Annotated in this window: 310 protein-coding genes, 1 tRNA gene, 1 pseudogene and 1 riboswitch (1 of these 313 only partly in view); of the genes and pseudogenes, 185 read left to right on the plus strand and 127 right to left on the minus strand. The window is 69.9% G+C overall.

Going from position 1 to position 325769, the window contains the following annotated elements:
* A protein-coding gene (gene hemE / locus ACLQ2O_RS24815) for a uroporphyrinogen decarboxylase (protein WP_425835380.1) crosses the window boundary here: on the plus strand, window positions 1–539 show its end. The gene continues 601 nt to the left of window position 1, outside the view; only the last 539 of its 1140 coding nucleotides appear in the window; its start codon lies off the left edge, out of view; it ends in the stop codon at window positions 537–539.
* A gap of 81 nt (window positions 540–620) precedes the next feature.
* Here the strand turns inward: hemE and ACLQ2O_RS24820 are convergent, their stop codons facing one another.
* Complete coding sequence (locus tag ACLQ2O_RS24820; protein WP_425835382.1) at window positions 621–1127, minus strand: MarR family winged helix-turn-helix transcriptional regulator; 507 nt, start codon at window positions 1125–1127, stop codon at window positions 621–623.
* Window positions 1128–1214: 87 nt separating this feature from the next.
* Here ACLQ2O_RS24820 and ACLQ2O_RS24825 point away from each other — a divergent pair, with 87 nt between their 5' ends.
* From ACLQ2O_RS24825 to ACLQ2O_RS24840, 4 genes are all read left to right on the plus strand, one after another.
* Entirely contained in the window at window positions 1215–2423 is a 1209-nt protein-coding gene (locus ACLQ2O_RS24825) for an FAD-dependent monooxygenase (RefSeq protein ID WP_425835384.1), read from the plus strand.
* 80 nt (window positions 2424–2503) lie between these two features.
* Window positions 2504–3925, plus strand: coding sequence for a protoporphyrinogen oxidase (gene hemG / locus ACLQ2O_RS24830; RefSeq protein ID WP_425835386.1), 1422 nt, complete (start codon window positions 2504–2506; stop codon window positions 3923–3925).
* Entirely contained in the window at window positions 3922–4647 is a 726-nt protein-coding gene (gene hemQ / locus ACLQ2O_RS24835; protein ID WP_425835388.1) for a hydrogen peroxide-dependent heme synthase, read from the plus strand. Before hemG ends, hemQ begins: the two co-directional genes overlap by 4 nt.
* A gap of 1 nt (window position 4648) precedes the next feature.
* Window positions 4649–5026, plus strand: a complete 378-nt coding sequence (locus ACLQ2O_RS24840; protein WP_425835390.1) for a VOC family protein — start codon at window positions 4649–4651, stop codon at window positions 5024–5026.
* A 130-nt stretch (window positions 5027–5156) separates the two neighbouring features.
* On the opposite strand, the gene msrB is transcribed toward ACLQ2O_RS24840, so the two are convergent.
* Window positions 5157–5573 (minus strand): peptide-methionine (R)-S-oxide reductase MsrB, encoded by a 417-nt coding sequence (gene msrB / locus ACLQ2O_RS24845; protein ID WP_425835392.1) that lies wholly within the window; start codon window positions 5571–5573, stop codon window positions 5157–5159.
* A 121-nt stretch (window positions 5574–5694) separates the two neighbouring features.
* Window positions 5695–8085 (minus strand): lamin tail domain-containing protein, encoded by a 2391-nt coding sequence (locus ACLQ2O_RS24850; RefSeq protein WP_425835394.1) that lies wholly within the window; start codon window positions 8083–8085, stop codon window positions 5695–5697.
* 212 nt (window positions 8086–8297) lie between these two features.
* On the opposite strand from ACLQ2O_RS24850, the gene ACLQ2O_RS24855 reads away from it, so the two are divergent.
* Genes ACLQ2O_RS24855 through ACLQ2O_RS24865 form a run of 3 tightly spaced genes read left to right on the plus strand, consistent with a single transcriptional unit; the run spans window position 8298 to window position 9210 of the window.
* The gene (locus ACLQ2O_RS24855; protein ID WP_425835396.1) at window positions 8298–8573 is read left to right on the plus strand and encodes a cupin domain-containing protein; all 276 of its coding nucleotides are present in this window, start codon (window positions 8298–8300) and stop codon (window positions 8571–8573) included.
* A gap of 47 nt (window positions 8574–8620) precedes the next feature.
* A complete protein-coding gene (locus tag ACLQ2O_RS24860; RefSeq protein WP_425835398.1) occupies window positions 8621–8893 on the plus strand; it encodes a hypothetical protein in 273 nt (90 codons plus the stop codon).
* Window positions 8893–9210, plus strand: coding sequence for a hypothetical protein (locus tag ACLQ2O_RS24865; protein WP_425835400.1), 318 nt, complete (start codon window positions 8893–8895; stop codon window positions 9208–9210). The genes ACLQ2O_RS24860 and ACLQ2O_RS24865 overlap by 1 nt, the downstream gene beginning before the upstream one ends.
* Here ACLQ2O_RS24865 and ACLQ2O_RS24870 read toward each other — a convergent pair.
* On the minus strand, window positions 9197–10351 hold the full coding sequence (locus tag ACLQ2O_RS24870; RefSeq protein ID WP_425836492.1) for a PLP-dependent aminotransferase family protein: 1155 nt from the start codon (window positions 10349–10351) through the stop codon (window positions 9197–9199). The two genes, ACLQ2O_RS24865 and ACLQ2O_RS24870, sit on opposite strands and share 14 nt — an antisense overlap.
* Window positions 10352–10494: 143 nt before the next feature.
* Window positions 10495–12087, minus strand: coding sequence for a M4 family metallopeptidase (locus ACLQ2O_RS24875; RefSeq protein ID WP_425835402.1), 1593 nt, complete (start codon window positions 12085–12087; stop codon window positions 10495–10497).
* A gap of 161 nt (window positions 12088–12248) precedes the next feature.
* On the opposite strand from ACLQ2O_RS24875, the gene ligD reads away from it, so the two are divergent.
* Window positions 12249–13307 (plus strand): non-homologous end-joining DNA ligase, encoded by a 1059-nt coding sequence (gene ligD, locus ACLQ2O_RS24880; protein WP_425835404.1) that lies wholly within the window; start codon window positions 12249–12251, stop codon window positions 13305–13307.
* A gap of 131 nt (window positions 13308–13438) precedes the next feature.
* On the opposite strand, the gene ACLQ2O_RS24885 is transcribed toward ligD, so the two are convergent.
* On the minus strand, window positions 13439–14206 hold the full coding sequence (locus ACLQ2O_RS24885; RefSeq protein ID WP_425835406.1) for an SDR family oxidoreductase: 768 nt from the start codon (window positions 14204–14206) through the stop codon (window positions 13439–13441).
* 113 nt (window positions 14207–14319) lie between these two features.
* Window positions 14320–15231: an SURF1 family protein gene (locus ACLQ2O_RS24890; protein ID WP_425835408.1), complete on the minus strand. Its 912-nt coding sequence runs from the start codon at window positions 15229–15231 to the stop codon at window positions 14320–14322.
* Between the two features lie 77 nt (window positions 15232–15308).
* On the opposite strand from ACLQ2O_RS24890, the gene moaA reads away from it, so the two are divergent.
* Window positions 15309–16319 (plus strand): GTP 3',8-cyclase MoaA, encoded by a 1011-nt coding sequence (gene moaA, locus ACLQ2O_RS24895; RefSeq protein WP_425835410.1) that lies wholly within the window; start codon window positions 15309–15311, stop codon window positions 16317–16319.
* Window positions 16320–16411: 92 nt separating this feature from the next.
* Here the strand turns inward: moaA and ACLQ2O_RS24900 are convergent, their stop codons facing one another.
* Entirely contained in the window at window positions 16412–16615 is a 204-nt protein-coding gene (locus tag ACLQ2O_RS24900) for a hypothetical protein (RefSeq protein WP_425835412.1), read from the minus strand.
* 177 nt (window positions 16616–16792) lie between these two features.
* Entirely contained in the window at window positions 16793–17152 is a 360-nt protein-coding gene (locus ACLQ2O_RS24905; protein ID WP_425835414.1) for a DUF3099 domain-containing protein, read from the minus strand.
* Window positions 17153–17227: 75 nt separating this feature from the next.
* Here ACLQ2O_RS24905 and ACLQ2O_RS24910 point away from each other — a divergent pair, with 75 nt between their 5' ends.
* The 5 genes from ACLQ2O_RS24910 to ACLQ2O_RS24930 all read left to right on the plus strand — a co-directional run bounded on the left by ACLQ2O_RS24910 (window position 17228) and on the right by ACLQ2O_RS24930 (window position 21741).
* The gene (locus ACLQ2O_RS24910; protein WP_425835416.1) at window positions 17228–17440 is read left to right on the plus strand and encodes a dodecin; all 213 of its coding nucleotides are present in this window, start codon (window positions 17228–17230) and stop codon (window positions 17438–17440) included.
* A gap of 107 nt (window positions 17441–17547) precedes the next feature.
* Window positions 17548–18252, plus strand: a complete 705-nt coding sequence (fabG, locus tag ACLQ2O_RS24915) for a 3-oxoacyl-[acyl-carrier-protein] reductase (protein WP_425835418.1) — start codon at window positions 17548–17550, stop codon at window positions 18250–18252.
* Between the two features lie 34 nt (window positions 18253–18286).
* A complete protein-coding gene (gene fabI / locus ACLQ2O_RS24920) occupies window positions 18287–19057 on the plus strand; it encodes an enoyl-ACP reductase FabI (RefSeq protein ID WP_425835420.1) in 771 nt (256 codons plus the stop codon).
* A 1-nt stretch (window position 19058) separates the two neighbouring features.
* Window positions 19059–20759, plus strand: a complete 1701-nt coding sequence (locus ACLQ2O_RS24925; RefSeq protein WP_425835422.1) for a Mur ligase family protein — start codon at window positions 19059–19061, stop codon at window positions 20757–20759.
* A gap of 37 nt (window positions 20760–20796) precedes the next feature.
* Window positions 20797–21741 (plus strand): hypothetical protein, encoded by a 945-nt coding sequence (locus tag ACLQ2O_RS24930; protein ID WP_425835424.1) that lies wholly within the window; start codon window positions 20797–20799, stop codon window positions 21739–21741.
* On the opposite strand, the gene ACLQ2O_RS24935 is transcribed toward ACLQ2O_RS24930, so the two are convergent.
* From ACLQ2O_RS24935 to ACLQ2O_RS24945, 3 genes are read right to left on the minus strand one after another with little or no spacing between them, the layout of a single operon-like run.
* Window positions 21673–22869: a Dyp-type peroxidase gene (locus ACLQ2O_RS24935; RefSeq protein ID WP_425835426.1), complete on the minus strand. Its 1197-nt coding sequence runs from the start codon at window positions 22867–22869 to the stop codon at window positions 21673–21675. The two genes, ACLQ2O_RS24930 and ACLQ2O_RS24935, sit on opposite strands and share 69 nt — an antisense overlap.
* Window positions 22866–23399 (minus strand): copper chaperone PCu(A)C, encoded by a 534-nt coding sequence (locus ACLQ2O_RS24940; RefSeq protein WP_425835428.1) that lies wholly within the window; start codon window positions 23397–23399, stop codon window positions 22866–22868. The genes ACLQ2O_RS24935 and ACLQ2O_RS24940 overlap by 4 nt, the downstream gene beginning before the upstream one ends.
* A 16-nt stretch (window positions 23400–23415) precedes the next feature.
* Window positions 23416–24204: a TetR/AcrR family transcriptional regulator gene (locus ACLQ2O_RS24945; RefSeq protein WP_425835430.1), complete on the minus strand. Its 789-nt coding sequence runs from the start codon at window positions 24202–24204 to the stop codon at window positions 23416–23418.
* Window positions 24205–24384: 180 nt separating this feature from the next.
* Between ACLQ2O_RS24945 and ACLQ2O_RS24950 the strand changes: the two genes are divergently transcribed.
* Complete coding sequence (locus ACLQ2O_RS24950) at window positions 24385–25185, plus strand: ABC transporter ATP-binding protein (RefSeq protein ID WP_425835432.1); 801 nt, start codon at window positions 24385–24387, stop codon at window positions 25183–25185.
* Window positions 25182–26516, plus strand: coding sequence for an FtsX-like permease family protein (locus ACLQ2O_RS24955; protein WP_425835434.1), 1335 nt, complete (start codon window positions 25182–25184; stop codon window positions 26514–26516). The genes ACLQ2O_RS24950 and ACLQ2O_RS24955 overlap by 4 nt, the downstream gene beginning before the upstream one ends.
* Before the next feature lie 39 nt (window positions 26517–26555).
* On the opposite strand, the gene cphA is transcribed toward ACLQ2O_RS24955, so the two are convergent.
* The 3 genes from cphA to ACLQ2O_RS24970 all read right to left on the minus strand — a co-directional run bounded on the left by cphA (window position 26556) and on the right by ACLQ2O_RS24970 (window position 31253).
* Window positions 26556–29378, minus strand: a complete 2823-nt coding sequence (gene cphA / locus ACLQ2O_RS24960) for a cyanophycin synthetase (RefSeq protein ID WP_425835436.1) — start codon at window positions 29376–29378, stop codon at window positions 26556–26558.
* The gene (locus ACLQ2O_RS24965; RefSeq protein ID WP_425835437.1) at window positions 29375–30457 is read right to left on the minus strand and encodes a cyanophycinase; all 1083 of its coding nucleotides are present in this window, start codon (window positions 30455–30457) and stop codon (window positions 29375–29377) included. The genes cphA and ACLQ2O_RS24965 overlap by 4 nt, the downstream gene beginning before the upstream one ends.
* 64 nt (window positions 30458–30521) lie before the next feature.
* Window positions 30522–31253, minus strand: coding sequence for a phosphotransferase enzyme family protein (locus ACLQ2O_RS24970; RefSeq protein WP_425835439.1), 732 nt, complete (start codon window positions 31251–31253; stop codon window positions 30522–30524).
* Window positions 31254–31530: 277 nt separating this feature from the next.
* On the opposite strand from ACLQ2O_RS24970, the gene ACLQ2O_RS24975 reads away from it, so the two are divergent.
* Complete coding sequence (locus ACLQ2O_RS24975) at window positions 31531–32127, plus strand: hypothetical protein (RefSeq protein WP_425835441.1); 597 nt, start codon at window positions 31531–31533, stop codon at window positions 32125–32127.
* Window positions 32128–32221: 94 nt separating this feature from the next.
* Here ACLQ2O_RS24975 and ACLQ2O_RS24980 read toward each other — a convergent pair whose 3' ends face one another.
* Together ACLQ2O_RS24980 and ACLQ2O_RS24985 are read right to left on the minus strand one after the other, a co-directional pair.
* The gene (locus ACLQ2O_RS24980; RefSeq protein ID WP_425835443.1) at window positions 32222–32401 is read right to left on the minus strand and encodes a hypothetical protein; all 180 of its coding nucleotides are present in this window, start codon (window positions 32399–32401) and stop codon (window positions 32222–32224) included.
* 258 nt (window positions 32402–32659) lie between these two features.
* Window positions 32660–33565: a GNAT family N-acetyltransferase gene (locus ACLQ2O_RS24985; RefSeq protein WP_425835444.1), complete on the minus strand. Its 906-nt coding sequence runs from the start codon at window positions 33563–33565 to the stop codon at window positions 32660–32662.
* Between the two features lie 149 nt (window positions 33566–33714).
* Between ACLQ2O_RS24985 and ACLQ2O_RS24990 the strand changes: the two genes are divergently transcribed.
* Together ACLQ2O_RS24990 and ACLQ2O_RS24995 are read left to right on the plus strand one after the other, a co-directional pair.
* Window positions 33715–34533, plus strand: coding sequence for a hypothetical protein (locus ACLQ2O_RS24990; protein WP_425835446.1), 819 nt, complete (start codon window positions 33715–33717; stop codon window positions 34531–34533).
* 129 nt (window positions 34534–34662) lie between these two features.
* A complete protein-coding gene (locus tag ACLQ2O_RS24995) occupies window positions 34663–35502 on the plus strand; it encodes a hypothetical protein (protein WP_425835448.1) in 840 nt (279 codons plus the stop codon).
* Here the strand turns inward: ACLQ2O_RS24995 and ACLQ2O_RS25000 are convergent.
* Window positions 35495–36697: an MFS transporter gene (locus tag ACLQ2O_RS25000; protein ID WP_425835450.1), complete on the minus strand. Its 1203-nt coding sequence runs from the start codon at window positions 36695–36697 to the stop codon at window positions 35495–35497. The genes ACLQ2O_RS24995 and ACLQ2O_RS25000 overlap by 8 nt on opposite strands.
* Window positions 36698–36766: 69 nt before the next feature.
* Between ACLQ2O_RS25000 and ACLQ2O_RS25005 the strand changes: the two genes are divergently transcribed.
* A complete protein-coding gene (locus ACLQ2O_RS25005; RefSeq protein WP_425835452.1) occupies window positions 36767–37654 on the plus strand; it encodes a LysR family transcriptional regulator in 888 nt (295 codons plus the stop codon).
* A gap of 3 nt (window positions 37655–37657) precedes the next feature.
* On the opposite strand, the gene serB is transcribed toward ACLQ2O_RS25005, so the two are convergent.
* Together serB and ACLQ2O_RS25015 are read right to left on the minus strand one after the other, a co-directional pair.
* Window positions 37658–38869: a phosphoserine phosphatase SerB gene (gene serB, locus ACLQ2O_RS25010; RefSeq protein WP_425835454.1), complete on the minus strand. Its 1212-nt coding sequence runs from the start codon at window positions 38867–38869 to the stop codon at window positions 37658–37660.
* 195 nt (window positions 38870–39064) lie between these two features.
* Window positions 39065–39799, minus strand: a complete 735-nt coding sequence (locus ACLQ2O_RS25015; RefSeq protein ID WP_425835456.1) for a hypothetical protein — start codon at window positions 39797–39799, stop codon at window positions 39065–39067.
* 88 nt (window positions 39800–39887) lie between these two features.
* Between ACLQ2O_RS25015 and ACLQ2O_RS25020 the strand changes: the two genes are divergently transcribed.
* The 4 genes from ACLQ2O_RS25020 to ACLQ2O_RS25035 all read left to right on the plus strand — a co-directional run bounded on the left by ACLQ2O_RS25020 (window position 39888) and on the right by ACLQ2O_RS25035 (window position 43538).
* Window positions 39888–40670 carry an ABC transporter ATP-binding protein gene (locus ACLQ2O_RS25020; RefSeq protein WP_425835458.1) on the plus strand — a complete coding sequence of 261 codons (783 nt, stop codon included), beginning with the start codon at window positions 39888–39890 and terminating at the stop codon, window positions 40668–40670.
* 138 nt (window positions 40671–40808) lie between these two features.
* A complete protein-coding gene (locus tag ACLQ2O_RS25025; protein ID WP_425835460.1) occupies window positions 40809–41393 on the plus strand; it encodes an NfeD family protein in 585 nt (194 codons plus the stop codon).
* 112 nt (window positions 41394–41505) lie between these two features.
* On the plus strand, window positions 41506–42657 hold the full coding sequence (locus ACLQ2O_RS25030) for an SPFH domain-containing protein (protein ID WP_425835462.1): 1152 nt from the start codon (window positions 41506–41508) through the stop codon (window positions 42655–42657).
* Between the two features lie 134 nt (window positions 42658–42791).
* Window positions 42792–43538, plus strand: a complete 747-nt coding sequence (locus ACLQ2O_RS25035) for a sulfite exporter TauE/SafE family protein (RefSeq protein ID WP_425835464.1) — start codon at window positions 42792–42794, stop codon at window positions 43536–43538.
* On the opposite strand, the gene ACLQ2O_RS25040 is transcribed toward ACLQ2O_RS25035, so the two are convergent.
* Window positions 43522–44169, minus strand: a complete 648-nt coding sequence (locus ACLQ2O_RS25040; RefSeq protein ID WP_425835466.1) for a TetR/AcrR family transcriptional regulator — start codon at window positions 44167–44169, stop codon at window positions 43522–43524. The two genes, ACLQ2O_RS25035 and ACLQ2O_RS25040, sit on opposite strands and share 17 nt — an antisense overlap.
* Window positions 44170–44219: 50 nt before the next feature.
* Between ACLQ2O_RS25040 and ACLQ2O_RS25045 the strand changes: the two genes are divergently transcribed.
* Together ACLQ2O_RS25045 and ACLQ2O_RS25050 are read left to right on the plus strand one after the other, a co-directional pair.
* Complete coding sequence (locus ACLQ2O_RS25045; protein ID WP_425835468.1) at window positions 44220–45173, plus strand: quinone oxidoreductase family protein; 954 nt, start codon at window positions 44220–44222, stop codon at window positions 45171–45173.
* A 24-nt stretch (window positions 45174–45197) separates the two neighbouring features.
* A complete protein-coding gene (locus tag ACLQ2O_RS25050) occupies window positions 45198–45629 on the plus strand; it encodes an organic hydroperoxide resistance protein (RefSeq protein WP_425835470.1) in 432 nt (143 codons plus the stop codon).
* A gap of 57 nt (window positions 45630–45686) precedes the next feature.
* Here ACLQ2O_RS25050 and ACLQ2O_RS25055 read toward each other — a convergent pair whose 3' ends face one another.
* From ACLQ2O_RS25055 to ACLQ2O_RS25065, 3 genes are all read right to left on the minus strand, one after another.
* On the minus strand, window positions 45687–46511 hold the full coding sequence (locus ACLQ2O_RS25055; protein WP_425836495.1) for a helix-turn-helix domain-containing protein: 825 nt from the start codon (window positions 46509–46511) through the stop codon (window positions 45687–45689).
* A 204-nt stretch (window positions 46512–46715) separates the two neighbouring features.
* On the minus strand, window positions 46716–47252 hold the full coding sequence (locus ACLQ2O_RS25060; RefSeq protein ID WP_425835472.1) for a YbaK/EbsC family protein: 537 nt from the start codon (window positions 47250–47252) through the stop codon (window positions 46716–46718).
* Entirely contained in the window at window positions 47252–47554 is a 303-nt protein-coding gene (locus tag ACLQ2O_RS25065) for a GNAT family N-acetyltransferase (RefSeq protein WP_425835474.1), read from the minus strand. The genes ACLQ2O_RS25060 and ACLQ2O_RS25065 overlap by 1 nt, the downstream gene beginning before the upstream one ends.
* Window positions 47555–47692: 138 nt before the next feature.
* On the opposite strand from ACLQ2O_RS25065, the gene ACLQ2O_RS25070 reads away from it, so the two are divergent.
* The gene (locus ACLQ2O_RS25070; protein ID WP_425835476.1) at window positions 47693–49276 is read left to right on the plus strand and encodes an MFS transporter; all 1584 of its coding nucleotides are present in this window, start codon (window positions 47693–47695) and stop codon (window positions 49274–49276) included.
* On the opposite strand, the gene ACLQ2O_RS25075 is transcribed toward ACLQ2O_RS25070, so the two are convergent.
* Complete coding sequence (locus ACLQ2O_RS25075; protein WP_425835478.1) at window positions 49273–50208, minus strand: AraC family transcriptional regulator; 936 nt, start codon at window positions 50206–50208, stop codon at window positions 49273–49275. The two genes, ACLQ2O_RS25070 and ACLQ2O_RS25075, sit on opposite strands and share 4 nt — an antisense overlap.
* Before the next feature lie 114 nt (window positions 50209–50322).
* Between ACLQ2O_RS25075 and ACLQ2O_RS25080 the strand changes: the two genes are divergently transcribed.
* The 12 genes from ACLQ2O_RS25080 to ACLQ2O_RS25135 all read left to right on the plus strand — a co-directional run bounded on the left by ACLQ2O_RS25080 (window position 50323) and on the right by ACLQ2O_RS25135 (window position 61277).
* Window positions 50323–51075 (plus strand): SDR family NAD(P)-dependent oxidoreductase, encoded by a 753-nt coding sequence (locus ACLQ2O_RS25080; protein WP_425835480.1) that lies wholly within the window; start codon window positions 50323–50325, stop codon window positions 51073–51075.
* Window positions 51076–51091: 16 nt separating this feature from the next.
* Window positions 51092–52549, plus strand: a complete 1458-nt coding sequence (locus ACLQ2O_RS25085; RefSeq protein ID WP_425835482.1) for a cobyric acid synthase — start codon at window positions 51092–51094, stop codon at window positions 52547–52549.
* Between the two features lie 30 nt (window positions 52550–52579).
* Window positions 52580–53143, plus strand: a complete 564-nt coding sequence (locus ACLQ2O_RS25090) for a DinB family protein (RefSeq protein ID WP_425835484.1) — start codon at window positions 52580–52582, stop codon at window positions 53141–53143.
* Window positions 53144–53226: 83 nt separating this feature from the next.
* Window positions 53227–54102 carry an RNA polymerase sigma-70 factor gene (locus ACLQ2O_RS25095; protein ID WP_425835486.1) on the plus strand — a complete coding sequence of 292 codons (876 nt, stop codon included), beginning with the start codon at window positions 53227–53229 and terminating at the stop codon, window positions 54100–54102.
* Between the two features lie 33 nt (window positions 54103–54135).
* On the plus strand, window positions 54136–55257 hold the full coding sequence (locus ACLQ2O_RS25100; RefSeq protein ID WP_425835488.1) for a CaiB/BaiF CoA transferase family protein: 1122 nt from the start codon (window positions 54136–54138) through the stop codon (window positions 55255–55257).
* Between the two features lie 11 nt (window positions 55258–55268).
* Window positions 55269–56411, plus strand: a complete 1143-nt coding sequence (locus ACLQ2O_RS25105) for an acyl-CoA dehydrogenase family protein (protein ID WP_425835490.1) — start codon at window positions 55269–55271, stop codon at window positions 56409–56411.
* A 73-nt stretch (window positions 56412–56484) separates the two neighbouring features.
* Window positions 56485–57081, plus strand: a complete 597-nt coding sequence (locus tag ACLQ2O_RS25110; protein ID WP_425835492.1) for a sulfite oxidase-like oxidoreductase — start codon at window positions 56485–56487, stop codon at window positions 57079–57081.
* Window positions 57051–57803: a ferredoxin reductase gene (locus ACLQ2O_RS25115; RefSeq protein WP_425835494.1), complete on the plus strand. Its 753-nt coding sequence runs from the start codon at window positions 57051–57053 to the stop codon at window positions 57801–57803. Before ACLQ2O_RS25110 ends, ACLQ2O_RS25115 begins: the two co-directional genes overlap by 31 nt.
* Window positions 57800–58075: a DUF6510 family protein gene (locus tag ACLQ2O_RS25120; RefSeq protein WP_425835496.1), complete on the plus strand. Its 276-nt coding sequence runs from the start codon at window positions 57800–57802 to the stop codon at window positions 58073–58075. Before ACLQ2O_RS25115 ends, ACLQ2O_RS25120 begins: the two co-directional genes overlap by 4 nt.
* 150 nt (window positions 58076–58225) lie before the next feature.
* Window positions 58226–59284 carry a substrate-binding domain-containing protein gene (locus tag ACLQ2O_RS25125; RefSeq protein ID WP_425835498.1) on the plus strand — a complete coding sequence of 353 codons (1059 nt, stop codon included), beginning with the start codon at window positions 58226–58228 and terminating at the stop codon, window positions 59282–59284.
* On the plus strand, window positions 59284–60054 hold the full coding sequence (locus ACLQ2O_RS25130; RefSeq protein WP_425835500.1) for an ATP-binding cassette domain-containing protein: 771 nt from the start codon (window positions 59284–59286) through the stop codon (window positions 60052–60054). The genes ACLQ2O_RS25125 and ACLQ2O_RS25130 overlap by 1 nt, the downstream gene beginning before the upstream one ends.
* The gene (locus ACLQ2O_RS25135; protein ID WP_425835502.1) at window positions 60051–61277 is read left to right on the plus strand and encodes a sugar ABC transporter permease; all 1227 of its coding nucleotides are present in this window, start codon (window positions 60051–60053) and stop codon (window positions 61275–61277) included. The genes ACLQ2O_RS25130 and ACLQ2O_RS25135 overlap by 4 nt, the downstream gene beginning before the upstream one ends.
* Before the next feature lie 45 nt (window positions 61278–61322).
* Here ACLQ2O_RS25135 and ACLQ2O_RS25140 read toward each other — a convergent pair whose 3' ends face one another.
* Window positions 61323–62054: a MerR family transcriptional regulator gene (locus ACLQ2O_RS25140; protein WP_425835504.1), complete on the minus strand. Its 732-nt coding sequence runs from the start codon at window positions 62052–62054 to the stop codon at window positions 61323–61325.
* Between the two features lie 81 nt (window positions 62055–62135).
* On the opposite strand from ACLQ2O_RS25140, the gene ACLQ2O_RS25145 reads away from it, so the two are divergent.
* From ACLQ2O_RS25145 to ACLQ2O_RS25165, 5 genes are all read left to right on the plus strand, one after another.
* Window positions 62136–63356, plus strand: a complete 1221-nt coding sequence (locus ACLQ2O_RS25145; protein ID WP_425835506.1) for an acetyl-CoA C-acetyltransferase — start codon at window positions 62136–62138, stop codon at window positions 63354–63356.
* Window positions 63353–65527 carry a 3-hydroxyacyl-CoA dehydrogenase NAD-binding domain-containing protein gene (locus tag ACLQ2O_RS25150; RefSeq protein WP_425835508.1) on the plus strand — a complete coding sequence of 725 codons (2175 nt, stop codon included), beginning with the start codon at window positions 63353–63355 and terminating at the stop codon, window positions 65525–65527. The genes ACLQ2O_RS25145 and ACLQ2O_RS25150 overlap by 4 nt, the downstream gene beginning before the upstream one ends.
* Before the next feature lie 117 nt (window positions 65528–65644).
* Window positions 65645–66925, plus strand: coding sequence for an ABC transporter substrate-binding protein (locus tag ACLQ2O_RS25155; RefSeq protein WP_425835510.1), 1281 nt, complete (start codon window positions 65645–65647; stop codon window positions 66923–66925).
* On the plus strand, window positions 66922–67830 hold the full coding sequence (locus ACLQ2O_RS25160; protein WP_425835512.1) for a carbohydrate ABC transporter permease: 909 nt from the start codon (window positions 66922–66924) through the stop codon (window positions 67828–67830). Before ACLQ2O_RS25155 ends, ACLQ2O_RS25160 begins: the two co-directional genes overlap by 4 nt.
* Complete coding sequence (locus ACLQ2O_RS25165; protein ID WP_425835514.1) at window positions 67830–68723, plus strand: carbohydrate ABC transporter permease; 894 nt, start codon at window positions 67830–67832, stop codon at window positions 68721–68723. Before ACLQ2O_RS25160 ends, ACLQ2O_RS25165 begins: the two co-directional genes overlap by 1 nt.
* A gap of 129 nt (window positions 68724–68852) precedes the next feature.
* On the opposite strand, the gene ACLQ2O_RS25170 is transcribed toward ACLQ2O_RS25165, so the two are convergent.
* Window positions 68853–69383, minus strand: a complete 531-nt coding sequence (locus ACLQ2O_RS25170; protein WP_425835516.1) for a YbhB/YbcL family Raf kinase inhibitor-like protein — start codon at window positions 69381–69383, stop codon at window positions 68853–68855.
* Between the two features lie 147 nt (window positions 69384–69530).
* On the opposite strand from ACLQ2O_RS25170, the gene cobT reads away from it, so the two are divergent.
* The 4 genes from cobT to ACLQ2O_RS25190 are packed head-to-tail and all read left to right on the plus strand — an operon-like array spanning window position 69531 to window position 72863.
* The gene (gene cobT / locus ACLQ2O_RS25175) at window positions 69531–70670 is read left to right on the plus strand and encodes a nicotinate-nucleotide--dimethylbenzimidazole phosphoribosyltransferase (RefSeq protein ID WP_425835518.1); all 1140 of its coding nucleotides are present in this window, start codon (window positions 69531–69533) and stop codon (window positions 70668–70670) included.
* Window positions 70667–71887, plus strand: coding sequence for a uroporphyrinogen-III C-methyltransferase (cobA, locus tag ACLQ2O_RS25180; protein WP_425835520.1), 1221 nt, complete (start codon window positions 70667–70669; stop codon window positions 71885–71887). The genes cobT and cobA overlap by 4 nt, the downstream gene beginning before the upstream one ends.
* On the plus strand, window positions 71884–72054 hold the full coding sequence (locus ACLQ2O_RS25185; protein ID WP_425835522.1) for a hypothetical protein: 171 nt from the start codon (window positions 71884–71886) through the stop codon (window positions 72052–72054). The genes cobA and ACLQ2O_RS25185 overlap by 4 nt, the downstream gene beginning before the upstream one ends.
* Complete coding sequence (locus ACLQ2O_RS25190; protein ID WP_425835524.1) at window positions 72045–72863, plus strand: TrmH family RNA methyltransferase; 819 nt, start codon at window positions 72045–72047, stop codon at window positions 72861–72863. The genes ACLQ2O_RS25185 and ACLQ2O_RS25190 overlap by 10 nt, the downstream gene beginning before the upstream one ends.
* On the opposite strand, the gene ACLQ2O_RS25195 is transcribed toward ACLQ2O_RS25190, so the two are convergent.
* Window positions 72860–73225 carry an ACT domain-containing protein gene (locus tag ACLQ2O_RS25195; protein ID WP_425835526.1) on the minus strand — a complete coding sequence of 122 codons (366 nt, stop codon included), beginning with the start codon at window positions 73223–73225 and terminating at the stop codon, window positions 72860–72862. The two genes, ACLQ2O_RS25190 and ACLQ2O_RS25195, sit on opposite strands and share 4 nt — an antisense overlap.
* A gap of 4 nt (window positions 73226–73229) precedes the next feature.
* Entirely contained in the window at window positions 73230–74249 is a 1020-nt protein-coding gene (locus ACLQ2O_RS25200) for an erythromycin esterase family protein (protein ID WP_425835528.1), read from the minus strand.
* Window positions 74250–74374: 125 nt separating this feature from the next.
* On the opposite strand from ACLQ2O_RS25200, the gene ACLQ2O_RS25205 reads away from it, so the two are divergent.
* On the plus strand, window positions 74375–74677 hold the full coding sequence (locus tag ACLQ2O_RS25205; RefSeq protein ID WP_425835530.1) for a hypothetical protein: 303 nt from the start codon (window positions 74375–74377) through the stop codon (window positions 74675–74677).
* On the opposite strand, the gene ACLQ2O_RS25210 is transcribed toward ACLQ2O_RS25205, so the two are convergent.
* Entirely contained in the window at window positions 74667–75713 is a 1047-nt protein-coding gene (locus ACLQ2O_RS25210) for a LacI family DNA-binding transcriptional regulator (RefSeq protein WP_425835532.1), read from the minus strand. The genes ACLQ2O_RS25205 and ACLQ2O_RS25210 overlap by 11 nt on opposite strands.
* 52 nt (window positions 75714–75765) lie before the next feature.
* Between ACLQ2O_RS25210 and ACLQ2O_RS25215 the strand changes: the two genes are divergently transcribed.
* Both ACLQ2O_RS25215 and ACLQ2O_RS25220 read left to right on the plus strand, forming a co-directional pair.
* The gene (locus tag ACLQ2O_RS25215) at window positions 75766–76320 is read left to right on the plus strand and encodes a phosphotransferase-like protein (protein ID WP_425835534.1); all 555 of its coding nucleotides are present in this window, start codon (window positions 75766–75768) and stop codon (window positions 76318–76320) included.
* Between the two features lie 69 nt (window positions 76321–76389).
* The gene (locus ACLQ2O_RS25220) at window positions 76390–77613 is read left to right on the plus strand and encodes an NAD(P)/FAD-dependent oxidoreductase (RefSeq protein ID WP_425835536.1); all 1224 of its coding nucleotides are present in this window, start codon (window positions 76390–76392) and stop codon (window positions 77611–77613) included.
* A 70-nt stretch (window positions 77614–77683) separates the two neighbouring features.
* Here ACLQ2O_RS25220 and ACLQ2O_RS25225 read toward each other — a convergent pair whose 3' ends face one another.
* Together ACLQ2O_RS25225 and def are read right to left on the minus strand one after the other, a co-directional pair.
* Window positions 77684–78166, minus strand: coding sequence for a hypothetical protein (locus ACLQ2O_RS25225; RefSeq protein WP_425835538.1), 483 nt, complete (start codon window positions 78164–78166; stop codon window positions 77684–77686).
* A 66-nt stretch (window positions 78167–78232) separates the two neighbouring features.
* Window positions 78233–78838 (minus strand): peptide deformylase, encoded by a 606-nt coding sequence (def, locus tag ACLQ2O_RS25230; protein ID WP_425835540.1) that lies wholly within the window; start codon window positions 78836–78838, stop codon window positions 78233–78235.
* A gap of 58 nt (window positions 78839–78896) precedes the next feature.
* Here def and ACLQ2O_RS25235 point away from each other — a divergent pair, with 58 nt between their 5' ends.
* Window positions 78897–79466: a DinB family protein gene (locus ACLQ2O_RS25235; RefSeq protein WP_425835542.1), complete on the plus strand. Its 570-nt coding sequence runs from the start codon at window positions 78897–78899 to the stop codon at window positions 79464–79466.
* 47 nt (window positions 79467–79513) lie between these two features.
* Here ACLQ2O_RS25235 and ACLQ2O_RS25240 read toward each other — a convergent pair whose 3' ends face one another.
* Complete coding sequence (locus ACLQ2O_RS25240; RefSeq protein WP_425835544.1) at window positions 79514–80332, minus strand: LLM class F420-dependent oxidoreductase; 819 nt, start codon at window positions 80330–80332, stop codon at window positions 79514–79516.
* A gap of 64 nt (window positions 80333–80396) precedes the next feature.
* Between ACLQ2O_RS25240 and ACLQ2O_RS25245 the strand changes: the two genes are divergently transcribed.
* Complete coding sequence (locus tag ACLQ2O_RS25245; RefSeq protein ID WP_425835546.1) at window positions 80397–80900, plus strand: DinB family protein; 504 nt, start codon at window positions 80397–80399, stop codon at window positions 80898–80900.
* Window positions 80901–80904: 4 nt separating this feature from the next.
* Here ACLQ2O_RS25245 and ACLQ2O_RS25250 read toward each other — a convergent pair whose 3' ends face one another.
* Complete coding sequence (locus tag ACLQ2O_RS25250) at window positions 80905–81243, minus strand: winged helix-turn-helix transcriptional regulator (protein WP_425835548.1); 339 nt, start codon at window positions 81241–81243, stop codon at window positions 80905–80907.
* Window positions 81244–81328: 85 nt separating this feature from the next.
* Here ACLQ2O_RS25250 and ACLQ2O_RS25255 point away from each other — a divergent pair, with 85 nt between their 5' ends.
* Together ACLQ2O_RS25255 and ACLQ2O_RS25260 are read left to right on the plus strand one after the other, a co-directional pair.
* Window positions 81329–81994, plus strand: a complete 666-nt coding sequence (locus tag ACLQ2O_RS25255) for an NADPH-dependent F420 reductase (protein WP_425835550.1) — start codon at window positions 81329–81331, stop codon at window positions 81992–81994.
* A gap of 174 nt (window positions 81995–82168) precedes the next feature.
* Complete coding sequence (locus ACLQ2O_RS25260; protein ID WP_425835552.1) at window positions 82169–83149, plus strand: SMP-30/gluconolactonase/LRE family protein; 981 nt, start codon at window positions 82169–82171, stop codon at window positions 83147–83149.
* 31 nt (window positions 83150–83180) lie between these two features.
* Here the strand turns inward: ACLQ2O_RS25260 and ACLQ2O_RS25265 are convergent, their stop codons facing one another.
* Window positions 83181–84932 (minus strand): BCCT family transporter, encoded by a 1752-nt coding sequence (locus ACLQ2O_RS25265; protein ID WP_425835554.1) that lies wholly within the window; start codon window positions 84930–84932, stop codon window positions 83181–83183.
* A 142-nt stretch (window positions 84933–85074) separates the two neighbouring features.
* Here ACLQ2O_RS25265 and ACLQ2O_RS25270 point away from each other — a divergent pair, with 142 nt between their 5' ends.
* Window positions 85075–85929, plus strand: a complete 855-nt coding sequence (locus ACLQ2O_RS25270; RefSeq protein WP_425835556.1) for an LLM class flavin-dependent oxidoreductase — start codon at window positions 85075–85077, stop codon at window positions 85927–85929.
* Here ACLQ2O_RS25270 and ACLQ2O_RS25275 read toward each other — a convergent pair.
* A complete protein-coding gene (locus ACLQ2O_RS25275; RefSeq protein WP_425835558.1) occupies window positions 85926–86426 on the minus strand; it encodes a DUF6328 family protein in 501 nt (166 codons plus the stop codon). The two genes, ACLQ2O_RS25270 and ACLQ2O_RS25275, sit on opposite strands and share 4 nt — an antisense overlap.
* A gap of 145 nt (window positions 86427–86571) precedes the next feature.
* Complete coding sequence (locus tag ACLQ2O_RS25280; protein WP_012921273.1) at window positions 86572–86775, minus strand: cold-shock protein; 204 nt, start codon at window positions 86773–86775, stop codon at window positions 86572–86574.
* A gap of 484 nt (window positions 86776–87259) precedes the next feature.
* On the opposite strand from ACLQ2O_RS25280, the gene ACLQ2O_RS25285 reads away from it, so the two are divergent.
* Window positions 87260–87532, plus strand: a complete 273-nt coding sequence (locus ACLQ2O_RS25285) for a protealysin inhibitor emfourin (RefSeq protein WP_425835561.1) — start codon at window positions 87260–87262, stop codon at window positions 87530–87532.
* Between the two features lie 28 nt (window positions 87533–87560).
* Here the strand turns inward: ACLQ2O_RS25285 and ACLQ2O_RS25290 are convergent, their stop codons facing one another.
* A complete protein-coding gene (locus ACLQ2O_RS25290) occupies window positions 87561–89177 on the minus strand; it encodes a beta-N-acetylhexosaminidase (protein ID WP_425835563.1) in 1617 nt (538 codons plus the stop codon).
* Between the two features lie 58 nt (window positions 89178–89235).
* On the minus strand, window positions 89236–90006 hold the full coding sequence (locus ACLQ2O_RS25295; RefSeq protein WP_425835565.1) for a fructosamine kinase family protein: 771 nt from the start codon (window positions 90004–90006) through the stop codon (window positions 89236–89238).
* Window positions 90007–90222: 216 nt separating this feature from the next.
* Here ACLQ2O_RS25295 and ACLQ2O_RS25300 point away from each other — a divergent pair, with 216 nt between their 5' ends.
* From ACLQ2O_RS25300 to ACLQ2O_RS25335, 8 genes are all read left to right on the plus strand, one after another.
* The gene (locus ACLQ2O_RS25300; protein ID WP_363677778.1) at window positions 90223–90639 is read left to right on the plus strand and encodes a VOC family protein; all 417 of its coding nucleotides are present in this window, start codon (window positions 90223–90225) and stop codon (window positions 90637–90639) included.
* A 70-nt stretch (window positions 90640–90709) separates the two neighbouring features.
* Entirely contained in the window at window positions 90710–91606 is an 897-nt protein-coding gene (locus ACLQ2O_RS25305) for an alpha/beta fold hydrolase (RefSeq protein ID WP_425835567.1), read from the plus strand.
* A gap of 34 nt (window positions 91607–91640) precedes the next feature.
* Complete coding sequence (locus tag ACLQ2O_RS25310) at window positions 91641–92354, plus strand: ABC transporter ATP-binding protein (protein WP_425835569.1); 714 nt, start codon at window positions 91641–91643, stop codon at window positions 92352–92354.
* The gene (locus ACLQ2O_RS25315) at window positions 92351–93073 is read left to right on the plus strand and encodes an ABC transporter permease (RefSeq protein WP_425835571.1); all 723 of its coding nucleotides are present in this window, start codon (window positions 92351–92353) and stop codon (window positions 93071–93073) included. Before ACLQ2O_RS25310 ends, ACLQ2O_RS25315 begins: the two co-directional genes overlap by 4 nt.
* Window positions 93070–94296, plus strand: coding sequence for a sensor histidine kinase (locus ACLQ2O_RS25320; protein WP_425835573.1), 1227 nt, complete (start codon window positions 93070–93072; stop codon window positions 94294–94296). Before ACLQ2O_RS25315 ends, ACLQ2O_RS25320 begins: the two co-directional genes overlap by 4 nt.
* On the plus strand, window positions 94293–94916 hold the full coding sequence (locus ACLQ2O_RS25325) for a response regulator (protein WP_425835575.1): 624 nt from the start codon (window positions 94293–94295) through the stop codon (window positions 94914–94916). Before ACLQ2O_RS25320 ends, ACLQ2O_RS25325 begins: the two co-directional genes overlap by 4 nt.
* A gap of 112 nt (window positions 94917–95028) precedes the next feature.
* Window positions 95029–97293, plus strand: a complete 2265-nt coding sequence (locus ACLQ2O_RS25330; protein ID WP_425835577.1) for a discoidin domain-containing protein — start codon at window positions 95029–95031, stop codon at window positions 97291–97293.
* Between the two features lie 62 nt (window positions 97294–97355).
* Window positions 97356–98156 (plus strand): alpha/beta fold hydrolase, encoded by an 801-nt coding sequence (locus ACLQ2O_RS25335; protein ID WP_425835579.1) that lies wholly within the window; start codon window positions 97356–97358, stop codon window positions 98154–98156.
* Here ACLQ2O_RS25335 and hrpA read toward each other — a convergent pair.
* Window positions 98146–102315, minus strand: coding sequence for an ATP-dependent RNA helicase HrpA (hrpA, locus tag ACLQ2O_RS25340; protein WP_425835581.1), 4170 nt, complete (start codon window positions 102313–102315; stop codon window positions 98146–98148). The two genes, ACLQ2O_RS25335 and hrpA, sit on opposite strands and share 11 nt — an antisense overlap.
* A 104-nt stretch (window positions 102316–102419) precedes the next feature.
* On the opposite strand from hrpA, the gene ACLQ2O_RS25345 reads away from it, so the two are divergent.
* Entirely contained in the window at window positions 102420–102827 is a 408-nt protein-coding gene (locus ACLQ2O_RS25345; protein WP_425835583.1) for a VOC family protein, read from the plus strand.
* 80 nt (window positions 102828–102907) lie between these two features.
* Here the strand turns inward: ACLQ2O_RS25345 and ACLQ2O_RS25350 are convergent, their stop codons facing one another.
* The 4 genes from ACLQ2O_RS25350 to ACLQ2O_RS25365 all read right to left on the minus strand — a co-directional run bounded on the left by ACLQ2O_RS25350 (window position 102908) and on the right by ACLQ2O_RS25365 (window position 106575).
* A complete protein-coding gene (locus ACLQ2O_RS25350; protein ID WP_425835585.1) occupies window positions 102908–103312 on the minus strand; it encodes a universal stress protein in 405 nt (134 codons plus the stop codon).
* A 136-nt stretch (window positions 103313–103448) separates the two neighbouring features.
* On the minus strand, window positions 103449–105020 hold the full coding sequence (locus ACLQ2O_RS25355; protein WP_425835587.1) for a tripartite tricarboxylate transporter permease: 1572 nt from the start codon (window positions 105018–105020) through the stop codon (window positions 103449–103451).
* Window positions 105017–105568: a tripartite tricarboxylate transporter TctB family protein gene (locus ACLQ2O_RS25360; protein ID WP_425835589.1), complete on the minus strand. Its 552-nt coding sequence runs from the start codon at window positions 105566–105568 to the stop codon at window positions 105017–105019. The genes ACLQ2O_RS25355 and ACLQ2O_RS25360 overlap by 4 nt, the downstream gene beginning before the upstream one ends.
* On the minus strand, window positions 105565–106575 hold the full coding sequence (locus tag ACLQ2O_RS25365) for a Bug family tripartite tricarboxylate transporter substrate binding protein (protein WP_425835591.1): 1011 nt from the start codon (window positions 106573–106575) through the stop codon (window positions 105565–105567). Before ACLQ2O_RS25365 ends, ACLQ2O_RS25360 begins: the two co-directional genes overlap by 4 nt.
* Window positions 106576–106718: 143 nt before the next feature.
* Here ACLQ2O_RS25365 and ACLQ2O_RS25370 point away from each other — a divergent pair, with 143 nt between their 5' ends.
* The 3 genes from ACLQ2O_RS25370 to ACLQ2O_RS25380 are packed head-to-tail and all read left to right on the plus strand — an operon-like array spanning window position 106719 to window position 109910.
* Window positions 106719–107774, plus strand: a complete 1056-nt coding sequence (locus ACLQ2O_RS25370) for an IclR family transcriptional regulator (RefSeq protein ID WP_425835593.1) — start codon at window positions 106719–106721, stop codon at window positions 107772–107774.
* Complete coding sequence (locus ACLQ2O_RS25375) at window positions 107764–109113, plus strand: CaiB/BaiF CoA transferase family protein (RefSeq protein ID WP_425835595.1); 1350 nt, start codon at window positions 107764–107766, stop codon at window positions 109111–109113. Before ACLQ2O_RS25370 ends, ACLQ2O_RS25375 begins: the two co-directional genes overlap by 11 nt.
* Window positions 109110–109910, plus strand: a complete 801-nt coding sequence (locus ACLQ2O_RS25380) for a citryl-CoA lyase (RefSeq protein ID WP_425835597.1) — start codon at window positions 109110–109112, stop codon at window positions 109908–109910. The genes ACLQ2O_RS25375 and ACLQ2O_RS25380 overlap by 4 nt, the downstream gene beginning before the upstream one ends.
* Here ACLQ2O_RS25380 and ACLQ2O_RS25385 read toward each other — a convergent pair.
* The 3 genes from ACLQ2O_RS25385 to ACLQ2O_RS25395 all read right to left on the minus strand — a co-directional run bounded on the left by ACLQ2O_RS25385 (window position 109879) and on the right by ACLQ2O_RS25395 (window position 113444).
* Window positions 109879–111474, minus strand: a complete 1596-nt coding sequence (locus tag ACLQ2O_RS25385) for an AMP-binding protein (protein ID WP_425835599.1) — start codon at window positions 111472–111474, stop codon at window positions 109879–109881. The genes ACLQ2O_RS25380 and ACLQ2O_RS25385 overlap by 32 nt on opposite strands.
* Window positions 111475–111757: 283 nt before the next feature.
* Window positions 111758–112633 carry an SDR family NAD(P)-dependent oxidoreductase gene (locus ACLQ2O_RS25390; protein ID WP_425835601.1) on the minus strand — a complete coding sequence of 292 codons (876 nt, stop codon included), beginning with the start codon at window positions 112631–112633 and terminating at the stop codon, window positions 111758–111760.
* A gap of 10 nt (window positions 112634–112643) precedes the next feature.
* Window positions 112644–113444, minus strand: a complete 801-nt coding sequence (locus tag ACLQ2O_RS25395; RefSeq protein ID WP_425835603.1) for an alpha/beta fold hydrolase — start codon at window positions 113442–113444, stop codon at window positions 112644–112646.
* A gap of 42 nt (window positions 113445–113486) precedes the next feature.
* Between ACLQ2O_RS25395 and ACLQ2O_RS25400 the strand changes: the two genes are divergently transcribed.
* A complete protein-coding gene (locus ACLQ2O_RS25400; RefSeq protein WP_425835605.1) occupies window positions 113487–114614 on the plus strand; it encodes a M24 family metallopeptidase in 1128 nt (375 codons plus the stop codon).
* Here the strand turns inward: ACLQ2O_RS25400 and ACLQ2O_RS25405 are convergent.
* The gene (locus ACLQ2O_RS25405) at window positions 114611–115570 is read right to left on the minus strand and encodes a GlxA family transcriptional regulator (RefSeq protein WP_425835607.1); all 960 of its coding nucleotides are present in this window, start codon (window positions 115568–115570) and stop codon (window positions 114611–114613) included. The genes ACLQ2O_RS25400 and ACLQ2O_RS25405 overlap by 4 nt on opposite strands.
* A 71-nt stretch (window positions 115571–115641) precedes the next feature.
* Between ACLQ2O_RS25405 and ACLQ2O_RS25410 the strand changes: the two genes are divergently transcribed.
* From ACLQ2O_RS25410 to ACLQ2O_RS25445, 8 genes are all read left to right on the plus strand, one after another.
* Window positions 115642–116916, plus strand: a complete 1275-nt coding sequence (locus ACLQ2O_RS25410; protein WP_425835609.1) for an MFS transporter — start codon at window positions 115642–115644, stop codon at window positions 116914–116916.
* Window positions 116917–116963: 47 nt separating this feature from the next.
* Window positions 116964–117467, plus strand: coding sequence for a redox-sensitive transcriptional activator SoxR (gene soxR, locus ACLQ2O_RS25415; RefSeq protein WP_425835611.1), 504 nt, complete (start codon window positions 116964–116966; stop codon window positions 117465–117467).
* A 9-nt stretch (window positions 117468–117476) separates the two neighbouring features.
* The gene (locus tag ACLQ2O_RS25420) at window positions 117477–118289 is read left to right on the plus strand and encodes an ATP-binding cassette domain-containing protein (RefSeq protein WP_425835613.1); all 813 of its coding nucleotides are present in this window, start codon (window positions 117477–117479) and stop codon (window positions 118287–118289) included.
* Window positions 118286–118942 (plus strand): hypothetical protein, encoded by a 657-nt coding sequence (locus tag ACLQ2O_RS25425; RefSeq protein ID WP_425835615.1) that lies wholly within the window; start codon window positions 118286–118288, stop codon window positions 118940–118942. Before ACLQ2O_RS25420 ends, ACLQ2O_RS25425 begins: the two co-directional genes overlap by 4 nt.
* Window positions 118943–119184: 242 nt before the next feature.
* On the plus strand, window positions 119185–121302 hold the full coding sequence (locus ACLQ2O_RS25430; protein WP_425835617.1) for a RecQ family ATP-dependent DNA helicase: 2118 nt from the start codon (window positions 119185–119187) through the stop codon (window positions 121300–121302).
* A gap of 1388 nt (window positions 121303–122690) precedes the next feature.
* Window positions 122691–123017, plus strand: coding sequence for a PadR family transcriptional regulator (locus tag ACLQ2O_RS25435; protein WP_425835619.1), 327 nt, complete (start codon window positions 122691–122693; stop codon window positions 123015–123017).
* On the plus strand, window positions 123014–123370 hold the full coding sequence (locus ACLQ2O_RS25440; RefSeq protein WP_425835621.1) for a DUF1048 domain-containing protein: 357 nt from the start codon (window positions 123014–123016) through the stop codon (window positions 123368–123370). Before ACLQ2O_RS25435 ends, ACLQ2O_RS25440 begins: the two co-directional genes overlap by 4 nt.
* A 1-nt stretch (window position 123371) precedes the next feature.
* Window positions 123372–123698 (plus strand): DUF1048 domain-containing protein, encoded by a 327-nt coding sequence (locus tag ACLQ2O_RS25445; protein WP_425835623.1) that lies wholly within the window; start codon window positions 123372–123374, stop codon window positions 123696–123698.
* Window positions 123699–123700: 2 nt separating this feature from the next.
* Here the strand turns inward: ACLQ2O_RS25445 and ACLQ2O_RS25450 are convergent, their stop codons facing one another.
* Window positions 123701–124705 carry a hypothetical protein gene (locus tag ACLQ2O_RS25450; RefSeq protein WP_425835625.1) on the minus strand — a complete coding sequence of 335 codons (1005 nt, stop codon included), beginning with the start codon at window positions 124703–124705 and terminating at the stop codon, window positions 123701–123703.
* Between the two features lie 109 nt (window positions 124706–124814).
* On the minus strand, window positions 124815–125462 hold the full coding sequence (locus ACLQ2O_RS25455; RefSeq protein WP_425835627.1) for an SRPBCC domain-containing protein: 648 nt from the start codon (window positions 125460–125462) through the stop codon (window positions 124815–124817).
* A 47-nt stretch (window positions 125463–125509) separates the two neighbouring features.
* On the opposite strand from ACLQ2O_RS25455, the gene ACLQ2O_RS25460 reads away from it, so the two are divergent.
* Genes ACLQ2O_RS25460 through ACLQ2O_RS25470 form a run of 3 tightly spaced genes read left to right on the plus strand, consistent with a single transcriptional unit; the run spans window position 125510 to window position 128582 of the window.
* A complete protein-coding gene (locus ACLQ2O_RS25460; protein ID WP_425835629.1) occupies window positions 125510–126997 on the plus strand; it encodes an SDR family oxidoreductase in 1488 nt (495 codons plus the stop codon).
* Window positions 126998–127018: 21 nt separating this feature from the next.
* The gene (locus ACLQ2O_RS25465) at window positions 127019–127819 is read left to right on the plus strand and encodes a GNAT family N-acetyltransferase (protein ID WP_425835631.1); all 801 of its coding nucleotides are present in this window, start codon (window positions 127019–127021) and stop codon (window positions 127817–127819) included.
* A 19-nt stretch (window positions 127820–127838) separates the two neighbouring features.
* On the plus strand, window positions 127839–128582 hold the full coding sequence (locus ACLQ2O_RS25470) for an SDR family oxidoreductase (RefSeq protein WP_425835633.1): 744 nt from the start codon (window positions 127839–127841) through the stop codon (window positions 128580–128582).
* On the opposite strand, the gene ACLQ2O_RS25475 is transcribed toward ACLQ2O_RS25470, so the two are convergent.
* Window positions 128579–130219 (minus strand): adenylate/guanylate cyclase domain-containing protein, encoded by a 1641-nt coding sequence (locus tag ACLQ2O_RS25475; RefSeq protein ID WP_425835635.1) that lies wholly within the window; start codon window positions 130217–130219, stop codon window positions 128579–128581. The genes ACLQ2O_RS25470 and ACLQ2O_RS25475 overlap by 4 nt on opposite strands.
* Before the next feature lie 151 nt (window positions 130220–130370).
* Between ACLQ2O_RS25475 and ACLQ2O_RS25480 the strand changes: the two genes are divergently transcribed.
* The 3 genes from ACLQ2O_RS25480 to ACLQ2O_RS25490 all read left to right on the plus strand — a co-directional run bounded on the left by ACLQ2O_RS25480 (window position 130371) and on the right by ACLQ2O_RS25490 (window position 134138).
* Window positions 130371–132149, plus strand: coding sequence for a M1 family metallopeptidase (locus ACLQ2O_RS25480; RefSeq protein WP_425835637.1), 1779 nt, complete (start codon window positions 130371–130373; stop codon window positions 132147–132149).
* Between the two features lie 11 nt (window positions 132150–132160).
* On the plus strand, window positions 132161–133411 hold the full coding sequence (locus tag ACLQ2O_RS25485; RefSeq protein ID WP_425835639.1) for a sensor histidine kinase: 1251 nt from the start codon (window positions 132161–132163) through the stop codon (window positions 133409–133411).
* 73 nt (window positions 133412–133484) lie between these two features.
* On the plus strand, window positions 133485–134138 hold the full coding sequence (locus ACLQ2O_RS25490; protein WP_425835641.1) for a response regulator: 654 nt from the start codon (window positions 133485–133487) through the stop codon (window positions 134136–134138).
* Between the two features lie 76 nt (window positions 134139–134214).
* Here ACLQ2O_RS25490 and ACLQ2O_RS25495 read toward each other — a convergent pair whose 3' ends face one another.
* Window positions 134215–135075: a GNAT family N-acetyltransferase gene (locus tag ACLQ2O_RS25495; protein WP_425835643.1), complete on the minus strand. Its 861-nt coding sequence runs from the start codon at window positions 135073–135075 to the stop codon at window positions 134215–134217.
* 119 nt (window positions 135076–135194) lie between these two features.
* Here ACLQ2O_RS25495 and ACLQ2O_RS25500 point away from each other — a divergent pair, with 119 nt between their 5' ends.
* The gene (locus tag ACLQ2O_RS25500) at window positions 135195–135860 is read left to right on the plus strand and encodes a GntR family transcriptional regulator (RefSeq protein WP_425835645.1); all 666 of its coding nucleotides are present in this window, start codon (window positions 135195–135197) and stop codon (window positions 135858–135860) included.
* Here the strand turns inward: ACLQ2O_RS25500 and ACLQ2O_RS25505 are convergent.
* The 10 genes from ACLQ2O_RS25505 to ACLQ2O_RS25550 all read right to left on the minus strand — a co-directional run bounded on the left by ACLQ2O_RS25505 (window position 135857) and on the right by ACLQ2O_RS25550 (window position 150206).
* Window positions 135857–137629, minus strand: coding sequence for a gamma-glutamyltransferase family protein (locus ACLQ2O_RS25505; protein ID WP_425835647.1), 1773 nt, complete (start codon window positions 137627–137629; stop codon window positions 135857–135859). The two genes, ACLQ2O_RS25500 and ACLQ2O_RS25505, sit on opposite strands and share 4 nt — an antisense overlap.
* Window positions 137626–138630: an ABC transporter ATP-binding protein gene (locus tag ACLQ2O_RS25510; protein ID WP_425835649.1), complete on the minus strand. Its 1005-nt coding sequence runs from the start codon at window positions 138628–138630 to the stop codon at window positions 137626–137628. The genes ACLQ2O_RS25505 and ACLQ2O_RS25510 overlap by 4 nt, the downstream gene beginning before the upstream one ends.
* Window positions 138627–139736, minus strand: a complete 1110-nt coding sequence (locus ACLQ2O_RS25515) for an ABC transporter ATP-binding protein (RefSeq protein WP_425835651.1) — start codon at window positions 139734–139736, stop codon at window positions 138627–138629. The genes ACLQ2O_RS25510 and ACLQ2O_RS25515 overlap by 4 nt, the downstream gene beginning before the upstream one ends.
* 8 nt (window positions 139737–139744) lie before the next feature.
* Window positions 139745–140629, minus strand: coding sequence for an ABC transporter permease (locus tag ACLQ2O_RS25520; protein WP_425835653.1), 885 nt, complete (start codon window positions 140627–140629; stop codon window positions 139745–139747).
* Window positions 140629–141582: an ABC transporter permease gene (locus tag ACLQ2O_RS25525; RefSeq protein ID WP_425835655.1), complete on the minus strand. Its 954-nt coding sequence runs from the start codon at window positions 141580–141582 to the stop codon at window positions 140629–140631. The genes ACLQ2O_RS25520 and ACLQ2O_RS25525 overlap by 1 nt, the downstream gene beginning before the upstream one ends.
* Window positions 141583–141591: 9 nt before the next feature.
* A complete protein-coding gene (locus tag ACLQ2O_RS25530; protein WP_425835657.1) occupies window positions 141592–143265 on the minus strand; it encodes an ABC transporter substrate-binding protein in 1674 nt (557 codons plus the stop codon).
* A 172-nt stretch (window positions 143266–143437) separates the two neighbouring features.
* Entirely contained in the window at window positions 143438–143941 is a 504-nt protein-coding gene (locus ACLQ2O_RS25535) for a GNAT family N-acetyltransferase (protein ID WP_425835659.1), read from the minus strand.
* A gap of 94 nt (window positions 143942–144035) precedes the next feature.
* Window positions 144036–145247, minus strand: a complete 1212-nt coding sequence (locus ACLQ2O_RS25540) for an SWIM zinc finger family protein (protein WP_425835661.1) — start codon at window positions 145245–145247, stop codon at window positions 144036–144038.
* 89 nt (window positions 145248–145336) lie between these two features.
* Window positions 145337–148237, minus strand: a complete 2901-nt coding sequence (locus ACLQ2O_RS25545; protein ID WP_425835663.1) for a DEAD/DEAH box helicase — start codon at window positions 148235–148237, stop codon at window positions 145337–145339.
* A gap of 82 nt (window positions 148238–148319) precedes the next feature.
* Entirely contained in the window at window positions 148320–150206 is a 1887-nt protein-coding gene (locus ACLQ2O_RS25550; protein WP_425836497.1) for an ABC transporter ATP-binding protein, read from the minus strand.
* A gap of 186 nt (window positions 150207–150392) precedes the next feature.
* Between ACLQ2O_RS25550 and ACLQ2O_RS25555 the strand changes: the two genes are divergently transcribed.
* From ACLQ2O_RS25555 to ACLQ2O_RS25580, 6 genes are all read left to right on the plus strand, one after another.
* The gene (locus ACLQ2O_RS25555; RefSeq protein WP_425835665.1) at window positions 150393–151148 is read left to right on the plus strand and encodes a TetR/AcrR family transcriptional regulator; all 756 of its coding nucleotides are present in this window, start codon (window positions 150393–150395) and stop codon (window positions 151146–151148) included.
* Window positions 151149–151184: 36 nt separating this feature from the next.
* Window positions 151185–151787 (plus strand): TetR/AcrR family transcriptional regulator, encoded by a 603-nt coding sequence (locus ACLQ2O_RS25560; RefSeq protein WP_425835667.1) that lies wholly within the window; start codon window positions 151185–151187, stop codon window positions 151785–151787.
* Window positions 151787–153520, plus strand: coding sequence for an ABC transporter ATP-binding protein (locus ACLQ2O_RS25565; protein WP_425835669.1), 1734 nt, complete (start codon window positions 151787–151789; stop codon window positions 153518–153520). Before ACLQ2O_RS25560 ends, ACLQ2O_RS25565 begins: the two co-directional genes overlap by 1 nt.
* A complete protein-coding gene (locus ACLQ2O_RS25570; RefSeq protein ID WP_425835671.1) occupies window positions 153517–155601 on the plus strand; it encodes an ABC transporter ATP-binding protein in 2085 nt (694 codons plus the stop codon). Before ACLQ2O_RS25565 ends, ACLQ2O_RS25570 begins: the two co-directional genes overlap by 4 nt.
* Before the next feature lie 95 nt (window positions 155602–155696).
* Window positions 155697–156368, plus strand: a complete 672-nt coding sequence (locus tag ACLQ2O_RS25575; RefSeq protein ID WP_425835673.1) for a hypothetical protein — start codon at window positions 155697–155699, stop codon at window positions 156366–156368.
* Between the two features lie 411 nt (window positions 156369–156779).
* Window positions 156780–157793, plus strand: a complete 1014-nt coding sequence (locus ACLQ2O_RS25580; RefSeq protein ID WP_425835675.1) for a nucleoside hydrolase — start codon at window positions 156780–156782, stop codon at window positions 157791–157793.
* Between the two features lie 314 nt (window positions 157794–158107).
* Here the strand turns inward: ACLQ2O_RS25580 and ACLQ2O_RS25585 are convergent, their stop codons facing one another.
* The 3 genes from ACLQ2O_RS25585 to ACLQ2O_RS25595 are packed head-to-tail and all read right to left on the minus strand — an operon-like array spanning window position 158108 to window position 160619.
* Window positions 158108–159310: a M20 metallopeptidase family protein gene (locus ACLQ2O_RS25585; RefSeq protein ID WP_425835677.1), complete on the minus strand. Its 1203-nt coding sequence runs from the start codon at window positions 159308–159310 to the stop codon at window positions 158108–158110.
* Window positions 159307–159696 (minus strand): ankyrin repeat domain-containing protein, encoded by a 390-nt coding sequence (locus ACLQ2O_RS25590; protein ID WP_425835679.1) that lies wholly within the window; start codon window positions 159694–159696, stop codon window positions 159307–159309. The genes ACLQ2O_RS25585 and ACLQ2O_RS25590 overlap by 4 nt, the downstream gene beginning before the upstream one ends.
* Complete coding sequence (locus ACLQ2O_RS25595; protein WP_425836499.1) at window positions 159693–160619, minus strand: 5'-3' exonuclease; 927 nt, start codon at window positions 160617–160619, stop codon at window positions 159693–159695. The genes ACLQ2O_RS25590 and ACLQ2O_RS25595 overlap by 4 nt, the downstream gene beginning before the upstream one ends.
* Window positions 160620–160690: 71 nt before the next feature.
* Between ACLQ2O_RS25595 and ACLQ2O_RS25600 the strand changes: the two genes are divergently transcribed.
* Window positions 160691–161131, plus strand: a complete 441-nt coding sequence (locus tag ACLQ2O_RS25600; protein WP_425835681.1) for an Lrp/AsnC family transcriptional regulator — start codon at window positions 160691–160693, stop codon at window positions 161129–161131.
* Here ACLQ2O_RS25600 and ACLQ2O_RS25605 read toward each other — a convergent pair.
* The 3 genes from ACLQ2O_RS25605 to ACLQ2O_RS25615 all read right to left on the minus strand — a co-directional run bounded on the left by ACLQ2O_RS25605 (window position 161128) and on the right by ACLQ2O_RS25615 (window position 165116).
* The gene (locus tag ACLQ2O_RS25605; protein WP_425835683.1) at window positions 161128–161754 is read right to left on the minus strand and encodes a class I SAM-dependent methyltransferase; all 627 of its coding nucleotides are present in this window, start codon (window positions 161752–161754) and stop codon (window positions 161128–161130) included. The genes ACLQ2O_RS25600 and ACLQ2O_RS25605 overlap by 4 nt on opposite strands.
* A gap of 30 nt (window positions 161755–161784) precedes the next feature.
* Window positions 161785–163473, minus strand: coding sequence for a hypothetical protein (locus ACLQ2O_RS25610; RefSeq protein ID WP_425835685.1), 1689 nt, complete (start codon window positions 163471–163473; stop codon window positions 161785–161787).
* 188 nt (window positions 163474–163661) lie between these two features.
* Window positions 163662–165116 (minus strand): KamA family radical SAM protein, encoded by a 1455-nt coding sequence (locus tag ACLQ2O_RS25615; RefSeq protein WP_425835687.1) that lies wholly within the window; start codon window positions 165114–165116, stop codon window positions 163662–163664.
* A gap of 158 nt (window positions 165117–165274) precedes the next feature.
* On the opposite strand from ACLQ2O_RS25615, the gene ACLQ2O_RS25620 reads away from it, so the two are divergent.
* The 7 genes from ACLQ2O_RS25620 (at window position 165275) to ACLQ2O_RS25650 (ending at window position 173390) form a co-directional block, all read left to right on the plus strand.
* Window positions 165275–166327 (plus strand): L-erythro-3,5-diaminohexanoate dehydrogenase, encoded by a 1053-nt coding sequence (locus ACLQ2O_RS25620; protein ID WP_425835689.1) that lies wholly within the window; start codon window positions 165275–165277, stop codon window positions 166325–166327.
* Between the two features lie 4 nt (window positions 166328–166331).
* The gene (locus ACLQ2O_RS25625) at window positions 166332–167933 is read left to right on the plus strand and encodes an amidohydrolase (protein ID WP_425835691.1); all 1602 of its coding nucleotides are present in this window, start codon (window positions 166332–166334) and stop codon (window positions 167931–167933) included.
* Entirely contained in the window at window positions 167921–169498 is a 1578-nt protein-coding gene (locus tag ACLQ2O_RS25630; protein ID WP_425835693.1) for a lysine 5,6-aminomutase subunit alpha, read from the plus strand. The genes ACLQ2O_RS25625 and ACLQ2O_RS25630 overlap by 13 nt, the downstream gene beginning before the upstream one ends.
* Window positions 169495–170253, plus strand: coding sequence for an OAM dimerization domain-containing protein (locus ACLQ2O_RS25635; RefSeq protein WP_425835695.1), 759 nt, complete (start codon window positions 169495–169497; stop codon window positions 170251–170253). Before ACLQ2O_RS25630 ends, ACLQ2O_RS25635 begins: the two co-directional genes overlap by 4 nt.
* Window positions 170250–170639, plus strand: a complete 390-nt coding sequence (locus ACLQ2O_RS25640; RefSeq protein WP_425835697.1) for a hotdog domain-containing protein — start codon at window positions 170250–170252, stop codon at window positions 170637–170639. Before ACLQ2O_RS25635 ends, ACLQ2O_RS25640 begins: the two co-directional genes overlap by 4 nt.
* 510 nt (window positions 170640–171149) lie before the next feature.
* Entirely contained in the window at window positions 171150–172715 is a 1566-nt protein-coding gene (gene lnt, locus ACLQ2O_RS25645; protein WP_425835699.1) for an apolipoprotein N-acyltransferase, read from the plus strand.
* Window positions 172716–172859: 144 nt separating this feature from the next.
* Entirely contained in the window at window positions 172860–173390 is a 531-nt protein-coding gene (locus tag ACLQ2O_RS25650) for an FxsA family protein (protein ID WP_425835701.1), read from the plus strand.
* A gap of 204 nt (window positions 173391–173594) precedes the next feature.
* Here the strand turns inward: ACLQ2O_RS25650 and ACLQ2O_RS25655 are convergent, their stop codons facing one another.
* Entirely contained in the window at window positions 173595–173981 is a 387-nt protein-coding gene (locus ACLQ2O_RS25655) for an RNA polymerase-binding protein RbpA (RefSeq protein ID WP_344172121.1), read from the minus strand.
* Between the two features lie 238 nt (window positions 173982–174219).
* Here ACLQ2O_RS25655 and ACLQ2O_RS25660 point away from each other — a divergent pair, with 238 nt between their 5' ends.
* Genes ACLQ2O_RS25660 through ACLQ2O_RS25675 form a run of 4 tightly spaced genes read left to right on the plus strand, consistent with a single transcriptional unit; the run spans window position 174220 to window position 177996 of the window.
* Window positions 174220–175530 carry an efflux RND transporter periplasmic adaptor subunit gene (locus ACLQ2O_RS25660; protein ID WP_425835703.1) on the plus strand — a complete coding sequence of 437 codons (1311 nt, stop codon included), beginning with the start codon at window positions 174220–174222 and terminating at the stop codon, window positions 175528–175530.
* A complete protein-coding gene (locus ACLQ2O_RS25665; protein WP_425835705.1) occupies window positions 175520–176212 on the plus strand; it encodes an ABC transporter ATP-binding protein in 693 nt (230 codons plus the stop codon). The genes ACLQ2O_RS25660 and ACLQ2O_RS25665 overlap by 11 nt, the downstream gene beginning before the upstream one ends.
* Window positions 176212–177441 (plus strand): ABC transporter permease, encoded by a 1230-nt coding sequence (locus tag ACLQ2O_RS25670; RefSeq protein WP_425835708.1) that lies wholly within the window; start codon window positions 176212–176214, stop codon window positions 177439–177441. Before ACLQ2O_RS25665 ends, ACLQ2O_RS25670 begins: the two co-directional genes overlap by 1 nt.
* 12 nt (window positions 177442–177453) lie before the next feature.
* Complete coding sequence (locus tag ACLQ2O_RS25675; RefSeq protein ID WP_425835710.1) at window positions 177454–177996, plus strand: DUF5666 domain-containing protein; 543 nt, start codon at window positions 177454–177456, stop codon at window positions 177994–177996.
* 491 nt (window positions 177997–178487) lie between these two features.
* Here ACLQ2O_RS25675 and ACLQ2O_RS25680 read toward each other — a convergent pair whose 3' ends face one another.
* Window positions 178488–179861, minus strand: a complete 1374-nt coding sequence (locus tag ACLQ2O_RS25680) for an MFS transporter (protein ID WP_425835712.1) — start codon at window positions 179859–179861, stop codon at window positions 178488–178490.
* A gap of 65 nt (window positions 179862–179926) precedes the next feature.
* A complete protein-coding gene (locus tag ACLQ2O_RS25685; RefSeq protein WP_425835714.1) occupies window positions 179927–180679 on the minus strand; it encodes a glycerophosphodiester phosphodiesterase in 753 nt (250 codons plus the stop codon).
* A gap of 29 nt (window positions 180680–180708) precedes the next feature.
* Between ACLQ2O_RS25685 and ACLQ2O_RS25690 the strand changes: the two genes are divergently transcribed.
* A complete protein-coding gene (locus ACLQ2O_RS25690; RefSeq protein WP_425836502.1) occupies window positions 180709–181839 on the plus strand; it encodes an aminotransferase class V-fold PLP-dependent enzyme in 1131 nt (376 codons plus the stop codon).
* Here the strand turns inward: ACLQ2O_RS25690 and ACLQ2O_RS25695 are convergent.
* The gene (locus ACLQ2O_RS25695) at window positions 181800–182486 is read right to left on the minus strand and encodes a GntR family transcriptional regulator (protein ID WP_425835716.1); all 687 of its coding nucleotides are present in this window, start codon (window positions 182484–182486) and stop codon (window positions 181800–181802) included. The genes ACLQ2O_RS25690 and ACLQ2O_RS25695 overlap by 40 nt on opposite strands.
* An 88-nt stretch (window positions 182487–182574) precedes the next feature.
* On the opposite strand from ACLQ2O_RS25695, the gene ACLQ2O_RS25700 reads away from it, so the two are divergent.
* Genes ACLQ2O_RS25700 through ACLQ2O_RS25740 form a run of 9 tightly spaced genes read left to right on the plus strand, consistent with a single transcriptional unit; the run spans window position 182575 to window position 191168 of the window.
* The gene (locus ACLQ2O_RS25700; protein WP_425835718.1) at window positions 182575–183426 is read left to right on the plus strand and encodes an NAD(P)-dependent oxidoreductase; all 852 of its coding nucleotides are present in this window, start codon (window positions 182575–182577) and stop codon (window positions 183424–183426) included.
* Entirely contained in the window at window positions 183423–184319 is an 897-nt protein-coding gene (locus tag ACLQ2O_RS25705; RefSeq protein WP_425835720.1) for a carbohydrate ABC transporter permease, read from the plus strand. The genes ACLQ2O_RS25700 and ACLQ2O_RS25705 overlap by 4 nt, the downstream gene beginning before the upstream one ends.
* Window positions 184316–185197 (plus strand): carbohydrate ABC transporter permease, encoded by an 882-nt coding sequence (locus tag ACLQ2O_RS25710; protein ID WP_425835722.1) that lies wholly within the window; start codon window positions 184316–184318, stop codon window positions 185195–185197. Before ACLQ2O_RS25705 ends, ACLQ2O_RS25710 begins: the two co-directional genes overlap by 4 nt.
* A 13-nt stretch (window positions 185198–185210) precedes the next feature.
* Window positions 185211–186548 (plus strand): ABC transporter substrate-binding protein, encoded by a 1338-nt coding sequence (locus ACLQ2O_RS25715; protein ID WP_425835724.1) that lies wholly within the window; start codon window positions 185211–185213, stop codon window positions 186546–186548.
* The gene (locus ACLQ2O_RS25720; protein ID WP_425835726.1) at window positions 186548–187735 is read left to right on the plus strand and encodes a CaiB/BaiF CoA transferase family protein; all 1188 of its coding nucleotides are present in this window, start codon (window positions 186548–186550) and stop codon (window positions 187733–187735) included. Before ACLQ2O_RS25715 ends, ACLQ2O_RS25720 begins: the two co-directional genes overlap by 1 nt.
* Complete coding sequence (locus ACLQ2O_RS25725; protein WP_425835728.1) at window positions 187732–188505, plus strand: enoyl-CoA hydratase; 774 nt, start codon at window positions 187732–187734, stop codon at window positions 188503–188505. The genes ACLQ2O_RS25720 and ACLQ2O_RS25725 overlap by 4 nt, the downstream gene beginning before the upstream one ends.
* On the plus strand, window positions 188502–189755 hold the full coding sequence (locus ACLQ2O_RS25730; protein WP_425835730.1) for an amidohydrolase family protein: 1254 nt from the start codon (window positions 188502–188504) through the stop codon (window positions 189753–189755). The genes ACLQ2O_RS25725 and ACLQ2O_RS25730 overlap by 4 nt, the downstream gene beginning before the upstream one ends.
* Entirely contained in the window at window positions 189752–190495 is a 744-nt protein-coding gene (locus tag ACLQ2O_RS25735; protein WP_425835732.1) for an RraA family protein, read from the plus strand. Before ACLQ2O_RS25730 ends, ACLQ2O_RS25735 begins: the two co-directional genes overlap by 4 nt.
* A 34-nt stretch (window positions 190496–190529) precedes the next feature.
* Window positions 190530–191168, plus strand: a complete 639-nt coding sequence (locus ACLQ2O_RS25740; RefSeq protein ID WP_425835734.1) for a class I SAM-dependent methyltransferase — start codon at window positions 190530–190532, stop codon at window positions 191166–191168.
* Here the strand turns inward: ACLQ2O_RS25740 and ACLQ2O_RS25745 are convergent.
* From ACLQ2O_RS25745 to ACLQ2O_RS25760, 4 genes are read right to left on the minus strand one after another with little or no spacing between them, the layout of a single operon-like run.
* Complete coding sequence (locus ACLQ2O_RS25745; protein ID WP_425835736.1) at window positions 191165–192016, minus strand: carbohydrate ABC transporter permease; 852 nt, start codon at window positions 192014–192016, stop codon at window positions 191165–191167. The genes ACLQ2O_RS25740 and ACLQ2O_RS25745 overlap by 4 nt on opposite strands.
* Window positions 192013–192939 (minus strand): carbohydrate ABC transporter permease, encoded by a 927-nt coding sequence (locus tag ACLQ2O_RS25750; protein WP_425835738.1) that lies wholly within the window; start codon window positions 192937–192939, stop codon window positions 192013–192015. Before ACLQ2O_RS25750 ends, ACLQ2O_RS25745 begins: the two co-directional genes overlap by 4 nt.
* Window positions 192940–192944: 5 nt before the next feature.
* Window positions 192945–194270, minus strand: coding sequence for an ABC transporter substrate-binding protein (locus ACLQ2O_RS25755; RefSeq protein ID WP_425835740.1), 1326 nt, complete (start codon window positions 194268–194270; stop codon window positions 192945–192947).
* A 23-nt stretch (window positions 194271–194293) separates the two neighbouring features.
* On the minus strand, window positions 194294–197083 hold the full coding sequence (locus tag ACLQ2O_RS25760; RefSeq protein ID WP_425835742.1) for a family 78 glycoside hydrolase catalytic domain: 2790 nt from the start codon (window positions 197081–197083) through the stop codon (window positions 194294–194296).
* A 124-nt stretch (window positions 197084–197207) separates the two neighbouring features.
* Here ACLQ2O_RS25760 and ACLQ2O_RS25765 point away from each other — a divergent pair, with 124 nt between their 5' ends.
* The gene (locus ACLQ2O_RS25765; RefSeq protein WP_425835744.1) at window positions 197208–198140 is read left to right on the plus strand and encodes an AraC family transcriptional regulator; all 933 of its coding nucleotides are present in this window, start codon (window positions 197208–197210) and stop codon (window positions 198138–198140) included.
* Window positions 198141–198147: 7 nt separating this feature from the next.
* Here the strand turns inward: ACLQ2O_RS25765 and ACLQ2O_RS25770 are convergent, their stop codons facing one another.
* Together ACLQ2O_RS25770 and ACLQ2O_RS25775 are read right to left on the minus strand one after the other, a co-directional pair.
* Window positions 198148–198606 carry a PGPGW domain-containing protein gene (locus ACLQ2O_RS25770; RefSeq protein WP_425835746.1) on the minus strand — a complete coding sequence of 153 codons (459 nt, stop codon included), beginning with the start codon at window positions 198604–198606 and terminating at the stop codon, window positions 198148–198150.
* A gap of 106 nt (window positions 198607–198712) precedes the next feature.
* The gene (locus ACLQ2O_RS25775) at window positions 198713–200839 is read right to left on the minus strand and encodes a peptidoglycan DD-metalloendopeptidase family protein (protein ID WP_425835748.1); all 2127 of its coding nucleotides are present in this window, start codon (window positions 200837–200839) and stop codon (window positions 198713–198715) included.
* 171 nt (window positions 200840–201010) lie between these two features.
* On the opposite strand from ACLQ2O_RS25775, the gene lpdA reads away from it, so the two are divergent.
* Both lpdA and ACLQ2O_RS25785 read left to right on the plus strand, forming a co-directional pair.
* Entirely contained in the window at window positions 201011–202408 is a 1398-nt protein-coding gene (lpdA, locus tag ACLQ2O_RS25780) for a dihydrolipoyl dehydrogenase (protein WP_425835750.1), read from the plus strand.
* Between the two features lie 67 nt (window positions 202409–202475).
* Window positions 202476–202970, plus strand: coding sequence for a group II truncated hemoglobin (locus tag ACLQ2O_RS25785; RefSeq protein ID WP_425835752.1), 495 nt, complete (start codon window positions 202476–202478; stop codon window positions 202968–202970).
* Here ACLQ2O_RS25785 and ACLQ2O_RS25790 read toward each other — a convergent pair.
* The 3 genes from ACLQ2O_RS25790 to ACLQ2O_RS25800 form a co-directional block, all read right to left on the minus strand.
* Complete coding sequence (locus tag ACLQ2O_RS25790; protein WP_425835754.1) at window positions 202908–203183, minus strand: YggT family protein; 276 nt, start codon at window positions 203181–203183, stop codon at window positions 202908–202910. The two genes, ACLQ2O_RS25785 and ACLQ2O_RS25790, sit on opposite strands and share 63 nt — an antisense overlap.
* Before the next feature lie 85 nt (window positions 203184–203268).
* A complete protein-coding gene (locus ACLQ2O_RS25795; protein WP_425835756.1) occupies window positions 203269–204021 on the minus strand; it encodes a metallophosphoesterase in 753 nt (250 codons plus the stop codon).
* Window positions 204022–204048: 27 nt separating this feature from the next.
* Entirely contained in the window at window positions 204049–205554 is a 1506-nt protein-coding gene (locus ACLQ2O_RS25800; RefSeq protein ID WP_425835758.1) for a substrate-binding domain-containing protein, read from the minus strand.
* A 120-nt stretch (window positions 205555–205674) separates the two neighbouring features.
* On the opposite strand from ACLQ2O_RS25800, the gene ACLQ2O_RS25805 reads away from it, so the two are divergent.
* From ACLQ2O_RS25805 to ACLQ2O_RS25820, 4 genes are read left to right on the plus strand one after another with little or no spacing between them, the layout of a single operon-like run.
* Entirely contained in the window at window positions 205675–207030 is a 1356-nt protein-coding gene (locus ACLQ2O_RS25805) for a dihydrolipoyl dehydrogenase family protein (protein WP_425835760.1), read from the plus strand.
* Window positions 207031–207086: 56 nt separating this feature from the next.
* Window positions 207087–208121 (plus strand): energy-coupling factor ABC transporter permease, encoded by a 1035-nt coding sequence (locus tag ACLQ2O_RS25810; RefSeq protein WP_425835762.1) that lies wholly within the window; start codon window positions 207087–207089, stop codon window positions 208119–208121.
* Between the two features lie 28 nt (window positions 208122–208149).
* Window positions 208150–208887, plus strand: coding sequence for a cobalt ECF transporter T component CbiQ (cbiQ, locus tag ACLQ2O_RS25815; protein WP_425835764.1), 738 nt, complete (start codon window positions 208150–208152; stop codon window positions 208885–208887).
* A complete protein-coding gene (locus ACLQ2O_RS25820) occupies window positions 208884–209654 on the plus strand; it encodes an energy-coupling factor ABC transporter ATP-binding protein (protein ID WP_425835766.1) in 771 nt (256 codons plus the stop codon). Before cbiQ ends, ACLQ2O_RS25820 begins: the two co-directional genes overlap by 4 nt.
* A gap of 5 nt (window positions 209655–209659) precedes the next feature.
* On the opposite strand, the gene ACLQ2O_RS25825 is transcribed toward ACLQ2O_RS25820, so the two are convergent.
* The 4 genes from ACLQ2O_RS25825 to ACLQ2O_RS25840 are packed head-to-tail and all read right to left on the minus strand — an operon-like array spanning window position 209660 to window position 213989.
* Window positions 209660–210517 (minus strand): MaoC/PaaZ C-terminal domain-containing protein, encoded by an 858-nt coding sequence (locus ACLQ2O_RS25825; RefSeq protein WP_425835768.1) that lies wholly within the window; start codon window positions 210515–210517, stop codon window positions 209660–209662.
* A 1-nt stretch (window position 210518) separates the two neighbouring features.
* Window positions 210519–211865 carry a 3-oxoacyl-ACP reductase gene (locus ACLQ2O_RS25830; protein WP_425835770.1) on the minus strand — a complete coding sequence of 449 codons (1347 nt, stop codon included), beginning with the start codon at window positions 211863–211865 and terminating at the stop codon, window positions 210519–210521.
* A gap of 10 nt (window positions 211866–211875) precedes the next feature.
* Entirely contained in the window at window positions 211876–213153 is a 1278-nt protein-coding gene (locus ACLQ2O_RS25835; protein ID WP_425835772.1) for an acetyl-CoA C-acetyltransferase, read from the minus strand.
* Window positions 213150–213989, minus strand: coding sequence for a TetR/AcrR family transcriptional regulator (locus tag ACLQ2O_RS25840; protein WP_425835774.1), 840 nt, complete (start codon window positions 213987–213989; stop codon window positions 213150–213152). Before ACLQ2O_RS25840 ends, ACLQ2O_RS25835 begins: the two co-directional genes overlap by 4 nt.
* 161 nt (window positions 213990–214150) lie before the next feature.
* Here ACLQ2O_RS25840 and ACLQ2O_RS25845 point away from each other — a divergent pair, with 161 nt between their 5' ends.
* Entirely contained in the window at window positions 214151–215482 is a 1332-nt protein-coding gene (locus ACLQ2O_RS25845) for an acyl-CoA dehydrogenase family protein (RefSeq protein ID WP_425835776.1), read from the plus strand.
* A 12-nt stretch (window positions 215483–215494) separates the two neighbouring features.
* On the opposite strand, the gene fes is transcribed toward ACLQ2O_RS25845, so the two are convergent.
* Entirely contained in the window at window positions 215495–216757 is a 1263-nt protein-coding gene (gene fes, locus ACLQ2O_RS25850; protein WP_425835778.1) for an enterochelin esterase, read from the minus strand.
* 371 nt (window positions 216758–217128) lie between these two features.
* Here fes and ACLQ2O_RS25855 point away from each other — a divergent pair, with 371 nt between their 5' ends.
* Window positions 217129–217344 carry a hypothetical protein gene (locus ACLQ2O_RS25855; protein WP_425835780.1) on the plus strand — a complete coding sequence of 72 codons (216 nt, stop codon included), beginning with the start codon at window positions 217129–217131 and terminating at the stop codon, window positions 217342–217344.
* A 105-nt stretch (window positions 217345–217449) separates the two neighbouring features.
* Window positions 217450–217842: a hypothetical protein gene (locus ACLQ2O_RS25860; protein WP_425835782.1), complete on the plus strand. Its 393-nt coding sequence runs from the start codon at window positions 217450–217452 to the stop codon at window positions 217840–217842.
* A gap of 116 nt (window positions 217843–217958) precedes the next feature.
* Here the strand turns inward: ACLQ2O_RS25860 and ACLQ2O_RS25865 are convergent, their stop codons facing one another.
* The 7 genes and pseudogenes from ACLQ2O_RS25865 to ACLQ2O_RS25895 form a co-directional block, all read right to left on the minus strand.
* A complete protein-coding gene (locus tag ACLQ2O_RS25865) occupies window positions 217959–218573 on the minus strand; it encodes an SCO6745 family protein (protein WP_425836505.1) in 615 nt (204 codons plus the stop codon).
* 103 nt (window positions 218574–218676) lie between these two features.
* A pseudogene (locus ACLQ2O_RS25870) lies at window positions 218677–218781 on the minus strand (MarR family transcriptional regulator); the annotation flags it as partial.
* A 113-nt stretch (window positions 218782–218894) separates the two neighbouring features.
* Window positions 218895–220031, minus strand: a complete 1137-nt coding sequence (locus tag ACLQ2O_RS25875; RefSeq protein ID WP_425835784.1) for a nitric oxide synthase oxygenase — start codon at window positions 220029–220031, stop codon at window positions 218895–218897.
* A gap of 279 nt (window positions 220032–220310) precedes the next feature.
* Window positions 220311–220850, minus strand: coding sequence for a DivIVA domain-containing protein (locus ACLQ2O_RS25880; RefSeq protein WP_425836509.1), 540 nt, complete (start codon window positions 220848–220850; stop codon window positions 220311–220313).
* Window positions 220771–222072: a globin domain-containing protein gene (locus ACLQ2O_RS25885; RefSeq protein WP_425835786.1), complete on the minus strand. Its 1302-nt coding sequence runs from the start codon at window positions 222070–222072 to the stop codon at window positions 220771–220773. Before ACLQ2O_RS25885 ends, ACLQ2O_RS25880 begins: the two co-directional genes overlap by 80 nt.
* A gap of 449 nt (window positions 222073–222521) precedes the next feature.
* Window positions 222522–224993: a DEAD/DEAH box helicase gene (locus tag ACLQ2O_RS25890; RefSeq protein WP_425835788.1), complete on the minus strand. Its 2472-nt coding sequence runs from the start codon at window positions 224991–224993 to the stop codon at window positions 222522–222524.
* A 484-nt stretch (window positions 224994–225477) separates the two neighbouring features.
* Entirely contained in the window at window positions 225478–226029 is a 552-nt protein-coding gene (locus tag ACLQ2O_RS25895) for a hypothetical protein (RefSeq protein ID WP_425835790.1), read from the minus strand.
* A gap of 208 nt (window positions 226030–226237) precedes the next feature.
* Between ACLQ2O_RS25895 and ACLQ2O_RS25900 the strand changes: the two genes are divergently transcribed.
* The 3 genes from ACLQ2O_RS25900 to ACLQ2O_RS25910 all read left to right on the plus strand — a co-directional run bounded on the left by ACLQ2O_RS25900 (window position 226238) and on the right by ACLQ2O_RS25910 (window position 228754).
* Window positions 226238–226573: a YciI family protein gene (locus ACLQ2O_RS25900; RefSeq protein ID WP_425835792.1), complete on the plus strand. Its 336-nt coding sequence runs from the start codon at window positions 226238–226240 to the stop codon at window positions 226571–226573.
* Window positions 226574–226746: 173 nt separating this feature from the next.
* A complete protein-coding gene (locus ACLQ2O_RS25905; protein WP_425835794.1) occupies window positions 226747–227757 on the plus strand; it encodes a Gfo/Idh/MocA family protein in 1011 nt (336 codons plus the stop codon).
* A gap of 1 nt (window position 227758) precedes the next feature.
* On the plus strand, window positions 227759–228754 hold the full coding sequence (locus ACLQ2O_RS25910) for a Gfo/Idh/MocA family protein (protein ID WP_425835796.1): 996 nt from the start codon (window positions 227759–227761) through the stop codon (window positions 228752–228754).
* Between the two features lie 2 nt (window positions 228755–228756).
* Here ACLQ2O_RS25910 and ACLQ2O_RS25915 read toward each other — a convergent pair whose 3' ends face one another.
* Window positions 228757–229653, minus strand: a complete 897-nt coding sequence (locus ACLQ2O_RS25915) for an SDR family oxidoreductase (protein WP_425835798.1) — start codon at window positions 229651–229653, stop codon at window positions 228757–228759.
* An 89-nt stretch (window positions 229654–229742) separates the two neighbouring features.
* Between ACLQ2O_RS25915 and ACLQ2O_RS25920 the strand changes: the two genes are divergently transcribed.
* Complete coding sequence (locus ACLQ2O_RS25920; protein WP_425835800.1) at window positions 229743–230333, plus strand: TetR/AcrR family transcriptional regulator; 591 nt, start codon at window positions 229743–229745, stop codon at window positions 230331–230333.
* Here ACLQ2O_RS25920 and ACLQ2O_RS25925 read toward each other — a convergent pair.
* Window positions 230301–231182 carry a helix-turn-helix domain-containing protein gene (locus tag ACLQ2O_RS25925; RefSeq protein ID WP_425835802.1) on the minus strand — a complete coding sequence of 294 codons (882 nt, stop codon included), beginning with the start codon at window positions 231180–231182 and terminating at the stop codon, window positions 230301–230303. The genes ACLQ2O_RS25920 and ACLQ2O_RS25925 overlap by 33 nt on opposite strands.
* Before the next feature lie 157 nt (window positions 231183–231339).
* Here ACLQ2O_RS25925 and ACLQ2O_RS25930 point away from each other — a divergent pair, with 157 nt between their 5' ends.
* Both ACLQ2O_RS25930 and ACLQ2O_RS25935 read left to right on the plus strand, forming a co-directional pair.
* Window positions 231340–231915 (plus strand): TetR/AcrR family transcriptional regulator, encoded by a 576-nt coding sequence (locus tag ACLQ2O_RS25930; protein WP_425835804.1) that lies wholly within the window; start codon window positions 231340–231342, stop codon window positions 231913–231915.
* A gap of 100 nt (window positions 231916–232015) precedes the next feature.
* Window positions 232016–232783, plus strand: a complete 768-nt coding sequence (locus tag ACLQ2O_RS25935) for an SDR family oxidoreductase (RefSeq protein WP_425835806.1) — start codon at window positions 232016–232018, stop codon at window positions 232781–232783.
* A gap of 138 nt (window positions 232784–232921) precedes the next feature.
* Here ACLQ2O_RS25935 and ACLQ2O_RS25940 read toward each other — a convergent pair whose 3' ends face one another.
* Window positions 232922–233791 (minus strand): LysR family transcriptional regulator, encoded by an 870-nt coding sequence (locus tag ACLQ2O_RS25940; protein ID WP_425835808.1) that lies wholly within the window; start codon window positions 233789–233791, stop codon window positions 232922–232924.
* 73 nt (window positions 233792–233864) lie between these two features.
* Between ACLQ2O_RS25940 and ACLQ2O_RS25945 the strand changes: the two genes are divergently transcribed.
* The 3 genes from ACLQ2O_RS25945 (at window position 233865) to ACLQ2O_RS25955 (ending at window position 236611) form a co-directional block, all read left to right on the plus strand.
* The gene (locus tag ACLQ2O_RS25945) at window positions 233865–235151 is read left to right on the plus strand and encodes an MFS transporter (RefSeq protein WP_425835810.1); all 1287 of its coding nucleotides are present in this window, start codon (window positions 233865–233867) and stop codon (window positions 235149–235151) included.
* Window positions 235111–235851 carry an N-acetyltransferase gene (locus tag ACLQ2O_RS25950; protein WP_425835812.1) on the plus strand — a complete coding sequence of 247 codons (741 nt, stop codon included), beginning with the start codon at window positions 235111–235113 and terminating at the stop codon, window positions 235849–235851. Before ACLQ2O_RS25945 ends, ACLQ2O_RS25950 begins: the two co-directional genes overlap by 41 nt.
* 136 nt (window positions 235852–235987) lie before the next feature.
* Window positions 235988–236611, plus strand: coding sequence for a glyoxalase superfamily protein (locus ACLQ2O_RS25955; RefSeq protein ID WP_425835814.1), 624 nt, complete (start codon window positions 235988–235990; stop codon window positions 236609–236611).
* A 107-nt stretch (window positions 236612–236718) separates the two neighbouring features.
* On the opposite strand, the gene ACLQ2O_RS25960 is transcribed toward ACLQ2O_RS25955, so the two are convergent.
* Window positions 236719–237276: a TetR/AcrR family transcriptional regulator gene (locus ACLQ2O_RS25960; RefSeq protein ID WP_425835816.1), complete on the minus strand. Its 558-nt coding sequence runs from the start codon at window positions 237274–237276 to the stop codon at window positions 236719–236721.
* A gap of 102 nt (window positions 237277–237378) precedes the next feature.
* Here ACLQ2O_RS25960 and ACLQ2O_RS25965 point away from each other — a divergent pair, with 102 nt between their 5' ends.
* On the plus strand, window positions 237379–237663 hold the full coding sequence (locus tag ACLQ2O_RS25965) for a hypothetical protein (RefSeq protein ID WP_425835817.1): 285 nt from the start codon (window positions 237379–237381) through the stop codon (window positions 237661–237663).
* 215 nt (window positions 237664–237878) lie between these two features.
* On the opposite strand, the gene ACLQ2O_RS25970 is transcribed toward ACLQ2O_RS25965, so the two are convergent.
* Both ACLQ2O_RS25970 and ACLQ2O_RS25975 read right to left on the minus strand, forming a co-directional pair.
* Window positions 237879–238064, minus strand: coding sequence for a DUF5703 family protein (locus ACLQ2O_RS25970; RefSeq protein WP_425835819.1), 186 nt, complete (start codon window positions 238062–238064; stop codon window positions 237879–237881).
* A gap of 28 nt (window positions 238065–238092) precedes the next feature.
* The gene (locus ACLQ2O_RS25975; protein ID WP_344171208.1) at window positions 238093–239034 is read right to left on the minus strand and encodes an aldo/keto reductase; all 942 of its coding nucleotides are present in this window, start codon (window positions 239032–239034) and stop codon (window positions 238093–238095) included.
* A gap of 51 nt (window positions 239035–239085) precedes the next feature.
* Between ACLQ2O_RS25975 and ACLQ2O_RS25980 the strand changes: the two genes are divergently transcribed.
* Together ACLQ2O_RS25980 and ACLQ2O_RS25985 are read left to right on the plus strand one after the other, a co-directional pair.
* The gene (locus ACLQ2O_RS25980; protein ID WP_425835821.1) at window positions 239086–240144 is read left to right on the plus strand and encodes an LLM class F420-dependent oxidoreductase; all 1059 of its coding nucleotides are present in this window, start codon (window positions 239086–239088) and stop codon (window positions 240142–240144) included.
* A 7-nt stretch (window positions 240145–240151) separates the two neighbouring features.
* Window positions 240152–240979 (plus strand): undecaprenyl-diphosphate phosphatase, encoded by an 828-nt coding sequence (locus tag ACLQ2O_RS25985; protein WP_425835823.1) that lies wholly within the window; start codon window positions 240152–240154, stop codon window positions 240977–240979.
* 105 nt (window positions 240980–241084) lie between these two features.
* Here ACLQ2O_RS25985 and corA read toward each other — a convergent pair whose 3' ends face one another.
* Window positions 241085–242059, minus strand: coding sequence for a magnesium/cobalt transporter CorA (gene corA / locus ACLQ2O_RS25990; protein WP_425835825.1), 975 nt, complete (start codon window positions 242057–242059; stop codon window positions 241085–241087).
* A 48-nt stretch (window positions 242060–242107) separates the two neighbouring features.
* Between corA and ACLQ2O_RS25995 the strand changes: the two genes are divergently transcribed.
* From ACLQ2O_RS25995 to ACLQ2O_RS26005, 3 genes are read left to right on the plus strand one after another with little or no spacing between them, the layout of a single operon-like run.
* Complete coding sequence (locus tag ACLQ2O_RS25995) at window positions 242108–242815, plus strand: MSMEG_4193 family putative phosphomutase (protein WP_425835827.1); 708 nt, start codon at window positions 242108–242110, stop codon at window positions 242813–242815.
* A gap of 13 nt (window positions 242816–242828) precedes the next feature.
* Window positions 242829–243404, plus strand: coding sequence for a DUF3090 domain-containing protein (locus ACLQ2O_RS26000; RefSeq protein WP_425835829.1), 576 nt, complete (start codon window positions 242829–242831; stop codon window positions 243402–243404).
* Window positions 243401–244192, plus strand: coding sequence for an SCO1664 family protein (locus ACLQ2O_RS26005; protein WP_425835831.1), 792 nt, complete (start codon window positions 243401–243403; stop codon window positions 244190–244192). The genes ACLQ2O_RS26000 and ACLQ2O_RS26005 overlap by 4 nt, the downstream gene beginning before the upstream one ends.
* Here ACLQ2O_RS26005 and ACLQ2O_RS26010 read toward each other — a convergent pair.
* Window positions 244101–245054 carry an AraC family transcriptional regulator gene (locus ACLQ2O_RS26010; protein ID WP_425835833.1) on the minus strand — a complete coding sequence of 318 codons (954 nt, stop codon included), beginning with the start codon at window positions 245052–245054 and terminating at the stop codon, window positions 244101–244103. The genes ACLQ2O_RS26005 and ACLQ2O_RS26010 overlap by 92 nt on opposite strands.
* 220 nt (window positions 245055–245274) lie before the next feature.
* Between ACLQ2O_RS26010 and ACLQ2O_RS26015 the strand changes: the two genes are divergently transcribed.
* Window positions 245275–246129, plus strand: coding sequence for an NAD(P)H-binding protein (locus tag ACLQ2O_RS26015; RefSeq protein ID WP_425835835.1), 855 nt, complete (start codon window positions 245275–245277; stop codon window positions 246127–246129).
* An 84-nt stretch (window positions 246130–246213) separates the two neighbouring features.
* A complete protein-coding gene (gene mshC, locus ACLQ2O_RS26020) occupies window positions 246214–247434 on the plus strand; it encodes a cysteine--1-D-myo-inosityl 2-amino-2-deoxy-alpha-D-glucopyranoside ligase (protein ID WP_425835837.1) in 1221 nt (406 codons plus the stop codon).
* 65 nt (window positions 247435–247499) lie between these two features.
* Here mshC and ACLQ2O_RS26025 read toward each other — a convergent pair whose 3' ends face one another.
* Complete coding sequence (locus ACLQ2O_RS26025) at window positions 247500–248456, minus strand: AraC family transcriptional regulator (RefSeq protein WP_425835839.1); 957 nt, start codon at window positions 248454–248456, stop codon at window positions 247500–247502.
* Window positions 248457–248579: 123 nt separating this feature from the next.
* Here ACLQ2O_RS26025 and ACLQ2O_RS26030 point away from each other — a divergent pair, with 123 nt between their 5' ends.
* Window positions 248580–249281 carry an SDR family oxidoreductase gene (locus ACLQ2O_RS26030; protein WP_425835841.1) on the plus strand — a complete coding sequence of 234 codons (702 nt, stop codon included), beginning with the start codon at window positions 248580–248582 and terminating at the stop codon, window positions 249279–249281.
* Between the two features lie 51 nt (window positions 249282–249332).
* Here the strand turns inward: ACLQ2O_RS26030 and ACLQ2O_RS26035 are convergent, their stop codons facing one another.
* From ACLQ2O_RS26035 to ACLQ2O_RS26045, 3 genes are read right to left on the minus strand one after another with little or no spacing between them, the layout of a single operon-like run.
* On the minus strand, window positions 249333–250232 hold the full coding sequence (locus ACLQ2O_RS26035; RefSeq protein WP_425835843.1) for a hypothetical protein: 900 nt from the start codon (window positions 250230–250232) through the stop codon (window positions 249333–249335).
* 17 nt (window positions 250233–250249) lie between these two features.
* Window positions 250250–251026 (minus strand): L,D-transpeptidase, encoded by a 777-nt coding sequence (locus ACLQ2O_RS26040; protein WP_425835845.1) that lies wholly within the window; start codon window positions 251024–251026, stop codon window positions 250250–250252.
* Between the two features lie 57 nt (window positions 251027–251083).
* Window positions 251084–251947 (minus strand): polysaccharide deacetylase family protein, encoded by an 864-nt coding sequence (locus ACLQ2O_RS26045; RefSeq protein ID WP_425835847.1) that lies wholly within the window; start codon window positions 251945–251947, stop codon window positions 251084–251086.
* 54 nt (window positions 251948–252001) lie between these two features.
* Here ACLQ2O_RS26045 and ACLQ2O_RS26050 point away from each other — a divergent pair, with 54 nt between their 5' ends.
* Window positions 252002–252364 (plus strand): MerR family transcriptional regulator, encoded by a 363-nt coding sequence (locus ACLQ2O_RS26050; protein ID WP_425835849.1) that lies wholly within the window; start codon window positions 252002–252004, stop codon window positions 252362–252364.
* Between the two features lie 35 nt (window positions 252365–252399).
* On the opposite strand, the gene ACLQ2O_RS26055 is transcribed toward ACLQ2O_RS26050, so the two are convergent.
* Window positions 252400–253245 (minus strand): PAC2 family protein, encoded by an 846-nt coding sequence (locus ACLQ2O_RS26055; RefSeq protein ID WP_425835851.1) that lies wholly within the window; start codon window positions 253243–253245, stop codon window positions 252400–252402.
* A 174-nt stretch (window positions 253246–253419) separates the two neighbouring features.
* Here ACLQ2O_RS26055 and ACLQ2O_RS26060 point away from each other — a divergent pair, with 174 nt between their 5' ends.
* The 7 genes from ACLQ2O_RS26060 (at window position 253420) to ACLQ2O_RS26090 (ending at window position 261975) form a co-directional block, all read left to right on the plus strand.
* Window positions 253420–254070, plus strand: a complete 651-nt coding sequence (locus ACLQ2O_RS26060; protein ID WP_425835853.1) for an HAD family hydrolase — start codon at window positions 253420–253422, stop codon at window positions 254068–254070.
* Between the two features lie 57 nt (window positions 254071–254127).
* Window positions 254128–255699: an ABC transporter substrate-binding protein gene (locus ACLQ2O_RS26065; RefSeq protein WP_425835855.1), complete on the plus strand. Its 1572-nt coding sequence runs from the start codon at window positions 254128–254130 to the stop codon at window positions 255697–255699.
* 180 nt (window positions 255700–255879) lie between these two features.
* A complete protein-coding gene (locus ACLQ2O_RS26070) occupies window positions 255880–256872 on the plus strand; it encodes an ABC transporter permease (protein ID WP_425835857.1) in 993 nt (330 codons plus the stop codon).
* A gap of 55 nt (window positions 256873–256927) precedes the next feature.
* Window positions 256928–258700: an ABC transporter substrate-binding protein gene (locus tag ACLQ2O_RS26075; RefSeq protein ID WP_425835859.1), complete on the plus strand. Its 1773-nt coding sequence runs from the start codon at window positions 256928–256930 to the stop codon at window positions 258698–258700.
* A 73-nt stretch (window positions 258701–258773) separates the two neighbouring features.
* Window positions 258774–259814, plus strand: a complete 1041-nt coding sequence (locus ACLQ2O_RS26080) for an ABC transporter permease (RefSeq protein WP_425835861.1) — start codon at window positions 258774–258776, stop codon at window positions 259812–259814.
* Window positions 259811–260869 (plus strand): ABC transporter ATP-binding protein, encoded by a 1059-nt coding sequence (locus tag ACLQ2O_RS26085; protein ID WP_425835863.1) that lies wholly within the window; start codon window positions 259811–259813, stop codon window positions 260867–260869. The genes ACLQ2O_RS26080 and ACLQ2O_RS26085 overlap by 4 nt, the downstream gene beginning before the upstream one ends.
* A gap of 23 nt (window positions 260870–260892) precedes the next feature.
* Window positions 260893–261975: an ABC transporter ATP-binding protein gene (locus tag ACLQ2O_RS26090; protein ID WP_425836512.1), complete on the plus strand. Its 1083-nt coding sequence runs from the start codon at window positions 260893–260895 to the stop codon at window positions 261973–261975.
* 35 nt (window positions 261976–262010) lie between these two features.
* Here ACLQ2O_RS26090 and ACLQ2O_RS26095 read toward each other — a convergent pair whose 3' ends face one another.
* From ACLQ2O_RS26095 to ACLQ2O_RS26115, 5 genes are all read right to left on the minus strand, one after another.
* Window positions 262011–264407, minus strand: coding sequence for a tetratricopeptide repeat protein (locus tag ACLQ2O_RS26095; protein WP_425835865.1), 2397 nt, complete (start codon window positions 264405–264407; stop codon window positions 262011–262013).
* 125 nt (window positions 264408–264532) lie between these two features.
* A complete protein-coding gene (locus tag ACLQ2O_RS26100; RefSeq protein ID WP_425835867.1) occupies window positions 264533–264793 on the minus strand; it encodes an RNA polymerase sigma factor in 261 nt (86 codons plus the stop codon).
* 100 nt (window positions 264794–264893) lie between these two features.
* Window positions 264894–266018 (minus strand): hypothetical protein, encoded by a 1125-nt coding sequence (locus ACLQ2O_RS26105; protein WP_425835869.1) that lies wholly within the window; start codon window positions 266016–266018, stop codon window positions 264894–264896.
* Window positions 266015–266542 carry a SigE family RNA polymerase sigma factor gene (locus ACLQ2O_RS26110; protein ID WP_425835871.1) on the minus strand — a complete coding sequence of 176 codons (528 nt, stop codon included), beginning with the start codon at window positions 266540–266542 and terminating at the stop codon, window positions 266015–266017. Before ACLQ2O_RS26110 ends, ACLQ2O_RS26105 begins: the two co-directional genes overlap by 4 nt.
* Window positions 266543–266669: 127 nt before the next feature.
* A complete protein-coding gene (locus ACLQ2O_RS26115; RefSeq protein WP_425835873.1) occupies window positions 266670–268070 on the minus strand; it encodes an MFS transporter in 1401 nt (466 codons plus the stop codon).
* 85 nt (window positions 268071–268155) lie between these two features.
* Between ACLQ2O_RS26115 and ACLQ2O_RS26120 the strand changes: the two genes are divergently transcribed.
* The 4 genes from ACLQ2O_RS26120 (at window position 268156) to ACLQ2O_RS26135 (ending at window position 273066) form a co-directional block, all read left to right on the plus strand.
* Window positions 268156–268743, plus strand: a complete 588-nt coding sequence (locus ACLQ2O_RS26120) for a TetR/AcrR family transcriptional regulator (protein ID WP_425835875.1) — start codon at window positions 268156–268158, stop codon at window positions 268741–268743.
* Between the two features lie 173 nt (window positions 268744–268916).
* Complete coding sequence (locus ACLQ2O_RS26125; RefSeq protein WP_425835877.1) at window positions 268917–269753, plus strand: MIP/aquaporin family protein; 837 nt, start codon at window positions 268917–268919, stop codon at window positions 269751–269753.
* Window positions 269754–269780: 27 nt separating this feature from the next.
* Complete coding sequence (glpK, locus tag ACLQ2O_RS26130) at window positions 269781–271298, plus strand: glycerol kinase GlpK (protein WP_425835879.1); 1518 nt, start codon at window positions 269781–269783, stop codon at window positions 271296–271298.
* Window positions 271299–271353: 55 nt separating this feature from the next.
* A complete protein-coding gene (locus tag ACLQ2O_RS26135; RefSeq protein WP_425835881.1) occupies window positions 271354–273066 on the plus strand; it encodes a glycerol-3-phosphate dehydrogenase/oxidase in 1713 nt (570 codons plus the stop codon).
* 49 nt (window positions 273067–273115) lie between these two features.
* Here the strand turns inward: ACLQ2O_RS26135 and ACLQ2O_RS26140 are convergent, their stop codons facing one another.
* A complete protein-coding gene (locus ACLQ2O_RS26140; protein ID WP_425835883.1) occupies window positions 273116–274093 on the minus strand; it encodes a saccharopine dehydrogenase NADP-binding domain-containing protein in 978 nt (325 codons plus the stop codon).
* A gap of 48 nt (window positions 274094–274141) precedes the next feature.
* Here ACLQ2O_RS26140 and ACLQ2O_RS26145 point away from each other — a divergent pair, with 48 nt between their 5' ends.
* The 3 genes from ACLQ2O_RS26145 (at window position 274142) to ACLQ2O_RS26155 (ending at window position 276440) form a co-directional block, all read left to right on the plus strand.
* Window positions 274142–274696 carry a TetR/AcrR family transcriptional regulator gene (locus ACLQ2O_RS26145; RefSeq protein WP_425835885.1) on the plus strand — a complete coding sequence of 185 codons (555 nt, stop codon included), beginning with the start codon at window positions 274142–274144 and terminating at the stop codon, window positions 274694–274696.
* 174 nt (window positions 274697–274870) lie between these two features.
* Window positions 274871–275557 carry a GNAT family N-acetyltransferase gene (locus ACLQ2O_RS26150; RefSeq protein ID WP_425835887.1) on the plus strand — a complete coding sequence of 229 codons (687 nt, stop codon included), beginning with the start codon at window positions 274871–274873 and terminating at the stop codon, window positions 275555–275557.
* Between the two features lie 73 nt (window positions 275558–275630).
* Window positions 275631–276440, plus strand: a complete 810-nt coding sequence (locus tag ACLQ2O_RS26155) for a GNAT family N-acetyltransferase (RefSeq protein ID WP_425835889.1) — start codon at window positions 275631–275633, stop codon at window positions 276438–276440.
* Here the strand turns inward: ACLQ2O_RS26155 and glpK (ACLQ2O_RS26160) are convergent.
* From glpK (ACLQ2O_RS26160) to ACLQ2O_RS26190, 7 genes are all read right to left on the minus strand, one after another.
* Window positions 276437–277960 (minus strand): glycerol kinase GlpK, encoded by a 1524-nt coding sequence (gene glpK / locus ACLQ2O_RS26160; protein WP_425835891.1) that lies wholly within the window; start codon window positions 277958–277960, stop codon window positions 276437–276439. The two genes, ACLQ2O_RS26155 and glpK (ACLQ2O_RS26160), sit on opposite strands and share 4 nt — an antisense overlap.
* The gene (locus ACLQ2O_RS26165; protein WP_425835893.1) at window positions 277960–278718 is read right to left on the minus strand and encodes an IclR family transcriptional regulator; all 759 of its coding nucleotides are present in this window, start codon (window positions 278716–278718) and stop codon (window positions 277960–277962) included. Before ACLQ2O_RS26165 ends, glpK (ACLQ2O_RS26160) begins: the two co-directional genes overlap by 1 nt.
* Window positions 278719–278764: 46 nt before the next feature.
* Entirely contained in the window at window positions 278765–281278 is a 2514-nt protein-coding gene (locus ACLQ2O_RS26170) for an ABC transporter permease (RefSeq protein ID WP_425835895.1), read from the minus strand.
* Window positions 281278–282150: an ABC transporter ATP-binding protein gene (locus ACLQ2O_RS26175; protein ID WP_425835897.1), complete on the minus strand. Its 873-nt coding sequence runs from the start codon at window positions 282148–282150 to the stop codon at window positions 281278–281280. Before ACLQ2O_RS26175 ends, ACLQ2O_RS26170 begins: the two co-directional genes overlap by 1 nt.
* Window positions 282151–282276: 126 nt before the next feature.
* Window positions 282277–283962: a ribonuclease J gene (locus ACLQ2O_RS26180; RefSeq protein ID WP_425835899.1), complete on the minus strand. Its 1686-nt coding sequence runs from the start codon at window positions 283960–283962 to the stop codon at window positions 282277–282279.
* A 200-nt stretch (window positions 283963–284162) separates the two neighbouring features.
* On the minus strand, window positions 284163–284597 hold the full coding sequence (locus ACLQ2O_RS26185; RefSeq protein WP_425835901.1) for a hypothetical protein: 435 nt from the start codon (window positions 284595–284597) through the stop codon (window positions 284163–284165).
* 947 nt (window positions 284598–285544) lie between these two features.
* Window positions 285545–286435, minus strand: a complete 891-nt coding sequence (locus ACLQ2O_RS26190; protein WP_425835903.1) for a RecB family exonuclease — start codon at window positions 286433–286435, stop codon at window positions 285545–285547.
* A gap of 138 nt (window positions 286436–286573) precedes the next feature.
* On the opposite strand from ACLQ2O_RS26190, the gene ACLQ2O_RS26195 reads away from it, so the two are divergent.
* From ACLQ2O_RS26195 to ACLQ2O_RS26215, 5 genes are all read left to right on the plus strand, one after another.
* The gene (locus tag ACLQ2O_RS26195; protein WP_425835905.1) at window positions 286574–287737 is read left to right on the plus strand and encodes a site-2 protease family protein; all 1164 of its coding nucleotides are present in this window, start codon (window positions 286574–286576) and stop codon (window positions 287735–287737) included.
* 163 nt (window positions 287738–287900) lie between these two features.
* A complete protein-coding gene (locus ACLQ2O_RS26200; protein WP_425835907.1) occupies window positions 287901–288827 on the plus strand; it encodes a tRNA (adenine-N1)-methyltransferase in 927 nt (308 codons plus the stop codon).
* A 154-nt stretch (window positions 288828–288981) separates the two neighbouring features.
* Window positions 288982–290724, plus strand: coding sequence for a proteasome ATPase (arc, locus tag ACLQ2O_RS26205; protein ID WP_425835909.1), 1743 nt, complete (start codon window positions 288982–288984; stop codon window positions 290722–290724).
* Between the two features lie 22 nt (window positions 290725–290746).
* A complete protein-coding gene (locus tag ACLQ2O_RS26210) occupies window positions 290747–290875 on the plus strand; it encodes a hypothetical protein (protein ID WP_425835911.1) in 129 nt (42 codons plus the stop codon).
* A 76-nt stretch (window positions 290876–290951) separates the two neighbouring features.
* On the plus strand, window positions 290952–291299 hold the full coding sequence (locus ACLQ2O_RS26215) for a hypothetical protein (protein ID WP_425835913.1): 348 nt from the start codon (window positions 290952–290954) through the stop codon (window positions 291297–291299).
* 15 nt (window positions 291300–291314) lie between these two features.
* Here ACLQ2O_RS26215 and ACLQ2O_RS26220 read toward each other — a convergent pair whose 3' ends face one another.
* From ACLQ2O_RS26220 to ACLQ2O_RS26235, 4 genes are read right to left on the minus strand one after another with little or no spacing between them, the layout of a single operon-like run.
* Complete coding sequence (locus ACLQ2O_RS26220; protein WP_425835915.1) at window positions 291315–292208, minus strand: hypothetical protein; 894 nt, start codon at window positions 292206–292208, stop codon at window positions 291315–291317.
* Window positions 292208–292828 (minus strand): RNA polymerase sigma factor, encoded by a 621-nt coding sequence (locus tag ACLQ2O_RS26225; RefSeq protein ID WP_425835917.1) that lies wholly within the window; start codon window positions 292826–292828, stop codon window positions 292208–292210. Before ACLQ2O_RS26225 ends, ACLQ2O_RS26220 begins: the two co-directional genes overlap by 1 nt.
* 35 nt (window positions 292829–292863) lie before the next feature.
* Window positions 292864–293361, minus strand: a complete 498-nt coding sequence (locus tag ACLQ2O_RS26230) for an NUDIX hydrolase (RefSeq protein WP_425835919.1) — start codon at window positions 293359–293361, stop codon at window positions 292864–292866.
* Between the two features lie 10 nt (window positions 293362–293371).
* Window positions 293372–293995 (minus strand): SDR family NAD(P)-dependent oxidoreductase, encoded by a 624-nt coding sequence (locus ACLQ2O_RS26235; protein ID WP_425835921.1) that lies wholly within the window; start codon window positions 293993–293995, stop codon window positions 293372–293374.
* 85 nt (window positions 293996–294080) lie between these two features.
* Between ACLQ2O_RS26235 and ACLQ2O_RS26240 the strand changes: the two genes are divergently transcribed.
* The 17 genes from ACLQ2O_RS26240 to ACLQ2O_RS26320 all read left to right on the plus strand — a co-directional run bounded on the left by ACLQ2O_RS26240 (window position 294081) and on the right by ACLQ2O_RS26320 (window position 311478).
* Complete coding sequence (locus tag ACLQ2O_RS26240; protein WP_425835923.1) at window positions 294081–294446, plus strand: MerR family transcriptional regulator; 366 nt, start codon at window positions 294081–294083, stop codon at window positions 294444–294446.
* 57 nt (window positions 294447–294503) lie between these two features.
* Entirely contained in the window at window positions 294504–296024 is a 1521-nt protein-coding gene (gene dop / locus ACLQ2O_RS26245) for a depupylase/deamidase Dop (protein ID WP_425835925.1), read from the plus strand.
* Between the two features lie 57 nt (window positions 296025–296081).
* Window positions 296082–296291, plus strand: coding sequence for a ubiquitin-like protein Pup (locus tag ACLQ2O_RS26250; protein ID WP_077014019.1), 210 nt, complete (start codon window positions 296082–296084; stop codon window positions 296289–296291).
* An 8-nt stretch (window positions 296292–296299) separates the two neighbouring features.
* Entirely contained in the window at window positions 296300–297139 is an 840-nt protein-coding gene (gene prcB, locus ACLQ2O_RS26255; RefSeq protein WP_425835928.1) for a proteasome subunit beta, read from the plus strand.
* A gap of 26 nt (window positions 297140–297165) precedes the next feature.
* On the plus strand, window positions 297166–298008 hold the full coding sequence (gene prcA / locus ACLQ2O_RS26260; protein WP_425835930.1) for a proteasome subunit alpha: 843 nt from the start codon (window positions 297166–297168) through the stop codon (window positions 298006–298008).
* Window positions 298005–298757: an NUDIX hydrolase gene (locus tag ACLQ2O_RS26265; protein ID WP_425835932.1), complete on the plus strand. Its 753-nt coding sequence runs from the start codon at window positions 298005–298007 to the stop codon at window positions 298755–298757. The genes prcA and ACLQ2O_RS26265 overlap by 4 nt, the downstream gene beginning before the upstream one ends.
* Window positions 298758–298805: 48 nt before the next feature.
* A complete protein-coding gene (locus ACLQ2O_RS26270) occupies window positions 298806–299453 on the plus strand; it encodes a GNAT family N-acetyltransferase (protein ID WP_425835934.1) in 648 nt (215 codons plus the stop codon).
* A 173-nt stretch (window positions 299454–299626) separates the two neighbouring features.
* Entirely contained in the window at window positions 299627–300421 is a 795-nt protein-coding gene (locus tag ACLQ2O_RS26275) for an ABC transporter ATP-binding protein (protein ID WP_425835936.1), read from the plus strand.
* Window positions 300418–302994, plus strand: a complete 2577-nt coding sequence (locus ACLQ2O_RS26280; protein WP_425835938.1) for an ABC transporter permease — start codon at window positions 300418–300420, stop codon at window positions 302992–302994. Before ACLQ2O_RS26275 ends, ACLQ2O_RS26280 begins: the two co-directional genes overlap by 4 nt.
* A gap of 114 nt (window positions 302995–303108) precedes the next feature.
* Window positions 303109–305808, plus strand: a complete 2700-nt coding sequence (locus tag ACLQ2O_RS26285; protein ID WP_425835941.1) for a beta-N-acetylglucosaminidase domain-containing protein — start codon at window positions 303109–303111, stop codon at window positions 305806–305808.
* 5 nt (window positions 305809–305813) lie between these two features.
* A riboswitch (ZMP/ZTP riboswitch) is annotated at window positions 305814–305911 on the plus strand.
* Between the two features lie 30 nt (window positions 305912–305941).
* Window positions 305942–306823, plus strand: a complete 882-nt coding sequence (locus ACLQ2O_RS26290) for a bifunctional 5,10-methylenetetrahydrofolate dehydrogenase/5,10-methenyltetrahydrofolate cyclohydrolase (protein ID WP_425835943.1) — start codon at window positions 305942–305944, stop codon at window positions 306821–306823.
* A 209-nt stretch (window positions 306824–307032) separates the two neighbouring features.
* Window positions 307033–307401, plus strand: a complete 369-nt coding sequence (aroH, locus tag ACLQ2O_RS26295; protein WP_425835945.1) for a chorismate mutase — start codon at window positions 307033–307035, stop codon at window positions 307399–307401.
* Window positions 307398–308534 carry a prephenate dehydrogenase gene (locus ACLQ2O_RS26300; protein WP_425835947.1) on the plus strand — a complete coding sequence of 379 codons (1137 nt, stop codon included), beginning with the start codon at window positions 307398–307400 and terminating at the stop codon, window positions 308532–308534. The genes aroH and ACLQ2O_RS26300 overlap by 4 nt, the downstream gene beginning before the upstream one ends.
* A 10-nt stretch (window positions 308535–308544) precedes the next feature.
* The gene (gene cmk, locus ACLQ2O_RS26305; protein WP_425835949.1) at window positions 308545–309237 is read left to right on the plus strand and encodes a (d)CMP kinase; all 693 of its coding nucleotides are present in this window, start codon (window positions 308545–308547) and stop codon (window positions 309235–309237) included.
* Entirely contained in the window at window positions 309234–309962 is a 729-nt protein-coding gene (locus ACLQ2O_RS26310) for a lysophospholipid acyltransferase family protein (protein ID WP_425835951.1), read from the plus strand. Before cmk ends, ACLQ2O_RS26310 begins: the two co-directional genes overlap by 4 nt.
* Entirely contained in the window at window positions 309955–311334 is a 1380-nt protein-coding gene (gene der, locus ACLQ2O_RS26315; protein WP_425835953.1) for a ribosome biogenesis GTPase Der, read from the plus strand. Before ACLQ2O_RS26310 ends, der begins: the two co-directional genes overlap by 8 nt.
* A gap of 70 nt (window positions 311335–311404) precedes the next feature.
* Window positions 311405–311478: transfer RNA gene (locus ACLQ2O_RS26320), tRNA-Pro, on the plus strand.
* A gap of 47 nt (window positions 311479–311525) precedes the next feature.
* Here ACLQ2O_RS26320 and ACLQ2O_RS26325 read toward each other — a convergent pair.
* The 4 genes from ACLQ2O_RS26325 to ACLQ2O_RS26340 all read right to left on the minus strand — a co-directional run bounded on the left by ACLQ2O_RS26325 (window position 311526) and on the right by ACLQ2O_RS26340 (window position 316838).
* Window positions 311526–312095, minus strand: coding sequence for a TetR/AcrR family transcriptional regulator (locus ACLQ2O_RS26325; RefSeq protein WP_425835955.1), 570 nt, complete (start codon window positions 312093–312095; stop codon window positions 311526–311528).
* A complete protein-coding gene (locus ACLQ2O_RS26330) occupies window positions 312095–312964 on the minus strand; it encodes an alpha/beta fold hydrolase (protein ID WP_425835957.1) in 870 nt (289 codons plus the stop codon). Before ACLQ2O_RS26330 ends, ACLQ2O_RS26325 begins: the two co-directional genes overlap by 1 nt.
* A 39-nt stretch (window positions 312965–313003) precedes the next feature.
* Window positions 313004–316081 (minus strand): BTAD domain-containing putative transcriptional regulator, encoded by a 3078-nt coding sequence (locus ACLQ2O_RS26335; RefSeq protein ID WP_425835959.1) that lies wholly within the window; start codon window positions 316079–316081, stop codon window positions 313004–313006.
* Window positions 316082–316178: 97 nt separating this feature from the next.
* Window positions 316179–316838 carry an MBL fold metallo-hydrolase gene (locus ACLQ2O_RS26340; protein ID WP_425835961.1) on the minus strand — a complete coding sequence of 220 codons (660 nt, stop codon included), beginning with the start codon at window positions 316836–316838 and terminating at the stop codon, window positions 316179–316181.
* A gap of 215 nt (window positions 316839–317053) precedes the next feature.
* On the opposite strand from ACLQ2O_RS26340, the gene uvrA reads away from it, so the two are divergent.
* From uvrA to ACLQ2O_RS26370, 6 genes are all read left to right on the plus strand, one after another.
* A complete protein-coding gene (gene uvrA, locus ACLQ2O_RS26345) occupies window positions 317054–320083 on the plus strand; it encodes an excinuclease ABC subunit UvrA (protein WP_425835963.1) in 3030 nt (1009 codons plus the stop codon).
* Between the two features lie 135 nt (window positions 320084–320218).
* A complete protein-coding gene (locus ACLQ2O_RS26350) occupies window positions 320219–320563 on the plus strand; it encodes a hypothetical protein (RefSeq protein ID WP_425835965.1) in 345 nt (114 codons plus the stop codon).
* Window positions 320564–320678: 115 nt separating this feature from the next.
* Window positions 320679–321020, plus strand: coding sequence for a hypothetical protein (locus tag ACLQ2O_RS26355; protein WP_425835967.1), 342 nt, complete (start codon window positions 320679–320681; stop codon window positions 321018–321020).
* Between the two features lie 19 nt (window positions 321021–321039).
* Window positions 321040–321348, plus strand: coding sequence for a hypothetical protein (locus ACLQ2O_RS26360; protein ID WP_425835969.1), 309 nt, complete (start codon window positions 321040–321042; stop codon window positions 321346–321348).
* A gap of 164 nt (window positions 321349–321512) precedes the next feature.
* Window positions 321513–321929 carry a DUF6507 family protein gene (locus ACLQ2O_RS26365; protein ID WP_425835971.1) on the plus strand — a complete coding sequence of 139 codons (417 nt, stop codon included), beginning with the start codon at window positions 321513–321515 and terminating at the stop codon, window positions 321927–321929.
* Between the two features lie 19 nt (window positions 321930–321948).
* Window positions 321949–325769: toxin glutamine deamidase domain-containing protein (locus tag ACLQ2O_RS26370; protein ID WP_425835973.1), on the plus strand; the 3821-nt coding region annotated here is incomplete at its 3' end.

A 325769-nucleotide genomic window follows, 5' to 3' on the forward strand; every position in this document is an offset into this window, starting at 1 on the left:
ACCCGAAGCTCTGGCACGCGCTCGCCGACCGGCTGGCGGACGTCGCCATCGCGTACCTCGCGGTCCAGATCGAGGCCGGCGCCTCCGCGATCCAGCTCTTCGACTCCTGGGCCGGGGCGCTCTCGCCGCGCGACTACGCCCGGTTCGTCCAGCCGTACTCCGCGAAGGTGTTCGCCGCGCTCCAGCAGTACGGCGTACCGAAGCTGCACTTCGGCGTGAACACCGGTGAGCTGCTTGGCCTGATGAGCGAGGCCGGCGCCGATGTCGTCGGCGTCGACTGGCGCGTGCCGCTCGACGAGGCGGTCCGCCGCATCACCGCCGCCGGCGGTCGCGCGAAGCCGGTCCAGGGCAACCTCGACCCGGCGCTGCTGACGGCCGGCTGGGACGTCATCGACCCCGAGCTCGACCGGATCCTTGCCGAGGGCAAGGCGGCGCCGGGCCATATCTTCAACCTCGGCCACGGCGTACCGCCGACGACCGACCCCGAGGTCCTGCACCAGATCGTCAAGGCCGTCCAGAAGAAGTCAGCCCGAAGCTGACGCCCCGGTCCAGGCTCCGGCTTGGATCCCTGCCCCTGCTCCCGTCCGGGCCCCGATTCCGGCCCGGCGACCGGGGGCTGCTCAGCCCTGAGTCGAGCCCGTCTCCTCCTTGGCGAGGTGTGCGGTGACGTCGTCGGCGAGCTTGGCCAGCAGGCGGCCCAGGTTCTGCCGGTCCTGCGTCGGCCACTCGGCGACGACCTCGTTGAACCAGCCGACGATCGACGCCGTGTAGCGGTTCGCCGCCGCGGCGCCTTCCGGGGTCGGCTCGATCAGGCTGACCCGCCGATCCGTCGCGTGCTGCACCCGTCGTACCAGGCCGCGCTGTTCGAGCACCTGCGTCTGCCGTGTGACGTGCGGTCCGACGACCTGCATCCGCTCGGCGATCTCGCCGATCCGGAGCGGCTCGCCCGCCATCGCCAGCGTCAGCAGGATGGTCAGCGCGGGGCGGTCCAGGCTCAGGCCGGTCGCCTCCGTCGCCCGCTGCGCGAGGCGGCCACGGTTCATCGCGTTGCTGATCTGCGCGAGCCGGGGGAGTGCCGACAGCGCCTCCGGTGAGGCATCGCGAGCAGGGCGTTCTGCGCCGTCCATTTGATTACCTAACTTAGGTATGTATTCTGAGCAGTAAGTAGATACCTAAAGTACGCATCTCGGATGCGCTTGTCAGGAGGACACGTCATGAACCGCACGGTGCTGATCTCGGGCGCGAGCATCGCAGGCCCCGCCCTCGCCTACTGGCTCGACCGCTACGGCTTCCAGGTCACGGTGGTCGAGAAGGCCTCGGCCGTCCGCGGCGGCGGGTACGCCGTGGACGTCCGGGGGACCGCGCGCGAGGTCGTCGACCGGATGGGACTGCTGCCGGCCCTGCGCAAGGCGCACGTCGACTCGCAGAAGGTCACGTTCGTCGATCCCGGCGGGACGCCGATCGCCACGATCCGGCCCGAGGCGATGACCGGTGGAGCCGAGGGCCTCGACCTCGAGGTCCGCCGCGGCGACCTCGCCGACGCGCTCTACACACCGATCCGGGACCGGGTCGAGTTCCTCTTCGACGACTCGATCGCGCGGCTGGACGACCGCGGGGACCGTGTCGACGTCGTCTTCGACAGCGGCGTCAGCCGGAGCTTCGACCTGGTCATCGGCGCCGACGGCCTGCACTCGAACACCCGCCGCCTGGTCTTCGGCCCCGAGGAGCAGTTCCACTCGTACGTCGGCTACGCGTTCGCCGGCTTCACGCTCGCCAACGACTTCGGCCTCTCCCACGAAGGCGTCATCTGGAACGTCCCCGGCCGGGCCGCGGTGCTGTACGCGCACGAGCCCGACGAGCCGCTGCACGGCTTCCTCACCTTCCAGCAGGACGAACCGCCGTACGAGGCCTTCCGTGACCCGATCGCCCAGCGCGACCTGGTCGCCGCGAAGTTCCCGTACGCGGGCTGGTACGTTCCGCGGCTGGTCGAGGCGGTGCGGTCGTCCGACGACCTGTTCTTCGACGTGGTCAGCCAGATCTACATGCCGACCTGGTCGCGCGGGCGGGTAGCGCTGGCCGGCGATGCCGCTCACGCGACGTCGTTCATGTCCGGGCAGGGGTCGAGCGTTTCGCTTGTCGGGGCGTACGTGCTGGCGGGTGAGCTGGCTACGCATGACGACCACGAGACCGCCTTCGCGGCGTACGAGCATCGCATCCGCGACTTCGTCGAGCAGAACCAGGCGTTGGTCGATGTCGGGCGCCGGGTCGTGGCGCCCAACACCCAAGAGCTCCTGGACGCCCGTGACGAAACCCTCCGCGCCGCTGGTCAGTCCGGCGAGCGGACCGGCTCCGACGGCACCGCGCTGTCTGCCGAGCACAGCCGGTCCGTCCACAGCGGGCTCGTCCTGCCGGACTACCACTAGGACATATCTGCCAGTTCCCGCCTGGTGCGCGGCACCACCCCGCTCCCGGGGGAGTTGGCCGGTGGGGTGAGGATGGGTTTGTGGATGCTCGGACTGTGGTGGTTGTCGGCGGTGGAATCAGTGGGCTGGCGGCGGCTCATGCGTTGGTGAGCGGGGCCAATCCGCCGCGGGTGATCGTGCTGGAGTCCTCGCCTCGGCTCGGTGGGAAGCTCGCCGGGGACGTGCTGGAAGGGGTGCCGGTCGATCTCGGCGCCGAGTCGGTGCTGGCGCGGCGGCCTGAAGGGGTCGACCTGATCGCGGCGGTCGGGCTGGGGGACGAGCTGGTGCACCCGGCAACGACCTCGGCGGGGCTGTGGGTCGGAGACCGGATCCGGGCGATCCCGCCGACGGTGATGGGCGTGCCGGTGGATCCGGCCGAGACCGTCGACGTGCTCGGCGAGGACGCCGCGGCGCGGGTTGCCGAGGAGAAGGGCCTGCCGCGGCCCGCGCTGACCGAGGACGTGGCGATCGGGCGGTATGTCGCCGAACGGATGGGCCCGGCCGTCACGAGCAAGCTGATCGATCCACTGCTGGGTGGGGTGTACGCCGGTCGCGCCGAGGAGATCTCGCTCGCGGCCGCCGTACCGGAGTTGTACGCCAGGTTGAAGACCGCACCGAGCTTGCTGGCGGCAACGGGCGAGCTGCGGGCGATCAGTCAACGGCGCGCGACCGACGGCAAACCAGTCTTCGCCGGCCTCCGCGGTGGCATCAACCGCCTGATCGGGGCTTTGGAGACAGATCTGATCGGCCGTGGGGTGGAGATTCGGCGGACGACGACAGTACGGAAGATCAGTCGTACGCCGGACGGCTACTCCTTGGAGACAGGCCCGGTGCCAGCTCCTCAAATCCTGCACGCCGATGCGGTCGTCGTGGCGACGCCGGCGTCGCCCGCGGCGCGGATGCTGGCTGAGCTGGTGCCGGCGGCGTCGAGCGAGCTGGCGGGGATCGACTACGCGAGTATGGCGATCGTCACGCTCGCCGTACGGAAGAAGGACTGGCCGGCCGGAGCGACCGGGTCAGGCTTTCTCGTGCCGTCCGACGAGGGCCGGACGATCAAGGCCGCGACCTACTCGCACGCCAAGTGGGCCTGGTCGGCCGAGGCCGGCGGGGAGCTCGCCGTGCTGCGGTGCTCGGTGGGGCGCCTCGGCGAGGAGTACGTGCTGCAGCGGTCCGACGAGGAGCTGGCCGCGCTCGCGAGCGCCGATCTGCGGACGGCGGTCGGGCTCGACGCGCCCGTCGTCGGCTCGCTGGTGACGCGGTGGGGCGGCGGGCTTCCGCAGTACGCCGTGGGGCATCTGGACCGGATCGACCGGGTCGAGGCGGCCGTCGCCGAGCAGCCGGGACTGGCGGTCTGCGGCGCGGCGTACAAGGGCGTCGGAATCGCGGCCTGTGTCGCTTCGGGCGGCCAGGCGGCAACCCGGGTGCGGGCCCACCTGGACGCATTGGCGACAATGGGTTCGTGACCGACGCGAACCAGCCCGAGACCAGCACGCCCGCGAAGCCGAAGGCCCGCGAGCTGAACACCGTGATCCGCTACACGATGTGGTCGGTCTTCAAGGTCGAGACCCCGCTCGGCGACACGGACCGCGACGAGCTGACGGCGGAGCTGACCGAGCTGGTCGGCAAGCTGGCGGCCGACGACGTGGTGATCCGCGGCTGGTACGACGTGGAGGGTTTCCGCGCGGACGCCGACTTCATGGTCTGGTGGCACGCGCCGACGTCGGACGCGCTGCAGAAGGCGTACCACGCGCTGCGCCGGTCGCGGCTCGGGCGGCACCTGGTGCCGATCTGGTCGCAGTACGCGCTGCACCGGCCGGCCGAGTTCAACAAGAGCCACATCCCGGCGTTCCTGGCCGACGAGGAGCCGCGCGCCTACATCTGCGTGTACCCGTTCGTCCGGTCGTACGAGTGGTACCTGCTGCCCGACGAGGACCGCCGGTTCATGCTCGCCGAGCACGGCAAGATGGCGCGCGGCTACCCCGACGTCCGGGCGAACACGGTCGCCTCGTTCGCGCTTGGGGACTACGAGTGGATGCTGGCCTTCGAGGCCGACGAGCTGCACCGGATGGTCGACCTGATGCGCGACCTGCGCGCGTCGACGGCCCGTCGGCACGTGCGCGAGGAGACCCCGTTCTACACCGGCAAGCGGACAGAGCTCGGCGAGCTGGTCGCCAACTTCGCCTGATATGGAACGCAAGGCGTTTCCCGTCCTGTACGTCGGCAGCGTCCGCCGCTCGGTCGACTTCTACGCGCTGCTGGGCTACGAGCAGACCTACCAGTTCCCGCTCGAGGGCGACCCGCACTACGTCGGCCTCGAACGCGGCGAGTCGTCCTTGGGCCTGGCCGACACCAGCTGGCCCGAAGCCCAACTCGGCATCACCGTCGGCACCGCCCCCCGCTTCGAGCTCTTCGTGTACGTCGACAACGTCGACACCCAGGTGGAGATCCTCCGCGAGGCGGGCTACACGATCGTCCAGGAACCGGCCAACATGCCCTGGGGCGAACGCCAGGCCTACGCCTTCGACCCCGACGGCAACCCCGTCGCCCTGGCGACCCCGATCTGACGGGAAGGTGGGGAGGGGGAGAGGGGCCGGTCGCCCCCGGGTCCTGCCTTCGGCGGACAACCCGCGCGGGTCCGGCCGACGACGTACGAAGGCCCGGCACTCCCGAAGGGGTGCCGGGCCCAGTGGTTGATCAGGCCTCGGACAGTGTCAGGCTGATCGAGTTGATGCAGTAGCGCAGGTCCGTCGGGGTGCCGTAGCCCTCGCCTTCGAAGACGTGGCCGAGGTGGGAGCCGCAGTTGGCGCAGCGGACCTCGACGCGCTTCATGCCGAGGGCGGTGTCCTCGATGTACTCGACGCGCTCCTCGGCGAGTGGGGCGAAGAACGACGGCCAGCCGCAGTGCGAGTCGAACTTGGTCTCGCTGCGGAACAGTTCCGTGTCGCACGCCCGGCACTTGTAGACGCCGACGGTCTTGGTGTCGGTGTACTCACCGGTGTACGCCCGCTCGGTGCCGGCCTTGCGCAGCACCTGGTACTCCGCGGGGGACAGCTGGGCGCGCCACTCCTGGTCGGTCTTGTCGATCGCGTACTGCTTGATGCCGTCGGTCACGGTGCCCGTACCTCCTCAAGGTCAAGGAGCCGGTTCCCCGGGGAAACCGGCTCCTCTTCAGTATCGGCGGTAGGGCAAGCGAAACCCCGCCCGGGGGCCCGGCGTCAGCGGCCCGTAAGGCTCACCGGTACCAGGACGGCAGCGGAATCAGCCGGACCACCTGCGGGTCGTGGTCGGAGATCTGGTCGGGGAACTCCGCGTTCATGTGCACCACGTCGTACGACGAGGCCGGCTGCAGGTTCCGCGACATCAGGATCTGGTCGAGGATCTGGCTGTTGCCCTCGAACACGTAGCTGTACCGCTCCTTCGCGGCCAGCGTGCGCGGCAGGTCGATCAGCGACGTCTTCCCCGAGCCGACCAGGATGTCGGTGGTCTGGCTGAAGTCGAAGTCGTTCAGGTCGCCGAGCACGACCACGTTGGCGCCCCGGTCCTTGGCCAGGATCTGGTCGACGAACGTGCGCACCGACCGGGCCTGCTCGTGCCGCTTCGGCGCCGAGCTCTGGACCGGCGGCTGGACCCGGCCCCAGAGCGGGTCGTCGCCGCCCTTGGAGCTGAAGTGGTTGACCACGACGAACAGCGACTGCCCGAGCCAGGTGAACTCGCCCGCGAGCGGGACCCGCGTGGCCTCCCAGGCCGGGTTGGCCGGGTCGACGCGACCGGGCGACGAGCTCAGGTGCGGCCGGCCGAACCGGTCGGTGGTGATCGTCGTCCCGGCCGTCGGGGCGCCGCCCGCGCGGTCGACGAACTTGACCGGCCGGTCGGTGCGGTACATGAACGCGACCCGGATGTTGCCGCCCGGCTCACCGCCCTCGGCGCCGTCGACCGGGTCGATCTGGCGCCAGGCGTACTTCGGGCCGCCGGCCTTCCGGATCGCCGTCGCCAGCGTGTTCAGCGTGACGTCGGCGGCCGTCGTACCGGAGTTGGTCGCGCCGTCGTTGTCCTGGACCTCCTCGAGGCCGAGGATGTCGGGCGAGGCGAGGTTGTGGACGACCGCCTGGGCCAGGCCGTCGAACTTGGCGGCGCCGTCGGCGGGGTCGAGGTTCTCGACGTTGAACGTCGCGACCGAGACCTGCAGCAGCGACGACGGCGTGGTCTTCTCGCGCTTCAGGCCGCCGTCGACGACGGTCGGCGTCTGCGTGACCAGGAACTTGAAGTTGCCGAACCCGTAGTCGAGTACGCCGGTGACGGTGCCCGCGAGCGTGTCGCCGGTCTTGGCGTCCGGGACCGGAGCCAGTACGTCGTCCAGCAGCACGCGCTCGGGGTTGCTGTCGGTCTTCTGCAGCAGGATCCCACCGCGGACCGTGCGCAGCCCGGAGCCGGCCGGGACCACCGACAGCTCCCGGAACGAGCTCGTCGGCCCGGTCACCTGCGGCTTGTCGATGCCGAGCCACATGCCTTCGAGCGACTCCCAGAAGTCGAGCCCGTCGGTGGCCGGCTGGAACGTACCGGTCGTCTCGACGTCACCGTTGGAGTCGTCGTCGATGATCGTGGACGGCGGCACGCGTCCGCCCGGACCGACGATCGTCGCAGCCGGTACGGCGGCAGTGCCGGTCACCGTGACGGTCGGGTTGGTCAGCTCGGTGGTGGTCAGATTGTCGCTGCCGCCGGAACCACCCGGACGGAACTCGGCGACCGTGCCCTCGACGGTGACCGTGTCGCCGACGGCGACGGTCGGGGCCGAGCTGGTGAAGACGAACAGGCCCTCGCTGGTCGCCGGGTCGTCGTCCGGCGCGGTGTCCTGGAACCAGAACCCGTTGCCGCTCTTGGCGGTGACGACACCGGTGACCTCGTCGACGAGCTTGCCGTTCAGCGGCGACAGGTGCGCCGCGCCCTGGATCTCGTGGATCTTCGCCGGGACCGGGTCCTCGGCCGGCGGCGCGGAGGTCAGCGTCTTCGGCGAGGGGTTCACCTCGGCGAACTCGGTGCCGTTGTTGTCCGCGTCCTTGGTCGGGTCCTTGCGGGTCGCCGACGTCGTGTTCGTCAGCCCGGGCGCCGCGGCGGTCTCGAAGTCGTTGGCGGCGCCGTACCCGACGAAGTCGACGACGCCGGGCACGGTCGCGCAGCCCGCCCCGCACGTCAGGGAGGTCACCGAGCTGACGAGCGCGACCTTGCCGGACGCGGCGGACATGTTCACGCTGCCGGTCGCGTCGGGCGTCGGCATCGGCTGGCCGTTGGCCCCGCCGGACGCGCCCTGCGCGAGGTAGACGCCGCCCGGCGCGATCGAGCCGGACAGGGTGATCTTGTTCGTCCACGAGCTCCCGGCGGCCGACGCGTACTGGATCGACCAGCCGGTCAGGTCGACCGCGGCGCTGCTGTTGTTGGTCAGCTCGACGAAGTCGTTCGTGTACGACGCGCCGGAGTTGCCGCCACCGCCGTACACCTCGGTGATGACCACGGTGGACGAGGCGGCCTGCGCCGGTGCGGCCGCGATGGCGACCACCCCGGTCAGGGCGAGAGACGATGTGACCACGAGGGCGCCCAGGCGGCGCCGTGATCGGTTCTGGGCAGACATGTGCCGGATTCTCACACCCGCACCGGACCTCGCCAAGGCCCAACACGTGAACACCTGGTACGGCGCCGAACGCGAGGGTGATCATGCACCGGGCGGTTCAGTGGTCGAGGCAATCGAACGATGGACCTCGAGCGGCGTGACACGACCGGACCAGTGCGGCGGAGCTCAAGTGGACTACTCGGCGTCGGCCGGCCGCGCCTAGCGTCGAAGGCATGACCGACACCCAGCCGAAGACCAACTCCGTTCCCTCCCTGCTGCTCTCGCAGACGCCGGACATTCCGGACGGCGTGCACGTGACGACCGCGACGATCGAGCTGCCGCCCGGCGACTCGGGCACGCCGCCGCACCGGCACTCCGGGCCGGTCTTCGGGTACATGCTGGAAGGCGAGATGATCTTCGCGCCGGGCGAGGAGATGCTGACGTTCCCGAGCGCCGCCGAGCTCGCCGAGCGTGCGGATCGCCGCGCGCCGCGGCCGGAGGGGCGCTGACGATGCGGGTCTTCCTCGGCGCGGGCGACCGGGCTGCCAATGCACGGGTGCGCACGATCGGAACCCGGAACCTCGTCGACGCCGCGCAGGCGGCCGGCGTACGGCGGATGGTTGCCCAGAGCATCTCGTGGGCGTACGCACCGGGCGCTGAGCCCGCGACCGAGGACGTGCCGCTGGACCTCGACGGCGGCCCGACCGGCGGGGCACGGTCGAGGGCGGCGCGAGCCTGGAGAGCGCGGTCGCCGAGCTGCCTGAGTGGGTCGTTCTGCGCTACGGGACGTTGTACGGGCCGGGCACCTGGTACGAGCGCGACGGCCTGATGGCGCAGCTGGCCCACGCCGGGAAGTTGCCCGCCACTGCGGACGTGTCGAGCTTCGTGCATGTCGACGACGCTGCCTCGGCTGCCGTCGACGCGTTGGGGTGGCCGACTGGGCCGGTCAACGTCTGCGACGACGAGCCTGCGGCGGGCTCCGAATGGGTGCCGGTGTTCTGCGCAGCGGTCGGTGTGCCGGAGGCTGCGGTCACGGCGGGGGAGCGGACGGGCTGGGCGAGAGGTGCGGACAACTCGTACGCGCGGAAGGAACTGGGCTGGGTGCCGGGCCGGCCTTCGTGGCGAATGGGATTCACGCGCCTTTGAGGACCTCGGTCAGTACGTCGAGCGCCGATCGCCACGCGTGCTGCGGCGGAGTGGCGTAGCCGATGATGAGCCCGGCGCCGCCACGCTCGGGGGAGTGCCAGTATCCGGCGGCATGCAGGCCCTGCAAGCGAACACCTGCTGCCAGCCCGGCATCGATCAGTCGCCTCTCCTCCTGCCAGGACGCCAGGGGGAGCAGCGCGTGCAGCCCAGCCGGTACGCCGTCCAGCGGTACGTCGGTCAGCTCGGCGAGCCGGGCGGACAGCTCAGCTCGCCGCTTCTGGTAGGTCGCGCGGGCCCGGCGTACGTGGCGGTCGTAGTCGCCGCGGTGGAGCAGGTCGGCGAGTGCGAGCTGGTCGGGTGCGCTGACTGTGGCGCCGGACGCGGCGACGGCGTCGAGCACGGGGATGCGCAGACGCTCCAGCAGGACCAGCCAGCCGATCCGAAGACCCGGCGCCAGGGCCTTGCTGGTGCTGCCGGCGAAGACCACGCGGTCGGGCGCCAGCGCTTGAAGCGCTCCGACGGGCTGCTTGTCGTACCGGAACTCGCCGTCGTAGTCGTCCTCGATGACGAAGCCGTCGCGTTCCTCGGCCCAGTCGACGAAGGCCTTCCGGCGGTCGGCGCTGAGCACGACGCCGCGAGGGTGCTGGTGGGCCGGCGTCAGCAACGCGGCGCCGGCCTGCTGGGGCGGGTCGGCCGGAGCGGACGGGGCGGCCGGAGACAGGGTGGCCGGGGCGGCCCGGGACTGGTCGGGCGGAGCGGCCCGCGACAGGCTGGACGGATCGGCGCCGTCCGGGCCGACGGCCAGCGGGGTGGTGGCGAGGCCTGCCTCGTGGATCAGCGTCCGGTGATGGACGAGGCCGGGATCCTCGGTGGCGATCGTGGTGACGCCTGACTGGCGCAGGGCGCGGCAGAGCAGCACGAGACCGTGGCTGAAGCCGCTGGCGATCACAACAGCGCCGGGATCGGCGAGCACGCCGCGAGTCCGGGAGACGTACCCGGCGACGGCCTCACGAAGCACAGCCAGGCCCGCCGGATCGCCGTAGTCGAGGCTGCTGTGGGCGGCCGCGGCCAGTGATCGCTTCACGCTGGCAGCCCAGAGCGCGTGCGGGAACAGACTGAGATCAGGGCGCCCCGGGCGCAGGTCGACGACCCAGCGCGCGTTCTCGGCTGTTCCCCATCGTCCTCTTTGATCACCGGCCCTGCCCGCCCCAGTGGGACAGGGCCGGTGATCAAGTCAACGATCCGTGCACCACAACGAGGTCGCGGATCAGTTGCTGTCGGCGATCAGTTGACGCTCACCCCGGACCAGGCCGCGGCGACCGCGGTGCGCTCCGCGCTCGACGCGCCGTACAGGTCGGTGGCGGCGTTGAGCGTCGCGGTCCGGGCCTGCGCGTAGGTGGTGCCGGTCGTCATGTACGTCGTCAGCGCCCGGTACCAGATCTTGCCGAGCTTGTCCCGGCCGATGCCCTGCAGCGTGGTGCCGTTGCAGGTGGTCGAGTCGTGCGGCAGGCCGCCGAACTCCTTGGCGCCGGTGCCTTCGGCCAGCAGGTACGCGAAGTGGTTCGCGACGCCGGAGGAGTAGTGCACGTCGATGTTGCCGATCCCGGAGTACCAGCAGTCCTTGGACTGGCCGTCCTTGCTCGGCTTGTCCATGAACCGCAGCGCCGGGCGGTCCTTCATGATCTCCTCGCCGATGTAGTAGTCGCCCGGGTCGGCCGCGTTGCCGGCGTAGAACTCGACCAGCGAGCCGAAGATGTCGCTGGTCGCCTCGTTCAGGCCGCCGGACTCCCCGGAGTACGTGAGGTTCGCGGTCGCGGTGGTGACGCCGTGGGACATCTCGTGCCCGGCCACGTCCAGCGAGACCAGCGGGCCGGCCGCGACGCCGTCTCCGTCGCCGTACGTCATCTTCTTGCCGTCCCAGAAGGCGTTCACGTAGTTCGTGCCGTAGTGGACGCGGCTCGGGACACCCTTGCCGTCGTTGAAGATGCCGTTGCGGCCGTGGATCAGCTTGTAGTAGTCGAACGTCTTCGCCGCGCCGTAGTGCGCATCGACGGCGGCCGAGGCGCGGTCGGTGTTGACGCCGGTGCCCCAGTGGTTGTCCGCGTCGGTGAACCGGGTCGGCGTCGGGCAGCCGATCTGCAGCAGCTGGCACAGGATCGAGTCGGTCTTGTTGTTCGCGTCGGCGGTGTAACCGTTGCCGCGGGCCGGATCGGTCAACGTGAAGCCGCCGGTCGCCGGGGTGCTGTCGATCGGCACCGTGCCGGAGTACAGGCTCTTGCCGTCGCCGCTCGCGGTGTGGATGTGCTGCTCGCTGACCAGCTTCGCGCCGGTCAGTGCGTCCACGGTCGTCGTGACGTGGCTCGGCGTTCCGTCGGCCTGGGTGCCGCCAGTCGTGACCAGGTACGCCAGGCGGGGCGCGCCCTTGCGGGCCTCGATCACCAGCGACGGCTTGCCTTCGGCCTTCAGCCCGCTGGTGAGCGCCTTGGCGGTGGCGCCGGCGACGGAGATCTTCGGCGTACGGCCGACGTTCGCCGTACGAGCCAGAGTCAGGCTGGTGTCCTTCCAGGCGCCGTCCTTGGCCTGGTGGACGACGACGTCGCCGCCGAGCACCTTCAGGCCGCCGATGCTGCGGTCCATCCGGACGTGGCTGGTGCCGTCGGCATCGACGATCACGTCCCGGACGGTGAACGCGTCGGCGTCGGTGGCCTTCAGCGGGCCGAGGTTCTGGCCGATCGCGGCCTTGACCCGGGCGGCCGCGGTGGCCGGCGACGGACCCGGGTCGGCCTGCGGGGCGCCGGTGGCGGTCCCGGTGCTCAGGCCCAGGGCGGTGGCGGTCGCGACTGCGGTGGCAGCGGCGAGCAGGGCGGATCTGTTCATCCTCGTGCTCCTTCAAGAGTGTCCCGGGGGCCTCACGCCCCAGGAACGAGGTGCAGGAACGTTACCGCTCGGTCACCCAGGGTGGCCAGGGGTTGGGAAAAGATCGCTTTTCCTGGTGGTCACGCCCACTTTTCGTCGGTGCCGGGCGGTAGCGTCGCGGCATGGCGGCGACGAAGGCAATCGAGCTCGAGGTGGCGGGTCGGACGGTCAGGGTGAGCAACCCGGACAAGCCGTACTTCGCGGACCGCGGGCTGACCAAGCTGGACATCGTGAACTACTTCGTCGCGGTCGGCGACGGCATCCTCGGCGCGCTCCGGGACCGGCCGACCACGCTGGAGCGCTGGCCGGGCGGCTGGTTCGAGGGCGCGAAGCTGTCCACCCGGATGGACAACAAGGGCGACGCGTTCTACCAGAAGCGGGTCGCCAAGGGCGCGCCCGACTGGGTCGGGACCGCGACGATCAAGTTCCCCAGCGGCCGCCCGGCAGACGAGGTCTGCCCGACCGAGCTGGCCGTGGTCGCCTGGGCGGCGAACCTCGGCACGCTGACCTTCCACCCCTGGCCGGTACGACGCCCGGAGCTGGACTCGCCGGACCAGCTGCGGATCGACCTGGACCCGCAGCCCGGGACGGACTTCAAGAGCGCGGTCGCTGTCGCGCCGGCGTTGCGTGAACTGCTGGCCGAACACGGGCTGGAGGGTTTCCCGAAGACGTCGGGTGGGCGCGGGCTGCACGTGTACGTGCCGATCGAGCCGCGCTGGGACTTCATCCAGGCGCGGCGCGCGGTGATCGCGCTCGGCCGCGAGCTGTCGAAGCGCCTCCCGGACCAGGTCACGGTGAACTGGTGGAAGGAGGAGCGCGGCGAGCGCATCTTCATCGACTACAACCAGATGGCCCGCGACCGGACCATCGCCTCGGCGTACTCGGTGCGCCCGAACGCGCGGGCCAGGGTGTCGGCGCCGCTGCGGTGGGAGGAGCTGGAGGACGTCGTACCGGATGATTTCGACGTGCTCACGATGCCTGCGCGGTTCGCCGAGGTCGGGGATCTGCATGCGGCGGTCGGCGAGCAGGCCTTCTCGCTGGATTCACTGCTGGAGCTGTCGGCCAAGCACGAGCGGGACCACGGGGAGGCGGACCTGCCCTACCCGCCGGAGTATCCGAAGATGCCGGGCGAGCCCAAGCGCGTCCAGCCGTCGAAGGACAAGGACCGCCCGAAGGACTAGCCGCCAGCCCCGACCGTGGCGTCCGAAGAAGCGCGCAGCGTCCGAAGAAGCGTGCGCTATAGCCTCGGATCCTTCGGACGCAATGCGTTCTTTCGGACGCTAGGCGCTGTCGGGCCCCGGTACTTCGGACGTCAGATCGTGCGGAGGGCTCCGCCGTCGACCGGGATCATGACGCCGGTCAAGTAGGAGGCCGCGGGGGAGAGGACGAAGGCTGCTACCCGGCCGAACTCTTCCGGGAGGCCGTAGCGGCGGAGCGGGATGGTCTTCTCGGCGGAGCGGCGGGTGGCTTCAGGATCGCCGCCGCCCTTGGAGTCGAGCTCGCGGACCCGGTCGGTGGCGATCTTGCCGGGGAGCAGGCCGTTGACGCGGACGCCGTTCGGGCCGAGCTCGTCAGCGAGGGTCTTGGCGACCATCGCCAGGCCGGGGCGCAGACCGTTGGAGATCGCGAGGCCCGGGATCGGGGACTTCACCGACGACGACAGCACGAAGGCGATCGACGTGCCCTCGGCGCCGGCGCGAGCGACCGAGCGGGCGATCCGGAGACCACCCAGGAAGACGCTGTCGAACGCGGCGCGCCAGTCGTCCTCGTCGGTGTCCAGCGCCGTACCGGGACGGGGCCCGCCGACGCTGATCAGCGCGCCGTGCAGATCACCCCACTTGGCGATCGCCGTCGCGGCCAGCCGCTCGGCGCTCTCGGGGTCGGCGTTGTCGACCGGGATGCCGACCACGTTCTCGCCCAGCCCCGCGGCGGCCCGCGCGATCGACTCCTCGTTGCGGCTGGAGATCACCAGCCGCGCGCCTTCGGCGGCCAGTGCCCGCGCGGTGGCGAAACCGAGCCCGCCGCTGGCGCCGGTGACGATGTAGGTGCGATCGCGAAGTCCGAGGTCCACGAGCACCATCCTGCCGCAGAACGCCGTACGCCGCTGCCGCGCGCGCCGCGACGACGCCCCGCCGTCTCACATCCCGAAACGACGTCTCACCGTCACCGCGAACGGCGACGCGTCAGCCCGCGCTACCGCTCGGGCGACCCCGCCGAATTGTCCGACACGCCGACAGCAGTCGCCGGACGGTTGCGATCGGCAACTTCGGCGGGGTCCCCGGCCTCCTCACCGCCCGGAGCGCCTGGATCACCTGGACCACCTGGGTCGCCCGCACCACCTGAGTCGCCCGCCGGGCCCGCGCCACCAACGTCGCCCGACTCGCCCGGCTCCTCGTCCTTCTGCAGATCCTGCCGCGAGAAGTACACCAGCCCGCCGATCGCCATCAGCGCGAAGAAGAACCACTGCAGCGCGTAGAAGAAGTGCGGCCCGTCGTCGATCTCCGGCCCGGGGAACTTCCCGAACGCCGCGTCCGCCGCCGGTTCTTGCTGATCGGTCGCCAGGTACCCGTCGTACAGCTTGAGCCCCAGCACCTTCGAGTAATCCGGCCCGTTGATCAGCCGCGCCGTCCCGTCGACCGGCGTACCGCCGCTGGTGTGCCCGCCCTGCTCGCTGCGCCGCAGCTTGCCCGTGACGGTCACTTCACCCGTCGGCACCGGCGGAATCGTCCCCGGCGCCAGCTCAGCACCCTGCCGCGCCAGGAACCCGCGATCGACCAGCAGCGCCGTCCCGTCCGCGAGCAGCAGCGGCGTGACGATCTCGAAGCCCGGCCGGTCGTTGACGTTCCGGTACCGGACGACGATCTGCTTGCTCGCGTCGTACCGGCCGGTGGCCACCACGTTCCGCCAGTCGTGCTGCGGACCGACGACGTGGTCCGGCCCGACGATCTGGTCGATCGGCGCGGGCGTGGCGGCGAGGTTGGTCCGGGTGACCTCGTTGCGCGCCTTGCGTTCGTCGAGCCGGTGCAGCTGCCATCGGCCGAGCTGCACACAGGCCACGGACAGGACCACGATCACCAACGCGGAACCGATCCACCGGGTTGTCATCAAACGACGCACCCCACGAACTTAGGCCATGACCTGAAACACGTCGCGGCCGCCCGTCGCGACGTACGCTGGTCGGTGTGTATACCAAGACGCAGCCAGGCCTGGCCGACAACTACGGCCGGGTGGCGACGGACCTGAGAGTGTCCCTGACGGACCGCTGCAACCTGCGCTGCACGTACTGCATGCCCGAGGAGGGCCTGGACTGGCTCGCCAAGCCGGAGCTGCTCACGGACGACGAGATCGTCCGGCTGGTTTCGATCGCCGTCACCCACCTCGGCGTCGACGAGATCCGCTTCACCGGTGGTGAGCCGCTGCTGCGTCGCGGTCTGGTCGGCATCGTCGACCGTACGACGAAGCTCACGCCCCGCCCGCAGGTCTCGTTGACCACCAACGGCATCGGCCTGGCCCGCCAGGCGGAGGCTCTGGCCGCGGCCGGCCTGGACCGGGTGAACGTGAGCCTCGACACGGTTCGGCAGGACACCTTCCAGCAGCTCACCCGCCGCGACCGGCTCAAGGACGTGCTGGCCGGTCTCGCCGCGGCGCACGCGGCCGGTCTGGCGCCGGTGAAGGTCAACGCGGTCCTGATGCGTGGCGTGAACGACGACCAGGCGCCCGAGTTGCTGCAGTTCTGCCTGGACCACGACTACGAGCTGCGCTTCATCGAGCAGATGCCGCTGGACGCCCAGCACGGCTGGGACCGGGCGACGATGATCACCGCCGACGAGATCCTCGAGAAGCTGAGCGACCGGTTCGGCCTGGAGGCGACCGACGCGGCGACGCGGGGGAGTGCCCCGGCCGAGTCCTTCACCGTGCACGGCGGTCCGCAGACGGTCGGCATCATCGCGAGCGTCACGCGCCCGTTCTGCGGGGACTGCGACCGGGTCCGGCTGACCGCCGACGGTCAGGTCCGCGACTGCCTGTTCGCCCGGACCGAGTCGGACCTGCGGACGGCGTTGCGCGACGGTGCCTCCGACGAGGACCTCGCGGACCGCTGGCGGACCGCGATGCGCGGCAAGCTGCCCGGGCACGGGATCGCCGATCCGGCGTTCCTGCAGCCGGTGCGTCCGATGTCCGCGATCGGCGGCTAGCCGCACCTACCAGTACGGCGTACGAGTGGCTGCCGGTGCGAATCTGAACCGGAAATTTACTTTTTCACCCGTAACGCACCGACCGGGTGCTTTCAGCCGGTGAAAGGCTCGACCTCGCGCAGGAAAGAGCGCGCGCCGAGGAAGTCGCTCAACGACTGCTTGTGCTCGTCGCAGGCGACCCACGTCTTACGCCGGTCGGGGGTGTGGATCTTCGGGTTGTTCCACAGCAAGGCCCACTGGGCGGGAGCGCCACAACCCCTTGCGGAGCAGACGGACGCCGGTGCTTGTTCACTCATGAGGAATTGTTCCTGATCACTCAATAATCAAAAGCCTGGGGAAAATGAAGCGACGTCGGACAGCCACGGGGGGAGCCGTCCGACGCCGCATCAAGTCCCTGAATTTCACGGGTGAACTTCAGAGCACGCGGGAGATTCTGACACGGATCCGGTGGCAGAATCCAGTCCCGGCCGAGATCACTTTTCGGTGTCGCCACGCAACTCCTGATCGGGCACGTATTCACCCTGTACGACGGGCCCCGGCTGCTGCTCCAGCTGGATCCGCGGCGGCGCCTCGTAGGCCTCGGCACCATCGACCCTGCGGCTCTGGTGGGCGTTCGCGAACACCACGGCGACCGACGGCAGGAAGACGGCTCCGACCAGGAGGATCCAGCGCCACGGCGATGGGGTCAGCACAGCCGCCACGAAGCAGACGACCCGCAGCGACATCATCCAGGCGTACCGCGCGATCCGGCTGTCCAGGTCCTCGGACCGGCCCGGCTGGGCAGTTGTCACGGAGACGACCGTTTCGTCGTCGGTCTCACGTCGTCGGGGCATCTATTCTCCTCACCAAAGACAACGGTACGCCGCTGATTCAGGGCCGCCGCAGCCAGCTGTGAAGGGGAGAGCACGATGACAGATCGCACCTACCGGGTGACCGAGCTCGTCGGCACGTCCAAGGACGGCGTCGACGCGGCGATCCAGAACGCGATCGGCCGGGCCGGCGAGACCCTGCGGCACCTGGACTGGTTCGAGGTGACGCAGATCCGCGGCCACATCGTCGACAACCAGATCGACCACTACCAGGTCGGCCTGAAGGTCGGTTTCCGCCTCGAGGACTCCTGACCGGTACGCCGTACGCCGCCTTGGTGCCGCCCGGTTCACGGCGCGGCGCGGGGCGGGCGATAGCGTTCGTCCGGCAGCAGGTTCCCATCGAGTGAGGAGAAGTGTTCGTGGCCAGATCGGTATTCGTCACCGGCGGCAACCGGGGCATCGGCCTCGCTATCGCCACCGCGTTCAAGGAGGCCGGCGACAACGTCGCGGTCACCTACCACAGCGGCGAACCGCCGGCCGGCTTTTTCGGCGTGAAGTGCGACGTCAGTGACACCGAGCAGGTGGACGCCGCCTTCGAGGCGATCCAGGCGGAGCAGGGCCCGGTCGAGGTCCTGGTCGCGAACGCCGGCATCACCAAGGACACGCTGCTGCTGCGGATGTCCGACGACGACTGGGACTCGGTCATCCAGACCAACCTCACCGGCTCGTTCAAGGTCGCCAAGCGCGCCGCCAAGGGCATGCTGCGGCTGCGCAAGGGCCGGATCGTCTTCATCTCCTCGGTGGTCGGCCTGCTCGGCTCGCCCGGCCAGGTGAACTACGCGGCCAGCAAGTCCGGCATGATCGGGATGGCCCGCTCGATGGCGCGTGAGCTGGGCAGCCGCGGGATCACCGCGAACGTCGTCGCCCCGGGGTTCGTCGAGACCGACATGACCGCCGTACTGCCGGAGGAGACCCAGAAGCAGTACCTGGGCCAGATCCCGCTGGGCCGTTTCGGCCTCACCACGGAGATCGCCAACGCCGTGCGCTGGATTGCGTCCGAGGAAGCCGGGTACATCACCGGCGCGGTGCTGCCGGTCGACGGCGGCATCGGCATGGGCAACTGACCATCAACTTCAAGTAATCCAGAAAGGGACGCCGGTGGGCATCCTCGACGGCAAGCGGATCCTGGTCGCCGGAGTCACCCTCGACTCCTCGATCGGCTTCGCCACGGCCAAGGTGGCGCAGGAACAAGGCGCCACCGTGCTGATCTCGAACTTCGGCCGCGCGCTGAGCATCACCCAACGGATCGCGAAACGCTTACCCGTCGAGCCTCCCGTGCTCGAGCTGGACGTCACCGACGAGGAACACCTGGCCGCGCTGCCGGACAAGATCCGAGAGCACGTGGACGGCCTGGACGGCGTCGTGCACTCGATCGCGTACGGCAACCCCGAGACGATTCTCGGCGGCAAGTTCCTGGACGGCCCGTGGGACGACGTGTCCCGCGCGGTGCACGTGTCGGCGTACAGCCTGAAGGCGCTGGCGGTGACGTGCGCGCCGCTGATGAGCCGTGGCGGCAGCGTCGTCGGGCTGACCTTCGACGCGACCGTGGCCTGGCCCGGGTACGACTGGATGGGTGTGGCCAAGGCCGCGCTGGAGTCGACCTCCCGCTACCTGGCCCGTGATTTGGGTGCCCAGGGCATCCGCTGCAACCTGGTCTCGGCCGGCCCGCTGAAGACCCTGGCCGCGAAGGCGATCCCGGGCTTCGAGAAGTTCGAGGAGCCCTGGCTCGACCGGGCCCCGCTGGGCTGGGACCCGTCCGACCTCGAGCCGACCGGCAAGACCATCGTCGGCCTTCTCAGCGACTTCTTCCCCTCCACCACCGGCGAGATCATCCACGTCGACGGCGGCTACCACGCGATGGGTGCCTAGTGTGACTTCCCAGGTCGAGCTCCGCGTTCTGGACGGGGCGAACCTCTACTTCAGCCGGGCGGCGGTCAAGCTGACCCTGGACCTGAGTGCGCTGATCGACGCCCCCGCGCCGGCCGCGAAGGCGTTCGCGTCGGCGCTCGGGCTCGGGGCCACCCGGCCGGGGCGGATCGGGTCGGGCTTCCGGCAGCGGTTCGCGATCCGCGTGGTCGGGCACATCGTCCGCCGGATCGCCCGTGAGGCCGGGATCGGCCGGATCGGCGTCCGGGTGCGTCCGGAGAACGCCGTACGGCGGCTCGTGGTCGCGTTCCCGTGGGCGCACGAGCAGCGCGCTCGGGCGCTGGCCCAGGCGATCGTCGAGGTGATCGACGCGTTCGGCACCGACGAGACCGAGCTGACCGCGCTCGTCACGGCCGTCGGCGAGCGGGTCCGCAACGAACCGCCGGGCAACCCGCCGCCGACGCTGCGGCCGAAGGTCCCGGTGGTCGCGGTGACCGGGACGAACGGCAAGACGACCACCTCGCGGATGATCGCGCACATCGGCCGCGCGGCCGGGCTGCACGTCGGCTGGTCGAGCACCGACGGCGTGTACTTCGACGGCGAACTGGTCGAGTACGGCGACTTCTCCGGCCCGAGCGGCGCCGGCCGGGTGCTGGCCCAGCCGGGGATCCAGCTCGCGGTCACCGAGACCGCTCGCGGCGGCATCCTGCGCCGCGGCATCGGCGTCGCCTCGAACGACGTCTCCGTCGTCACCAACGTCAGCGCTGACCACCTCGGGCTCGGCGGCATCGACACCGTCGACCAGCTCGCCGAGGTGAAGGCGGTGATCACCAAGATCACCCGGCCGCGGGGCTGGTGCGTGGTCAATGGCGACGACCCGCGCACGTTCGCGATGCGGCTGGGCTCGCCGGCCAAGTGCTGGGTGTTCTCCCGCGACGCCGACTCGCCGTCGATCCGGACGGTGCTGGAGGAGGGCGGCCGGGCGACCACGGTGCTGGACGGTTTCGTCACGGTGCTGGACAACGCCAGCACGGCGTACCTCGATGGCGAGGCGCTGCTCAAGGTGACCGACATCCCGATGACGCTGTCCGGGCTGTCGCACTACAACGTCGAGAACGCGCTCGCCGCGGCCTCGGCGGCGCTCGGGCTCGGGCTGCCCAAGGCGGCCGTGGTCGAGGGGCTGACCAGCTTCTCGCCGAACGAGAACAACCCCGGCCGGATGAACATGTACTCGGTCCGTGACTTCACCGTGGTGATCGACCTGGCCCACAACGAGGCCGGGCTCGAGGCGCTGCTGGAGATCATGAACGGCGTCCGGCGGGAAGGCGCGCGGCTGCTGCTCGCGCTCGGCTCACCGGGCGACCGCGCCGACGAGATGGTGTCCGCGATGGGCGCGATCGGTGCCCGCGGCGCCGACCGGGTCGTGATCGGGCACAAGGACACCTACCTGCGCGGCCGGCCGCCGTCGGAGCTGGACGCGGTGTTCCGCGAGGGCACGAGCTCGGTCGGCGTCGACGACGTCCCGTCGTTCCCGACCGAGCTGGACGCGGCGAAGGCGCTGGTCGCCGAGGCCGGGCCCGGTGACGTGGTCGCGGTGATGTCTCTGCAGGATCGGGCGAGTCTTGACGCCTGGTTGCGGTCCGAGGGGGCTACGGTCGACACACCGGAGATCTTGAAGAGCAAGGTCGAGCGAGCCCAGCACTGAACCCCGGCCCCCGGTTCGGGGGCGAAATCGGGGTGACATGCGCTACCTGTGGGCCGTCCCAGCGGCAGTGATCGGCTGGTTCCTGGCGGGCTTCGCCCCGAGCTACCTGGCCGGCCTGCCCGACGCGGCGACGACGTTCGTGCCGGCCTCCAGCAGCCGGATCGACCTGCTCGTGCTCGGTGGCTTCGCCGGGGGAGTGGCGGCCGGGTTCCTGCTCGGCCGCATCCGGTACGCCGTACCGCTGGTGCTGGTGGTTGCCGGGGGCACGTGGTGGCTCAGCGGGCACACACTGTCCGGGCGCGAACTGCTGATCACGTTGCTCGCGGCAAGTGCCGTCGGCGCCTTCTTCGGTGCCCTCGGCACCCGAAGCTCGGTGGTCGCCGCGTTCGCGCTGGCGCTCCCGCTGGCCTGGTACGCCGCCCGCCCCGCCGGGGACCTCAGCCCCGACTTCCGGTGGCTCTGGCAGCTCAACGGGCTGCTCGTCGCGGTCGGTCTGACGATCGTGCTGTACGTGTGCTGCTGGCGTCGCGGCTGGCGCTCGGCGTACTTCTGGCCGGTCCTGATCGCGACCTACCTCGTCTCGTTCGCGGTCGTGGACGGCGTCCGCGCCGTCGCCTCGACCGCGGGCCGGTCGAGCGACGAGATCGCCGACGCCGGGACCGACGGCTTCTTCCAGGCCTTCGAACCGCTGCTGCGCGAGTACTGGCCCTGGATGGTGCTCGCCGTCCTGCTGGCGATCCCGATGACCGCGCTCAAGCTGCGCGCCCTGCCGCCGCCCCCACCCCCGCTCGACCCGTACGCCGGCCGCACCAACGACGCCGTCCTGTCCGACGACCTCGACTGGATCGACCAGCACGAGCCCGAGCGCAAGCTGCTGGCTCGTTATCACCGCACGACGCCGGAGGAAGCCGGCTCAAGCGAGGAGATCGCGCCCGAGCCAGCCGTCTTCGTGCCATCCCGGGAGGATCGCGAAGACGGCTGAGCCGATCGTCGTCGTCCACTCGTTCAACGCGTCGGCGGCGTCCAGCCGGGCCAGCAGCGGGAGGAACTGTCCGGCGACATTGGCCTGGTAGCTGAGGAAGATCAGGCCGCTCTCGCGCGTCGCTCCGCTGTCCTGGGCGTAGTTCAGGCCCTTGCGGAAGATGCGGCGCCCGTCGTTGGTGCTGTGGTGGGAGAGCCGGGCGTGCGCGTTCTCGGCGATCACCAGCCGCCCGTCGGCGTCCCGCGCCTCCAGGTCGAGCTCGTCGTGCTCGGCCGCGCCGGTCACCGGCGCACCGGTCGAGAGCTTCCGCCCGACGGCGCGCTCCTGCTCGGAGCGGGTCAGCTCGTCCCAGGTGTCCAGGTTCATCCGGATCCGCCGTACGACGAGCATCGTGCCGCCGCGGAACCACTCCGGCCCGTCGGCCCACACCGTCGCGTCGAACTCCGGCGTCCCGACCGCCGGGTTCCCGGTCCCGTCGACCTGGCCGAACAGGTTCCGCCCGGTCACCGGCTTGCCGTCCGGGCCGGTCCCGTTCCAGAAGCCGGTCTGCCGCCACACCGGCCTCGCGAACGGCGCCGCGTCCGCGACCAGCCGCCGTACGGCGTGCACGACGCTGACCGGGTCGTCGGCCCCGACCTGGATCAGCAGGTCGCCGCCGGACCAGGCCGGGAGCAGCCGGTCGTGACGCATCACCGGCAGGTCGTCGAGCCCGCGCGGCTTGTACGCCGTGAGGCCGGGCCGGGTGAACACGCGCGGCCCGAACCCGACCGTCACGGTCAGCGCCGCGTTCGGGACCGCGAGCTCGGGCGCGGTGTCGCCGGGGGTGGGTCGGCCCTCGGTCAGCGCGACGATGTCCGTGCTCCACAACCGCATCAGGCGGCCGAGGGCGCCGCGGTCGGTGCTGCTGAGCAGGTTGAGGGCGACCAGTTCGGCGTGCTTCGGCGTCGGCGCCGCGATCGCGGGCTGGTGGTCGCCGTACGGGCTGAGGTCCCGCGACGGCACGGCCTCGGCCGGCGCAGGGTTGTTGCTCAGAGCAACAGCTGTGCCGGAGACGGCGGCGCCCGCCGCGGCGACTCCGGCGTACGAGAGGAGCTGCCGGCGCGAGGGGCCCGAGCTTGCCGAGGTCAAGAGGCGGGCGTCGGGGTCTCGGAGGGGTGGTAGTGCTCTTCCTCCTCGGTGAAGTTCTTCACCGGGAGGGTGAGGTCGTGAGTGGTGCCGTCGGAGAACTTCAGCGTCAGCGGCACCTCGTCACCGGGCTTCAGCGGCTGCTTGAGGTCCATCAGCATCACGTGGTCGCCGCTCGGCGCGAGATGGGCGTGCGATCCGGCCGGTACGGCGATGCCGCCGGCCTTCTCCTGCATCACCATCGCGCCGTCCTTCATGGTCATCTCGTGCAGCTGCACGGTGCCGGCCACCGGGGAGGTTGCCGAGGTCAACTTGATCTCGGCGCCACCCGGGTTGGTCAGCGACATGAAGGCCGCCGTCATCGTGGTGTCCTTGGCGCCGGCCGTCGTACGGACCCAGGCGTCCTCGACCAGCACGCTCGGCGTACTGACCGACGGCGCGGAGTCCGCGGCCGCCGAGTCGGCCGAACCGCAGGAGGACACCAGGAGGGGGAGGGCGACGGCCAGGCAGGCCATCAGCAACTTCGTCTTCACGGACAGCCAACGACCGTCACCCGGGTTGAGTTCCGGCCTCCGCAGTGTCGCGGCTCACCCCGGGCCCGATCATCGCGGCGATCCCGTCGAGCAGGCGTCCGAGGCCGAACTCGAACATCCGCTCCGGTGTGACCGCGTCGTACTCGGCCGGGCCGAAGCGGGAGATCATCGGCAGCTCCCGCGCCGCGAGCGCGGTGCTGAGCGCCTCCTGGCGTAACGCCGTCCACTCTTCTCTGCTGAGCCGGCTCGCCGCCTCGGTCTCCGCGTGCAGGCCCAGCGCCACGCCCTGCAGGTGAGTGCTGAGCATGATCGCCACCTGGATCATCACCGGGAACGGCAGCCCGAGGCCGTCGACGGCGCGCATCCGCCAGTCGGTGTAGGCCATCACGTTCGGGGCGAGTGGCGGACGGGTGATCGAGGCAACCAAGCGTGCCGACCACGGATGCGCTCGGTACACCGCCCATTCCGCCCAGGCCGACAGCTCCAGCTTGTCGCGCCAGCCGGCTGGGCCCGGCTCGGGCAGCGGCTGCTCGGCGAAGACGTGGTCGACCATGAGGTCGACGAGGACCTCGCGCCCGGCGACGTACCGGTAGAGCGACATCGCTCCCGCGCCGAGCCGGGCGGCCGTCCCGCGCATGGAGATCGCGTCGGGGCCTTCCTCGTCGCCGAGCGCGACGGCCGCGGAGACGATCGCTTCCAGCGTCAGGACCGTGGTGTCCTCGGAGGTGGTTGCCTGGCGCAACCGGTACGCGCGGGACCGGCAGGCGCGGCTGCAGTACTTCGCCGGTCGCCCGGTCCCGCTCACGGGCAGCTCCCGGCCGCACACCTGACATCGCACCACTGGCTGCCTCCCTCGTCGCGTGACGAAACTCTACCGTCTTCCTGGTTTCGTCACACGGAGGGGGTTGGATAGTAGGGTTTTCTCTACCTCGGCAGTGGTTCTGACCACCGCTGAGAAACGTCACGCTCGTCGTACGGTGTACTCATGACTCGTACAGAACCTGCACCGGCCGCCGTCCGGCTCGAGAACGTGGTGAAGATCTACGGCGAAGGACCGAGTGCGGTGACCGCGCTCGACCACGTCTCGATCGCGTTCCCGGCCACCGGCTTCGTCGCCGTGATGGGCCCGTCCGGCTCCGGCAAGAGCAGCTTGCTGCACTGCGCGGCCGGGCTCGACCGGCCGACCTCCGGCTCGGTCACCGTCGCCGGCACCGAACTCTCCGCTCTCGACGACCGCGCGCTGACCCTGCTGCGCCGCCGGCAACTCGGGTTCGTCTTCCAGGCCTTCAACCTGTTGCCCACGTTGACCGTCCGGCAGAACGTGCTGCTGCCGCTCGAGTTCGGCCGGCGCCGGGTGTCACCGGCCGCCGTCGACCGGCTGCTCGACCGTCTCGGTCTGGGGGAGCGGGCCGACCACTTCCCGAGCGAGCTGTCCGGCGGTCAGCAGCAGCGCGTCGCCATCGCCCGGGCGGTCCTCGCCGAGCCCGCGGTGATCTTCGCCGACGAGCCGACCGGAGCCCTGGACACCAGCGCCGCCGCGGAGGTGCTCGCGCTGCTGCGGGAGGCCGCGTCCCGGCAGACGATCGTGATGGTCACCCACGACCCGGTCGCCGCGTCGTCCGCGGACCGCGTGGTGTTCTTCGCCGACGGCCGGATCGCCGACGTGATGGAGAGCCCGGCCCCGGAGGCTGTCGCCACGCGGATGACCCGCTTGGGCGCCCGTGCCCGCACCGCCCCCTCATCAGCCGCCGGCGAGCGGTCCTTGATCGGAGGGACTCACCGATGATCCGTTTCGCACTCCGCGGCGTCCGCCGCCGCTGGACCTCGTACCTCGCCGCCGGCGCCGTCCTGTTCGCGGGCACCGCGCTGCTGACTGCCTTCGCGTTGCTGCTCGAGACCGGCCTGGCCCCGGGGGCCGCCGGCAACGACACGCTGGTCATGCTGCCCGCGATCCTCGGCGGCTGGACCGTCCTGATCGTCGTGTTCGGCGTGGTGTCGACGATCGCGCTCACCGTCCAGCAGCGTGAGCGCGAGCTCGCCCTGCTCCGCTCGATCGCCGCCACCGTCGGTCAGGTCCGCCGGGTGGTGGTGGCCGAGGTGCTCGCGGTCGCCGTACCGGCGATTGCCCTGGGCATCCTTCCCGGTGTCGGCCTCGGCGCCTTCGTGCTGTCCCGGCTCAGGGCCGCCGGTACGGCGCCGGACGGCCTCGGTCCGCAGGTCGGATCGATCACGCTGCTCGGCGGTGCCGCGCTGGCGGTCGTCTCCGCACTGGTCGCGGCGATCGTCGCCAGTCGGCGCGCAGGCGCCGTACCGCCGATCCGTGCGCTGGCTGCGGCGTCCGTTTCCAGAGGACCCGCCCTGAGTCGAGTACGACGGACAGCCGGGCTGGTGTCGACCGCACTCGGGGCCGCGCTGAGCATCACCACCTTCTTCATGCCGAACGACGCGATGCTGTCGAGCACCGCCGGCCCGGCCGGCGTCGCCGTCGCGATCGGCCTGGCGTTGCTCAGTCCGGCGCTGATCCCGGGCCTCGGGCGGGTCGCCGGCCGGCTGATCGGGGCGCCGGTACGACAGGCGGGGCGGAACCTCACGGTCGAGCCGGGCCGGGCCGCCGTGGTGGTCGCGCCGCTGGTGCTGCTGATCGGCATCGCGGGCGGAACCCTGTACCTGCAGGCGACGGAGGACAGCGTGCAGACCGGCCCGCGGACGCCGGGCGACGTCGCGTCGCTGTCGTCGGTCAACTACCTGATCGTCGCGATGATCGTGGCGTTCTGCGCGATCCTCGTGCTGAACACGTTGATCGCGGCGACCCGGCGCCGGCGGCGGGAGTTCGGCCTGCTGCGGCTGACGGCCGCGACGCGGTCCCAGGTGATCGGGATCGTGCTGGCCGAGACGCTGCTGACCGGCGGACTGGCGACGGTGCTCGGCACGATCGCCGCGGTCAGCACCACCGCGCCGTACAGCATGGTGCGGACCGGCTCGCTGATTCCTGCCGGGTCGATCTGGATTTATGTCGGCGTGGTCGCCGGAGGTTTCGCGCTGGCCTTCCTCGCGACCCTGCCGACGACCGTCCGCTCGCTGTGGACGCCACCGGTCGAAGCGATCGCCGCCGTCTGACCGCGGCGCGGCGCCGGTCCTCGGCGCCGCGCCCTGAGGTCAGGCGGGGTCGTCGGTCGGCTCGTCCTCCGGCCGGACGAAGTCGGGGTCGCCACCCTCGTCGCCGGAGCGCGCGCCGGCCTGCGCGAGGTGGGACACCGACTCGAGCTCGGCCAGCACCGACTGGTGCTGGTCGACGCACAGCACGACCAGGTCGCCCCGGTTGGACCGGCCGAGCGCGTACCGGACCGCGTCGAGCTCCTCGAGCACCAGGTCGACCGACCGGCACCGCGCACCGGCGGCGATCGCGGACTTCACGCCCTCGATGATCAGCTCCGCCGACTCGCCGCGCTTGCGGCCCCGCAGCCGGGTGTCCTCCCGCACGATCAGTACGTCGAAGTGCTGGGCCGCGACCTCGCCCAGCTCGCGCATGTCGTCGTCGCGCCGGTCGCCCGCGGTCGCGATCACGCCGATCCGGGACGGCCGCCCGAGGTCGGACGACGCACCGAGGCTCTCACCGATCCGGTCCACGAAGTCGCCGAGCATCCGCATCGCCGGCGCGTTGTGGCAGTAGTCGACGATCACGTGCCGGCCGTCGACCTCGATCTCGTTCAGCCGGCCCGGCGACAGGTAGTACGACGTACTGAACGTGCGCAGGCCCTGGCGGATGTCGTGCAGCGGCGCACCGGCCGCGAACGCCGCGGCGGCCGCCGCCATCACGTTCTGCACGTTCATCATCGCCCGGCCGCCGAACGTTGCCGGCAGCAAGTGGGTCCAGGCCAGCTGCATCGAGCGGCGGCCGTGCTTCATGATGATCATGTCGCCCAGCTCGGACCGCTCCAGCACGACCGCGCGGCCACCGCGGCGGCAGTGCCCCTCGATGTACTCGCGCACCTCGCTGCCGGCCTCGGCCATGCTGAACCAGACCACCTGCCCGGAGCACTTGCGGCGCATCTTCCGCACCAGCGGGTCGTCGGCGTTCAGTACGGCGAAGCCCGTCCGCGGCACCGCCTCGACCAGTACGGCCTTCACGTCGGCCAGCTGCTCGAGCGTGTCGATGCCCCGCAGCCCGAGGTGGTCGGGCTGGATGTTGAGTACGACGGCCACGTCGTTGCGCTCGTAACCGAGGCCCTCGCGCAGGATGCCGCCGCGGGCGACCTCGAAGACCGCGAAGTCGACGCGCGGGTTCTGCAGCACCATCCGGGCCGACTTCGGTCCGGACGCGTCGGACCGGATCACCAGCCGCTCGTCGATCACGATCCCGTCGGTCGACGTCATGCCGACCTTGCGGCCCATGCCCTTGAAGACGTGGCTGATCATCCGCGACGTGGTGGTCTTGCCATTGGTCCCGGTCACCGCGATGATCGGGATCCGGCTGGTCGCACCGGGTGGGAACAGCATGTCGACGACCGGCTTGGCGATGTACTGCGGTTCGCCGATCGTCGGGTTGGTGTGCATCCGGAAGCCCGGCGCCGCGTTCACCTCGCAGATCGCGCCACCGGTCTCGCGCACCGGCTGGGTGATGTCGGGGCAGATGAAGTCGATCCCGGCGATGTCCAGCCCGATCATCCGGGCGGCCTCCTCGGCGATCTCGACGTTCTCCGGGTGCGCCTCGTAGGTGCGGTCGATCGAGATCCCACCGGTGGACATGTTGCCGGTCAGCGTGAGCTTCACCGTCACGTCCTCCGGCGGTACGTCGTCCAGCGCGAAGCCCTGGCTGCGGACCAGCTCACGGGCGGCGGCGTTGACGGTGATCCGGGTCAGGATCTTCTCGTGCCCGACGCCGCGGCGCGGGTCGGCGTTGGTGATCTCGACCAGCTCGGCGACCGTGTGCATGCCGTCGCCGACCACGTGGGCCGGGACGCGCTCGGCGATCGCCTCCATCCGGCCGTTGATGATCAGGCAGCGGTAGTCGCGGCCGGTGACGAAGTTCTCCACGATCACCGAACCGCGCCGGGACTGGTCCTGCGCGATCGGGAACGCCTCGCGGACCGCGTCCGCGTCGGCAAGGTTCAGGCAGACACCGCGGCCGTGGTTGCCGTCGAGCGGCTTGCAGACGACCGGGTAGCCGATCTTGTTCGCGACGGTGACCGCGTCCTCGACCGTACGGACCGAGTCCGAGCGGGGGACCGGCAGGCCGGCCGAGGCGAGCAGGCGGGTGGTCAGGTCCTTGTCACCGGCCACGTCGACCGCGATCGAACCGGTCTCGGACGTCATCGTGGCGCGGATGCGCTTCGCGTGCACGCCCTGGCCGAGCTGGACCAGGCTGGCCTTGTTCAGCCGGATCCACGGGATGTCGCGGGAGGTCGCCTCGTCCACGATCGCCTGCGTCGACGGACCGAACGCCGTGCGCTCGGCCTGCTTGATGAACCGCTCGAGCTCGGTGGTGAAGTCGAAGTCCGGGTCCGCCTGGACCAGGTGGTTGACGAACCGGACGGCCAGCTCGCCGGCGGCCAGGCCGACCGCCTCGTCGGCGTACGCGTAGATGATGTTGTAGCGGCCGGGGATGCCCTTGACCTGGCGGGTCTTGCCACGCCGCAGGTCGTGGCCGGCCTCCTGCTGCAGCTGCAGGGCGACGTGCTCGGCGATGTGGCCGAGCCAGGTGCCCTCCTGCAGCCGCTCGATGAAGCCGCCGCGGCGGCCGCGCGAGCAGTGGTGCTGGTCGAGCCGGGGCAGGTCGGCGAGCAGCGCCTCGGTGAAACCGTCGATCGTGTCCGACGGCCATTCCTCCAGCGATCCCAGGTCGACCACCAGGTGGATGGCCGGCTCGTAGCTCCAGATGTTCGGGCCGCGGAAGACCCAGGTCTCGATGATCTTCAGGTCGGGGCTCGGCGAACCCTGCGGATCGGCGGACTTACGGCGCTGGGGGGCGGTCTCGGTCATTGCGTCGTCCTATTGTCTGGTTGCGGCTCGGGAGCCGGCTCGGTGTCTGGTCGGCTGAGTTCGGCGCCCGCGCTCAAAGGCTCGGTCGCCTCCGGTCTGGACTCCGTCGCCGGCGACACCCGCCGGGCGACGCGCTTGCCGGCGCGCCGCTTGTGCTCGGCGTAGTGCCGCGGGGAGACACCATCGGCCGCGATGTCGCGGGCCAGCTTGCGCAGGTCCGCCTCGGCCTGCTCGATCTCGGCCAGCTCCTCGGCCGGGGGCTGCGGCCCGTACGACAGCAGGGCGCGGGCGCGCAGGTCGAAGGTCGCGGTGGCCGGGAGGACGTGCAGGACGACACCCGAGGCGAGGATCGCCTCGGAACGCTTCGCGTAGTGGGCGTTGGAGGTGATCCGGCTGCCGTCGAAGATCGTCACGGCACCCCGCCCGACAACCTCCAGATGAGACCCCCGGACGACGGCCGCGGTGTCCTCGTCGACGCCGATGCCGAGCAGCCCGGGGGACTGGGCGACCAGCGAGAGGAGCCGGCCGTACCGGTTCCGCTGGGCGAAGTGCTGGTCGACGATCGCGCCCTGGACCAGACCGAGACCACCGGCGAGCTGGCTCATCCGCTGACGAGGGGTGGCGCCGGAGCGGCCGAAGGCGATCATGTGCTCGGCGAGAATGCTGGCGCCGGCCGACGTACCGCCGACTGCGGCACCACGGCGGTGGGCGGCGGTGACGGCCCGGCCGAACGCCGTACCGGTGACCACGCCGCTCAGCTTGAGCTGGTTGCCGCCGGTCATGAAGATGCCGGTGGCGTTGTCCAGCGGCTCGATGAACGCGGGGTCGTCGGCGTCCTCCCGGTTCTCCGGGCGCACCCCGACCACACTGGCCGCACCGAGCGCGGCGAACAGCGCGGAGTACACGTCCGTCACGTCCGGCCCCAGGGCGGAGGCCGTGGGCACCACCACGATCCGCGCCTTCGACCCACCGGCCGCCTCGACGAACTCCTGCAGCACCATCCGCTTCTTCAGCTTGTCCTCGGCCCCACCGATCGCGAAGAGAGCACCCGGCCCGCTGCTCACCACCTGTTCAGACATAGCCGAAGAATAGGTCACGCCCTCCGGAGGAGCCGCACGCGCGAGCCTCGGCGGTGAGCGGCAATCAGACCGCTCTGACTTCGGCGAGCTGTTCGATGGCGAACTCGTGGCCCCAGCAACGGGCGGCGTCCCACGCGGCGAACGCTTGCGCGGCGATGTCGTGTGCAGCGTCGCTGAGATCGGCCGCGTTGTGGGGCAGCAACAGGTCGAAGTCCGCGGCATCGACGTGCGCCTCGTCCCAGTCGATGATCCCGACCCGATCGGCGGTCATGCGGATGTTGCCCGGCGTCGGGTCGCTGTGAACGACACAGGTCTGATGCCCGGTGAGCCGAGCCCAGGCCGCTCGGCATCGGGCGACGCCCTCCGGCGGCATCGCTCCGAGGTCGATCTTCGTCCCGGTCTCCGCGTGCAGGAGATCGGTCGACGAACGCCAGCCCGGGCGTTGCGGCCAGCCTTGCGTCAACCGGTGCAGCCGGCGCAGCGTGTCGGCCACACGGCGCCAGTCGGCCGCTGTCTCGGGCGGTTCGCCCTCCACGTAGGACATCACCACCAGACCCTCAGCGAACAGCCGGCCGTCCGTCGTGGCGACCGGCACCGGCACCGTCAGCCCTTGGCGGTCAAGACGCCGCAGCAGGTCGGTCTCCCAGGCAAGATCGGCATCACTGCGGGCGCCGAGACGGGCAACCGCGTACTGGCCGTTGACACGCACGCTCCACACCTCGTTGACGACCCCGCCACTGAGCGGTTCTCTCCGAGCGACGTCGTTACCCCACTGCTCGAGCGCTTCCCATCCCATGGGTCAGATCATCCTCGATGTTGAGACAGTGCCGATGAACGGGTCGCGGCGTGCGGCGTGCGGCTGGACGACGGGGCTGTGGGATCCTCCGCGGGTGAAGAAGATGATGACATCGGTGGTTGTGGCTGGGGTGCTGGTTCTGGCGGCGGGGTGTGGGGGCTCCGACGACTCCGCTGGTGCGCCCGTGGTGGCGGACAGCAAGGTGACTGCGCTGTCGCAGGGGGACTTTTCGGTGAAGGTTCAGGCGGCGCTGGCGGGTAAGAAGACGTTTCAGGTTGTGACTACGACGACGGACGAAGACGGGCCGGCTACGTTCACCACGGACGTTCGGCTGGATGGCGCGGCGGCGGACGTGCAGGGGAGTGCGTTGGAGAGCACGCTGGTGCGGGTTGGCGGCACGCTGTACGGCAAGGGTGGCCAGCTGTCCAGCGATCCGAAGAAGCCGTGGGTGAAGTACGACCCGGCGGCGAAGAACGCCGCGGGGAAGGACGCGTCGGCGCTCATGGCCGGGGCGATGCTTCAACTGCTCGGCGCTCAGCTGGACCAGTACCGGGTGGCGGTGTCGACCGCGCCGTACGCGACGGACTTCAAGAGCGTGGCCGGTGAGCCGGTCGACGGCGTGGCGACGACGAAGTACACGATGACGGTGAACGTGCTGAAGGCGACCCAGGCGAAGGCGTTCGGGCAGTACCTGACGTCGGAGACGGCGGCTCGGTCCGGGCTGTCCGAGTTGCCGGTGGAGGTCACCGTGGATGCCGACTCGCTGCCGCGGACGTTCGCCTACGAGGCCGACGGCGCGAAGGTCAGCGGCACGTTCGGCAAGTTCGGCGAGCCGGTCACGATCACGGCTCCGGCGGCCACCGAGATCGCCTGATTCCTGTACGACGGAAGCCGCGGCCAGGATCCTGGCCGCGGCTTCGCTGCGACCTAGCGGCCGAAGGCGAACCAGTTGACGTTGCCGAGCTGGCTCAGGTTCTGGCCGCCGCCGGAGTCGTGCCGCCGCCCTTCGTGGAAACGGCCACGTAGTCGACGACCATCGGGTGGCCGGGCACGGTCTCGGCGCGCGGCGTCGGACCGTTGAGCGCGTCGGGGAACGCGCCGCCCATCGCGACGTTCAGCAGGATGAAGTAGCCCGCGTGCGAGGTCATGCTCGCCCAGGTGTCGGCCGGCAGCTGCGCCTGCGTGACGGAGTGGAACTGCTGCCCGTCGACGTACCAGCGGAACGCGTTCGGCGTCGTACTGGTGTCCCACTCGAACCGGTAGGTGTGGAAGGCCGACTGGCAGCTCGACCCTGGTCCTGGTCGGTGTGTTCGGGCGGGGACGCATCATGACCTCCCTGGATGGATTACGCCTATGGGAGCGCTCTCATCGCCGAGAGTCAACAGCTCGTCACGATCCGGTGCGACTCAGACCCTCCCGCGCAGCACCGTCGAGCTGCGGCGCACGGTCATCCCGAGCCGCTCGTACATCGCCAGCGCGCCCGTCCCGGAGTGCGTCCACAGCGTCAGCGTCGTCCGGCCCTCGGCGTGCATCGCCCGCGCCGCGACCGCGAGCAGAGCCTTCGCGACGCCACGACCACGCTGGTCCTTCCGTACGGCGACCTGCTCGACGTACCCGTCGTCGGAATCGGGCAGGTCGAGACTGAGCACGGCGCCGATCAGCTCGTCACCGACGAAGGCGACCGGCGACTTCCCGGGCGCGAAGCTCGAACGCTCGATGCTCATCCGCGCCCACTCGTCGTACTCCTTGCGTCGCGGCTGCCAGTCGTCGAACGCGTCCTCGATCACCTGGTACGCCGCCCGCGCGTCACCAGGCCGGAACGTCCGGGTCGTCACGCCGTCGGGGAGCTCGACCTTCAGATCCGTGGCCGGCATCTCCAGCTGCCAGTTCGTCGCCAGCACCTCGTACCCGCGCGAGCGCAACAGTTCCGCGCCGGCCTGGTCCAGGTCCTCGACGGTCTGGGAGACCCACTCGACCCCGACCTCGGCGGCGCGGGCCTCCACCCAGCCGAGCAGCGCGCTGCCGATCCCACGACCGTGGAAGGCCGGAGCCACGTCGACCTGCGCGCGCCGGCCGCGGTTGATCCAGGCCCAGCCCGCGAGCTCGCCGTCGGCGGCGTGCACGAGCAGGCTGTCGACGGTCGCGTCGAGCCCCGGCCGGGTCAACGCGGCCTCGATCCCGTCGGCGCCGGTCTCGACCACGCCGATGGTCTCGCGCTCGACCGCGCTCACCAGGTCGTGCACCGCCGGTACGTCGGCGGTGGTCGCGGGGCGGGCGGTGAAGGTCTCCGGCAGGTCCACGGGTGAGGGCATGCGCGCGATCCTGCCTTCCGTCGTACGGCGGCCGCAAACGCGTTTCGTCCTGGTAGGTCACACAGTGTTTGCGGGGACCGCGGGATCTGTCACCATGTGAGCGAAACCGGGTCGGCCTGTTCGCGATCCCCGCCTCGAGGAGTATGGCTGTGCGTATCGCGAAGGCCGGCGCCGTCATCGCCGTGCTGGGTCTGGCCGCCTGTGGGACGACCACGGCCGCCGGACCGACCTCCACCGCTTCGACCACGACGACCGCCGGTACGCCGTCCGCGCCGCCGCGGCAGTCGGCGACGATGCCGAGCGACGACGGGCTGTCGCCCACGAACCTCGCGTCGGAGCTGCTCGGCCGGCTGGCCGCGAAGGGCACGTTCCGCGTCGTCTCCCGGACGACGACCGCCGCGGGCGACGTCGCCGTCGTCACGGCCGACCTGCGGATCGCCGGCGACCACGCCGGCCTGATCGCGACCGGTGGCGGGCGGAAGGTGATCAAGTCCGACAGCGCGGTGTACCTCAAGGACGCGGCGCTCACCGGGGACAAGGCGCGACCGTGGTCCGAGCTCGCCGCCGGCGGTCAGTCGAGCCGTTCCGGCAGGCAGCTGCTGCGCGCGGCCCAGGTACACGCGCTGATCGGTGGCGCGGCGCACGCGAGGACCTTCCAGCGCGGTGACCGGATCACCGTCAACGGCGTACCGGCTCAGGAGTACGTCGTCGACGTCGACCTGCCGCGGGCCGCCGCGGCCGGCGCGATGGACGGCTACCTGACCACGGCCGCCACGGAATCGTTGCCTGAGGCCCTTACTCTGCGGATCGCCGTCGACGCGCGCTGCCTGCCGCTGCAGCTCCGCTTCACCCTCGACGACCGCACCACCGGCCGCGCCGACGTGGTCGCCACCTTCAGCCGCTTCGGCCAGAAGCTCACCATCACCCCACCGCCCGCCCGCAAGATCGGCACCCCCGCAACCACCTAGCCCCTGCAACTTGTTGCAACGCCGTCGGTTAGGCCCACGAGTTGCCGCTGTGTCACCATCTGACCCGAGTCGGGTCGACCTGATCGGGAGCAGCAAGACCCTCATCCCTTCTCACGAGGAGTCCTTGCTGTGCGTTCGACCCTGCCTGCCCTGATCGCGGGCACCGCCGTTCTGCTGCTCACCGCCGCCTGCGGCACCGACGACCCCGCTCCGGTTGCCGCTCCGGCGACCACGCCGACGCTCGCGGCCAGTACGCCGACGCCGACCGGGCCACCGGAGCCCGTCGAGCTGACCAAGGCGACCTTCGCGCCGAAGGTGCTCGGCGCCCTGCGCGCGGCCGGGACGTTCCGGACGACCGCACAATTTGCCGACGGCTCGCCTGGCTTGGACCCGACGCTCACCGCGGACATCCGGCTCAAGGGATCGGTGACCGACGCGGTGGTCACGAGTGACGAGGGCTTGCCGGTCAGACGGATCGGCAAGGTGCTCTACATGGAGAACGACGAGCTGACCGGTGACCCGAAGAGGCCGTGGGTGAAGCTCGATCTGGCCGGCAAGGATCCCAACGTGCTCGCGGCGGCGCTGGTGGTGGTCCAGGATCTGAATCGAGCGATGATCCACCAGTTGATCGGGGGAGCGGCCCACGCGACGAAGTTCCAGGACAGGGGCGTCGACGTGAGACTAGGTGTGCAGGTGCGCCAGTACTCGATGAGTTTCGATCTCAAGAAGGCCACTGCGGCGCGGGTCTTCGGGGTGTACCTCGACGAGACCGACGCGAAGACACTGCTGCCCCAGTTCAGCATGTCCGTGGAGGTCGATGCGCAAAACCGGCCGCGGCGGGTCAACTTCCACCTGAACGACATGAAGGGGGGAGATGTCGCCGTCGAGGCGCGGTTCGGCCACTTCGGTGCCAAGCTGCCGGTCGTCGCGCCACCTGCCGCGAAGACCGGCAAGCTCGACCTCAGCTGACGCTGCGGGGTGACCCGGTCAGACCGCGGAGCAGGACGGCGAGCGTGACCAGGGCGATGCCGAACCACACCACGCTCGTCACGCCGGCGTGGTCGGCGAACAGGCCGCCGATCAGCGCGCCGAGTGCGATGCAGGTGTTGTACGCCATCGTGTTGAGCGACATCGCGGCCTCGAACTCCTGGGGCGCGGCCGACAGCGTCATGGTGATCTGACTCAGCTGTACGACGCCGAAAGCCAGCCCCCACAAGGTCATCGCGACGATCACCCCGGCGTCGTTCTTCCCGGCGACCAGCAGCAGGACGAGCGCGGTGACCATGGCGAGCCCACCGACGACGAAGCTGCCGCGCAGGCTGCGGGTGACGGTGTGGCCGCCGACGAAGTTGCCGATCGCGCCGCCGATCCCGAACACGATCAGGACGACGGTGACGAAGCCGACGCCGGCCGACGCGTCCTGCTCGAGGTAGGGCCGGACGAAGGTGTACGCGCCGAAGTGGCCGAGCACGAAGAGTACGACCATGATCAGCACCACGCGCAGCGGCACGTTCTTGACCGGCAGGCTGAACACCTCCCGGACCGAGACCGCGTTGGCCGAGGGCAGCGACGGGACCGTGACGGCGACCGCGAGCATGATCACCGCACTGAGCGCCGCCCAGATCGCGAAGGTGGTGCGCCAGCTGGTCGCGCTCTCCAGCAGGGTGCCGAGCGGGATGCCGACGACGGTGGCGATCGAGATGCCGGACATCACGACGGCCGCGGCCCGGCCGGCGTGCTTCGGCGCGACGATGCGCATCGCCATGCTGACGCCGATCGCCCAGAAGACGCCGCTGGCGAAGCCCATCAGCATCCGGGTGCCGAGGATCAGCGGGTAGCTCGGGGCGATCGAGGTGATCAGGTTGCCGGCCGCCAGCACGGCCAGCAGCGTGGCCAGCAGCTTGCGCCGGTTGACGCGCCGGCTCCACGCGACGATGAACGGTACGCCGAGCCCGGCCGCGACCCCCTGCGCCGTCACCATCAGGCCGGCGGCGCCGACGGAGACGTCGAGGCTCTCGCTGAGCGGGGTGAGCAGGCCGATCGGCATCAGCTCGGTGGTCAGGAAGACGAACAGGCTGGCGGTGATGGCAGCCACGCCCAGCCATCCCCGGACCGGGGACACCTGCTGGGACGACGTGGCTGTCGTGTCTTCACGAGTGGTCATGGTCCCAAGTCTTGGCCGGGAACCATCGATGGGTCCAACACATGCTTGTCACTCGATTGATCTCGGATCATGATTGATCCCGTGGAGCTCCAGCAGATGCGGTACGTCGTCGCCGTCGCCGAGACGAACAACTTCACCCGGGCCGCCCAGCGCTGCCTCGTGGTCCAGTCGGCGCTCAGCCACCAGATCGCACGGCTGGAGCACGAACTGGGCGCGCGGCTGTTCGAACGCACCAGCCGCCGGGTCCGGCTGACCGCGGCCGGCGCGGCTTTCCTGCCCGTCGCCCGGCAGTGCCTGGACGCGGCGGAACGCGCCGCCGCCGAGGTCGCGGCGACGATCGGCGAGGTGCGCGGCCACCTCGCGCTCGGGACGATCCCCTCGGTCGCGGCCGTGGACGTTCCCGCCGTCGTCAGGGAGTTCCACCAGCGGCACCCGAAGGTGCGGGTCAGCTTCGCGGTGGGCGCGAGCAACGAGCTCACCGAGCAGGTCCGCCAGGGTGAGCTGGAGGTCGCCTTCCTGGGCATCCCGGTCGCGGCCCGCCCCCAAGGCGTGGTGGCTCGCGAGCTGGCCACCGAGCGGCTGGTCGCCGTGGTCTCCCCGGACCACCACCTGGCCGGCGAGACCTCGATCGACCTGCGGAGCCTGTCCGAGGAGATCTTCGTGGACCTGCCCGCGAAGACCGCCGGCCGCGCCCAGTCCGACCTGGCCTTCACCGCCGCGGGCCTCACCCGCCAGGTCGCCTTCGAGGTGACCAACGCGGACTACCTCACGCGTCTGGTCGCCGCCGGACTGGGCGTGGCGATGCTTCCACCGTCGTACGTCGCGACGATGGCCGGGCTGGTCGCGATCGAGGTCGTCGACGCACCGGAACGCGCCGAGTACCTGATCTGGGGCCGCGGTCCGCGCAGCCCAGCGGCCACAGCCTTCCTGGAGCTGCTGGGCCACGCGCCGGAATGAGCCTCAGCCGAGGCCGTCGGCCGCCTCGACTTCTTCGCGGGAGATGCCCAGCAGGTACAGGATCGTGTCCAGGTACGGCACGCTCAGGTGGGTGTCGGCCGCGGCGCGGACGACCGGCTTGGCGTTGAACGCGACCCCGAGCCCGGCCGCGGCCAGCATGTCCAGGTCGTTGGCGCCGTCGCCGATCGCGACGGTCTGCGACAACGGCGTACGGGACAGCTCGGCGAACCGGCGCAGCGCGACCGCCTTGCCGGGCCGGTCGACGATCTCGCCGACCACCTTGCCGGTGAGCTTGCCGTCGACGATCTCGAGCTGGTTGGCCGCGGAGTAGTCGATGCCGAGGTCGGCGGCGATCTTGTCGGTGATCTGGCTGAAGCCGCCGCTGACGATCGCGAACTGGTACCCGAGCCGCTTCAGCGTCCGGACCAGGGTCCGCGCGCCCGGCGCGAGCTGGATCGCGGCGTACACCTCGTCGAGTGCGCCGGCCGGCAAACCCTCCAGCGTCGCGACCCGGTGGTGCAGCGACTCGGCGAACTCGAGCTCACCACGCATCGCCTGCTCGGTGACCGCCGCGACCTCCGCCTCCCGGCCGGCGTGGGCGGCGAGCATCTCGATCACCTCGCCCTGGATCAGGGTCGAGTCGACGTCCATCACGATCAGCCGCTTGGCGCGCCGGTACAATCCACCAGCCTGTACGGCGACGTCGAGACCCTGCTGCACACCCTCCAGCGCGAGGATCGTGCGCAGTGCGTCGGTGTCGGCACCGGAGACCGCGATCTCGACGGCGGTCACCGGGTAGCGCGCCATCCGGCTGATCCGGTCGATGTTCGCGCCGGTGTCGGCGATCCGCCCGGCGATCGCGGCGAACCCCTCGGCGGTCAGCGGCGAGCCGATCACGGTGACCTGGGTGCGGCCCTTGCGGCGCGGTTCGTTGTCGCCGACACCTTTCTTGACGTCGATGTCGACGTCGAGCAGCTCGGCGAGCTCCTTCAGCTCCTTCTTGAGCTGCTTGTGGTCACGCGGTGCCGACAGCAGGACGCCGAGCACGAGCCGCCCGCGCAGCACGACCTGCTCGGCGTCGATCACCTCGAGCCCACGACTCGCGATCGTCGACAGCACCGCCGACGTCAAACCCGGTCGGTCCGTACCGGTCAACGTGACCAGCAGGGTCGGGCGATCCAACGGCGGCGTCTCGTGCTCAGGCTGTCCAGTCATCGCAGGACGGAAATCTATCCGAGCCAGCCCAGTCCGTGGACGCCCGGTCCAGATCCGCCGCCCACCCCACCCCATTCCGACTTTGAGCACGGCTCAGCCACATTTCCGGCCTCGTGGTGGCTGGTGGGTGCACAAAGTGCGCTTCAGGGGGAGGGATAGGAGGTGGGGAAGGGGTTGTGGAGGTGGAGATGGGGGTTACTGCGGGGTGAAGGGGCCGCAGGCGGCGACCAGGGCTCGGCGGGCTGAGGCGGCGAGTTCCGTGAGGGCCCGACGGCGGGCGTCGGCCTCGGCTCCGGTGACCGCGGCGCCGTCGTCCTCGAGCGCCGCGTCGGCGATGGCCAGACAGCGGCGGGCGGTCGCGGCGGCCTTGACCGCGCGGGCGTCGTACCCGGGAGCGAGGTCGTCGCCCTTGCTCTGGCCGATCTTGCGGATGTCGATCAGTGCGTCGGCGATCTCCGGCTTCCAGCGCGCGACGTCCAACGCGGCCAGCGACTCCGCCGCCTCGATCAACGCAGCCCGCAGTCCACGATCGGCCTCGCCGAGATCCGCCGGCGGCGGGCTCTGTGCCATGAGCACCGACCACTGCACCGCCGGTCCGACGTACGCCGGAACCAGTCCGATCCCAGCACCGGACAGTACGACGGCCTCGCCCGCTTCGAGCGCGGACTCGTTGAACGCCGGGGGACCGGCCAGCCCGATCGGATCGCCCGGCACGGGCAGGGCGAGGTAGGCCTCACGTGCTCCGGCGGCGCGCAGCAGATTGAGCGCCACCGGCAACGTCGCGGGCTCCGGATGCGCTGCGAGCCCGGCGACGTGGTGCCCGACGTCAGGGCCGAGGATCCGGTGGGCGGCGGTGTCGGGATCGCACGTCCCGGCAAGCATCGCGTTCGTCCACACGGTGAAACGCACCGAGGCGGCAGTGGTCAGCACACCGGCAAGTCTCCCACCACGCCGAAGGGGGGCCGACACCAGCAGGGTCCTCGCCGAAACTCTTCGGCCACCCCGTAGGTTTTGTCCCATGACTGCTGTGGTGGAGCTGGCCGGGATCACGGTCGTCCGGGGTGGGACGAGTCTGCTGGACGGCATCGACTGGACCGTCGACGAGACCGACCGGTGGGTGGTGATCGGCCCGAACGGCGCCGGCAAGACGACCATGCTGCAGGTGCTCGCGGCCCAGATGCACCCGACGGCCGGTGTGGTCGGGCTGCTCGGCGAGGTGCTCGGCGCGGTCGACGTGTTCGAGCTGCGTCCGCGGATCGGTCTGACCAGCGCGGCGCTGGCCGACAAGTTGCCGAGGGCCGAGCGGGTCTCCGACGTCGTCGTCTCGGCGTCGTACGCGGTGATGGGCCGGTGGAACGAGGAGTACGACGAGCTCGACCACCAGCGCGCGAAGGAACTGCTGACCGAACTCGGCATCGACCACCTCGCCGACCGCACCTTCGGCACGCTGTCCGAAGGTGAGCGCAAGCGGGTACAGATCGCCCGCGCGCTGATGACGGATCCCGAGCTGATGCTGCTCGACGAGCCGGCCGCCGGTCTCGACCTGACCGGGCGCGAGCAGCTGGTCCGCTCGCTCAGCTCGATCGCGACCGCCGAAGGCGCGCCCGCGATGGTGCTGGTCACCCATCACGTCGAGGAGATCCCGCCGGGCTTCACGCACGCCCTGCTGCTCAAGCAGGGCCGCGTCGTCGCCGCCGGCCCGATCGAGCAGGCCCTCACCTCAGAAACCCTGAGCGAGACCTTCGACCTGGCGCTCACCCTCCAGCACTTCGACGGCCGCTACACCGCCCGCGCCTTCTAGCCCGGGGTTTCTTCCACCCTCCGGAGTACTGTCGAAGACAGAGCATCTCAGTCACGGCTGGGGAATCCGGAAAGGTTCGGGCTGCGTCCGACGGGTGGTGGACCTGCCAGAGGTCCCGATCGCGGATAGGGTTGGCAGATGATGGATTGGCTGCGCGAAAACGTCTGGGCCGCCTGGCTCGGAATCGCCGTCGTGCTCGGCCTGGCGGAGCTGGCCACGCTCGACTTCACCCTGTTGATGCTGGCCGCGGGCGCGCTCGCCGCGACCGGTGCCGCCGCACTGTTCCCCGGTCTGCTCTGGTTGCAGATCGTCGTCGGCCTGCTGACCGCGGCCGCGATGCTCGGCGCGATCCGCCCGCTGCTGGTCCGCAAGATCCACCACGGCGTGGAGATGAAGACCGGCTCCCAGCACGTGATCGGCCGGACCGGCGTGGTGGTCAAGGAGATCCACCCCGACAGCGTCGGCTCGATCAAGCTCGGCGGCGAGCTGTGGACCGCGCGCCCGTTCGACGACCTGACCGCGATCCCCCCGGGAACGCGGGTCGAGGTGATGCAGGTCGACGGCGCGACCGCGGTCGTCTACCCGGTCGGCCTGCCGCTGGGGCACCACGAGCACGAAGCCATCCAGCACGAAGCCACCCAGCCTGAGCCCGCTCAGCACGAGCGCACTCAGCCTGACGCCCAGGCGACCGACGGCAAGCCGGACTCCGACCCGCCGCGCTGAACGCCGTACCGGAGTTCGTCCGAACGACTCCGGATCGTGAGGGAACCGGGCTGGGCAGTGGCCCGTCAGTAGGAAAGACTGTCGATCCTGTTTCGTTCGAGTGGAGGGTCACGTGGAAGCGTTCCTCATCGTGCTGGCACTGGTTGCACTACTGGTGGTCGTCACGCTGGTCAAGTCCGTCCGGGTCGTGCAGCAGCAGACCGTGGGCATCGTGGAACGGTTCGGGAAGTTCAAGGTGGGTCTGCAGCCCGGCCTGAACCTGCTGACCCCGTTCGTCGACAAGGTGCGGTACACGATCGACATGCGTGAGCAGGTCGTCGCGTTCCCGCCGCAGGGTGTCATCACCGAGGACAACCTGATGGTGTCGATCGACTCCGTCATCTACTTCCAGGTCAACGACCCGGTGCGGGCGACGTACGAGATCTCCAACTACATCCAGGCGATCGAGCAGCTGACCATGACCACGCTGCGCAACATCATCGGTGGCATGGACCTGGAGCAGACGCTGACCAGCCGCGAGGAGATCAACGAGAAGCTCCGGTACGTGCTGGACGAGGCGACCGGCAAGTGGGGCATCCGGGTGAACCGGGTCGAGCTCCGCTCGATCGACCCGCCGCCGTCGATCCAGGACTCGATGGAGAAGCAGATGCGCGCGGACCGCGACAAGCGCGCCGCGATCCTGACCGCCGAAGGTATGCGGCAGTCGGCCGTGCTGTCGGCCGAAGGCCAGAAGCAGTCCGCGATCCTCACCGCGCAGGGTGACCGGGAGTCCCGGATCCTGCGGGCGCAGGCCGAGCGGGAGGCGCGGATCCTGAAGGCGCAGGGTGAGGCGCAGGCCATCACCACGGTCTTCAACGCGATCCACGCCGGCAAGCCCGACCAGGGTCTGCTCGCCTACCAGTACCTGCAGATGCTGCCGTCGATCGCCCAGGGCGACTCGAACAAGCTGTGGATCATCCCCAGCGAGATCGGCAAGGCGATGGAGGGTCTCGGCAGCGCCGTCGGCCAGATCGCCGGTATCCCGCAGAAGGCGGAAGGCCCGTTCCCGGAGCCGCACGAGGTCGAGCAGGCCGCACCGGCCCAGGAACTGACCAGTACGCCGGACGCCGCGGTCGCCGAGGCCGACAACGCGGTGCAGGAGGCGATCGAGGCCGCGCAGAAGGCCGCGGTGAGCTCGCGCTCGACGCAGGCGGCGCCGGCTCCGTCGACCTCGCCGACGCAGGACGTCGTACCGCCGACCACGCCGCCGCCGGCGACGCAGTAGAGGTTTCTCCTTCCAGGCAACGCTTTCCGGCCCGGTCCTCACCTCACGGTGACGGCCGGGCCGGTGCCGTCTGAAGGCTCAACCACCGGACGCCTGAACAAGTTGCCAGGTCAGGTGCGTACAGTTTTCCAACGATGACATGGTTCGAGGCGCTGTTCGTCCTGGTGGCGGGTGTGGGCGCGGGCACGATCAACGCGGTGGTGGGCTCGGGCACGTTGCTGACCTTCCCCGCGCTGCTGGCTGTCGGGCTCCCGCCGGTGCTGGCTAACGTGAGCAACAGCGTCGGCCTCTCACCCGGTACGGCGGCCGGCGCGATCGGCTACCGGCGCGAGTTGGAGGGGCAGCGCGGCCGGATGATCCGGCTGGTCCCGGCCTCGCTGGTCGGCGGGGTGGTCGGAGCCGTGCTCCTGCTGACGTTGCCGGACTCCGCGTTCCACGCAGTGGTCCCGGTGCTGATCCTGCTCGGCTGCGTGCTGGTCGCGTTCCAGCCGTGGCTGTCGAAGTGGATCAGCGTGCCGACCCACACCCATCGCGGCGCGTGGTGGGTGATCCCGGCCGTCTTCCTCACCGGCGTGTACGGCGGCTACTTCGGCGCCGCCCAGGGTGTGCTGCTGATGGCGATCCTCGGCCTCGGCCTGGACGCGAACCTGCAACGGATGAACGGCCTGAAGAACGTCCTGGCCACGGTCGTCAACACCGTCGCGGCGATCCTGTTCGTGATCGTCGCGGACGTCGACTGGCTGGCCGCGGGGCTGATCGCCGTCGGCTCGACGATCGGCGGATTCGTCGGTGCCCGCTACGGCCGTAAGCTCCCACCGATCGCGCTGCGCGTCCTGATCGTGCTGATCGGCGTCGTCGCGATCGTCACAATGTTGTTCTGAGCCCGCTGATCAGCAGGTCGAGCCCGTAGTCGAACTGCTCGTCGCCACTGGTCGTCCGGGCCAGCTCCGGCGCGAGGTCGACCACGGTCGGGAACTCGGTCGCCGACAGCGACTCCATCGTCGTGCGCAGCCGCCGCAAGCCCTCCGGGTCCCGCTGCTCGGTCGCCATCTGGATCTCCCACGAGGTCGCGCCGAGCACGTAGGTGAACAGCGTCGTGTGCGTCCGCGCGGCGATCTCCCGGCCGAAGCCGGACGAGTGCAGAACGCCGAGCAGCCCTTCCGCGACCCGCGCCGTCTCGTGCCCGCTCAGCGGCCGGCTCGCGAGTAGTTGCGCAAGGCAAGGATGTTGGAGCATCAGGCGCCGCAGCCCGCGGCAGACGGCGCGGACCTGGTCCGGCCAGTCGGCGCCGGCCGGTACGGCGGGCAGCAGGCCCATCAGGTGGTCGCGGACGGCGTCGTACAGGTCGTCCTTGTTACGGAAGTAGGTGTAGATCGCCATCGGGCCGACACCCAGCTCACCGGCCAGGGCGCGCAGGCTGAAGCTGTCGAGGCCGCGGCCTTCCATCAGTTCCAGGGCCTTGGTGATGATCAGCTCGGAGTTGAGCGTATTGCGGGGCGTCCGGGTTGGCATACGCTGTACTGTACAGTGTAAGGAGACCAACTCGAAAGGAAGTGCCAGGCGTGCGTGCAGTGCAGATCACCGAGTTCGGCGGTCCTGAGGTCCTGAAGGTCGCCGAGGTCGATCCGCCGGAGGCCGGCGAGACCCAGGTGCTGATCACCGTCGACCGGGCCGGCATCAACTACGCCGACACCCACCAGGTCGAGAACAGCTACCTCACCAAGGCCAAGCTCCCGCTGGTTCCCGGCGGCGAGGTCGTCGGCCGGACGACGGACGGCCGTCGCGTGGTCGCACTGGTCGGCACCGGCGGGTACGCCGAGCAGGCGGTCGCGTCGAGCCAGTCCGTGTTCGACGTACCGGACGGTGTGAGCGACGGTGACGCGCTCGCGCTCGTCGTCCAGGGCACCAGTGCGTGGCACCTGCTGAAGACCTCGACGAACCTGCAGCCGGGTGAGTCCGTGCTCGTCCACGCCGGCGCCGGGGGAGTGGGGTCGCTCGCGATCCAGCTCGCCAAGCTCTGGGGTGCCGGCCGCGCGATCGCGACCGCGTCCTCGGACGACAAGCGCAAGCAGACCCTCGAGCTCGGCGCGGACGCCGCCATCGACGGGACCCCCGAGGGCCTGAAGGACCGCATCCTCGAGGCGAACGGCGGCAAGCCCGTCGACGTCGTCCTGGAGATGGTCGGCGGTCAGACCTTCGACGAGTCGTTCGAGGCGCTGGCGCCGTTCGGCCGCCTGGTGACCTTCGGCGCGGCGTCGGGCGAGGCCGCGAAGGCGCTCGCTCCCGGACGGCTGATGAAGGGCTCCCGGACCGTGGCCGGCTTCTGGCTGGTCGACTGCTTCCGGCGGCCCGGCATGCTCGCCGACTCGCTGCAGGACCTGTTCGCACTGGTCACCGCCGGCAAGCTCCGCCCGATCGTCGGCGGGGAGTACGGGCTGTCCGAGGTCGCCCAGGCGCACGAGGACATGCGCGCCCGTCGTACCGTCGGAAAGCTGCTGCTCGACCCCACCCGCTGAACCGTTGTCCCACCAAGGAGAAGCATGACCATCGCAGTCGAGAAGGTTCTGTACACCGCCCGCGCCACCGCTCAGGGCGGCCGTGACGGGCACACCGCGTCCGACGACGGCAAGCTGGACGTCACCGTCGCGCCGCCGAAGGAGATGGGCGGCAACGGCGAGGGCACCAACCCCGAGCAGCTGTTCGCGGCCGGCTTCGCCTCCTGCTTCCACAGCGCGCTGAAGCTCGTCGTCCGCAAGGCCCGGCTGGACAGCGAAGGCTCGACCGTCGCCGCCGAGGTCGGCATCGGTCCGATCAACGGTGGTGCCGGCTACGGCCTCGAGGTCGCGCTGGTCGTCAGCCTGCCCGGGATCGAGCGCTCGGTCGCCGAGGACCTGGTCGCCAAGGCGCACGAGGTTTGCCCGTACTCGAACGCGACCCGCGGCAACATCAAGGTCGACCTCAAGGTCGCCTGAGCCCTTCGGAACAGCCTCCGGACGATCAGGATTCTGATCGTCCGGAGGCTTTTCTGATCACTGCATGCGTTCGAGCGCCTCGAGCAGCAGCCGCGACGTCTCACCGACGGGTGCCGCGGCGATGCTCAGCGCGTCCATGATCGCGGCGTACTCGTCGAGGTCGTCGACCTTGTCCAGGTACAGGGCGCTGGCCGCGTGCTCGATGTACACCACGTCGGGCAGGTCGCCCTCGGGGAAGCGCAGAATACTGAACGCTCCACCGGCACTGGGGTAGCCGACGCTGCTGAACGGCATCACCTGGAGGGTGAGGTTCGGCAGCTTGGTCATCTTGATCAGGTGCTCGATCTGCTCGCACATCGCCTCGCGGCCGCCGACCGGGCGGTGCAGGACGGCCTCGTCGATGACCACCCAGAGCTTCACCGGGCTGGCCCGGGTGAGGATCTGCTGGCGGGTGACACGAAGCGCGACCCGCTGGTCGATCTCCTCCTGCGGCAGGTAGGCGTTGCCGAGCTGGACCACCGCGCGGGCGTAGTTCTCGGTCTGCAGCAGGCCCGGGACGAACAGCACCTCGTAGGTGCGGATCAGCTTCGCGGCGACCTCGAGGCCGACGTAGTTGGAGAACCAGGCCGGCATCACGTCGCCGTACCGGGACCACCAGCCGGGGTTGTTCGCGGCCCGGGCCAGCTCCATCAGCCGGTCCCGCTCGCCCTCGTCGGTCAGCCCGTACAGCCGGAGCAGGTCGGCGACGTCGCGCTCCTTGAACCCGACCCGGCCGAGCTCCATCCGGCTCACCTTGGACTCCGACGAGCGGATCTGCCACCCCGCGTCGGCCCGGCTGATCCCCGCCGACTCCCGCATCCGCCGCAGGTGCCCGCCCAGCATGATCCTCAGGGCGGTCGGCCCGCCGTCGTCCCCGCCTGCCACGGTCACGACCTCATCACGCCTTCCCCAGCCTCCCTGCAGTCCCCTGTCCCGGGCAGGCAGCAGCTGCCTCTCACCCAAGACGCACCCCGATGCTATCGCTCATCGCCCGATCTGGCGCGGACTCGTTCCGGTCAGCCGCCGGTTGACCGGAAAGCTTCTCGGTCAGGCGGCGGGTGCGGCCAGGGTGAGGACGGTGGCGGCCGGGAGCTTGGCGAGGTCAGCGCCGTCGACCAGGAGTTTGGAGGCTCGGAGGCCGCTGCCGATGACGACCAGGCCGGCGTGGGCGACGGACTCGTCGACCAGGACCGGCCACTCGGCGGGGACGCCGACGGGGGTGATGCCGCCGTACTCCATGCCGGTGGAGCTGACCGCGTCGTCCTGGGCGGCGAAGGAGATCTTGCGGACGCCGAGGTGCTTGCGGATCACGCCGTTGACGTCGGCGCGGTCGGTCGCCAGGACCATCACCGCGGCGTACGTCGACTCGCCGGCGCGCTTGCCGTGCACGATCACGCAGTTGGCCGACGCGGCCATCGGTACGTCGTACTCGGCGCAGAACGCGGCGGTGTCAGCGAGCGAAGGGTCGATCGCGACCGCCCAGGCCGGCAGATCACCCAGCGCGGCCCGCACCGGCGAGGCCAGCAGCTCCGGTACGTCGGCCGCCGGCTGCCACTCGAGCTTGCCGAGCTGTGGGACCGCCACTACGACGCCACCCCTTCCAGCAGGTCGGCGTACTCGGGGTGCTTCTCGAAGTACTGGATGTAGTACGGGCAGGCCGGCCGCACCTTGAGGCCCGCGGCCCGGGCGTCCTCCAGCGACTGGCGAGCGACCCGGCCGGCCACGCCGCGGCCCTGGAACTCCGGCATCGTCTCGGTGTGCAGGAAGGTGATGTGGTCGGCGGTCCGGCGGTAGGTGGCGATTCCCATCAGCGCGCCGGAGGCGTCGCGCGCCTCGTACCGCTGGTGCTCGGGGGCGTCTGCGACGGTCACGTCGTCGTTGTCCATGGCGCCACTGTAGTCAGCCCGGCCACCCGCGCGGGAGCGGTGACCGCAGGCCGGAAACATCGGTGACGGATGAAAGAACGACGCGTGGGTACCCGCTCCAACGGAGAAAATCACACCGGCCGGGAGGAGAGGCGGGGCATGAGCGAACACGCGTTAAAGGAAGGTCAGGCGATACCGAGCCTGGTGCCCGCTCGGATGGACCGGTTGCCGTGGACCCGCTTCCACTGGATGATCGTCGTCGGCCTCGGGGTTTCCTGGATCCTCGACGGTCTCGAGATCCAGCTGGTCTCCCTGGTCGGCAACGTGCTGAAGGAAGGCGCGACCCTCGGCCTCACCACCGCCGAGGTCGGGCTGCTGGCCTCGATCTACCTGGCCGGCGAGGTCGTCGGAGCCCTGTTCTTCGGCCGGCTGACCGACCGCTGGGGCCGCCGGAACCTGTTCATCATCACGCTCGTGGTCTACCTGGTCGCCTCCGGCGCAGCCGGCCTGAGCTGGGACTTCTGGTCGATCGCGCTGTGCCGGTTCGTGGCCGGGATGGGCATCGGCGGTGAGTACGCCGCGATCAACTCCGCGATCGACGAGCTGATCCCGTCGAAGTACCGCGGCCGCGTCGACATCGGGGTCAACGGCACCTACTGGGGTGGCGCGCTGATCGGTTCGGCGGTCGGCCTGGTCTTCCTCAACGACGACATCGTGCCGATCGAGTGGGGCTGGCGGCTGTGCTTCCTGATCGGGCCGGTGATGGGCCTGATGATCATCTACCTGCGCCGGCACATCCCGGAGAGCCCGCGCTGGCTGATGACGCACGGCCGGGTCGAGGAGGCCGAGCGGACCGTCGACGGGATCGAGGAGACCGTACGGCGCCAGGGCGGCGAGCTGCGCGAGGTGAGCGACGACGAGGCGATCAACGTCGTCGACTACCCGCCGGTGACGTACCGCGAGATCGCGCGGGTGATGCTGCGCGACTACCGGAGCAGGTCGTTCCTCGGCTTCTCGATGATGGTCACCCAGGCCTTTCTCTACAACGCGATCTTCTTCACCTACGCGCTGGTGCTGAAGGCGTACTTCGGGCTGAACGACTCCAGCATCGCGCTGTACTTCTTCCCGTTCGCGATCGGCAACCTGGCCGGGCCGCTGCTGCTCGGGCACCTGTTCGACACGATCGGCCGGCGCAAGATGATCTTGTCGACGTACTCGATCTCGGCGGTCGTGCTGTTCGTCACGGCGCTGCTGTTCAACGCCGGGTCGCTGAACGCGATGTCGCTGACCGCGCTGTGGTGCGTGGTGTTCTTCTTCGCCTCGGCGGGCGCGTCGTCGGCGTACCTGACGGTCAGCGAGATCTTCCCGATCGAGCTGCGCGGCCAGGCGATCTCGTTCTTCTTCGCGATCTCGCAGCTCACCGGTGGAGTGGTGGCGCCGTTCCTGTTCGCTTCGCTGATCGGCGAGGGCGACAACCCGGCCCGCGGCCCGCTGACCGTCGGCTACATCATCGGCGCGGCCGTGATGCTGGCCGGTGGTCTGATCGCGTGGTTCTTCGGCGTCGACGCCGAGGGGCAGTCGCTGGAGAACGTGGCGACGCCGCTGTCGGCCCGCGAACGCGCGTCGTCCAGCCGCTTCCAGGGCACGACCCCACGCCTGCCGAGCACGGAGGCCCAGGGCCGCGGTATCACCCCGATCGTCCCGAACGGCGGCGACGAGGAGGACCCGCCGAAGGACACCTAGGCCGCCCGTGCCTCGTCCCGGAACGCCCGGGGCGAGGCGCCGACGACGCGCCGGAACGCGGTGCTGAACGCGCTCTCGGACCGGTAGCCCGTGGCCCGTGCGAGCTCGGAGATCGAGAGCGTGTCGCGGGTGAGGGCGTCACGGGCGAGGCTCATCCGCCACTGGATCAGGTACTCCAGGGGAGGCACCCCGACGTGGCTCTTGAAGGCCTGGGCGAACGCGGAACGCGACATGTGGCTGATCTCGGCGAGCTCGTTGAGGTTCCACGGATAGGCGACATCCGCGTGCACGGCCCGCAGCGCGGCACCGATGCCGTCCTCGTTGAGGGCGCCCAGCCATCCGGTGGGCCGGTCGGTCTGACCGGCGTGAGCGCGCAGCATGTGCACGAGCAGGATCTGCGCGAGGTGGTTCTGCACCAGCGGGCCGCCGGCCGCGGCGGTCCCGACCTCGGTGGCCAGGTGGTCGATCAACTGCGCGAGCCGGCCGCCGTGGGGATCGCCCGCGCGGACGATCACGAGCGGCGGCAGGAGATCGGTCAGGAGGGCCGCGTTCCGATCGTCGAACGCGATGTGCCCGGCGCAGAGGTAGAGGTCGTTCTCGGACTCGGGGCCGATCCGCACCAACCCGTCGTGGGCGCCGGCCAGCACCGGGCCTGCGCTGCGTGGGCTCGCGTCCGGCGTACTGGCCAGCACATACGGCGGCGGGTTGCCCAGCATGAACGTGTCGCCCTCCCGCAGGAGCACCGGCTCGTGCCCGTCGAGGATCAGCCAGCACGTACCGCGGACGAGGCCGCCGATCCGCACGTGCAGGAACGGGTCGAACCGCAACGCCCACGTGCCCACGGCCCGCAGGCTGGGCCCGATCACCGTGCGGGGCCTGAGCAGGCCGATCGCGTCGGCCACCGGATCCCGAAAGCCGAGCACGTCGAGCACCTCCTGGACGATGTGTAAAGAATTGCGGACGGTACGTCATGGATCGTACCGGGTGGCTCCAGCAGTATCGATGACGGAAGAGATCAGCATCGAGACAGTGATGGAGACACTCAGATGGGACAGCTGGAAGGCAGGACCGCAGTGGTCACCGGAGGCAGCACCGGGATCGGTCTGGCCACCGCCGTACGGCTCGCGGACGAGGGCGCGTACGTGTTCGTCACCGGACGGCGCGAGGCCGAGCTGGAGACCGCCGTCACGACGATCGGAGCGGACCGGGCGACCGGGGTGACCGGCGACATCGCCGTACCGGCCGACCTGGACCGGCTCTACGACGCGGTCCGGGCGCGCGGCAACGGGATCGACGTGCTCGTGGCGAACGCGGCGGTCGGTTCGTTCGTGTCGCTCGAGGAAACCACCGAGCAGCACTTCGACCAGATGTTCGGGGTCAACGTCCGCGGCACGCTGTTCACCGTGCAGAAGGCGCTGCCGCTGCTCAACGACGGCGCTTCGGTGATCCTGGTCGGGTCCACGGCGGCCGATCGTGGCGTGGCCGCGTTCGGCGCGTACGCCGCGTCGAAGGCGGCCGTCCGGTCTTTCGCGCGGACCTGGTCCACCGAGCTCAAGGACCGGGGCATCCGGGTCAACGTGGTCTCACCGGCCTGGATCGGGACTCCTGGCGGCACGGCCGCGTTCGGCGACGAGGAGACCGCCCGGGCGGTCAAGGAGAACGTCGTCGCGACCGTGCCGAAGGGCCGGATGGGCCGGCCCGAGGAGGCCGCCGCGGTCGTGGCCTTCCTGGCCTCGGAGCAGAGCAGCTACGTCGTCGGCGCGAACCTCTACGTCGACGGCGGGGCGAACCAGATCTGAGCCTAGGATCGACCGGGTGAACTCGCTGCTGATCGCCGGTACGACCTCCGACGCGGGCAAGACGACCGTGGTGACGGGGTTGTGCCGGTGGTTGGCGCGCCGGGGCGTGCGCGTCGCGCCGTACAAGGCGCAGAACATGTCGAACAACTCGATGGTCTGCGCCGACGGTGCGGAGATCGGCCGCGCCCAGTGGATCCAGGCGGTGGCCGCCGGCGCCGAGCCCGAGGCGGCGATGAACCCGGTGCTGCTCAAGCCGGGCAGCGATCGGCGCAGTCACGTCGTACTGATGGGAGAACCGTGGGGTGAGCTGACCGCTCGCGGCTTCCTGACGGAACGTGCTGAGCTCGCGAAAGCGGCCTTTGCGGCGTACGACGATCTCGCGAGCCGGTACGACGTGGTGATCAGTGAGGGCGCCGGGAGCCCGACCGAGATCAACCTGCGGCAGTCCGACTACGTCAACATGGGTCTGGCGCAGCACACGCGGGCGCCGGTCGTCGTGGTCGGCGACATCGATCGGGGCGGGCTGTTCGCCGCGATGTTCGGTACGGTCGCGCTGCTCTCGGCCGAGGACCAGCGGCTGGTCAGCGGGTTCGTGGTGAACAAGTTCCGCGGCGACGTCTCGCTGCTCCAGCCGGGCATCGACATGCTCGCGAGCGTCACCGACCGTCCGACGTACGGCGTGCTGCCGTGGCTGCCCGAGCTGTGGCTCGACTCCGAGGATGCGCTCGACATCCCCGCGCGGCGGACCGACCACGATCCCGACGTGCTGACGATCGCGGTCGTGCGCTTCCCGCGGATCAGCAACTTCACTGATCTCGACGCGCTCGCGGTCGAGCCGACGACGAGCGTGTTCTTCACCGCGAGCCCGGCCGAGGTGCGCGACGCCGACCTCGTCGTGCTGCCCGGATCGCGCGCGACGACGTCCGACCTCGCCTGGCTCCGCGAGAACGGTCTCGCGGACGCGGTCCAGGCGCGGGTCGCCGCCGGTCGGCCGGTGCTCGGCATCTGCGGCGGGTACCAGTTGCTCGGCTGCGCGATCGACGACCCGTACGGCGTGGAGGGCGGCGGCTCGCACACCGGGCTCGGGTTGTTGCCGGTGGCCACGGAGTTCGCCCGGGCCAAGGTGCTCGCGCGGCCGGCGCCTACGGCGTACGAGATCCATCACGGGGTGGTCGAGGTGACCGGCGACGCCGACGAGTTCCCCGGCGGGTGTCGCAGCGGCGTGGTCTGGGGAACGATCTGGCACGGGCTGCTGGACGACGACGCGGCACGTCACGCGTTCCTCGCCGAGATCGCCACGCTGGCCGGCAAGCGTGCGCCGGACGGCACGGTCTCGTTCGCCGGCCTGCGCGAGGACCGGCTGGACCGCCTGGCCGACGCGATCGACGAGCACCTCGACACCGAGGCGCTGCTCATGCTGATCGAGAAGGGCGCTCCGAGCGGGGTGCGGTTCGTTCCTCCTGGCGCACCCTGAACTGTCGGCGGCTTGGGTTAGCGTCCGGGCATGGACCTCAAGCCCGTGCTGCACGAGTACCTGCGAAACACCCGGGCGCTGATGCTCGCCAAGCTCGAAGGGCTCAGCGAGTACGACATGCGCCGCCCGCTCGTCCCCTCCGGGACGAACCTGCTCGGGCTGGTCAAGCACCTGATCGGCATCGAGTACGTCTACCTCGGCACGAGCGTCGGCCGCCCGCCGGAACGCCGGCTGCCGTGGGAGGAAGACGGTTCGGTCTGGGACGGCGCGGACATGTGGGCGCTGCCGTCCGAATCGAGTCAGTACCTCACCGATTTGTATCGCCAGGCCTGCGAGCACAGCGACGCGTCACTGGCCGCGCTCGACCTGGACACTCCAGCCGAGGTGCCGCACTGGCCCGAGGAACACCGCAGCACGACGTTCGGCGCACTGCTCGTCCGGGTCGTCGACGAGACCGCCCATCACGCGGGCCACGCCGACATCGTCCGCGAACTGATCGACGGCCAGGGCGGTCAGGATGCCGGCGCACTGGACGAAGCGGGGTGGTCGGCGTACTACGCCAAGCTCCAGCAGGCAGCCGAGACCTTCCGCTGACCGCGAGGCGGCGTCGCTGACTGAGGAGTTCTCCAACCGCGGGTTCCAGCTCGGCCGCGGGTGGCGGCTGCGAAGATGGCCGGGTGAGCGACGAGGTCTTCGAGCAGCAGCGCGGCCGGATGTTCGGGATCGCGTACCGGATGCTCGGCACGGTGACCGATGCCGAGGAAGTGCTGCAGGACGCCTGGCTGCGTTGGCAGGGCGTCGACCACGCGACGGTCGCCAACCCGACCGGCTTCCTGGTGACGACCGTCACGAACCTCTGCCTCAACCAGCTCACCTCGGCCCGTGCCCGGCGCGAGACCTACATCGGCGAGTGGCTGCCCGAACCGGTGCTGACCAGCCGCCCCGGTCCGTTGGAGGTGGTCGCCGAGCGGGAAGAGGTCTCGTACGCGCTGCTGACCGTGCTCGAACGGCTCACCCCGCCCGAGCGAGCGGCGTACGTGCTGCGGGAGGCCTTCGGCTACTCGCACCGCGAGGTCGCCGAACTGATCGGCACCACCGAGGTCAACGCCCGCCAGCTCCACGCCCGGGCCCGCAAACACGTCGCCGGTGAGGACACCCGCAGCCAGCCCGTCGACCCCAAGCACTGGCAGACCCTCGTCAACCGCTTCCTCGCCGCCGCCCATCGAGGCGACCTGGAAGGCCTGACCGAACTGCTGGCCGCCGACGTGGTCTCCCGCTCGGACGGCGGCGGTGTCGTCACCGCGGCCCGCAACCCGGTCGTCGGCGCCGACCGCGTCGCCCGCTACCTGCTCGGCTCGCTGACGAAGTTCGGCACCGACGTCGAGTTCATCTTCGCCGAGGCCAACGGCGAACCGGTCATGCTCGCCTCCGACCCGACCGGCGTCCGCGCGGTCTGCTTCATCACCTTCACCGCCGACCGCATCGCCACCCTCGACCTGGCGATGAACCCCGCCAAGCTCCGCACGGTCGAGCGGCAGCTGACGGTTGCTTGACGACTGTGACAGTAGGACTGTCACAATAGGGCCATGGGTCCACTGCGCGGGGTCAAGGTTGTCGAGCTGGCGGGGATCGGGCCGGCGCCGTTCGGGTGCATGCTGCTGGCCGAGCTGGGCGCGGACGTCCTGAGGGTCGAGCGGCCGGGTGGCGGGCTGGCGATGGGAGCGCCGGAGTACGAGCTGGTGAATCGGGGACGGCGGAGTGTTGCGCTGGATCTGAAGCGGCCTGAGGCAGTCAAAGCCGTGCTGCAGCTGGTCGCTGGGGCCGACGTGCTCGTCGAAGGCTTCCGGCCGGGAGTGGCTGAGCGGCTGGGGCTCGGGCCGGAGGACTGCCGGGCGGTCAACGAGCGCCTGGTGTACGGGCGGATGACTGGCTGGGGGCAGGACGGTCCGCTGGCGCAGTCGGCGGGGCACGACATCGACTACCTCGGGCTGTCGGGTGCGCTGCACGCGATCGGGCGTGCGGGCGGGCCGCCGCAGATCCCGGCCAATCTGCTCGGCGACTTCGCCGGGGGATCGCTCTACCTGGTGATCGGCGTACTGGCCGCTCTCACCGAGGCACGCGCCAGCGGCCACGGGCAGGTGGTCGACGCGGCGATCGTGGACGGCTCGGCGCACCTGACCACGATGCTGCTCGGCGCGCTGGCGAGCGGCGCGTGGAAGCAGGAACGCGGCACCAACCTGCTCGACACCGGCGCGCCGTTCTACGACGTGTACGAGACCTCCGACGGCAAGCACATGGGCGTCGGCGCGATCGAGCCCAAGTTCTACGACGAGCTGATTCGCCTGCTCGGCATCACCCCGCCCGACCGGTACGACGTGGCGACCTGGCCCGAGCTGCGCGACCAGCTGACCACCGCGTTCGCGGACAAGACGCAGGCCGAGTGGACCGAGATCTTCGACGGCACCGACGCGTGTGTCGCGCCGGTTCTCCCACTGGCCGGTGAGCACCCGCACCTCGCCGCGCGCGGCGTCTTCGTCGACCACCACGGCGTACGCCAGGCCGCTCCCGCACCGAGATTCTCCCGTACGCCGACCAGCCTCGGCGAGCCACCGAGCAAGCCGGGGCAGCACACCCGTGCGGCCCTGACCGAGTGGGGTGTCGAAGGCGTGGACGAGCTGCTCCGCTCCGGCGCCGCCGTACAGGACTGAGGAGACCGCCCATGGAACGCCACCTGTTCGACGCCGACCACGACGCCTTCCGCGAGACCGCGCGCGCCTTCTGCGACAAGGAGATCGTGCCGCACCACGACGCCTGGGAGGAGGCCGGCATCGTCCCGCGCGAGCTGTGGACGGCGGCCGGCCGCGCGGGCCTGCTGGGGTTCATGATGCCCGACCAGTACGGCGGGGGAGGCGTGCGCGACTTCCGTTTCAACGCGGTGCTGATCGAGGAGCTGACCCGGGCGCGGGCGAGCGGGGTCGGGTTCGGTATCCACACCGACATCAACTCGGCGTACCTGCTGGACTACGCGACCGACGAGCAGAAGGCGCGCTGGCTGCCGGGGTTCTGCAGCGGCGAGACGATCACCGCGATCGCGATGACCGAGCCCGGCGCGGGCAGCGACCTCCAGGGCATCCGTACGACGGCCGTCCGCGACGGCGACGAGTACGTGATCAACGGGCAGAAGACGTTCATCTCGAACGGCATCCTGGCCGACCTGGTGATCGTGGTCGCCAAGACCGATCCCGAGGCGGGCTACCAGGGCATCTCGCTGCTCGTCGTCGAGCGCGGTACGCCGGGCTTCGAGCGCGGCCGGAACCTGGACAAGATCGGCCTCAAGGCGCAGGACACCGCCGAGCTGTTCTTCGACGACGTCCGCGTCCCGGCGAGCAACCTGCTCGGCCAGGAGGGTCAGGGCTTCGTCCACCTGATGGAGAAGCTGCCGCAGGAACGCCTCACGATCGCCGTCGTCGCCGCGGCCGCCTGCGAGAACGTCCTCGAGTCGACGCTGGCGTACGTGAAGGAACGCACCGCGTTCGGCCGTCCGATCGGCTCCTTCCAGAACAGCCGCTTCGTCCTGGCCGAGCTGGCCACCGAGACCCAGATCGCCCGCGTCTTCGTCGACCGCTGCATCGAGGAGCTGGCCGCCGGCACGCTCACGGTCAGCGAGGCCGCGATGGCCAAGTGGTGGACCACCGAGCTGCAGAAGAAGGTCGTCGACCGCTGCCTGCAGCTGTACGGCGGCTACGGCTTCATGACCGAGTACCCGATCGCCAAGGCCTACCTCGACGCCCGCGTCCAGACCATCTACGGCGGCACCACCGAGATCATGAAGGAGATCATCGGGCGCACGATGGGAATCTGAGCGACACCGCGATCTCCGGGCCGGTTCGTGCCAGACTGCGGAGGAGAGGTCCGGAGCGAGGGAGGTCGCGCTGATGGGAATCGTGTCGCCGGGGTTCACCGGGCGGCGGCGGAGCGGGTCGGAGCTGCCTCCGGGGCAGTACCTGACGCGGGACTTCCCGGTGCTGTCGGCCGGGCCCACGCCGCACATCCAGCCGGAGCACTGGGAGTTCAGCATCGCCACCGAGAGCGGTGAGGTGCACAAGTGGGACTGGCAGTCGTTCCTGAAGCTACCGGCCGAGGAGGTCACGCGGGACATCCACTGCGTGACGCGCTGGTCGAAGCTGCAGTCGGAGTGGAAGGGCGTCTCGCTCGACACGCTGTTCGCCGACGTCGAGACGAGCGCGGACTTCGTGATGGCGCACAGCTACGGCGGCTACACCACGAACCTGCCGCTGGACGACCTGCTCGACGGGCAGGCCTGGATCGCGTACGAGTTCGAGGGCGATGCGCTCGGGGCCGAGCACGGTGGTCCGGCCCGCTTGCTGGTGCCGCACCTGTACTTCTGGAAGAGCGCCAAGTGGGTCCGCGGCCTGGTGCTCTCCGACACCGACGACCTCGGGTTCTGGGAGACCGCGGGCTACCACGAGTACGGAGACCCATGGAAAGAACAGCGGTACGCCGGCGACTGACCTGGCAGGCCGGCACGGTCACGGAGGTGCGCGAGGAGACCGCGACCGCCCGGACGATCGTGCTCGACCTGCCCGACTGGCCCGGGCACGTGGCCGGGCAGCACCTGGACGTCCGGCTCACGGCGCCGGACGGGTATCGCGCCTCGCGCTCGTACTCGATCGCCTCGGCGTGGACCGGTTCCACGATCGAGCTGACTGTCGAGCAGGTTCCCGACGGTGAGGTCTCGCCGTACCTGGTGGAGGTCCTCAAGGTCGGTGATCCGCTCGAGGTGCGCGGCCCGGTCGGCGGCTGGTTCGTCTGGCGGCCGGAGACGACCGGGTCGATCCAGCTGATCGGCGGCGGCTCCGGCGTCGTACCGCTGATGGCGATGCTGCGCGAGCACGCGCACGCGACCAGTACGGCGCCCGCGCGGCTGCTCTACTCCGTACGACGGCCGGCGTCGGTCATCTACGCGGCGGACCTGAAGAAGCTGGCCATGTCCGACGACGTCGACCTGACCTTCGTCTACACCCGCGAAGCGCCACCCGGCGAACCCCGCGTCGGCCGCGTCGACGCCGAGCTGCTGGCGGCGAAGTCGTTCGCGCCGGCCGACGACCTGACCAGCTACGTCTGCGGCCCGACACCGTTCGTGGAGACGGTCGCCGACCTGCTCGTTGCCGCCGGCCACGACCCGGCCCGGGTGCGAACCGAACGTTTCGGACCGACAGGAGGACCGCGATGACCGCCGATGTCCCGACGTACCTGGACGGTAACGCGGCGGCGGGTGCGCTCAGCGAGGTGTTCGCCGTCGACATCACCGCCGCGATCGGCCGCTGCGCCGGCTGCGGCCAGACCGGAGTCTTCGCCGAGACCCGCGTCTACGTGGACGCGCCGGGCATGGTCGCTCGCTGCGCCGGGTGCGACGGGGTACTGCTGCGGGTCGTCAGTACGCCGACCGACACCTACCTCGACCTGCGCGGACTCACCTACCTGAGGCTGCCCACCACTCCCTGACCCGCCGTACCCGAGCGGCCCGAGCGACCTGACCAGGTCGTTCGGGCCGCTTCGTGCTGTCGGCGTGCTTGACAGGCGCATCACGCGTGCGCTTGTGTTCGTAACGTTAAAGCATGGGAAATTAACATCATCGAGCGAGAGGTGGGCCGGATGAGGCTCCGGGCGATGGCGGCGGTAGCGCTGCTCGTGACGACAACCGTGGCCTGCGGCGCGGACAACGAGGCCGGCGGCGGAGGCGGCGGTGGGGATGCCAAGATCGCGTTCCTGATGCCCGACATCGCCTCGACCCGGTACGAGCAGTACGACGCTCCGCTGTTCAAGGCGAAGATGAAGGAGCTGTGCGGCGGCTGCGAGGTGCTGTACCAGAACGCCGGCGCCGACCCGGCCAAGCAGCAGCAGCAGGCGAACTCGATGCTCGCCCAGGGCGTGAAGGCGATCGTGATCGACCCGGTCGACTCCGCCGCGGCGGCCTCGATCGTGCAGGCGGCCCAGGCCCAGAGCATCCCGGTGATCGCCTACGACCGGCCGATCCCGGACAAGAAGGCCGACTACTACGTCTCGTTCGACAACGAGAAGATCGGGCAACTGATCGCCCAGTCGCTGGTCGACGAGCTGAAGGCGGCCAAGGCGACCGGCGGCATCCTGCAGGTCAACGGCTCGCCGACCGACGCCGCGGCCGGGCTGATCAAGAAGGGCATCCACAGCGCGGTCGACCCGAGCGGGTTCAAGCTGCTGGCCGAGTTCGACACGCCGGGCTGGCAGCCGCCGAAGGCGCAGGAGTGGGTCGGCGGCCAGATCACCCGGTTCCCGAACCAGATCGCCGGCGTGGTCGCGGCCAACGACGGCACCGGCGGCGCGTCGATCGCCGCGTTCAAGGCAGCCGGTACGAAGGTCCCGCCGGTGACCGGGAACGACGCCGAGCTGGCCGCGATCCAGCGGGTGATCGCCGGCGACCAGTTCAACACCATCTCCAAGCCGATCAAGATCGTCGCCGACGCCGCCGCGGTGGTCGCCCACGAGTTTGCCCAGGGCAACAAGCCGGCCGGCAAGACGACGCTGTTCGACACCCCGTCGGAGCTGTTCACCCCGACTGTCGTCACCCAGAAGAACGTCGCCGAGGTACTGGCGACACCGGATTTCGCGCTGAAGGTCGCCGACGTCTGCACGGCGGAGTACAAGGCGGCCTGCGACAAGCTCGGGATCAAGTGATGGCGGTCCTCGAACTCCGGGGGATCAGCAAGAACTTCGGCGCCGTCGCCGCGCTGACCGACGTCGACCTGAGCGTCGACGCCGGTCAGGTGGTCGCGATCGTCGGGGACAACGGCGCCGGCAAGTCGACGCTGGTCAAGGTGCTGTCCGGCGTGCACGCCCCGGACGCCGGCACGATCGGTTTCGAGGGCCGGGAAGTCACGATCAACGGCCCGGCGGCCGCGCACAAGCTCGGCATCGCGACCGTCTTCCAGGACCTCGCGCTGTGCGAGAACCTGAGCGTCGTCGAGAACCTCTTCCTCGGCCGCGAGCTCGGTCCGTACCGGCTGGACGACGTCGCGATGGAGGTCCGCTCCTGGGAGTTGCTCCGGCAGTTGTCGGCCAAGCTCCCGGCGGTCCGGATCCCGGTCGCGTCGCTGTCCGGCGGGCAGCGGCAGACGGTCGCGATCGCGCGGTCGTTGCTCGGCGACCCGAAGGTGGTCGTGCTCGACGAGCCGACCGCCGCGCTCGGCGTCGCGCAGACCACCGAGGTGCTGAACCTGATCGAGCGGCTGCGGGAGAACGGGCACGGCGTCGTGATGATCAGCCACAACATGGCCGACGTACGGGCCGTCGCCGACCAGGTCGCCGTCCTGCGGCTCGGCCGGCCGAATGGTGTGTTCGACGCCCGTACCACCTCGTCGGAGGAGCTGGTGGCCGCGATCACCGGTGCCTCCGACAACGTCGTGACGCAACGCGCCGCGCGCGTCGAGGAAGGAGCCCAGGGATGACGGCGATGGATCTGAGCGACGAGCGCCTCCGGCAACGGCCGGGCCTGCGCGGGTACGGCGCGAGCCTGCTCGACCGGATCCGCTCCGGCGAACTCGGGATGATCCCGGTGGTGGCCGGCCTGGTGGTGATCTGGGCCGTGCTGCAGGCGCTGAACCCGATCTTCCTGTCCAGCACCAACCTGGTGAACCTGACGATGGAGTGCGTCCCCGTCGGTATCGTTGCCCTCGGCATCGTCTGCGTGCTGCTGGTCGGCCAGATCGACCTGTCGGTCGGCTCGATCAGCGGGCTCTCGGCAGCGATCATGGGCGTGCTGTTCGTCAACGAGAGCTGGCCGGTCTGGATTGCCGTGCTCACCGCGGTCGCGGCCGGGATCGGCATCGGGCTGCTCTACTCGCTGGTGCACAACCGGGTCGGCATCCCGAGCTTCGTGATCACGCTGGCCGGTCTGCTGTCGTTTCTCGGGCTGCAGCTGAAGGCGCTCGGGACCTCGGGCTCGGTCAACCTCCCGTACGACTCGGCGCTGGTCCAGTTCGCCCAGCTCTGGTTCGTACCGGTCTGGTTGTCGTACGTGCTGGTGGTCGCCGCCTCGGCCGCCCTGTTCGTCATCGGTTTCCTGCACGCGAACAAGCGGCGTACGGCCGGCCTGTCGGCACGGTCGATGCGCTACCTGCTCGTCCGCAGCGGACTCATGCTGGCCGGCCTCGGCTTCGCGGTCTGGTACCTGAACCGCACCCGCGGTGTCGGCTGGATGTTCGTGCTGTTCGTCGCGCTCGCGCTGATCCTGCACTACGGCCTGACCTCGACCAAGTGGGGCAAGTCCCTGTACGCCGTCGGCGGCAACGTCGAGGCCGCCCGGCGCGCCGGCATCAACGTCAACCTGGTCTACACCTCGGCCTTCGTGCTCTGTACGACGCTCGCCGCGGTCGGCGGCATCCTGGCCGCGGCCCGGCTGGCGGCCGCGAACCAGAGCAGCGGCGGCGGCGACGTCAACCTCAACGCCATCGCCGCGGCTGTGATCGGTGGCACGAGCCTGTTCGGAGGCCGCGGCACGGCCTTCGCCGCGGTGCTCGGCATCCTGGTGATCCAGTCGATCTCCAGCGGCCTGACGCTGCTCAGCCTCGACTCGTCGTACCGGTTCTTCGTCACCGGGGTCGTGCTGCTGCTCGCGGTCGGCGTCGACTCACTCGCCCGCCGCTCCCGAGCCAGCCACGGGCGCGGTTAGCAAAGGCGCACCGAGCCGGATGAAACCGGCTCGGTGCGCGGGTCGTCAGCGTCGTGGCTTGTTCCGCGACCGTACGGTGTCGCGCTGGGTCTCGCCGACCGCGCGCTCGTAGGCGAGCACGAGTCCCTGGATGGTGACCGGCTTGAACCGCTCGACCAGCTGCTGGATGTGCTCCGGTGGGCCGCCCGAGTCGCGGTAGTGCGGCCAGACCTTCGTCCGGAACACCTCGGTCAGTTCCTCGGCGATCGCGCGGCCGTGGTCGGTGAAGATCCGCCCCGCCGCGAGCACCGCCTCCACCGGCAGGTCGAGGTCGAGCAGCTCGACGCCGAGGCTGAGGTGCGCGGTCGCGACCTGGAACACGTCCTCGTCCGGCGTCGGCTCGACCACACCGAGCGCGACCAGCATCTCGATGTCGTCGTCGGTCAGCTCCCGGCCGGTACGCCGTACGAGGGTCGGCCGGTCGAGCGTCTCGGGCAGGTCGCGCATCCAGGGCGTGAGCAGCGTCCGGTGCAGCGCGATGTCCTGCGGCGACGCGTCGTCCGGGATCCGTTCCAGGTACCCCTCGATCGCGGACAGCGTGAAGCCGTGGGCCTGCAGCTCGCGGACCAGGTCGAGGCGGGCGATGTGCTCGGGACCGTAGTACCCGACGCGGCCGCGGCGGACCGGGGGAGGGATCAGGCCGCGCCCGGCGTAGAAGCGCAGGGTCCGCACGGTCATTCCGACCCGGGCCGACAACTCGTCGACGGTCAGCGTCGCGTCGGGGCCGGCTTCGGACATGGCGGAGATCATAGTCCCCTCTTGACCATCGTGACACCAGAACTGTCACAATCGGAGGACGACTCGACCGACGGGACCACCATGACGAGTGAAGCCTTCCTGTACGACGCGATCCGCACGCCGCGGGGCAAGGGCAAGCCGACCGGCGCGCTGCACGAGGTCAAACCGGTCCAGCTGGTGACCGGCCTGCTGCACGAGCTGCGGGCCCGGCACCCGGAGCTCGACCCGGCCGCCATCGACGACGTCGTCCTGGGCGTGGTCACTCCGATCGGCGACCAGGGCATGGACATCGCCCGCACCGTCGTACTGGCGGCGGGTTACCCGGAGACCACCGGCGGCGTGCAGCTCAACCGCTTCTGCGCGTCCGGTCTGGAGGCGGTCAACCAGGCCGCCCAGCGGGTCCGCTCCGGCTGGGAGGACTTCATCCTGGCCGGCGGCGTCGAGTCGATGTCCCGCGTCCCGATGGGCTCCGACGGCGGCGCCTGGGCGATGGACCCGGAGACCGCGCTGCAGACCGGCTTCATCCCGCAGGGCGTCAGCGCCGACCTGATCGCGACGATCGACGGCCTCTCCCGGACCGACGTCGACACGTACGCCGCCGAGTCGCACGCGCGCGCCGCGAAGGCCTGGGCGAACGGCTACTTCACCCGCTCGGTCGTCCCGGTCGACGACCGCAACGGCCTGCGGATCCTCGACCACGACCAGCTCGTCCGGCCCGGTACGACGGTCGAGACGCTGGCCGGGCTGCCGGCGTCGTTCGCGGCGATCGGTGAGCACGGCGGGTTCGACGCGGTCGCGCTGGAGAAGTACGTCACGGTCGAGCGGATCGAGCACGTGCACCACGCCGGCAACTCCTCGGGCATCGTCGACGGCGCCGCATTGGTGGCCATCGGCAACGAAAGGGCAGGCGAGGCGCTTGGCCGGGCGCCGCGTGGACGGGTGGTCTCGGCCGCCGTCAGCGGTGCCGACCCGACCATCATGCTGACCGGCCCGGCGCCGGCCGCCCGCAAGGCGCTGGCCAAGGCCGGGCTCGAGGTCGGCGACATCGACCTGTTCGAGATGAACGAGGCGTTCGCCGCCGCGGTGCTGCACTTCATGGCCGACCTCGGCGTACCGCACGAGAAGGTGAACGTGAACGGCGGCGCGATCGCGCTCGGGCACCCGCTCGGCGCGACCGGCGCGATGCTGGTCGGAACCCTGCTGGACGAGCTGGAGCGGCGCGAGCTCCGCTACGGTCTGGCCACTCTGTGCGTCGGCGGCGGGATGGGCGTCGCGACCATCATCGAGAGGCTGGCGGCATGATCTCCTGGCACAGCGACAACGGGATCGTCACGCTGACGATGGACGACCCGGACGCGTCGGCGAACACGATGAACGACGCCTACGTGACCGCGATGGCCGCGACGGTCGAGCGGCTGCAGGCTTCGGCCGACTCACTCAAGGGTGTGGTGATCACCAGCGCGAAGAAGACGTTCTTCGCCGGCGGCAACCTGCAGATGCTGTCGCAGATCCAGCCGGAGAACGCGGCCGAGGTGTTCGACACGATCGAGGAGGTCAAGCGCCAGCTCCGGGTCCTGGAGACGCTCGGCGTCCCGGTCGTTGCCGCGATCAACGGCTCGGCACTCGGCGGCGGGCTGGAGATCGCGCTCGCCTGCCACCACCGGATCGTTGCCGACGACCACCGGATCGAGCTCGGCGTCCCGGAGGTGACGCTCGGACTGCTGCCCGGTGGTGGCGGCGTGACCCGTACGGTCCGGATGCTCGGGCTGCAGGACGCGCTGATGAAGGTGCTGCTGCAGGGCCAGCGGATGAAGCCCGCGCACGCGCAGTCGGTCGGCATCGTCGACGAGGTGGTCCCGCGCGACGAGCTGCTGTCCCGCGCGCGTGCCTGGATCGAGGCGTACGACGGTGACGCCAAGCAGCCCTGGGACCGCGACGGCTACAAGATCCCGGGCGGTACGCCGTCCTCGCCGAAGCTGGCCGCGTTCCTGCCGGCCTTCCCGGCGAACCTGCGCAAGCAGCTCAAGGGCGCGCCGTACCCGGCGCCGCGGGCGATCATGAGTGCCGCCGTCGAGGGTAGCCAGGTCGACTTCGCGACCGCGTCCCGAATCGAGTCGCGCTGGTTCGTCTCGCTGGCGACCGGGCAGATCGCGAAGAACATGATCAACGCGTTCTTCTTCGAGCTGCAGGCGATCAACGCGGGCGCGTCGCGGCCGGACGGCGTACCGGCGTACCAGGCACGCAAGGTCGGTGTGCTCGGCGCCGGGATGATGGGCGCCGGGATTGCCTACTCCTGCGCGAAAGTGGGCATCGAGGTCGTGCTCAAGGACATCTCGCTCGAGGCGGCCGAGAAGGGCAAGCAGTACTCCGAGAAGCTCCTGGCCAAGCAGCTGGAGAAGGGCCGGACGACGCCGGAGAAGGCGGAGGCGTTCCTCAGCCTGATCACGCCGACCGCGGACCCGAACGACCTGGCCGGGTGCGACCTGGTGATCGAGGCGGTGTTCGAGAGCGAGGAGCTGAAGCAGAAGGTCTTCGCCGAGATCGCCGGCGTGGTCGAGCCGGACGCGCTGCTCTGCTCGAACACGTCGACCCTGCCGATCACCTCGCTGGCCGACGGGATCGCCCGGCAGGGTGGGCTGGGGTGGGGCCGAAGGCAAGGCGCAGCCGACTTCATCGGCATGCACTTCTTCTCGCCGGTCGACCGGATGCCGCTGGTCGAGCTGATCGTGGGGGAGAAGACCTCGGACCGCGCGCTGGCCAAGGCGTACGACGTGGTCCGGCAGATCAAGAAGACGCCGATCGTGGTCAACGACAGCCGCGGCTTCTTCACCTCGCGGGTCTTCGGCACGCTGGTGATGGAAGGCGCCGCGATGGTTGCCGAGGGCGTCGACCCGGTGACGATCGAGCGGGCCGCGACCCAGATGGGCTTCCCGGCACCGCCGCTGGCGATGCTGGACGAGGTCACGCTGACGCTGCCGCAGAAGATCCGCGACGCCGCGCGAGCGGCAGGGGACAGCGCCGGCGCGTTCGACGAGCACCCGGGGATGGCGGTCGCCGATCGACTCGTCACCGAGTTCGACCGGAAGGGCAAGGCGGCCGGGGCCGGCTTCTACGAGTACCCGGCGGACGGGCCGAAGCGCCTGTGGCCCGGGCTCCGCGAACACTTCGGGCCCGCGGTCGAGGTCCCGCTGATCGACCTGCAGGAACGTCTCACCTTCGCCATGGCGCTGGAGACCGTGAAGTGCCTGGACGAGGGCGTGCTGCGCTCGGTGGCCGACGCCAACATCGGCTCGATCTTCGGCATCGGCTTCCCGCCCCTGTACGGCGGTGCGCTGCAGTACGTCAACCAGTACGCCGGCGGCCTGCCCGGGTTCGTTGCCCGCGCGCGCGAGCTGGCGGCGGCGTACGGGCCGCGGTTCGAGCCGCCGTCGCTCCTGGTAGGCCTGGCCACGAAGGGTGAGCGCTTCGTCTGAGAACCTCTCCGGTCTTGCGCCGGAGAGCGTTTTCGGCCATTGTCGGAACACTTCTCCAACGATTCACCTGGTGCTGTGGTCGTTGGGTTCCGGACTCTGCTCTCGGAGGTGGAGACGATGGCCGCTGGTCGTCCGAACGCTGGTTTGTCCCGACGCGATCTGCTCAAGCGGACCGGTGGCCTGGCCACCCTCGCCGCGTTCACGGCCGCCTGCGGTGGCAACACCGGGCGACCAGCCGACAGCGGGGGAGGCGGCAGCAAGGCCGCGCTCGCCCAGTGGTACCACCAGTACGGCGAGACCGGGGCGCGGGAAGCCGCGCTCAAGTACGCCAAGGCCTACGGTGACGCCGCGGTCACCGTGCAGTGGACGCCGGGCGACTACGCCGCGAAGCTGTCGTCGGGACTGCTGTCCAGCAAGGGCCCGGACGTCTTCGAGGGCCAGCTGAACATCGGGATGGTGAAGAGCAACCAGATCGTCGCGCTGGACGACCTGCTGGAGGGTGTGAAGGACGACTTCAGCGCGGAGGACCTGGCCACCAACACGGTCGACGGCAAGGTCTACGGGATCCGGATGATCGTCGACCCGCAGGTGATCTACTACCGCAAGTCGCTGTTCCAGGGCGCCGGGATCGAGCCTCCGAAGACGATCGACGACCTGATCTCCGCGTCCAAGGAACTCACCACGAACAAGGTCAAGGGCATCTTCGTCGGCAACGACGGCGGCGTCGCCCTCGGGGGTCCGGCGCTCTGGTCCTCCGGCGGCGCCTACCTGACCAAGGACAACAAGCCGGGCTTCACCGACGGGCGCGCGGCCCAGGCGTTCGGCAAGCTGCACGAGCTGTACGCGAGCAAGTCGACGTTGCTCGGCGCACCGACCGACTGGACCGACCCGAGCGCGTTCACCCAGGGCCTGGTCGCGATGCAGTGGATCGGGATGTGGGCGCTGCCGGCCATGCAGAAGGCCTTCGGCGACGACCTCGGCGTGTTCGCCTTCCCGGCGCTCGACGCGCAGGGCACGCCGGCGGTCTACTCCGGCGGCTGGACGCAGTTCGTGTCGGCCAAGAGTGCGAACGTCGACGCGGCGAAGAAGTTCGTCAAGTGGCTGTGGATCGACCAGGCGGAGTACCAGGAGGACTGGTGCCTGAACTACGGCTTCCACATCCCGCCGCGCAAGAGCCTGGCCGCGAAGGCCGCCAAGCTGCAGGACGGCGCCGCCGCGGAGACGGTGAAGCTGAACGAGCAGTACGGCCGGACCGACAACCCGGCCTGGACCCCGAAGATGGCCACCGCGTTCGGCGACCTGCTGACCAACGTGATCCGCAAGGGCGCCGACCCGGCCGCCGAGATCAGTAAGGCGGAAAAGACCGTCGGGACGGAACTGTCCCGGCTGTTCGGATGAGCCCCCGTACGACGGCGAAGGGGATCCGCGGCAACACCCTGTGGTTCTGGGTGTTCGTCGGCCCCTTCGTGATCGGCCTGCTGATCTTCAGCTACCTGCCGATCCTGTGGAGCCTGGTGCTGAGCTTCTTCGAGGCGCGCAACACGGTCACCCCGACCGAGTTCGTCGGGCTGCGCAACTACGCCGACATGCTGACCGACCACAACTTCCTGTCCAGCCTGGGCACGTTCTCGCTGTTCGCGGTGTTCATCGTGCCGCTGACGTTCGTGCTCTCGCTGGCGCTCGCGCTGCTGGTCAACCAGGTCAAGATCGCCCGCGCGTTCTTCCGCTCGGTCTTCTTCCTGCCGACCGCCTGCTCGTACGTCGTCGCGTCGCTGATCTGGAAGCTGTCGATCTTCAACGGCGTCCGGTTCGGTCTGGCCAACACCGTGCTCGACTGGTTCGGCATCGACCAGATCGCGTGGCTGTCGACCGTCGATCCACCGTGGTTCTGGATCCCGATCATCACCGTCCGGCTGTGGCTGCAGCTCGGCTTCTACATGATCCTGTTCATCGCCGGGCTGCAACGGATCTCGCCCGCGCTGTACGAGGCGGCGTACGTCGACGGCGCGAAACCCGGCTGGCAGGTCTTCCGCTTCATCACGCTGCCGCAGCTGCGGGCGACGGCGGTCGCCGTACTGATCCTGAACCTGATCGCGGCGTACCAGGCCTTCGACGAGTTCTACAACCTGCTCGGCAACGTGAACTTCGCCCGGCCGCCGCTGGTCTACCTGTACGGGATCTCGCTCGGCACGATCCAGGACCTCGGCCACGGCAGCGCCGGCGCCCTGATCCTGGCGGCGATCATCATGATCGTCACGCTGCTGCAGAACAAGATCTTCGGCTTCGGCAAGGCGAACGACTGATGGCAGTGAATCGACGGGCAGAGCGCACCTCCGGTACGCCGCAACCGATCGGCTACTCGCGCAGCGGGATCGGCCGGGTCACGCTCGTGCTGCGCTGGATCGCGCTGGCGATCGCGGTGGTCCTGTTCCTGCTGCCGTTCTACCTGGTGCTGCGCAACGCGCTGTCGACCGAGGCCGACATCACCGCGCCGGAGTGGACGCTGTTCCCCAAGGACCTGCAGTGGGGCAACATCAGCGAGCTGTTCAACGACCAGAGCGTGCCGATCGCGCGGGCCCTGTGGAACTCGGCGGTCGTCGGCGTCCTCGGCACGGCCGGGCAGTTGCTGCTGGCATCGATGGCCGGCTACGGCCTGGCGCGGATCCCGTACAAGCACGCGGACAAGGTCTTCTACGCCGTCGTGGCGACGCTGATGATCCCCGGCGCGGTGACGTTCATCCCGAGCTTCATCGTGGTCTCGTCACTGGGCTGGGTCAGCTCGCTGCGCGGGCTGATCATCCCGACGCTGTTCAGCGGGTTCGCGGCGTTCCTGTTCCGGCAGTACTTCCTGAGCTTCCCGCGCGAGCTGGAGGAGGCCGCCCGGGTCGACGGCGCCGGCTACTTCGGGACGTTCTGGCGGATCGTCGTCCCCAACTCGCTGCCGTTCTTCGCCGCGCTGGCCGCGATCACGTTCATCGGCAACTGGAACTCGTTCCTGTGGCCGCTGGTGATCGGGCAGGACTCGTCGTCGTGGACCATCCAGGTCGCGCTGTCGACGTACGTGACGGCCCAGACGATCAACATCCACCAGCTCTTCATGGCGGTCGCGGTCTCGATCCTGCCGCTGGTGCTGATCTTCGCGTTCCTGCAGCGGTACCTGATCCAGGGCGTGACGCAGTCGGGCATCAAGGACTGAGGACTGCCCCCCGCTCCGCCACCCCCGTTGCGTCCGAAGAACAGCGATGCGTCCGAAGAACCCGAGGCTATAGCGCTCGGTTCTTCGGACGCATCGCGTTTCTTCGGACGCTGTGCTGCCGGGGACCTGCTACTCCGGAGCCGCGTAGACCGGCGTCGCGATCGCGCGGGCCAGGGTGTGGAAGGCCAGGTTGAAACTGACCACCGCGGCGCTGGCCTCGTCGTCGACGTCCAGCTTGTCCACGTCGAGCGCGTGCACGACGAAGTAGTACCGGTGGGCCGGGTCGCCGGCGGGCGGGGCCGCGCCGCCGAAGCTCTTCGTGCTGTAGTCGTTGCGGACGTGGAACGCGCCGTTGTCCAGCCGCGGCGTCGCCCCGGCGCCGGCCGGGAGCTCGGTCACGTCGGCGGGCAGGTTGACCAGGATCCAGTGCCAGAACCCCGACGGGGTCGGCGCGTCCGGGTCGTAGCAGGTCACCACGAAGCCCTTGGTCTCCGCCGGGAACCCGCTCCAGCTGAGCTGCGGCGACGTGTTGCCACCGGCAAAGACCTGCGCGTCGTCGAGGGTCTCGCCGGCGGCGAAGTCGGTACTGGTGACGGTGAAGGAGCCCACGGTGGGGAGCTTCTCGTACGGGTCCTGCGCGACCGGCCGTTCGAGCGACATCTGATGATCCTCCCAGGATCTCGCGTGTGGTGATTCCGACATTACTGGCCGCCGCACGCGGACTCCGGCCGGGGCGCGGCGCCGGGGATGCGAAGATCGGGGGTGGCCGTGTCCAGACGGCCCGACGACGACCTTGGAGGAGCTGCGGTGGAGGAGTACCTGGCCCGGATCGGCCCGGCCGACGAACAGGCGATGGCGGCCGCCACGCAGCGTCAGCAACTGCTCACGAAACCGGCCGGCTCCCTCGGCGTACTGGAAGAGCTGTCGATCCGCATCGCGGGAATGACGGGGACCGGGTTTCCAGCTCCCGCTGTTGTGGCTGTGTTCGCCGCTGATCACGGGGTGCATGCTCAGGGCGTGTCTCCGTGGCCGCAGGAGGTGACCGCCTCCATGCTCGCCAACTTCGCCGCCGGTGGTGCGGCCGTGAACGCTTTCGCCTCCAACAACCGGGTCGACGTGCGGGTGGTCGACGTCGGCGTCGCCTCCGACGTGGACGAGCTGGACATCGTGCACGCCAAGGTCCGCCCGGGCACTCGTGACCTCTCCGTCGAAGCGGCGCTGACCGCCGACGAGGTGCTGGCCGCCGTCGCGGTCGGCTTCGAGCTGGCCGACAAGCTCGTGCTCGACGGCTACCGCTGCCTGCTGACCGGCGACATGGGCATCGCGAACACCACCGCCTCCGCCGCCCTCATCGCCACCTTCACCGGCGCGACCGCCGACCAGGCCACCGGCCGAGGCACCGGCATCGACGACGCGACCCTCGCCCACAAGACGGCGATCGTCGAAGCCGCCCTGGTTCTGCATGAGGTCCCCGCCACCGAGCCCTTGAAAGTACTGGCGGCGTACGGCGGCCTCGAGCACGCCGCTCTCACCGGCTACATCCTCGGCGCGGCCGCCAACAAGGTCCCCGTCGTCCTCGACGGCGTCATCGCCGGCGCTGCGGCACTCGTCGCCCAGGCGCTGCACCCGTCAGCCATCGACTACTGCGTCGCCGGGCACCGCTCTGCTGAGCCCGGTCACGCGATCGCCCTCAAGGCGCTCGGCCTCCAGCCGTTGGTCGACCTCGACCTCCGCCTGGGGGAGGGAACGGGCGCCGTACTGGCCTATCCCATTCTCACCTGCGCCGTCCGCGCCCTGTCCGAGATGGCGACCTTCGAGTCGGCCGGCATCGCCTCGGGCGACGGCTCGGTGGACGACCTGGTCGCCGGGCCCGCCGACTCCGGCGCGGCTCCTGCTGGCTCCGGCCCCGCATCCGGCGCTGCGACCGTGCTGGGAGGCGACGCGTGAGCGAGCCCGCGCCGTACCTGTCCGGCCTCGTCCTCACCGGCCGTCGCGTGGTGGTCGTCGGCGGCGGGGGAGTCGCCCAGCGCCGGCTGCCGCGCCTGCTCGAGACCGGCGCGCAGATCGACGTCATCTCACCCGCGATCACCCCGACCATCGAAGGCCTGCTCACCAACCCCGACCTGCGCTGGGTCGAGCGCGGCTTCACCCCGGGCGACCTGGAAGGCGCCTGGTACGTCGTCGTCGCAACCGACGATGCCGACGTCAACGACCAGGTGTCGGCCGAGGCCGAGGAGCGGCGCATCTTCTGCGTCCGTTCCGACGACCGCTCCCGCGCGACCGCCTGGACGCCGGCCTCGGGTCAGCACGACCACGTCACCATCGGCGTACTGGGGGCAGGCGATCACCGCCGCTCGGCCGCCGTACGCGACGCGATCCTCGAGGAGCTCCGCACCGGCGCACTCGGGGCCCGCGACTCGCTCGACAAGCAGCCCGGCGTCTACCTCGTCGGCGGCGGACCGGGCGACCCCGACCTGATCACCGTCCGCGGCCGCCGGCTGCTCGCCGAGGCGGACGTGGTCGTCGCCGACCGGCTCGCACCGCAGCAGCTCCTGGACGAGCTGCACCCCGAGGTCGAACTGATCGACGCCGCGAAGCTCCCGCGCGGCCGTTCGGCCCAGCAGGAGGAGATCAACCGGATCCTCGTCGACCGCGCGCAGGCCGGCAAGCTCGTCGTACGGCTGAAAGGCGGAGACCCGTACGTCTTCGGCCGCGGCTTCGAGGAGGCGATCGCCTGCGCCGAAGCCGGTGTGACCTGGACGGTTGTCCCCGGCATCACCAGTTCGATCTCGGTCCCCGCGGTCGCCGGCATCCCGGTCACGCACCGCGGTATCACCCACGAGTTCACGGTCGTCTCGGGCCACATCCCGCCGGACCACCCGGACTCCCTGATCAACTGGCCGGCGCTCGCCCAGCTCACGGGCACGCTCGTCCTCCTGATGGCGGTCGAGAACCTGCCCAAGATCACCGCCACCCTGCTCGCCCACGGCCGCCCGGCGACGACCCCCGCGGCGGTCATTGCCGACGGCACCCTTCCGTCGCAGGAGATCGTCACCGCCGACCTGGCGACCATTGCCACCACCGCCCGGTCCGCCGGTATCGGCGCCCCGGCGATCGTTGTCATCGGCAACGTGGTCGAGGTGGCCGCGCAGGTCCGCCGATGAGCCGCACGCCGTCGGCAGTACGCCGTCAGGTGGTCGTCGCGCTCGCCGCGAACGGCGCCGTCGGCGCGAACGCCGCGCTGGGCGCGAACGCCGCGCTGGGCGCGAACGCCGCGCTGGGCGCGCTGGGCGCGAACGGCGACGCTCTCCGCGTGGTGGTGTGCGAGTGATCGTCGACATCGACCAGGCCGACGACTCACGCCTGGGCGACTACGTTCAGCTGCGTGAGGTCAACCTCCGGCGCCTGCTGGAGGAGGAGCACGGCCTCTTCATCGCCGAAGGCGACAAGGTGATCCGCCGAGCTGCCGAGGCCGGCTACGAGCCGCGCTCGTTCCTGCTCGCCCCGCGCTGGCTGGACACCTTGGCCGACGTACTGGAGAAGTGGCCGGAGGCCCCTGTCTACCTGGTCTCGGAGGACCTGGCCGAGCAGGTCACCGGCTTCCACGTCCACCGCGGCGCGCTCGCGTCGTACAAGCGCCGGCCTCCGGCCGATCTCGACACTCTCCTGGACGGCGTCCAGCAGGGCCGGATCGCGATCTTCGACGACATCGTCGACCATACGAACGTCGGCGCCGGCTTCCGCGCCGCCGCCGCGATGGGCGTCGACGCCGTGCTCGTCACGCCGACCTGTGCCGACCCGCTGTACCGCCGCTCGGTGAAGGTCTCGATGGGCACCGTCTTCCAGGTCCCGTGGACCCGGCTGGAGTCCTGGCCCGGCGACCTGGAGAAGCTCGAGGCCCACGGGTTCACCACCGCGGCCTTCGCGCTGACCGACGACTCGATCACGCTCGACGCGCTGGCGGCTCGCCGCGACCCGAAGCTCGCGCTGATCTTCGGCACCGAAGGCCACGGGCTGAAACCCCACGTCCTGGCGTCGTCCGACCTCACCGTCCGGATCCCGATGGCCGGGGGCGTCGACTCCCTCAACGTCGCCTCGTCCGCCGCGGTCGCCTTCTACGCCACCCGGGTCACCACCTAGAGCGAGACGATGGTGTGGCCGGCCGCTTCGAGGGTCTTGACGGCCTGGTCGACCGAGCCGGCCGCGACCAGCACCAGGTCGGCCTGGTAGGTGGAGGCAGCGAAGACCGACAGACCCGCGGCGGCGAGCGGCTGGACGATCGCGGCCAGCATGCCCGGCTGGTCGAGGTCGTGGGCGTCGTTGTTGTAGAAGGCCCGCCAGGGTTCAGCGTCACCGTCCTCGGCCAGTTCGGCCAGGACGGTGACGCCTTCCGGGGTACGCGACATGGCCCACCAGTCGCCGGTCGGCAACTGAGGTGCCGAGCAGGCGTGGTGCTCGATGCCGAAGCGCGGCCGGAGCAGGGTCAGGGTCTGAGCTGGCATGGGCTCATTCTGCACCGGCACCCGGAGGACTCGCGTCGGCGACCACGGGCAGGATCGCGTCGGCGGCCTCCGCGGTGGTTCGGTCGAGCCCGGCGGGGTCGAGGGTGCTGATGACGACGGCGTACCGATGACCGATGAGCGCGTCGAGGATGGCGCCTGCGGAGTGCCAGGTCAGGGTCATCCCGCCCATCTGCAGGATGCTCGGATTGCGTTGCAGGTGGGCAGTCTGGGCGCACACCAAGGTCGGGCCGCGGTCGTCCTCCAGGCTGCGGATCTCGAGCAGGTTCTGCGCCATGATCGTGTCGCGGACAGCCAGGAGGCCTGATACACGGGCGGTTTCGTCGACCCGCTGGGCGGCCTGCTGGTGATAGCGGAGCAGTCCGAGCGCGGCGTTGGCGTGGATGCGCGCTCGGTACCAGGCGTCGCGGGAGGTACTGGCGATCAGTTCAGGCGCGCGGGTGTAAAGCGCGGTGAGCAAATCGTCGGCGATCGCCCGCAGCTGCACAGCTTCGGGGCTGCCGCCGATCGATACCGCCGAGTCCAGGATCGCCTCCTGCCGGCTCCAGCGGTCGTCATCACCCAGCAGATCGGTGAGATCGCGGTCGGCAGCCAGGTAGTCGAGAGTGTGCTCCAGGTACCCGCGCGGGCTGGGTGCGCTGATGTTCTCAGTCGGCGCGTCGAAGCCGTGAAAGGACAAGCGTTCCTCAACCGGTCGCGCCTGGTTGTAGTCGCGCAACCAACCAACCAGTTGGCTGTTGGCCTCCACCGCACCGAAGCCGTGGGAGAACCCAACGTTCATCACCGCGTCAAGGCTGCCGACGCCGTACCGCACGTAGTCGTCGACCGCGAGCGCCGCGACACGGTCGGTCTCCAGCGCGATCGACCGGAACCCTCGCTCGACAAGGGATCGGACGAGCTCGTTACGGATCGGCCCGAAGGAAGGATCCTGGGTGGGGTGCGCCGGTTCACTGATCGCGAGCAGCTCGCACGGCGGCGCCGCGAGCTCCCGAAGGTCCTGTCTCATGTCTCTCAATCATAGGATTGAAGTGCTTTGGGGAAGCTTTGAAGACCGGCTGAGCGGCTAGCTCACCGATAAGTCTCAAACCGGGGGCTCACCCCTGGCCCGAAGGGCCGGTAACGTCCGGCCGCATGGGTGAGCTCGGGCGGGCGAGGGTAGGGGCAGCGAACGACGCGTGGGCGGGGCAGGCACCGCTGGGTGCGGAGGTGGTGGAGACCCCGGAGTATCGGCTGGTGCGGATGCCGGAACGCTACGGCAGCCATCTGATGGTGCAGTGGGTCCGATCGTCACGCCCGGCGGACGCCGTACTGGCCGACATCGCCACGCGGGCGCTCTCGCAGGGCATGATCAACACCAGCTCGCCGATTCTGCAGCGGCTCGGCTTTGTTGCCTACGGCCAAGAACATGCCTACCGGCTCCCGCTCACCGGGTGAGTGGTGGCGTGCTCGCGCGGACGACCGGGTACGCCGGGACCGTACGGCGCGTGAGAGTCGCGTCGTTGGTGGTGGCGCGGTAGATCGCTTCTTCGGCGACGGCGTTCAGCTCGACGTGCACGGTGGTGAGTTTCGGTACGACGTCGCGCAAGGTGCTGATGTCGTCGAAGCCGGCGACGCCGATGTCCTCGGGGATCCGCAGGCCGCGCTCGCGCAGACCGTCGAGCGCGCCGAGCGCCATGTCGTCGGTGACGGTGAAGACCAGTTGCAGGTCGCGGAGCTCGTCGTCGGTGAGCGAGAGCACGAAGTCGCGCGCTCCCACCCAGCTGAAGTCGGGATGGTGGACGCGCGTCTCGCTGACGCCGGCGTCCAGCAGGCCTTGCACGAAACCTTCGACCCGGCGCTGCATCGAGAGCAAGGGAGTGGCGCTGCCGAGGACCAGGCAGCGGCGGTAACCGAGCGCGGCCAGTTCGCGGGCCAGCGACCGGGCGCCTTCGTGGTTGTCGAAGTCGACGGTCTCGAACGGGAGATCGCTGCGGCTGATCAGTACGACGCGCCCGCCGGTCTCCTCGTACCGGCGCAGCTCGTCGACGAGGTCCTGCTCCGACGGCGGATCGACGGACCCGGTCCCGGCCAGGATGATCGCGCGCGGTCGCTGGCCGCGTAGTTCGCGGACCAGGTCGAGCTCGCGCTCGGCGTGCCGCTCGGTGACCGCGATCGACACGTGCAGGCCGATCGCCTCGGCCTGCTTCATGATCTCGGCCGCCATCGCGGAGAAGTACGGGTCGGAGATCAGGCTGATCACCAGCGCGACCGTGCGCGACGTGCCGCGGGCCATCGCCTGGGCCGGCAGGTTCGGCGTGTAGCCGAGCTGGCGCGCGGCGGCGAGGACGCGTTCGCGGTAGCTCTCGGCGACCTTGCGGGCGCTGCCGTTCAGGACCCGCGACGCCGTCGGCTGCGAGACCCCGGCGTACCGTGCGACGTCGTCGAGCGTGACCGGGCGCCTGGAGCCTGGCCCGCCCTGCGTCGATGGCACCCGGGCAGCTTATCGATGAAATCTGCTGGACGGGCGTGATGGGATTGGCCGCATGCGGAAAGTCGTTCTGATCACCGGCATGCAGGCCGCGGGCAAGTCCACCATCGCGCCACTGCTCGCGTCGCGGCTCGGCCCACCTGCCGCGACCCTCGACGGCGACGTCTTCCACCACGGCGTCGTCGCCGGCGCGGTCGGCATGACTCCCGACCCGGCACCCGAAGCCGTGCGCCAGCTGGAGCTCCGGTACGCCGCCACCGCCAAGATCGCCCAGCATTACGCCGACGCGGGCTTCGACTTCACCTGCTCCGACATCATCCTCGGCGCCGACGTGGAACGCTGGTTCACCGCGTTGCACGACGTCGAGCCGCACCTCGTCGTCCTCGTTCCGTCCGTCGACTCCATCGTCGACCGCGAACTGGGCCGCGGCTCCACGTCGTACCGGGACTGGCAACCCCCAGGCGGCACCCTCGCCGACGCCGTCCGTGCCCTCCAGAAAAGCCTCGAAGACACTCCGCACCGAGGCCTTTGGCTCGACACCACCCACCAGACCCCCGACCAGTCCGTCGAAACCATCCTCGAGAACGACCTCGAGTCGTCCCGCTGGTAGGCCTGCCGCCGTTGACTGCGGTGTCTCGGACTTCTAAAGTCGACAGCAATCGTCTTTAGAAGGAGATTCATGAGCAGCGGATCCAGCTACGTCATCGTCGGGGCCAGCTTGGCGGGGGCGAAAGCGGCGGAGGGCTTGCGGGCGGAAGGCTTCGACGGGCGCGTGGTCCTGATCGGTGACGAGCGGGAGCGGCCGTACGAGCGGCCGGGGCTATCCAAGGGGTACCTGCTGGGCAAGGACGAGCGCGCGAAGTCCTTCGTGCACGACGAGAGCTGGTACAGCGAGCACAACGTCGAGCTGGTGCTCGGTGACCGGGTGACCGGGCTGGATCGAGCCGCGCACGAGGTGACCTTCGACAGCGGCGAGCGGATCGGCTACACCAAGCTCCTGCTCGCGACCGGTGTATCACCGCGACGGCTGAAGGTCGACGGCGTCAAGCTCGACGGGATCCATTACCTGCGCCGGATCGGCCAGTCGGACAAGCTGCGCGACGCCATCCGCGCCGGCGGCCGGGTCGTCGTCGTGGGCGCCGGCTGGATCGGGCTGGAGACCGCGGCCGCGGCCCGTGAGTACGGCTGCGATGTGACGGTCATCGAGCCGCAGGAGACGCCGCTCGCGGCGGCGCTCGGTGGGGAGATGGGCGCGTTCTTCGCGTCCCTGCACCTGCGGCACGGCGTCGACCTGCGCCTCGGGCAGAGCGTGTCCGGCTTCCGCGGTACCGACAAGGTGGAGGCCGTGCTCACCGAGGACGGCAGCGAGTACGCCGCCGACGTCGTCGTGATCGGCATCGGCGCCCGGCCGAACACCGAGCTCGCCGAGCAGGCCGGCCTCAGCGTCGACAACGGCATCGTCGTCGACGCGGCGTTCCGCACCGACGACGCGGACGTGTACGCCGTCGGTGACGTCGCGAACATCCAGAACCCCCTCTACGGCGAGCGTCTGCGCGTCGAGCACTGGGACAACGCCCTCAACGGCGGCCCGGCCGCGGCGAAGTCGATGCTCGGCCAGGACGTCAGCTACGACCACCTGCCGTACTTCTTCACCGACCAGTACGACGTGGGCATGGAGTTCTCCGGCTGGATCGGCGGCGGCTACGACCAGCTCGTCACCCGCGGCGACGTCGAGAAGCAAGCGTTCCACGCCTTCTGGCTCGCCGACCGCCGCGTCGTCGCCGGCATGCACATCAACCAGTGGGACGACGGCATCGCCCCGACCCAGGACCTGATCCGCTCCCAGCGGCAGGTCGATCCCTCCCGCCTGGGCGACCCGTCCACGCCGCTGACCGAGGCCTGACCGCGGACGGCCGACCCCTCGCGCGGTTCCAGAGCTGCAGGCGGGTGGTGACAGTTGCCAACAGCAACGGTCACCGCCCGCTGTCGTGCCAGTCCCCGTCGAACGGCTCCCGCGACACCTGCACCCACCCCGGCCGAATCGCCTCCAACTCAGCGGCATACTCCGGATCCCACCGGTCCAGACTCACCTCCACCAGCCGACTCTCCCCACCGCTCACACTGAAGGTGACCCGCGCGATCCCCGGCCCTTCGGCGTTCCGCAACCGCATGACGGTCTGCTGCACCCGCCGCCGCTCGTCCGAAACCCCGGTCCACTCCCACACCCGAAGCCGCTCCGGCGAGCGCATCAGGGCGGCCAGTTCCACCTCAGTACGCCGTACGTCAGCCGCATCCCGCACGTAGACCACGATCCGCATCGACCCGGTCCCCGCCAGAAACTTCAACCAGTCCAGCACGACTTCGGCCCGCAACTCCGGCCGCTCCGCCACCCAGGCGACAACCACCGGCAGATCCACCTCAACCGCCCGCCGCTCGTACGGCGGTAGTGCGCGCATCGCGTCACCTCACAGGAGAGTCCTGTGTCGATGGTCCCACCGGTTGGCGACGGACGCCTGGGGTTTCTACTCGGCGACCGGCTGGCCCTCGTGCTCCTCGGGGTTGAGCATGGGGGAGATCGGCCAGTCGGTCGGGTAGTCGGGGGCGAGCTCCTCGGCCTCGGCGAACAGGCGGCGCTTGTACTTGCGGGAGAGGCGGTCGCCGAAGACCATGCCCTGGGTGTGGTCGGTCTCGTGCTGCAGGCAGCGGGCGAGCAGGCCGTCGCCCTCGTACGCGACCGGTTCGCCGTGCTCGTCGACGCCGGTGACACGGGCGAAGTCGGGGCGCGCGCACTTGGTGAAGGCGCCGGGCAGCGACAGGCAGCCCTCTTCGCCCTCGTCGAGGCGGCGGTCCTTGCCTTCGGGCAGGTCGAGCTTCGGGTTGCAGACCACCCCCTGGTGCCGGTTGCCGTCCTTGTCGGGGCAGTCGAACACGAACAACTGCAGGTCCACGCCGACCTGGTTCGCGGCCAGCCCGACGCCCTCGGCGGCGTTCATCGTCGCGACCATGTCGGCGACCAGCTTCCGCAGGTCGTCGCCGAAGTCGGTGACGGGCTGGTTCAGCCGGTGCATCACGTCCTCACCCCACCGCGTGATGGGCAGCACCGAACCGTTCGTAGGCAGCGTAGACATGCGGGAAATCCTAGCGAAGCTCCGGCCACGACCCGGACCCCGCCCTAGGGTGTCGACCGTGACGACGACCGATCAGAAATCCCGGCTGCACGAGTACCTGCGCTTCGCCCGGGAGGCGATGCTGTGGAAGCTTGAGGGCCTGTCCGAGTACGACGTCCGCCGGCCGCTCACGCCGACCGGGACCAACCTGCTCGGGTTGATCAAGCACCTGACGCTGATCGAGGGCGGGTACTTCGGTGACACCTTCGGGCGCCCATTCCCCGAGGAGCTGCCGTTCGGGAAGGACGACACCGAGAAGAACTGGGCGACCGCGGACGAGTCCCGCGACGAGCTGGTCGACCTGTACCGCCGGGTGATCGGGCACGCCGACGCCACGATCGACGCGCTGGAGCTGGACTCGACGGGCTCCGTGCCGTGGTGGGGCGAGAACGAGGTCACCCTGTTCGGGATCCTCGTGCACGTCCTGGCCGAGGTGAACCGGCACGCGGGTCACGCGGACATCTTGCGGGAGGGGCTCGACGGCGCCGCGGGTCTGCTCGCCGGCAACTCGAACATGATGCAGCACGACGAGCAGTGGTGGAAGGACCATCACGCCCGCATCCAGCAGGCGGCCGACACTTTCCGGTAGAAACGACCGTGCCCGTGCTCGTCGTGAGCACGGGCACAGGTGGGGGATCAGGCCTTGGCGTTGACCTCGTCGCGCCAGGCGAGCCAGTCGCGGACCAGGCCGAGGTCGTAGTCGGGGCCGGAGCTGCTCATCGTGAACAGGCGGGTGCCGACGTCGAGCATCGCCTTGCCGACCTCTTCGGGGCTCTTGTCGCCGACCGCCGCGGAGCGCTCGATCTCGCCGGGGTCGCGGCCGATCGTCGCGCAGTGGCCGTCCAGTACGGCGTGCTTGTGCGCGATCGTCTCGGCGTCGCCGAAGCCGTGCCAGATGGTCGCGTGCTGGGCGACGAGCTTCAGCGTCTTCTTCTCGCCGCCACCGCCGATCAGGACCGGGATGTCGCGGGTCGGCTTCGGGTTGAGCTTGGCCCAGCGCTGCTCGATCCGCGGCAGCGCCTCGCCGAGCGCGTCGAGCCGGCCGCCCGCCGTACCGAACGTGTAGCCGTACTCGTCGTAGTCCTTCTCGAACCAGCCCGAGCCGATGCCGAAGATCAGCCGGCCGTCGCTGATGTGGTCGACGGTGCGCGCCATGTCGGCGAGCAGCTCGGGGTTGCGGTAGGAGTTGCAGGTGACCAGGGCGCCGAACTCGATCCGCTCGGTCGCCTCGGCCCAGGCCGCGAGCATCGTCCAGGCCTCGAAGTGCAGGCCCTCGGGCTCACCGGACAGCGGGTAGAAGTGGTCCCAGTTGAACGCCACGTCGACGCCGAGCTCCTCGACCTTCGCCACGGTCCGGCGGATGTCGGCGTACTGCGCGTGCTGGGGCTGGATCTGAACACCGATGCGAACCGGGAAGCTCGCATAGGGGCGATCGGTGGACTCAGTCGATGTCATGACCTGAATCCTAACGCCCAGATCGGAGGACCCCTCCGGTACACCCCCGGAGTAGCGTCCGGGCATGGACCTGAACGGACGCCCCGAGCCCCCGCACGTCGCCGACGAGCTCGACACCTTGCTGGGCTTCCTCGACTTCCAGCGAGGCACCTTCCTGTGGAAGGTCGAGGGCCTCACACCGGAGCAGCTCGGCACCCCCGCGCTTCACCCCTCCAAGCTCACCCTGCACGGCCTGGTTCGCCACCTCACCGAGGACGAGCTCAGCTGGCTGGTGACCCCGTTCAGCGGCACCCCGGCGCCGTACCCGTACTGGACCGAGGAGACTCCCGACGCGTCCTGGTCCGACCTCGACCCCTCCCAGTACGCCGACGACCTCCAGCGCTACCAGGACGCCGTTGCACAAGCCCGTACGGCGATTGCCGGCGTCCCCGCCGACCACGTGGCCGTCGACGAAGGTACGTCGTACACGCTGCGGTGGATCGTGACGCACATGATCGAGGAGTACGCGCGCCACAACGGCCACGCCGACCTCTTGCGCGAGCACCTGGACGGCGCCACCGGCGAGTAGGGCGTCAGGCGGACTCCTGCGCCTCCAGGACCGTCGACGCGTGCCGGGCGGCCCAGTCGCCGAGGGCCTCGATGGGGATCAGCAGGTCGCGGCCCGCGGCGGTGAGCGAGTACTCGACGCGCGGCGGGGCCTCGGCGTAGCGGCGGCGTTCGACGATGCCGTTGTGCTCGAGGCGGCGCAGGGTCTCGGTGAGGACCTTCTGGCTGATGCCGCCGATCTTGCGCCGCAGGTCGCCGGGACGCGCCGGCCCATTGGACAGCGAGTAGATGACCACCATCGGCCAGGTGCCGCTGATCAGGTCGGCGGCGATCCGGGCCTGGCAGTCCGCGTAGAACTTCGTCACCGACCCAGTGTGCACCGGGCGTTGGGCACCGGGAGGTGCGTTTCGTCCCGGCTAGCGTCACGGCCTCCGACACCTTGGAGGAAGAATGCGGATCGGGATCCTCGGCAACGGCCTGATGGCCGAAGCCCTCGGCGGCCGGTGGGCGAAGGCCGGCCACGAGCTCTTCATCGGCGGCCGGTCGCCAGAGCGAGCGCGGAAGCTCGCCGAGCAGCTCAGCACCCAGAGCGGCCCGCCGCCAGAGGCGGCGGAGGACGGCCCGCTCGAGCGGCCGGTGCGCAGCGGCACGCTCCAGCAGGCTGCCGACTTCGGCACCGCCCTCCTGCTCGCCGTACCGGCGGAGGCCGCGGTGACCACCGTCCAGACCCTCGACCTCGGCCACCGCACGCTGATCGACTGCACGAACGCGATCACCCACCCCGGCGTCGTGCTCGCCGTCGACGCGATGGCCGAGACCATCAACCAGTACGCCGGGCAAGCGCGCGTCGTGAAGGCCTTCAACCTGGCCGCCGACAGCGTCTGGCGGCGAGCGCCGCAGCCCGGCCGGCCGCTCGGAGTCCCGATCTGCGGCGACGACCAGGAGGCGCTCGACCAGGTCGCCGTACTGGTCCGCGACCTCGGCTGCGAGCCCGTCCACGCCGGCGGCCTGGACCGCGCCCGGTTGCTCGAGGCAACGGCCGCCTTCGCGATCGGGGTGTGGCTCCGCGGCGGTGACACGCGCGAGCTGTTCCCACCGAAGGACCAGGCCTTCTAGGGCGTGTCTCCTAATTCCCGTCTACTGCGCGGCACTCGGCACGGCAGCTCGGAGCACTGGAGCAAAGCCCACGATGGAAAAACATCGAGGGCTTCACTCCAGCACTCCGAGCTACCGCACCGAGCACCTGCTCGCTACGGCGGGAATTAGGAGACACGCCCTAGGCTCAGCTCCATGAAGTCGCGCATCGAGCCGGTCCGCTGGACGCCCCCGCCCGTGCCGCCGACCCGGCAGCCCAGGCACCTGAGCGTCGAGGTCGTCGCCGTACCGGGGGAGGGCCCCGAGGACACGCTGATCGACGACGACGGCAGTGTGCTGACCGGCCTGCGCGACGGCCGCATCCTGCGGGTCAGCGCGGACGGCCTGACGATCACGACCCTGGCCGACACCGGCGGCCGGCCGCTCGGGCTGGAGTGGCTGGGCGACGGCAAGGTGCTGATCTGCGACGCGCACCGCGGCCTGCTGACGATGGATCGCGACGGCCGCGTGACCACGCTGCTCGGCGAGATCGACGGCAAGCCGATGCGCTTCTGCAACAACGCCGACGTCACCGACGACGGCACGATCTACTTCACGAACTCCTCGACCCGCTTCGGCGTCGAGGAGTGGATGGCCGACCTGCTCGAGCACTCGTCGACCGGCAGCGTCTACCGGCTCCGCCCGGACGGCGAGCTGACGCTGCTGACGTCCGGCCGCTCGTTCCCGAACGGCGTGGCGCTGAGCGGTGACCAGCAGACGTTGTTCTTCGTCGAGACCGGCGGCTACGGCCTCTTCAAGCTCGACCTCACCACCGGCGACGCCGTACCGGAGCTCGTCGCGCCGATCCCCGGCCTGCCGGACAACATCGCGCGCGGCTCCGACGGCCTGATCTGGGTCGCCATCGGTTCACCGCGCAACACCGTGCTCGACACGCTGCTGCCGAAGGCGCCGGTCCTCCGCAAGCTCGTCTGGAACCTGCCCGACGCGCTCAAGCCGAAGGCCGCCGACATCATCGAGATCCAGGCGTACGACGACGCCGGCACGCTCGTGCACGACCTGCGCGGCACGCACCCGGGGTTCCACATGCCGACCGGCGTCCGGGAGCGCGACGGCAGGGTCTGGCTGAGCAGCCTCGGCACGACGAGCATCGCGCACTTCCCGACCCCCACTCGCTGAGGCGTCTCAACGAGCGGGGGGCCGGCAAGGCCTACTCCTTCTTCGGAGCCGGTACGGCGTCCTGCTTGTCCGGTACGGCGTCGTCGCCGTTACCCGTGACGACCAGCGAGAAGTCGTCGCCGTGCGTCGAGACGCCCTCGATCACCGCGTTCTCGACCGCCTCGGTCCCGATCTCGTGCCGCAGCATCAACGGGTCGGTGCGCAGGTCCTTGGCCAGCGCGACCGCCAGCCCGACCATCACCAGCGCGAACGGCAGCGCGGCCACGATCGTCAGGTTCTGCAACCCCTGCAGCGCTTCGGCACCACCGCCACCGGCCAGCAGCATCACTGCCGCGACGGCACCGGTGAGCACGCCCCAGAAGATGACCAGCGGCTTCTTCGGCGTGATCGCCCCGCGCTGGGACAGCGTGCCCATCACGATCGACGCGGCGTCGGCGCCGGAGACGAAGAAGATCGCCACCAGGAGGACGACCACGATCGTGGCGACCGACGCGAGCGGGAAGGTGTCGAGCAGCCCGAACAGCTGACCCTCGGGTGTCGACTGGCCGGCGATGTCGGTGCCGTTGCGCTGGGTGTTGATTGCGGCGCCGCCGAACACGCAGAACCAGACCAGGCTGACCAGCGACGGGACCAGTAGCACGCCGGTGACGAACTGCCGGATCGTCCGGCCGCGGCTGATCCGCGCGATGAACATGCCGACGAACGGCGTCCAGGAGATCCACCAGGCCCAGTAGAAGACGGTCCAGCCGGACAGCCACTTGGCCATCGCGTCGCCGCCGCTGGCCTCGGTCCGCGCGGCCATCTCGGCCAGGTCGCGGAAGTAGTCACCGATCGCGGTCGGTACCAGGTTCAGGATCAGTACGGTCGGACCGACCACGAACACGAACACGGCCAGCACGACGGCCAGCACCATGTTGATGTTGGACAGCCACTGGATGCCCTTGGCAACACCGGAGACGGCCGACGCGACGAAGGCCGCGGTCAGGATCGCGATCACCGCGACCAGGACGCCGTTGCCGGCCTTGTCCATCCAGCCGAGGATCTGGACGCCGGACCCGATCTGCAACGCACCGAGGCCGAGCGAGGCCGCCGACCCGAACAGCGTGGCGAAGATCGCGAGGCTGTCGATCACCTTGCCGATCGGTCCTTCGGTCCGACGGCCGAGCAGCGGCGCGAACGCCGAGCTGATCAGCTGCGAGCGACCGCGCCGGAAGGTGCCGTAGGCAATCGCGATGCCGACGACGGCGTAGATCGCCCACGGGTGCAGGGTCCAGTGGAACAGCGTGGTCGCCATCGCGGTCTCGAGCGCCTGCGACGACCCGGCCTCGACGGTTCCCGGCGGGGGAGCGGTGAAGTGCGACAGCGGCTCGCTGACGCCGTAGAACATCAGGCCGATGCCCATGCCGGCGCTGAACATCATCGCGACCCAGGACACGGTCTTGAACTCGGGCTTCTCGTCGTCGGCGCCGAGCGGGATCCGCCCGTACCGGCCGGCGGCCAGCCAGATCACGAAGACGACGAATCCCGAGGCCAGCAGGACGAACAGCCAGCCGGTGTTGTGCTCGACCCAGGTCAGGGCGCTGTCGGACGCCGTACCGAGTCCGCTGGAGTCGGCGAAGCCCCAGGCCACGAAGGCCAGCGCGATGACCGCGGTGACGCCGAAGACGACCTTGTCCACCCCTGAGCCGTGACTTCGGCTGCCGGGTGGTGGCGGGGTCGCGAGTGCGGGGTGCTCGTTGTCGTGGTCGGGGGACACGTGCTGATTCTCGATGTCGATCGCCACAGCTGCTACACGCCTCGCTTCGGCGCGCCTCCTTTTCAGGGGTTCGGGGGGACTGCCTTACGACCGTGTCGAAGATCGTGGAGAAATGCAACTATCGTGTGGGCCCGGCCACATGTCGGTTCCGCCGTCTAGTGTGCGGAGCATGCGATTCGGAATCACGATCCTGCCCGAGTACCGGTGGACCGAGGCCGCGCCGAAGTGGCGTGCGGCCGAGGAGCTCGGCTTCGACCACGCCTGGACCTACGACCACCTGACCTGGGGCGGTCTGCAGGACTCACCTTGGTACGGCACGACGCCGACGCTGACCGCGGCCGCGCTCGTCACGTCGTCGGTGAAGCTCGGCACCTTCGTCACCTCGCCGAACTTCCGCCACCCGCTGGCGCTGACCCGCGAGATCCTTGCCCTGGACGACATCTCGAACGGCCGCTTCCTGTGCGGTATCGGCGCCGGCGGCGGGATCGACTCGACCATCCTCGGCGGGCCGGACCTGACGCCGCGGCAGAAGGTCGACCGGCTGACCGAGTTCACCGAGCTGCTCGACCGGCTGCTGACCACGGACGGTGTCGACCATCGCGGCGAGTACTTCGAGACCCGCAACGGCCGCACGCTGCCTGGTTGCGTCCAGCAACCACGCGTGCCGTTCGTGATGGCGGCGAACGGTCCGCGTTCGCTCCGGCTCGCGGTCAAACACGGCGCCGGCTGGGTGACCACCGGCGGCAAGGCCGACGACCTGGACAGCTGGTGGGGCTCGGTCACCGACCTCAGCCACCGGCTGGACGACGTACTGGAGGGGCGTGCCTTCGACCGCTACCTGTCGCTGGACTCGCAGGTCTACGCTCTGACCAGCGCCGACGCCTTCGAGGACGCCGTCGGCCGCGCCGCGGCGCTCGGCTTCACCGACGTCATCACCCACTGGCCCCGCGCCGAGGGCGTCTACGCCGGCACCGAGACCGTCCTGGGCCAGGTCGCCGGCGACGTCATGCCCCGCTACCGCTAGCTCTTGCCGTTCTTGCTCGTACGGCGGACGTAGGTCGGCAGGACGTACCAGAAGGCCAGGAACCAGGCGAGCACGATCGCGACGATGACGATCGCGACCGTGCGGCTGAGCACGACGTCGAGGGCGAGCAGGACGCCGCCGCACATCGCGACGATCAGGAAGACCAGTCCGCCGTTGGCCAGGTGGTGCGCGATCGGGACGAGCCGGTCGCGCAGCTGCTGCTGGAAGACGATCCGGTGGAACGAGACCGGGGCGAGGAACAGCGCGACGGCCAGGGCGGCGGCGACCAGCGTGCCGGCGTACACGTCGTGGGTGAAGGCGTCCGCTTCCTGGAAGCGGTCCTGGAAGGCGATGCTGAGCAGGAAGGCGAACAGGATCTGCGTGCCGGTCTGGGCCAGCCGGAGTTCCTGGAGCAGCTCGCTCCAGTGCCGGTCGAGCTGCTCGCCCTTGTCCTCGTCGGCACGGCTGTAGCTGGGGGCACGGTCCTGCTCGGTCATCGGTCTCCTCGGTGGCTGCTGTGGCCGAACTGGTACCCCGATTCAATCCCACCGCAACCGCTCCTGGGAACGGCGAACGGGCCGCCCACCGAAGTGGACGGCCCGCTCGATTTTGCCGTGCTGAAGAGCTGATCAGATCCGGGGATCAGATCGGACGGATGTTCTCCGCCTGCAGGCCCTTCTGGCCCTGGGTGATCTCGAACTCGACGCGCTGGTTCTCGTCCAGCGAGCGGAAGCCCGAGGTCTGGATGGCCGAGTAGTGCGCGAACACGTCCGCGCCTCCGTCATCCGGGGTGATGAAGCCGAAGCCCTTGTCAGCGTTGAACCACTTGACAGTACCGACAGCCATTTGTGTCTATCTCCTTGATGGCTTGTAACAAACCGCGACCCACACCTCATGGGCCACGTGTCGCCGAAAGGCCCCAGATAGACAGAACCGGCCATGCAGCACAGCGAAAGTCAATGGGAGTCCAAAACTGCAACGCGATAACTGTAGCCGATCTGGGCCGCTGTGGAAGGGGTGACCACGAACACGTGTCGCGGTAAGTTGCCTCCCGCCACGTTCTGTGACCGGGCCCTGACGGGCCCGGTGGGCGGTCGGCGTACTGCTCCGGAACCGCTTGAAGACAACGAAACCCCCGGCGACCTGCTGAAACGTCGCGGCGCCTGGCGCTGTGAGCGATTCCAGTCCGCGACAAGGTGGGACAGCTCCTCCTGTACGCCGGGTGATGGCTTTGCCGGTGGTGCTGAATTCGTCGGCGTGTCGCGCGGGCCTGGACAGAACTCCGCCGGTTCGGGAAGGTTTGGGCAGACCACGACCCGGGGAGTATTCGGTGTTTCTCAAAGTCAGCCGCAGCGGTGGATTCGCCGGATTGATGACCAGTGGCGAACTGGACACCTCGGGAGAGCCGGACGCGGAGGTGCTGGAGGCCGTCGCCGTACGGCTGACCGAGCAGCCGCCGGGGACCGGGCGCCCGCAGCCTGACCGGTTCGTCTACCGGCTGGAGATCAGTGCGGGCGAGCGAGTAGCCGCTGTGGTCATCGCGGAGCAGGACCTGGACCGGGACGCCGCCTGGCTGCTGGACCGGGTCCTCCCGCAGGAGTAGGGCCCCGGCGAACCGGGGCCCCGCTCTGCTAGCGCCAGGCGATCTCAGGCGCGCGGTAGAAGTTCACGCTGAGCGCGTCCCAGCGCGAGCCCTGACCGGCCAGCCGGTCGGAGTACGTCGTCCAGTCCAGCGCGGAGGCCGGTGACCAGCCCAGCTCGGCGATGCCCGGGAGCCGCGGGAACGCCATGTACTCGAGCTTGTCCACGTCGTCCAGCGTCTCGGTCCACAGCGGTGCCTCGACGCCGGCGATCGCGTTCTCCGGCAGGTTCGGCACCAGCGTCGACGGGTTCCACTCGTACGACTTCTGGACGCTGACCAGCCCGGCCCAGTCCTGACCGATCGGCGTGCTCTCGTCGTACTTCATGTCCATGTACGCCCGGTTGGCCGGAGACATGACCACCTTGGCGCCCTGCGCGGCCGCCTTCCGGGCCAGCTCCTGCGAGCGGCTGTCGTCGGTGCCCCAGTACTGCGCGATGCTGCCCGGCGGGAGCGGCGCGTCGGCGATCTCCTGCCAGCCCATCACCCGCTTGTTCTGCTTGGTGACCAGCGCGGCCGCCTTCGGGACGAAAGTGAGGTATTCCGAGTGGGGCGTGGAGTGCGCCTCGTCGCCGCCCAGGTGCAGCAGGCCGCCCGGGTTCTGTTCGGCGACCTCGCGGAACACGTCGTCCAGGAAGTCGTACGTGACCTCCTTGCCGACGCACAGCGAGCTGAAGCCGACCTCCGTCCCGGTGTAGAGCGGGGGAGCGACGCCGTCGCAGTTCAGTTCGGCGTACGACGCCAGCGCCGCGTTGGTGTGGCTGGGGGTGTCGATCTCGGGAATGACCTCCATGAAGTGGTCACTGGCGTACTGGACCAGCGCGGCGTAGTCCGCCTTGGTGTACGAGCCGCCGGGCGTCCCGGTGGTCTCCAGGCTGCCGCCGTACGTCGTGAGGCGCGGCCAGCTGTCCACCTGGATCCGCCAGCCCTGGTCGTCGGACAGGTGCAGGTGCAGCTTGTTGAGCTTGTAGAGCGAGGCCAGGTCGATGTAGCGCTTCACCTCCGCGACGGAGAAGAAGTGGCGGGACACATCGAGCATGGCGCCGCGGTAGCCGTACCGGGGCGAGTCGGAGATCGCGGTACCGCTGATGCGCCAGGGACCGGCCTGACGGGTCTTCGACTCCGCCTTGGCGGGCAGCAGCTGGCGCAGCGTGGTCACACCGCGGAACAGGCCTTCCGGTGTGGCCGCCACGACGCTCAGCGTCGAGCGGTCGGCGCGCAGCTGGTAGCCCTCCGCGCCGAGCGAGGCAGGGCCGTTCGTGGAGAGCTTCACGTCGACCAGACCGGGTACGGCCGGGATGACCGGGAGCGGGTAGCCGGTGGAGCGGCGGAGCTGGCTGGTGAGCCCGTCGGCGACCTTCTTGGCCGCCCGGCTCTCCTTGGCGCTCGTCTCCAGGCCCACGAGGGACCAGGGCTGCAGGGCGAAGCTCTGACCGGGCAGCGCCTGCTGGCTGACGGGCTTGGGGATCAGCGAGGGCGCTGTGTTCGCAGGGGGCGGCTGCGGCGCGGCTGAGGCGGGGGAGACGGGGAGCAGTGGGGACGCCAGCAGGGCGGCTGCGGCAAGACCGGCCAGGGTGACCTGACGACTGGGGCGGGATAGTCGTGTCATGACCGGAAGTGTTCGTCTGCTCACACCGCGAGTCAAGGCTTTCTGACGGCTCCCTGCGTTAGTAGTGGTGAGCGACCGCCAGGGCGCGGGGTACGTAGGCGGCGCCGAACATGACTACGTGGGTCAGGAGCGGGTGCAGGCGGTGCAGGTCGACGCGCTCGCGCCAGCCGTCCGCCAGCGGGTGCGCCTCGTCGTACGCGCGCAGGACTCGCTCCACCTGCGGCATGCCGAACAGGTTGAGCATGGCCAGGTCGGTCTCCCGGTGGCCGCCGTGCGCGGCCGGGTCGATCAGGTGGACGCCGTCGGCGCACCAGACGACGTTGCCGGACCACAGGTCGCCGTGGAGACGGCTGGGACGCTCCGCCGGGTCGTCGTACGCTCCGGCCTCCAGCTTGTGGCAGAGGCGCTCGAAGACCTTCAGGTGGGCGGCATCGATCGTGCCGGCGTCGTACGCCGTGCGCAGGTACGGGCGGAGGCGCAGGTTGGCGTAGAACGCGCCCCACGTGTCCAGCGGCCGCAGGCTGTGCGGCAGCTCGATCGTGCCGATGAAGCCGTCGGTGTCCCAGCCGTCCGGCGGTACGCCGTACCAGCGGGCGCCGGCGGCGTGCGTGACGGCCAGGAGGCGGCCGAACTCGTCGGCGGCCGCACCGGTCGGCGGCACGGTGTCCAGGTGCGGCGTGGTCATGCTGGTCGCGGTGAACTCCAGCGGTGGCGCCACCGGCACTCCACCAGGCACGGCCAGCCAGCGCAGTCCGGCGGCCTCGACCTCGAAGAACCCCGGCGGAGCGTCCACGCGACGTTTCACGAACGTGGCTGGCGGCACGGTCATGGGGCCTCCCGGCCTGGACTGAGGAGCGGAGGGAGCGAAGCGACTGTAGCGACGAGGGAAGGCCGGGAGTTTAGCCCCATGACCCGCCGAGCCGGAGGCGAGGCAAACAAGCAGAGCGCGTGTCGGAAGGTGCGCGACGGGCCGGTGACCTGTCATGGTGTTCCGGGCCTGCTGACCAGGACAGGCCCAACTCCTGACAAGGAAGCTGGAGGACAGATGACGCAGGTGGCAGAGCAGCCGGGCAGTACCGCCGGGCGGCTCGGCTCGGTGGTGCTGGACTGCCCGGACCCGCTCGAGCTCGCCCGGTTCTACTCGACGCTGTTCGGTCTGGAGATCGACGAGCACGGTGACGACGACTGGCGCAGCCTCAGCGGCCCCGGGTCGACGCTGGGCTTCTCGTCGCTCGCCTTCCGGCGCTCCGAGGACTACGTTCCGGCCACCTGGCCGGGCACCGACTCCCTCGAGCTTCACCTCGACCTGATCGTCGAGGACCTGTCCAGCGGGCACGCGGCCGTCGTCGCACTCGGCGCCGAACCGCTGGACCCGGTCGACGCCCCACCGGCCGAGAACGCCCGCGGCTGGCGCGTGTACGCCGACCCGGCCGGTCACCCGTTCCGGATCTGCCTGGAGTGAATCTCGCCCTGACCCCAGGAGGCCGGCGTCCCGCTGCGGACGCCGGCCTTTTGACGTCTACGGTGGACCGATGGACCTGTTCGAGGGTTTCGACGAGTTCACGCTGACCACCTCGGCCACGACGATCCACGGCCGGCGCGGGGGAGCGGGTCCGCCACTCCTGCTGCTGCACGGCATTCCGCAGACCCACCTGATGTGGCACCGCGTCGCGCCACGGCTGGCTGAGCGGTTCACCGTCGTCGCCACCGATCTTCGCGGGTACGGCGGCAGCGGTACGCCGGCGAGCGCTCCCGACCACGCGCCGTACAGCATGCGGAGCCTCGCGCTCGACCAGGTCGAGGTGATGGCCGCTCTCGGCTTCGACCGCTTCGCGGTGGCCGGTCACGACCGCGGCGCGCGGTGTGCCTACCGGATGGCGCTCGATCATCCCGCCGGCGTCAGCAGGCTCGCCGTGCTGGACGTTGTTCCCACGGGCGACGCGTTCGAGCGTGCCGACAAGGAGTTCGCTCTCGGCTACTGGGTCTGGTCCTTCCTGGGCGCGCCCGAGCCGATCCCCGAGCAGCTGATCGCCGCGGCACCCGACGTACTGGTCAACCACATGCTCGACACGTGGTCGAAAGATCCCGCGACGTTTCCGGCCGACGTCCGGGCTGCGTACGTCGAGCAGTTCCGGGATCCGGCGCGGGTGCACGCGATCTGTGAGGAGTACCGCGCGGCGGCGACCCTGGACTGCGAGCACGACGCGGCCGATCGTGGGGTGCGGAAGATCGCGTGCCCGGTCCTGGCGCTGTGGGATCCGGCCGGCGCGGTCGGCAGCTGGTACGACCCGCTGGCGATCTGGCGTGGCTGGGCGGACGACGTCCGCGGCCGGCCTGTCGATGCCGGGCACTTCCTCGCGGAGGAGGCGCCCGACGAGACAGCCGAGCGGCTGATCGAGTTCCTGAGCGGGGGTCCATCGATCGGTTGATGTCCGCAGCCCGGGGTGACGGGAGCCTCGAGGTATGACAGTGATCGAGGTGGACAAGCTCAGGAAGAACTACCGGGCGCAGCCCGCGGTCGACGGGATCTCGTTGCGGGTCGAGCGCGGCCAGATCGTCGGGATCGCGGGGCCCAACGGAGCAGGGAAGACGACGCTGGTCGAGTGCCTGTCGGGGCTGCGGCGGCGCGACGACGGTGACGTGCGGGTGCTGGGGATGGATCCGTGGACCGAGCGGCGCCGGCTGCAGCAGCGGATCGGCGTTCAGCTGCAGGAGTCCGCGCTCCCCGATGCGTTGAAGGTGGGCGAGGCCTTTCGTCTGTACGCCGCCCTGTACGACGGCGGCGACTGGCGCACGGTGATGGCGGACTGGGATCTGGCGGACAAGCAACGGGTCAGGTTCGGGAGCTTGTCGGGCGGGTGGAAGCAGCGGCTGTTCGTGGCGCTCGCGCTGGTTGGTGATCCGGAGATCGTGTTCCTCGACGAGCTGACGACCGGGCTCGACCCGGTGGCCCGGCGGACGACGTGGACGATGCTGAAGAAGCTCCGGGAACGAGGGCTGACCGTCGTACTGGTGACGCACTTCATGGATGAGGCCGAGGCGTTGTGCGACCAGGTGATCGTCGTCGGGAACGGTCGCGTGATCGCCGCCGGCAGCCCGGCCGAGCTGGTCGCGGAGACCGCGACGGACTCGCTGGAGAGCGCGTACTTGGCGCTGTCCGGAACGGACCTGTCGTGAAAGGCCTGCTGCAGGTCGTCGCCGTGGAGCTTCGGCTGATCGTCCGGGACCCGTCGTCGGCGTTCTTCGCGCTCGCGTTCCCCGCGGTGCTGCTCTGGGTCAAGATGCGCAGCTCCGACTCGCTGCCCGGCGGCGTCCGCGACATCGACGCGAACGTGCCGATGCTCAGCGTCTTCGTGATCGGCGTGGCCGCACTCGTCGTCCTGCCGAGCACGATCGCGCAGTACCGCGAACGCGGGATCCTCAAGCGGCTCCGCGCAACGCCGGCCGCACCCGGGCTGCTGCTCGGCGCGCAGTGGATCGCGCACCTCCTGCTGGCAGTTGCCGGTACGGCGGTACTGATCGCGATCGGCGCCCTCGCCTTCGACCTGGCCGCGCCCGCGAACGGCGCGAAGGTGCTGCTGGCCTGGCTGCTCGGCGCGAGCAGCCTCGGTGGCATCGGCCTCCTGATCGGCGCGCTGGTCCCGAACAACCGCAGCGCGACGCTGCTCGGGCTCGGGCTGTTCTTCCCGATGGTGTTCGTGTCCGGCGCGATGATCCCGCGCGAGCTGACCTCGGGCGCGCTGCGCACGATCGGCGACTGGACCCCGATGGCGCCGGTCGTCGAGACGATGCGCGCCGCCTGGTCCGGAGAGCCGCTGTCGGCCCTTACCCTGATCGTCATGGCGGCCATCACCGTAACCACGACCGCCCTCGCGGCCCGCCTCTTCCGCGCATGAACGCCGCCACGGGACCGGACGACGTGCCGGCCTGGGAGCTCGCTCTCCCCGTTCTCCCGTACGTGTTCCTCCTCCTGCCGGCGACCTTCGCGCTACTCGACAACTGGCGACCGTCGATCCTTCTCCTCACCCTGCTCGCCCTCGCCTGGACGGCAGCCCTTTACCGCCCAGCCATCCGGCTACTGCTCCGGCTCGTCTACCTCGCCGGCATGCTCGCGATCCTCGCCTTCCTCGTCCACGCCGACCCGCTCTTCTCCGTCACCGGCGTCGGCCTCTTCCTCCAGGTCTTCACCCTCCTCCCCGGCAGACTCGCGTACGCCGGAGTTGCCGCAACCGCCGCCATCCTCGTTCTCGCCAGACCGCGTTCGGGCGACGACCTCGCCGACCTGATCGTCTCGTTCCTGATCGCCGTACTGATCGCCTCCGCGACCGGTCTCCTCTTCACCGCGATCGCCAACCAGTCCGAGCACCGCCGGCAACTCATCGCCGAGCTTCGCCGAACCACCACCGAACTCGCTGCCCTCGCCGAACAGAACGCGGAACTGCAAGCGCGACTCCTCACCAGTGCCCGCGAGGCCGGCGTACTCGGCGAGCGTCAGCGGATGGCGCGCGAGATCCACGACACGATCGCCCAAGGCCTGACCGGCATCGTCACCCAGACCGAGGCCGCCGAGGACGACCCGGCGACGAGCCGCGCCCGGCTGTCGACCATCGGTGGTCTCGCCCGCGAGAGCCTCGCCGAAGCCAGACGGTCGATCCACGCCCTGCGCCCAGGCCCCTTGCAGGACAGTGATTTCGCCGCCGCGCTGGAGAAGGTCGTCACCGGCTGGTCGAAGGCCGGGGGAGTGCCGGCGACGCTCACCGTCACCGGCGAACCCGTTGCCCTGCACAACGAAGTCGAGTCGACGCTGCTCCGCGTCGCCCAGGAAGCCCTCGCCAACATCACCAAGCACGCCAACGCCACGCAGGTCGTCGTGACGCTCTCCTACTTGGACGACGTCGTCGCCCTCGACCTGCACGACAACGGCAACGGCTTCACACCTGCAGCTACCCAAGGCGCCGGGCCGGGGGCGGCTTCGGTCGGCGGCTTCGGTTTGGTGGTGATGCGGCAGCGGGTGGCTCGGTTGGCGGGGTCGTTCGTCGTCGAGTCAGCACCGGACCGCGGTACGGCGATCTCCGCGACTGTTCCTGCCATTCCACCGACAGCCGGGGCGACCGAGTGATCCGCCTGATCATCGTCGACGACCACCCGATCGTCCGCGACGGTCTGCGCGGGATCTTCGACAGCGACCCCGCATTCTCCGTCGTCGGTGAAGCCGGCGACGGCGCCGAAGCTCTTACGATCGCGGCCCAGCACCAACCCGACGCCGTACTGCTCGATCTCCGCATGCCCGGCCTGAGCGGCGCGGACCTGATCCGCGCACTCCGCGCCCAGCAACCGGCCGTCCGCATTCTCGTCCTCACCACCTTCGACGACGACGCCGAGATCCACACTGCCATCGACGAGGGCGCGACCGGCTACCTGCTCAAGGACACCCCACGCACCGAGCTCCGCCGCGCCGTCGAAGCGACAGCGCGCGGAGAGAGCGTGCTCTCGCCGACAGTCGCCCACGCACTGACCGGCCGCAAGGCCGTCCCCGAGCACCAGAAGCTGAGCCCCCGGGAGCTCGAGGTCCTGACCCTCGTCGCCCGCGGCACCACGAGCCGCGAGATCGCCGCGCAGTTGTTCATCACCGAGGCCACGGTCAAGACCCACCTCCTGCACCTGTACGCCAAGCTTGAAGCGAAGGATCGCGCCGCCGCCGTGGCCATCGCCTACCAGCGTGGTCTGTTGGCGTTCTGAAGTTCCGGAACCGCGCTCGGGGAACGTTCCCTTGACAGTGAAGCGGAGCGGGGCCACTCTCTCAGAGAGCGCTCTCTCACCCGCCCTGTTCACCGTCTGATTGGTCTCGCCCATGTCCTTCAGCACGCGCTCTCCGGCGCCCTCACGCCGGTCACCGGCGCTACTCCGCCGCTGTTTCGCCCTCGCCTCCGCAGGCCTTCTGCTGGCCACCGCACTCGTCGTCTCTGGTGAGGCCGACGCGGCGGTCGAGCAGCAGGACGCCGCCTGCGGTACGGCGAACGCCGCCCAGGGCCGCCCGGCCACCGCCTCGTCCACCGAGAACGGCGGCGTCCCCGCGTCGGCCGCCGTCGACGGGAACCCGGGGACCCGCTGGGGGAGCGCGTTCTCCGATCCCCAGTGGCTGCAGATCGACCTCGGGTCGAGCAAGCCGATCTGCCAGGTCGCGCTGACCTGGGAGACGGCGTACGGCAAGGCCTTCCGGATCGAGGTCTCCGACAACGCCACCACCTGGACGCAGCTCTACGCGACCACCACCAGCCCCGGCGGCACCCAGACCCTGGACGTCAACGGCACCGGCCGCTACCTGCGGATCACCGGCACCCAGCGCGCGACCGGGTACGGCTACTCGCTCTGGGAGGTCGCCGTCCGCACCACCGACGGAGGCACCGGACCCGTGGTTCGACCGACCGATCCTCGCAACCCCGACTTCGGCCCGAACGTCTCGGTCTTCAGCCCGAGCACCCCGCAGGCCGAGATGCAGAACCGGCTCAACCAGATCGCCGCCGAGATGCACACCAACCAGTTCGGCACCCAGCGGTACGCCGCGCTCTGGAAGCCCGGTACCTACACCGCCGACGTGAACCTCGGCTTCTACACCCAGGCCGCGGGCCTCGGGCTGTCCCCGGACGACGTGAACCTGAACGGCCACGTCCGGGTCGAGGCCGACTGGCTTCAGCAGGGTGACAACCCGAACAACAAGGGCAACGCCACCCAGAACTTCTGGCGCTCGGCCGAGAACCTCGCGGTGACCACGCCGCCCGGCCAGATCGAGCGCTGGGCGGTGTCGCAGGCGGCGCCGTACCGGCGGATGCACCTGAAGGGCGCTCCGGAGATCCAGCTCTGGAACGGCGGCGACGGCTGGGCCAGCGGCGGCCTGTTCGCCGACACCAAGATCGACGGCCGGGTCGTGTCCGGCTCCCAGCAGCAGTGGCTGTCGCGCAACTCCGAGTTCGGCAACGGCTGGGCCGGCTCGGTCTGGAACATGGTCTTCGTCGGCGTCAACGGCGCCCCGCCGCAGAACTTCCCGAACCCGTCGCACACGGTGGTCGGCCAGACCCCGCAGATCCGGGAGAAGCCGTTCCTGTACTTCGGGGCCGACGGCAACTACAACGTGTTCGTCCCGGCGCTGCGCAGCAACACCTCCGGCACCAGCTGGTCCAACGGCCCGGCCGCCGGTACGTCGATCGGCCTGGCGGACTTCTTCGTCGCCAAGCCCGGCGACACGGCCGCCACGATCAACGCCGCGCTCGACCAGGGCAGGCACCTGCTGCTCACGCCCGGCATCTACCACCTGACCGACAGCATCAAGGTCAACCGCGCCAACACCGTCGTACTGGGCCTCGGTCTGGCCACGCTCAGCCCCGACACGGGGCAGGCGGCGATCAGCGTCGCGGACGTCGACGGCGTGAAGCTGGCCGGCTTCCTGGTCGACGCCGGCCCGGTCAACTCGCCGGTCCTGATCCAGGTCGGCCCGGCCGGGTCGAACGCCAACCACGCCGCCAACCCGACCTCGCTGCACGACGTCTACGCCCGGATCGGCGGCGCGCACGCAGGCAAGGCGACGGTCAGCGTGCAGGTGAACAGCAACAACGTGATCGGCGACCACCTGTGGCTGTGGCGTGGTGACCACGGCGCCGGCATCGGCTGGGACGTCAACACCGCCGCCAACGGACTCGTGGTCAACGGCAACAACGTGACGATGTACGGCCTGTTCGTCGAGCACTACCAGCAGTACGAGGTGCTCTGGAACGGCAACAACGGCCGCACGTACTTCTTCCAGAACGAGTTCCCGTACGACGTGCCGAACCAGGCCGGCTGGAGCAGCGGCGGCGGGACCCAGGGCTGGGCGGCGTACAAGGTCGCGAACGGCGTCAGCAACCACGAGGCGTGGGGCGTCGGCAGCTACTCGTTCTTCAACACCAACCCGTCGATCGTCGCCTCCCGCTCCTTCGAGGTGCCCGACACCCCCGGCGTCCGGTTCCACGGCCTGGTCTCGGTCTCGCTCGGTGGCGTCGGCACGATCAGCAACGTCATCAACAACACCGGCGGTACGGCGAACGCGGCCACGCAGCAGCGCTACGTGACCAACTACCCGTAACCGCTGACGGTGGGCTCCCGGTAGCTGATACTGGGGGCCCACCGACCGCAGGGGAGACCGCAGTGAAGACCGGATACGCGCCCGTTAACGGCCTGGAGATGTACTACGAGATCCATGGCGAAGGCGGCACGCCGCTGCTCCTGCTGCACGGTGGGCTGTTCAACATCGACCTGCAGTTCGGCGAGCTGCTCCCGAAGCTCGCCGAGACCCGGCAGGTGATCGCCGCCGACTTCCAGGCCCACGGCCGGACCAACGACATCGACCGGCTGCTGACCTGCCCTGGTCTGGCCTCCGACGTCATGGGCTTGCTGGAGCACCTGGGACTCGAGCAGGTCGACGTGTTCGGGTTCAGCGTCGGCGCCGGGGTCGCCCAGCACCTGGCGATCGTCCACCCGGACCTGATCCGCAAGGCGATCATCTCGTCGGCGTCGTTCCAGAAGGAGGGCGACCGCCCGGAGAACGCGGCGGTCGGCGAGATGAAGGTCGAGATGATCGCCGGGACGCCGATGGAGGCCGACTACCTGGCCAAGTCGCCGCACCCGGACCTCGAGCACCTGCAGGTCCTGCTCGACAAGCTCGGCACCTTCAACCAGGGTGTGCCGGAGTGGACCGACGAGCAGATCAAGTCGATCAGCGTCCCGACGCTGCTCACCGTCGGCGACAACGACGGCCTCACGCTCGAGCACGCGGTCAAGGTCTACCAACTGCTCGGCGGCGACGTGAACGCCGACTTCGTCGGCCTGCCGGTCAACCAGCTCGCCGTCGTCCCGGGCAGCACGCACTTCTCCGGCCTGGCCCGCACCGAGCTGTTCCGCGAGCTCGTCACGGGCTTCCTGGACGCCCCGGAGCCCGCTAAGCCGTAGCCAGCGCCTTCCGGATCCGCTTGTCCGACACCGGGTACGGCGTACCGATGGTCTGCGCGAACAGGCTGATCCGGAGCTCCTCCAGCATCCACCGCACGTCGAGGAGTTCCGGGCTCGGGTACTTCCCAGCCGGTACGGCGCGCAACCGCGCCTGGTACTCCTCGGTCAGCAGCTGCACGATCGCCATCCCGGACCGGTCCCGCATCGCGTTCGCCGCGACCTTGTCGAGGCGCATCTCGATCCCGCGCAGGTAGCGGATCAGGTCGGGCAGCCGCTGCGCGCCGGTCTCGGTGATGAACCCGCGATGCACCAGCCCTTCGAGCTGACCTCGTACGTCGGACAGCGCCGCCAGCAGCGCCGGACTCGACGACCGCGAGATCTGCTTGTCGACGGTCCGCGCGTGCGCGAGCACCTGCTCGACCTGCTGCAGGATCGTCAGCACGGTGTCTGCGAGGTCGGACCGTACGGCGTCACGCAGGATCGAGAACGCCGTCAGGTTCCATGCCGGGCCACCGGCCGCGGTCATCAGCTGGTCGATCGCCGCGGAGATCGCGTCGTCGAGCAGATCACCGACGCTGCGGTGCGGACCGGCCAGCAGCGTCATCTTCTGCTGGTTGGTCAGGTTCTTCTGCACGACGTCGACCACCGACGGCATCGTCAGCAGGAGCAGCTTGCGCGTCCCGGCCCACATCGCGGCGGCCTGGTCGCGCTCGGTCTCCTGCAGCCGTACGGCGACGGTCTTGCCCTCGTCGACCAGCGCCGGGTACCCGGCGACGGTGAGGCCGGCGCGGTGCTCGGAGAAGCTGCGCGGCAGGTCGCCGATCGTCCAGTCGGTCAGCCCGCCGCGCTCCAGCCCGCTGACCGCCTTCGACGCGACCTGCGAGATCGCGGCCGTCGTCTTCGGCTTCAGGCGTTCCTTCAGCCGGGCGAGGTCCTTGCTCTCGGCCACGGTCTTGCCCTGGTCGTCGACCACCCGGAACGTCATTCGCAGGTGCTCGGGCACCCGCGTCCAGTCCCAGTCGGACTCGTCGATCACCACGTCACGCAGGTTGCGCAGCTCGCGGGCGAGGGCGTCGGTCAGCGGACCGGACGCCGGATCGAGGTGGGGGAGCACCTGCCGGGCGTGGTCCGGCGCCGGCACGATGTTGCGCCTGATGGCCTTCGGCAACGACTTGATCAGCGTCGTGACGAGCTCCTCGCGGAAGCCGGGCACGCTCCACTCGAAGCCGTCGGCCGTCACCTGGTTGAGCACCAGCAGCGGGAGGTGCACGGTGACGCCGTCCGCGTCAGCCCCGGGCTCGAAGGAGTACGTCAGGTCGAAGGTCATCCCGTTCTGCGACCAGGTGAGCGGGAACTCCTCCTCGCGCACCTCGGCGCCCTCGCGGACCACCAGCGACCGCTCGAAGTCGAGCAGGTCGGCGTCGCGCTGCCGGGCCGTCTTCCACCAGGTGTCGAAGTGCCGGCCGGTGACGACCTCCGGGCCGAGACGCTCGTCGTAGAAGGCGAACAGCGTCTCGTCGTCGACGCGCAGGTCGCGGCGCCGGGTCCGCTCCTCGAGCTCCTCGACCTCGTCGAGCAGCTTGCGGTTGGCGTGGAAGAACTTGTGGTGCGTGTCCCAGTCGCCCTCGACCAGCGCGTTGCGGATGAACAGCTCGCGGGACACCTCGGGATCGACCGAACCGTAGTTGATCTTGCGCCGGGCAACGATCGGTACGCCGTACAGGGTGACCTTCTCGTAGGCCATCACCGCGCCGGCCTTGCGTTCCCAGTGCGGCTCGGAGTAGCTGCGCTTGATCAGGTGCTGGGCGATGTCCTCGGCCCACTCGGGCTCGATCTTCGCGTTGACGCGCGCCCACAGCCGCGACGTCTCGACCAGCTCCGCGGCCATCACGAACTGCGGCGGCTTCTTGAACAGGCCGGAGCCGGGGAAGATCGCGAACTTGGTGCCGCGGGCACCGATGTACTGGTGCTGGTTGGCCGGGTCCTTCATCCCCAGGTGCGAGAGCAGGCCGGACATCAGCGAGACGTGCACGCTCTGCGGGTCGGCCGGATCGCCCGAGTTGAGCGTGACACCGATCTGGGAGGCGACCTGCCGCAGCTGGGCGAAGATGTCCTGCCACTCGCGGACGCGCAGGTAGTTGAGGTACTCGCTGCGGCACATCCGGCGGAACTGGTTGCCGGACAGCTCCTTCTGCTGCTTCTTGAGGTAGCCCCAGAGGTTGAGGTACCCGAGGAAGTCGCTGTTCGGGTCGCGGAACCGCGCGTGCGACTGGGTCGCCTGCGCCTCGGCGTCGGTCGGCCGCTCGCGCGGGTCCTGGATCGACAGCGCGGCCGCGATCACCATCACCTCGCGGACGCAGGAGTGCTTGTCCGCCTCGACGATCATCCGGGCCAGCCGCGGGTCGAGCGGGATCTGCGCGAGCTGCTTGCCGATCGGGGTGAGCCGGCGGTGCCGCTCGCTGGCCTTCGCGGACTCGACCGCGCCGAGCTCGGTGAGCAGCTGCAGGCCGTCGGTGATGCTGCGCTTGTCCGGCTCGTCGATGAACGGGAACGCGGCGATGTCGCCGAGCCCGATCGACGTCATCTGCAGGATCACCGAGGCGAGGTTGGTGCGCAGGATCTCGGGTTCGGTGAACTCCGGGCGGCCCTCGAAGTGCTCCTCGGAGTACAGGCGGATCGCGATGCCGTCGCTGGTCCGGCCGGAGCGGCCCTTGCGCTGGTTCGCGCTGGCCTGCGAGATCGCCTCGATCGGCAGGTGCTGGACCTTCGTGCGGTGGCTGTAGCGCGAGATGCGCGCCGTACCGGGGTCGATCACGTACTTGATGCCCGGCACGGTCAGCGAGGTCTCGGCCACGTTGGTCGCGAGCACGATCCGGCGGCTGCTGCTGTGCGGCTGGAAGACGCGGTGCTGCTCGGTGTTCGAGAGCCGCGCGTACAGCGGGAGCACCTCGACCGACGAGCCGGGCCGGCCGCGGTCCTGGGCGAACTTGTCGTTCAGCGCGTCCGCGGTGTCGCGGATCTCGCGCTCGCCGCTGAGGAAGACCAGGATGTCGCCCGGCGCCTCGACCGACAGCTCGTCGACCGCGTCCAGGATCGCCTGGGTCTGATCGCGATCGATCGTGCTCGGGTCGTCGGGGTCGTTGACCGGGCGGTAGCGGACCTCGACCGGGTAGGTGCGGCCGGAGACCTCGACGATCGGCGCGGGCGTGCCGGAGGCGTCGGCGAAGTGCTCGGCGAACCGCTCGGGGTCGATGGTCGCCGAGGTGATGATCACCTTGAGGTCGGGGCGGCGGGGAAGCAGCTGGCGCAGGTAGCCGAGGATGAAGTCGATGTTCAGGCTGCGCTCGTGCGCCTCGTCGATGATGAGCGTGTCGTACCGGCTCAGGTCGCGGTCGCGCTGCAACTCGTTGAGCAGGATGCCGTCCGTCATCAGCTTCACCAGGGAGCGCTCGCTCACCTTGTCGGTGAAGCGCACGGCGTACCCGATGGTGTCGCCCAGCTCGGTCCCGAGCTCCTCGGCGATCCGCTCCGCGACCGTGCGCGCCGCGAGCCTGCGGGGCTGGGTGTGCCCGATGAGGCCCTGCACGCCGCGGCCGAGCTCGAGGCAGATCTTCGGGATCTGCGTCGTCTTGCCCGAGCCGGTCTCACCCGCGATCACGACGACCTGGTGGTCCCGGATCGCCGCGGCGATCTCGTCCTTCAGCTGACTGACCGGCAGCTCTTCGGGATAGGTGATCTCCGGTACGGCGTCCCGCCGCAGCTCCACCCGCCGCTCGGCCTGCTCGAACGCCCCGAGCATCCCTTGCAGCGCCTGGGCGCGCTTGGCCGGCTCACGAGTCGTCCGCACCCGCTCGAGCCGACGGCCCAGCTGCTCGCGGTCGTGGACCGTCAGCTGCTCGAGCCGAGGCAGCAGCTCGGCAACACTCGGCCCGCTCTCAACCGCGCCCTCACCCTCGGCCGCCCGCGAGCGTTTGTCTTCGCGGCGAGCGGTGTTCGGGCGGGGAGTGCTCTCCGCCTCGACGCTCTCGGTGGCATCGCCGACCGGTCGGGCGGACGCCGACTTCCCTCCACGACGGCGCGGGCGCCGTCGGCGAGCGGGGTCCTGGACGGGACCGGTGGCAGGAGTGGGACTGGAGGACTCGGTCCGGGCATCAGGCATGGCACCGACCAGTTTAGGTGCCCCGTTCCAATCACTCACCCCGATTACCCATCGATCAGGAATCGAGAAGCACCGGGCGGGTCCGCGAACCTAGCGTTGCCCTCATGAACCTCACCATTCACTGGACCTTCCTCCCGCACACCGACGCCGACGCCTCGCTGGTCTTCTACCGCGACGTGCTCGGTTTCGAGATCCGCAAAGATGTCGGCGCGCACCGCATGCGCTGGATCACCGTCGGCCCGGCCGACCAGCCGCAGACCTCGATCGTGCTGAACCCGCCGGAGGCCGCCGACGTCACCGCCGACGAGCGCAAGCTGCTCGGCCGGCTGATCGCCAAGGGCAACTACATGCTGGTCTTCGGCACCGACGACCTCGACAAGACCTACGAGCAGATCCGCGCCGCCGGCGCCGGCGTCGTCCAGGAGCTCGAGGACCACCCGTACGGCGTCCGCGACTGCGCCTTCCGCGACCCGGCCGGCAACATCGTCCGCATCCAGCAGGCCGAGAAGTAGGACGGGCACGTCGCCGGTTCCGGTCGACCGCGCGGCACGTACGGTGCCTGCCCGCGTCAGCGGGAGCTGCGCGGCACGTCCTAGTCGCGAGTGCTCGGGACCTTGACCGCGAGGACCGGCACGGGGGACTCCAGCAGCACCCGCTGGGCCGTGCTGCCGAGGATGAGCTTGCCGACCGGGCTGCGGCGGCGGAGGCCCAGGACGATGAGGCTGACGTCGTCCGCGGCCGCGGCCTTCAGGAGCTCGGCGGCGACGTCGCCGGTGCCGACGGCCTGCTGGATGGTCACCTCGACGCCGGCCTCGCGGAGCTTGGCCTCGGCGGCAGCGAGCTCCTCGGCGTTGGCGTAGCGGTTGTCGATGTAGGCGTCGCCGCGGCTGGTGTTCAGCAGCAGGACGCCGGCCCCGCGCAGCTCGGCTTCGGCGGCGGCCGCGGTCAGCGCGGCCTCTCCTTCGGGGGTGGGCACGTAGCCGACGAGGATCTTCACGAGGTCACTCTCCCATCTGATGGTGGCTGGGGTACCGAGCGACAGGAAGTCTGCTCCCGTTTCCGCGATTCCGCGGCGGTCGCACGCTCAGGCTGCTCGCTTCCGGCGGGCACATCCTGTCGCTCGGTACCCACCCTCAGTCGTCCTCGCCGAACGTCAGCCGGTCACGGGTGGGCTGGGTGCCGCGGACCTTGGCGACCAGCCGCGGCAGGTACGGCACGAACAGCGCGAGCACGGTCAGCACGATGATGATCAGGCTCAGCGGCCGGGTGAAGAACACGCTGCCGTCGCCGTTGGAGATCACCAGCGCCCGCCGGAACTGCTCCTCCATCGTCGGGCCGAGGATCACGCCCAGGATCACCGGCGCGATCGGGAAGTCGAGCTTCCGCATGAAGAAGCCGGCCACGCCGATCACCAGCGCCATCAGCACCTCGTAGCCGGAGCCGGACAGCGAGTAGACGCCGAGGCAGGCGAAGACCAGGATCCCGGCGTACAGCAACGGCCGGGGGACCTTCAGGACCTGGACCCAGATCTGGATCAGCGGCAGGTTCATGATCAGCAGGATCAGGTTGCCGATGTACAGCGACGCGATCAGCGTCCAGACCAGCGTGCCCTGGTCCTCGAACAGCTGCGGCCCGGGCTGCACGTTGAAGATCTGGAACGCCGCCAGCATCACCGCGGCCGTCGCCGACGTCGGCAGACCGAGCGTCAGCAGCGGCACCAGGACGCCGGAGAACGACGCGTTGTTCGCCGCCTCGGGCCCGGCCACACCCTCGATCGCGCCGTCGCCGAACTCGTCCGGGTGCTTGCGCCCGGCCTTCTTCGCGCGCCGCTTCTCGATCGTGTACGACAGGAAGGTCGGCACCTCGGCGCCGCCGGACGGGATCGCGCCGAACGGGAAGCCCAGCGCCGTACCGCGCAACCAGGGCGCCCACGAGCGCTTCCAGTCGGACTTGTTCAGGTACCCGGTCCGCAGCCGGCCCTTCTCGAGCACGGCCGGGCGGTCCGGCGTACTGCGCAACTTCGACGCGACGTGCAGTGTCTCGCCGATCGCGAACAACCCGACGATCACGATCACCACGTCGACGCCGTCGAGCAGCCGCAGCGTGCCGAACGTGTACCGCTGCGCGCCGGACAGACTGTCGAGCCCGATCAACCCGATGAACAACCCGACTGTCAGCGACAGCAGCCCGCGGATCAGCGAGTGCCCGACCAGAGCGGTCACCGCGACCATCGCCAGCAGCGTGATCGCGAAGTAGTCGGTGGCCTGGAACTTGCTGGCCAGGCTGCCGATCGGTTTGGCCACGAAGGTCAGCAGCACGGTCGAGATCGTGCCGGCCACGAACGACCCGATCGCAGCCGTCGCCAGCGCGGCCCGGGCCCGGCCCTTGAGCGCCATCTTGTGGCCCTCGATCGCGGTCGCCACCGAGGCGGACTCGCCGGGGGTGTTGATCAGGATCGAGGTGGTCGACCCGCCGTACATGGCGCCGTAGTAGATCCCGGCGAACATGATGAACGCGCCGATCGGATCGGAGAAGTTGAACGTGATCGGCAGCAGCAGCGCGATGGTCAGCGCCGGGCCGATCCCGGGCAGGATGCCGACGAGCATGCCCAGCGTCACGCCGAGCACGGCCCAGAGCAGGTTCATCGGGTCGAGCACGGTGCCGAAGCCGTGCATCAGGTCGCCGAAGACGGCTAGTGAGATCACAGGCCGAGCACCCCTTCCGGCAGCGAGATGTCGAGGAACTGCGTGAACGCGATGTAGACGACGACCGCCGTGACGACGGCGACGACGATGTCGCGGACGAGCTGACGACTGCCGAGCACGCGGGCAGCGCCCCAGAACAGCAGCGCGGTCGAGAGCATGTAGCCGAGCGGTACGACGAGGAACGCGTACAGGACGAGCAGCACGCACAGGGCGACGGGCTCGAACCAGCTGCGGTCAGCGATGCTGGTGCCGGTTTCGGTTTCGGCTTTCGCCGTACGGGGGGAGCGCAGGCCCTCGATCAGGTAGCCGATGCTCAGCAGCAGCCACGCGGCCGTGACGAGCAGCGGAAAGAACCGCGGGCCTTGGGGATCGAGGCCCTTCGGGCTGCGAATGTCGAAGACGCCCACCAGGAACGTCGCGCTCAGCACCACCAGAACCAGGGCCGCGATGATCCGCACCAGCCGTGAGGCCTCGACCTCGACATCCGCCGTACGGACCGGCTCGGCCTCGGCTGTCGCGGGGAGTCGGTCGGTTGCGTCGCTGCTCATACGATGCCCAGCTCCTTCAGAAGACTTTCCACCCTGGTGGTTTCGTCGGCGATGAACTTCGTCGCCTCGTCGCCGGTCTGGAAGAAGTCGGTCCAGCCCTGCTTCTTGCGGATCTCGTCCCACTCGGGCGAGCTGTTCACCAACGTGGCGAACTCGATCAGCCGTTGCCGGTCGGCCTCCGGGATGTCCGGCGGGGCGACGATCGCGCGCCAGTTCAGCACCTCGGTGTCGTAGCCCTCGGACTGCAGCGTCGGCAGCTGCTTGCCGTCGACCGTCATCGGGTCGGTGCCGGTGGTCGCCAGCACGCGCATCTTGCCGGCGGTGATCTGCTCCTCGAACTCACTCAGCCCGGAGATGCCGACCGTGACGTCACCGGACAGGATCGCGGCGGTCGCCTCGCCGCCACCGGAGTAGCTGATGTACTTGACCTTCGACGGGTCCGCGCCGGCGGTCTTCACCAGGACCCCCGCGGCGATGTGGTCGGTGCCGCCGATCGTGCCGCCGCCCCAGCTGACCGACGCCGGGTCGGCCTGGTACTTGTCGACCAGGTCCTTCAGCGTCTTCAGCGGCGAGTCGGCCTTCACCACGAACACCTCCTGCTCGGCGGTGATCGTGGCGATCGGCGTCGTGTCGGAGATGGTGATCTTCGACTGGTTCAGGGTCAGCGCGCCGACCATCACCAGACCGGTGATCATCAACGTGTGCGGGTCCTTGCGGTTCTTGGTGACCAGCTTGGAGATGCCGACGGCGCCGCCGGCCCCGGTCACGTTCACCACCGAGGTGGACCGGCCGGGCAGGAAGTCGTCTTCCTGTACGACGTGCTGGAACTGCCGGGCGGTCAGGTCCCAGCCGCCGCCCGGGGCGGCCGGCACCATGATCTCGACGTTGCGGGACGGGAAGTCACCCGCCACGCTGCCGCCTTCCAGGGCGGCGCATCCGGTCGTCGCGAGAAAACTCAGCGACAGCCCGCCGGCGACGAATGCCCTGCGGGTTACTGGGCGCGACATGGGGTACCTCCTCAGGCACGCGGGGGGAGGGTGGCCTGGATCACTGGCGACCGTAGCAGCATTCCACCAGGAGGTACAGAGATTCCGTTCTGCGGACCAGCAGGTTATCTTCGACAGTGGAAGTAACCGGCGAAAGGGGCGGCATGACGGACGCGCACGGCAGACCGAACCCGCGAGCAGCAGCCGACGAGCGGGACGAGGCCGGGCGGACAGCTGGCGAGGTGCGCGCCGCGGCTGGGTCGGCCGGTGATCGGGACGAGGCCGGGCGGACGGCTGGCGGGGTGCGCGCCGCGGCGGGGTCGGCCGGCGAGCGCGGAGCAGGCGGGGCTGCGGGGGACGGTGTCGGCGGGAGACCTGGTGACTCCGCCTCAGCTGGTGGGCGAATCGCGAGTGGTCAATCGGTGGAGCGGGCTGCCGGGGGTGCCGGGGAGCGGGAGTTGGCCGGTGTGCGGAGTGTGCATCGGGCGCTGGATCTGCTGGAGCGGTTCGACGACGAGCACCCGACCTGGACGCTGGCCGAGCTGACCACGGCGAGCAAGTTGCCGAAGACAACGGTGTTGCGGCTGGTGACAACACTCGAGCAGCGGGGTCTGGTGGCCGCGATCGGCCCGGGGCGCTACGCGATCGGGCCGGGCTTCCTGCGGTGGTCGCGGTTGAGCAGCGCGTCGATGGAGATCCCGCCGGCCGTCCGGACCGCGATGGGCAAGCTGGCCGCCGACACCGGGGAGACGGCCAACCTGTACATCCGGGTCGGGCGGACCCGCGTCTGCCTCGCGCAGGCCCAAGGGACGCTAAGCGTGCGGCACTCGATCGCCGTCGGCTCGGCCCTGCCGCTCTGGGGCGGTGCCGCGTCGAAGGTGCTGCTCAGCGATCCGCCGGTGCTCGAGTCCGATCCGTCGGTGATCGACGACGTCGCGGGCGAGTCGCCGTACGGCAGCGACTTCCCGAAGAAGCTGCGCGCGATCGCCGCGGCGACCGGCGACCGCGGGTTCGCGATCACCCACGGAGAGCGCGAGCTCGGCGCCTCCGGGGTCTCCGCCCCGGTCGTCCGCTCCGACGGCCGAGTCGTCGCTGCGGTCGGCATCGGCGGCCCGACCACCCGCTTCAACGAGGAACGCCTCCCGGCGTACGTGCAGGCGGTACGCCGCTGCGCCCGAACGATCAGCACCACCGGCTGGAGCGGTTTCAGTGCCTCCTGAGCGCCCCGGGCAAGCCGGCGCCTCGCCGGAGCGCGCCACGGGAGAGCGCGCTCCGGGGGATGCGGTCGTCGGTGCCGCACTGCAAGCGTTCGAAGACGCCGGCCGCGCGCACCGGGCCGACCGTCCTGCCGGGCCCACCGCCGACCTGCTGGCCGGCGTACGGGTGCTGGATCTGACGAACGTGCTCGCCGGGCCGTTCGCCGGGTACCAACTGGGGCTGATGGGCGCGGACGTCGTGAAGATCGAGGTGCCGGGCAGCGGCGACCTCGCGCGCAACCTCGGTGGAGATCCAGAGCTGAGCGCGCGCGGTCTCGGGATCTCGTTCCTCGCGCAGAACAGCGGGAAGCGCTCTCTCACCCTCGACCTCAAGGCGCCGGCCGGGCGTGAGGTGTTCGAGCGGCTCATCCGTGAGGCCGACGTGCTGCTGGAGAACTTCCGCCCCGGCGTCCTCGAACGCCTCGGCTTCGGCTGGGACGTGCTGCACGAGCTGAACAACGGCCTGGTCTACTGCGCGGTCTCGGGCTTCGGGCAGACCGGCCCGATGCGCGGGCGCCCGGCGTACGACCAGATCATCCAGGGGCTGTCGGGGATGATGAGCGTGACCGGTACGGCGGAGAGCGCGCCGACGCGCACCGGGTTCCCGATCGCGGACACGCTCGGCGGGTACGCCGCGGCGTTCGCGATCTCGGCGGCGCTGGTGAAGCGCTCCCGCACCGGGACGGGCAGCTTCCTGGACGTGTCGATGCTGGAGACCGCCGTCGCGGCGATGGGCTGGGTCGTCTCCGACTACCTCGTCGCCGGCCGCGAACCACGGGCCATGGGCAACGAAAACGCGACCTCCGCGCCGTCCGGCACCTTCGCGACCGCCGACGGAGCGCTGAACATCGCGGCCAACAAGCAGGAGCAGTACGTCGAGCTCTGCACGGTGCTGGGTCGTCCCGAGCTGATCACCGACGAACGCTTCGCCACGCGTGAGGCGCGCAAACAGCATCGGGGGGAGTTGACGGCTGAGCTGGAGAGCACGCTCAGAGAGCGCTCCGCGGTCGAGTGGGACGAGCTGCTGGCGACGACCGGCGTACCGGTTGCGCCCGTCCTGACGGTGCCGCAAGCGCTGGGCCTTGACCAGGTCGCCGAGCGTTCTCTGCTCCATGAGGTCCCCATGCCGGCCGGCGGGGAGCGCTCTCTGCGCGTTCTCGGGAGCAGCGTGCACGTCGACGGCCGGCCGGTCGGCCCGGTCGGACGGCCGCCGGAGTTGGGCGAGCACGTCGACCAGATCCTCACCGAAGTCGGGTACACAGCGGACGAGATCGCGGACCTGCGAGCCCAAGGAGTCGTATGAGCGAGTCGGTAGGGGACTGGTGGTCGACCGCGATCACCGACATCCAGCCGGGCGTGATCCGCTTGCGCGGGTACGCCGTACAGGATCTGATCGGCGCGGTCAGCTACCCGCAGATGGTCTGGCTGATGACGCGCGGCGAGCTGCCGTCGGAGGCCGAGGCCAAGCTCCTCGAACTCACTCTCGTCGCCGCCGTCGACCACGGCCCGCAGGCCCCGTCCATCGCCGCGGCCCGGATGGCGGCGTCGTGCGGCCTCGACCTCAACAACTCGATGGCCACCGGCGTCAACCTCCTCGGCGACGTTCACGGCGGTGCCGGTCAGCAATGCCTCGAGGTCCTGCTGCGGCTCCGCGAGTCCGGCGAATCACCGGAGGACGCGGCCCGAGCGTTGGTTGCCGACTACAAGCAACGCAAGGCCTTCATCCCTGGGTTCGGTCACCGTTGGCACCCGCGGGATCCGCGGCGTGACCCGCTGATCGCCGCTCTCCAGCAGGCTGTCGAGGCCGGGGTCGTCTCCGGCGTGTTCCTGGAGCTGGTCCTGGCCCTGGAGAAGGTGCTTGCCGAAGGCACCAAACCCGTGCCGATGAACGTCGACGGTGCCACCGCTGCGATCTACGCCGAGCTCGGCTTCGCACCCGAGCTGGCGCGTGGCCTGTTCGTGCTGTCCCGCTCGGTCGGTCTGCTCGCCCACGCGTGGGAGCAGCAGCAGGAGCCGGCACGCATCAAGGGCCCGCTGCCCAAGGGGATCAACCCGACGTACACCGGACCTAGCCCCCGGTCGCTCCCAGATCCCGCTTGAGCACCTTGCCGGTCGCCGTCCGGGGAAGCTCGTCGACGATCACGATCTCGCGCGGCGACTTGTAACGCGCGAGGTTCGCGCGCACGTGGTCGATCAGCTCATCCGGCGTGACCTCTTCTGTGAGTACGACGTACGCGACCAGCCGCTGCCCGAACTCCTCGTCCGGTACGCCGACCACCGCCGCGTCGCTGACCGCCCGGTGGGTGAGCAGGCAGTCCTCGACCTCGCCCGGGTACGCGTTCTCGCCGCCGGAGACGATCATGTCGTCCTCGCGGCCGTCGACGAACAACCGGCCGCGCGCGTCCAGGTGCCCGAGGTCGCCGGTGCTCATCCGGCCGTCGACGACCGTCTTGCTGCTGCCGTCGGAGTACCCGCCGAAGACGAGCCCGCCGCCGGCAAAGATCCGGCCGGTCCCGCCGGTCGGCACCGGGCGGTCGTCGGGACCGAGGATCCGGACCGAGCTGCCGAGGCACGGCCGCCCGACCGTGCCGGGCGCGGCGAGCAGATCGGCCGCTGCGGCGATCGTCGCGATGCCGATCTCGCTCGATCCGTACGCGTCGCAGAGCACCGGCCCGAACTGCTGGATGAACCGCTCGGCCAGTGACGGCGGGAGAGCGGAGGCTCCGGAGATCACGGCGCGCACCGACCTCACGTCGTACCGGGCGAGCTCGGCGGGACCGAGCTCGAGCAGGCGCTGCAGCATCACCGGTACGACGACGACCGAGCCCGCGCGCGTCGACTCGATCGAGGCGAGCACCGCGGCGGCGTCGTACCGGCGGGCGAGGACCAGCGGCGATCCGAGGAAGAGCGCGAGCATCGAGTTGAGCAGGCCGAGGCCGTGGAAGAGCGGCGGGCAGATCAGCATCGGTTCCCCGGCGCGCAACCCGAAGCGCTGCAGAGCCGAGGCGGTCAACCCCGCGAGCCCGAGCGCGGTCGGAGCGCGGGGCGCGGCCTTCGGCGTACCGGTGGTTCCCGAGGTGAGGATCGTGATGTGCCCGGGCCGATCCGGCACCGGCGGCTCGGGCGCTGCGGCGCCGGCGAGGTCGTCGAGCCCGCTGCCGTCCTCTCGCCAACCCAGCACGCTCGGAACGTCGCTCTCGACCACGAACTCCTCGTCGTGCACGAGCAGGTCCGGCCTGTGCTTGTCCAGTACGCCGGCCACCTGCGGCGCCGCGAACTCGGTGTTCACGAACAGCACGTCGGCCCCCAGCCGCGAGGCCGCCAGGGTCGCCGCGAGGAAGTACCGATGGTTCCGGCACCGCACCGCCACCTTGCTCCCGGCAACAATCCCGTGCTCGGCGTGCATCCCCGCCGCGATCGCCGCGACCCAATGATCCAGCTCTCGATAGCTCAACCGCCCCCGCTCGTCGATCACCCCCGCCCGATCGGGAAACCGAATCGCCGCGATCGCGCCGAGCGCCGCCATCGACTGCCCCCACCGCCGCAACGCCCGCTCGATCCCCGGCACCTGCAACGGCCCCGCCGACCTCCAGACCCCCGACCGCGCCAGCGCGACCGAAACCCCACCCACCTCAGCCGCACCCCGAACCAACCAGTCCGGCATCCGCGACGGCCTAATGGGCCGAATCGGCGGCCTCACCGTGTGCACCCTTCAACCTCGTCGGGAGGGGAAGGGAGGGAGAGGGGGAGGGGCCGGGCCGCCCCGACCGCAGCGCTTCGCGCGCGGAAGCCCGTTCCGGCCGCAGTGTTTCGTGTGCGGGGGCCCGTTCCGGCCGCAGTATTTCGTGTGCGGGGGCCCGCCCCGACCGCAGCGCTTCGCGCGCGGGAGCCCGCCGTGCTCTGCTCGATCGCCGTCCTGCCTGCCTCAGCGCCGTACCGGGTCGCCCTCACGGCGTCCGCTTCCTTGCCGTTCCCCGCCGGAAGTACTGCTCGAACAGCCGGTCCGTCGGCACGCGGAGAAGGTTGCCTAGGGCATCTGCCGGGCGGACCAGTGGCGGGGTGATGTTGTGCGGCCGCTCCGCCACCGCTCGGCAGACCTGGTCTGCGGCCTGTTCAGGGGTCAGCCCCGGAAGGCTGTTCAGCAGCGGGGTCGGCTCGCTCATGCGCGTGTGCACCAACCCCATGTACACCGTCGACGTCGTCACTCCGTCGTGCCGCAGCTCCTGGGAGATGCAGCGCAGCCACACGTCGAACGCGCTCTTCGACGCCAAGTACGCCGACCAGCGGGCCATCGGGGGAGTCCGTACGCCGGCCGTCGACACGTTCACGATGTGCCCAGCGTGGCGCTCCCGCATCGACGGCAGCAGTTCGAGCACGAGCTTGGCCGGCCCGAGGTAGTTCACCGAGTTGGTCCGTTCGATGTCGTGGAACCTCTGGTACGAGTCCGCGATCGACCGCCGGATCGACTTGCCCGCGTTGCTCACCAGGACGTCGACCCGCCCGTGGTCCCGCAGTACGTCGGCCACCAGTTGCTCGATCGCGGCCGGGTCCGCCAGGTTCGTCGGATAGGCGAACGCTCGACCGCCCGCAGCCCGGATGCCCGCAGCGACCACGTCGAGCTGCTCAGCCGTCCGTGCGACCAGCAGCACCACCGCCCCCGCCGACGCCAGCCGCCGAGCCGTCGCCTCGCCGATCCCGTACGACGACCCGGTGACCAGCACGACCTTGTCCCGGACCGCCTCCACCAGCCGGGCGTCCGAGATCCCGCTCCGCCCGTTGATCAACGCGACGAGCAGTGGCCATCCCGGCGGGCGTTTGTCCATGCCGTCGATATTACTTACAGGTAGCTTCCAGCGACACCCTCCGCAACCACTCGCGCACGTGCGCCCCGAACAGCTCCGGCTGCTCGATCTGCAAGTTGTGCCCCGCCGCATCCAGTACGGCGTACGTCGCGCGCGGGTAGTGCGGCAGCAGCGGCCACACATCGGCGAAACCGGTGGAACCGTCCTGCCGCCCGCACAGGACCAGCGTCGGCCGCTCGTACGCCGGTCCGCTCTCCGGATCCGTGGTCAGGCGCCAGTTCTTGCGGATCCGGCCCATCGCGTCGAAGTCCGCAGCTTCGAGACCCGGCACCACATCGGCCAGGAACGCGCGCAGCGTCTCGGGCGTCTGCACGACGGTGATCCCGCTGAAGTTCTTGGCCAGCTCATCGCTCAGCCCGTCGAGCAGACCGGGCTCAGACCGCAGTACGACGTGCTCAGGCAACGTGCGGTCGGCGTTGTCGATCGCCTGCGCGAGCGGGCAGACCAGCGCGAGCCCGAGCACCTGCTCAGGCCGGCGGGCGGCGACGGCCCGGGCCAGGTAGCCGCCGTACGACTCACCGATCACCAGGAACGGCTCGTCGATCTCCTGGTCGACGAACCCCAGCAGCGCGTCCAGCATCCCGTCCGAGCTGTCGATCGATCCGGCAGGGCTCTGACCCATCCCGGGCAGGTCCGGGTAGATCCGCCGGTAGCCCGGGAGGTCGGCGAAGACCGGCTCGAGACAACCGGTCATCAACCGATGGTCGGGAGCCCAGCCGTGGACGGCCAGGACAGGGACGCCCTCGCCGTGGGTGACGTGGTGGAGTGACATACCGGTAGTTCTAACAGGCCCCGCCGACATAGTGTCGGGGGCATGAGTCGTCGATCGTTGCATCAGTCCGCCCCGGACGCCGGGGTGCTCAGGAAGCGGTTGGAGCGAGCGCGGGAGGTCGCCGCGGGAACCGGTCTGGTGATCGCGCCGGGCTCGGACCTCCGGTACCTGATCGGCCAGGGCGGTGGCTCGTTCGAGCGGCTGACCGCGCTCGTCGTGCCGGCTGAGGGATCGCCGGCGCTCGTCGTACCGAAGCTGGAGGCACCTGGGTACGCCGACGTGCCGCTGGCCGAGCTGGGTGTCGACGTGCTGACCTGGGTCGACGGCGACGACCCGTACGCGCTGGTCGGTGATCGCCTCGGCAAGCCGGACCAGGTGGCGGTCAGCGACTTCGCCATCGCCCTGCACGTGCTCGCGCTGCGGCAGGCGATTCCGGCGGCCGAGCAGGTCCTGGCCGGACCGATCGTGCGCGAGCTCCGGATGCGCAAGGACGCGGCGGAGATCGCCGAGCTGCGTGCGGCCGGTGCTGCGATCGACCGGGTGCACGCGCGGGTCCCCGGGTTCCTCCGGGCCGGGCGGACCGAGGCTGAGGTCGGTGCGGACATCAGGGCGGCGATCGTCGAGGAGGGGCACGAGCTGGCCGACTTCGTGATCGTCGGCAGCGGCCCGAACGGTGCCAGCCCGCACCACGACGTGTCGGACCGGGTGATCGAGTCCGGCGACGTGGTGGTCGTCGACATCGGCGGACCGCTGCCGTCGGGCTTCAACTCCGACTCCACCCGCACCTACGCGGTCGGTGAGCCGCGGGACGCGGACGTGCGCGCGACGTACGCCGTACTGGAGGAAGCGCAGCAGGCGGCTGTGTCAGCTGTCCGGCCTGGTGCGACGGCCGAGTCGATCGATGCCGCTGCTCGGTCGGTGATCGCCGCGGCCGGGTTCGGTGACTACTTCATCCACCGGACCGGGCACGGGATCGGTCTGGACGTGCACGAGGAGCCGTACATCGTCGCGGGCAACCAGCTGGTGCTGGAGCCGGGTATGGCCTTCAGCGTCGAGCCGGGCATCTACCAGGCAGGTCGCTGGGGTGCACGGATCGAGGACATCGTCATCGTCACCGACGACGGCGTGGAGTCGGTCAACCAGCGTCCGCACGAGCTGCTGGTGGTCTAGGCGGCCCGGAACGTCTTCCGGTACGCCAGCGGCGAGACGCCGAGGCTGCCACGCAGGTGGTGGCGCAGCGACGCCGCCGTACCGAGTCCTGCTGCTTCGGCGATCCGGTCCACCGTCAGGTCTGTCGTCTCCAGCAGGTGACAGGCGTGCCGGATGCGCTGCTGCAGCAGCCAGGTGCCGGGGGACTGGCCGGTCTCGGCCTTGAAGCGCCGGCTGAACGTCCGCACACTCATCCGCGCGTACGACGCCATGGCGGCCAGGCTGATCTCCTGGTCGAGCCGCTCCAGCGCCCACACCCTGGTCGGCCCGGTGCCCTCGATGCCTTCGTCCGGGATGACCCGCTCGATGAACTGGGACTGGCCACCATCACGCCACGGCGGTACGACGCAGTGCCGGGCCGCGCGGTTGGCCACCTCGCTGCCGAAGTCGCTGCGGACCAGGTGCAGGCACAGGTCGACGCCGGCGCCCAGCCCGGCCGAGGTGAGCACGTCGCCGTCGTCGATGAACAGCAGGTCCTCGTCGAGCTTCACCAGCGGGTAGAGCGCGCGGAACAGGTCGGCACGGATCCAGTGCGTCGTCGCTGGACGGCCGTCGAGCAGTCCGGCCGCGGCGAGCACGAAGGCGCCGGTGCAGATCGAGGCGATCCGGGTGCCGGGGCGGATCAGCGCGAGTGCCTCGGTGACGTCCTCCGGCAGGGTGCCCAGGTTGCGCGGCTCGGGCAGGTAGGTGCCGGGGATGATCACGGTGTCGGCCTCGGCCAGCACCTCGGCGCCGTGGTCCGGCACGATCGTGAAGCCGGCTGACGCGCGGACGGGTTCGGCGCGGACGCCGCAGACCTTCACGTCGTACAGGGGGGTGCCGTCGGCGCGGGTGGCGTTGCCGAAGATCGTGGACGGGATGGTCAGGTCGAAGCCGACCACGGGGTCCAGGGCGAGCACGGCGATGCGATGAGGCATGGCCACATCTTGACACATGGTGGCGTTCAGGCCACTGGTTTGGCCGGTACGGCGTCCGCATACTCGGCTGAGTGACCGAGATTGTGGAGAAGAAGACGTTCCGGCTGCACCGCGCCTGGCCGGTCGCCGCCGTCGGGTTCGTCACGCTGATCGGGGCTGCCGGCTTCCGGTCGGTGCCGAGCGTCCTGATCGACCCGCTGCACGAGGAGTTCGGCTGGTCGCACGCGACGATCTCGGCCGCGGTCTCGGTCAACCTGCTGCTCTACGGCCTGATCTCGCCGTTCGCGGCCGCGCTGATGGATCGGCTCGGGCTGCGCAAGGTGGTCAGCGGCGCGCTGGTGCTGATCGCGCTCGGCAGCGGGCTGACGATCTTCATGGACTCGGCCTGGCAGCTGCTGCTGTGCTGGGGGCTGCTGGTCGGCGTCGGCACGGGGTCGATGTCGATGACGTTCGTCGCCACGATCACCGGGCGCTGGTTCGTCGAGCGGCGAGGGCTGGTGACCGGCATCCTCACGGCTGCTGGTGCGACTGGGCAGCTGGTGTTCCTGCCGCTCATCGCGGCGCTGGCGACGTCGTACGGGTGGCGTATCCCGGCACTGGTCGCTGCGGCCGCCGCGCTGGCAGTGGTGCCGCTGGTACTGCTCTTCCTGCGGGACTACCCGAGCGACGTCGGCCTGCGCGCGTACGGCGCTCCGGAGGGGAGCCTGGCCGGGCAGCGGGTGACTACGACCGGCAGCAGCGCGCTGCGGGCGCTGACGGCGCTGCGGGACGCGTCGAAGCGTCCGGCGTTCTGGATGCTGGCGGGCGGGTTCGCGATCTGCGGCGCCTCGACGAACGGGCTGATCGGTACGCACTTCGTGACCGCCGCGCACGACCACGGGATGCCGGTAACGACTGCCGCGTCGCTGCTGGCGCTGGTCGGGGTGTTCGACGTGGGCGGGACGATCATCTCGGGCTGGCTGACCGACCGGTGGGACCCGCGGTACCTGCTCATCGCGTACTACTCGCTGCGGGGACTGTCGCTGCTGGTGCTGCCGTCGCTGCTCGGGCCGACCGCGCAGCCGAGCGTGTGGGTGTTCATCATCTTCTACGGGCTGGACTGGGTGGCCACTGTGCCGCCGACGGTCGCGCTGTGCCGCGAGTGGTTCGGCGTGGACGGGCCGATCGTGTTCGGCTGGGTGTTCGCGTCGCACCAGGTCGGTGCGGCGCTGGCGGCAACCGGTGCGGGGGCGATCCGGGACGTGCAGGGGAGCTACAACCTGGCCTGGTACCTGGCCGGTGGGCTGTGTGCCGCTGCCGCGCTCATGTCGGCATGCATTGGGCGGCGGCTCGTTGTCCCGACCTGATCGGTTAGCCTCGACTTTAGTTGAGGTTGGACCGGAGGGAACGGGTTGTGGACATCGAGCCAGGCGAGTTGACCGTAGGACAGCTGTCCGACCGCAGCGGCGTCGCCGTCTCCGCCCTGCATTTCTACGAACGCCAGAACCTCATCCTGAGCCGCCGTACGTCGGGCAACCAGCGCCGCTACAAGCGCGACACCCTGCGCCGGGTCGCGCTGATCCGGATCGCCCAGCGCGTCGGCATCCCGCTGGCCGAGGTCGCCGCGATCCTCGCGCTGCTTCCCGACAACCGCACGCCCAACCGCCAGGACTGGGAACACATCTCCGAGTGCTGGCAGACCGAGCTCGACCGCCGCATCCTCCAGCTGGAACAGCTCCGCGACGACTTCAAGGACTGCGTGGGCTGCGGCTGCCTCTCGCTGGATCGCTGCGGCCTGGCCAACCCGTACGACGTACTGGCGACCAACGGCCCGGGTCCGCAACGCCTGGTCGACCGGGCCGGCAACCCGTGCCACCCGGGTGCTGCCTGTGCGAACACCTGCGAAGCGAGCGCCTAGGCTGGCCGTGTGGAGGTAGCGCGGTTGAGACGGGTCTCCAAACGCTTCGGGCGGCGGGAGGTCCTGACAGACATCGATCTGCACCTGCAGGCGGGCGAACTGCTGGCGCTCGTGGGAGCCAACGGATCTGGTAAGTCGACCGTGCTGAAGCTGCTGGTCGGCCTGTCGCGACCGACGAGCGGCACGGTACGACGGTCCGCCCGGGTCGTGAGCTACGTGCCCGACGCCTTCGCCTCCCACTACCGGATGTCGGCGTCCGCCTACCTGCGGCACATGGGACGGATCCGCGGGCTCAGCTCCCAGGCGGCTCGGCAGCGGTCCGACGCTCTCCTGGAACGACTCGCACTGACCGGCGGTGTGGACACGGCGATGCGGAAGCTGTCGAAGGGCAACGCGCAGAAGGTCGCCCTCGCCCAGGCGCTGCTCGAACCTCCACAGCTGCTGGTCCTCGACGAACCCTGGTCGGGCTTGGACACCACCGCGCACAGCACTCTCCGCGAGCTTCTCACCGAGACTGCGCGCGAGGGCGGCGCGGTCGCCTTCACCGAGCACTCGGATCAGGTTGTCCGGTCGACGGCCACCAGGATCTGCGAGATTCGGAACGGCAAGTTGCTCCAGCCCAGCTCGAATGAGGTGACCGAGATCGCGCTGCTCGCCGGCGCTGAGGTGGACTGGTCAGGCCATCCCGGTGTCATCGAGGCACGAGCTCATGAAGGCGGCGTGACCCTGACCGTGCTGACCGGAAGCCACGATGCGGCACTGCTCGCGGCGCTCAACCACGGCTGGTCGGTCACGTCCGTGCGGCAGGTGAAGCGCGGGTGAGTGCTCTCTACCGGTACCTGCTGACGAGCGTCCTGCTCTCGCAGCGGTACCTTCCACCGACGCTGATCTTCCTCGCCGCGCTCGCCGTCGGGGTGACGTCGGACAACGGGCCGCTGCAGTCGTCGTACGCCTTCTGCGTACTGGCCGTCCTGATCTGCAGCACCTGGCTGGCCGTCGCCGTCATCAACCACGAGGACCCGACCCAGCACAAGATCACCGTGGTGATGATCGGCGATCCGCTGCGCGTTCTCGCAATCACCGTCGCCGTCGTCCTGACCTGGTGCGTCCCGCTGATCGTCATCGGCCTCATCTATCCGATCGTCACCGGCAGCCACACGGTCACCGCCGGCGACCTGGCAGTCGGCACGGTCGCCCAACTGGCCGCCGCCATGATCGGCACCGCGATCGGCCTGCTCTGCTCACGCCTCGTCATCCCACGCATCGGCATCGCCACCCTGACCGCCGCCGCGGCGATCCTCGCCGTCCTCCTGCTCCAGTGGCTCTCCCCGATCCGCCCGCTGATGACCCTGCTCGCCAATGAACGCTCCGCCGGCCAGAATGCACTGCCTCTCGCGTCGCTGACCGCCCTGTGCCTCGCCGTACTGGTCATCGCCACCCTGGCCACCCGCACGGTCGCCGACCGGAAGGACTGACCGGCGGCCGGTTCCTCCCCACGGCCTGCCCCAGGCCCATCTCGCCGAGCGCAGCGAAGGCTATCGGTGGGCGGGAGTTCGCGCCCGTTGTTTCCGGTGTCTCGGCACGGGGCTCGCTCTGCCGAGCGCAGCGAAGGCTCGGGGCGGCGTGCCTCTTCCTCCCGTCCCCCTTCCCGCAGGTTTTCCACAGATCGGGTCGACGGGGCCACGGGATGGGGGTGCGGGCGTCTAGGGTCGTCGGCATGGGTGATGCGTCGAAGTTGTCCGAGGCTCGTGGTGCGACGGCCGCGGGGGTGATCTCCGCGATCGCGGGGGATGCCGCGCGGCTGCGGGAGGACCAGGAGACCGCGGTCGCGGCGCTGTGCGAGCCCAACGCACGGGTGCTGGTCGTGCAGGCGACCGGCTGGGGCAAGTCGGCGGTCTACTGGGCCGCGACCGCGATCCGCCGGTCCGAGGGTGCGGGACCGACGCTGGTGGTCTCACCGTTGCTGTCGTTGATGCGCGACCAGGTCGCCGCCGCCGGGCGCGCCGGGCTGCGCGCCGCGACGCTCAACTCGTCGAACTTCGACGCCTGGTCCGAGATCGAGAGCGACCTGCGCTCAGGCGCGATCGACGTGCTGCTCGTCTCGCCCGAACGCCTGGCCAACCCCGGCTTCGGCCGGCGCGTGCTCGACGGACTGGCCGGGCAGATCGGCCTGCTGGTGATCGACGAGGCCCACGCCGTCTCCGACTGGGGACACGACTTCCGGCCGGACTACCGGCGCGTGTCCGAAGTACTGCAGAAGCTCAACCCCCAGACCCCCGTGCTCGCGACCACAGCCACCGCCAACACGCGCGTCACCGAGGACGTCGCCCACCAGCTCGGCGCATCAACGCTCGTGCTGCGCGGACCGCTGGCGCGTTCGAGCCTGCAGCTCGCCGTCGTCAACGCGCTCTCACCGCTCGACCGCTTCGCGTGGGTCGTCGACCACCTGCCCAAGCTTCCCGGCTCAGGCATCGTCTACACCCTGACCGTCGCCGACGCGCAGCGCCTGGCGGCTGCGATTCAGGAGGTGCACGGCGCCGCCGTACCGGTCGCTGCGTACACAGGTCAGCTGGAGGCAGGGGAGCGCGAGTCCCTCGAGGACGCCCTCCGCGAGAACCGCCTGAAGGCGCTCGTCGCGACGTCCGCGCTCGGCATGGGCTACGACAAGCCCGACCTCGGCTTCGTCGTGCACGTCGGCTCGCCACCGTCGCCGGTGTCGTACTACCAGCAGGTCGGACGTGCCGGTCGCGGCATCGACCATGCCGTCGTCGCGCTGCTCCCGTCGGACGCCGATACGGGCGTGTGGGACTACTTCGCGACCGCGACCATCCCCGTGCCGGAGAACGTGAACCGGCTGCTGGCCGGGCTTTCGGCGTACGGTCCTGATCAGCCGGCCAGCATCCCGTCCCTGGAGGCCGAGACCGGGCTCCGCCGCGGCCGCGTCGAGCTGATGCTGAAGCAGCTCGCCGTCGACGGCGCGGTCGAGCGGGTCGAGAAGGGCTGGGTGCGGACCGAAGCCGAGTGGACGTTCGACGCCGCGCACTACGACGGCATCGTCGCCGTACGACGGCGCGAGGCCGACATCATGCGCGCCTACACCCGCGGAGAACGTTGCCTGATGCAACTTCTCCAGGAGTCGCTGGACGACCCGACCGCCGAGCCCTGCGGCCGGTGCTCGGTGTGCCTCGGTCTGCTCCCGGACCCGCTGACCGCCGCGCCGGACCCGGAGACCGTGAAGACGATCACCCGGCAACTCCGCGGCGAGACCCATGTTCTCGAACCGCGCAAGATGTGGCCCGGCGGAGCCTTCGGCGCCAAGGGCAAGATCCCCCCGGCCCTGCTCGCCGACCCCGGCCGCACGATCGTCTACGCCGATGCTCCCGAGTGGCGCGAGGTCCTCCGCTCGGTCTTCGGCGACGCCCCCGACCCGGCCCACGTGGAGGCGTTGAAGGCCGGCTGCGTCGCAGCGCTGTCCCGCTGGCGCGACGCCTGGTCCCGCCGCCCCGAGATCGTCATCCCCCTCCCGGCCGCCGGCCACCGAGGCCTCACCACCGCAGTCGCCGACCACTTGGCCGAGATCGGCCGCCTCGACCGCACCGAGCTCACCCTGCATCCGTCGTCCCTGGACGAGGGTCTCTCCTCAGCCGAAGAAGCCCGAGTCTGGCGAGACGCCATCGAGGTAGACGCCACCACCACCCAAGCCATCACCGCCCGCTCGGTCCTGCTGGTAGTCGACGCCTCGTCCTCCCAATGGCCGATCACAGTCGCCGCTGCCAAACTCCGGGAAGCCGGCGCCGCCGCCGTACTGCCTCTCCTCATCCACCGCCGCCCGTAGGCCCACCCGAGAAGCCCTTCCAGCGACCCACCACGCCACACGCGGCCACCCCGCGCCCCCATCCACCAACTCACACCCGCACGACGAACCATCCGAATACACCCGACGTCGGCCGCCGCGCGGGCCGGGAGCTGCGCTTTCGCGCCCGCGGCGCATTCCCGCGCCGGCGTGAGTTGACGTTCCCGCACGAGCGGACGCCGCGCGGCGTCCGCCGCAGGCGGCGTCGGCCGCATTGCAGGCCCCGCTCCTGGTCGCAGTGCCCGCATCGTGTCGGCTGGCCGCTGGCGCCTCGGGTACGCCATCGCCCGACGCACACTCCTAGCGCCGGCAGCAACAACTACAACAGTCGGTGCTCGTGGGTAGGTGCTTGAGGGCGAGGCCGAGCGCGTCCTGCACGTGCGGCTGAACGCCCCGCGTTCAGTGGGCGACGCCGGCCGCGATGCTGAACAATTTGGGCGCCCGCGGGGCACCCCTGCGCGGGGTGAGCTGAGGCTCCCGTACGAGCGGACCGCCGCGGGCGACATCGGTGGCGTTGCAAGAGCAGGAGCTGTGTTCGCGCGGCCTGCGAAGTACACCCGCGCGGGGTGTTTGGAGGCTCCCGGCGAAGCGGGCGGCCGCGTTGCGAGAGCGGGAACCGCGTGCCCGGGTCCGCGGGCAGTCCCGTGCCCGGGTGAGCTGAGGTTCCCGAACGAGCGGACCCCGCGAGTGACGTCGGCCGCGCTGCTGGAGCCCGCGAGCCTGGTCGCCCATCGGCACCCCGTCGACGGGTCCCCGCGCATGCGCGTACACCTGGTGCCGACAACAACAACTGCAACGGCCGATGGCTCGCGGGTAGGTGTTGAGGTCGGGCCCGAGCTGCCCTGCGCGTGCGCTCGAACGGCCAGTCCCGCGAGTGGCGCCGGCCGCGTTGCGGGAGCGGGCCTTGCTCCTGCGCCCGCGGGGCGGTCTCGCGCTTGGGGCGAGTAGAGGTTCCCGTACGAGTGCACCGCCCCGAGCGGAGTCCGTGGCGGGTGGCGTCGGCGGTGGCGCGGGAGCGGGGGCCGCGCTCGTTGCCTGCGGGGCAGTCTTGTGCGGGGGCCGTACGAGCGGACCGCCGCGGGCGGCGTCGGCCGTTGCAGGCTTGGAGCCTGGCCGCAGTAGCCGCACCATATCGGCTGGTAGCTGGCGCCTCGGGCAGGCCGCCGCGCGACGCACGCACCTGGCGCCGGCGACAAGAACTGCAGCAGGCGATGGCTTGTGGGTAGGGGCTTCGGTCAGGCCGGAGCGCGATTGTGCGCATGTCCGCGAGGCGCGCAAGCGCGGTGGACGGCTTGTGGGCCTGCTACTCGGTGCTACTGTATAGCTGGTACTTGGTGTTACCGAGTACTGGGGTGGTGGAAGGAGTTGTGGTGGATGACCTGACGGAGATGCTGAAAGGGACGCTCGAGGGGTGTGTGCTCGAGATCATCGGGGGTGAGGAGACCTACGGGTACGCGATCACGCGGCAGTTGAACGAGCTCGGGTTCGGGGATGTGGTCGAGGGGACCGTTTACACCATCCTGTTGCGGCTGGAGCGGAACAAGCTCGTGCGGGTGACGAAGCGGCCGTCCGAGCAGGGGCCGCCGCGGAAGTTCTATGCGCTCAACGCCGCGGGGCGGCGGGAGTTGGCGACGTTCTGGGTGAAGTGGGAGTACGTGACTTCGCGGATCGACAAGTTGAAGGAGGGTGGGAGATGACGTTCTGGGAGACCATCACCGGCAGTGATCTGAACCGGGAGTACAAGGCGTTCGCGGTGCGGGTGCAGGCTCTGCCGGCTGAATACCAGGCAGCGTGGGAGCAGATCCAGGGGAACCTGATGCCGTACGGCGACTTCAGCGGGCGGAACCTGATGCCGATCCTCGACGGCGCGCTGGGGCTGCTCGAGGAGACCGCGGCGCAGGGGCAGAGTGTCGACGAGGTGCTGGGTGACGACATCGCGGGGTTCTGTGCGGCGCTGGCCGGTGGCGAGGGGAGCCGGACCTTTCGGGACAAGTGGCGTGACCAGCTGAACCGGAACGTGGCCCGCAAACTCGCACGGATGGGAGGCTGACATGGGCATCCGCGACATCATCGAGGGCAAGAAGCAGTGGCGGGCGCACGTGGCGCGGGTGAAGGCGCTGCCACCGGAGTACCAGGTCGTTTACAAGGAGATGCAGAAGTACTTCTTCAAAGTCGGCCCGGTCGACCTGACCGACGGGAACCTGCTGGCGGGGATCGTCGACTTCTTCGAGGAGGGCGTCGCGGCGGGCAAGGGAGTGCTGGAGCTCATCGGCACCGACGTCGCCGCCTTCAGTGACGGGCTGATCAAGGACTCGCGGACCTATGCGGAGATCTACCAGGAGTCCGTCAGCACAGACAGCGGCGAGCTGAAGAAGTAGGGCTACGGCGTGCAGGGCAGCGTGCCGGCGCGGAGGGCGTGCTTGGCGTCGTTGCTGTCGTCGGACCAGATGACCGGTTTGCGGCCGCCGGCGCAAGTGGACTGCGGCGCGATGGCGAAGCCCTCGTTGTTGTAGTTGGCCATTCCGGTCGGGCGGTCGTAGACGGCGGTGGGCGCGAACTTGCCCTGCGTGTTGATGCCGAGGGTCGCGGCGCGGCCTTGGCAGGTGTCGTCGCAGACCGCCCACAGGTGACCGGTCTCCGGCTCGAACTCGAGGTCCATCACACCGCTGAACCCGCTGGGGATGGTCGCGACCCGGGTGAACCCGCCGCCGCTCTGGTTCAGCGCGTAGGCGTAAACCGTGCCGTTGTCCTCCAGGCCGGCGAAGAAGAGGCCGTCACCGTGGCCGGGATAGCTGCTCGGGCTGTACGTCGTACCGGTGCGCTCGTCGCGGAAGGCGTGCGCGGTGAGGTAGCTGTCGGGGATCCAGGAGATGCCCTCGAGTCCGCTGTTCGCGTCGACGGCGGGAAGGTCGGACTTCAGGTTCCACTCGGCGGTCGCGTCGAGCGAGCTGCCGGACGTCGAGACGTCGTACCGGACGATCTTCGGCAGGCTTGTGCCGTCCTTGTCGTTGTCGCGTTCGGTGGCGACGAACACTCCCTCGGGGGTGGCGACGACGCCTTCGGCATCCGGGTCACCGCTGCCGTTCGCGTAGTTGAGCGACTTGCCGGACGCCCAGCCGCCGGTCGTGTCCGGACGCCAGGTCGCGCCGCTGGGGACCAGCCGGTAGAGCGTCCCCGGGCCGTTCTTCACCGCCCACAGCACGCCGGCCGACCCGAAGGACAGCCCGCTCAGGTTCTCGCCGAACACGTTCGACCCGTCCGCGACGGTGACCTTGGCGTCGCCCGGCCAGGTCGACCGAGGGGCTGCCGCCACGGCCGGTGAGGCTGCGGTCAGGGTGAGCGCCAGGGCAACCAGGGCGGCGGCGCGCCGATGGGTTCGCAGCATGTGTTGGTGGTCCTTTCCTTACGATGCACCGGGGAGCAGCGGTCGCCGTACCCGGTCCAAGGATCAGGTGTACCGACAGCTACCAGTTGAACACGCAGGGAACGCCGGGTCAGCTCTGGAGGGCTTTGCTGGTTTCGGTGAAGGACTTCAGGTCGGCGATCAGGCGGACCCAGCCTTCGCCGACCATCTCGCGAATCCGGCTGCCGGGGGCGAAGCCGGTGTGGACGACGGTGAGTTTGACCTGGTCGTCCTCGGGTTCGAGGGTGAAGGTGACGGTGGACAGCGGCTCGTCCTTGGTGGCGGCCTCGTCCTCGGCGGACAGTCCGGCAGCCGCGGCGAACTCCGGGGTGATGTGGTGCCACGTGTAGGCCAGCCGCCGGTACGGCTCGTGCTCGACGACTTTCTGGCCGGCGCCGGCCATCGTCACGTCGCCCATCTTCCAGTCGATCGGCGAGCCGGGCTGCCAGTCGGTCTCGTGGTGCAGTCCCCAGTACTCCTGGGTGAACTCCGGCTCGGTCAGCGCCCGCCACAGCCGCTCGGGCGTGGTCCGGATGTAGGTGGTGTAGACGAAGTCGTTGTCCCTCATGGTCTGCTGCTCCAATGCGGTCTTGAGGTCGGCGAACAGGTGCGCCCGCCGGCGGTCGTACCGGGTGATCCAGCGGTCCGCGATGGCGTTGATCGGCTCGGCGTTCAGGTAGTGCAACTTCTCCCGTCCGCGCCGCACGGTGGTGACCAGGTTCGCGCCCTCCAGGCGCAATGCACAAGTTCGGCATAAGTACGCCGGAGACAGGGCACCCGCACGGTGTGATCCCAGCGAAGCCCGACGGTCAGAAGCTCGTCCTCGTCACCGGTGTGACCGGCTACATCGGCGGCCGCCTGGTCCCCGAACTGCTCGCCGCCGGCTACCGCGTCCGCGCGATGGCCCGGAACCCGCGCCGTCTGGAGAGCCGCGCCTGGTACGACGACGTGGAGGTCGTCGAGGCCGACGCGGGGGAGCCGCACGAGGTCGCGGCCGCGCTCGAGGGCGTCGACGTCGCCTACTACCTGATCCACGCGCTCGGGACCGGCAAGAAGTTCGAGTCCCGGGACCGGCACACCGCACGCACCTTCGGAGCGGCAGCTCGCGAGGCGGACGTCGGGCGGATCGTCTACCTCGGCGGGCTCTACCCCGAGGGCGAGGAGCTTTCGCCGCACCTCGGGTCGCGCCGCGAGGTCGGCGAGATCCTGCTCGCGTCCGGCGTACCGACGACTGTGCTGCGGGCGGCGGTGATCCTGGGTTCGGGGTCGGCGTCGTTCGAGATGCTCAGGTACCTGACCGATCGCCTGCCGGTGATGGTGACGCCGCGCTGGCTGGACACGCGGATCCAGCCGATCGCCGTCCGGGACGTCCTGCACTACCTGGTCGGCAGCGCGTCGATGCCGCCCGAGGTCAACCGCGGCTTCGACATCGGCGGGCCGGACGTGCTGACGTACCGCGACATGATGCAGCGGTACGCCGACGCCGCGCACCTCAAGCGCCGCCGGATCGTCACGCTCCCGCTGCTCACTCCGTCGCTGTCCAGCCACTGGGTCGGCCTGGTCACGCCGGTCCCGAACAGCATCGCCCGGCCGCTCGTCGACAGCCTGATCCACGAGGTCGTCCGCAAGGAGAACGACATCGCCCAGTACGTTCCCGACCCGGCGCCCGGGCTGATCGGGTTCGACCGGGCTGTCGAGCTCGCGCTGCAGCGGATCCAGGAGCTCGAGGTGACGACGAGCTGGGCCTCCGCCTCGACGCCAGGCGTGCCGAGCGATCCGCTGCCGAGCGATCCGGACTGGGCCGGCGGCTCCCTGTACGTCGACGAGCGGGAGAGCGCGATCTCCGCGTCTCCGGACCAGCTCTGGCGGGTGATCGAAGGGATCGGCGGCGGCAACGGCTGGTACTCCTGGCGCCTCGGGTGGTGGGCCCGCGGCCTGCTCGACCGGGTCTTCGGCGGACCAGGGCTGCGACGTGGCCGGCGTAACCCCAAGGACCTCGAGGTCGGCGACCCGCTCGACTGGTGGCGGGTCGAGGACGTCGACGAGCCGAAGCTCCTCCGCCTCCGCGCCGAGATGCGCCTCCCGGGCCTCGCCTGGCTGGAGCTGATCGTGGACGAGGACGACCAGGGCCGGACGATCTTCCGGCAGCGGGCGCTCTTCCATCCGCGCGGTCTGCCCGGCCAGCTCTACTGGTGGTCGATCAAGCCTTTCCACGGCATCGTCTTCGGCGGCATGCAACGCAACATCGCGCGGGCGGCCGAACAATCGTCTTGACGGGCGCCCGACCATAGAGGCGTGGAGATCACCAGTTTGGGCTACCGGACCGACCTGTTGCTGCTTGCCCTGGGCGGGAGCGAGGTAACGGGCGCGGGCGACCACGTGGTCGTGCGGACGCCGGCGAACCCGACGTTCTGGTGGGGGAACTTCCTGCTGCTGCCGTCAGCGATCAGGACCGGGGAGGCGGCCCGCTGGCTGGAGGTTTTCGGGCGGACCTTCCCGGCGGCCAAGCACGTTGCCTTCGGCATCGATTCGGTGGACGGGGTGGCCGGGGCCGAGGACGAGTTGACGGCGGCCGGGTTCGAGGTCGAGCGGAGCACGGTGATGACGGCGCGGAGCGTCGTGCCGCCGGCGCGGCCGAACACCTCCTCGACGTACCGGTTCCTGAGCAGCGACGACGACTGGGAGCAGTTGGTCGGCCTGGCCCTCGCGGCCAATCCGATGGACGTCGAGGACTACGAGGGATTCGTACGCCGGCGCGAGGCGGCGCACCGGGCGGTCGTCGAGGCGGGGCACGGGCAGTGGTTCGGGGCGTTCGACGGCGGCAGGCTGCAGGCCTCGCTGGGGTTGCTGACGGATGGGTCCGGGGTGGCCCGGTTCCAGGACGTGCAGACGCATCCGGACGACCGTGGGCAAGGGATCGCGAGCACGCTGGTGCACACGGCGTCGGCGTACGGGTTCGAGGAACTGAAGGCGGAGACGCTGGTGATGGTCGCCGACCCGGAGTACCTGGCGATCCGGATCTACCGGGCACTCGGGTTCGACGGGACCGAGACTCAGGTGCAGGTGACGAAGCCGCCGGCCAAGCCCGGGCCTTAAGGCGTGAAAGGCTGGGCGTATGACGAGTGAGCGCGGGGTCGCGCTGGTGACGGGTGGAAGTCGCGGGATTGGTGCCGCGGCGGCGATCGCGCTGGCGGGCGACGGATGGGACGTCGGGATCAGCTACCGGACGCGTCAGGACGAGGCCGCGCGTGTGGTCGCCGCGTGCGAGGCCGTTGGGCGCCGGGCCGTCGCGGTGCAGGCCGAGGTCGCTGAGGCCGCGGAGATCGAGCGGCTCTTCGACGACGTGACGCGCGAGCTCGGAGCGATCGGTGCCGTCGTCAACAATGCCGGTGTGGTCTCGCCTGCGGGCCGGGTCGACGAGTACGACGTGGCCCGGCTGGAGCAGGTGTTCCGAGTCAACGCGATCGGCGCGTTCTTGGTCGCCGGAGCCGCCGTACGGCGGATGTCGACGGCGCACGGTGGCGCCGGTGGGGTGATCGTGAACGTGTCGTCGCGGGGTGCCGTGCTCGGATCGGCGGGGGAGTATGTCGACTACGCGGCGAGCAAGGCGGCGGTGGACACACTGACGATCGGGCTCGCGAACGAGGTCGCCAAGGAAGGGATCCGGGTGCTCGGAATTCGTCCTGGGCTGATCGAGACCGAGATCCACGCCGAGGGGCGGTTGGAGCGGATCGGCACGACGCCGCCGCTCGGACGGCCGGGCAAGGTCGAGGAGGTCGCCGAGCTGATCGTCTTCCTGGCGTCCGAGCGCGCGTCGTACATGACCGGTTCGATGGTGGACGTCGCGGGCGGTCGTTAGTTCCTGGGGTGGGCCAGCCTGGTCGACGTCGACCGACCGCGGACGGTGACCTCGTCGCCCGGGTGCCAGTGGGCGGACTCCGAGGGCGCTGACTCCTCGACCGCCGCCATCGACGCCAGGACGTGGTGGTCGGTCTGCTTGGCGAGGTCGCTGAGGCGGGCGGCCTCGTTGACCGGGTCGCCGATCACCGTGTACTCGTAGCGGCGCACGTCGCCGACCGTTCCGGCCACGACGGTACCGGCCGTGATGCCGATCCCGGCTGTTGCCTCGGGCAACTCTTCGGTGAGCCGCTCGGCCAGCGCGCGGCCGGCCCGGAGAGCGCTCCCCGCGGCGTCCGGCAGCTCGGTCGGCGCGCCGAAGACCGCGAGCACCGCGTCGCCGGCGAACTTGTTCACGAAGCCGTCGTACCGGTCCACCTCGTCGACGACGATCGCGAAGAAGCGGTTGAGGAGCTGGACCACCTCGGTCGGCGGACGCTCCGCGGCGAGCTCGGTCGAGCCGACGAGATCGACGAACAGTACGGCGGCGAAGCGCTCCTCCCCGCCGAGCGAGTCGCTCGTCAACGCCTCGCGGACGACGTCCGGACCGACGTACCGGCCGAAGAGGTCGCGGAGCCGTTCGCGTTCCCGCAGCCCCGCGGCCATCTGGTTGAAGCCGGACTGCAGCGAGCCGAGCTCGGTACCGTCGAAGACCGGGATCCGGACGTTCAGCTCGCCGTCGCCGATCACCGAGAGCGCGTTCCGCACCGATCTCACCGGGGCGACCACGGACCTTGCCGACAGCAACGTCAGCAGCCAGCCGCAGATCAGCACGATCGTGCCGAGCACGAGGATGATCACCGACAGCCGGGTCGCGGAGACGTCCTTCTCGATCAGCGCGATCACGGCGGTGAGCATCAGGCCGAGCACCGGTACGGCGGAGCCCGCCGCCCAGAAGAACACCGTGCGCGCCTTCAGCCCGGCGGCCAGCAGACGGCGCGGTGGTGCGCCGTCGGCGAGCGCGCGGGCGGCGATCGGCCGCAGCGCGAACTCGGTCAGCAGGTACGACGCCGCGCAGGTGACGATCCCGCCGTCGAACGTGGTGACCAGGACGCGGAGAACGCTCTCTGGTTCGAGCGCGAGGGTCAGGAGCGTGAAGAAGACGGTCGCGAGCAGCCAGAGGAAGACCTCGATCATCGTCAGCCGCAGCGGGAGCTGCAGCGTCGCGATCTGCTCCTTGCGGGTGGCCGGGCGGTCCTCCAGCACCCAGTCGGTCACGCGCAGCGCGAGGCGCGTGCTCCAGACCGCGCCGACCAGCAGCGCGAGCAGGAAGTACGCCGGGAACGCGATCCAGCGGACCAGGCTCAACTCGTCGCCGACCGCCGGGCCGGGCAGGACCCAGACGGCGAGCACGAAGACGACGATCGCGCCGATCACGTTGGTGCCGATGGAGAAGAACGTCAGCAGCAGCTGCACGCGGATCCGTAGGACCCTGGCGTTCTGGTCGGCCGGCCCCAGCAACCACGACCCGAACGGCCTCCGCTGCAGCACGACCTCAGGGCTGCTGCGCTCGGCCATCATGCCTACAGTCTGCAAGCTGTCGGTGTCGGACAGACACACCACCCCGGCCGGCGGGGCGAGCAGGACGGTGATGCGCACGTCTCCGTCCTGCCCAGCTGGGCAACTTGGCACGGTGCTGCCCCTGGCTCTAATCGGCCGCGTCATCGGCCTGTCCGCTGGGTAGTGTCCAGCGGACGACGTCTGCGAACGACCGCGGCGCACGACCCCCTGAATGCCCGGGAGCCCTCCTGTGACCCACGACCGCCACTCCTACGCCGAACCGGCTCTGGTCCGCACCACCCACCTGGACCTGGAGCTGGAGCTCGACTTCACCGCCAAGGTGCTGGTCGGGACCGCCACGCACACCCTGGCCTGGAGTGGGCCCGGTGACCGCCTGATCCTGGACAGCCGCGACCTGACCGTCCTGGAGGTCGAGGGCTCGACAGGTGACGGCTGGGAACCGCTGGAGCACAACCTGGCCTTCCCCGACGACGAGCTGGGCTCGGCACTGACCATCCGCACCGCCGGGCACGAGCAGGTCCGCGTGAGCTACCGGACCGCTCCGACCGCGACCGGACTGCAGTGGCTGGAGCCGGAGATGACCGCGGGCGGCGTGCTGCCGTTCATGTTCAGCCAGTCGCAGGCAATCCACGCGCGCAGCTGGGTCCCGGTGCAGGACACCCCGATCGTCCGCTTCAGCTACGCGGCCCACGTGACCGCGCCGCCCGAGCTGATGGTGCTGATGAGCGCCGACAACGGCACGCAGTCGCGCCGTACCGGCTCGTACGACGTGGTGATGCCCGAGCCGATCCCGTCGTACCTGCTGGCGATCGCGGCCGGTGACCTGGTGTTCGAGCCGATCGGCGAGCGGTCCGGCGTGTGGGCCGAGCCGGAGATGGCCAAGCGGGCCGCCACCGAGTTCGGCGACACCGAGGAGATGATGCGGGTCACCGAGGCCCTGTTCGGCCCGTACCGCTGGGGCCGGTACGACGTACTGGTGCTCCCGCCGTCCTTCCCGTACGGCGGCATGGAGAACCCGCGGATGACCTTCGCGACACCGACCCTGGTGATCGGCGACAAGTCCCTGGTCAGCGTGATCGCGCACGAGCTGGCGCACAGCTGGTCGGGCAACCTGGTCACCCAGGACAGCTGGGACGACATCTGGCTCAACGAAGGCTTCACGTCGTACGTCGAGAACCGGATCGTCGAGGCGGTCTACGGGACCGAGCTGGCGGTCATGGAGACCGCGATCAAGCAGCACTCGACCGTGCTCAAGCTGGACCCGCTGAGCCCGGCGCAGCTCGCGGTGGAGCTGCCGGGGCTGAACCACGGCACGGAGTACCACGGCACGACGTCGCTGGGCCCGCTGAAGGGCTCGTGGTTCCTGTCCTGGCTGGAGGAGCGGTTCGGGCGCGAGGTGTTCGACCCGTTCCTGCGCGGCTACTTCGACCGGTTCGCGTTCCGCAGCATCAACTCCGAGGACTTCGTGGCGCACCTGCAGGAGCACCTGCTGACGCCCCGCCCCGGTGTGGTGACGGCGGACGAGGTCGCGGCCTGGCTGGACGAGCCGGGCATCCCGGCGTTCGCCGCACGTGCGCAGTCGGCCCGCTTCGAGATCGTGGACCAGTTGCGGGACAACTGGCTGACCACCGGTGAGCTGCCGCCCGGCGGCAAGACCTGGACGACGCAGGAGTGGCTGCGCTTCCTGGATGCCGCTCCGGACGTGCTGAGCGCCGAGCAGCTGCAGGAGCTCGACCGCGAGTTCAGCCTGACCGGTACGGCGAACGGCGAGATCGCCCGGCGCTGGTACTCGATCGTTGCCGCCAGCGCCTACACCCCGGCGTACGACGAGCTGGCGACGTTCCTGACCCGGGTCGGGCGGATGAAGCTGGTGCTGCCGGTCTACAAGGCGCTGAGCGGGTCGGAGGCCGGCCGGGAGTTCGCGGCGCGCGTGTTCGCGACCGCGCAGCCCGGCTACCACCCGATCACCACGGCAGCGGTGCAGAAGATCCTGGCCGCCACGAGCTAACGTCTGGGGGTATGTCGACGGAGTCCGATCGCCCAGGGGTCGTGGCGGAGCTGTGGAGGCCGGGGTCGCGGGCCGCTCCCGGGCAGGACCGTCGGACGCCGCGGGACTGGGTGATCGACGGCCTGTTCGTGCTGATCGCCGCCGGTGGCAGTCTGCTGAAGACCGACCTGGCACCCGATTCGTTGCTGCCGGTGCCTCCGGGCGCGCTCAACACCGCCCTGGGACTGCTGGCCGCGGTGTCGCTGCTGATGCGGCGACGCTGGCCGGTCGAGCTCGTCGTGGTCCTGACGCTGCTGTCGATCTTCTTCCCAGGGGTCGGTACGGCGGGCGCGCTCGCGCTGTTCAGCGTCGCGGTCCACCGGCGCCCGGCGGTGAGCATCTCGATCCTGGGGCTGGCGATCGCGTCGTCCGCGGTGCAGTTCTGGCTGTACCCGATCGTGATCGACATCCCGTACGGGTACCTGTTCATCGTGGGCTTCGTCAGCCTGTCCTGTGCGGCCTCGGTGGCGTGGGGCATCGTCGTGCGGACCAGGCGGCAGCTGATGCTGTCGCTGGAGGAGCGGGCGCGGCGGGCCGAGTCGGAGCAGGAACTGCGGGTCGAGCAGGGACGGCGGCGAGAGCGGGAGCGCATCGCCCGGGAGATGCACGACGCGCTCGGGCACCGGCTGTCGTTGCTGAGCGTGCACGCCGGAGCGCTGGAGTTCCGGCCGGAGATGCCGCCTGATGAACTCGCTGTGACCGCTGGGGTGATCAGGTCGAGCGCGCGGGAGTGCTTGGACGACCTGCGGGAGATCGTCGGCGTACTGCGGGGGCCGGGGCTGAGCGATCCGGGTGGGCAGCGGCCGCAGCCGGGCATCGGCGAGATCGCTGGGCTGGTCGAGGAATCGGAGGCGGCCGGGATGAGAGTGAAGTTCTCGCCGCTGGCCGGTGAGGCCGACGGGTTGGCACCGGCTACCGGGCGGCACGGGTACCGGATCGTGCAGGAGGCGCTGACCAACGCGCGCAAGCACGCACCGGGCTCACTGGTGCACCTGGAGCTGACTGGCGGGCCGGGGGACGGGTTGACGATCGACGTACGGAACAGGCTGGCATCCGGGGTGTCCGCGCCGGGGTCACAGGTCGGTCTGGTCGGGCTGGCCGAGCGGGCCACGCTGGCCGGTGGGCGGCTGGAGCACCGGATGAAGGCAGGCGAGTTCCAGCTGACGGCCTGGCTGCCCTGGCCCGAGCCGACGAGAACTGGACCTGGTGCTGACGAGAGCTGAGCGCGGCCTGCTCTGGGCGAGCTGACGAGAGGTGAGCGGCGGCGGCGCCGGCCGAGCGCCTAGGCTGTGCGGCATGGCTGTTCGGGTGGTGCTCGTCGATGACGATCCTCTGGTGCGTGCCGGGCTGAAGAGCATGCTCGGGGGTGCGGAGGAGCTGGAGATCGTCGGCGACGCCGCCAACGGGCAAGAGGCGATCGCCTCGGTCGGTGAGCTGCGGCCGGACATCGTACTGATGGACATCACGATGCCGGTGATGGACGGCCTGACCGCGACCGAGGCCGTACGCCGGTTGCCGGAGGCGCCGGAAGTGGTGATCCTGACGACGTTCGGGTCCGAGCAGCACCTGCTGAAGGCGCTACGGGCCGGCGCGGCCGGGTTCCTGCTGAAGGACGCGGCGCCGCGCGAGATCGTCGACGCGGTCGTCCGGGTCGCCGAGGGCGAGCCGATCCTGTCCGGCGGCGTCACCCGGCACCTGATGGACTACGTCGTCGGCGACGACGGCGCTCCCCGCCGCGCGGAGGCCGTGGCAGCCCTGGCCAAGCTCACCGACCGCGAGCGCGACGTCGCCGCGGCCGTTGCCGAAGGCAAGAGCAACGCGGAGATCGCCACCGCCCTCGACCTCGGCGTCGCCACCGTGAAGACCCACCTCACCCGGATCCTCACCAAGCTCGACCTCAACAACCGCGTCCAGATCGCCCTCCTGGCCCACGACGCCGATCTCGCCTGACCTGGTGCAGTGGCAAGCGCGATGACACCACCATCCTCGGCGTCGAGCTGGCCGAAGACGCCGTACGGCTGCGGGCTCAGCTGAGGAGCAGGTGGTAGCGGTGGACCTCGTGGGTCTGCTCGTAGCCGAGGGTCTCGTTGGTGCGGCGCATGGCGTGGTTGGTGGCGGCGGTGTCGGTGAGGAGGCCGGCCAGCTTCGGGTGGAGTTCGGTGGTCTGGCGGATCTGCTCGGCCTTGAGCCAGCGGGACAGGCCGCGGCCGCGGTGTGCGGGGACGACGACCGTGCCGTAGTGCTGGGCGTCGCCCTGACCGTCGCCTGGTACGACGAGCTCGGTGTAGGCGACGACCTCACCGGTTGACTCGTCCAGCACGGCCATCGTCTCCAGCAGGTCGCCGCGCTGGGCCACGACCTCGGCGACGTACCTGCTGCGTTCCACGTCCCAGACCTCTTCGCCGTACGAGATGTCGCCGACCGGGGCGTCGCTCATCGCGGCACGGACCTCGGTGAAGGACTCGATCAACCCCTCCGGCGGCGCACCTGCCCAGGAGGTCAGCCGGTAGCCGGCCACCGGTGTGGCGGACGGGTCGGCGTCCGCCAAGGCCAGGCGCGTGTAGACGAGGCGCAGGCCGACAGTGAACCCGCGGGCGGCGAGGAAGTGATCACCAGCAGTCCCGACGGTCGCGTCGGCCAGCACAGTGGTCGCTTCGTTCTCAGCTGCGCCCTGCAGCGCCGCGTCGAGCAGGAGCGAGCCGATGCCCTGGCGGCGGTCCGCCGGGTGCACGGTGAGCTCCAGCTCGGCCAGGTGCTCCTGGGACGGTTTGCTGTTCAGCTGCAGGTACGCCGAACCGACAGGGTGGTCGCCGGACGCCAGCCAGACCAACCGGCGGCTGAAAGGCCGGTAGTCGGGGTCGGTCAACGGTGTGATCGTGATGGACAAGGCGTCAACGTATCCAGTCGCACCACCAGGCGGCAACCGGGTTCTGTGCCCCGCGGTCCGGTAGGTTGCTGGCGGATCGTGCCACGCAACGGCACGGCCGACCGAGAGGGGAGTCCGGGGTGGACCAGCAGTACGGGGGCGGGCAGGTACGCACGATCGGTGCGGACCACATCGCGCTCAGGGAGCAGGTGCTGAGCGAGCTGCGACGCCGGATCGTCGACGGTGACTACGCCCAGGGCGAGCGCCTGACCGAGAACAGGCTGGCCGACGACTTCGGGGTGTCGCGCAACCCGGTCCGCGAGGCGCTGCGAGTGGTGGAGAGCGAGGGGTTCGTCGAGATCCTCCCGCGCCGTGGTGCTGTCGTGGCGACGCTGGACGACACGGCGATCCGCGATCTGTTCGCCGTACGGAAGCAGCTGGAGACTCTGGCCGCCGGGCTCGCTGCCGAGCGGGCGACCGAGGAGGACGTCACCCGGCTGCGTGCGCTGCTGGCAGAGGCCAGTGCCGCGACCGACTCCGAGGACTTCGCCCGGGTCGCCGAGCTGAACAGCGAGCTGCACGTCGCGGTGATCGACATCAGCGGCAACCGCTGGCTGGCGTCGCTGTCGTCCGCCATGTACCACCACGTGCACTGGGTGTTCCGGGTCGGCGCCGCACAGCGCGCGCCGCACTCCTGGGAGGAACACATCCGCCTGGTCGACGCCATCGCCGCCGGCGACGCCGAAGCCGCAGTGGCCGCTGCCACCGATCACATCGAAGCAGCAGCCACCGCAGCCCTCAGCTAACGACCGACGGCGTACCCCTGCATGCCGCGGGGGTTCGCAGCAGCGGACAGTACGCCGCCCGGCTCACGCCCGACCGCACAGAGACGGCCGAGGCTCCACGCGTCCGACTCGGTGACGACGTGTCCGCGGCGTACCAGCTCGTCGCGGACCGCCGTACCCAGACGGGTCTCGATCACCAGGCCGCCCGGCTCGGTTGCCCGCGGGTAGAACGACGACGGGAAGCCGGTGGTGTGCCAGGCCGGTGCGTCGATGGCCTCCTGCAGGTCCTGCCCACCAGCCAGGGTCCGCAGCAGAAACAGCAACTGCCACTGGTCCTGCTGGTCTCCACCAGGGGACCCACAAGCCAGCACCGGTACGCCGTCACGCAGCACGAGCGTCGGAGTCAGCGTGGTGCGCGGCCGCTTGCCCGGAGCCAGCGACGACGCCAGGCCTTCCTCCAGCCAGAACATCTGCGCCCGGCTCCCCAGCGGGAACCCGAGCGACGGGATCACCGGCGACGACTGCAGCCAGCCACCGCTCGGCGTGGCCGAGATGACGTTGCCCCACTTGTCCGCCACGTCGACGTGACACGTGTCGCCACGCGTACCGCCGTCAGGCGCGACCGTCGGCTCGCCGACCGTCGCGTCGACAGCAGCATCACTGGTCGTCACCGAAGGCAGCCGCGGCTTCCGTCCGTCGGGCTGACCGGGCCGCAGCTCCAGCGAGGCCCCCGCACCGACCAGTGCCGCCCGTGCGGCGGCGTACGCGGGGGAGAGCAGCGTCTTCAGCGGTACGTCGGCGCCGTCGCCGTACCAGGCCTCGCGGTCGGCGTACGACAGCTTCATCACCTCGACCGTCGTGTGGACGGCGTCCGCACTGGTCAGGTCGAGGTCCTTGGGGTCGCCAAGCTCCGCCAGGATGGCGAGCGACTGCAGCAGCGCAGGGCCCTGGCCCCACGGGCCTGTCTTCGCCACGGTGTGCCCGTGCCAGTCGTACGTCGCCGCGTCCTCCCAGGTCGCGGTGAAGGCGGCCATGTCGGCACCGGTGATCAGGCCGGCGTGGTCCTCGCCGCTGGAGTCCCTGTGCGGCAGCTTCGAGAACGCGTCGACAGCCTCGGCCACGAAGCCTTCACGCCAGGCCAGCCGAGCGCCCTCGATCTGCGCGACCAGGTCGGACCCGGACTGCTCGCCTGCGACGACCAGACGCTCCAGCGTGTCGGCGTACGCGGTGTTCTTGATCAGTTCGTTCGGAGCCGGCGGACGACCGTTCTGGAGCCAGACGGCGGCCGAGGTCGGCCAGTGCTCGGTGAAGAGCTCCCGCACGGTCTCGACGGTGTCACCGACCCGTGCGACGACGGGGTGCCCGTTGCGGGCGTAGTCGATCGCGGGCTCGAGCACCGTCCGCAGCGGCAGCGTGCCGTGGTCCCTGAGCAGCAGGAGCCAGGCATCGACAGCACCGGGCACCGTCGCCGCGAGCGGACCCGAGCCCGGGATCAGGTCGAGGCCCAGCGACTTGTAGTGCTCGATGGTGGCTCCGGCCGGTGCCACGCCCTGACCGGCCAGCACCCTGGGAGTGGGGTTTTGAGCGGTGGCGACGATCGCCGGGACCTCTCCACCGGGTCCGTTGAGGTGCGGCTCGACCACGTGCAGCACGAACCCGGCGCTGGCGGCCGCGTCGAACGCGTTGCCGCCCAGCTCCAGGATCCGCATCGCCGACTGCGACGCCAGCCAGTGCGTGGACGAGACCATCCCGAACGTGCCGCGCAGCGTGGGCCGGGTGGTGAAGGTCATCGGGCAGCTCCTGTGTCAGTGGTGTCTTGCGTACGTCGTACGTCGGGTCCGGTGCCGTCGTCGTTGACCAGGTGGCACGCGACCCGGTGTCCACCCTCGCCGATCACCCGGGACTCCGGGACGACTGTCCGGCATTTGTCCACCGCCACCGGGCAGCGGGTGTGGAAGCGGCAGCCGTCCGGCGGGTCGATCGGTGAGGGCAGGTCGTCGCCGAGCAGCACGGGCACCCGGGCCCGCTGGGTCGTCGGGTCGGGCACCGGAGCGGCCGACAGCAGCGCCTGCGTGTACGGATGAGCCGGTACGCCGAAGATGCGCTCCCGCGGGCCCTGCTCGACCAGCTGGCCCAGGTACATGACGGCGACCTCGTCGGCCAGGTACTCGACGGCGGACAGGTCGTGGGTGATGAACAGGCAGGCGAACCCGAGGTCCCGCTGCAGGTCTGCCAGCAGGTTGAGCACCGACGCCTGCACGGACACGTCCAGCGCGCTCGTCGGTTCGTCGGCGACCAGCAGACTCGGCTTGGAGATCAGGGCGCGGGCAATGCTGACCCGCTGGCGCTGACCACCGGACAGCTCGTGCGGCGAGCGGTGGGCGACCTCCGGCCGTAGCCCGACCCGGCGTAGCGAGTCGGCGACCTGCCCGGCGGTGTCACGCTGCCGCATGAGCCGGAGTGGTTCGCTGACGATGTCGCCGACCGACAGCCGCGGGTCCAGCGAGCCGGCCGGGTCCTGGAACACGATGGACACGTCACGGCGGTGCTTGCGCAGCTGGCGGCGGTTGAGGTGAGTGATGTCGGCATCGGCGAGCCGGACCGTGCCGCCAGTCGGTTCGAGCAGCCGGACGATGCAGCGGCCGACAGTGGACTTGCCGGAGCCGCTCTCGCCGACCAGGGCGACCACTGTGCCCTTGCGGATCTGCAGGGAGACTCCGTCGACCGCCCGGACCGGGCCGAAGTGCATGACCAGGTCTTCGATCTCCAGGGCGTTCTCTTGTGTGCTCATGGGACCTCCACCGGCTCACGGACCGGGTTCCAGCACGCCACCTGGTGAGCACCTGCGGTCAGGAGCGGTTGCTCCGTCGTACAGGTGTCGAGTGCTCGGGGGCAGCGGTCGGCGAACGTGCAGGCGTCGGGCTGCTCAGCGAGGACCGGGACCAGGCCGGGGATCTCGTTGAGGCGGTCACTGCCCGCGTGACGTCCGGCCGACGGGGATGCTCCGAGCAACCCGGCGGTGTAGGGGTGAGTGGGGTGGGCGAACAGGTCGTGCACCTCTGCGGTCTCGACCACGCGGCCGGCGTACATGACGGCGACCCGATCGGCGAGGTCCGCGACGACGCCGAGGTCGTGCGTGATCAGCACGATGCTGGTGCCGAGCCGTTCGCGCAGACCACGCAGTACGTCGAGGATGCCGGCCTGGATGGTGACGTCGAGCGCGGTCGTCGGCTCGTCCGCGATCAGCACCTTCGGGTCGCACGCGACGGCCATCGCGATCATCACGCGCTGCCGCATCCCGCCGGACAGCTGGTGCGGGTAGTCGTCGACGCGGCGGTCGGCCGACGGGATGCCGACCAGCTTGAGCAGCTCGATCGCGCGCTTGCGGGCCGCCGACCGGGACAGCCCGTTGTGCACGCCGAGCACCTCGCCGATCTGCCGCCCGACGGTGAAGACCGGGTTCAGCGACGTCATCGGCTCCTGGAAGATGTACGCGATCTCGCGACCGCGGATCGACCGCAGCGTGCGCTTGTCGGCGCCGATCAGCTCGACGCCGTCGAGCTGGACCGAGCCGTCGACGGTCGCCGAGCGGGGGAGCAGGCCGGCCAGGCTCATCGCGGTCACGCTCTTGCCGCACCCGGACTCGCCGACGACCGCCAGCACCTCGCCGTCCGCGACCTCGAAGTCGACCTTGTCGACGGCCGAGATCCGCCCGTCCTCGGTCCGGAAACTGATCGACAGGTCGCGCACCCGGAGCACGCTGGGCACCGCGTCCCGGCGGTCCGCCGGAGCAGCCGGGGCCGCAGGGGTCCGTGCGTCCGCCCGCCCGGCGGTCCGTGCGTCCGCCCGCTCGGCGGCTGGTGCGTCCGGCGGGCCGGGGTTGCTTGCCTCAGGCATCGACGCGTTCATCGGCGGCTCGCTTTCGGGTCGAGGGCGTCGCGCAGGCTGTCGCCGACGATGTTGAACGCGAGCACCAGCAGCATGATCGCCAGCCCAGGCATCACCGCCGCCCACGGCGCCCGGGTCGCGAACTGCTGTGCGTCGGACAGCATCGTGCCGAGGCTCGGGGCCGGCGGCTGGATGCCGAGCCCGAGGAACGACAGCACCGCCTCGCCGAGGATCGCGGCCGGGATCGCGACCGTCGCCTGCACGATCACCACCGAGGCGGCGTTCGGCAGGATGTGCCGGCCGAGCACCCACAGGTCGCCGGCGCCCTCGACGATCGCGGCCGCGACGAAGTCGAGCGACTTCAGCCGCAGTGTCTCCGACCGGACGATCCGGATCACGCCGGGGATCTGCGCGATCCCGATCGCGATCGCCGCGTTGCCCAGGCTCGCCCCGCGGATCGCGGCCAGGCCGACCGCGAGGATCAGGAACGGGAACGCCAGCACCAGGTCGGTGAACCGCGAGATCAGCGCGTCGACGGCCCGGAAGTACCCGGCCATCAACCCGAGCGGTACGCCGATCACCAGCGAGGTGGCGACCGCGAGCAGCCCGACGTGCAGCGACGCTCGCAGCCCGAACATGATCCGGGCCAGCACGTCCCGGCCCAGGTCGTCGGTGCCGAGTACGTACCCCGGCGTACCGGGTGGGCCGAAGGCCTCGTTCAGGTGCGTGTCGGTCGGTTCGTGCGGCGCGAGCCACGGTGCGAACACCGCGACCACGATCGCGATCAGCAGGACGACCAGCCCGGCGATCGCCAGCGGGTTGCGCAGGATCCGCTTGAGCACCTTGCGGCGGCGCGACGACAACGGCGGACCGGCCGTGAGGTTGACCTCGGCAACAGCCATCACGCCTCACCCCTGACCCGGATCCGCGGATCGATCACGCTGTAGAGCAGGTCGACCAGCAGGTTGATCACGATGTACGCCGTGGCGGTGACCAGCACGACGGCCTGGATCACCGGGTAGTCGCGCTGGAAGACCGAGTCGACGGTCAGCTTGCCGAAGCCGGGCAGCGCGAAGATCCGCTCGGTCACGACCGCGCCGGAGATCAGCGCCCCGAGCTGCAGCCCGACGATCGTGATCACCACGATCAGGCTGTTGCGCAGCGCGTGCCGGCCGATCACCGCGCTCGGCCGCAGGCCCTTCGCCTCCGCCGTACGGATGTAGTCGGCCGACAGCGCGTCCAGCATCGACGACCGGGTCTGGCGCATGATCACGGCCGCCAGCCCGGTGCCGAGGATGAACGCGGGCAGCACCAGGTGGTGCAGGTTCGCGACCGGGTTGTCGAAGAACGGCACGAAACCCGACGCCGGGAACAGCCCCATCGCCACCGACAGGTAGAGGATCGCCATCAGCCCGAGCCAGAAGTTCGGCACCGACAGGCCGAGCAGCGCGAGCGCGTTCGCCGCCCACTCGGCCGGCCGTCCCCGCTGCACGGCGGCGACCACACCGGCACCGATGCCGATCACCCCGGCGATCACGATCGCCAGGAACGACAGCTCGAGCGTGACGGGGAGAGCGCTCTTGAGCATGCCGGTCACGCTCTCTCCCGTCCTGATCGAGACCCCGAGATCACCGCGGACGGCGTGGCTCACGAATCGCCAGAACTGCACCAGCAGCGAGTCGTCCAGGCCGTACTGCTCGCGGATCGCCCGCAGGGACTCCGGATCGCGGTCCTCCCCGGCCAGCGCCAGCGCCGGGTCGCCGGGCAGCGCCCGGACTCCGAGGAACACCACGATCGTTGCCAGCAGCAACGTCACGGCCGACTGCCAGAGCCGGCCGAGCAGGTAGCGACGCATCGCTCCCGCCTACTTCGCGAAGCCGGCGAAGGCGGTCCGGATCACCCCGTCCGGGTAGGTCTGGACGCCGAGCACCTTCTTGCTGACACCGGTCAGGTTGCGCTGGCGGTACAGGTAGATCAGCGGGTCGTCCTGCTGCAGCTTGGTCACCACGTCGCCGTACAGCTTGACCCGCTGGGCCTGGTCGGTCGCCTGCCGGGCGTCGGTGAGCAGCTTGTCCACCTCCGGGCTGTTGTAGCCGGCAACGTTCTGGCTGCCTTCCGAGCCGACGAAGTTGAAGATGTTCGCGTCCGGGTCGACCCGGCCCGACCAGCCGAGCTGCAGCAGCTCGAAGTCACCACGGTCCTGCTGGTCCAGCAGCGAGGCGTACTCGACCGGCTTGATCACCAGGTCGAACCCACCCTCCTTGACCATCGCCTGCAGCGCCTGCGCGAGCCGGAGCGAGTCCGGGTTGTTCGAGGTGATCATCTCCACCTTGTACGGCGTGGTGACGCCGGCTTGGGTCAGCAGCTCCTTGGCCTTGTTCGGGTCGTGCGCCGGGCAGACCTGGGCCGGCTCGCTGGTGAACTCGCTCTTCGGCGAGATCGGCGAGCAGGCGACCGTGTTCAGCCCGTTGAAGATCGTCTTGACCAGCGACTCGCGGTCGATCGACGCCTCCAGCGCCTGCCGGACCCGCGGGTCCTTGGCGATCGGCGTGTCCAGCTGCTTGACCGGCTTGCCGATGCCCTCGGCGTTGCCGACGTTGACGGTCAGGCCCTGGTAGCCCAGCGACTGCGACTGCAGGACCGACAGGGTGTCGTCCTTCTGCAGCTCGGGCGCGTCCTGGGTCGACAGCGAGTCGGCGATCTGGGCGTCACCGGAGCGCAGGTTGGCCGAGCGGATGCTGGAGTCGGTGATGATCCGGTACTCGATCGCGTCCAGGTGCACCTTGGCGGCGTCGTAGTACAGCGGGTCCTTGACGACCTTGATCGAGTTCTGCGCGACGCGGCTGGCGAACTTGAACGGGCCGACGCAGGCCGGCGCGGTGGAGAAGTTCGCGCCCAGCTTGGCGACCGCGGCCGGGCTCAGCACCATCCCGGCCCGGTCGGCCAGCGCGGCGGTCAGCGGCGCGAACGGCTTCGACAGCTTGATCACGACGGTCTTCGCGTCCGGCGTCTCGATCCCGGTGATCGGGCCGAGCTCGCTCTTGCGTCCGGAACCGGCCAGCGTCAGGCCGCGCTCGATCGAACCCTTCACGGCGGCCGAGTCCATCGTGCCGCCGTCGGCGAACTTCGCGCCCTCGCGCAGCGGGATGGTCAGGCTCAGGCCGTCGGCCGCGATCGTCGGCAGCGCGGTGGCCAGCTGCGGCACGATCTTCGCGTCCGGGCCGAGGTCGTACAGCTTCTCGCACATGGTGTGGAAGACGTAGCGCGAGTACAGGCTGCGCGACAGCGACGGGTCGAGCTTGTCGGGATCGGCGGAGAGCGCGACCGTGAGCGTTCCGCCGGGCTTGACCTGGGCGGCGTCCGCGGCGTCGCCGAAGACGTCCTGGCTCGAGCTGGTCTGGTCACCGCCGGTCTGCTCGTCGTTCGACTCGACCGGTGAGCAGGCGGTGGCCGCGAGGACCAGCGCGAGCACAGCGGCCGGGGGAGCGGTTCTCCGCCAACTGGAACGGTTCAGTGGCGACGGAGTTCGACGGAACATTTCGTCCTCCAGGGGATGAGGGGTTCTGCCGACTGTTTCATGTATACAAGGTATGCGCGCAAGGGTTTCGGCGAGTTTGCTGCAACCTTTTACCGTTTCGGTGCCACTGCCGGGTGAAGGATTTCCTGCGTTGCCGCGCCTGTTCCCGGAGGGGAACAGGCGCGGCACCGGATCAGGCCTGCCAGGCCGCCGGGTAGTGGATCGTTCCCCGGGGGAGCGGGCGGTCGGGGGCGAGTCCGAGAGCCATCTGGTTCGGACCGTCGTACTCGCTGTGGATGCCGAACTCGGTCGCCTGACGGAAACCGAAGCGCGGGTAGTACTTGTCGTGGCCCAGTACGACGACCGCGTGCTCGCCGACGGCCCGGGCCGCCTCCAGCGCGGCACGGATCGTCGCGCTGCCGGCACCGGTGCCTTGGTACGCCGGGAGCACGGCGACCGGGCCGAGCACGAGCGCCGGGGTGTCGTCGAGGTGGCAACGACTCAGCAGCGCGTGGGCGACGACCTCGTCACCCTGCGTCGCGACGTACGAGAGCTTCGGCAACCAAGCGGTCGCGTCGGCCCGGAGTCGCACGATGATGTCGGGCTCGAGGCGGCGGCCGAACGCGTGAAAGTTGACGGCGTCGACGGCCGCGGTGTCAGCGCCGGTTTCGGCGCGGGTGTTCCAGGTGATGGACAACGGTAAAACCTTTCGGCCAGGAGGAGTTGGGCAGGAAGGACCGCTGCGCGGTCATAAGCCTCAACTCCTCTCTCCCTGGTCGTTGGTCGACACGTTATTGCTGGTGCGCCCCTTCCGTCACCTGATTTACCGCGAACGCCGCCGCCGGGTCCCGGTCCGCGGGCCCGGCGGGTTGCCATTCGTCGCCGACCAATTGGTACGGATGCCACCGCCCGACCCGATCAAGCCGCAACTGCCCGGTCGAGGCGGTTAGCCAGTTGCCGGAGATCTCCAGCTCCACCGGCTCATCAGCCGCCGCCAGCACCTCGGTCCGCGCCCGCACCAACTCCCCACCTTCGGGAGCCCACGCGTTCACCAGCACATCAAGCCCCGGCGCTCCGCCGTACTCCCAAGCCTGTACGCCGACCGCCAGCCGCTCGGTGTCCTGCAGCCGCTCGCGCAGCTCCGGGTACTCGGCAACCAGCCGGACGGAGTCCTGCCACTCGTCCAGCACCCAGGGATCGGAAGCCCCGGCCAGCAAGGCGTTCAGCAACCCCCGAGCCCGCCGAGCCGCGTCGAGCACGAGCAATGGCAGAAGAACGGGATTCGTGTCCGAGCCGGGACCAGCCGCCGCGATCCCCCCGGGGCGTTCCGCCTTTTGACCCCCCGTCCCCGCAGCCGACTTGGGCAGCGGGGATGTACCGGTGATCGGCAGATCTTCGATCGCCACCTTGCCGGGGAGTTCCGGAGCCGGCGGTAGTGCGGCGACCCGCGCCGCGAAGGCGGCAGCCGCGTCGACGCCGACGCGCTGCTCGACGTCCGGTTCCGCCGGCTCGTGTCCGGCTTGCGTGCTTCCGGTGGTCGCTCGCCGTTGGAGCTCGTCGAGCAGGTCCTCGCGCGACCGACCGCGGAGGAGCAGCAGGACGAAGGGATCGTCGTCCAGCAACCACGCGACTTGATAGGAGAGGCCGGCGGCGTGCTGGCACGGCAGCTCCCAGGCGTCGCACGTGCAGGACGGATCCAGGTCGCCGATGCCGGGCAGCAACTGCACCCCGGCATCCTCGGCGGCGCTCACCAAGTCGTGCGGCATGTCGCCGTCCAGCAGGGCCGCGATGTGGCCGGCCCGCGAGCCGACCTGATCCAGGAACCGGCTCCACTCGTCCTCGGTCAGCTGCTCGACCTGCACCACCGACTCGTACCGGTCCTCCGGCGCCTCGACCAACGCCGCGATCCGCCCGGGGCTGACGGTGATCGTGCCGACCTGCCCCGAGTTCGCGAACTGGCGGCCCTTCTTCAGCTGCCCGTTGTCGAGCGACGTGTCCTCCATCGCCTGCACCCATGCCCGCGCCCACCAGGACCGCCCGCGCGTACTCCGCCCCCGCTGCGCCGGAAACGGCGCAAACCCCTTCGCCGCGCTCATCGTGCCCCACCTCGCAGTTCCACCAGGTCGGCTAGTTCAACGTCCGACAGCTCGGTCAGGGCCGCCTCGCCGGCGGTCAGTACGGCGTCTGCCAGCGCTCGTTTGCTCGTCAGCATCGCCGCGATCCGGTCCTCGATGGTGCCCTCGGCGATCAACCGGTGCACCTGCACCGGGCGGGTCTGGCCGATCCGGTACGCCCGGTCGGTCGCCTGGTCCTCGACCGCCGGGTTCCACCAGCGGTCGAAGTGCACGACGTGGTCCGCCCGGGTCAGGTTCAGTCCCGTCCCCGCGGCCTTCAGCGACAGCAGGAACACCGGCACCTCCCCGGCCTGGAACCGCTCGACCATCTCCTCCCGCTTCCGCACCGGCGTACCGCCGTGCAGCAGCTGGGTCCCGACGCCGCGGTCCGCAAGATGCTGCTCCAGCAGTCGCGCCATCGCGACGTACTGGGTGAAGATCAGCACCGCGCCGTCCTCGGCGAGGATCGTGCCGAGCAGCTCGTCCAGCAGCTCGAGCTTGCCCGACCGTCCGGCGAGCTTCGCGCCCGCGGGCTCCTTCAGGTACTGCACCGGGTGGTTGCAGATCTGCTTCAGCCCGGTCAGCAGCTTCACGATCAGCCCGCGGCGCGCCATCGCGTTGCTGGCGCGGACCTCGTCCATCAGCTCGCGGACCGTTGCCTCGTACAACACGGCCTGCTCGCGCGTCAGCGACACCGTCTGGTCGGTCTCGGTCTTCGGCGGCAGCTCGGGCGCGATCCCCGGGTCGGACTTCTTCCGCCGCAGCAGGAACGGTCGCACCAGCGTCGCCAGCCGGTCCGCGATCTCCTGGTCCTTGTCCGCCTCGATCGGCGTCGCCCAGCGGCTGCGGAACGTGCCGAGCTTGCCGAGCAACCCCGGCGTCGTCCAGTCGAGGATCGCCCAGAGCTCGGACAGGTTGTTCTCGACCGGTGTGCCGGTGAGCGCGACCCGGGCCTTCGCCGGCACCGTGCGCAGCGCCTTCGCCGTACCGGAGGACGGGTTCTTCACGTGCTGCGCCTCGTCGGCGACGAGCAGTCCCCAGCGATGCCCGGCGAGCTTCTTCGCGTCCCGCCGCAGCGTCCCGTACGTCGTGAGCACGAACCCGCTGTCGGCCTCGTCGAGCGACCGGCTGGTCCCGTGGAACCGGCGGACCGGCGTACCGGGGGCGAACTTGTTGACCTCGCGTTCCCAGTTCCCGAGCAGGGACGCCGGGCAGACGACGAGGGTCGGGCCGGCGGTCTCGTCGGAGGTCTGGCGGTGCAGGTGCAGCGAGATCAGCGTGATCGTCTTGCCCAGACCCATGTCGTCGGCGAGGCAACCGCCGAGGCCGAGGGATGTCATCCGGGCCAGCCATTGGAGGCCGCGCAGTTGATAGTCGCGGAGGGTCGCCTGGAGGGCCTCGGGGGCTTCGAGCGGTTCGTCGCTACGGTCCGGGTCGGCGATCCGGGCGCGGAGGTCGTCGAGCCACTTCGTCGGCGTGACCGCGACGTGCCGGCCGTCGATCTCGGCGGTGCCGGTGAGCGCGGCGCCGAGCGCGTCGATCGGGGTGACGGGCTTGAGGATCCGCTCGCGGGCCTTGCGGGCCAGCTCGGGATCGACCAGCATCCACTGGTCGCGCAGCCGGACCACCGGGCGGGTCGCCTCGGCGAGCCGGTCCATCTCCTCGGTGCTGAGCGGATCGTTGCCGAGAGCAACCTGCCAGCTGAAGTCGAGGGTGCTGTCGCCGCCGAAGAAGCTGGGCAGGTCGGACGGGGGCGTGTCCGGGGTGGTGGTGATCGCGGCCCGCGCGGTGAGCGCGCGGCCGAGGCTGCGCGGCCAGTGCAGGTCGACCCCGGCGGCCGCGAGCCGCTGGGCGCCGGTCGAGAGCAGCCCGGCGATCTCGCCGTCGGTGAGCTCCATCTGATCCGGTACGGCGGCGTCGAGCAGTTGGTGCAGCGGGTCCCAGACCCGCGCGGCGCGGCGGATCGCCAGCGTCGCGTCGATCCTGGCCCGCGGGCCGAAGCCCGGTACGTCGCCCGCCCACACCTCGGCCGCATCCCGCACCAGCGTCGGATCCTGCAGGCTGTGCAGCTGCACGTTGGCCCGGAACCCGAGCTCGTCGCCCTCGATCAGATCGATCCGCAGAGAGATCCGTACGCCGGTGTCCAGCCCCGCCGACACCTCGTCCGCCCACGACCGCAACCGCTCCACCCGCTGAGGAGCCTTCGCCGTGAACAGATCGGTCCCATGAGCCTTGGCCGCCGCAGCCGACCGAGGCATCCCGTCGGCCACCGCGTCGAGGAACGCGCGGACGAGGTCCTCGGCAACCGGCAGCCGCAGGTCACTCTCGGCGCCCGCCGCCGGGCCCGCGCCCGCCTGCGCGCTCGCCGCGCGAGGCCGGCCAGCGCCCGCGTCGGCGGCGAGCCCACCTGCGCCTGCTGAACCCTGGCGTCCGCCGGCCGGCGCCAGGGGGACGGACCTGGCTTCCGGCGGCATCGCCTCCGCCAACTGCAGCACTCGCTCGACGTCGGGCTGGTCGTACGGTCCGACCCGCCAAGCATCGTGTCCGCCTAGAGAGACCCCCGGCAGCAGCCGACCGCGGGCGACCAGTTGAAGAGCGACCAACGACACCGCACCCCAGAAGCTCACCGACGGATGAGCGCCGGCGGTTTTGCGGGCTCTCCCCAGCAGGGCGACGGCCTCGCTCACCGGCAGCTCGACCGCACGAACCATCCGCGCTTCGACCCCGCGGTAGTCCGGCTCCCGCACCTCACCGTCAACCGGCGTCACCACCTGCAGGTCGACGTGCTCGCCGACCCCCAGTGGCAACGGCTCCGCGTCCGGGGACCAGAACGCGACGGTCCCCAGACGCGGTGGATCGGCCGGCCGAAAGACCGCCACCAGACGAGCAACCTCAGCCGAAACGCCAACCGCCACTACCAACCCCGTACCTTCCTCGAGCTCCACCCGGCCGAACCCCGCCCTACGATGCTCCGACGACCACCGCCTCGTCCTCGGCCGGCGGCTGGTCGAACTGCGTGCGGTACAGCTCCTCGTACCGCCCGCCCTGCGCCAGCAACTCCGTGTGCGTCCCGCGCTCGACCACGACCCCGGCCTCGATCACCAGGATCAGATCGGCCTTCCGGATCGTCGACAACCGGTGCGCGATCACCACCGCCGTCCGTCCGGCCAGCGCCTCGGTCAGCGCGGCCTGGACAGCGGCCTCGGACGTCGAGTCCAGCGCGGCGGTCGCCTCGTCGAGGATGACCACCCGCGGCTGCGCGAGCAGCAACCGCGCGATCGTCAGCCGCTGCCGCTCACCACCGGACAGCCGGTACCCGCGCTCGCCGACCACCGTGTCGAGCTTGTCCGGCATCGACTGGATCAGGTCCTTGAGCCGCGCCCGCGTCAACGCGTCCCACAGATCCGCCTCGCCGGCCTCGGGCCGCGCGAGCAGCAGGTTCTCCCGGATCGATTCGTGGAACAGGTGCCCGTCCTGCGTCACCATGCCGAGCGTCTCCCGCAGCGACTCGGCCGTCACGTCCCGTACGTCGGTACCTGCCAGCCGGACCGCGCCGGAGTCCACGTCGTACAGGCGGGGGATGAGCTGCGCGATCGTCGACTTGCCCGCTCCCGACGTACCGACCAGGGCGACCATCTGCCCGGGCTCGGCCCGGAAGGTGATCCCGTGCAGCACTTCCTCGCCGCCGCGGGTGTCGAGCTTGGCGACCTCTTCGAGCGAGGCCAGCGACACCTTGTCGGCCGACGGGTAGGCGAACCGTACGTCGTCGAACTCGACCGCGACCGGTCCCTGCGGCACGCGGCCGGCGTCGGGCTTGTCCTGGATCAGCGGCTTAAGGTCGAGCACCTCGAAGACCCGCTCGAAGCTGACCAGCGCGGTCATCACCTCGAGCCGCGCGCTCGCGAGCGCGGTCAGCGGCGCGTACAGCCGGGTCAGCAGCAGCGCCATCGCCACCACCGTTCCCGCGTCGAGCTGGTCGCGCAGCGCGTAGAACCCGCCGAGTCCGTAGACCACGGCCAGCGCGAGCGCCGAGACCAGCGTCAGCGCGGTGACGAACACCCACTGCACCATCGCGGTCCGGACGCCGATGTCCCGCACCCGGCTGGCCCGGTCGGCGAACTCCTGCGACTCCCGCACCGGACGGCCGAACAGCTTCACCAAGGTCGCGCCCGGTGCCGAGAACCGCTCGGTCATCTGCGTGCTCATGGTCGCGTTGTAGTTGGCCGCTTCCCGCTCCAGCGAGGCCAGCTTGGCGCCCATCCGGCGGGCCGGGATCACGAAGATCGGCAGCAGGATCAGCGCCAGCACCGTGATCTGCCACGACCTGCTGAGCATCACCACGAGGGTGAGGACCAGCATCACCAGATTGCTCACGACGCCGGACAGGGTGTCGCTGAACGCACGCTGCGCACCGATCACGTCGTTGTTCAGCCGGGAGACCAGCGCGCCGGTCCTGGTCCGGGTGAAGAAGGCGATCGGCATCTTCTGGATGTGGTCGAAGACCGCCGTGCGCAGGTCGAGGATCAGCCCCTCGCCGATCCGCGACGACAGCCAGCGGGTGAACAGGCTGATCCCCGCCTCGGCGATCGCGATCACGGCGATCAGTCCGGCCAGCCACACGACAGTGCTGACCGCTTTGCCGTCGACGATCGCCTCGACCACCTCCCCGGCCAGCACCGGCGTGGCGACCGCCAGCACGGCCGCCGCCGTACTGAGGATCAGGAACGCGATCAGCAGCGACCGGTGCGGACGCGCGAAGACGAGGATCCGCTTCAGCGTCGCCTTGGAGAAGGGACGTTTCTCTTCTTGCGCGTTCATCGCGTGGTACAGCGAGTTCCACGCGGTCATTTCCATGCTCACGGCGGTGCTCCGGGATCGCTCGGTCTGCCAGGGTGCGTCGATGCTCTCGTGGACCACCGACACTTTCCGACGACGGTAGAACCTCTACTTGACTAGAGGTCAAACCCGTGGCTTAACTGGGTACGCTGTACGGGGTAGTCGATGGAGTGTAGCCACTCGGGGGGAATCGCGCACATGAATTCCGAGTACAGCGGTGCCGGCGATCCCGCGAAGAGCCTGGAGCTGCTCTGGGGACTGCAGTCCAAGCCGACCCGCGGACCGAAACCCGCGCTCACCGTCGACCGGGTCTGCGCGGCCGCCGTACGGATCGCGGACGCGGAAGGCCTGGCCGCGCTGTCGATGCGCCGCGTCGCGGACGAGCTCGGCGTCGGCGCGATGACCCTGTACCGGTACGTGCCCGGCAAGGCCGAGCTGCTCGACGTGATGCTCGACAGCGCGTACGGCGAGTTCCCGCGCCGCCCGGTCGCCGGCGACTGGCGGGCGAAGCTCGAGGAGGTCGCGCAGGAGAACCGCGAGCTCTACCTGCGGCACCCGTGGCTCCTGTACGTCGCCAGCAGCCGGCCGTCGCTGGGGCCTGGCCTGATGGCGAAGTACGAGTACGAGCTGGAAGCGGTCGAGGGGATCGGGCTGACCGACATCGAGATGGACGCCGCGATCGCGCTGGTCAACGGGTACGTGCACGGCGCCGTACGAAGTGCTGTCGACGCCAAGCAGGTGATCCAGTCGTCCGGCATCACGGACAAGGACTGGTGGCTGGCGCACGAGCCGCTGCTCGAGAAGATCGGCGACGCGCAGAAGTTCCCGCTCGCGAGCCGGGTCGGTACGGCGGTGGGGCAGGAGTTCGACGCCGCCTACGACTCTGATTACCTGTTTACTTTCGGACTGAACAGAGTGCTGGACGGCATAGCGACTCTGCTGACGGTTGAATAGTTGTGAGTGAGTACTCACTCAGTTAGTCTCGGCCGGGTGAGTCCACGAGCGACCCCGATGCCGCCCGACGAGCGCCGTGCCGCGATCGTCGCCGCCGTGCTGCCCCTCCTGGAGGAGTACGGCACCGACGTCAGCACCCGGCAGATCGCCGAAGCGGCCGGCGTCGCCGAAGGCACGATCTTCCGGGCCTTCGGTAGCAAGGACGCGCTGATCGACGCCGCGATCGGCTCGGCCTTCGAGTCCGGGCCGCTGATCGCGGCGCTCGCGCAGATCGACACGTCGCTGCCGCTGCGGGAACGGCTGATCGCCTCCGTCGAGGTGAGCCAGTCCCGGCTGCGCAGCGTCTTCCGGCTGCTGCTGACGATGCGGATGCACCGGCCGCCGGACTGGAAGAGCGATCCTGACGAGGAAAAGCGTCGCAGGGCCGAGGCGGAGCGGGCCAGTGCCGTGTTCGTCGACCTGATCCGGCCCGACGCCGAAGCGCTGCGGTTCTCGCCCGAGGACGTCGCGCACCGGATCCGGATGATCACCTTCTCCGCGACCCACCCAATGATTTCGGACGGTCGGCCGATGACCGCCGAGGAGATCGTCGACTTCGCACTCGACGGTGTCCGCCTTCACCACCTTGGGGATCTCTGATGCTACTTCGCCTGTTGCGCACGCACCTGCGTCCGTACGCCGGCAACCTGTCCCTGGTGGTCGTCCTGCAGTTCATCGGGACGATCGCCTCCCTCTACCTGCCCAGCCTGAACGCCGACATCATCGACAACGGCGTGGCCACCGGCGACACCGGCTACATCGTGCGCACCGGCGGCTGGATGCTCGGCGTCAGCCTGGTGCAGATCGTCTGCACGATCTTCGCGGTGTACTTCGGGGCCAAGACCGCGGCGCTGTTCGGCCGCGACGTCCGGGCCGCGGTGTTCCACCAGGTCGGCAGCTTCTCCGCGCGCGAGGTGAACCAGTTCGGCGCGCCGACGCTGATCTCGCGCAGCACCAACGACGTGACCCAGGTCCAGATGCTCGTGGTGATGTCGACCACGATGCTGGTGGCCGCGCCGATCACCATGGTCGGCGGGATCGTGGCCGCGGTCCGCGAGGACGTCGGACTGTCCTGGCTGGTCGCTGTCGCCGTACCGCTGCTGGCCGCCTCGATCGGCCTGATCGCGAGCCGGATGGTGCCGCAGTTCCGCAAGATGCAGGTCAACATCGACGGCGTGAACCGGGTGCTGCGCGAGCAGATCACCGGCATCCGCGTGGTCCGGGCCTTCGTGCGCGAGCCGCACGAGACCGAGCGGTTCGGCGAGGCCAACGCCAACGTGACCGACACCGCGATCCGCGCCGGCCGGCTGATGGCGCTGGTGTTCCCGGTCGTGATGCTGATCCTGAACGCCTCCAGCGTGGCGGTGCTCTGGTTCGGTGCGTCGCGAGTGGAGAGCGGGGCCATGCAGGTCGGCCAGCTGACCGCCTTCATCAGCTACCTGATCCAGATCCTGTTCTCGGTGATGATGGCGACGTTCGTGATGATCATGGTGCCGCGGGCCTCGGTCTGCGCCGACCGGATCTCCGAGGTGCTGAACACCGAGTCCTCGGTCCGCCCGCCGGTCAACCCGATCGGTGCCTTCACCGGCCAGGGTGAGCTGGTCTTCGAGAACGCTGGCTTCCAGTACCCGGGCGCGGCCGAGCCGGTCCTGCGGGACCTGAGCTTCTCCGCGGCACCTGGGCAGACGACGGCGATCATCGGCAGCACCGGTGCGGGCAAGACCACGCTGCTGTCGCTGGTGCCGCGGCTGTTCGACGCGACCAACGGCCGCGTGCTGGTCGACGGCGTCGACGTACGGGACATCGAGCCGGAGGCGCTCTGGAAGCGGATCGGCCTGGTGCCGCAGCGGCCGTACCTGTTCTCCGGGACCGTCGCCAGCAACCTGCGGTACGGCAACCCCGACGCCACCGACGACGAGCTCTGGCACGCGCTGGAGATTGCCCAGGGCAAGGACTTCGTCGAGGCGATGCCGGAGCAGCTGAACGCGCCGATCTCCCAGGGCGGGACCAACGTCTCGGGTGGTCAGCGGCAACGCCTGGCGATCGCCCGGGCGCTGGTGCGCAAACCGGAGATCTACCTGTTCGACGACTCGTTCTCGGCACTCGACTTGTCCACCGACGCGCGGCTGCGGGCGGCGCTGGTACCGGTCACCGCCGACGCGTGCGTGGTGATCGTCGCCCAGCGGGTGTCCACGATCATCGACGCCGACCAGATCATCGTGCTCGAGGACGGGGCGGTGGTCGGCCGCGGTACGCACGACGAGCTGCTCGAGAGCTGTCCGACGTACGGCGAGATCGTCGAGTCCCAGCGGGCCGCGGAGGAGGCAGCATGAGCGAGACGAAGACCGCCGCCGACGAGCCCACCGAGGGTGGCGCCGTGACGGTGAAGGCGACCGAGCGACCGACGACCGGCCGCGGTTTCGGGCCCCCGGGAGGGATCCCGGGGGACAAGTCGATGAACTTCGGCCCGTCGGCCAAGCGGCTGCTGCGCCGCCTGCGGCCGCACCGGGTCCAGGTGTTCGGCGTCATCCTGCTGGCGATCGGCAGCGTCGGGCTGTCCGTGCTCGGGCCGAAGATGCTCGGCCGGGCGACCGACCTCATCTTCGCCGGCGCGATCGGGAAGTCGCTGCCGCAGGACCTGAGCAAGCAGCAGGTGATCGAGGGCCTGCGGGCCAAGGGCGACAACCGGATGGCCGACCTGCTCGGCGGGATCGACCTGGTTCCCGGCGTCGGTATCGACTTCGATGCCTTGCGCAACGTCCTGCTGCTGGTGCTGGGCCTGTACGTCGGGGCGTTCTTCCTGTCCTGGATGCAGGGCTACATCCTGAACGGCGTGGTCCAGCGGACCGTCTTCGAGCTCCGCGGCGAGGTCGAGGACAAGCTCAACAAGCTGCCGCTCAGCTACTTCGACGGCGCGCCGCGCGGTGAGCTGCTCAGCCGCGTCACCAACGACATCGACAACGTGTCGACCAGCCTGCAGCAGACCCTGAGCCAGCTGCTCACCTCGCTGCTGACGGTGATCGGCGTGATCACGCTGATGTTCGTGGTCTCGCCGCTGCTGGCGCTGATCGCGCTGGTGACGATCCCGATCTCGATGATCCTGACCGCGGTGATCGCGAAACGCTCGCAGGCCCGGTTCGTCGCCCAGTGGCGGCACACCGGCGCGCTGAACGGGCAGATCGAGGAGGCCTTCACCGGCCACGAGCTGGTCAAGGTGTTCGGCCGGCAGAAGGAGATCGAGGCGAGCTTCGCCAGCAAGAACGAGGAGCTCTACCAGGCCTCGTTCGGGGCGCAGTTCATCTCCGGGCTGATCATGCCGTCGATGATGTTCATCGGGAACCTCAACTACGTGGTGATCGCGGTGATCGGTGGCCTGCGGGTCGCCTCGGGCACGATGTCGCTGGGCGACGTCCAGGCGTTCATCCAGTACTCGCGGCAGTTCACCCAGCCGCTGACCCAGGTCGCCTCGATGGCGAACCTGCTGCAGTCCGGGGTCGCCTCGGCCGAGCGGGTCTTCGAGGTCCTCGACGCCGAGGAGCAGGTGCCGGAGGACCCGACGCCGGAGAAGGTCACCGAGGCGCACGGGCGGGTCGAGTTCGAGCACGTGTCGTTCTCGTACAAGCCGGACGAGCCGCTGATCACCGACCTGTCACTGGTCGCCGAGCCCGGGATGACGGTCGCGATCGTCGGCCCGACCGGGGCCGGCAAGACCACGCTGGTCAACCTGATCATGCGGTTCTACGAGCTGAACGGCGGCCGGATCACGCTCGACGGCGTCGACATCACCGAGCTGACCCGGCACGACCTGCGGCACCGGATCGGCATGGTGCTGCAGGACACCTGGCTGTTCGGCGGGACGATCCGCGACAACATCCTGTACGGCAACCTGGACGCGACCGAGGAGCAGATGCTCGCCGCGGCCAAGGCGACGTACGTCGACCGCTTCGTGCACAGCCTGCCGGACGGCTACGACACGGTGATCGACGAGGAAGGCAGCAACGTCAGCGCCGGTGAGAAGCAGCTGCTCACCATCGCGCGCGCGTTCCTGGCCGACCCGCAGCTGCTGATCCTCGACGAGGCCACCAGCTCGGTCGACACCCGGACCGAGGTCCTGGTCCAGCGCGCGATGGCAGCTCTGCGGTCCGATCGCACCAGCTTCGTGATCGCGCACCGCCTGTCCACCATCCGCGACGCCGACCTCATCCTGGTGATGGAGAACGGCTCCATCGTCGAGCAGGGCACCCACACGGAGCTCCTGGCCGTGCACGGCGCCTACGCCCGGCTCTACAACGCCCAGTTCTCCGCAGCCGTGGTCGACCACGACGGCGAACCGGCCCCGGCGCCTGTTCCCGCCGTACCGACGACGGCCCAGCTGCTGGCCGACGACGAGGACGAGTCGGCCTTCACGCCGTAAGCCCACCACAGGCGCCGCCCACCCAGGGCGGCGCCTGCGGGCTTTCCTGTGGACAACTTCCGACGCGTCACCGCCGGATGTGACCTACTTGTTCCATGACCACAGACGAGCCGGATTTCGCCCACCGGCAAGGCATCGGGGCCGCCCGGCGCGTCGGTGCGAGGCTCGGCCTGACCGTCGCCATGCGTCGGCTCGATCCGGCGTTCCATCGCAGGCACATCTCGGACGTGGTGGTCTCGCGCGCTCTGGCGGAGAACGCACTGCAGGACCTCGAACGGCAAGGCGGCGACTTCCCGCTGGTCCATGCCTATCGACGCGTGGCGTCGCGAGTCGACCCGGCCGACACCGTCGCCGGCTTCCGGGTCCTGACCGAGTACCTGCGGTCCCGCGGGGTTCCGGTCGGCCGACCAGGCAGCAGGGTGACGGTGCTCGACACGAGCTTCAAGGGGACCGTGCAGGAGCTTCTCGCGGCCATCCATCCGGAGACGAACTTCCGGGGCAAGTACGCGTTTCTCGCCGAGTCGCCGGACGACCCGCATCCGGGCAGCAAGCAGGGGTACGAGGTGCACCTGCGGCAGGGGAGACGCGGCAGGGCAAGCCGTTCTACGAGCTCCCCGCGGACGAGTCGAAGACGTTCGCGCACGTGCTCGGGATCAACGCGGTCGAGGAGTTGCTCGACGGCCCGATGTCGAGTCCGGTCCGGATCGGCAGGCACGGTCCCGTGCAGACGGCTCAACGAAAGCGGCCGGATCTGCTGCTGGGGTTGAGCCGAGGACGGATCTCGCCGCGGCTGCGGTCGCCGGCGGTGCGTGAGGGCGTGAAGGTGGTGAACCTCTGGGCGGTCGCGAACCGCGCCGGAAACGCCGCGGCGGTGCGCGACTCGGGCGGGAACTACCGGGCGGGCCTGGAGGCGGGTGCCCGGCGGTTCCGTTCCGAGCTCCGGGCGTGGATCAGCGGAGGCGGGTGCGACCCGGGGCTGAAGGAGCTGCTCGACGCCTTCGTGCACCGGTCCGACTTCCGGCACGCGGAGCGGCTCGGCCGGGCGCTGGAGCGAGCCCGGCTGCCGGAGCAGGGCACGGCCGCGATCTGGGCCGGCTACGACCGTTGCGCGCGGGACGACGACAAACGTGTGTTCGTACAGAATGTTCTCAACGCGATTCAGACAGGTGGAGGTACGGATGGGCGAGGGCCGCGACGAGGAACAGGATCCGCGTCAGGACGAGGACCCGATCCAGGAGTGGCTCGCGATGGTCGGGACGGACGAGATCCTGTTTGAGGGCGAGGAAGGCTTCCAGGACTCGTACGGCGGACCGCCGCCCTCGCTCGGGCCGCACCCGGTGGCCTTCGCGCCGATGATCGTCGACACGGATGCGGGTGGGGATCCGGACGACTCGGTGGCGGTCGTGGCGGCGGCTCGGAGTGTGCCGGAGCTGGCGCTGGTGGTGACCAGCGACGAGTACGGCGGGGAGCGGGCGCGGTTCGTACGGCACCTGCTGGATCTGGCCGGGCGGCCGGAGGTGCCGGTGGTGGCTGGGTCGGATCTCCAGGACGACCCGCTGTACTTCGTGGACGGGCTGTTTCCGCAGGACGTGCCGAAGCAGAGCGAGGATCTGGTGGGCACGGTGGAAGCGGTGTGCCAGTCGACGCCCGGGCCTGTGCGGTGGGTGGGGATGGGACCGCTGTCGAACCTGGCTGCCTTGCAGGAAGCGCGGCCGGAGTTGGTCGCGAAGATGGTCGTGACGCAGATGGGCGGCGCGATCAACTACCGGGATCCGTCGCGGGCCGAGCACAACTTCCGGATGGACCCGGCGGCGGTGATCCGGATGCTGCCGGTGCTGGAGCTGTCCGTGCCGACGTTCGTGGTGTCGGACGTGACGTTCAACCCGGCGATGGAGATCTTGCCGGAGTCGACGATCTACCAGAAGTGGGCCGCGCCGGGAAGTCCGCCGTGGGCTGCTGTCCTGCGGGCGCACGTCGACCGGTGGATGGAACGGTACCCGGGCTCGATGCAGCACGACGCGCTGACGCTGGCTGCCGCGACGTTCTGGCCGGGCGTGCGGTTCGTTCGGGAGCGGGTCGCGCTCGACCCGCTGGCCCGGATGACAATCGATGCCGAGGGCATCGAGATCGCGATGTCGATCCGGGCGGACTACCCGGCCTTCAGGGACTGGCTGGAAACCCGGGTCACCTGACGCGCGGCAGCGGGGTGCCGGGTCCTTGGCCACGACCAGGTCCGGGCGCAGTGCCAGGAGCACGCCGAGCGTCGCGTAGCCGATCAGCAGGTGGCCGCCTCCGACCCAGCGGGCCGCGTTCCCGCAACTCACCGCCCGGGAGCGGGAGGTGCTCGGCCTGGTACCGGCCGGCCGGCCGGCAGCGCGCGCCGACCCGCCTGGTGGGCGCGCCGGCGTACGGCGGACCAGCCGCGCGTCAGGCGGCGTACGGCGAACTAGTCGCGCGTCAGCCGCCGTACGGCGGACCAGCCGCGCGTCAGCCGGCGTACGGCGAACTAGTCGCGCGTCAGCCGCCGTACGGCGAGCTCGGCGAGCAGGGCCGAACCGTCGGGGAGGACCGTGTCGTCGAAGTTGGCCAAGGGGGAGTGGTTGTCGGCGGCGGCGTCGGGGTCGGGGATCGCGCAGGCGCTGAGGTTGAGGTAGACGCCGGGGACCTCGTTGAGGACGTACGACATGTCCTCGGCGCCGCAGCGCGGGTTGGCGCGTTCGCGGAAACGGTCGGGGCCGAAGAGGTCGACGATGGTGTCGCGGGCGAACGCGTACTCGGCGGGGTTGTTGACCGTCACCGGGTAGCCGATCTGGTACTCGACCTCGGCGGTCAGACCGTGCGCGGCTGCGAGCGACTCGACCAGCTGGACCGAGGCCTGCTGCACCTTCGCACGGGCCTGTTCGGAGAACGTCCGGACCGTCGCGTCGAAGAACGCGTCGTCGGGGATGATGTTCTCCTTCGTGCCGCCCGCGATCCGCCCGACCGTCAGCACGACCGGGTCGAACACGTCGAACTGCCGGGTGATCATCGTCTGCAGCGCGGTCACCAGCTCGCAGGCGACCGGGATCGGGTCCTTGCCGCGGTACGGCGTGGAGCCGTGCGTGCCCGCGCCGACGACGCGGACGTGCAGCTGGTCGGCCGCGGCCATGAACGAACCGGGCTTGCTGCTCCACATGCCGAACGGCTGGCCGGCGGAGCCGACGTGCAGGCCGTACGCGTAGTCCGCGCGGCGACCGGCGGCGTCGAGCACGCCCTCGCGGATCATGATCGGCGCGCCGCCCGTGGTCTCCTCGCCGGGCTGGAACATGAACACCACGTCGCCTGCGAGCTGGTCGCGCAGCGCGTGCAGGATCTTCACCGCGCCGAACAGGCCGGCGACGTGCAGGTCGTGGCCGCAGGCATGCATCATGCCCGGGTGCCGGGACTTGAACGGTACGTCGGTCCGCTCGGTCACCGGGAGCGCGTCCATGTCGCCCCGCAGCAGGACGACCGGACGGACGCCGTCGGTCGGGGCGGTGCCGCGCAGCACGGCGGTGACGGAGGAGAGCTCTTTGCCGAGCGTGATCTCGAGGTCGAGGCCGGCGAGGGCCTCGAGGACCAGCGCCTGGGTCTTCGGCAGGTCGAGGTCGAACTCCGGGACCTGGTGCAGCGCGCGGCGCAGGTCGACGATCTCGGTGCGGAACTGCTCGGCGAGGTCGCGGGTGGTCACTCGGTGCCTTCCAGGAGTGCGATCAGGTCGGTCTGCTCGAACATCCGGGCGGTGTCGAGCGCGTTCGGGGATCCCGCGGCCGGGTCGGCGCCGGCGGCGAGCAGGGTGCGGACGATGTCCGGCTCGGCCTTGAAGACGGCACCGGCGACGGGGGACTGGCCGCGGTCGTTCAGCCGGTTCACGTCGGCGCCGCGGTCGGCGAGCAGCTTCACCGTCGAGGGCCGGCCGTTGTACGAGGCAAGCATCACGAGAGTGTTGCCCGAGGCATCGGTCAGGTCGACGGGCACGCCGCCGTCGAGGTAGGCGGCAAGCCGCTCGTCGTCACCGTTCCGCGCGAGCTCGAAGACGAAGTGAGCGATCTCCGTGAGCTTGTCATCGTCGCTCACTGCAGCTCCTTCGGGCCGACCTTCAGAGCCTGCATCACCCGCTGGGCGCTGCTGCCGAGCTCGAGGAGCTCGACCAGGTCGAGCCAGCGCTGCGGGTCGGCGACCTCCGTCGGCATCTCCGGGTGGTGGACGTTGACGGGAGCGTCGGTGGCGACGGCGACGACCTTCGGTGCTACGTCGAGGTAGTCGCTCGCGTCGACGATCTTGCGCTTGACCGACGCGGACATCGGCGTCGACGGGTCCAGGGCGGCGGCGCGGATCTCCGCCAGGCCGCCGTACGCCGTGACGAGGGACGCGGCGGTCTTCTCGCCGACGCCCTTGACGCCGGGCAGCCCGTCGGAGGCGTCGCCGCGGAGCGTGGCGAAGTCGGCGTACCGGTTGGCGGGGATGTCGTACTTGGCGAGCAGCGCCTTCTCGTCGTACACCTCGGCCCGGCCGACCCCCTTGGCGGCGGTGTAGATGACGCGGACGCCGCGCGCGTCGTCGATCAGCTGGAACAGGTCGCGGTCGCCGGTGACCACGTCGACCGGCATCGTCGCGCGGTGCGACAGCGTGCCGATCACGTCGTCGGCCTCGTGGTCGGGCGCGCCGGCGATGGCGATGCCGAGCGAGTCCAGGCAGGCCCGGATGAACGGCACCTGCACCTCCAGCCGGTCCGGCACCTCCTCGACCTGCTCGCCGCCGGTGGCGACGTACTCGACCCGCTGCGCCTTGTACGACGGGATCAGCTCGACCCGCCACGAGGGCCGCCAGTTGTCGTCCCAGCAGGCGACCAGGTGGGTCGGGTGGTGGTTGTCGACCAGCCGCGCGATGAAGTCGAGCAGCCCGCGGATCGCGTTGGTCGGCGTACCGTCGGCGGCCTTCATGGTGTCGGGGACGCCGAAGAAGGCCCGGAAGTACAGCGACGCGGTGTCGAGCAGCATCAAACGCTGGGGAGTCTCAGCCATGAGGTGATGCTTTCATGCCGACGGCCCGGGGCAGTAGGGTCACCTGCGTGGAGGACCTGGATCGCAAGATTGTCGCGCTGCTGGCGTCGGACGGGCGGATGAGCTTCACCGACCTCGGCAAGGCGACCGGCCTGTCCACGTCGGCTGTGCACCAGCGCGTCAAGCGGCTGGAGCAGCGCGGCATCGTGCTGGGGTACGCGGCAACGATCGACCACACCGCGCTCGACCTCCCGCTGACCGCGCTGATCTCGATCCGACCGATCGACCCGTCCCAGCCCGACGACTCGCCCGAGCGCCTCCGCGACGTCCGCGAGATCGAGTCCTGCTACTCCGTGGCCGGCGACTCCAGCTACGTCCTGATCGTCCGCGTGGCCTCCCCGGGTGCCCTCGAAGACCTCCTGGCCACGATCCGGGCCCGCGCGAACGTCTCCACGACGACGACGATCGTCCTCAGTACACCGTACGAACGCCGCCCCCCGGCGCTCTAGACCTTCTGGGCCATGAAGGCGGCGTACCCGCGACCGGGTGTGCTCCCGGGCTCGGTCAGCAAAGCCGTGACCGTGAGCCCGGCCGCCGCCAGCAGTTCGGTGATCACCTCAGGCCGGTACAAGTACGCCGTGTAGCTCACCGCGACGCCGTACGCCTTCTCCGGCTGCAGCCTCTCGTCCTGGCCCGAGTGCGTCCCGATCAGCACCCGCCCACCCGGTCGCAGCACCCGCGCGAACTCGGTGAACAGCCCGGGCAACTCCTCCCGCGGAATGTGGAAGGTCGAGTACCACGCGAGCACGCCGCCGAGCTCGCCGTCCTTGAACGGCAGGTCGGTCATCGAGCCGACCTCGAACGTCACGCCGGGGTAGTTCTTGCGCGCCAGCTCGACCATCTTCGGTGACAGGTCGATCCCGGAGATGTCGCAGCCGACGGCCTTCAGGAACCCGGTGGTGCGCCCGGCGCCGCAACCGAGGTCGACGATCGGGTCGCCGGTCAGCTCCGCGAACGCCGTCAGCATCGCCCGCTCGATCGGGTTCCCGGCCATCCGGTCCTTCACCAGCTCGTGGTACGCGTCCGCGACGTTGTCGTACGACGACCTCGTGGCGGCAAGGTGTTCAGTCACCGCGACAGATTAGTCGCTCCCCGTAGCGGCTCAGTACCCACCTGCGTCGACGAGCTGGGTGTCCAGGCCGAGCACGCGGATCTTGCCGCCGCCCTTGACCGGTACGGCGAGCGCGACCTGGTACAGGGTCGTGCTGGTGAGCGCGTTCTCGTACTGGGCCGCGCTGAACGCCGACTGCGGCGAGTTTCCCCAGGAGAACGTGTAGCCCGCGCCTGCCTCCAGCAGGTAGGCGCTGCTCAAGGTGGTGAGAACCAGTGCCTCGCCCGACGCCGCGATGAAGGTGGCCGGCGGGTTGGGGACGGTGACCGTCGCCGCCACCTTGCGGATCGCCTTGGCGTTGTTCGAGATCGGTTGCTTGCTCTTGGCCACGTCCGCGAGGACCGCGTTGACCTCCGGCGAGGGCGTGAACCGCCCCGCCTGCGGAGCCTTCGCGCCGGCGGTCAGGTACTGCGCGAGCGCCGTGGCAGCCGCCTGCGGAGCCGCGACCAGCTTGGCCGAGTCCGCCGCGGTCGCGACCCGGAGCCCGGTGAGGTCCGGGATCTTCGCGGTCGTCCTGGGCGCCGTCGAGAAGGTCTGGATCCACGGGCTGCCCGCGGACTCCCGCTCCCACATCCCCAGGTGCAGGTGGTCCTTGGAGCTGGACAGACCGGAGGAGGTGACGAACGACATCGGGTACCCGCCGTACGACGGCGCGCCGATCTTCGGCGAGGTGTAGCTGAACGGCCCGTCCACCTTCTTGCCGGCCTTGTCGGTCGCCCGGCCGATCGTGTAGCCGGCCTGGCTCGCGCGCAGCAGCGGTCCGGACTCGATGGTCGCGATCAGCTTGTCGTCGCGGGCCTTGTTGGCGGCGTTGTTGACCGCGTTGTACCGCTTGATCACCGCCGTCGCGCTGTCCCCGGTGATCGCCGGCCGGGTCAGGCTGTCCACGGTGTCCGTCGCGGGGATCACCGAGCAGCCGCTGACCAGCACGACAGACAGCACCATCGGCACGCCGACCATCCGGCGAGCGGTGGGCGGGAGCGCCGTCCGGCGCATCGGCCCAGCGCCGACGTGGGGCTGATCGGCCGGGACCTCGGTGGCGACCGGCTGCGACGCCGGCGGGGTCTTCGAGCGGCGACGGGGGATCAGCAAGACGACTCCCCCCGCGAGCAGCAGCAGTCCGACGACGAGGATCCCCAACCCGGCCAGGAAAGCCCCGTTGAGCTCGATCCCGAAGTCGGCCCGGACGTCCAGCTTCTCCTTGCCGTCGGCCCGCATGATGACGACGTCGTACGGACCGTCCTCGATCGGCCAGGCGATCGACTGCGTGCCCGGACCGCTCGCCTTCGTGGACCACCAGTCGAGTGTGTTCGGCGCGGTCAGCGGACCGGCGGTGCCCTTCCGCTCCTGGGTGGTCAGCGCGATCGGGTACTCGACCTGCGCGAGCGACGTGTACGCCGTGTTCTTCAGGTAGCTGGCGACGTCCAGGTCGCGGGCCACGCCGACGAACACCGGCGAGCCGTCCGCCGAGTGAGCCTTCACGTGCAGCGTCGGCCCGTGCCGATCGAGCAGCTGGGGAGTGCTCGCGATCGCGAGCCCCTTGCTGGTCAGGGTCTGCTCTCCGGCGTACACCGTGTCGTCGGGACCGACGAGCCAGAAGGCCGTGAACGCGCCGACCACGGCGACGGCCAGGCCGAGCAGCGCGAGCAAGAGGCCGAGCAGGAACCTGACAAAGCGCACAGCGAACTCCCGGGAACGAGCAGCCGGCCCCGAGCCGACTGATTCGTCCGCCGACGCTAGCGGTTGCCGGGAGCACCGACCGTGTCACGGGTCGTTCGTTGCACGAAGTTGCAGAGCCGTAAGTCTTCCGCCAGTGCCGCTGACCCCTGTGCGGCGGCACCGGCGGAAGCTGATCAGGTGTTGTGCGATCAGATGATGGGCAGCAGCTTCTGGGCCTCGGCCGCGGCGCGGGAGGCGGCGGCCTGCTCGGTGGCGGCGGCGATCGAGTCGCCGGCGTGGGTGCGCCACCAGTCCTGGCCCTCTCCTGGCAGGGTGTCGATCGGGTCGTAGTACTCGTAGGTGCGGTTCAGCGCCTCCGGGTCCTGCTGCTCGATGCCGGTGCGGTAGTTCTTCTTCCAGTACGAGATGCCGCGCACCTCGTCGTACTCGGACAGCTGGTGCACCCAGCGCTTGCCGACGTACGGGACGTCGCAGACGATCCGCGGCGTCGCGAAGCCGGGCAGGTAGCCGAGGATGCCGTGCTGCAGGTGCTGCGCGTCCTTGACCGAGACCCGCCAGTGCTCCGAGAACGGGATCATGTCGCACATGTAGAAGTAGTACGGCGTGATGGTGGCGCCGTCGAGCAGCGCGAAGCACAGGTCGAGCAGCTGCGGCACCGAGTCGTTGACGCCGCGCATCAGCACGCCCTGGTTCCGAACGTCGCGCAGCCCGGCCTCGAACATCGCCTTCGTCGCCTCGGCGACCAGCGGCGTGACCGACTGGGCCGCGTTGACGTGGGTGTGCATGGCAACCATCACGCCACGCTGCCGGGCGATGGTGGCGACCCGCTCGACGCCGGTGCGGACGTCGTCGGACAGCCAGTGCTGCGGCATCCCCATCAGCGCCTTGGTGGCCAGCCGGATGTCGCGGATGTTCTCGATCTCCAGCAGGCTGGTCAGGAACGCCTCCAGCCGCGGCCAGGGCATGTTCGCCACGTCGCCGCCGGACACCACGACGTCCCGGACGCCGGGGTTGCGGCGCAGGTAGTCGAGCATGTCGTCGAGCCGCTGCTGCGGCTTGATCGTGAACTTCAGCTTGTCGATCACCGGCGTCGAGTTGCCGACCAGGTCCATCCGGGTGCAGTGCCCGCAGTACTGCGGGCAGGTGGGCAGCACCTCGGCCAGGACCTTGGTCGGGTAGCGGTGGGTCAATCCCTCCGTGGCCCACATCTCGTGCTCGTGCAGCGAGTCGCGCGTCGCGTGCGGGTGCGAGGCCCAGTCCGTCCGGCGGTCGGTGAACATCGGCAGCATGTAGCGCCGTACGGGGTCCGCGTAGAAGGCCTCGGTGTAGTCCGGGGCACCCTGAGGGACGATCGTGTTCAGCATCTGCGGCGGGAGCAGCATCGACATCGTCGCGCGCTCGGCCTGGTCGCGGGCCAGGTCCTCGTAGACGCGCTCCTCGAGCAGGTCGCCCATCATGTCGCGCAACTGCTTGACGTTCTTCACGCAGTGCGAGCGCTGCCACTGCACCGAGCGCCACTCCTCGGCGGTGACGTCCTTGAAGCCCGGCATCCGGGTCCAGTCGGGCTCGACGAGCTCCGCCCGGGCGTAGGCGTACGGCTGGCCGTCGGGGACGGTCAGCTCCGGGCTGATCAGATCGGTCACAGAAGTCCTCCGGGGGCTCCACGGGCGATGCGGTCTCATGTGAGGATAGCGATAGAACTTCCCTCAGATCCAACAGTACGCCGCAAGAATTCCTTTGCAGACCCGAAATCAGTAGTATTTTGCCCGGCTCACCCCGAGCCGCGAACCCTGGAGGAAGCGTGTCGTCGAGCCCCGTCGGACTGCACCGCGTGATCGAGCCGGCCGGTGTGCTGCCCCAGGCGGCGGCCCGGCTGGACGCGCATCCGGAGCTGTGGCCGGACGAGATCCGGATCTCCGTCGAGCGGCTCAACCTCGACGCCGCGTCGTACCGGCAGCTGGACGAGGCGCACGGGCACGACGGCGAGGCCGTACGGCGTGCGGTGCTCGAGATCGTGGCGGCGCGCGGCAAGATGCAGAACCCGGTCACCGGATCCGGCGGCATGCTGGTCGGCGTCGTCGACGAGGTCGGGCCGGAGTCGCCGCTCGGCGTGAAGGCGGGGGACCGGGTTGCGACATTGGTCTCACTGACGCTCACCCCGCTGCAGATCACCGACGGGTTGCGCCGGTGGGACGGCCGCGGCGAGCAGGTTCCGGCGGAGGGCCACGCGATTCTCTTCGCCCGGTCGATCGTCGCCAAGCTGCCCGACGACCTGGTCCCGGAGCTGTCGCTGGCCGTGATGGACGTCTGTGGGGCGCCCGCGCTGACCGCGCGCGTGGTGCGCGAGTATGTCGACAAAGGCATAAAGCCTGTCGTGTCAGTTATTGGCGGCGCAGGTAAATCCGGGTCGCTGGCGCTGGCCGCGGCCCGCCGGTCGGGAGCGGCCCGGACGATCGGGATCGTGCCGGTCGAGGCCGAGCGCGAACGGCTCGAAGCGGCCGGGCTGGCCGATGTCGTCGCCCTCGCCGACGCCCGCGACCCGGTGGCGCTGGCGGCCGCGGTCGAGGCGTCCGGGGGACCGGCGGACATCACCGTGGTCTGCGTCGACGTACCGGGCTGTGAGCACGGCGCGGTGCTCGCGACGGCGTCCGGCGGCACGGTGATCTTCTTCTCGATGGCGACCTCGTTCTCCGCTGCCGCGCTCGGCGCCGAGGGGCTCGCGGCCGACGTGACGATGCTCGTCGGCAACGGCTACGTGCCCGGTCACGCCGACTACGCGCTCGAGCTGCTGCGCTCCGAGCCGGGTGTCCGGCGCCTCTTCGAAGGCCGGCTGAAGGCGGAGGGGCAGGATTAGCCCTGTGCGCACACTTCTGACGAACGGTTCCGTCTACTCACCCGCCGACCCCCACGCGACCGCGATCGCGTTCGACGACGGTGTGGTCATCTGGCTCGGCGACGACAGCAGCGCCGCGTCGTACGCGAACGGCGCGGACGAGGTGATCGACCTGCAGGGCAAGCTCGTCACGCCCGCGTTCGTCGATGCCCACGTCCACACCGCGCAGACCGGCGCCCTGCTGACCGGCCTCGACCTGATCGGTGCCACCAGCCTGACCGACGGGCTCGACCGCCTCGCGGCCTTCGCGGCCACCCTGCCGACGGGCGCCGTCATCGACGGCGCCGGCTGGGACGAGACGAAGTGGCCCGAGGGCCGCCCGCCGACGGCCGAGGAGCTGGAGCGCGCCGGTGGCGGCCGCCGGGTCTACCTGTCCCGCGTCGACGGGCACTCCGGGGTCGTGTCGCTGTCCCTGGCGAAGGCCGTCGAGGGACTGGAAGGCCAGGCCGGGTACGACGCGAGCGGGCGGGTCGAGCGGGACGCCAACCACGCCGTACGGGACGCGTTGAGCGAGCTTGTCGGTCCCGATCAGCGGCTCACGTACGCGCGGGCGGCCGTGAAGGCGATGGCCGAGCGGGGGATCGGCGCGTTCCACGAGATGGCGGCGCCGCACATCGGGCCGCTCTGGGAGCTGCCGCTGGTCCGGCAGGCCGCGGACGAATTGGGGCTCTCGGCAACCTTGTACTGGGGTGAGCTCGGGGTCTTCGACAACCTCACCGAGTACGGCCTGGCCGGGCTCGCCGGCGACCTGAACGCCGACGGTGCGCTGGGCTCGCGGACGGCCGCGTTGCGCGCGCCGTACGCCGATCGTGAGGATCACCGCGGGCACGCGTACCTGACGGCGGAGCAGATCGCCGAGCACGTGGTCGCCTGCACCGAGAAGGGTGTCCAGGCCGGCTTCCACTGCATCGGGGACCTTGCCCTCGACAACATCGCGCGGGGGTTCGAGCTGGCCGCGCAGAAGGTCGGCGTACCGGCGCTGCTCGCCGCGCGGCACCGGCTGGAGCACGTCGAGATGCCGGACGAAGCCGTCATCGCGACGCTGGCCAAGTGTGGTGTGGTGGCGAGCGTGCAGCCGATGTTCGACGGTCACTGGGGTGGTCCCGACGGCATGTACGCCGAGCGCGTCGGCGATCGCTGGGAGGGCATGAACCCGTTCGGCACGCTGCAGCGGGCGGGCGTCGTACTGGCCTTCGGGTCGGACGCGCCGGTGACCGCGTTCGGCGGCTGGGAAGCTGTCCGCGCGGCGGCGTTCCACCGGACCGAGTCGGAGCGGATCACCGTGCGGGCCGCGTTTCAGGCGCACACGCGTGGTGGTTGGCGGGCCGCGGGGATCGACGACCAGGGCGTGCTCGCGCCGGGCAGCGCCGCGACGTACGCGGTGTGGGAGAGCGACGCCCGCCTGGTCGTGCAGACGCCGGACCCGCGGGTCGCGGCGTGGTCGACCGACCCGGGGGCGGGGGTGCCGGTGCTGCCGGACCTCAGTGACGCGGCAGTGCTGCCGCAGTGTGTGCGGACCGCCGTCGGTGGTCGGCTGGTCCACGACTCCGAAGGATGGACGCAGTGACCCGTGCCGTGAAGAAGCTCGACCTCGATCCGGTCACCGTCCGGAAGGCGCGCAGCCTCGCGCGCAAGGCCGGTAAACCGATCGTGAACATCGCCCGGCAGCACACCACGGTCTCGGTCGAGCGGGCCGTGCTGCGGCTCGCCGGCCTGGCCGGTGCGGACTCCGAGGGCATCCCGTGGGTGAACCGGCTGGCCGACACCGTTCGGGCCGACGTCGGCCTGGAGCACGGGCTGGCCCTGCCGGTCTGGGACGCGCTGGTCCGCGGCGAGGCCGAGGACCTGTCGGTGCTGGCGCAGAAGGCGGCGTCGGGCTCGGTCACCTTCCGGCTGCCGGAAGGGCGCGACGCCGTACGGGCGCGGGCCGCGGCGCGCAAGGCCGCGGCCGGCGGGATGAAGAAGGTGGACGGGCGGCGACGCGAGCGGGACCGGATGATCGCCAAGCACGGCGATCCCGAGCAGCGGCCGTGGATCTACCTGATCGTTGCCACCGGCGACATCTACGAGGACATCCCGCAGGCCCAGGCGGCCGCGCGGGCCGGTGCCGACATCATCGCGGTGATCCGGTCGACCGGGCAGTCGCTGCTCGACTACGTGCCCGAGGGCGCGACCCGCGAGGGCTTCGCCGGGACGTACGCGACGCAGGAGAACTTCCGCCTGATGCGCGCGGCGCTGGACGAGTCGTCGCGCGAGCTCGGCCGCTACATCCGGCTGACCAACTACGCGTCCGGGCTGTGCATGCCGGAGATCGCGACGCTGGCCGGCCTGCAGCGGCTCGACATGATGCTGAACGACTCGATGTACGGGATCCTGTTCCGCGACATCAACCCGATCCGGACCTTCGTCGACCAGCGGTTCAGCCGGCAGATCCACGCCCGCGCCGGGATCATCATCAACACCGGCGAGGACAACTACCTGACCACCGCGGACGCCGTCGAGGCCGCGCACACGGTGACGGTCTCGCAGCTGCTGAACGAGTACTTCGCCAAGGAGGCCGGGCTCGAGGACTGGCAGCTCGGACTCGGGCACGCCTTCGAGATCACCCCGGAGATCCCGGACTCGTTCCGGATGGAGCTGGCGCACGCGATGCTGGCCCGGCAGCTGTTCCCGGACGCGCCGCTGAAGTGGATGCCGCCGACCCGGCACATGACCGGCGACGTCTTCCGCGGGTACCTGCTGGACGGGTTCTTCAACCTGGTCGGCGCGATGACCGGGCAGGGCATCCTGCTGGTCGGGATGATGACCGAGGCTGTGGTCACGCCCTGGATCTCCGACCGCGACCTCGCGCTGCAGAACGTCCGCTACGTTTTAGGTGCCGCAGGCAAGCTTCACGAGGACTTCCACCCGGCGCCGGACGGCTTCATCGCCAACCGGGCCCGTCAGGTACTGGCCGAGTCGATCGACCTGCTGGACCGGATCGTCGACGAGGGACTGCTGAACGCGATCGGTGACGGCACCTTCGGGCTGATGAAGCGCCCGCAGGACGCCGGCCGCGGCCTGGAGGGCGTGGCCCGCCGGTCGGCGGCGTACTACAACCCGGCGATCGAGCTGCTCGAGGAGGCGCAGTGAGCATCATCAGGCCGTACGGCGACACCACCGGCGACGGGATGGTGCAGATGTCGTTCACGCTGCCGGTCCCGCACGACAAGCGGGCCGAGGGCGCCGCGGTGCAGCTGGCCAACAAGATGGGCATGGACCCGGCGCTGGTCGTGCACGCCAAGCCGATGGGGCCGGACTTCACCTTCTTCGTCGTGTACGGGCCGGTGAACCACCTGGTCGACACCAGCAAGGTCGAGGTGATCGAGCGCGACTACCCGCTGCTCGCGCCGAAGGACGCGAACCTTGCCATCCGCAAGGGCCTGCGCCGCCGGCTGACCGTGGTCGGCGCCTGCATCGGCACCGACGCGCACACCGTCGGCATCGACGCGATCATGAACATCAAGGGCTTCGCGGGGGAGAAGGGCCTGGAGTACTACCGGGAGCTGAAGGTGGTCAACCTCGGTGCCCAGGTCGCCGTACCGGAGCTTGTCCGCCGGGCCAAGGCCGAGAAGGCCGACGCGATCCTGGTCTCCCAGGTGGTCACCCAGCGCGAGGCGCACGTGCTGAACACCAAGGAGATGTCGGCCGCGTTCCGCGAGGCCTACCCCGAGGAGACCCGGCCGGTACTCGTTGCCGGTGGCCCCCGTTTCACCGAGCAGATGGCCGGCGACCTCGGCGTCGACCGGGTCTTCGGCCGCGGTACGACGCCCGGCGAGGTCGCCAGCTACCTGGTCGACGCCCTGGTGACGAAGCGAGCCCGCACCTCGAACAGGAGAAGCGCATGAGCAAGGCCGAGGTCGGTCTGTCGGTCACCCACCGTCGCTACGTGCCGTACAGCCACGCGCACTACGCCGGGCACCTGGTCGACGGCGCGTACGTGCTCGGCCTGTTCGGCGACGTCGCGACCGAGGTCTGCATCGTGGCGGACGGAGATGAAGGATTGTTCGCTTCCTACGCCGATGTCCAGTTCTTGCAGCCCTTGCGGGCCGGCGACATGGTGGAGGTGACGGCAACGATCTCCCGGGTCGGCAACCGCAGCCGGCAGCTCGACTTCTTGGCGTACGTCGTGTGCCGGGGGAGGCCGGACCGGTCGGAGTCGGCCGCCGAGGTGCTGGCCGAGCCGTTGCTGATCACCAAGGCCACGGGGACGGTCGTTGTCCCGGTCGCGTGACATTTAGTTGCCCTCGGTAACGATGACGACCGAATGTGTTACAACGCCTTGAAGGAGGCCCGGTAGAGGTTGACTTCGCCGGTGTGAGCGAGCATCGTTTTGGGCGTCGTCAAAGTTCGAACTCGCAACGGACACACAAAGTTCGGCCACCGGATGATCCCGCGACGCTGACCAGGCCAGTGCCAGGCTTGAGTCGACGGGGGCTGAGATCGCCGGTGGACAGCCCCCCGCGGGGCAGAGGTGGAAGAGGTTCGGCGCCCAGTAGACAACAGCCGGGCGGCTCGCATCCAGCGGGTCCGCCGGTTGGTCCGAAGGGCAGCCGAACCTCTTTCCTCTCTCCGACGAGCACAGCCTCTCGTCATCACCTGACAGCGGCGAATCGACCCGCGTCGGTGCCGTAACACCATCACGACACCTCCGCGCCATCGACCGGATCTCTTCCGGGTGCTCCTACGTTGTACCGTCGTGCGCACCGGCACGTGCCGGGACGGTGAGGCGAAGGGGACTCGAGTGGACCGGTTGAAGGCCCTGGCACGGCTGGTGCCGAGGATCGTGGTGGCGGTCGGCGCGGGCGCCCTCCTGGGGCTGGCCTTCGAGCCGCACGACCACCCGTGGCTCGCCGTCGTCGCCGTACCGCTGTTCCTGGCCGCGCTGAACGGCGTCTCGGTCAAGGGCGGCATCCTCGTCGGCGCCGGCTTCGGCATCACGTACTACGCGGTCCTGGTGCCGTGGCTCAGCGTCATCGGTGGCGACGCCGCGATCGCACTGGCGATCCTCGAGGGGCTCTTCTACGCGGTCTTCGGAGCGCTGGCCAGTCAGATCCTCAAGCACCGGCTGTGGATGCTGTGGATCCCGTGCCTGTGGGTGGCGACCGAGTACGCGACCGCCTCGGTGCCGTTCGGTGGGTTCCCGTGGGGCCGGCTGGCCTGGGCCTTCTCGGACTCGCCGCTCGGCAGGCTCTCCTCGCTGGTCGGGATCGCCGGCCTGAGCTTCGTGATCGCCTTGCTCGGGGTCTTCGTGTACGCCGTACTGCGGCGTAAGAGCGCTCTGAGCCTCCGCGCCGTCGCACTGGTCGCCGGGGTCGCGATCGTCGGCGGCAGCTCGCTGATGACGCTGTCGACCGACGGCAACGGCAAGACGATCACCGCGGCGATGGTCCAGGGCAACGTGCCGGGCAAGGGGCTGGAGTTCCTCGGCCGGGCCCGGACCGTGACCAAGAACCACCTGAGCGCGACCCTCGACCTGCAGCGCCAGGTCGAGGCCGGCACGCAGGCCAAGCCCGACGTGGTGATCTGGCCGGAGAACTCGACCGACATCGACCCGTACAAGGACGCCGAGACCCGCGCGGACATCGAGGAGGCCGTGAAGGCCGTCAACGTGCCGATCCTGGTCGGTGCGGTGACCGAGGGCCCTGGGCCGGACGAACGGCAGACCACCGGCATCGTGTGGGACCCGGCGAGCGGGCCCGGGCAGCGGTACGCGAAGCGGCACCCGGTGCCGTTCGGTGAGTACATCCCGTTCCGCGACCAGCTGCTGCCGTACATCAAGCGGCTGGAGATGGTCGGCCGGCAGACCGCGCCGGGCGTCGGGCCCGGGCTGATGCCGATCAACGGGGTCACCTACGGCGACCTGATCTGCTTCGAGCTCGCGTACGACAACGTGGTCTCCGACCTCGCCAAGGGCGGCGCGCAGGTCCTGGTGGTGCAGACCAACAACGCGACGTACGGCGGCACCGGGCAGCCGGAGCAGCAGTTCGCGATCACCCGGATGCGCGCGATCGAGACCGGACGGACCGTGCTGATCGCGTCGACGTCCGGGATCTCGGGCGTCGTCCGGCCGGACGGGACGGTCGAGCACAAGTCGGGACAGTTCGTGCCGGACGTGTACGTCGCGTCGGTGCCGGTCCGCGACGGGCAGACCCTGGCGACCCGTCTCGGCGGCTGGCCGCAGTGGGTCTTGACCGGCCTGGGGATCATAGGAGCAGTGCTGGCGCTGGCCGCGCGACGCACCCGGCGTCCGGAGGACCCGGGAACGCCGCCGGCCGCGACCCCCAGCACTGAGAAGGTGCCGGTCTGAGCTGATCGACGCCGGAGACGGCAGCGGTCGGAGATCGACCGGTGCCGAGGACGGTGCCGGTCTTCGGTGATCGGTGCCGGCGACGGCACCGGTCCGGGCGGATCGGTGCCGGGGTGGATTCGGCGTCGAACGGAAGGTGCGGATGTGAAGCGGTTGCCCTGGTTCGTCGCGGCGGCGTTGCTGGTGGTCCCGATCGTGGAGATCTACGTGATCATCCAGGTCGGCCAGGTGATCGGCGGCTGGCCGACGGTCGGCCTGCTGCTGCTGGAGAGCGCGCTCGGCGCGTGGCTGATCAAGCGCGAGGGCCGGCGGGCGTTCGCCGCGCTCCAGGGCGCGCTGGACACCGGCCGGATGCCCGGCAAGGAGCTCGCCGACGCGGCCCTGCTGCTGGTCGGCGGCACGCTGCTGCTGACCCCGGGCTTCGTCACGGACATCTTCGGGTTCTTCTTCGTGCTGCCGTTCACCCGGCCGCTCGCGCGCAAGGTGATGTCGGCGTTCCTGGGCCGGCGGATCGTCGCGCAGATGGGCGGCAACCCGATCACCGGCTTCATGCCCGGCACCTTCCGGCCGCCGACCGCCGACCAGACCGAGGCGCAGCGCCGCCGCAACGACGAGAACGTCGTCCAGGGCGAGGTCGTCGACCCCGACCAGCCACCCCGTCCCCAGGACCGCTGACGCACCCCGTCGCCCCCCGGCCCGTATTTGAGGGGTTAACCCTTCGCGTTGTGGGTTCGCGGTGCTCATGCGACCGGCCAACCCACAACGCCGAGGGTCAACCCCTCAAATGGGATCCGCTGGGCGGAGCCGGGGTGTGAGCAGGAACACAGCGAACGGGCCGTCCGCGACTCTGCGGAACGGCCCGTTCGAGCGTGCTGTGGGTCAGGCGGTGCGCTTGCCCGTCGTGTTGCGGGCCCGGTGCAGGTGCGCCGGACCGATCTCACCGTTGCGCAGCAGCTGGACGCGCTCGGCGAGCAGCTCCTCGAGCTCGGAGATGCTCCGACGCTCACGCAGCATGTCCCAGTGCGTACGAGCGGGCTTCTCCTGCTTCGGCTCCGGCTTCTCTCCGGTCGAACGGGCGGCTTCGCTGCCGCAGTGAGGGCACTCCCAGATCGCGGGGACCTCGGCGTCGTGCGCCATCGTCACCTCGACCACGTGACCGCGCGGGCAGTCGTAAGTGATCATCTGGCGCGGCGCGAACTCCACACCACGGTCGTCCTCGAAGCTGACCCCACCCAGCCCCGAACCACGCAGAACGCGATTAGACATGTCAAACCTCCGAGATTTCGTCATCCGTGCCAACGGTCGGCCGGCTCGGATCATTCCCATTTTGGCATGCCCGAGGCCAAGGTACGCACCTGACAAGCCCGTCGTGACCCGTTGTCATCGGGTGTTCACAGATGACTGTGTGTCCCGTACCACACTCTGTTACGAGCAGCCGCATTCACAGCCAGTTGCCAGCAAGCCCCGATCCATTCCTCAGCAACGCTCCCTAGCGTCTGGCCCCATGGTCCTCCCACGCCACAAACTCCGTGGCCTCAGCCTGCTCAACGTGGCCCTGGTGGCGGTGGTCCTGGCCGTCGCGGTCGCCGCCTACCTCCTGTTCTTCCGCGACGAGTCCGAAGCGGCCGGTACGACGCGCCCGAGCGTCGCCGTCACCCGCGGGGAGGTCGTCGCGAGCGTCAGTTCGAGCGGCACGTTGCAGAGCTCGCAGTCGGCGTCGCCCCAGTTCGCGACCTCCGGGACGGTCACCGCGGTCTACGTGAAGGTCGGCCAGGTGGTCGCGAAGAACGCGGCCCTGGCCAAGATCGACCCGGCGCCGGCCGACCGTCAGGTCCGGATCGCCGAGCAGAACCAGATCGCCGCGGACAACTCGGTGGACGCCGCCTCGGAGTCGCTCGACGACGCCGAACAGGCCGCCGAGGACGCGGAAGCGGCAACGGCCACGCCGACGACCGGTCAAGGGCAGACGCAGAATCCTGAGGTTGCGGTGACCACCGCCAAGTCGGCACTGGCACGGGCCAAGGCCGACAAGGAACAAGCAGACCAGAACCTCGAAGCCGCGCAGGACGCAGTCACCGCGACCACGCTGCGCGCGCCGATCGCCGGCACGATCACCGCGTTGAACGGCTCGGTCGGCTCGGTGACCGGTGGCGGTAGTTCGAGCTCCGGTACTGCCGGAGGTTCAGGCGCTGGTACCGGTAGTACGACGACCTCAACCTCTACGTCAACCTCAGGCTTCGTCGACCTTGCTGATCTGAAGTCCTTGCAGGTGGTTGCCGCGTTTCCCGAGGCGGACGCGATCAAGATCAAGGCGAAGCAGTCCGCGACGGTCACGCTCAACGCCGACCCGGGGACCGCGCTGACGGCGACGTTGGTGTCGGTCTCGCCGACGCCGACCACCACCAACGGCGTCGTGTCGTACTCGGCGACCTTCAGCCTCGCCAAGCTCCCGGCCGGCGCGCGGATCGGGCAGACGGCGAACGTCGCCGTACAGACCGCGAAGGCGTCGAACGCGCTCTACGTGCCCAGTACGGCGGTCGTGACGTCCGGTACGACGCACACGGTGACGCTGGCCGACGGCACCAGTCGCGAGGTGCAGGTCGGAGTCCAGGGCGGGAGCTTCACCGAGATCAAGTCCGGCCTGGACGAGGGCGAGCAGGTCGAGCTGCTGCAGGGTGCCATCGGGGCGACCGGCGCCGGGCAGGGCCGGACCGGGCAGTTCCCGGGCGGTCAGGGCGGCCAACTCCCGGGCGGCTTCGGCGGCGGCCAGGGCGGTCAGGGTGGCCAGGGCGCGGGTGCGAACCGTGGCCGCTGACGCCCTGATCGAGATCCGGGACGTCTCGAAGACGTACGGCGCGGGCGAGACCGCCGTGCACGCGCTGCGTGGAGTCTCGCTGCAGGTCCGCGCCGGCGACTACGTCGCGGTGATGGGCTCGTCCGGCTCCGGCAAGTCGACGCTGATGAACATCCTCGGCTGCCTGGACGTCCCGAGCCGTGGCGAGTACTGGCTGGACGGGACGAACGTCGCGCGGCTGTCGGAGGACCAGCAGGCACTCGTCCGCGGGCGCAAGATCGGTTTCGTCTTCCAGTCGTTCAACCTGATCCCGCGCACCAGCGCGCTGGCGAACGTCGAGCTGCCGCTCACCTACGCCCACCTCCGCCGCTCCGAACGACGCGCACGAGCCCGCCGGGCACTGGAGCTGGTCGGCCTCGCGGACCGCGAGGACCACCGCCCGAACCAGCTTTCCGGCGGCCAGCAGCAACGTGTCGCGATCGCTCGGGCGCTCGCGACCGGTCCGCGGATCCTGCTCGCCGACGAGCCGACCGGCAACCTGGACGCGCACTCGACCGACGAGGTGCTCGGCATGTTCGACGCGCTGAACGCCGAGGGCCGGACGGTGGTCGTGATCACCCACGAGGACGAGGTGGCCCGGCGCGCGCGACGGTTGATCCAGGTGTCCGACGGCCGGATCGTCGTCGACGAGGTGACGCGCTGATGTCACCCCGCGACCTGTTCGGGGCCGCGCTGCGCGGTCTCGGCGCGAACAAGCTGCGCTCGCTGCTCACCGTGCTCGGCGTCTCGATCGGGGTCGGCGCCGTCATCGTGCTCGTTGCGGTCGGCAACGGTTCGGGGAAGGCCGTGCAGGACCAGCTGGAGGCCATGGGCACCAACCTCTTGACCGTCTCGACCACCGGCGGAGGCGGCGGCTTCGCGCGCGGTCAGGCCGGTCCGTCCGCGCAGCAGTACGCGCTGACCACGGCCGACGCCGAAGCCCTGGCCGATGACCGCCTCGCACCCGACATCGCCGCTGTCGCTCCTGTGATGACCAGCACCGGTACGGCGACCAACGGCGACACCAGCTACACCGTCAACCAGGTGATCGGTACGACGCCCGAGTATCTGCCCGCGACGAACACCCCGGTCGGGACCGGCCGCGCGTTCACCCAGCAGGACGTGGACTCCTCGGCGCGGGTGATCCTGCTCGGCCAGACGGCCGCGAGCGAGCTGTTCACGCGCCCGGCGGCCGCGGTCGGCCAGACCGTCAAGCTGGGCGCGGTCGACTTCGTCGTACTGGGGGTGCTGGCGAGCAAGGACAGCACCGGGTTCGCCGACCCGAACGCGGCGGTCGTCGTACCGATCAGCACGCTGCGGTCGACCCAGGCCGGGTACGGCGCGCTGAACCAGATCGTCGTCCAGGCCGCGAGCAAGGACCGGGTCGACGTCGCGCAGGCCGAGGTGACGCAGCTGCTCGCGGCCAGGCACCAGGTCCCGGCGACGCAGACCTCACCGTTCCGGATCACGAACTCGGCGCAGATCCTGCAGACCAGTCAGGACACCGCCGCGACGTTCACCGCGCTGCTCGCGACGGTGGCGGCGATCAGCCTGGTCGTCGGCGGGATCGGTGTCACCAACATCATGCTCGTCACGGTCACCGAGCGGACCCGGGAGATCGGGATCCGCAAGGCGCTCGGCGCGCGGCGGCGGGCGATCCTCGGCCAGTTCCTGATCGAGGCGACGCTGCTCAGCCTGATCGGCGGCGCGGTCGGGGTGGCCGCCGCGCTGGTGGTCAGCCGGTTCGAGCTGGCCGGCGTCCGGCCGGTGCTGGTGCCGTCGTCGATCGCGCTCGCGTTCGGCGTCTCCGCGGCCGTCGGGCTCTTCTTCGGCAGCATGCCGGCGCACCGCGCGGCCGGTCTCCGTCCCATCGATGCCTTGCGGCACGAGTAAGAGAGGTTCGTGATGAGTAACCAGACTCCCGACGACGACTTCGCCCAGATCGGGTCCGACCAGGAGGTCGACGAGGCGCTGAAGCCGAAGAAGACGCTCAAGTTGCCGGTGGCAACGGCTGTGCTGAGCGGTGTCGTCGTTCTCGCGATCGGGCTGGCGGGTGGGGCCGGGCTGCACGCGGCCTTCGCGTCCGACAGCCCGACGCCGCAGGCCGGACGAGGCGCCGGCGGGTACGGCGGGTTCCGGGGCCAGGGCGGGGGACAAGGAGGTCAGGGCGGCGGCCCCGGCGCCGGGAACGCGGCGGTCGGCACGGTGGTGTCGGCGGCCGACGGCAAGCTCGTCGTGAAGACCCAGACCGGTGACGTGACGGTGAAGCTCACCGGCGACACGTCGTACGAGATCAGCAGCAAGGGGTCGGCGACGGACTTGAAGGCAGGGGAGCAGGTGGTGGTGAGCGGCGAGAACGCCGACGGGACGCTGACCGCGCGGACCGTCCGGCAGGGCGGGATCGCCGGATTCGGGCGGACCCCGAACGCCTCACCCTCACCCCGCTGAGCTGATTCGCCACTGACACGAACGTCCCGGCGCCGGTGGAGGTCACCAGCCAGCACGAACCTGGCGTGCGAACGCCGGATGGTACCGACGGACAGGAGGTCTGCGGGCTCGCAGGGATCTTTCTTCCGCGAGTGCGCAGGGAGCCCAGGTGCACCACGGGTGACCTCCTGTCCTTCGGTACTCCGAAGCCCCGACCCGCCACGGAATCTTCACTTTGAGCACAGTGATGATGATGGTGTCCCCGGGCGGATGACTCTTTTGAGCATCCGGTCAGTCACGAACACGACCGAATTGTGGCTGGGCGGTGCACAAAGATGCGTGCGGGGTGGCGAGGGCAGCGGGGTGGCGAGGCGTGGAGCGGTGGAGCGGGGAGGGCGTTGGGAGCGGGTGTGGAGTGGGTGAAACCGGTGGGGGCGCCGCAGTCGGTCGGCGGTATCGCCAGGCGGGATCACCGGATTCGGGCGGACCCCGAACCCGTCGGCGTCGCCGCGCTAGACCAGCGTGGGTTGGGCGTTGCCGGCCTCGGTGATGCCGCGGCGCATGTCGACGCGGGAGAGCAGGATCAGCCCGATCAGGAAGAACAGGCCGAGCGCCACGATCGCCGGGCGGTAGGAACCGGTGATCTGATGGACCAGGCCGAAGACGAGGGTGCCGAGCCACGACGTGCCCCGCTCTCCGGCCTGGTACAGGCTGAAGTACTCGGCCTCGCGGCCCTTCGGGATCAGCTGGCTGAACGCCGACCGGGACAGCGCCTGGGTGCCGCCGAGCACGATGCCGATCGCGACGCCCATCGCGAGGAACGGGACGATCTGCTTCTCGGGCAGCGTGAAGCCGGCGATCACGATCACCATCCAGACCACCAGGCCGCCCATGATCGTGCGGTGCGACCCGTAGCGGCGGGCGAACCGGCCGAAGCCGATCGCGCCGAAGAACGCGACGAACTGGACCAGCAGGATGGTCATGATCAGCACCTGGGTCTCGAACCCGAGCTGCTTCTCGCCGTACGTCGAGGAGACCGAGATGACGGTCTGGATCCCGTCGTTGAAGAACAGGTAGGCGACCAGGAACAGCAGCGTCATCGGGTACAGGCGCAGGTGCTGCAGCGTCGCGCCGAGCTGCCCGAAGCTCTGCCGGATCATCGACCCGCTGCGCACCTGGACCACGGCGGTCGGCGGCCGGTTGCGCAGCTTGACGAACGGGATGAACGTGAACAACCCCCACCACAGTCCCGCGCTGAGCAGACTCAGCCGGACCGCCGTGCCCTGGCTCATGCCGAGCGCGTCGTGGGCGGTGACCACGCCGAGGTTGATCGCCAGCAGGATGAACCCACCGAGGTAGCCGAACGCCCAGGCCCGTGAGGACACGTCGTCACGGGAGTCCGGTGGCGCGATGTCGATCAGGATCGAGTCGTAGACCACCATCGACGAACCCAGGCACAGGTTCCCGACGAACAGCAGCAACGCGCCGAGCGCCCAGTTCCCGCCCGTGACGAAGACCATCGAGCTGGCCGCGATCGCGCCGGCCCAGGCGAAGCCGCACATCAGCAGCTTCTTGCGCGGCGACCGGTCGGCGATCGCGCCGACGATCGGCAGGAACAGCGCCGAGAACAGCGTCGCGACCGTGACGACGTAGAAGGCCAGCGAGCCCGGCGAGATGCCGAGTCCGAGCACGTCCAGGTTGGTCTGGCACGGGTTGTCGGTGGTCCCGACCCGGCCGCAGGCCGCCTGCTCGGCGACCGATGTCAGGTACGGCGCGAACAGCACGGTGCCGGTGGTCGTCACGTAGCCGGAGTTGGCCCAGTCGTACAGGCTGAAGCCCCAGTACTCCCGCTTGTCGACGGCCGCCGGGGCCGACAGAAATCCCATGCGCAGGAGTGTGTCAGGTGAAAGCGTCGTTCGGTGGACCTATCGATAACACTTTCAGTTCCTGACTAGAGCCACTGCCCACGCTCGATCAGTACGTCGCGCAGCAGGTCGGTCCGGTCGGTGAAGATCCCGTCGACCCCCGCGTCGAGCAGCCGGTGCATCGCGGCCGGGTCGTCGATCGTCCAGACGTGCACCTGCTTGCCCAGGGCATGCGCCCGGCGCAGCAACCCCGGGGTGAGCACGCGCAGCCGCCCGTAGACCTCGGGGATCTGCAGGCACGCCCCCGGCGACGAGAGCCGGAACGGCGCGAACCGCAGCCGGGCGATCTCGTTCTGCCCGAACCCGGTCGCCAGTCGCGGCCCGAGCTCACGCCGTACGCGCTGCACCCGGGCCTGGGAGAACGAGGACACGCAGACCCGGTCGATCGCACCGGCCTCCCGCAGTACGGCGGCCGCCGGACCGACGCCGTTGTCGGCCTTGATGTCCAGGTTGAGCCGGACGTCCGGGAACTCCTCCAGGACGTCGGTGAGCAGCGGGATCGGTTCGTGCCCGTTGATCCGGGCCTTGCTGACCTCCGACCAGGGCAGCTCGGCGATCACGCCGGTCCGGTCCGTGACCCGGTCGAGCCGGTGGTCGTGGAACGCGACGACGACCCCGTCGCTGGTCGCGTGCAGGTCGGTCTCGAGGTAGCGGTAGCCGAGTTTCACCGCGTGCGCGAAGGCGCGCAGCGAGTTCTCGTAGCCGAGGTTGTCCGGGTGCAACGCGCCACCGCGGTGGGCCATCGCGATCGGCCCGTCGTGGTCGAGGTAGGGGTACACAGGCCAGATTATGTACCGTGGTAACGGTGATGGATCTCAGCCCCCGCCCCGACCTGTGGTCCCTCGACCCCGACGTCCTGCACCTGAACCACGGCTCGTACGGCGCTGTTCCGCGCCGGACGCAGGAGCTGCTGGCCAGGCTACGGACCGAGACCGAGGCCAATCCGATGCTCTGGTTCCGGTCGGTCGCCGACCGGTTGACCGCGAGCCGCCTGGAGCTCGCCCGGTTCCTCGGCACCGACCCCGCCGGCTTCGCCCTGGTGCCGAACGCGAGCGCCGGCGTGACCGCCGCGCTCGGCGCGATCCCGATCGGGCCCGGCAGCCGGATCGTGCTGACCGACCACACCTACGGCGCGGTGCGGTACGCCGCCGAGCGCTTCGCCCGGGCTCACCAGGCCGAGGTGGTCGTGGTCGACGTACCGCTGGAGGCCGACGACGACTCGGTCGTCGCGGCGGTCCGCGCCGAGCTCGACGAGCGGACGGCGGCGCTGGTCGTCGACCAGATCAGCTCCGCGACCGCGATGGTGTTCCCGATCCGCCGCCTGGTCGAGGCCTGCGACGGCATCCCGGTGATCGTCGACGGCGCGCACGCCCCGGCGCTGCTCGACAACCCGGCCGAGGACGGCGCCGACTTCTGGACCGGCAACTTCCACAAGTGGCCGGCCGCGCCGCGCGGGACCGCCGGGCTGGTGGTCGCGGAGAAATGGCGCGAGGCGACGCTCCCGCTGATCGTGTCCTGGTCCGAGTACGACGAACGCCTGCCCGAGCGCTTCGACATGCAGGGCACGTTCGACTACACGCCCTGGATCGCGGCGCCCGAGTCGCTGCGGGTGCTGGCCGACCTCGACTGGCCGGTCCGCCGTCCGCAGCTCTCGTCGCTGATCGACGAGGGCGCGCAGGTGCTCGCGAAGGCGCTCGGCACCGACCTGCCCGACATCGTGCACCCGGCCGCGACGATACGGCTGGTGGAGATCCCGTTCAGCGCCCAGCGGTCGTCGGAGGCGGGGGAGTCGTTCAAGATCCGGGTGTCGCGGGAGCTGAAGGCCGAGATCACGCTGACCGGGTTCGACGAGCGGATCTTCGTCCGGCTGTCGGCGCACGCCTACAACAGCCTGCGCGACTACGAGCTGCTGGCCTCGCGACTGCCGACGTTGCTCTGAATCTCGTTGAACGAGCGCTCCCCGTGCACCGCGAGCTCGGCCAGTACGGCGGCCGGGTCGCCGGCCTCGACCAGGTCGAGCAGCTTGCGGTGCCGGGCGACGTGCTCGTGCAGGTCCTCGTAGAAGTGCTCGCGGGCGTAGAGGTTGCGGGCCATGCACAGCAGGAGCTGCTGCTGCACGGACGCGTAGGCCTCTTCGAGCCGGCGGTGACCGGCGAGCGCGACCAGCGACGAATGGAACTTGTACCCGGCCTGGACCAGGCTGCCGCGGTCCTCGGCGGCGGCGCAGCGTTCCATCTCCAGCAGGGCGTCCTGGGCGACCTCGAGCCGCTCGGGCACCTCGACCGGGACGCCTAGCTCGACCGCCAGCCGCTCCAGCGCCGAGCGCAGGGTGAGGATCTCGAAGACGTCCTGGTCGGTGAGCGTGGCGACCATCGAGCCGCGCCGCGGCCGGGTGACGATCAGCCCTTCCTGCTCCAGCACCCGCAGCGCCTCCCGCAGGGGAGGACGGCTGATCCCGAGCTGCTCGGTGAGCCGCTCCTCGATCAGCCGCTCGCCCTCGGCCAGCTCCCCGGCCAGGATCATCCGGCGGATCGCGTTGGCGGCGAGCTGCACGAGGCTGGGCGACTGCAGCTGGTGCTCTGTCATGGCGGTCATTCTTCCCTGAGATCTTGTGGGCGTCGACTATCTATTGTAGACAATAGTTCATAGACAGCTGCCGGGACGGACTGGAGGCGTGTTCGTGGCCCAAGACATCAACCGCAACACCACCATCGGCTTCATCGGGCTGGGCAATCTGGGCCGGCCGATGGCCGAGTCCCTGCAGCGGGACGGCTGGTCGCTGAAGGTCTACGACCAGGATCCCGGGCGAGCTGACGGGCTGGACGCCGTGAGCGAACCATCGGCGCTGAACGACTGCGGGGTGATCGCGCTGGCGGTCCCCGACGACGAAGCGGTCACCGAGATCCTGGACGAGCTGGTCCCGCTACTGGCGGCGGGATCAGTCGTGCTGATCCACAGCACGATCCTTCCGGCGACCGCCAAGCAGCTGGCGCTGCAGGCGGAGGTCCGCGGGATCGGGCTGCTCGACGCACCGGTCAGCGGGGGAGCGGAGAGAGCGCTCACTGGTTCTCTCACGGTGATGGCCGGTGGCCGGGCCGAGGTGCTGGAGCAAGCGCGACCGGTGCTGGACTCCGTCGCCGAGAGCGTTCTCCACGTCGGACCCGCGGGCGCGGGTGCGGCGGTGAAGCTGGCGAACCAGTTGATGATGTTCGCCGCGCTCGCGGGAGTGCAGGAGGGGCTCGAGCTGGCCGGCGCGTACGGCGTACCGGAGCAGACCGTGCTCGACGCGGTCGCGACCAGCACGGGCGACTCGTGGATCACCCGCAACTGGGGCTTCTTCGACCGGGTTGCCGCGGCGTACGACGCAGCCGGTACGCCGGTGCGGAGCCGGCCGTGGAGCAAGGACCTGTGGGACGTCGTCGCCGCCGCGCGCGAGTCCGACGTACAGGTTCCTGTCGCCGGTCTGCTCGCCCAGCATCTGGCCGACCAGGTCGAGGCGCACGCGCGGAAAGGCAGCGCGACATGAAGAACACCCGCACCGGCCGTGAAGGACTGACGGCCTACCTCTTCCTGAGCCCGTGGCTGGTCGGCATCGTGCTGCTGACGATCGGGCCGATGCTCTACTCGGCCTACCTCGCGTTCACCAGCTACGACCTGCTCAGCGCGCCGCAGTGGATCGGGCTCGACAACTTCCGCCGGATGTTCACCGCCGATCCGCGGTACCTCTCGTCGGTCAAGGTCACCCTCCTGTACGTCGGGGTGTCGGTCCCGCTGCTGCTGGTCGTCTCGATGATCCTCGCGCTGCTGCTGAACAAGGGCATCAAGTTCCTCTCCGGCTACCGCGCACTGTTCTACCTGCCGTCTCTGATGGGCGCGAGCGTCGCGATCGCGGTGCTCTGGCGGCAGATCTTCGGCAGCACCGGGCTGGTGAACCAGGTGCTGGCGCTGTTCGGCATCACCCACGGCAGCTGGGTCGGTAGTCCCGGGACGGCGCTGTGGACGATCGTGACGCTGAACCTGTGGGCGTTCGGCGCGACGATGATCATCTTCCTCGCCGGGCTGCGCCAGGTGCCGGCCGAGCTGCACGAGGCGGCCGCGGTCGACGGCGCCGGGCCGATCCGCCGGTTCTTCAGCGTCACGCTGCCGCTGATGACGCCGCTGATCTTCTTCAACCTGCTGCTCGACACGATCCACGCGTTCCAGGCGTTCACCGGGGCGTTCGTGGTCAGCCGCGGGTCGGGCGGGCCGGCCGACTCGACGCTGTTCTACACGTTGTACCTGTACCAGCAGGGGTTCGCGGAGCTGAAGATGGGCTACGCGTCGGCGATGGCGTGGGCGCTGGTCGTCGTACTGGGGCTGTTCACCGGGTTCTTGTTCCTGACCGCCAAGCGCTGGGTGTACTACGGGGACGAGCGATGACCGCCGTGTCGGTGGGCGCCCGGCCGTTCTTCGGCAAGCGCGCGACCAGGAACCCGCTGGTGATCGGTCTGCTGCGCCACGCGCTGCTGATCGGCGTACTGATCGTGATGCTCTACCCGGTCGTGTGGATGGTGGCGGCGTCGTTCCGGCCGTCGGCCGAGGTGATGAACAGCCTCGGGCTGTTCTCGAAGAACTACACGCTCGACAACTACAAGCACGGCTGGAGCGCGGGACAGCTCAACTTCTCCCGCTACTTCCTGAACTCGATCGCGATCACCGGGCTGTCGATCGTCGGCAACCTGGTCTCCTGCTCGCTGACCGCCTACGCGTTCGCGCGGCTGGAGTTCCCGTTCAAGCGGATCCTGTTCGGGGTGCTGCTGGCAACGATGTTGTTGCCCTATCACGTCACTTTGGTGCCGCAGTACATCTTGTTCAACGAGCTGGCCTGGATGAACACCTACCTCCCGCTGGTCGTGCCGAAGTGGCTCGGCGTCGAGGCGTTCTTCATCTTCTTGATGGTCCAGTTCATCCGGACCCTGCCGCGCGAGCTCGACGACGCGGCCCGGATCGACGGCTGCGGGCACTGGCGCACCTTCACCCGGATCATCATGCCGCTGGCCCTGCCGGCGCTCGGCACCACCGCGCTGTTCACGTTCATCGCGAGCTGGAACGACTTCCTCGGCCCGCTGCTCTACCTGAACCGGCCCGAGCTGTGGACGGTCTCGCTCGGCCTGAACTCGTTCCTGGACGTCACCGGCGAATCGGCGTACGGCTCGCTGTTCGCGATGTCCACGCTCGCCCTGGCCCCGATCGTCGGCTTCTTCCTGGGGGCGCAGAAGCTGCTGATCGAGGGCGTCGCCACCACCGGCCTCAAGTGACTGGAGAACTTCGATGAAACGACGACTGAGTACGGCGGCGCTCGCGACGGCCGCGCTGATGGTGGTTGCCGGATGCAACGGTACGTCGGTCGGCGACACCGCCGGCGGCGACGCGGCCGCGCAGGACGGCAAGGGGGACGTGACCGGCAGCCTGCAGCTCACCTTCTGGGGAGGCGCGAGCCGGGCGGCCAAGACCAATGCGGTCGCGGACATGTTCATCAAGGCCCACCCGGGCGTGACGATCGACCGGCAGAACGCCGACTTCGGCAACTACTTCAACAAGCTGAACATCCAGGCGTCCAGCAAGACGCTGCCCTGCGTGATGCAGTTGCAGGGCCGGCAGGTCAACGACTACACCAAGCGCAAGGTGCTGCTGCCGCTCGACCCGATGATCGAGTCCGGCGCGATCAAGGTCGACGACATCCCCAAGGAGGTCGTCGACACCGGCCGCGGACCGGACGGCAAGCTCTACTTCCTGCCGTACGGAGCCGCGTACGACGCGGTCGGCGTGAACGAGACGCTCGCCCAGCAGGCCGGGGTCGGGCTGCCGCCGGAGGGCTACGACTGGAAGAAGTACACCGACTGGATGGCCGCGACCAAGGGCAAGCTGCCCGCGGGCGTCTTCGCCTCGGGCTCGCGCGGCGGCGTACCGAACTACTTCATCGCCTACCAGCTTGCCAACGGCAAGCAGTTGTTCACCGACGACGGCAAGCTCGGCTTCACCAAGGAGTCGCTGGTCGAGTACTGGGAGATGTGGGAGAAGCTGCGCAAGGACGGCGTCACGATGGGCGCCGACGCGCAGGCCGACGAGCCCGAGGGCGCCGAGCAGAACTTCATCGCGCAGGGCCGGTTGATGACCGACAGCATGCCGGGCAACGCGCTGACGCCGGCCTCGGCGACGCTGACCGGGAAGGCCGGCGGGCAGAAGCTGACCACGCTGCCGATGCCGTCCGGACCGAGCGGGTCGGGCAACGCGATCTTCACCTCGGGCTTCGCGATCCCGACAAACTGCGACAACGTGCCGACCGCGGCGGCGTTCATCGACTTCTTCACCAACGACCTGGAGGCCGGCAAGTCGTTCAAGTCCGACAACGGCGCGGCCACCAACACCAAGGTGCTGCAGGCCCAGATCGACGACCCGGCGCTGCCCGCGCTGAAGAAGCACGAGCTGGAGCTGTATGCGCAGATCGTGGAGAAGAAGCCGCCGACGATCCTGTACCCGCCGGGGTACCAGGCAACGTTCGAGTCGGCGTACACGCGGGCGTACGAGGAGGTCGCGTTCGGCAAGAAGACCGTGCAGCAGGCGGCCGACTCGTTCTTCACCGAGGCGAACGCCGGACTGGGCGGCTGATGACGGACACGGCGCAGACAGCTGGTACGGCGGGAGCCGACGGTCCCGCAGGTGCGCTGGACGGGTTGCGGGTGCTCGACCTGACGCAGGTGATGGCCGGGCCGTTCTGCACGATGCTGCTGGCCGACCTCGGCGCGGACGTGATCAAGATCGAGAACCCGGCCACCGGCGACCAGACCCGCCGGTCGTGGGGCTACGCGGTGCACGGCGAGGACAGCAGGGCGTTCCTGGCGCTGAACCGGAACAAGCGCAGCGTCGTACTGGACCTGAAGTCGGACGACGGGCTCGCGTCGTTCCGGCGGCTGGTGCTGGGCGCGGACATCGTGGTGGAGAACTTCCGGCCCGGCGTGACCAAGCGGCTCGGAGTCGACTACGAGACGCTGGCCGCGCTCAACCCACGACTGATCTACGCCAGCGTCTCCGGCTTCGGCCAGACCGGCCCGTACGCCGACCGGCCGGGCTACGACCTGATCGCGCAGGCGATGTCGGGCGTGATGAGCATCACCGGCGCGGCCGGCGGTCAGCCGATGAAGTCGGGGCTGCCGGTGGGTGACCTCGGGGCGGGGCTGTTCTGCGCCTTCGGGATCGTGTCCGCCGTGCACGCCCGGGAGCGGACCGGGGTGGGGCAGTACGTCGAGACGTCGCTGTTCGAGGCCGCGCTCGCGATGTCGGTGTGGGAGTCGACCGAGTACTGGGCGACCGGGCAGGTCCCGCAGCCGCTCGGGTCGGCGAACCGGATGTCCGCGCCGTACCAGGCGTTGCGGACGAAGGACGGTCACCTCACGCTGGGGGCGAACAACGAGCGCCTTTGGCAACGACTCTGTACCGCACTGGAGGTCACCGACTTGCTCACCGACGAACGATTCCTGACGAACACCGACCGGATGGCTCACCGCGACGAACTGGCCGGCGTACTGGAGGAACGGCTGGCCGCGGCGACGACGGACGAATGGGTCGCGTTGCTGCTGGCTGCCGGGGTGCCTGCTGGGCCGATCCGGGACTACGCCTACGTGCTGGATGAGGACCCGCACGTCCGGGCGCGGGGGATGGTGCAGGAGATCGATCATCCGGTGGAGGGGAAGGTGCGGGTGCTCGGGTCGCCGGTGCGGTTGAGCGGGACGCCGGCGAGGATCCGAAGGCACCCACCACTGCTGGGCGAGCACACGGACGAGGTGCTGGGCGAATGAGCGGGCTGGAGATCGACCGCGACGGCGCCGTACTGCGGCTCACTCTGTCCAACCCTGAACGGCGTAATGCCATCACCTGGGCCATGTACGAGGGGTTGTCGTCCATCGAGGCGCTGGTCGCCGAGGACCGGGGGATCAGGGTCGTCGTGCTGCGCGGCGCCGGTGGGAAGGCGTTCGCGGCGGGGACGGACATCCGGCAGTTCGCGGACTTCACGACGGGGGAACAGGGCGTCGAGTACGAGCGGCGGATCGCCGCGGTGCTGACGAGCTTGCTGCGGGTCCGTGTGCCGGTGGTCGGGGTGGTCCAAGGGCCGGCCGTCGGCGCGGGCCTCGCGCTCGCCGCGTGCTGCGACCTCGTCGTCGCCACCCCCGACGCGGTCTTCGGCGCTCCGGTCGCCCGCACCCTCGGCAACACGCTCCCGCCGCTCGTCATCGCCCGCCTCCAGCAACGCCTGGGCGCCGGGCGGACGATGGCTCTGTTGCTGACCGCCGGCCTGATGCCGTCGTCCGAGGCCGCGATCGCCGGCTTCGTCACCGAGGTCGTCGAACGAGAGGATCTCGACGAACGCGTCGAGAAGCTGCTGGCGGTCATCTGCGCCAACGCGCCGCTGACGCTCGCGTCGATGAAGGAGTTCGACCGCCGCATCCTCCGCGACGGCGCCTTCGCCGACGGCGAGGACGTGCTCGCCGAGGTCTACGCCAGCCGCGACTTCCGGGCTGGCGTCAAAGCGTTCCTGGCCCACGAGGACATCGAGTGGGAGGGCCGATGATCGTCGACGCCCACCACCACTTCTGGCAGGTCGCCGCCCAGGAGCACCCCTGGCGAGACCACCGCCACGACGAGCTCGCCCGAGACTTCACCCCTACGGACCTCGCCACCGAACTGACGCAGGCGGGCGTCGACCGCACAGTCCTCATCCAGTCCGTCGACGAGCCCGCCGAGAACGACCGCCTGCTGGCGTACGCCGAGACGCCGTACGTCGGTGCAGTAGTCGGCTGGTTGCCGTTGTCAGACCCGCAGGCGGCACGCCAGGAGATCGACCGAGTCGCCGACCTCATCTCCGGCAAGCAGGGTGCCGCCGAGGCAGCCGCCCCGGGCACCGCCGCCGGCAAGCGAAGCGTCGCCGAGGCTACCGCCCTGGGCGCCGGCGCGAGCACCTCCGGCGAGCGAAGCGTCGCCGGGGTCATCCTGGGCGCGGATGCTGGCCAGGGCGCCAACGCCGACTTGGGCCGGGGTTCGGGCGCCGGCCCAGGCGTCTCCGGCGAGCGAAGCATCGCCGAGGCTACCGCCCTGGGCGCCGGCGCGAGCACCTCCGGCGAGCGAAGCGTCGTCGGGGGCGGCGGCTCCTCCCACCTCCACCCCACCTCCCACCCCCACCCCACCTCCCACCCCCACCCCACCTCCCTCACCCCGCCCGCCGGCCCCGCCGGGGGCGGGGCCGGCGGACTCGGGTGGTTTGCGGGGGCATTCAGCGGCGTTCGGTGCCTCGTTGGACGGGACCCGCTGGATTGGCTCTCCGAGCCATCGACCGTCGACCTGTTCCGTGAGCTGGCTGCGGCGGGGGTTGCTTGGGACGTCGTACCGGTGACTGCCGAGCAGACCAAGGCAGTGCTCGGGCTGGCGGATGCAGTGCCTGAGTTGCGGATCGTCGTCGATCATCTGGGGCGGCCTCTTATCGACAGCGGGGGATGGGAGCCGTGGGCGGGGCAGGTTCGGCAGCTGGCCGGGTGTCCGCGGGTGGGGATGAAGGTGTCGCTCGGGATCGATCTGCTGACCGAGCTGGACGAGTGGCCGGAGCTCGAGCGGTATCTCGCGTGGGTCGTCGACTGCTTCGGCCCCGACCGGCTGATGGTTGCGAGCAACTGGCCCGTGGTGCTGCTGCGAGCGTCGTACGGCGAAGCGTGGGGCAGGTTGCGTGCCGCGCTGGAGCAAGTGGTGCAGAACGAGGACGAACTCGCGGCCGTGCTCGGAGGTACGGCCGCCGACTACTACCGGATCAACCGAAAGGTCTCCCTGTGACTGTGACCGAAACAGCCAACGCCAACGATCTGAGCAGCCTGTACCAGCACCTGCGGGTGGTGGACGTCGCCGACGCGCTCGACGGGATCGGCTACTTCGACATCGGGCTGATGTCCCCGGACGTGCGGCCGCTGTGGCTGGGGATGAAGTTCTGGGGCCCGGCGGCGACGATCCGCGCGGTCCCCTCGAACCGGCCGATGTGGAAGCTGGACAACACCCAGGACATCGTCGAGGCGCACCGGATCTGGTTCGAGGAGACCGGCAACGTGAAGCTGCCGGGCGACCTCGCGCCGGGGCACGTGGTGGTGATGGACGCCGGCGGCGGCAAGGAGGTCGGCTTCTGGGGGTCCGAGAACGGGATGGGGGCGCTGCAGAACGGCGCGGCCGGGATCGTCACCGACGGGTACTGCCGCGACACCGCCGAGATCGTCGCCCAGCGCACGCCGATCGCCTCCCGTGCCCGCGGGCGGACGATCATCCCGGGCCGGATCAAGGTCGTCGAGACCCAGGCGACGATCGCCTGCGGCGGCACCCAGGTCAGCCCCGGCGACATGATCGGCTGCGACGACGACGGCATCATCGTCGTACCGGCCGAGGTGGCCGAGGAGGTCGCCGTGCACGCCCGGGCCATCCTCCTGGCGGACATGCGCGCCCGCCGCAAGAAGTACGAGGCGCTCGGCATGAAGCCTGACAGCTCAGTCGACTACGAGGCGATCGAGCGCTACTACGACGGAGTGTGAAAACTGTCGGCGGTGATGGTTAGGGTCCCGGGTCATGACTTCGTACCTGGAGAGCACCCGGAGCTCCTACAACACCGTCGCCGCCGACTACCACAAGCTCGTTGCCCCGAGGTTCGACGACCCGTACCACCGGGCGATCATCACCCTGTACGGCGACCTGCTGGCCGCCGGTGACGCCGGGCCGGTGGGTGACCTGGGCTGCGGCCCAGGCCACGTCACGGCGTACCTGGCGGAGCTCGGCATGGACGCCTTCGGGATGGACCTGTCGCCGGCCATGGTCGACTTCGCGAAGGACGAGTACCCCGACCTGCGCTTCGAGGTCGGCTCGCTGCTCGACCTCCCGCTGCCGGACAACGAGCTCGCCGGCGCGCTGGCGTTCTACTCGCTCGTGCACACCCCGCCCGAGGACCTGCCGAAGGCCTTCGCCGAGATCCACCGCGTGCTCGCGCCAGGCGGCCTGTTCCTCTACGGGTTCAAGGCGGGCACCGGCACCTACCACCTGACCGAGGGCTATGGGCACCCGCTCGAGCTCGACGTCTACGCCTACGAGCCGGCCGCGATCCACGAACTGCTGGTCGCGGCCGGCTTCGTCGAGGTCACCCGGCTGACCCGCCCGGCGATCGCCCCGGAGAAGACCGGCCAGGCGCTCTTGATCTACCGCAAAGCCGACTAACCCTTCACCGCCCCCGACGTCATGCCGGCGACAATCTGGCGGTTGAAGAACAGGAACATGATCAGCGGCGGCACGGTGATCAGCAGGATGTTCATGAACAGCAGGTTGTACTGGGTGTTGAACTGACTCTGGAAGTTGAACAGGGTCAGCTGGACGGTGGCGTTCTGGTCGCCGGGCAGGAAGTAGAGCGGGTTCACGAAGTCGTTGAACACGTTCACCGACTGCACGACGACCACCGTCACGATCACCGACCGCAGCAGCGGGAAGATCACCCGGAAGAACAGCCGCAGCGGGCCGGCCCCGTCGATCACCGCCGCCTCGTCCAGCTCGCGCGGGATGGTCGCGACGAACGCCCGGAACAGCAGGATGCAGAACGACAGCCCGAACGCGATCTCGATCAGGATCAGCCCGGTCATCGTCCGGAACAGCTGCAACCCCTGCAGCACCCAGATCGTCGGTACGACGGCCGGCGGGATGATCAGGCCCGACAGCACGATGAAGTTGATGAACGGGTTCCACCGCGACCGCCGCCGCTGCAGCACGAACCCGACCATCGCCGCCAGCACCACCATCGCGGTGACGCTGACCACGGTCAGCACGGTCGAGTTGATGAACGCGATCACCAGCATGTAGTCGCGCGCCTTGACCACCGCGACGAAGTTCTCGACGAACTGGAACTGGTGCGGCCAGGAGAAGTCCAGCAGCGACGCCTGCTGCCGGTCCTTCACCGCGGTCAGGACGATGAAGACGAACGGGATCACGAACACCACGAACGACGCGGCGATCGCGACCGCGCTGAGCAGGTAGTTGCGGCCCGGCTTGTGGTTGACCAGTTCTGCCGTACTCACATCTCCACCTCCTTGCGGTTCAGGAACCAGAACAGCGGCAGCACGACCGCGGTGACCACGACGAACAGCACGACGTTGCCCGCTGTCGACAGCCCGTAGAACCCGGCCTGGTACTGCTTGTAGATCACCGACGCGATCACGTCCGAGGTGAACCCCGGTCCGCCGCGCGTCATCGCCCAGATCAGGTCGAACGACCGCAGCCCGCCGATCAGCGACAGGATGATCACGGTGACCGTGGCCGGCCGGGACAGCGGCAGCACGATCCGCCGGAACGTCTCGAACGACCCGGCGCCGTCGACCCGGGCCGCTTCCATGTACTCCCGTGGGATCGACACGATGCCCGCGATGTAGATCAGCGTCGCCAGCCCGACGCCCTTCCAGACGTCGACCAGCGCGACCGACAGCAGCGCCCACTTCGGGTCGGTCAGCCAGCCGGGCCCGTTGATGCCGATCACCTCGAGCGCGCCGTTGATCAGCCCGCGCTCGGGGTTCATCAGCACGGTGAAGGTGAGCCCGACACCGATCGTGCTGACCAGCACCGGGAAGAACACCACCGAGCGCAGGTAGCCCCGCCCGATGATCCGCGAGGTCAGCAGGACGGCGAGCAGCAGCCCGAGCACGACCTTCGACCCCGACGTCACGACGGCGAAGATCAGCGTGTTCGTGAAGCCCTTGATCAGCTGCGGTTCCTGGAAGAACAGCTGGAAGTTCTCCAGCCCGATGAACTTCGACTCGAACAGGCTCCACCGGGTCAGGCTGAAGTACAGCGAGGCGAAGGTCGGCACCACGAACAGCACGCCGTAGATCACGGCGGCCGGCAGGTAGAACCAGTTCGAGTACGGCGAGTAGACCTTCCCCCCGGCCGCCGAAGTGACCGGGGAGACGGCATCTTGCGAGCGTGGTCGGACCGATGTGGTCGCCACTCAGCTCACCAGCCAGCCAGTCCGAGCTGCTGGGCCTGCTTCTTGACGTCCTCGTCGTACCGGGCGGCGCCGTCCTGCGCCTTGCGGATCCCCGAGCCGACCTCGACCGTGATCTGCTCCAGCGACGGGCCCTTGACCGGCGACAGGAACTCCAGCGCCAGGCTGGATCCACCCTGCTTGTCGAGGTACGGCTGCATGTCCTTGATCGACTGCGGTACGTCGGACGGCAGCGTGCAGCCCTTGATCGCGTACGGACCGGTCGGTACGCCGGCCTTGGCCAGCGAGGCGCACCCGTCCGGGCTGGCGACGAACGCGAGGAACTTCTTCGCCGCGTCCAGCTTCTCGCCGGTGGTGGTGTTCGGGATGTAGACGCCGTTCGGGGTCCACACGGTCAGGCCGTTGGTGCTCGCGTCGTCACCAGGCAACGCGAACAGCCCGACGTCCTTGGCCGCGGCCGGGTAGGTGTCGACCATGTCGTTCACCACGCCGGTCAGGATCGGGAAGTGCGCGCCCTTGCCCTGGGCCAGCATCCGGAGCCCGTCGGGCAGCTTGGCCGAGGCGAAGTCGCTGTTCTGGTACGCCGAGTCGTGCACCTGCTGGGTGTGCTCGAAGCCCTTCTTGGCCGCCGCCGAGCTGGCGTACTTGGCCTGGTTCTTCGTGTACTTGTCGACGAAGTCGCTCTCGGCGGCCGCGACGTTGTGGAAGTCGCCGAGGACGAACAGCTGGGAGGTCCAGGTCTCGCCGTAGGTCTGGATCACCGGGGCGATCCCGGCGGCCTTGATCTTGGCGTTGTTGGCCATGAACTCGGCCCACGTCTTCGGCACCTTGAGCCCGAGCCTGGTGTAGATCGGGATGTTGTAGAGCACCGCGCCGCCCATGAACCCGCCGGCCGGTGCGCCGTAGACCTGGTCGCCGGCTGTGACGGTCTTCTTGAAGTTCTCGTCGACGTCACCGACGTACGGCTGGTCGGTGATCGGGACGAGGTTCTTCTGCGGCGCGATCGCCTGGAACAGCGAACCGGTGTTGTAGCTGAACACGTCGCTCATGTCGCCGGTGGACAGCCGGGTCTTGACGATGTTGTCGCCCTCGGTGCCGCCCGGCCGGCTCTCCAGCTTGACCGAGACGTCCGGGAACTTGGCGTTGAAGTCCGAGATCAGCTGCTGGGCCTCTTTGACGTCCTGCTCCTGGTTGCCCGCGAGGTAGGTGATGGAGACCGAGCCGGAGCCGCCCGTGTCGTCGCTGGAGCCGAGACTGCCCGCGCTGCAGGCGGTCAGTGCGAGTGAGCAGGCCGCGACCACGGCCAGTCCTGAGGTGCGTCGGCGGAACGTCATCTTTGACCTCCAGGGGATGTTCATCAGCGGTTGAGCAGCCGGTCGAGCTCGCTCTGCAGCGCCTCGGACGCGGACGAGAAGACCCGCGCGCCGACGGCGTCGGCGAGCTGGGTGGCGGGCAGGTCGAGGTAGCGGGTGAGCCGCTCGGCGAGTACGCCGTCGTCGGTGACGACCTGCTCGCCGAGCGCGACGGCCACGAGCGCGTCCCAGCTGGCCTCGTGGTCCATCAGTTGCCGGATGCTGGCATCGGCAGGCAGGGCCGGTACTTCGGCGTACGGGTCGTCGGTGGTCCATTCGTGCGTGCCGTGCCCGACGCTGACCGGGTCGCTTGCCCCCGGCACCCGGACCGTGGCCTTCGCCCCGACCGGCACGGTGACGCTGAGCCGCAGCTGCCCGTCGGCGCGAGTCCACGTGACCGCCGCTTCGCCGTACGGCGTGAGGTGCCGCGCGGACGCCTTGGTGAGTCGTGCCGTCGGCAACGGGTCGACGAGGAGCGTGCGGTACCCCGGGTCGCCCGGCGCGAGCCCGGCCACCCGGCGGTGCATCCAGTCGGCGACGGCGCCGAGAGCGTAGTGGTTGAACGACGTCATCTGGCCCGGGTTGATGCTTCCGTCGGGCAGCATGCTGTCCCAGCGTTCCCACACCGTCGTCGCGCCCATGGTCACTGCGTACAGCCAGGACGGGCATCCTGTCTGCAGCAGGAGCCGGTACGCGAGGTCGGGATGTCCGGTATCGGCCAGCGCGTCGGCGATCAGCGGCGTCCCGACGAACCCGGTGCTGATCCGGAAGCCCGACGAGCGGACCAGGTCGGCAAGCCGTTCCGCCGCGCCCTGACGCTGCTCGCCGGTCGGCAGCAGAGCCCACTGCAGCGCCAGCGCGTACGTCGTGGTGGCGTCGCTCAGGACCCGGCCGCCCTCGGTCGTGTACTCGGCCGCGAAGGCTCGCCGTACGCGGGCCGCCAGTTCGCCGTACTCGCGGGCCAGGTCCTCGTCGCCGACCACCGCGGCCGCCTTCGCCACGACGTCGGCGGACCGGGCCAGGTGCGCGGTGGCGATCACGTCCGGGTCGGCCTTGGCCGCGAAGGCGTTGTCCGGCGGCGCGGTCGGGTCGAGCCAGTCGCCGAACTGGAACCCGCCGGTCCACAACAGGCTGTCGCCGGCGAGATCGACCATCCGGTCGACCCACGCCTTCATGCTCGGCAGCTGCCGGGCGAGCAGTGCCGCGTCGCCGGTCCGCTCGTACACGACCCACGGGACGATCGTTGCCGCGTCACCCCAAGCCGCCGTCGACGGACCGGCGTCCCGCAGTACGTCGGGGATGACGTACGGCACCGACCCGTCCTTGTGCTGCTCGGCGGCCAGGTCGGCCAGCCAGTTGGTGAGGAATCCCGCGCTGTCGAACAGAAAGCTCGCCGACGGCGAGAACACCTGGATGTCCCCGGTCCAGCCGAGCCGCTCGTCGCGCTGCGGGCAGTCGGTCGGGACGTCGAGGAAGTTGCCGCGCATCCCCCAGACCACGTTCTCGTGGAACTGGTCGAGCAGCTCGCTGGACGACTCGAACCAGCCGGTCCGGGTCAGGTCGGAGCCGACGACCACAGCTTCGATGTCCTCGGCAACAAAGTTGTCGACCCCCGTCACCTCGGCGTACCGGAAGCCGTGGAAGGTCAGCTCCGACTCGAGCGTGATCTCGTCGGGCCCGGCCAGCACGTAGGTGTCGGTCGCCTTCGCCGTACGGAGCGGGCGGACGCCGAGCTCGCCGTTCTCCAGCACCTCGGCGTGCCGCAGCACGATCTCGTCACCGGCCGCGCCACCGCGGACCTCGAGCCGGACCCGGCCGACGACGTTCTGCCCGAAGTCCACCAGGAGCTTGCCCGCGGGAGAGGTCGTCACCTCCTTGGCCGGTAGCACGTCGGTGATCCGGACCGGCGGACCGTCGGGCGCCACCAGCAGCCCGAGGTCGGCGTCGAGCACGTCGACCGGAGTCGGTGCCGCGGGGGTGAGCCGCAGGTCGGTGGACTGGCCGTCGTAGATGTCGTCGGCGGTGATCGTGCTCTCCCGCGCGGTCCACCCGGCGTCCGAGCCGACCACGACGACCTCGCCGCTCGCGGTGGTCACCTCGAGCTGCGCGAGCACGGCCAGGCGGTCGCCGTACAGGGCGTGCTGGTTCTTGAAGCCGAGCCGGCCGCGGTACCAGCCGTTGCCGAGCAGGAACTCGAGCCGGTTCGCGCCGGCCTGGACGAGGTCGGTGACGTCGTAGGTCTGGTAGCGCAGGCGGAACTGGTACGCCGTCCAGCCCGGCGCCAGTTCGAGGTCGCCGACGCGCCGGCCGTTCAGCGTCGGGACGTAGGTGCCGTGCGCCGTGGCGTAGAGGCGAGCGCTGACGATGTCGTCCGGCAGCTCGAACTCGCCGGCCACCAGGGGAGCGGGGGAGTCGTGGTCGCCGATCTCGCGCGGGCTGACGAAACGCGCGGACCAGTCGTCGGTGCCGAGCAGCCCGGCCTCGACCACGGCCGGCTCGCTCCACTCGCTCCAGTCGGCGCCGCGCACCCGCACCCGGACGGCCGCGCGCTCGCGCGACCCGAGCGGATTATCGGGCCACGCGACGAGGATCTGGACGGCCGACTCGACGACGTGGGTCCGCGGGGCCGCGTCACCCCGGACGATCTCCAGCTCGTACGCCGTCTGCGCCCAGTCCTCGTCGGCGGACGGCACCTGCCAGGACAGGCGGGGAGCCGCGGAACCGATGCCCAGGACCGGCTCGGTGGCGGTGTGGTGGTCGAAGCGAAGGTGTGTCGGTGCGGCGGATCGCGACATGGCACTCCTAGCGGGATGAAACGATTCATTGGGTAGGTCCGATCTTGGGGCCGTCGCCGGACGAGCGATAGAACGGAGTGCACCGGACCTAGCACAAAACGCACCTTGCCGCGTACGTTGAGGCATGGAGGAACCGCCGGTCGAGAACACGCGGACGCTGCTGCACTTCGTTGACGGAACGCTCGCCTACGCCGGGCCGAACCTGCACTCCACCGGGCACCCGGTGCACACCCACAGCTTCTTCGAAGTGGTCGTCATCACCGGCGGCGAGGGCTACCACGAGAGCCTGACCGGGCGGCAGGAGCTGGCGGTCGGCGACGTGATCCTGCTGCGGCCCGGCGTCTGGCACGCCTACACCGACTGCACCGACCTGCGGCTCTACAACTGCTGCTTCTCCGCCGACCTGATGCAGCGCGAGCTGGCCTGGACCCGCGAGGACCCGCTGCTCGGGTACCTGCTGTGGACCGGGCCGTTCTCGGCGCAGCGCCGCGGCGTACTGACCGCGCACCTGGACAGAGTCGCCCTGGAGGAGGCGATCGGCCACCTGCGAGGGCTCGAGGAGCTGCGGCACGAGCTCGTGCAGCTGCACCGCGGCGACATCGTCGGCCGGCTGTCACTCTTCCTGAGCTGCGTCGCTCGCGCGGTGGCGGCGACCGGCGTCGTCGGCCGCGAGACACAGACCCATCCCGCCGTGCTCACCGCGATGCGGCGGCTGGAGGCCGACCCGGCCCGCCAGTGGACGCTGACCGACCTGGCGAACGAACTACACCTGGTGCCCGGCTACTTCGTCCGCCTCTTCAAGTCGGCGACCGGTCTGCCGCCGATGGCCTACCTCTCTCGCCACCGCGTCGAGCTTGCCGCTGACCGCCTGCTGCACACCGACCAGCCGATCAGCCGGATCGCTGAGTCGGTCGGCTGGCCGGACCCCAACTACTTCGCCCGCCGCTTCAAGTCCCACTACGGCCTGACCGCCTCGAACTACCGTGCCCGCTTCACCCACGCGGCGTTCCCGCGCCAGTCCTCGTACCCGCGGCCGATCGTGCGCAGCAGGTCGTGACGGAGCGCTACTTGAGCAGCGGAAGCGTGTGCAGGAAGGACTCCCACGAGTCCGGGAGCCAGCCCGGTACGCCGAGGACGGCCATGTAGAGCCAGATGGCAACCAGCACGCAGACGAAGAGCACCGCCGTACCGAGTGCCTTCAGCCAGGCCGGCTGCTTGCCGGTCCAGGCCGTGAGCTCCTTGACCCAGTCCTTCACCCGGTAGAGCAGGCGCTGGGCCCACTCGAACTCGCTGGCCAGCACGGCCAGACCCGCGATGAACAAGGGGATCCCGCCCGGTCCCGGCAACCACCCGGTCAACGGCGCGGCGATGATCAGGATGCCGCCGACGACGCCCACGCCGATGCGGTAGATCAGGTGCTTGCGCGGGTTCGCACGGATCTTCCGCCGCCACTCCCACCGATCGTCCTGGGCGTCCAGCGTGATGTTGTCGTCCGTGCGGTCCGGACTGGTCTGCTCGGCCACGTTCCAAATGTACGTCCTGAACAGTTCCTTTCCAGGCAACCAACCCCCTGAGCAAGCCCTGAATTTCACCCTGAGCGACAGGGTTCACACGACCGTCAGCAGCTGGTTACGCGCTGGTGGAGTTGCCGAACTCCCAGTGCCAGGGCTCCTCGCGGTTGCCGCCCTGCTTGGCCCAGTCGGGGTGGATCCAGCCGAAGCGGGGGGCGTTCTGCAGCATCCACTGGTGCTGGACGGTGCCGAAGTTCTCGATGCCGCCGCAGAGGTCGACCGCCAGGCCCCAGCCGTGGTTGGACGTGCCGGGCAGGGCCGCCAGTGAAGGCTTACGGCCGTACAGGTCGACCTGGGAGCTGTACGAGCGGTACGAGTCGGTGATGCACAGCGTCTTGCCGAAGCGCTTCTGGTACGCCGACGCGAGGCCAAGGTAGGCGGTGGCGGCGTCGCAGCGCAGCGAGTGGTTGCTGGTGATGTCGCACAGCTTGCTCGCGGGGATCATGCCGTTGCTGTAGCCGCCCCAGCCGACGCTGGTCCCACCGGTGGCCAGGAACGGCATCGGGTTGACCGCGTCGCCGCCGAGGCGGACCTCGAAGTGCAGGTGGGCGCCGGTCGAGTTGCCTTCGGTGCCCACGGCACCGATCCGCTGCCCGGCCTGCACGTGCGTGCCGTTCGGTACGTCGATCGAGCTCAGGTGCGCGTACAGCGTCTCCAGCCCGTTCCCGTGGTCGATCCGGACCAGGTTGCCCGCCCAGGCCGGGTGCTCGACCCGCACCGTGCCCGCGGTCACCGCGCGGACCGGCGTACCGATCGCGGCCGGGAAGTCCTGCCCGGTGTGGATCCCGCTCGCCCACATCGACCCGGACTGACCGAACGGCGTACCGATCTCGTAGGCCCCGTCGGCCAGCGGCCAGGTCCACGCGCCGGTGCCCACGTCGTACGACGTCGGGGTGTTCCCGCAGCGGAAGCCGTTGGCCTGCGAGGTCGTGGCCGGCGCGGTCTGCACCTTGGCCGGCTTGCCGAGCGTCGGCCGGAGCGCGGAGAACAGGCTCTCCGGAACGGTCGTCACGACCACTGAGCCCTTGGCCTCGTCGGCGGCGATCATCTCGCCGTCGCCGAGCGCGATGCCGATGTGGGAGAGTCCGACCGAGCGGCTGCCCATCACCAGCACGTCGCCCGGCTGCGTCGCGGCGGCCGGAACGGTCTGGTAGTCGCGGTAGACGTTGCCGATCGGGCTCGGCAGCGTCGCGTACGGCGCCCAGCTGGCGCGCGCGGCGCCGAGGCAGCCGTACTTGTCCGGGCCGGTGCCGGAGACGCCGTACGGCTTGCTGAGCAGGGTGAAGGCCTGGTTGACCGCGCGGATCGTCTCGGCGGGCAGGACCTTGACCGTACGACCCGCGGCGGTGAGCGTAGCGGCGCCGGCGATAGCCTTGCCGGCGGCCGTCAGCGGCTTCATCCCGGCGGGCAGCTTGGCCGGGTCCTTCAGGGCGCTCGCCGCGGGCGGCTTCACGCCGGCCGCGGTCAGCTCGGCCAGGTAGGTCTGCCAGCGGGACTTGGCCTGCTGGTTCCGGCTGATCTGGAGCTGGTCGGCCAGCTGCGTCGCGCCGGCCAGGTCGGCGAGCTGGCCTTCCATGGTCATGGAGGCGTTCGCGGCCTTCTGCTGCAGGTCCTTGCTGAGCTGCTGGGCCTTGGCGGAGGCGTCGTCCGCGGCCTTGCGCTTGGTCTTGGCGTCGTTGTCCGCCGTACCGGCCGCGTTCTCCGCCGCGCTGGCCGCGTTGTACTGGGCGACCTGCGTGCTGCCGAGCTGCTTGATCGCGGTCTGGCGGTCGGCGATCTCCTGGAGGTTCTCCGCGATCGGGGCCAGCGACCAGAGCATCGACTCGGTGCCGATCACGGTCGGGATGCCGAGCTGGTACGCCTGGGCGGTGAGCACGCCGAGCTTGCGGCGCTCGACCTCCGAGCTGGCCCGCTTGGTGGTGGCGTAGGCCTCGGCGCGTTTCGCGGCGGTCTCGGTTGTCTGGGCGGTCTTCAGCGCGTTCGTGTAGGCGATCGTCGCCTTCGCGACCTCGGCCTGGACGGCGGCCGCCTCGGCGCGGAGCTGCTCGAGGGACCGGTTCACGTCGGTGACGGAGGCCGGTGGCGGGGGAGTCGGGTCGTCGGCGTACGCCGAGTAGGCGGGCACGGCGAAGACGGCCAGCAGCGTTCCGAGCGCGGCGAACCGCAGCCCACGCTTCTTCGTCATCGAGCCCCCATCAACCATCGCCTCACGCGCGCACGAGAGCTGATGACGGCCCCCCGTGCGCCCACAGCCTAGGCGCCGTCCGGGCCGCGCGATAGCCCCGCTCACCGATCGTGACCACCACCACGGAGCCCACGGCGGGATCCGCTGGTGCGAGGCACTAAAGTTCATCGTATGGCCTCGCACTTTGACGTTGTTGTCCTCGGCGCCGGCCCGGGTGGGTACGTCGCGGCGATCCGCGCCGCCCAGCTCGGGCTCAAGACCGCCATCATCGAGAAGAAGTACTGGGGCGGTGTCTGCCTGAACGTGGGCTGCATCCCGTCCAAGGCGCTGCTGCGCAACGCCGAGCTCGCGCACATCTTCACCAAGGAGGCGAAGACCTTCGGCATCAGCGGCGAGGTGAGCTTCGACTTCCCGACCGCGGTGCAGCGCAGTCGCAAGGTGGCCGACGGCCGCGTCAAGGGCGTGCACTTCCTGATGAAGAAGAACGACATCAAGGAGTTCGACGGCTGGGGCTCGTTCGTCGACGCGAACACCCTCGACGTCTCGCTGAACGACGGCAGCTCCGAGACCGTCACCTTCGACAACTGCATCATCGCCACCGGCGCGACCACCAAGCTGCTCCCGGGCACCCAGCTGAGCGAGCGGGTCGTCACGTACGAGGAGCAGATCCTCACCGAGGAGCTGCCGGGCAGCATCGTGATCGCCGGCGCCGGCGCGATCGGCGTCGAGTTCGCCTACGTGCTGACCAACTACGGCGTGAAGGTGACCATCGTCGAGTTCCTCGACCGGATGGTCCCGCTGGAGGACGCCGAGGTCTCCAAGGAGCTCGCCAAGGCGTACAAGAAGCTCGGCGTCGACGTGCTCACCGGCACCCGGGTCGACTCGATCGACGACTCCGGCGACAAGGTGAAGGTCACCGTCACCGGCAAGGACGGCAACCAGCAGGTGCTGGAGACCGACAAGGTGCTGCAGGCGATCGGCTTCCAGCCGCGCGTCGACGGCTACGGCCTGGACAAGATCGGTGTCGAGCTGACCGAGCGCGGCGCGATCAAGGCCGACGGGTTCCTGCGCACCAACGTGCCGAACGTCTTCGCCATCGGTGACGTGAACGCCAAGCTGATGCTGGCCCACGCGGCCGAGGCGCAGGGCGTGATCGCGGCCGAGACCATCGCCGGGCACGAGACGATGGAGCTCGACCACGTGATGATCCCGCGGGCGACGTTCTGCCAGCCGCAGATCGCCAGCTTCGGCTGGACCGAGGAGCAGGCGCGGCTCGAGGGCTTCGACGTGAAGGTCGCGAAGTTCCCGTTCACCGCCAACGGCAAGGCGCACGGCCTCGCCGACCCGACCGGTTTCGTCAAGGTGATCAGCGACGCCAAGTACGGCGAGCTGCTCGGCGCCCACCTGATCGGCCCCGAGGTCACCGAGCTGCTGCCCGAGCTGACCCTGGCGCAGAAGTGGGACCTGACCACCAAGGAACTGGCCCGCAACGTGCACGCCCACCCGACGCTGAGCGAGGCCCTGCAGGAGGCCTTCCACGGCCTCGAAGGGCACATGATCAACTTCTGATCCAGCTTTTCCACAGGGACCTCCGGCGTACTGCCGGAGGTCCCTGTGTTTGTGGCACTCTCTGGAGATGGACAGTGTGTACGAGGCCGCCGGCGGCGACGATGGGCTCCGCAGACTGGCGCACGCCTGGCACGAACGGGTGCTCGCGGACGAGATCGTGAGCCACGCCTTCAGCCACGGGTTCCATCCCGAGCACACCGAACGACTCGCCGCGTACTGGATCGAGGCGCTCGGCGGCCCGGCGGCGTACACCGGCATGTACGGCAGCGAGACCTTGGTCGTCCGGATGCACAGCGGGAACGGGCCGCACGAGGAGATGGACCGTCGCGCGATCGCGCGCTTCGACGAGGCGCTGGCGGACGTCGGCCTGCAGGATCCGGTGAGGTCGGTGCTGCACGACTACTTCCAGTGGACGACCGAGGTCAGCCTGACCAGGTACACCGGCTCGGCGGCCGGCGTACCGGCTGATCTGACCGTCCCGCAGTGGTCGTGGGACGGGCTACAGGCTGAAGGCCACCGAGCGCAGGATCAGCGCGGCGACGAAGACGAGCGTGAACGCTAGGTCGATGCCGATCCCGCCGGCCCGCAGCGGCGGGAGCTTGCGTCGTACGGGCGCGATCACCGGCTCGGTCCAGGCGTGGGTCAGCTGGCGGGCCTTCGCGGTCCGCGACGGCCCGGTGGCCAGCTGACCGGTCCAGTCGAGCACCATGCGCACGATCAGCACCAGGATGAACAGGGTCAGGGCGAAGCCCAGCAGGGTTCCGATCAGGCTCATGAAAACTCCTTCGTAGGGCTTGTCACCAGTATCAACGGTCGAGCCGAACCGGAGATGCCTGCGCGCCGAGGTTCTTAGCGGATGTTCAGGACAGGTGCACGAACTTGGTGAACACGGGTGCGTCGGCGGTGTGGACGTGGAGGGCGAGTCCCGGTGGCGCGGTCAGGTCGACGAGGCTGCCGGTCGAGGGCTCGAAGGTGAGCGGGATGGTGGAACGGATGCCGGGGGCAAGGAGCAGCGGGAGGCCGGCGTACGTCGTACTGATGCCGTTGTGCAGGTGGCCGGCGAGCAGCGCGGTGACCGGGTGGCGGCGGAGGACGGCGGCGAACTGGCCCGGGTCGCGGAGCAGCCACTGGTCCATCGTCGGGTGCTGCAGGCCGACCGGCGGGTGGTGGAAGGCGATGAAGACCGGGCCGTCGTAGGGCTCGGCGAGGGTGGTGTCGAGCCAGTCGAGGGAGTCGGCGCTGAGATGGCCGTGGTCCTCGCCGGGGACGGTCGTGTCGAGCAGGACGAAGCGCGCGCCGGCGATGTCGCGCACCTGGTGCACCGGGTCCTCGCCACCAGTCGCCGGTACGACGTACGCCGTGAGCCCGGTCCGGAAGGCGGCGCGGACGTCGTGGTTGCCGGGCAGGACGAGCACCGGGAGCTCGCCGAAGGCGGCCAGTTCGGCGGCGACCTCGGCGTACTCGGTGCCGTGGTCGGCGAGATCGCCGGTGACCAGGACGACGTCGACCGGCCGCCCGAAAGCCAGCAGGTACGACGTGACGCGGCGCAGCCGGTCGCGCGCCTCGGTCGTCCCGTCCAGGTGGGGATCACTCAGGTGGGCGATCACGGTCACGGCGGCCTCCTCGGTTGGCCTGCCAGATTAGCCGCAGAAGTCTCCCGGAAGGTCACCGCACGGGACGAGTCCGTCGCGGGCCAGGATCGGCTTGGCCTGGTCCGACGTGAGGTAGTCGAGGAACGCGTCCTGCAGCGAGTCGGGCTTCGGCGGCGCGGCCGTGTAGGCGTGCTCGACCTCCCAGAACCGGTACGTCCGGTCGGACACGCTGTTGGTCGCGGGTACGACGCCGTCGATCGCGACCGGCGTCAGCGTCGGGTACTTGCGGGAGCCGCCGATCTCGGCGTACCCGATCGCGCCGTCGATGTCGGCGACCCGGCTGAGCAGCTCCTCCGTCGTACCGACCTCGCACCGCGTCTGCCGCGCGACCGCGTCGTCCTTGGTCCGGCAGTCGTCGGACGTGATGCCGAGCTCCTGGTCCCCGGCCAACACCTTCTCGCGGAACGTCCGCCGCGACCCGGAGTCCGGCCCGACGCGGCTCACCATCCTGATCGGCAGGTCGCGGCCGCCGAGCTGCTTCCAGTTGGTCAGCCGGCCCGCGTAGATGTCGCGGAGCTGGTTAATGGTCAGCGTGCTCACGTCGGTCGTCCGGTTCACCACGACCGCGAAGACGACGACCGCGATCGGCCGGCTCTGCAACTCGGAGGCCTCCTCGGCGGGACCGTCGGAGAGCGCGATCAGCTTCTCCGCCGCGGCCGGGTCCTTCTTCCCGGTGTCGGCGAGCAACCGCGTCCCGCTGCGACTCCCGCTCGCCGCGATCGTGATGTCGGCCTGCGTGCACTCGGCGACGTACGCGCTGCGCACCTCCTTGACCGTCGGCTCGACCGCTGTCGATCCGACGACCCGCACCTGCCCGGCCGCGCAGTTGTCCGGCGGCTGCAGTACGTCGACCAGGAACAGCGCGACCAGCGCGCCCACCAGGACCAGCGACAGCGCGCCGAAGATCAGCGTCCGCCGGCCCGGTCCGCGCGGCCGCGGCTCGTGGTAGACCCCGCCGCCGGCCGACCCACCCGCAAGGTAGCCGGAGTGGGTGACGCCGTCGCCGCGCCCGCTCAGCACGAGCAGGAACTTGAAGCTGTCGCCGCGGTTGATCGCCATCCGCGGGATCACCAGCCGGCTGGTGTCGACGAACTTCTCCGAGTCGAGCTGGCGCTGCAGCATCTCGCCGAGTGCCTCGGGCTCGGCCTCGGTCACCTCCAGCCCGACGATCGTCCGGTCGGGAAAGGCGAACGACACCTTCTCGTGCATGTGGTGCGGCTCGATGTCCATCCCGCCGGCGTTGTCGACCCGCAGCAGCACGACACTCGGTTCCTCGACCACGTCGCCCTGGTGCCGGACCTCGACGTCGACCATGTGCGAGCTCGGGAAGACCCCGATCGGGGCGTCCACCTGGACCCGGTAGACGAGTCGTTTGCGGCGCAGGAAGTACCGGTCCACCGTCCAGGCGATCGCCGTACTGATCAGAGCGATCGCGGCGATCACGGTCTCGAGATTGATGTCCCCGAGACCGGAAAAGTCGACTGCCAAGGCCATGCCCCCTCCAGAGCCTGAACGGTACGGAGCGTGGGTGAACGATTGCTGACGCTGTGGTGACCGTTTGCGCGTCGGCCCGGACGCTTGGCCGGGGCGCGTGGTTCTGCGAGATTTGGCCGCATGGCTGAACAGGTGGACGTGGTCGTGATCGGGCTCGGCGTGGGCGGCGAGGAGACGGCCGGGCGACTGGCCCAGGCCGGCCTGAACGTGGTGGGCGTGGACCCGCGGCTGGTCGGCGGCGAGTGCCCGTACTGGGGCTGCATCCCGAGCAAGATGATGATCCGGGCGTCCAACCTGATCGCGGAGACGCGGCGGGTCGACGGGATGGCCGGTCGCGCGACGGTCGAGCCGGACTGGGCGCCGGTCGCGCGGCGGATCCGCGAGGAGGCGACCGACCACTGGAACGATCAGGTCGCGGTCGACCGGCTGGTGGGCAAGGGCGTCACGTTCCTGCGGGAGCGCGCTTCGGTCGTCGCTCCCGGCACGGTGCAGGCCGGCGACCGGACGTTCGAGGCGTCGAAGGGCATCGTGATCGCGACCGGCACCGTGCCGGTGGTGCCGCCGATCGAAGGGCTGGCCGGTACGCCGTACTGGACGAACCACGAGGCGATCGAGGCCGGCACCCTGCCGGCGACGATCGTGGTGCTCGGTGCCGGCGCGATCGGGCTGGAGCTCGCGCAGGTGTTCGCGCGGTTCGGGGTCGCGGTGACGGTGGTCGAGACCGGTGAGCGAGTGCTGGCGCTGGAGGAGCCGGAGTCGAGCGCGCTGGCGCAGGAGGCGCTCGAGCGGGATGGGGTCACGTTCCGGGTCGGAGTCCGGGCCGAAGCGGTGTCGTACGACGAGGCCTTCACCGTGCGGCTGAGCGACGGTTCCGAGGTCACCGGCGAGAAGTTGCTGGTGGCAACAGGCCGGCGGACCGACGTCCGCGAGCTCGGGCTCGATGCGGTCGGCATCGACCCGGCGGCGCGGTTCGTTGCCGTCGACGAGCACGTGCGGGCCGCGAGCAACGTGTGGGCGGTCGGCGACGTCACCGGGGTCGGGGCGTTCACGCACAACGCGATGTACCAGGCGAACATCGCGGTGCTCGACATCCTCGGCGCTGACGACGCTCCGCGGGCGAGCTACCACGCGATGCCACGGGTCACGTTCACCGATCCCGAGATCGGCGCGGTCGGGCTGACCGAGCAGCAGGCGCGTGATCAAGGCCTCGACGTCCGGGTCGGGAGCACGCCGATCCCGTACTCGACCCGCGGCTGGATCCACAAGGCGGGCAACGAGGGGTTCATCAAGGTCGTGATGGACGCGTCGCGGGGAGTGCTGGTCGGTGCGACCAGCGCGGGGCCGGTCGGGGGCGAGGTGCTGAGCGGGCTCGCGGTCGCCGTGCACGCCGCCGTACCGGTCAAGGAGCTGCAGCAGATGATCCTCGCGTACCCGACGTTCCACCGCGCCTACGGCGAGGCCTTGAAGAACCTCTGACGAACGCCGGGCGGCTCTTGTTGCGATCCGGTCGCAACTGGATCAAGAATGGGGGCATGCATGTCCCTGACGGATTCTTCGACGCGCCGACCTCGATCGCGACCGGACTGATCGCGGCCGGTGCCGTCGGCATCAGCCTCCAGCGCGCCAACCGGGAGATCAAGGAGACCGGGCCGGCGCTGGCGGGGCTCACCGCCGCCTTCGTGTTCGCCGTCCAGATGGTGAACTTCCCGGTCGGCGCCGGGACGAGCGGTCACCTGCTCGGTGGCGCGCTCGCTGCCGCGCTGGTCGGGCCGTGGACCGCGGTGCTGGTGATGTCGACGGTGCTGCTGGTGCAGGGGCTGCTGTTCGCCGACGGCGGGCTGACCGCACTCGGGACGAACATCACGCTGATGGGCCTGATCACGGTCCTCGTCGGGTACTTCGTCACCCGGGCGCTGATCCAGGTCCTGCCCAAGCGGGTCGGCAGCGTCGTACCGGCGACTGCTGTCGGTGCTTTGGTGTCGGTGCCTGTCGCCGCGCTCTGCTTCACCGGCCTGTACGCCGTGGGCGGCGCGGTCGACATCCCGCTCGGCAAGCTGGCGACGGCGATGGTCGGCTGGCACGTGCTCGTCGGGATCGGGGAGGCGGTGATTACCGCGGCCGTGCTGAGCGCGGTCGTCGCGACCCGGCCGGACCTCGTCTACGCCGCGCGGCACCTGCAGCCGGACCTCGTGCTGGTCGATGCCGACGGCAACACCTCGACGGTCTCGCCGGACCGCCCGATCGCGGTCCGGCCGGCCGGGCGTTCGCTGGGCGTCGGGGTTGCGGTGACGCTGCTCGTCGCCGGGGTGGTGAGTCTGTTCGCGAGCGCGCACCCGGACGGGTTGGAGTTCGTGGGGGCGAAACTCGGGTTCGAGAGTGCGGCTAAGTCGTCGGCTGTTGCTGGTAGCCCGCTGGCCGACTACGGGGTGAGCGGGATCGGGAACAGCCACGTCTCGGGGGCGCTGGCGGGCATCATCGGCGTCCTGGTGACGATCGGTGTCGGGTTGCTGGTCGCGAAGATCGCGTCGCTGCGCTCGGCGCGGGCCAACGCCGACACGACGGTCTGACGCGCTCGTGAGTGGAGACGGTCTGCTGGTGCCGACCGGGAGCCTGGTGCACCGGTTGCCGGCCCAGGTGAAGATCGTCGCGCTGCTGCTGTTCGTGCTCGCGGTGGTGTCGACGCCGGCCGCGATCTTCTGGGCCTTCGCGCTGTACGCCGTACTGATCGTCGGGTGCGTGGCGCTCGCTCGGTTGCCTGCCGCAACGGTTCTGCGGCGGTTGGCGGTCGAGACGCCGTTCATCGTGTTCGCCGTGCTGCTGCCGTTCGTCGCGACCGGGCCGCGGGTCGACGTACTGGGGGTTTCGCTGTCGTCCTCCGGGGTGCTCGGGGCGTGGAACGTGCTGGCGAAGGGGACGCTCGGGGTGATTGCCGCGATCGTGCTGTCGGCGTCGACCGGGCCTCGGGACCTGCTGGCCGGGCTCGAACGGCTGCGAGTGCCGTCGACGCTGGTGGCGATCTTGTCGTTCATGGTTCGGTACTTGAGCGTCGTGTCGGACGACCTGCAGCGGATGCGGATCGCGCGGGAGTCTCGCGGGTACACCGGCGGCCGGGTGGGGCACCTGCGGGCCGTCGCCGGGGGAGTGGGGGCGCTGTTCGTTCGCAGCTTCGAGCGTGGGGAGCGCGTTCACCTGGCGATGCAGTCGCGCGGGTACACCGGACGGATGCCGCTGCTGTCCGTGCGCGGCGCCGATCGGACGCAATGGCTGACCGGGCTGGTGGTGTCCCTGGCGGCGATCGCCGTCGCGGTGACGGCTAGGGTGGCTGGCTTGTGAGCAGCCCTTCGATCCACGTCGAGCGTCTGGTGTTCGCCTACCCCGACGGCCGGCAGGCGCTGTTCGGCGTCGACTTCACCATCGAACGCGGTGAGCGCGTCGCCCTGCTCGGGCCGAACGGCGCCGGCAAGACCACGCTCGTCCTGCACCTCAACGGCATCCTTGGCGCGGTCGCCGGCGGCACGGGCAGCGGCCGCATCCAGATCGGCGGCAGCGACCTGCACCGCGAGCACCTTCCAGAGGTACGCCGGAAGGTCGGGCTGGTCTTCCAGGACCCCGACGACCAGCTCTTCATGCCCACGGTCCGCGACGACGTCGCCTTCGGCCCCGCGAACCTCGGCCTGCGCGGCGCCGACCTCGACGAACGGGTCCAGGAGGCGCTGGTCCAGGTCGGCATGCAGGACCACGCCGACGTAGCCCCGCACCACCTCTCCTACGGCCAACGCCGCCGCGTCGCCGTCGCCACGGTCCTGGCGATGCGCCCCGAGGTCCTGGTCCTCGACGAGCCCTCCAGCAACCTCGACCCCGCCAGCCGCCGGGAACTCGCCGACATCCTGTCGTCGCTGGACGTCACCCTCCTGATGATCACCCACGACCTCCCGTACGCCCTGCAGATCTGCGAACGCAGCCTCCTGATGGACGCCGGCCGCATCGCCGCCGACGGCAAGACCCGAGACCTGCTCGCCGACCCGGCCCTGATGGCAGCCCACCGCCTGGAGCTCCCGTACGGCTTCAACCCGCTGTCGGTCCCCGGCCCGGAGAACTGACTGCCTCAGCGTTCGGTGAGCTGCCCGATGAGGTGCGTCAGGTCGTGCTTCTCGTCGTACAGGGCGAAATCCGTCACCGAGTCACTGCGCGTGTAGCCGAACTGCACCCGCGTCGGTAGCAGCAGCGGCTTCCGGAAGTCGACCCGGACCTCGTACGCGTCCGGCAACCCCAGAGCCCGGTCGATCGAGGCCAACGCCGCCGCTTTCGCCCACATCCCGTGCGCGATCTGCCGCGGAAACCCGAACGCCTGAGCCGACAACTTGAACAGGTGAATCGGGTTCCGGTCGCCGGACGCCGCCGCGTAGCGCCGCCCGAGGTTCCCCCGCAGGTCCCACCAGGCGACCCCGTCGAGCTCAGGGTCCGTCAGCAGCGAAGCATGCGCCGAAGCATCGCCCGCCGACCGGCTCAGCAGGGTCGTCGAGTCCGTCCACACCAGCTCGCCGAAGACCCGCACCTCACTCAGTACGTCGAATACCGTCCCCTTCGGGTGCGCCCGCTCCGGCCCACTGTGCACCGTGATCGCCAGATCGGCGTGCAACGGAATCGGCCGGTACTGGGTGATCGTGTTCGACAGGTGCACGATCCCCATCGGCTTGTACGGGAACGACGGGTCCGACATCAGATCCAGGTGCAAAGGGAACGCCAGCACGTGCGGATAGGTGACGGGCAAGGTCGGCCCTGCCGCGAATCCGGTCACTTCCCGGTACGACGCCAGGTGGTCCTGATCGACCACCACCTCCGGCAGTTCGAGCGTCAGCCCGTCGACGTCCGGCTCGTACTCGGCCTTGCGGATCGTCGCCTTCACGGTCCGGGCGTACAGCGACCCGAGTCCCGGCGAGTCGTCGTACCGGCGTGTCGGCATGTCAGGCCCCCAGCATGCTCTGACCGCACACGCGGACGACGTTCCCGGTGACACCCGCCGACGCCGGGTCCGCGAACCAGGCGATCGTCTCCGCGACGTCGACCGGCTGCCCACCCTGCTGCAGCGAGTTGATCCGCCGGCCGACCTCGCGGATCGCGAACGGCACCCGCGCGGTCATCTCGGTCTCGATGAACCCCGGCGCGACCGCGTTGATCCGGATCTGCCGCTCGGCGAGCTTCGGCGCGTACGCCTGGACGAGCCCGATCACGCCGGCCTTGGAGGTCGCGTAGTTGGTCTGCCCGTTGTTGCCCGCGATGCCCGCGATCGAGGACACGCCGATCACCGAGCCGCCGTCGCGCAGCGCGCCCGACTCCAGCAGGTGCGCCGTGATCCGCTCGGGCGCGCGCAGGTTGACGTCCAGCACGGCTTCCCAGGTCTCGGTCCGCATGTTCGCGAGCCGCTTGTCCCGGGTGATGCCGGCGTTGTGCACGACGATGTCGAGCCCGCCGTGGTGCTCCTCGGCGTGCGCCGCGATCCGCTGGGCCGCGTCGATCGCGGTCACGTCGAGCAGCAGTTCGCTGCCGCCGACCTTCGAGATCACCTTGCGCAGGTCGTTCGCGTTCTGCGGTACGTCGACGCCGATGACGGTCGCGCCGTCGCGGGCCAGCGTGTCGGCGATCGCAGCACCGATCCCGCGCGCGGCGCCGGTCACCAGCGCGACCTTGCCGGCCAGCGGCTGCGTCGGGTCGGTCGCGACCAGCGGACCGGTCCCGATCCGGGCGACCTGGCCGTCGACGTACGCCGACTTGGGCGACAGGAAGAACCGCAGCGTCGACTCGAGCTGGTCGTGCGCGTCGGGGGCGACGTACACGAGGTTGACCGTGGCGCCGCGCTTGACCTCCTTGCCGAGCGAGCGCGTGAAGCCCTCCAGCGCGCGCTGGGCGATCTGCTGCTCGGGCGACGCGGCGAGCTCCGGCGTCCGGCCGACGACGATCACGCGCCCGGCCGCGCCGAGCTGGCGGATCACCGGCGAGAAGAAGCGCTGCAGCGAGCTGAGCTCCGCCGCGTCGGCGGCACCGGTCGCGTCGAAGACGAGCGCTTTGGGGCGCAGCTCGCTGGAGGCGACACCTTCGGCCGCCGTACTGAAGTTCGCGCCGACGTCGCGCAGCAGGGCCTGGATGGCCTTACCGGTGTCGGTCTCGCCGATCGAGCCGAAGACGACCGGCCCGTCGATCACCGGCGCGCCGTCGCGCCAGCGGGGGAGCGGCGTCGGGTCGGGCAGGCCGAGGTTCTTGACCAGGGCCTTGCCGAGCGGCGTCCGGGTGAAGGTCTGGTAGCGATCCGTCATCTTCAGGCTCCTACTTCTCGAGGATGGCGACGACGCCCTGGCCACCGGCGGCGCAGATCGAGATCAGGCCGCGGCCGCCGCCGTTCTCGTCCAGCTGCTTGGCCAGCGCGGCCACGATCCGTCCGCCGGTCGCGGCGAACGGGTGACCGGCGGCCAGCGAGCTGCCGTTGACGTTCAGCTTGGCGCGGTCGATCTCGCCGAGCGGTGCGTCCAGGCCGAGCCGTTCCTTGCAGAAGATCGGGTCCTCCCACGCCTTCAGCGTCGCCAGCACCTGCGACGCGAACGCCTCGTGGATCTCGTAGTAGTCGAAGTCCTGCAGGGTCAGTCCGGCCCGCGCGAGCATCTTCGGTACGGCGTACGCGGGGGCCATCAGCAGGCCCTCCGCGCCCTTCACGTAGTCGACCGCGGCGGTCTGCGCGTGGGTGAGGTACGCCAGCGGACGCAGGCCGTGCTCGGCGGCCCACTCGTCGGTCGACAGCAGCACGGCCGACGCACCGTCGGTCAGCGGCGTCGAGTTGCCCGCGGTCATCGTCGCGGTCTCGCCCTTGCCGTACACGGTCCTGAGCTTGGCCAGCTTCTCGAGCGTCGTGTCGGGCCGCAGGTTCTGGTCCTTGTCCAGACCCAGGTACGGCGTGATCAGGTCGTCGTGGAAACCACGGTCGTACGACGCCGCCAGGTTGACGTGCGAGCGGTACGCCAGCTCGTCCTGCGCCTCGCGGGTGACACCCCACTCGAGCGCGGTCAGCGCGGCGTGCTCGCCCATCGACTTGCGGGTCCGCGGCTCGGCGTTGCGCGGGATCTCCGGGACGACATCCTTCGGGCGGACCCGTGCGAGCACCTTGAGCCTGTCCTGCGTCGACTTGGCCCGGTTGAGGTCGAGCAGGATCTGGCGGAGCTTGTCGTTCACCGCGATCGGCGCGTCGGACGCGGTGTCCACACCGCCCGCGACACCGGCCTCGATCTGGCCGAGCGCGATCTTGTTGCCGACCAGGATCGCCGCCTCGAGCCCGGTCCCGCAGGCCTGCTGCAGGTCGTACGCCGGAGTGGTCGCGGCCAGCTTCGAACCGAGTACGACCTCGCGGACCATGTTCCAGTCGCGGGCGTGCTTGAGCACGGCGCCGGCGACCACCTCGCCGAGCTCCTGACCGCCGAGGCCGGTCCGGTCGACCAGCCCGTTGAGAGCGGCGGTGAGCATGTCCGAGTTCGACGCGTGCCGGTAGTTCTTGTCCTGGCGGGCGAACGGGATACGGTTGCCGGCGACAACAGCCACCTTGCGGGGTTCGGTCACTTGGGTTCTCCTGTGCTGCTGGAAGTGCGGCCGGCGGATGCCGTGGAGGGCTTGGCGGAAGTCTTGGGTGCTGTGGTCGTTGCCCTGGTCGTTGCCTTGGGCACCTTGGCGTCGGCGGCTCGGCGGGTGGAGGCCGTCCGGGCGCCGAGGGCCTGGCGTCCGACCGCCGTGGCGAGGGTCGCGGTGATCGCGGTCTCACGGACGGTGGCGATGTCGGCCTGGTGCACGACCGGGTGGCCGGGCTGCGCGGCGGACACGATCAGCCCCATCCGCGCCATGTGCAGCGACCCGAGGGTCTGGGTGTACAGGTGGTTGGCCAGGTAGTCGGCATCGACGTCGTCGAACACGCCCGCCTGCTGCCCGGCGCGCAGAATCGTCGCGATCCGCCCGAGGGCGCTGCCCATCGCCGTACCGAGCTTGACCATTACCGGCTCGGTGATCTCTCCGAACAGCTCGTCACCGGTCCTGCGGAGCAGGCTCATCGCGCAGTCCGCGAAGGCCTGGTACTCCAGGCAGAAGTCGACGAACACCTCGCTGAGCGCACGCAGCCGGTTCATCGGCGTACGGCGTGGGCCGTCGACGGCTTCGAGGCGGGCGTCGAGCTCGCCCAGGTAGTCGACCAGGGTGAGCGCGAACAGCTCTTCCTTGCCGGCGAAGTGGCGGTAGATCAGCGCCTTGTTGATGCCGACCCGCTTGGCGATGTCGTCGATCTGGGCGTCGATCGTGCCGCGTTCGTCGAACAGCTCGCGGGTGCAGCGGATGATGTCCCGCTCCCGGTCGCGACGACGCTCCGCCGTGGTGCGGCGGCGTCCGATCGCGAGCAGCGCGGAGCTCATGGACCGATCTTAGTCGCAGGGGTGCCCCCTGGTGCAAACGACGGTTACACTCGTGGGTAACATCGCTGGTGAATGCATTTCGCTGTCCGTCGTACCGCCTGATCGCTGTGCTGTTCTTGGACCCTGTTTCGCGCTCCCCTGTGCGCTCCTCGGAGGACTGGATGACCATGACCGACCCCAAGCCGACTGTCTCCGCGGACGTGATGTCCCTGGCCGGCGAGCTCGGCGCCGAGCGGGCCCAGCCGGGCTGGAGCAGCTTCTCGCTGGCGATCAACGACGACCAGCGCGAGCTCCGCGACTGGGCGCACACCTTCGCCGCCGACGTGATCCGCCCCGCCGCGTCCGAGTGGGACGAGCGCGAGGAGACCCCGTGGCCGGTGATCCAGGAGGCCGCGAAGATCGGCCTGTACGGGCTCGAGGCGAGCATCAACCTGTTCATCGACCCGTCCGGCCTGCTGATGCCGCTGGTCCAGGAAGAACTGTTCTGGGGTGACGCCGGCATCGGCATGTCCCTGGTGGGCACCGGCCTCGCGTCGTCCGCGATCTTCTCGAACGGTACGCCGGACCAGTGGAGCCAGTGGCTCCCGCGCTGCTACGGCACGGCGGACGACGTACAGGTGGCCGCGTTCTGCTCGTCGGAGCCCGGCGCGGGCTCCGACGTGTCCGCGATCCGCACGCGGGCGACGTACGACGAGAAGACCGACGAGTGGGTGCTGAACGGGCAGAAGGCGTGGGCGACGAACGGCGGCATCGCCGACATCCACGTCGTCGTCGCCACGGTCGATCCCGCCTTGGGCACCAAAGGTCAGGCGGCCTTCGTGGTCCCCAAGTCTGAAGTGACCGGCCTGGAGCAGGGCACCAAACTCAAGAAGCACGGCCTGCGCGCCTCCCACACCGCGGACGTCTTCTTCGACAACGTCCGCATCCCCGCCGCGAACGTCCTCGGCGGCAAGGAGAAGCTCGACGCCCGCCTCGCCAAGGCCCGCGAACCCCGCGACCCCGCGGCAGCCCAGGCCCCCAACGCCTCCATGGCCACCTTCGAGATGACCCGCCACATCGTCGGCGCCCAGGCCATCGGCATCGCCCGCGCGGCGTACGAGTTCGCCCTCGACTACGCCAAGGGCCGCGAACAGTTCGGCCGCCCGATCATCGACAACCAGGGCATCGCCTTCAAACTCGCCGACATGGCCCTGGAGATCGACGCCGCAAGGCTCCTCGTCTGGCGAGCCGCCAACATGTCCTCGGCGTTGATGCGAGGCGAAACCCCCGACTACCGCCACGGCGAAGGCTCCATGGCCAAACTCAAAGCCGGCGAGGTCGCGGTCAAGGTCACCGAAGAAGCCATCCAAATCCTCGGCGGCAACGGCTACACCCGCGAGTACCCCGTAGAACGCATGCACCGAGACGCCAAGATCTACACCATCTTCGAGGGCACCTCAGAGATCCAGCGGCTGGTCATCTCCCGCGCGATCTCGGGCATGCGGATTCGATAGCGTTTCCGCAGGTCAGAGGCCAATTCGAGGGTCTGAAGGACCTAGAGCGCGGTGGGCGGTAACAGTGGCTAAAGCGTCGGCGAGTGAGCCGCGCCAGCATGCGTAGTCATGTCCGCCGTTGAACTCCGTGTACGCCACCTCATAGCCCTTGCTGCGCAGGATGGTTCTCAGATGGCGGTTCGCGACCAGGATGGATGGGCCGTGGTCGGGGGTTTGACCGCGTTCCAGCAGGCCGGCCTCGAGGTAGAACCGCACGGGCAGTCGCTCGGTCTCGGCATACCGGCGGGTCAGCCACTCGTGTTCGTGGTCGTCGGCGGGGCTCCACCAGAACGATCCCGACTGCGAAATCACGGCGCCGAAGACCTCCGGGCGATTGAGCGCCGCGAACGCGGCGGCCTGACCGCCATGGCTCTGACCCGCCACGATCGTGCGCGCGGGATCGGTCGTGATCCGGTACCGCTCGCGGGCCCAGGGCAACAGTTCGTCGGTCAGGTACTCCAGGAAGGGTCTGCCGCAGGGGAGTTCGCGGTTGCGGACTTCCTGGGTCAGGCTGTCGACGAGGACGGCCAGCATCGGCGGGATGCGGCCGTCGTCGATCAGGTTGTCCAGGATCGTGGGGAACGGCATCGGGCCGGCTACGACGTCGCCGTCGAAGAGCACGAGGAGCGGATACGGCTCGTCGTCCGGTTGATAACCGGGTGGGGTGTAGACCCAGACGCGGCGCTCGTTGTCGAGGATCTCACTACGGTGCAGATGCTGGACGAGCTCGCCGGGCTTGCCGTCGGAACGCGGGGTCAGCCACGGCTGCGCGGGCGCGGCGGGTAGCTCGATCAATGACACCACGGTCTCGTGAGTGCCAAGGAATTCGTCCTCGGGATAGACGAATGTCGCAGGGTTGAGTGGATCGGCGAACCAGTGCGCCGTACTTTCCTGCCAGTCCTCTGACTTGACGGCCGCACCTTCCACGTCATCGACCGCCAGCCGGTAGGTGCAGCGCAGATCGGCGCGGACCCGGTAGGTGAGGTACCAGACGTCGGTGCTGTCCAAGTGGTGCATCTGATTGTCTGGTGCCTCCCATCCTGCTGGGCCGCCGAACACCGAGACGCCGGTAACGGGCTCGCCCGACCGGTAGAGAAAAGTCAGCCAGACATGCTGGTTGTCACCCAGCACAGGCTCCACCAATGGCGCACCTTGCTCGGCGACGGCGGCCCAGAACTCGTCGGTTCCGGCCGGATCGAGTTTCTGCAGACGTGGACTGTCGATTTGGTCGGACATGCATCATCCCCTCGGCGTCGCCCCCAACAATAAGTGAGTCTCGGCTTACTAGCCTGCGGCCAAGCCGCACCGGGGGCGACCTCTGCGCCGGGGCGCAGCTCGCCACGAACTCTGACCCTGAGCGCAGTCGCCGCCGAGTCCGACGATGACCGGCAGTTGTGCCGAAATCTTCGTCGGGTCAGGCGCCGCAACCGTTCTAAGTATAGGTTGCTCTAGGCAACTACCTACCCCGTCACAGCGTCGCGAGACATCGGCAAACGCTGATTGTCGTCGAACCCTGGTAGCTCGTGATCTGGGTAAGCGGGTCCGGTTGTTCATGCTGGGGTTGTTGGCGGGAATGCCGCGGGCGAGCTGTTGGACGATCGCCGAGCATGCCGGTGAGGCTGGCCGGACGTGATGCAGAATCTGTTGCCCGTGCGGTCTGGGACGTCGGTGCGATGCGTGATGACCTGCGCACCTACGTCGTGGATCACCTTGGCGATCCCGGCGCGGTGCTGGTGGTGGATGAGACCGGCGATCTGGGGCCAGGTTGGCGCGGGGCGTACCGCGCCGGGCGGATAGTACCTTTTCCGGCCTGTCTTTCATAGGCCATTCGGGAGTGCCTAGAAGCCTGCCAGGCGCCCCGGCAGCGCTCGTAGGGTCTCAGAGCGAGAACGATTCTCAGCACTCCCGAAGGATGACAAAGGAGATTCATGCGAATTCAGACGAAGGTCGCGGCAGCGGCAGCAGTCGGTATTGCACTCATGACAGCAGGCATCACCACGACCGCGCAGGCCGCCACCACCGGAGTTCAGGCCTGCGACAACGCCGCCTGGAAGCCCTACAAGACCGGCACCGGCCGAGGATTTGTGACCGGTGAGGTGCAGCGCTCTGGTGACTCTTGCGGGAACGCGAGCGTGGTCGTGACGGTCTACCGCGAGAACGGGTTCTTCGACCAGCTGGTCGCCTCCCGCGAGCAGACCTTCGCCTACGGACGACTCGCCGCCACCGGGACCTGCCTGGGCAACGGTGGCTTCTACACCCAGATCCGGATCAACGGCGTAACCATCGCTCAGTCGGACACGGTTTACATCCCCTGCTACTAGGCACGGCCGCGAACAAGAAGTGAAGTTCTTGACCATCGTTTCCTGGTCGAGGGCCCTCGAAGGGCGTCGCTCGTTGCGCGGGCGGCGTCCTTCTGTTCGTCGGGTTCGGTTGTTGGCTAGTAGCCGACTGACTTGATGGTTGCTGCGATGGGGGTGAGGTCGGCTTGGAGTTGGCTGGTTTCGGCCGGGGTGAGGATTTCGTATGCCGGGGCGGCGAGGGTGTCGGTGAGGGACTCGATCTGGGTTTTCAGGGTGCGGCCTGCAGGGGTTAGGGATGGGGTGGGGGTTATTAGGCCTCTGGTGTGCAGGCCGGTTAGGACCTTTGCCAGTTGGGTGGGGGTTAGAGGGGACAGGCGGCCGTAGGCCTTGAAGGTCATGTTGGCAGCTAGGGCGGCTAAGGCGTGGGATTCTTGGCCGCCGATTGATGCGGCGATCAGGGCGGTTGTGTGGCTGTCGCCTCGGTGTTCTCGGAGGAGGGTGGCGGCGTGGTAGAGGCGGGGGACGGGGGCCTCGGGGACGGGGCGGGAGCGGAGGGCGGCGTAGAGGGGGCGGCCGGGGGTGGGGGCGTTCAGGGCTGCTCGGAGGGATAGGTCGGCGGCTCGGGAGAGTTCGGGGGAGTCGGCTAGCGGGCCGAGGATTCGGTGGAGGGCTTGGGTGCAGCCGGAGCGGTGGGCGGCGAGGACTGCCTCGGGGGTGGCGATGGTCCAGATGGCGGGGATGTGGGCGGCGATCTCGCCTGGGGCGAAGTTGTAGAAGACGGCGTCGACTACCTCGGGCGGGGGCGCGGCCCAGGGGTGCGGCGCGGGCGGCGAAGTAGCCGGGCCAGTAGTCCTCGTAGCCGAGGGCGTGGAGCTCGTTGGTGGGCTCGTCGGACTGGTACGCGACCTGGTGGATCGGTTCCAGCAGTCGCCGGCAGATGGTGCGTGCGGTGGATTCCACGAGGGTGCTCCCAGGACCGACCGGCCCGTTGCCGGTCTCTTGCCCTAGCTACGAACGCGCTTGGCAGCGTTCGACAGGTGTCCGGGAAATTGTCAGGAGCTCGGGGCCACAGCTCACCGGAACGCGGCCGGACACCCCCGCAGCCCGCGGGACGCGGCGTCAGGATCGGCGAAGAAGTTCGGCACCAGCTCCTCGGTGTCGTAGTGGCGGTGGAAGACCGGCGTCAGCGACCCGGACATCGGCGGCACGATCCAGCTCCAGTCGGCCGGGCAGCTGCGCCCGGCCTTCTCCTCCCGCTCGACGTGAACGAGGAACCGGCGCGACTCGGTGTGGTGGTCGGTGATCGTCACCCCCTGCGCCCGGAACGAGTGCAGTACGGCGCGATTGAGCTCCACCAGCGCCCGGTCACGCCACAGGCTCGCCTCGTTCGACGTGTCGAGCCCCAACCGCTGCGCGACCTCCGGAACCAGCGCGTACCGGTCGTCGTCGCCGAGGTTGCGCGCACCGATCTCCGTCCCCATGTACCACCCGTTGAACGGCGCGGCCGGGTAGGAGACGCCACCGATGAGCAGCCGGTTGTTGCTGATCACCGGTACGGCGTGCCAGCGCAGCCCGAGATCGGCGAACCACTTCAGCTCGGGATGCTCGAGCGGGACCTCGTGGACCGATCGCGCGGGCAGCTGGAACATCCGGGGTCCCTCGTCGACCGTTTCGACGACGAGGGGGAGTACGTCGAAAGCTCCCGGGTCCGAAGGCGGCTTCCAGCCACGCCGTACGAGCTCGCTGGTGAACGATTCGTAGCGCGGATCCCCGAGCACGCTCCCGTCGGGCTGGTCGTAGCCGGCGTACCGGATGAGTTGCTCGTTCCAGATCCGGGGCGCGGGCCGCTGCGGCGTCTCGGGGGCGAAGATGCTGATCATCGGGCGGATCTTGCCGCCGTTGTGCGCGACGCGCAGGTGGTCGAAGCAGTGCCCGGCGACGCCGCTCGCGTCGCCGACCGTCCGCAGGTCGCGCACCTGCAGGCTGCGCCAGTACAGCCGCCCGATGCAGCGCGCGTTGTTGCGCCACGCGACGCGCGCGCCGAACGCCAGCTCCTCGGGGGTGTGCCAGTAGGTCCCGGTCAGGTCGATCTCGCGCATCACCGCGACGATCCGCGGGCCGATCCGGTCGGCCCGCGGGTTCTCGGCGGCGAAGAGCTCCAGGAACTCCTCGGCCGCGGCGCGTACGTCGTCGGTCTCCGGACCGCGCAAAGCCGGAACGGAAGCCGAAGCGGGAGCCGGAGCAGGGGGTTGACCATGAGCCGGACAACGAGCCTGACCAGGAGCTGGGGCGGGAGGCGGTGGCGGCTCGGCATCCGGCCGTCGTACGGGATGAGTCGGCCTCGCCTGGACTCTGCCGGGTCCCGGCGAAGCCCGCCGGCCACCTCGTGGGGCCTTGTGCCACGGCCGGTCGCCGACCTGGAGGAGGCCGAGGATCGCCAGCAGGAGAACCACCAGGGGACGGTGCTGTGCGGGTCTCATGGTCCGGTCCTAGCCCCGGGATCCCGGAGCGCGCCCGTTCGGCGTACGGGTGTGCGAGCCCTTGGGGTCGTCGAAGAACGTGGCCGGGTCCGGCTTCGCGGGCTGGACCCCGGCGCCGAGGTGCTCGACCTCGGTGGCGAACGAGCTCACGATCGACTGCATCTGCGCCTGGGCGGTCTGCGCGTACGTGCGCACCTGCTGCCCGGCGGTGTCCATCGCCTCGGCGACGATCCGGCGCTCGTGCTCGCGGGCCTGGCCGATCCGCTCGCGGGCGTCGCGGCTGACGTCGTTGACCATCTCCTCGACGACGAGCTGGGCCTGGCTGAACATGTGGACCACCTGCTCGTTCACCCGGTCGCCGGCCCCCTCGTACTGGTCGAGCTCGCCCTGCACGCGCTGCAGCTCGGCCTGGAGGCGCTCGTTGCGGGACCGGGTCTCGCCGAGCTCCCGGTCCATCGCCTGCAGCTGGTCAGCCAGCCGATCGAGGTACCCGTAGACCTCGCTCGCGTCGAGCCCACGGAGCCGTTTCTGGAACGTCTCGTCCCGGATCGACCGAGCCGTCTGCTGTGGGGAGCCGTGACGGTGTTTGCTGGTCCTCACTGGGGGTCTCCTGCCCTGGTAGCGGTGGCCCGACGGCATGTTCGCCCGCGGCCGCGTAGTAGAAGTGCTCGTACTTGATGTGCTCGGGACTCATGCCGGCGGCGGCCAGGCGCTCGAGGGTGTGCGCGACCATCTGCGGGCCGCCACACACCATCGCGGTCCGCCCGTGCAGCGCCTGGCGGGCAGCAACGGTGCCGACCTTTCCGCGAGTCCCGGGATAGGACGGGTCGTCGGACACGACCTCGGTGTACTCGAACCACGGCCGGGTCTCGGCGAGCTGCCGCAGCCGTGGACGGTCGTAGAGATGCCAGGGCATCCGTACGCCGTGCAGCAGGTGGACCAGCGGCCCGGTGCCTGACCGCTGCCAGTCGCTGTCGATCTGCTCGAGAACGGCCAGCAGGGGAGCCAGGCCAGTCCCACCGGCGACCAGTAGCAACTCCCTCGCCGTACCGTCCCGCAAGGTCAGACGCTCGCCGACTGGCGCCCCGAGCTTCACGGTGTCACCGGCCTTCAACGACCGTACGACGGTAGGGCTCACCTGCCCGCCGTCGATCTGCTGCACGTGCAGGTCGATCGAGCCGTCCGCCCGTGGGGCGTTGGCCGGGCTGAAGTAGCGCCACTGCCGGGGCCGTTGCGGAATCTCCATCGAGATCGACTGGCCGGGGCGGAACTGGAACGCGCGCCGCGGACGGACCGTCAGCAGCGTGAGATCCATGGTCCGCCGCTCGGCCGAGATCACGTCGGCGTCCCACCAGTCGGGGCTGGACTCGGACGACGTCTCCGCCGCCTCGACCATGATCCGCGCGACCACCTGGTACGCCGCCGTCCAGTGTGCGGCGAGCTCCTCGTCCCACTCGGGCCCGAGGAAGTGCATCAGGGTCGCGCAGAGCGAGGCCCCGACCGCGTTGTAGTGCTCCGCGAGTACGGCGTACTTGCGGTGGTCGCGGCCGAGGTGCTGCAGGAAGGCCGCGTCGTTCTCGATCCGGTCGGCGTGGCTGACGATCCGGCCGAGCGCGCCGACGAACTTGTCGCGCTGGTGGGCCATCGACAGCGGGAACATCGCCCGCACCTCGGGATGAGACACGAACAGGTGCGAGTAGAAGTACAGCGGGACCTGTTCGCCGTGCTCGGTGACCTGGTCCCAGCTGCGTTCCAAGGCGTGAGAATCCATGGGAAATCGCTATCTGCCCCGAAGCGGCGGCTCTTCGGGAACAGCGGACGTTTCATTTCCGGGACCACCGTGGTCCCGGTTGCCGGTGGCGCGTGCCGGCGGGGCTTGCGTTGACAAGGGTTCCCTCCCAAATCCAGTTCCCGAGTCTTGTCCGGTCCTTCGACTTTCCCGATCTACCCCCGGTCCGGAGGGCTAAACCGTTGAAAGGACTCAAAAGTCTCGAAATTCTGAACCGGCCCAAACCCTTGAAATCTGGGAGGTTTCCTGCGAAGGCGGCCGCACCCCGGAAAAGGTGCTGGAGGCAACTACCTGCGTCCGCGCAGGTCAGGCGCCGATTTACCGTTGTGTATACGGTGTGGCCTAAAGTGGTCTACACCGGCCGGCTATTTCTGGTCTGACCCGGAATGTCGCGGCATTGCCGGGTCAGCGGCCAGAAATTCGCAGTTCAGCTACTGGGATTCCAGCGCGTTGGTCAGCAGGGTGGCCAGCGCCTCGACCTGGATGTCGGTGGTCGCGAGCTCGTCGGCGTCGGCGCCGTCCAGGGCGACCGCGGCCAGGCCGGCCTTGCTGTCGATCAGGTCGGCGATCCGGGTGTCGATGGTCTGGGCGGCGATCACGCGCCAGGCCGTGACGGGCTCCTGCTGACCGATCCGGTGCACCCGGTCGATCGCCTGGGTCTGCTCGGCGTTGGTCCAGGACAGCTCGGCCAGTACGACGTTCGACGCGACCTGGAGGTTCAGGCCGACGCCGGCGGTCAGCAGCGAGCAGACGACGATCGAGACGTCCGGGTCGTTGACGAACGCGTCGATGTTCTTCTGCCGGGCGGTGGGGGACTGGTCGCCCCGGATCGACGCGTAGCTGATGCCGCGGTCGGCGAACAGCTGCTCGGCGGTGTCCATCGCCTCGATGTGGCGGGCGAAGTACACGACCTTGCCGACGTTGTGCGCCAGCTGGGCCGCGTAGTCGGCGGCCAGGCCGGCCTTGGCCTTGCCGATCCGCCGGACGAGCGTGAAGACGTTCTCGCCGGTCTTCGCGGTCGACATCTCGGTGCGTTCCCACTCGGCGACCTGGTGGACCAGCGCGTGGTCGATACCGTCCACGACGACACCGGAGCTGCGGGTCTCCAGGGCGAGCCGGTACCGGGCGACCAGGCGGCCGGCCAGCTCCCGCTCGGCCTCGCGGATCGAGCGGCCGACGGAACCGTCGAGCTCGACCGGCAGGTTGGCGATCCGGCGCGCCGGGATGTCGGCGGCGACGTCGACCTTGCGGCGTCGGACGATGCCCATGTCGATCACGCTGGACCGGGCCGCCGGGTAGAAGGCGGGGTCGGCCGGCGTGAGGTCGGTCTCCTCGAGCTTCTCCATCAGGACGGCGCCCGGTGAGCGCTCCTCGATCCAGCCCAGGTACTGCCAGATCGCGGTGAAGTCCTCGATGTCGTTGATCAGCGGCGTACCGGTCAGTGCCATCAGCAACGGTCGCGCGGTCCGCGAGCGGATCCGCTCGGACAGGTGCAGCACGTTGCGGGAGCGGTGCGACTTCTTGTTCTTGATGAAGTGCGCCTCGTCGACGACCATGCCGCGGAAGCCGAAGTCGACCAGCCAGCCGACGTGCCGGTCGAGCACCTCGTAGTTCACCACCACGATGTCGGCGAAGCCGTCGATGGTGTCGCCGTCGCCCTGGATCACGGTCGCCTTGCGTTTCGGCGTCCACAGGTCGGCCTCGCGCGCCCAGTTCGTCTTGACGACGTTCGGTACGACGACGAGCAGCGGGTAGGCCTGCGCCGCCTGCGCGGCGAGCAGCGCCTGGGCCGTCTTGCCGAGGCCGGGCTCGTCGGCCAGCAGGAAGGTCCGGTGCCCCTCTGCGGCGGAGGCGATCAGCTGGGCCTGGTGCAGCATCAGCTCACGGTCGCCCGCAGCCTGCAGCGAGGCCGGCGCGGGCAGGGACATGCTGGCGGAAGCGCCGGCCTGCTCGAACGACCGCAGTAGGGGACCGATCAGTTCCCAACCGGCCAGGCGGCGCGGCTTGGCCTCCTTCTGCGGCGCGGCCGAGAAGTCGGGCGCGAGGAACGGGTTCGCCAACTGGCGGGAGACGACCGACTGCGGCACGACCTGGCGCGGCGGCGGGGCGGCCTCGGTGGGCTGCTCGACCGGCTTGGGCTTTTCCACAGGTGCTTCGAGGCCGGCCGCGAGCAGCATCTCGCGCTGCAGTGCCACGGCCGCCTCGGACATCACCGCGTCCTCGGCGAGCAGCGCGAGCAGCGAGGGCTCCCGGGCGGCGGTCTTCGCCAGGATCGTCGCGACCCCGTCGAGTCGCCGCAGCTGCTCGGCGCGGTAGGCGTCGGTGGCCGTCGCGTCGCTGTTGACCTGGGCCCGCTCCTGGCGGACCAGCAGGCCGATGACCTGGAACTTTGTCCGGATCGAGGGGACGATCGCGCCGCGCTCGACAGCGGCCTCGACCTCCCGTACGGCGCGCGCGAGGACCGGGATCAGGCCGTCGGCATCGTCGGTACGGCGCTTGCGCCGCGTCCCGCCGCCCGATCCACCGCGGGAAGCGCCACCCGACCCGCGGGACGAGCCGCCGGTGCTGCCCCGGGACCCGCCACCGGTACTCCGCGAGGCTCCGCCGCGGCCGCCACCGGAGCCGGACCGCGAGCCTCCGCTGCCCGATCCACCCCGTGACGCGTTGGCGGACCCGCTCCGGACTCCGTCCGAGGGGCCTCGCGAACCGCCACTGGACCCTCCTCGCGCACCTGACCCGGTGCTGGAGCTGCCGCGCGCGCCGGCCGAACTGCCGGCCCCGTCGCGCGAAGCGGCGGCCGAGCCCCCACGGGACCCACCGCTCGTCGAACCACCACGCGAAGCACCGGACGAACCGCCGCGCTGCGCGTCGGTCCCGGTCTGGCGACGACCTCGGTTGGCCAAGAATCCTCCTCAGAGCCACCACGGCACGGTGCCGCGGCACAACAGCACCGCCGTACGCCGTCGTCGGTCCGACCAACCGGCGTGCAAGCACGGTTCATCGACTCGTCGAGCGGCCGAGGACCCTCCGGCGGAACTGGCTTGTCGTACGGGACGACGGGTAGATGGCCGTGAGTTCCAGCCCCGGGCGAAGTGGTCGCGGCGGGATCAGCGGTGCGGGGGCGTCAAGCCCACGGGCTCAATAGTAGTTCCCCGCCCCCGGTGCGTGTCACCGGTATGGCGAGGTTATCTGCCGAGCCGGTCATCGACGGTGGGTCCGGGGCTCTGTCCACAGGCTCCGGGAGGCTCGATGCACAATCTGTGGATGGTTGTGGACAACCTGTAACGGGGAACGGGCGGCGGCTGCAACATGGGTGGGATCCGGGCATGAAGCTGCGGCATCCGTCGGGACCCTGCGCCCGACGGATGCCGCAGATCGATGAAGCGGTCAGCCGCAGATGGACGTTCGCATGACCTCGGCCGGGCTGTTCCAGTTGGCGCAGCCGGACTCGGAGTGGCCGTACCAGTCGTGGCCGAACTCGTGGGCCGCGAGCAGCGCGACGTCGCCGACGGCGCTGGCGACCAGGGTGATGCGCTGGCCGGCACCGTAGTTGCAGCCGATCACCGTGCCGGCGCCGCAGTCGGTGATGTAGCCGTCCTGGCAGGAGACGGGGGTGCCGCCGCCTTCGGTCAGGCCGTTCCAGGCGGCCGCGCCCTGGCGGATCTGGCCGGCGTACTGGGAGCAGGACGCCGTGATCGTGTACGAGCGGGCGCTCGGGACGTCCCAGCCGAGGATCTTGGCCGGCATCGGGGCGGCCTTACCGGGCACCAGCTGGACGCCGTGAGCCTCGGTGCCGTGGCTGTCCTCGGCCGCGGTCGTCATGGTCTGGGTGGTCGGTGCGGTCTCCGGCTGGTCGTACGCCGACGCCGCGGGAACCGATCCGAGAACGGTGGCCGCCACTGCCGCGAACAGCACCGTCACGCGCTGGAATTTCCTCATGGGTGTTTCCTTCCGGTCCTCACTTACACGGAATTCGCCCATGAGCACACCGGGGGCGGAGCGGGTCGTCGGCCTGGCAGGCGGCACTGACAACCTTGTCATGGGCGGTGACGTGACACATCGTTGTCAACTGACCACGAGCTGTCAAGGGGTTGTGGCTGTGCAACCGTTGTCCGGTTGACTGGTGCGGACACCTGGGAGGACTCACATGCAGTTCGCGTTGCTGTACTACTACGACCCCGCCGTCGCCGGTCCGACCAAGGAGGAACTGCTCGACTGGCTGGCCTTCGACGCCGCCGTCCGCAAGGCCGGCGTGTTCGTGCACGAGGCCGGTTTCCACTCCGTTGCGCGGGCCCGGACCGTGCGGGTGCGCGACGGCGAGACGACGAGCGAGAAGGGCGGAGCCACCGGTACGCCGGTGCTGGCGGGCTACTACCTCGTCGACGTGGCCGACGCCGAGGCGGCCGAGATGTGGGCGGCGATGATTCCGACCGCCCGGTACGGCGCGGTCGAGGTCCGGCCGATCGTCGAGTACGACGGCTGACGCATCGGCGCGTCGCTCGGCGTACGGGCTACCCTCAGATCGGAATCGTTTCCAAAACTCGGTCGGATGCTGAGACAAACCGCCGGATCGGCCCGCAGGACGGGGTCCGGCGGGGTTAGGTAGAGCGGGAGATCGTTTTCCACTGAACCCGACCTGGTGCGAGGGAGAAGATGGTGTCGAAACCGCTCAAGATCGCGGCCCTGGGATTCTGGCATGTGCACGCTGGGGACTACTCGAGGCAAGCGCAGGAACATCCGGGGACCGAGCTGGTCGCGGTGTGGGACGACGACCCGGTGCTCGGTCAGGCCGGCGCGGAGAAGTTCGGCGTGCCGTACACCGACGACCTGGACGCATTGCTGGCCCGCGACGACCTCGACGGCGTCACCGTGACCACGTCGACCGACGTGCACCGCGACCTGATGGTGAAGGTCGCGAACGCCGGGAAGCACATCTTCACCGAGAAGGTGCTGGCGCCGACGGTGGCCGAGGCCGAGGAGATCGTCGCCGCGGCCGACGCGAACGGCGTGAAGCTCGTCGTCTCGCTGCCCCGGCTCGCGCACGGCTACACGAACGCGATCCGCGAGGTGATCGACAGTGGCGACCTGGGCACGATCACGTACGGCCGGGTCCGGCTGTCGCACGACGGCGCGGTGTCGGACGGCGGTAAGGGGGGATGGCTGCCCGAGCGCTTCTTCGAGCCGAAGACCGCGATCGGGGGAGCGCTCACCGACCTGGGGTGCCACCCGGTCTACCTGACGCAACTCTTCCTGGGGTCGGCGCCGGAGACCGTCAGTGCTGTCTACCGGTCGGTCGCGGGGCTCGGGCTGGAGGACAACGCGGTGGTGACGGTCGGGTACGCCGACCAGCGGATCGGCGTGATCGAGGCCGGGTTCGCGAGCGGCAATCCCTTCACGATCGAGCTCTTCGGAACCACCGGAAGCCTGACCTACACCGACGACGGCAACGTGCTGCGGGTCTTCGGACCGGCGTTCGGGGAGGGACGGCAAGTGGCTGTGCCCGAGCACAGCCTGGATCCGTTCGGTCAGTGGGTCGACCACATCACCAACGGCACGCGGGCCGACGACAACATCGCGCGGGCCGTCGAGCTGACCCGGTTGGTGGTCGCGGCCAACGAAGCCGCGGCCCAGGGCAAGGTCGTCCAGTACGCCGGATCGGGGAGCTGACATGCCGGAGATCAAGGTCGGACTGATCGGCGGCGGCGGGATCGCCGGCGCCCACATTCGCGGGTACCGCGAGCACGCCGCGCGGATCGGCATCACCGCCGTGGCCGACGCGCTCGAGCAGACGGCAGCCGCCCGGGCCGAGGAGCTGGGCGCTACGCCGTACACGGACTACCGGCAGATGCTCGAGGTCGAGGAGCTCGACGCGGTCGACATCTGCCTGCCGCACCACCTGCACCGGGACGCGATCGTCGCCGCGGCCGAGGCCGGGAAGCACATCCTGTGCGAGAAGCCTCTGTGCCTGACGGCGGCCGAGGCTGTCGACGTACGGGCTGCTGTTACGGCGGCCGGCGTGACGCTGATGTGTGCGCACAACCAGCTGTTCCTGCCGGCCGTTGCCAAGGCCAAGGAGTTGCTGGAGGCCGGGACGATCGGGACCGTGTACGAGGTGCGGACGACGGACAGCTTCTACAACGACTTCGACCCGTCGACGATGGGGTGGCGGGCGAGCGCCGCGACGAGCGGTGGTGGCGAGCTGATCGACACCGGCTACCACCCGACGTACCTGCTGCTGCACCTGGCGGGCGGGAAGCCGGTCGAGGCGACCGCGATGCTGTCGACGCACCGGCTGAAGTTCATGGAGGGCGAGGACTCGGCGCAGGTGCTGGTGCGGTTCGACAACGGTGTGGTCGGTCAGCTGGTGACGAGTTGGGCCTACCAGCCGGCCGCCGTGACCGAGCGGTTCTCGGTCGTCGGGTCGGAGGGTGCGTTGCACAGCGACGGGAACTCGCTGACGATCCGGCCGCGGTCGGGTGAGGTCGAGACGATCGAGCTGGCGCCGGTCGACGGGTTCGTCGCGGAGATCGGGCACTTTGCCGACTCGCTGCTGGGGAAGACGCGTCCGCTGCACACCGAGGAGGAGGGCATCGCCGTGCTCGGGATCCTGCTGGCGGCGTACGAGGGCGCTCGCACGAAGACGATCGCCCCCGTACTGGGCTAGGCCTACTGGAAGTAGTGGCCTAGGGCAAGGTCTTCGAGGAGGCCGATCTCCTGCGTCCGCCAGTTGAGCAGCTCGCGGGTGCGGTTTGCGGTGGTCGGGTTGTCGATCGCGGCGAAGTGGGCCAGGTAGCCGATGTACTCGGGTGCCTGGTCCACCGTGATCGAGCGGGTCGGCAGGTCGAGTCCGCGGCCGAGCGCCTCGGCGATCTGGCGGAACTCGACGCCGCCGTCGTGGACGGCGTGCAGCCGGGTGCCGGCCGGGGCCGACTCGAGGGCGAGGCGGTAGAGCCGGGCCGCGTCGTTGGTGTGGACCGAGGACCAGCGGTTCGTGCCGTCGCCGATGTACGCCGAGAAGCCGTTGCGCCGGGCGAACTCGACCAGCGAGACGATGAAGCCGGTGTCGAGCGGGCCGTGCACGATCGGAAGCCGGACGACCGACGAGCGGATGCCCTTGCCGGCCAGGTCGACGACGAAGTTCTCGGCGTCGATGCGGTAACCGTCGGGGAGGACGTCGTCCTCGGTGCCGGGGCGGTCGAGCCCCGCGGGGGCGAGCAGGCCTGTGCCCGACGTACCGACCAGTGGTTTGCCGGTGCCGGCGAGGGCGTCGGCGATCGTCTGCAGCGCGGCCAGGTCGGAGTCGGCGGCGCCGGCCAGGTCGCCCACCTGCATCGCGTCGTGGCGGAAGGCGAGGTGGATCACGCCGTCGGCCGCGGTGGCGGCGGTGCGCAGGGTGTCGAGGTCGTCGAGGTCGCCACGGACGACGTCCGCACCCCAGCCGGTGAGGCGGGCGGCGGATGCGGCGGAGCGGGCCAGGCCGACGACCTGGTGATCGTGCTGGAGGAGTTCCGGGACGAGGGCGGAGCCGAGGTGGCCGGTCGCTCCGGTGATGAAGACGCGCATCGGTGGTTCCTTCCGAGTGATGTCATCGTGTGACATCACTCAGGTTACACCGCTGATGTCACACGATGACATCGACTAGGATCGGTCGCATGGTGCGCTGGGAACCGGACGCGGCAGGACGGCTGCGCGAAGCGGCGATGGCGCTGTACGCCGAGCAGGGCTACGACGGCACGACGGTCGCCGGGATCGCCGACCGGGCCGGGGTGACCGCGCGGACGTTCTTCCGGCACTTCGCGGACAAGCGCGAGGTGCTGTTCGCGGGCTCGGAGGGCCTCGAGCAGGTGATGGTCGCCGCTTTGGTGGCCACGCCTGTGGAGGCCGGGCCGATGGAGGCGGTCGCCGCGGGGGTGCTTGCGGCGGGGGAGTTCTTCGAGGGCCGGCACGATCACTCGCGCCGCCGGCAGGCGGTGATCGCGGCGACTCCCGAGCTGCGCGAACGGGAGTTCATCAAGATGGCCTCGCTGGTCGCAGCCTTCGGCGCGGCGCTTCGCGAGCGCGGCGTCCCGTCCGCCCGCGCGGCTCTGGCGGCGGAGACCGGCGTCACGGTCTTCCGAGTGTCCTTCGAGCGGTGGGTGGACGGGCCGGACGCGGACATCGTCGACATCCTGCGCGAGACCCTCGCGGAGCTGACGGACCTGACAGGTGCGTCAGGGCTTCGGCCGGCGGACCTTGCGGAGTAGGGCTTTGAGAAGGGCCGGCGTCTCCTGCGGTGGGGGGATTGACGCGGCCAGGGTGTCGAGGATTTTGGTGTACGCGTCGACGTCGTCGCGTTTGTCCAGGTAGAGGGCGCTGGTGAAGTGTTCCAGGTAGACGACGTCGGGGAGGTCGGGCTTCGGGAAGCGGAGGACGGTGAAGGCTCCGCCGGAGGCGGCGTGGCCGGCGCTGGTGGTGGGGATGATCTGGAGGGTGATGTTCGGGCGTTTGACCGCTTCGAGCAGGGCGTTGAGCTGCGCGCGGAGGACCTCGGGCCCGCCGATCGGGCGCTGGAGGGCGGATTCCTCGACGATCGCCCAGAGCTTGACGGGTGGTTCGCGGTCGAAGATCACCTGCCGGGTCCGGCGGAGTGCGACGAGTTGCTCGATCTCCACGTCGGACCGGTCGCCGGTCGCGCTCAGTTGCGCGACGGCCCGGGTGTACTCCGGGATCTGCAGCAGCCCCGGAACGAACTGGATCTCGTACGTGCGGATCAGCTCGGCCGCCGCCTCGAGGCCGAGGTAGGCGTCGAACCAGTCCGGCGTGACGTCGCCGTACTGGTGCCACCAGCCCGGGGTGTTCGCGTCGCGGGCGAGCTGGACCAGGCGGTCGCGCTCGGGCTCGTCGCGTACGTCGTACAGCGTGAGCAGGTCGAGGACGTCGCGTTCCTTGAAGCTGACCCGGCCGAGCTCGAGCCGGCTGATCTTCGATTCCGAGCCGCGGATCGCCCACCCCGCGTCGGCGCGACTGACTCCGGCGCGCTCCCGCAGTCGTCGCAGGTGCGCGCCCAGCATGATGCGCAGGGCCGTCGGCCCCGGCTCGTTCCGCCCGGCCATGGCAGCAGTTTACAGGAAGATCGAACAGATGTTCGAGCCGCCTGAAAATCTGTGACAGGTGGGACGAATGAGGTCAGACGAGTGATTTCGTGAATGAGCAGAGCGAGAATTTTGCCTGGTATTATGTCTTGCAGCATATATAGAAGGTGGGGCGGTCATGCCACGGAGAAGTGATGCTCGGCGGAAGATGATCGAGGCGGCTCGGGGTCTCATTCGTGAGCGTGGGCTGAACGCGACGGCGATCTCCGACGTTCTCGAGCGGAGTGGGGCGCCGAAGGGGTCGGTGTACTTCCACTTTCCCGGCGGGAAGTCGCAGTTGGCTGTCGAGGCGGCGGCGTCGCACGCTCACCTGCAAGTGGCGATGATCGACGAGCTCGCGGCTGAGTCGTCCTCGGCGGGGGAGCTGATCGGACGGTACGTCGATGCCGGCCGGGACGGCATGCTGAGCAGTGATTTCTCGCGTGGATGCGGGATTGCGCCGCTGGTGGTCGAAGGGCCGCACGATGTCGCGGAGCTCGCCGAGACGAGCAGAAGCGGCTTCGCGGAGATGGTCGACCGGGTGGGGTTCCACTTCGTGGCCTTCGGCATCGATCGCGTCGCCGCGCGCTCGCTGGCCGACGCTGTGGTCGCCGGGATGGAAGGCGCCATGGTCACGTCGCGGGCGTTCCGCAGTGCGGCTCCTTGGGATGCGGTCAAGGCCTCGCTGCTGGCGTACGAGAAGACCGTTCGCTGAGCTGGGCGGATCGAGTCGGAGGGTCTTGTTTGTTGCTTGAGTATGTATGGTGGGTGACATAGTAAGAATTGGCTTCGTCTACGAACGAGGGATCGAACTCATGGCACGGGTACTCATCACCGGCGCGTCGCGCGGCATCGGCCGCGGCCTCGCGGACGAACTCACCAAGCGCGGCCACGAGGTCATCGCCACCGCACGCGACCTGTCGTCGCTCGATGACGTGCCTGCCGCGCAGCGGCTGCAGCTCGACGTCACGGACCAGGCGTCCGTCGACGCCGCGATCGCGGCCGCGGGCGAGGTCGACGTACTGATCAGCAATGCCGGCGCGACGGTTCGCGCTCCGCTCGAGACGGTTCCGCTGGACGAGGTGAGTCGGCTGTTCGAGCTGAACACGTTCGGCGCTCTGCGCGTGGTCCAGGCGGTCCTGCCGCAGATGCGCCGGCGCGGGGCCGGGCGGATCGCGTTCATCTCGAGCGTGCAAGGGCGGGTCGCGATCCCGCTGATCGGGCCCTACTCGGCGTCGAAGTGGGCGCTGGAGGGGATCGCGGAGAGCCTGGCGATCGAGGTGCGTCACTTCGGGGTCGAGGTGCAGGTGTTCGAGCCTGGCGCGGTGTCGTCGGGCGGCGCCAAACGGGCGAAGGTGTTCCTCGATAAGGACGACCCGTACTACCCGATGCTGGAGCAGCTCGCCGGCTTCCGGACCGCGCCGGTCACCGTTGACGAGTTCGCCACGGTCGTTGCCGATGCGGTCGAGAACACCGAGGTGCCGTTCCGGGTGCCGGTCGGCGAGGCCGCGATCGCCCAGCTGAAGGCCCGCAAGGAAGCACCGGAGAACGAGCCGTTCGTCGCGGCACCGCTGGACTGGTAGAGCGGCTCGGTCGGAAGGACAGTTGGACGTACGTCGGCACACGCGGCGATGCGACGTGGCGATGAAGTGGTGCCGCTGGGGTCAGCCCCAGGCATCGGGAGTGACGACCTGGTCGGCGGGCTGACGTCCGCCCGGGGATCAGCGTGTGAGGTTGAGGGCTGATCTCAAGGTCGGGAGGAGCTTGATGAGCGGCGCCGGTGGGGTGGTGCGGGTGACTACCGACAGGGTGAGGCGGTAGCGGAACGGGGCGGGGAGCAGGCGTTCGCCGGGGTGGAGTTCGGCGGCCAGGGCGCTGCGAGGGATCAGGGCCAGGTGAGTGCGGCGGCGGGCCATGGCGATGGTGGTGGCGAGGGTCACGCCTCGGCGTGGGGTCGCGCCTAGCGCGATCAGGCGGGTGCGGAGGTCTTCGGCGCCGCGGTCGTAGGTGGAGAACGGGATCGGGCGGTTCTTCAGGGGCTGCTTGCCGCGGCTTGGGGCGTCGGCGCCGGCTGGGGCGAAGAGGACGAGCTCGTCGCGGCCGACGGTACGGGCAACCGTGCCGCGGGGGAGGACCATCTGGTCGGCGATCGCGATGAAGGCGGCGTCCATGGTGCCTTCGGCAACCTTTTCGACGAGGTAGTGGCCGTGGTCGACCTGCTGCTCCAGGTCGACGCCGGCGAGCTCGGCGTCGAGGACCGGGAAGAGGATCGGCGCGAGGCTGGCGAACGTGCCGACGACGAGGCGGGTGCCGGTCGCGGCGGCGCGGGTGGCGTCGTACACCTCGTCGAGGTGGCCGAGGATGTGCTCGGCGCGACGGGCGAGCTCGAGGCCGGCGGTGGTCGGGCGGGCGCCGCGGGTGTCTCGGTCGAAGAGCTTGGCGGCGCAGGCGCGTTCGAGGCGCGCGAGGCGTTGCGAGGCTGAGGGTTGGGAGATCCGTAGCTCGCGGGCGGCGGATCCGACCGAGCCGGTTCGGTGGACGGTGAGGACCAGGCGGAGGTCGTCGACCGAAGGACTGGGTGATGAGGCCATAGGCACAGGCTATGGCCGAAGGGCAAGTCTTGCCGACTACCTGGGATCTGCCGGCGCGACGAGGATCGCGGGTATGGATGCTCGCCGGGACGCCGTCGTACTGCTGGCTGGGGGTGCGGTCGCGGACTTCGCGTTCCGGCTCGCGCAGATCGCGCTGCCGCTCGTCGTACTGCAGTCGACCGGGTCGATCGCTGCGACGGGGCTGGTCGGGGGTGCTGCGGGGATTCCGGTGATCCTGTCGCCCTGGTGGGCCCGACGGGCGCGGCAGTGGGTGGATTCGGGGCCCCGGCTTGCGGCGGTTGCGGTCGTGTCAGCGGTGGCGTTGGCGATCGTGCCGGCGTGTGCGGCGTACGGGGTGTTGCGGCCGTGGGTGCTGATGGTGAGCGGGCTGCTGCTCGGGTGTGCGGATGCATTGTCGACGCCGGGGCGGTCGGCATTGCTGGCGGATACGGGGGATCGGCTGGGTCGGGATCGAGCCGTGCTGCTGCTGACGTGGCAGGACGGGCTTAGGCGGGCGGGCATGTTGGTTGGGCCTTCGGTGGGGGCTGTTGCGGTGGCTGCTGGGCTGACGAACACGGTGCTGTGGGTCGAGGCCGTGGTGGTGCTGGCGGCCGGCGGGCTGGCTGCGACGGTGAAGGGGGAGCGGGCCCGGTCGCTCGCGTCGGCCCGACCGGAGAGTGGGGCGCATGCTTCAGGCGAGCGGGAGCCTGCGCCGAGCATTCGGGTAAGTCTGCGGGGGCGAGAAGATGTGCTGTACGGGTGGGTCGCGCGGGGGACTGGGTGCTTGACCTGGTTCGCGTTCACGTTGGGGTTGTCGGTGATCGGGGCTGAGCGGGGGCGGCCGGGGGTCTACCTTGCGGCAGGGATGAGTGGGTACGGCGCCGGGGCGTTGCTGGGGACGGCGGTGTCGCTGGCCGTCGTACGGCGGATTGCGCCGATTCCGGTCGCCTCGGTGGCGTGGACGGTGATGGGGTTGTGCTGGGTCGGGATGGGGGTGTGGACGACGCCGGCTGCGATCGCCGTACTCGGTGCGTTGTCGGGCGTGACTGTCGTGCTGGGGATCGCGGCGATCTCGATCCTGATCACGCGGTCGTCGTACGGGGCTGAACGGCGGGCGCTGCTGTCGGGGCAGGGTGTGGTGGTGAGTGCGAGCAGCTCGGCGGGGTTGTTCGTCGGTGGGCCGATCATCGCGGCGGTGGGGGCAGAGGCGACGTTGATCGGCGCTGGGGTGCTGACGAGCGCGGTTGCTCTTGGGGTCCTGTTGGTCCGGCCGGGAAATGCGGTGCCGGCGGGGGTGGCGGAGTGCCACACTGCGAGCCATGGCGAAGATCGTGATCAGCACGTTGGCGGAGCGGCCTGAGGTCACGCCGTACCTGGGTGATTTCTGGGGTGTGTGGCCGCGGTTCATGCTGAACGATCTGATCGCCGACGCGTTGCTGTGGCGGGTGACGGCGGCCTTTGCCGATCAGTGCTTGATCGCGACCGAGGACGGAGAGCTGGTCGCGCATGCTCGGAGCATCGCGTTCGCGTTCGGGGACGACGATCGGACGGAGTTGCCGGCCGGCGGGTGGGACCAGGTGCTGCAGTGGGGGTGCGAGGATCTTGATCGCGGGCGGGCGGCGAACGTGTCCAGCGCGCTGGAGATCATGATCCGGCCGAGCCACATGGGGCGGGGCTTGTCGTACGAGATGCTCGCGGCGATGAAGGCGGCGGCCAAGGCCAAGGGGCACAGCACGTTGTACGCGCCGGTGCGGCCGAACGGGAAGGCTGATCCGGCGGTGCCGATGGTCGAGTACGTCGAGCAGCTGCGCGCGGACGGTCTACCGGTGGATCCTTGGCTGCGGGTGCATGTGCGCGCCGGTGGGACGATCGTTCAGGTCGCGCCGCGGTCGATGGTGATCGCGGGGACGCTGGACGAGTGGCGCGAGTGGACCGGGCTGCCGTTCGACCGGACGGGACCGGTCCTGGTCCCGAAGGCGCTGGCGCCGGTGCTGTGCGATGTCGAGCACGACCATGCGGTGTACGTCGAGCCGAACGTCTGGGTCCGGCACGAGCTGTGACGTGGAGTCGGCGCTCACGCGGCCTGGGGTGGTAATCTTTGCGTCGCAGGCGCGGGTTCACACCCGGTCGTAGGGCGCAGCGGCAACAAGCCGAAAGGGCAAGGCCCACCTACTTCATCACCGAAGAGGGAGCGCCATGCCCAAGCTCGAAACGTACAAGAAGCAGGCGAAACTGCTCGTCCGCTGGCACCGCGAAGGCAACTTCTCGATCGGCGGCCGCATCCGGCAGCTCGCTCGCTATCGCACGTTGTCCGACCGCGAAGCACTTGCCCTGAAGTTTCCGCTCACCGAAGCCCAGGAGATCATCGCCCTCGAAGAGGGCATTGCCAGCTGGGCCGAACTCAAGGCGGGCACGGAAGCGGCCCCTTCCACCAGCGAGCAGCCGGAGACCCAGGACACGGCGGTCGCGAAACCGGTGCTGTACGTCGCCGACGTCGATGCCTCGGCCGCGTTCTACCGCGACCAACTCGGATTCCGAATCGACTTCTTGCACGGCAACCCGCCGTTCTACGGCTCGGTGTCGCGCGACGGCGCGACCTTGCACTTGAAGCTCGTGCACGCGCCGGTGTTCGCGGCCGGTGCCGCGGAACGAGAAGGGCTCATCATGGCGTTCGTCGAGATGCCGAACGTCCGCGAACTGTACGCGGAGTACCTGGCCGCAGACGCCGAGATCGTGCAGAAGCTGACCAAACAAGCATGGGGCGGCACGGACTTCATCGTGCGCGACCCGGACGGCAACGCGCTCGCGTTCGTCGGCTGAGGCTCGCCGCAGCCGAGGCATCACCAGCTGGTAGGGCAGCCGTACTTGGAGACCTTCTGCTGATTCTCTACTTTGACGAGGTCGGCTTCACCTGTGTGAGGTTGGTGCTACTCGGCGTTCGGAACGCGCAGACCGTCGAGAATGACGGCTAGAGGACGGTCGTCGGCGGCGTGTCGGCGGGCTTGAGAGGCGCCGGCGAGGAGGGCGATGACGTCCCCGACGCCGATGTCCCTGCGTACGGCCCCGTCTTGCTGCGCGTGCTCCAGCAGAGCGGCCAGGGCTCCGGTCAGCTCCTCGGCGACCGGCGCGACCGCCTCGGTTGGGTGGACACCCAACTCGGCCAGCGCGTCGGCGAGTTCGAGTTTGGTTGCCGAGCCCCGGACGACGGCGGCGAAGAAGTCGAAGAAGGCTGCTGGATCCGGCGACGCGGCGTGTTCGCGGGCGTCGGCGGCGATCCGGGTGAGGCGCTGGACGATGAGCGCCTGGAGCAGCGCCTCCTTGGTGGGGAAATGTCGAAAGACGGTACCGACACCGACGCCGGCTGCTCGGGCGACCTCCTCGGTCGAGGCGGCGGTACCTCGTTCCGCGAAGACCCGCTCCGCGGCTGCCAGTACTCGCGCGCGGTTGCGCTGGGCGTCGGCGCGCGGCGGCCGGGCGGAGGTCATCGACCACTCCTTGCAAACGGAGTGGTCAGTCCGTATTCTCTAACCGGAGTCACAAGTCCGATTCTATGGCACCACGTTCATGCCAACAGGATGGAGATCCGCATGTGGCAGGCGTTACTGCTTGCAGCCCTGGCCGGCGTGCTGGCCGCGAACGCGTACCCCCACTTCGCCAAGGGCATCACGGCGGAGCGGTTCCCGACCGTCTTCGGGTCCTCACCGGTGGTCAACGTGCTCGCCGGCTGGTCGGGCTTGGCGCTTGCCGGGCTATGCCTGTGGGGCGCGCATCCCGTGCGGTACCCCGGCTGGGCGCTGCTCGGCCTGGCCGTCGGCACGCTGCCGATGGGCCTGTTCCACGCCACCGGTCGTACGATCGGCGCTCGCGAATGAAGTCCACCCAGGTCCCAGATCAGAACAGGGTCTTTGACCGAACCGCTGCGGGGTAAGGATTTGGCCGCCGCGGACATGGTGGAGGGGCCGGGGATGGAGTTGCTTCTCCGGCACTGAGATCACGTGCGACCGAGGATAGACAGGCGCGGAACCTGGGCGGGAGCGGGCGTAGCTGACGTCCGGAGGTCGGCTGCGGAGCGCGCGCGGGATGAGGTTCAGAGCGTTCGCATGACCTTGATGATTCGGCGGCGGAGCCAGACTCTTCTGGTGCCGTCCGGGTAGCGGCGGAGGCGGGCGAGTTCCCAGCCGCCGTACTCGGCGTGTTCGGTGAGTAGGCGGCGGACCGCGCCGCGGGACTCTGTTCGGGACAACTCCAGCTGTTGCAGCTCGTACTCGGCCATCCGCACCTCCGTCACTTCAGGCGTTACCTCACGACACATCCTCCAGCGCGGCCGCGATGGCCGGCGGAAGGGTGAGCTCCTCCGTTCCCAGCACCGACTTCAACTGCATCGCCGTCCGGGCGCCGACGATCGCCGCCGTCACGCCCGGGCGGTCCCGGACCCAGGTCAGGGCGACCTCGAGCGGGCTCCAGCCGAGGCCGTCGGCGGCCCGGGCCACCGCTTCCACGATGCCCGAACCGCGGCCGTCGAGGTAGGGGTCGACGAATCTGGACAGATGCTGAGACGCCGCCCTCGAGTCCGCGGGGATGCCGGTCCGGTACTTCCCAGTCAACACGCCGCGCCCAAGCGGCGACCACGCCAGTACGCCGATGCCGAGCCCGCCGGCCGCGCGGATCGCGTCCGCTTCGGCGTCGCGGGCGAGCAGCGAGTACTCGACCTGGTTCGACACCGGTACGGCGCGGCCGGGCCACGCCTGCTGCCAGGTGACGGCGCGGGCCGACTTCCAACCGACGTAGTTCGACACCCCGACGTACCGGACCTTGCCTGAGTTGACCGCGTGGTCGAGCGCCGACAGCGTCTCCTCCAGCGGGACGTCGTCGGACCAGGTGTGCAGCTGCCAGAGGTCGATGTGGTCGACGTTGAGCCGCCGCAGTGAGCCCTCCAGATCGCGGAGCAGGGCGCCGCGGGAGGTGTCGGTGATCCGTTCGCCCCGCCGTACGCTGAAGCCCGCCTTGGTCGCGATCACCAGGTCGTCACGGTCCACGACGTCGCCGAGGAGGGTGCCGATCAGGCGTTCGCTGTCACCGTCCCCGTACGCCGCCGCGGTGTCGATCAGGGTCCCGCCCGCCGCCACGAAGGCGGCGAGCTGTTCACGGGCCTCGTGCTCGTCGGTGTCCCGGCCCCAGGACATGGTGCCCAGACCGAGCCGGCTCACCGCCAGACCACTGTGACCGAGATAGCGCTGCTGCATACACCGAGCCTATTGCGGACGACCGGGAACGGCTCGTTAGGCTCGCCTGTCATGCGACTCGGACTCAACATCGGCTTCGTCCTTGGCGGCGACGACCACCTCGACCATCTCAGGCTGGTGAAGGAGGCCGAGCAGCTCGGGTTCTCGGTCACCTGGGCCGCGGAGGCGTACGGCTCGGACGCCGTCACGCTGCTCACCTGGATCGCCGCCGAGACCTCGACCATCGACGTCGGCGCCGGCGTCCTGCAGATCCCGGCCCGGACGCCGGCGATGACCGCGATGACGGCGGCCACCCTCGACCGGCTGTCCGGGGGCCGCTTCCGGCTCGGGCTCGGCGTGTCCGGCCCGCAGGTGTCCGAGGGCTGGCACGGCGTACGGTTCGGCAAGCCGCTGGAGCGGACCCGCGAGTACGTCGCGATCGTGAACGCCGCGATGCGCCGCGAGACGGTCGCGTACGACGGCAAGCACTTCACGCTGCCGCTCCCGGACGGTCCGGGCAAGGCGCTGAAGCTGTCCACCCGGCCGTTGCGTGACCACGTACCGGTGTACCTTGCGGCGGTCGGGCCGAAGAACCTCGAACTGGCCGGCGAGATCGCCGACGGCTGGCTCGGCATCCTGAACGACCCCGCTTATCTGGGAGAACAGTTGAACCACATCCGGACCGGCCGCGCGACGCGCGAGCCCGGCCTCGGCCTGGACGGCTTCGACGTGGTCGCGACCGTGCCCGTGATGGTCGGCGACGACCTGCAGGCCGCCGCTGACCCGATCCGCGGCTACACCGCCCTGTACGTCGGGGGCATGGGCAGCCGGGAGAAGAACTTCTACAACCAGCTCGCGGTCCGGATGGGCTACGCCGACGCGGCCAAGGAGGTCCAGGACCTGTACCTGGCCAAGCAGCACCGCGAGGCGATGGCCGCCGTACCGTTCGGGTTCATCGACGCGATCTCGCTGCTCGGCGACAAGGCGCGGATGGCCGACAAGCTCACCGCGTACGCCGAGGCCGGCGCGACGACGCTGACGCTGACCCCGTTCGCGTCGACCGTGGACGAGCGGATCGCCGCGCTGCGCACGGTGTCCGAGGCGCTCGAGCTCGCCGGGATCGGTGACTGACCTCCCCATGACGATTTGGGACGCCATCATCCTCGGCATCGTCGAGGGCCTCACCGAGTTCCTGCCGGTGTCCAGCACCGGCCACCTCACGATCACCTCGAAGATCCTCGGTCAGCAGATCGACGATCCGGCCATCACGGCCTTCACCGCGGTGATCCAGTTCGGCGCGATCGCGGCGGTCGTGCTGTTCATGTGGAAGGACATCAGGACGTACGCCGTCGCCTGGTTCAAGGGGTTGCGCCACCCGGAGTACCGGGGTGAGTTCGACCACCGGATGGGCTGGTTCGTGATCGTCGGCTCGCTGCCGATCTGCATCGTGGGGTTCCTCTTCCGGGATCTCATCTCCGGCCCGCTGCGCAGCATGTGGTGGGTCGCGGGGTCACTGATCGGCTGGTCGTTCTTCATGGTCGCGGCCGAGCGCCTCGGCAGCAAGGCGCGGCCGCTGACCCGGATCACGCTGATCGACGCGGTCGTGATGGGCGTCATCCAGTGCCTCGCGCTGATTCCGGGCGTCTCCCGCTCGGGCGCGACGATCACGGCCGGCCTGTTCCGCGGCCTGGACCGGGTCGCGGCGACCAAGATGGCCTTCCTGCTGGGCATCCCGGCGCTGGTCGGCGCCGCGGTGTTCCAGTTGCCGGAGGCCCTGAAGGGCGACGTCGGCGTGATGCCGGTGATCGTCGGGACGATCGTCAGCTTCATCGTGGGCTACGCGTCGGTCGCCTGGCTGATCAAGTTCGTCGCCAAGCACACCACCGAGGTGTTCGCCTTCTACCGGATCCTGCTCGGCATCGTCATCCTGATCCTGCTCGCCACGAGCACGATCACGGCCACCTGAGCGGTCACGGTCCCGGGACCGTGAACACCAACTGGGGACCTCGGACAGGAAATAACATGTCCTAGGTCCCCGGGTGGTGTCCGAGGTCCTGGGAGCGGGACGAGGTCACAGCCAGCCGGCGCGGCGGAAGCCGGCGTACATGGTGGTGCAGACGGCGATCATCAGGGCCAGGCAGGCGAAGTAGCCGTAGTACCAGCGCAGTTCGGGCATGTTGGTGAAGTTCATGCCGTAGATGCCGGCCAGCATGGTGGGGGCGGCGGCGATGGCGACCCAGGCGGAGATGCGGCGCATGTCGTCGTTCTGCTGGACCGAGACGCGGGCCAGGTGCGCGTTCAGGGCCGAGCTGAGCAGCGTGTCGAGGGCCTCGGTCTGGTCGGAGACGCGGATCACGTGGTCGGCGACGTCGCGGAAGAACGGCGCCGCGTGCTTGCTGATGAGCGGGACCGAACCGTGCGCGAACGCCTCCATCGGGTCGCGCAGCGGGCCGATCGCGCGGCGCATCTCGAGCACCTCGCGCTTGAGCAGGTAGATCCGCTCGGCGTCGCTGGTCCGCTCGGGGGAGAAGACCGAGCTCTCCACCTCGTCGACGTCGATCTCGACCTGCTCGGCGACCGACTCGTAGCCGTCGACGACCGAGTCGCAGATCGCCCACAGGACGGCGGCCGGGCCGTGGCCGAGGAGCGACGCGCGGTCCTCCAGGTCCTGCCGGGCCGTGGTCAGCGGTGCGCCTTCGCCGTGCCGGACGGTCACGACGTACCGCGGCCCGACGAACACGCTGACCTGGCCGGTCTCGACCGCGTCGCCCTGGTCGACGTACCAGAGCGTGCGCAGTACGACGACCACCGAGTCGCCGAACCGCTCGACCTTGGGCCGCTGGTGCGCCTTGAGCGCGTCCTCGACGGCCAGCGGGTGCAGGCCGAACAGCTTCTGCACCCGGCCCAGCTCGTGCTCGGTCGGCTCGTGCAGCCCGATCCAGCCGAAGCTCTCGCCGTCGTCGCCGATCGCCTGCGCCACGGTCTCCGGGTCGGCGGGCAGGTCCTTGCGCTCACCCTCGGCGTACACCCCGCAGTCCACGATCACGCGACCATCATGGCACCGGAGTTGCGCGGACCGGATAACGTGCGGTCTATGCCCACGGTGATTCTGGTTCGGCACGGCCGTAGTAGCGCCAACACATCCGGCGTACTGGCCGGCCGGACTCCGGGAGTGAAGCTCGACGACACCGGCGTGCAGCAGGCCGCGGCGGTCGCGGCGCGGCTGGCCGGGTTGCCGCTGGCCGCGATCGTCACCTCGCCGCTCGACCGCTGCAAGCAGACCGCCGCGGCGATCGCCAAGCACCACGCGGAGTTGCGTCCGGCAACGGACCGGCGACTGACCGAGTGCGGGTACGGCGACTGGACCGGCCAGAAGATCGGCACGCTGGCCAAGGACCCGCTCTGGACCGTCGTGCAGCAGCACCCGTCCGCGGTGACCTTCCCGAACGGCGAGTCGATGCGCGGCATGCAGCAGCGCGCGGTCGACGCGATCCGCGCGCACGACGCCGCGCTGGCCGCGAGCCACGGCCCGCAGGCGCTCTGGGTCGCGGTCTCGCACGGCGACGTGATCAAGGCGATCGTCGCCGACGCGCTCGGCCAGCACCTGGACACCTTCCAGCGGATCGTCGTCGACACCGCCAGTACGACGATCATCAGCTACACCCCGACCCGCCCGTTCCTGGTGCGCCTGAACGACTCCGGCAGCGAGCTGGCCTCGCTGGTCCCGCCGCCGCCGAAGGCGAAGAGGGGCGCGAAGAAGTCCGCCGTACCCTCCTCGGACGCGGTTGTCGGCGGGCGCTAGATAGGGTCTGGGTATGGCGCGTGTAGTGCATTCGTACGACGACCCGGACCGGTTCGTCGCCGGCACCGTGGGAGAACCCGGTGCCCGGACCTTCTTCCTGCAGGCCCGAGCCGGGGCCAGGCTGACCTCGGTGGCCTGTGAGAAGGAACAGGTGATGGCGCTCGCGGAGCGGCTCGACGTGATGCTGGACGAGGTGGCCCGGCGGTTCGACCGCGAGCCGGCCACGGTGACCGGCGTCGACGACACCGACCCGCTCGAGCAGCCGATCGAGGAGGAGTTCCGGGCCGGCACGATGACGCTGGCCTGGGAGGCCGACGCCGAGCGGGTGGTGATCGAGGTGTTCGCGGTCGTCACCGGTGACCAGGCCGAGCTCGAGGAGGCCGACCCGGTCGCCGCGGCGATGGAGTCGGAGGACTCCGAGGTGTTCATCGTCCGGATCAGCGAGGAGCAGGCCCGCGGGTTCGCCCGCCGGGCGGTCGCGCTGGTCGCGTCCGGCCGGCCGAGCTGCCCGTTCTGCGGCCGCCCGATCGACCCGGAGGGGCACATCTGCCCGCGCGCCAACGGCTACCGCAGGCACGTCCGCGAATGATCGACCCGGATTTGCTGGCGCGCGGTGAGCTGTCGCTGAACGGGCGGCTGGTGGCCGCGTCGAACGGCACCTTCCAGGGCATCGTCAGCCTCGGCGACGAGACCGCGACCGTCGTCTACAAGCCGGTCGAGGGCGAGCGCCCGCTGTGGGACTTTCCGGACGGCACACTGGCGCAGCGCGAGTACGCGGCGTACGTCGTGTCGGAGGCGCTCGGCTGGCACGTCGTACCGCCGACGCTGCTGCGCGACGGGCCGCTCGGCGAGGGCATGGTGCAGCTGTGGATCGACGAGGCCGAGCTGCCGGCGGGGGAGACCGAGCTGGTCGACATCGTCCCGCAGGGGCGGGTGCCGGCCGGGTGGGTCGGAGTGCTGGACGCGCTCGACGGGCGGCACAACCCGGTGACGCTGGTGCACGCGGACAACGAGCAGCTGCGGCGGATGGCGGTGTTCGATGCCGTGGTCAACAATGCCGACCGCAAGGGCGGGCACGTGCTCAACCCGGGCGACGGGCGGGTGTTCGGGGTCGATCACGGCGTGACGTTCAACGCCGACGACAAGCTGCGGACCGTGCTGTGGGGCTGGGCCGGTGACCCGGTTCCGGGCGAGCTGCTGGAGGACGTACGGAAGCTCGCGGACGGGCTGGCCGGTGCGTTCGGGCAGGAGTTGTGCGCGTTGATCACCGCGGTCGAGCTGAGCGCTACGCGGGAGCGGTGTGCGGCGTTGCTGAAGACGGGGACCTTCCCGCACCCGAGCGACGAGTGGCCGGCGATCCCTTGGCCGGCGTTCTGAGCCGGTTGGGGCTGGTGCCGCGTTCGCGTTTGAACGCGGTGCTGAAGCTGAAGGCGTCCGCATAGCCGACGCGGCGGGCGACGGCGGCGACCGTTGCACCGGGCTCGGTGAGCAGGTCGGCGGCGAGGGACATCCTGAGGTTCGTCAGGTAGGTGAGCGGGGGCTCGCCGATGAGGTCGGTGAAGCGGCGGGCGAGCGTCGTACGGGAGACGTTGGCGACGCCGGCCAGGGACGCGAGGGTCCAGGGCGCTGCTGGGGTGGTGTGCAGGGCCTCGAGAACCGGGCCGATGGCGGGGTCGCCGGCGGCTCGGTACCAGGGCGGGGCGTTGAGCTCGAACCAGTCGCGCAGCGCGCAGACCAGGAGCCAGTCGATCAGGCGGTCGAGCACGACCCGGCGCCCGTGCGCGCCGGCGGCGATGCGTTCCTCGAGGTAGTCGCGCAGGGGTTTGCAGTCGTGGTCCGACGGTACGACGATCGCGCGGGGGAGCTCGCGGAGCAGACGGGCGGGGAGGCCGGCGCGGACGCTCGCTGCCCCGGCGAGGAGGACGGTGCCGCCGGTGGTCTCGTTGTACGGCGCGCCGAGGACGGTGCCGTCGCAGGTGATGTCGAGGGTCGGGCCTGGGCGGTCGGGATCGTCGGTGACGACAAAGGGGTCGGTGCCGTGCACCACGGCGGTGTCGCCGGGGCGGACGAGGAGTGAGGTCCCGTCGGCGACGATCCAGGCGTCGCCGCGGAGCGGAGCGATCAGGGTCAGCTCGGCGCGGTCGGTGAAGCGCAGCGCGTACGGCGCGGCAAGGACAGGCGTACCGAGCACGGCGCCGTCGGCCCGGACAGCACGAAGGAGATCGTCGAGGGGTTCCACGGCACAACGATAGGCAGATGGAGCTCCGGCCGCCCGCTCGCACAACGATGGGGCTCCGGCCGCCCGCTCGCACAACGATGGGGCTCCGGCCGCCCGCGCAGCGTGGCGGGGGCGGGGCCTCGCTCCCACCCCTGTCCCGTCCCGCGCAGCGGGACGGACGGACATGGGATGTGGACGATCGCCGATGGGAGCTGGAGGGCTTTGGCGGTTGACTCTTCGTATGACGATTTTGGTGCTTGGGGCAACGGGTAAGACCGGGCGGCGGCTGGTGCCGCGGTTGCGGGAGCGTGGGGTCGAGGTGCGGGCTGCCTCGCGGTCGGGGGAGGTGCGGTTCGACTGGGGGGATCGGGGGAGTTGGGCGGACGCCGTACGGGGTGTTTCTGGGGTCTATCTGGTGGCGCCGGAAGAGGCGGAGTTGGTTGAGGCGTTCGTGGAGGAGGCGGTGGGCGCTGGAGTCGGGCGGTTTGTGGTGCTGTCCGGGCGGGGGATCGATCGGGCGGCTGAGGTGTTGGAGCCGCGGGCCGATGGATCTCCGGGGGTGTTCGGGCCGGGGATGGTTGCGGCTGAGCGGGCGGTGGAGGCGTCGGGAGCGGAGTGGTCGGTGCTGCGGGCCAACAACTTCGCGCAGAACTTCTCCGAGGACGTGTGGGCGGCGCCGGTCGAGGCCGGGCGGCTGGCGTTGCCGATGGGGGCGGTGGGAGAGCCGTTCGTCGACGTCGAGGACGTGGCCGAGGTCGCGGCCGTGCTGCTGACCGAGGACGGACACTCAGGGCGGACCTACGACGTGTCGGGCCCGGAGACGCTGACGTTCGCCGAGGCGGTCGCGGTGATCGGCCGGTGGACCAAGCCGATCGAGTACGTCGAGCTGACGCCTGAGCAGTACGCCGAGGAACTGCGCGGCGAGGGGTATCCGGAGGACGTGGTGGAGATCCTCGACACGATGTTCACGCTCATGCGGGCCGGGTACGTGAGCACGCCGGCCGACGGGGTCGAGCAGGTGCTGGGGCGCCCGGCAGCCGGCTTCGCGGCGTACGCCGAACGCACGTTCCGGCGAGGGCCAAGGGTGAGCCCGTAGCAGGTCGGGCCGGAAAGTGCCCGGAGTACCGGAGAATGGAACCTCGTCGTGGCGCGAATTCGCTGACTGGATAGGCTCCGTCCCATGCAGGCGTGGACGAATGCAGACATCCCGGTCGTACCCGGGCCGGCCCGGCGTCTTCGCCTCTACGACACCGCGTCCGGCGGCCCGGTCGAGGTGCCGCCCGGGGACGACGGCACGGCGCGGATGTACGTCTGCGGGATCACCCCGTACGACGCGACGCACATGGGCCACGCGGCGACGTACGTGACCTTCGACCTGATCAACCGGCTGTGGCGCGACGCCGGGTACGGCGTGCACTACACGCAGAACATCACCGACGTCGACGACCCGTTGCTCGAGCGCGCGACCGCGACCGGTGTCGAGTGGACCGACCTGGCCGAGCAAGAGATCCAGCTGTTCCGCGACGACATGACCGCGCTGCGGGTGATCCCACCGCAGGAGTACGTCGGTGTGGTCGAGTCGATCGACCTGGTCAGCGACGCGATCGCGGACCTGCAGCGCGCAGGAGCCGTGTACTCCGTCGACGAGGACCTGTACTTCGCGGTGAAGGCCGATCCGGGGTTCGGCAGCGTCTCGAACTACGACGGCGAGACGATGCGGGCGCTGTTCGCCGAGCGCGGCGGCGATCCGGAGCGTGAGGGGAAGCGGGACCCGCTGGACAGCCTGCTGTGGCGTGCGGAGCGTCCGGGGGAGCCGTCGTGGGAGTCGCCGTTCGGCCGCGGCCGGCCGGGGTGGCACGTCGAGTGCTCGGCGATCGCGCTGCAGTACCTCGGGATGACGTTCGACGTCCAGGGGGGCGGGAGCGACCTGATCTTCCCGCACCACGAGATGTCGGCCAGCGGCGCGCAGGTGGCGACCGGGCAGCACCCGTTCGCCCGCGCGTACGTGCACCAGGCGATGGTCGGGCTCGACGGCGAGAAGATGTCGAAGTCGAAGGGCAACCTGGTCCTGGTGTCGCGCGAGCGGCAGGCGGGGTCGGACCCGATGGCGATCCGGCTCGCGCTGCTCGCGCACCACTACCGGACCGAGTGGTTCTGGACCGACTCGGACCTGCTCGACGCGCAGAACCGGCTGGACGTCTGGCGTGGAGCCATTGCCCGGGGCACCGGCCCGGACGGTGCGGCGACCGTCGAGGCGCTGCGAGCCGCATTGACGAACGACCTGGACACGATCGCCGCGTTGTCGGCCGTGGACACCTGGGCCGAGACGAACGGCGAGGACACCGAGGCGCCGGCGTTGGTTGCTCAGGCGATCGACGGGCTGCTGGGTATCGAGCTCTAGCCGGCTGGACGTGGTGGGTGCGGGACGCGGCAGTTGGCGTTCCGACTTGAAGTGCTCGGGCGGCTTCAGGCGGTGCTGTACGTGTCGGTCTGCTGCTCGGCCTCGGCGCGGGCGGTGACGCGGTAGCGGCCGGGGGACTGGCCGCGGGATCTCGTGAAGGCCCGGCTGAAGGCGTACGGCGTGGTGTAGCCGACCGAGCGGGCGATCGCGTCGAGCGTGTCGTGGGAGTCGCGGAGGCGGCGAGCGGCGAGATCCATCCGCCACTGGGTCAGGTACGCGCCGGGCGCCTTGCCCGTCGTACCGACGAAGCGGCGGGTGAGGGTCGCGCGGGAGACGCCGAGCTCGGCCGCGAGCAGCTCGGTCGTCCACGGCCGGGCCGGGGCGGTGTGGAGCTTCGTCAGCGCGGCGGTGAGCAGCGGGTCCTCTAGTACGCCGAGCCAGGTGTCCTTGGCGTCCTCGGGCCGGTGGGCGAGCCAGACGCGAAGGAACTGGATCAGGAGGATGTCGACCATCCGGTCGAGGACCACGGACGTCGCGAGCTGTGGGTAGGCGAGCTCACGCGTGAGCAGCCGGATCGAGTCGCTCAGGCAGTTCGCGCCGCTCTCCGCCCGGAGGTGCACGATGTCCGGGAGCTGAGCGAGCACCTGCGTCGAGACGGCCGGGTCGTGGGTGTAGCTCGCGCCCAGCAGATGGGTCTGGACCTCGCCGTGGCCCAGCTGTACGACGTCGCCGGCCAGGCGGGCGCGCTCGACGGCCACGGCATCGCACTGCGGCGCCCTGGTGTGAGGCTCGCTGCTGATCGTGTGACCGGCGCCGGTCGGCAGCAGGACGACGTCGCCGGCCAGCAGGTGGACGAGGTCGTGCCCGGGGACGTCGAGCCAGACCGACCCGGCGGTGACCGCGTAGAACGCGGCTCCTCGGACGTCCGTCCAGTTGACGGCCCAGGGCTCGGCGCCTTCGATCCGGGCGCCGAGAGTTCCGCGTACACCACCGACCGAGAGCACGTCCGCGAGCAGATCCATGCGGACCAGCCTAGCGCGGGTGCACCAAGCGGGTATGAAAGTGCGCCGGATGATCATCGTCCGGTGCAGCAAGTGGTTCCTACGGTTGGTCTCACCGATTCATTCGAAACGAGGAGCACAGCTGTGAAACTGTCCGGAAGCACTGTCCTGGTCACCGGCGCGAACCGCGGGATCGGACGGCACTTCGCCGCCGTACTGCGGGAGCGTGGCGCCCGGAAGGTCTACGCCACCGCGCGCCGGCCCGAGGAGATCGACCTGCCCGGGGTCGAGGCGCTGGCGCTCGACATCACCGACCCCGACGCGGTCGCGGCGGTGGTGCGGGTGGCCGGCGACGTCGACGTACTGATCAACAACGCGGGCATCGGAGGGACGGAGGGGCTGGTCGCCGGTGATCTCGGGGAGATCAGGCGGCAGTTCGACACGCACTTCTTCGGCACGCTGGGGATGGTCCGCGCGTTCGCGCCGGTGCTCGCCGCGAACGGCGGGGGCGCGATCGTGAACATGCTGTCGGTGCTGTCCTGGCAGGCGGTCACCTCCGCGGGCGGGTACGCCGCGGCGAAGGCGGCCCAGCGGAGCCTCACCGACAACGTCCGGCTGGAGTTGGCGGGGCAGGGGACGCTGGTCAGCGGGGTGTACCTCGGCGCGACCGACACCGACATGATGGCGGGCTGGGACATCCCGAAGAACGACCCGGCCGAGGTGGTCCGGATCGTGCTCGACGGGATCGAGACCGATCAGTTCGAGATCGTGGTCGACGAGGCGTCGGCGGCTGTTCACGCAGGACTGTCGGGTGATGTGCGGTCGAGGTACCCCGAGCTGGGGTGATCGCCGGGGACGGGCCTGGCTGCGCTCGCTGGATCCGCGGTTGGGGGCGGGTCAGCCGGTGACCGGGTGGTGGGTCTTCACCGGAGTCGGGACCGGCGCCGCCGGCGGGTAGCCGAGGTCGTTGCCGGGGACCGGCTGCGGGCGGACGGTCGGCTTCGGCGTGGGCGTCGCCTTGGCGGCGGGCTTGGCGCAGGTGGCCGAGGCCAGGCGGATCACCTGGGCGCCGTCGCCCAGGTTGATGGTCAGGCCGGTGACGGTGAACGAGCCGTCCACCTGCTGCGCCTGCTGGTTGACCGTAATCGTGGCCAGCGGGGCGGCGGGGATGACGGCGCCCTGCTCGGTGCTCGGGATCTGGATCTTCTGGCCGAGCAGCGTCAGCGACCCGACGTCGACGCCGCCCTTGTCACCGGCGCACCAGACGTTGATCGCGTCGATGCCGAGGATCGAGCTGGGCGGCGTGAGCAGCAGGTTGCACAGGTCCGGCAGGTTCTTCACCGGCAGGTCGAGCGTGCTGAGGTCGGGCAGCGGCAGCCCGAGGTCGGGCAGCGGGAGATCCGGGATCGGCAGGTCGTCGGCGCCGGTCGGCGGGAGCGAGGCGCAGGACTTCTTCAGCTCCGGCGGCAGCTTGACGCTGTCGAGCGCGCCCTTGCCGACGGTGACGTCGAGCAGCTCGACCGACGCTTTGTCGTTCCCGGCGGTGACGGTCGCGGAGCGGGCGGACAGCAGCGCGTTCTTCGGCAGCTCGAGCGCCGACGAGCTGCGCTCACGCCCGTCGCGCGACTCGACGTACGGCGTGCGGTCGACCGGTACCTGCCCGTCCGCGCCGATCGCGTACGCCGAGGAGGGCCGGTCGGCCGCGTTGCCGGCCGGGGCGCCGGTGACGAGGGTCAGCACCACGACCCCGGTGACGGCCGCGGCCGTCGTGGCCGCCGGAACGATGTGTCGTCGCATCTGTCTCACTCCCATCCTCATCTGCTGTCGATCAGAACGAGCGTCCCGAGGGGAACGCGTTGCAGCTTGTCGAGCGCGGTCTGCGGGACCCGCACGCATCCGGCGCTGACCGCGGCACCGAACACGTCAGGGCGCGGCCAGCCGTGGATCGCGACCGTGCCCGGCCCACCGCCGAAGGTGTCGAGCGTGGGGCTGTGCGCGCCCAGCGGCAGGACGACGGGGGAGGCCGAGCGCTTCGGGTCGATGATCGACCCGAGCAGGAACGTCCGGCCCGGGGGAGTCGGCGTCTTCTGCGCGCCGACGCCGGCCTTCCACTTCCCGAGCCGCTTCGCGCCCTCGTACAGCTCCAAGGTCCGCGAGCCGGTGTGCACGCGGATCACGTACGCCGAGGAGGCGTGGTCGAGATCCTCGTCCACCAGCCATCCCGTCGACCGGTTGGGCTTCGACGGCAGCAGGACGCGCACCCAGCCGTCGGCCCGCTCGACGACCGGCAACCAGGTGGCCCCGAACTGCGCCGTCCCGATCTTCGCGAACGGTCCGCCGTCGGGCGCCGAGAACACCGCCGCCTCCGAACGCGGATGCACGACCACGCCGTCGGTTCCGGCGAAAGGCTGCGTGTCGAGAGGCGCGGTGCTGATCGTCGAGTGCGTCGAGGACGCGGCCAGCGTCGTCAGGTCGACGTCGGGCTTGCCGTCGTCGAGCAGCGCGACAGCCCCGGCGATTCCGAGCACGGCAAGGACCGCCACCGCGGCGATCGAGCTGCCGCCGCGTTGATTCCGCGGTGCCCCACGCATTCGAACTCCCCGTCAGACCGACGTCGTCCGACGACGACAATAGGACGATCGCGATTATTACGCCACAGTATGTGACAATCCGGTGCGGTAATGGTCGGCGATCTCGTCGCTGGTGGTCAGCCAGACGTCGGGCTGCGCGGTGATGTACTCCAGCGCCAGAGCGAGGTACTTCGCGCGGAACGGCTGACCGATGACGAAGGGGTGCAGCGCCAGCGCCATCACGCGTCCGCTGTGCTCGGAGTCGGCGCGCAGGACGTCGTACTGGTCCTTGACCATCTGCAGGAAGTCGGGTCCGGTGAGGCCGCGGAGGAACAGGCCGAGGTCGTTGAGCTCGACGGTGTACGGGACGCTGAGCAGGCCGGGGACGTTCAGCGCGTACGGCTGGTCGTCGTTGGTCCAGTCGAGCACGTAGCCGTAGCCGAGCTCGGCGAGCAGCTTCGGGGTGTTCCAGGTCTCGGTGAGCGCGGGACCCATCCAGCCCTTCGGCCGCTGGCCGGTGGCGGCCTCGATCGTGTCGGTGATGCCGGTGAGGATCGCGCGTTCCTCGTCCGGCGCGTACGCCGTGTGCAGGACCGAGTTGGTCGAGCCGTGCGCCAGCCAGGCCCAGTCGCGTTCGACGCCGGCCTGGACGATCTGCGGGTTCTGCTCGGCGACCATCGAGTTCAGCAGCGTGCTCGCGCGGACGCCGTACCGGTCGAGGACGTCGATCGTGCGCCAGACGCCGACCCGGGCGCCGTAGTCGCGCCAACCGTGGTTGAGCGCGTCCGGGACGAGGTCGAGCGGCCAGATGCTGGTCGACGCGCGGTCGGCGAGGAAGTGCTCGACGTTCAGTCCGACGTAGAAGGCGACCTTCTTGCCGCCCGGCCAGCTGATCGGCGGCCGCTGGGTGATCGGGCTGTAGTCGAAGAGTTCGAGTGTCATACCGGCACGGTAAGATCTGACACCAGTGTCAGGTTCAAGTCCTCGGGAGAGCACATGCGCATCGGTGAACTGGCCCGGCGCACCGGCGTCAGCGAACGCTCCCTGCGCTACTACGAGACCCAGGGCCTGCTGGTCTCCGACCGCACCCCCGGTGGCCAGCGCACCTACCCCGACCGCGCCGTCGACCGCGTGATCCTGATCCAGGAGCTGTACGCCGCAGGCCTCCACAGCCCGAAGATCGCCGACCTGCTCCCGTGCATGCGCGACCCCGACGGCGCACCGAACGACCGCGCGACTCCGGCTCTCGTCACGTCGTTGACCGCCGAACGAGCCCGCATCACCAAACTCATCGCGGACCTCACCAGGTCGCGAGCAGTCCTCGACGACGTCATCGACACCGCCGCCCGCGAGTTGTAGCCCGCGGCAACCGACCGCGGGCTCCCGGCGCAGGCTCAGTCCGGGTGGTTCTTGTTCCGCCGGCGGAGGTAGCGCTCGAACTCGGCGGCGATGGCGTCGCCGGAGGCCTCGGGGAGGTCGGTGGTGTCGCGCTGCTCCTCGAGGGTGGCGACGTACTCGGCGACCTCGGGGTCCTCCTCGGAGAGCTCGTCGGCGCCGCGCTGCCAGGCGCGGGCCAGCTCGGGGAGCTCGCCCTCGGGGATCGGGAGGTCGAGCAGGGCCTCGATCTTGCCGAGCAGCGCCAGCGACGCCTTCGGGCAGGGGGTGCCGGCGATGTAGTGGGGGATCGCGGACCAGATCGAGACCGCCGGGACGCCGAGCGTGCCGCAGAGGTCGGCGAAGACTCCGGCGATGCCGGTCGGGCCCTCGTACGTCGAGGGCTCGAGGCTCCAGGACGCGGTCAGCTCCGGGTCGGACGACGACGCGCTGACCGGGATCGGCCGCGTGTGCGGGGAGTCCGCCAGCAGAGCACCCAGTACGACGACCAGCTGCGCGTTCGACTCGTCGACCAGCGCGAGCAGCTCGCGGCAGAAGGTGCGCCAGCGCATGTTGGGCTCGATGCCGCGGATCAGCAGGACGTCGCGATCGGTGTCCTCGGGCCGGGCCAGGAAGACCCGGGTGGTCGGCCACGTCAGGCGGCGTACGCCGTCGTCGTCGAAGCCGACGGTGGGGCGGTTGACCTGGAAGTCGTAGTAGTCCTCGGGGTCGATCGCGGTGACCAGTTCGGCGTCCCACTCGTCGATCAGGTGGTCCACCGCCCCGGTGGCCGCGTCGGCGGCGTCGTTCCAGCCTTCGAACGCGGCGATCACGACCGGGTCCCTCAGGTTCGCGAGGTCGACCACTCGCCACCCCCTGTCCTAGTCGTCTCCGGCACGGGCTTCGTACCGGACTGCCAGCCTACGTCTCCGGCCTGCGCCGCGCGTGCGGTTTCACGCCCAGCGGAACGTGTCGGAGAGGCTCTAGTAAAATTCCTACCGACCCACGACTTCGCACGACCAAAACTTAGGAGCTTTCCCTTGACGCTGCGCGCGGTGCTGTGGGACATGGACGGCACACTGGTCGATTCCGAGCCGGTCTGGGCCCGGGTGCAGATCGATCTGCTCGCGCGGCTCGGAGCCGTGTGGACGGAGGAGGACTGCGTCACCCTGGTCGGTTCCGACCTTCGCGACGCGGTCCTCGTGTGGATGGAGCGGATCCCCGAGGGCGCGATCACGGCCGAGGAGCTGGCGACGCGGATGTTCACCCAGGTCGTCGAGTCGCTGCGGCAGGAGGTCGTGTTCCGGCCGGGGGCGCTGGAGCTGCTGCAGGCCTGCGTGAAGGAGGACATCCCGTGCGCGCTGGTCTCCGCGTCGTACCGGGTGATGATCGACGCCGTGCTCGGGCACTTCCCGGACAACCTGTTCGCCACGATCGTCGCCGGTGACGAGGTCGTGCACGGCAAGCCGCACCCCGAGCCGTACCTGACCGCGGCGAAGACGCTCGGCGTCGACCCGGCCGACTGCGTCGTGGTCGAGGACTCCCCGGGCGGCACCGAAGCCGGTACGGCGGCCGGCATGTTCGTCGTCGCGGTGCCGCAGTGGGTGCCGATCGCGGACGCACCGCGCCGGCTGGTGCTGAAGTCGCTCGAGCCGCTGACCCCGGAGTCGCTGCGCGACCTGCTCCGCTGAGGCAGTACCGTCTTTGGGGTGCCCGCGGGGGCGACTGGGGACGAGAGGGTGGATGTGGTGAAGGTGTACACGCGCCGGGTCGTGGCGGCGGCCGCCGCGGGCGTGCTGGCCGGATCGCTGGCGGCGTGCGGTGACAAGACCGGCAGTTCGGCGCCGCAGCAGACCGGTGAGCCGCCGCGGCAGCTCACCTTCAAGGTCGCCAGCACCGACACCGTCACCTCGCTCGACCCGGCCGGCCCGTACGAGATCGGGTCGCGCACCCTGCAGGCGAACCTCTACCAGACCCTGCTCACGATCACCGGCGACAAGCCGACCCCGGTGCCGGACGCGGCCGACTGCCAGTTCGACGCCCCGACGACGTACACGTGCAGCCTGAAGAGCGGACTCACCTTCCCGAACGGGCACGAGCTGAGCTCGTCGGACGTGAAGTTCAGCTTCGACCGGATGATGAAGCTGAGGACGCCGGGCGGGATCGCCGGGCTGTTCAGTTCGATCGCCACGATCAGTACGCCGGACGAGCTCACGGCGGTGTTCACGCTGAAGAAGCCGGACGCCCGCATCCCGTACCTGCTGACCACCACGGCCGCCTCGATCGTCGACGAAGAGGTCTACCCGGCGAACAAGCTGATGCCGACCAAGGCGATCGGCAGCGGCCCGTACGAACTGACGGCGTACACGCCGGGCGCGAGCGCGTCACTGACGAAGTTCAAGGCCTACAAAGGCCCGCGGGCGGCGCAGAACGACGGCATCGACCTGACGCTGCTGCCGGACTCGGCCGCGCTCAGCGACGCGGTCACCACCGGCAAGGCCGATCTCGCCTTCCACGGCTTCGGCGCGACCGACCTCGACAAGCTCCGCGCCGGCGACAAGGTGCAGGTCGTCGAGGCGCCGTCGGCCGAGATCCGCTACTTCTCCTTCCACTTCAGGTCGGCGGTGTCGCGCCGTCCCGCCGTACGGCGTGCGGTGGCGCAGCTGGTCGACCGGAGCGCGATCGCGAAGAAGGCGTACGGCGACCAGGTGAACCCGCTGTACTCGGTGGTCCCGCCGGGCGCCGGGGGACACGTCGAGGCGTTCCGTACGGAGTACAAGGAACCGAACAAGGCCGCCGCGGCCGCGATCCTGCGCGAGGGCGGCATCACCACGCCCGTGCCGCTGACGCTCGGCTGGACGCCCACCCGGTACGGCGCCGGGGCGAAGGTCGAGGTGACCGAGCTGAAACGGCAGCTGGACGCGTCCGGGCTGTTCCGGGTCACGCTGCGCAGCGCCGAGTGGCCGAGGTACCAGCAGCTCGCCCGCAGCGGAGCGTTCGACCTGTACCACTCGGGTTGGCTGCCGGACTACCCGGATCCCGACGACTACCTGGTGCCGTTCGTCCGTGACGGCGGGCTCTACCAGAACGGCTACAAGTCCCAGACGGCCAACAAGCTGCTGGACCAGGAAGTCGCCGAGCAGAACCAGCTGAAGCGTGAGCAGGTGCTCGAGCAGGCGCAGTCCGTGATCGCCCATGACGCTCCGCTGATCCCCGTGTGGCAGGGGCGGCTGACAGTGGTGGCCGGTCAAGAGATCAAAAATGTAACCAGTACTCTCAACCCACTGTCTTACCTGACCTTCTCGGCGTTGCGAAAGTAACTGTCCGAAAGCTCCGTGCGACCCTGAGGCCTGTCCACAATACGGGACGATCTCCTCGTCATCACGATCGGGCAACGCCCTCTTTGCGTGTTTGACTCCGGCCGGTTCTGGCGGCAGGTTAAGGCGGCAGCCATGTCCGGTTTCGGTCGGTCACCACTACGAGGCAGGGGAACACAACGCGTGAGCACGCCACTCGAGGTCGAGCCGGGTTCTTCGTCGGCACAGCCGGAAGCCGTCCTCGAGGGTGTCCGCAAGATCGAGGGCCGGTCGCTGTGGCAGATCTCCTGGATCCGGCTGAAGCGCGACAAGGTCGCGATCGCCGGTGGGATCATCGTGCTGCTGCTGATCGTGGTCGCGATCTTCGCGCCGCTGATCTGCAAGATCGTCGGCGTCACCCCGGACGAGTTCCACCAGGACCTGGTCGACCCGTCCCTGCAGACCCCGATCGGCAAACTCGGCGGGATGAGCGCGGACCACCCGTTCGGGGTCGAGCCGGTCAACGGCCGCGACATCTTCGCCCGGATCGTGTACGGCGCCCGGATCTCGCTGCTGATCGCGTTCCTGGCCACCCTGGTATCGGTGGTGATCGGGGTCGCGATGGGCATCATCGCCGGCTACTTCGGCGGCTGGATCGACACGTTGATCAGCCGGCTGATGGACATCTTCCTGGCCTTCCCGCTGGTGCTGTTCGCGCTGGCGCTGGTCGGCGCGGTGCCGGACTCGATCCTCGGTCTGCAGGGCGACGCGCTGCGGGTGGCCCTGATCGTGTTCATCATCGGCTTCTTCAGCTGGCCCTACATCGGCCGGATCATCCGCGGCCAGACGCTGTCGCTGCGCGAGCGCGAGTTCGTCGACGCCGCCCGCAGCCTCGGCGCGCGCCGGCCGTACATCCTGTTCACCGAGCTGCTGCCGAACCTGATCGCGCCGATCCTGGTCTACGCGACGCTGCTGATCCCGACCAACGTGCTGTTCGAGGCCGGTCTGTCCTACCTCGGTGTGGGCGTCCGCCCGCCGACGGCCAGCTGGGGCGACATGCTCTCGATCGCCGCGAACTGGTACCAGGTCAACCCGACGTACATGGTGTGGCCGGGTCTGGCGATCTTCGTGACGGTGCTGGCCTTCAACCTGTTCGGTGACGGGCTGCGGGACGCGCTCGACCCTCGCTCACGCTAAGACTTCTCGCCAACCAGGGAGCCTGGCTCTCACAAAAAAAGGGGTGCAACAACAGATGAGATGGAATCGCATCACGACGGCTACCGCCGTCGCTGCGGCTGTCGCCATGAGCCTGGTGGCTTGCGGTGGGGGACCCAAGGCCACTCCCGGAGGGTCCGAGTCGGCGGGTGGAACGACCGCGGCGTTCGACGCGGCGGTCAACAAGGTGTTCAACCCGAGCGACAAAAAGGGTGGCACCTTGCGCATGGCGATCACCGAGAACTGGGACTCCACGGACCCCGGTGACACCTACTACGGCCTGTCCTGGAACCTGGTCCGCAACTACGTCCGGCCGCTGATGACCTTCAAGGTCGCTCCTGGCGCGGACGGCGCGAAGCCGGTTCCGGACCTCGCCGAGGCGCCGGGCGTGCCGAGCAACGACGCCAAGACCTGGACCTACAAGATCCGCAAGGGCGTGAAGTTCGAGGACGGTACCGAGGTCACCTCGAAGGACGTCAAGTACGCCGTCGCGCGCTCGCTCGACAAGGCGACGCTGCCCAGCGGCCCGACGTACTTCAACGACTTCCTGCTGGACGTGCCGAAGGGCTACAGCGTCTACAAGGACAAGTCGCTGGCCGGGGTCGCCAAGGCGATCGAGACGCCGGACGCGAACACGATCGTGTTCCACCTGAACAAGTCCTTCGCCGGCTTCGACTACTTCGCGCAGCTGCCGTCGACCGCTCCCGTGCCGCAGGCCAAGGACACCGGGGCGAAGTACAAGGAACACCCGATCGCGACCGGCCCCTACAAGTTCGAGACCTACGACTCGAACAAGGGCTTCACGCTGGCGCGCAACGACCAGTACGACCCGGCGAGCGACCCGGACAGCGGTCGCAAGGCGCTGCCGGACAAGATCACCGTCGCGTTCAACGTGAACGGCACCGACATCGACAACCGGCTGATCGCCGGTGACCTCGACGTCGACATCGCCGGTACCGGCGTGCAGCCGGAGACGCAGGCGAAGATCCTGGCCGACCCGAAGCTGAAGGCGAACGCCGACAACGTCGCGGCCACCCGGCTGAACTTCACCGTGCTCAACACGGAGGTCCCGCCGCTGAACAACCTGGACTGCCGCAAGGCCGTCCTGTACGCCGCCGACCACGAGGGCTACCAGCGCGCGTACGGCGGTCCGATCGGTGGCGACATCGCCACCAACCTGATGCCGCCGCTGGTCGTCGGTGCGGAGAAGTTCGACGACTACGGCTTCGAGGCCAACAAGAACGGTGACGTCGCGAAGGCCAAGGAGTCCCTGGCCAAGTGCGGCCAGCCGAACGGCTTCGACATGAACATCTCCTACCGGGCCGACCGGGCCAAGGAGAAGGCGGTCGCCGAGACGCTGCAGCAGTCGCTGAAGCGTGTCGGCATCAACCTGACCACCAAGCCCTACCCGACCGGTGACTACACCAAGCTGTACGCCGGCAAGCCGGACTTCGCGAAGGCCAACAAGCTCGGCTTGATCGTCTACAGCTGGGGTGCCGACTGGCCGGACGGCTTCGGCTTCCTGAGCCAGATCGTCGACAGCCGGACCATCCGCGCCACGGGTGGTAACACCAACCTGGGCATCCGGATCCCCGAGGTCGACGCACTGGTCGACAAGGCGCTGGCGACCACCGACGAGGCCGCCCGCAACAAGTTGTGGGTGGACATCGACAAGAAGGTCATGGAGCAGGCCGGCGTGCTGCCGGGAACCTGGGCCAAGGGCCTGCTGTACCGCCCGGAGACACTGGCCAACGTGTTCTCCAACGACGGTCAGAACATGTACGACTACGCCGGTATCGGGCTCAAGTAGCCGTCGGTTGCCCTGAACAACCACCAGTCGCCAGCAGAGGTAGGTGAAGGCTGACGGTGGCCGGTGATCAGCGATGATCACCGGCCACCACGCCGAGCACGTGTTCGCATATCTGGTCCGCCGGGTGATCGGAGCAGTGATCCTGCTCTTCATCGTCACGGCTGTGACGTTCTCGATCTTCTTCCTTGTCCCCAAGCTCGGCGGTGCGACCGCTGACGACCTGGCCTCGCGCTACGTCGGCAAGAGCGCCGGGCAGGAGCAGATCCACCAGACGGCGGAGCGCCTCGGCTTCACCGACCCGCTCTACGTGCAGTACGGCAGTTTCGTGAAGGGCCTGTTCGTCGGCAAGGAGTACAACTACGGCCCGACGACCGAGCACTGCCCGGCGCCGTGCTTCGGGTACTCGTTCCTGACCCAGCAGCCGGTCTGGCCGGACCTGGTCTCGCGAATACCCGTCACCGCCTCGCTGGCGGGCGGTGCGGCCTTCATCTGGCTCGTCACCGGTGTCGGCACCGGCATCGTGTCGGCGCTCAGACGGGGGTCGGTCCTGGACCGGAGCATGATGTCGGTCGCCCTGGCCGGCGTCTCGCTGCCGATCTTCTTCACCGGCCTGCTGTCGCTGTCGATCTTCAGCTACAACCTGGGCTGGACCGCGCAGGGCGGGACGAACCCGCTCGACGAGACCAACCCGATCTGGTGGGCCTACGACCTGATCCTGCCCTGGGTCACGCTGGCCTTCCTGTACGCCGCGGCGTACGCGCGACTCACCCGGGCCGGCATGCTCGAGACGATGAACGAGGACTTCGTCCGGACCGCCCGGGCCAAGGGCCTGAAAGAGCGCGACGTCGTGGTCAAGCACGGCCTGCGCTCGGCGCTGACCCCGATCCTGACCATCTTCGGTCTGGACCTCGGCCTGCTGATGGGTGGCGCGATCCTCACCGAGACGACCTTCTCGCTGCCCGGGATCGGCCAGTACGCCGTGATCGCGCTGCGCGCCAACGACCTGCCGAAGGTGCTCGGCGTGACGCTGGTCGCCGCGTTCTTCATCGTGGTGGCGAACCTGGTCGTCGATCTCCTGTACGCCGTCGTCGACCCGAGGGTGCGAATCTCGTGACCGAACCTCAAGACACCGTCCAGCGGGTCGAGCGCGGCGAGGCGTTCCTCGACGTCCGCGACCTCAAGGTGCACTTCCCGACCGACGACGGCGTCGTGAAGTCCGTCGACGGCCTGTCGTTCCAGCTGGAGCGCGGCAAGACCCTCGGCATCGTGGGGGAGTCCGGCTCGGGCAAGAGCGTCACCAGCCTGTCGATCATGGGCCTGCACAAGGCCGGTACGGCGAAGATCAGCGGCGAGGTGTTCCTCGACGGCCAGGACCTGGTCTCGGCCAGCGCCGAGGAGGTGCGGCTGCTGCGCGGCAAGCGGATGGCGATGATCTTCCAGGACCCGCTGTCGGCGATGCACCCCTTCTACACGGTCGGCAAGCAGATCGTCGAGGCCTACCGGGTGCACAACAAGGTGACCAAGACGGTCGCCCGCAAGCACGCGATCGACATGCTCGACCGGGTCGGCATCCCGCAGCCGGACAAGCGCGTCGACGCCTACCCGCACCAGTTCTCCGGCGGCATGCGTCAGCGCGCGATGATCGCGATGGCGCTGTCCTGCGACCCCGACCTGCTGATCGCCGACGAGCCGACCACCGCGCTCGACGTCACCGTGCAGGCGCAGATCCTGGACCTGATCCGGGACCTGCAGCGCGAGTTCAACTCCGCCGTCATCATCATCACCCACGACCTCGGCGTGGTCGCCGAGCTCGCGGACGACATCCAGGTGATGTACGCCGGCCGCGCGATCGAGTACGGCACCGCCGACGACATCTTCGAGCGGCCGCAGCACCCCTACACCTGGGGCCTGCTCGGCTCGATGCCGCGGATCGACCGGGAGCGGACCGAGCGGCTGATCCCGATCAAGGGCAGCCCACCCAGCCTGATCAACGTCCCGTCCGGGTGCGCGTTCAACCCGCGGTGCAACTACTCGGAGCTGAACGGCGGCCTCAGCGAGACCGACCGGCCGGAGCTGCTGGACGTCGGGGCCGGGCACAAGGTGGCCTGCCACCTGTCCGGCGCGGACCGGGAGCGGATCTGGACGACCGAGATCAAGCCGAAGCTGTGACGGATTCTGGGAACGACGGAGCCATTGTGACGAATGCCGAAACCGAAGCCGTCAAGGTCGATCCCGCCGACGGCGAGCCGTTGCTGTCGGCAACGAACCTGACCAAGCACTTCCCGATCCGCAGGGGCCTGCTGCAGCGCCAGACCGGCGCCGTACAGGCCGTGGACGGGTTGACGTTCAGCGTGATGAAGGGCGAGACGCTGTCGCTGGTGGGGGAGTCGGGCTGCGGCAAGACCACCACCGGCCGGCTGCTGACGCGGCTGCTGGAGCCGACCGACGGCCAGATCATCTTCGAGGGTCACGACATCAGCCACGTCGGCGACGGCAAGATGCGGCCGCTGCGGCGCGACATCCAGATGATCTTCCAGGACCCGTACGGCTCGCTGAACCCGCGGCACACGGTCGGCAAGATCGTCGGTGCGCCGTACCGGCTGCAGGGCGTGAAGCCCGAGGGCGGGGTCAAGAAGACCGTCCAGGAGCTGCTCGAGCTGGTCGGTCTGAGCCCGGAGCACTACAACCGGTACCCGCACGAGTTCTCCGGCGGCCAGCGGCAGCGGATCGGGATCGCCCGGACGCTCGCGCTGCGGCCGAAGCTGATCGTGGCCGACGAGCCGGTCTCCGCGCTGGACGTGTCGATCCAGGCCCAGGTGGTGAATCTGCTGGAGGACCTGCAGACCGAGTTCGACCTGACCTACGTGATGATCGCGCACGACCTGTCGGTGGTCCGGCACGTGTCGGACCGGGTCGCGGTGATGTACCTCGGCAAGATCGTCGAGCTGGCCGACCGGGTCAGCCTGTACGAGAAGCCGATGCACCCGTACACGCTGGCCCTGCTGTCGGCCGTCCCGATCCCGGACACCAACCGCAAGACCAAGCGCGAGCGGATCCGGCTGGAGGGCGACGTCCCCAGCCCGATCAACCCGCCCCCGGCCTGCCGCTTCCACACCCGTTGCTGGAAAGCCCAGGACATCTGCAAGACGGTCGAACCGCCGCTGCTGCAGATCGCACCGGGCCACCAGAGCGCCTGCCACTTCCCGGAGAACGCCACCGAGGAACAGGCCGCCACCGCCCTGAAGGCCTCCGAGGGCGCGGCGTCCACGGTGTAAGTGGGGTTGTGAGGATCAGGGCCTGACGGAATCCGTCAGGCCCTGATGCCGTTCCGGGCGGCGCGCAGTGCCTCGGTTGCTTCGTTCGCGAAGGCGGAGTCGCGGTCCTGGAAGAACTCGCCGGCGAACTCGAGGTTGGGGATCGCGTCGTCGTGCTCGCCCAGGCCGAGTAGCAGCTGGCCGAGGAGCAACCGGGAGCGAGCCTCCCGCCGCCGGTCCGCCGCGTCGACCGCGAGCTCGAGTGCCCGCTCGGTGTTCTGCAGCGCCTGCTCGTGGTCGCGCAAATCCCGGTAAGTCAGTCCGAGGACGTAGTGGGCGTCGCTGACGTTCTTGCGGTGCCCGAGCTGCTTGAGCTCTTCGATGCTCTGGTGGACGTCGGCGATGGCCGAGGCAGGCCGTCCGTCGATGACTCTCGCCCACGCGCTCTCGATCCTGGCGTTGGCGACGCCGTCGGTGTCGCCGGCGGCGCGGAGATGCTCCTGCGCGGCGTCGCCGGCGGCCTCGGCTGCGGCCGGTCTGCCCAGCGCGAGGTGGATCTCGGACAGCGTCGCGTAGTTGGTGCCGATCGCGCGTTCGTCACCGAGCGACAGGTTCGTGGCCAGCGCGCGCTCGACCAGCGGCAGCGCCTCCTCGTACCGATGCATCCGAATCAGTAGCCGGGCGTTGTTGTTCGTCGCCATCGAGACCCCGCGCAGGCTGCCGGCCGCCTCGAAGTGCGCGCGGGCGAGGCTGAAGCGCTCGGCCGACTCGTCGTACCGGGCAAGCTCTGCCAGCGCGATGGCCGCGTCGGCGTGCAGTTGTCCGAGCGTCCAGTCGGCGGGGTCGCCGGTGGCGACCCGGTCGATCGCCGGCAGCCAGTCAGCGAGATTGCCGCGCTTGGTGAAGTAGGCGTAGAGCCCGATCACCAGACCGGCCAGCTGCTCGCCGCGCTTGGCGACTCGTGACAGCTGGTCGACGAGCGCGAGCATGTTCGACAGCTCGGTGTCGATCCAGCTCAGAGCCTCGTCGCCGTTGGTGAAGGTCGGGCTCACCGGCGTTGCCGGGCGGCCGGGCCATGCCAGCCGCGCGGAGCCGGGCTCGGAGAGTTCGACGGATCGCCAGGCGATGGCGAGGTGGAACTCGAGGCTTCTGTCGAGGGCGGCGTCGCGGATGCGACTCGGCAGCGTCTGGGCGCGTTCGCGAGCGTACGACCGGACCAGGTCGTGGAACTGGTACCGGCCCGGCACCGATGACTCCAGGAGATGGAGGTCGGTCAGCCGCTCCAGCAGAGGACCCGCCTTCGCCGCTGCCAGGTCCAGAAGAGGCGCGGCGCTGTCGGGTGTGAAGTCCTCGGCGTCGGTCAGTCCGAGCAGGGTGAAGGCTTCGGCCACGTGGTGGTCGGTCACGAGTGAACTGCGAACGAGCTGATCGATCGAGTGGGACAAGCTGGTGCGCACGTCCCGGTCGTCGGCGCCCAGGTGGTCGAGGCGGTGAGCTTCGTTGTCCAGCCGACGGACCAGCTCGTCGGCCGAGGTCGAGGGATGCGCGACCAGCCATGCTGCGGCGATGGACAGCGCGAGCGGAAGGTGTCCGCAGAGCTCCGCGATGCGTTCGGCCGAGTCGGCGAGCCGATCGGCGCCGGCTACGTCCACGAGCAGGTCGGCCGACTCGGTGGCGTCCAACGGATCGAGCTGGAGATGCAGGTTCGCCGACATCGTCGTGAGCGTGTTCCGGCTGGTGATCAGGACGGCCGAGTCAGCGGCAGCGGGCAGCAGGTCTGCGACCTGGACGATGTCCCGCGCATTGTCCAGCAGCAGGAGCACGCGGCGGTCCGCGAGCCTGGTCCGAAGAGCGGCGGCCGCCTCGGGGACGTTGTCGGGCACGGCCTCGGCGGGTACGCCCGTACGGCGGAGCAGCCGGCCGATCGCCTGCAGCGGACCGAGTGGCGTACCGGGGCCGAAGCCGCGCAGATTGACCGACAAGGTTCCGTCCGGGTACCGCGGGCTCACCGCGGCGGCCACCTGGAGTGCGAGGGCCGTCTTGCCGACTCCGGCCATCCCGCGAATTGTCACGACCGTCGGTACGCCGGCTTGTGGGGTGCCGCCGGTCAGCAGCTCGGTGAGACGGCTGAGCTGCTCGGTACGACCGCTGAAGACCGCGTTGACGGCCGCTACCGGCTGGGGCGCCCAGACCGGTGCACCAGTGGTAGCTGCAGGGGCGGCGGTCGAGGCGCCGCGGGAGGCCAGCCGGTCGAGCAGTTCGTGTTCTTCAGCCGTCAGGCCGAGCGCCGCGTCGAGCTTGCGGATCGTGGCGGGGTGCGGGAACCGCCGTACGCCACGCTCCAGCATCCCGATCGCCTGGGAGCTCAGTCCCGCCTGCTGCGCCAGCGCTTCCTGCGTGAGTCCGCGCTGTCCACGCACCCGCCGGAGCACTGTCGCGAACGATTCGTCCATCAGACCTCCCTGTCACCGCAGAGCCTAATCCGGGCGGGACGCGTGACGGCACTGAGCGGTGGTTGCTGAACGCAACGGCCGGGATCCCCTGGCAGAGGGTCCCGGCCGGTTGTCGTGCGGGTGGGTCAGCGGGCGACGCGTTGCAGGAGCAGGACCGCGTCGGGGCCGAGGTGGGAGCTCAGGCGGCGGAGGCCGTGGGTGGTGCGGCGTTTCACGGCCGGGACCGAGCAACCGAGGATGCCGGCCGCCTCGGTCTCGGTCCTGGCCTCGTAGTAGCGCAGGACCAGCGCGTCCCGTTGCCGGGCCGGCAGGTTCTGCAGGCCGGTTTCGAGCCAGTCGCGAGCCGTCACGTCCTCGCGGTGCCCCACCGTGGCGTACTGATTCACCTGAGTTTCCCCCTTCGAGCTTTTGTCTCCCGAAGACATGACGCTCTGGCCCCTACGATCGGTTGCACCCGGTGCGTGGATTTCTTTCCGGGTTCGCCGGTTACTCGTCGATCGGGAAGCCCACCGGGACCTGGAACTCGACCTTGTCCGTCGGGCTCGGTGCGATCGCGGCCTTGGTGAGGTCGCAGGTCAGGGCCGAGGTCGAGCAGGTCAGCAGGTCGACCGGCGTGGTCCCGTCCTTGAAGCCGACGGCGTAGAAGGTGCCGTCGCCCTGCCACTGGGTCGGTCCGATCAGCATGTAGCCGTCGAACTTCAGCGGGAGCTGCCGACCCGACTCCAGGAAGTAGAGCCGGACCTCGTCGGCGATGTCGGTCATCATGAACCGGCCGCCGGGGGAGACGTTGACGGTCCAGCCCTGGTACGTCCTCGGCCGTGAGGTGTTGATGTCGGTGCCGGAGGCAAGGTCCGACGGTTTGTCTCCCTGGTCGCGCTCCCAAACCAGCTGTCCCGCGCTGACGGCGTGCAGCAGGGTGGGCTTGGCGCCCGGCTTGATCAGCTGACCCTTGCCCTCGGCCACGTTCCACCGGCGGAGTCCGTCGTTGGCACCGAAGTACGCCGTGCCGTCGTCGATCGCGCTGACCTGCACGGGGTCGTCGTTGGGAGCCGGGGTGCCCGGCCGGTTGCCCTCGGACGTCCGGGTGACCTCGCGCCGCGCCGCGACGTCGTACAGGACGAACTCGGGGGTCGGCCGGGTGCTGTCGACCCAGCCGACCAGCGGGCCGCGGTCGTCGACGGCGAGGCGGCGGGTGCTGTTGCCGGTGCCGATCTGTTCGGTCCGGCGGCCGTTCGTGGCCTTCACGGTGCCGTCGGAGGTCACGTAGACGAAGCCCGCGTCGGTCTGGGCGAAGGCGGAGATCTGGTCCTTGCCGACCCCGATGGTCTCGGAACCGAAGTGGATCGTGCCGTTCGCCGCGTACGTCGGGCGCCGCTCGGTGAAGTTCATCGGCTGTCCGGCCGGCTGGACCGGCTCGTCGCCGGTCACCTTGACGACGGTGATCCCGCCGGCCAGGACGGCCACGCTCGCCGCCGCGACGGTCAGCACCGTGGCGACCTTGTGCCGCCGGATCCGGCGGTCGCCGGTCCGCATCACCGCGTCGAGGTCGAGGCTCGGCTCGGTCACGCCGTCGGCCTGCTCGGTCAGGGTTTCCTTGATCAGGCCGGTCACTGGGCCACCACCAATTCGATCGTCAGGTCCGCGTCGGGGCCCAGCCGGGCCCGCAGTTTCTTCAGGGCGTGCGCCGTCTGGCTCTTCACCGTGCCGACGCTGCAGCCGAGGATCCGGGCGGTCTCCACCTCGCTCAGGTCTTCGTAGTACCGGAGCACGAGCGCGGCCCGCTGCTTCGTCGGGAGCTCGGACAGCTCCTGCCAGAGCCAGATCCGCGCCGTCACGTCTCCGTCCGCGGGACGCGCCGGCATTTCCGGTACGTCGTCGCGCGGCCTCTCCGCGGTCCAGGCCTTCCGCCGGTACCAGCCGATCGCCGTCGTGGTGATCGCCTTCCGGGTGTAGGCCTCCGCGTTCGCCGAGTCCCGCAGCCGGTTCCAGCCGACGTACGTCTTGGTCAGTGCCTCCTGCACGAGGTCCTCGGCCAGCCCCCGCTCACCCACGAGCAGGTACGCGTACCGAAACAACGCCCGGTGCCGACTCACCGCGAACTCCGCGAACTCCGCGGTACTTCGTCCGGTCCCCATCGATACCCCTTCACGGCCGCCGCCCCGCGCGGCGGCCTCCTCTGCCCGCCCTGACGAGGTCAGTCACGGAAAAGGTTGTACGAGTGTCGCAGCGCGACCGGGCAGTCGATGGGGTCAGGCGGTCGGATCAGTGGGCGGCGGCCGGCCGCTCGAGGGTCGGGACGAGCAGGAGTGCGAGCAGTGCCGCGATGGCGGCGGTGACGGCGGCGAAGGTGAAGCCGCCGGTGAAGCCTGTGCCGGTGGTTCCCGCGATGCTTGCGGCGGCGATGCTGGAGACCACTGCGACTCCGAGTGCGGCGCCGAACTCGTGGAAGGTGCTGAGCAGGCCGGACGCCGTACCGGCTTCGTGGTGGGCTACTTGGGACAGGGTGGTGGCCGAGGAGGCGACGAAGGCTGCGCCGATGCCGGCGGCGCCGAGGCTGATGCCGGCGACGATCGTGACCGGGCCGTCCCAGATCGCCGCGATGGCCGTTCCGGCGGCGGCGGTCAGCAGTCCGGTCGCGGCGATCTTGCGTGCGCCCGCGCTGCCGATCGAGCGGCCGGCCAGTTGTGCGCCGAGGATCGTGGCGACCGCTACCGGCAGGAACAGCAGGCCGGTGCGGAGAGGGCCGTAGCCCTGGTGGTGCTGCAGGTAGAACGAGCCGAGGAAGAACACCGCGATCATCAGCGCCGTCGCGACCAGGATCAGGAACGTTCCCGCGGCCACCGGACGCCGGGTCAAGATGGCGAGATCCATCAGCGGCGACTTCACCGCACGCTGTACGGCGGCGAACACGGCGTACAGGATCACGGCCCCGGCCAGCAGTCCGAGGGTCTTGGCGCTGAGCCAGCCCCAGTCGCCGGCGTTGATCAGCGCGTAGATCGCCGTACCGGTCCCTGCGGTGACCAGCAGCGCGCCCGGAACGTCCAAGCGAGCTCGCGGCCCGGTCGGCAGATCACGCGACAGCGTCCCGCTCAGCAAGACGAACACCACGATGCCGATCGGCACGTTGATGTAGAACACCCACTGCCAGCCCGGCCCCGCGGTCAGCAGGCCACCGAGCAGTACGCCGATCGCCGAGCCGCCGCCGCCCAGCGCCGACCAGATCCCGAGTGCCTTGTTGCGTTCGTCGCCGTGGAACGTCCTGGTCACGACCGACAACGCGGCGGGGGACAGCATCGCCGCACCGATGCCTTGGGCAACGCGGCCGGCGATCACCGTGGTGGCGTTGTCGGCCAGGCCCGTGACCAGCGAGGCCACGGTGAACACGAGCAGGCCGGTCAGCACCACGCGGCGGGGGCCGAACAGGTCGGCCGCGCGACCGCCGAGCAGCATCAGCCCGCCGAACATCAGGGTGTAGGCGCTGACGACCCAGGTCAGGGTGTCGCGGGCCAGGCCGAGATCGGTGCCGATGTGCGGCAGCGCGATCGCGACCACGGTCACGTCGAGGATCAGCATGAACTGCGCGACGCCCAGCAGCGCCAGCAGGCGCCAGCGCCCCGGGTCCGCGGTCACGGTTCCGGTCTGGCCGGCGGTCTGGTCGGACACGACGACACCTCCAATTCGTACAGCAGTGTTTGAGTTAGGTGCGCTACAGTAACTCGTACATCAGTGTTCGACAAGAGGAGGACGGGTGGCCGCGACCCGCGAGAAGGCACCGGCGAAACGCGCCGACGCGCAGCGCAGCATCGCGGCGATCCTCGACGCCGCCGTCCGCTGCCTGAGCCGGAACCCGGACGCCAGCGTCAGCGAGATCGCCAAGACCGCCGGCGTCGGACGCGTGACCGTCTACGGGCACTTCCCGAACCGGGCCGACCTCGTCGAAGCGGCGATGATGCGCGCGATCGACGAAGGTCACGCCGCCCTGGAAGCGGTGGACCTGTCCGGCGACCCGCGTGAGGCGATGACCCGGCTCATCGATTCCAGCTGGCAGCTGGTGAACCAGTCACGCTCCCTGCTGATCGCCGCCCAGGACGTCTTGCCGTCAGGGAGGGTCCGTGACCTGCACGCCGGGCCGGCCCAGCGCATGGAGCGCCTGGTCGAGCGCGGTCGTGACGCGGGGGCGTTCCGCACCGACCTGCCGACCACCTGGCTGGTGAGCGTCCTGCACAGCGTGATGCACAGCGCCGCCGACGAGATCAACGCCGACCGCCTGACCCCGGACAAGGCCGCCGAGTACATCACCGCCACCGTGCTGTCCGCGTTCGCACCGCCTGACTGACCGGGAGCCGTGCCGCCCGGCGTGATCAAGCCGGGGGGAGGTTGTACGAGTGTCGCAGTGGTACGGGCCGCTCCCGGCGTTCGACAATGTCGAACGTACGGCGTTGTGCCGCCTCGCAATCGCTCCTACATTCCAGTCCTCCGTGGTTGTCACGGGGTGGAAGGGAGACAGGCATGGCTACGACCGAAGCAGTCAAGGCGAAGACCCTTCTGGGGGAGATGTCCGCCGAGTTCGCCGGTACGTTCATCCTGATTCTGTTCGGTTGCGGCGTGGTGGCGCAGGTCGCCGCGGCCGGGATCGGGGACCACGACTCGATCGCGTGGGCCTGGGGGCTGGGGGTGACCCTGGGCATCTACGTCGCGGGCCGGATGACCGGTGCGCACCTCAACCCCGCGGTGACGATCGCGCTGGCGGCCTTCCGCGGGTTCTCCTGGAAGAAGGTGCTGCCGTACTCGGTCGCGCAGTTCCTCGGCGCGTTTCTGGCGGCACTGGTGGTCCGCTGGAACTACACCGAAGCGCTCGGCAAGTTCGACCCCGGTCACACGATCAAGAGCCAGGGCGTGTTCTCCACACTCCCTGGCAACGGCTCGATGGACCTCGGCGTCGACCTGTGGGGCGGCTTCCGCGACCAGGTCATCGGTACGGCGATCCTGCTGTTCGTCATCCTGGCGATCACCGACCTGCGCAACACGTCGCCGGGGGTCAACCTGGCGCCGTTCGTCGTGGGCCTGCTGGTAGTCGGCATCGGCATGGCCTGGGGCACCAACGCCGGGTACGCGATCAACCCGGCCCGTGACTTCGGGCCGCGGCTCGCGTCGTTCTTCACCGGGTACGACGGGGCCTTCAAGGATCAGTTCGGGGATGTCTACTTCTGGGTGCCGATCGTGGCACCGATCATCGGCGCGCTGGTCGGCGCGTTCCTCTACGACCTGCTGGTCGGGCGCAACCTGCCGATCGCGGACGAGGACGAAGAGCCGGGCCGCATCCCTGAGGACAACACCACAGCATGACTTCGACGTGTGAGGAGAGGACTTTCCATGGCTGACTTCGTCGGTGCCGTCGACCAGGGCACCACGAGCACCCGCTTCATGATCTTCGACCACTCCGGCAACGAGGTGGGCAAGCACCAGCTGGAGCACTCCCAGATCCTGCCGCAGGCAGGCTGGGTGGAGCACAACCCGGTGGAGATCTGGGAGCGGACCAGCTCGGTCATCAGGACCGCGCTGAACGCGAACAACCTGCAGGCCGGCGACCTGGCGGCGCTCGGTATCACCAACCAGCGCGAGACGGCGGTGGTCTGGAACCGCAAGACCGGGCGGCCGTACTACAACGCGATCGTCTGGCAGGACACCCGGACCGACCGGATCGCCTCGGCGCTGGAGCGCGAGGGCAAGGGCGACGTGATCCGGCAGAAGGCCGGGCTGCCGCCGGCGACGTACTTCTCGGCCGGCAAGGTGCAGTGGATCCTGGAGAACGTCGACGGGGTCCGTGAGGCCGCCGAGGCCGGTGACGCCGTCTTCGGCAACACCGACACCTGGCTGCTGTGGCATCTGACCGGCGGCGTCGACGGCGGGGTGCACATCACCGACGTGACGAACGCCAGCCGCACGATGCTGATGAACCTGGAGACGCTCGACTGGGACGACGAGCTGATCAGCTTCTTCGACATCCCCCGGCAGATGCTGCCGGAGATCCGTCCGTCGTCGGACCCCAACAAGTACGGCGAGACGCTGGCGAACGGCCCGCTCGGCGGCGTCGTCCCGCTGACCGGTGACCTCGGGGACCAGCAGGCCGCGACGGTCGGTCAGGTCTGCTTCAACCCGGGCGAGGCCAAGAACACCTACGGCACCGGCAACTTCATGCTGCTGAACACCGGCACCGAACTGGTCCGCTCCAAGGCCGGCCTGCTGAGCACGATGGCGTACAAGTTCGGCGACGACGCGCCGGTCTACGCGCTGGAGGGCTCGATCGCGGTCACCGGGTCGGCGGTCCAGTGGCTGCGCGACCAGCTCGGCATCATCTCCGGTGCGAGCGAGACCGAGACGCTGGCCCGGCAGGTCGAGGACAACGGCGGGGTGTACTTCGTCCCGGCGTTCTCCGGCCTGTTCGCGCCGTACTGGCGCTCGGACGCCCGCGGCGCGATCGTCGGGCTGTCGCGGTTCAACACCAACGCCCACCTGGCGCGAGCAACACTGGAAGCGATCTGCTACCAGAGCAAGGACGTGGCCGACGCGATGGAGAAGGACTCGGGTGTGAAGCTCGAGGTGCTCAAGGTCGACGGCGGTGTCACGGCCAACGAGCTCTGCATGCAGATGCAGGCCGACATCCTCGGCGTACCGGTGAGCAAGCCGGTCGTCGCGGAGACCACGGCGCTCGGCGCGGCGTACGCGGCCGGGCTGGCGGTCGGGTTCTGGAACAACACCGACGAACTGGTGCAGAACTGGAACGAGGACAAGCGCTGGAGCCCGGAGTGGAACGACGAGCAGCGTGCGGCCGGGTACAAGGGCTGGGAGAAGGCCGTCCAGCGGACGCTCGACTGGGTCGACGTCGACTAGCAGCACGACGCAGTAGGCAGTAGGCAGTAGAGAGACAACCGGAAGGAACAGCACAGTGGCGGTAGTGGCTCTGTCCCCGCAAGCGAGGTCGGAGGCCATCGACGCGATGGCGGACGGCCGCGAACTGGACGTCCTGGTGATCGGCGGCGGGGTGGTCGGCACCGGGTCGGCCCTGGACGCCGCGACCCGGGGCCTGACCACCGGCCTGCTGGAGGCCCGCGACTACGCGAGCGGAACCTCCAGCCGGTCCAGCAAGCTGATGCACGGTGGCTTGCGGTACCTGGAGATGCTCGACTTCCGGCTGGTGCACGAGGCGTTGCAGGAGCGCGGCCTGCTCCTGCAACGCCTGGCACCGCACCTGGTCAAGCCGGTGCCGTTCCTCTACCCGCTCCAGCACCGCTGGTGGGAGCGGTTCTACGCCGGCGCCGGCGTAGCCCTGTACGACGCGATGGCGGTCAGCTCGGGCAACGGCGCCGGCCTGCCGATGCACCGGCACCTGACCCGGCGGGGCGCGATGCGGCTGGTGCCGAGCCTGAAGAAGTCGGCCCTGGTCGGCGCGATCCAGTACTACGACGCCCAGGTCGACGACGCCCGGCACACGATGGAGCTGGCACGGACAGCGGCGTCGTACGGCGCGCACGTCGCGAACCGGGTGAAGGTGACCGGGTTCCTGCGGCAGGGCGAGCGGGTGACCGGCGTCCAGGCCAAGGACCTGGAGAGCGGGCGTGAGTTCGAGGTCCGGGCCAAGCAGGTGATCAACGCGACCGGCGTGTGGACCGACGACACCCAGGCGATGGTCGGGGAGCGCGGGCAGTACCACGTCCGCGCGTCGAAGGGCATCCACCTGGTGGTGCCGAAGGACCGGATCCAGTCCAGCAGCGGGATGATCCTGCGGACCGAGAAGTCCGTGCTGTTCATCATCCCGTGGGGCCGGCACTGGCTGATCGGCACCACCGACACCGACTGGAACCTGGACAAGGCGCACCCGGCCGCGACCAGCAAGGACATCGAGTACCTGCTCGACCACGTGAACGCCGTACTGAACACGCCACTGACCCGTGAGGACGTCGAGGGCGTGTACGCCGGACTGCGGCCGCTGCTGGCGGGCGAGTCGGAGAGCACTTCGAAGCTGTCCCGCGAGCACGTCGTCGCGCACGCGGCGCCGGGGCTGGTTGTGGTGGCCGGAGGCAAGTACACGACGTACCGGGTGATGGCCAAGGACGCCGTCGACGCGGTCGCCAACGCGCTCGACGGGCGGGTCCCGAAGTGCACTACCAAGACCATCCCGCTGGTCGGCGCGGACGGGTACCCGGCGCTGTGGAACCAGCGGCACCTGATCGCCCAGGAGTCCGGGTTGCACGTGGCCCGGATCGAGCACCTGCTCAATCGGTACGGCGCCCTGATCAACGAGGTGCTCGCGTTGGTGAAGGACGACCCGTCGCTCGGTGAGCAGCTGCCCGGGACGCAGGACTACCTGAAGGCCGAGGTCGTGTACGCGGCCCGGTCCGAGGGCGCCCGGCACCTGGACGACGTACTGGCTCGGCGGACCCGGATCTCGATCGAGGCCTGGGACCGTGGCGCCGGTGCTGCCGAGGCCGCGGCCCGGCTGATCGCGCCGGAGCTCGGCTGGAACGAGGACACGATCGAGCGCGAGGTGTCGTTCTACCTGCGCCGCGTCCAGTCCGAGCGCGACTCCCAGGACCAGCCCGACGACGAGTCCGCCGACAAGGTCCGCCTGGAAGCGCCGGACATCGTCTCGCCGGTCTGAAATGCTTGCCCGGAGCACCTTCGTGGGGGGTGCTCCGGGCATTGGTCTGTCAGAAGGTGGCACCCAGCTCCAGCAGGCGCTGTACGGCGTACGCCGGGTCGACAAGTGACTCGGTGGTGTGCAGCCCGGGAGAGGCCGGCTCGTTCTCCAGCCCCAGCAGGCTTTCCAGGCCGAGGGTGATGCCGAGCGCGGTCAGCGGGCGCTGGCCGTGGGGGTGAATCAGGTACCGGGTCGACCTGAGCGGGTTGCCGGCCTGGTCGGTGCCTTCGAGGTCGATGCGGACCTCGACCGACGCGCGGCCGCCCGTACGACGCCCGGAGGACTCGCCGACCGCCATGTCGAAGCGGACGTCGGCGGCGCCGGTGGCCAGGGCCAGGCTCGTGACGTCGAGGATCGCGAGGCTCTGCGCGGGATGCACGGTGCCGTCGCCGGCGACCATCTCGGTGCCGACGTCCTGGATCCACTGGAACGTGCCGTCGCGCCGTACGAGACCCGCGGTCGTCGCCGTCGACCAGCGCGCGAGATCAGCCGCTCCTGCCGGGCCGCCGACGTCCAGCTCGTCCAGCAGCGCCTGCACCTGGATGCTGTCGACCTGGGCGAAGTCCTTGGCTGCCGCGAGGGTCGCCAGTACGGCGATGCCCGCGCACCAGTGGCTGGCGACCAGGATCGGCGCGGCGGCCGGGCGCTGGGCGGCGGCCACGAGCTCCGGGGACGTGTCGACGAGCGCGCTGGAGATGCTCAGGTAGGGCACCCCGTGGTCCTGGGCGTAGTGCAGACCGTTGTGATGGGAGTCCCACAAGGCCGCGACGACGGCCGAGTAGGTGTGGCCGGTGGGCAGGCCGAGGTCGCGCCGGCGAAGGTCGATCGTCACGGCGGTCGCCGTACCGAGGTCGCCGGCGATCTTCTGGGCACGGCCGAGATCGCGGCCGGCGATCGTGATCGGCAGGTCCGGGTGCCGGCGGCGGAGCAACGCGGCGGTGTCGGACCCGGCCTGTCCGGTGCCGCCGAGAATCAGGACGGAGTGCATGGTTCCTCCTAGCTACATTATGTAGGTTGCATCTTGTAGGATAGGCACATGACAGTGCGGTTGAGCAAGCAGGCCAGGCGCGAGCAGCTGCTCGACGCGGCGGTGGCGCTGGTCCGGTCCCGCGGCGCGGACGGGCTGACGCTGGTCACGCTGGCGGAGGCGGCCGGGGTGAGCCGGCCGATCGTCTACGACCACTTCGGGACCAGGTCCGGCCTGCTGATCGAGCTGTACCGGCGGCTGGACGAGCGGCACAAGACCGCGATCGAGGCCGCGGTGCGGGAGGCGGCGCCGGAGCTCGACGATGTTGCGCGGGTGATCGGTGCGGCGTACTTCGCGTGCGTCAGCGAGATGCCGGAGCTGGCTGCCGTGTCGGCGGCGGTGAAGGGGACCCCGGAGACGGAGGCCGTCCAGCGGGAGTTGCTCGACGGGTACGTCGAGCTGATGGCGGCCGCGCTGGCGCCGTACTCGAAGCTCGGGGCCGATGCGCTGAGGTTGCGGTGCGTCGGCGTACTGGGAGCGGCTGAGGCGCTGGCGTCCCGGCCGGGCGGTGAGGAGGCGTTGGTCGCGCTGATCGTCGGTGGGTTACTGCCAAGAAGGTGCTGAGGGCAACCAAGTTCGTCACCTGGTGTTTCCCCGGGAGGGCTAGGCTCCCGGCATGGACATGGTTGCGCTGGCGGAGGCCACCGAGGGAAACCTGATGCTGGGCCTGCTCGAAGCCGGCGAGCGGGTGCGCGAGCGGATGGGGCTGGCCGGCGGCGGATCGGTGGCGGCATCGCGTTGTCGGCGAGCAAGGACACCTCCGGGTTCTGGTCGAAGGCGCAGGGATTCGGGTTCAGCAAGCCGCTGACCGCCGAGGTGCTCGACGAGGTGATCGGTTTCTACCGTTCCGAGGGGACGGCGAGCGCCAACTTCCACCTTCCGGAGCAGGTGCTGCCGGCCGACTGGGCCGAGCTGGCCGCGAAGTACGCGCTGACCCGCGGGCCTTCGCTGGTCAAGCTGCGACGTGACGACAGCCCGGTCGCGGCGGCGCCGACGCCGCTCCGGGTCGGCCCGATCACGGAGGCCGACGCCGATGCCTGGGCGGCGGTGCAGGTCGAGGCGTTCGGGTTCGAGGACGGCGACGGGCGGATGGCGGAGATGCTGGCCGCGATCGGCAGGATCGCCGGCGTCACGGCGTACGGTGCCTGGGACGGCGACCTCCTGGTCGCCACCGGTGCCCTGTCCGTCGACGGCGAGGCCGCCGAGCTGGTCAGCGCCGCGACCCGCCCGGCGTACCGGGGGCGCGGAGCGCAGTCCGCGCTGGTCGCGCGCCGGACGCAGGACGCGGTGGCGGCGGGCTGCCGCTCGATCTTCGTGGAGACCGGCAAGCCCGGACCGGGGGACCGCAACCAGTCGCTGGAGAACCTGCGGCGGGCCGGGTTCGAGGTGATCTACGAGCGCCCGATCTGGGCCTGGAGAGCCTGACCTGAAAGGTTTGCGCGTCCGGCATAGTGTCGGGTCGGAACATCGTCACGGGGATGTGGCCTGGAGGCAATGAATGGATCGGATCGCCGAGCTGATCGAGGCAGCTGAGGCGGAAGCGGTGTGGGGCTACGAGAGCTCGGCCCCACCCCCGGTGGCGGAGTCGCTGAGGCTCGCGAGCCGCCGGATCGGTGGTGGTGTCGTGCTGGCGCTGCCCGACGACGTGACGAACTACTGGAGCAAGGCGCTCGGCTTCGGCTTCGAGGCGCCGGTGACGCTCGACCTGGTCGAGGAGGTCGTCGAGTTCTACCGCACCCATGACGTGCGCCTGGCGACGCTGCAGTTCGCGCCGTCGGTGCTGCCCCGGGACTGGGACGCGATCGTGGCGAAGACCGGGCTGACCGCCGGCGGGACCTGGCTGAAGCTCGCGCGACTGGCCGGCCTGGTCGAGTCCGCCGACACCGACCTGCGGATCGACGAGGTCCCGGCGGAGCAGGCCGACGAGTGGGCGACGACGCTGCTGCGTGGTTTCGGGATGCCGACCGACCAGCTGGTGCCGATGATCTCGGCCGCCGTCGACCGGCCCGGCTTCACGCCGTACGGCGCCTGGGACGGCGACACGATGGTCGGCGCGGCGACGCTGGCGATCCACGACCAGGTGGCGTCGTTCGCGGGCGCCGCCGTACTGCCGGAGTACCGGGGGCGCGGCGCACAGTCGGCGTTGCTGGCCGTGCGGGCCCGGCAGGCTTCGGCTGACGGCGCGAAGTGGTTGAGCGCGGAGACCGGCAAGCCTTCTGACGGTGAGCAGAACTCGTCGCTCAACAACATGCTCCGGACCGGCTTCGAGATCCGCTACGCCCGGCAGAACTGGATCTGGCGCGCCTAGTTGTTGCTGTCCTGCTGCTCGGGGCGGATCCAGCCGAAGGTGCGCTGGACCGCCGCCTGCCAGTTGGCGTACTCGGTGGCTCGCCGGTCCGGGTCCATACCGGGCAGCCACTGGCCGGCGCGGTGCCAGTTGCTGCGCAGGCCTTCGAGGTCCGGCCAGTAGCCGACCGCCAGGCCGGCGGCGTACGCGGCACCGAGCGAGACGGTCTCGGTCACCATCGGCCGGACCACCCGGACGTCGAGCAGGTCGGCGAGGAACTGCATCAGCAGGTTGTTCGCGGTCATCCCGCCGTCGACCTTGAGCGCCTTGAGCGCGATCCCGGAGTCGGCGTTCATCGCGTCGACGACCTCGAGGGTCTGGAAGGCGGTCGCCTCCAGGACGGCCCGGGCCAGGTGGCCCTTGGTGATGTACGACGTGAGCCCGGCGATCACACCGCGCGCCTCGCTGCGCCAGTGCGGCGCGAACAGGCCGGAGAACGCGGGCACGATGTACGCGCCGCCGTTGTCCTCGACGGTCCGGGCCAGCGTCTCGATCTCGGCGGCGGTGTGGATCAGCCCGAGCCCGTCGCGGAACCACTGCACCAGTGAGCCGGTGACGGCCATCGAGCCTTCCAGCGCGTACGCCGCCGGCTGGTCGCCGATCTGGTACGCGACCGTGGTCAGCATGCCGTGCGTCGACCGGACGATCTCCTTGCCGGTGTTGAGCAGGAGGAACGAGCCGGTGCCGTACGTGCACTTCGCTTCGCCGGGGCTGAAGCAGGTCTGGCCGAACAGCGCGGCCTGCTGGTCGCCGAGCGCCGCGCCGATCCGGACGCCGGGGAGCACCGTGGCCGCCGTACCGAAGACGCCGGAGGACGGCCGGATCTCGGGGAGGACCGACCGCGGGACGTTGAACGCGTCGAGGAGCTGGTCGTCCCACTCGAGGGTCTCGATGTTCATCAGCATCGTGCGGCTGGCGTTGGTGACGTCGGTGGCGTGCAGGCCGCCGTCCGGTCCGCCGGTGAAGTTCCAGATCAGCCAGGACTCCATGGTCCCGAAGAGGACGTCGCCGGCTTCGGCCCGGGCGCGCAGGCCGGGGGTGTGGTCGAGCATCCAGCGCAGGCGGGGCGCGGAGAAGTAGGTGGTGAGGGGGAGGCCGCAGAGGTCGACGAAGCGGTCGGGGCCTTCGTCGCCGGCCAGCTCGGTGATCAGGCGGTCGGTGCGGGTGTCCTGCCAGACGACGGCGTGGCCCACCGGCTGTCCCGTACGGCGGTCCCAGAGCAGGCTGGTCTCGCGTTGGTTGGTGATGCCGATGGCAACGATCTGGCTCGGCTCGGCGCCGATCTGCCGGATCGCGGCGGGCACCACCCGGGTGACGTTGCGCCAGATCTCGGCCGCGTCGTGCTCGACCCAGCCGGGCCGCGGGAAGTACTGCTTGTGCTCGCGCTGCGCCACCGAGACGAGCCGGCCGCGGCGGTCGAAGAGGATGCAGCGGGTGGAGTTGGTGCCCTGGTCGACCGCTGCGACGTACTGCTCTGCCATCAGCCGTCTTCCCGGAGGTCGCGGCCGATGGCCTCGGCGGTGGCCCGGACCATCGTGACCAGGTCGGTGCGGTGCCGCAGGCGGCTGTCGCAGATCCGCTCGATCCGGCCGGTGAGGCCGACGGCGCCGACGACGAGACCACCGAGGCCGCGGATCGGCGCGGCGATGCCGGCCAGCTCGACCGTGTGCTCCTCGAACTCGCCGGCCCAGCCCTTGGCGCGGACCGCGGCCAGTTCGTCGGCCAGCCGGGCAGGTCCGACGATCGTCCGGGTGGTGAAGGCTTCCAGGGTCTTCGGTTTGGCCGCGCCGCTGGTGTCGAAGGCGAGCACCGCCTTGCCGAGTGCGGTCGCGTGCGGCGGGAGCGTCGTACCGACGTCCAGGTCCTGATCGCTGTCGTCCGGCCGGAAGACGTGGTGCACGACGACCACCTTGCCCTCGACCAGCCGCCCGACCCGGACCACCTCGCCGCTGCGCGAGGCCAGCGAGTCGGCCCAGTTGATCGCGCGGCTGCGCAACTCGTTGGGATCGAGGTAGGTCTCGCCGAGCCGCCCGAAGGCGTCGCTCAGCCGGTAGTGCGCACCCGAGTGGTCCTGCTCGACGAAGCCGACCTGGTGCAGCGTCCGGACGATCCCGTGCACGGTCGCCTTCGCCAGCCCGAGCGCGTTGCCGAGATCGGCGACACCCAGCCCGTTCGGCGCGGCCGCGAGCAGGCGCAGCACTGCGGCAGCACGCTCGATCGATTGGACGCTGCCCGGCACACCGGCAGGCTACCGGTGATCAACGCCCAGCGGAGCAGTTCGGCTACTACTCGGTTGCGATCGCGCGGAGGACGTCCAGCCGCACTGCACGGCGTGACGGCCAGATCGCAGCCAGTACGCCGAAGACCGCCGCGACCACCGCCGCACCGACCAGTTGCAGCACCGGTACGTCGAGCACGGCGAGCCCGTCGTCGACCATCACGTGCTGCACCGCGGCGCCCGCGAACCCGCCGACCAGCAGCCCGAGGAGCGCGCCGAACAACGCGATCGCGACCGCCTCCACCTGCAGCATCCGCCGGACCTGCGGCCGGTCCATCCCGATCGCGCGCAGCAGCCCGAGCTCGCGGGTCCGCTCGACGACACCGAGCGCGAGCGTGTTCACGATGCCGAGCAGCGCGATCAGGACGGCGAACCCGAGCAGCGCTCCGACGATGACGAGGATGCTGTCGATCGGGCCGCGCTGCGCCTCGGCGTACGCCTGCTGGTCGCGGACCGCGACCGTCGGGTAGTCCTTGACCGCGCCGAGCACGGCCTGCCGGACCGTCCCGAGATCGGTGCCGTCGGCAACTTCGAGGTAGAGGGTGGCGTCGATCTCGCCGCCGCCGAGCTCGGTGAACGTCGCCAGGTCGGTGATCACGGCGTCGGTCTGGCGGTTCGGGGCGATCACCGCGCCAACGGTCAGCTGGTGCTTGCCAGTTCCCGTGACCAGCGTGAACGTCTTGCCGACCGCGAGGTCGAGCTGGTTCGCGAGGTTCCGGGGGAGGGCGACCTGGCCTGACGCGAGGGTGTCGAGCGATCCGGTGGTCGTCGTGACCGTGACCGGGCCGTCGAGCGTGCCGTCGGAGACGCCGGCCACGGTGACCGGCTGGTCGTCGACCTCGCCGGCCGACCGGCGTACGCGGTGGACCGCTGACACACCTTGCACCTTGGCCATCGAGTCGCCGACCGCTGTGCTGAACGGGCGGTCGCCGGTGACGACGAGCTCCGACGTACCGATCGCGTCGGAGATGCCTTGGTCGACCGATGCCTTGGCCGAGGCGGCGATCACGACGAGGCCGCTGACCAGCGCGAGCGAGATCATCAGCGCCGAGGCTGTGGCCGCCGTACGGCGGGGGTTGCGCTCGGCGTTGCGGCGCCCGATCACGACGGGAGCGCGGCGGCCGAAGGGGAGCATCAGGCCGCGTACGGCGTACCGGCTGATCAGGGGCAGTGCCATGACCAGGCCGAGCAGGACCAGGGCGGTGGCAAGTCCGACGAGGATTGCGCCGGGCAGGCCGTTGGTGCTGAGCGAGATCAGGAGCAGGAGGACTGCCATCAGGAGCAGGAAGCCGCCGAGCACGACCCGGACGACCAGGCTGCGCTCCGGGAGGGTGGTGTCGGCGCGCAGGGCGACCACCGGCGGGAGTTTGCCTGCTCTGTGCGCGGCGGGGTAGGCCGCGGCGGCGGTGATGCCCACGCCGAGGAGGTACGACGCGATGATCGTGGCGGGGCTGACCTGGAGGGCCGCCGACGGGATCGCGAGGTCGAGGCGTTGGTACATGAGCTGGATGGCGGCCGCGACGCCGACGCCGAGCAAGAGCCCGAGCGTCGAGCCGATCACGCCGATCACGAGGGCCTCGGCGAGGACCGTGCTGGTGACCTGGCCGCGGGAGGCGCCGACCGCGCGGAGCAGCGCGAGCTCACGGCCGCGCTGGGCGACGACCATCGCGAAGGTGTTGACGATCAGGAACGTGCCGACGAACAGGGCCAGGCCGGCGAACAGCAGCAGCGCCGCGGTGAGGCCGCCGAAGGTGTCGTCGAGTGCGCTCTCGCCGTCGGCCTCGACCTGCGCCGCGGTGCGGACCTTCAGGGTGTCGCCGAGCCGCGTCTGGATCGCGCGGCTGACGGTGTCGGCGTTCTGGCCGGGTTGGAGGGCGACGCCGATCGACGTCCAGCCGGGCTCGCCGAGGAGCAGGAGTTGGGCCGAGGCGCTGTCGAAGCCGACGAGGGGTGCGCCGGCCGACGTACCGGAGAGGCCGGCGGTGGTGAGGCCGGTCAGCGTCGCGGTGACAGCGCGGGCGGGGGTGACGACCTTGACCTTCTGGCCGAGCTCGTAACCCTCGCGATCGGCGGTGTTGCGGTCGAGGGTCAGCTGCTCGGTGCCCCAGGGCGCGGCGCCGGCGACGAGCTTGAACGGCGCGGTCCGGTCGTCGTGCGGCCAGCTCGCGCCGAAGGTCGCCAGGCTGTAGGTGTCGATGGGTTGGCCGTCCTTGCCCAGGATCTCGACGTCCGGGACGAGGAGCTGGGCGTCGGTGGCGGCGACACCTGGTACGGCGGCGATGCGGTCGGCGGTCTCGATGGAGAGGGTCGCCGGGCGGTTCGGCGTACCGGTGATGGGGGAGACCGGCGTGACGGTGAGGTCGGCGGTGGCGGTGGCGAAGTTCTTCTTGAGGGCGGCCGCTAGGGTGTCGCTGAAGACCATCGCGCCGCTGACGAAGCCGATGCCGAGCAGCACGGCGATCGTGCAGAGCACGAACCGCAGCCGGTGCGCGAGCACCGACCGGAGGCCGAGCTTGAGCATCAGCCGGCCTGGGTTTGGTCGGGGCCTTGGCCGCCGTCCGCGTTGTCGCCTGGGAACGCGCCGCCTTGCGGGTGCGTGTTGCCGCCGGCGCCCGAGTTGCTGGAGCTGATCGCGTGAGCGGCGGGGGCGTTCTCGAGGCGTTTCATCGTGTCGAGAACAGACTCGGCGGTCGGGTCGACGAGCTCCTCGCGCAGCCGGCCGTCGGCGAGGAACAGCACGCGGTCGGCGTACGCGGCGGCGGTCGGGTCGTGCGTCACCATCACCACTGTCTGACCGAACTCACGCACCGAACGGTGCAGGAAGGCGAGTACGTCGGCCGACGCGCGGGAGTCGAGGTTGCCGGTCGGCTCGTCGGCGAACACCACGTGCGGACGCGAGACCAGCGCACGAGCACAAGCGACGCGCTGCTGCTGCCCGCCGGACAACTCGTTGGGTTGGTGGTGAAGCCGGTCCTTGAGCCCTGTGGTCCGAACGATCAGGTCGAGCCACTCCTGGTCCGGCTTGCGGTTCGCGAGGGTCAGCGGCAGCGTGATGTTCTCCAGCGCGGTCAGCGTCGGGACCAGGTTGAACGCCTGGAACACGAACCCGATCCGGTCCCGCCTGAGATGCGTGAGCGCCTTCTCGGTCAGCCGGGTCAGCTCGACGTCGCCGAGGAAGACCTGCCCGCCGGTCGGCCGATCGAGCCCCGCCAGACAGTGCAGCAACGTCGACTTGCCCGACCCCGAAGGCCCCATGATCGCGGTGAACCGCCCCTGCCCGAACTGCACACTGACCTCGGCCAGCGCGTCGACCCGGGTCTCACCCGACCCGTAGCTCCGACCGAGCCCGAACGTCGCAATCGCAACAGCCTGCTGAACGGGTTCCGCGGTCATGGGGGAACGCTAACCTGCGAGGGTTCCTCCCCACCGGACAACCCTCACCTGCCCGCCCTGTTCGTCCCGCCACAAACAGAGCACCCCGCACTCTCCGAGTGCGGGGTGCTCCGGGACGTCTTCGGGTCAGGCGTCGATGACCACCGGGATGACGACCGGACGCCGACGCCAGTGGCGGTACGTCCAGTTGCCGACCGCGCGGCCGACCAGCTGCTCGAGCTGGCTCGCGTCGCCGATCGCCTCGGAGGCCGCCCGCGCGAGCGCCTCCTCGATCACCGGGATGACCGGCTTGAACGTCGTGTCGTCGTGGACGAACCCACGCGCCAGGAAGTCCGGCGGCTCGGCCAGCCTGCCGGTGTGTGCGTCGACCAGCAGGACGACGGTGACGACGCCCTCCTCGCCGAGCGTCCGGCGGTCCTTCAGGTTCGCCTCGGTCACCCCGCCGACGGTCATCGCGTCGACGTACACGTACCCGGCCTCGACCTTGCCGGTGATCTTCGCGCGGCCCTTGTGCAGGTCCACGACCACGCCGTCCTCGGCGATGATCACCCGGTCGGCCGGTACGCCGGTACTGACCGCGAGCGCCGCGTTCGCCTTCAGGTGCCGGAACTCGCCGTGCACCGGCAGCACGTTGCGCGGTTCGACGAGGTTGTAGCAGTAGACCAGTTCGCCGGCGCTGGCGTGACCCGAGACGTGCACCTTCGCGTTGCCCTTGTGCACGACGTTCGCGCCCCAGCGGATCAGGCCGTTGATCAGCCCGTAGATGGCGTTCTCGTTGCCCGGGATCAGCGAGCTGGCCATCAGGACGGTGTCGCCGTCGCCGATCCGGATCACGTGGTCACGGTTGGCCATCCGGGCCAGCGCGGCCATCGGCTCGCCCTGCGACCCGGTGCAGACCAGCGTGACCTTGCGGTCCGGCAGCTGCTCGAGCTCCTTCAGGTCGACGATCAGGCCCTTCGGCACGTTCAGGTAGCCCAGGTCGCGGGCGATCCCCATGTTGCGCACCATCGAGCGGCCGACGAACGCGACCTTGCGGCCGCCCGCCTTCGCCGCGTCCAGCACCTGCTGGATCCGGTGCACGTGGCTGGCGAAGCTGGAGACGATGATCCGGCCGGGCGCGGTCCGGAAGACCTGGTCGATCGCCGGGCCGAGGTCCTTCTCGGCGGTGGTGAAGCCCGGGACGTCGGCGTTCGTCGAGTCCGTCATGAACAGGTCGACGCCCTCCTCACCGAGCCGGGCGAACCCGCGCAGGTCGGTGAGCCGGCGGTCCAGCGGGAACTGGTCCATCTTGAAGTCGCCGGTGTGCAGCACCAGGCCGGCCGTGGTCCGGATCGCGACCGCCAGGCCGTCCGGGATCGAGTGGTTGACCGCGAGGAACTCGCACTCGAACGGACCGAACTTCCGCTTCTCGTCCTCCTTCACCTCCACCGTCACCGGCTTGATCCGGTGCTCCTTGAGCTTGGAGGTGATGAACGCCAGCGTCAGCTTCGAGCCGACCACCGGGATGTCGCCGCGCTCCTTCAGCAGGTACGGCACACCGCCGATGTGGTCCTCGTGCCCGTGGGTCAGCACGATGGCCTCGATCTTGTCCAGCCGGTCACGGATCCAGCCGAAGTCCGGCAGGATCACGTCGACACCAGGCTGGTGCTCCTCGGGGAACAGCACCCCGCAGTCGACCACCAGCAACTTGCCCCGGTGCTCGAACACGGTCATGTTCCGGCCGATCTCACCCAGACCGCCCAGAGCGACCACGCGCAGGGCGTCATCGGGAAGGCGGGGCGGCTGACCAAGATCGGGATGCGGATGACTCATAGCCCGGACGTTATCCGAGCCCCACGTCACCCCGTGGCACCGACCTCACTTCAGCCGGTGTGACCAGCACCTCAGAACCAGTTTTTTCGCGTACGCCGGGGCGCCGGATCCGGAGGATTCGTCCGCCATCACCCCCGGTCGGTGGTGTCGCCGCCGTCCGGCCCGGACACGGTGATCACCGTGCCCGGGCAGGCAGCCCCTCAGCAGATGTCGAGGCGGTTGAAGTCGTACGTCAAATGGTCGGCGACCACGTAGATGTTGCTCTGCGGAGCGAGGTTGATCCCGCCCTTGGGCCCCCAGAAATGCACTTTGGCTCCGCCGGTCTGGTTGTTGCGAACAGCCAGTGCGTCGATGAAGTTCGACAGCGATCGGGTATCGCACTTGAACAGGTGGAAGACACTGTGCTTGCCATCGCCCTGCCCCACCGAAACACAGGCGATTCCACTGGCCCAGGAACAGGCAATGAGCGCCGAGTTCCGATCCGCGCTCGAAACGTTTCGCTGGACCCACTCACCCGAGAACAGCGGGTAGATCTGCGGCGTCCAGGCGGTCGTCCCGGTAGCAACGTTCGGCGCCGCCTGCGCGGGCGCCGACACAGCCAACGGAACGAGGACCGCGGCGGCGATCACCGTCACGACCGCTGCCACCGCGCGCTTTCCAACACTTCTCAATCCCATGTGATCCCCTTGAGTAGTCGCAACCGATGCGGCAATTCCTGACGCATCAGTTGATTCGTCGGCGACCGTAACCGGCAGCGCTGGGAGAGGTCCACGTCTTGCATCAGGATTAAAACCTCAGCAAAATCGCTTGAATCGAAATGCCCTGGGCGGGCTTTCGACCCCATTCCCTTTCGGGCGGCGTTCATTGACCCGAATGTCCCACGGCATTGCCCAAAGGTGCTGCTGAGAAGGTGGCATGCGACGCAGTACCTGCAGCCGCAACAGTGATTCGGCGGCGTGACCCGCAGGTCTCGCGGGCAGATCAGGTCAGACACAAGGAGTCCCCGAGATCGGCGGCCAGGTTGTCGTCCCCTGGCCCGAAGGGGCAAGTGGCTGACTGTCGAAGTCCCACGCCGAGGCCGGTTGCCGACGCCCGGGCAGGGCGAGTCCCATCGGCCGGGAGCACCGCCCGGCGTCGTCGTCCCCACCCACCGGGGTAGGGCGAAGACCGTCGGCCGACGCGCCACCCGGCGTCACCGCAGGCGCCACCTCTCCTAGCGGTGGGCGAGTCCACGAGTCCCACGGTCCGGAGTGGGGCAAAGCCGTCGGCCGGACGCACCGCCCGGTGTCACCGCACGCACCACGATCCACAGCGGTGGGCGGGTGGGTGAAACCCACGAGCACCCGTCCGGGGTAGGGCGAGACCTGTCGGCCGGGAGCACCGCCCGGGCGTCAGCGCATCGCCACGTCTCACAGCGGTGGGCGGGCGGGCGAGCCCAGGAGCACCACGGTCCGGGGTAGGGCGAGACCTGTCGGCCGGGAGCACCACCCGGTGTCAGCGCATGCTGCACGTCCCACAGCGGTGGGCGGGTGGGCGAGACCACGAGTACCACCGTCCGGGGTAGGGCAGACCAGTCGGCCGTTTAGCCGTCGGTGTCGATCAGGTCGACGCCGGCGGATTGTTCGGCGACCTCCTGGACCGAGCGGGTGGGGAGTGGGGGTGGGGTGCCGTCCCAGGCGGGGCAGAGGGGTTTGTAGTCGCACCAGTCGCAGAGGGGGCCGGGGCTGGGGCGCCAGTCGCCGGATTCGAGGGCTCGGGTGATGGCGGTCCAGAGCGCGGTGATCTTGCGTTCGCAGGCTTGGAGGTCGGCTTCGTCGGGGACGTAGCGGACGATCTCGCCGTTGCCGAGGTAGACGAGTTGGAGCATGGCGGGGACGACGCCGCGCAGGCGCCACAGGACGAGGGCGTAGAACTTCATCTGGAACAGGGCCTTGGCCTCGAAGAACTCCGAGGGGGAGCGGCCGGTCTTGTAGTCGACCACGCGGATCTCGCCGGTGGGTGCGACGTCGAGGCGGTCGACGTACCCGCGCAGGGTGAGGCCGGACTCGAGCTCGGTCTCGACGTACAGCTCGCGTTCGGCGGGCTCGAGCAGGTTCGGGTCTTCGAGGGTGAAGTACTTGCCGAGCAGCTTGTGCGCCTCGGAGAGCCACTTGGCGAGGTCTTCGCCTTCGGCGTCGTCGGCGAAGAGCTCGGCGACCTCGGGCTCGGCTTCGAGGATGCGTTGCCACTCGGGCTCCAGCATCCCGGCGGCCTGCTCCAGCGTGCGCTGGCCGCGGGGCAGGTCGTACAGACGCTCCAGTACGGCGTGCACGACCGTCCCGCGGACGGCGGCGGACGACGGCTTCTCGGGGAGGCGGTCGACGACGCGGAAGCGGTACTTCAGCGGGCAGCTCATGAAGTCGGCCGCGCGGGAGGGAGACAGCGCACCGTTCGGGTGGCTGCCGCTGTGCACGACTGCTGCTGCGACGCTCATGGCAAAACCCTAGGCGCAAGCACCGACATCTTTCGCACGCACAGCGACGGCCTGTGGACAACGGTTCACAGGCCACCGGGCACGGCTCACCGTGGGTGTGTAGCGCGGAGTTACCGGGAGCCCAGTAGGTTTGTGCCGATGTCAGAGCCGCGTGAACCTCAGAACTCCGCCCAGCCGGCCGGCGCGCCGTCGCCGCAGCCCGGTACGTGGGTGCTCGGTCGTGTCCGCGGGATCCAGCTGACGATGCGGGTCACCTGGTTGCCGGTGGCGATCCTGCTGGCGCTGGGTTTCTCGGCGATCATCGCGCAGCAGTTCCCGTACCTGTCCGGCGGCTGGCGGTACTTCGCGTCGTTCGCGTTCGTGGTCGCGTTCACGGTGTCGGTGCTGCTGCACGAGCTGGCGCACGCGCTGATGGCGTTGCGGTTCAAGATCTCGGTCACCGAGATCAACCTGGGTTTCTTCGCGGCCGGTACGCACATCGAGGGTGAGCGCAAGTCGCCGCTGGAGGAGTTCGCGATCTCGGTCGTCGGGCCGGTCGCCTCGCTGCTGGTCGGCGGTCTCGCGTACGCCGGCTCGCGGGCGCTCGACGAGGGCGTCGCGTACGCCGTCGTCATGCAGCTCGCGGTCGCGAACCTGATCGTCGGCGTCACGAACCTGCTGCCCGGCCTGCCGCTCGACGGCGGCTGGGTGGTGCGCGCCGCGGTGTGGAAGGCGACCGGCAACATGCACACCGGCACGATCGTGGCCGCGTGGGCGGGCCGGGTCATCGCGATCGCCGTACTGGCCGCGCCGGTGATCCTGGAGGAGGTCTTCGACCGCAATCCGACGTTGATCGACTTCGTGATCGCGCTCGCGGTCGGCTTCTTCCTGTGGATGGGTTCGACCGCGTCGCTGATGCAGGCCCGGCTCCGGCAGAAGCTGCCCACGCTCCAGGTTCGCTCGCTGGCCCGCCGCGCGGTCGCGGTCCATGCCAGTACGCCGATCTCGGAGGCCGTCCGTCTCGCCGCGCAGGGGCAGGCCGGGGCTGTCGTGGTGATCGACGGCGACGGCAAGCCGCACGCGCTCGTCCAGGAGGCCGCGGTCACCGCGGTCGCCCCCAACCAGCGCCCGTGGACCACGATCGGCGAGGTCGCCACCCGGATCGGCGCGGGCCACATCATCGGCGTCAACGACACCGGCGAGGAGATCCTCGCCACCCTCCGCAAGAACCCCGCCTCGGAGTACCTCGTCCTGGACACCCAGGGGCAGGTGTACGGCGTCCTCGCGACAGCGGACGTAGAACGAGCCTTCCGCCGCCGCTAACGTCCGAACAACGCGCATGCGTCCGAAGAAGCGTGCGCTATAGCCTCGGATTCTTCGGACGCATGCGAGTTGTTCGGACGCTGGGTGCGCAGCGCCGTACGCCGTACGGGGACCACCCCGCGATTCGGGGAGTGGCGACTCGCCGAAGTAGGGTGTCGGCCTTATGTCTGATCTGCGTGATTTTCCTGATGCGGCGTTTTCCGGGGTTCATCATGGACCGTTGCAGCCGGGGGAGTGGGTCACGTTGTCCGACTCCAAGGGCCGGCGGCACTCGGTGTTCCTGGAGCGTGGCAAGGTCTTCCACACCACCAAGGGCGGGATCGAGCACGACGCGCTGATCGACGGGCCGGACGCGGTGACGATCCGTTCCAAGGGCGGCGTGGAGTACCTGGCGTTGCGGCCGCTGATGGCCGACTACTCGGTGTCGATGCCGCGCGGCGCCCAGGTGATCTACCCCAAGGACACCGCGCAGATCGTGACGATGGCCGACATCTTCCCGGGCGCGAAGGTGGTCGAGGCGGGTGCCGGTTCCGGCGCGCTGACCACCGCGCTGCTGCGCGCGGTCGGGATCCACGGCGAGGTGATCTCGTTCGAGCGCCGCGAGGACTTCGCCGAGGTCGCCCGCAAGAACGTCACCGGCTTCTTCGGCGCCGTGCACCCGGCGTGGCGGCTCGAGGTCGGTGACCTGGTCGAGAAGCTCGACGAGACCGACGTCGACCGCGTCGTGCTGGACATGCTGGCCCCCTGGGAGTGCGTGGACGCCGTCGCAGGTGCCTTGGCCCCGGGCGGCGTGTTCTGCGCGTACGTCGCCACGACGACCCAGCTGAGCCGTTTCGTCGAGACGCTGCGTGCGCACGGCGAGTTCACCGAGCCGCGGGCCTGGGAGTCGCTGGTCCGCGACTGGCACGTCGAAGGGCTGGCCGTACGGCCCGGGCACCGGATGCAGGGACACACCGCGTTCCTGGTCACCGCGCGGCGGATGGCGCCCGGCGTACAGGCTCCGATGAAGAAGCGCCGGCCCGCTCCGGGCGCGTACGGCGACGACTATTCCGGACCCCGTCGTTCCGAATCGGCGCAGGACACGCCCTGACGTCGCGCCAAACTGTCCGCGCCGTGCTGTATTAAGGCGCAACAGGCTCGACCAGGCAACGGTTCTATCCGCAACCGACACGTGATGGGATTCAGCTTGCCCGGCGAGGTTTTCTGGGTAAGGTCCATAGGGTCGAGCCCCACATGGTGAGGTGATGATCGTGGCTGGAGACGAGAGTCCTACCGCGGCAGAGCTGCGTAACCAGGTCCGTTACCTGGAGGCCGAGGTCGCAGCGTTGCGGCGTCGGTTGCTGGAGCACCCGGCTGACAGCCGGTCGCTCGAGAGCAGGCTGTCCGAAACCCAGGCGTCCTTGGCGAGCGTGACCGCGCAGAACGAGCGGTTGGCGGAAACGCTGCGCGAGGCCCGAGAGAAGATCATCGCTTTGAAGGAGGAGGTCGACCGGCTGGCGCAACCGCCGTCCGGTTTCGGGACCTTCCTCGGCCGCAACGACGACGACACGCTGGACGTGTTCACCGGGGGCCGTAAGCTCCGGGTCGCGGCGAGCCCGTCGGTTGACCTGGACGCGCTCAAGCTCGGCCAGGAACTGATGCTGAACGAGGCGCTGAACGTGGTCGAGGCCTGCGACTTCGAGGTCGTCGGCGACGTGGTGATGCTGAAGGAGCTGCTGGCCGACGGCGAGCGGGCGCTGGTGATCGCGCAGGCCGACGAGGAACGGATCGTCCGGCTCGCCTCACCGCTGCTCGACCAGCCGCTGCGGGCCGGTGACTCGTTGCTGCTGGAGCCGCGCTCCGGCTACGTCTACGAGAAGATCCCGAAGTCCGAGGTCGAGGAGCTGGTGCTCGAAGAGGTCCCGGACATCGACTACACCCAGATCGGCGGTCTGTTCGGTCAGATCGAGCAGATCCGGGACGCGGTCGAGATGCCGTACCTGCACAAGGACCTGTTCCTGGAGCACGAGCTGAAGCCGCCGAAGGGTGTGCTGCTGTACGGCCCGCCCGGCTGCGGCAAGACGCTGATCGCCAAGGCGGTCGCGAACTCGCTGGCCAAGAAGGTGGCCGAGCGGACCGGTGTCGAGGGCAGGTCGTTCTTCCTCAACATCAAGGGTCCCGAGCTGCTGAACAAGTACGTCGGTGAGACCGAGCGGCACATCCGCCTGGTCTTCCAGCGGGCGCGGGAGAAGGCCTCCGAGGGCATGCCCGTCATCGTGTTCTTCGACGAGATGGACTCGCTGTTCCGCACCCGTGGATCGGGGGTGTCCTCCGACGTGGAGAACACCATCGTCCCGCAGCTGCTGAGCGAGATCGACGGCGTCGAGGGCCTGGAGAACGTGCTCGTCATCGGTGCCTCGAACCGCGAGGACATGATCGACCCGGCGATCCTTCGGCCGGGCCGGCTGGACGTGAAGATCAAGATCGAGCGTCCGGACGCCGAGGCGGCCCGGGACATCTTCTCCAAGTACCTGACCACCACGCTGCCGCTGCACCCCGAGGACCTGAGCGAGTTCGGCGGCGACCGGGGCGAGTGCGTGAGCGGGATGATCCAGCGCACGGTCGAGCGGATGTACACCGAGGCCGACGAGAACCGGTTCCTCGAGGTCACCTACGCCAACGGTGACAAGGAGGTCCTGTACTTCAAGGACTTCAACTCCGGCGCGATGATCCAGAACATCGTCGACCGGGCCAAGAAGATGGCCATCAAGGCGTTCCTCGACGACCAGCAGAAGGGTCTGCGGGTGCAGCACCTGCTGCAGGCCTGCGTCGACGAGTTCAAGGAGAACGAGGACCTGCCGAACACGACCAACCCGGACGACTGGGCCCGGATCTCCGGCAAGAAGGGCGAGCGGATCGTCTACATCCGCACGCTCATCTCCGGCAAGCAGGGCACCGAGCCGGGCCGGTCGATCGACACGGCCACGAACACCGGTCAGTACCTTTAAGAGCGAAGTCGACAGGCGACGTGTGTCCGCGGAGAGCGCGGACCACGTCGTCTTCGTCGTGTTGTGCGGCTTCGCCGCGAGCGGGGGCTTCGCCACCCGCACCCCCGGGCGGGAGCTGATCGCGGCCCGCAAGGGTGCTGGCACCACCTGATCCCCCGGTCCGCGCAGGGGGCGGGCCGGGGTTTCCCCCGATTCCGGGTGGGGGCCGGCCGCCGTACGGTCGGCGTATGGCGACGGACGAGATGCGCAAGGACCTGCGGGCAGCGGTGGGGGCGCGGCAGGACCTGGGGGCGGAGTACGAACCCGAGATCATCGACGGGTTCCTGGACAAGCTCGACCAGCGCGCCGTGGCCCGGTACGGGCAGGCGCCCCAGCCGGTTCAGCCGCGGCAGCCCGCCGCCAGGGGCGAGAACGATCCCGGCGGGCTCGCGCTGGCGATCGTCTCGGTGGTGGCCGGTATCCCGATCACCGCGATCGCGGCCAACCAGGAAGGCACGATCGCGGTGATCATCTGCTGGGGCGGCCTGGTCGGTGTCAACCTGGCCCGTACGGTCGGCCGCTTCATCAGCCGCTGACCTGTACGACGCTCGCTAGAGCTCGAGCGGGATCAGTTTGCCGTTGGCGTCGAACGCGCGGTACTCCTGCTGGAGGTTGCTGTTGCTGTCCGGCCTGGGCACGTACTGGCCGGGCGGAATGACCGCCGTGCTGTGCGTGTAGGCGAACCCGCCCGCGACGGCGCCCTGCGTCCACTGGCCATGGCCCTTGCTCCAGACGTAGCGGGACTCGATCCGGACGATCCGCGGGTGAACCCGGAGGATGGTCTCAGAGCTCACGGAGGACGGCTTTTGATCCGTCGTCCCGCCAACTTCTCCCATGCCGGCGAGCAGGATCGCCGGAGTGCCCGGTGACGTCTGCTTGTTCCACTTCTCGTCACGCACAGCGGCGCCGGCGCCGCCGGCGAAGCAGGTGAACAGGCCCTGGTCGTAAAACCCGCCGGGCTGGCCGGGAGTGCGCTTCGTCAGCACCACCACTCCGGACGGGGTCCCGACGGCTCCAGGGATCGCCACCCGACGGGCCCACAGCGCGTCGGTCTTCTTGGCGCCGGGCAGCGCACACTTCTTGGCCGCGCGGGCGGCCTCAGCCGCACTGACCGGGCCGAGGTCGACCTTCGGGAGCCACGGCGCGATCGTCGGCTTCGGCTTGGCCGATGTCGACGTGCCGGCGTCCGGTGTGGACGGTGCAGCGTCCGGGGTGGACGGCCCGGCGGCCGGCTGGACTCCTGTCTCGGCGACCTGGTTGCCGATCACGAGCGTCCCGGCGACGACGCCGCCGACGGCCGCGACGGCGATCAGCGGAGCTGCCCATCGGCGGTGACCTGTGCTTCGGGCCACGGGATCGGCGGCGTTCATCACCTGGCGGCGCAGGTGCTCGCGCTCCGAGGGGCCCATCGGCGGTACGTGCGGGGGATCGAGCTTGCTGGTCATCACAACTCCTCGTTCAGGGCGACCCGCGACAGCAGGTCGGGAAAGCGGCGGCGGGTGCGGTGCAGACGGGCTTTGACGGTGCCTTCGGGAACTCCGAGGGCCTGCGCTGTTTCGGCGACGGTGAGGCCGGCCCACACGACGAGCTCGAGCGTCTCCTGCTCGTGCCGGGGGAGCTTGGCCAGCGCACGCCGTACGGCGGACATCTGGCGCTCGTCGTCGAGCCGCTTGGCGACAGCGGCGGCGTGGTCGGGCTGGTCGAACGGCTCAGGTAATCGCTCGACCAGGCCACGCAGCCGACGGGTGGTCCGGTGCAGCGTCCGGCACTCGTTCGCCGCGACGACCAGCAGCCAGCCGCGGGCCGACGGCGCGGTCAGCGGGCCCGGTGGGTTCCGCTCGAAGCGCCGCCAGGTGCTGAGGAACGTCGTCTGCACCACGTCCTCGGCCGCCGCCCACGACGCCGTACGCCGGAAGGCGAACGCGTGCACGTCGTCGGCGTACCGGTCGAAGAGCAGGCCGAGCGCCTCGCGGTCGCCGTCGCGCAGCCGGTCCCAGAGCACGCCGTCCCCGGGTGGCGCGGCCGCCATCGAGTACTCCGTCTCGTCGGTCAGGATGATCTTCACACCGGTTAATGGCCGCCCGGCCCCGGAAAGGTTGCCTACAACGTCCGCAGGTAGTCGCCGAGCAGTGCGGTGGTGTCCGGGACGAAGGGCCACGCGGGGTCGTCCAGCCGGGCGATCAGCTCGGGCAGCGGCATCCAGGTTCCCCAGTCGACCTCTTCGGGCTGGTGCCGGACCGGTCCGTCCCAGCGGCAGGCGTAGAGGTAGGCGCGGTAGTTGGTGAAGTCGTCGGCGTAGTCGCCTTGCGGCAGCTTCACCAGCTCGACCCCGCTGATCCCGAGCTCCTCGTCCAGTTCGCGCACGACCGCGTCGTACGGGTCCTCGCCGGCCGCGACGACCCCGCCGGCCATGAAGTCGTAGCGGGCCGGGTAGACGTCCTTGGTCGGCGTACGGCGGTGCACGTAGACGTCACCGGCGGAGTTGCGGACCAGTACGCCGGTCGCCGAGTGCCGCAGGTTGTCACGCCGCATCACCGACCGCGGCGCGGAGCCGTAGACCACGCCGTCGGAGTCCACCAGGGCAACGAGTTCGTCCATCCCCGCAGTGTCACACGGAGCCGGTGTAGTCCAGTTCGTGGATCCACGCGTCCCGCGGCTGCTGGTGGAGCGTCCAGTACTCGTCGGCGATGGCGTCCGGGTCGAACGCCGTACCGGGTGCGACGGAGCCGTGGACGGTGACTGTGGCGGCGTGGAGGCCGTCTGCGCCGTACGTCTGGTCCAGCAGGCTCACGAGCGCTCTGACGCCCGCCTTGCCGAGCGAGAGGCTCACGTAGTCCGGCTTGGTCTCGGGCATTCCGCCGGTGATCAGGAACGAGCCGCCGCCGTTCGCGATCATCTGGGGCGCCAGGTGGGCCGCCGCGGTGATCGCGCCGCCGACGTTGACCGCCCAGGCGTCCTGGTGCTCGCGCAGCGACGGGTCGCCGATCCGGTCGGCGGCGATCTTCGCCGCGTTGTAGACCACCACGTCAGGTGTCCCGAGCTCACCGACGACCTTGTCCAGGGCAGCCGTCAACGCTGCCTCGTCAGTGCTGTCCGCGGCCAGGGACAGCATCCCGTCGACCTCGGTCCGCCGTCTGGCGATCAACGCCACCGGCATCCCTTCCCGCGCGAACCGTCGCCCGACCGCCTGCCCGATCCCAGGTCCCGCACCGATCACCACAACTCCCGGCATGTTCGCTCCCTCTCCTGTGTTGTCACTCGTCATCGGGACGGTAGGCCGTGACACCGGTGTGAAGGTCAAGACGAAGGAGGCCCAGATGCTGATCGGCGAACTGTCGGAGCTCACCGGCGTGAGCCGCAGGATGATCCGCTACTACGAGCAGCAGGGCCTGCTCGGGTCGACGCGGACCACCAACGGTTACCGCCAGTACGACGACCAGGCGCCGACCGTCGTCGGCCACATCAGGAACCTGCTCGCCGCCGGCCTTCCGACCGCGACGATCGCCGGGCTGTTGCAGTGCGTGCACGGCGATCCGGCCGAGCCGGTGCTGTCCGGATGCCCCGGCATGGTGAACGGTCTGCAGGCCGAGCGGGCCCGCGTCGCCGCCGAGATCAGCCGGTTGAACACCTCGCAGGAAGTGCTCGGCGTCCTGCTGGAAGCGGCGGTTCACGCACCCGAGTGACGCGAGCTCCGGCTCGTACGGCGGCTTTGGTCGGCCGGACCGCGTAGGCTCGTGAACATGAGTGTGCGGCGGATCATGGGGACCGAGACCGAGTTCGGGATCTCGGTGCCCGGTCAGCCCGGGGCGAACCCGATGCTGACCTCGAGCCAGGTGGTGAACGGGTACGCCCAGACGCAGCCGCTGGCGCGCAAGACCCGGTGGGACTTCGACGAGGAGCACCCGCTGCGGGACGCGCGCGGCTTCGACCTGAGCCGTGAGGTGGCCGACTCCAGCCAGCTCACCGACGAGGAGACGGGCCTGGCCAACGTCATCCTCACCAACGGCGCCCGGCTGTACGTCGACCACGCCCACCCGGAGTACTCGGCGCCCGAGTGCACCAACCCGCGCGACGTCGTGGTGTGGGACAAGGCCGGCGAGCTGGTGATCATGGAGGGTGCGCGGCAGGCCCGCCAGATCCCCGGGGCGCCGCCGCTGAACCTGTACAAGAACAACACCGACAACAAGGGCGCGTCGTACGGGTCGCACGAGAACTACCTGATGCGCCGGTCCACGCCGTTCGCGTCGATCGTGCGGCACCTGACCCCCTTCTTCGTCAGCCGTCAGGTGGTCACCGGCGCGGGGCGCGTCGGGATCGGCCAGGACGGCGCCGGGCAGGGGTTCCAGATCAGCCAGCGCGCCGACTACTTCGAGGTCGAGGTCGGCCTGGAGACGACGCTCAAGCGCCCGATCATCAACACCCGCGACGAGCCGCACGCCAACCCCGACCGGTACCGGCGCCTGCACGTGATCATCGGCGACGCGAACCTGTCCGAGATCTCGACGTACCTGAAGGTCGGGACGACGTCGCTGGTGCTGTCGATGATCGAGGACGGCTGGCTGACCGACGACCTGTCCGTCGACCGGCCGGTGGGCGCGCTGCACGAGATCAGCCACGACCCGACCTGCACGCACCTGATGACGCTGAAGGACGGGCGCAAGCTCACCGCCGTACAGCTGCAGACGGAGTACCTGGAGCAGGCCCGCAAGTACGTCGAGGACAAGTACGGCGACGACGCGGACCGGCAGACCAAGGACGTGCTGCACCGCTGGGAGCAGGTGCTCGACCTGCTCGCGATCGACCCGATGCGGCTGGCCGACCAGCTCGACTGGGTCGCCAAGCTCAAGCTGCTGCAGTCCTACCGCGACCGTGACGACCTGGCCTGGGACGACTCCAAGCTGGCGCTGGTCGACCTGCAGTACGCCGATCTGCGCCCGGACAAGGGGCTGTACTTCAAGCTCGTCAAGGCCGGCCGGATGCAACGCGTCGTCACCGACGAGGAGATCCGGATGGCGGTCTCGCACCCGCCGACCGACACCCGCGCCTACTTCCGCGGCCGCTGCATGCAGCAGTACGCCGGCCAGGTCGCGGCCGCCTCCTGGGACTCGGTGATCTTCGACCTGCCGGGTAAGGAGTCGCTGCAGCGGATCCCGACCCTGGACCCCTTGCGCGGCACGAAAGCGCACGTCGGAGCGCTTCTCGATCAGTGCGACACCGCGAGTGACCTGGTTCGCACCATTACTGGGGGCGCTGGCGGGTAGGGTCGTCCTAGGAGAACCGGTTGGGCGGTTCTCCGGCGCGGTTCTAGGAGGTGTGCCATGGCGAAAGACGGTGGGCAGCAGCACAAGCAGCCCAAGCGTTCGACCACCGAGGAAGAGGTCGAGCAGGTCGAGGCGTCCGAGGACGTCGCCGAGCGCAAGGAACGACTCGACGAGGACGTCGACTCGATCCTGGACGAGATCGACGAGGTGCTCGAGGAGAACGCGGAGGAGTTCGTCCGCGGCTTCGTGCAAAAGGGTGGGGAGTGAACCGCTAGATGACATTCGATGCCTCCGGCCGGTTGCCGGAAGCCTTCCTGACCCCAGGTGGCTCGTCGTTCATGGACTTCCTGGCCGGGCACGCGCCCGACCTGCTGCCCGGACGGCGGTCCCTGGGGACAGGTGACCTGTCCAAAGACGTCCCGCACGGTACGACGATCGTCGCGGCCACCTTCGACGGTGGTGTCGTGATGGCCGGCGACCGGCGCGCCACGATGGGCAACATCATCGCCCAGCGTGACATCGAGAAGGTGTTCCCCGCCGACGAGTACAGCTGCGTCGGCATCGCCGGCTCGGCCGGGCTCGCGATCGAGATGGTGCGGCTGTTCCAGGTCGAGCTCGAGCACTACGAGAAGCTCGAGGGCACCACGCTGTCGCTCGACGGCAAGGCGAACCGGCTCAGCGCGCTGATCCGGGGCAACCTGGCGATGGCGATGCAGGGCCTCGCGGTCGTGCCGCTGTTCGCCGGGTACGACCCCGACATCGCCGGCGGCCGGATCTTCTCCTACGACCCGACCGGTGGCCGGTACGAGGAGCAGGCCTTCCACAGCGTCGGCTCGGGCTCGCTGTTCGCCCGCGGCTCGCTGAAGAAGCTCTACCGCGACGGGATGACGGCGACCGAGTGCGTCACGGCGACGATCCAGGCGCTGTACGACGCGGCCGACGACGACTCCGCGACCGGTGGGCCGGACATGGCCCGGCGGATCTTCCCGGTGATCGGGGTGGTCACGGCCGACGGTTACCAGCGGCTGCCCGAGGCGGAGGTCGGCGACATCGTCGACACCGTGGTCGGCGCCCGGCTGCAGCGTCCTGACGGCCCCGCGGCCCCGCTGTCCTGAGCCCGGTCGACGAGTAGAGGATCCACATGAGCACTCCGTTCTACGTCTCCCCCGAGCAGCTGATGCGGGACCGGGCGGACTTTGCCCGCAAGGGCATCGCCAAGGGCCGCAGCGCGATCGCGCTGCAGTACGCCGACGGCATCCTGTTCGTGGCCGAGAACCGGTCGCCCGCCCTGCACAAGGTGGCCGAGATCTACGACCGGATGGCCTTCGCGGCCGTCGGGCGGTACAACGAGTTCGAGAACCTGCGGATCGCCGGCGTGCGCCTGGCTGACATGCGCGGGTACTCCTACGACCGTCGCGACGTCACCGGCCGTGCGCTGGCCAACGCGTACGCGCAGACGCTCGGCGCGATCTTCTCCTCCGGCGGTGAGAAGCCGCTCGAGGTCGAGATCCTGGTCGCCGAGGTCGGCAGCACGTCCGCCGAGGACCAGATCTACCGGCTCACCTACGACGGCTCGATCGCCGACGTGCGCGGGTACGCGGTGATGGGCGGCCCGGCCGAGCAGGTCGCCGAGTACGTCGGCGAGCACTACTCCGACGGCATCTCGCTGGCCGGCGCGCTGCGGCTCGCAGTGGACGCGCTCGGGCACGACTCCAGCGACGTACGGCAGCTGGAGCCGGACCAGATCGAGGTCGCCATCCTGGACCGGACCCGCACCCAGGTCCGCAAGTTCAAGCGGATCTCGGAGGAGACCCTGGGCCGGATCCTGTCCGAGTCCCGCCCCGACACGGCACCGTCCGAGCCAGCGGCCCACACCGACGGCGCGGAGCCGGCCAACGGCGGCTCGTACGAGAGCACCGCGGCCGACGGCGACGACGCACCGATCGCCCCGCCCGAGGACCCGGAAGACACCAAGCCGCTGTGAGCGAGCAGCACCCGACCTCGTCCGCCGCCGGAGACTCTCCGGCGGCGGACGTCGGTCTGCCGGGTGCTGCGTCGGGCTCCGCGCCCGGCCCAGCCTCGGGCTCGGCGCCCGGCCCTGTGTCGGGGCCGGGCTCCTCGCCGGCATCCGGCCCGGCTTCGTCGGGGGCGCCCGGCTCGGCCCCGCTCCCTCCTCGGCCGGGGGATCCCGCGGCCTGGGAGCTGCTCGCCGAGAAGAACGTCTACGACGGCTTTCTCACCGTGAACGTTCGCCGCTACCGGTTGCCCGACGGCCGCGAAGCCGACTGGGATGTCTTCGGTCCTCGGCAGACTGCCGGTGTCGCCGGCGGGATCACCGTGCTGCCGTTGACGCCCGACGGCAAGGTCGTTGCCATTCGCCTCTTTCGCGCCGGCCCCGATCAGGTCGTCACGAACCTCCCCGGCGGATTGATCGACCCAGGGGAGAACCCCGCCGACGCCGGCCGCCGCGAGCTGCTGGAAGAGACCGGCTACACCTGCGGCTCGATAGAGGTCGTCGGCTGGATGTGGTCCGCCGCCTCCTCGACGTACCCGAAGTTCGTCGCCGTCGCCCGCGACTGCCGCCCGACCAGTGCGCAGGACCTCGACGACTTCGAGGACATCGTGCCCATCGAGCTCACCGTCGCCGAGCTCCGCCAAGAACTCCGCACTCCCGGCGCGATGACCGGCACCGACGCGACCTACCTGGCCCTGGACCACGCCGGCCTGCTCTGAGCGTTAATTGATTGCGCGGGCGGACGTGCTCCGCCCAGGATGTCGAGCGTGCTCAACACTCACTGGCCCCTGCGCCACCTTCGGCTGACGACCGAGCGGCTGGTGCTGCGTCCACCGACCGACGAGGAACTGGCCGCGATCGCCGACGTGGCCGCCGGCGGGATCAGCCGGCCGGGTGAGTACGCCTTCCTCAACGCGTGGCCCTATCTCCCCCCGCCCGAGCGCGCACGCCGCGTGATGCAGATGTACTGGAGTCACCTCGGCGCGTGGACCCAGGACGAGTGGGAGCTCTCGCTCGGCGTCTTCCACGACGACACCCCGCTGGGCATGGTCGGGCTGATGGGCAGCGAGTTCGGCGTACTGCGTGAGGTGAAGACCTGGTCGTGGCTCGGGCTCGCGCACCAGCGGAAGGGGTACGGGACGGAGGCGCGGATCGCGCTGCTGCACCTGGCGTTCGAGGGGCTGGACGCCGAGGCGGCGCGGACCGAGGTCTTCCAGGACAACGCCGGGTCCCAGGGCGTTTCGCGCAGGCTCGGCTACCGGCCGGACGGAATCTCGCGCGATGTCCTGCACGGGAAGCCCGTCATCTCGGACCGGCTGCGGCTGACCCGCGAGGACTGGTTCGGCGTCGAGCGCCCGAAGGTCGAGATCACCGGGCTCGACGAGTGCCGGGACTGCTTCGTCGACCCGAACTGACCACCATCGAAAGCCCGGCCGGGTCGAGATCGTCCCGACCGACGGCGACCGGACCCGGTGGTAGAGCTGGCTGCACCCTGAACCCGGGTTCTGGCTGGACTGTGTCCGCGGCCCGATCTTTCTAGCGTGAGAGGCGTCCTGGTACGTCTCGCACGGTTCGGAAGGTTGGCCACATGTTCAAGGCACGCAGAGGGCGCGACAAGCAGACCGGCGGCGCCGCCGTCCTGGTCGCGGAGGCCCCGGCGTACGCGGTCACGCTGGACTCGGTGACGAAGACCTACCAGACCGGGACGACCCGGGTGCAGGCGCTCGACGGCGTCTCGCTCGGCTTGCGGCGGGGGAGTTTCACGGCGGTGATGGGTCCGTCGGGCTCGGGCAAGAGCACGTTCCTGCACTGCGCCGCCGGGCTCGACCAGCCGACGTCCGGCACCGTCTGGCTCGGCGACACCGAGCTGACCCGGCTCGACGAGAAGCAGTTGACCGTGCAGCGCCGGACCCGGATCGGGTTCGTCTTCCAGGCCTACAACCTGATCCCGTCGCTGTCGGTCCGCGACAACATCACCTTGCCGCTGCGCTTCTCCGACGTACCGGTGGACGAGGCGTGGCTGAACCAGGTCGTGCAGGAGGTCGGCCTGACCGACCGGCTCACGCACCGGCCCAGCGAACTGTCCGGTGGTCAGCAGCAGCGGGTCGCGATCGCGCGGGCGCTGATCACCCGGCCGGAGGCGGTGTTCGCCGACGAGCCGACCGGAGCGCTCGACTCGCGGACCGGCAAGCAGGTCCTGCACCTGATGCGTTCGCTGGTCGACTCGCTCGGCCAGACGATCCTGATGGTGACCCACGACCCGATCGCCGCGTCGTGGGCCGACCGGGTGGTCTTCCTGGCGGACGGCAGGCTGGCCGGCGAGCTCACCGACCCGACCGCCGACACTGTCGCCGCGCACCTGACCCACCTCGGGGAGTGGTGATCGTGCTCACCTTCGCCTGGAGCACGGTCAAGTCCCGCTGGCCCGGTTTCGCCGGTGCCTTCATCGCCCTGTTCTGCGGCGCCGCGCTGCTGTCCGCGTGCGGCTTCCTGCTGCAGTCCGGTCTGCTCGCCGGCATCAGTCCCGAGCGGTACGCCGGCGCGTCGGTGGTCGTCGCGGCCAACCAAAAGCTCGCGGTCCCCGAATCACCTGACACCGACTTCGGCGACCACGTCCCGCTGGACGCGAACCAGCTCGCCGAGATCGCGGCCGTCCCCGGCGTCGCCCAGGCCGTGCCGGACTACTCGTTCCGGCTCACCCTGGCCGGCAAGTCCGGCGCGTTGGTCCACGGCGAGGAGGGCGGTACGCCGTCCGGCCACGGCCGCAGTTCCGTTGCCTTCGGCCCCTTGTCGGTCCGGGACGGCGCGCTGCCCACCGGCAGGTCCGACGTCGCGCTCGACCGCGACGCCGCGGCGGCCGGCGGCTACGCGATCGGTGACCAGGTCAGAGTCGCGGTGGGGTCGCGGCCGGCGTCGTACCGGCTGACTGGCATCGTCGACCCGCCGAGCGGTTCCTTCCGGGAGCCGGTGGTCCTGTTCACCGATGAGGTGGCCAGGCAACTGTCCGGCCAACCCGGCCAGCTGTACGCCGTGGGGGTGCTGGCCGCGCCGGGTGTCGACCGGGCGGACCTGGCCGACGCGATCGAGCAGGGCCTGGGCGACTCGGTGACCACGGCGACCGGCGACGACAGGGGCAAGGTGGAGTTCCAGGACTCCTCGGCTGCGTCCGGCCTGCTGATGGCGGTGGCGGGCTCGTTCGGTGGAATCGCGGCGATCGTCGCGATGTTCGTGGTGGCCGGCACGCTGGGGTTGTCGATCCAGCAGCGGCGGCGTGAACTCGCGTTGCTCCGTGCGGTCGCCGCGACGCCCCGGCAGGTGCACCGGATGATCGGTGCCGAGATCCTGATCGTGTCGCTCGCCGCATCCGTGCCTGGCGCGGCGCTCGGCTACGGACTCGTGTGGTTGCTGCGGGCGGCCTTCGTCAGGATCGGTGTGATCCCGGCCGACTACGGCCTCTCGCTGCTGCCGGTCCCGATTCTGGTCGCGGTGCTGCTGTCGGTGCTGACGGCCCAGCTGGCCGGCTGGATGTCAGCTCGCCGCGCGGTCAAGATCCGCCCGGTCGAGGCGCTGGGGGAGTCGAGCGTGGAAACGCCGCAACTCGGCCCGGTCCGGACGCTGATCGGGCTCGGGCTGCTGGCCGGCGGCCTGGTGATGTGTGCGGTCCCGGTTGTCGTAGCCGGTGAGGTGGGCACGATCGTGGCGGCGAGTTCGTCGCTCGTCCTGGTGATCGGCGTGGCGCTGCTCGGGCCGCGGATCGTGCAGGGCGCACTCACGCTCGTCGGTCCGGTCCTGCGGCGTTCCGGTGGTGCGTCGGGCTACCTGGCCGCGGCCAACCTCGCCCAGAACTCGCGTCGGGTGGCCGGCGCCGTCGTACCGCTCGTGCTGGCGATCACGATCATGATCGTTCAGGTCTCGGTCGGTGCGGCGCAGGTGAAGGAGGCCGGCCGGCAGGCCGACCAGGGCGTGGTGGCCGATCTCGTGGTGGCCAGTTCGGGCGCGGGGCTGTCGCCCGATCTGGTCGACGACATCCACGCGGTGCCCGGCGTACGGACTGCGACGGCGGTGACCAGGGGGCCCGCGACGATCAGGTACACCGACCTCGGTGACGATTCGGCGCAGTCCGTGCTGGGCTTCCCGGCGCAGGGCGTGGACGTGACGGGTCTGGCGAGCACGCTCGACCTGGATGTTCGCAAAGGCGACCTCGGGCGGCTCGAGGGGCAGGGGACTGTCGCGCTGAGCGAGTCCGCGGCGCAGCAGACCCGGACCGGGCTGGGGCGCCAGGTGGAGATGTTCCTCGGGGACGGTACGCGGCTGACCCCTGTGGTGGTGGCGATCTACCACAACGGCATGGGCTTCGGTGATGTGACGCTGCCGCGCGACGTACTGCTCGACCACCTGTCCACACGGCTGGACGACTCGGTGCTCGTCCGGGCCGAGGCCGGCGTCGACGCGAGCGCTTTGTCCGAGACCCTGACCAAGCGGTTCGCGGGTGAGGTCGGGGTGGTGCTCGCCGATCGCCAGACGATGGCGGAGGCGCAGCAGGCCGGCCTGGACCTCAACCGGTGGACGAACCTGATCCTGCTCGCCGCGCTCTTCGGCTACGTCGCGATCAACGTCGCCAACAGCCTGGTGATGAGTACGACGGCCCGACGACGTGAGTTCGCGCTGCTCCGGCTGGTCGGCATCGGCAAGCGGCAGGTACGCCGGATGATGCTGGTCGAGGCGGCCGTGGTGATCGGTGCCGCGCTCGTGGTCAGTGCGGCGCTGTGTCTGCCGCCGATGGTCGGCGTGACGGTCGGGCTGAGCGAGGGGGCGACGGTGATTCCGGCGTTCTCGCCGGTCGCCACCGCGCTCACCGCGGGCGGAGTGGTGCTGCTCGGGCTGCTCTCGATCATGCTGCCCACCCGCCGGGTGTTGCGCCACCGACCGGTGGACGCCATCGGCATCCGCGAGTGATCGGGCCGGGGTGATGCCATTGAAGTGTCCGGATCTGGGCAGTGCGTGCTCTTGACGAGCAGTTGTGCGCAGTGAATGACTGGTGGGGCACACCTTCCGCCCCAAGGAGTCGCCATGCGCCGCATCGGTCCAGCGGTGGCAGTTGCCGCCGCGCTCGCTCTCGCCGTCCAGCCCTTCGCCCTCTCCGCCCAAGCCGGCCCGACGCCTCCCGGCGCGGCGGCGACCACCAGCTCCGGCAAGGCATCGGTGAACCCCGAGCCTCAGCAGACCACCCCGCGGCGTGACGGCTTCGCCCTCGGCCGGACGGTCGGCCTGGTGCGCGGCCCGACCACCGACGCCGATGCCGAGCGGGTCGTCCGCGCGACGCTCGAGCGTGCGGGCGTCCGCACGGTCCGGGTCACCGACGGCGCCGATCCGCGGACCGACGTCACCGTCTGGCTCGGCGGGAACGATCGCGCGCTGCAGGACCTGGACGTCGCCCCGCCGGCCGGTCTCGCGGCCGAGGGGTATGTGCTTGCCGTAGGCACCTATCGTGGACGGCACCAGGTCGTCCTCGCCGGCGTCGACACCGACGGGACGTACTACGCCGCCCGCACGCTCGACCAGTTGGTGCGGGGCCGGCAGGTCGGCGGCACCGAGATCCGCGACTGGCCGACGATGCGGTACCGCGGGTCGATCGAGGGCTTCTACGGTACGCCGTGGTCGCAGGCCGATCGGCTCGACCATCTCGACTACCTCGGCGCGCACCGGATGAACACCTACGAGTACGCGCCGAAGGACGACCCGTACCACCGCGAGCAGTGGCGTGATCCGTACCCGGCGGACAAGCTCGCCGAGCTGGGGGAGTTGGTGAACAGGGCCCGAGGCAACAAGGTCGACTTCACCTTCGCGCTCTCGCCCGGGCTGTCGATCTGCTACACCGCCGACGCCGACTACCAGGCGCTGGTCGCGAAGTTCGAGGCGCTGTACGCGCTGGGTGCTCGGTCGTTCAACGTGCCGCTGGACGACATCGACTACAACACCTGGCACTGCGACGCGGACCGGGCCAAGTACGGCACGGGTGGTGGTGCGGCCGGTCAGGCGCAGAGTGAGCTGCTCAACCGGATCCAGCGCGAGTGGGTCGCGACGAAGCCTGGGGTCGCGCCGCTGCAGATGGTGCCGACCGAGTACTACAACGTCTCCGAGACGCCGTACAAGAAAGCTCTCCGCGAGCAGTTGGACGCGGCCGTTGTCGTGCACTGGACGGGGATCGGGGTGGTCCCGAAGACGATCACGGCCGCGCAGGCCGCCGAGGCGAAGGCCGTGTTCGGTCACGACATCCTGGTCTGGGACAACTATCCGGTCAACGACTACGCCGCCGGGCGGTTGCTGCTGGCCGACTACAGCGGTCGCGAACGCGGGATCGCCGATCACGTCGTGGGCGTGATCTCGAACCCGATGAACCAGGCCGCGGTCAGCAAGGTCGCGCTCTCCTCGTTCGCCGAGCTGGGCTGGAAGCCGGCCACGTACGACGAGCGCGCCGCGTGGGAACGCGCCCTCGCGGAGAGAGCGGGCGGGGATCGGCGGACGATCGAGGCCCTGAAGGTGTTCGCGGACCTGAACACGTACGACACGACGCTGCACCCGGAGTCGGCTCCTGAGTTGGCGGCGCGGATCGATGCGTTCTGGACGGCGTACGACGGTGAAAAAGATAGAGCGATTCGAAGACTCCTCCCGTACTTCCAGGCGGTGACTCGGGCTCCTGTGCAGATCCGGGCTGGGGTGGTTGATCCGGCGTTCGGTGACGAGGCGAAGGCTTGGCTGGATGCGACCGTCTTGTGGGGGCAGGCGCTCGAGGAGTCGCTCGGGTTGCTGGAGGCTCTCGACCACGGCGACGGCGCGGCGGCTTGGGCGAAGCGTCAGGAGATCGACAAGTTGACCGGCCAGGCGAAGGCGATCCGGGACGTACGGGAACCGCACTCCGGGACCTACCCGCGGATCGGCGAGGGCGTGGTCGACGTGTTCGTCGCCAAGGTCGGGCAGGTGCACGACGCGTGGATGGGGTTGCTGCCGGGGCGGACGGCGACGGCGAGCGTTCCGACGTACGCGGAGAACGTGCCGGGCCGGATGGTCGACGGGGACGAGTCGACGTTCTACTGGAGCAACCGTGCTCCGGCAGCGAACGACGAGATCCGGGTCGACCTCGGCGCGGTGCGGGAGATCGGTGCGATCGCCCTACTGATGGGGAAGGACGGGAGCCCGGACGACGTCATCCAGTCCGGGGCGTTGGAGTGGTCGGCGGATGGTCAGACGTGGACCGAGCTGACCCGCGCGACGACCGCCGAGGTCCGCGCGACGGCTCCGGCGGGGACGAAGGCTCGGTACGTGCGGTACCGGGCTTTGGCGGCCAATGCGTCCAACTGGTTGGTTGTCAGAGAGTTCTCTGTGCAGGTCACGGACGGGTCGGAGGTGGTGCTGACGGCGTCGGGTGGGCCGGCGCCTGCCGAGGGATCGGCGTTGGCGCGGGCTGTTGACGGGGATGTCGGTACGGCGTACGTGGCGGGTGCGGCGCCGGGGGAGGGTGACGTGCTGACTGTGACGGCGTCTTCTCCGGCTGTGGTGGATCGGGTGACCGTGTTGCAGCGGGCTGATGCGGCCGCGGCTGGTCGGGTGGAGGTGCACACCGCTGCTGGCTGGAGGGAGGTTGGTGTGGTGCGCTCGGCGTACGCGGCGCTGCGCGTGAGCGGTACGGTCGACGCCGTCCGCGTGCGGTGGACCGCCAGAGCGACGGCACCACAGGTCGCCGAGGTGATCCTTCACCGGGCGACTGGGTAAACTGGCCGGCGGGCCGCTACTGGCGTTCAGGTGGACCACCACCGGGGAACGGCCCGCCGGACTCTCGCAGGTTCGGCTGCAGCCGCGCGCCTGGGCAACGACGGATATTCGCCGACGCCCGAAGGAGCGCCCTATGACCACACCAGAGAACGCCGCCGACGCCCGGACCACCGCCAAGCCGATGATCGGTACCGACCTCGCCGCGGACATGGTGGCGCAGGCCGCCGTACGGGCGAAGAAGCTGCAGGACGAGACCGGCGTGCAGCCGTGCCTGGCGACCGTGCTGGTCGGTGACGATCCCGCGTCGGCGACGTACGTGCGGATGAAGCAGAACCGGAGCAAGAAGGCCGGTATCGGCTCGGTCAGCGTCACGCTGCCGGCGACGACCACCACCGACGAGCTGGTCGCGGAGCTGACCAGGCTGTCCGACGACTCGACCGTGCACGGGATCCTGCTGCAACACCCGGTGCCGGAGCAGATCGACGAGCGGGCAGCGTTCGAGGCGATCGCGCCGGGCAAGGACGTCGACGGCGTGACCATGCACTCGTTCGCGGCGATGGCCTTCGGCGAGCCCGGGTTCCGCTCGTGCACGCCCGGCGGGATCCTGCGGCTGCTGCAGGCGTACGACGTACCGCTGTCCGGTGCGCACGCGGTCGTCATCGGACGGAGCCCGATCCTGGGCAAGCCGGCCGGAATGTTGCTGCTGGCATCGAACGCGACCGTCACCTACACGCACTCGCGGACCGTGGACCTGCCGGCGCTGGTGCGCCAGGCCGACCTCGTGGTCGCCGCCGTCGGCAAGCCGAACTTCGTCCGCGGGGACTGGCTGAAGCCGGGCGCCGTGGTGGTCGATGCCGGGTACAACGAGGGCAACGTCGGCGACGTGCACGCCGAGGAGGCCGCCCGGGTCGCGAGCCTGCTGACGCCGGTGCCCGGTGGGGTCGGCCCGATGACGATTGCGCTCCTGCTGGAGCAGACCGTCGACGCGGCGGAAGCACAAACCGCCCGCAGCTGACACCGCGACCCCCTTGCGTCCGAAGAAGACGCATGCGTCCGAAGAACCCGAGGCTATAGCGCTCGGTTCTTCGGACGCAGCACGATTCTTCGGACGTCAGGGCCGGTGGCGAGACGGGTGAGCACCGCGCGGGCGGTCTGACCTAATGTTGAGACTGGTGTCCAGCGCCGAGGAGCGGTGCGGGACGTGGTGAGCTAGGAGGCAGGACAGTGGCGGTACGGGCGATCCGGGGTGCCACCCAGCTGGACGCGGACGAGCGGGAGCACCTGCTCGAGCGGACGGCCGAGCTGGTCCGGGCGGTGCTGCAGGCGAACGATCTCGCGTCGGAGGACCTGATCAGCATCCTGTTCACCGTCACGCCCGACCTGAGCTCGGAGTTTCCCGCGGTGGCCGGCCGGCAGATCGGGCTGACCGACGTACCGCTGATGTGCATGCAGGAGATCGCCGTCCCGCACGCGCTGCCGCGGGTGGTCCGGATGATGCTGCACACCGAGACACCGCGCTCGCGGGAGAAGATCCAGCACGTCTACCTGCACGGCGCCACCGCGCTGCGCCCGGACCTGACCGGCGCCCAGTGACAGACCCGCTGGCCCCGGCAACACCCGCGGCACCGGCGACCGCCTTACGCGGTCCCGTCCGCATCGTCGGCACCGGACTGATCGGTACGTCGATCGGCCTGGCGCTCGCGCGCCTCGGAGTCGTCGTCGAGCTGATCGACGGCGACCCCGACAACGCGCTGATGGCCGAACGCATCGGCGCGGGCTCGCGCCTGGTGCAGCTCGAGCCGCAGCTCGTCGTCGTCGCCGTACCGCCGGACCACGTCGGCACGGTGATCGCCGAGCAGCTGGAGCAGACCGACGCCGTCGTCACCGATGCCGCGAGCGTGAAGGGCAAGCCTCTCGCCGACGCCAAGGCGCTGACGCAGGCAGCCGGTCGGCCAGGCGACATCAGCAGGTACGTCGGCAGCCACCCGATGGCCGGCTCGGAGCGCAACGGCCCGCTGGCCGGTCGCGCGGATCTGTTCGAGGGCGCTACCTGGGCGATCACCCCGCACGGCACGAGCGACCCGGCCGCCGTCGAGCTCGTACGCCGGCTCGCCGAGGCCTGCGGCGCGCGGACCGTCGAGCTGTCGGTCCCGGACCACGACCTGGCCGTCGCCCGCGTCTCGCACCTGCCGCAGCTGATGTCGTCGCTGGCCGCGGGCACGCTCGTCGACGCGCCGGCCGAGCACTTGGAGCTGTCCGGCCAGGGCGTCCGCGACGTGACCCGGATCGCCGCGAGCGACCCGGGGATGTGGACCCAGATCGTGGCCGCGAACTCGCCCGCGCTGAGTGGTCTGCTGGAGCAGATCCGCGACGACCTCGACCGGCTGTTGATTGCCCTGAGCAAGGAAAAGCCTGGCTCCGGCCACGCCGACGACGAGGTGACGGCCGTACTGCGCCGTGGTGTTTCCGGCGCGGTCCGTGTCCCGGGCAAGCACGGCGCCCCGCACATCGAGCTCGTTCCCGTGCTGGTCACCATCCCCGACCGCCCGGGCCAGCTGGCCCGGTTGTTCGCCGACGCGGCCGCGTCCGGCGCCAACGTCGAGGACCTGCGGATCGACCACAGCCCGGGCCGCCCGGTCGGTGAGGTCGAGCTGGCGGTCAAACCGGCGTCGGTCGATCAGCTGGTCGAGGTACTGACCGAGCGTGGCTGGTCCGTGCACCGGTAATCTTCCGCCCATGATCATCGCTGTCGACGGCCCGAGCGGTTCCGGTAAATCGAGTACGGCCCGTGGAGTGGCCGCCAAACTGGGCCTGAAGTACCTGGACACCGGCGCGATGTACCGGGCGGTGACCTGGTCGGCGATGGAGGCCGGTCTCGACCTGACCGACACCGCCGCGGTCGCCGACCGGGCCCGCGCGGTCGAGCTGGGGATCAGCACCGACCCGCAGCTGGCGCACTTCACCGCCGACGGCGCCGACGTGACCGAGGCGATCCGCGACCCGCGGATCAGTGAGAACGTCAGCAGGATCGCCACCAACCTCGACGTACGGCACGAGCTGATCCGGCGGCAGCGGGAGATCATCGACGACGCCCAGCCCGGCGGGGGGATCGTGGTCGAGGGCCGGGACATCGCGACCGTGGTCGCCACCGACGCCGAGCTCAAGGTGCTGCTGACCGCCGACCAGGACGCCCGGATGGCCCGCCGCAAGGCCGAGCTGGCCGAGGGCGCGCTGACCGCGGAGCAGCTGCGCGACCAGATCGTCCGCCGCGACGCCGACGACGCCACCGTGTCCCAGTTCGAGGTCGCCTCGGACGGTGCGGTGACGATCGACTCCACCCACCTGTCCCTGGAGGAGGTCATCGACGTGATCAGCAGGCTCGCGAAGGAGGCCGAGGCCGCGCCGCCACGCGATCCGCGGGAGTCATGACAGCCGAACTGACCAGGCACCAGGAACTGCCCCGGACCGACGACCTGTCGTCGCTGCCGTACCGGCTCGGCGGAGTGATCCGTCACGTCGTCGGGCCGTACCTGCGCTGGCGCTACGACCTGACGATCCACCACGAGGAGCTCTTCCCGCGCAGAGGCCCGGTGCTGCTGGCGCCGAACCACGTCGGGCTCCTGGACGGACCGCTGCTGGGCGCCACCGCGCCGCGGATGCTGCACCAGCTCGGCAAGATCGAGGCGTTCGACGGGATGCAGGGCAAGTTCCTGCACCGGGCCGGGCAGATCCCGGTCGACCGTACGACGTACGACACGCTGGCGATCCGCAAGGCGATCAAGGTGCTGCGCGACGGCAACGTGATGAGCATCTACCCCGAGGGCACCCGGGGCCGGGGCGACTTCCGGCGGATCCGGGTCGGCGTGGCCTACCTGGCGATGGTCACCGGGGCGCCGATCCTGCCCGTTGCCCTGCTCGGCACCCGCCTGCCGGGCGGCAGTGTGGAGGCGTATCCCCCCAGGGGGAGCCGGGTCGACGTCGTGTACGGCGAACCTTTCACCGTGGAGCGCGTACCCTTTCCTCGGAGGCACACCGACGTACGGGCGGTGGCCGACCAGATCGGCGACGTCTTGCGGGCGCATGTCCAGGCCGCCGTCGCAGCCACCGGCCACCCGCTTCCGGGCAAGCCAGACCAGAAGGATCCTGATGAGTGACCTGCCCACCGGCTACGAGTACGACGCCGAGCCGTCGCACGACGACGACACCGGCCCCGTACCCGTCCTGGCGATCGTAGGCCGCCCCAACGTCGGCAAGTCGACGCTGGTGAACCGGATCATCGGCCGCCGTGAGGCGGTCGTCGAGGACACCCCGGGTGTCACTCGGGACCGTGTCTCGTACGACGCCGACTGGGCCGGCCGGGCCTTCACGGTCGTCGACACCGGCGGCTGGGACCCGGACGCGGTCGGGATGGCCGCGCTGGTGGCCGCCCAGGCCGAGATCGCGATCAACGCCGCCGACGCGGTGCTGTTCGTGGTCGACGCGACCGTGGGCATCACCGACGCCGACGAGGCCGTGGTCCGGGTGCTGCGCAAGTCCGGCAAGCCCGTCGTACTGGCCGCGAACAAGGTCGACGACCAGCGGGTCGAGGCCGAGGCGATGAACCTGTGGGGCCTCGGCATCGGCGAGCCGTTCCCGATCTCGGCGATGCACGGGCGGGGGACCGGCGACATGCTGGACGCCGTACTGGCCGCGCTGCCGGAGGCGCCGCCGGAGCGCGACCCCGAGACCGGGGGACCGCGCCGCGTCGCGGTCGTCGGCAAGCCGAACGTGGGCAAGTCCTCGCTGCTGAACAAGGTCGCCAAGGAGGACCGGGTCGTCGTCAGCGACGTGTCCGGTACGACGGTCGACCCGGTCGACGAGCTGATCACGCTCGGCGGCAAGCAGTGGCGCTTCATCGACACCGCCGGCATCCGGCGCAAGGTGAAGAACGTCCAGGGCCACGAGTACTACGCCAGCCTGCGGACCAACAGCGCGATCGAGCGCGCCGAGGTCGTCGTCGTGGTCGTCGACGCCTCCGAGCCGATGACCGAGCAGGACCTGCGGATCATGGACATGGTCGAGCAGGCCGGCAAGGCGCTCGTGATCGCCTACAACAAGTGGGACATGGTCGACGAGGACCGGCGTTACTACCTGGAGAAGGAGATCGACCGCGATCTCGTCCAGCTGCGCTGGGCCCCGCGGGTGAACATCAGCGCCCTGACCGGGCGGCACATGGAGAAGCTGGTCCCGGCCATCGAGGCGGCTCTGGACGGCTGGGAGACCCGCGTCCCGACCGGTCAGCTGAACGCGTTCCTCGGCCGGTTGGTTGCCGCGCACCCCCATCCGGTGCGGTCGGGCAAGCAGCCGAAGATCCTGTTCGGCACCCAGGCCACGACGATGCCGCCGACCTTCGCGATCTTCACCTCCGGGCAGATCGAGCCGTCGTACCAGCGGTTCATCGAGCGCCGGCTGCGGGAGGACTTCGGCTTCGTCGGCAGTCCGGTGGACGTCCAGATCCGGGCCCGTCAGAAGAAGGCGAAACGCTGATCGGCCCGGTGCCGAAACACCCCTGAGGATGGGGTAAGGTTTACCCCGGTCGGCCGCGAGGACGATCGTTCGGGCTGTGGCCTAGCCTGGTAAGGCGCTTGTCTGGGGGACAAGAGATCGCGAGTTCAAATCTCGCCAGCCCGACGAAGAAGCCCTGGTGAGAGTTCACTCTCACCAGGGCTTTCGGCTTTTCACGGCTCGAAGCTCGCGGCCATCCGGGCGAGTGCGTCGAGGCCGCCCGCGAGCTGGTCCGGGGTGAACGGGCCGATCAGCCGTGCTGCCGACAGCAGACCGATCGTCGCGCTCGACAGAGCGATCGCGAGGTGCTCGGGATCGACGTCGGCGGCGAGCATTCCCTGTGCCTGCAGGGCGCGCAGCCACTCGACGACCGACGCGTGGCGTGCGTGGTAGCGGCCGTCGGTGACGGTGCCGACGTGGGTGCCGAGCGTTCCGCGGTCGTCGAGGAAGGCGGCCGTCATCAACTGGTCCTCGAGCAGAGCCTGTACAGCGGCGCGGTAGGCGTCGCTGAGTCTTGGGAGCTCGGCTGCGGTCCTGGCTCTGAGGCGTTCCGTTCCGCGCTGCAGCAGCGCGTCGAGGATGGCGCGTTTGCTGTCGAACTCGAGATAGACCGCCCCCTTGCCGATCCCGGCCCGGGCAGCGACCCCGGCGACACTCATCGCGTCGAAGCCGCTGTCGAGCACGAGCGCCTCGGCGGCGTCCAGGATGCGCTCGCGGCGGTCCGGGACGAGTGGCCGCGGCATCAGCCGAGTCCGCGCAGAAAGTCGAGCACCGCCGGTACGACGAGGTCGGGCCGGTCGCGCTGCACCCAGTGCCCAGCGCCCGGGACGGTCAGCAGCGTCCCGCGGGGGAGGAGCTCCGCGGCAGCTCGCGCACGAGCGACCGGTACGCCGCTGTCGCGATCGCCGTGGACAACGAGTGCGGGCGTCTGGATCTCGTGCAGGCGGTCCGTGTAGTCGGTGCGCAGCCTGTCCCACAGCACCTGGTCACGCTGCCACTCGTCGAAGGTCCTGATGCCCTGACCCTCGGCGGCCTCCGCCACCACGTCCCGGACGAGCTCCGGCGTCCGCGCTGCCGGGTTGCGAACGATCATCCGCAGACCGCGCTCCATCGCTTTGGCGTTGCGTGCGTAGCCACGCGTTACGGCGCCGAGCACTCCCGAGCGCTGGAGGGCGTAGGTCGTGAGCTGGTTCAGTCGGCTGAGGCGTCCGTCGCTCAGCCGCGGCATGATCCCGAAGGCGCCCAGCAGCAGCGCGCCCCGAGCCGGGCGCTCGAGCAGGTGCCCGATCGTCAGCCCGCCACCGAGCGACAGCCCGCCGATCACGTAGTCGTCGAGCCCCAGCTTGTCCACCAACTCTCCGACGTACGAGACGAGCCGCTGCTGGGTCAGTGACCAGCTCGCCCGTGGACTCCGCCCGAACCCGGGATGATCCGGCGCGACCACGCGGTACCCCGCGTCTGCGAGCGCAGGCCCGACCTGCCCCCACGACAGCTCAGCGCTGTCCGCCCCACCCCCGTGCAACAGCAGCACAACCGGCCCGCTCGCCGGCCCCCACTCCAGTACCGACACCATCGCACCAGTCACGTCGACCGTCGTACGCCGTGCATTCATCCGCAGCTCCCGTCGTTGTGACCAGATTAGCCGATCTGGTCACAACGACTGGATCTCGCGGAAGATCTTCTGGGCTGCTGCCAGGTGGACCAGGGCGCCGGACTGTTCGTGGAGGGCTACTGCCGTTCGGGCGGCGGTTTCTGCTCCGGGAGCGCCGGCTGCGTGTCTTGCCCTGGCCAGTACGGCGTGGACGCGGCCTTTGAGGACGCGCATGTCGAGGTCTGCTGCTTGGTGGGCCGCCTCCTCGGCTGTGGCGAGGGCGGTGTCGTCGCCGGAGGCGAGGCGGGTGGCGGCCTGGCCGAGGAGGGCCCGGACCTGGATCTCGCGGGACTGGATGCGCTTCGCGGTGTCCAGGGCGGCGTCGTACTCGGCCAGGGCGGCCGGGAGCTCTTCGAGGCCCAGGAAGGCATCGCCGAGCGTCGCCCTGGCGTGGCACTCGACCAGCTCGTCGTGGACCTCCAGGGTGAGGTCGACCGCCTCCTTCGCCGTACGGCGGGCAGCGGGGAAGTCGCCACGGTCGCGATAGATGGCAGCGAGCCGCTCGAGCGACTCGGCCAGGTCCTGGTTGCGGCCGCTGGCGCCGACTCCCGCGACCTCCTCCTGCTGCAGTGCGAGAGCGGTGTCGAGCTCACCACGGTCCTGGTGGATGTGCGCGAGCAAGTGCAGCGCGTAGGTGTTGCGGATGTCTCCGAACTCCTCCAGCCGTCGCCTCGCCTCCAGGGCAGCGGGGAGGGCCTCAGTGAGCTGACCTGACTGACGCAGCATCGAGGCGACGTTCAGCCGGGCGGACGCCGCGGCCCTCCGGTCGTCCAGCTGGTCCAGGAGCTCGACGGCCTGCTGGAACAGGGCCAGTGCTGCTGTCGCCGAGGTCAGACTGGCTTCGAGGACTCCGAGCTGGAGCAGCGACCGTGCCTCGCCGGCGAGGTCGTCGGCCTGCCGGTACGCCTCCAGGGCGCTTGCGATCGTCGTACGGGAGGAGACGAGGTCGCCGGTGTTGGCGAAGAGCCTGCTGAGCGAGCGGAGCATCGCGGCCCGCGCCTGGTCGTGGCCTTCGGCTGCTCGGAGCCCGGCCTCGGTGGTGGAGCGCCAGTCGTCCACATGACCTCGGCCGCTGAAGTAGAGCGTCAGTCGATCGGCCAGCAGCCAGGCCTTCTCGTGCGGACCGTGCTCTGAAGCGTCGAGAGCGGCAGCGACCAGGTTCGCGCGCTCGGAGTCGAGCCAGGCCAGCGCTACCTCGGCAGTCGGGGGAGCAGCCGTTGGTAGTGGCTGCAGGAGTACGGCGTTCCTGGCGAGGGCTGCCACGGCTGTGCCCAGGCCGTCGAGGTAACTGTCGAGCAGACGGAGTCGCGCCGCGCTGCTGTCGTCGTACTGCGTTGTCAGCTCCTCCGCATAGCTCCGGAGCAGGTCGTGCAGCCGGTAGCGGCCGGTGCGGTGCTCCTCCAACAGGGACGCCTCGGTCAGCTGCTGGAGGAGGTGGGCAGCAGTCGACTCCGGTACGTCGAGCAGAGCGGCCGCCGCGGACGCGGTGACATCCGGACCGCGGACGTGACCGAGCAAAGCGAACAGCCGGGCGAGCTGCGGGTGCAGCGCGCGCAACGCGTTCCTGAACGTGCCCCGGACCGCCGCCGACGGGTCGTCGTGCAGGGTGAGCCCGTCGAGCCGGAAGCCCTCCCGCAGCTCGGTGAGGTACTGGTCGACATCGGTGCCGTCCATGATCTGCGCTGCGGCGATCCGGAGCGCCAGCGGCAGGTGACCGCACAGATCGGCCAGCGCGGTGACCTGCGGACGGGCCAGCCGGTCCTGGCCGGGCAGCGTCGACAGGAGCGCCTGGGAGTCGTCGTCCGGCAGCTGAGCCAAGGCGAGCGGCTGCACACCGACCAGAGCGGTGAGGCTGCTGAGCCGTTGGCGGCTCGTGACGATGATGGCGCAGTTCGTCGTACCGGGGAGGAGTGGGCGGACCTGCTCAGCGTCGGCGGCGTCGTCGAGCAGCACGAGGACGCGGCGACCGGCCAGGCGCGAGCGGAACAGACCGGACCGCGCCTCCAGCCCGGCCGGTACGTCCTGCGAGCGGACTCCGCTTGCCACGAGCAGATCGGCGAGCGCTGCGGTCGGCGTACTCGGAGATTGGCTGGCACCTGCCAGCTGGACGAACCACTGGCCGTCGGGGAAGTGGTGGGCGACGTCGTACGCGACCCGGACTGCCAGGGCCGACTTGCCGACACCAGGTACTCCGGAGATGACGGCGACCGGGATCTCGCCTGCGGTGCCGCCCAGCACGGCCCGGACTCGCTCGGCCTCCTTGCGGCGGCCGCTGAAGTGGGAGGGCGGGAGCGGGAGTTGGTTGCTCACCAGCCAGTCGTCGGGCTGGGCCTCACGTCGTACGGGCTGGCCTCGCAGGACAGCCTGGTGGGCTTCGCGCAGCTCCTGGCCAGGACGGATGCCGAGCTGGTCGTCCAGCAGTTGGTGCACCTCGTGGTACGCCGCCAGCGCATCGGACTGGCGACCGCTTTGGGACAGCGCCTGGATCAGGTAGCTCCACAGCCGCTCACGCAGCGGGTACTGAGCGACCAGCCGCCGCAACTCCGGGACGAGGTCGAACTGACCACCCAGTGCGAGGTTCAGAGCGACCCGGCGCTCCAGAGCGGTCAGCCTGAGCTCGTGCAGCTCGGTGAGGTCCTCCCTGGTGAGCTGGTCCGAGTCGAACCCGGTCAGGGCGCCCTCACGCCACAGATCGAGCGCGTCGTGCAGCAGAGCCAGCTCGCGTCGCTCCTCCTGTACGGCGTCCGCCGCGGCCAGCAACTGCCGGAACCGGAGGAGGTCGAGCTGCTCGGGACCGACCTCCACCAGGTAGCCGTGCGACGTGGCCTGGATCAGGTCGCCGCAGTCGCCCATCGCCGCCCGGAGGCGGGAGACGACGGTGTGGATCGACCCGCGGACGTTGCGCGGCAGCTCGTCGCCCCAGATGATCTCGGCCAGACGATCGTGGGGGACCGGCGCACCTGACCGCAGCAGCAGCGCAGCGAGCAGCAGGCGGGGCTTGCCGGCCACGACGATGGCGTGGCCACCGCACTCGACCGACAGCGGGCGCAGGAGGTGGAACCGCACGGCAGCCGTCATCGCATCTCCCGCACCGTCCGCTCGGTCCCGTGGCTGGCCACCCTACCGACGCCATTGCACAGCGTCGCCGGGCTTAGCCACCGCCGCACCGGTCGGCTCACCAGCCGCGGGCCCGCCACTCCGCCAGGTGCGGGCGCTCGGTGCCGAGGGTGGTGTCGGCGCCGTGGCCGGGGTAGACCCAGGTCTCGTCGGGGAGCTTGGCGAACAGCTTGGACTCGACGTCGCCGATCAGCGAGGTGAAGCGCTCGGCGTCGCCCTGGGTGTTGCCGACCCCGCCGGGGAAGAGGGAGTCGCCGGTGAACAGGTGCGGGGCGCCTCGCGGGTCGTCGTACAGGAGGGCGATCGAGCCGGGGGTGTGGCCGACCAGGTGGATCACGCGCAGGCCGACGGCACCGAACTCGATCAGGTCGCCGTCCTCCACCTGGGTGGCGGTCTGTACGTCGATGCCCTCGGCGTCGTACCGGCCGGCGATCGTGGTCGCGCCGGTCTTCGCGACGACCTCGCCGAGCGCCTGCCAGTGGTCGCCGTGGCGGTGCGTGGTGATCACCCGGCTGATCCCGCCGGCGCCGATCAGCGTGATCAGGGTGTGCGCGTCGTTGGCCGCGTCGACCAGCACCTGCTCGTCGGTCTGCCGGCAGCGCAGCAGGTAGGCGTTGTTGTTCATCGGCCCGACGGCGACCTTGGAGATCATCAGCTGGGCCAGCTCGTGCGTCTGCGCGGGCCCACCCACGTGGACGTTGCCGTGGTAATCGCTCATGTGACGATCCTCGCACCCCAGCGACAGACCGTGCCGCGAGTGCCGGTGTCGGCGTGACCCGGGGTGGGTACCGCTCGTTCGTCGAGGGTGGGGCGATCGAATATACTTTCGAAAGCCGGACCCCCTGGATCCGGCACCGGAAGTTTTTGTCGGTGGGCCTCGTTAGCCTTGATCGGGCTTGTCCCTGAACCCTTCGAACGGCTGAGAGTGAGCTTGTGTCTGACCGTCTGATCGTGCGTGGAGCGCGTGAGCACAACCTGAAGGACGTCTCGCTCGACCTGCCGCGCGACGCCATGATCGTTTTCACCGGTCTGTCCGGGTCCGGCAAGTCCAGCCTGGCCTTCGACACGATCTTCGCCGAGGGCCAGCGCCGCTACGTGGAGTCCCTGTCCGCGTACGCCCGGCAGTTCCTGGGCCAGATGGACAAGCCGGACGTCGACTTCATCGAGGGCCTGTCCCCGGCCGTCTCGATCGACCAGAAGTCCACCTCGCGCAACCCGCGCTCCACCGTGGGCACGATCACCGAGGTCTACGACTACCTGCGGCTGCTGTTCGCGCGCGCCGGCCGGCCGCACTGCCCCGAGTGCGGCGAGCCGATCGCCAAGCAGACCCCGCAGCAGATCGTCGACCGGGTGATGGAGCTCGACGAGGGCACCCGCTTCCAGGTGCTCGCGCCGGTGATCCGCGGCCGCAAGGGGGAGTACCTCGACCTCTTCCGCCAGCTCTCCGGCCAGGGCTTCTCCCGGGCCCGGGTGGACGGCGAGACGATCCAGCTCACCGAGCCGCCGAAGCTCGACAAGCAGAAGAAGCACACCATCGACGTCGTCATCGACCGGCTCGCGGTGAAGGGCTCGGCCAAGCAGCGGCTGACCGACTCGGTCGAGACCGCGCTCGGCCTGTCCGGCGGCATCGTCACGCTCGACTTCGTCGACCTCGAGGAGAACGACCCGTACCGGGAGCGCCGCTTCAGCGAGAAGCTGGCCTGCCCGAACGACCACCCCCTGCAGCTCGACGAGCTCGAGCCGCGCTCGTTCTCGTTCAACTCGCCGTACGGTGCCTGCCCGGCCTGCTCGGGTCTGGGCACCCGGATGGAGGTCGACCCGGAGCTGCTCGTCCCGGACCCGTCGAAGTCGCTCGACGAGGGCGCGATCCAGCCGTGGTCCGGCGCCAACGTCTCGCAGTACTTCGAGCGCCTGCTGAGCGCGCTCGCCAAGGACCTGAAGGTCAAGTCGAGCACGCCGTTCGGCGAGCTGCCGGCCAAGGCGCAGAAGGCGCTGCTGAGCGGCCACGACCGCCAGGTCCACGTCTCGTACAAGAACCGGTACGGTCGCGAGCGCTCGTACTACACGACCTTCGAAGGCGTCATCCCGTACGTCGAGCGCCGGCACGCCGAGGCCTCCAGCGACACCAGCCGGGAGCGCTTCGAGGAGTACATGCGCGAGGTCCCGTGCCTGACCTGCAACGGCGCCCGGCTGAAGCCGATCTCGCTCGCGGTCACGCTCGGCGGCAAGAACATCGCCGAGATCAGCGCGATGTCGATCGACGAGGTGCACGGCTTCCTGGTCGACCTCGACCTGACCCCGCGGGAGAAGCAGATCGCGGAGCGGGTCACCAAGGAGATCGGCGAGCGGCTGCGGTTCCTGCTCGACGTCGGCCTGGACTACCTGGCGCTGAACCGGCCGGCGGGATCGCTGTCCGGCGGCGAGGCCCAGCGGATCCGGCTGGCGACGCAGATCGGCTCCGGCCTGGTCGGCGTGCTGTACGTGCTGGACGAGCCGTCGATCGGCCTGCACCAGCGCGACAACCGCCGGCTGATCGACACCCTGGTCCGGCTGAAGGACCTGGGCAACACGCTGATCGTCGTCGAGCACGACGAGGACACCATCGACCACGCCGACTGGGTCGTCGACATCGGCCCGGGCGCCGGCGAGCACGGCGGCCAGGTGGTCGTCTCCGGCACCGTCGAGGACCTGCGCAACCACCCCGACTCGATCACCGGCGCCTACATCTCGGGCCGCCGCGAGATCCCGATCCCGGCAGTCCGCCGCCCGCTCACCGAAGGCCGCGAGCTGACGGTGTACGGCGCGCGCGAGCACAACCTGCAGGACATCGACGTGACCATCCCGCTCGGGGTGTTCGTCGCGGTCACCGGGGTGTCCGGCTCGGGCAAGTCGACGCTGGTCAACGACATCCTCTACACCTCGCTGGCCCGCCAGATCTACGGCGCCCGCGCGGTCCCCGGCCGGCACACCAAGATCTCCGGGCTCGACCAGGTCGACAAGGTGATCCACGTCGACCAGTCGCCGATCGGCCGGACCCCGCGGTCCAACCCGGCGACGTACACCGGTGTCTGGGACCACGTCCGCAAGCTGTTCGCGGAGACGCCCGAGGCGAAGGTCCGCGGGTACCTGCAGGGCCGGTTCTCGTTCAACGTCAAGGGCGGCCGCTGCGAGGCGTGCTCCGGTGACGGCACGCTGAAGATCGAGATGAACTTCCTGCCCGACGTCTACGTGCCGTGCGAGGTCTGCCACGGCGCGCGGTACAACCGCGAGACGCTCGAGGTGCACTACAAGAACAAGACCGTGTCCGACGTGCTGGACATGCCGATCGAGGAGGCGGCCGAGTTCTTCGCCGCCATCCCGGCGATCTCCCGGCACCTGAAGACGCTGAACGAGGTCGGTCTGGGCTACGTCCGGCTCGGCCAGCCGGCCCCGACGCTGTCCGGCGGTGAGGCGCAGCGGGTCAAGCTGGCGTCGGAGCTGCAGAAGCGTTCGACCGGGCGGACGGTGTACGTGCTGGACGAGCCGACCACGGGTCTGCACTTCGAGGACATCCGCAAGCTGCTCGGCGTCCTGGGCGGACTGGTGGACAAGGGCAACTCGGTGCTGGTGATCGAGCACAACCTGGACGTGATCAAGACCGCGGACTGGATCATCGACCTCGGACCTGACGGCGGCCGCCGCGGCGGGACGCTCGTGGCCGAGGGGACGCCGGAGGAGGTCGCGGCCAACCCCGCGTCGTACACGGGGCAGTTCCTGGCCGAGATCCTGCACGGGCGGGCCGCGAAGCCGAGCGCGAAGAAGGCGGTCGAGGCCACGGTCAAGCCCGCTGTGAAGAAGACGGCAGCCAAGAAGGCCCCGGCGAAGAAGGCGGTAGCTGTGAAGAAGGCCACAGCCGCCAAGAAGACCACAGCTGCCAAGAAGGCTCCTGCTCGGAGAACTGCTGCCAAACGCACTGCCAGTTGATCTGGTCACAGGTGGGCGGACCGGTTCGGTCCGCCCACCTTTGCGTTCTCCTGGAACTGTCCGGGGCGGTGGGCCGCGGTAGACCTTCGAACGTTTAGATTGAGCGCGGCAGAGTAGCGGACCGAAGGGGTGCATGTGTCGCGGCAGTACGACACCCAGCTGATCGAGTCGGTCGCCGTACGGCGCCGGCGGCTGCGGGAGGCTTGGCTGTTCGGCGCCGCCCGGACGCGCAACACGCTCGACGAGGGCGTCAACAAACTGTTCGCCAGCGTCGCGGTCGCTGCGGTAGTGTGCGCCGGCTGCGTGGGTTACTCGTTCGTCAAGGACTCCAAGGACAAAGGGCCGAACGGACCCGTTGCCCCGAGCCCCAGTTCTCCCGCGACCCCCGGCCCGAGCGACTCGCCGTCCGGTACGCCGGACTCGACGGGGACCCCGCCGCCCAGCGGCACCCCGCAGCCGCCCACGCCGCCGCGGACCTGAAACCTACTGCCACAGCGAGGATCTCGGCCCTTCGGGAGGGAACCGGACGCGACCCCGGCCGCGTCTATGGTGAGCAGGACGGCAGTCGTTAGATCACTTCGGAGGGACAGCAGTCGTGAGTGGACAGCGTTGGAGCATGGGCAAGGACACCCTGGGCAGCCTGGCCAAGAAGACGGGTGGCAAGACTCAGGACCTCGGTGGTCTGGTCAAGCGCCTGGCCGCGGCCGCACAGCCGCTGGAGGGCAAGCTGCAGGGTGGTGGGCACGACGCCTTCATGAGCTTCAAAGGCCGGGTGGACGGCATCGCCGCCGACCTGAACGCGGGCCTCGCCGCGATCAACAAGGGTCAGCAGGGCATGGACACCGCGACCCAGACCGGTATGAGCGACATGGCCCAGGCCGCCAAGAAGACCGAAGGCGCGGCGAACTTCGACGGCGCCAAGTTCAACAAGCGCTGAGACGGGGAGACACAGACAGATGACCGGACGGAACAGCTACGACAGCGGCGCCAGCGGCGAGACGCAGTCCGCGATCAAGAGCCTCTCGGCGCAGATCGAGTCGCTGATCGCGCAGCACCAGGCGAACGTGAAGGCGATGCGCGGCGACGCGACCATGACCAAGGTGATGGACGACTACGGCGCGGTCGAGGACAAGTTCAACGCCGCCGCCACCGAGGTCCAGGGCATCATCAAGTCGCTGGGCTCCACGCTGGCGGAGTTCGACACGCACGCGGACACCGCGTTCAAGGCGGCCTCGAAGGCCGTGACGGACATCGGCAACACCTGATCCGCGGGGGAGCCCGGCCGGGCTCCCGTCAAGTAGGCGACCGGCGCGCGGTCTCGCGCGCTGGTCCACGGTGGTGCCGTCGGCAACGACGGCCGACCACGGACGACGAAGTTCACGGGGAAGTTCACGGGTGAGCCCTGCGCGGGGCGGCGAGAGGTAGAGGCATGGTCAACTGGACTGTCGAGGCAACGGCGGCGATGAACGGGCTGAAAGGCATGCAGACCGATGCCGCCGGCTTCGAGGCGATCGGCACGAAGCTCAGCAACGGGCTGCAGACCGCCGGCACGCAGGCCTCGCTGAACGGCAAGGGCGGCCCGATCGGGATCGCGATCAGTGAGTTCGTCAAGAAGTGGGAAGACTCACTGCCCGGCATGGTCAAGCACACCGGTGACGTCATGAAGGGCACCGTGAACGCGCTGACCGCCCTGGCCAACGGCCACCAGGAGATGGCCCTGGCCGCCCAGCGCGGCGTCCAGCTGGCCGAAGGCGTCGACCCGCGCCAGGCGATCCGCAACGCCGCCGCCAGTGCCCGCGCCGAGCAGGCGCGGCAGCAACCACCGTCCAACACGCGCGCCGTCTGACCCCGGGGGAGACGAACAGATGATCAAGCCCGAGGGCATCCCGAAGTTCGAAGGCAACCTTGAGGAAGTCACCAAGGCGGCCAACGACCTCTCCGCGGTCGGCGAAGAGATCAAGACCATCGGTGTGAAGCTGGAGAAGAAGTTCCGGAACAACATCGAGACCAACTACGCCAAGGGCCCCGAGACCCACCTGCTCGCCGCGGCGATGCTGCCGGTGAAGAACGAGGGCGAGCTGTTCGGCCCGAACCTCGGCAAGATCGGTACGGCGCTGCACACCTTCGTCTCCGACGTCTCCGACGACAAGTCGGGGCTGGCGTCGGTCCGCACCCGGGCCGACGCCTGGGTGCGCAAGGTCGGCGACACCCCCGAGGACGAGATCGACGACAACGAGGACTGGGTCAAGGAGGAGAACCAGCTCCACAAGGACCTCCAGGGTCACCTCGACGCGGTCAGCGCCGCCGAGCGCAAGTGCGCGAACGCGATCGCCGCGCTGTACGGCGGCAAGAAGTGGGAGGACAGCGGCCTCCGCGAGGGCGAGAAGCCGCCGGAGGACAAGGGCGAGGACGAGAAGGACCCGCCGTGGGGCAAGCCCCTGGAGTACGACGCGCCCTGGTACGAGGACGCGGTCGACTTCGTCGGCGGCGTGCTCAAGGGTGTCTTCGTCGACGGCATCCTCGGCACGCTCGACGCCCTCACCACGCTGATCCCGATCCAGCCGCTGCTCAAGTCGATCGGTGTGGACAGCATCTTCGGCCACGAACTGCAGGGCTGGAGCGACGCCGGTAACGCCTGGAAGGGCGTCGGCCTGACGCTGGCCTCCGCGGCGATGTACGCGGTCCCCGGTGCGGCGGTCTTCATGCACGCGGCCTTCCCGGAGACCGCGGCGTACCTGGACAACGTCGGCATCACCGTGCTCAAAGGCATGGTCGCCTGGGACATGTGGGGCGAGGACCCCGGCCGCGCGCTCGGCCAGGTCGGCTTCAACGTGATCACCACGATCGGTACCGGTGGTGCCGCGGGCGGTGTCCGCGCCACCGCGATGGCCGGCAAGTACGGCGCGGCCGCGGCGAAGGTTGCCAAGGGCGCCGATGTAGCGGTCAACATCGCCGGCAAGCTCCGCCCCGGCCAGCTCGCGCTGAACACCGCGCTGAAGCTGCCCAAGGTCTCCGACCTGGTGATCAAGGTCGGCAACGCACCGGTGATCGGCGGCCTGGCGAAGTTCAGCGGCCTGGACATCCCGACCTCGAGAGCGGGCGGCATCTCGCACGCCGGCGGCATCGACGCACCGAACGTCGACCCAACCCCTGCCTCGGTCGGTTCGCACAACTCCAGTACGACGTCCGCCCCGAGCCACACCTCCAGCAGCCCGTCAGGCGGCTCCGACTTCCCGTCCGGCCGCTCGGACAGCCCGACCTCGCCGTCGGGCGGAGACTCGCCTGCGTCGCGTTCGGACAGCCCGGCATCGCGTTCGGACAGCCCAGGCTCGCGCTCGGATTCGCCCGCATCGCGCTCCGACAGCCCCGCCTCGAACTCGGACTCGCCCGCATCGCACAGCGATGCGCCGGCCGCCCGCAACGACGCCCCGAACCGCCAGTCCGACGCCCCGGCCCACACGGACAACTCGTCCCGCACCGACAACTCCCCGTCGCAATCCGACGGTCCCGCCTCCCGCTCGGACGCGCCCGCCTCCCGCTCGGACGGTCCGGCGTCGCACTCCGACGGTCCGGCGTCGCACTCGGACGCCCCGGCGTCGCGCGGGGACAGCCCGAACTCGTCGCACAGCGACTCACCGTCACGCGCCGACAGCCCGAACGGTTCGCACAGCGACTCCCCGAGCTCGCGTGGCGACAGCCCGAACGCGTCGCACAGCGACTCCCCGAACTCGCGCACGGACAGCTCGAGTGGTTCGCACAGCGACTCCCCGAACTCTCGCGGCGACTCGACTCCGTCCTCGCACGCTGACGGCCAGACCACGCCGGGCAGCCGTACACCGGACTCGCCGACCCACAACTCGCCCGACAGCCCGCGGACCAACACACCCGACGCACCAGCCGCGCACCACGGCGGGGACACGCCGCGGACGAACACGCCTGACGCTCCGCGCTCCCCGGACGCGCCTCGGTCCCACCCGGACGCTCCGGCCGCACACCACGGTGGAGACACCCCGCGGACCAATACGCCCGATGCTCCGCGCACTCCGGACGCGCCTCGGTCCCACCCGGACGCTCCGGCCGCGCACCACAGCGGGGACACCCCGCGGACGAACACGCCCGACGCTCCGCGCTCCCCGGACGCGCCTCGCTCGCACCCGGACGCTCCGGCCGCGCACCACAGCGGAGACACCCCGCGGACGAACACGCCCGACGCGCCGCGCACCCCGGACGCACCGACCACTCGTACGCCGGATGCGCCCAACACCCCGGACGCGCCCGCGGCCCGGCACACACCGGACGCCCCGACCCGTACGCCGGACGCTCCGCACGCCGGCGACGGAATCCCGCCGGTCATCGCGCCGCACGGCGGGATGCCGCACCAGGGCGGGCCGCACCAGGGGCAGCCGCGCAACCAGGGCCAGCCGCATCAGCAAGGGCAGCCGCACCAGCAGCAGGGCCAGCCGCACAACCAGGGGCAGCCGCACCAGCAGTCGCCCAGCCAGCAGCACCAGAGCTCGCCGAGTCACCAGCAGTCGGCGCCGCCCCCGTCGCCGCGCCCGGTCGGCCAGCGGGGTCAGCAGCGCCATGACCTCGAGCCGAACCGGTACCGCAACGGTGATCCGGACGGTTCGTTGCTGAAACGCCTGAAGGAGAAGGTCGGCTCGAACCCGCTCGAGTCCGTCGCTCGCTGGATCGGCCACGGCAACCCGCACTTCGCGGCCGGCTACGGGGTTGTGCGCAACAACTGCGGCGACAACGCGCGTGCGTTCGTCGACATCCTGCAGGGCCGGGAGCCGCGGCTCGCCAACGGTGACTTCCGGACGAAGATCAACGAGCAGGGTGAGGTGGTGCCGGACTGGGGTGAGGGCCCGGAGATGTACCAGTACACCGGCGTACGTCCGGAGAAGATCGAGGTCCGGGACGCGAACGGCAACGTTGTCGACGGCACGACCGACCCGGCGGCGTACACGGCGGACGCGATCCGGCAGATCGAGGACGCGTTGAGGGGCCAGCCGCCCGGCACGGCCGCGATCGTCTACGGCGGGTGGGCGAAGCTCGCCCCCACCGACGCGGGCGGCGCGCACTGGTTCAACGCGTTCGTCGACCACCAGGGCAACGTCAAGTGGGCCGACATGCAGTCGGGCAAGGTCTCGGACACACCGCCGTTCGGAGACAGCAAGTTCCACCACCTGGAAGCTGTCACCCGTCGCCCCGGTGGAGACTGGGAGTCGCCGATCAACCCCGGCTGGACGGTCCACAACGGCGATCACTACCCGAACGCGCCGGTTCCGCACGTCCAGCAGCAGCACGCCCCCCAGCAGCAGGCGCCGCAGCACCAGCAACAGGCGCCGCAGCACCAGCAACAGCAGGCACCACAGCAGACGCAGCCGATGCACCAGCAACAGCAGACGCAGCCGCAGCATCAGCAGCAGCAAGCTCCGCAGCAGCAGGTCCCGCCGATGCCGACGCATCCGCCGCACCAGCAGCACGTGCCGCCGCAGCAACCGTTGCACTACCAGCAGCCTCAGGCTCCGCAGTTGCACCAACAGCAACCCCATCAACCCCAGCCCACGCAGCCGCAGGCACCTTCACATCACCAGCAGCAGCCGCACCAGCAGCAGCCGCACCAGCAGCAGCCGCACCAGCAGCAGCCGCACCAGCAGCAGCCGCACCAGCAGCAGCCGCA

The sequence above is a fragment of the Kribbella sp. DT2 genome (assembly GCF_049844575.1).
Classification (GTDB): domain Bacteria; phylum Actinomycetota; class Actinomycetes; order Propionibacteriales; family Kribbellaceae; genus Kribbella.

What these genes read in the sequence shown, in the direction of transcription:
- ACLQ2O_RS24820 (WP_425835382.1), bottom strand. Translation starts at nt 1,127, where the DNA reads ATGGACGGCGCAGAACGCCCTGCTCGCGATGCCTCACCGGAGGCGCTG.
- ACLQ2O_RS24825 (WP_425835384.1), top strand. Translation starts at nt 1,215, where the DNA reads ATGAACCGCACGGTGCTGATCTCGGGCGCGAGCATCGCAGGCCCCGCC.
- ACLQ2O_RS24840 (WP_425835390.1), top strand. Translation starts at nt 4,649, where the DNA reads ATGGAACGCAAGGCGTTTCCCGTCCTGTACGTCGGCAGCGTCCGCCGC.
- ACLQ2O_RS24850 (WP_425835394.1), bottom strand. Translation starts at nt 8,085, where the DNA reads ATGTCTGCCCAGAACCGATCACGGCGCCGCCTGGGCGCCCTCGTGGTC.
- ACLQ2O_RS24855 (WP_425835396.1), top strand. Translation starts at nt 8,298, where the DNA reads ATGACCGACACCCAGCCGAAGACCAACTCCGTTCCCTCCCTGCTGCTC.
- ACLQ2O_RS24865 (WP_425835400.1), top strand. Translation starts at nt 8,893, where the DNA reads ATGGCGCAGCTGGCCCACGCCGGGAAGTTGCCCGCCACTGCGGACGTG.
- ACLQ2O_RS24875 (WP_425835402.1), bottom strand. Translation starts at nt 12,087, where the DNA reads ATGAACAGATCCGCCCTGCTCGCCGCTGCCACCGCAGTCGCGACCGCC.
- ligD (WP_425835404.1), top strand. Translation starts at nt 12,249, where the DNA reads ATGGCGGCGACGAAGGCAATCGAGCTCGAGGTGGCGGGTCGGACGGTC.
- ACLQ2O_RS24885 (WP_425835406.1), bottom strand. Translation starts at nt 14,206, where the DNA reads ATGGTGCTCGTGGACCTCGGACTTCGCGATCGCACCTACATCGTCACC.
- ACLQ2O_RS24890 (WP_425835408.1), bottom strand. Translation starts at nt 15,231, where the DNA reads ATGACAACCCGGTGGATCGGTTCCGCGTTGGTGATCGTGGTCCTGTCC.
- ACLQ2O_RS24900 (WP_425835412.1), bottom strand. Translation starts at nt 16,615, where the DNA reads ATGAGTGAACAAGCACCGGCGTCCGTCTGCTCCGCAAGGGGTTGTGGC.
- ACLQ2O_RS24905 (WP_425835414.1), bottom strand. Translation starts at nt 17,152, where the DNA reads ATGCCCCGACGACGTGAGACCGACGACGAAACGGTCGTCTCCGTGACA.
- ACLQ2O_RS24910 (WP_425835416.1), top strand. Translation starts at nt 17,228, where the DNA reads ATGACAGATCGCACCTACCGGGTGACCGAGCTCGTCGGCACGTCCAAG.
- ACLQ2O_RS24930 (WP_425835424.1), top strand. Translation starts at nt 20,797, where the DNA reads ATGCGCTACCTGTGGGCCGTCCCAGCGGCAGTGATCGGCTGGTTCCTG.
- ACLQ2O_RS24950 (WP_425835432.1), top strand. Translation starts at nt 24,385, where the DNA reads ATGACTCGTACAGAACCTGCACCGGCCGCCGTCCGGCTCGAGAACGTG.
- ACLQ2O_RS24955 (WP_425835434.1), top strand. Translation starts at nt 25,182, where the DNA reads ATGATCCGTTTCGCACTCCGCGGCGTCCGCCGCCGCTGGACCTCGTAC.
- cphA (WP_425835436.1), bottom strand. Translation starts at nt 29,378, where the DNA reads ATGACCGAGACCGCCCCCCAGCGCCGTAAGTCCGCCGATCCGCAGGGT.
- ACLQ2O_RS24965 (WP_425835437.1), bottom strand. Translation starts at nt 30,457, where the DNA reads ATGTCTGAACAGGTGGTGAGCAGCGGGCCGGGTGCTCTCTTCGCGATC.
- ACLQ2O_RS24970 (WP_425835439.1), bottom strand. Translation starts at nt 31,253, where the DNA reads ATGGGATGGGAAGCGCTCGAGCAGTGGGGTAACGACGTCGCTCGGAGA.
- ACLQ2O_RS24980 (WP_425835443.1), bottom strand. Translation starts at nt 32,401, where the DNA reads ATGACCTCGCACGCGGGCTACTTCATCCTGCTGAACGTCGCGATGGGC.
- ACLQ2O_RS24985 (WP_425835444.1), bottom strand. Translation starts at nt 33,565, where the DNA reads ATGCCCTCACCCGTGGACCTGCCGGAGACCTTCACCGCCCGCCCCGCG.
- ACLQ2O_RS25000 (WP_425835450.1), bottom strand. Translation starts at nt 36,697, where the DNA reads ATGACCACTCGTGAAGACACGACAGCCACGTCGTCCCAGCAGGTGTCC.
- ACLQ2O_RS25005 (WP_425835452.1), top strand. Translation starts at nt 36,767, where the DNA reads ATGATTGATCCCGTGGAGCTCCAGCAGATGCGGTACGTCGTCGCCGTC.
- serB (WP_425835454.1), bottom strand. Translation starts at nt 38,869, where the DNA reads ATGACTGGACAGCCTGAGCACGAGACGCCGCCGTTGGATCGCCCGACC.
- ACLQ2O_RS25020 (WP_425835458.1), top strand. Translation starts at nt 39,888, where the DNA reads ATGACTGCTGTGGTGGAGCTGGCCGGGATCACGGTCGTCCGGGGTGGG.
- ACLQ2O_RS25025 (WP_425835460.1), top strand. Translation starts at nt 40,809, where the DNA reads ATGATGGATTGGCTGCGCGAAAACGTCTGGGCCGCCTGGCTCGGAATC.
- ACLQ2O_RS25035 (WP_425835464.1), top strand. Translation starts at nt 42,792, where the DNA reads ATGACATGGTTCGAGGCGCTGTTCGTCCTGGTGGCGGGTGTGGGCGCG.
- ACLQ2O_RS25040 (WP_425835466.1), bottom strand. Translation starts at nt 44,169, where the DNA reads ATGCCAACCCGGACGCCCCGCAATACGCTCAACTCCGAGCTGATCATC.
- ACLQ2O_RS25050 (WP_425835470.1), top strand. Translation starts at nt 45,198, where the DNA reads ATGACCATCGCAGTCGAGAAGGTTCTGTACACCGCCCGCGCCACCGCT.
- ACLQ2O_RS25055 (WP_425836495.1), bottom strand. Translation starts at nt 46,511, where the DNA reads ATGCTGGGCGGGCACCTGCGGCGGATGCGGGAGTCGGCGGGGATCAGC.
- ACLQ2O_RS25065 (WP_425835474.1), bottom strand. Translation starts at nt 47,554, where the DNA reads ATGGACAACGACGACGTGACCGTCGCAGACGCCCCCGAGCACCAGCGG.
- ACLQ2O_RS25070 (WP_425835476.1), top strand. Translation starts at nt 47,693, where the DNA reads ATGAGCGAACACGCGTTAAAGGAAGGTCAGGCGATACCGAGCCTGGTG.
- ACLQ2O_RS25080 (WP_425835480.1), top strand. Translation starts at nt 50,323, where the DNA reads ATGGGACAGCTGGAAGGCAGGACCGCAGTGGTCACCGGAGGCAGCACC.
- ACLQ2O_RS25090 (WP_425835484.1), top strand. Translation starts at nt 52,580, where the DNA reads ATGGACCTCAAGCCCGTGCTGCACGAGTACCTGCGAAACACCCGGGCG.
- ACLQ2O_RS25100 (WP_425835488.1), top strand. Translation starts at nt 54,136, where the DNA reads ATGGGTCCACTGCGCGGGGTCAAGGTTGTCGAGCTGGCGGGGATCGGG.
- ACLQ2O_RS25105 (WP_425835490.1), top strand. Translation starts at nt 55,269, where the DNA reads ATGGAACGCCACCTGTTCGACGCCGACCACGACGCCTTCCGCGAGACC.
- ACLQ2O_RS25110 (WP_425835492.1), top strand. Translation starts at nt 56,485, where the DNA reads ATGGGAATCGTGTCGCCGGGGTTCACCGGGCGGCGGCGGAGCGGGTCG.
- ACLQ2O_RS25115 (WP_425835494.1), top strand. Translation starts at nt 57,051, where the DNA reads ATGGAAAGAACAGCGGTACGCCGGCGACTGACCTGGCAGGCCGGCACG.
- ACLQ2O_RS25120 (WP_425835496.1), top strand. Translation starts at nt 57,800, where the DNA reads ATGACCGCCGATGTCCCGACGTACCTGGACGGTAACGCGGCGGCGGGT.
- ACLQ2O_RS25125 (WP_425835498.1), top strand. Translation starts at nt 58,226, where the DNA reads ATGAGGCTCCGGGCGATGGCGGCGGTAGCGCTGCTCGTGACGACAACC.
- ACLQ2O_RS25130 (WP_425835500.1), top strand. Translation starts at nt 59,284, where the DNA reads ATGGCGGTCCTCGAACTCCGGGGGATCAGCAAGAACTTCGGCGCCGTC.
- ACLQ2O_RS25135 (WP_425835502.1), top strand. Translation starts at nt 60,051, where the DNA reads ATGACGGCGATGGATCTGAGCGACGAGCGCCTCCGGCAACGGCCGGGC.
- ACLQ2O_RS25140 (WP_425835504.1), bottom strand. Translation starts at nt 62,054, where the DNA reads ATGTCCGAAGCCGGCCCCGACGCGACGCTGACCGTCGACGAGTTGTCG.
- ACLQ2O_RS25145 (WP_425835506.1), top strand. Translation starts at nt 62,136, where the DNA reads ATGACGAGTGAAGCCTTCCTGTACGACGCGATCCGCACGCCGCGGGGC.
- ACLQ2O_RS25150 (WP_425835508.1), top strand. Translation starts at nt 63,353, where the DNA reads ATGATCTCCTGGCACAGCGACAACGGGATCGTCACGCTGACGATGGAC.
- ACLQ2O_RS25155 (WP_425835510.1), top strand. Translation starts at nt 65,645, where the DNA reads ATGGCCGCTGGTCGTCCGAACGCTGGTTTGTCCCGACGCGATCTGCTC.
- ACLQ2O_RS25160 (WP_425835512.1), top strand. Translation starts at nt 66,922, where the DNA reads ATGAGCCCCCGTACGACGGCGAAGGGGATCCGCGGCAACACCCTGTGG.
- ACLQ2O_RS25165 (WP_425835514.1), top strand. Translation starts at nt 67,830, where the DNA reads ATGGCAGTGAATCGACGGGCAGAGCGCACCTCCGGTACGCCGCAACCG.
- ACLQ2O_RS25170 (WP_425835516.1), bottom strand. Translation starts at nt 69,383, where the DNA reads ATGTCGCTCGAACGGCCGGTCGCGCAGGACCCGTACGAGAAGCTCCCC.
- ACLQ2O_RS25185 (WP_425835522.1), top strand. Translation starts at nt 71,884, where the DNA reads ATGAGCCGCACGCCGTCGGCAGTACGCCGTCAGGTGGTCGTCGCGCTC.
- ACLQ2O_RS25195 (WP_425835526.1), bottom strand. Translation starts at nt 73,225, where the DNA reads ATGCCAGCTCAGACCCTGACCCTGCTCCGGCCGCGCTTCGGCATCGAG.
- ACLQ2O_RS25200 (WP_425835528.1), bottom strand. Translation starts at nt 74,249, where the DNA reads ATGAGACAGGACCTTCGGGAGCTCGCGGCGCCGCCGTGCGAGCTGCTC.
- ACLQ2O_RS25205 (WP_425835530.1), top strand. Translation starts at nt 74,375, where the DNA reads ATGGGTGAGCTCGGGCGGGCGAGGGTAGGGGCAGCGAACGACGCGTGG.
- ACLQ2O_RS25215 (WP_425835534.1), top strand. Translation starts at nt 75,766, where the DNA reads ATGCGGAAAGTCGTTCTGATCACCGGCATGCAGGCCGCGGGCAAGTCC.
- ACLQ2O_RS25220 (WP_425835536.1), top strand. Translation starts at nt 76,390, where the DNA reads ATGAGCAGCGGATCCAGCTACGTCATCGTCGGGGCCAGCTTGGCGGGG.
- ACLQ2O_RS25225 (WP_425835538.1), bottom strand. Translation starts at nt 78,166, where the DNA reads ATGCGCGCACTACCGCCGTACGAGCGGCGGGCGGTTGAGGTGGATCTG.
- def (WP_425835540.1), bottom strand. Translation starts at nt 78,838, where the DNA reads ATGTCTACGCTGCCTACGAACGGTTCGGTGCTGCCCATCACGCGGTGG.
- ACLQ2O_RS25240 (WP_425835544.1), bottom strand. Translation starts at nt 80,332, where the DNA reads ATGACATCGACTGAGTCCACCGATCGCCCCTATGCGAGCTTCCCGGTT.
- ACLQ2O_RS25245 (WP_425835546.1), top strand. Translation starts at nt 80,397, where the DNA reads ATGGACCTGAACGGACGCCCCGAGCCCCCGCACGTCGCCGACGAGCTC.
- ACLQ2O_RS25255 (WP_425835550.1), top strand. Translation starts at nt 81,329, where the DNA reads ATGCGGATCGGGATCCTCGGCAACGGCCTGATGGCCGAAGCCCTCGGC.
- ACLQ2O_RS25260 (WP_425835552.1), top strand. Translation starts at nt 82,169, where the DNA reads ATGAAGTCGCGCATCGAGCCGGTCCGCTGGACGCCCCCGCCCGTGCCG.
- ACLQ2O_RS25270 (WP_425835556.1), top strand. Translation starts at nt 85,075, where the DNA reads ATGCGATTCGGAATCACGATCCTGCCCGAGTACCGGTGGACCGAGGCC.
- ACLQ2O_RS25275 (WP_425835558.1), bottom strand. Translation starts at nt 86,426, where the DNA reads ATGACCGAGCAGGACCGTGCCCCCAGCTACAGCCGTGCCGACGAGGAC.
- ACLQ2O_RS25280 (WP_012921273.1), bottom strand. Translation starts at nt 86,775, where the DNA reads ATGGCTGTCGGTACTGTCAAGTGGTTCAACGCTGACAAGGGCTTCGGC.
- ACLQ2O_RS25290 (WP_425835563.1), bottom strand. Translation starts at nt 89,177, where the DNA reads ATGACACGACTATCCCGCCCCAGTCGTCAGGTCACCCTGGCCGGTCTT.
- ACLQ2O_RS25295 (WP_425835565.1), bottom strand. Translation starts at nt 90,006, where the DNA reads ATGACCGTGCCGCCAGCCACGTTCGTGAAACGTCGCGTGGACGCTCCG.
- ACLQ2O_RS25300 (WP_363677778.1), top strand. Translation starts at nt 90,223, where the DNA reads ATGACGCAGGTGGCAGAGCAGCCGGGCAGTACCGCCGGGCGGCTCGGC.
- ACLQ2O_RS25305 (WP_425835567.1), top strand. Translation starts at nt 90,710, where the DNA reads ATGGACCTGTTCGAGGGTTTCGACGAGTTCACGCTGACCACCTCGGCC.
- ACLQ2O_RS25310 (WP_425835569.1), top strand. Translation starts at nt 91,641, where the DNA reads ATGACAGTGATCGAGGTGGACAAGCTCAGGAAGAACTACCGGGCGCAG.
- ACLQ2O_RS25320 (WP_425835573.1), top strand. Translation starts at nt 93,070, where the DNA reads ATGAACGCCGCCACGGGACCGGACGACGTGCCGGCCTGGGAGCTCGCT.
- ACLQ2O_RS25330 (WP_425835577.1), top strand. Translation starts at nt 95,029, where the DNA reads ATGTCCTTCAGCACGCGCTCTCCGGCGCCCTCACGCCGGTCACCGGCG.
- hrpA (WP_425835581.1), bottom strand. Translation starts at nt 102,315, where the DNA reads ATGCCTGATGCCCGGACCGAGTCCTCCAGTCCCACTCCTGCCACCGGT.
- ACLQ2O_RS25345 (WP_425835583.1), top strand. Translation starts at nt 102,420, where the DNA reads ATGAACCTCACCATTCACTGGACCTTCCTCCCGCACACCGACGCCGAC.
- ACLQ2O_RS25360 (WP_425835589.1), bottom strand. Translation starts at nt 105,568, where the DNA reads ATGAGCAGCGACGCAACCGACCGACTCCCCGCGACAGCCGAGGCCGAG.
- ACLQ2O_RS25365 (WP_425835591.1), bottom strand. Translation starts at nt 106,575, where the DNA reads ATGTCGCGCCCAGTAACCCGCAGGGCATTCGTCGCCGGCGGGCTGTCG.
- ACLQ2O_RS25370 (WP_425835593.1), top strand. Translation starts at nt 106,719, where the DNA reads ATGACGGACGCGCACGGCAGACCGAACCCGCGAGCAGCAGCCGACGAG.
- ACLQ2O_RS25380 (WP_425835597.1), top strand. Translation starts at nt 109,110, where the DNA reads ATGAGCGAGTCGGTAGGGGACTGGTGGTCGACCGCGATCACCGACATC.
- ACLQ2O_RS25385 (WP_425835599.1), bottom strand. Translation starts at nt 111,474, where the DNA reads ATGCCGGACTGGTTGGTTCGGGGTGCGGCTGAGGTGGGTGGGGTTTCG.
- ACLQ2O_RS25390 (WP_425835601.1), bottom strand. Translation starts at nt 112,633, where the DNA reads ATGGACAAACGCCCGCCGGGATGGCCACTGCTCGTCGCGTTGATCAAC.
- ACLQ2O_RS25395 (WP_425835603.1), bottom strand. Translation starts at nt 113,444, where the DNA reads ATGTCACTCCACCACGTCACCCACGGCGAGGGCGTCCCTGTCCTGGCC.
- ACLQ2O_RS25400 (WP_425835605.1), top strand. Translation starts at nt 113,487, where the DNA reads ATGAGTCGTCGATCGTTGCATCAGTCCGCCCCGGACGCCGGGGTGCTC.
- ACLQ2O_RS25405 (WP_425835607.1), bottom strand. Translation starts at nt 115,570, where the DNA reads ATGCCTCATCGCATCGCCGTGCTCGCCCTGGACCCCGTGGTCGGCTTC.
- ACLQ2O_RS25430 (WP_425835617.1), top strand. Translation starts at nt 119,185, where the DNA reads ATGGGTGATGCGTCGAAGTTGTCCGAGGCTCGTGGTGCGACGGCCGCG.
- ACLQ2O_RS25440 (WP_425835621.1), top strand. Translation starts at nt 123,014, where the DNA reads ATGACGTTCTGGGAGACCATCACCGGCAGTGATCTGAACCGGGAGTAC.
- ACLQ2O_RS25445 (WP_425835623.1), top strand. Translation starts at nt 123,372, where the DNA reads ATGGGCATCCGCGACATCATCGAGGGCAAGAAGCAGTGGCGGGCGCAC.
- ACLQ2O_RS25450 (WP_425835625.1), bottom strand. Translation starts at nt 124,705, where the DNA reads ATGCTGCGAACCCATCGGCGCGCCGCCGCCCTGGTTGCCCTGGCGCTC.
- ACLQ2O_RS25470 (WP_425835633.1), top strand. Translation starts at nt 127,839, where the DNA reads ATGACGAGTGAGCGCGGGGTCGCGCTGGTGACGGGTGGAAGTCGCGGG.
- ACLQ2O_RS25485 (WP_425835639.1), top strand. Translation starts at nt 132,161, where the DNA reads ATGTCGACGGAGTCCGATCGCCCAGGGGTCGTGGCGGAGCTGTGGAGG.
- ACLQ2O_RS25490 (WP_425835641.1), top strand. Translation starts at nt 133,485, where the DNA reads ATGGCTGTTCGGGTGGTGCTCGTCGATGACGATCCTCTGGTGCGTGCC.
- ACLQ2O_RS25505 (WP_425835647.1), bottom strand. Translation starts at nt 137,629, where the DNA reads ATGACCTTCACCACCCGGCCCACGCTGCGCGGCACGTTCGGGATGGTC.
- ACLQ2O_RS25510 (WP_425835649.1), bottom strand. Translation starts at nt 138,630, where the DNA reads ATGAGCACACAAGAGAACGCCCTGGAGATCGAAGACCTGGTCATGCAC.
- ACLQ2O_RS25515 (WP_425835651.1), bottom strand. Translation starts at nt 139,736, where the DNA reads ATGCCTGAGGCAAGCAACCCCGGCCCGCCGGACGCACCAGCCGCCGAG.
- ACLQ2O_RS25520 (WP_425835653.1), bottom strand. Translation starts at nt 140,629, where the DNA reads ATGGCTGTTGCCGAGGTCAACCTCACGGCCGGTCCGCCGTTGTCGTCG.
- ACLQ2O_RS25525 (WP_425835655.1), bottom strand. Translation starts at nt 141,582, where the DNA reads ATGCGTCGCTACCTGCTCGGCCGGCTCTGGCAGTCGGCCGTGACGTTG.
- ACLQ2O_RS25530 (WP_425835657.1), bottom strand. Translation starts at nt 143,265, where the DNA reads ATGTTCCGTCGAACTCCGTCGCCACTGAACCGTTCCAGTTGGCGGAGA.
- ACLQ2O_RS25540 (WP_425835661.1), bottom strand. Translation starts at nt 145,247, where the DNA reads ATGGAGGACACGTCGCTCGACAACGGGCAGCTGAAGAAGGGCCGCCAG.
- ACLQ2O_RS25550 (WP_425836497.1), bottom strand. Translation starts at nt 150,206, where the DNA reads ATGACCGCGTGGAACTCGCTGTACCACGCGATGAACGCGCAAGAAGAG.
- ACLQ2O_RS25555 (WP_425835665.1), top strand. Translation starts at nt 150,393, where the DNA reads ATGAATTCCGAGTACAGCGGTGCCGGCGATCCCGCGAAGAGCCTGGAG.
- ACLQ2O_RS25565 (WP_425835669.1), top strand. Translation starts at nt 151,787, where the DNA reads ATGCTACTTCGCCTGTTGCGCACGCACCTGCGTCCGTACGCCGGCAAC.
- ACLQ2O_RS25570 (WP_425835671.1), top strand. Translation starts at nt 153,517, where the DNA reads ATGAGCGAGACGAAGACCGCCGCCGACGAGCCCACCGAGGGTGGCGCC.
- ACLQ2O_RS25575 (WP_425835673.1), top strand. Translation starts at nt 155,697, where the DNA reads ATGACCACAGACGAGCCGGATTTCGCCCACCGGCAAGGCATCGGGGCC.
- ACLQ2O_RS25580 (WP_425835675.1), top strand. Translation starts at nt 156,780, where the DNA reads ATGGGCGAGGGCCGCGACGAGGAACAGGATCCGCGTCAGGACGAGGAC.
- ACLQ2O_RS25595 (WP_425836499.1), bottom strand. Translation starts at nt 160,619, where the DNA reads ATGCTGCTCGACACCGCGTCGCTGTACTTCCGGGCCTTCTTCGGCGTC.
- ACLQ2O_RS25630 (WP_425835693.1), top strand. Translation starts at nt 167,921, where the DNA reads ATGGACGCAGTGACCCGTGCCGTGAAGAAGCTCGACCTCGATCCGGTC.
- ACLQ2O_RS25640 (WP_425835697.1), top strand. Translation starts at nt 170,250, where the DNA reads ATGAGCAAGGCCGAGGTCGGTCTGTCGGTCACCCACCGTCGCTACGTG.
- ACLQ2O_RS25655 (WP_344172121.1), bottom strand. Translation starts at nt 173,981, where the DNA reads ATGTCTAATCGCGTTCTGCGTGGTTCGGGGCTGGGTGGGGTCAGCTTC.
- ACLQ2O_RS25660 (WP_425835703.1), top strand. Translation starts at nt 174,220, where the DNA reads ATGGTCCTCCCACGCCACAAACTCCGTGGCCTCAGCCTGCTCAACGTG.
- ACLQ2O_RS25670 (WP_425835708.1), top strand. Translation starts at nt 176,212, where the DNA reads ATGTCACCCCGCGACCTGTTCGGGGCCGCGCTGCGCGGTCTCGGCGCG.
- ACLQ2O_RS25675 (WP_425835710.1), top strand. Translation starts at nt 177,454, where the DNA reads ATGAGTAACCAGACTCCCGACGACGACTTCGCCCAGATCGGGTCCGAC.
- ACLQ2O_RS25680 (WP_425835712.1), bottom strand. Translation starts at nt 179,861, where the DNA reads ATGGGATTTCTGTCGGCCCCGGCGGCCGTCGACAAGCGGGAGTACTGG.
- ACLQ2O_RS25690 (WP_425836502.1), top strand. Translation starts at nt 180,709, where the DNA reads ATGGATCTCAGCCCCCGCCCCGACCTGTGGTCCCTCGACCCCGACGTC.
- ACLQ2O_RS25695 (WP_425835716.1), bottom strand. Translation starts at nt 182,486, where the DNA reads ATGACAGAGCACCAGCTGCAGTCGCCCAGCCTCGTGCAGCTCGCCGCC.
- ACLQ2O_RS25705 (WP_425835720.1), top strand. Translation starts at nt 183,423, where the DNA reads ATGAAGAACACCCGCACCGGCCGTGAAGGACTGACGGCCTACCTCTTC.
- ACLQ2O_RS25710 (WP_425835722.1), top strand. Translation starts at nt 184,316, where the DNA reads ATGACCGCCGTGTCGGTGGGCGCCCGGCCGTTCTTCGGCAAGCGCGCG.
- ACLQ2O_RS25715 (WP_425835724.1), top strand. Translation starts at nt 185,211, where the DNA reads ATGAAACGACGACTGAGTACGGCGGCGCTCGCGACGGCCGCGCTGATG.
- ACLQ2O_RS25720 (WP_425835726.1), top strand. Translation starts at nt 186,548, where the DNA reads ATGACGGACACGGCGCAGACAGCTGGTACGGCGGGAGCCGACGGTCCC.
- ACLQ2O_RS25725 (WP_425835728.1), top strand. Translation starts at nt 187,732, where the DNA reads ATGAGCGGGCTGGAGATCGACCGCGACGGCGCCGTACTGCGGCTCACT.
- ACLQ2O_RS25730 (WP_425835730.1), top strand. Translation starts at nt 188,502, where the DNA reads ATGATCGTCGACGCCCACCACCACTTCTGGCAGGTCGCCGCCCAGGAG.
- ACLQ2O_RS25740 (WP_425835734.1), top strand. Translation starts at nt 190,530, where the DNA reads ATGACTTCGTACCTGGAGAGCACCCGGAGCTCCTACAACACCGTCGCC.
- ACLQ2O_RS25755 (WP_425835740.1), bottom strand. Translation starts at nt 194,270, where the DNA reads ATGACGTTCCGCCGACGCACCTCAGGACTGGCCGTGGTCGCGGCCTGC.
- ACLQ2O_RS25760 (WP_425835742.1), bottom strand. Translation starts at nt 197,083, where the DNA reads ATGTCGCGATCCGCCGCACCGACACACCTTCGCTTCGACCACCACACC.
- ACLQ2O_RS25765 (WP_425835744.1), top strand. Translation starts at nt 197,208, where the DNA reads ATGGAGGAACCGCCGGTCGAGAACACGCGGACGCTGCTGCACTTCGTT.
- ACLQ2O_RS25775 (WP_425835748.1), bottom strand. Translation starts at nt 200,839, where the DNA reads ATGACGAAGAAGCGTGGGCTGCGGTTCGCCGCGCTCGGAACGCTGCTG.
- lpdA (WP_425835750.1), top strand. Translation starts at nt 201,011, where the DNA reads ATGGCCTCGCACTTTGACGTTGTTGTCCTCGGCGCCGGCCCGGGTGGG.
- ACLQ2O_RS25785 (WP_425835752.1), top strand. Translation starts at nt 202,476, where the DNA reads ATGGACAGTGTGTACGAGGCCGCCGGCGGCGACGATGGGCTCCGCAGA.
- ACLQ2O_RS25790 (WP_425835754.1), bottom strand. Translation starts at nt 203,183, where the DNA reads ATGAGCCTGATCGGAACCCTGCTGGGCTTCGCCCTGACCCTGTTCATC.
- ACLQ2O_RS25800 (WP_425835758.1), bottom strand. Translation starts at nt 205,554, where the DNA reads ATGGCCTTGGCAGTCGACTTTTCCGGTCTCGGGGACATCAATCTCGAG.
- ACLQ2O_RS25805 (WP_425835760.1), top strand. Translation starts at nt 205,675, where the DNA reads ATGGCTGAACAGGTGGACGTGGTCGTGATCGGGCTCGGCGTGGGCGGC.
- ACLQ2O_RS25810 (WP_425835762.1), top strand. Translation starts at nt 207,087, where the DNA reads ATGCATGTCCCTGACGGATTCTTCGACGCGCCGACCTCGATCGCGACC.
- ACLQ2O_RS25825 (WP_425835768.1), bottom strand. Translation starts at nt 210,517, where the DNA reads ATGCCGACACGCCGGTACGACGACTCGCCGGGACTCGGGTCGCTGTAC.
- ACLQ2O_RS25830 (WP_425835770.1), bottom strand. Translation starts at nt 211,865, where the DNA reads ATGACGGATCGCTACCAGACCTTCACCCGGACGCCGCTCGGCAAGGCC.
- ACLQ2O_RS25840 (WP_425835774.1), bottom strand. Translation starts at nt 213,989, where the DNA reads ATGAGCTCCGCGCTGCTCGCGATCGGACGCCGCCGCACCACGGCGGAG.
- ACLQ2O_RS25845 (WP_425835776.1), top strand. Translation starts at nt 214,151, where the DNA reads ATGACCATGACCGACCCCAAGCCGACTGTCTCCGCGGACGTGATGTCC.
- fes (WP_425835778.1), bottom strand. Translation starts at nt 216,757, where the DNA reads ATGTCCGACCAAATCGACAGTCCACGTCTGCAGAAACTCGATCCGGCC.
- ACLQ2O_RS25855 (WP_425835780.1), top strand. Translation starts at nt 217,129, where the DNA reads ATGCCGGTGAGGCTGGCCGGACGTGATGCAGAATCTGTTGCCCGTGCG.
- ACLQ2O_RS25860 (WP_425835782.1), top strand. Translation starts at nt 217,450, where the DNA reads ATGCGAATTCAGACGAAGGTCGCGGCAGCGGCAGCAGTCGGTATTGCA.
- ACLQ2O_RS25885 (WP_425835786.1), bottom strand. Translation starts at nt 222,072, where the DNA reads ATGGATTCTCACGCCTTGGAACGCAGCTGGGACCAGGTCACCGAGCAC.
- ACLQ2O_RS25895 (WP_425835790.1), bottom strand. Translation starts at nt 226,029, where the DNA reads ATGAGGAAATTCCAGCGCGTGACGGTGCTGTTCGCGGCAGTGGCGGCC.
- ACLQ2O_RS25900 (WP_425835792.1), top strand. Translation starts at nt 226,238, where the DNA reads ATGCAGTTCGCGTTGCTGTACTACTACGACCCCGCCGTCGCCGGTCCG.
- ACLQ2O_RS25910 (WP_425835796.1), top strand. Translation starts at nt 227,759, where the DNA reads ATGCCGGAGATCAAGGTCGGACTGATCGGCGGCGGCGGGATCGCCGGC.
- ACLQ2O_RS25915 (WP_425835798.1), bottom strand. Translation starts at nt 229,653, where the DNA reads ATGCGCGTCTTCATCACCGGAGCGACCGGCCACCTCGGCTCCGCCCTC.
- ACLQ2O_RS25920 (WP_425835800.1), top strand. Translation starts at nt 229,743, where the DNA reads ATGGTGCGCTGGGAACCGGACGCGGCAGGACGGCTGCGCGAAGCGGCG.
- ACLQ2O_RS25925 (WP_425835802.1), bottom strand. Translation starts at nt 231,182, where the DNA reads ATGGCCGGGCGGAACGAGCCGGGGCCGACGGCCCTGCGCATCATGCTG.
- ACLQ2O_RS25930 (WP_425835804.1), top strand. Translation starts at nt 231,340, where the DNA reads ATGCCACGGAGAAGTGATGCTCGGCGGAAGATGATCGAGGCGGCTCGG.
- ACLQ2O_RS25935 (WP_425835806.1), top strand. Translation starts at nt 232,016, where the DNA reads ATGGCACGGGTACTCATCACCGGCGCGTCGCGCGGCATCGGCCGCGGC.
- ACLQ2O_RS25940 (WP_425835808.1), bottom strand. Translation starts at nt 233,791, where the DNA reads ATGGCCTCATCACCCAGTCCTTCGGTCGACGACCTCCGCCTGGTCCTC.
- ACLQ2O_RS25945 (WP_425835810.1), top strand. Translation starts at nt 233,865, where the DNA reads ATGGATGCTCGCCGGGACGCCGTCGTACTGCTGGCTGGGGGTGCGGTC.
- ACLQ2O_RS25950 (WP_425835812.1), top strand. Translation starts at nt 235,111, where the DNA reads ATGGCGAAGATCGTGATCAGCACGTTGGCGGAGCGGCCTGAGGTCACG.
- ACLQ2O_RS25955 (WP_425835814.1), top strand. Translation starts at nt 235,988, where the DNA reads ATGCCCAAGCTCGAAACGTACAAGAAGCAGGCGAAACTGCTCGTCCGC.
- ACLQ2O_RS25960 (WP_425835816.1), bottom strand. Translation starts at nt 237,276, where the DNA reads ATGACCTCCGCCCGGCCGCCGCGCGCCGACGCCCAGCGCAACCGCGCG.
- ACLQ2O_RS25965 (WP_425835817.1), top strand. Translation starts at nt 237,379, where the DNA reads ATGTGGCAGGCGTTACTGCTTGCAGCCCTGGCCGGCGTGCTGGCCGCG.
- ACLQ2O_RS25970 (WP_425835819.1), bottom strand. Translation starts at nt 238,064, where the DNA reads ATGGCCGAGTACGAGCTGCAACAGCTGGAGTTGTCCCGAACAGAGTCC.
- ACLQ2O_RS25975 (WP_344171208.1), bottom strand. Translation starts at nt 239,034, where the DNA reads ATGCAGCAGCGCTATCTCGGTCACAGTGGTCTGGCGGTGAGCCGGCTC.
- ACLQ2O_RS25980 (WP_425835821.1), top strand. Translation starts at nt 239,086, where the DNA reads ATGCGACTCGGACTCAACATCGGCTTCGTCCTTGGCGGCGACGACCAC.
- ACLQ2O_RS25985 (WP_425835823.1), top strand. Translation starts at nt 240,152, where the DNA reads ATGACGATTTGGGACGCCATCATCCTCGGCATCGTCGAGGGCCTCACC.
- ACLQ2O_RS25995 (WP_425835827.1), top strand. Translation starts at nt 242,108, where the DNA reads ATGCCCACGGTGATTCTGGTTCGGCACGGCCGTAGTAGCGCCAACACA.
- ACLQ2O_RS26000 (WP_425835829.1), top strand. Translation starts at nt 242,829, where the DNA reads ATGGCGCGTGTAGTGCATTCGTACGACGACCCGGACCGGTTCGTCGCC.
- ACLQ2O_RS26005 (WP_425835831.1), top strand. Translation starts at nt 243,401, where the DNA reads ATGATCGACCCGGATTTGCTGGCGCGCGGTGAGCTGTCGCTGAACGGG.
- ACLQ2O_RS26015 (WP_425835835.1), top strand. Translation starts at nt 245,275, where the DNA reads ATGACGATTTTGGTGCTTGGGGCAACGGGTAAGACCGGGCGGCGGCTG.
- mshC (WP_425835837.1), top strand. Translation starts at nt 246,214, where the DNA reads ATGCAGGCGTGGACGAATGCAGACATCCCGGTCGTACCCGGGCCGGCC.
- ACLQ2O_RS26025 (WP_425835839.1), bottom strand. Translation starts at nt 248,456, where the DNA reads ATGGATCTGCTCGCGGACGTGCTCTCGGTCGGTGGTGTACGCGGAACT.
- ACLQ2O_RS26035 (WP_425835843.1), bottom strand. Translation starts at nt 250,232, where the DNA reads ATGCGACGACACATCGTTCCGGCGGCCACGACGGCCGCGGCCGTCACC.
- ACLQ2O_RS26040 (WP_425835845.1), bottom strand. Translation starts at nt 251,026, where the DNA reads ATGCGTGGGGCACCGCGGAATCAACGCGGCGGCAGCTCGATCGCCGCG.
- ACLQ2O_RS26045 (WP_425835847.1), bottom strand. Translation starts at nt 251,947, where the DNA reads ATGACACTCGAACTCTTCGACTACAGCCCGATCACCCAGCGGCCGCCG.
- ACLQ2O_RS26050 (WP_425835849.1), top strand. Translation starts at nt 252,002, where the DNA reads ATGCGCATCGGTGAACTGGCCCGGCGCACCGGCGTCAGCGAACGCTCC.
- ACLQ2O_RS26075 (WP_425835859.1), top strand. Translation starts at nt 256,928, where the DNA reads ATGAGATGGAATCGCATCACGACGGCTACCGCCGTCGCTGCGGCTGTC.
- ACLQ2O_RS26080 (WP_425835861.1), top strand. Translation starts at nt 258,774, where the DNA reads ATGATCACCGGCCACCACGCCGAGCACGTGTTCGCATATCTGGTCCGC.
- ACLQ2O_RS26095 (WP_425835865.1), bottom strand. Translation starts at nt 264,407, where the DNA reads ATGGACGAATCGTTCGCGACAGTGCTCCGGCGGGTGCGTGGACAGCGC.
- ACLQ2O_RS26110 (WP_425835871.1), bottom strand. Translation starts at nt 266,542, where the DNA reads ATGGGGACCGGACGAAGTACCGCGGAGTTCGCGGAGTTCGCGGTGAGT.
- ACLQ2O_RS26125 (WP_425835877.1), top strand. Translation starts at nt 268,917, where the DNA reads ATGGCTACGACCGAAGCAGTCAAGGCGAAGACCCTTCTGGGGGAGATG.
- glpK (WP_425835879.1), top strand. Translation starts at nt 269,781, where the DNA reads ATGGCTGACTTCGTCGGTGCCGTCGACCAGGGCACCACGAGCACCCGC.
- ACLQ2O_RS26140 (WP_425835883.1), bottom strand. Translation starts at nt 274,093, where the DNA reads ATGCACTCCGTCCTGATTCTCGGCGGCACCGGACAGGCCGGGTCCGAC.
- ACLQ2O_RS26145 (WP_425835885.1), top strand. Translation starts at nt 274,142, where the DNA reads ATGACAGTGCGGTTGAGCAAGCAGGCCAGGCGCGAGCAGCTGCTCGAC.
- ACLQ2O_RS26155 (WP_425835889.1), top strand. Translation starts at nt 275,631, where the DNA reads ATGGATCGGATCGCCGAGCTGATCGAGGCAGCTGAGGCGGAAGCGGTG.
- glpK (WP_425835891.1), bottom strand. Translation starts at nt 277,960, where the DNA reads ATGGCAGAGCAGTACGTCGCAGCGGTCGACCAGGGCACCAACTCCACC.
- ACLQ2O_RS26170 (WP_425835895.1), bottom strand. Translation starts at nt 281,278, where the DNA reads ATGCTCAAGCTCGGCCTCCGGTCGGTGCTCGCGCACCGGCTGCGGTTC.
- ACLQ2O_RS26175 (WP_425835897.1), bottom strand. Translation starts at nt 282,150, where the DNA reads ATGACCGCGGAACCCGTTCAGCAGGCTGTTGCGATTGCGACGTTCGGG.
- ACLQ2O_RS26180 (WP_425835899.1), bottom strand. Translation starts at nt 283,962, where the DNA reads ATGAGTCATCCGCATCCCGATCTTGGTCAGCCGCCCCGCCTTCCCGAT.
- ACLQ2O_RS26190 (WP_425835903.1), bottom strand. Translation starts at nt 286,435, where the DNA reads ATGAGCGTCGCAGCAGCAGTCGTGCACAGCGGCAGCCACCCGAACGGT.
- ACLQ2O_RS26195 (WP_425835905.1), top strand. Translation starts at nt 286,574, where the DNA reads ATGTCAGAGCCGCGTGAACCTCAGAACTCCGCCCAGCCGGCCGGCGCG.
- ACLQ2O_RS26200 (WP_425835907.1), top strand. Translation starts at nt 287,901, where the DNA reads ATGTCTGATCTGCGTGATTTTCCTGATGCGGCGTTTTCCGGGGTTCAT.
- arc (WP_425835909.1), top strand. Translation starts at nt 288,982, where the DNA reads ATGATCGTGGCTGGAGACGAGAGTCCTACCGCGGCAGAGCTGCGTAAC.
- ACLQ2O_RS26215 (WP_425835913.1), top strand. Translation starts at nt 290,952, where the DNA reads ATGGCGACGGACGAGATGCGCAAGGACCTGCGGGCAGCGGTGGGGGCG.
- ACLQ2O_RS26220 (WP_425835915.1), bottom strand. Translation starts at nt 292,208, where the DNA reads ATGACCAGCAAGCTCGATCCCCCGCACGTACCGCCGATGGGCCCCTCG.
- ACLQ2O_RS26230 (WP_425835919.1), bottom strand. Translation starts at nt 293,361, where the DNA reads ATGGACGAACTCGTTGCCCTGGTGGACTCCGACGGCGTGGTCTACGGC.
- ACLQ2O_RS26235 (WP_425835921.1), bottom strand. Translation starts at nt 293,995, where the DNA reads ATGCCGGGAGTTGTGGTGATCGGTGCGGGACCTGGGATCGGGCAGGCG.
- ACLQ2O_RS26240 (WP_425835923.1), top strand. Translation starts at nt 294,081, where the DNA reads ATGCTGATCGGCGAACTGTCGGAGCTCACCGGCGTGAGCCGCAGGATG.
- dop (WP_425835925.1), top strand. Translation starts at nt 294,504, where the DNA reads ATGAGTGTGCGGCGGATCATGGGGACCGAGACCGAGTTCGGGATCTCG.
- ACLQ2O_RS26250 (WP_077014019.1), top strand. Translation starts at nt 296,082, where the DNA reads ATGGCGAAAGACGGTGGGCAGCAGCACAAGCAGCCCAAGCGTTCGACC.
- prcB (WP_425835928.1), top strand. Translation starts at nt 296,300, where the DNA reads ATGACATTCGATGCCTCCGGCCGGTTGCCGGAAGCCTTCCTGACCCCA.
- prcA (WP_425835930.1), top strand. Translation starts at nt 297,166, where the DNA reads ATGAGCACTCCGTTCTACGTCTCCCCCGAGCAGCTGATGCGGGACCGG.
- ACLQ2O_RS26275 (WP_425835936.1), top strand. Translation starts at nt 299,627, where the DNA reads ATGTTCAAGGCACGCAGAGGGCGCGACAAGCAGACCGGCGGCGCCGCC.
- ACLQ2O_RS26285 (WP_425835941.1), top strand. Translation starts at nt 303,109, where the DNA reads ATGCGCCGCATCGGTCCAGCGGTGGCAGTTGCCGCCGCGCTCGCTCTC.
- ACLQ2O_RS26290 (WP_425835943.1), top strand. Translation starts at nt 305,942, where the DNA reads ATGACCACACCAGAGAACGCCGCCGACGCCCGGACCACCGCCAAGCCG.
- cmk (WP_425835949.1), top strand. Translation starts at nt 308,545, where the DNA reads ATGATCATCGCTGTCGACGGCCCGAGCGGTTCCGGTAAATCGAGTACG.
- ACLQ2O_RS26310 (WP_425835951.1), top strand. Translation starts at nt 309,234, where the DNA reads ATGACAGCCGAACTGACCAGGCACCAGGAACTGCCCCGGACCGACGAC.
- der (WP_425835953.1), top strand. Translation starts at nt 309,955, where the DNA reads ATGAGTGACCTGCCCACCGGCTACGAGTACGACGCCGAGCCGTCGCAC.
- ACLQ2O_RS26325 (WP_425835955.1), bottom strand. Translation starts at nt 312,095, where the DNA reads ATGCCGCGGCCACTCGTCCCGGACCGCCGCGAGCGCATCCTGGACGCC.
- ACLQ2O_RS26330 (WP_425835957.1), bottom strand. Translation starts at nt 312,964, where the DNA reads ATGAATGCACGGCGTACGACGGTCGACGTGACTGGTGCGATGGTGTCG.
- ACLQ2O_RS26335 (WP_425835959.1), bottom strand. Translation starts at nt 316,081, where the DNA reads ATGACGGCTGCCGTGCGGTTCCACCTCCTGCGCCCGCTGTCGGTCGAG.
- ACLQ2O_RS26340 (WP_425835961.1), bottom strand. Translation starts at nt 316,838, where the DNA reads ATGAGCGATTACCACGGCAACGTCCACGTGGGTGGGCCCGCGCAGACG.
- ACLQ2O_RS26360 (WP_425835969.1), top strand. Translation starts at nt 321,040, where the DNA reads ATGACCGGACGGAACAGCTACGACAGCGGCGCCAGCGGCGAGACGCAG.
- ACLQ2O_RS26365 (WP_425835971.1), top strand. Translation starts at nt 321,513, where the DNA reads ATGGTCAACTGGACTGTCGAGGCAACGGCGGCGATGAACGGGCTGAAA.